Here is a 455,829-nt window from a genome sequence, read left to right as displayed (position 1 = left end):
CGCAACGCCACCACGTTCGAGGTGACCGAGCAGGCCAACACCGAGTTCCGCGAGCGGATGGAACGTCTGCAGGAGGGCACTCTGCTGCATCTGGGCGACTGCGCCAGTTCGCGGTCGTATTACTTCGGCCCCAACGGCGAGACCGTGTTGCGGCCGACCACTCCGCGGGCGGCGCTGCGCGAGCAAGAGACCTTCCCGTTGAGCAACTACACCTTCGCCTGACGGGCCGAAACGACATCCTTGGTAGCATTCGGTCTCCACGACACGCGTCAGGACCGGAGGTACCGGCTCACGGGAACGGAGGGGTGAGACGTGGCCGAAGCGACAACTGACCCCGTGCGACTTCCGCCGGGGCCGCGGATTCCGAAGCTGATCCAGGGCCTGATGATGTTGACCGTCCGCAACCAGGCGGTCGATGCGGCCTACCGCCGCTATGGCAGTGAGTTCACGGTGAACGTCCCGGTGCTGGGGCGGACGGTCGTGATCAGCGATCCTGCGCTGATCAAAGACATCTTCTCCACCCACCGCGACGTCATCGTCCGGCCCGGGCACAATCTCGGTGCGACCATCGGCCCCGGTTCGACGTTCAGTCTGGAAGGCGAGGAGCATCTCAACCGGCACAAGTTGCTGGTACCACCGTTTCACGGCAAGCGCGTGCGCGGCTACGAGCCGGTCATCGAGGAAGAGGTGCTGCGCGAGATCGCCGGTTGGCCGCAGGGCCAGGAGTTCGAGACGCTCGAACCGATGATGCGCATCACCCTGAACGCGATCCTGCGCACGGTGTTCGGTGCGGAGGGAGCCGCGCTGGACGAGTTGCGCGAGCTGATCCCGCGTGCCGTGGAGATGGGGTCGCGCTTCGTGCTGCTGCCGGCCGCGGCCCGTCGCGACCTCGGTGCGTGGAGCCCCGGCGGACGCTTCAAACGGCTGCGCGACCGCATCAACGCCGTCATCGGTGAGCTGATCGTCCAGGCGCGCACCGACCCGCACTCCGAGGACCGTGCCGATGTGCTGTCGCTGCTGGTGCACGCGCGCTACGACAATGGGGAGCCGATCTCCGACCAGCACATCGCCGACGAGTTGCTCACGATGATGGTCGCCGGCCACGAAACCACCGCGACCCAGCTGGCCTGGACGATCGAGCGACTGCGTCGCCATCCCGACCTGCTCACCCGGCTGACCGAAGAGGTCGACGCCGGAGGCTCCGAGTTGCGCCAGGCGGTGATCTGGGAGTCACAGCGCACCCGGCCGGTGATCGACAACATTCCACGCCAGACCAGGCAGCGCGTCCGCCTCGGGCCGTGGGTGTTGCCCGCCAACACCAACATCTTCATCAGCATCCAGCTGGCCCACTTCGATCCCGCGAACTACACCGACCCGGAAGCCTTCGACCCGGACCGCTACGCCGACGGTGCACCCAAGCCGCCGATGTGGATCCCGTTCGGCGGCGGGATCAACCGATGCATCGGGGCGAACTTCTCCAACATGGAGATGGACATCACGCTGCGCACGCTGCTGCGCGAGCTGCGGTTCGAACCGACCACCGACGAGCCGGAACCTCTGTGGGACAGGGGAGTGGCGCTCGCGCCCAAGCGGGGCGGACGTGCCGTCGTGCACCGACGGGTGCCGGCCAGCGTGCCGTCGCCGCAGCATGCGCCCTCGATCAGCTGAGCCGCACGCACCTCAACCGAGGGTCTGATGGCGGCGCAGCAGCTTCTGCTGTTTACGCGGGCTCAGCGCGGCTCGGCTGACATCCCCGCCGTAGTGCGCCACCACGCGTCGGTCCATCACCCGCCGCCACAACGGCGGGAACGCGGCCAACACCACCATCGCCGCGTAGCCCGCAGGTAGCTGGGGGGCCTCGTCGGCGTGGCAGAGCGCCTGGTACCGGCGCTGCGGGTTGGCGTGGTGGTCGGAGTGCCGCTGCAAGTGGAACAGGAACACGTTGGAGATGACCGAATTGCTGTTCCAACTGTGTGACGGTCGCACCTGTTCATAGCTGCCGTTGCGGCGGGGCTGCCGGCGCAGACCGTAGTGCTCCAGATAGTTGATGGTCTCCAGCAGCGCGATTCCGACCAACGCCTGCCCGATCAACCACGGTAGGGCGGCAACGCCGAAGACCGCGGTCAGCGCGGCGTACAGCGCCGCCGTCAGCGCCCATGCGTTGAGCACATCGTTGCGGAACGACCACGGCGACCTGCCGTGACACCGCAGGCGTCGCGCCTCGATACCCCACGCCGAGCGCAGGCTGCCCACGATGGACCTGCCGAAGAACTGGTAGAGGTTCTCGCCGAGGCGGGCACTGGCCGGATCCTCCGGGGTGGCGACGCGGGCGTGATGCCCGCGATTGTGTTCGACGAAGAATTGTCCGTACCCGCTCTGTGCCAGTGCGATCTTGCTCAGCCAACGTTCGGAGTTCGCGCGCTGGTGGCCGAGCTCGTGGGCGGTGTTGATGGCCACCCCCGCGATACCGCCGACGGTCAGCATCAGACCGGCCTTGTCGGCCAGGTTCATCGTGACGCCGCCCCCGCCCGTCCACAGCCAGCAGGCGAGCACCAGCGAGACGTACTGCGCGGGCAGATACAGGTAGGTGGCCCAGCGGTAGAACCGGTCCTGCTCCAGATGCTGCAGCGCGCTGTCGGGCGGATTGTCCGAGTCGCTGCCCACCAGGAAGTCCAGCAGCGGAATGACGATGACAGTCATGACCGGACCGGACCACCAGAAGAGCCCGCACCCGGTGAGCGTGACGCCCAGCCAGGACGCCGGTACCAGCGTGGGGATGACGAGTCCGAGCAACCACACGTAGCGCTTACGGTCCCGCCACCGATCCGGGAACGTAGGTAGCTGACCTTCATAAGTCAGCTGAGGATGCTGGCCTGGCATGGCGTGTCCTGCAACCCCCTCCGCACCGAGCTTCTGGTCGATCCTCGCAGGTTAATGCGACAGTTCGATAACGCGGTCATACCATTGCGGCGCGCCGCCGGGCAACATCGTCAGCGAACCACTTTGCGGAAACCGACGTTGCTCGTGGTCTTCGCCGAGCCTATCGGAAACTTCCCGGCAGTGGCTCCCGACACCGTTCACGACAACATCGTCGCGATGACCGATGCGAGCTCCGGCGAGGCCGAGGATCCGAGGTTGCGGTACTGGCCCCCGGTGGTCTGTGCGACGCCCTCCCAGGTCGCCCGGTCGGCGTCATCGCCGAAGTCGATGACGTTGACCGCCACCGGACGCTCGGGGTTGAACGCGCCGTCGATGTACTGCTGCAGCCCCTCGCCACCCAGGGTGCGGTCGGTGTGCGGGCCCGCGGTGATCACCAGCACCGAGTTCTGCTGTCCTTCGCGGTACTTGGCGGACGCGTCGGTGTAGACGAGCCGCAGCGTGGTGAACGACACCGCACCGCCGCCAGACGCGCTCTGGGCGTCCAGCGCGGCGGTCAGCGCGTCGGCCCGCGGACGACCGTTCACCGGCTCGGACAGGGCCCCCGAACTGATCTCCGAGCGGCCCGCCACACCGTCGAAGGTCCATAGGCCGACCCCGGAGTCCGGGGGAAGCGCGGCCAACCTCGCCTTGAGCGCCTCGACGACGTTGTTCAGCCGGGACTGGCCTCCTTCGTCGGTCGGCATCGACTGGTCGAGCATGATCGTCACCGTCGGGCTCTGCGTCGGGGTGGCCACCGTGTCCGCGATCGTTGCGCGCAGCGCCGCGTCACCGACATTCAGCGGGGTTTCCACCGCGCCGAAGTCGACCACGTCACTGGCCGGCGGCTCCTGGCCGTCGACGCGGAAGCCCGCCTGACTGAATTCGGCGAGTTGCTCCGGTTTGCGCAGGAACCGCGCGAACTCACTGGCGGCGGTGACCTGTTCCTGGGCCAGCCAGTCGCCGGAGAGCAGCACGGTGGGGAAGTCGGCGACCGCCGCCGGTCCGGGCGGACGCCACGCGGCCACCTTCGACGCCGCGTCCGGCAGTTCCGCGGCACGCCGGTAGAGCTGCTGCTCGGTGGTCACGACGGCGTGCACCGGTGCGGTGCGCGGATCGGCGGCGTCGATCAGGGCGTCCAGCGCGGCACCAGCGGTGTTGTCGGGCAGCTCGGGCGCTCCCGAGATGACGGCACTGACCGCGCCCAGTCCGGCGCTGGCGGGCGCACCCTGCGGCGCAGCCGCGGCCGCCACCGCTTCGGCGGCCAGGTACGCGGCGTCGCTGTCCCCTTCGAGGGGGAGGGCCAACCGCAGGCCACCCCAGCCCTGCAGCCCCAGCCCGTCGAGGGCAGCCGGGTCGGTCTGCAGCCGGGGCAGGCTGGACCAGCTCTGGTCTACCAAAGCCTCTTCGAGCGGTGGGGCCACGGCGAGCACGACCGCGGAGCTGACCAGGGAGCGGCTGTCGCTGACGGCCTGAGGCCCGGCAGCGGACTCGAGCCGGGCTTCCGAGGCGGTACTGGCGGGAATCCACAACGCGGGGCGCTCTCCGAGTTCGGCCGGCCACTGGCCGCTGAGCCCGTCGACGACGGCCGACGAATCCGCCGATGTCACACCGACTTTGACACAGCGGTCACCGACGGGTTCGGCGTTGTCGTTGTACCGCTGCGCCAAGCCTTGCACCGGTTCGACGATCGCGGGGTCGACGACGACGGAGATGTCGATCTCGCCGTCGACGCAGCGGGCGGCGGCGACGTCGGAGCGGCTGGACAGCGCGTCACCGAAGAATCGCCACAGGATGACGGCACCGACGACCACCACGACGGTGATCAGGGCGACGATGACGCCGACGCTGACCCCGCGCCGCCCCGCGGTCACGGCACGGTGACTCCCGGTCCACTCACCGGCGTCCCAGTCCCGGGACCGTGGCGGCGGGGGCTCGGCGCTGCTCTGCGACGTGTCGCCGGGCACGAAACCGTCTCCGGCGGAATCGGTTTCGTCATCCGTCCGGTGATCGTCGCCGGGCCCGTCCGCGCCGAACGCGAAGCGCTCGGTCTGCGGATCCTCGGGCTGGCCGCCCGTCTCGTCGGGGTCGGGAAGGCTATGCCTTCCCATGCCGGCCCGTCCCGCTCATAGCGCCTTCGCCCTCACTTCGTCGCTCCGGTGTCTCGCGTCACCCAACCTGCGTCAGCCAACGTTACGTGCTGCTTTGTACTCTCGCCTACGCCGGTGCAGGATCGGTTCGGTGTAGCCGTTCGGCTGCGCGGCGCCTGCCAGGATGAGTTCCTGCGCGGCCTGGAAAGCCACGCTGGCGTCCGGATCGGTTGCCATCGGCCGGAATTCAGGGTCGGCGGCGTTCTGCTCGTCGACCACCGCGGCCATCCGGCGCAGGCTGGACTTGACGTCATCGGCGGTGATCACGCCGTGGCGCAACCAGTTCGCCAGCAGCTGGCTGGAGATCCGCAGGGTGGCGCGGTCCTCCATCAGCGCGATGTCATGGATATCGGGCACCTTGGAGCAGCCGACGCCGGCGTCGATCCAGCGCACCACGTATCCCAGGATCGACTGGCAGTTGTTGTCGACCTCTTCACGGATCTCCTCGGGCGCCCAGGCCAGCTCCTTGGCCAGCGGAATGGTCAGGAGCTCATCGAGCGAGGTCCGGCGCTTGCCCGCGAGTTCCCGGTGCACCGCGAACACGTCGACCTCGTGATAATGCATCGCATGCAGCGTCGCTGCGGTCGGCGACGGCACCCAGGCGGTGGTGGCACCGGCCTTGGGCTGACCGATCTTCTGCTCGACCATGTCGGCCATCAGGTCGGTCATGGCCCACATGCCCTTGCCGATCTGAGCTTTCCCGGAGAATCCGGTGGCCAGGCCGATGTCGACGTTCTGGTCCTCGTAGGCCTTGATCCATTCGGTCGACTTCATCGCACCCTTGCGGATCATCGGGCCGGCCTCCATCGAGGTGTGGATCTCGTCGCCGGTGCGGTCGAGGAAGCCGGTGTTGATGAAGACCACGCGGTCGGCGGCGGCCTTGATGCAGGCCTTGAGGTTGAGCGTGGTGCGGCGCTCCTCGTCCATGATGCCGACCTTGAGTGTGTTGGCCGGCAGTCCGAGCACGTCTTCGACGCGGCTGAACAGCTCGCAGGTGAAGGCGACCTCCTCGGGACCGTGCATCTTCGGCTTGACGATGTAGATCGAGCCGGTGCGGCTGTTGGCCAGGGGGCCGTTACCGTCACCGGTGCGCAGGCCGTGGATGCCGATCAGGCTGGTGAACAGCGCGTCCTGGATGCCTTCGGGCACCTCTGCGCCTTCTTCGCCCATCACGATGGCGTCGTTGGTCATCAGGTGACCGACGTTGCGGACGAACAGCAGGCTGCGACCGGGCAGCGTGAGCTCGCCGCCGTCCGGCCGGGTGTAGGTTCGGTCGGCGTTGAGCACGCGGGTGAAGGTCTTGCCGCCCTTGCTGACCTCTTCGGCGAGGTCGCCGCGGTTCAGTCCGAGCCAGTTGCGGTAGCCGAGCACCTTGTCCGGGGCGTCGACGGCCGCGACCGAGTCTTCGAAGTCCATGATCGTGGTGACCGCGGATTCCAGCACGACGTCCTTGATGCCGGCTCTGTCGGTCTTGCCGATGGGGGAGTCGGGGTCGATCAGGATTTCGATGTGCAGACCGTTGTTGACCAGCAGCACCGCGTCCGGGGAGTCGGCGTCGCCGGTGTAGCCGGCGTACTGGGCGGGGTCCTTCAGCGCGACGGACCCGCCGTCGTCAAGCGTCGCGGCGAGCCTGCCGTCGTCGAGCGTCAGACCGGTGATGTCGGTCCAGGAGCCCGATTCGAGCGGCGCGGCGCCGTCGAGGAAGCGGCGCGCATAGGCGATGACCTTGTCGCCGCGCACCTTGTTGTAGGAGTCGCCGGGTTCGGCGCCGCCGTCGGTCGGGATGACGTCGGTGCCGTAGAGCGCGTCGTACAGCGAGCCCCAGCGGGCATTGGCGGCGTTGAGGGCGAACCGCGCGTTGAGGATCGGCACCACCAGCTGGGGCCCGGCGGTGGTGGTGATCTCGTCGTCCACGCCGGCGGTGGTGATGGTGAAGTCCGCGGGCTCGGGCTGCAGATATCCGATATCGGTGAGGAACTGCTTGTACTCGTCGGCGTCGAACCCGCCGATCACCCGGGCCCGGTGCCACTTGTCGATCTGCGCCTGCAGCTCGTCGCGGCGCGCCAGCAGGTCGGCGTTCTTCGGGGTCAGGTCGGCCACGACCTTGTCCACGCCGGACCAGAAGGTGTCGGGGTCGATGTCAGTGCCGGGCAGCGCCTCGTTGTTGATGAAGTCGTACAACTCAGCGGCGACGCGCAGGTTGCCCACCGTCACGCGATCGGCCATGGTTCCTCCCTCGTTGGCACGCGCTCGCGGCGCCTGCAGTCTGCGGTGTCGTCGGTCCAGCTTACCCAGCGGTAACAGCCCCTATGCCCGGGCGGCGGCCTGCTGCAGCATCCGGGTCCGTGATAGGAGCCGGGCGCGCAGCGGGGCGGCCCGTTCGCTGACGGCCTGCTGCGCAGCGGCGTACTCCCGCCGGCCCGCCGGGGTCTCCACCGCGATCGGGGTGAACCCGAACTCCCGCAGGTCGTAGGGGCTGGCGCGCATGTCGAGCACGCGCGCCTCGACGGCGAGCTCGAAGCAGTCGAGCACCAGGTCGCTCTCGATCAGCGGGCTCAACTTGAACGCCCATTTGTAGAGGTCCATGCCGGCGTGAACGCAGCCGGGCTGTTCGTTCTCGGCTTGCGACCGCCGGGTCAGGTGGTGGTGGTTGCGGCGCGCGGCGGGATCGGTGAAGAAGCGGAACGCGTCGAAGTGACTGCACCGCAACGGCAGGGATTCGACGACGGCGTCGGTCTCAGCGGAACCGAGACGCATCGGGACACCACCGTGGCGCACCGTGTCCGACCGGTACACCATGGCCCATTCGTGCAGGCCGAAGCAGTTGAAGCGGGCGGGCCGGGACGCGGTGGCCCCCAGCAGGTCGGCGATGAACGCCACAGTCCCGGCGCGGGCGTGAAGGTGCTCACCGCTGACCGTGACACCGTCGGGATGCTCGGTGTAGCCGGTACGCGGCAGATATCGCCGGGCCGGCTCACCGCCGAGGACGGTGCCGAACCCGGGATGCCACCACCGCAGCTGGCGGGGCCGCAGGCTGTAGTAGGTGAACAGGAAGTCGTAGACCGGATGGGCCCGCCCCTCCCGCCGGCAGGCCAGCAGGGGTTCGAGCAGTGCATCGGCGCGGCGCCGGTAAGCGTCGGCGCGGGGCAGCCACTCGCCCGCGGCGAGCCGCGAATCAGGCACCGCGGCGAGCCGCGAATCACACACCGCGGCGGGCCGCGAATCAGACACCGCGGCGAGCCGCGAATCACACACGGTGGGTGCCGTCGCGGACGGTGCCGACGAGGTCCTCGACAAGGTCTTCCAGTGCGACCATTGCGCTGACCTTGCCGTCGGCGCTGGTCACCAGCGCCAGATGGCTGTTGGTACGGCGCAGCCGCGACAGCGCGTCGGGCAGCGGCAGCGACGCCGGCACCCGCGGCAGCGGCCGCACCAGCGAGGCATCGACGACCGCGGCACCGTCGGTCGAGGCGGTGACCAGCGGGAGCACGTCTTTGATGTGCACGTACCCCAGGTAGGCGCCGGAGTCGTCAGCCACCGGGAATCGGGAGTAGCCGGTCTCGCGCAGCGCTTCCTCCAGTGCGCCCACCCTGGGGCCTGCGCCCTGTTCGGCGACGGGAACGGCACGGATCCGGTGCAGGGGCAGCGCGACGTCGTTGACGTTGCGGTTGCGGATCTGCAGCGCCCGGGTCAGCCGGCTGTGCTCCTCGGGATCGAGCAGGCCCTCGGACAGCGACTCGGCGATCATCTCCGACAGTTCCACCGTCGACACGGTGACGTCGAGTTCGTCTTTGGGCTCGACGCCGAAGCTGCGCAGGGTGATGTTGGCGCACCAGTTGTAGAACGCGATGAACGGGCGCGCGGCGCGCATGTAGACGAGGTAGACCGGGATGAGCAGCATGGCTGTCGACTCGGGCCCGGCGATCGCGATGTTCTTCGGCACCATCTCGCCGAGCAGCACGTGCAACGTCACCACGATCGACAGGGCGACCAGGAACGACACCGTGTGAAGCAGTGCGTCGGGGATGCCGAGCAGGCCGAACGGCCGCTCCAGCACGTGCGCGACGGCGGGCTCGGCTACCCGGCCGAGCAGGATCGAACAGATCGTGATGCCCAGTTGGGCGCCGGCGAGCATCAGGGACAGGCGCTCCCCGGCCCGGATCACGGTGACTGCGCTGCGCTTGCCCTGTTCGGCGAGTGCTTCGAGGCGGTCACGGCGGGCGGAGATCAGCGCGAACTCCGAGGCCACGAAGAAGGCGTTGGCCGCCAACAGGACGAAGGTCAGCAGCACTCCGAACAGATCACCCACGGCCGTCTCCGCTGCGTCCGAGTTCGGTCAGGCGCAGTTGGTCGATGCGCCGGCCGTCCATCTTGAGCACGGTGGCGCGCCACCGGACCGGATCGTCGGGCCCGTCCGGGTCGAACGCGGTCAGCTCCACCGACTCGCCTTCTTCGGGGATGTGACCCAGCGTCTCGAGCACCAGCCCCCCGATGGTCTCGTAGTCGCCTTCGGGAGCGCGGAATTCGGTGTTCTCGGCGACCTCGTCGATGCGCAGGAGACCCGAGACCTGCCACCCGCGCCCGGCCTGCACGACGTCGGGGGGCTCGACGTCGTGCTCGTCGCGCACGTCGCCGACGATCTCCTCGATCAGGTCTTCAACGGTCACCATGCCGGCGGTGCCGCCGTACTCGTCGACCACCAGCGCGGTCTGCAGGCCGTTGGCGCGCACCTCGGACATCACCGCGTCGCCGTCGAGCGTCGAGGGCACCTTGGTGACCGGGACGGCCAGGTCGGCCAGCCGCGTACTGGCCCGCTGGTCCCGGGGCACCGAGAAGACCTGCTTGACGTGCACCATCCCGATCGTCTCGTCGAGATCGCCCCGAATCACGGGGAAGCGCGAGTGGCCGGTGCGCACCGCTGCTTCGCTGAGGTCGACCACCGTGTCGCCCGCCTCCAGGGTGTCGATCTTGGACCGCGGGGTCATCAGTTCCTCGGCGGTGCGGACCCCGAACTGCAGGGAGCGGTCGACCAGCACGGCCGTCACCGGGTCGAGGGAGCCGCTCTGCGCCGAGGACCTGACGAGCGACACGAGTTCCTGCGGGGACCGCGCTGAGCGCAGTTCCTCGGCCGGCTCGATGCCCAGCCGGCGCAGGATCCAGTTCGCCGTGCCGTTGGTGAGCCGGATCAGCGGGGTGAACAGGAACGAGAACATCAACTGCAGCGGTGCCGACCACCGCGCGGTCGGCACGGGACGGGCCACCGCGAGGTTCTTCGGCACCAACTCGCCGAACACCATCGAGATCGACGTCGCGATCAGGATGGCCAGCACCAACGCCAAACCGCTGGTCAGGCTCTCGGGGACGCGCAGCGCGGACAGGCCCGGGGCGATCAGCCTGGCCACGACCGGCTCGGCGAGGAAGCCGGTGGCCAGCGTGGTGATCGAGATGCCCACCTGGGCACCGGAGAGCTGGGTGGACAGGGTGCGGTGCGCCCGGCGCACCATCTGGTCGCGGCGATGCCCGCTGCGGGCGTTGGCCTCCACGGTGCTGCGTTCGAGCGCGGTCAACGAGAACTCGGCCGCGACGAAGACCGCGGTCCCGGCGGTCAGCGCGACGAACGCCAGCAGCGGCAGCACCGACATCACGACGTTCACCGAGCCGCTCCGGGAACGGAGCCGGGGGAGCCGGGCCGTACGCCCGGCCGACTAGAGGAGGGTTCGGCCGGCTCGACCGATCCTCCCTCCTGTGCCTGAGGCACCTGGTCCCTTTCTTCGGCGTGGACTGATCCGCGGCCGCGACGGCGGCGGATCGGCGTGGCGATCCCTCACATGCTAACGGAATCGCGGGGCGGTCCCGACCGCGATCGGCATCGGTGAGGCTGCCCTCACCCGGTGGTAGGTTGCGACAAAGGCGTGACCGAGCGCATTGCTGCTGAAGGGACAAAGACACGCACATGACGAGATCGATCTCCCGGTGGTCCGGCGCGCTCGCCACGGTGCTGGCCATGCTGGCGTTCACCGCCTGCGGCTCCCAGTCCGAGGACCAGGAGGGCAACAGGATCGTCTTGTATTCGGGTCGGAGCGAGGAGTTGGTCGCGCCGCTGCTCGAGCAGTTCACCGCCGACACCGGCATCGAGGTGGAGGCCCGGTACGCAGGCTCCGGGGAGATGGCCGCCCAGCTGCTCACCGAAGGTGACAGGTCGCCGGCCGACGTGTTCCTGTCCCAGGACGCCGGAGCGCTGGGCGCGGTGTCGAAGGCGGGCCTGCTGGCCCCGCTCGATCCGCAGACCGTACAAGCGGTCGACGCTCAGTTCGCCGCCAGCGACGGCACCTGGGTCGGCGTCTCGGGCCGGGCCCGGGTGATCGTGTACAACCCGACGCTGGCGCCGGATCCGCCCGACACGATCGACGGGCTGCTGGCGCCGGAGTGGAAGGGCAAGATCGGCTTCGCACCCAGCAACGCGTCGTGGCAGGCGTTCGTCACCGGCCTGCGGGTGCTGCGCGGCGACGACGGTGCCGAGCAGTGGCTGCGCGCCTTCAAGGCGCAGGACCCGCAGTCGTTCGAGAACAACGTGGCCGTCCGCGACGCCGTCGACTCGGGTCAGGTGGCACTCGGGCTGGTCAACCACTACTACCTGTACGAACTGATCGCGGCCAAAGGCGCCGACGAGGTGACCGCACAGAACAAGTTCATGGCGCCGGGGGACCCGGGCGGGCTGGTCAACGTCGCCGGCGTCGGCGTGCTCAAGGCGGCACCGAATCCCGAAGGCGCACAACGGTTCGCGGCCTACCTGGTGGAGGAGTCGGCGCAGCGGTACTTCGCGGAGGAGACGTCGGAGTACCCGCTGGCCGCCGGGGTGGAGCCGTCGGCGCAGATGCCGCCGCTGAGCACGCTGCAACCGCCGGCGGTCGACCTGTCCGAACTCGACGACATCGAGGCGACGCAGGAGCTGCTGGTCAACACCGGCCTGCTGACCAACTGACCGCAGGTGTCGGTCACCTCGGGCCGTCGCCCACCGGTGCTGTTGGTGCTGGCGGCGTCGGCCGTCGCCGCGGCGACGCTGATCCCGCTGGTCTACCTCGGCGAGCGGGCCATGCAGCGCGGCTGGTCATTCGTCCTCGAGGAATTGGCCCAGCCCCGCACCGCCGCGCTGGTCGGCCGCTCGTTGTTGCTGGTCGCGGTGGTGACCGCCGGCTGCGTGGTGCTCGGGGTCGCGCTGGCAGTGCTGGTGACGCGCACCGACATCCGGGCGCGCCGGATGTTGGCGGTGACGCTGACGCTGCCTTTGGCCATGCCCAGCTACCTGCTGGCCTACCTGTGGGTGTCGGCCTTCCCGACGGTGGCCGGGTTCTGGGGATCGGCGCTGGTGTTGACGCTGGTCAGTTACCCGCTGGTGCTGCTGACGACCATGGCGGCGTTGGCCCGCGTCGACCCCGCCCAGGAGGAGGTGGCACGCTCGCTGGGCCTCGGTGGCTGGTCGGTGCTGTTCCGGGTGACGTTGCGCCAGTCCCGGGCCGCGATCGCCGCCGGCGCCCTGCTGGTCGCGCTGTATGTGCTCAGCGACTTCGGCGCGGTGGCGGCGATGCGTTTCGAGGCGTTCACGTGGGTGATCTACGGCGCCTACCGGTCCGGGTTCAATCCGTCGCGCGCCGCAGTGCTGTCCCTGGTGCTGTTGATCTTCGCCATCGCGCTGGTGGTGGCCGAACACCGGGCGCGCGGACGCGCGTCGGCCTCGCGGGTCGGCGGCGGCGCGCCCCGGCCGGCCCCGCTGAACCATCTGGGCAGGTGGCGTGCACTCGCGCTGACGCTGCCGGCGGTGGTACTCGGCGCTGCGGTGGTGGTGCCCACGGTCGCGCTGGCCGACTGGCTGATGGCCGCGGGTCCGCGCTGGGACAGCGCGCAGTGGTTCGACGCGCTCGGTTCGACCATCTGGTTGTCGGTGGCCGCGGCTCTCACCTCCTCGCTCGCGGCGCTGCCGTTGGGGGTGCTCGCGGCCCGGCACCGGGATCGCACCACCCGCACCCTGGAAGGTGTCAGCTACATCGCCCACGGGCTGCCGGCCATCGTCATCGCGATCTCGATGGTGTCCCTCGGGGTGGTGCTGCTGCGGCCGATCTACCAGCGGGAGCCACTGCTGATCCTGGCGTACACCGTGTTGTTCGTGCCGCTGGCCATCGGGTCGGTGCGCGCGGCCATCGAAGCCGCGCCGATCCGGCTCGAGGAGGTGGCGCGCGCCCTCGGCCGCACCCCGGTCCGGGCGTTCAGTACGGTGACCGCGCGGGTGGCTGCGCCCGGCATCGCGGCGGGCGCCGCGATGGTGTTGTTGACCTGCATGAAGGAACTTCCGGTGACGCTGCTGCTGCATCCGACCGGCACCGACACGCTGGCCACCAGGCTGTGGGGTTACAGCTCAGTCAGCGACTACGCCGCCGCAGCGCCCTACGCGGTGGCGCTGCTGGTGTTCGCTGCGGTTCCGACCGCCGTGCTCGGATTCTGGAGCACCAACGCCGGCGGGGTGCGCAGTGACTGAGCATGCGGCCTCCGTCGTCGCCCACGGCCTCCGCAAGGCCTATGCGGACCGCGACGTCCTCGCCGGCGTCGACCTCGAGGTGCCGGCGGGCACGATCACCGCGGTGCTGGGACCGTCGGGGTGCGGCAAGACCACGCTGCTGCGCATTCTGGCCGGATTCGAGGAGCCGGATGCCGGAACCGTGCAGATCGGGGGGCAGCTGGTCGCCGGCGGCGCCTCCACCGTGCCGGTGCATCGGCGCCGGGTCGGGCTGATGCCGCAGGAGGGTGCGCTGTTTCCGCACCTGAGCGTGGGCGAGAACATCGCCTTCGGCATCTCCGGGTCGCCCCGCGAGGAGGTTCGGCGTCGCGTCGAGCACTGGCTGAGCGTGGTGGGACTGCAGGGTCGTGCCGGTGCACGTCCGCACCAGCTCTCCGGTGGACAGCAGCAGCGCGTCGCGCTGGCGCGTGCGTTGGCGGCGCAGCCGCGCGTGCTGCTGCTCGACGAGCCGTTCGCCGCGCTCGATGCCGGGCTGCGGGTGCGGGTGCGGGAGGACATCGCCGCGATCCTGCGCGACACCGGCACCACCGCGTTGCTGGTCACCCACGACCAGTCCGAGGCGCTGTCGCTGGCCGACTCGGTGGCGCTGCTGATCGACGGCACCATCGCTCAGCACGGCACGCCGACCGACCTGTACGACCGCCCCACCACGCTGACCATTGCGCGCTTCGTCGGGGCCACCATCGAGATTCCGGGCACGGCCGAGAACCAGCGGGTGCACACTGCGTTGGGTCCGTTACGGGCTCGGCTGCCACTGGCCGACGGTGCCGCGCTGGCGGTGCTGCGACCCGAACAGCTGCGGCTGGGCCACGACCCGGCCGCGGCCCCGGCCACCGTCACCGCGTCGCGGTTCTACGGGGCCGAAACCGTGCTGGACGCACGGCTTTCCGACGGCACTCCGATCGCGTTGCGCTGTGCCGGACGGCCCGATCTGCCGGCCGGCGCGGCGATCACCGTCGAGGTGGTCGACGACGACGGGGGCGGGGTGCTGGCCTACCCGTCACCAGCCGGTGGGCAGCGGGTGCCCCTCGGCGAAACCCGCCGCTGACTGGACACCCAGCACCGCCTTCTCGTGCAACTCGGGCAGGGTGGCCGCACCGACGTAGGTGCACGTGCTGCGCACCCCGGAGGTGATGTGGTCGATCAGATCCTCGACGCCGCCGCGTACCGGGTCCAGACTCATCCGCGACGTCGAGATCCCTTCCTCGAACAGGGCTTTGCGGGCGCGGTCGAACGCACTGTCACCGGCGGTGCGCGCTGCCACCGCCCGCTTGGACGCCATCCCGTAACTCTCCTTGTACGGCTGGTTGTCCCGGTCGTGCATCAGGTCACCCGGGGATTCGTAGGTTCCGGCGAACCACGATCCGATCATCACGTTCGACGCGCCCGCCGCCAACGCCAGCGCCACATCGCGGGGGTGCCGCACTCCGCCGTCGGCCCATACGTGCGCACCGAGTTCCCTTGCCACCGCGGAACATTCGACGACCGCCGAGAACTGCGGCCGACCGACACCCGTCATCATCCGGGTGGTGCACATCGCGCCGGGACCGACGCCGACCTTCACGATCGACGCACCGGCGTCGATCAGGTCACGGGTGCCCTCGGCGGAGACGACGTTGCCGGCGGCCAGCGGCAGCCCCAGATCCAGCGAACGCACGGCCGCGACCGCATCGAGCATCTTGGCCTGGTGGCCGTGTGCGGTGTCGATGACCAGCAGGTCGACCCCCACTTCGGCGAGGTCGCGGGCCTTGGCGGCGACGTCGCCGTTGATGCCGACGGCGGCCGCGATGCGCAGGCGGCCGTGGCGGTCGACCGCGGGGGAGTAGATGCCCGCACGGACCGCGCCGGTGCGGGTGAGCACCCCGGCCAGCGTCCCGTCGGCCTCGGTGAGCACCGCGACGTCGACGGGCGCGTGCTCGAGCAGGTCGAAGACCTTGCGCGGATCGGTCCCGACCGGCGCGGTGACCAGGTCGGCGATGGCGACGTCGCGCACCCGGGTGAACCGGTCCACCCCGCGGCAGGCCGCCTCGGTGACCAGCCCAATCGGCCGATTCTCGAACAGCACCACCGCCGCGCCGTGAGCGCGTTTATGGATCAGGGCCGCAGCGTCGGACACCGAGTCGTCGGGCGACAACGTCACCGGCGTGTCGACCACGGTGTCGCGGCTCTTCACGAAGTCGACGGTGTGCTTGACCGCCGTGGTGGGCACGTCCTGCGGTAACACCACGATGCCGCCCCGGCGGGCCACCGTCTCGGCCATCCGGCGGCCGGCCACCGCGGTCATGTTGGCCACGACGACGGGGATCGTCGTGCCCGATCCGTCGACCGTGGCCAGGTCGACGTCGAAGCGCGACGTGACCTCGGAGCGGCCCGGCATGACGAAGACGTCGTCGTAGGTCAGGTCGTACGGCGGCCGCTGCCCGTCGAGAAACTGCACGCAGCCGAGTCTAGTGGCGGGCTGAGCTACCCAATGTCGCCCTGAGAGCGCCGTCATGGAGATATATGCATGACTGCGCTGTCAGGGTGACATTGCGTTCAGGCTTGCACCTCGCTGCGGTCCCCGCTCCACAGGATGTGGAACCGCTCGGCCGGGTCGGCGTCGATGCGCCCGTAGGTGTGAGCCCCGAAATAATCCCGCAGCCCCTGGGTCAGCGCGGCGGGCAATCGCTCGGTGCGCAGCGCGTCGTAGTAGGACAGCGCCGAGGCGAAGCCGGGGATGGGAATGCCCAGCCGGGTGGCGGTCACCACCACACGGCGCCAGCCGTCGATCGCTGTTTCGATCGCCGCGCGGAAGTACGGCGCGACGATCAGCGTCGGCAGGTCGGGCTGCTCGTCGAAGGCGTCCTTGATGCGGTTGAGGAACTTCGCCCGGATGATGCACCCGCCGCGCCAGATGGTGGCCAGGTCGCCCGGGGTGATGTTCCAGCCGTACTCGGCGCTGCCGGCCTGGATCTGGTTGAACCCCTGCGCGTAGGCGATGATCTTCGACGCGTACAACGCCTGTCGCACATCGTCGACGAATTGCTGTGCGTCGTCTGGCTTCTCACCGAGATCGCCAGAGGCCAGCCCGGTGGTGGCCTTGCGTTGGGCCACCGAGCCCGACAGCGCGCGGGCGAACACCGCCTCCGCGATGCCGGTCACCGGGACACCGAGGTCGAGCGCGGATTTCACCGTCCACCGGCCGGTGCCCTTCTGTTCGGCCTCGTCGAGGATGACGTCGACGAGCGGCTTGCCGGTCCGGGCGTCGGTCTGGCGCAGCACCTTGGCGGTGATCTCGACCAGGAAGCTGTCCAGATCGCCGGCGTTCCACTCGTCGAACACGTCGGCGATCTCCCCGGCGGTCTTGCCCAGCGCGTCCCGCAGCAATTGGTAGGCCTCGCCGATGAGCTGCATGTCGGAGTACTCGATGCCGTTGTGCACCATCTTGACGAAGTGGCCCGCCCCGTCGGGGCCGATGTGGGTACAGCAGGGCACCCCGTCGACGTGGGCCGAGATCTCCTCGAGCAGCGGCCCGAGCGATTCGTAGGACTCGGCCGGTCCGCCCGGCATGATCGACGGACCGAGCAGCGCTCCCTCCTCGCCGCCGGAGATCCCGGCGCCGACGAAGTGCAGGCCGCGCTCGCGGATCGCCTTTTCGCGGCGGATGGTGTCGGTGTAGAGCGCGTTCCCGCCGTCGATGATGATGTCGCCGGGCTCCATCGCGTCGGCCAGTTCCTCGATCACCGCGTCGGTGGCGTCACCGGCCTTGACCATGATCAACACCCGGCGGGGCTTCTCGAGCGCATCGAGGAACTCGCGAATGGTCTCGGTGCGCACGAACGACCCCTCGGACCCGTGCTCGGCGATCAGGGCGTCGGTCTTGGCCACCGACCGGTTGTGCAGGGCCACGGTGTAACCGTGCCGGGCGAAGTTGCGCGCGATGTTCGAGCCCATCACCGCCAGACCGGTGACACCGATCTGCGCTGTTGCAGCTGTGGCCTCAGGCGACGTCATAACGGGAACCCTTTCGGTTTGCGAGTACAGCACGACATCCGGCGCCTGCGGCGCCGCGGAAGGTGGTCGATCACGCGAGGAACAGCCGGTGCAACTCGGTCAGCCACGGCACCGCCAGCGCGACGGTGGGCACGAAGAGCACCGCTGCCGCGGCGCCGTACGCAGCCGCGGCCAGTATCCGGCTGTTGGGTTCACCGCCGAGTCGGCGCACCCGCACCAGTGTCGAAGGGCCGCCCGCGGCCAACGCGCCGCGGGGCGTGTGACCGGACGCGCACGTCACCAGAGCACGGGCCAGCGGCCGGGGACCGGTGGTGCGCACCGCGGCGTCATCGGCCAGAAGTTCGATGAGCAGGCGTACCGCGGTGAGCGCGTTGGTGCTGCGCACCCAGCGGGGGAAGGCCGCGCGCACCGCGGTGAACATCTCGAGCACGAGATCGTGCCGGGCCCGCAGATGCGCGTGCTCGTGCGCCAGGATCGCGGTCATCTCGCGGTCGGACAACGTCTTGACGGCACCTTCGCTGACCACGACGCGGCTGCGGACGCCGGGCAGGCAGTAGGCCAGCGGTTCGGCGACGTCAAGGATGCGCAGGCCGTCGTTGGCCAGCGGTCGCGGCTGCTGACACAGTCGGGGGAGGCTGTCCTGGGACGCGCCGACGAGGTCGACGACCATCCGGTGGTGGGCGCGTCGGCGCCGGGTGGCGACCGCGACCTTGAGGATGGAGAGGATCAGCCGCGCGCCGATGACCAGCGTGAGGGCGAAGACCACGACGTAGACGGTCCACAGCGGCCACCCCAGGGTGGCGATCGAACTGGTGACCGTCGCGGTCGGGCGGCCGTCCGGGCCGGGCTGGAACAGGCGCAGCGCGATGGCTATCCCGGCGGAGAACGCCGACAGCACCGCCGCGGACGCGATGGCCTGCCACAGCACGATGGCCGCGCGCGGCGCGCGCATGGGCCAGCGCGATCGCGCGAGCACCGCGGGCACCGGCCCTGACAGCAGCAGGGCGATGATCGTGAAGGCCACCGCGGACACGCCGATAGTGTCTCTCAGCCGGTACCGGAATCGCCAGCGGGCCCGGCCGCCGGGTCCTTGTCCTCGAGTTCGGCCAGGGCGCGGCGCAGCGCGGCCGCCTCGTCGGCGCCGACCCGTTCGACGAAATGCACGAGCGCGGCTTCGCGGCTTCCCGAGTCGGCGGCCTGGTCGAGCGCGTCGACCATCAGCCCGGCGACCAGTTCGTCGCGGCCGTGCGTCGGGGCGTAGCGGTGGGCGCGGTCGTCGCGGTGCTGCACGACCAGATTCTTCTTGGCCAGCCGTTGCAGGACGGTCATCACGGTGGTGTAGGCGAGATCGCGCCGGGCCGACAGGGCCTCGTGCACTTGCCGGACGGTCTGCGGTTCGCCGGTGGACCAGAGATGGTCCATCACGGAGCGCTCGAGCTCTCCGAGGCGAGTCACCTTGGCCATCTTCCCTTCATCTCCTGCGCGCGATTGAGCACAGCTTACTACGGAGGTACTACCGCGCGTCGTACGGACCGCCGGCCGCCCCGGGCGATCGCGCGGCGGCATGTCCCGGACGGGAGGGACCGGCCGGTGAGGGGCCGTTTCGGGCGGTGACGTGAGTCGGGTCACAGGGGGTGGCTCCTTCGGCAGCGATGACTATAGTAAGGCTAACCTAACTGATCGAGGAGGTGTCATGACGGTCGTCGTCGACGATCCGCTCATCGCGAGCATGGCCATCAGCAGGCCGCTTCCCCTGCACGAATCGAGCCGGCGGCTGCGCGAGCTCTACGCCGCGTGCCCCCGGGTGTACGGCGTGGCGGTGATCGGCGACCTCTCCCGTCGGCGATGGTGGCCCCTGGCCGAACTCGTCACCACAGACCGGTTGGCCACGATGTTCGACGCCGGCCTGGCCGAGACCGACAGCCCGACCGCCGTCGCCCAGCAACTGGCCGCGACCCTCGCCCATGTGGTGATCGGACGGGTCGTCCCGCTGCTGGCGCTCGAGGGCCGGGCGTGGGACAACGGCCTGGAGAACCTGTGGGCGCATATCGACTCCGAGGGAGCCATCGACTGGGTGGGCGTCCAGGACCCGACGGTACGGGCGCTGCCCGACGACCCGTACTTCGCCGACCGCCCCGTGGCTGCCGGCCTGGCCGCCCAGGAGGGCATCGTCGCGCTGCCCAGCGAAGCTGCGTTGACCACCTGGGTCGCCCATCGCAGCCATTGCGCCCTGGCTCCGCTGTTCGCGCGGCTGGCCGAGGTCAGCCGCGGCACCCTGTCGGTCCCGGCGATGTGGCACCTCGTCGGCGGCACCGTGGTCGGCGCGGCCACCCAGATTCCGCTCCTGGCCGGCTCGAGCGAGCTGGTGAGCATGCGCCGCGGGCAGGCTGTGCTCGACGCGTTGGTGCGTTTCGGTCTCCCCGTCCGCGGCATGAAGAGGACCCACTCGATGAAGGTCTTGCTAAATTAGGCAAGCCTTGCCTACTCTGAAGGAGAACGAGGCAGAGAGTTCCGGAGCCGATCCACCGGACCGAGCCGGAGTCCTGAGGGCTGCAGAGACTCCCGGTCCACACGAGGACGGGCCCCGCGCCGTGGGCGCGGGGCCCGTCTGCATTCCCGGCACCCCCACGCGCCGCCGCCGCGGCACCGCGTGTAGACACGACGCCGTGAGCACACAACGTCCGGAAGGTCTCGACGGTTTGGGCGACGGCTTCGACACCGAGCTCGGTCTGCAATACCTGGAGGTGACGCCCGAGGGCGGCCGCGCACAGCTGACGATCCACGACAAGCTGCTGCAACCCTGGGGGATCGTGCACGGCGGCGTGTACTGCTCGATCGTCGAGAGTCTTGCCAGCGTCTCGGGCCATGTGTGGTTGCGGGAGAACGGTGGCGGCACCGTGGTGGGCGTCAACAACAACACCGATTTTCTGCGGGCCATCTCCACCGGCACCGTGACGGCCACCTCGACGCCGATCCATCGCGGCCGGCGTCAGCAGCTGTGGCTGATCACCATCACCGACGACCAGGACCGCATCGTGGCGCGTGGGCAGGTCCGGCTGCAGAACATCCCCGACGACTGACGGGCGCGCTGCTGACTGCCCGATGTCGTGGCAGGATCGCCCACTATGCGACTGACCCCGCATGAACAGGAACGGCTGTTGATCTCCTATGCAGCCGAACTGGCCCGCCGCCGTCAGGCCCGCGGGCTCAAACTCAATCATCCCGAGGCCGTTGCGGTGATCACCGATCACATCCTCGAGGGCGCCCGCGACGGGCGGTCCGTGGCCGAGCTGATGGTCAGCGGCCGAGAGGTGCTCGGCCGCGACGAGGTGATGGAGGGAATCGCCGAGATGCTCGACGACGTGCAGGTCGAGGCCACGTTTCCGGACGGGACCAAACTGGTGACCGTCCACCACCCGATTCCGTGAGGGGATGCCGGTGATCCCAGGGGAGATCGTGTTCGGCGACGGCGAAGTCGAGATCAACGTCGGCGCCCGCCGGCTCGAGTTGGAGGTCGTCAACACCGGCGACCGGCCGGTCCAGGTCGGAAGCCACGTCCACGTGCCGCAGGCCAACAGCGCGTTGAACTTCGACCGCTCCGCCGCCCACGGCCACCGGTTCGACGTCCCCGCGGGCACCGCCATCAGGTTCGAACCCGGTGTGGCCCAACGCGTGCGCCTCGTCCCGCTGGCCGGTCTCCGCGAGGTGCACGGTCTGAGCCTGGACCCGCCCGGCCGACTGGACGAGGAGGCCCGGTGACCGCGCTTTCGCGCGCACGCTACGCGGCGCTCTACGGACCCACCGCCGGGGACCGAATTCGGCTCGCCGACACCGATCTGTTCATCGAGATCACCGACGACCGCAGCGGGGGACCACGACTGGCCGGCGACGAGGCGGTCTTCGGCGGAGGGAAAGTGCTGCGCGAATCGATGGGCCAGTCACGCGCCACCCGCGCCGACGGCGCACCCGATACCGTCATCACCGGCGCCGTGATCCTGGATCACTGGGGGGTCATCAAGGCCGACATCGGGATTCGCGACGGACGCATCGTCGCGATCGGCAAGGCCGGAAATCCGGAGATCATGTCCGGCGTGCATCCCGATCTCGTGGTGGGTCCGTCGACGGAGATCATCGGCGGCAACGGCCGTATCGTCACCGCCGGGGCCATCGACTGCCATGTGCACCTGATCTGTCCGCAGATCATCACCGAGGCCCTCGGCAGCGGCATCACCACGATCGCCGCGGGGGGCACCGGACCGGCCGAGGGCAGCAAGGCCACGACGGTCACGCCCGGCTCCTGGCATCTGGCCCGCATGCTGGAGGCGCTGGACGGCTGGCCCGTCAACGTCGCGCTGCTCGGCAAGGGCAACACCGTGGCCGGCGAGGCGCTGTGGGAGCAGTTACGCGGCGGCGCAGCAGGTTTCAAGCTGCACGAGGACTGGGGAACCACGCCGGCTGCCATCGACGCCTGCCTGACCGTGGCCGAGCAGGCCGGTGTGCAGGTCAACATCCACACCGACACCCTCAACGAGACCGGCTTCGTGGAGAACACGCTGGCCGCGATCAAGGGCCGGTCCATCCACGCCTACCACACCGAAGGCGCCGGCGGCGGCCATGCGCCGGACATCATCACCGTGGCGGGACACCCCAATGTACTGCCCAGTTCCACCAACCCGACGCGGCCGCACACCGTCAACACCCTCGACGAACATCTCGACATGCTGATGGTGTGCCATCACCTCAACCCCAGCGTGCCAGAAGATCTCGCGTTCGCCGAAAGCCGGATCCGTCCGTCGACGATCGCCGCGGAAGACCTGCTGCACGACATCGGCGCGATCTCGATGATCGGCAGCGACGCGCAGGCGATGGGACGCGTCGGCGAGGTGGTGCTGCGCACCTGGCAGACCGCGCACGCGATGAAGCGCCGCCGCGGGTTCCTGCCCGGTGACAGCCGGGCCGACAACACCCGCGCGCAACGTTACGTCGCCAAGTACACGATCTGCCCGGCTGTGGCCCACGGCCTCGATCACGAGATCGGCTCGGTCGAGGTGGGCAAACTCGCCGACCTCGTGCTGTGGGAGCCGGCCTTTTTCGGGGTGCGTCCGCATGCGGTCATCAAGGGCGGCATGATCGCGTGGGCCGCGATGGGCGACGCCAACGCCTCCATCCCGACGCCCCAACCCGTGCTGCCGCGCCCGATGTTCGGTGCGGCGCCGGCGGCCGCGGCCACGACCTCGGTGCACTTCGTCGCCCCAGCGGCGATCGACGACGGACTGGCCGACCGCCTCGCCGTCAACCGCAGGCTCGTCCCCGTCGCCGACGTGCGCGGCGTCGGCAAGGCCCAGATGCCGCACAACGACGCGTTGCCCGACATCCGGGTCGACCCGGACACCTTCACCGTGCGCATCGACGGCGAGGTGTGGCAGGAACAGCCGGCCGCCGAACTGCCGATGGCGCAGAGATACTTCCTCTTCTAGGCGGATTCCTGTTCCCGATGGCCAACCTGACGACGCTGCTGACCCTGTCGGACTCGCGGCTGCCCACCGGCGGTCACGTCCACTCCGGGGGAGTGGAGGAAGCCGTGACCAGCGGCCTGGTCGTCGACCTGAGCACGCTGACCGCGTTCCTGCGGCGGCGCATCGGCACCACCGGCCTGGTCACCGCATCCTTGGCGGCGGCGGTGCACCACGGCACGCTGTCGGCCGAGGCGGATGCCGACGGCGACGTCGAAACCGACGCCCGCACACCGTCTCCGGCCGCCCGCCAGGCATCGCGCGCGCAGGGCCGAGGTCTGATCCGGCTGGCCCGCCGCGTGTGGCCGGCGCACCCGTGGGACGGCCTCGGTCCCACGCCGCATCTGTCGGTCGCCGCCGGTGCGGTCGGCCGCGCGAGTGGCCTGACCCCCGCGCAGACCGCCCTGTCGGTCGTCTACACCACGATGACCAACTCGGCCACGGCCGCCCAGCGGCTGCTCGCCCTCGACCCCGGCGACGTCGCCGCGGTCACGTTCGGATTGGCCGCGCTGTGCGAGCAGACCGCAGCCGACGCGACGAAAGAACTCGCCGACCTGTCCGACCCGCTGCTCGACGTGTTGGCCCAGCGGCACCTCGAGCGTGACCGGCCCTTGTTCGCCTCCTGACGAAAGCACACACATCGATGCCTCCCCACCTTCTCGACGGTCAACCACACGCCCACGCCGACCGCCCGCGCCGGGCGCGCCGAGCCGATGAACCCCTCCGTATCGGGATCGGTGGCCCGGTCGGTTCCGGCAAGACCGCGCTGGTGGCCGCACTGTGCCGACAGCTGCGCGACGAACTGTCCCTGGCGGTGCTGACCAACGACATCTACACCACCGAGGACGCCGACTTCCTGCGCCGGCACGCCGTGCTGCCCGACGACCGGATCGCCGCCGTCCAGACCGGCGGCTGCCCGCACACCGCGATCCGCGACGACATCACCGCGAATCTCGACGCGATCGACGACCTGATCGCCGCACACTCGGGAACCGGAGAGGACCTGGACCTGATCCTGGTGGAGTCCGGCGGCGACAACCTGACCGCGACGTTCTCGTCGGGGTTGATCGACGTGCAGATCTTCGTCATCGACGTCGCCGGTGGCGACAAGGTGCCTCGCAAGGGCGGTCCCGGCGTCACGTTCTCGGATCTGTTGGTGATCAACAAGACCGACCTGGCCCCGCTGGTCGGCGCCGATCTCGACGTGATGCGTCACGATGCCGAGGCGGTGCGTGCCGGACGCCCCACCGCGCTGATCTCGTTGACCGCCGACCCGGCCGCGACGCCGGTGCTGGACTGGGTCCGCGAACAGCTGCGGGTGGCCCAGGCGGTCTGAATGCGTTCTGACGTGCTGATCGCGGCGCGCCGGGGCCACGCCCCGCACATCGACTGCCGCGGCGCTATCGCGGTGCGGCGCACCGGCGTGGACACCGTCCACCTGGTGTCGTCGGCGGCGACACCGCTCGGCGGCGACGGGATCCGGGTGCGCGTGGTGGTGGAGCCCGGGGCGCGCCTGCGCGTGCGCAGTGTCGCCGCGACATTGGTGCTGCCGGGAGCCCGCATTGCCGAGTCGCAGTCGGTGTGGGAACTGGAGGTCGCCGGTGCGCTCGACCTCGACCCGGAGCCGACGATCGTCGCGGCCTCCTCGCGCCACCTCACCCAGACCCGGCTGACGATGGCCGTCGATGCCGACCTACGGCTGCGGGAACGCGTGCAGATCGGCAGAAGCGGTGAGCGCGAGGGATTCTGGTCGGGTACGATGCACGCCGACGTCGACGGCACCCCGCTCCTTCGCCACCGCGTCGAACTGGGCCTGACCTGTCTGACCGCCGACGCCATCGCCGCCCCGCTGGCGTACGCCGGCGAATTGCACTACCCGCGAACCGACATCACCGGCACCGGGACGACGCTGCACCTCGCGCGCGGCGGCTGCCTGACCACCTGGCAGGGCGACCGGCTCTGAAAACCGACCTCAACTCGCTGCTCGCTCGGGGCCCGTCAACTCGCTGCTCGCTCGGGGCCCGTCAACTCGCTGCTCGCTCGGTCGCCTGCGCGGTCGCGGCGATCTCCTCGAGTTCCTCGATCCGGGTGCGGGCGTAGGCCTGTTGCTCGGTGATGGTCAGCTGACCGCGCTTGGTCGACAGGAAGGTCACCGTCCACGACAGCAGGGTGACGATCTTGGTCTTGAAGCCGATCAGATACACCAGGTGCAGCATCAGCCATGCCAGCCACGCGATGAACCCGCCGAACTCGAGCGGACCGACCTTGGCCACCGCACTGAAGCGCGAGACCGTGGCCATCGATCCCTTGTCGAAGTAGTTGAACGGTTCGCGATCGGCCGGGTCGGCGCCCTCCAGGCTGTCGGTGATCGCCTTGGCGGCGTACTTGCCGCCCTGGATGGCACCCTGCGCCATGCCGGGCACGCCCTCGACGGCCGCCATGTCACCGACGACGAACACGTTGGGGTGACCGGGAATCGACAGGTCGGACAGCACCTTGACCCGGCCGGCGCGGTCCAGTTCGACTCCGGACTGCTCGGCGAGGTCGCGGCCGAGCGGGCTGGCCGACACCCCGGCCGACCAGACCTTGCAGGCGGCCTCGATGCGGCGCAGTTTCCCGTCGGGGTCCTTGACCGTGATGCCGTTGCGGTCGACGTCGGTGACCATCGCGTTGAGCTGGATCTCGACGCCCATCTTCTCCAGCCGGGCTTGCGCCTGCTTGCCCAGCTTCTCGCCCATCGGGGGAAGCACCGCGGGCGCGGCGTCGAGCAGGATCACCCGCGCCTTGGTCGAATCGATGTGACGGAAGGCGCCTTTGAGGGTGTGGTCGGCCAATTCCGCGATCTGGCCGGCCATCTCGACGCCCGTCGGGCCGGCGCCGACGACGACGAAGGTCAGCAGCTTCTCCCGGCGCACCGGATCGCTCGAACGCTCGGCCTGCTCGAACGCACCGAGGATGCGCCCGCGCAACTCCAGCGCGTCGTCGATGGACTTCATCCCCGGGGCCCACTCGGCGAAATGGTCGTTGCCGAAGTAGGACTGACCGGCGCCGGCGGCGATGATCAGGCTGTCGAACGGCGTCACGTAGGTGTGGCCCAGCAGTTCCGACCGCACCGTCTTGGTCGCCAGATCGATCCGGGTCACGTCACCCAGCAACACCTGGACGTTCTTCTGCTTGCGCAGGATGACCCGGGTCGCCGGCGCGATCTCGCCCTCGGAGATGATCCCGGTCGCCACCTGGTAGAGCAGCGGCTGGAACAGGTGGTGGGTGGTCCGCGCGATCAGCTTGATGTCGACATCGGCCTTCTTCAGGGCTTTGGCCGCGTTGAGACCGCCAAACCCCGACCCGATGATGACCACTCTGTGCCGATCGGACGCACTGGTTCCGGACTGGCTCATTGGCTACTCCTCGACGGATCGGTTTGGTGGCTCAGTGTGCTTTACCCATTTGCCACAACGAGAACCTTAGTCGGGTGTCTTCCTGTAAGTGCGGTGAGTTCGGACACCGTGACATCGCAGCTCACGGCGCCACCAGCGGCTTGAGGGCTTCGCCGAGCGCGGTGATCTGACCGGGCTGATACCCGATCACCTGGGTCGGCACGAACACGATGACGCCGTCGATGCCGGCATCGAGGACCCGGGACTTGATCTGCTCGGCGATCTGCTCGGGCGAGCCTGCCACCATGCGTTGCGCGAAATCGGCCGGGATGGCGTCGGGCTCCCCGCCGACCACCGCACCCACCAGCATGCTGGTTTCGAGGGTGGCGGGGTCCCGCCCGATGTCGGCACAGCGTGCCGCGATCACCTCGACCTTGCGGGGCAGCTCGTCGAACCCGGCGATGACGTTGAGGTGGTCGAAGTGGCGCGCCGCGAGCGGGATGGTCTTCTTCTCGCCGCTACCGCCGATCAACAGCGGAATGCGTTCCCGCAGACGGGGATTGGCCATGGCCTCCCGAGTCCGGTAGTGCTTGCCGCTGACGGTCGGCCGTTCGCCTTCGATCATCGGCACGATGATCTGCAGCGCTTCGCCGAGCTTGTCGAAGCGGTCGGTGAACGTGCCGAACTCGTAGCCCAGCTGCTCGTGCTCGAGCTCGAACCAGCCGGTGCCGATTCCGAGGACGGCACGGCCCTGGCTGATGACGTCCAGGGTGGTGATGGCCTTGGCCAGCAGCGTCGGGTGGCGATAGGTGTTCCCGGTGACCAGCGTGCCCAGCTGCACGCTCTCGGTGGCTTGGGCCAGGGCGCCCAGCGCGGTGTAGGCCTCGAGCATCGGCTGGTCGGGACTGCCGATGCCCGGCAGTTGGTAGAAGTGGTCCATCACGAAGACCGAGTCGAACCCGGCGTCGTCGGCTTCACGTGCCTGTGCGACCACCGTGGGGAAGAGGTCGCCGACGCCGGTGCCGTAGGAGAAGTTGTTGATCTGCAGGCCGAGGCGAATCGTCACTTGTGCGAGCCTAGCCCCGCGGCCGCGTCCGGACCCCGGACGTCAGCCGAAGTTCGCCAGCGCTCCATGGGTGACATGCAAAGTCTGACCGGTGATGTGCCGGGCGGCCGGCGTGGTCAGGAACAGCGAGAGCCGGGCGATCTCGGCGCTCACGGTCGGGGCGGTGGCGGCCAAGCCGTCGTAGCCGGGCTCGGCGCCGCGGCCCGCCGCGACCGCGTTGACGTTGATGCCGCGTACCCCGAAGAGGTTGGCCTGACCTGCGGTCCACTCGGCGATCGCGGCTTTCACCGCCGCACCGGCGCCACCGTCGTGCGGGGGATCGGGGATCACCGTGACGATGGATCCGCCCGAACGCATCTGGTCGCCGAGCATCTGCACGGTCAGCACTGCGGACACCAGGCTGGTGTCGAACAGGCCGCGCCATTCGGCGGCGTGATCGGCCAGGGTGTAGGTGCGCGGATCACCGGGGGCCCAAACGGGGCTCGGCACGTTGACCACGGTGTCGAGGTGCGACGGGAACCGCGGGGCCGCATCGGCGATCGAGGCGGGGTCGGTGTTGTCGAACGCGATCGCGTCGACGTCGAGTTCCTTGGCCGCCACTTCCAGTTCGTCGGGCCGCCGACCCGCGAGGATCACGTGGTGGCCGGCGTCGCAGAAACCTTCCGCGATGATGCGACCCAGGTCGGTGTCGCTTCCGGTGATCAACACATCCATCGTCGACCCTCCTGTCGTGTTCGACGCTGCACTCCAGCGAGTGGGCACAATGTTACTGGAGGGTAGCTACGCCCCGAAATCGACGCGCCGGGCGGGGTAACGCGCGTGCGGCCGCAGACGATGTGCTGTGCAGAGGGCGTCGCGCCGTGGGCGTCGCCACCCCCGAAACCGGCGCGGGGGTGCTTGTGCTGCAGCAAATTATATAACTGATGTTGATCTGCACTGATCTAGCCCACCGCAATGTAACAATTTGGCACATTCACAGCAGTTCACACTTGCGTCACGGCTGTAACACGGTAGTTTCTGTGCCATGGATCAGGTGGACCCTCGCCGTAGCAGACTGTCGAAGTCGTTGTCGCTGGCAGCGCTGACCGGCGCGACAATGGCAGCGCTGACATTGCCCTCCGTCGCTCACGCACAACCGGCCCCGCCGCCGGAACCCCCGCCGGCCCCGACGGCCGTCGAAGGCGCGCCGCCGCCGGCCGCACCGGCTCCGCCGCCTCCGCCTCCCGCCGACCCGAACGCACCGCCCCCGGCGCCCGCCGACCCGAACGCACCGCCCCCGCCCGGGGCACCTCCGGGTCCGCCACCTGCCGATCCCAACGCGCCGGTACCGCCACCACCGCCACCGGCAGACCCCAACGCCCCGGCTGACCCGAACGCCCCGGCCGAGCCGGCGCCGGAGCCGGGCCGGGTCAACAACGCCGCCGGCGGGTTCAGCTACGTCGTCCCGGCGGGCTGGAAGGTCGCCGACGCGACACAGCTGTCCTACGGGCAGGCGCTGCTGACGAAGCTGCCGCCCGCAGGCGCACCGCCGGACGCGCAGCCGCCCAACGACACCAGCGTGCTGCTGGGCCGCCTGGACCTGAAGCTGTTCGCCGGCGCCGAGACCGACAACACCAAAGCCGCGCAGCGACTGGCCTCGGACATGGGCGAGTTCTTCATGCCGTTCCCCGGGACCCGCGTCAACCAGCAGACCATCCCGCTCGACGCGGCCGGCCTGGACGGCGTCGCGTCCTACTACGAGGTGAAGTTCACCGACACCAACAAGCCGGACGGGCAGATCTGGGCCGGTGTGGTCGGCGAGCCCACCGCGCCCGGGACGCCGCGCGGGCAGCGCGCACCCGAGCGGTGGTTCGTGGTGTGGCTCGGCACCGCGCAGAACCCGGTCCCGCAGGACGCCGCGGTGACGCTGGCCAACTCGATCCGGCCCTGGTCGCCTCCGCCGCCTCCGCCCCCGGCTGATCCGAACGCCCCGGTGCCGCCGGCCGATCCGAACGCGCCGCCGCCGGATCCGAACGCGCCCGCTCCGCGGCCCGCGGTCGGGGTTCCGGTCCCGGTCGATCCGAACACCGCCCCGGGCATGATGCCTCCGGCCTGACGGACCAAACCGTTTCCGTTCGCATAGCCGGACCGTTACCCGCAGCAGGTATATCTGGGGGTACGGTCCGGCGGCGTCCGTCCGGACCCGGTCGGCACCAAGGAGGTCCTGATGGAACTACTCGCCAGCGAGATCCTGGCCCGCTCGACGACCCTGACCAGCGTGGGCTGGATCGGCTACATCATCATCGGCGCCATCGCCGGGTGGATCGCCGGAAAGATCGTCAAGGGCTCGGGATCGGGCATCCTGATGAACATCGTCATCGGCATCGTCGGGTCGCTGATCGGCGGCTTCCTGCTCAGCTTCTTCCTCGACACGGCCGGCGGCGGCTGGTGGTTCACGCTGTTCACCGCGATTTTGGGCTCGGTGATCCTGCTGTGGCTGGTCGGGTTGGTGCAGAAGCGCAAGGTCTGACACGCCGGACTCGACCGGCCGGGCCGGGCCCGTGACGCCGTCGCAGATGCGCGCCTGGCAGGTGGTGCGGCCGGGTCCGATGTCGACCGCTCCGCTGCGCCGCGCCATCGTGCCGGTGCCCGAACCCGGTGATGACGACCTGCTGGTCGCCGTCCGCGCGTGCGGGGTCTGCCGGACCGATCTGCACGTCGCCGAGGGCGACCTCGCGGTGCACCGGCCGGACGTCATCCCCGGCCACGAAGTGGTGGGCCAGGTGGTGGCCGTCGGCGCCGCTGCTGCGCCGCTCTTCGCCGTCGGCGACCGCGTCGGCATCGCGTGGCTGCGCCACACCTGCGGAGAATGCCGCTACTGCACCCGGGGTGCGGAGAACCTCTGCCCGCGCTCGCAGTACACCGGTTGGGACGCCGACGGCGGGTACGCCGAGTTCGCCACCGTACCGGCGGCGTTCGCGCTGCCGCTGCCGGCCGGATATTCGGACGCAGAACTGGCGCCGCTGCTCTGTGCCGGCATCATCGGCTACCGCGCGCTGCTGCGCGCCGACCTGCCCCCCGGCGGTCGGCTCGGACTCTACGGCTTCGGCGGCAGCGCGCACCTGACCGCGCAGGTGGCGCTCGCGCAGGGCGCCGAGGTGCACGTGATGACCCGGGAGCAGCATGCTCGCGACCTGGCACTGGCCTTGGGCGCCGCGTCCGCGCAGGGCGCCTACGAGCGGCCACCGGTGGAACTCGACGCGGCAATCCTGTTCGCGCCGGTCGGCGACCTGGTGCCACCGGCGCTCGAGGCGCTCGATCGCGGCGGAACGCTGGCCGTGGCCGGCATCCATCTCAGCGACATCCCGACCCTGAACTATCAGCGCCATCTGTTTCAGGAGCGGCAGCTGCGCTCGGTCACGTCCAACACCCGCGCCGATGCCCGCGCGTTCCTCGACTTCGCCGCCCGGCACCGCCTGCAGGTCACCCACCCGCACTACCCGCTGGACCGCGCGGACGAGGCGCTCTCCGATCTCAGCGCGGGGCGGGTCGCCGGGGCGGCGGTCCTGACGGTCTGACCCGCGTCAGCTCAGGTGCCACACCATGGCCGCGGCCAGTGCGCCCATCCCGTTGAGCGACCAGTGCAGCGCGATCGGTGCGATCAGACTGCCGCTGCGGTTGCGCAGCCAGGTGAACACGAAGCCGGCGGCCGCGGTGGCCAGCACGGCGCCGATCACCCCGATGACCATGCCGAACACCCCGCCGCCGAAGATCTTGGTGAAGCCGACGTTGCTGGCGGTGAGCCCCATCGACGTGGCGATGTGCCAGAGCCCGAACAGCAGCGACCCGCCCGCGGCGACACCGCGGAAACCCCACGCCCGGTGCAGCGCGCCGTGCAGGACCCCGCGGAAGGCCAGCTCCTCGGGTATCACGGTCTGCAGCGGGATGATGACCATCGACGCGATCAAGGCCCCCGACAGCGTCGCGTAGTTGTTGTTGAGGAACATCGGGCGCGTCCACGGCAGCAGCACCCCGACGGCGATCACGCCGCCGACCAGGAGCACCGCCCCCGCGGCGTATCCGGCGCCCGATTTCCAGTGCTCGCGGCCCAGACCCAGATCCGCCCAGCCCAGCCCGCGCGACCGCACGAGCAGGACCAGCCCGATCGCGGCGGCCGGCACCACGGCGACGTTGGCCCACGGCGTGGTGAAGTGCGCCACCAGGTTGGTCACGGCCAGCACGACGACCACCACGGCGATGTCGACGTAGATCCGGAAATGGTGCAGCGCCGAGAGCTGGGCGACCAGCGGATGGGGCTCGACGGGCGCGGCGGCCACGGAGACGTCAGACATAACCGTGTCAGATTACCGGTTCATTCGTTGTCCCCGCCGGTATCGCCGGCCGCGCCGGCCGCCGCGGTGCCGAATCCGGACTCGCGCGCCGCCGGCCAGACCCAGTCCTTGACCTCCGGGATGTCCTCGCCGTGGGCCCGGGTGTAGTCGCGTGCGGCGATGCGTTTGTCCGACATCTGCTGGCGCAGGGTCGCGCATCGGGAACCCAGGCTCGGCACCCGGTCCACGACGTCCATCACCAGGTGATACCGGTCGAGGTCGTTGAGCATCAACATGTCGAACGGCGTGGTGGTGGTGCCCTCCTCCTTGTAGCCACGCACGTGCAGGTTCGGGTGGCCGGTGCGCCGGTAGGCCAGCCGGTGGATCAGCCACGGGTAGCCGTGGTAGGCGAAGATGATCGGCTTGTCGGTGGTGAAGATCATGTCGAAGTCGCGGGCCGGCAGGCCGTGCGGATGCTCGCTGTCGTCCTGCAGCCGCATCAGGTCGACGACGTTGACGAAGCGCACCTTCAGATCCGGCAGGTGCTGCCGCAGGATGTCGGCGGCGGCGAGCGCCTCCAGGGTGGGGATGTCACCCGCGGAGGCCAGCACGACGTCGGGCTCGGTCCCGACGACTTCGCTGCCCGCCCACTCCCAGATGCCGATGCCGCGCGTGCAGTGGGCGATCGCCTGCTCCATGGTCAGGAAGTTGGGGGAGGGCTGCTTGCCCGAGACCACGACGTTGACGTACTGCCGCGACCGCAGGCAGTGGTCGTAGGTGGACAGCAGCGTGTTGGCATCCGGCGGCAGGTACACCCGCACCACGTCGGCGCTCTTGTTGACCACGTGGTCGATGAAGCCGGGATCCTGGTGGGAGAACCCGTTGTGATCCTGGCGCCAGACATGGCTGGACAGCAGGTAATTCAGGCTCGCGATGGGCCGGCGCCACGGGATGTCGTTGGTCACCTTCAACCATTTGGCGTGCTGGTTGAGCATCGAGTCGACGATGTGGATGAACGCCTCGTAGCAGTTGAACAGGCCGTGCCGGCCCGTCAGCAGGTAGCCCTCCAACCAACCCTGGCACTGGTGCTCGGAGAGCATCTCGACGACCCGGCCGACCCGGCCGAGATGTTCGTCGACCTCGGCGCCGTACAGTTCGGCGTTCCACTGTTTGTCGGTGGCGTCGTAGACGGCCTGCAGCCGATTCGACGCGGTCTCGTCCGGACCGAAGATGCGGAAGTTGTCCGGATTGAGCCGGATCACCTCGGTCAGCCACTGCCCCAGCACCCGGGTGGCCTCGGCCACCGTCGCGCCCGGCGCGGGCACGTCGACGGCGAAGTCACGGAAGTCGGGCAACCGCAGGTCCTTCAGCAACAGCCCGCCGTTGGTGTGCGGGTTGGCGCTCATCCGCAGCGGTCCCGGCGGCGCGAGCTCGGCGATGTCGGCGGCGAGCTTGCCGGTGGAGTCGAACAGCTCGTCGGGGCGGTAGGAGGCCAACCAGTCGCCGAGCACCTGCAGGTGCTCGGCGGTGTCGCGGGCGCTCGACAGCGGGACCTGGTGCGCGCGCCAGGATCCGGTGGTCTTCTTGCCGTCGATGTAGTCGGGCCCGGTCCAGCCCTTGGGTGTGCGGAAGACGATCATCGGCCACGCCGGTCGGGAGTCGTCGCCTCGGGCGGCAGCGGCCTTGATGGTCGCGATCTCGTCGAGCACGTCATCGAGAAGCTCGGCGAAACGGCGGTGTGCATCGATGTGGTCGTGCGCCGACGCGCCGTCGGGGACCTCGAAGAAGAAGGGTGTGTGCCCGTAGCCGACCAGCAGGCTGCGCAGCTCCTCTTCGGGGATGCGGGCCAGCAGCGTCGGGTTGGCGATCTTGTACCCGTTGAGATGCAGGATCGGCAGCACGACCCCGTCGTGGACCGGGTTGGCCAGCTTGTTGGAATGCCAGCTGGTCGCCAACGGGCCGGTCTCGGCCTCTCCGTCGCCGACCACGGCGGCCACCAGCAGGTCGGGGTTGTCGAACGCGGCACCGTAGGCGTGCGACAGCGCGTAGCCCAGTTCGCCGCCCTCGTGGATGGATCCCGGCGTCTCGGGAGCGACGTGGGACGGGATCCCACCGGGAAAAGAGAACTGCCGGAACAGCCGTCGCAACCCTTCGTCGTCCGCGGTGATGTCGGGGTAGGTCTCGGTGTAGGTGCCGTCGAGGTAGGCGCTCGCCACCAGGCCGGGCCCGCCGTGGCCCGGGCCGGTGATATAGACCGTCGACTGGCGACGCTCCTTGATCACCCGGTTGAGGTGGGCGTAGAGGAAGTTCAGCCCAGGTGTGGTGCCCCAGTGGCCGAGAAGGCGCGGTTTGACGTCCTCGCGCGACAACGGCCGGCGCAGCAGCGGATTGTCCAACAGGTAGATCTGTCCCACCGACAGGTAGTTCGCGGCTCGCCACCAGCGGTCGATCCGTTCGATTTCGGAGTCGGCCACCGGGCCGCGGTCGACGGTCGTCCAGGCGGGGCCGTGCTGGGTCATCGCTCCATCCAAGTCTGCTGCGGGCTGCGTGGGAACCCATACCCGATGGCGTTCTGGTTAATCTCCGGGCTGCCGTTAGGGTGTGCAGTCATGCCCCTCGCTCCCAGGACACCGGTGCTCGTCGGTTATGGCCAGGTCAACCAGCGCGACGAGAATCCGGCGATCGAGCCCGTCGATCTGATGGCGGCGGCGGCGCGCGAGGCCGCCGACGCCCGCGTGCTCGAGTCCGTCGACTCGGTGCGGGTGGTCAACCTGTTGTCCTGGCGATACCGGGATCCGGGATTGCTTCTGGCACAACGCATCGGCGCCGACAAGGCAGCCACGCGGTACACCGGCATCGGCGGCAACGTGCCGCAGACCCTGGTCAACCTGGCCTGCCTGGACATCCAGCAGGGCAGCGCCGATGTAGTGCTCATCGCCGGAGCGGAGACGTGGCGCGCCCGCAGTAAGCTGCGTGCCGCCGGCCAGAAGCCGGACTGGACCAGGCAGGACGAGTCGGTGCCGATGCCCCCGGGAGCCGACGAGAGCGTGCCGATGGCCGCACCGTCGGATGAGCGGATCCAGCTGGACCGGCCGGCGTTCGTGTACCCGATGTTCGAGCAGGCGGTGCGGATCGCGGCGGGTGAGACGGTCGAGGCGCACCGGCGCCGGATCGGCGAATTGTGGGCGCAGTTCTCGTCGGTCGCCGCGGCCAACCCGCACGCGTGGAACCGGGAGGCCCTGACCGCGGAGCAGATCTACCAGCCGTCCCCGAGCAACCGGATGATCAGCTGGCCCTACACCAAGCTGATGAACTCGAACAACATGGTCGACCAGGGTGCAGTGCTGATCCTGGCCTCGGCCGAGAAGGCCAAGGAACTGCAAATCCCCTCGGAGCGTTGGATTTTCCCGCACTCGGGGGCGGACTCGCACGACACCTACGCGATCGGCGAGCGCGCTGAGTTCCACCGCTCACCGGCGATCCGCATCGCCGGGCAGCGTGCGCTGCAACTGGCCGGGGCCAGTGTTGAGGACATGGACCTGATCGACGTCTACTCGTGCTTCCCGTCGGCCGTGCAGGTCGCCGCGACCGAACTGGGCCTGCCGGTGGGTGATCCCGACCGCCCGCTGACGGTGACCGGCGGTCTGACGTTCGCCGGCGGGCCGTGGAACAACTACGTCACCCACTCGATCGCGACGATGGCCGAGCAGCTGGCCGCCCAGCCGGGCCGGCGCGGACTGATCACCGCCAACGGCGGTTATCTGACCAAGCACAGCTTCGGCGTGTACGGCACCGAGCCGCCGTCTCACGAGTTCCGTTGGGCCGACGTGCAATCCGACGTGGACCGGGAGCCGAGCCGCACTGCGCTGGTGGAGTGGAGCGGCGTGGGCACCGTGGAGTCGTGGACCACGCCGGTGGACCGGGACGGGGTACCGGAGAAGGCGTTCCTGGCCGTCCGGACCGCCGAGGACGCCCGGGCGCTCGCGGTGATCGCCGATCGTGACCAAGCCGCGGTGACGGTCAGCGAGGACATCGCAGGCGCATCGGTGCGGGTGCACGCCGACGGCACGGCGTCCCTGCAGTAGCGCTACAGCAGTCCCAGGGCCGCGACGGCGTCGCGCTCGGCACGCAGTTCGGCGACGCTCGCCTCGATGCGGCTGCGCGAGAACGGATTGATGTCGAGTCCGTCGACGATCTCCCACTGGCCGTCGACGGCACGGCAGGGAAACGAGCACACCAGCCCCTCGTCGACGCCATAGACGCCGGGGGAGGGCAACGCCACCGACGTCCAATCGCCGGCGGGCGTGCCGTGCACCCAGTCGTCGACGTGGTCGATCGCCCCGTTGGCCGCCGAGGCCGCCGAGCTGGCCCCGCGGGCCTCGATGATCGCAGTACCGCGCCGGGCCACCGTCGGGATGAAGTCCTCGGTCAGCCAGCGGGTGTCGGCGGCGTAGTCCGCGCCGGACCGACCGCCCACCACCGCGTGGAAGATATCGGGGTACTGCGTCGGGGAGTGATTGCCCCAGATCGTCATGTGGCGGATCTCGGTGACCGGCACGTGCGCGTGCCGCGCCATCGCGGACACCGCGCGGTTGTGGTCCAGCCGGGTCAGCGCGGTGAACCGCCGGGCCGGAATGTCGGGGGCATGCGCCGCGGCCACCATCGCGTTGGTGTTGGCCGGGTTGCCCACGACCAGCACGCGGACCCCGGCGGCGGCGCCGGCGTTGAGCGCCGCGCCGGCGGAGGCGAAGATCTCGGCGTTCGCGCTGAGCAGGTCGGCGCGCTCCATGCCCTTGCTGCGCGGTTTCGCCCCGATCAGCAGCGCCACGTCGACGCCGTCGAACGCAGCTGTCGGATCATCGTAGATGTCGGCGCCGGCCAGCAGCGGAAACGCGCCGTCGTCGAGCTCCATGACCACGCCCTCGGCGGCCTGCACGGCGTGCGGCAGTTCGAGCAGCCGGAGCCGCACCGGGGTGTCGTGACCCAGCATCGCGCCGGCGGCGATGCGGAACAGCGCGGCGTAACCGATCTGCCCGGCGGCGCCGGTCACCGTGACGGTGACCGGGGCCGCGGTGTTCGTGGCGGACATGGGGCTCAACCCTAGTCAGGGTGCGTCGGCGGGGACGTCGACGTAGTGCGGGCGGTACTCATCGGCCGAGAACGTGAAACCGTTGCCGCTGGACTCGGACAGACATGAGATCCCCACCGCCTCTTGCACATTGCAGCGGAACCCGGCGACGGCCAGGATCCGGTTGAACGGCAGCACGGCCGCCTCTTGACCGTCCTCGCCGAGACCGAACGCCGGGGTGTCGAGCCGGGCGAACCGCGGTGGGGCGGTCCGGTCGACGACGACCGCGTTCGGCGCACCGGACGTGCCGTCCGGCCCGGGAACCGCCGGGGGCGCGCCGGTGACGCCGAGGGTGCTGCTCTGCGCGTTCTGGCAGCCCGCGCGCACGCGCGGCACGATCGCGCATTCCCACCGACGACTCGGTGAGGTGAAGTAGTAGGCGGTGTCCCCGTCGACCTCGGCGGCGAAGTCGAAGGCGTTGGCCAGATGCGCGTTGCTGGCGACGGTGGTGGTCGGCGCCGGGGCCGACGACGGGGCCGGGGTGTAGGTCGCGTCGTCGGTGGTGATCACCGTCGGGCCCGTGCAGGCGACCGCGGCGACGGCGAGCACCGGGAGAACGGCGAAGCTGAGGGCATGCATGTCGGGTCCAGCCTGCCATGCCCGGTCACGTGTGTGCGCGCACGCTCTGGCCGAGCTCGTCGTCCAGGGAGACCCGGACCAGTGCGGCCGCCAGGTTGGCCGCCCGCCGGGGCGCCAGCGCGGCCAGCTTGCCCGGATCGCCGGGCAGCCCGAGATCGGCGGCCGCCGCGGTGGCCCGCTCGTCGAAGTACGGCCGCACCCAGGTCCAGGTGTCCTGGACCTCGCGCAGAAAGATGTCGGCGCCCGTCTGCCCGATGCCCTTGAACTGCTGGAGCAGCTTCCTGGTCTGCGAGACGTCACGTTCCCCGGCGACGGCCAGGCGCCGCAGGTCACCGGAGTACTCGTCACACACCGCTGCGGCGATGTCGACGGCCCTGGTCGCCGAGCTCTCGTCGTAGCGGACGTAGTGCGCGCGGCCGAAGGCGGCGATCAGTGCGGCCCGGTCGGCGTCGCGCACCGTGTGCGCCGTGCGCAAACCCGCGCGGAACATCTCGCGGCCCGCGCGCGTCGCGATGGCCGCGTCGATCGGCTTGCTGGCCAGCATGCACAGGATGACGAGCTGGAACAGCGGCATGGGCTTGTCGCGCAGCCGGATGCCGGCCTCCTCGGCGTAAGTGGTCCCCGCCCGGTCGAGCAGCCGCTCGACGGTCTGCCGGTGCGTCGCTGTGGCCATGCCCACGGGCTTGCCCGATCATGGCCGCCGGAAACGCCGAGCGGCGGAGGCGCAGCCGGTCAGGCCGCCTGAACCGCGGACTGGGCCGGTTCGAGTGCCTGCGCGACGATGTCGGCGACATCGGTCATCGGCCGGACGTCGAGCGCGGCGAGCACTTCGGCGGGCACATCGTCGAGGTCGGCCTCGTTGCGGGCGGGGATGAAAACCGTTGACAATCCGGCCCGTTGCGCAGCCAGCAGCTTCTGCTTGAGCCCGCCGATCGGCAGCACCCGGCCGTTGAGCGTGACCTCTCCGGTCATGCCGACATCCGAGCGCACCTGCCGTCCGGTGGCCATCGAGACCAGCGCGGTCACCATCGTCACACCCGCCGACGGGCCGTCCTTGGGTACCGCGCCGGCCGGCACGTGCACGTGGATACGGCGGTCCAGCAGAGCCGCGTCGACGCCGAGTTGGTCGGCGTGTGCGCGCACGTAGGACAGCGCGATCTGGGCCGACTCCTTCATCACGTCGCCGAGCTGGCCCGTGAGCTGCAGGGACCCCTCGCCGTCGGTGCCGCCGGCCTCGATGTAGAGCACGTCACCGCCCAGACCGGTGACCGCCAGCCCGGTGGCCACCCCGGGCACCGCGGTGCGTTCGGCCGACTCGGGCGTGAAGCGCGGACGGCCGAGATAGCTCACGAGGTCCGGTTCGTCGACGACGACGGGGCCGGCCTCGGCGGCCAGCTTTGTCGCCACTTTGCGCATCATCTTGGCCAGCAGCCGCTCGAACTGCCGTACTCCGGGCTCGCGGGTGTAGTCGGCGGCGATCTTGCGCAGCGCGGCCTCGGTGACGGTGACCTCGTCGGCCCCCAGCGCGGCCCGGTCCCGTTGCCGCGGCAGCAGGAAGTCCTGCGCGATGGCCAGTTTGTCGTCGGCGGTGTAGCCGTCGATCTCCACCAGCTCCATGCGGTCCAGCAGCGCCGTCGGGATGTTCTCGACCACGTTGGCCGCGGCCAGGAACACCACATCGGACAGGTCCAGGTCCAGGTCGAGGTAGTGGTCACGGAACGTGTGGTTCTGGGCCGGATCGAGCACCTCGAGCAGCGCGGCCGCCGGGTCGCCCCGATAGTCGGACCCGACCTTGTCGATCTCGTCCAGCAGCACCACGGGGTTCATCGACCCGGCCTCGCCGATGGCGCGCACGATCCGGCCGGGCAGCGCCCCGACATAGGTGCGACGGTGCCCGCGGATCTCGGCCTCGTCGCGCACCCCGCCCAGTGCCACCCGGACGAATTTGCGCCCCAGCGCTCGGGCGACGGACTCGCCCAGCGAGGTCTTGCCGACTCCGGGCGGGCCGGCCAGCACCATCACCGCGCCGGAGCCGCGGCCGCCGACGACGGCCATGCCGCGCTGCGCGCGGCGGGCCCGCACCGCCAGGTACTCCACGATGCGGTCCTTGACGTCGTCGAGTCCGTGGTGGTCGGCGTCGAGGATCTGCCGCGCGCCCGCCAGATCGGCCGAGTCCACCGTGCGCTGGTTCCAGGGCAGGTCGAGCACGGTGTCGAGCCAGGTGCGGATCCAGCCGCCCTCCGGGCTCTGCTCGCTGGACCGTTCCAGTTTGCCGACCTCGCGCAGCGCGGCGTCGCGGACATCGTCGGGCAGATCCGCGGCGTCGATCCTGGCCCGGTAGTCGTCCGAGCCGTCGGATCCGTCGGTCTCTCCCAGTTCCTTACGGATTGCGGCCAGTTGCTGGCGCAGCAGGAACTCCTTCTGCTGCTTGTCCATTCCGGCGCGCACGTCCTCGGCGATCTTGTCGGTGACCTCCACCTCGGCCAGATGCTCACCGGTCCAGTTGATCAGCAACCGCAGCCGCCGGCCGACGTCCTCGGTCTCCAGCAGCTCGCGCTTCTGCACGTCGCTCAGATACGACGCGTAGCCGGCGGTGTCGGCCAGCGCCGACGGGTCGCTGATCTTGTTGACCACGTCGACGATCTGCCACGCCTCGCGCCGCTGCAGCATGGCCAGCAGCAGCTTCTTGTACTCGGTGGCCAGCGCCGTGGTCTCGTCGGTGATCTCGGAGTCGGCGACCTCGGTCACCGACACCCACAGCGCGGCCCCCGGCCCGGTCGCACCGGAGCCGATGTGGGCCCGCTTCTCGCCGCGCACCACGGCCGCCGCACCGCCCCCGGGAACGCGACCGACCTGCAGGATCGACGCGAGCACCCCGTAGGTGGGGTAGCGGTCGTCCAGGCGCGGCGCGATCAAGAGGGTCGCGGTCTCCCCGGCCGCGGCGGTGGCCTGTGCCGCTTCGACCGCGGCGCGGGCCGCATCGTCGAGTTCGATCGGCACGACCATGCCGGGCAGCACGATCGGTTCGCTCGCGAACAGCACGGGCACCGGGCGCGGCGAATGGGTGGCTTCAGGCATCAAACCTCCAAAGTTGAACCTGATGCGCTCAACCTTGATCCAGTCCGGTTTGTTCCCGTCGCCGGGCGGCGACACGAAAGCAGGGAGCCTGCCGTCCGGGGGAAACGGCAGGCTCCCTGGGTTTCGGGGCCGTCAGGCCGAGGCCTGCGCAATCACTTCCGTCAGGCCGAGGCCTGCGCGCCCAGCACGCGTTGGATGTCGGGCTTCATCTGCTGCAGCTGCTGTCCCCAGTAGGCCCAGTTGTGGGTGCCCTGCGCCGGGAAGTTGAAGACACCGTTGGTGCCCCCGGCGGCGATGTAGTTGTCCCGGAAGCTGATGTTGGTCCGCAGGGTGAAACCCTCGAGGAACTGCGCGGCCATCAGGTTCTGTCCCGCCATTCCCGCGTCGAGCTCGGACGGGGTGCCGGTGCCGCAGTAGATCCAGATCCGGGTGTTGTTGGCGACCAGCTGGTTGATGTTGACCATCGGGTCGTTGCGCTTCCACGCCGGGTCGCTCGACGGTCCCCACATGCTCTCGGCGTTGAACCCGCCGGCGTCGTTCATGGCCAGCCCGATCAGCATCGGCCACCAGCCCTCCGACGGGTTCAGGAAGCCCGACAGCGACGCGGCGTAGACGAATTGCTGCGGGTGGTAGATGGCGTAGGTCAGCGACGCGCTGCCGGCCATCGACAGGCCGACGACGGCGTTGCCGGTGCGGGAGACACCGCGGTTGGCTTCCAGCCAGGCCGGCAGCTCCTGGGTCAGGAACGTCTCCCACTTGTAGGTGTAGTTCTGCCCGTTGCCGCGGGAGGGCTGGTACCAGTCGCTGTAGAAGCTGGACTGGCCGCCGACCGGCATGATCGTCGACAGCCCGGACTGGTAGAACCACTCGAAGGCGGGGGTGTTGATGTCCCAGCCGTTGTAGTCGTCCTGCGCGCGCAGACCGTCGAGCAGGTAGACCGCCTTGGGTCCGCCGCCCTGGAACTGAATACGGATGTCCCGGTTCATCGACGGCGAGAACACGTCGAGGTACTCGACGGGAAGACCCGGCCGGGAGAACGCACCCGCGGTCGCCGAGCCACCGGCCATGCCGATCAGCCCGGGCAGCGCCACGGTCGCCACCGCGGCCGCGGCCGCTCGGCGCAGTGCGGTCTTCGCGGAACCGCGCAACTTCTCTTTCCACTTCATAACGGCAACCAACCCACCTTTCTGGTCAAAAACTCACGCATGCGCCGCACGGGTGCCGTCGCTCTGCAGTCGTCATGGAACACGCTGCGACGCCGCATCGGCCGCTGTGACACAGGGTTTCGATGTCGCGGTTGGCTAACGATTGCGACTCGGCGCGGACACCTGCCATGCTCGAGGAGCCATGACCGATGACCCGTTCGACCTCGCACGCTTCGTCGACGCCCAGGACCGGGTGTATGAGACGGTGCTCGCCGAGCTGCGCGCCGGCCGCAAACGCACTCACTGGATCTGGTTCGTGTTCCCGCAGCTGCGCGGCCTCGGCCACAGTCCGACCGCGCACCGGTTCGGCATCACGTCACCGGCCGAGGCCCGGGCCTACCTGGGCCACCCCGTCCTGCACGGGCGCCTCGACGAGTGCGCCCGTGCGCTGCTCACCCACACCGACCGGACCGCACGCGAAATCCTCGGTCACCCTGACGATCTCAAGGTGCGGTCGTCGATGACGTTGTTCGCCCGGGTCGGCGGGCCCGCGGTGTGCCGCGCCGTGCTCGACGCGTTCTACGACGGGCAGGAGGATGCGGCGACCGTGGAGATGCTGACCGCCGACAACTAGCGAGGCTCGAGGATCATCCAGCCGTGCGGCGCGACCGCGACCTCGGTGACGATGTCCGACGGCGGCGCCCCGGAGCCGGCGACGATCTGAGCGCGCGGAAAACCCAACGCGGGCAACGACACCGCCATGGCGTCGTCGTCGACGTTGAGCGCGACCAGGAGAGTGTCCGCACCTTCTCGGCTGGCGTAGACGTAACCCCGGTTGGTCACCTGCAACGGGCTGGTACGCGCCGTGTGCAGCCACGGGTGGCGACGGCGCAGCCCGATCAGGTGCTGGTGGGACCGGAACACCTGGCTGCCGTGTTCCCCGACGCCCTCATGGGGGGAACCGAATTCGGGCCGCACCGCGTCGTCACCGCCGACGCGCTCCTCCTTGACACCGCGGTAGGCGACCTCGTCGCCGGCGTAGATACTCGGCGTTCCGCCGGTGGTCAGCAGCACCACCAACGCGTGCTCGACGTGCTCGGGATGGGTCAGCTGGCTGGCGATCCGGGTGACGTCGTGGTTGCCGATGAATGTCATGGGCACGAAGCTGTCCAGAAATTCGTTGTGCCGCTTGAGCGCCCAGTCCAGTTCGTGCAGGTTGGCGTCGTTGAGACTGCTCCACACGGCTTTCCAGAGTTCATACTGGGTGACCGAGTCGAAGCCGGCGGCGTGCACGGTCGCCGAATAGTCGCCGTGGATCACCTCACCGACGATCCACGCGTCCGGGAACGCCTGGCGTACCTGTGGCAGCACCCGCGCCCAGAAGCTGTCCGGGACGGCGTAGGCGGCATCCAGTCGCCAGCCGTCGGCACCCCGACCCAACCAGTGCCGCATCACCTCGACGGTGTAGTCGGCTACCTCGGCGTTGTCGTGGTTCAGCGCGATCAGCCCGTCGTGACCTTCGAAAGTGTCGAAGACGTTGCCGCGCAACCGGAACCAGGACGGGTCGCCACCGGAGCGGGCCTCGCGGAAGCGCGCGAAGTCGGTGCCGACGTGGTTGAACACGCCGTCGAGCAGGACGCGCATCCCGCGCCGGTGCGCTTCGCCGACCAGATGGTCGAAGTCGTCGTCGTCCCCGAGCCGGGGATCGATGCGGTAGTGGTCGGTGGTGTCGTACCCGTGGGTGCGCGATGCGAACACCGGTCCCAGCGCCAGCCCGGACGCTCCGAGCTCGACTGCGTAGTCCAGCCAGTCGGCCAGGCGCCGCAACCGGTGCTCCGCGGCGGTGGGGGCCGGCTCGGCGGGATGGGCGCCGACGAACCCCAGCGGATAGACCTGCCACCACAGCACATGGTGGACCCAGCCCGGTTCGGTCATGGCCGGAACGCCTTCTCGTAGAGAGCGCGCATCTGTTCGGTCAGCTCCGGCACCGGCCCGTCGACCCGGACCCCGGGCGCGACGGCGGTGATCGGCAGCGCCGCCACCGGCGGCGGCGGTGCGCCCCACTCGTGCAGCCACTGCGTCAGCTGCGCCGACGACGCGGCATAGACCACCCGGCCCAGCCCGACCCAGGCGTGCGCCGCTGCGCACATCGGGCAGTGCTCACCGGACGTGTAGACGGTGCTCGCAGCCCGCTGCCCGGCGTCGAGGTGCTCGACCGCCCAGCGGGCGATGGCCAGCTCGGGGTGCCGGGTGGCGTCCCCACCGCGGACGTGGTTGTGGTCTTCGAAGCGCACAGCGCCGTCGGCGTCGACGAGCAGCGAACCGAACGGTTCGTCGCCGTGGCACAGCGCCTCGCTCGCCAGCTCCACACACCGGCGCAGATAGCCGAGGTCCCGTCCGGTCACCGCCACGCCACGAAGTCTACGAAACGCCACCGCCGCCCCACCGTCGCCAGAACCGCCAGCAGTGCGCCCGCGCTCGCCCACGCCGCCAGCGTGAGCAACGGCGTGCCCGCGCCGTGGCCGCCGAAGTAGGACACACTCCGCAACAGCGAGACGCCCGAGCCCTGGGGGACCACCGAGGACAAGGTGGAATAGAACCCGGACAGCAGCGGACGGCCGACCGGACCGGCCGCCGCGGCGTTGCCCACGACCACCAGGAACACACCGAGCGCGACCGATGCCGCCGTGCCGAATGCGGCCGCGACTCCACTCACCGCCCCGCCCACGGCCATCGAGTACAGCCATAGGACGGCGAAGACCTGCCACGGGTGGGCCGTCAGCGCGTCGAGGACGGGGCCGACGTACACCGTCACCGCGCCGGCGAGCACCGCGGAGAAGCCCGACAACGACAAGGTCCGCAAGAGCAGGGTGGTGGGCGTGGTGACTGCCCCCATCGTGCGTCCCAGCAGCGCGGCGCCCAGCGACGCGCCGATCGAGGCGAAGATGACGGCGTAGAACTCGACGGTGCCCGACGGGTCGCCGGCCGAGGTCGGTGCGACGTCGTCGACGACGACGGGCATGCCCGCGCGCTCGGCCGCCGCGCGTCCCACCGCTTCTGCCGCCGCGGCCACGCTGTGGCCACCGCCGCCTGCGACGTAGACGACCAGGTGCCCGTCCGGACTGACGGCGAAGGCGGTGTCGGTGCGGCGTTCGAGCACCTGCTGGCGCGCCGCACCCGCGCCGTCGACCTCGGAGATCGACAGCGCTTCTCGGGCGCGCAGTCCGTCGACGAGTTCCGGGGGCGCCGCGACGGCCACCGTCATGTGATGCAGCACGGGTTTGGCGAACGCCCCGGAATAGCTGGCCACCATCGCGACGACGAAGACGGCGAGCGCGGTCAGGGCCAGCACCGTGGTGCGGACCGCGGCGCGGTCACGGTGGGGTGGCAGGTCGGCAGTGCGGTGTCTACCCATGGTCGGGGGTCCTTTCCGGAGTGGGAGCAATGCCCAGCAGCACGTCGACGGTGCGCAGCGCGGCGTCGACCCGGGCCCGCACGTCTGTGGCGGCGGGATCCTCCATCGACGAACGCAGCACCTCGGTGAAGCCGCCGATCAGAAACCGCGTGACCGAATCCACCGGCAGCGGGGCGATGGGGGCGAGAACGGCCATCCCCTCCGCGGCGATCTGTTCGCAGGCGGGTTGCAGCGCGGCCCGGAAGTCCGTCACGACCCGCGCGAACACGCTGCTGGGCACCACGTTTCGGTACACGGCGCGATGGTCGGCAACGAAGTCGAACAGCACGCGGATGCGTCGCCGGGCATCGGCAGCCTCGTCGGCGTCGGCGACGGCCTCGGCGAACGCCCGGCCCAGAGCCGTGGCGACGGCGTCGTCACGGTCGCGGAAGTGTCGATAGAAGACCTGCCTGCTGACCTCCGCGCGGGTCACCAGGTCGCCGACGGTGATCTCGTCGACCGGCCGTTCGTGCACAAGCACGAGCGCGGCGCGGTACAGCTGGGCACGCACGCGCTCGGCGCGGGGGTCGACGCTGCGGTGACGAAGGGGCACCGAGCCAGGCTAGGAAACTTCGTAGACAGTTGTCTACGAAGTTGGTCGTAATCTTGCGCACATGCGGCGCCCCGGAGTGACGCGCCTCCATGGCGCACCGGCAGGGCTGCATAACCTCATGGGGTGCTGGACTACACCCGCGTCGAGGGTCTCGGCGCCGACGATGTGGCACGCCTGCGGGCGTGTTACGAACCGCTGACCCAGTCGGTGCGCGAGCTCATCGACGCCACCATCCGGACCGAAGTGGGGCCCGACGAGGTCGCGGCGGCCACAGCGCAGATCGACGCCGCGACGCAACGCCTGCGCCGCGCGCAGCGGGAGACGTCGTTCGGTATCCAATTCAGCGCCGACGGCGACTCGATGCCCTGGGGCAACGCGGTGATCGGCGTGCGCAACCCGTCCGCCCCGCCGCTGGTGATCCGCCGCCTGGCGGACGGATCGGTGCGCAGCGACTTCGTGCTGGGCGCCGCGTTCGAGGGGCCTCCGGGCCACGTGCACGGCGGAGTCTCGGCGGAGCTCCTCGACCACGTACTCGGCGACGCCGCCAGCGCTCCCGGGGTGCACCGGCTCACCGGGACGCTGACGGTGCGTTACCTGCGCCTCACCCCGCTGGGCCGGCTGCACGCCGAAGCGCGCATCTCCCGAACCGACGGGGTCAAGACCTACGCCGTCGGCCACCTCGCCGACGAGCACGGCCCGACCGTCGAAGCCGAGGCGGTCTTCATCGAGCCGCGGTGGGCCCGGCAGTGACGGCGATGGTGGTCAGGTTGCGGGTGATCGCCCGGACCTCGGCGGCCAGCACCCGCGCCGACCCCTTGTCCAGACCGTGCCGCGGAGCCGCGTCGCGAAGCCGGCGATCCGCGGCGGTGAGCTCCGCGGTGTCGATCACCCACGGCGTGTCGGGGGTCGGCGGGTCACCGCTCAACGACTCCAGATAGGCCTCGACGGCCACTGCGAAGTCGCTCTGGGTGGCCGGGGGAGCGGGCGGCATGTTGGTCTCCAGCGTCGAGCACGATGCGGTGATCCCGTTCAGCGCGGTCCGGTAGGCGCGCAGCCAGTTCCGCAGCTCGGGCGAGTCCAGGCGCGCCGCACCGGAAGCGGCCTCGAACGCCGCGCGCGCCCGGAACGCCCGCTGCCACGCCGACGCCAACGTCTCCGAGGAGTTGGGCAGCACGTGCAGGTAGGCCCGGATCACCGTGGCGACGTAGTCGATCTCGGTTTTCAACAGCTCGCCGGCCCGCTGTTCCAGCCGGGTCAGCTCGTCGTCGGGCAGCACCACGTGAGCCAGCACCGCCAGCGCGCCCCCGACGAGTGCGCCGAGAAGCTGGTCGCCGAGCGAGGCCTCGGTGCCGACGCCGGCACCGGCGAGCAGGAACACCGCGGCGCCCGCCACCGCGGCCGTCACCGCGAGGTAGCCGTACTGGGCCCCCGCGAACGCGACGCCGACCAGCAGCACCGCGATCACCGCGCTTGCCGCCGCGGGCGGGTGCAGCGTCAGCAGCAACGCGGACCCGACGGCCAGCGCCGCCACGCTGGCCGCCAGGCGGCCGGCACACCGGGTGTAGGTGTGCGCCGTCTCCGGCCGCAACACCATCAGCACCGCCAGCGCCGGCCACGGGTTGTGCACGGGGTCGGCGAACCGCTCGAGGGCGACCGCGACCGCGACGGCCCCGGACAACCGCAGCGCATGCCGCAACACCGGGGAGCGCCACCGGATGTGCTCGCGCATCAAATCGAGCCCCGAGCGCAGCGAGGTGCGCAACTCGGGGCGACGCAACCGCACGATGTCGGGGGCCGACGGCACGAAGTCGCCCAGCCGGATCGCGACCGCCTCGTGGCACTGCACCGCCAGCCGCTGCGCGACCGTCGCCGCCGGACCGTCGACCTGCTCGACCGCACCGTCCAGGCGCTGGATGGCCGCGTCCGCCTGGGCGCCCGCGCCGCGTCCGCTGTCGGCGACCGCGCCCAGCGTGTCGGCCGCGGCATCGAGCACCTCGCCGGTCGACGTGCTCTCCGCGGCATCACGCAGGGTGGCCGAGATACGTTCGGGCAGGGCATACCAGCTGCGGTACTGCGCCGGCCTGCGAGTGGTCTGACCGTCGAGGTCGCAGAACGCCGAGCGCAACGCGATCAACGCGGTGTCGTCACGGTCGACGGGCCCGCCCGACATCGAGTAGGCCCGGGCGTCGTCGGCCAGCGACCGATACGCGGCGGTGAGCGCGTCGCGCTGCGTGCGCCAGCGCCGGGGCGGGAACGCCGCGACCAGCCCGGCCTGCACCAGCCCGCCGAGCACCGCCAGCGCGGCGGCGCCCAGCGTCGTCGACCAGGTCGGGGGCACGGGCGCAGCGCTGGCCAAAAGCGCCGCCGACGCGGTGGTGATCAGACCCGCGTTGGTGCCCAGCGCCCACGGCATGGCCGCGCCGAAGCACCAGAGTGCGACGACGACGATGAAGAGCACCGGGTACGCCGAGGTGAGCGCGCCGACCAGGACCGCACCGCCCAGCATCAGCGAGATACCGGCGACCAGCGGGATCCTGTTGCGCGGGCTGTCGCGCAGCGCGGCCGCCGCGGCGACCGCGGCAGCACCGCCGGCCGCGTAGGCCGACCCGGGCGGGCCCCAGATCGCGGCGGGCACGGTGACCGCGGCGACGCCGAGCAGGCAGCGCAACAACACCGGATCCGGGATCACCGGACGTAGCGCGCGGCCCATGTCCACCCGTCCATTCTGGCCCGCTATGTTCCCGGGATGGAGAAAGTCATCGTCACCCTGCGTGGCGCGCCTCCCGACGAGGCGTGGTGCGAGCGGTTGCGCACCGACGTGGCACCGCGATTGTCGGGCACCGGTGTACCGGGCCTGACCGTCAACGTGCGCGACGCGGCAGTCGCCGACTCGCTGATGACGCTGACGACGCTGGACCCGCCCGTCATCGCCGTGGTCGGCATCTGGACCGACCAGTATTACGGACCGCAGATACACACGGCCACAGCACTTCTGGGTGATATCTGTGACGAGGTCGCCGCCTATCTGGTGACCGAGTCGGTACCGCTGGCGCCGCCGGTCACCGAGCCGGGGCAGCGCACTCCGGGGCTGGCGAACGTGGCGTTGCTGCGCCGGCCCCCCGAGATGGCCGAGGAGACGTGGTTGGCGCGCTGGCATGAAGACCACACGCCGGTGGCGATCGAGACGCAGGCGACGTTCGGGTACGTCCAGAACACCGTGGTGCGTCCGCTGTCCGCCGGCGCGCCCGCCGTCTCGGCGATCGTCGAAGAACTGTTCCCGTTGGCGGCGACCACCGATCTGCATGCGTTCTTCGGTGCCGCGGACGACGAGGACCTGCAAGACCGGATGGCGCGGATGCTGGCCAGCACCGCCGCCTTCGGCGCCGACCGCAACGTCGACACGGTCCCGACGAGCCGGTACGTGCTGCGCGACCCGTTTCGCCCCGCGGCTACAGTTCAGTCGTGACTCTGCAGATCAGTGACGACAACCGAGTCCGCACCCTGGTCCTGAACCGGCCCGACGCACTCAACGCGTTCAACCAGGAGCTCTATCTCGCGACGGCCACCGCGCTGGCCGACGCGGACTCCGACCCCGATGTCGCGGTCGTCCTGCTCACCGGTGCAGGCCGGGCGTTCAGCGCGGGCAACGACCTCAAGGAGATGGCGGCGGGCATCGCCGACGGGTCGCTGACCAGCGCCGGCAGTCACTTCACCAAGATGATCGACGCCTTGACCGACCTGTCCAAACCGCTGATCTGTGCGGTCAACGGGGTGGGTCTGGGTATCGGCACCACGCTGCTGGGTTATGCCGACCTGGTGTTCATGTCGGCCACGGCGCGGCTCAAGTGTCCGTTCACCAGCCTCGGGGTGGCACCGGAGGCGGCGTCGTCGTATCTGCTGCCGCAGTTGATCGGCCGGCAGAACGCGGCCTGGATGCTGTTGTCGTCGGAGTGGGTCGACGCCGAGGAGGCGCACCGGATGGGCCTGGCCTGGAAGGTGTGCGAGCCCGACGACCTCCTGCCCGAAGCCCGCCGCCACGCGGAAATCCTTGCTGCGCAGTCGATCCCAAGCCTGGTTGCGGTCAAGAAGGCGATCGTCGCACCGTTTCGGCCCGGCATCAGCGCCGCGACCGACTGCGAGAACGCGGCGTTCGCCGAACTGCTGGGCGGAGCCGCCAACGCCGCGGCGCTGGCGGAGTTCACCGGCAGGGGATCGGCCTAACTGCTGACGCGGTTGGGCGCGCACTCGGCGAAGTGGGCCTCGATGATGGCCCGCAGGGTGCGCCGGCACCGACCGCAGTCGCCACCTGCGCCGCACGCCTCGGCGATCTGCTTGGAGGTGCGCGCACCGTTGGCGACCACCTCGGTGACGGTGTGGCTGGTGGTGCCGGTACACAGACAGACGAACATCGGCCCCCACTAACCCGACTCGCCGACACTCAACAGCTGGGCGAACCGGCCGACGAACCGGGTGGGGTAGGCCCCCATTCCGGCGTTGGCCATCCACTCCGCCGCCGCGTCGGGGTGCTCGATCCACTGCCGCGCCTTGGCTTCGTCCTCGATCTCCTGCAGGATCAGCACTTCGTGCCCGTCATCGAGGGCGCGGTAGACCCAGATCTTGCGCACACCGCCGCTCTTGAACCGGTCGAGCCCGTCGTGGACCTTGACCATCAGCGCGGACACGTCGTCCACCGACGACATCACGCCGACCACCACGCGGCCTACGTGGCGCTGCGAGGACGGCCCGTCCAGGTCGATCTTCTCGACCACCTCGCCGCCGAAGATCGGCGGAATATCGTCGGCGCCGGCGATGTCGAACCAGGTGAAAATCGCCGGCGATTTCAGCACCTCACGAATGGATCTCGCGTTCCGGACGCCTATTGTCACCAGAACGCGCCGCGGCTCCCAGATCGATTCATAGAGCACGACGTGGTGGGCGCCGAATTCATCGAGTTCGTCCCGGTGCTTGGTCAGCCATTTCCACATGCGTCCGACATCGTCGACGCGGAAATCGCAGGCGAGAATAAATGAGTGCAGATCGTACTCACCCATTGGTAATCCTTGCCTGTCTTCGCCGCCGAAAAGGTAAGCGGAGTCTAACCTTACTTAGCCTAGCCAGTCCAGCGTCTGCCCGGAATCTGCTCCCGAGACACCCGTCGATGATCCATTGACGCACGAAAACACGCGTGCAACACCGACAATGGGCACGACGCCGTCGGCTTTTTCGACTAGATTGGACGTGCTCGCACACAGCCCGTGTAGATAGCGCACGCGATCAGCCCACCACGCCCTGAGGAGCGATCATGCAAGGCGATCCAGAGGTTCTGAAATTGCTCAACGAGCAATTGACCAGCGAATTGACGGCGATCAATCAGTATTTCCTGCATTCGAAAATGCAGGAGAACTGGGGATTCACCGAATTGGCTGAACACACCCGCAAAGAGTCATTCGAAGAAATGGTTCACGCGGAGGAGATCACCGATCGCATCCTGCTCCTCGACGGCCTCCCCAATTACCAGCGGCTGTTCTCTCTGCGCGTGGGACAGACGCTGCGTGAGCAGTTCGAGGCCGACCTGGCCATCGAGTACGAGGTGGTCGGGCGGCTGAAGCCGGGCATCCTGATGTGCCGGGAGAAGGGCGATGCGACCACGGCGACGCTGTTCGAGAAGATCCTCGCCGACGAGGAGTTGCACATCGACTATCTCGAGACCCAGCTCGAGTTGATGGGCAAGCTCGGCGACGAGCTGTACATGGCCCAGTGCGTCGCGCGTCCCCCGAAGTAGGGGTTCGGGTCCCGCGCCCGCGGGAATGAAACCTGCCGGAGCAGCGTAACTTCAATAGCTCATCTAACGATGAGGTGTGTGAAGTCCACGCTCGACCAGGAAGGCAGGTATGACGGCGTCTGCTGTACCCGACTCCGAGGTCGAGCCGGCCGCACCCACCCCGGTGAGCCCGCACCGTCGCAACATCATCTTCGGCGCGGTGGCGCTGGGCATGCTGCTGGCCGCGCTGGATCAGACGATCGTCGCAACGGCACTGCCCACCGTCGTCGCCGACCTGGGCGGGGCCGGGCACCAGTCCTGGGTGGTCACCAGCTATCTGCTGGCCTCGACGATCGTCTCCGCGATCGTCGGCAAGCTCGGGGATCTGTTCGGCCGCAAGGCGATCTTCGCCTCGGCCATCCTGTTCTTCCTGGCCGGGTCGGTGCTGTGCGGCATCTCGTCGTCGATGGAGATGCTGGTGGCCTCGCGCGCGCTGCAGGGCATCGGGGGCGGCGCATTGATGGTCACCGCGGCCGCCGTCATCGGCGAGGTGATCCCGTTGCGCGACCGCGGACGCTACCAGGGTGCATTGGGTGCGGTGTTCGGCGTCACCACGGTGGTCGGGCCGCTGCTGGGCGGCTACTTCACCGATCACCTGAGCTGGCGGTGGGCGTTCTGGATCAACGTGCCGATCGGCATCGTGGTGCTGGCCGTCGCGCTGGGCACGATCCCGGCGCTGAGCAGTCGCGGCAAGCCGGTCATCGACTACGCCGGCATCGTGCTGATCGGGCTCGGCGCTGCAGGTCTGACACTGGCCACCAGCTGGGGCGGCAGTACGTTCGCCTGGTCGTCGCCGACGATCATCGGCCTGTTCATCGGCTCGGCGATCGCTTTGGCGTTCTTCGTGTGGGCCGAGCTGCGCGCGACCGAACCGGTGCTGCCGATCCGGCTCTTCGCCAGCCCGGTGTTCACGGTCTGCTGCATGTTGTCGTTCATCGTCGGCTTCGCGATGCTCGGCGCGCTGACGTTCCTGCCCACCTTCATGCAGTTCGTCGACGGGGTCTCGGCGACCGAATCGGGCCTGCGCACGCTGCCGATGGTCGGTGGGCTGCTGCTCACCTCGATGGGCAGTGGCGTGCTGGTCAGCCGCACCGGACGCTACAAGATCTTCCCGGTGGTGGGGACCGCGGTGATGGTGGTGGGGTTCGTGCTGTTGTCCCGGATGGACGAGACGACCCCGATGCTGCAGCAGAGCGCGTATCTGTTCATCCTCGGCACCGGAATCGGGATGTGCATGCAGGTGCTGATTCTCATCGTGCAGAGCACCGCCAAGTTCTCCGACCTCGGCGTGGCCACCTCCGGGGTGACGTTCTTCCGCACCATCGGAAGCTCGTTCGGCGCCGCCATCTTCGGGTCGTTGTTCGCGAACTTCCTGCAGGCCCGCATCGGTCCCGCGCTGGCCGCCGGTGGCGCACCGCCCGAGGCGGCGGAGTCCCCCCAGGTGTTGCACCGCCTGCCCGACGCGGTTGCGGCACCGGTCGTGACCGCCTACGCCGACTCACTGGGCTTGGTGTTCCTGTGGGCGGCTCCGGTCGCGGTCATCGGGTTCTTCGTCGCGCTGACCCTCAAACAGGTTCCGCTGCAAGAGCTCGAGACCGGCGCTGCGCTGGACATGGGCGAGGGCTTCGCGATGCCGTCGTCCGATACCCCCGAGGAGATGCTGGAGACCGCGGTGGCGCGGCTCATCCGGCAGTCCCCGGACATCCGCCTGCGCAGCATCGCGGGCACCCGCGGGTGCGAGTCCGATGTGGCGCTGCTGTGGGCGTTGATCCAGATCTACCGCCAGAGCCAGGTGTTCGGCTCGGCGCGGCTGACCGAGATGGCCGAGCGGCTGCGGGTGCCGCCGGAGGTGCTGGCCCCGACCTTCGATCGCCTCGTCGAGTCCGGACATGCGCTGCGCACCGGTGACCAGCTGTGGCTGACCCAGTCGGGGGCACGTCAGGTCGACGTCACCTCCGCGGCACTGGTCAGCCGCATCGTGGCCAAGCTGGAGAGTTCACCGGCATTCGAAGGCCGTCCGGACCGCGCCGAGGTCGAAGCCGCGCTGGAGAAGATCGCGCAGCGGCTGCTGGTGCAGCGGGACTGGGAAGAGGACCGGGCCCCACTCGCGGTGGCCACTCGCTGACTTCCCCGCGATATGCAGACCCCCACGTAATATCGGAGCTCATGAGCCGAATCGGGGATTTCGCCGACGATGACGTGACCGGCTTCGCACAGAAGTCGCCCGACCTGGGCGCCGCGATGGCCCAGTTCAGCACCGCCGTCTACACCAAGAACAGGTTGCCGATGCGGGTCCGCGAGGCGGCTCGGATCGTCATCGCCCACGCCAACGAGTGCGTGGTGTGCCAGAACACCCGCGATTCCGCGGGCGAGGACAACGGCCTCACCGAGGAGTTCTACGACTACGCGACGCAATGGCGCACGTGGCCGGGGTACAGCGATGCCGAACGCATCGCGATGGAGTTCGCCCACCGGTTTGCCACCGATCACACCGCGCTGCGCGACGATGAGGACTTCTGGCGCCGTGCCGCAGCGCATTTCGACGACGAACTGCTGACCGACCTGGCCATCTCCTGCGCGATGTGGGTGGGGATGGGCCGCATGTTGCGCACCCTCGATATCGGTCAGACCTGCAAGATCACGCTGTAAGGACCACGCCGCGGCGGCACAATGGCCGGATGGCAGCCAAACCGCTCGCCGCTGCGGCCATCGCTCAACTCGAGGCCGACGGGGTCGCGACACTGATCGGCACCGTGGTCAATCCCGCGGGCCTGATCCACGCCAAGACGGTGCCGCTGCGCCGGATGGGCTCGTTCGCCGACCCCGGGCTGGGCGCCAGCCCGGTGTGGCACGTGTTCGCCATCGACCAGACGGGAATCGTGTTCAGCGAGGCCACCGGCGTCATCGGTGACCAACGCATCCGCATCGATCTCGGCGCACTGCGCATCCTGGGCGACGGATTGGCCTGGGCGCCGGGATCGTTCTACGGCCAGGACGGCGCGCCGGATCCGTACTGCACCCGCGGCGCGCTGCGCCGGGTGGAGGACACGTTGTCCGCAGCCGGGATCGAAGCGCTCGTCGGGCACGAGATCGAGTTCGTGCTCGTCGGCCCCGACGGCGCTGCGCTGCCCGGTCACCTGTGGGCTCAGTACGGTCTGGCCGGCGTTCTCGAGTTCGAGAACTTCGTCCGTGACGTCACCGCAGCCGCGACCGCGTCCAGCGTGGCCATCGAGCAGTTCCACCCCGAGTACGGTGTCAACCAGTTCGAGATCTCCCTGGCCCCGCAGCCGCCGGTCGCCGCGGCCGACCAGGTCACGCTGATGCGCATCATCATCGGACGCATCGCGCGCAAGTACGGAATGCGCGCCAGCCTGTCACCGGTGCCCTTCGCCGGCAGCGTCGGAAACGGTGCGCACCAACACTTCTCGCTGATGCGAGACGGAACGCCGCTGTTCTCGGGCGGCGACGGACCCGCCGGCATGACCGCCGACGGCGCGTCGGCGGTGGCCGGTGTGCTCGCCGGGCTGCGGGAGGCCCAAGGCGTGCTCAGCGGGTCCATCATGTCGGGGATGCGGATGCAGCCCGGGCAGTGGGCAGGCGCCTACGCCTGCTGGGGCACGGAGAACCGGGAAGCCGCGGTGCGATTCCTGTCCGGCGGAGCCGCCAACCCGTACGGCGCCAACGTCGAGGTCAAGATCATCGACCCGTCGGCGAACCCGTACCTGGCTTCGGCGGTGATCCTGGGTCTGGCGGCCGACGGCATCCGGCAGGGGGAGTCGCTGCCCGCCGAGGTGACCGTTGATCCGTCCAGTCTGACCGCCGACGCCGATGTGGCGGTGCTGGGCACCGACCAGTCGGCGATTCTCGAAGCGCTCGAGCATTCGTCGCGGATGCGCGCCATCCTGGGCGCGGCCGTCGTCGATGCCGTCGTCGCGGTCCGGCGCTACGAACAGCACCATTACGCGCACCTGGACGGCGACGCGCTGGCCGAGAAGTTCCGGCTGTCCTGGAGCGTGTGAGTGTCGGCCCTGCGAGACCACGCCGGGACCGTTCGGCTGGTCGACCACCATGTGCACGGCTGCTGGCTCTCGCCGGTGGGCCGGCACCGGTTCGAGAACGCGCTGAACGAGGCCAACACCGAGGCGGTGGCGTCCTTCGACTCGGCGTTCGACACCCAGCTCGGCTTCTCGGTACGCGCCCACTGCTCCGAAATGCTGGGCCTGGACCGCCATGTCGAGCCCGACGTCTACTGGGCAGCGCGCCGCACGATCCCCGAAGATGTCCTGGCGCAACGGTTCCTACGCGCTGCCGGGGTGTCGGATTGGATGGTGGACACCGGGTTCGCCGACGGCGTAGCCGGTATCGACGAACTCGCCGCGCTCGACTCCGGGCGGGTGCACGAGATCGTGCGGCTGGAGACCGTCGCCGAGCAGGCGGCCGCGGCACCCGGGGACTACGCCGCCGCGTTCGACGAGCTGCTGTGGCGACAGACCCGGACCGCGCTGGGCACGAAGTCGATTCTGGCCTACCGCGGCGGTTTTCCCGGTGACCTGTCCGAGCCGTCACCGGCCGAGGTCGCCGACGCGGCCGCCCGCTGGCGCGACGCGGGCGGGATGCGCTTGCGCGACCGGGTGTTGCTGCGGTTCGGGCTGCACCGGGCGCTGCGGCTGGGGAAACCGCTGCAGCTCCATGTCGGGTTCGGCGACCGCGACGCCGACCTGCACGCGGCCAATCCGACACACCTGATCGACTTCCTGCGCGGCAGCGGGGACACCCCGGTGCTGCTGCTGCACTGCTATCCCTACGAACGGGAAGCCGGGTATCTGGCGCAGGCGTTCAACAACGTCCACCTCGACGGCAGCCTGTCGATCCACCATCTCGGCGCCCGGTCGGCGGCGTTCGTCGGGCGTCTGCTGGAGCTCGCGCCGTTCCGTAAGATCCTCTACGCATCGGACGGGTTCGGTCCGGCCGAACTGCACTATCTGGGCGCCCGGCTGTGGCGCGCCGGGATCGCCACCACGCTGCAGGGCTTCGTCGACGCCGGAGAATGGAGTCAGCCCGACGCCGTCCGGGTGATCGACCTGATCGCCCACCGCAACGCCGAACGCGTCTACGGGCTGAGCTGAGCCCTCAGCGCACCCCGCGCAACAGCCGGCCCGGGCGGGCTCCGGTGTCGACGCCGTCCCGGCGGGTCACCACACCGCTGACCACCGTCGCGTCGTAGCCCGATGCGCTCTGGATCAGCCGCTGCCCGCCGGCGGGCAGGTCGTAGACCATCTTGGGGACGTCGAGACGCAGCGCGTCGGTGTCGATGACGTTGAGGTCGGCCTTCTTGCCCTCGGCGATCACGCCCCTGTCGGACAGCCCGAAAAGGGTTGCGGTGTCCAGGGTCTGCTTACGGATGACGTACTCGAGGGAGAACTTCGGACCGCGGTGGCGGTCACGGGCCCAATGGGTCAGCAGAAATGTCGGGTAGGAGGCGTCGCAGATCAGCCCGCAGTGCGCACCCCCGTCGGAGAGCCCCGACACCGCCGCCGGGTGGGTAATCATCTCGTAGATGGCGTCGTGATTACCCTCGGCGTAGTTGAAGAACGGCAGCATCAGCATCGCGGTGCCGTCGCCGTCGAGCATCAGGTCGTACAACGTCGCCAGAGGGGCCTCGCCGCGGCGCTCGGCGATCGCCGCGACCGTCTGATCGGGCGTCGGCTCGTAGTCGGGCGGATCGCCGATCGGGTAGATGCGGTCGAGACTGTGCTGAATCAGCGCGAACAACCCGTCGAACAACGGGAGCAGCTGCGGTGGCAGGTCGTCCTCGGCCAGAATGGCCGCGCGCACCGCCGGATCGGTCAGCCGCGCCGTGAGCTCCGCGGGCGCCAACTGCGCCTTGAGCTTGCGGTAGGTCGGCCGGTGGGTGAACGCGTGGTAGCCGGGGAAGCCGAACAACATGCCGAACGGCCGCGCGGCGAACTGTGCGTAGACCTCGATGCCGTTCTCCAGCGCCTTGCCCGCACGCTCGAGCTGAGCGCGCCACAGATCGGGGGCGCCGCCGGTCTGGATCATGGTGAACGACACAGGTCGTTCGATCTCGGCGCTGAGCTTGGTCATCCAGTCCATCTCGCGCATGCACGCCTCGGCCGGGCTCTCGCCGGCCGTGCCCTGCGGTGACACCTCGAAAACCGCGCGCCCGCCGGCAGCCATCGCGCGCCCGAGCCCGAACAGCTCGGCCTCGGCGGCGTAGGTGCCCGGGACCGGCTCACCGCTGATCGCGCGGTGCGCCTCGGTGCGCGAGGTGGAGAACCCCAGCGCACCGGCTTCGATCGCCTCGGTCACGATGCGCGCCATCGCGGCGATGTCGTCGGCGGTGGCCTCCTCGTTGCGGGCCCCGCGCTCTCCCATCGCATACCCGCGTACCGCGCCGTGGGCGATCTGCGTGCCGTAATCGACGGCTAGACTGCGCTTTTCGACGGCGTCGAGATATTCGGGAAAGCTCTCCCACTGCCAGGTGATGCCTTCGGCCAGCGCTGAGCCGGGGATGTCCTCGACGCCTTCCATCAGCTCGATCAGCCACTGTTCGCGGCCGGGGCGCACCGGGGCGAAACCCACCCCGCAATTGCCGCTGACCACGGTGGTCACGCCGTGCAGGCTCGACGGTTCCAGCGTCTCGTCCCAGCTGACCTGCCCGTCGTAGTGGGTGTGCACGTCGACGAAACCCGGTGCGACGATGCGTCCGGTCGCGTCGATCGTCTGCTCGGCGTCGGTCTGCAGGCCGGGGTCGTCGCCGCTGCGGCGGCGGACCTCGACGATGCGCCCGTCCTTGACGCCGATGTCGGCCCGGAAGCGTTGCGCGCCGGTGCCGTCGACGACGGTCCCCCCGGTGATCTTCAGATCGAGCATGGCGTTTCCTTTCAGACCAGTCCGGTGGCGTCGAACACCCAGCTCATGTCCGCGTTGGCGAAGTCCTCGAGCCAGGAGGGTGGCGCGTGGTTGGCCAGCGCCCCCATGTCCCAGTAGTCCTTCCACAGCGTGATCTTGCCGTCGGAGACCCGGTGCACGGAGACGAACGGCAGCAGCGCCGATTCCCCGGTGGGCCAACGCCATTGCTCACTGTGCTCGTACATCACGTCGACGCCGTTGCTGACCATCAGTCCCGGGAAGTTCTCGTAGGCCGCCAGCGGCGCGATGCCGATCTTCAACCGCTTGACGATGTCCTCGGGGCCGCGGGCCGCGGCGGCGGGTCCGACGGGTACGTCGAGGTAGATGCAGTCGGGGGCCAGGAAGGTCTGCAGCCGGTCCCAGTCGCGGTCCGACAGCGCCGCCCACAGGCCGGCGACGGTGGTCTCCGGATCAGCCGGCATCGGCGAGGTCCCCTTCCGACTGTGCGAGGGCGGGCGTGCGCTGGGCGACCCGCAGGAACTGTCCGGTCCGGCGCCGGCCCACCACGGCGGTCGGCGCACCGTCGAGGAAAACCGCCCGGCCGCCGACGAACACCGCCGACACGGTGGCGTCGTTGCGGTTGACCATCCGCGAGAGTCCGCCGTAGATGTCCACGGCGTCCTCGGCGTAGTCGTCGAGGCTCGCATCGAGACGATCGGGGTCGACGATCACCAGGTCGGCGCGGTCACCGACGCGCAGGTGGCCGGCGTCGATGCGGTACCAGTCGGCCAGCTCACCGGTCAGCCGGTGCACGGCATGCTCGACGGTCATGAAGGGCCGGCCGGCGCGTTCGGCGTCGCGGACGTGGCGCAGCAGGCGCAGTCCCATGTTGTAGAACGCCATGTTGCGCAGGTGCGCCCCGGCGTCGGAGAAGCCCATCTGCAGTCCCGCATCCCGGGCCATCTTCTGCAGGACTGCCGGCCGGTGGTTGGAGATCGTGGTGCGCCAGCGCAATTTTTTGCCGTGCTCGACCACCAGGTCCAGGAATGCGTCGACCGGGTGGATGCCGCGCTCGCGACCGACCTGACCGAACGACTTGCCGGTCACCGACCGGTCCGGGCAGCCGACGATCTCGGCGTCGAAGAAGTCGCGCTGCCACACGCGCACCCCGAGCTTGTTCTCGTAGTCCTTGCGGAACCTGCGTCGATATGTCCGGTCGCGCAGCATCTCGTTGCGCTCGACCTCGTCCTGCAGATGCAGCGCGGCCTCTCCGGCGCCGAACTCCTCGAAGATGACGAAGTCGATGCCGTCGGCGTAGACCTCGAACGGCACCGGCAGATGCTGCCAACGGAAGTTCCCACCGAGCCGGTTGACCAGCCGCGCCATCGGACCGAGCGCGCGCCAGGCCAGCGGATTGGTCTTCACATCGGCGGCCGAGAGCAGGCTGGTCTTGAGCGGCCGGCGGCGCAGGCCCAGCGACCGCAGCAGGTGCGACACCAGATTCGCCGGGTTCTCGATGTCGGGCGCGGACTGCAGCACCCGGCCGGACCGACGCAGCAGCGTGGTCAGCCGGCGCAGTTCCGTCCGCGCGGCGAACGTCGACGGCAACGTGCGGGAGCGGCACCGCTCGCCGTCGATCTTGTCGAAACGCAGCTGCAGCGAGGACATTCCGAGGAAGCCGGCGCGCAGCGCATCGGTCAGCAGGCCCTCCATCCGGGTCTGTTCGGCCGGGGTGGGCCGGACCTCGGCGCGGGTGGCGCGATCCAGACCCATGGTCGCGGCCCGAATGTCGGAGTGCCCGAGGAACGCCGCGAGATTCGGGCCGAGCGGCAGCGCCTCCAGCGCGCAGATGTACTCCTCGGCGCCGGTCCAGTTCCGGTGGCGCTCGACGGCCGAGATGACGTGATCGCGCGGAATGGCCTCGACTCGGCCGAAGATGTCACCGGCGGTCACCGCGTCGACATGGACCGTTGACAGCGAACAGGATCCGAGGACGACGGTGGTGACGCCGTGGCGCAGCGACTCCGTCAAGGCCGGACCGTCGAGGACTTCGACGTCGTAGTGGGTGTGGATGTCGATCATCCCGGGCAGCACCCACTTGCCGTGCGCATCGATCACCTGCGGGCATCCGGCCGCGTCGAGCTCGCCGGGGACCACCGCCACGATCTGCCCGTCGCGGATGCCGAGCGTGCGCACCGCCGACGGGGCGCCCGTGCCGTCGAACCAGCGGGCCCCCCGAATGATCGTGTCGTAGGTCACAGAGTCATCGAACAGTGCCCGCAGACAGGTGTCAATGACATCGCTGAACAGATTTCGAAGAATGTCTACTCCGGCCTGCGGTCGACGGCGGGCCAGGATAATCGACCCGGTGACGCCGCTGCAGCGCTATATCGCCGAGGAGATCGCCACCGACCACGTCGACGGTCTGATGTCACGCCGGGAGGCGCTGCGCCGGCTGGCCCTGCTCGGCGTCGGCGCGACTGCGGCCTCGGCGTTGATCGCCGCGTGCGGCCGCGATGACAGCGGGGAGGCGGGGGACCGCGGGGGGACCGCGGCGCCGGCGACGTCGCCGGCCTCCCCGGCCGCCGCGCCCCCCGGGATGGACGCGGCCCTGCCCACCACACCGGTGCAGTGGGCCGGCCCTTCCGGTGAACTGCAGGGCGCCTGGGCCGAAGCGCCCGACGCGCGCGGCGCGGTGCTGGTCATCCACGAGAACAAGGGCCTCAACGACTGGACCCGGTCGGTGGCGGGGCGGCTGGCCGGTGCCGGCTACTCCAGCCTGGCCGTCGACCTGCTCTCCGCACAGGGCGGCACCGCCACCTTCGCCGATCCCGCGGAGGCCACCGCAGCACTCGGCCGGCGTGACCCGGCCGACATGGTGGCCGACATCCGCTCCGGTCTCGCCGAGGTGGCGCGCCGCACCCCGGGCCGCAAGATCGCGGTGGTCGGCTTCTGCATGGGCGGTGGACTGGTCTGGCGCACGCTCGCCGCCGGCGCGCCCGAACTGGCCGCCGCCTTGCCGTTCTACGGCCCCACCCCCGACGACGCCGATTTCTCTAGCTCCCGCGACGTCGCGGTGCTGGCCTTCTACGGGGAGCTCGATCAACGGGTCAACGCCACCGAACCGGCCGCCCGGGCGGCGCTGCAGGAGGCCGGCCTGGTCCACGAGATCGTCATCGAGCCGGGCGCCAATCACGCGTTCTTCAACGACACCGGCGACCGGTACGACCCGGCCGCCGCAGCCGATGCCTGGCGTCGCTCACTGGACTGGCTGTCGGCCCACCTGACCTGACGGCACCGTCGCGAAACCCGCTGTTCGGCTGACCTTCTCCCGGACGTGGTCGCGCGCACACGCCCAGCGGCTTCGATGCGGGCATGCGGGTCGTCCAGGTCGCCAACTTCTACGGTCCCCGTTCGGGCGGGCTGCGGACCGCTGTGGACCGGCTGGGCGCGGAATACTGCCGCGCCGGGCACGATGTGTATCTCCTGGTGCCCGGAACGAACAGGGAACAGAGCAGGCTGACCTCGGGGGTCACCCGGATCACGCTGCCGGCCCGGCAGATTCCGCTCACCGGTGGCTATCGGGCGGTGTCTGTGTACCCGGTGATCGGCGAACTGGAGCGGCTGAGCCCGGATGCTCTGGAGGTTTCGGACCGGTTGACGCTGCGCCGCCTGGGCCGGTGGGGTCGCAGCCACGGGGTGTGGACGGTGATGATCTCCCACGAGCGGCTGGATCGCCTTGTCGGACAGGTGCTTCCCGACCGGTGGGCTCGCGGGATCGCCGACGCCGCCAACCGCCGCACCGCGGCCGACTACGACGCGGTCGTGTGCACCACCGCGTTCGCCCGTGAAGAGTTCACCCGCATCGGTGCCACCAATCTGTCCACGGTCCCGCTGGGCGTGGACCTGCACCAGTTCCACCCGAGCCGGTGGTCCCTGCCGGTCCGGCGGTACTGGGCGGGCGCCGGGCAGTTGCTGCTGGTGCACTGCGGACGGTTGTCGATCGAGAAGCACCCGCATCGCAGCATCGCCACGATCGCCGCGCTGCGCCGCTGGGGCATCGACGCGCGGCTGGTGGTCGTCGGGGAGGGGCCGCTGCGGGCGCGCCTGCAGCGGCAGGCGGTCGGGCTGCCCGTCGACTTCACCGGGCACATCGACTGCCGCGACACCGTGGCCGGCATCCTGGCCAGCGCCGATGTCGCGCTGGCACCCGGACCCCACGAGACTTTCGGGCTCGCCGCACTCGAGGCGCTGGCGTGTGGGACTCCCGCGGTGGTGTCACGGTCCTCCGCGCTGGCCGAGATCCTGACCGAGGACAGCGGCGCCGCCGCGGCCGACGACGCGGCGGCGCTGGCCCGGGCCGTCACCTCGATCCTGCGGCGTCCCGAACGGCTCCGCCGTCACGGCGCGCGCCGGCGCGCCGAACAGTTCAGCTGGACACGGTCGGGAGAGGCCATGTTGGCGGTACTGGACCCATTCGCCGCCCACCCGGCCACCGGTGGCCTAACATCCTGACATGGTGCGGATCCTGACGCTGCTGGCGGCCTGTGCGCTGGCATGGGCGCCGGCCGGCGGCCCGGCCGCTGCCCCCGCCGCAGCCCAGCCCGCGCCCACGGGGTGCGCCTATGAGCTCGCTGCTCCCCGGGTGGTCGACGTGTCCGGGACAGACATGGTCACCGCGACGGTGACGACCCGCGCATGCGACGGTGCGGTGACCTATCAGACGGTGGCCTGCCTTCAGGAGGCCGGCGGTCCCGGCGCGGGCAAGTGCGCCACCGGTAACGGCATCCTGCCCGCGCAGGTCTTCACGCCGTACCGGCCCGGCGCTGCGTACACCGCGACGGGCCGGGGATGCGCATCCAAGGGCAACCCGCCGCAGAAGATCTGCACCGAGACCGGGCCGCTGACCGCGACGCTGTGAGCGTTTAACGCCGCCGGTACCCGGGCATCCGTCGCATCATCGCGGCCGCCGCTGGTGCGGCCGGTTAGCGAAGGAGCCGGCATGGACAACACAGTGTGGATCATCGTCGCGATCGTCGTCGCGCTCGTCGTCCTGGGCGTCGTGGTGTTCCTGGCCAACAAGGCCCGGCATCGGCGGCGCACCGAGGAGGCCGACCGCATCCGCGCCGAGGTGGCCGAGGACAGCCAGCGGGTGGACCGCCAGGCCGCGCTCGCGCAGGAGGCCGAGGCCAAAGCCCGTGCCGCACAAGCCGAGGCCGACGCGAAGGCCGCCGAGGCAGCACGGCTCGCCGACACCGCGGCCAGCCGCCGCGAAACCGTCGACAGCGCCCGCGAACACATCGACTCCCGGCTCAGCCACGCCGACGAACTGGACCCGAGGGCCCGCAAGGACACCTCCGCCGACGCCGGTGCCCAGCCGCGCAACGACGCCGGGGCCCAGCCGCGCAACGACGCCGGAACCCAACCGCGTCCCGACGCGAGGCGCTGACCGTCAGCCCGGCGGCGTCCAGGACACGGGCAGCCGCTTGATCCCGTGAATGAACGCCGAATGCAGACGGTCGGGCTCGGCCGTCGCGGTCAGGTCGGGTACCCGCCGGTGCACCTCCTCGAAGGCCACCGTGATTTCGCGCCGCGCCAGATTCGCGCCGAGGCAGAAGTGCGCCCCGCCGCCTCCGAAACCCACGTGCGGGTTCGGGTTTCGCCGGACGTCGAACGTCCAGGGGTCGGCGAACTTGGTCTCGTCGCGATTGGCCGAGCCGTACCACAGCGTGAGCTTGTCGCCCTCGGCGATACGTACGCCGCCCAGTTCGACATCCCGGGTCGCGGTACGGCGCATATAGGCCACGGGGGAGGCCCAGCGGACGATCTCCTCGACCGCGGTGGGCGCCACCGCCGGGTAGTCGGCCCACCAGATGTCGCGCTGGTCGGGGTACCTGCTCAGTGCCAGCACCCCGTGGCTGATCGCGTTGCGGGTGGTCTCGTTGCCGGCCACCACCAGCAGGATGAAGAACGACGCAACCTCCGCCGAGGTGAGCCGCTCGCCGTCGAGTTCGGCTTGGACCAGGCTGGTGGTCAGGTCGTCGCGCGGATGGCTGCGCCGGGCGTCGGCCAGTTCGGAGGCGTACGCGCCGATGGCCATCGCCACCTCGATGAACTCGTCGAAGTCGGTGGCGATGTCGGGATCGCCGAACCCCAGAATGACGTTGGTCCAGTGGAAGATCCGCTGATGGTCAGCCGCGGGGATACCCATCATGTCGCAGATGATCTGCAGCGGCAGCGGCCCGGCGAGCGCAGTGACGATGTCGGCCTGCCCGTCCGGATGCTCGGCCACCATGTCCTCGACCAGTCGGCCCGCCCGGGCCCGCACCGAGTCCTCGATCAGCGCCAGCACCCGGGGCGTGAAGGCGCTGCGCACGATGTTGCGCAGGCGGGTGTGGCGGGGGTCGTCCATCGCGATCATCGAGCCGAAATACTCAGCCAGTTCCGGGGTCTGATCACCGATGGTGATCCCCAGCGCCGAGCTGAACAGCTCCGGATGGCGGCTGGCGTAGTGCACGTCGTCGTACCGCGTCAGCGCCCAGTGCCCGGCGATCTCGGCATCCCCGTCGGCGACGAACGCCTCGTGAAAGGAGATCGGGGCCTCGCGGCGCAGGGTGGCGAAGGCACCGTCGCGGATGTCGTCGTCGAGACCCCAGAAGTCCCAGGAGCCGAGATCGATGTCGGTCAGCGCGATGGCCGGCGGCGGGGCGCCGTTGATCCGCGGGATGATTCCGGTGCCCAAGCTCATACCGACCCAGGGTAGCTTCAGGGCCGGGACTCGTGACCTTTTCTGCCGGCGGTCCGGCGATCCTCTTTCATGCGCGATTCGTGCAGATGTCGTTGCCCGCCGACCAGTTCGTCACGCACGCGGCGCTCGTGGTCGCGGAACACGTTCCAGTAGGTGTCGTCGAACTCCTCGACGATCTGGAACGTCCAGCGTCCCTCGAGCACGTTGCGGCCCACCAGGTCGGCCTCGAGGCGTTCGGCCACAGCGTCGTTTCCGGTGTCGCGCAAGGCTTTACAGGCGTCTCCGACCAGCAGGTCGGCGCGACCCATGAGTTGATGGAACGCATAGAGGTGCCCGCGGGCGCGTTCGAGGTACTCCAGTCCCTCGGTCAGCTTGCCGACGGCATCGACGACTTCATCGCTTGGCTCGGTCACCGAAGCCAGATACCCGCCGGGGGCACCCGGCAATCACCCGGCCGGTGACGCTTCCACGACGTTCTTGATCCGGTGCAGGGTCGTGCGCATGTCGCGCAGATTGCGCCGGCGCCGCAGCTGACCGCCCGCCACGGCGAACACCGACATCAGCGGACTGGGGTTCAGCCGGAACGACTCGGTGACGTCGGTACCCGCCGCGGTGGGGGACAGGCGGTAGTGCCAGTTGTTCACCGCCCGGTCGCCGACGAGTACCTCGAAGCCGAACTCGCGGTCGGGCGCACAGGCCGTCACCCGGCACGTCGTCCAGTACACGGGTCCGATCTCGTTGCGCCGGACGTGACCGCGAAACCGTGCACCCAGCGCCGGGCCGGCGGCGCCGTCGAGCCACTCCGCCTCGAACGTCTCCGGCGAGAACCGGCCGATGTTCTCGACGTTGGCGACCAACTCCCAGATGCGGTCGGCGGGGGCGGCCATCGACACCGTGACCGATCCGTACAACGGGCTGTTCAGCGGTCGAACTCCGCGTCGTCGATCGGGACGTCGATGGACTGTTCCAGCAGATCGGCCTCATTGGCCTGCCAGTCCCGGTCGCGCGCGACCCGCTCGGCATCCGTGAAGACCCCTGCGTCCTCGGCATCGTCGGCCGACTGGTCGACCGGGATGTTCTGCTCGGCGACGTCGGCCTCGGGGGCGTCGTTCAGCGAGCCGGGGTCTGGTGTGGTCATTGCTCCCTCTCACGGTTGACGTGCGCGGTAGATCTCCACGATAGGCCGCTGCCGAAAGTACCCGCGCGCTGCCGAGCACGCAGATTTTCTCGCCGTACCATCTCGGGTAGTGTGCATAAACTGCGCAACGACGAGAGCGTCCTCAAACCGGCGGGGCCGTCAGTCGACCAGCAACGATTCCGAAGGCTTGTGACTTGCCAGAAACCAGCGACGGGGTGCGCGACCTGACCCCCCACTTCGAAGACGTCCAGTCGCACTACGACCTGTCGGACGACTTCTACCGGCTTTTCCTCGATCCCACGCAGACCTACAGCTGCGCCTACTTCGAGCGCGACGACATGTCGCTGGAAGAGGCGCAGCTCGCCAAGATCGACCTGTCGTTGGGCAAGTTGGGTCTGCAGCCCGGCATGACGCTGCTCGATGTGGGCTGCGGCTGGGGCGCGACCATCAAACGCGCCGTCGAGAAGTACGACGTCAACGTCATCGGCCTCACCCTGAGCCGCAATCAGCAGGCGCACGTGCAGCAGGTGCTCGACGGGCTGGACAGCCCGCGCACCAAGCAGGTGCTGCTGCAGGGCTGGGAGCAGTTCCGCGAGCCGGTGGACCGCATCGTGTCGATAGGCGCGTTCGAGCACTTCGGGCGGGACCGCTACGACGACTTCTTCTCGATGGCCTACCAGGCGTTGCCCGACGACGGGGTGATGATGCTGCACACCATCGTCAAGCCGGATGACGAGGAGTTCAAAGAGCGCGGACTACCGGTCACGATGACCAAGATCCGCTTCTTCAAGTTCATCATGGACGAGATCTTCCCGGGTGGGGATCTGCCCCAGCCGAGCAAGGTGCGCAGCCACGCCACCAAGGCCGGCTTCACCGTGGCCCGGGTACAGCCGCTGCGGCTGCACTACGCCCGCACCCTCGACCACTGGTCGGCGGCGCTGGAGGCACACAAGGACGAGGCCATCAGGATTCAGTCCCAAGAGGTCTACGACCGCTACATGAAGTACCTGACCGGCTGCGCCGACCTCTTCCGCGAGGGCTACACGGACGTCTGCCAGTTCACCCTGACCAAGGGCTAGCGAGCCCGGTCGTCTCGGCGGTAGGACCGCGCGGGCTGCCCGGGTTCGGCACCGGCGGCGTCCCGGCGCCGGGCGGCCATCCCGGCCAGCGCCTCGAACACCACCCGGTGGGCGGCATTGACCGTCAGCTCCGCGTGGTCGTAGGCCGGCGCGACCTCCACGACGTCCACCCCGGCGACGTCGTGCTCGTGACACAGCCGGCGCACCATCCGCAGCAGGTCGGCGCTGGTGATACCGCCCGGTTCGGGCGTTCCGGTGCCGGGCGCGTGCGCGGGGTCCAGCACGTCGATGTCGACCGAGACGTAGAGCTTGTCTGCTTTGGCGAGCGCTTCGGCGACGGCATCGGCCATGACGGCCTGGAACCCGCGCTCCCAGATCTCCTGCATGGTGTGCCAGGTCATGGCTTGCTCGCGCATCCACTCGAACGTGTCCTGCGGCGGCCAGTAGCCGCGCAGGCCGACCTGCACGAAGTGCGACCCCGGCACGGCGCCCGACTCGATCAGGCGCCGCATCGGGGTGCCGTGGCTGGCCAGATTGCCCTCGATCTCGTCTGCGGTGTCGGCGTGGGCGTCGAAGTGCACGATGCCGACGTTGCCGTAGCCGTGGACCTCCGCGACCGCGGTCGCCGCGGGCCAGGTGATCGAGTGGTCGCCGCCGAGGACCACCGGCACGATGCCGCGACTGGCCACGGCGTGGACCCGTTCGCGGATGTTGCGGTGTGACACCTCGGTGTTCCCGTGCGGGCAGTACGCGTCGCCGAAGTCGACGACCTCGAGCCAGTCGAAGATCTCCAGTCCCAGATCCATGTGGTACGTGCCGGGTTCGTAGGCGGTGGCCCGGATGGCGCGCGGACCGAACCGGGCGCCGGGGCGGTTGGTGGTGCCGATGTCGAACGGTGCGCCGACGATGGCCGCATCGGGCTTCCAGGCGTCGAGCGTGTCGACGTCGGTCAGAAACGGCCGGTGTCCGAACGACGCCATCCCGGCGTGGGCCAGGTCGAGCTGCTCGGCCATGCCGGGCGTGAGCTCCCTGCGGGGTGCGTGATCGTCGCCCATGCGCTGACCGTACCGGTCAGGCGGGCTTGCGCAGGCTCATCCGGGACCCAACACCGTCCGCAGGTGCTCGGGAACCGGTCGCTTGGCCCAGTCGGTGGTCGAAACCATGACGTAGACGTTGTGGCCCCGTACGGCGACGCGTTCTTCGGCATCCCCGGTGCGGGCGAGCACGGTGAAACCGATGGTGAAGCTGGTGGTGCCGATCCGGGTGCACTGCGCGGTCACCCGGACGGCGTCGCGCCATCGCACCGAGGTGACGAAATCGATCTCGGCGTGCACCACCTGGAAGTCCAGCCCGTCGGCCAGCAACACCGGGTACGCGATGCCCAGCGAGTCGAACAGGCCGGTGCAGGCCTCGTCGAACCACGTCAGGTAGTGCCCGTTGAAGACCACCCCCTGCTGGTCGACCTCGGCATACCGGGGCACGATCGCCAGCGAGAACTCGGTCACCCGCAACACCCTAGGACGCCGGGGCAGACTGGACCGCATGCAGCCGGTGACGATCGACGATGTGCACGCCGCGGCGGAGCGGGTGCGGCCCCACGTGGTGCGTACCCCGTTGGTGCCGGCGCTGTGGGGCGACCCGGACCGCCCGCTGTGGATCAAACCGGAGAGCCTGCAGCCGATCGGTGCGTTCAAGGTGCGCGGGGCGTTCAACGCGATCGCGGCGCTGACGGCCCGCGATCCGGAGGTCGCCGACGTCGTCGCGTATTCGAGCGGCAACCACGCCCAGGCGGTGGCCTACGCGGCGGCCGTGTTCGGCCTGCGGGCCCACATCGTCATGCCCGAGGAGACCCCGGCCATCAAGGTCGAGGCCACCCGTACCCGCGGGGCGCGGGTGGTGCTGTGCGGGGCGGGACAACGCGAGCAGGTGGCCGCCGCGGTCGCCGCCGAGACCGGCGCGGTGATGATCCCGCCGTTCGACCATCCCCACGTCATCGCCGGGCAGGGCACCGTGGGCCTGGAGATCGCCGAGGATCTGCCCGACGTGCGTAACGTGCTGGTCCCGGTCAGCGGTGGGGGCTTGTGCTCCGGCGTCGGTGTGGCGATCCGCGCACTGTGCCCGCAGGCCCAGGTGTTCGGCGTCGAACCCGAGCTCGCCGCCGACACCGCCGAGGCCCTGCGGCTCGGCCACCGAGTCGACTGGCCGATCGAAGACCGTAACCGCACGATCGCCGACGGTCTGCGCTCGCAGCCGTCGGATCTCACGTTCGCACACCTCCAGATGGTGGTGGACGGGATGATCACCGTCTCCGAGGACGAGATCCGTTCGGCGGTACGCGAGTTCGCGGTGGCAGGTCACCTGGTCAGCGAGCCGAGCGGGGCGGTGGGGCTGGCCGCCTACCGGCGGGGCGTCACGCCGCCGGGGGCGACGGTCGTGGTGCTCTCCGGCGGGAACATCGACCCACGGCTGCTCCTCGAGGTCCTCGCCGGATGAGCCTGCGCGTCGCGCTGCGGATCGCGATCATCGGCTGTGTCGCGGCGGCGCTGCTGCTGGTGGAGCTGACCTCGGGCCGCGGGGTGGGCTGGCGGCTGATCACCTTCACCTACCAGGCGAATCTGCTGGCCGCGGCGTACTACCTGTGGACGCTGCTGGCGCCTCGCGCCGACGCCCGGATCGGTTTCCGTGGCGCGGTGGTGCTCTACGTGGTGATGGCCGGGCTGATCTGGAATCTTTTCCTGACCGAGCACAGCATGGGGTACACGCCCGCGAACTTCCTGCTGCACGTCGGGGTGCCGCTGTTGGCGCTCGCGGACTGGCTGCTCGTCGGCCGCGGCCTGGTCCCGGTGCCGTGGTGGCAGCCGGTGGCCTGGTTGACCTATCCGGCGGCCTACCTGGTGCTGGCGCTGCTGGTGCTCAACCAGGCGGGCCGGCGCGCACCGTATTTCTTCCTCGACCCGGCCAGCGTCGGCCCGGCCGCGGTCGCGATGAACGTCGCGGCGCTCTCCGCCTGTGTCCTGGGCCTGGGTTACATGTTGCTGGCGGTGCACCGCGGCGCCGTGACCGTCCGCGCGGACACGTCATGAAACGTTCAGCACCATCGGATCGATAAGCACATATAGGCCCTGTGACAGACACGTAGGATGGGAATGTGCTGAGACACCGTCTGCAGCAAGTCGGTTCGCTGACCGCTGGCTCGCGCCCGCTGGTGCTCGCTTTCTGCGCGGCGTTGATCGCGAGCCTGTCGATCGCCGCCCCGGTCGCCGGCGCAGCCGCCGGCAGCGCCGCGGGTCTGCGCGTAGTTGATGTGTCACCGGGACCGGACCGGCCCGTCGGTGTCGCGCATCCGGTCACCGTCACGTTCAGCAAGGGCGTCACCGACCGCTGGGCGGTCGAACGGTCCCTTGACGTCCGTCCCGCCGGCGCTCCCGCCTCGATGCCGGGGGAGGTGACCTGGCTCGACGACCGCACCGCGGAGTGGGCGCCCGGCGAATTCTTCCCCGCGCACTCCCGGATCGACGTCAGCGTCGGCGGGTTCGCCACCAGCTTCCAGACCGGCTCGTCGGTCGTCAGCGTCGCCGACATCAGCGCCTACTCGTTCACCGTCAGCATCGACGGAGTGGTGGCCCGGGAGATGCCGGCATCGATGGGCAAGGCGAAGTTCCCGACCCCGACCGGCCGCTTCACCGCGCTGTCCAAAGAACGCAACGTCACGTTCGACTCGCGCACCATCGGTATCCCGCTGGACGACCCGGAGGGCTACCTCATCAAAGGCGAATACGGGGTCCGCGTGACCTGGGGCGGCGTGTACGTGCACTCAGCGCCCTGGTCGGTGGGGTCGCAGGGCTACGCCAACGTCAGCCACGGCTGCATCAATCTCAGCCCCGCCAACGCCGCCTGGTATTTCGACACCGTCCGCGTCGGCGACCCGATCATCGTCCAGGCCTGACCGCCGCTCAGCAGTCGGTCTCGATCCGGAACCGGGCGCTGACCGCCTCGCTGGGCCTGTCGGTGAAGTTGCCGTCCGCGGTCCCGGTGATCGTGTAGCGCCCGTTCTCGCCGGTGGCCTCGGCCTCTCCGATGTTGTCCACCCAGAACGCCCCGCTGAAGCCGCCAAAGTCCCTGAACTGGACCGATTTCGCGGTGACGGCCCCGCCGGTTTCCAGCACGGCCGTGAAACCCGGGTCCTCGCCGGGGGTTTCGACGTACCAGGACCACCCGGACTGTTGGCAGCGCACCGGCTGAGTGCCGTTGACCTGCTCGCCGTCGATCGTGACAGTGGCCGTCGTGCCGCCCAGCGCCGGCTCGGGCGTCGAGCATGCCGCCACGCACAGCGTCATTCCGGCAGCAACCACCAGCAGTCGTCGGGTCCTCATGAGCGTTGACTGTATTCGGTGGACCGCCCTGAGTGCGTCAGATCCGCCAGAGCGACTCTTGGGCCACGCTGGCCACCAGCGTGCCGTCCTGGGCCACGATGGAGCCGCGGGCCAGGCCGCGGGCGTCGCTGTGGCTGACGGCCTCGGCGTCGTAGAGATGCCACCCGCCCAGATCGATCGGGCGGTGAAACCACACCGCGTGGTCGAGGCTGGCGGCCCCGCCGGGCCCGGGACCCGGCGACCCGCCCGGCGGGCGGGCGGTCGCGACCAGACCGACATCGGAGATGAAGGTCAAAGCGCAGGCTCGCAGCAGCGGGTCATCCTCGATGGGCTCGCGACTGCGGAACCACATCGGTTGCAGGGGCCAGTCGTCCATGCCCGCCGGGCCGCTGCGCACCTCGAAGTGATCGGCCCACTGCTCCGGCAGTCCGGTCGCCTTCGTCGCACCCGACCAGGCGAACGCGGGCCGGTCGGCCCGCTGCCAGTCCGTCGTGGGTTCCGACCGGTGAAACGAGGCCAGCATCTCGAAGATCGGGACGCCGTCCTGGCTGGCGGTCACCCGCCGGGTGTTGAACGACTTGCCGTCGCGGGTGCATTCGACGACGTACTCCACATCCACGCCCACGCGGCCACCCTTGATGAAGTACGCGTGCAGCGACTGCGGTAGCCGGGCCGGGTCGACAGTGGCACCGGCCGCCGCCAGGGCCTGCGCGGCGATCAACCCGCCGAAGAGGCGGTTCCCGGCGCCGAAAGTCGCTGTGGTACGGAACACTTCGCCGTCGCCGTCGAGGCGTACCAGGTCGGCGATCCAGCTCGGCATAACCCTCCGTCGGTGGCAGGTGGATGCGGTCGACACATCGTAGAGGGTTAGCCCGGGTTTCCTGATTCGACCGTGCCCGGCTAACCCCGGGACTACCGTCAGCAAGAAGTGGGAGGGGGTCGACGTGTCAGCTCAGCAACGCATCGGATGGGTCACCGGCGTGTCGGTGTCGGCGGGCCTCGGGGCAGCGGTGCTGCTCGGAGGCGCCGGGACCGCGGCCGCGGACTCCGCACCGTCCTCCCGGTCGTCTGAATCGTCGTCTTCTTCCGCATCGCCGGCGGCGTCGGGGACGGCCCCCGAGCGGTCCACCGCCGAGAGAACCAAACGGACCCGCGACCGATCCGACCGCGCAGAGCGGCGTAGAAGCACCGGTGCGCAGGAACTTTCAGCAGCCCAAGAGTTCCGCGCCTTACGCGCCGACCGCACAGACAGCGCCGACGCCGCCGACGATATGGTGCCAGCGACCGCTACCGCGCCCACCGAGGCGTCCAACGCGGCGCCCGAGGTGGCCACCACGGTGGAGCGGCCGGACCCGCTGACCGGCGTCACGCGGGTCACCGTCACCGGGACGGACCCGGACTCCGACGAGCTGACCTACACAGCTACCTCGCCGCGGTTGGGCCGGGTGAGCGGTGACGGCAGCGGCGCCTTCACCTACACCCCGACGCCGTTCGCCCGGGTGCTGGCCCGGATCCTGCCGGTCATCAGATCCGACCGGTTCACCGTGACCGTCAGCGACGGCCGCGGCGGACGGACCCCGGCGACGGTGACCGTCACTCTGGTTCCGCTCAACCGTGCACCGAGGTCCCGTCCGGCGACCGTACACGCGCCGGCACCGGCGACCGGGACCATCACCGGGAGAGCCCGCGCCGTCGACCCCGATCGCGACCGGCTGACCTACCTGGTCTCGACCACCGAGACCGGCAGGGGCACCGTCACCGTCCGCGGCGACGGCACTTTCACCTATGTGCCGAGCGCCGCGGCCCGCCACCGGGCCGCGGCAGATGCCGCGTCGCCGGCCGACCGCATCGACACGTTCCGGATCACCGTCACCGATGTCTTCGGCGCCGTGACCGAGATCCCGGTCGCGGTGACGATCAGTCCGTTCAACACCGCACCGACCGGCGTCGCCACCGCCGACGTTGCCGACCCGGCGAGCGGAGTCGTCACCGGACGGGTGCTCGGCAGCGATGACGACGGCGACGATCTGGTCTACCGCGCCACGACGACGGCGGCCAGGGGAGTCGTCGTCATGGGCGATGACGGCGTCTTCACCTACACACCCAGCGAGTCCGCGCGACGCCTGGCGGCCTCGATGTACGCCACTCCGGCATTGCGCTCCGACACCGTCACGGTGACGATCACCGACAGCCACGGCGGAACCACTGTCGTCCCGGTCCGCGTCGCCGTCAGCCCGGACCCTCAGGCACCGGCCACCGTGGCGCCGTCCACGTTCTGCGGGTGCACGATGATGCCCGCCGACACGATCTTCCACGCCGACATCCGCCACCGGCCCCGGCTGGCCGAAACGGACAGCTGGATCGAGCTGCTCGGCGGCAGCCGGGGTGCGACCATGGGTGCCAGCTGGGGCGGCGCGGAGTGGATGGGCAGCACCGCCGGCATCCCGGTCAACGTCGTCGGTCCCGATCACCCGACCGAAACAGTGGTCTTCAACCGCGGCTACTCGACATCGGGTCCGGGCATCGACGACCGGCCCTACGCCATCCCGCACCGCCCGCTCGTCGAGGGCATGCCCTCCTATCCCGCCTGGGACCGCCACCTGTTCGTGTTCCAAGAGGGAACCTGCATCTCGCAGGAGCTGATCAACGTCGCCAACGGTGTCGAACTGCCCGGCGCCGGCATCCTCGACATCCTGGGCAACGCGGTCTACCGGTCGATCTGGGGGTCGACGTGGATCGCCCAGGGCGGCGTGCAGTACGACATGAGCTCGTCGTTGTATCCCGCCATCGGCTACGCCAACGCCGCGCACCTGCCGCAGGTGCCGTTGATGGTGCGCCCCGACGACATCCAGCGCGGCTACATCGATCACATGCTGGGCATGACCATCGCCAAAGACGTTGGCGCGGGCTATGTCTGGCCCGCCCGCGCCGGGGACGGCACCGGCACCGAGGGCATCCCGATGGGCATGGTCTTCCGGTTGCGCGACGACATCGACCTGCGCGGCTACGCCGAGTCGACCCAGACGGTGCTGCGTGCCCTGCAGGTGCACGGCGCGGTCATCTACGACTCGCGCGCCCCGGGCGGAGACGGTCTGAAGCTCGCCGGAATGAGCAACGGGTGGGAGGACGTGGAAGGCTTCGACGTCAAGGAGATGCAGCGTGAACTGAGCTCGATCCCGGTGCAGTGGTTCGACGCCGTCGACGTCGTCGGCATGGCCGCCGACCCCACCCTCGGCTGGCAGGTGACCACCACCACTTAACCAGCTCCCAACGCGGCGGCGGTGGCTTCATCGGCGGGCAGGAACGCCTCGATGCTCAGTTCGGCGGCGGTGAGATCGAGCGCGGTACCGAAGGTGGTCACCGTGCTGAGGAAACTCAGCCGGCGCCCGTCGGTTGTCTCCAGTTGCAGCGGCACCGCAACCCCGCCAAGATCCTGCCGTTCGTCGAAACCTCCCGGGTAGGAATCCAATTCGTCGACCAACGCCGATAGTTCGGCAGAGTCGTCGGCGGCGGCCTCGCGGCGCAGGCGAGCCAGCAGATGGGTCCGCCACTGGGCGAGGTTGTGGATGCGGGGCGCCAGCCCGTCCGGGTGCAGGGCTATCCGTAGTGCATTGGGCGCCTCGAGCAGAACCGGCGCGACGCCGTCGAGCAGGACCGCGGCACCGGGATTGGCCTGCAGGATCATCCAGTGCCGGTCGACGGCGATGCACGGGTAGGGGTGATAGGCATCCAGGACCGACTGCACCCCGCGGCGCACGGCGGCCATGTCCGGCTCGTCGAGTGACCGCTCCGCGTAGGCGGGCGCCAACCCGGCAGCGGTGAGCAGCCGGTTCTGGTCGCGGGGCGGAACTTCGAGCACCGCGGCCAGTCTGAGCACCATGGGGCGGCTCGGCGCCGAACGGCCGGTCTCGAGGAAGCTCAGGTGGCGCGCCGAGACGTCGGACCGGATACCCAACTCCAGCTGACTGAGCCCGCGGCGTCGCCGCCAGCCCCGCAGCAGCAGACCGAACGACGTTTGGCGGGATTCGAGCACCGTCATCACCTCAGTGTCGCCGGGGGAGGGCCCTCAAACCATTACCTGCCGGGTAATTGCGGTGCCTACCTCGCCGCGGCACGCTGGAGGCACAGGAAGCCCCGGAAAGGCACGTCATGAGGACACCCGCTCACATCCCGCGCTGGCTCCGGCTCGTGATGGTATGCGACCGGGCCGGCTCGGCGTGGTTCATCGGTGCCGGCTTCTTCTTCGCGCCGATCTTGGTCCTGGTGTCGCCGTGGCCGGTGCTGACCACCGTCGCGTGGGTACTGATCGGCGCGGCGGCGGTGTGGCTGGGCCTCCTGGGCGTTGTGATGGCCACCGGGCTGGCCTTGGTGTTGCGGTCGAACGGCGAGGTCGGAGAGGACTTCTGGCGCTCGATCATCGACTATCCGACGACCCCGTCCCACCGTGCTGCACCGGACAGCCGGTGCCGGTGTAGTCGACCGGCCAGTGTTTGATGCCGTTGAGCCATCCTGACCGCAGGCGATCGGGCGGGCCGAGCGCGCTGAGATCCGGGATGTGGTCGGCAATCGCGTTGAACATCAACTCGATCGTCATCCGGGCCAGGTTGGCGCCGATGCAGTAATGCGCCCCGGTGCCGCCGAAACCGACGTGCGGGTTGGGATCGCGCAGGATGTCGAACGAGTACGGATCGTCGAAGACCTCTTCGTCGAAATTGGCCGAACGGTAGGACATCACGACCCGCTGGCCCTTCTTGATCAACACCCCGGACAGCTCGTAGTCCTGTAGCGCGGTGCGCTGGAACGACGTGACCGGCGTGGCCCACCGCACGATCTCGTCGACGGCGGTCATCGGCCGCTGCCGCTTGAACAGCTCCCACTGGTCGGGGTGTTCGGTGAACGCGACCATGCCGTGGGTGATCGAGTTGCGGGTGGTCTCGTTGCCCGCCACCGCCAGCAGCACCATGAAGAACCCGAACTCGTCGTCGGAGAGCTTGTGGCCTTCGACGTCGGCCTGGATCAGCTTGGTGACGATGTCGTCGCCGGGTTGCTCGGCCCGGAGCGCCGCCAGCTGCATCGCGTACATGATCAGCTCGGTCGCGGCGTTGCGGTTGTCGTAGTGCGCGTACTCCGGGTCGTCGTCGCTGACCATCTGATTCGACCAGTCGAACAGTTTCTTGCGATCCTCCAGCGGCACGCCGAGCAGCCCTGCGATCGCCTGCAGCGGCAGTTCGCACGACACCTGCTCGACGAAGTCCCCGGAGCCGCTGGCCGCGGCCGCGCGCGCGATGTCCTGGGCCCGCCGGTCCAGGTCGGCGCGCAACCGCTCCACCGCGCGCGGGGTGAACCCGCGCGAGATGATCTTGCGCAGGTGGGTGTGGTGCGGTGCGTCCATGTTCAGCAGCACGTACTTGCCGGTCTCGACCTGTTCGCCCGTCGAGCCCTCCGGGTATCGGGGCAGGGCGGTCTTCTCCAGGCTGGAGAACACGTCACTGCGCTTCGAGATCTCCTTGACATCCTTGTGTTTGGTCACCAACCAGAAACCACCGTCGGCGAAGCCGCCGATCCCGTCGGGCTGCTCGTTCCACCAGATCGGGGAGTGGCGGCGCAGCTGCGCGAGTTCCTCGACCGGCAACCGCTCGCGGTTGAGGTCGGGATCGGTGAAGTCGAATCCGGGCTGGAAGGTGAGAGTCGCCATGCATGGCTCCTAACCGTCAGGGGGCCTATCGCATTGCTACACCACCGAGCGGTCCCGTGTAACGAAATCCGCGCGCGCGGGGAAGCACAGAGTGACAATGGCTGACGATGGCAGTGATCTGAGGGGACTCCGGTGATGGTGCGACGTGGTGCGGTGACCGTCGGTGTAGTCGGCGCGGCGATGTGGGCCGGGATGTTGACCGGTGCGGCATCCGCCAACGCCGAGCCTGTTCCTCCGCCGGGTCAACCGGTGGTCACCAGCTCGGCACAGCCGGCTGCGGAGGGGGTCCCGCATCTGGCCAGCCCCGACAACCTGCCGCCCGGGACCACCACCACGCCGGTGACGCAGTCGCGGCTGGGCTACCTGCGCGATCTGTGGCACGCGATGCGGACCCAGGAAGTCAGCGGCAGCGACGCGTTGCTCCTGCTGACCCAGCGCCCCCTCAGCTCCGGCCCACAGGCGGCCCAGCCGGCCCCCCCGCCGCCACCTGCGCTTCCCGCACCGGCTCCGGCGCTGCCTGCTCCGGCGCCCTGAGGGCGGGCTCGATTCGGGCCGGCACGTGCTTGTGCCACGGCGTACCGGCATACGGGTCCCGCCACCGACTCGAGGTCAACGAGTTCGTCGCCACTCCCGGCCGGTCGAGGGTCCCGTCGGCGCTCAAGAAATCGAGGCCGTAGCCGTTGGGCAGCGACGCGTGCCCTGCCCTCATCGCGTCGCTGACCTCGACTGTTGCTTCTGCGGCGCCGGCCGCGGTGGTGATCACGGCCCGCCCACCATCGAACAGACCGAGCGTCGCGGCGTCTTCGACACTGACCCGTAGCGCGCCGTCGCGGTCGCGGGCGCGCCAGGCCGGATCACGGATGATGTCGTTGGCCGTGAAGGCGCGGCGCTCCCCGGCGGACAACACGATCGGGAACTCGGCAGTGGTGCGTGACGCGGGCGTATCCGCCAGGGCCCGCAGGTCCTCGAGCAGCTCGGGAATCTCGAGGGCGATCCTGCCGTCCGGGTGAGCGATCAGTGCGAAGTCGTCCGCGTAGTCGTGCACGGTGAAGGTCACCCCGGACCGACTGCTCAGCACGGCGTCGAACAGCGCATCACCATCGGCGTGGCCGGCGCGGCGCACCGCATCCGGATACGTCGACGCAACCTTGTGCGCCAAACCCCACAGCGCCGCGGCACCGGCCAGACCGTCGGGAAGCGTCGGCCCGAGCGTCTCGTAGAGCACGAAAGGCAGCACCTTGCCGAGGTTCGGGTTGGCCGCCAACGCTTCGAAGAAAGCCGCCCCGAACTCGGCGCGGCCCTGTCGGGCGGCCCGGCGCAGCGGATCCAGTTCGGCGTCGTCGACGACCCCGAGCGCTCGGGTCAGACGGGCCCAGATCTCGGGTTCGGGCAACGTGCCCTCCAGCGGTTCCATCAGCGGGTGCCGCAGATGAAACGTGTTTTCCGGGAACTCGAGATTGAAGAACGTCGCTTCGACCTTCTCGAACTGACTGGCCGCCGGCAACACGTAATGCGCCAGCCGAGCGGTCTCGGTCATCGCGACATCGACGACCACCAGCAGTTCGAGTTCACCGAGCGCCCGCCCGACAGCCGCCGAATCCGCCAGGGAGTGCGCCGGGTTGCTGCTCTCGACGAGCATCGCGCGGAACCGGTCGGGATGATCGGTCGATATCTCCTCGGCGATCACGTTGCCCGGCATCAGCCCACCGATGACCGGCGCACCGGTGACCGGGGTGCGACCGACCCCACCCAAGCGAAACAGCGGCGCGAATGTCGAATGCAGATGCTGGCCACCGCGTTTGGCGAAGCTGCCGGTCAGGATCCACAGCATCTTGTTCAGGTACGAGCACAGCGTGCTGTTGGGGGACTGCTGCACACCGAGGTCTTCGAAGACCGCGACGCTGGCGGCACCGCCGATCCGGTGCGCCGCGGCGCGCAGCAACTCTGCCTCGACGCCGCACCGCTGTGCATAGTCGGCGACGTCGATGTCGGCCAGCGCCGCGCGCACCCGGTCGACTCCGGTGACGTGGTCGGCGAGAAACGCTTCGTCACAGAGATTCTCCTGCACCAGGACCGCTGCCAGCGCCGCCAGGCACCACGCGTCGGCGCCGGGCCCCACCTGAAGATGGAAATCGGCCATCTTCGCGGTGTCGGTACGCACCGGATCGATCACGATCATGGCCCTGCCGGGATCCTTGGCGATCTCGTTGAGCACCACCCGGGCGCGCGGGAAGCTCTGCGACATCCAGGGGTTCTTGCCGACGAACACCGACACCTCGGCGTGGGCGAACTCGCCGCGGGTGTGGTTGCCGTAGAGCTGGGTGTCGACCCAGTGCTCGCCGGTCTTCTCCTGCGCCAGCGCGTTGGAGCGGTAGTGCGAACCGAGAGCTTTGAGGAACGCGCCGCTGTAGGCACCGCCGAGGTGATTACCCTGCCCGCCGCCGCCGTAGTACAGGATCTTGTCGCCACCGTGGTCGGCGGCGATCCGCTGGAAGGCGCCGGCGATCTCGGATACCGCGGTCTCCCAGTCGATCTCTTCGAAGGTTCCGTCAGCGCGTCGCCGCAGCGGAGCCCGCAACCGATGCGGGTTGCTCTGGTAGTGGTCCAGTCGCAGCGCCTTGTTACAGGTATAACCTCGCGAGGCCGGGTGGTTCTTGTCGCCGCGAATCCGCGCCAGCCTGCGGTCGGAGACCTCGACGATGATCCCGCAGTTGCACTCGCACAGGATGCAGGCGCTGGCCTGCCAACCGGTCATGACCGGTCCCGCGCGGCTTCGATCATCGACCGCAGCTGCCTATGCACCTCGTCCAGCGTCGTCAGGTCGCGGGTTGCCCGGGCCACCACGAGCGCGCCTTCGAACGACGAGAGCACCAGCATCGCGAGCGCCCGCGCCTGTGCGCCGGGAACACCGTCGTCGACCAGGCGCTCGGCGATCACCTCCTGCCAGCGGGTGAAAGCCGCTCCGGCGCGTGCGATCACCTCCGCGGACTGCTCGGGCTTGTCGGGGTCACCGGCTTCGACGGCGACGGCCACGACGGGGCAGCCGGCGCGAAAGTCGGTGTCGCGCAGTTGCTGACGATACGTGTCGAACAGCCCGTCGAGCGCGTGCAGCGCCGAGGGCGCCTCGGCGAGCCGGTCGGTGAGGTACTGGCCGGCGTAGTCGACGGCCTCGCACAGCAACTGCGTGCGCCCGCCGGGGAAGTAGTGATAAGCCGACCCGCGGGGCGCTCCACTGTGCTTGAGCACGTCACCGATCGCGGTCGGGTGCGCACCCCGCTCCCGGATGAGCAGCGCAGCGGAGATCACCATGCGCTCGCGAGGACTGACTGCCATGGCGAACCCCTTCCGGTCGGCTATGTATACAACACTACATAACCTGAGGGACGACCGGAAGGGGCTGCCCGGCGACGTCAGGAAGTGGCGGCGGCCTCATTGAGTTCGGCGAGCGTGGTGGTGGCCTCCAGGTACTCCTGCACCCAGCGTTCGATCACCGTCGCGGTCTTCTCGACCTTGGTGAACTGTCCGACGACCTGGCCGATCGGGTTGAACGCGACGTCGACGGACTCGTTCGGGTACTTGTGGGTGGCCGCCACAGCCATGCCCGACACCATGTACTGCAACGGCATGCCGAGCGGCTTCGGGTTGTCCGGGTGCTCCCACGCCTCGGTCCAGTCGTTCTTGAGCATCCGGGCGGGCTTGCCCGTGAACGAGCGGCTGCGCACGGTGTCGCGGCTGGACGCCTTGACATACGCCGCGTGCTGGACCGGGGTGTTCTCCGACTCTTCGACCATCACCCACTGCGACCCTGTCCACGCGCCCTGGGCCCCGAGCGCCAGGGCGGCCGCGATCTGCTGACCGGTGCCGATGCCGCCGGCGGCCAGCACCGGCACCGGTGCGACCTCCTTGACCACCTGGGGCCACAGCACGATCGAGCCGATGTCGCCGCAGTGGCCGCCGGCTTCGCCGCCCTGGGCGATGATGATGTCGACACCGGCGTCGGCATGCTTGCGCGCCTGCGACGGGGAGCCGCACAACGCGGCGACCTTGCGCCCTTCGTTGTGGATGTGGGCGATCATGTCCGCCGGCGGAGTGCCGAGCGCGTTGGCGATCAGCGTGCACTTGGGGTGCTGCAGCGCGACCTCGACCTGCGGCGTCGCGGTCGCCTCGGTCCAGCCCAGCAGCTGCAGCGCGTCGTCGTCGCTGTGGTCGACCGGCACGCCGTGGTCGGAGAGCACCTTCTTGGCGAACTCGATGTGCTCCGGCGGAACCAGATCGTTGAGCGTCTTCTTGAGCACCTCGGGCGACAGGTCCGTCGCATCCATGCCCTCGTACTTGTTCGGGATGACGATGTCGACGCCGTAGGGATGGTCGCCGATGTTCTCGTCGATCCACTTCAACTCGATCTCGAGTTGCTCGGGGGTGTAGCCCACCGCCCCCAGCACGCCGAAACCACCGGCCTTGCTCACCGCGACGACCACGTCACGGCAGTGGGTGAACGCGAAGATGGGGAATTCGATCCCCAACTGGTCACAGAGGGGAGTGTGCATAGTTCGCTCCTGATGGGCTCATCGACGTACAAAGTCAAAAACTGAAACGTGTTCTACTTTAGTACACCCGGGCCGCCGCCACGGGGACCCTTTCCGGGCATCCGCAGCACCGGCCAACCCTCCTGCGCGGCGACCACCGCCAGCCGGCGCCGTGGATTAACCGGATGCGGGTGACCGACCAGGCCCATCAACGCGATGTCCTCCTCGCCGTCGGCGTAGAAGTGGCTCTGCGCGAGATCGATCGCGTTGGCCACACAGAACTCCTGCACCGCGACGGCCTTCTGCCGGCCCCAGATCACCGGTCGCGCGATCCGCCCGGTGAGCAGACCCTGCTCGTCGACCTCGAAGTGGTTGCACAACACATGGTCGATCTCGAGGAATCGGGCGACCGGTTCGGCGTGGATCGTCAACGCCGACGAACTCAGCGCCACGGTGTGGCCGCGGCGCTGATGGGCCAGCACGATCTCATGCATCGTGGGATACAGCCGGGAACGCACCCGTTCGCCGAACAGCCGTTGGCCGACAGCGTCGAGTTCTGCCAGCGAGTCGCCCCGCAGGTAGCCGGCTGCGCGTTCGAGCAGTTTCTCGAAGTGAACCCGACCGAACCGGTACCGCATGGCGGCCTCGACGACGCCGAACACCTCACCGATGCGGGCTTGGCGGCGGCGGATACGGTCGCCGGCGTGGGCGGTGGCTGTGATGCCGTCGACGAGGGTGCCGTCGAGATCGAAGAACGCCCCGATCTGCGGACCCGCCGGGCTGTCGGCGATGAAGGCGATCACATCCGCCGGGTCGGCGGGATCGGCGGTCACATTCCGCTCCTCGGTGACGGGCGCGCAGGCTGTTGACCCGCCATGCTACGGGCGTCGCCGCCGGACCTGGTTTAATCTGTGGCCGGTCGCAGCATGCGTCCACGGTAGTTTGGTCCTTGCCGGGTTGAGGATGCAGCCTGCGCGGGTGGCACGTTTGGGTGCTTTGCCGTACGCGTTGCACGAAGCGGCCTGACACGGAAGGTGAACATTGGACGAGCAAGCAGCCGAAGGCGCAACCGCCTCATCGGGGGCGTCGAACTGTGTCGTCACCGAACGCTGGATCGACCGGGTAGCCGTCGTGGCGGTGTCAGGTGTTGTCGACATGCTCACCTCGCCGCAGCTGGAGACCGCGATCGATGCGGCACTGGAACAGAAGCCGGCCGGTGTGGTGATCGATTTCACTGACGTGGAGTTCCTGGCCTCGGCCGGGATGGGCGTACTGGTCGCCGCACACGACAAAGCCGGCTCTGACGTCGCGATCAGCGTGGTCGCCGAGGGGCCGGCCACCAGTCGCCCCCTCAAACTGGTCGGAATCGCCGACATCGTGAGCCTGTATCCGAGCCTGGACGAAGCTCTCGCGGCACGCGGTACGTAGAGAAGCCGAATAGGAACGTGCGTCTTGGGGTAGCCACCGACTGCCATGATCGATTCCATGCCGCCGGCTGAGGTTGCCAACGCAGAACGTTTCGAGCGCTTCGGGCTCGAGGCGGATGCCATGACGGTCGCGCAGATTCGTCACGAGTTCGCGCTGTGGCTGCAGCGCTTCTTCGATCTCGATGCCGTGCGCTGCAGCGACATCGTCCTGGCGATCAACGAGGCCCTGGCCAACTCCGCCGAGTTCGCCTACCTCCTCGCGGAGCGTCCCGGCACCATCGATCTGCAGGGCATCTTCGAGCCCACCGAACAGAAGCTGACGGTGCTGGTCAGCGACCGCGGCACGTGGCGCCCCCCGCAGACCGATCCGGCGCCGCGGACGCGTGGTCGCGGCATTCCGCTGATGGAAGCGCTGTCCGACGAGTACGAGATCGACAGGTCCGACGACGGTACTCGGGTCCGGATGGTGTGGCACGGCGTCGGCCGACGCTGATCACCGGCTGGGGCGGTAGACCCCTTTGCCGGTGCACAACGGCAGATCCAAAGTGGTGCGAATGCCCGCCGGTGCTGCGATCACGTCGGGGATCGCATTGACGATCCGTCCCGCCGCGGCCAGGATCGCCGCGTAATTGTGGTCGCCATGGCGGCTGGTCGGGCAGATGTCCATGACATAGGACGGTTCGCCGGTGATCTCCACGCGGTAGGAGCCGCCCTCCTGGGCGGGCTGCGCCCAGTCCGGGCGCAGATCGCCGCGTAGTCGCGTGATGTGTTCGACCACGATCGCCGAGCGGCCGTCGACCTTGCCCTCGATCTGGAACCGGACGGCGGCGACGGTGCCCTTCCTGATGGTGCCCACGGCGACGTCGAAGTCCTCCGGGGCCGGCTCCTGCTCGACGGAGTCGGTGATCTCGTCGACCTCGATGCCCAGGCCGGCCGCGAGCTGCCGAATACCGACACCCCAGGCCAGGCTCAGCATGCCGGGCTGGTACAGGAACGGCAGGTCGCCGATCTCGTTGCCGAAGCCCATCACGTCGAACATCACGGTTGCGCCGTCGTAGCTGGCGTAGTCGGCGATCTCCATGGTGCGGATCTGTTCGATCTGCCGGCAGGTGCCCGCCAGCGCCAACGGGAGCAGATCGGTGACGAAACCCGGGTCCACGCCGGTGATGAAGATGCTTGAATTACCTTGCTGCGCAGCGGCTTCCACACGTTCGATGGATCGGTCCGGGAGCACCCCCCACGGATACTCCAGGCTCACCGGCGACGAACCGACGACGTCGATGCCCGCCTCCAGGAAGCGGCGGACGTCGGCGATCGCCTCACGCATGCGGACGTCGCCCATGGCGCAGTAGACGACGCAATCCGGCTCGGCCTCGATGATCGCATCGAGGTCGGCCACCGCGGTCACGCCCGTCGTCACGCCCAACCGGGCGAGTTCGCCGGCGTCCCTGCCCACCTTCGCCTGCGAGGACACCCACACCCCGGTCAACTCGAACCGGTCGTCTTCGATGAGCTGCCGCAGTGCCAGGCTGCCGCAGTTACCGGTCCCGATCAGTGCCACACGAATCGCCATGGCCAGCAGTATGCGTGCCGGAGCCGGAAATAGGAACAAGTTCTAGTTTGTGTCAACCCGTGCGGTAGCCTGTCGCCCCATGGGACGCGTGGACGGAAAAGTGGCACTCATCAGCGGCGGGGCGCAGGGCATGGGTGCTGCCGATGCCCGGGCTCTGATCGCCGAGGGCGCCAAAGTCGTCATCGGCGACATCCTCGACGAGAAGGGGCAGGCGCTCGCCGACGAGATCAACGCCGAGACCCCGGACTCGATTCGCTACGTGCATCTCGACGTCACCCAGGCCGACCAGTGGGATGCTGCGGTGGCGACCGCGGTCAACGACTTCGGCACCCTCAACGTGCTGGTCAACAACGCCGGCACGGTGGCACTCGGCCAGATCGGTCAGTTCGATATGGCCAAGTGGCAGAAGGTGATCGACGTCAACCTGACCGGAACCTTCCTCGGTATGCAGGCCTCGGTGGAGGCCATGAAAGCCGCCGGCGGCGGGTCGATCATCAACATCTCGTCGATCGAGGGCCTGCGCGGCGCGGTGATGGTGCACCCCTACGTCGCCTCCAAATGGGCGGTGCGCGGTCTGACCAAGTCGGCGGCGCTCGAACTCGGTGCGCACAACATCCGGGTCAACTCGGTGCATCCCGGCTTCATCCGCACGCCGATGACCAAGCACTTCCCGGACAACATGCTGCGCATCCCGCTGGGCCGGCCGGGGCAGCCCGAGGAGGTCGCCACCTTCGTGGTGTTCCTGGCCAGCGACGAGTCGCGGTACTCCACCGGCGCGGAGTACGTCATGGACGGCGGCCTGACCAACGACGTCCCGCACAAGTAGCACTCGGCAGCCCCTGGGATGGGCTTGCGTAGGGTCGGGCGGGTGAGCGCACGCGCCGGAATCGTGGTGACCGGGACCGAGGTCCTGACCGGACGGGTCCGGGATCTGAACGGCCCCTGGCTGGCCGATCGTCTGCTGGAGCTGGGCGTGGAACTGGCCCACGTCACGCAGTGCGGTGACCGGGCGGACGACATCGACGCGCAGCTTCGGTTCCTGGCCGGCCAACAGGTCGACCTGATCATCACCAGCGGCGGCCTGGGGCCCACCGCCGACGACATGACCGTTGAGGTGGTGTCGCGATTCTGCGGTCGGGAGCTGGTTCTCGACGACGGCCTCGAACGCACCATCGACGAGATCGTCACCGGGCTGATGGCCCGGTTTCCCGACGTCGACGCCGACGCTGTGCGCGCCGCCAACCGCAAGCAGGCGCTGATCCCCGCAGGTGCGCAGATTCTGACCCCGGTGGGCACCGCGCCGGGCGTGGTGGTGCCCGGCACGCCGACGGTGGTGGTGCTTCCCGGTCCGCCGCGCGAGTTGCAGCCGATGTGGCGGGCCGCGGTGGCCACCGACGCGGTGCAGGCTGCCATCGCCGGCCGGACCCGCTACGAACAGCACACCGTGCGGATGTTCGGGCTGCCCGAGTCCGGGTTGGCCGACACGCTGCGCGACGCCGAGAAGACGGTGCCCGGATTCGACCGGCTCGAGATCACCACCTGCCTGCGGCGCGGCGAACTGGAGATCGTCACCCGCGTCGAGCCGCAGCACGCGTCCGCGTACACCGACCTGCTGTCGCTGCTGCGCGACCGGCACGGCCGCGAGATCTTCTCCACCGACGGTGCGCTGGTCGACGACCAGGTCGCCGAGTTGCTGGCCGGCCGTCGCATCGCGACAGCCGAGTCGTGCACCGCCGGACTGCTGGCCGCACGGCTCACCGAGCGGCCCGGTTCGTCGGCCTACGTCGCGGGTGCGGTGGTGGCCTACGCCAACGATGCGAAGATCGAACTGCTCGGCGTCGATGGCGAGGTGATCGACGCCCACGGAGCGGTGTCCGAACCGGTCGCCGAGCAGATGGCGCTCGGCGCCCTGCGCCGGTTCGGCGCCGACACCGGGATCGGTGTGACCGGCATCGCCGGCCCGGGCGGCGGCACCGCCGCCAAACCGGTGGGCACGGTGTGTTTCTCGGTCGTGGTGCGCGACGACGACGGCGCGGTGCGGGCGCTGACCCGGACGACGCACATGCCGGGGAACCGCTCCGATGTGCGGGAGCGGTCCACGACGATCGCCATGCATCTGCTGCGTCGCGCACTGATCGGTGCGGGCTAGAGTGTCGCAGACACCACTTCGATACGGGAGATTCACCGATGGCTGACACCGACGAGCGACAGGCTGTCTCGGCGCTCGCCGAAGAGACCGGGTGGCGTCACCGCGTCGCCGGCCGCAGCGACTATTTCGACAAAGGCGTGGTGCGCGTCCACGTCGTATGGACCGGCAACAGCGCGATCAGCGGCGGCACGCTGTACCACGACGACCTCATGCAGACGTTCAGCCGCGACCTCCCGACGGTGCGCGGCTGGCTGCAGCGCTGACGTTCACCCGCGGTCGTAGGCATCCCACTGCTCGACCATGGCCGTCATGATCGCTTCGGCCTGGCCCAGCCCGCCGAGGTGGCTCTCGCCGGGCAGTGTGTAGAGCTCGGCGTCGGGCAGCAGACCCACCACGTGACGCCCGTGCGCGAACGGCACGATGTGGTCGGCGTCGCCGTGCCACCACCGCACCGGCACCTTGACCTCATCGAGCCGGAAACCCCAGTCCCGGGCGAACACCACCACGTCGGCGAACGGCGCCGCGAGCTGCTTGCGGCTGCCGTTGAGCAGGTCGTCGAGAAACATCGCCTTGAACTCCGGGCGAACCAGCAACCGGCGGTCGCCTTCGGGCGAGATGCTGGCGTAGAGGAACAATGCCGGCTCGGCGACGGGCTTGATCAGACGGATCAAACCGGTTGCCACCATGCTCAGCGGAGCGCCGACGTGCTCGAGAAGCGGGGCGACCGGCAGCCCGACGTTTCCCATCAACCCGCCACCGATGCCTTCGGGGCCCTGTGTCGGCGCCACACCGCCGAGGACGCCGACCGCCACGACCCGGTCGGCCATCGCCGCAGCGCACCCCAGCGTGTACGGGCCGCCGCCGGACAGTCCGATGATCTCCATCTTGTCGATGCCGAGGGTGTCGGCGATGACGCGCAGATCGTGGGCGAAGTCGATGACCCGGTGGTACTCGTAGGGCGTCGACGACCCGATGCCTGGCCGGTCGACCCCGATCAGCCGGATGCCGTTCTTCTCAGCGAACACCCGCGCCTCGACCGGAATCTGCCGGCGGGCTCCCGGGGTACCGTGCAGCCAGAAGATCGCACGGCCCTGCGGGTCGCCGAACTCGGCGAATCCGAGCTGGCGATCCGAACCGACCAGGATCTTGCCTTCGAGCTTGGGACGGGCGATGTCGAGGGCCATGGGCGACAGTCTCGCACGCGCCGAGCTGCCGCCGGAGCGGTCCCCGCAAACCCCGTTAGCGTGCGGTGGTGAACAGATAGGAGCCGACCGTCGTCATGCGGTCGCCGGCACCCTCGTCGTGCATCACCACCCGCACCGCGATCCGGCCGTCGCTGCCCGGTAGCGGTTCGGCGTCGATGCGGAACGGCCCTGCTTTGCCGCGGGCCACGAACATCACGTGCGACGAGAGCCCGTGGATCCGCTCGGTGCCCGCCAACTCGACGGCATGGTGCCGCGCGGCAGTTTCCAGCGCCACGAACTGCGGGCCGATGTGCAGCGCGGCGTCGGGGGAGGCCACGTCGACGGACAGTTCGGGAAGTCCCCAGCGGCCGTCGTCACGCTGCCGCGCGCCGAACACCTGCCACAGCGGCGGCAGGTCGGGAGAGTCGGCGATCTGCATCGGGTTGGCCTCCATGCGCTGCAGACCGTCCGGGGGAGTGCCGATACTGATGCCCTGCCCCTGGGTCAGGGCCAGCACCCGGGTGGGCTGGTCGGCGTCCACGACCTTGGACCTGCTGTAACCCATCTGCCGCCCGCGTTTGAGGTCTTCGGAGATCACCTCGAAGCGGGTTACGCCGACGCCGGGGTCGACGACCTGACACGAGTGGATGACCGGGTTGGGCACCGCCTCGAGATCGGACATGTGCCCGCCTTCGGGTGACGCGATGCCCAGCACTGCCAGCAGCAGACCACCCGCGCCGTCGCGCATGTCGCGACGGACGGCCACGGTGTTGTCCTCCGGACCCAGATCCATCTGCGCATAGCTGCGGCCGATGTAGCGGTAGCTGAGCAGTCCGCCCCAGCGCCGACGCAACTCCTCGGCGTACTCCTGAGGCGAATCGGAGAGTTCGCGGATGTCTCTGAGCATGCCTGGGAAGCTACCGCGTCAGCCGACGGCTGCCGAGTACCCGACGCCGCCGAGAAAGAGCGTCAACAGGCACAGTGCGAGCGTGCCGACAGCGAAGGGCCAGCCGGGTCTGGCGCGGACCAACTGGATCACCGTCAGGATCAGCCCGGTCAGTCCGACCCCGGCGGCGACCAGCAGCGCAGTGAACACGGCGTTCACCGCGCCCTCGATGCTGCAGGTCGCGGGCGGACAATGGTCGAGAAAGGCCAGCAGGAACAGCCCGAACACCGCGGCGGCACCGCCGATCAGCACCGTCAGCACCAGCACCGCGATGGAGATCGCGATGTCGGCACCCGAGCGGCGTATCGGTGCGGTCATGAGTCCGAGGGCGATCGCTGCCGCGCTGTGTCGTCCCGGGCCCGCGCGGTCATCGAGTCGGTGAGATAGAGCGCGACCAGGATGTCGGTGACGGTGATGAGCAGGCCCCACCAGTACATCCAGCGCACGGTCGGATCCGGTTGGATCGAGAAGTAGATGAACAAGAAGATCGGTCCGACGATCCCGAAGACGAACGTCATCGCCTGCAGACGCAGATAGAGCCGCAGCGTGGACATCGGCGAAAGTGTCCCGCGCGGGCCCGCACCCGTCAACGGCAGCCACGACGGCGAACCCGCGGCATCGGCTGCGGTTTCAATCTAATGTGACGTGCACACACTCGTTCGAACAGACAGGATGCGACTCTCATGCGCCGAACCGTCCGTACCGCGATCGTGGCCGCCGGCGTGGGCCTCTTCTCGGCGTCGGCGGTGCTGGTGCCTGCCGTCGCCGCGGCGCAGTCTACGACCGTTCCGCTGTCCCAGAAGCTGCGCAATTGCGATTTCGCCGAGAACCCCTACCAAGGGGCCGGAGGCTACGGACGCGTGATCAGCCAGATGCGCATCGAGGGGGGCAGCGTCGTCGCCGACATCCAGATGGCCACCGCCAAGCCGAACATGGCCTACGACGTCCGGCTGATCCAGGTGCCTCGGGGGTTGTACTGCGCTCCGGGCGACCCGGGGGTGGTGGGCGCGGTGATGGTCACCGACGCGATCGGTGGCGGCGCGATCACGGTGCGGGCCCCGATCGAATCGGGTGCCACGGGCGCCTGGGTTTCGATCACCCGGCCCAGCGCGTTCTCGCAACATCCGGAGGAGTTCTACACCACCGATTTCCTGTTCGAGCTCTGACGCGTCAGGCCGGCACCACGACGGTGAGCTGACGGTCGGAGCGTTCAACGCGCATCCCGGCCCGGCGTGCCACAGCTGCCACCCCGGCACTGTCGGTCGGTTCGGACCGAGTGGTCGCCAGGACACGCGCCAGCCGGCCCTTGTGGGCTTTGTTGAAGTGACTGACCGTCGCGCGGCGTCCGTCGGTGTACTCGGCCACCACGGTGACCGTGACCGCCTCGGCGATCCTGCCGAGCCCGGCATAGGAACCCGACCGCAAGTCCACGACCAACTCGTCGGCGGCGATCTTGTCCAGCACCGGCTCGAGCACCGGACGCCATCGCGTCGCCAGACCGGGCCGACCCGGAAGCTTCGACGACGCCGACAGCCGATACGCGGGGATCGGGTCGCCGGCACGGAGCAGACCGAACAGCGCGGATCCGACGGCCAGTCGCGAGGCAGCCCGATCCGCAGCGGCCCCGCGGAGTGACCCGACGTCCAACGCGTCGTAGAGCACGCCGGTATAGCGCTGGATGGCGGGCAGCGTCGGAGCGGTGCGCAGCGTGGCGTTGCGTTCGATCTCGGTGTCTTGCGACGGCGAGAGACCGAGCGCCCGACGGCTGGCCTCCGGATCGGCGGCCAACGCGATGAGCTCGTCGACCAGTTCCCGGCGCAGGTCGTGCAGGGCCGGAGATCCGAGCGCGTCCAGGCGCAGCGGCGCCCCGTCGCCGCCGGCGCGCTTGGTCTCCGACGGGGGCAACAGCACGATCACGGCAGAGACGCTAGCGCGGGCCGTTTTGACGCTGACAACCGCTTACAGCGGCGCTCCCGGTGCCGGGGGCGGCGGCAGCGGCGCTCCGGGCGGGGGAGGCGCCTCGTGACCCATCAGCACGACAGGCGCGCCGGGCGGCGGGGGCGCCATGGGCGGCGGCGGAGGCGGGGGCGGCGGCGCCATCGGCGGCGCAGGCAGCGGCGGGGCCAGCATCGGGTCGGGAGCCGGCGGCACGTTGGCCGGCATGGGCAGGAACATGTGGTTGGTGAACTGGTCCTGGTAGGCGCCACCGCCGCCGACCTTGACGCCGCCGCCCTCGCCGGAGGACACGGGCGTGCCGTCGGGGAGCGTCACGGCCGTGTGGCCACTGTTCCAGCCGACCACCAACGCGTCCGGCGCGGTTCCGTGCTGGAAGCCGCGGGCCAGCAGAGCGCTTTCGATGTTGCCGGTGTGGAAGCGGTCGCCGTAGACCGGTCGGCCTGTTGCGGCGTTGGTCACCCAGGAGACCAGGCCGGAGCAATCCGTACCCGACGGCGAGTCACCGCCGACCACGTACGGAGTCCCCGAGACCTGATTGACAAGCGTCAAGAGAGTCGCGAGAGCAAACATGCGGACGGACGTTAACAGCGGGTCTCTAAAACCCCCAAAATCTGTGACCACGGGCACAATACGCATTGATGTGAAGTAGCCGTCACGAAAGCGGTTGTCGGTGTGCGAGTTTCGGACGCGCCACGGCAGCTCCAATTCTGTTCTAGGGTAATCAGTTTCGGGACAAACGGTTCGCTTCGGACCCAGAGGTCGACATGTCGTCAGGGGCACCGCAGCACGATGACATCCCCACCCCGGGCGCGACACTGACCGTCGGGACGGTGGCGGCGCACCGACGAACCGCCGTCGCCGACCCGGGCGTCCGGCCGCCTAGATTTGTCAGTGGTCGAATGTATGTTCGAATTATGTCGGGTACGGCTCTGCAGGACGCGGTGGCGGCGGTGCGTGCCGCCGTCGATGCGGTGGCCGCGTGTGAGGTCGACCTGTTGACCCGGCCGGAACTCCTCGAGGCTCTCGATGACTTGGAGACCCTGGGCTGTCGGCTGCCCGCGGTCCGTCACCGACTGCTGGGCCGGCTGCAGACCGAGACCACCCCCCAGCAGATGGGCGCCAAATCGTGGAAAGAGGTGCTCTCGGTGCGGTGGCGGATCTCGCGCGGCGAGGCCGGCCGCCGGTTGACCGAGGCCGCGCTGCTCGCGCCGCGCCAGCCGGTGACCGGGCCGGCGCTGCCGCCGGTGCTGGCGGCCACCGCCGTCGCCCAGGCCCACGGCCTGATCAACGCCGAACACGTCGAGGTGATCCGCAAGGCCGTCAACAAGTTGCCCGGCTTCGTCGACACCACCACCTGTGAGCAGTTCGAAGTCGACCTGGTCCGCAAGGCGGTCCGTGTTGGTCCCAAAGAACTCAAGGACGCCGCCGCGCGCACCCTGTTCCTACTCGACCAGGACGGCCCCGCACCCGATGAGCGTGAACGCGCCCGCAAGCGCGGCGTGTCGGTGTCCAAACAGCGTCCCGACGGGACGGTCGATGTGTCTGCGACGTTGACCCCCGAAGCGTGGGCGGTGTGGGAGGCGATCTTCGCCAAGCACGCCGCACCCGGGATGTGCAATCCCGACGACCCCGAGCCCTGCACCTCAGGCACCCCGTCACAGGCCCAGATCGACGATGATCACCGCAGCCTGGCCCAACGCCAACACGACGCCCTGGTCGCCGCCGGGCGCATCGCGCTGATGAGCGGAAAGCTCGGCCAACTCAACGGGCTCCCGGTCTCGATCATCATCCGCACCACCCTCCAAGACCTGGAATCACGCGCCGGGGTCGGCACCACCGGCGGCGGCACCGTGCTGCCGATCACCGACGTGATCCGCATGGCGGCCCACGCCAACCACTACCTGGCGGTGTTCGACCGCGCCACCGGCTCCGCGCTGAACCTGTTCCGCACCCGACGCACCGCATCCCCGGCGCAGCGGATCATGCTCATCGCGCGCGATGGCGGCTGCACCAAACCCGGCTGCACTGTCGGCGCTTACGGCTGCCAGGTCCACCACGACACCGACTGGTGTCGCGGCGGCAACACCAACGTCGACGAACTCGCCCTGGCCTGCGGACCCGACAACCGCAGCGTCGACGACAACGGCGGCTGGACCACCCACATCACCAACGGCGACGTCGAATGGATCCCCCCACCCCACTTGGACACCGGCCAAAACCGCATCAACTACTACCACCGCCCCGAAAGCCTTCTCGGCCCACCCGAAGAGCCAGAATGGCTCAGCGACAACGACACCGAGGATCTCAACCCGGCGCAGCCCGCCGACAGCGAAAAGGGGGACACCGCACCACCGACCGACGACCTCAGCAGACCCGGCCAACCCGGCCAACCCGGCGGACCCGCACCCCCCGACAACCACGCAGCCTGAGGCGCCGCGGAAGTCCAGCACCACACCCGAACGACGAAGTCCGGTGCGAGTGGGGAAACGTATGAAGGCTCAGCCCACGGCAAGCAGAAAAGGTATCCGCTGTTCCGCGTCGGTCAGCGAGCCATGCTGACCGATCAGCGACGACTCGATCGGTTCGGCGGTGCGCCGTAAGACTCCCGCAGAGTCACGGGCTGCGGCCACCACGTCACCGATTCGCGCCCGCACGTCGTCGGCGACCCGGGGTCCGAACCACCCGGCCGATATTGCGTCATCTCGGCTGACCACCCAAGCGCGCGGGCCCAGGACCGCGCGCCACGTCGCCAGCACGTCGTCGAGGGCGCCGTCACGGACATAGAGATGGCGGGCGCGCACCTCTCCGCCGACGGCGGCCACACCGTCCTGCAGAGCCTCGGTGGTGTCCACGTCCACCGTCTGGGCGGGATCGAGTCCGATCATGCCGTGATCGGCGACCACCGCGAGCAGCCCACCGGGCGGCAGCTCGTCGACGACCGACTCGACGAGCCGGTCGACCTGACGCAGCTGCAGCCGCCAGGCCGGCGACCCCGGACCGTGGATGTGGCCGACCAGGTCGAGGTCGGCGTGATAGGCGTAGCAGAACCCGCGATCCGCAACCGCCGACGACACAGCCGCTGCCAGATCGCCGAGCGCGTGCACTCCTATATAGCGACCGCCCCGCAGCACAGCGCGCGTCAGTCCCGATCCGGTGAATTGCGCCCCGGAGATGACGCTGACCGACACACCTGCTGCCGCAGCACGTTCGAACACGGTGGCCCTCGGCTGGACAGTTTCCGGCGTCGCGGTGGACCGCAGATCTTCGCCCCACGGGTGGGGGCGCCACCGCAGAGCGTTGATCAGCCCGACGTCGGGAAGCAGGAAGGACATGCCGACCATGCCGTGCTCCCCGGAGCGGCAACCGGTCCCGACGGCAGCCAGCCCGGCCGCGGTCGTCGACGGAAAACCGACCTGCAGGGTCTGTCGCCGCAGACCGGAAAGCACCGGGGCATCAGCGGCGTGCCGCTGCAGCAGATCGGCACCGAGCCCGTCGATCAACAGCACACAAGCCCCCGCGACCTCGCCTGGCAGTTGCAGCCGCGACTCGAAGCCTTCAACCCCCATCGCGGTGAGCAGCGCAGGCGCCACATCGGCGAGGTGGGGGAGGTCCGGGTCGGGCTGCGGCAGGTCCACGTCAGAACTGCGGAAGCCGGACCACCTGCACGAAGAACTCGTCGATCTGCCGGACCGCGTTCATGAACTGATCGAGATCGACGGGCTTGGTGACATAGGCATTGGCGTGCAGCTTGTAGCTGCGCAGGATGTCCTCTTCGGCCGACGAGGTCGTCAGCACCACCACCGGAATGTGACTGAGATCGGGATCGGACTTGACCGTCTCCAACAGCTGACGGCCGTCGTACTTCGGCAGATTCAGGTCCAGCAGGATCAGATCCGGTGTCGGGGCGTCTGCGTAGGGACCACGACGGTACAGGAAGTCCAGCCCCTCCTCGCCATCGTGCGCGACGTGCAGCGTGTTCTTGATCTTGTTGTGCTCGAACGCCTCTCGGGTGATCAGCTCGTCTCCCGGATCGTCCTCGATGAGCAACACGTCGATGGCGCGTTCAGCGGGTGTCATGGCGTCGATCCTTCCAAAACGGGAGCCGCCGTGTCATCCACCGCGACGGGCAAGGTGAATTCAAAGCGTGTGCCTCCGGTGTAACCGTTGTCAATCCAGATCGTTCCCCCGTGGTGCTCGACGATCTTCTTGCACAGCGCAAGGCCGATGCCGGTGCCGCTGTAGGCGTCGCGGCCGTGCAACCGCTGAAAGATCACGAACACCTTGTCGCTGAACTCCGGCGCGATCCCGATACCGTTGTCGGCCAACGAAAACGACCAATGCTGATGGCCGTCCTCGGACGTCTCCAGGCACTCGATGACGACGCGGGGAGCGACGTCGGGCTGGCGGAACTTGACCGCGTTGCCGACCAGGTTCTGCCACAACATCGTCAGCAGTGTCGGGTCGCCCTTGACGGTCGGCAGCCCCTCGCGCGGCCGCTCGATCACCGCTCCGGATTCCTCCAGCGACGTCGCCAAGTTGCCCAGCGCGGCATCGAGGGTGGCGTTGAGGTCGACGTCGGTCTCGGTGGCGTTGAGGCGTCCGACCCGCGAGAACGTCAACAGGTCGTTGATCAGCACCTGCATCCGTTTGGCGCCGTCGACGGCGAACCCGATGTATTCGACGCCGCGCTCGTCGAGTTTGTCGCCGTAGCGCTTCTCCAAGAGCTGACAGAACGACGCCACCTTACGCAACGGCTCCTGCAGGTCGTGGGACGCGACGTAGGCGAACTGCTCCAGTTCGGCGTTGGACCGGCGCAGTTCCTCGGCGTGCTCGTCGAGTGCGTCGTTGGCCTCCCGCGAGGCCTCGAGTTCCTCGACGATGCGCTGCCGCATGTTCTCCACGTCGGTGGCGATGGCACGGATGTCCTTGGGACCCTGCGGCTCGATGCGCTCGCTGAAGTTGCCTTCGGCCACCCGTCGGCACGCCGTGGCCACCGCGGACAGGGGCCGCACCAGTGTCCGTCGCACCAGCAGCGTCAACAGCGCCAACGTCACGACGAACGCGACCAGCATGGCGAGCATCACCACATTGCGCCACCAGCGCGTCTGTTCGAACTCGGCGATACCGTCCTCGCGGGCTTGGTCGAGCCGCGTGTTCTGGATCTGGAACAGCTCGCGCAATCGATCGAATTCGTTCTTGCCGACATCGGTCAGCTCGGGCGAAATGACGGTAGGCCGCCCCGGCTGCACGTCTTCGATCGCGGGCTGGGCGAAATTCGTCCGCCACGCACCCGCGGCCAGTTCGATGGCGTCGAGGTCTTCGAGCAGGTCGGGGCGGTCCTGCTGGAGCAGGCGGAGCTGCGCCGAGGCCGCCGCCTCGGTCTGCCGGCCGTCCTCGAACGGCATCAGGAACTGCTCGTCGGCGGAGAGCACGTAGCCGCGCACGGCGGTCTCCTGGTCGCGCAGCGCCGCCTGCAGCTGGTAGGCGGTCACCCGGGACGGTTGGATCAGCTCGATGACCTCGTCGGTCGCCTGATTGGTGCGGTGCACCAACTCGGCGATGGCGAGGCTGCCCACCAGGACGACGAGTCCCATGATCGACATCACCAGGTACTGCCAACCCTGCACCGTCAGCCGCGGGAGCTGTGCGGCGGCGCGCTCGCGAGCGTCGCTCATCGCTGCCGGACCCGTTCGACGCGCACGACGGCGATGTCGTCCTCGATGCCGCCCTGCGATTGGGCCCGGTCCTCGACCGCGTTGATGAGCGCGTCGACGAACGCCCCGCCCGGCAGCGCGGCGAAGGACTGCGCCAACTCCAGCAGACCGGCCTCGCCGAGCCGCTCGTTTCCGCGCCCGATGTGTCCCTCGAAGAGCCCGTCGGTCAGCAGAACCAGCCCTGTGCCCTCCGGCAGCTCGATCGGCACGGGCGTCCAGTCGCCGCCATGCAGGCCCAGCGCGGGCCCGCCGGCGGGTTCCACCCATTCGACCGTGCCGCCGCCATGGAGCAGCATTCCCGGATGTCCGGCACGGACCGCGGAGATGAGCGGGCCCTCCGGTGGTATCGCCAGGCTGAGCACGGTGGCGAAGATGCCCTTCCCGGTTCGTTCGGCCCGCAGAATCCGTTCCAGCTGACGCATCCGGTCGGCACCCCGCAGACCCGCGAAGGTCAGCGCCCGCCAGGCGATGCGCAGCGCCACCCCCAGCGCCGCTTCGTCGGGGCCGTGCCCGGCGACGTCGCCGATCATCACGTGCACCGTCCGGTCCGGGGTCTGCACGAAATCGTAGAAGTCACCGCCGAGAAGCGCGTTCGCCCGGCTAGGCCGGTACTGGCTGACGATGTCCACGCCCGGGTCGTCCAGCAGCAGCGGTGACGGCAGCAGACCGCGCTCCAACCGCGCATTCTCGCGTTCACGCAGCTGCGTCGCGTGCAGATCGACCGCGGTGAGCTCGGCGCGTTTACGCTCGATCGCGTAGAGGACGGCACGGCGGAGCGTCTCGGGGTCCACGCGGTCCTTGACCAGGTAGTCCTGGGCGCCCGACCCGACGGCCACCGACGCGAAATGCTCGTCGTTCAGGCCGGTGAGCACCACGACGGGAATCGTCCCGTCCAGCGCGGCAATACGGTTGAGCCCTTCCATGCCGTCGATGTCGTGCAGATGGAGGTCCAGCAGGACGCAGTCGGGGCGGTCGCCGGCGATCAACTTCTCGGCCTCGGCCATCGTCTGCGCCCACATCACCTTGATGTCGACGCCGGTGTCGGCGATGAGCTCTTCGACCAGGATGGCGTCGGCGCGATCGTCCTCTACCAGCAGCAGCAACAGGGTGTCGCTGTTATTCAGGACGCTCATGGGCCCCGACACTCTCGTTGGCGCGCTCGGCGGCGGGCCGGTCTGTTCGATTGACAATTCCTTGAGAATACCCGGGGTCGCCGCCACGGAGACAGCCCGCGCCGACGCGGCGTTGCGAACCCCGATCGGGGCGCGTTCCGCTGGTAACCTGCCAGCGGTCGCCGCTGTGAGATCGGGGGAGCGGCTCATCTCAAGTCCTCCCGTCTGCCGGCGTCCGGAATCACGATCCGACAATCCGATTCGACGAAATGAGTGGCGTGCGCAGCGGAGAGATCAAGGCCCTGTCCGGCCTGCGCATTCTCGCCGCGGTGTGGGTGGTGCTGTTCCACTTCCGGCCGCTGCTGACCCAGGCCGCCCCGGACTTCAGCAGTGCCCTGGCACCGGTGCTCGATGCCGGAGCGCAAGGGGTCGACCTGTTCTTCATTCTCAGCGGGTTTGTGCTGACCTGGAACTATCTCGACCGGATGGGCCAGTCGTGGTCCACCCGAGCCACGTTGCGGTTCCTGTGGCTGCGGCTCGCGCGCGTGTGGCCGGTGTACCTGGTGACGATGCACCTGGCCGCGGCGTGGATCATCTTCACCCTCTATGTCGGGCATGTCCCCGCCGAGCCCGAGGTCGTCGAGTCGCTCAACGCCACCAGTTGGTGGCGTCAGGTTCTCCTCGTCCAATTGTGGTTCGAGCCGTACTTCGACGGTTCGAGCTGGGACGGTCCCGCATGGTCGATCAGCGCCGAATGGCTGGCCTACCTGCTGTTCGGCGGGTTGATCCTGGTGGTGTTCCGCATCGCGGTGGTGACCCGGGCGCGCGGACTGATGTGGCTGGCCGTCGCGGCGTCGCTGCCCCCGATCCTGCTGTTGTTGGCCAGTGGGGTGTTCTACACCCCGTGGAGCTGGCTGCCGCGCATCGTGATGCAGTTCCTCGCCGGTGCGCTGGCCTGCGCCGCGGTGCGCAAACTCCAGCTCTCCGACCGATCTCGGCAGGCCGCCGGGGTGGTCTCGCTCGCGATCGGGGTGACGATCATCGGCGGCCTGTACCTGCTCGATGCGCATCCGCCGGGCGGCATCTATGACGCCGGCGGCCTGGTCGACGTGTTATTCGTACCGTTCGTGATCGCGGTGGCCATCGGCGCCGGGACCCTGCCGACCGTGCTGTCGCTGCGGCCGGTGGTCTATCTGGGGCACATCTCGTTCAGCCTGTACATGCTGCACGAAATCGTGCACACGGCCTGGAACTGGGCGGTGCAGCAGTTCGACATCACGTTGACGCCCAGCTGGTCGGCGAAGCTCGTGGTGCTGGGCCTGATCGTGCTGTCCGGCCTGGGCGCCGCCTGGCTGTATCACTTCGTCGAGGAGCCCGCCCGACGGTGGATGCGACGCATGGTCGAGCCGCGGGGCCACGACCGGCCGCGCCCGCAGACCGCCGATCCGGTGCACGGCCGGCTGCAGTCGGTGGCGCGCGCCGGGTAACGAATCGGCGCTGCGGCGCGTCGCCCCGGTTGGAGCGCCTCCCGAAACTACGCTGGTCCAGTGAGTCGGCTGTTCACCTGTCTGTTGGCTGTCGTCTTATTGTTCGGCAGCACGTATGCGCAGTACCCCCACGTGCAACGGCCCGAGGTGCGGCACCTGAACTTCGTCGCCAACCGGGTGACGGTGATCGGGGATTCGTACACCACCGGAAGCGACCAGGGCGGCAACGGGCCGCAGGCGTGGGCGCCGCAGGTGTGGCGGCACCTGTCCGAGCGTGGTATCGCCGTCACGCCGACGGTGGCAGCCGAAGGCGGCGCCGGTTACTGCACCCGCGGCAATCGGGGCAGCGTGTTCGAGGATCTGACCGTGCGCGCGGTCAAACCCGGTGACGCGCTGGTCGTGTTCTACGGGTCCCGCAACGACATGCCGGTCGACCCGACCCGGCTGTCGATCGCGATGTACGGCACGCTGCAGCTGGCCCGCCAGATCGCCCGATCGGCCAAGCTCCTGGTGATCGGGCCGCCATGGCCGACGGCCAGCCCGCCGCCGGAGATCCTGCGCATCCGCGACGTGCTCGGCTATCAGGCCGAACTGGCCGGCGCAACGTTCGTCGACCCGATCGCCGCGCGGTGGTTCGCCGGCCGGCCCGAACTGATCGGTAAGGACGGGGTGCATCCCACCGATGCCGGGCACGCCTACATGGCCGACAGGATCGCCCCGCTGATCTCCTCGCAACTCAACCCGTACTGACACCAGCGTCGCTGTTACGGTGGCACCCGATGATCCGCCATGTGGTACTGGCCAAGCTGAAGCCCGGGTACGACGCCGCCGAGCTGAGCAGCATCCAGCGCGAACTCCATGAGCTGAACTGCCCGGGCACCGTGCGCATGACCGCGGGCGTCGATGCCGGATTGCGGGACGGCAACTGCGATTTCGTCATCGTCGCTGACTTCACCGATGCCGACGCCTTCCACGGCTACGACCGGGACGAGGCCCACAACCGGGTGCGCGCACGGCTGGTGCAGATGGCCGACCAGGTCTCGCGGGCGCAGTTCGAAATCGAGGGTTGATCTGCTACACCTGCCGGGAGTAGCGCTGCGCGAAGCGCCGCAGGATCGTCATCGGCGCGGTGACCGTGCGCTGCCGGGCTGTCTGCTTGAGCGCCTCGGCAGTCTCGGGCGGGAAGTACCCGTGGTTCTTGTAGACCTCGATGCGGGTGCACAGGCCGTCGAGGTCGAGCTCGGGATGGAACTGCGTCGCATACACGTTGGCGCCCACCCGGAACGCCTGGACCGGGCAGGCAGGAGAGCTGGCCAGGTGCGCCACCCCGGCGGGCAGTGTCGTCGCGGCCTCCTTGTGTCCGCCGTAGGCGTCGAAGACGTCCGGAAGGTCGGCGAACAACGGGTCACGGCGGCCCTGCTCGGTGACCGCCACGGTGACCGGCCCGACGGGTTCCGTGTACACACGGTCGATGACCGCGCCCACCGCCAGCCCGACGGTGCCGATGCCGTAGCAGCAGCCCAGGAACGGGAAGTCGTTCTCGATCACCGTCTCGAGCAGGGCAGCGAGTTCGGTCTCCACCCGCCGCTGCGTGGGTGACTTGGTGATCTCGTCGTCGCTGACGTTGTACGGCCCGCCGCCGAGGATGATGCCCGACCAGTCCCGCAGGTCCACCGCCCCCAACGGACGTTCCGTCAGCTTGATCCGGTGCAGCTGGTGGCCGGCCAGGCCGGCGAAGCGGCGCACCGCCCGGAATTCGTCGTCCGCAGCCTCGTCCTCATCGCGGATCGACAGCAGCAGAAACGGCGCATCGACCACGCCGTTAGGTTAGCCGCGGCGGCGCGGGATACGTTGTCGGTCAGTGAGAACGCTGATCGACTTCCGTGCCGCCCGGGTCTTTGCCGTACCCACCTCCGACGGGCTCCGTGTCGGAGCCCTCGTGGAGGGACCGCAGGGCTGGGGTGAGTTCAGCCCGCCGCCCGACGCGGACGACGCGCTCGCTGCACGCTGGCTGACTGCGGCGATGGAGCCGAGCACCGTGGGCTGGCCCGATGCCGTCCGCGGCCAGGTACCGGTCGCCGCCGCGCGGATCGCCGTCTCGCCATCGTCGTCCGGCACGGACATCGAGCACGTCCAGGCGGTCGCCGACCGTCTGACCAACGGCGAGGTTCTGCGCTGCGTCGTGCCCGTCGACGATGTCGAAGCCGCCGTCCGGGTCATTCGCGATCTGAGCCGGATGGCCCCCGCCGTGGACATCGTCGAACTATCGTGTGATTCAGCGGATTCCGCCGAGGCGGTGCGGTCCCGGGTCGACATGCCGGTCGCCGTCGACAGCGAGGTGCTCGCCCGCGCCGCGCGCCCCGCGCAGGCCGCCGATGCGGTAATCCTGAGCAGCGGTCCGCTCGGCGGGGTGCGCCGCGCGCTGCGGCGAGCCGAATTGACCGGGCTGCCGGCGCTGGTCAACCTGGTAGCGCTGACCAGTATCGGGGTCGCGGGCGACGTGGCGCTGGCCGCCTCGGTCCCGGATCTGCGCTACCCGTGCGGGCCGGTGCCGTCGTGGCTGGCCGAGGTGGACCTCGTCAGCGCCCCACGGTCGCTATCCGGCGCCGGCGCATTCCTGCCGGCCGCGCCGACGCCGGCCTCACCCGACGCCGCGCGGCTGGCCCGGTGTGAGGTCACCGATCCGGCCACCCTCGAGCGGTGGCGGGCGTTGTTGCAGCGCGCCGGCGAGGCGCGCTGACCACCCGCTCAGTCCTGCTTGCTGATCAGCCGCCCCAGGGCCTCCCGGTCGGGCGCGAGCAGTTCGTCGATGCGCGGCTGGTTCACGTCGCCGACGATGATCTCGCCGACCTCCTGGTACACGTCGCTGAAGATGCCGTGCGCCTTCATCTTCTCGGTCTGATAGATGTTGTCCTCGGTCGGCGTCACGTAGTACACGATCACGGCCTTGAACCGGTGGATCAGCCACAGGTGGATCAGATCCATCAGGCGCTTCTGGCGCAGGTGTTCGGCGAAGGTGTTCTGGTCGCGAACCGTCAGGATGCTGCGGCCGTGCCGGTCCTTGATCGGATCGACGACGACGTTGGCCAGGGGTTCCTCGCCGTCGCCCAGAATCTGCAGGTCCAGGACGTCCGAACCCGCCCGCCGCGGACGCAACTGGACGTGCAGCTTCTCGGAGATCTCATAATGCTTGGCCCACATCGCCAGCCACTCTTCGAGCAGCTTCTTGGGCACCTCAGTCTGCACCAGGTGCTGGTGCTGGGTCGAGCCTTTGCCCATCGCCTTCGTGGTGGCCGTGCGGCCCGACGATGCGGCCAGCGCGGCGTCGCTGCGCGGACCTCCGACGAGGGTTTGCGGTGTGCGGTACGGAGATTCGACCAGGCGCATCTTGCGTTGCAGCCGCGCCAGCGCCAGCATGCCCTCCTGGCGCAATGAGGTCGCGAACTCCTCGGAGGCCACACCGTCGACCTGATGACCGCCGTAGGTGATGAAGTTGAAGACGAACCCCATCTTGCCGAGTTCCTCGGGAAAGGCCCGCATCTCCTCGTCGGTCATACCGGTGGTGTCCCAGTTGAACGACGGCGAGAGGTTGTAGGCCAGCATCTTGTCCGGGTACACGGCGTGCACGGCCTCGGCGAACTGTCGGGCGTCGGCCAGATCGGCGGTCTTGGTCTCCATCCACAGGATGTCGGCGAACGGGGCGGCGGCCAGGGACTTGGCGATCGCGTACGGGATGCCGCCGCGCACCTGGTAGTAGCCCTCGGGCGTCTTGGCCCGCTCACAGTCCCAGGCGACGTCGACGCCGAGTTCCTTGGCCTTTTCGCGCGCCGTGTACAGCGGTGCGCGCTCGGCGAACGTGCGCCACTCGGCCACGCTCATCGACGACGGTTCACCTTCCCGCTCACGGAACTCCAGCAGTTCGGCGACCGCACCGCCGTAGGTGTCCAGGCCGGCGTCGGACTCCCACACGCCGACGAACTCGGACTCGACCTTGTCGTAGGCGTCGTCCACGGATGCCACCGCGCCGTCTTTCCAGGACTGCGCTGCCTCGTCGATGACGGCCAGCAGACCCTGGCGCTCCAGCCAGGCCTCGGCGGCGGTGTACTCGCCGTCGGGCAGCGCGTAGAGCAGATGACCGTTGATCTCGCGAACACCCTGGTCGTAGAAACGGCGCATCATCGCCAGGAAGCACGACTTGTAGGGCGGGATCTTCAGATTGGTCGCGCCCAGCAGAAACGGTTGGTCCCGCTCGTCGCCGCGGCTGTCGATCAGGTTGGCCGCTTCGGCGTCGGTGCGCGCGACGATGATGCCGGGTACGCGCATCACGTCGAGCTGGAACCGGGCGGTGTTCAGACGCTTGATCTGCTCGTCGGACGGGACCAGCACCTTGCCGCCCTGATGACCGCACTTCTTGGTGCCGGGCCGCTGGTCCTCGATGTGGTAGCCGGGCACACCGGCTTCCACGAAACGCCGAATCAGGTTGCGCACGTGCGGATCACCGCCGTGGCCGGTGTCCGCGTCGGCGATGATGAAGGGCCGGTAGTCGTAGGCCGGGGTCGCGGCGCGCTGTTCCGGGGCCATCTGCATGCGCAGATAGTTCTGGTTGCGGTCGGCGGTCAGCAGCGCACGCACCAGGCCCGCGGCCTCTTCGGGCACCTGACTGAGTGGGTAGCTCGCCAGGTCCGGACCCGGGTCCTCGGTGGTGGACCCCTTCGCGGAGGTGGCCCAGCCGCCCAGGTAGATGCCCTCGATGCCCATGCGTTTCATCACCACCGCCTGGCCGGGGGAGTACGGCCCGAAGGTGGTGATGGATTTCTTCTGCTCGAAAAGCCTGCGCAGATGCGGGTAGAACTCGGTGGCGGCTTCGCGCGCCACCGCATAGTCGACAGGAATGGTGCCGCGCTGTTCGGCGACCTGACGGGCGGTGTAGAGCCGGATGATCCCCTCGAAGCGCGGGCTGTCGAGGTAGCGCTGCGTCTCGGCGACGTCGCGCTCGAACGACGATTCGGACTGGAGGTCAGCTTCGGTGATGGCCATGCTTCACCCTACGGCGCAAAGCCTGGTTCAGACCGGCCATTTCTCCTGACGATGACCCGCATCGAAGAACATCCACTCATATCGCGAGGTCGTCACGAAGTGCGCCCGCGCGGCGGCTTCGTCGGCGGGCGAGAGCGAGGGTCCGATCCGGTCGGTCAGGTCCAGCACCTCGGCGACGGTCGCGGCGAACTCGTCACCGCCGTAGCTGTCGATCCAGCGCTGGTAGCGCGGATCGGTGGAGCCGTGCAGCGCCAATTCCGCACCCACCTCGGCGTAGATCCAATAACAGGGCAGCACCGTGGCCAGGCCGTCGACGAAGCTGCCGTCATAGGTGGTGGCCAGCAGATAGCTGTTGTACGCCTGGGTGGTCGGACCGACCGGAATCGCGTCGACCGCTTCGGTCGACAACCCGAGCGCGGGCAGCAGTTCGCCGTGCAACTCGAGTTCGACGTCGAAGACCTCGGCGCAGTGCCGGGCGAACATCGCGCTGTCGGCCATCGTCGGGGCCTTGGCCGCGACGATCGCCAGCGCGCGGGCGTAGGCCCGCAGATAGTGCACGTCCTGGGCGACGTAGTACGCGAATGCGTCCGAGGCCAGACTGCCGTCGGTCAGACCGGTGACGAACGGATGCGACACGATCGCGTCGAAGATCGGGGCGATTGCCGTCCACAGCTGCGTCGACCACGAGCCGGGTCGGGCGGATCCGATGCGGGGCGCTGCGTCCCGGGGCGATGACATGACCGCCATCCTGCCAAGCGATGAGAATCCGGTGCAGGCTCGGTCAGTATCAGCGGAGACGACCATCGAGCGAAAGAACCGAGATGACCCAACCGAGGACGACCGAACCGACCGCCCTGCCGCCCGTGGTCGATGCCGCGACGTGGCGCACCGCACTGGCTGACCTGCGCGCGCGGGAGAAGGCCGCCACCCGGGAGCTCGATGCGATCGCTGCGCAGCGGCGCCGACTGCCCATGGTGGAGATGCCCGACTACACGTTGATCGGTGCGGACGGACCCGTCTGGCTGGCCGATGTGTTCGCCGGCCGCAGGCAGTTGATCGTCTACAACCACATGTGGAGCGACGGCGCCGAATGGCAGTGCGGTGGATGCACCGGGTTCACCTCCCAGTTCACCCGGCTGGAGTTCCTGGCCAACTACGACGCGCGGTTCGTCATCGTCACCTCCGGACCGATCGAGGAGGCGCTGGCCTACCGCGAGAAGGTCGGCAACGCCATGGACTGGTACTCGTCGTCGGGGAGCAACTTCGCCGCCGATGTCGACGCCGCCCCCAACACAGGGTTCGCGGTCAACGTCTTCCTGCGCGACGGCGACACCGTCTATCGCACGTGGCACACCAACGGGCGCGGCACAGAACAGCTCAGCCACACTTTCGCGCTGATCGACATCCTGCCGTGGGGCCGGCAGGAGGAGTGGCAGGACTCACCGGAGGGTTGGCCCCAGCGCGCCACGTACTCGGGATGGCTGGATTCGCCCGACATCGCGCGGCACTACGGCCGCAACGGTCACGCCTGAGCGCGCACCGACCCCGGCGCGCTCGCACGGGCCGCTCTTGGCAGACTGTGCGCATGGCACAGATAACGTTGCGTGGAAACCCGATCAACACCGTCGGCGAACTGCCCGCCGTCGGATCACCGGCACCCGGCTTCACCCTGGTCGGCACCGACCTCGGCACGGTCAGCGCCGACCAGTTCCGCGACAAGCCTGTCCTGCTGAACATCTTCCCGTCGGTGGACACCCCCGTCTGCGCCGCCAGTGTGCGGACCTTCAACGAGCGCGCCGCGGCCACCGGGGTGCCGGTGCTGTGCGTGTCCAAGGACCTGCCGTTTGCGCTGAAGCGGTTCTGCGGCGCGGAGAACATCGAGAACGTGACGACCGCGTCGGCCTTCCGCGACAGCTTCGGCGAGGACTACGGGATCACGATCGGCGACGGCCCGATGGCCGGGTTGCTGGCGCGCGCGGTGGTCCTTGTGGGCGCCGACGGCACCGTGCGCTACACCGAACTGGTGCCCGAGATCGGGCAGGAGCCCGACTACGACGCGGCGCTGGAGGCGCTGAAGTCCTGACCGGCGGTGTGCTCGGCGCCCGCACCCTAGAGCGCCGGCGCCCGGCATAGGTCACCGTTACGTTCCGGTTGCGCATCTGTCCGGACCGGGCCCTGCAACGACGTCAATACCTGTCTGCACCGTGGTGTAGAAGTGATCATAGTGACTGTTGTTGTTTGACTCGGAAAGTGATGGAAGTGCGATGCGACGCGTCCTTGTCCTGGTGATCGGTCTTGCGCTCCTGGTGGCGACGCCGGGCCTGGCTGCCGCCGAGCGTTCGGCGGCCAACCAGAAGGCCGTCGACCTCGTCATCTCCCGGGCGCTCTCGCAGCGCGGCGTCCCGTTCGCCTACGGCGGCGGCGGCGCGTCCGGGCCCAGCAAGGGCACCGTGGCCGCGCCCGCCCCGGAAGAGCCGCAGCTCGACGCGGCACCTGCTGGTGTGATCCCCGGCCTGAACCTGCCGCCGGCATCGCCGGCAGCACCGGTCGCGGCGCCCGCTGCACCGGCACCGCGGATCGAGGTGGTCGGTTTCGACGCGTCGGGCCTGATGGTGTACGCCTACGCCGGTGCGGGGGTGAAGCTTCCACGATCGTCGGGTGAGCAGTACAAGGTCGGGCAGAAGGTGGCGCCGGCGGCGGCGCTGCCCGGTGATCTGATGTTCTACGGCCCCGAGGGCACCCAGAGCGTGGCGCTGTTCATCGGCAACGGACAGATGGTGGAAACCACCGACAAGGGCGTGGCCGTGTCGCCGGTTCGTACCGAGAACATGACGCCGTACCTGGTCCGCATCATCGCCTGATCGCCGGAAAGCGTTGCGGGTCCGGCAGTTATCTCGCACCGTAGACTGCCGCCATGGGGTTGCTGCAGATCGAGGATTGCCTGGCGCCCGACGGCAGCATCAGGCTGCCGCCCGGCGTCACGCTGATCTCGCTGATCGAGCGCAACATCGCCAGCGTCGGCGACGCCGTGGCCTACCGGTATCTCGATTTCGCCTCCGGCACCCGCGTCAGCGAGGTGACGTGGAACCAGCTCGGCGTCCGGATGCTGGCCATCGGAGCGCGCGTGCAGCAGGTGGCCGGACGCGGTGACCGGGTCGCGATCCTGGCGTCTCAGGGCCTGGACTACGTGGCGGCGTTCTTCGCAGCGATCCGGGCCGGCAGCATCGCGGTTCCGCTCTTCGCGCCCGAGTTGCCCGGGCACGCCGAGCGACTCGACGTCGCGCTGCGCAACGCCCGGCCGCACGCAGTGCTGACCACCGCGTCTGCCCGGACCGCGGTGGAGGGTTTCCTGGGCGCGATGACGGGGTTCGACGCACCGCCGGTGCTGACGGTCGACGAAATCCCCGATTCGGCGGCGACCGCCTTCACCCCGACCGCGATCGACGTCGACGACGTGTCGCACCTGCAGTACACCGGCGGCGCGACCCGGGCGCCCGTCGGAGTCGAGATCACCCACCGGAACGTGGGCACCAACCTGCTGCAGATGATCCTGTCGATCGATCTGCTCGACCGAAACACCCACGGGGTCAGCTGGTTACCGCTCTACCACGACATGGGTCTGTCGATGATCGGGTTCCCGACCGTCTACGGCGGGCACACGACCTTGATGTCGCCGACGGCGTTCATCCGCCGGCCGCTGCGGTGGATCGAAGCACTGTCGGCGGGCTGCCGCGCCGGACGGGTGGTCACCGCGGCGCCGAACTTCGCCTATGAATGGGCCGCGGCGCGCGGAGTCCCCGCCGCCGGTGCCGACGTCGATCTGGCCAATGTGTCGCTGATCATCGGTTCCGAGCCGGTCAGCTTTTCCGCGATCACCGCGTTCGACACGGCGTTCGCGCCGTTCGGCTTGCCGCCCACAGCCTTCAAGCCGTCCTACGGGCTCGCCGAAGCCACGCTGTTCGTGTCGACGATCCGCCCGTCGGAGCGGGCCCGGATGCTGTACACGGACCGGCGCGAGTTCGGCCGCGGCAGGGTGGTGCCGGTGCGCGCCGACGACCCCCACGCGTTCGGCCACGTGTCGTGCGGTCACATCGCCCGCAACCTGTGGTGTGTCGTCGTCGATCCGGGTACCGGGGCCGAACAACCCGACGGCACCGTCGGCGAGATCTGGTTGCAGGGCGACAACATCGGCCGCGGCTACTGGGACCGGCCCGAGGAGACCCGACGCGCGTTTCACGGCCAGCTGCTCCCGCTGCGGGAGCACAGCCACAGCGACGGTGCCCCGTCCGACGAAAACTGGTTCCGCACCGGTGATCTCGGGTTCTACGTCGAAGGCGAGCTGTTCGTCGCGGGACGTCTCGCCGACGTGGTGCACCTCGACGGCCGATGGCACTACCCGCACGACCTCGAGACCACGGTCGCCGATGCGACGCCCGTCGTCCGGCGGGGCTACGTCGCCGCTTTCACCGTCGACGGCGACCGGTTGGTGGTGGTCGCCGAGCGGGCGACGGGCACGGGTCGGGCCGACCCGGCATCGGCCATCGAGCACATCCGGACCGCGGTGCAGCAGCGGCACGGACTGCATGTCGACGACGTGCGGCTGGTGCCCGCCGGGGCCATTCCGCGCACCACCAGCGGCAAGCTGGTCCGTCATGCCTGCCGCGACGACTACCTGCACGGGGTGTTCGACGGCGCAGCGGTCACGCCGGCACCGCCCCGGCCACGGTGAACATCAGCACCAGCCCGGGAAGCAGGTTGGTCACCTGGTGGGCCGCGATGCTCGCGACGAGGTTGTCGGTGTAGAGCCGCGCCAGCGCGATCGGTATCGCGACCACGACCAGCAACGGTGCGCGCGTCCACTCGAGATGCGCCAGCGCGAAGACCACGGTGGTGATCACCAACGCCGCCCAGCGACCCCACCGCCGGTCGACCGCACCCCACAGCAGGCCGCGGTACATGATCTCCTCGCACACCGGCGCCACCACCACGATCACGACGAACACCAGCACCGCCGAGGGCCAGCCGCCGCGCAGCCCGCCGAACACCTCCCCGGCCGCGGAGTTGGCGTCCTGTCCGACGATCTGCACCCAGAGCATCGCCGCCGGAATCGTGACGACCAGCCCGCCGGCACCGAACAGTAGGCCGACAGCCATCGCCGGTCGCGACCACACCAGCTTGAGGTCCGTCCGCGGCCCGTTGCCCCGCAGCCGGGTGATCGCGACGGCGAGCACTGCCGCCAGCAGTGCCGGGCCGGCGACCACCAGCGCGATCGCCGCCACCGGCGGATCCTCGCCGACGAGCAGAGCGAGGGCCAACGACGCCACCAGGTAGACGACCTCGACGACGACGAAGGCCCCCAGGCCCCACCGGTGCGGCATCGCGTCAGGTGATGGTGATGAAGGGACTGATGGCATCCCGCACGAATTGGGTGATGTTGATGGTCGGGTTGCTGTCCGGGAAGCTGACGGTGGCCAGCACATTGGCGCCGGCGTCGGCGAAGTTACCGTCGGCTCGGCCCTGGTGCGACGACGAGGTGACCAGGATGATTCCGGTCGTGCCCGCTTCCTCGGCCAGCGGCACCGAGAACCGGGCGTTCTGCACGGTGCTGTTGGCCCTGTCCTCGACGATGATCCGGTGCTCGGGCATACCGAGCAGGCGCAGCATCTTGCGCATCTGACCGGCTTCGGTGTTGCCGTTGCGCGGGTTGCCGCCGGTCACGATCACGGGCGCCTCCGGGAAGATCTGCGCGATTGCCAGACCCGTCAGCACTCGGGTGTGCAGGATCGTCCGCATCGTGCCGTTCGGCTTGAGGCCGTACCCGAGGATGACGATCGCCGGCTTCGAGAAGTCCTTGGCCACAATCGGCGACGCGTTCACGGTGCCCGTCGGGGCGACCAGCATGGCGCACGCCAGCACCGCGGCCAGCACAGCCAGAACCCGCGCTCGTAGAGTCATCAGTTCTTTGATCGCCACGACCGGTCGACTTATTACGGAGAGGTCTCACTCGGCCAACGATGCGTGATCATCGGCGGTCCGCATTGGCCAGTTCGCTCCGGTCGTGGTCTGGTGGATGGTGATGTCTGCGTACTCGATCACCCGTCCCGCGCTCCGGCGTCTGGCCGTCGCGGCCGCGGCCGCCGCCTGCGCCGGGCTGCTGACCGCCCCGACGGCGGGCAGTGCCCCCGCTTCGGACAGCCGCGGCTACATCGACTCGACCGCCCGGTGCGCAGCCCCCAGCACCGCCGTCGTGTTCGGGTACACCGAGAGTTCGCGGGTCGCGATCTGTGCGTCGCCCGACGGCGACCTCACCTACCGCGGCGTGCGGGTGCGCGACGGCGCCCGCCTCATCACCGATGCGTCCCGGACCGACGACGGCGCGTACGTCGCCGAACGCGACGGCATCGAGTATCTGGTCTCGTCGAAGTCGCTGGTGGTCAGCGCCGGACAGACGGTGATTCGCGACGAGCCGATGCTCGACTTCCACCGCGCCGGGACAGGAACCGCCACGACTCCCGAGCCGACAGGTGAGTCGACGTCGAAGCCGACCGCGACACCGACGTCCACGACGCCCCTGCCCCCACCGCTGCCCGCCGAGGTCGGAGGCCAGGGCGACGGCGAGGGCTGACCGGGGGCTCCGTCACAGATAGGGGTCGGCCCACGCGCTGATGATCCGTGCCGCGCGCGCTGCCTGGTTCTTCTCGGTGAGGAGATGGTCGGCGCCCTCGAGTGAGACGAAGCTGCGGGGATGGCGCGCCGCCTGGAAGATCTCGCTGGCGTTGTCGATGCCGACGGTGTTGTCGGTCGGTGAGTGCATCACCAGCAGCGCCCGGCGCAGCGTGGCGATGAGATCCTGCAGATCGACGGCGCGAACGTCTTCGATGAAGTGACGCTTGAGCGTCAGCGCCTTGCCACCGATGAAAAACGGGGCTTCCCCTTCCTTTTCGATCCGCTCGACCAACGCGTCATAGGAGTGCTCCACGTGTGCGGGCTGGCTCGGCGCGCCGATGCTGACCACTGCGGTCACCGACGGGCATTCGTGCGCGGCGGCGATCGCCGCGGAGCCGCCGAAGGAGTGACCGACCAGCAGCCGGACCTCGCGGCCGGATTCGTTCATGTACTGCACAGCGCGCACGGTGTCGGCGACCTTGTGGGAGAACGAGCCGTCGCCCCAGTCACCCTCGGAGTCACCGAGGCCCAGATTGTCGAAGCGCAACATGCCGATGCCTTCGGCGGCCAGCTGCTTGCAGATCCGACTGGCGGCGGGGGAGTCCTTGCTGAGGGTGAATCCGTGGGCGAACACACCCCATCCGCGCACCGCACCGTCCGGGACGTCGACGGTGCCGGCCAGCATCGGACCCGAACTGCTCGGGAAGGTCACACTCTCAGACACGCAATCCTCCTGTCGTCGTCACCGCAGCGCCCCGTCGGCCACCAAGGCGCGCAGAGCTTTCCGGTCGAGCTTGCCACTGGCCAGGGTGGGCAGCCGGTCGCTGGTCGCGGTGACCCAGCGGGTCGGCACCTTGTAGGACGACAGCAGCGCCGCGGTGCGCTGCGCCACCGAATCGGTGTCGAGGTCCGCACCGGCCGGCACCAGCACCGCGCACACCTCCTCACCGCGCGCGGGGTGATCGATCCCGACCACCACACACTGGGCCACGTCGTCGAAACCCTCGATCACGGCCTCGACCTCCAGCGGTGAGACGTTCGCCCCGGAAGTCTTGATCAGGTCGGTGCTGCGTCCGACGTAGAACAACCGCGGATCACCGGCCTTGCGGTACACCCGGTCACCGGTGTGGTACCAGCCGTCGGCGTCGAACGTGTCGCAGCGTTCGCGTTTGTTGTAGCCGGCCATCACCCCGATCCCGCGGACCCAGAGTTCGCCGACGGTGTCGTCGCCGACCGCGGCACCGGCCTCGTCGACGATCGCGATCTCGGTGTAACCGAACCCGCCCGCGGTCTCCGACATCGTCCGGTGCACCGGAAAGCCGTCGGGCACATCGGTCATCGCGATGTCGAGCGGCCCGTCCCGCAGCATCGGCGCCGACGACAGATCCCGGTCGGCGAAGTCGGGGTGTTCGCGCAGCCGTTGGGTGAATGCCGGCCACCCCACCACGCCGGTGGCCCGCTCGGTCTCGATGAGCTCCAGTGCGACACCGGGATCCAGTCGCGGCAGCACCACCAGGGTGACCTGCTCGTGCAGGGCGCCGGTGACCGCGAGCACGCCGCCGATCCAGAAGAACGGCATCGCGCACAGGATGATCGGCGCAGCGTCGGATCCGGTGACCGCGCGGACCGCGGCCGGCCAGGTCGACGTCTGCCGAACCAGGGTGCCGTGGGTGTGCAGCACGCCCTTGGGGTCCGCGGTCGAACCCGAGGTGTGCACCATGAGGGCCAGATCGGCTGCGGTCACCTCGGTTTCGGCTCGCGCGAGCAGGGCCTCGCCGACGAACTCGTCACCCGGCGTGTCGGCCCAGGAAGGGCGGGCGGACCCGGTGATCGCAATCCGGCGCAGGAACGGAGCGTCCGTGAGCATCACCTGCGGGTCGCGCTGATCCGTCAGGTCAGGCCAGGCCTGCTCGAACAGCGCCGCGACATCGATGGTCAGCACGCGCCCCGGTGCGACGAGCAGTGCGACGTCGGCGAGCCGGACCACCTTGGCGAGCTCGGCCGCGCGGTAGTGGGTGCTCAACGGGACGGCGATGGCGCCGATCCGCGAGACCGCCAGCCACCAGCTGACCCACTCCGGGCCGTTGGGGAAGAACAGGCCCACGCGGGTGCCCTTGCCGACTCCGCGCGCCAGCAGCCAGCGCGCATGTTCGGCCGACCGGCTCCCGGCCTCGGCGTAGGTCAGGCGGTCGGCCGGGCTGACGACGTAGGTGTGGTCAGGTCGGGTGGCGACGGCGCGGGTCAGCAGCGCGCCGACGGTCAGCGGGATGTCTTGCACCGGTCGATCTTCGCAAGGGCCGGTTTCCGGGCGATCAGCCAGGCCACGCCGCTGGATTCGCCGCAACCCAGGAGGTCCAGCGCCGCGAACGCCCGAGTGAGCTCGCCGGGCGCGGCACGGAAGCGACCCGGCGCGGCCCCGACCTCACTGAGCGCGCTGACTGCGAGCAGTCCGGCGGGCGCCACCCGGGAGATCATCTCGGCGTCGAGGCGGGCGTCGCGGAACAGGCCGGCGACGAGGACGTCGACGCACGGCCCCGGGGGGAAACCGGCGTCCAGATCTGCGACGTCGAAGCGGCAGCGTTCGGCGCACCCGGCCAGTCCCGCCAGGTTCCGCGCCTGCCCGACGGCCACCGCGGACACGTCGTAACCCTGCACCATCATCCCGCGCCTGGCCAGCCACACCGCCGCGCCGCCCCGCCCGCACGCCAGGTCCAACGCCAGACCGGTGGACGGGAACGCGTCGGCGAACTCCGCGAACGGGGCCGGCAGGGCGGCCTCGCTGAGCTGGACCGGCCCCCGGTCGGCGTAGCGCCGGTTCCAGCGGTGCGCGTCGATGTCGCTCACCGGTCCGACCGCGTCGTCCTGATCCGGACGGGGCCTCGCCAGGCGCCGTGCGGATCGAGCACCACGCCCCGCTGGGTGATCTGCACTTCACCGCGCTGGGCCAGTCTGCGGGCGATGTCGCGGGCGCAGTCCAGCAGGTCACGCCAGCGCTCTCCGCCCACCGCGCGGGCGGCGTCGGACGGACAGGTGCTGCTGCCGGGGCCGCGCCGCTCCGCCAGCGCGCGGATCCCGGCCTCCAGCCGTTGGGGGAGCGGTCCGTCGCCCAGCGCGACGCGCGCAGCGGCGGCGCCGGCGCCGCCGTCGTCCAATGCGCGTCGCAACTCGGCGCGCAGTCGATCGCTCACGGGCACCAGTCAACGCCATCGCCCTGTTGTGGTCTGCGCCACATCCCGCCGATCGCTCTGGGCTGGGCGTTTACCTGTCCGTCGAGAGGGATATCAGACCCCCGTACTCACTGAACACGGGCTCCGACGAGCCCGGGATAGGAGTTATGACCGATGAAGTTCGCCAAGATCCTCGCCAGCGCCGCGGTCACCGGCGGTCTGGCCGCCGGCGCCGTCGGCGTCGCCGCCACCGCCGGAGCGCAGCCCGAGCCCTGGCCGCCGATGCCCGGCCAGCCGTCGACCGCCGACCAGCAGCCCATGCACGGTCAGCCCGCGCCCGCACAGCCGGCCGGCTGGCAGCCGGCGCAGGAGCCGATGCAGTGGCAGCCGGCGCAGCCCGCCAACTGGGCCCCGCCGCCTCCGCCTCCGGCCCCGCCGGCCGGCCCGAACACCGGTACGCCGCCGGCCTGGGCCCCGCCGAAGCCGGTTGACCCGGTCTGGGCTGCGGGCAATCCGCAGGTCTGGGACGAGGGCTGGAACCATTGGGGTGTCTGGCTCAACGGTGTGTTCGTCCCGACGTTCTGATCCCCGAGTCGCAGGGCCACCGCAGGCGATGAGCCTGCGGTGGCCTTTCTCGCTCCCGGGTCACCTTCGGGGTCGCAGGGTGGGGGCGTGATGGTCGACACGACACCCGACGGCCGTCACGTCGTGATCAACGGCCGACGCTGGCGTGCCACCGACCCCGCCATCCCCGAACAGCGTCGCGACGAGTTGACCCGTGCGCTGATGGCCTGGCGCCGGGAAGTGCGCCGCACCCGGGGTACGGCCGCGGAGAAGCGAGCGCGCGCCGGTGTCCACGCCGCCAAAGTGGCTCTGGGTGAGCGCGGCGACCCGCCATGGTGGGAACAGAGCGACGCTGCGCGTCGCGCCCGCTGGCAGGCCGCCGTGCCCTTGCCCTAAACGCCCAGGGTGCGCTGGATGTCGCCCTTCATCGCGTTGAGCTGCGACGCCCAATACCCCCACCCGTGCGTGCCGTTGGTCGGGAAGTTGAACACCCCGTTGCTGCCGCCGGCCGCCTGATACTGCTGCTGGAATTCCTTGTTGCTGTTCAGCGTGATGGCCTCCAGCAGCTGACCGGGGATGTCGCCTCCGCCGCCGAGCTCACCGGGCCGTCCGGTGCCGCAGTACACCCAGATCCGGGTGCCGTTGGCGACGAGCTTGCCCGCGTTGACCGTCGGATCGTTGCGCTTCCACGCCGGACCGCCGCCGGGCCCCCACATGGCGGTGGCGCTGAAGCCGCCGGCGTCGCGCATCGCGAATCCGACGAGCGTGGGCCAGATGCCCTCCGAGAGGTTCAGATACCCGGACAGCGACCCGGCATAGCGGAACTGGCCAGGATGGTAGGCGGCCAGGATCAGCGCCGAGCTGCCCGACATCGACAATCCGACCACCGCGTTGCCGGTGGGCGAGACACCCTTGTTGGCTGCCAGGTAGGCCGGCAGCTCAGAGGTCAGGAACGTCTCCCACTGATAGTTGTAGGTCTGCCCGTTGCCGACGGCCGGGCCCTGCCAGTTGGTGTAGAAGCTCGACATGCCGCCGACCGGCATGACCACCGACAGACCGGATTCGAAGTAGTTCTCGAAGGCCGCGGTCTCGATGTCCCACCCGCTGTTGTCGTCGCGGGCCCGCAACCCGTCGAGCAGGTACACGGCCTTGGGGCCGCCGCCCTGGAACTTCACCGGGATGTCGCGTCCCATCGCAGCGGACGGCACCATCAGCGTCTCGACCGGAAGTCCCGGCCGCGAGTACGCGCTTGCGGTGGCCGTCCCGCCCGCGACCGCGACGAGGCCGGGTAGCAGCAGCGCTGCGGCCAGCCCGGCCCACAGCCGCCGTAATCCATGCATTCGTTTCATCGTGTGTCCTCTTCCGGCACGGCTGGGCAGCCGCGCCCTGTCGGGGATTGGTGACGCCGATCGCGTCGAGCTGGTTCGTTCGCACCCTTTAGTTCGTCATGTGACGATTCGGCGTTACCCCGCCCGGCTAACCTCCCCGGTATGGAGCGGACTCGCGTGCTGATCATCGGCGGGGGCTTCGGCGGCTTGTTCTGCGCCCGCCGCCTCGACCACCCCGCCGTGGACGTGACCCTGCTCGACCGGGCTGCGGGGCACCTGTTCCAGCCGTTGCTCTACCAGTGCGCGACCGGCACGCTGAGCATCGGCCACATCAGCCGACCGCTGCGTGAGCAGTTCGCCCGCCAGGCCAACGTGCGGACGCTGCTCGGTGAGGCCGTCCACCTCGACCCGGTCGAGCGCCGCGTGACCGCGCTGCGACCCGACGAGACCTCGTTCACGGTCGACTACGACGTGCTGGTGATCGCGGCGGGTATGCAGCAGTCCTACATGGGCAACGAGCAGTTCGCCCGGTGGGCGCCCGGGATGAAGACACTCGACGATGCCATGAACATCCGGCAACGCCTGTTCACCGCGTTCGAGATCGCCGAGACGCTGCCGCCCGGGCCCGAGCGGGACAGCTGGCTGACCTTCGCCGTCGCCGGCGGGGGTCCGACCGGCGTCGAGGTGGCAGGTCAGATCAGGGAGATGGCGACGCGGACCCTGGCCAACGAGTTCCACAGCATCGAACCCGAAGAGGCCCGCGTGCTGCTCTTCGACGGAGGAACGCGGGTGCTCAAGACGTTCGCCCCGGACCTGTCGGACAAAGCCGCTGCCGCGCTGACCGAGCTCGGCGTCGAGCTGCACCTCGGCGTCCACGTCACCGACGTGCGACAGGACGGCCTCACCGTCACCCCGAAGTCGGGCGCCCCGAGCCAGGACTACGCCACCCGGACCGTGTTGTGGACCGCGGGCGTGGAAGCCGTGCCATTCGCCCGGCACGTCGCCGAGGCACTCGACGCGAAGTCGGACAAGGCCGGGCGGATCACGGTGGAACCGGATCTGTCGGTACCCGGTCATCCGGAGATCTTCGTCATCGGCGACCTGGCCGGCCGCGACAAATTGCCCGGTGTCGCCGAGAACGCGATGCAGGGCGGAATGCACGCCGCGGCCTGTATCCGCCGCGACGTGACGGGGCGCCGCCGCAAGCCGTACCGCTACCGGGACCTCGGTTCGGCGGCCTACATCAGCCGCCGCAGGGCGTTGCTGCAGGTGGGGCCGATCAAAGTGGCCGGCGTCCTGGGCTGGCTGGCCTGGGGGTTCATCCACATCGCGTTCCTGACCGGGTTGAGCAACCGGGTCAGCACCGTGGCGACGTGGTTGGCCACCATCGCCCGCCCGACGCGCTACCACCGCGCGTTCATGCTCGGCAGTGCCGACGAGCATGAGGCCCGCTACACCTGGTCGAGTTGGGATCAGGACGGTGTGAGACCGCCGAGACCGGGCATAACCAAGGCATGACGATTTCGATTCAGGACTTGCGCCGCCTGCTCGACGCCGGCCCCGACGCGACGCTCGTGCTCGTCGAGGGCCGCACGAAGATCATCACCGCCGGCGGCGCGGACACCGACGCCAACCGCGGGGCGCTGGAGATCATCTCCCGCGCGGCGCTGCTCGATCAGATGAGCGGCGCGACAGCACCGAGTGACGCGGAACTGAGCGCCCAGGCGAACGCACTCGAAACCGCGGTGACCGAGCTCGGCGGATAGCCCGTCCCCGCGGCGAAACAGTTACCGTAAGCACTTCAGTAAGCTGTCGCGCATGACTGCTCGCCGCCTGACTCCCTTCGTCGTGCCGCAGGGCGACGGCCTGATGCCCAACACGGTCGCTCACGGTGGCTGGGGGCCCACGCTGGGCGGTCAGGTCGTCGGTGGACTGCTCGCCCGCGCAGTGGAGCGCCAGATCGACGACCGCGAGTTGCATCCGGCCCGGTTCACCGTCGAGATTCTGCGGCGGGTCGCCACCGAGCCGCTGCAGGTGAGCGCGACCGTGACCCGGTCGGGCCGGCGGATGCGCTCGATCGACGCGGCGATGACCCAGGACGGCGAGCTCGTCGCGCGCGCCACGGCGCTGTGCCTGCGCCGCAGCCCGCAGCCCGACGGCCAGTTCTGGAGCACCCCGATCGACATGCCGCCGATGCCCGACGAGCCGGCGGAGTTCGACGACTCCGCACCGATGTTCATCTCCGCCCTGGGCGCGGATTCCCTTGCCGACGGGGCTATTCCGTGGCAGTACGACGGTCCCCGCTACGCCTGGCTGCGCGAGGTCCGCGATCTGGTCGACGGCGAGGAGCTGACCCCGTTCATCCGGGCGGCGATGGCGGTGGATGTGACGAGCTCGCTGACCAATTTCGGCACGACGGGGCTGGCGTTCATCAACGCCGACTACACCCTGGCGCTGAGCCGGCTGCCGCGCGGACCGTACATCGGTCTCGCGGCGCTGACACATTACAGCGCCGACGGCGTGGCCACTGGCAGCGCGACGCTGTGCGACGCCCACGGTCCGATCGGAACGGGGTTGTCCGTCGCGATCGCCAACTACAGCTTCAATCCGAACGGAAAGAAGGCCGCGTCACCGGCCTGACGCGAGCCACTTCTCGAGTGCGCGCCGGTCCCGCTTCGTCGGCCTGCCGGCGCCGCGGTCGCGGACCGCCACCGGCACTGCGGCGGTCCGCGGGACCGCAGGGGTGCGGTCGCGGTAACAGCTCACCGCGACCGACGCCCCGACGCGTTTGGGGATCGGGCTCAGCACCTCGACGATGCGGGTGTGATCACCCAGCCGCGCCCGCACCTCGTCACCGGTCACCACGGGCGTCGACGGCTTGGCGACGCCGCCGTTGACCCGCACGTGTCCGCCGCGGCACGCCGCGGCCGCGTCGGGCCGCGTCTTGGTCAGCCGCACGGCCCACAGCCATCGGTCCACTCGCGTCGACTCCGCCATCAGGACAACCGGGACTCCAAGATGGCCAGCGCCCGGTCCAGCGACTGGTCCGGCAGCGGGTTCCCATGCGCGGCGGCGATCAGCACGCCGGTGATCGCGCCAGCGACGACCCGCCGCTCGAAGTCGTCGCCGAACTTCTCTCCGCGGCGCTGCAGCGCGTCGGCGATCTGGTCGATGAGCTGCACGTAATCGGTATAGAGCAGGCCGCGGGCCTCGGGAATGCTGTACATCAACTGCTCACCGGACAGGACGTCCTCCCGCTCCTCCTCAGACAACCCGCCGTAGACCTGCGCCACGGCGTACCGATAGGCGGCGACAAACGGCAGATCGGGCGGCGCCTCGGCGAACGCGGTGATGATCGGTTCGACCTTGTCGTCGGTGATCAGCACGGCTTCTTTGACACCGAAATAGCGGTAGAAGGTGCGCGGGGACACCTCGGCGGCCTCGGCGATCTGCTCGACGGTGGTGTTCGCGTAGCCCTGCTCGGCGAACAGGGCGAACGCGGCACGACGGATCGCCAGACGAGTCTGGATCTTCTTCCGCTCGCGCAACCCCGGCGGCACGTCGCTGTCCGGCACCCCTCCAGTGTCCCTCACACGCCCGCGGGGTCGATGATGCCGGCACCAAGCCGCGCCCCGGTTACGGCAGCGGCCGGGCACCACGCAGTAGGTTGGTCGTCATGGACATCGGACCGGGTGACCCGTTCACCTGGGAGAGCCGCCACGACGTACCGAGCCAACTGCACGAACAGCTCGACGAACTGGTCGCAGCTCGGGAACAGATGGAACGACTCGTCCGGGCCATCATCGCCATCGGGTCCGAGCTCGATTTCGACGTGACGCTGCACCGCGTGGTCGAGGCAGCCCGCGATCTCAGCGCCGCCCGCTACGCCGCGCTCGCGGTGCGGGGATCCGACGGCAGCTACGTGTCGTTCGTCGGCGCGGGCCTCGACGATGACACCGCCCGCCAGCTCGGCGAGCTGCCGCTGGGCCGACAGCTGACCCATGATCTACCGGCCCACGATCCGCCGATGCGAGCATTCCTCGGGGTGCCCATCGTGGTGCGGGGCGCCGACTTCGGCACCCTCTACCTCGCCGACGACCGGCCGGGCCGGGTGTTCACCGACGCGCAGGAGGGCGCGGTGCGCGCGCTGGCCACCGCCGCGGCCGCCGCAATCGACAACGCGCGCCTGTTCGAGCGCGAGCGCGAAGCAGCGAAGTGGACGAAGGCCAGCCGCGAGATCACCACGGCGTTGCTGTCGGGCGACCCGCAAATGCGGCCGCTGCAACTGATCGTCAACCGGGCCCTGGAGTTGGCGGACGCCGAGCAGGCCATCCTGCTCGTGCCGCGGGATACCGAGGTGCCCGCCGACGACGTCACCGCTCTCGTCGTCGCGGCGACAGCCGGCCGCTATTCGGCGCAGGTGATCGGTCGCGAGGTTCCGATGGACGGCTCGACCACCGGCGGTGTCGCCCGCCGCGGCCAGCCGCTGATCACCGAGTCGTTCCAGTACCCGATCGAGGGCTTCACCGACGTCGGGGAGCGTTCGGCGATCGTGATGCCGTTGATCGCCGACGACAGGATGCTCGGCGTGATCGCGGTGGCCCGGCGGATGCACCAACCGCGCTTCGACGAGGCCTATCTCGAGCTGGTCAGCGACTTCGCCCGGCACGCGGCCATCGCGTTGGCACTGGCCGCCGGACGCGAGCACGCACTCAACCAGGAACTCGCACAGGCGAATACGGTGGAGGATGCACTCGTGGCGGCGGCGCAGCAGCTTCGCCGGCTGTGGCGGGCCCGCCGCGTCCTGGCCGTCACGTTCGCCACGCACGGCGCGCCCTCACCGACGCCGCCGAAGATCGTCGCGGTCGGCCAGGCCGCCGAATGGAACGACCTGCCGGTCGACACCCGCGACGCGCTGGTGGCTCTGCGCGACGGTGAACTTCTCGCGCCCTGCACGTCGACACCCGGTGCGGCCGGCATCGCGGTTCAGCACCCGGAGGGCGTGCTGGTGGTCTGGATGGACCTGGCCGAGGACCGGCCGTTCACCCTCGAGGATCAGACGCTGCTCACGGTGCTGGCGGGTCGGCTGAGCCAGGGGCTGCAGCGAGTCCACCAGGTGGACCAGCAGCGTGAAACGGCACTGGCGCTACAACACGCGATCCTGGGCCCGGCGGATCTGCCCCACGGTTTCGCGGTGCGCTATCAGGCGGCGAGCAAGCCGCTGCAGGTCGGCGGAGACTGGTATGACGTCGTCGATCTCGAGGACGGTCGGGTGGCGTTGATCGTCGGCGACTGCGTGGGCCACGGGCTGGCGGCCGCGACGGTGATGGGCCAGGTGCGCAGCGCGTGTCGGGCACTGCTGTTCGCCAACCCCAGCCCGGGCGCTGCGCTGGTGGGACTGGACCACTTCGCGGCGCGGCTACCCGGCGCACAGTGCACGACCGCGGTGTGCGCGGTGCTCGACACCGAGACCGGCGAGCTGGTGTATTCCAGTGCCGGCCACCCGCCACCGGTGCTGGTGCATTCCGACGGCACCGTCGAGACCCTCGATGAGGGGCACACGATCGCCCTGGGCATCCGGGTCGACTGGTCGCGACCCGAAGCGCGGGTGACGATTCCGGCTCGGGCCACCCTGATGCTCTACACCGACGGGCTCGTGGAGCGCCGGCACATCGCGTTGGAACAGGGGATCGGGCGAGCCGCCGATTACGTCCAGGGTCACCGCGATTCAGGACTGGAAACGCTGGCCGATCAAACGATGTCGGGTCTGGCGCCAGAGGGTGGGTATCAGGACGACGTGGTTCTGCTGTTGTACCGCCAGCCCGCGCCACTGGAATTGGAGTTCGTTGCCGACGCCGACAACCTCGCCCCGACCCGGGCGGCGCTGCGGGGCTGGCTTCGCCGGGCCGGCGTGGAGCCGACGGCTGCAACCGACGTACTGGTCGCCGCCGGAGAGGCCGTCGCCAACGCCATCGAACACGGTCATCGGCACACACCCGACGGACTGGTCAGCGTGCGGGCCACCGTCTCTGCCGAGGGTGTGCAGCTGACGATCGCCGACACCGGCTCGTGGAAAGAGCCACGCCACAATCCTGAGCTCAACCGCGGGCGCGGGATCACGCTCATGCGCGCGCTGATGCACGAGGTCGTCATCGAGCACGACACCGAAGGAACCAGAGTCGAATTGTCCGCGAGGGTCGGCTGATGCCAACGTCGCTCTCCGTCGACACCACGCGAAGTGAGGACGGTGCGGTCATCGTGATCGCTTCCGGCGAGGTCGATCTCAGCAATGTCGATTCTTTCCGGACGACCCTTCGCGACGCTGCCGAGAACTCCTCGGAGCCGATCACCGTCGACCTCAGCGGGGTCGAGTACGTCGACAGCGGTGGCATCAACGTGTTGTTCTCGTTGTGCGACCGGATCGGCAAGGTGATCGCTCATCCGCTGTTGATGACCACGTTCGCGGTCAGCGGCCTGACCGAGTTGACGACGGCCGAGGCTGCGACCTACTGAGGCGCTATTTCTCTCGTGTACAGGGTTCTTCCTGATCGGTCGCAGAGTCTGACCGTCAGCGCCCGGGATTCCGCATCGATCGTGACCTCGCCGAAATGCTGGAATCCCTGCGCCGGGGACGTGTTCGGATCGGCCGGCGCGTGCACGAACTCGTAGCGGGCACCGAAGGTGCGATCCAGCGGACTCGGCGGGGCTGCTGTCGCGTTGAGCGGGCCGGACACGAACTCCCAGAACGGGGAGAAGTCCGTGAAGCCGGCTCGTTCCGGATGGTAGGAAATCGCCGCGGTGTAGTGTACGTCGGCGGTCAGGAACACCACGTTGCCGACCTCCTTCGTGTCGGAAAGTACACGGGCGAAGGCGATTTCACGGCCGAGCGGTCGCCCGTCTTCGCCCTGCGCGAGCGCTTCCATCGACGCGGGCCCATAAGCCGGGTCGGTGGCCGTGTCGGGCACCACGATGCTGATCGGCAGATCGTTGGCGACGACTTTCCAGACGGCAGTCGAGTTCTTCAGGCCCTCGATCAGCCACTCCGTCTGTTCTCGGCCCAGCACACCGTGGTCATCGGCGGGCGCCCAGGCCTGTGAATTCGGGTTCTTGTAGGAGCGCATGTCCAGGAGGAAGACGTCGAGCAGCGGGCCGTAGGCGATCCTGCGGTACAGGCGGCCGTCGGCTGCCTCTGATGGATCGACGGGCTGCCACTCCCTCCACGCCTGGTATCCGTGCCGGGCGAGCGTGTCGACTTCGGTTTCCGTGTAACCCTTGCGACGGTTTCGGGCCATTGACTGGCCCGGGAACCAGTTGTTGATCACCTCATGGTCGTCCCACTGCACCAGTTGGGGGACCGACGCGTTGAAGCGACGGTAGTGCTCGTCGGTCAGGTTGTAGGCGTAGTTGCCGCGGAAGTCGTCGACGGTCTGCGCGACGTGGTCCTTGGCCGGGGCAGTGATGTTCCGGTAGATCGTGCCGTCGTTCTGCCTTTTGGTCTCCGGTATCGGGCCGTCGGCGTAGATCGCATCGCCGGAGTGGATGAAAAAGTCCGGTCGGCGGTCGGCCATCGCCGCGAATATCGCCATCCCGCCGCGCCGATTGATGCCCCAGCCTTGACCGGCGACGTCACCCGACCAGAGAAACGTGATGTCGTTGGGCCGATCGGGTGCGGTGACGAACACGCCGAGCATCGGTTCGGAGGTCGCGCCGTGCTCGCCTTCCAGCGTGACCCGGTAGTGCACGGTCTGTCCCGGCTCCAAGCCCGTCAGCCGCAATCGCCCCGTGCCGTCGGTCTCCGGGGTCAGGGTGGGGCCGTCGAACCGGAGTGGGTGCGAGAACGACTCCGTGGCGGAGGTTTCGACGACCATGCGGGCGGGGGAGTCCGAGCGGGCCCACACCAGCACGCCGTCGCTGCGCGGGTCACCGGTGGCGACGCCGTGGGTCAGCCGCGGGCGCGACGTGATCAGCCCGGCTGCGCACGACGGCATCGCTGCGGCCGCGGGAGCCAGGAGTGCACCGGTCAGCAGGGTGCGTCGGGTGATCGACCGAGAGAGCCGGTTCACCGTCGCCACGCTACCGCTCGAGTTCGACGGAGAAGTGGTGCGAGGTGATCTCGAAGTGGTGGCGCATGTAGAGGCGGTGCGCTGCCGCACGGTGGGCGCCGACTCCCGAGTCGAGGTGGACCGCCTCACCGCCCAGGCGTCTGGCCTCGCTGACGACCCACCGCAGCAGGGCATCGGCATGGCCGCGACCACGAGCAGCCGGGACGGTACTCAGGTCGTCGACGTACACGTAATGACCCCACGCGGTGCAGCGCGTTTCCCGGAACCCCAGCACCGATGACGCTGACGTCGCATCGTCCTCGAATGCCCCGACCATCCGATAGCCCGACGGGCGCAGCTGGGAATCGACGAAGGCGACCAGTGCCGCGGGGGTCTGCCAGCGCGGCCGCAACGCGAGCAGGGCGTCTGCGCCGTCCAGCGTTCGGCCGGGTGCGATCTCACGGACTTCCACCATGGCCGCAACCCCATCAGGTCCCAGCGCCGGAATCAACTGATTTCGTCGGGTGCCGCTGTCACGCCCGCACCACGTGGCGGCGGTACCAGCGCTGCCCGTGCCACCGCTGATAGGTCCAGGCGGCCGCCGGCAGCGGCCCACGCCGGTGCAGCCAATACCGTTGGGGCGGTTCGAGTAGCGGCGACACCCGGCCGATCTCGATCTCGCCGACAACCACGCCGGGACCTTCGCGTCCCCGGCGTTCGGCGACCACATTTCCGCGGGCATCGGCGATCAGCGTCGAGCCCTCGAAGTGGCCTCGATACGTGATCGGCAGCCACGGCATCGGACACGTCAGTACGCCGGAGTGCGCCGCGTGCAGAATCGGTGCGCCGACATACTTGGCCAACATCGGCGCGACGGCTCTCGCCGTGGCGGCGTTGCGACCTTCCCAGCGGTCGAAGACCGAGTGAGGATGCCACCGCGGCACCGACCACCAGCCCGAGCCCGTCATGAGGAGATCCACACGCGAGCGCAGACGCGTGACGGTGCGGGTGCGCATCAGCTCCCAGCAGACCGCGGCACCGACGTCGAAATCGTCGGTGGAGAGGACGCCGTCGTCGTGCCCACCTGTGTAGAAAGCGTTCTCCCACATGGTGGGCAGGTCTTTGTCGTGCCGTCCCAGCAGCCCCTGTGGTCCAACCGTCAGGTAGGCGTTGCGCACGTGCCCATCGCCGTCACGGCACAGAAAGGAACCGCCGACCAGCGCCCGGTGCCGACGGGCCAGGGTCAGGAGCAACTCGGTAGCCGCCCCGTCTGGAGGCAGAGCGGCGTCCTTCAGCGCGTCGACGAAACCGATCCCCGTGGAGAAGAACTCAGGCAGCGCGATGATCTGCGCTCCCGCTTGACCCGCTTGGTCGGCCAGTTCTTCACATGCGGCCAGATTGGCCGACACGTCACCGACGACCGCTTCCAGTTGGACGGCTGCTACCCGCACCGGCGTTCTAGGCCTGTCCGTGCAGGTTCTTCACCGTCGGTGATGACTCCACCGATGCCGGGTCGGGACAGGTACCCAACACCCGGTCGGCTGTGCCGGCACTGGTGACGGTGAACCAAAAGTGTTCGTTCTTGAAATGGTGCTGACGGTGATTGCGCCAAACGGCGCGGTAGACAACAGTCTTCGGTTTGTAATCGGTGTGGATCAGGTAATGGCACCACTCGTAGCACAGGCCCAGCACTGTCAGGAAGGTCAGGAACGTCAGGCCGAGCGCGGTCCTCGGGAACACCAGCAACGCGATGGCGAGCGCCACCGGTAGCACCCACAGCAGCGCTTGCCAGGGGATGAAGATCAACCCGATGTCGCGGGGTTCGACATGGTGTTCCCGGTGCTTTCGTGCCAGCAGCGGGTCGATGCGCAGCGCGCCGATCTGCCGTGGCCGCCAGTGCAGGATGCACACGTGCACCAGCCACTCGAAGAACGGAAACGCCGCGAGCATCACCACCGGCACCATGGCGTCGGTGATCTGCCAGTCGCCCAGCGTGATTCGCGCACCCGCCGCCACGACGAGGGTCGCCAGGATCATCCAAGGCGACGGATGACGCCAGAATTCCCGTCCTGCCTCGATCAGCGTCAACGGTTTACGGGTGGGTCGGGTATGCGTGGCGGTCATCAGCGTTCCTCCAGAGCGTGCAGGGCATCCAACAGGGCGGTGGTCGCGGGCTCGAGGAGGCGGTGGGCGGCATCCCGGGCCGCGGCGGGGTCGCCCGCGACAACCGCGTCGGTGAGCGCCCGATAGGCGTGCACATTGTCGACCTCGGTAGCCATCATCGTGGCCAGGGCGGGCAGGACCGGCTCGTAGGTGGCGCGCAGCGTGTTGAACATCAGCCGGAATGCGATAGAGTCCGCTCCGTCGACGACGTGATCCCAGAAGTCCAGCGCGTGCCGTTGTGCGGCAACGGGATCGGATTCCGATTCGAGAGCGTCGACGGCGGTCGTCAACGCACCGGCGAGCTCGGGACCCTGACGCTGCGCCGCGAGCTCGGCGACCTTGGGTCCGTTGTGCAACCGGGTCTCGAGGATGCTGCGCACGACGGCGAGATCGAGCTCGCCCTCGCGCACCAGCAGCCGGGGGAGCAGGTCGAGCCCTGCGGTGCGCCGGAAGTCACGCACCGTGGTGGCATCACCCTGACGGACCTCGACGAGCCCCGCCGCGGCCAGCCGCTTGAGCGCCTCCCGGATGGCCGGTCGCGACACCCCGAGCACCTCGGCGAGCCGCCGCTCACTCGGCAGCGCCTCGCCGGGCGCCATCTCGCCGCTGAGGACATCGGCGACGATCTGGTCGAAGACGTCTTCGGGCACCGAGCGACGGTTCACCGGGCGGAGAGCCATGCCGCCAGCATCGCGCACAGGAGCGCAGAGGTCAAGTGGTCAGACCAGTGGCAGTCATGCGATCAGTGGGACCTCCGGTTCTGCAGCGCCGCCACCAGTGCCAGCCGGACTTGTTCGGCGCGAGCATGTGATTGAGACGTGGCACGCCCGTCGAGACGCGCTCCTGCGAGACGCTGTAGTCGAGACGGACCGACGTGCTGGGCACCACGGTGACGCCGCGATCCGAGATCAGGAACGGGTACTCGTTGGTCTCGTGCGCCGATCCGCGGTACTTGACGATCCGGAGGATGCGGGTGGCGACCTCCTCGTGCACCCGCTGGTCCAGCACGATCACGCAGTCGGACACGTATTCCTCGATCCCGTGGCGGGTGAGCCCGTCGTGGTGCTCGCCGGTCACGATCGCGGTCACCTTCCGCTCCTCGAGCCAGGTGAACAGGCGGTGCAATTCCGCCCGCACGATCGACTGCTCCGCGAACGCTCCGAAGAGCACTTCGATGGTGTCGAGGACGACGCGCTTGGCGCCGATCCGGTCGATCGAGTCGGCGAGCAGGATGAAAAGCGGCTCCAGAGCGAACTCGCCTGCCTCGCCGAATTCCGTGGGGTCCACCCGGAACGCGTCGGCGACGAGGAGTCGGTCGTGCTGCAAACCCTCGATGTCGAAGCCCAGGGAGGCGACGTTGGCGCTGACCTTGTCCGCGGATTCCTCGAACGTGAGCAGGACGCCGGGTTCGGCGTATTCGCGCGCGCCGGCGACGAGGAACTGCAGGGCCAGCAGTGTCTTGCCGGTTCCGGTCGCACCGGTGACGAGGGTGGTTCGGCCGCGGGGGAGACCGCCGCGGGTGATCTGGTCGAGTCCTCGGATTCTGGTGGGCGCCTTCGGCAACCCGGGACTCGCACCGGCCTCGGCTGTCGCCCGGACGTGGGGTGTTGTCACTGCTGACTCCCATCGCGGTCTCGAAGGGCGCCCCATCGTCTGCCGACGCCGTCTGCGCGGACGATGGTCTAATGGCCTTCGTCGAAGGGCCTTTCGAATCCGGGCTGCGGCCCTGGGCTCCTCATTCCAGGATCGCCCGCGCCGCGCGCTCGGCGATCAGCATGACCGGCGCGTTGGTGTTCCCGGACGTGATGGCGGGCATCGCCGAGGCATCAACCACGCGAAGGCCGGCGACGCGGAACACCCGGCAGTCGGTGTCGACGACGGTGGCAGCCGACCGCGGCAGACCGCGGGTGTCGAAGGCTCCCATCGCGCACGTGCCCACCGGGTGGAAGATGGTGGTTCCCAGTTCGCGTGCCGCTGTCTGCAGGTCGTCATCGGTGACCAGTTTCGAGCCGGGAAGCAACTCTTCCGGGCAGTAGCGGGCCAGGGCCGGCGCCGCCATGATCTTTCTGGTCATGCGCAGGCCGCGCACCGCTACGTCGCGATCGGCATCGGTAGACAGGTAGTTGCAGAGGATCTTCGGATCGGTCAGCGGATCCGCAGCGGCCAGTCGCACATGGCCACGCGACGTGGGTCGCAGATTGCAGACCGACGGAGTGATGGCACCGAAGGGATGCAGCGGGTCGCCGAACTTCGGCAGAGACAAGGGCTGCACATGCCATTCCAGATCAGGGCTGGCCAGGGCGGGGTCGCTCCTGGCGAAAGCCCCCAGCGTGGACGGCGGCATCGTCAGGGGGCCTGACCGCAGCAGCAGGTACTGAATTCCCATGCCCGCGCGGGTGATCCAGTTCCGGTACAACGTGTTGACCGTTCGCGCGCCCCGGACGCGGTAGACCATCCGAAGCTGTAGATGATCCTGGAGGTTCTCACCGACCCCGGGCAGATCGACCGCGATCGGCACCTGATGCCGGCGCAGCAGCCCCGCCGGGCCCAAGCCCGAGACCTGCATGAGATGCGGCGAGCCGATGGCCCCGGCGCTCAGGATCACCTCCCGGCGGGCTCGCACGTCGACGGTTCGGCCGTCCTTCAGCAACCGCACACCGGTGACGCGGTGCTGCGCGGTGGTCCAGGCACCGCGACGCTGACCGTCGTGGACCTGATCGTCGATCAGCAACCGGAGCGCCTGGGTCTTCGCGTAGACGGTGAGATTGGCGCGGTGGGTGACCGGGTGCAGGAACGCATCGGCCATCGACCAGCGCCGACCGCGCCGTTGGTTGACATGGAAATAGGCACTGCCGGAGTTGTCGCCCCGGTTGAACTCCTCGATCGGGGCGATGCCCGACTGAGCCGCGGCAGCCTGCCAGGCGTCCAGAATTTTCCAGCGCACCCGCGGCCGCTCGACCCGTATTTCACCGTCGGCGCCATGCCAGTCGTCGGCGCCGCCGAAGTAATCTTCCAGCTCCTTATAGATCTTCAGCGTCTGGCCCGGGCCGTCCGGGCCACCCCAGAGCCATCGCTCGTCGCCGGTCGCTTGCGCCCAGAGCTCGTAATCGCTGGCCTGCCCGCGCATGTGGATCATGGCGTTGATCGACGAGCAGCCGCCGATCACGCGTCCTCGCGCGTAGAGGATGCTGCGTCCGGCCAGACCCGGGTCGGCCTCTGTGGTGAAGCCCCAGTCGGTGCGGGGGTTGGCAATCGTGAAGAGATAGCCGACCGGCACCTTGATCCAGAACCAGTCGTCTTTGCCGCCCGCCTCGATCAGGAGCACTCGATGATCAGGGTTGGCACTGAGCCGATTGGCGAGCAGACAGCCCGCACTGCCTGCCCCCACGATGATGAAATCGAACTCGGCCACAGGGCCCATTTCCGGCACCGTTCCTCCATTGCCGTCGGATGCGCGTCCCAGTGTGCGCGATGCCGGCGCCTACAAGCACATTCCTGATCGCGCCCCACGTCTGCCTACTATGAAGTGATGGCAACGTCTGCCGCCCGTCTGAACGTCACCGACAACTCATTCCTCACGCTGGAGAATCACGGCGGGCACATGCACGTTGCGGGCGTCCTCATCTTCGAGGGGCCGCCACCGCCGTACGACGACGTCGTGGAGCGCATCCAGGCGCGCCTCGCCCGTGTTCCGCGCTACCGCCAGAAGTTGGCCGACTCTCCGCTACGACTGGGCCGCCCGCTGTGGGTCGACGACCCCAACTTCAACATCCACTACCACCTTCGCCACACTGCGCTCCCGGCACCGGGAGGCACGGCGCAACTGGAAACCCTGGTCGGGCGGATCTGTTCGCAGCGCCTCGACCGCACCAAGCCGCTGTGGGAGCTGTGGTACGTGACCGGGCTGGAAGACGATCGGTTTGCGCTGATCGCCAAGACCCATCATGCGCTCGTGGACGGAATCGCCGGTGTCGACGTCGCCACTCTGCTGCTGGACCCGGTCGAAGACGACGGCACCCGGGACGGCACCGCGGAATGGGAGCCCGCCGCGGAGCCGAGCGACGTCCAACTGGCCGTCGCGGAAGTGCGGGACCTTCTCGAGGGTCAGTGGTCCGTCGCCAAGCGCGCGTTGCGTGCGCTCCCTCATCCCCGGCAGGCAGTGCAGGCCGCCGGCGAGTACCTGCAGGGCCTTCGGGATTTTCTCGGCGCCGTGCTCGACACCGCCCCGCCGTCGCCGTTCAACGTCGCGCACGGCCCGCACCGGCGGGTGACCTGGTTCGAGATCGACTTGTCGGAGGTCAAACGCGTCAAGAATGCGCTCGGCGGAACGCTCAACGACGTGGTGGTCGCGACGGTCGCGGGCGGTCTGCGGAGCTGGATGCTCGACCGGGGCTATCCGGTCGACGACGTGACGTTGCAGGCGATGGTGCCGAAGTCGGTCCGGGCCGATGCGGAGCGTCACGCCGTCGGCAACAGGATCGCCGCGATGCGCGCGCCGCTGCCGGTCGGCGTGGCGAGCCCGGTGGAGCGGCTGCGCTGCGTCAGTGCGGCAATGGCCGACCTGAAGAGCTCAAAACAAGTTCTCGGTGTCGAAATCTACCTGGGCGCACAGCAATTCGCGCCGCCGATGTTGTTGGCGCAAGCGGCGCGCCTGAACTTCTCGACCCGGTTGTTCAACCTCATCGTCACCAACGTGCCAGGACCCCAGTTCCCGCTGCACATGCTGGGGCGCGAAATGCTCAGTTTCCTGCCGATCGCTCCGACACCGCAGGGGCACACCCTCGGGTTCGGGATTCTCTCGTACAACGGCAAACTCGGGTTCTGCATGATCGGCGACTGGGAGGTGATGGCCGACATCCACGACGTCGCCGACCACATCCGCGCCGCCCTGCACGAGTTGCAGGACGCGGCAACCGCGGCCGAGTCGTCTCATTGAGCGAAGTCGAACACGAGTTGGGTAACGACTGCCGCCGTCGGTACTCAGCTCGCGGCGTCGAGAATCTTGATGGCGAAGATCAATGAGTCGCCCGGCTGAATTCCCGCGGCGGGCTGACCCTGCGGGTAGCCGTCGGCGGGAGACATCGCGACGGCGACCGTCGAACCGACGTTCTGTCCCGCGATGGCCTTCTGGAAGCCGGTGATGACGCCGTCGAGCGGGAAGTCCACCGGTGCACCGGTTTGGTAGCTGCTGTCGAAGACGGATCCGTCGCGGCCGTTGACACCCTGATAGCAGACCAGAACCGTCGCGGTGTCTGCGACCACCGGTCCGTCACCGGCCTGCAAGGTGTGCACTTGCGTCTCGGTCACGCTGAACGGTGCCTGCACGTCCACCAGGGGAGCAGTCGTCTCGGTTGGCCCGGTGACCGCGATGCTGCCGGTGGCCCCGGTCAGCGTCCACTCAGGAGTGCCGCCGCCGTCCGGCGGCGCGCTCGGGCACGGGCTGGCCTGGGGTGGTGCGGTGTCGGTCAGCGAGGGCATGAACACCTCGCTCATGGTGGGCGAGGTCGTGGTGGCCGGTGACGCGGTGTCGCTGTCGGAGCCGCACGCGGTCAGCGTGATGGCGAGCGAGGCGGCACAGACGCCGACCAGAATCGAAGGCACACGAGAAACGACCACGGCGCCACGGTACAGGCGGGCGGGTAACGCCCGAGGGAAAGGGTCGCGACAAGGACCTGCGGCAGCAGGCTAAAGCTGACCCAAGGGCCGGCAGACATTGGACAGGGCGTTCCAATACTCACCCGGCGCACAGATGTCCGCCGGACGCGGGGTCTGGCAGGTGTTGGTGATCGGATCCCAGAACTGTCCGTTGGTGCAGTTCAGGGGTTGTGCCGAACCTAACCCGGCGCCCACCAGCGACAGGGCGGTAAGGGGAGCGACGGCAGCAATGCCGATGGTCGAACGGACTAAAAGATTTCGCATGGCTTGATTTTGCCCGACGACCGCGCGATGCGTCACTGGTAACCAACCGCATTCCTTCTGCACCGGGCGCCGCCTGACGCTTCCGGTCGACGCGTCCCGCCAAAATGTGTGTCTCGAAGGCCCGCCTCATAGCGACAGGGCAGCGACACAACGTGGTGCCCGTCGGGCCCGCCGTGGGAATTGAAGCGGGCTGCCCGACGCGACGCCGATGCGACCCGGCGCCGCCGGGTGCGTCCGGCCGACGTGTCGTGTCGCTGCAGTGTCGCTGAGAGCCGGGCAACTCCGCTCATGGCGAGAGCTGTCCTGTGAATATTTGTTTGCTGGCCTGGCAGGCCAGAGCATTGACTCCCGAGACCGCGCGTTACATGTAACATTGTGGCATGGCAGTGAGGGAAAGGGTTGGCGAGTACCGACGACGGATGCGGGAGCGTGGCCTCCGGCCTCTGCAGGTCTGGGTGCCCGATGTGCGAACCGAGACTTTTGCGGCCGAGGCTCATCGCCAGGCTTCGTTGGTGGCAGGAGCGGACGAGAGCGGCGACGACCAAGAGTTCGTCGAGGCGATCTCGACACCGTGGGATGAGGAGTGAACCGAGGGGAAATTTGGACCGTAGCGGGGGGCGTCTACGCGGGGAAGCCGCGTCCGGCAGTGATCGTTCAGGATGACCTCTTTGATGCCACGCGCTCGGTGACTGTTGCGCCGATGACCAGCGCGCTGTTGGATGCGCCGCTGATGCGCATTCGGATAGCCGGCAGAGATGGTCGACTATCCGGACTTGACCACGACAGCGACGTGATGATCGATAAGCTCACCACCGTGAGAAGGTCGAACGTCCACGCACGGGTCGGCCGGCTGACGGCGGAGCAAGTCGTCGAGGTCGAGCGGGCAATGATGGCTTTTCTCGGCCTTGCCCGGTAAATGAAAACCGTTGGGCGGCAGCGCAGAACGGCATAGATTACTTGACATAATGTCGCTTATCGGTAAATAATCAATGCGAGTTGCATCAGGGGTGATAGGCCTCGCACCTGACTGTCCGATCCGGAACTAGTTGGGAGTAATCCGGGAAAACCTGGTAGCTGTCCGATTTCTCGCCTGCGGATCTTCGGCCGGCGTGGACATGGCGCTGAGTCTGATTCCATGACTATCGGACAGCGCCGGACAGGACGATCGACAGTCCAGAACTACCTGACAGCGGCGGACAGCCCGCGCCGTCGGGGTTCAGCGTGAACCGTCTAATACGTCACTGTGACGTTATGTAGGTGATGCAGCCCCTGTTCACGCAGGCTTGAGCCGCGTAACACTCAGGGCCTCTCGGCGCCGAGCCCGACCACCATCCCGACGCAAAATCGGGGTTAGGCCGGTCAGCCGTCGAAGCCTGGACCCCACACTGACTCCCTTGCCCCAATTTGAAGCCGCCCGCCCCGCGTCAGAACGTCACAGGGACGATTTCAGTGCTGGTGCCCCCGCGTTGCTCTGCAACTCGATTTCGCGAACGTGGCCTCATGAAGCATGGCTTTGCCGAATCGCAAACTCAGGCTTCTTGACTCAGACCGTCTGCCTGCCTCTGACCAAGCGGCCCGGCAGCGCGCCGGTGGGTTCGCCGCTCACGTACACCTCGACGCCTGTCACCAGCGTGTGCAGGTAGCCATCGGCGGCCTGCAGTACCCGTTGGCCGCCGGCCGGCAGATCCGAGACCAACCGTGGCGACCGGGCGTTCAGCTTGTCGAAATCGATGACGTTGACGTCGGCCTTGTAGCCCGCGCCCAGCACACCGCGGTCGGTCAGACCGACCATGCGTGCGGTGTCGCGGCATTGGCGTTGGATCAGCCACGTCAGGTCGAACCGGTCGCGGCCACGGTCACGGCCCCAGTGCGTCAGCAACGTGGTGGAGAAACTGGCGTCACAGATGGTGGCCACATGGGCTCCGCCGTCACTGAGCCCGGGCAGCGCGTTGGGATGGGAGAGCATTTCGTGCACCACGTCCAGGTTGCCACCGTGATAGTTGAACACCGGCATATAGGCAGGACCATTCAGCATGATGTCGTAGAGCACCTCGGCCGCGTCCTTGCCCTCCCGTGCCGCGCGCGCCGCCACCGATTCTTCCGGCAGTGGTTCGTAATTCGGCGGATCACCCAACTCGAAGATGCTTTCCAGTGGTGCGCGAAGTCCCCCGCGTTCAGCGATCTCCGCCAGTATGCGCCGCTTGACGCCCGGGTCGCGCAGGTCGGGGCCGCTGCGGAATAACCTCGACAACACGAACGGGTTGTAGGTGCCTTTGAAATCGACCAGAACCCCGATGGCGCGTGGCGCCACCACCGCGGTCATGTGCAACCCTTCGGCGTTGGCCTGCTCGATGGCGTGCAACGTTCGACGGTAGCCGTCGCCGGGCTCGTGTTGCATCACCGACAGCGACAATGGCCGACCGGAGACCCGCATCATCTCGTACATCACCTCGACCTCGTGATCGAAGCCCTTGAGATCCGACACCACCTGGAACACACCCGTTCCCGTTTCGCCGATGGCCTTGGCGATGCCGACAAGCTCGTTGATCTCTGCGCGCACCGACGGTGTCTGCTCGCCACGGCTCGTCTTGTGCCACTCGGTGCGTGAGGTGCTGAACCCCAAGGCCCCCGCACGGATTCCCGCGGCCGCCAGGCGGGCCATCTCAGCGATGTCCTCTGGCGTGGCAGCTTCCCGGTCGGCGGCGCGCTGACCCATCACGAACAGTCGCAGCGGGTCATGGGTCACCTGAGCGGCGATGTCGATGTCGTGCGGCAGGCCGTCGACGGCGTCGAGATATTCCTCGAACGACTGCCACGTCCAGGGCAGGCCTTCGTGCAGCACCGGGCCGGGCAGGTCCTCGACCCCTTCCATCAACTCGATCAGTTGCGCATGATCGGTCGGTCGCACCGGCGCGAATCCCATGCCGCAGTTGCCCATCAGCGCGGTGGTGACTCCGTGCGTCGACGACGGTTGCAGGCGACTGTCCCAGGTCACCTGTCCGTCGTAGTGGGTGTGGATGTCGACGAATCCCGGAGTGACCAGAGCGCCGTCGGCATCGATCTCCCGGCGACCCCGTCCGTCGACGCGGCCGACGTCGGTGATCACGCCGTCGGTAATGGCCACATCGCCGCGGTATCCGGGCCTCCCGGTGCCATCGATCACCGTGCCACCGCGGATGACCAAGTCATAGCTCATGATGTCCTCGCTTTCAGCCGTTGGATCTGCCCGTAGGCATCTATGGGGCTCTGCAGTGCCAACCCGCCGTCGGCGAAGATCGTTTGGCCAGTGACCCAGGACATCTCGAGTAACCCGACGATGGTCTCGGCGATGTCGTCGGCTTCACCGAGCCGGCCCAACGCAGTTCGTTCGGTGAGCCCCTCGACCCATCCCGGTAACTGTTCGGGTTTGGCCAGCATGGGGGTACGTGTCACACCGGGCCCCACCGCGTTGACCCGAAGACCGTGAACGCCCCATTCTGCGGCCGCCACCCGGATCAGCATGTCGAGACCGGCCTTCGAGACGCAGTAGGCACCCATGTCCCGATCGGCCAATGTCCCGCTTATACTCGATACCGCGATGATCGAACCGTGGACCCCCGCATCGATCATCGCGGCCGCGCCTGCACGCATCGCCAGCCATGTCCCGGTCAGATTGACATCGAGTACACGCTTCCACTGCTCGGGCGTCTGTTCGAGAAGCATCCCCGACGCGCCGATCCCGGCGCACGTGATGAAACTGTCCGGACATCCGACGTTCTCCACGGTCCACCTCATGGCCTCGGTGACGGCGCCGGGATCGCTGATGTCACAGATGACATCGGCATCACGGAGATCCCACACAACGACGCGCCTGCCCTGTGCCCGCAAGCGCCGCACCACCGCCGCGCCGATGCCGGAGGCGCCGCCGACCACAACGGCATTCATTGAGCCGGTCCGATCAGTTCGACGAGAACACCATCAGGGGCAGTGAGCACCGCCATCTCCACACTCTTCCCACCGGGCGCAGGCATCGAGATACGGCGGACGCCATCGGTGAACCCCAGCGATTCCAGCGCGGGCAGCGTTCGGTCGACGTCGCGTTCCAGTGAGACCAGGAAGAAGCCTGGGCGCGGCGGTCCCGTATGCGATTCGGCGCCGGAGAAGTCCGACGCGCCGATGAACTGTACGAGTTCGACGATCCCCGCATCCGGGCATTCCGGGTCGCCGAGGAACACCGATCGCAACTTGTCGGTGTCGGCTCCGAACAGGGTTGGCCAGTCGCCCGTGAACGTGTGGTCCAGAAACTGCGTCAGACCGAGACCGTCGCACCAGAAGCGCTTGGACAGGTCGATATCGGCGGTGACGATTGCCGTGTGGTGTAGGGCACGCACGAAGGTTCGCTCCTCAGATTGCGGTCAGGGCCGTGCCGGCAGCGGACAGGTGATAGTCATCGAGCCTCGGCGTACGGAGATAGTCAGCGAAAACACCTCCGCTGTAGGGGAATTGGGTAACAATCTTGCCGTTCGGGTGCCGATAGTAGTTGTGGCAGTTCGCCAACCAGACCGTGCCCTCCATAGCTGCTTGTATCTCGGCGTTGTAGCGCGCGTGGACGTCCCGGCGTACTTCGACACTGCGAAGCCCCCGGTCCGAGATCGCGTCCAAAAGTTGTCGCACATATGCCGTCTGGATCTCCAGAATGGAGATGATGGAGGTGACGCCGTTGGTGTTCGGGCCGTACAACGTGAAGAGGTTCGGGTAGCCGGGAACTGTGGTGCCCAGATATGCCTCTGCACCCTCTCGCCACGTTTCGTGCAGGGCCGCCTCTTCACGTCCGTATACCTGCAGGCTGCTCAGATAATCTGCGGCGCGGAAGCCGGTTCCGTAGATGACGGTGTCGACCCGGTGCTCGATGCCGTCTGCGGTCCGCAAGCCGTGCGCGGTGAACTCGACGATGGGCGAGGTTTCCAAGGTGACATTCGGCAGTGTGAATGTCGGCCACCACTCCCCGGACAACAGCGGTCGCTTGCACCCCACCGGATAGTCAGGAGTCAACTTGGCTCGCAAGATCGGGTCCTGGATCTGACGCCGCAGAAACTTCCGCGACATCTCGGTGAAGTTCCGTGTCTGATCGGCATCTTCGGCGAAGTCGGCCATTTCATACTGTTGGCACGCGGCGTCGCGGAGCTTCCGCGCTTCTTCCGGGTGTCGCGCGAAGAACTCCTGCTGCTCCCGGGTGAATGGCTCGTCGGGCCGCGGCGTCACCCAGATGGGAGTGCGCTGGAAGACGGTCAGATGGGCGGTTTCCCGCGCGATCGCGGGTACGTACTGCACCGCGCTGGCGCCGGTGCCGATCGATGCGACCCGCTCCCCTGCCGTGGAACGAGAATGGTCCCACCTCGACGAGTGAAAGGTGCGTCCCCCGAAAAGTTCTGCTCCGGGTATGTCGGGAATATTGGGGACATCGAGCATACCGACCGCGCTGACCACGACATCGAATCGGCCTACATCTCCGGAATCGGTTTCCACCGACCAGAATTGGCCGTCGTCGGACCAACGGAGCGAGACCACCCGGGTGTTGGGCACCAGGTAATCGTGAAGTCCGTGCTCGTCAGCCACCCGTTCCAAGTAGTCGAGGATCTCAGGTTGATTTGCAAACGTCTTGCTCCACCACGGATTCGGCGCAAACGAGAACGAGTAGAAATGTGATGGCACGTCACACGACGCTCCCGGATAGGTGTTGTTGCGCCAGGTGCCTCCGAAACCGTCGTTGCGGTCGAAGATGGCGAATTGGTAGCCGCCAGCGGCCAGCAGCACACCCATGGCGATACCGCCGGGGCCGGCCCCGATGACGGCGACGGTCGGCTTGTCGGGTGTCGGGCTCACGTGTCGATCCTTATCGGTGGCATTGGACCATTGGTATGTAATTCGGTCGAGGTGGGCGGTCAATCCACCGCGAGGAGCGTCATGTCCTGGCCGCGGTCGTATTGCGACATCCAGGTCCGCGCCCATCCGGGTAAGGGCTGGTCCGCCGGATCGTGATACGGCGCCTGAGACAGGGCCAATCGCCACACCATGCGCGCCAGGTCACCGGAGGGCACGGACGCGAACAGTGATGGCGGCCCGGCCGCCCCAGCCCTGCGGCGGTGTCGCCCCGGCCCGCGGAATTTGAACTCGTTGACGAGCAATGCCGGGGACATGAGTTCTTCCGCGGACACCAACCGGTCGTCGACCGGCACCACCTCGTCGATGGTGCGAGCGATCGCGGCCGCGACATCGCCGATGTGTCGGAACGTGTGGCGGATGTGCCGCACTCGGTACCACCGATCCGACGTCAGGTGGTTGTACAGGATCAGCCCAGAGCTGCGGTGTTCGATCTCCTCGACGAAGTGCCATGTCATCAGCGCCGCCACCCGAGGGTCAGAGCCGGAAAACAGTGAATTGCGGTTGTCGATAATGACTTTGAACAGCGGTGTGAACGTCGCCTCGAGGTTGGCGATGTATGCGGCGTGGAACTGCACCGGATGTGTCCCGATCAGCTTGTCGAACGCTTCGTTGGCCTCGTCGTGTGCGCGTTCCAGGCCCGGGTACCGGGCGATCAGCGCTGCCATGTGTTTGCGGTGGGCAGCGGCGTGCTGGCCTTCCTGGCGCAGGAACGCGTCCGCTTCGGCGGCCACCGACGGCGACCGGGCGAACTCGTCCTGCGCCTGCCGCAGCGCCTTGATCAGGTATCGCTCGAACGGCACAGCGATGAAGGTGAACGCGTTGCAGAACATTCCGAAGTTGGGATTGGCCGGCTGCCACAGAAACGGCACCGTCGCGTCGAAGTCCCAACGGATTTTGCGCACCACCAGATCCGTCATCGGATGTCACCCCATCGTGCGTGAAGGACTTAACATGAATTCACCTTGTGTCTCGCCGTCGATGCACCAAATGACGCGGTGATGCCCGAGGCGGCTACAGACAGTGTGACATTTGATAGTGCATATGTAAATCAATTGGGAGGTGAGTGTGCCCGCTGAGAGCGAGCGATCCATCCGCAAACGGATCCTGGACGCCACGTTCGAGGTGGTGGCCCGGTGCGGCCGTCGCAAGCTCCAGCTTCTCGACGTCGCGGCGACGGCCGGGGTGTCACGACCAACCGTGTATCGCTATTTCGGTTCGAAGGACGGCCTGCTCGAGGCTTTCGCGCTCTACGAGCAGGACAATTTCGCGGCCGGGATGGCCGCGGCGACAGCAGGTCTGCGAGGGGTGGACCGGGTGGACGCGACGCTGGAATTCATCGTGGACTATCAGTTCTCGCACTCGCTGGCCACACTGGTCCAACTGGAACCCGAGTACTCGATATCCCAGATGGTACGGGTACTGCCGCTGATGGAGGAGGGCATGCGTCGGGTCCTGACCGGTGAGAATGCCCACGTTGCGGCGGCAGCGGTGGTGCGCATCGCGGTCTGCCACTATCTCGTCGGCGGTGGTGACCGCGCGAGCTTCCTGGCCGAGTTGCGTCACGCCGCAGGCCTGCCGCTGCACCGCCGACGCGGGTCAGTCGTCCGCTAGCCACCCCACGATCGTTGCGGCGATCTCGGCAGGACGCTCCAAATGCAGGAAGTGCCCCACCCCGTCGACCATCTGGAAGGACGATCCCGCGCAGGGAAGATGTTCGGCAACGCCGTCGAGCAGATCGGCGCCGATCGCGCCGTCGTTCGCTCCGTGCAGGTACAGCGTGGGAACCGGCGGCGACGTCAGCGATGCGGCCGCCTCGGCCAAGCAGGCAGGGTCGGCGAACTCCGGATTGAACGACGCCCGATACGGACTCAAGACGTCGGCGATGTTCGCGGCGTCGATGTACCTGCGCAGCATGGCGATGTCTTCGGTCGCGTCGTATCCGGGCGACCAGTCCGACCACAGCGACTCCCAGAATCCGGGCTCCAACAGCACGGATTCGGCCAAGCCGACCTGCTGGATGAACCAGATGTAGAAGGACCGCTTGAGCTGCGCATAGGAGAAGATGCCGCTGCCCAGCGCTGCTGTCGGCGGCACCGCCAAGGCCACGTAGCGCCGGAACGCGGAACGGTTGGTGGCGACCATGCCGTACCCGGCGTTGGCGCCCCAGTCGTGACCGATCAGCACGGCCCGATCGTCACCGCCCCGTGCCGCGTACTCGGCGAGGATGTACCGCACGTAGGTTCCCACGCTGACCGGACCCTCCGCTGCTGAGCGGTATCCGGGCAACCAGGGCGTCGAGACTCGGTATCCGGCCTCGGCCAGCGCGGGCCCGAGGTGGCGCCAGGTGTGGGGTGTGTCGGAAACCCATGCACCAGGATCGCCAACGGCCTGGTGGCATCGTCGATGTCTCCGAACGTCAGCTCCCCCACGCCACCCACTCCTTCTTGTTTACATATGCACCGTCGTATGTAAATCTATTCGCAACCCGGATCCTAGCGCCAGGTCGCTGGATGCCGATCCAACTTGCCTGAAGTCACCGAAAGGGAGCTCGATGTCGTTCGACCCCGAAGCCGTGAATGCCAAGTACCGCGCGGAGCGCGACCGACGTCTGGTGCCTTCCCGAGCCGCCCTCCGCGATCTTTTCCATGACGAGCGCGTCGCCAGATACCTGGCGGACCCATTCGCCGCACCGGTTCAGCGCGAACCGATCACCGACGACCCCGATGTCGTCATCTTGGGCGCCGGAATCGCCGGACTGCTCGCCGGAGTCCAGCTACGCAAGGCCGGCGTCGAACGCATCCGGATCATCGACCGCGCCGGCGGGATAGGCGGCACCTGGTACTGGAACCGGTACCCCGGCGTGATGTGCGATATCGAGTCCTACCAGTACCTGCCGTTGCTGGAAGAACTCGACTACATCCCGACCCGGCGCTACGCCTACGGCGAGGAGATCCGCCACCATCTGCAGGCCATCGCCGAGCGGTTCGACCTCAGCCGTGACGCTCTGTTCCACACCGGAATTCAACGCGCAGAATGGAATGACGCCACCGCGCGTTGGGCGATCCACACCGACCGTGGCGATGTGATCCGATCCCGCTACTACGTGGTGGCCGCGGGCATCCTGAACCTGCTCAAACTCCCCGACATCCCGGGCATGGATGGCTTCCGAGGCGCGGCCTTCCACACCGCGCGGTGGGACTACGGCTACACCGGCGGCGCACCGGGACAACCCATGGCGAAGCTCGGCGACAGGACCGTGGCCCTGGTCGGAACCGGGGCGAGCGGGTTGCAGGCGCTGAGTCCGCTCGCTCAGGCAGCCCGGCACGTGTACGTGTTCCAGCGGACGCCGTCGGCCATCGGGGTCCGGGACAACCGGCCTACCGACCCCGAGTTCCGGCGCAGCGTCGAACCCGGGTGGCAGAAACGGCGGATGGACAACTTTCAGTCCATCATGCTGGGCCGGCCCGTCGACACCGACCTCACCGATGACGGTTGGACGAAACACTATGCAGCCGTGCAGAACCCACCCCGCATCGAGGGTGCGGACTTGGCCGAGTTCATCCGCAACGCCGAGCGGATCGATTTCGAGATCATGGAACAGCACCGGCAGCGGATCGACCAACTGGTGGCGGACCCGCAGACCGCCGAACAGTTGAAGCCCTACTACCGCTACCTGTGCAAGCGGCCGTGTTTTCACGACGAGTATTTCGATGCCTACAACCGGCCGAACGTCACACTCGTGAACTGTCCGACCGGTATCGAGCGCATCACCGAACACGGTTTGGTCGTAAACGGCCACACATACGAGGTGGACTGCATCATCTACGGCACCGGGTTCGAGGCCGAGGTGACACCTCTGCCCCGGCGCGCAGGCCACGAGATCGTCGGCCGGAATGGCACCACCCTTGCCGCGAAGTGGGCCGAAGGACGATCGGGCACCTTGTTCGGTCTGATGAGCCACGGCTTCCCGAACATGTTCGTCATGCCGGGGCCTGGCCAGCAGTCGGTGGTCACCGTCAACTACACCCAACTCGCCCTGCTGGGAGCCGAGTTCGTAGGTGCCACGGTGGCTCTGCTGGACAAGCAGGGCGCCCAGGGATTCGATGTCAGCGCCCGGGCCGAGGCCGACTGGGTCGCACAGATCATCAGCACCCACGTCGATGCCAGCGGTGTGATGTCGGCTTGCACACCGTCACGGCTGAACAACGAGGGCGATCCTGGCGCCATCCAGGCCCGTGACACCAACTTCGGGCGCGGCTTCGGTGACTACTTCGCCTACCGTGACCTGCTGGAGAACTGGCTGGCCGCCGGTGATCTGGCCGGGCTGGACCTGCTGTGAGCAGCCGGCAACGTGTGGTAGTGGTGACCGGCGGCGGCGGTGGGATCGGTGCGGCGATCGCCCTGGAACTGGGCCGTGCCGGCGACTACGTGGTGACCGTGGACCCGTTGGTATCGCTCGACGGTGCCCAGACGTTGTCGAGTAGTGAGCAGACGACCGCGGACCGGATCATCGCTGCCGGGGGCGCGGCGCGGGCCTCGGGGGTGTCAGTCACCGACTCCCCCTCGGTCACCGCCTTGCTGACCGAGTTGGCCGAGGAGTTCGGCGGACTCGACGCCGTGGTCAACGTCGCCGGCATCAGCCGGCCCACCAGCTACACCGCTGGCGCTGACGCGGACTGGACCGCAGTCCTCGAAGTCCACCTCGACGGCTATCGCAACGTGCTGTGCGCGGCCCTGCCGTTGATGGCCGCAGCCGGGCGCGGGCACATCCTGGGTGTCACCTCGGGATCGGGATGGCGCGCCGCCGATACCGGAGCCTACGGCTGCGCCAAACGTGCCGTGGCAGCCCTGACGTGGCAGATCGGACGCCAGGCGCCCGACGGCGTCACGGTCAACGCCATCTCCCCCATCGCCGCCACCAGGATGGTTGCCGGCGCACTGGCAGCCGCCCGCAAGTCGACGGCGGCCACCGGGGGGTTGGCGCTGAACACTATGCCTGATCCGGACGAAATCGGCCCGCTGGGCGCGCATTTGGTCGACGCCACCTTCACCGCATGCCAGGGCCGGGTGCTGTTCTCCGCAGGTTCGGAAGCGGCAGTCATCGACGAGCCCCGCCTGATCGAAGTGGTGCGGGCAAACCACCTCCCCTACCCGGCGAGGGTTCTCGACGCGGCAATTGAGAAGGCACTTGTTCCCGCCGAGAAGCGTCAAGCCAGCAGCGGCGGAAGCAACGCCAGATTCGGACGGGCGTTCGAGCGGGTGGCCGACGAAGATCCGCCGCCATCGGCCGCAACCACCTGTGCGGTCTGCGCCGATTCAGACGCTGTCGCAGCAGACATCGCCGCTGCATTGCGGGCGCGCGAGATAGCCGTGACAACCGTCGACGAACCCGCGGCGCTCAGCGATATCCCCACCCTGGACGCGGTTGTCGTCGCACTGGCGGACCATCCGTCGATGTCGAATTCAGCACCGCAGTGGCGGCGGATCCTGGAAGAGCACGACGGCATCGTCGCGCAGATCGATGCGGACACTGCGTGGGCCCGTGCGGTCGCTCGCCTCGCGATGAGCACGGAACGTCACGTGCGGTTGGTGGTCGTCCACGACGCCGCCACTTCCGGTGGACGGACCCGCGCGCAGGTGTCAACGCAGTTGTCCCGCGCCGGCCACGATGCCACCGCCGGTCTCGTACAGCACTGTTGTGTCAGCGTCGAAACAGACTATCCGCCAGTGGATCTGATCGCGCACCTGGTGTGCAGCCCGCACACCGGCGATCTTGCCGGAGCGGAACTCGTCGCGGGCCCCGGATGGTTCGGACTCCGCAGCCACCCCCACCCGACCGGCAGCATCACCTACGGCGGTCCGCAGATCCCCGAGTGGTTCGATGACGCCCTCCAGGAAGTGGTGCAACCACGATGACAGCAGCATTGCGACCGAACCGGATCGTCGACACCCATGTGCACCTATGGGATCCGGCTCGCACCGATTGGTATCCCTACCTCTCGACCGAGCAGGCACAGCTCGGCATGGGCGACGTCAGCGCGATGGCGCGACGGTTCGACATGACTGAGTACAGATCGGAGGCCGGTGAGTGGAACATCGAGAAGATCGTCAATGTCGCCGCGGCCACCAACTGGCATTCCGTGGACGAGACACTCGAACTCGACCGATGCGGTGAACCTGACGCGATCATCGGCGGGCTGCCGTTCACCGAGTCGGTATCCGAGGCCATCTCGGCGTTGGATCGGCAGCAGGTGGCGTCACGGTTTCGCGGGGTGCGCCCGATGGGAGCCTATGCCGGACCGCTGCCCGCCGACGAGGTCTTGCACGAGCTCGCCGAGCGCGGCCTCATCTACGAGATCATGACGCATCCCGACCAGCTCCTGGCCGCGGCGCATGGGCTGCGCCACCACGACGATCTGGTGGTGGTCGTTGAGCACACCGGTTGGCCGCGTGATGATTCCGCTGACGAACGCCAGCGGTGGCAGGAGGGCATGCGAGCCCTGGCCGAGGTGGGTCCCAACGTGATGTGCAAGCTCTCCGGGCTGGCGATGCCCTTGGGTTCGATGGAGGCCGGCGTGTTCGCACCGTGGCTGGAGAAATCGATCGAAACCTTCGGAACAGAGCGATGTTTCTTCGGCAGCAACTTCCCGGTTGACGGCCTGCACGGCACGCTGGACCAACTCTGGCACACGTATTCGACCGCAACGGCAGGCCTGTCGGCCGAGGATCGCGAACAGCTGTTTGCCACCAACGCCGAACGGATCTACCGATGCTGAACGGAACTGACGGGACCCGGCTCGCAGTGGTCACCGGTGGCAGCGGTGGCATCGGCAAGGCATGCGGCCGCGAATTGGCCGGGCGCGGCTACGACGTGGTCCTCACCGCTCGCCGCGAACCCGCGCTGCGCGCCGCAGCCGACGAGGTCGGGGCTCGGTATTTCCTCGCAGACGCATCATCGCCCTCGTCGTTCGGCGCGGCCATCGCCGCTCTCGACCGCGTGGATCTCATGGTGCATGCCGCGGGAACGCTCGACGGCACCTATGCGCGCAAGCAGACCTTCCAACAATGGCGAAATACGATGTCGGCCAATCTGGACTCCTGCTTCGTGGTCGTTCAGGCCGCCCTGCCGCTGATGAGCGCGGGATCCCGGTTCGTGTTCGTGTCGTCGTCGGCGGCACATGAGCCCATGCCGGGGCGTACGGCCTATTCGGCGTCCAAGGCAGGGATGAACGCGTTCGCTCGCGCATTGGCCCTCGAAGTCGACCGCGACGGTATCAACGTCAATATTGTCACGCCCGGGCCGGTGGAAACCGACATGCTCCAGGATGTCCCGTTCGAGATGCACGCGGTCACGGCCGAGGATGTCGCGCAAACGGTGGCGTGGCTCGACACCGTGCAGGCCTCGGTGGACCTACCGGAGATAAGACTGAACGCCATCACCCGGGGACCGGCCGCTCGCGAGCCGGTAGTGCCGCTCGAGGCACGGCGCCGCGCTCGACGAGAGGAGACGGAGCGCTTGTGACCGACATCCCCTACGGTCGGCAACTCACCGATCTTGCCGACAACGATCCCGACGGCACCGCCTTGATCTTCATCGCCCGCGATGGGGCGCAAACGTCGCTGTCGTGGTGCCAACTCGAGCAGGCGGCCAACACTTGGGGACGCGCGTTGCGGTCCAAAGGAGTCGCGTTCGGGGACCACATCGCGCTTTGCCTACCGAATTCGGTCGAGTTGGTGAACACCGTCCTAGCCGCATGGAAGATCGGGGCGATTCCCATCCCGATGCGCTGGGACCTACCGGATTGGGAGCAACAGCGCCTGCTGGAGGTCATCGACCCAGCCTTCGTTCTTGACGGTTCCACCGCCGGTGATTTGCAGCGCGCGGCCGCGACGCATTCCGATGCACCGCTACCAGTCGTCGTCTCCCCCGCCGTGAACGGCATCTGCAGTTCGGGGTCCACCGGGCTGCCGAAAATCATCCTCAACACCTCGCCGGGGGTCTGGACACCGGCCTCGAGCCTGCCGTTCATGGCGCACTGGACCGAGGTCTGTCAGCCTCAGACGATTCTGGTACCCGCGCCGATGTACCACACCAACGGATTCATCCCGCTGCGATTCCTGCTCGGCGGTGATCGTTTGGTGGTCCTGGAGAAGTTCGACGCCCGGCTCTTTCTCGATGCCGTGGAACGGCATCGGATCACCACCTTCACCGCCACACCGACGATGCTGTCCCGGTTGGCCGATCAACCCGACGTCGATCAGCGGGACCTGTCCAGCATCGAGTGGATCCTGCAAGGCGGCGCCGTCATGCCGCCGACCTTGTTGCATCGCTGGTTCGATCTGCTGAGTCCGGAGCAAGTGGTGCTGTCCTACGGCATGACCGAAAACCTCGGGCTGGCCGCGCTGCGCGGCGATGAATGGCTCGATCACCCTGGCAGTGTGGGGCAAGGATTCCGCGACACCGAGATCCAGATCCTCGATGATGCGGGCGATCCGGTGCCGACCGGGGAGATCGGCGAGATCTACCTGCGGGCGCCCATGACCGGCCAGTACCGATATATCGGCGGTGCCCCGCCGTTGACAACCACCGCAGACGGGTTCACCTCCGCGGGCGATCTCGGCTGGCTCGACTCCGACGGCTACCTCTACGTTGCCGACCGCCGCACCGACATGATTGTCACCGGCGGAGCAAACGTGTTTCCCGCAGAAGTGGAGTCCGCACTCATCGACCATCCAGGAATCGCTGACGTCGTGGTGATCGGCCTCACCGATCCCCGATGGGGCCGGCGCGTACACGCCGTGGTGCAACCCTCAGATCACGCGCACCCACCCACAGCCGACGGTGTAATCGAATACGTCCGAGGACGTTTGGCCGCCTACAAGGTACCCAAATCGGTGGAAGTCGTCGACGAGATTCCCCGAACGGCGGCAACCAAGGTCAGCCGCTCGGCCATGGTGCAGGCCCGCGGCGGCTGACGCCGGTCAGGGCCGCGGTGGAAGTGCGTTGAGCCAATCCATGGTCAGCAATTCCAGCAGTTGGCCATCGGGATCTCGCACCATCGCCGAGCGCGCTGTAACCGTCTGATCTTCGACCGCGCCACCGAACTGCGGCACCAACGCCAACGTGTGCGCCATGTCCGGCACCGACAGCGAGATGTGGGTCAGGCCCAGTTCATCCATGACCCGCACGATTTCTCTGCGGGGCTGACGGTGGGCATAACTGATCAGCTCCAGGACCAGACCGTCACGAACGAGATAGGTGGCGTGCGCGCCGACGGGCGGTTCCAGTTGCAGGAGTTGAGCTGTGCCGTCATCGGGCGGATCCAACTCCCACCAGAACTCGAACCCGAACACGCCTTCGTAAAAACGCTGCGCGACATGACGATCCCGAACGCAGATGCCGACGTGATTGAATGATGAAAGTTCGGACACCCGACTCACTTTACCTTCGGGCGCACCACGAGTACTGAAGAACAGAAGGGCTGTCCACCAAATGTATTCAGTCGCTGACGGATGCCGCCTTCGACCTATATTGCCAGGTCCGCCGGGCGGTATTGACGCCCGGATTCCCACAGGCACGAGACTACGGCCACGTTGAGTCCCAGGGTGGCAAGCCAGCGCCGAGACTCTGTCCAAGCCTGCACGTCACGGAAGCGGAGCCCCACTTTCAGGCGGTGATCAAAGGACGTTCGGCCCTTCGGCTGCTCACCGCGGACGTGACGGGGAAGGCGGACTGCAAACCCCACGGCGGCAACCGTCCCTCCGGCACTATCAAGTCTTCCTGGATACCGTCCGGCGCTCTCGCACTGTTGCGGATTTATTGACCGGGTGCTGTCCGTAACCAGATGAGAGTGCGCAGGTCAGCCTCCCCCGCACCCTCTACTAGTTCCGGATCGGACACTGCTGGTGTCCTATCCGCAAGCTAAGGAGAGTAGTCCGGGAAAACCAGAGGCCCTGTCCGGATGTCCACCTCGCGTTCCGGAACTTTCTCAGAGTCCATATCCAGGAGCATCAGAATAAATGAATCGGGCGCTGGATCCATCGACCTGGGCGGCATCGGCAGTGTCGGAGCCCGCCTGAAAGGAAGACCGCCCCCTCCTGGCTCTTGGCCTGTCCGCAGCATCAAACCGTCAACGTGATGAATGCAAAACCCGTCAGCCGCTCGTGCTGGAGCACTTCACCGGCAACTAAGTGGAACGAGGACGGCATCACCCCGGCAAGCGAGAAGCGAGAGACCGTCCAGCCAGCTCGAATGGTTGGCCACGACGATCGCAGGCTCTTGGGGCAGTCGATCGAGATTGTGCACAGAAATCACCCTTCCGGTCAGGCCGGCCAGAAGCCGGACCGCTCCGCAGGCGATATACCAGCGCCAACGCAACCGCGGTATCACCAGCAGCTGGATGAGCACCGGCACCGCGAGCATCCCGATTACCGTCGACGCAGAGGCCGCGAACGTGACGGCGGCCACAGCGCGCCGGGCGCGGCGCAGCGACGGAACGGTTCCGCGCAGCCGGATACGAGCCAGCTCCCACCACAGTGGCCGCGGTCGGGCGCCGATGCTGCCGCGTTCATAGATCTCTCGGCCGGCGGCGCGGCAGATCATGTCGCGGCAGGTGACATACGCGGAGTCGAAAGTCCCGCCAACTATGGTCAAAGGTCCCCGAGAACAGGGCCTTTCGCCAGCTGACCAGGGCGCCGACAGACGTCGATCCTGTAGTCGGGCCAGCCTCGATAGTGAGAGGCTCAGCGGTGGTCGAGCGATCGACCAGAGGACGGTGACACATATGGCTCAGCGCTCGGTCAGACGCGAGAAACCCGAGAAGAAGGCCGTCATGAAGCAGGCCGCGAAACCCGAAGAACCGGGCGCACGGATCGTGGTCCTCACCGCCGATCCCGACAGGCGCGTGGAGATTCTGCCGGGGTGTCACCTCGATTCCCTGGGCCGCACAGAGAACGCGTACTTCTTCGAGGACGGCAACGAGCTGATCGGGATGATCGTCGAGGGCGGCACGGTCGAGTATCACAAGGCCGACCGCACCTACGTCGTCCGGCTCACCGACGGGCAGCACACCGACAGTCGATAGAAAAAGGGACCTAAACGGACCGAAAGGTCGGGGCTGTAGTCGATCGGGTCAGGGACCTTTTCCCGTATCAGGACGACATCAAGTCCGTAAGCCTTGGGGTTATGAAGATCTTCGACGACCGCGTCGACGCTGGACGCCAGTTGGCCCAGCGTCTGGCGCATGTTCGTGGCCAGGATGTCGTGGTCCTCGGCCTGCCGCGCGGCGGAGTGCCGGTAGCCTTCGAGGTCGCCAAAGCATTGCGGGCACCGCTTGACGTTCTCGTCGTTCGCAAGCTCGGTGTGCCGTTCCAGCCGGAGCTGGCCTTCGGCGCCATCGGCGAGGAAGGCGTGCGGGTGCTCAACGACGACGTCGTGCGCGCGGCACAGCTCGACGGCAACGACATCGACCGGGTCGAACGCAGGCAGCGGACCGAACTACAGCGTCGCGCGGAATGCTTCCGGCGCGGCCGTGACCGGGTCTCGTTGACGGGACGGACGGCCGTGATCGTCGACGACGGCATCGCGACCGGTGCGACGGCCAAGGCGGCATGCCAGGTCGCCCGCGCGCACGGCGCGAGCCGGGTGATGCTGGCGGTGCCCATCGGCCCAGACGACATTGTCGAGCGGTTCGCGGGACATGCCGATGAGGTGCTGTGCCTGCAGACACCGGCGGCGTTCTTCGCCGTCGGGCAGGGCTACCGCAAGTTCACCCAGACTTCCGACGAGGAAGTGGTGGCGTTGCTCGATCGCGCCCGGGATGAGTCGGTCGGCAAAACGGTGGCCGCCGCAGACCCGCCGCTGCGTGACGAGGAGGTCCAGGTGGTCGCGGGCCAGGTGGCCGTGGCGGGACACCTGACCATCCCCGAAAGCCCCAGGGGCATAGTGGTCTTCGCCCATGGCAGCGGAAGCAGTCGGCACAGCCCCCGAAACCGCTACGTCGCGGAGGTGCTGCACGGCGCCGGCCTCGCCACGCTGCTGTTCGACCTGCTCACGCCGGGCGAAGAACGCGACCGCGCCAACGTCTTCGACATCGAATTGCTGGCGTCGCGACTGGTCGACGTGACCGGATGGTTGGCCACGCAGCCCGACGCCGCGTCGCTGCCGGTGGGGTACTTCGGCGCGAGCACCGGTGCCGGTGCCGCGCTGGTGGCGGCGGCCGATCCGCGAGTGAAGGTCGGGGCCGTCGTGTCCCGTGGGGGTAGACCGGATCTCGCGGGCCGGTCGCTGGCGAAGGTCACGGCGCCGACACTGCTGATCGTCGGTGGGCGCGACGAGGTGGTCCTCGAGCTGAACCGGCGGGCGCAGGCCGCGATTCCTGGCCGATGCGAACTCACGGTGGTCCCTCGGGCCACACACCTTTTCGAAGAACCCGGCACCCTGGAACAGGTCGCCGAACTGGCGCGCGACTGGTTCGTCGACCACCTGCGCCGGCCAAACGCGAACCCGTAGACGAAGAGATAGTGGGCGCCGGACATCGCACTGTGCCGCAGCGGCGCAGTTTGCAGATGGCCCGCCACCGTCCGGTCACCGGTGCCCATGCGCTCGTCGTGGCGCTCGCCCTTCTGTGCGGCCTGCTGGGCGGGTCGCTGGCTGACGCACCCCAGTCGCGCTCGGCGCCGCGCGACACGGTCACTCTGTACTTCTTCTGGGGTGAAGGGTGTCCGCACTGTGCGGCCGCCAAGCCCGCGCTGGCCGATCTGCAGGCTCGGTACCCGGCTCTTCGGGTGCGCGATTTCGAGGTGGTCGGCAGCGTTGAGAATCAGCGCCTGTTCAGCGATATGGCCGTCAAGTTCGGATTCGAGCCGACCGGTGTGCCCACGTTCTTCCTCGGGGAACGGCACTGGGTGGGTTACGTCGAGGGACGGACGGAGCACGAACTCGAGTCCGCGATCGTCGGGTGCCTGGAGAGCGGCTGTCCCGACGCCGGGGCGGGCGTCATGGCACCTGCCGCGCCGAGGTCGGAGGAGTCCTCGGCACCGGAAACGCCGATCGCCGACGTCATTCGCCTTCCGATCCTGGGTGACGTCGACGTCGCGAGTCAGTCGCTGGTGCTGACCACGGTGCTGGTGGCGGCGGTCGACGGTTTCAACCCCTGCTCGCTGTGGGTGCTCTCGATCCTGCTCGCACTGACCTTGCGCACCGGGTCCCGCCGTAGCATCGCGGTGATCGGCCTGGTTTTCATCATCGTCACCGCACTGTTCTACGCGCTGTTCATCGCCGGACTGTTCTCGATCTTCTCGGTGCTCACATTCGCGCTGCCCGTGCGGATCGGCGTCGCGTTGATTGCCCTGATTTTCGGCGCCATCAACATCAAGGACTACTTCTGGTTCAAGAAGGGGGTCTCCCTGACCATTCCGGAGGCAAGGAAACCGGGCATCTACCGCAGGATGCGGGACGTGATTGCCGTGGCCGATTCGATGCCGGCGCTGATCGCCGCCACGGCGTTGTTGGCGGCCGGCGTCTCCTTCGTCGAACTCGCCTGCACCGCAGGTTTTCCGGTTCTGTGGACGAACCTCGTGTCGGCACGCGAGGTCAGCGTGGCCGTCTTCGTGTTGCTGTTGGCGCTCTACATGCTGGTCTATCAGTTGGATGAGCTCGTGATCTTCGGCGGCGCCGTGATCACCCTGCACGCAAAGAAACTCGAGGAAAAGCAGGGCCGACTGCTCAAGTTGATCGGCGGCGTGCTGATGGTGAGCCTGGCGGTGGTGATGTTGGTGAACCCGTCCCTGATGAACAACGTCGGAACCTCTTTGCTGGTCTTCGCCGCTGCCGCCGGTGCCACTGTCGCCGTAGTGCTGGTGCACCGGCTCATCCAGTTGCGCGTCAGCCCTCGCGCCCACTAGCGGCTTCTCTTCCACCGCTCCCCCGACCCAGTCCCAGTCTGTCCCACAGCCGCGGCGGAGGCTGCACTCCGGCGGCGCGCAGCACCTGGCGCGACGACGGATTGACCAGCGCCAGCTCATCGATGAACACTGTCGGGACTGTCTCGTTGCCGTCCGCCACCGACCGAACTCGCGCCGCGGCCTCCGGATCCTCCCAGATGTTGACCTCCCGCAACACCAGCCCCGACTTGCGCAGCGAACGCAGCAAGCCACGACAGAACGGACAGCCAGGTCGCCAGTACACCTCCACCACCGGGGCTCCCGCCGCGTCAGACTCGGTCATCGGCATCTCCTCGGGTAGATCCGCACACCGATGGCATTGTCAAGACGCTGACAACAGCGCGCGTGGTGACGTCGGCACTGCGCTCCGAAGGCTTCACCTGGTTCGTATCTGACCGGCGAACACTCATCGTGACGAACTATTTCTGACGGGGACGGTACGGCCCCGCGCTCGGCGGCGGCCAGGTGATCGTGGCGCCGCTCTCGCGGACACCCCATTTGCGTTTCGACGGCTGCCGCATGTGCGGGTGCGAATCCTTTACCGGGGTGATCGCCACCGTGACCCATACCGCCGTCAGCGCCGCCGCGGCCACCGCGGACACCCCGGACGAGGTCGCCAGGATCGAGTCCGCCGAGCTAGTACGGCACCACCAGAACGCGCCGAGCCCGGCGACCGTCGACACCCCGGACAGGTAAGCCGCCGCGACGGACCACCGGAACCGGCGACGCCGCAGCGAGACGACCGAACAGATCACGGCGCCCGCGCCCAGCGCGGATGCGACCAACGGTAAACCCTCGCTTACCACCCATGCGGTAATCCCGGTGACCACCAGCACCGTGGTCGCCGCCCACGCCACGCGCCGCGCCCAGATGGGTAGATAAACGTCGTCGAGTACCCGGTGTTCGATCTGTTTGAGGGTCGCCTCGAGGGACTGGTCGCGCGACCGCAGACGGAACACCGGGCTCACCTCCTCGAGAAATGCCTGGCGTTGAGGATAGTCGCGGCCACAAACCGCCTGTTCAGAGCTTGCCGTCGAGGTACGCCGCGTATGCCGGCAGATCGAGCTGGCCGTGCCCGGACAGTCCGATCACCACGACCTGCTCGCGGGGATTGTCCGCGACATGGTTGGCCGCCGCCGCGATGGCATGCGTCGACTCCGGTGCCGGCACGATGCCCTGCGCGCGTGCGAACTGCACACCTGCGGCGAACGCGTCGTGCTGCGAGATCGCTACGCCCTCAACCAGCCCGAGCTCGACGGTGTGGCTGAGCGCCGGCGCCATGCCGTGGTAGCGCAGCCCGCCGGCGTGGATCGGGTCAGGCACGAAGTCCATGCCGAGCGTGTGCATTTTGAGCAGCGGGGTCAGCCCCGCCACGTCGCCGTGATCGTAGCGGTACTCGCCCTCGGTGATCGACGGGCAAGCGGTCGGCTCGGCGGCCACGATCCGCGGGTTCGATCGGCCGTGGATCTTCTCCCGCAGGAACGGAAACGACAGTCCGGCGAGGTTGGAACCGCCGCCGGCGCAACCGTATACGACATCAGCGCCGTCGGGCTCCACCAACGCCAGCTGCGCAACGGCCTCCTGCCCGATGACGGTTTGATGCAGCACCACGTGGTTGAGCACGCTGCCCAGCGCGTAGCGGGCCTCGGGGTCGGCCGCGGCGACCTCGACCGCCTCGCTGACCGCCATACCGAGGCTGCCGGTGGTGTCCGGATCCTTGGCCAGGATGGCCCGCCCGGCTTCGGTGAGCGTCGACGGGCTTGAGTGCACAGTCCCGCCGTAGGTCCGGATGAGATGACCGCGATACGGCTTCGACTCATACGAGGCACGAACCTGCCACACCTCGATCTCCAGGCCGAACTGGGCCCCGGCGAACGACAGCGCGCTGCCCCACTGGCCGGCTCCGGTCTCGGTGGTCAGCTTCCGCACACCGTCGATGGAGTTGTAGTAGGCCTGCGCCACCGCGGAGTTTGTCTTATGGCTGCCCACCGGGCTCACGCCCTCGTACTTGACGTAGATGTGGGCTCCGGTGTTCAGAACCTTCTCGAAGCGCCGGGCACGGATCAGCGGTGACGGACGCCAAATCGTGTAGATCTCCCGCACCTCCTGCGGGATCTCGATGTAGGGGTCGGTGGCCATCTCCTGCGCGATCAACCCGCTGGCGAACAGTGGCGCGAGGTCATCCGGGCCGACCGGTTCCTTCGTACCCGGATGCAGATGCGGCGGGATCGGCTCGTCCAGCTCGGCCGCCAGGTTGTACCAGTGCGTCGGCACCTCGACGGTGACGAGGTCCCGATGGGTGACGTCGAGCTGTTCGGTCATGCCGGACACCCTAACGGTGGCGTTTGCGCAGCTGAAACGTTCTGGTCAGGTAGACGTCAACTCCCGGGCCCTGGCAGGTGCCGGGGGGCATGCGGCTCCTCTTCGACTCAGCCCCGCGCCGAGACCGGGTCACCGGCGGGATGCGCAGGTATTCGGCGCTCCGCATCGAGTCCAGCTCGGGCAGTTCCCTGAGGCTGTCGAGGCCGGAGTCAGTCACGGCCCCAACAAGACATCGACGTGCAACGGCGCGCACAGATCGATCAGCCAAAGCTGATCGGATCCGGTGGCGAAGAGCCGGCCGAAGGTGACGTCCTGGATGAACGCACCTTCGCAACGATCTCCGAAGAACACATATGCCTTGGCGTCGTTGCACATTCGCGACATCCACACCAGGCCGTCGAGCCCGGCCTCGTGTGCAGCGTGCGCCCAGGTGGCCGTGTCGGAATAGGTATCGGCACCGCTGGCCGTCAGTTCGGCTGCGGTCACCTTGAGCTTGCGCAGACCGAGTCCGTGCAGCACGGCGACGGTGAGCGGGCGGGCCACCTCCAGGCGCGCCATGACCGCCCGGGAGTACGCGTCGTACGGAAGCACACCGCCGGCGGCCGGGACGTCGTGGAGCAGCGTCTCGGCCACCGCCGCCTCCTCGGTGGCCGCGGCGTACAGGACGGGAACCGGCGGGTCGCCGAAAAAGGCGAAGCGCGTGGGCGATCCGAACCCCGGGTTGAAACTCGTCGCCCGGCGCTCAGGAGCGGCGGTGAAGACGCGGTAGAGCTGGGTGCCGACGCCCAGTGTCGCGGTGCGCGGGTGGAAGGGCTTCGGTGGTGCGGGTGTCACCACCGAACCGACCAGGCGCGGCGGGCCGCGTCGAGCACTCGTTCCGGTTGACCCGCCAGGAGGTCGACCGGACGTAGCTCGTCCAGATACGTGGTGGGCGCGCAAAGCCATTGCACCACGGCGCTTTCCGACCATCCTGCCTCGTCTGCCAGCTCTCGCAGCGCCCGGATCACCGGAAGCGGCCGGCCGTCGGCGCCGAACTGGAACCCGGGGAACAACGTCTGTCGGCCTCTGGCGATCGCCAGCAGCGCCTTGTCCCGGCGGACTGCTGCGGCGAGATTTCGCGGAGCGGTGGACTTCGAGCCCATTCGCCGGCCCGCCTCGGTGCTGGTGAGCAACCCGAACTCGGCGTCGATGCGGTCGTAGAGGTTCCGCTCGGCTTGCACAGCCCGCGCCACCGACGGCTCGATGTAGACGTCGACGGCGTCCAGCGCGGCACCCAGCGCCGCGGCGCTCTCCCGGATGCGCTGCGCGACGTCCACCAGATGGCTGTGGGCAGCGGTCATCGCGTCACCTCGCTGGTCGTGCATATCGTGCAGGTCCAGCGTATCGCATGAACCGCACGTGCAGCCACCTGCGCCGGCAGCACCGGCATTCTTCCGGCAATTGCCTGCGCACGTGGACCCTCGCGTGCAGACTCGCGACTGCAGGACCGGCACAGAGGTGGAGGTGCCCACGATGAACGCAGCGATTCCTCCGCTGGACCTGGGCTGGCTGTTGATGGAGTCCCCCGGCGGTACCACACACGTCGGGGCGATGCTGCTGTTCAAGAAGCCGCCCGGCCGGTCGTCACTGGTCCGCGAGGTCGTCGAGGCCTACCGCGGGTACCGACCGCAACCACCGTTCAACTACATACCCGAGCTTCTCGGCGGGGGCGTTCCCCACTTCCGCGAGGTCGACAGCTGGGACCCGCATTATCACGTGCAACACCTGTCCCTGCCGACCCACAGCACCTACCAGGATCTGCTCCGCCTCATCGCCGACCTGCACGAGCCCATGTTGGATCGGCACCGTCCAATGTTCCGGTGCTGGCTCATCGACGGCGTGCCCGGCGGGCGCTTCGCGATCTACACCAAGACCCATCACAGCATCATTGATGGCGTCTCCAGGCTGCGGAAACTCTACGAGGGCCTCACCCCGACCGACGAACCCGCCATCCCCACGCCGCCTTTCGCGATGCCGCACGCGCCGCCTGAACCCTCGGCACCTACCCCGGCGCTGCGCAGGCTCACCCACGCGATCCGCGGGGCCGTCACGCAATTGGGCGCTGTCAACCAGATTTCGCTGAGCGCGCTGCAGAAAACGCTCAGCGCGGCGCTCGGATCGCACCTCGAGGGCAGCCTGCCGTTCGTGGCCGCCCATGCCCCGACCAACCCGCCCCCGCGCCAGGCCCGCGGCTTTGCCACCCTGTCGCTGCCGGTGCACGAGATGCACCGGATCGGCCACCAGCACGGGGCGACGCTCAACGACGTCGCGGCCACCATCATCGACCACGGTTTGCACGCGTACCTGCGCGAGACAGGCCAGGTCTACCCGCATGAGTTCATCGCAATGTGCCCGGTGTCGCTGCGCGACGACGGCGACAGCGCTGTCGGGACCCGGGTCTCGGCGATGTTCGTACGACTCGGGCGACCCGAGGCGTCCATCGTCGACAGACTGCGACAGGTGGTCCACTCGGTCGCCACGGCCAAGGCGGAACTCGGCGCCATGTCGGCCGACGCCGCCATGACCTACGCCGTCGCGCTCATCACGCTCGCCGGTGCGGGCGCCACGACACACCTCGACCGAATCGGCCACCCCGCATGCAACCTCGTCATCTCGAACGTTCCGGGCGGCAACGAGATCCGCTACCTCAACGGCGCGCGGCTGCTCGGCATCTACCCGGTGTCGGCGCTGGCCGCATCGATCGGCCTCAACGTGACGCTGTCGTCCTACTGCGACCACATGGACTTCGGATTCGTCGCCAACTCCGCAGCGATCAGCGACGTGCCCGCACTGGCCGAGCACACCCGGAAAGCGTACGCGGAGTTCAGGTCCAAGACCCGGGTCTTGTGAACCCGTCAGTCGGCGGAGACCTTCCGCGCCGGCGCGAGTTGACGTTCGAGCGCCCGGTAGGTCGGTGGTGGTGACCCCAGCGCCGTCGCGAATTCGATCAACTCAGGCCCGAACCATTGGCGACCAACCCCAGACCGGATAGTCAGGGTGTGACATCAGCCTGTGTTGGGTATACAGACGTTCACCGAACGCGTGAGGTTGTTGCGGAGAAATCCACCGCCACAACGGCCGAAGAGAAGCACGGAGAGCAAATGAGTACGTACAAGGTGATAGTCGTCGGAACCGACGGCTCGGAAACGTCATATCGAGCAGTGGACGAAGCCGCTCGAATCGCCGCCGAGGCCAACGCTCGGCTGATTGTTGCGAGCGCCTTTCAGCACGACCGGTCTCCTGAAGGACCTGATCCGGATCAACCTGCGGGAGAGGGTTATCGCACCGAGGGCGGTGCACCGATATTTGACATGCTTGTCGAGGCGAAGGCACGAGCGAAAAGCGCAGGGGTGAAGGACGTCGAGGAACGAGCGATCGAAGGCGCTCCGGTGGACGCGCTGGTCGAGTTGGCCGACGAGGTCGGAGCCGACCTGCTGGTTGTCGGCAACTTCGGGCTCAAGTCCGTCGTCGGAAGAGTGATGGGCTCCGTCCCGTCCGCGGTTCGCCGTCGCGCGAACACCGAGGTGCTCATCGTCGAAACCGACTGAAACACAGGCGGATAACTCGGAACATACAACGCGAATGATGCGAACTGCGTCGCGCTCCGCGGCGCCGGCCGGTAATGCCGACCAGTAACCGTGGTGTCCGGCGGCTTGCCTGAACGGAAAACCACCTTGCTCAAAATTCTCGACAACCGCATCCTCATGAGGTGACCGAGTCAGCCAATCCGTTCGACGACCCTCGACACGTCGCCATGTACGCAGAGCGCGCCAAACAGATGGTGCCTGCCCTCCAAGACGTCCACCGCATGGCAACCATTCTCATGGACGAACACACTCATGCCGACGGGCGAATACTCATCCTCGGAGCAGGTGGGGGTTTGGAGACAAGAGCATTCGCCGAGACCCATCCGAACTGGACCTTCGACGCGGTCGATCCCGCCAAAGCCATGCTGGATCTCGCGGCGAACACCTTGGCTGCCCACATGGACCGGGTCCGGATGCACCACGGCTACATCGACCAGGCGCCGACCGGCCCGTTCGACGCGGCAACGAGTCTGCTGACACTCCATTTCCTCCAACCGGATGCCAGGCGTGACACCGCAGCCCAGGTGCGACGGCGCCTACCATCCGGGGCGCCGCTCATCGTCATGCACATGAGCTTTCCTCAGCAATGCGATGCCGAGCGAGAATTGTGGATCGAGCGCCACGTCGGCTATCTCGTCGCCAACGGCATCGCGCCCGAGGAAGCCCGGAAAGCACGAGAAGCAATCGCGGACAAGGTGCCGGTCCTGTCCCCCGAACAAGACTGCGACATTCTGTACGCTGCCGGCTTCTCCGAGGTCAGGCAGTTCTTCTCGACATTCACGTTTCGCGGTTGGGTGTGCCGTGCGTAACCCGCTCGGGCGCCGGGGCCCGCACGGTTTGCCGGCCAGGGCGAAGCTGCATCGGGCAGATCGCCACCTGATCTAGACTCGCGCTGTGGACGTCAACGGAACAAGCGCAATCGTCACCGGCGGGGCATCGGGCATCGGCGCCGCGACTTCGAGACTCCTGGCATCCAAAGGAGCCCGCGTCGTCGTGGCCGACCTGCAAGCCGAACGCGGGCAGGAGCTCGCCCACGAGATCGGCGGCGTGTTCGTCAGCGTCGACGTGACCGACACCGCGCAGATCGAGGACGCGGTGAACACCGCTGTCGATCTCGGCCCTCTGCGCGTGCTCGTCAACTCTGCGGGGATCGGTTGGGCGCAAAGGACGATCGGCAAGGACGGCGAGTTCGCCTCGGCGCACAACCTCGACGCGTACAAGAAGGTTCTCGCCATCAACCTGGTGGGTACGTTCGACTGCATTCGGCTGGCGGCCACGGCGATGAGCCGCCTGGATCTCACCGACTCGGGCGAACGCGGCGCCATCGTCAACATGACCAGCGTGGCGGCATTCGACGGACAGATCGGTCAAGCCGCCTACTCATCGTCCAAAGGCGGCGTCGTCGGGTTGACCTTGCCGGTGGCCCGCGACCTGGCGGCGGTCGGAATCCGGGTGAACACCGTGGCCCCGGGCCTGATCGACACTCCGATCTATGGCGAAGGACCGGACTCAGAAGCCTTCAAAGCGAAGCTCGGCGAATCGGTCCTCTACCCGCGGCGGCTGGGTAAACCCGAGGAGCTCGCGTCGATGGTCGTCGAGCTGATCACCAATTCGTACATGAACGCCGAAGTGGTCCGCGTCGACGGCGGAATCCGCATGCCGCCCAAGTGATGCGCTGGTCTGCCGGGCACATGTCGGCAGACCCGAAGCATCCCGCGCTCGGACCGCACAGAATTTTGCTACCAGCGGAGCCTTGCGCAGTGGCAGCCCCGCTGTTTCCGAGAAGTGCTGCCGCACTGGATAACCCCGATCAGCCGTCGTCCGCACCCTGACCGTGCCGGCGATCGCGACCCTGCTCCGTGAGAGGAGCTGGTGGCCGAGTCGAGCGACACCGTGATCCCTCACGCGGTGCGGACACCGACCGACCGCGGCGGTACGGGCACCCGCATCAGGTCCTCGGCCACCACCACGTCACCGTCGAACGCTGCTTGGGCCTCGGCGCGATGCTCGGCGAGGTCGGGATAGCGCTGCGAGAAGTGCGTCAACACGAGTCGGCGCACCCCGCACTCGGCGGCGACCCGCGCTGCCTGCCGGGCGGTCAGGTGACCGTAGTCGGCGGCCAGTGCGCGGTCCCGGTCCAGGAACGTCGCCTCGATGACGAGCAGATCGGCGCCGTCGGCCAGTTCGTAGACCCCATCGCAGAGTCGGGTGTCCATGACGAACGCGAACCGCTGGCCGCGGCGGACCGCACTGACGTCGGCCAGTCCCACCCACCGGCCGTCCGCCCACACCTGCCCGTCGGCCTGCAGTCGCCCGACCATCGGCCCGGTGACTCCGGCCTGGGCCAGACGGTCCGGCAGGAAGTGCCGGGCCGCGGGTTCGATCAGCCGGTACCCGACGGCGTCGATCGAGTGGTCCAGGCGCCGCGCTTCCAGCGTGCCGAACTCCCCTCGGGCTATCACCCCGTCCGCGGTGACCGGTTCTTCCCGCAGGTCGAGCACGTCGTAGAAGTACGAGGCGTGCCGGAGGTGCTCGAAGTACTCCCCGCCCGATGCCGGGAAGTGCGCGAAGACGGGGTGGGCCAGCCGGTCCAGCGCGAGCCGTTGCACGATGCCGGGTACCCCGAGACAGTGGTCTCCGTGAAAGTGGGTCAGGCACAACCGGGTGATCTGCGTGGGCGAGACGCCGGCCAGCAGCATCTGTCGCTGAGTCCCCTCTCCGGGGTCGAACAACAGCCCTTCCCCGTCCCAGCGCAGCAGGTATCCGTTGTGGTTGCGGTGGCGGGTCGGCGCTTGGCTGGCGGTGCCGAGCACCACGAGTTCACGATCCGACACGACTCGACCCTACGGCGCGAGGGCACCTCGTCGCGGTCATGCGAGGCACGTTGCGTTCGTCGTCACTCACCGTCGTCGGTGATGTCACCCTCGCGACGGACCGACCGGGTGTCGGTCGGCGGATTGCCGTCGGGTTCGGGGTCGCCGGCCGCACGGGCGTCGGACGCGCCGACCTGGTCGGCCAGTTCCAGACCCGCACCGGCGTAGACGTTGAACGCGATGTCGACCCCGTTGTCCTTGGCCCACTGCACTTCGTCGTCGTAGCGGGCCACCGACGCCACCGTGCCGCTGAACCCGGACTCCCGCAAGCAGTCCAGCGCCCTGACGTTGGCCCCGTGGCGGGGCATGGCCAGTACCGCCATCCGCACCGACTCGGAGTGCCGGAGCCGGTTCCAGAAGTCCAGGTCGGTGGCGTCTCCCTCGACCACCCGCAACCCGTTGTCGGCGTGCCGGGCGATGAGCGCGCCGTCGTAGTCGACGCCGACCACGCGCAGCCCGTAGTGCCCGGTCAGCCGCTGGTAGGCCGCGGAGCCGACCCGGCCCATCCCGATCACCACCACCTCGGCGTCGCCGGCGTCGACGGGACGTTCCTCGGGCTGCAAGGTGGATTCGTCCTGGGCCGGCAACCGTGCCGCGATCTTCTCGACCATCAGATGTCCGCGGCCGTTGACCAACGCCGCGGCGACGAAACTCAATGCCACCGCGATCGACATCTCCACCAGCCAGGCCTCCGCCAACAGCCCGACGGAGACCCCGACCGAGACCACGATCAACCCGAACTCGGAGTAGTTCATCAGGCTCAGGCCGGCCAGGATCGCGGTGCGGTAGCGCAATCGCATCAGCGACAGCAGCACGACGTACCCGACCGCCTTGAGAGGCAGCAGCAACACCATCACCACAGCGACCGTGAGGGTCGGGAGGTCGGGCAGCCCGGTCAGGCCGATCGACACGAAGAAACCGACGAGCAGCAGTTCCTTGATGTGGAACAGTGATCTCGACAGCTCGGCGGACGCCGGGTGGGAGGCCAGCAGCACGCCGACTATCAGCGCTCCGAGATCACCTTTGAGCCCGACGGCGGTGAACAGCGCGTAGCCGGGAACCAGCGCCATCACGATGCCGAACAGTGACTGCATCTCACCGTGGCCGAGGCGGTCCCAGATCCTTCGCACCGCCCGGGTCAGCGGCCACAGCCCGACCAGGGCCAAGGCCCACGGGCTGGGAAGATGCCCGCTGGTGGCAGTCAGGAAGGCCACCGCGACGATGTCCTGCATCACCAGGATGCCGATGGCGATGCGCCCGTAGAGCGAATTCGATTCGCCGCGCTCCTCGAGGAGTTTGACGACAAACACCGTGGACGAGAACGACAACGCGAAGGCGAGCAGCGCAATGGTCTGCACGCTCTGCCCCGACAACATCGACAACCCCGCGACCGCGGCCAGCCACAGCACACACCCACCGAGGACGACGCTGAGGACCAGATGCGCCGAGGTGGTCAGCCAGACCTCGCGGCGCAGCAGGAAGCGCACGTCGAGTTTGAGACCGATCGCGAACAGCAACAACGTGACACCGAGATCAGCCAGCACGTCCAGCTGCGGCATTTCCTCGACGTTGATCGCGTTGAGGACGAACCCGGCAGCCAGGAACCCCACCAGCGGCGGAAGGCGCAGCGCCAACGCGACGCCGCCCAGACCGAACGTGACGACGAGATAGATCGCGACGACTGTCGCTGTCACTGTGCTCCCCTGTTCGGTCCGGCCTCTCGCCGGTCATTATGCGCGAGGCGGGTCACTACAGTGCAGCCATGAGCCTCGTGACCTATGAGCTGGCCGACCACATCGCGACCATCACCCTGAACCGGCCGGAGGCTCGCAACGCGATCAACGGGGCCGTGCGCGGCGAGTTGAACGCCGCCTGGGACCGCTTCCGAGATGACGAAGACGCGTGGGTCGGCATCTTGGCCGCCAATGGCAGCGTGTTCTGCGCGGGCGGTGACCTGCGCGACGGCGAGGGTGTGGTCGGCACGTTCGGCGGCACGTTCTGGGAGAAGCCGACGATCAACTCGTTCGAATCCGGGATGGAGTTGTTCAAGCCGACCATCGCCGCGGTTCAAGGTCCGTGCATCGGCTACGGGCTGACCGGAGTGTTGTTCTGCGACTTCGTCATTGCCAGCACCCAAGCCAGCTTCTCGTTTCCCGAGGTCAAACTGGGGACGCCGACGATCGTCGGAGCCATCCGGCTTCCGCAGCGGGTCGGCTGGGCGAATGCCATGGAGCTGCTGCTGACCGGCGAACCGATGACCGCCGAGCGGGCCAAGGAGGTGGGCTTGGTGTGGCGCCTGGTCGAGCCCGATGCGCTGCGCGACGAAGCATGGGCATGGGCGAAGACACTCACCCGGGCCGCTCCGCTGGCGCAGCGCGCAACCAAGGAGGTGGCGTGGCGGACCGCCGACATGGGCTGGATCGAGTCGGTACGGTTCGGCGAGACGATGCGCAAGGTCGTCGGCGCCACCGAGGATGTCGCCGAAGGAATCCGGGCCTGGCAGGAGAAGCGCCAGCCGGACTGGCGGGGCCGCTGACGGGCGCTCTCAGAGAAGCACTGCAGCGGCTACGCCGGCGCCGAACACGACCGCCGGCGACGCCATGCCCGCGCTGAATCCGAGTCCGAACCGAAGACCGCCGGCGACGAACGCCAGCACCGCCTTGACGATCAGATTGGAGCCGAACGCGGCGGCCGCAGCGATCACTGCGGTGTCGACGGTGATGTCACCGCGGGCGGCAAGACTGGCGGCCGCGACGCTGCCGGCGTGTGCGTCTGCCAGACCTGCGGCAGCAGCGGCGAGCACGGTCCCCTGCGCGCCGAGCACGTCGGAGCCCCACCGGCCGAGCAGCAGCGCCGCAGTCAGCACCGCGGCCAGCACGAGGGCGGGCCGCAGCGCGAATGGGCGGCTCGTCGGCTGTGACGTCATGTGCTCACCGTCGGACCGCGCGTCGTCGTGCGCACCGTTGCGGTAGACGACGGCGGCGATACCGATCAGCACCACTGCCCCGGCAGCCGCCGGAAGCCACAGCCGGCGCAGCACGTCAGGGTCGACGAAGCCGACCACCAGCAGAAGCTGCAGAAAGGTGGCCACGCTGGCGACCAGCGCGGCCGCCAACGGCGCTCGCAATGGTCCGGTCCTGCTGAGCCGCCCCATCGACGCCGTCGTGGCAGTCGCCGAGATGAACCCGCCGGCCAACCCCGTGACGAGGAGACCGCGTTCGGGGCCGAGAGCCCGCACACCGATGTAGCCGATCCAGCTGATGCCGGTCAGCAGGACCACCAACAGCCACACCTTCGAGGGGTTGAGGACGCCGTAGGGACCCAGTCCGCGATCCGGCAGCAGGGGCAGCACGACGAACGCCACCACCAGGAACTTAACGGCGTCTTCCAGTTCGGCTTCGCTGATGATGTCACGGGCGAAGTGATGAATTCTGGCCTTGGACACCAGCAATGCCACCACCACGACCGCGAGCGCGACCGCCAGCGCGGGGCGGGTGTAGGCAAGCGCACCCAGCATGTAGGCGGCGATCGCGGCCAGCGCCGTGGTCGTCCCCGGATCTTCGGAACTGGTCCGGAAGTAGGCGAAGGCCATCACCGCCGCCACACCGGCCAGGCCGAGCGCGACCGCCGCGCCGCTGAAACTGGCCGCGACCGCACCGATCAGGGCGAGCAGCGCGAATGACCGTGACCCGGCAGGCAACCGACTGCTGCGGCTGCGCTCGCGCTCGAGCCCGAGCAGCAGGCCGATGGCGAGCGCGATCAGAAACGGCTGAACCAGTTGCCAACTCACCGACGCTCCTCACTACGTCGAGTAATCCTCGCTCAGCCGGTGCGTGGGACGCATCCGAATCACGATCGGCGGTGACGAAACTGTACGGCGGTTGCTCATCCTGCGCGGTGAGCGAGAACCGGCCGCCGACCGCCATCCCCGCTGCAACCGGAGTGATCGCCGTCCCATTCCGACGGGCGAACAATTGGGTAAATTCGCCCCGACCTGCACGACAGTGAGGCATCGTGCGGATATGGCTCCTCAGAAGATCCCGAACCCGAACGACATCAAGGCCGCCGCGCAGGCCGCCGTCGAGTCGGCCCAAGCCGCGGCGGCCAGCGCCATGCGCATACCGCCGGCGTCGGTTCAGCTCGCCGCCGAGCTACCCGATCTCATCGAGAACCTGGCGACCGCCACCCAGCGCCTCAACGCCACCATCGACCGTGCCGAACGTTACTTCGCCCTGGCCGACCCGATGGTCCGAACCCTCGACGCCCTGTTGCCGCAGCTGGAGGCGCTCGTCGCGACCGGCAACGACGTGTTCCGGGCCGCGGCGTCGGTGCCGGGCGTCTCGACGCTGGGCCGCTTCGCCAAACGTGGGAACCCGCCACCGGAGACCAAACCCACCAGGCCGCCGCGCAAACCGACGCGCTAACCCTGCTGGCTGCGGTTCCACTCCACCCAGCCGGCCCCGGTGCGCCCGTCTGCGGTGGTGACCGTTCCCCAGGCCCGCGGGAAGCGGCTCAGCCGCCCGTCCGCTGCGGTCAACAGCACCGGGGCGTGTCCGCGAACGTCGAATGTCAGCGCCAGATCTCCTGGAGCACACGACAATTGCATACGTACGGGGAGATCACCGGCGAAGGTGCTCTCGGGTGTCACCTTGTGCAGCTCGCGCAGCGGCGCGCCCGGCGTCTGCAGATAACCGACTGACATCGGCGGAATACCGGGAATGCGGATCTCGACCCCGTGCTCGTGGGTGCCGTCGTCGAGGTGCAGCGCACTCCACACCCAGTCCATGCTCCACCAGTCCCGGGCGGCCCACGAATGGTCCCGCTGCCCGGGCACGTCGGTCAGCCTGAAGAGCTTGCCGTCCACCACAACCGAACCCGAGACCGAACACGGGATCTCATACCGCGTGGACATCCGGTACTGGTAGGGCACGCCGACCGTCTGCCATGTCAGATCCATGGTGACGTCGACGGACCGGCCCTCGCCCCCGCGCAGCAACTCCGCCGGATCGTCGAACGCCTGACCTCGTCCGTTGACCGTGACCCGGAAGATCTGCAACGGCTCGGCGACGTCGAAGGACAACTCGATCGCCTCGGTGCGCACCCGGGTGTGGTCGAGCGGCAGCGGCGCCTCGAAGTCCAGCAGCGCGACGGTGGGCATACCGGGCCCGCACAGCAACGCGTTGATCCACGTGTGGCCCTGGTTCGGCACCAGCCCCAACCGAATCCACCCACCGAGATCCTGGCCGGTGTCGGCGAAGTCGAAGTACCAGCTCTCGTTCCACAGCGCTTCGTCGGTGGGGTCGTGGCGTCCCTCGTCCTCGACGGTCGGCTGCAACGGTTCGGACTCCGACGGTTCGGGCAGGAGCGCCAACGCGTCGGTGTCGAGCACGTGCTGGCAATGCCGCTCGATCATCGCCATGAACATCTCGTCGCCTCGCTCGGTGCGCTCGACCAGCATCGGCGACACGATCGACATCAGCACCCCCAAGAAGCTCTGGCGCCGAACCCCGTGCCGGACGTCGTCGATCGTCACGCCCGAATTCGGTCCCAGCGCTTGGTGATACGCGGCCAGCAACTCGTCGTACTGCGCGCGCCGGTGGTCGACGGGCAGCGCACACCCCAGGAAGTACGCCACGTCGCTGAACGCGGGACCCCAGGTGACGGTCTGCCAGTCCAGCACCGTCAGCGCCTGGTCGGAGCCGGCGGTTCCGAACAGCATGTTGTCCAGGCGGAAGTCGCCGTGCACGAGACCGCGGGGAGCGTCGGCTTCGCTCTCGGCGGCCATGTAGGCATCGAACACCTCGACGAACCGTTCGCATACCTGGCGGTGCTCCGGAGCGATCCGGTCGGCGTAACGGTCGATGAAGCCCGCGTAGAGCGCGGCGATCAGATCCTGGGTCACCGGCGACTCGCGATTGATCCAGTCGGCGCCCTCGAGGGCTTCGTTGCCGAGCAACCGACCGTGGACGAGCCCGATCTGAGTGAGCGCCAGCCGCGCCTGGTCGGGGCTGGCGCCGCGGATCTCGTCGCCCACCACGGCAGGCGCGGCGTCCGAGAGCACCAGGTCGAACGCGCCGCTGTCCGGGTCATAGGCCGCGTGGTAGCACTGCGCGACAGGCCCCTCGAGTCCGGGCGCGATGTCGGTGTAGAACCGCACCTCGCGTTCGTAGAGCCCCATCGTCGCGCCGGTCTGCCGGCTGCTGCCCGCCGGCGCGGCGATCTTGAGGACCACCGAGGCCGGGCCGTCCGCACCGTCGGCGTAGGTCAGCGTCACCCGGTAGCACTCGCTCATCTGACCGGTACCGATGCGCTCGACGGCGAAGTCGGTGACCGTGCCGGCACCGAGGACGGCGGTGAGCCACTCAACGCTCAGATCGTCGACGGTTTCGATGAGTTGGGGACGCAGGGAGGAAGACACCCGGTCAACGTATAGCACCGCGCCCACCCGGAAAGCCGATCTCGCGCAAAAAGTTGACGCCCGTCAACAGGGCTCTTGACAGGCAAGTATCGACTTGCCTATCGTCACGGCGTGGGTGACGTCTACAAGGCCTTGGCCGATCCCACCCGGCGCACGATCCTCGACGAGCTGACCGAACGAGACGGTCAGACGCTCTTCGAGATCTGCGCTCGACTGGCGACCAAACACGGCTTGGGATCCTCGCGTCAGGCCATCTCCCAGCATCTCGATGTGCTGGCCGAGGCAGGACTGGTCGAGACCCGGCGTGCCGGACGCTACAAGTTCCATCACCTCAATACCGCTCCGCTGCAGCAGATCCTCCAGCGCTGGCCGCACCAACCGAAGGAATCGACATGAGAATCGGACTCACCAGCGTCATGGTCGACGACCAGGACAAGGCTCTTGCGTTCTACACCGGGGTCCTCGGGTTCACGACCAAGTTCGACATCCCCTTGGGCCGGCACCGGTGGATCACGGTGGTCTCGCCCGACGAGCCTGCGGGTACCGAACTCGCGCTGGAACCCGACGAGCATCCCGCCGCTCAGGCATTCAAAGCGGCACTGGTCACCGACGGCATCCCCTACACCGCGTTCCTCGTCGACGATGTGGCCGCCGAGCATCGGCGGCTGCAGGGACTCGGCGTGCAGTTCACCCAGCCGCCGACGGACATGGGGCCGGTGACCACCGCCGTGCTCGACGACACCTGCGGAAACCTGATCCAGATCCAGCAGCACAACGCGGCCGGGTGACCCGGCACGAAACGGGGTATAGCGCGACCGTGAAAGTACTGATCACCGGAGGAACCGGATTCGTCGGTGCATGGACGGCCAAGGCGGCACAGGACGCCGGACACCAGGTCCGGTTCCTCGTCCGCAACGCCGGCCGGCTCGAGACCAGCGCCGGCGACATCGGCGTCGACATCAGCGACCACGTCATCGGCGACATCGCCGACGCGTCGTCGACCAAGACCGCGCTGGAAGGCTGCGACGCCGTGATCCACTGCGCGGCAATGGTCTCCACCGACCCCGACCGCACCGACGAGATGCTGCACACGAACCTGGAAGGCGCCCGCAACATCCTGGGCGGCGCGGTGGCGGCCGGGCTCGACCCGATCGTGCACGTGTCGAGCTTCACCGCGCTGTTCCGGCCCGACCTCGACACCCTGCACGCAGACCTACCGGTCGTCGGCGGCAGCGATGGCTACGGCCGCTCCAAGGCGGCGGTGGAAGCCTACGCACGGGGCCTTCAGGACGCCGGCGCCCCAGTCGCCATCACCTATCCGGGAATGGTGCTCGGCCCCCCGGCAGGCGAGCAGTTCGGCGAGGCCGCCGAAGGCGTCGAAGCGTCGGTGAAGATGCGCGGTGTGCCCGGCCGCAGCGCGGCGTGGATCGTCATCGACGTCCGCGACCTCGCGGACCTGCATGTGGCGCTGCTCGAACCCGGTCGCGGTCCGCGCCGCTACATGGCCGGCGGAGCGCGGGTTCCGGTGGACCAACTGGCCAAGTCCATCGGCGCGGCCGCCGGACAGACACTGTTCGTCTATCCCGTGCCCGACGTCGCCTTGCGCAGCGTCGGCCGGGTGTTCGACCTGATCGGCGGTTATCTTCCGTTCGACACCCCGATCGATTCGGCCGCGATGCAGTACTACACCCAGATGCCGGAATCCGACGACTCCCCCAGCGTCCGTGACCTCGGGATGCCCCAGCGCGATCCCGCCGAGACCCTCGCAGACACCGTCGAGGGACTGCGGCGCGTCGGTCGCCTCTGACCCCGTCGAGGTTTGTCGTTGCGGACCGCGGGTAACGGGAGTGTCGATGATGACTGAACCCGAAGAAGCCCGCAGTTCGCTGGTGGTGCAGCGCGACACATCCGCGTCCCGGCAGCAGGTATGGGACGTCATCGCCGACGGGTGGGTGTACTCACAGTGGGTGGTCGGCAACAGCCGGATGCGCGCGGTCGACCCGAAGTGGCCGCAGCCCGGCAGCACCATTCACCACTCCATCGGTGTCTGGCCGCTGGTGATCAACGACAGCACCGTCGTCGACTCCTGCGACCCCGGACGGGAGGTCGTGCTGATCGCCAACGGACGGCCCTTCGGCAAAGCGCGGATCACGATGAAACTGCAGGACCTGCCCGGCGGTGGATGCCGGATCGAGATGGCCGAGGTACCGGTGAGCGCACCGATGAAGTGGTTGCCGCACTCGGCGTCGCTGGCCTTGGTCTATCCACGCAACCGCGAAGCAACATGGCGACTCGCGGCGCTGGCCGAGCGCCGTACCGACGCGGAGGCCTGAATTCAGGGCCGGCCGCGTTTGGGCGTCTGATTGGCCACGCCATGGCGCAACGGCGTTCCGCCGGGCGCGGCGGTCGACTCCTGCACCGGTGACCCGCCGGGTGAGGACTGCACGCCCGGCGCGTTGCCGGGATCGCCCGGTGCGGGCGACGCTCCAGCTTCCAGCTCGCGCTGGCGCGCCTCGAGAATCTCCAGCACGGGCACACGGGCGGCGTGGCCGGCCTCGTGATTCAACACCACGCCGAGCTGATCTGCGGTCAGTGACCGAATCCTGTGCTGCAGGTCGCCGAGCGCGAGTTGGTCGTAGTCGGGGATCGGCAGTTCGTGGGAATCTGTCATAACTCTGCCTACTCTCTGCGCTATTCGACGACCTGGTAGAGGGGGTCGCCGTCCTCGGGAGCGCCGTCGACCTGGCCCCGATGCGTCCCGGGAGCCTCCGGCGCAGCGTCGGAACCGGCGATCGCCTCGTCATCAGCGGGCCCGCCGATCACGCCGTCGCGGGGATCGACGCCGTCGGGCGTCACGTCCGGGACCTCTTCGGCCAGCCGCTCGTCGAGCGTCTCGCCCTGGCGCTGCTCTTCGGCGGACATGCCGGTCTTGTCGACACCGCTCCAGTCCTCCGGCGGATCGACGACTTCGTCGCCGTCGGCGTTGCGAATGTCGTCGGGGTCGGTGGACTCCATCGGGCTGAGCATGTCGTCGGCACCGCCCAGGTCGTTGGCGGTGGTGCCGCCCGCATCATCGGTGCTCATGATCATCTCCTTCATCGGGGGATCTTGTAGGGAGCCATAGCCCTCACGGTCGCCGACGAAACCCCGTCGACTCCGTCGCCTGGGTCACCTGCGCAGCGGAACACGTTGGGCGCCAACGCTGCGCTGAGCTCGACGACCGGCGGGGCGAGGCGTCCTGCCGCCCCCAGCCGACGCCCCGCCCCTGGTCGTGGTGGGCTGTTCAGTCCGCTTGTACCCAGGGACGACGCGCTGAACCGAATCGGCGAGATTTAAACTGCACAGATGCACGCATTCCGGGAAGCGGTGGAAGCTCGCGACGCGGCGGCCATTGAAGCCCTGTTGGCCGAGGACGTGGTGTTCACCAGCCCGGTCGCGTTCAAGCCCTACCGGGGCAAGGCGATGACCGCGGCGATTCTGCGCGGTGTGATGCGGGTGTTCGAGGACTTCCGCTACACCCGTGAGATCAACGATGCCGGTGGGCGCGACCACGCCCTGGTCTTCGAGGCGAGCGTGGCCGGCAGGAAGCTGACCGGTTGCGACTTCCTGCACGTCGACGACGACGGCTTGATCGACGACTTCACGGTGATGGTGCGACCCTTGTCGGCAGCCACCGCGCTGGCCGACGCGATGGGTGCGCAGTTCGAGCGCATCCAGCGCGAAGCCACCGCTCAGGACTGAATGAACTCCAGCAGGTCTGCGTTGATCACGTCGGCGTGCGTGGTCGGCATGCCATGCGGGAAACCCTTGTAGGTCTTCAGCGTCGCGTGGCGCAACAGCTTCGCCGACAGCGGCCCCGCCGCCGCATAGGGGACCACCTGGTCATCGTCGCCGTGCATCACCAGCACCGGCAGCTCGATCTTGGTCAGATCGTCGGTGAAATCGGTCTGGGAGAACGCGACCACACCGTCGTAGTGGGCTTTTGCGCCGCCCATCATGCCTTGCCGCCACCAGTTGGCGATGACACCTTCCACCGGGTCCACCCCGGGGCGGTTGAATCCGTAGAAAGGACCCTCGGGGACGGCGCGGTAGAACGCCGCCCGATTGGTCGCCACCTGCACCTGGAAGTCGTCGAACAGTGCCTTGGGCGTGCCGTCGGGGTTGGCGTCGGTCTGCACCATCAGCGGCGGCACGGCTGCGATCAGCACGGCCTTGGAGGCCCGGGACTCGCCGTGTCGGGCCAGGTAGCGCACCACTTCCCCGCCGCCGGTGGAGTGTCCGATGTGCACGGCGTCGCGCAGGTCCAGGTGCTCGACCACCGCGGCGAGATCGTCGGCGTAGTGGTCCATGTCGTGACCGTCGGCGACCTGCTCGGAGCGGCCATGACCGCGGCGATCATGGGCCACGACGCGGTAACCGCGCTGCAGGAAGAACATCAGCTGGGCGTCCCAGTCATCGGACGACAGCGGCCAGCCGTGGCTGAACACCAGGGGCCGGCCCGCCCCCCAGTCCTTGTAGAAGATCTCGACACCGTCGCGAGTCACCACCGTCGGCATGGCCGCCTCCTTGCTCCCGACCGCAACCTACACCCGCCCGGGACCCCGCGCTGACCGAAGAGCGGCTATTCGTAGTTGATGTCGCCCGGACCGAAATTGCGTGCGGAGAAGTCGATCTGCGCGGCAGGATTGGCGACGGCAGTGGTCATTCCCGCGCCGAACGGGCCCAGGTGATCGAACAGCGTGGCGGTGCCGACGGCGATCCCATCGGTGGCCTGGTGGCCGTCGGCCTGGATGCCGATCCATTCGTCGACGGGCAGCCGCGACAGCGAGACCGTCAGGTCCCCGTTGATGTAGCCGATCCCCGACGAGCCCAGGTTGGTGACCAGACTGGTTGCCTCGGCCACCATCGCGGCCCGCACGAACGGCGAGTTGTTCTCGTCGGCAACCACTCTGATGCCGTCGTTGAAAAACCTTTTGCGCGAATCGTTCTGATGCTCGGCCGGTGAGCGTGTCCAGCCCACCGGGTCGCTGTGCACGTAGGGTAGGACGGATCCGTCCGGCCGCGGTGGCGACGGAAACGCCTGACCGTTGCGCCACAGCGTCCCGGGCGGCTCGGCCGACCGTCGGTAGGAAAGCAACGAGGCGTGCGCGACCCGTTGGCCGCCCTGTGTGACGTCGCAGTGCGCACTGCGGACCCGTCGGCCCTCGCGTACCACGCGGACCGCGACGAGCGTGTGTGCGTTGCGTGCCGCGCGCAGCAGGTCGACGGTCAGTCGCGCCGGCTGGAGATCTTCCTCGGCGCACTCGTGTTCGAGCGCCCGCGCGACCAGGCCGACCACCGCGGGGCCGTTGAGATGGTCTGGGCCCCAGTGACTCTGGGCGTAACGGGTCGACAGAAAGCCACCGTCGGTGACAGTGAAATGGGCCGCCGGCCCCGGGTCAGGTGTTGCGGCCACCGTTGACCCCGAGGATCTGTCCGGTGATGTAGCCCGCCTCCTCGGAGGCCAGGAAGGCGCACGCCGCGGCGATGTCCTCGGGCCGGCCCATCCTGCGCACCGGCGTGGCCTCGATGGTGTCGTTGATGTCGCCCAGCAGCCCGCGCCCCTCCGCGCTGCGCAACATCGGGGTGTCGATGAAACCCGGCGGGACGGCGTTGACCGTGATGCCGAACGGACCGTACTCGAGCGCCAGGGATTTGGTCAGCCCGTTCACCGCCGACTTCGCCGCGACATAGTGCGACATGTAGGGCACCCCGGAGTGCGTGCTCGACGACGAGATGTTGACGATGCGTCCCCAGCCCGCCGCCACCATGTCCGGCAGCACCGCCTGGGCGGTATGGAAGACGCCGTTGAGATTGACGTCGACCACACGTCGCCATGCGTCGAACGTGATGTCCGCGAAGGCTGTGAAGCCGTCCAGCCCCGCGGCGTTGACCAGGATGCCGACCGGACCGAGCTCGGCGCGGATCGCCTCCAGCGCAGCATCGATCTGCTCACGGCGCGTCACGTCGGCGATGTGGCCGTGCCCGTTCGGCGAGGGCGCCAGGTCGATGGTGGCGACCCGGTGCCCGTCGGCGCGCAGCCGCTCGGCCACGGCCCGCCCGATCCCTGAGCTGCCGCCTGTGACCACAGCTGTTCTCATGTGTCTCCCTTTCGTGGAGTGCGCGGTGCGCGGATTCCCAACGTCCGTCGGCCGGCTTCGATCAGTTGCCGGAGAAGTTCGTCGTCGTCAAGGTCGGCCGACAACGGTCCGGCTGCCGCAGCGATCCCGGCCACCACCATCGCGGCGCGCACCGTTCCACCGGGGCCGGGCTCCACCTCCGCGAGAATTTTGAGTTGTCGCTCGATCAGCTCGGTCCAGTCCGTGCGAGCCTCCAACGCCGTGGCCACACTAGGGTCGGTTGCCAGCACGCCGACCAGGCCGCGGTTGCGCACCGCGATCCCGGAATACCCCGTCAACAGATGCGCGGCCCGCGCCTGCGGTGAGCGCTTCAGTTCGGCCTCGTCGAGCACTGTTCCCAGCTCGCTCAGCAGTGGCTCGAGCACCGCGAGCAGGAGTTGCTCCCGCGTCCGGAAGTGGTGGTAGATCGCAGCTTTCGTGAAGCCGATATGGTCGGCGATCATCTGCAGCGAGGTGCCGGCGAACGTGTGCCGCGTGAACAGCGCGACCGCAGTGTCGATCAGTCGCCCGCGGGTGTCGGGGGCATCCGCCACGGCGCCCTCTCCCTCCACCCGTGCCAAACAGACCTTGACGATCGTAAAGCACCACACTAGCCGATCGTCAAGCTGGCCGGCTGTTAGTGTCGACCGGATGCCGTTCTCGTCCGCCTCCGTCGTGCGCACCGAGGCACTGAGCGACCGCTTCCGGCGCATCGTGTTGCACGTCGAGGACCCGGCCGCGCTGAACCTGCCCGACGCCGCCGACACCGCGGTCGGGGTGTACTTCGATCCGGCCGACGGGGAGGGGCGCAACTATTCGGTGCGGACGCAGGACGGCCCGGCGATCACCCTCGATGTCGCGACCCACTGCGGTGGGCCCGGCACCCGGTGGGCCGCCACGGCTGTCCCCGGTCAGCGCGTCGGTCTCGATCATGCCCGGGCATGGCACCGACCGGGACCGGGCACCGACTGGCAGCTGTTGGTCAGTGACCTGTCCGGGCTCCCGGCCGCCGCGCGCATCCTCGAGCAGATGGCGCCGGACGAGCGGGCCATTCTGTTCGCCGAAGTCGCCGACCGGCGCGATCTCGACTACCTGCCGTGGCATCCCGGCGTGGTAGTGCGCCCCCACATCGGAACCGGAAACGGCCACGCCCCGAGCGATCTGGCTCGTGCCGTACGTGCCTACCGCTTACCGCCCGGCCGCGGCTACTGCTGGTTCGCCGGCGAGGCCGGACAATCGCGTCTTGTTCGCAAATACCTGCGCGGCCGGGGATGGACGATCGACCAATACGACATCACCGGGTACTGGCGGCAGGGTTCCGAGGAATGGGACGAGCGGTTCGCCGCCGCGGGCGGAGACGCGCTGAGCGTCTACGCGCGCGCTCTGGCCGCGGGCAAGGACGGGAAAGTGGCGTTCGAGGAGTTCGACCATGCGTGCGAGCAGGCCGGCCTGTGACCCTGCTCAGCGATTGAGCTGCCAGATCCGCGTCGACAACGCCGTCGCGAACGCACACCACAGCGGATACGGGGCCAGCACAGCGCCCGCGGCCGGATTGGCCTCTGCCGCACGCCTTGTCAGGTCGGCGCTGCTGGCCGCCAGCACCGCTGCCGCGACCGCCGAGGTACCGAGTCGGCGGCGGTTGAAGAACAGCCACGACCAGCTGGCGTTGAGCACCAGGTTCGCCGCCAGCGCGCGCGTATAGGCAGCCGCTTTCTGCTCGTGCCCGCGCTCCGCGAAGGTGTCGATCGTGGATGCCGACACCGCCGCGATGTCGGTGTAGAGGATCGGCCACACGATCGGAAACGCCTGCCGGGGTGGCTGGAAGGTGGGCTTGCGCAGCCGCGCGTACCACAGCGACTGCGAGTCCTTGCTGGCGAGGCCACCCACCACCGCGGTGGTCAGCGCCGCGGCCGCGGTCTTGGCCAGAGTCGATGAACGCATAGACGGTCCATACCCCGATCGGGGGGATTCCATCGATTTCCGTCGGCCGGACCAACGGACGCATAATCGGACAGAACCAAAGATGAGCTAACGATCGGAGTGGGCGTGCGCGACACCGGGACCGCCCGCGCCGACATTCCGGCCGCCGAGGGCGTGCGCGATGGGCGGGTGCTGATCGCCGGACTCAGCGTGGTGGTGCTGACCGTGGCGATCCTGCAGACGGCGGTGGTGCCGGTGCTCGGGGTCATCGCCGAGCAGATCGGCACCTCCATGGTCGCGGTGAGCTGGGCTGTCACCGCCAACCTGTTGGCTGCGGCCGCGGCCACACCGCTGATCGGTCGGCTGGCCGACCTGTACCGCAAGAAGCGGGTGCTGCTCGCCGTGTTGATCGTTGTATTGGTCGGGTCGGTACTGGCCGCCACCACGACCTCGTTGCCGCTGCTGATCGTCGCGCGGGTGCTGCAGGCCGCGTCTTTCGCGCTGTACCCGATCAGCATCGCGATCCTGCGCGAGGAACTGCGCCCGCGCCGAGTCGTGCCGGCAATGGCCGTGCTGTCGGGCACGCTGGGGTTCGGCGGCGGGACCGGCCTGGTGGTGGTCGGTCTGCTGATGGCCGGGGAGGCCGACTACCACCGCGTTTTCTGGCTGACCACCGCGTTCACGCTCGTCGTCATCGCCCTGGTGGTCTTCATCGTGCCCGACCGCGCACGCACCGCACACGGGTCCATCGACTGGCTCGGCGCTCTGGGTCTGGCGGTCGGATTGTCCGCGGTGCTGCTGGCTGTCACCCAGGGCACCACCTGGGGGTGGGATTCGCCCCGCACCGTCGCCAGCTTCGTCGGCGGCGCCGCGGTGCTCGTCGGCTGGTGGCAATGGGAACGCCGCTGCCCACGCCCGCTGGTCTCCACGCAGATGCTGGTCCGGCGCACCATGCTGTTCACCAATCTCGCGACGATCTTCGTCGGGATGGGGCTGTACTTCGCGTTTCTCGGCCTCACCCAGTTCGTCCAGATGTCCCCGGAGGTCGCCGGATACGGCTTCGGCGCCACCGTGCTGCAGGCCAGCGTCGTCTACCTGCTGCCCGGCGCCGTCACCGGCTTTGTGATCGCACTGATCAGCGGACGCTTCATCGACCGGTTCGGCGCGCGTCCGGTACTCATAGTCGCCGCCTTCGCCGGTGTAGCGGGCTTCCTGCTGATCGCGTTCGCGCACGCGTCGCCCTGGCAGGTGATCCTGGCCAACGTGCTGGCCAACGCCTACATCAGCCTGGGCTACGGCGCGCTTCCGGCGCTGGTGGTCAGTGACAGCGAAGCCGGTGAGACCGGCGTCGCCACCGGCATGAACGCCATCGCCCGGACCGTCGGCAGCTCCACCGCGGCGGCGGTGGTAGCGCTGCTGCTCGGCCGCACCACTGCGGCCGGGACACCGGCCCAAAGCAGCTTCGTCGCGATCTTCGGTCTCGGCGCGATGACCGCGGTGCTCGTCATGGGTCTGATCGCCGCGTCGAAACCGCGCCGCGAGCAGTCACCCTCCGAGGAAGCGCGCTACGAATCTCGCGCGATGAATCACGAGTGGGGCTGACGAGCAGGTCAGTGCAGCGCCGCCAGGTTGCGCACCGATCGGTCCACGTCGCCTTTGATGACGCGTGCCACCACACCCCCCACCGGTGTCGAGAGCAGTCCGCCGCTCAGTTCGGCGATGACCCGGAACTCCGAGCCGCTCTCGCCCGTCGGCTCCACCTGCATCGTCAGCGCGATGCACACACCGCCGCGGCCTTTTCCGAGCAACTCGATCTCCTTGGGCTCGTCATAGCGGGTGACGCGCCAGTGGATGACGTTGCGGAAACCCTTGACCTTGATCAACGACGCGACTTCGGTGTCCACGTCGATGTCGCCGGGCACCTCGCTCCGCCACCCGCCGAAGATCGTCAGCCATTCGTCGAAGCGCTGCAGATCGGAGGCGAGCACCCACGCTCGTTCGGGATGCAGGGACGACGACACCGATACGTCAACTGTGGCCATGGTGGTTGCACTACCCCGGCACCTCGCTGCAGTAAACGACCCCGCGCCGCCGGTCCGGCCTGGAAAAATCGTCGCAGCACCGACCGGGACGGGGTCCGGCGGTGATGCGCCGCGCGCCCGCCGCGCAGAATTTCGCGCCATAGCGCACAATCAACGAAGGAATCCATCGTCCGACGGTAGATTCGTCACGGAATCGCTTGCGCGAGTCGGCGTCATCCGCGAAGGTTTATCCCACCGCCACGACGGCTGCACCCGAGGAGGACCTGCCCTGGCCGGCACCCGTACCACCGCTGTAGACCACACGGCGGGATCTCAGACCGCTCGCACCGTGGGCGGTCCGGTCATCGAGATCGCGAACGTCACCAAGCGGTTCGGCGACTATGTCGCCGTCGCAGACGCCGATTTCGCCATCGCGCCCGGAGAGTTCTTCTCGATGCTCGGCCCGTCGGGCTGCGGCAAGACGACCACCCTGCGCATGATCGCGGGTTTCGAGACGCCCACCGAGGGCGCGATTCGGCTCGAAGGCGTCGACGTGTCGAAGACACCGCCGAACAAGCGCAATGTCAACACGGTCTTTCAGCACTATGCGTTGTTCCCCCACATGACGGTGTGGGACAACGTCGCGTACGGGCCGCGCAGTGCCAAGAGGGATAAGGGCACGGTCCGCAAGAGCGTCGACGAGCTGCTCGAGGTGGTGCGGCTGACCGAGTTCGCCGAGCGTAAGCCGGCGCAGCTTTCGGGCGGCCAGCAGCAGCGGGTGGCCCTGGCGCGCGCGTTGGTCAACTATCCCAGCGCGTTGCTGCTCGACGAACCCCTCGGCGCGCTGGACCTCAAGTTGCGTCACCTCATGCAGTTCGAGCTCAAGCGCATCCAGCGGGAGATCGGGATCACCTTTGTCTACGTCACCCATGACCAGGAGGAAGCGCTGACGATGAGTGACCGCATCGCGGTCATGAACGCCGGCAACGTGGAGCAGATCGGCAGCCCGACCGAGATCTACGACCGGCCCGCCACGGTGTTCGTCGCGTCCTTCATCGGGCAGGCCAACCTGTGGGCCGGCCGTCAGACCGGACGCGCAAACCGGGACTTCGTCGAGGTCGAGGTCCTCGGCTCGACACTCAAGGCGCGCCCCGGCGACACCACCATCGAGCCGGGCGGTCACGCCACGCTGATGGTGCGCCCGGAACGGGTCCGGGTTTCGATGGATGCCCCCGGCGCCGGCCTGGCCGGGGTGCGCGCGACGGTCACCGACCTGACGTTCCAGGGCCCGGTCGTGCGGCTGTCGCTGGCCGCGCCGGACGCCTCGACGGTGATCGCCCACGTCGGACCCGAACAGGACCTGCCGCTGCTGCGCCCCGGTGACGAGGTCTACGTGAGCTGGGCCCCCGAAGCGTCGCTGGTGCTGCCCGGAGCCGATATCCCGACCACCGAGGATCTCGAGGAGATGCTCGACGACGCTTGACCGCCCCCTCCCCTTACTGGAGCCGACGAAAGGCGCCCCCGCCATGTCCCGTGAAATCGATCCCCGTCTGATGGCCCGCCTGACCGCCAACCGGACCTCGCGCCGCCGCTTCCTGGGCGGCAGTGTGGCCGCCGCCGCCGGGCTGACCCTCGGGTCGTCGCTGCTGGCGGCCTGCGGGTCCGACAGCGGCACGTCGGGTTCCACCACGGATGACGGCGGACCGGCCAGCGGCACGCTGCGGGTGTCGAACTGGCCGCTGTACATGGCCGACGGATTCGTGGCGGCGTTCCAGACCGCCTCGGGTATCACCGTCGACTACAAGGAAGATTTCAACGACAACGAGCAGTGGTTCGCGAAGGTCAAGGAGCCCCTCGCGCGCAAGCAGGACATCGGCGCCGACCTCGTGGTGCCCACCGAGTTCATGGCAGTGCGACTCAACCAGCTCGGCTGGCTCAACGAGATCAGCGAGGACGGCGTCCCGAACAAGAAGAACCTGCGTCCCGATCTGCTCAACGCCAGCGCCGATCCCGGCCGAAAGGTCACCGCCCCGTACATGTCCGGGCTGGTCGGTCTGGCCTACAACCGCGCCGCCACCGGCCGCGACATCCGCACCATCGACGACCTGTGGGATCCCGCGTTCCGCGGTCGGGTCAGCCTGTTCTCCGACGTTCAGGACGGGCTCGGCATGATCATGCTGTCGCAGGGCAACTCCCCGGAGAACCCGACCAGCGAGACGGTCCAGCGGGCCGTTGACCTGGTCCGCGAGCAAAATGATCGAGGCCAGATCCGGCGCTTCACGGGTAACGACTACAGCTCCGACCTCACCGCCGGCAACATCGCTGTCGCACAGGCCTATTCGGGTGACATCGTGCAGCTGCAAGCCGACAACCCCGACCTGCAGTTCGTCGTTCCGGAGTCCGGTGGCACCACCTTCCTGGACACCATGGTAATTCCGTACACCACGCAGAACCAGCGGGCAGCCGAGGCGTGGATCGACTACATCTACGACCGGGCCAATTACGCGAAGCTGGTGGCCTACACCCAGTTCGTGCCGGTGTTGTCGGACATGACCGAAGAGCTCCGGAAGGTCGATCCCGCCGCGGCCGACAACCCGCTGATCAACCCGCCCACCGACGTGCTCGACCGCTCGAAGAGCTGGGCGGCCCTGACCGACGAGCAGACGCAGGAATACAACACCGCATACGCGGCCGTCACCGGCGGCTGACCCGAGATGGCAGGTGTCGCCAGCAGCAGTCGGCAGCGGAGCCGCATCGCTCCGTACCTGATGGTGCTGCCCGCACTGGTCTACCTCGCGATCTTCTTCGTGGTGCCGTTCTTCACGTTGGCGCGAATGTCGTTGTCGGAGACCGCCGGGTCGGTGTTCATGCCGACACTGACCTTCGCATGGGACATCGGCAACTACGGTGAGGCGTTCAGCACGTACCGCGACCAGATCCTGCGGTCGTTCGGGTATGCGTTGGCCGCGACGGTGCTGTGTCTGCTGCTGGCCTTCCCGCTGGCCTACGTCATCGCGTTCAAGGCAGGCCGCTTCAAGAACCTGATCCTGGGCCTGGTCATCCTGCCGTTCTTCGTCACCTTCCTGATCCGCACCATCGCGTGGAAGACCATCCTGGCCGATGAGGGCTGGGTGGTCAGCGCGCTCGGTGCGGTCGGTCTGCTGCCCGACGAAGGGCGACTGCTGTCGACCAGCTGGGCGGTGATCGGGGGGCTGACCTACAACTGGATCATCTTCATGATCCTGCCGTTGTACGTCAGCCTGGAGAAGATCGACCCGCGGCTGCTCGAGGCGTCGAAGGATCTGTACTCGTCGGCTCCACGCAGTTTCGGCAAGGTGATCCTGCCGCTCTCGATGCCCGGCGTGCTGGCCGGCAGCCTGTTGGTGTTCATCCCGTCGGTCGGCGACTTCATCAACGCCGACTATCTGGGCAGCACCCAGACGACGATGATCGGCAATGTGATCCAAAAGCAGTTCCTGGTGGTCAAGGACTATCCGGCCGCGGCGGCGCTGAGCATGGTGTTGATGCTGACGATTCTGGTCGGCGTTCTGCTCTACACGCGGGCTCTGGGCACGGAGGACCTGGTATGACGACCCAGGCCGGGGCGGCGATGGCGTCGGCCGCGCAGCAGCCACCGACGCCGAAGAAGGTTCGGGCGCGCCGTAATTGGGGCGATCTGCTGCTGCGGATCGTCGCCGGACTCGTACTGCTGTATCTGTTCCTGCCGATCTTCGTCATCATCCTGTTCTCGTTCAACAAACCGGTCGGCAAGTTCAACTACACCTGGCAGGGCTTCACGCTGGAGAACTGGGCCGATCCGTTCAAATATCCGGCGTTGACCGAGGCTCTCAAGCTCAGCCTCAACGTCGCAGCCGTCTCCACCGCCGCGGCGCTGGTGCTCGGCACCTTGGTCGCGATCGCCCTGGTCCGGCAGCGCTGGCGGGGCCGGCGTGCGGTCGACACGTTCCTGATCCTGCCGCTGACGGCCCCCGAGGTGGTGATGGGCGCGGCGCTGCTCACCCTGTTCCTCGACCTGGGCTGGGCCGCCGGATACACCACGATCGTGTTGGCGCACATAGCCTTCGAGGTCAGCTTCATCGCGATGACGGTGCGCGCCCGAGTCCGTGGGTTCGACTGGACCCTCGAGGATGCGTCCCTCGATCTGGGCGCAAGCCCCGCCCGCACCTTCTTCAAAGTGACGCTGCCGCTGATCGTGCCGGGGATCGTCGCCGCGGCGATGTTGTCGTTCGCGCTGTCGCTCGACGACTTCATCATCACCTACTTCGTCAGCGGCTCGACGGTGACCTATCCGCTCTACGTCAACGCAGCGGTCAAAGCCGCGGTCCCGCCCCAGATCAATGTGCTGGCGACCGCCATCCTGGTGGCGAGCCTGGTCCTGCTGGCCATCGGGACCCTGTGGCGGCGCAAGCGGTTCCAGAGCTGACCGGTCACCCACCCGCCACGTCCGGCCACTGCCGTCGCGCGTCGCGGTACTCGGTCGGCTGGCCGAGAGTTGGCGTCGGCGAGTGTGCGTCGGGGGCGGCTCGGCGGGCTTTTCTCCGCCGGGAGTTCACGCTCGGCGTCCTGGTCGGCGTGAGTGCACGCCCGCGCCGGGCCATCATGCGCACTGGTCCGGTCGAGGTTTGAAATCCGGTGGTGGTGGTACTAGCCGCCGCATGCTGGTCACGTCGAAACCTCTCACCTCACTGTTTCTGGGCGGCGCGTTCGCCGCAGCTATGGCGGTGGCGCCCATTGCCGCCGCCGGCGGCCCGCCAGGCTGCTATGACCCGTACGGCACCGGGTGCGCGGCGCCGGCGCCTCCTCCGCCGGCAGCACCGGGCGTCGCCGGCGCGGTGCCCGGTGGACCCGCGGGCGTCGCCGGACCGGGCGGCGCGGCCGGAGCCATCCCCGGCGGACCCGCAGGCGTCGCCGGACCCGGCGGCGCGGCCGGAGCCATCCCCGGCGGACCCGCCGGTGCGGCCGGACCCGAGGGCGCGGCCGGGGCCATCCCCGGCGGACCCGCAGGCGTCGCCGGACCCGAGGGCGCAGCCGGGACCATCCCCGGCGGACCCGGCGGCGTCGCCGGACCGGGCGGCGCGGCCGGTGCCATCCCCGGCGGACCCTCGGGTGCGGCCGGACCGGGCGGGGCCGCAGGCTGCATTCCGGGCGTCGGATGCGGCGCCGTACCTGCGCCGTAATCCGCTCGACGAATCGGCGTCAGCGTGACCCGGCCGGGCCTCGGCTCGGTGACGGGTCGCGTTGCGCTGCTTCGTATCCCACGGCGAGGTGAGTCTCAAACCGGCGGGGGCTCGGGCAGTGCTCGCCACTGCTGCGCCACCGAGGCCGTCCACTGCGGATCGCGGCGCTGCACATAGGCGGCCACGCCTTCGGCGGCGTCGGCACTGCCCATCACCCGTCGGTGCAGTTCGGTTTCCAGGTGCGCGACCTGGCGCGGGCGGTACCCGCGGGCGACGGTGTCCCACAGCAGCCGCTTGCTCAGCGCCGCCGACATAGGTGCGACGGACAGCGCGATGTCGGCGGCGATCCCCATCGCCACGCCGAGCACCTCTGCTGCGGGAACCGCGCGATTGGCGATGCCCATCGCCAGCGCCTCCGCCCCGTCGAACGTGCGGCCCGTCAGCAGCAGTTTCGCGGCGACACCGACGCCGGCGAGGTGCGGCAGCGTCCAGTGCGACATCGCATCGCCAAGCACCCCGCGCCGCACCTGCGCGACGGCGTACTTCGCGTCACCGGCCATGACGCGGATGTCCGCCTGCAGCGCGATCGTCAGGCCGATCCCGACCGCGTGGCCGTTGACCGCGGCGATCACCGGCGTCCGCAGCTCGAACGCGGCGGGGTCCACCGGGGAGGCGGTGAACTCTGCGGGCGGGGCCTCGAACGGATCGCGCGGGCCCGCGAGGTCGGCGCCGACGCAGAACGCGTCACCGGCACCGGTCAGCACGATGGCCCGCACGTCGTCGTCCTGATCGCAGCGCCGATACGCGTCGCTGAGCAGCTCCCCCATCTCGGCGGTGTAGGCGTTGCGGCGTTCCGGCCTATTCAGCGTCACCACCGCCACGCCGGCCGAGACGGTGACGGTCAGGTCGGTCATGGAGGCAAGTTTGCACCCCGATGAGCGTGGGAACACAGGCCGCATGTTGATCAGACGTGTTGCGCGCCCCATGCTGTCAGCAGTATTCATCTCGCGAGGTGTGGATGCGCTGCGAAGCCCGAAGCCAGCTGCCGACGCCACCCGGCAGACCCTCGAGGGACTCAGCAAACTGCCCGACCCGGTCGGTACCAATGTCCCGTCCGACGCCGAGACCGTCGCCCGGGTCAACGCCGCCGTTCAGATCGGCGGTGGACTGTTGCTGGCGACCGGGAAGCTGCCCCGCGTCGCCTCGGCAGCGCTGGCGCTGACCGTGGTGCCGAGTTCGCTCGGCGGGCACGCGTTCTGGAACGTCTCCGACCCGGCTCGCAAAGCCGAGGAGCGCCGCGCCTTCATCACCGACATCAGCCTGATCGGCGGCCTGATCATCGCCGCGGTGGACACCGAGGGTCGCCCCTCGCTCGGCTGGCGCGGGCGGCGGGCCGCCCGCAAGGTGTCGGCGGCGGTGTCGGGTGCACTGCCGGTCGGCGCCGGCGCCGGCGGAGCCCTGAGCGACAGCGAGTGGGCGGAGAAGGTCAACCAGGGTCTGCACGTCGGTGCCGACCGCGGCCGCGAACTCGCCCACCTTGCCCGGGAGCGCGGCCATGAACTGGCCGAAGTCGCCCGCGAACGCGGCCCGGAACTGGCAGCAGTCGCCCGGCAACGCGGCCACGAGCTCGCCGAGGTCGCGCGCGAACGCGGCCCCGAACTGGCAGCAGTCGCCCGGCAACGCGGCCACGAACTGGCCGACGTGGCCCGCGAACGGGGCCCGGAGCTGGCCGACGTGACCCGCGAACGCGGCGGTGAGTGGGCCGAATTGGCCCGTGCGCGAGCCGAATCAGCTCGTTCGCGCGCAGCCGATCTGGCCGATACCGCCAACGTCGAGGTCAAGAAGCGCCGGTTCCGGCGCTGACGGCGTCGTTGCAGCTCACTGCTTGGGTCCGTAGGTGTAGTCGATCTGCTCGCCGTCGACGGTCGTCACGGTCAGCGTGAACTCCGCGGTGTCCGGTCCCGACACGACGACACAGTCGACCGTGTTCCCCGGTCTGCCTTCCAGTCCGGTGGCACAGTCGGCCGACTCGGGACGACTGCCCAGCCGGGTGGCCAGTTCGTCTAGCAGAGATCCCTCCACCTCTGCCTCGGTCAGCAGCGGCAGCAGATCGAAGCTCATCATCAGCCCGTCGACGCCGTCGACCTCGGCGGTGCGGCGCAGGGTGACCCCCGCCGTGGTGACATCGCAGGCTGTCGTGGCTCCGAGTACGCCGATGAGACCCGACCCGCAGGCGACCGTGCTGGTCGGCCCGGGTCCCGCGCCGTCGACCAGTCGGGCGACGGCGCGTTGCAGCTGCTCGCGAGACAGGGCGGGCACCATCTCGTAGTCGATCAGCGCCCCGTCGACGGCGGTGACGGTGATCATCGGCTCGAAGCTGTTGGTAGCGCTGAGCACCACCTCGCAGCGTGCGACCTGCCCCACCTGCCCGGCCAGCGGATCCTTACAGGTCACCGATTCCGGCTGCTGTCCCGCTTCGACCAGTCGCGCGGTGATGTCCTGTTCGAGATCGTCCGGTGCCACAGCCGGAATCCCCTCGGGGGTCGGCACGGTGCAGGCGGCCAGCAATGTCAGCGCGCCCACGGCCGCCGGCGCGCGGCCCATTTTCCGCATGTGCTGTCCCGTCACAGTCGGCACGACTGCACCGGACCCTAGCAGTCGCATGCGGGAATGGTTGACTGCAGCGGTGGATCGACACCCCTCTCTCGCTCGCCGTTTGTTCGACCGCCTCGAGCCTGTCCATGCGGTCACGTATTTCGCGCCCGAAGCCCGCGCCGCACTCGACGACCTCGGGTTCCGGGGCTTCTGGATGGGCTACTTCGCCGCCCGCTCGGCGCCACTGGGACCGGTGCCACCCGAGGTCGTCACCGCGGCGTTCTACAGCTTCACCCCGCAGCGGGTCGCCAAGGCGCTGCCCGCCGCGTGGGACGTGGCGTCCCCCGCCGATGCGTTGCGGGTGCGGGAGGAATCCGCGGTGGCGGCGGTGCGGCGCGCGGGGGTCACCGACGACGACGCGGCCGAGGCCGCCGAGCTCGCCGCCAAGGCCGCCCGCGGCGCCGACGTCGGTGGCCGGGTGCTCTACGCGGCCAACCGCGCACTGGCGTGGCCCCGGCAACCACTGGCCCGCTTGTGGCACGCCACCACGCTGCTGCGCGAGCACCGCGGCGACGGCCACGTCGCCATCCTGACCGCCGAACGATTGTCGGGACGGGAGGCCAACGTGTTGCACGCGGCGGCCGGCCGCGTCCCCGAAGCCATGATCAAGCGCGGCCGCGACTACGACGACGCGCAGTGGCAGCAGTGCCAGGATGCGTTGTGCCGGCGCGGAATTCTCGATGCCGCGGGTGAGGTGACGGCGGCCGGTCGTCAGCTCAAACAGCGCATCGAAGAGGCGACCGACGCCGCGGCGCTGAGCGCGTGGGAGGCGCTCGACGACAGCGAGGTGGAGACGCTGTTCCGCACGTTGACCCCGATCACCAGGAAGGTCGTGGCCGCCGGAGACGTGCCCGCGGGCACCCCGATGGGCTTGAACCGAGACGACCTCGACGACGACAGCGCGCACCTGGGCTGACCGCTCACCGCGGCGCGTACATGATCAACCCGACGCCGATCAGGGCCACCGTCGCCCCCAGCACGTCCCAGCGGTCGGGCCGGAAGCCGTCGGCGGCCATCCCCCACAGCAGTGACCCGGCGATGAACACCCCGCCGTAGGCGGCCAGGACACGGCCGAAATGCGCGTCGGGTTGGAAGGCCGCCACGAACCCGTACGCGCCGAGGGCGAGCGCCCCCGCGCCCATCCACAACCAGCCGCGGTGCTCGCGGACGCCCTGCCACACCAGCCAGGCGCCGCCGATCTCGAGGATCGCGGCCAGCACGAACAACGCGACGGACTTGACGACCATGGAGTCAGGCCAGCGAGAAGCCTTCCCACGCCTCACGTCGGTGGGCGTGCGGGTCGTACTCCACGCGCGGCCGGTGGTCGAACACCATCACCGGGCGGTCGTCGGCGGAGTAGCGCGGCCAGTCGTGGCCTGGGACCCCGGTCCGGCTGAAGGATCGCCAGCGACGCCCGACGTCCTTGCTGACCCGCCGCGCCGAGCGCCAGTCCCCCGCCAGCGTGAGCAGCGCGCCCGGCATGGTCCGGTAGACGTCGAACACGGCGAGCAGCTCGGTGGCGTGGGTGGCGCCCATGCCCGTCCAGTGCAGCGGCCGGGGCGCGTAGTCGTACCGGTACATGTAGGTGGGCGCGTGCCGGCTGTGCGCTCCGGCGATCTGCCAGGCGGCGGCGCCGAACGTGAAGTCCCCGCCGATCTGCACGCACGTGTCGGGGTGGGGGTAGTCGGGGTAGGCGCTCATGATGCGCTTGCGCACCTCGGCGTCGGTGTCGCCGAGCATGATCTCGATGGTCTGCTCGGTGGTCGGCAACAGCGGCAGGAAGCGGGTGAACAGCCGTCCCTCTTCGGCGTTGGTCCCGACGATCAACGGGACGCGGTGGGCGCTGCCGTCGGCCATCGCCTCGACGGGGTCCTTGGGGAGGTACTCGGTGCCGTAGGTGGGCCCGACCGGGAACGCCCCCGGCAAATCCTTGAACCCGTTGGCCACCAGGTCGTCGAGTGCACCGATCAGCGCCCGCGGCGACGCGGACATCAGCGCGGCCGCAGCATCGGCGCCATCGGGGGCGACCAGCTCGCCGAACCGGGCGGCGAACTTGGCGGCCATCTCCGTCGAGCGCACCATCCCGCTGGCGGGGCTTTCTGAGATCGCCTGCGCGAACAGTCCTTTGGCCTGCGGCACCGCGAGCAGGGTGGCGACGGCCTGAGCGCCGGCGCTCTCTCCGAAGATCGTGACGTTGTCGGGGTCGCCGCCGAACGCCGCGACGTTGTCCCGCACCCAGCGCAACGCCAGTACCAGGTCACGCAGGAACAGGTTGTCGTCGATCGGGTTGTCGGGTGTCGACAGCGACGACAGGTCCATACAGCCCAGCGGTCCCAGCCGGTAGTTGACCGATACGTACACACAGCCGCGGCGAGCCAGTGCCGCGCCGTCGTAGAGCGGGGTCGCCGAGCTTCCCAGGATGTAGCCGCCACCGTGGATGAAGAACATCACCGGCAACGGCGAGGCCGGATCGGCTCCCTCGGGCGCGACGACGTTGAGCGTCAGGCAGTCCTCGCTGGTCGGCTGGTACTTGCGGACACCGACCAGCGTGTAGCGGCGGTGCTGCGGGGCACAGGAGCCGAATCCGTGGCAGTGGCGGACGCCTGACCAGGGCTGTACCGGTTGCGGCGCGCGGTAGCGCAACCGTCCGACGGGTGGTGTGGCATAGGGAATGGCCCGCCAGCGGTGGACTCCGTCGCGGGTGAACCCCTCCACGATGCCGGATCCGGTCTTCGCCCGGACGGTGTGTTCGTGCATGCACCGACGGTAACGAATGCTCTGCCCAGATGCCGGAGGGCCGTGGCGCGTCAGCACTCGCGTGTCGGCCGGTTAACCTGACGGCATGCGCATAGCGGTCCTGCTCGCGCTGGGTCTGCTGACGGCGGCGTGTTCGCAGTCGGTGGGCGGCCAGGCTGAGTCGTCCTCCTCGGTGACCTCCGACAGCGCCGCACCACCGTCAGTCACCTCGGCGTCCCCGACCGTGTCGCCGCCGTCGGCCGCCCGACCGGCGGTGCCCGCCGACGACGCCTCCATCGCCGAGGTCATCAGCTGGGTCGAAGACGGCGCACCCGCCGATCCGGCCGGCTTTCACGTCGCGTTCCGCGACGGCGTCACCACCGAGCTGGGCGACGAGGTCGCGTTCACCGCATCGGCCGGCACACCGCTGACCACCACCCAGTGCGTCACCGACCAAGCGCTGCTGTGCCTGCTCGAACTCGACGATCCGCCGCCGCGGCCCGCCGGCGCCGAAGGCGCCTGGAAGCCCGGCTGGATCAGCTACCCGGGTACCTCGGTGCAGGTCGGTTCCCTGCGCGCCGATCCCGGGCCGTTCGGCGCCGGCAGCGGACCAAGACTCGACGACGGGCAGTCGCTGGCCTTCGGGGACAACCGGTGCCGCGCCGACACCGCGGCGTTGATCTGCGTGAATTACGCCCACCGCACGGCGGTGCGGCTCAGCGCCGAAGGAGTGATCCCGTACGGCTGCCTGCAGCCGGCCCCGACACCCCCGGACGCCGCGGCGCTGTACCGCTGCTGAGCGTCACGAGGTCTGCCGCAGCGCCGCCTCGCGCGCCCGCTTCGGGTAGGCCCTGGTCATCCCGACCGCCCCGACGATCACCACGACCGGAATCACGGCCTTGGTCAGATGCACGGTGGCCGGCGCGGTCGCAGCGAGGTACCCGAGCACCGCGATCAACGCGAACACCAGTCCCCACATCAGGGTCAGCACCTGATTGGTGCGGCGGAACGCGGCCTCCTCCCACGGCTCGCGGGGCGCCGCGGGCGGCGCGTACTGCGCGGTGAACGGTTCGAAGGCCAGCGAGACCAGGGCCATCACGGCCAGCACCCCGCTCGACAGGGTGGTGGCGTAGGTGTCCATCCAATCGCCGTCCTGATGGCCCAGCAGCAGACCCGCGACCGTCACGCCGGTGAAGAACACCACGGTGACGACGTCGAGCAGCCGCACCCCGGCGAAGCCGGCGGACACGCCCATGATCAGTGTCGCGATCACCGCGCACACCGCACCGAACATCCACGTGCTGGGCCCGTCGGCGACCACCCAATAGATGAGCCACGGCAGGAAACCGATGAAGGGGCTGCGCTCGAACCAGTCGTCCATACCGGACAGCTCAGCGCAGCCGGAACGTTCCTGTCACCAGAATGGGCGAGACCGGCTGGCCGTTGATGCTGGCCTGCGGGCGTCCGTCCGGGAACTCGATGGGTCCGGCGGGACCGAGCTTGCGCTTGTTGCGCACGTCGTTGCGCACGTCGAAATCGCTGAGCCCGTCGAGATTGAACGGATCGAAGTTGCGGTCGCCCTGGCTGAAGCCGCTGAACTGGACGCCGGTGGCCGTTCCGTCTGGGCGCACCACCCACGAGGCCCGCACGCCGTCGGATTCGGCGGTATACATGCCGGCCAGCCCGGACACCGATGCCGCGGTGAACGGGTATTCGCCCCCGTTCATGGTCACCGTTCCGTTGACGTCCGTCCCGTCGTAGTCGGCGGTCAGCGTGTCGCGCATCCGCGAGGTGAGCTTGATCGCGCCGTCGCTCTGGTCACCGAAAAACCATGCCTCGTCGTCGGTTCCGTTGCAGGCGTATGCGGCGACCGAGCTGCCGTCGACGCTGATACCGATGGCCATGGGCGCCCCGTCGGCCGATGTCATGTCGGCCATGTAGCGCGCCGTCTCCGGGAAAGCCGGCGGCTCGGAGGATGATTCGCCCGAGCACCCCGCGGCGAGCACGCCGAGGACCGCGACGACCGTCACGAGCAGATGTCTGATTCTCATGTCAGCAGCATGAACCCAGCCGGCCCGCCGCGCATGAAGATTTCCTGGAGATTGCGTGGAGAGCGACGCGCTCACACCGCCAGGAAACCCTCGACCTCATCGCAGAAGGTGCGCCACGCCGGCTCGCGCGAGGTCAGCAGGTGGTTGTTGCTGGGCAACGCGATCAGCTCGGCGTCGGCGATCAGCGACGCCAACTCCTCGCCGTACCGCAGCGGCACGCGGTGGTCGTCGCGGGAATGCAGAACCAGGGTCGGGCAGCGCACCTGCCCGGCGAGGTCGCGAACATCGATGTGGGCGAACACTTCCAGGAAGCGCACGGCGTTCTGCGCCGAGGTGGTGCGTCGCTGCAGTTGGTCGAACGCCTCCCAGTCGGCGCGGGTGCCGTCGGGCAGGAACTGCGCGGCGAACACCTGGCGGAACGCCGGGTCCGAACGGCCCCACCCCACCCGTGCCAGCTCGAGATCCAGTGCCGCGGCACGCTGTTCGTCCTCGGTGGTGGCGCGCACCGCGCGGCCCCGGGCGTAGGCCCCGTTGAGCACGAGCCGACTGACCCGGTCGGGGTGACGGGCGGCGTACGCCACCGCCACCGCACCGCCCTGCGACACCCCGAGCAGGGGGAAGCGCTGCAAACCGACGGCCTCCACCACCGATTCGAGGTCGGTCACCCAGTCCTCGAAGGTGAAGTCGTGGGCGTGCCAGTCCGACAGACCGCAGCCGCGTTCGTCGTACCGGACGAAGGTGTGCCGCACCGACAGGTCGCGCACCCAGTGACACCACACGGGGCTCTCGATGTCGTAGCCCAGGTGCGTCATCCAGTTCGCGGCCCGCACCAGCGGTGGGCCGCTGCCGGTGACCGCGTAGGCCAGCCGGACGCCGTCGCCGGCCTGGCAGAACGCGATGTGCTGCGCCGGCATCTCCGGCGGTGGATCGGCACGCTCCACCGCATCGCGGAGGTGTCCGATGAACTGGTAACCGCGGCCGCGCACGGTACGGATATAGCGCTGCGATTCGCCGTCGTCGCCCAACGCCCGGCGGGCGGCCTTGATCCGGCTGGTCAGCGCCGCTTCACCGACGAACCGGCCGCCCCACACCGAGTCCAGGAGCTCCTCTTTGGTCAGCAGTCGGTCGTGGTGGGACACCAGCGCCATCAGCACGTCGAACACCTGCGGCTCCACCTTGATCACGGTGTCGCCACGGCGCAGCTCGTACCGCGCGGCGTCGAGGACGAAATCGTCCCAGCGCCACGACCCTCTCGGCGGGGAAGAATCGGCAGACGGGACGGTGTGGATAGGCGCTTACAGTACCGGCCCGAGGCCTGGTTCGCGCCCCGACTAACGCCACCCGTCGGCCGCGCGCGCCGCCTGCATCACCGCGTCGCAGAGCGACCGCAACTCGGCGGGGCCGGCTCCTTCCTCGATCGCAGTGGCCATGTCCTCGGCCGCGCATCGCACCTGATAGACGCGGTCGGACAGCAGAGCGGCCTCCTCGGCGCTGAGCACCACCGCGTCCGCCGGGACGGAGGTGCCCTTGACCAGCGCGCGCTGCTCGTAGGCGCGCTGCCGGCAGGACTGCCGGCAGTACTGCCGGCGCCGGCCCAGCCCGCTGTCGGCGACTTCGCGTCCGCACCAACGGCAGTTCTGCCGTCGGGCGCGAGTGCTGGTCGGGGCGGCCGGAGGCGTCACAGCCAGACTCTAAACCGAAGCCCGCAGCAATCCCGGTATCATGGAGGGTCGAGTCGGGCCATGTCGGGAACTCTCGACGACGCGGCTTCGTTGGACATCGCGGCAGGCCGGAAAATCTGTGCGGAGGAGTTGACGATGGCTGATCGGGTATTGAGGGGCAGCCGGCTCGGAGCGGTGAGCTACGAGACGGATCGCAACCATGACTTGGCGCCCCGTCAGGTCGCGCGCTACCGCACCGACAACGGCGAGGAGTTCGACGTCCCGTTCGCCGACGATGCCGAGATCCCCGGCACCTGGCTGTGCCGCAACGGCATGGAGGGCACCCTGATCGAGGGGGACGTGCCGGAACCCAAGAAGGTGAAGCCGCCGCGCACCCACTGGGACATGCTGTTGGAGCGCCGCTCGATCGAGGAGCTCGACGAACTGCTCAAAGAGCGTCTCGAGATCATCAAGACCCGCCGCCGCGGAAGCTGACCCGGTTCAGCGTGCGGTGCCGCGCGCCCGGTCGATGCGGGCGCGCATCCCCCACTGGGCGACCTTGAGGATCGCCTCGCGGATGGTGGAGCCGTCCATCTTCGACTCTCCGTGCTCGCGTTCGGTGAACGTGATCGGGACCTCGACGACAGTGAAGCCCGCATTGATCGAACGCCACGTCAGGTCGACCTGGAAGCCGTAGCCTTTCGAGTCCACCGCGGACAGGTCGATCTTCTCCAGCACCTCGCGCCGGTAGGCGCGATAGCCGGCGGTGATGTCGTGCACGTCGACGCCCAGCAGGATGCGTGAGTAGCCGTTGGCCGTGCGGGACAGGATCAGCCGGCGGCGGGGCCAGTTACGGACTTCCCCACCCGGCACGTAGCGCGAACCGATGACCACGTCGGCGCCTTTGTCGATCTCGTCGAGCAGGCGGTGCAGCTGCTCGGGGGCGTGGCTGCCGTCGGCGTCCATCTCCACCAGCACCGTGTACTGGCGATTCAGCCCCCACGCGAAGCCGGCGAGGTAGGCCGCGCCGAGGCCGTCCTTGGACGTGCGGTGCATCACGTGGACGCGGTCGGGGTCGGCCAGCGCGAGCTCGTCGGCCAGCTGCCCGGTGCCGTCGGGGCTGCCGTCGTCGACGACCAGGACGTGTACCTCAGGTGCCGCGGCGTGCACCCGCGAAACGATCGTCACGAGGTTGTCGCGCTCGTTGTAGGTCGGAATGATGACCAAGGTGCGGTCGCTGGGCCGCCCTGCGGGAGTGCGGTCGCCGTTCAAGCCACCGGGGGTGCTCATGCGGCTCCTTCACTGTCTTCGCGGGCGTGGGGCGTTGCTCGCCGGCCGCGCAGTCTTGCCGGCACGACTGATCCATTGTGCAGTATTGCGCCGATCACACCTGCGGCCCCGAGGGCGATCAGTGCAGCTTCGACGTACGGCCCGAAACGCGTCGCCGGGGTCAAGCCGGTCTTGAGGCGGATCTGCTGGTCGAGGTAGGCGGGTTCGAAGAAGCTCGTGCGGGCCCGCTCGTGGCCGTCGGGCGCGATCACCGCGCTGATCCCGGTGGTGCCCGCGACGACGGTGTACCGGTCGTGTTCGACCGCGCGCAGTTTGGCGAACGTCAGCTGCTGTTCGCTCATCGTCTCGTCGAACGTCGCGTTGTTGGTCGGCACGGTCAGCATCTGGGCTCCACTGCGCACCGATTCGCGGGCTGCCCGGTCGAAGATCACTTCCCAGCAGGTGGTCACGCCGACCGGGACGCCGGCGGCGCGCACCACGCCGTCACCGTCACCGGGGATGAAGTACCCCGCCCGGTCGGCGTACGGCGAGAGCATGCTGAAGAAGCTGCGCCAGGGCAGGTACTCACCGAACGGTTGCACGATCTGCTTGTCGTGGCGGTCGGCAGGACCGGTCCCCGGGTTCCACACGATCACCGAGTTCGTCGAGACCGGGTTGGTCGCGCTGTAGCCCGGCGCGGCGACCACCCCGCCGACCAGAATGGGCGCGTCGATGGCGGCGGCAGCAGTCGAGATCTGTTCGGCGGCGTCGGCATTGGCCAGCGGATCGATGTCCGAAGAGTTCTCCGGCCAGATCACCAGCATGGGTTGCGGTGCGCGCCCGGCCGCAACGTCGTCGGCCAGTCGTAACGTCTCGCGGACGTGGTTGTCCAGCACAGCGCGGCGCTGTGCGTTGAAGTCCAGCCCCAGTCGGGGCACATTGCCCTGTATCGCGGCAACGGTGATGGGGGCGTCGTCGCCGGCGCCGGCACCGGACTTGCGCACCTGCGGCCAGACCAGCGCCGTGGTCAGCAGCACCAGCGCGATGCACACCCCGGGCAGCACGACCGCCGGGGGCGCGGCCGCTCGAACGGCGGCGTCCCTGCGCCACCAGCCGGTGACCTCCATCGCCATGGCGGCCAGCGCGAAGCCGATCAGCGCCGTGGCGAACGACACCAGCGGTGCACCGCCGAGATACGCCAGCGGAAGCAGCGGACCGTCGGTCTGGGAGAACCCGACGACGCCCCACGGGAAGCCGCCGAACGGCACCGTCGACTTGAGCCACTCCTGCGCCGACCACAGCCCGGCGAACCACAGCGGCCAGCCCGGGACTCGTCGCACCAGCACCGCGACCAGACCGAACAGGGCGGGGAAGACGGCCTCGGCAAGGCTGAGCGCCAGCCACGGCACTGCGCCGACCAGGCCGCTGATCCACGGCAGCAGCGGCAGGTAGAAGGCCAGCCCGAACAGCAACCCATATCCGAGGCCCCCGGCGGCGGTGGTGTCCGGCCGGGTCAACACCCAGTTCAGCGCAGCGAACGCGAAGATCGCCATGAACCACCAGCCGACCGGCGGGAAGCCGGCGTAGAGCGCCAGCCCGGCGGCGATGCTGACGGTCAGGCGCCCAGATCGGCGCGCGACCGCCTGAGCGGTCCGCTGACCGAGGCGCTCAGCCATGGATCGTCACGCCTCGGTGCACGGTACGGCGGCAATGCGGCAGGCGATCGTGCAGCGCGGGCAGCTCCGGGACACGGGAGCGCGGGTCGGTCGACCAGCGCGCCACGGCGTCGGTCGGCGCGGTGACGTCGAATTCCTCGGCATCCCACACCGCGTAGCTGGCGGGTGCGCCGGGCACCAGGGTTCCGCTGAGGCCGTCGCGGATGCCCGCGGCGCGCCACGCTCCCCGGGTGGCGGCGGCGAACGCCGCGCGAGCCGAGATCGCGCTGCCCGGCGTGTGATGGCTGGTCGCCGCCCGCACCGCCGACCACGGGTTCATGTCGGTCACCGGCGAATCCGATCCCAGCGCCAGCGGCACCCCGTGAGAGGCCAGCAGCGCGAACGGGTTCAGCCCGCGGGCGCGCACCGCGCCGAGACGCTGCGCATACATGCCGTCCGTGCCGCCCCAGAGCGCGTCGAAGTTCGGCTGCACGCTGGCGATCACACCCCAGCTGCCCAGAAGCGCGACCTGCTCTTCGGTGATCATCTCGACGTGCTCGAGGCGGTGCCCGCAACGGGCGACGGCCACGCTGCCGAAACGCTCGACGACCCGTTGCAGCGCGGTCACGACCACCGACACGGCGGCGTCACCGATGACGTGGAACCCGGCGGTGATCTCGGCTTCGGTACAGGCGGCGAGGTGGGCGGTGACGGCGTCGACGTCGAGGTAGCTGTTGCCGGTCGTGGTGGGCTCGTCGGTGTAGGGCTCGTGCAGCCATGCGGTGCGCGAGCCCAGCGCGCCGTCGACGAACAGGTCGCCGGCCAGCCCACGCGCCCGAGTGGTCCGGATCAACTCGCGTGCCTCGTCGGCCGTTACGACCGCTTCGCCCCAGTAACCCAGCACCTCGACGCCGTGGTCGAGGTCGAGGAGTTCACCGAAGTCGTCGAGGCCGGAGACGTCGGGTCCGGCGCACTCCTGCACGGCGACGATCCCGGCCGCCGCCGCCGCATCCAGCGCGGCGCGGCGCGCGCGGTCGCGCTGGGCCGGGGTCAGCGCGGCGCGGGCCGCACGGCGCGCCAGGTGGTGCGCATCGGCGTTCAGCGGGGCCTGTCCGCAGCTCAGCCCGGCACGGCGGCGCAGCGCGGTCGAGGCGACCGCCGAATGCACGTCGATCCGGGTGAGATACGCGGAGCGGTCACCGACCACGGCGTCGATGTCGGCGGTGGTGGGCGCACACTGGTCCGGCCACCCCGTCTCGTCCCATCCGTGACCCCAGATGACGCCGTCGGGGTGAGCGGCGGCGAAGTCGGCGAGCAGGGTCAGGCACTCCTGCAGCGACCGCGCGGACCGCAGATCCAGCCCGGTCAGCGCCAGTCCTGTCGCGGTGGTGTGGAAGTGGCTGTCGACGAACGCCGGTGCGACGAAGCCGCCGTCGAGGTCGATGATCTCTGCGTCCGGGAACTGTGCGCGGCCCACCTCGTCACGGCCGAGCCAGGCGACGATCCCGTCCCGGATGGCGATGGCGGTCGCGTCGGGCATGGCCGGGCTGTGGATCCGCCCGTTGACCAGCAGAGCGGTGGAGCTCACTCCGGCCGGCGCGGAAGCTGCCGGGGCGCATCGACGGGCCGGTCGACGGTGTCGATGACCTCGCCGTCGATGTAGTCGCCTCGACCGGTCCGGCCCGCTGCGGCAGGGCCCATGGTGCTGCCCATGGTGCTCACCCCGACGATCAGCGGGGCGCGGCGCGCGGCCAGCGCGGTGACCAGCGGTCGTGCCGCGGCACGGGTGGGCGGGAGCAGCAGCAGGCCCCCGAGGACGGAGCTGGCGAGACCAGGAATCACGACGAGCACCGTACCCAGTGCGACCAGCACGCTGTCGGTGACGGCCCCCTGCGCGTCGGCGACGGTGAGCCCGGAGCGCAACCGGCGGATGTGGCGGCGCACCTGCGAACCGGCCAGGGCGAGCCCGAGCAGGAAGGTGCCGGCCAGCAGCAGCACGGTCCATCCGAAGCCGATCGTCGACGCCAGCGCCACTACGACAGCCAGCTCGAGCACCACGTAGAGCAGGAACAGCCTCATCGCCATAGTGTGCCAACGCGCGGCCGGCGCTGTGGGTTCCTGGGTCAGTCGGGCGCGCGTACCTCGATCGCGGCGTGCACCTTGTCGATGCCGCCCCGCAGGATCGCCTGCGGAATGAAGTACCAGGCGTGATTCCAGTACCGCCGGATGATCATGGTGAACACTCGCCGCGTCTCGGACTTCGGCAGCATGCGGGCGACGGCTTCGACGGGTTCGCCCTTGACCTTGCCGAGCACGCCGCACTTCTGGATCGTGACCCGCGGCGTGTTGTTGATCCGCTTGGTCTTCCACGACCCGTCATCGGTGATGATCAGCAGCTTGTCACCATCGGGAACGCCCCACACCGGAGTCGGCTTGGGTTTGCCGTCCTTGGTGAAGGTGGTCAGCAGCAGATACTTCTCGCGGTAGACGTCCTGAAACGTCGGGGCGGCCATGGCAGACCTAATTGACCGGTTTGATCTCGATCGAAACGTTCTTCTCCATCCCGCCGCGCAGCTTCGAGAAGAAGTTGAAGGTCTTGCCGAGCAGCCCGTAGCGCTTGCCCAGCGCGTCGTAGGTGGCCCCGTTGGCCGACTTGTCCAGAATCCGCGCTGTGGCCTCGACCGCATCGCCCTTGGGTTTACCGGCCCGGTCGCACGGCGCGATGGTCACCCGGGAGGTGTTGCGCAGCCGCTTGACCTTCCAGGATTGCTCCTGGGTGATGGCGATCAGCCCGTCGTCGGCCGGCGCGGCCCAGATCGCCGTCGGCTTCGGCCGGCCGTCCTTGGTGAACGTGGTCAGCAGGATGTACTCCGACTTGGCGACGTCGGCAAAAGTGGCGGTCATATCGCCAATCTAACGTCCGGCCGGGCCGGCGGCCGCGCGGCGGCGGCCCTTGCAGCAAGCCCACTGGTTGCGTAACCCCACGGCGATTTTCGGGTCCAGATTCCGCCACTGCGTTACGTAACCGCCCCCAAGGGGTGCGCGCGAAGCCAAGGCGACGTCAGCCTTCGAGGTCGCCTTCGGTCTCCAACAGCACCTGCTTGAGACCGTCCAGGGTGGCGGGCTCGGGAGCAGCCCACATTCCGCGGCCGGCGGCTTCGAGCAGACGTTCGGCCATGCCGTGCAACGCCCACGGGTTGGACTCGGCCATGAACTTGCGGTTCTCGTCATCGAGGACGTAGCTCGAGGACAGCTGCTCGTACATCCAGTCGGCCATCACGCCCGCGGTGGCGTCGTAGCCGAACAGGTAATCGACGGTGGCCGCCATCTCGAATGCCCCCTTGTATCCATGGCGGCGCATCGCGTTGATCCAGCGCGGGTTGACCACGCGGGCCCGGAACACCCGGGTGGTCTCCTCCGACAGCGTGCGGGTGCGCACGGCGTCCGGGCGCGTGTTGTCGCCGATGTAGGCAGCCGGGTCTTTGCCGGTCAACGCCCGCACGGTGGCCACCATGCCGCCGTGGTACTGGAAGTAGTCGTCGGAGTCGGCGATGTCGTGCTCGCGGGTGTCGGTGTTCTTGGCCGCCACGGCGATTCGGCGGTAGGCGCGGTTCATGTCGTCGGTGGCCGGTGCGCCGTCGAGGCCGCGGCCGTAGGCGAAGCCGCCCCAGGCGGTGTACACCGCGGCCAGGTCGGCGTCGTCGCGCCAGTTGCGGCTGTCGATCAACTGCAACAGCCCGGCGCCGTAGGTACCCGGCTTCGATCCGAAGATCCTTGTGGTGGCTCGCCTCTGGTCGCCGTGTTCGGCGACGTCGGCCAGGGTGTGCGCACGCACGTAGTTGTCCGCGGCCGCTTCGTCGAGGTCCGCCACGAGTTGCACGGCGTCATCGAGCAGCGCGACGACATGCGGGAACGCATCCCGGAAGAACCCGGAGATGCGCACCGTGACGTCGATGCGTGGGCGACCGAGCTCGGCCAACGGGATCGGTTCGAGATTCACCACCCGCCGCGACGCGTCGTCCCAGATCGGCCGAACCCCCAGCAGCGCAAAGACTTCGGCGATGTCGTCACCGGCAGTGCGCATCGCCGAGGTGCCCCACACCGACAGACCGACCGACTCCGGCCACCGCCCGTAATCGCTGCGGTAGCGCTCCAGCAGCGAATCCGCCATCGCCACACCCGTTTCCCAGGCTAGGCGCGACGGCACCGCCTTGGGGTCGACGGAGTAGAAGTTGCGCCCGGTGGGCAGCACGTTGACCAGCCCGCGCAGCGGGGAGCCGGACGGGCCGGCCGCGATGAAACGGCCGTCGAGCGCGCGCAGGATCTGGTCGATCTCGCCGGCGGTGCCGGCCAGCCGCGGAACCACCTCGGTGGCGGCGAAACGCAGGATCGCCGCCACGTCGGTGTCGTCGGTCAACGAGTCCACGACGGCGGGGTCCCAACCGCTGTCCTGCAGTGCCACCACGAGGTCCCGCGCCCGCGCCTCGGCCGCGTCGACGGCGACGCGTTCGTCGCTGCCGTCCTCGGCCAGACCCAGCGCCTGACGCAGCCCCGGCACGGTCTGCTCACCACCGAAGAGCTGGCGGGCCCGCAGGATCGCCAGCACCAGGTCGACTTCGTCCTCGCCGTGCGGGGCCTGGCCCAACACGTGCAGCCCGTCGCGGATCTGGACGTCCTTGATCTCGCACAGCCACCCGTCGACGTGCAGCAGCATGTCGTCGAAGGAGTCCTCGTCCGGACGATCCTCGAGCCCGAGGTCGTGGTCCATCTTCGCCGCGCGCATCAGGGTCCAGATCTGCTGGCGGATGGCCGGCAGCTTGCCCGGATCCAGCGCGGACACCGTGGCGTGTTCGTCGAGCAGCTGTTCCAGCCGGGCGATGTCACCGTAGGTCTCGGCTCTGGCCATCGGCGGGATCAGGTGGTCGACCAGGGTGGCGTGCGCGCGTCGCTTGGCCTGCGACCCCTCCCCCGGGTCGTTGACCAAAAACGGGTAGATCAAGGGCAGATCGCCCAGCGCGGCATCGGTTCCGCACGAGGCCGACATGCCCAGCGTCTTGCCCGGCAGCCATTCCAGGTTGCCGTGTTTACCGAGATGGACGACGACGTCGGCCTTGAAGGAGCTGTCCCCGAATTCACCTGCGAGCCAGCGGTACGCCGCCAGATAGTGGTGGCTGGGCGGCAGGTCGGGATCGTGGTAGATGGCCACCGGGTTCTCACCGAACCCACGCGGCGGCTGCACCATGATCACGATGTTGCCCGAAACCATTGCTGCGATGACGATCTCGCCGTCCGGGTCCCGGCTGCGGTCGACGAACAGTTCGCCCGGCGGCGGGCCCCAGTGCTCGACCACCGCGTCGGCCAGATCCGCCGGCAGGGTGGCGAACCAGCCCCGATAGTCGTTGGCCGACACGCGGATCGGGTTGGTCGCCAATTGGCCGTCGGTGAGCCAGTCCGGATCCTGACCGCCCCGTTCGATCAGGGTGTGCATCAGCGCGTCACCATCTTCGGCCGCCAGCCCGGGCACCTCCCCGATGTCGTAGCCGGCCTCGCGCATCGCCTGCAGCAGGCGGATCGCACTGGCGGGCGTGTCCAGACCCACCGCATTGCCGATCCGCGCGTGCTTGGTGGGGTAGGCCGAGAACACCAGGGCCACCCGCTTGTCGGCGGGGGTGATCGAACGCAACCGGGCATGGCCGACGGCCAGTCCGGCCACCCGGGCACACCGCTCGGGGTCGGCGACGTAGGAGATCAGGCCCTCGTCGTCGATCTCCTTGAACGAGAACGGCACCGTGATGATGCGGCCGTCGAACTCGGGCACCGCCACCTGCGTGGCGACGTCCAGCGGCGACATGCCGTCGTCATTGGCTTCCCACTGCGCCCGTGAGCTCGTCAGGCACAAGCCTTGCAGGATCGGCACGTCCAGCTCGGCCAGATGCGCGACGTTCCACGTGTCGTCGGCTCCCCCGGCGCCGACCGCCGCCGGGGTGGCACCCCCCGCCGCCAGCACCGTGGTGATCAGTGCGTCGGCGGTGCCGAGCAGGGCCAGCAGCTCCGCGTCAGCGGTACGCAGGGATGCGCAGAACACCGGCAGCGGCGTTCCCCCGGCGTCGGTGATCGCGTCACACAGGGCCTCGACGTAGGCGGTGTTGCCGGCCAGATGCTGTGCGCGGTAATACAACACGGCGACGGTCGGACCGGCAGAGCTCGGGCGGGGCCGCTCCAGCAGGCCCCACGTCGGCGTGGTGACCGGCTCGGCGAAGCCGAACCCGGTCATCAGCAGGGTGTCCGACAGAAACGCGTGCAGGTTCGCCAGGTTCGGCACGCCGCCCTGGGCCAGGTAGATGTGGGCCTGCAGCGCGACGCCGGCGGGCGTGGTGGAGTGCCCCATAAGATCGGCGTCGGGCGCCTGCTCGCCGCTGACCACCACCGTCGGGATGCCGCTGGCGGCGACCGCGTCGATGCCGTGTTGCCAGGAGCGGTAACCGCCGAGGATGCGGATGACCGCGATATCGGATCCGGCCAGAAGTTCCTCGAGCTCGCCGTCGACCAGCCGGGACGGGTTGGCCCAGCGATACTGCGCGCCGCTGGCCCGGGCCGTGATCAGGTCGGTGTCCGACGTGGACAGCAGCAAGACGGTGGGCGCGCGGTCAGCGGCGGCGGGCTCGGTCACCCCACATTCGTACCGTACGAACGCGCCGGCCGAGGACGCCCGTCAGCGGGGCGGGTTCCAGCGGGCGTACCAGGTCTGTCCATAGGGCAGGCCGAGCACGGCGACGAGCGCGGCGATCACGGCGGCGATGACGACGATCGACAGCATGGCAGGTCCTTTCCGGTGTCCGCGACCTCGCGGGCGGTATGCCAGACGGTACCGCCGGTACTGGGTTTTGAGCCGCTCGTGTGCGGGACGGAACTGTCCGCTCAGCGAAGTGATGGCGGTCACATCCGAGTCCGACGGAGCAGCGCTTGTACCGTGGACGGGTGCCCAGATCACGGGACGACGACGCCTGCCCCGGCGCGCTGCAGACCCATACCGCAGCCGACGGTGAACTGGCCCGCATCCGGTTGCCGGGCGGGATGCTGCGGGCCGAGCAACTGGAGGCGATCGCGCTGGCCGCGATCGAGCACGGATCCTCGACGCTGGAGCTGACCTCGCGCGGCAACCTGCAGATCCGCGGCGTCGGCGACACCGCTGCGGTGGCCGATCGGCTCGCGGCCGCCGGACTGCTCCCGTCACCGACCCACGAGAGAGTCCGCAACATTGTCGCCTCGCCGCTGTCCGGGCGCGTCGGCGGAACCGTCGACATCCGTGGCGCCGTGACCGCACTGGACCGGGCGATCCGCGAGGATTCCCGGCTGGCCGAACTGCCTGGCCGGTTCATGTTCGGCATCGACGACGGCCGCGGTGACGTCTCGGGCCTGGCCGCCGATATCGGCAGCCACGCGGTCGACGGGACGACCGCAGCGGTCCTGCTGGCCGGCCGCGACACCGGTGTGCGCGTGGCGCACGGTGACGTGATCGCCATGTTGACCACGCTCGCCCACCGATTCCTCGATGTCCGGGAGAAGGCCTGGCGGGTCACCGAACTCGACGATCCCGGCACGCTGCTCGGTCAGCAGCCCACTGCTGCGCCGGGTAGGACGTGGCCGGGCCGGACCCGGCCGCCGGTCGGCTGGATCGCGCAGGAGGACGGCCGCGTCGCGCTGGGCGCTGCGGTGCCGCTGGGTGTCCTCGACGCCGAGGTGGCCCGGTTCCTGGCCGCGGTGGACGCCCCGATTGTCGTCACGCCGTGGCGGTCGGTGCTGCTGTTCGACCTGGACGAAAGCGTCGCCGACACCGCCTTGCGGGTGCTGGCTCCGATGGGCCTGGTCTTCGACGAGAACTCGCCGTGGCTGGACGTGTCGGCGTGCACGGGCCTGCCGGGTTGTGCACGGTCGAGAGCCGACGTGCGCGCCGACGCCGCGGCCGCGGTCCGCGCCGCGGCGGTCACCGGCACGACTCATCGGCACTTCGTCGGATGCGAGCGGGCATGCGGCAGTCCCGCGGGTGGGCAGGTCGTCGTCGCCACCGGAGACGGTTACCGCCCGCTGTCGGCCCACCCTTAGGGTGAGCAGGTGCTCGACTACATTCGCGACGCCGCTGAGATCTACCGGCAGTCGTTCGCGACGATCCGCGACGAAGCCGACCTGACGAGGTTTCCCGACGATGTGGCGCGCGTGGTCGTGCGGCTGATCCACACCTGTGGGCAGGTCGACCTCGCCGAGCATGTCGCCTACACCGGGGATGTGGTGGCGCGGGCACATGCGGCGCTGCGCGACGGCGCGCCGATCCTGTGTGACTCGTCCATGGTCGCCGCGGGGATCACCCGGTCCCGTTTGCCCGCCGACAACGAGGTGGTCTCGCTGGTCGGTGACCACCGTGCCCCCGAGCTGGCCGCCGAGCTGGGCACCACCCGGTCGGCGGCCGCGGTCGACCTGTGGGCCGACCGGATCCCCGGCGCGGTCTTCGCCGTCGGCAATGCGCCGACGGCACTGTTCCGGCTGCTCGAGCTCGTCGACGAAGGCGTCGGCGCCCCGGTGGCCGTGCTGGGCGGACCGGTCGGCTTCGTCGGCTCCGCGCAGTCCAAAGCCGAGCTCATCGCGCACCCCCGAGGTATGTCGTACCTGTTGGTGACCGGTCGCCGCGGGGGCAGTGCGATGGCCGCCGCGGCCGTGAATGCGATTGCGGCAGAGCAGGAATGAGCGAGCAACGCGGAACCCTGTGGGGGGTCGGGCTGGGGCCCGGTGACCCCGAGCTGGTGACGGTGAAGGCTGCCCGGGTGATCGGGGCGGCCGACGTGGTGGCCTATCACAGCGCTCGGCACGGCCGCAGCATCGCCCGCGGTATCGCCGAACCCTATCTGCGCGACGGCCAGATCGAGGAACATCTGGTCTACCCGGTGACCACCGAGGTCGCCGACCATCCGGGCGGCTACGCCGGCGCCATGGAGGACTTCTACCGCGAGGCCGCCGACCGCATCGCCGCGCACCTCGACGCCGGTCGCGATGTGGCGCTGCTCGCCGAGGGCGATCCGCTGTTCTACAGCTCCTACATGCACATGCACACCCGCCTGACGCAGCGTTTCGACGCCCACATCGTGCCCGGGGTGACGTCGGTCAGTGCCGCGTCGGCGGCGGTGGCCACGCCGCTGGTGCAGGGCGAACAGGTACTGACGATCCTGCCCGGAACGCTGCCCGCCGACGAACTCCAGCGTCGGCTGGCCGACACCGACGCCGCGGTGATCCTGAAGCTGGGCCGGTCCTATCCGCGGGTGCGCGAAGCGCTTTCGGCGTCCGGGCGGCTCGACGAGGCGTTCTATGTCGAAAGGGCCAGCACCGAGCGTCAGCGGGTGCTGCCGGCCGCCGACGTCGACGACGGCTCGGTGCCGTACTTCGCCCTGGCCATGCTGGCCGGCCGCCCCGCCGGACCGGCGGCAACCGGCTCGGTCGCGGTGGTCGGGCTCGGGCCGGGTGACGCGCAGTGGACCACGCCGGAGTGCCGCCGCGAACTGGCGGGGGCGACCGACCTCATCGGGTACGGCCCCTACCTGGACCGGGTCGTGGTCCGCGACGGCCAGCAGCGCCACCCCAGCGACAACACCGACGAGCCGGCCCGCGCGCGGCTGGCGTGTGAGCTCGCCCAGCAGGGCCGCAATGTCGCGGTCGTCTCCTCCGGCGACCCCGGCGTCTTCGCGATGGCCACCGCGGTGCTCGAAGAGGCCAAACAGTGGCCCGGGGTGGAAGTCCGGGTCATCCCGGCCATGACCGCCGCGCAGGCGGTCGCCAGCCGCGTCGGCGCGCCGCTGGGTCACGACTACGCAGTGATCTCGCTGTCCGACCGGCTCAAACCGTGGGACGTCATCGAGCGCCGTCTGCGCGCCGCGGCCGAAGCCGACCTGGTGCTGGCGATCTACAACCCCGCCTCTAAGACCCGCACCTGGCAGGTGGGTGCGATGCGCGACCTCCTGCTGACCCACCGCGATCCGAACACCCCGGTGGTCATCGGCCGTGACGTCGCCGGCCCCGCCGAGTCGGTGGCGGTGGTACGCCTGGCTGACCTCGACCCGGCGCAGGTGGATATGCGCTGCCTGCTCATCGTCGGCTCCTCACAGACGCAATGGCATCCGGCCGACTCCGACGGCGCGCCCGACCGGGTGTTCACGCCGCGCTACTACCCGACCGGTTGACAGCCGTCTCGCATCGTTGACAGTCGTCAGAACCCCAGGCTAGGGTCGCGCGGTGCGCTCTCCCACCGACCGGCGCCAGCCGCAGAAGAGCGACATCCGCCGAACCGCGATCCTGGAGTCACTGGATCACCATCTCCGTGAGTCGGGTTTCGACGCCCTCAATATCGCCGACGTGACTCGCCGGGCCGGCGTCACCCGGTCGGCGTTCTACTTCTACTTCGAGAACAAGGCCGCCGCGGTGGCAGCGCTACTGGAGCCGATGTACGACGACGGATTCATGGCGCGCGACCTGCTCAGCAGCACCGACCGGCCGCCCCGCGCCCGGATCCGCGGGATGCTCGACGCGCTGCTGGACACCGTCGACGAGCACCGCTACCTGCTCCAGGCGATGCTCGAGGCCCGGGCCACCAGCGCCGCCGTCCGCACTCTGTGGGACGACGCCCGGGAATCGTTCGTGCCGTCGGTCGCGGCGATGATCAACGGTGAACGCTCCGGTGGCCGCGCCCCCGCCGGCACCGCACCCGACGTGCTGGCCAGCCTGCTGCTGGAGTTCAACGACCGGCTGATGGAGCGTTACACCGTCGGCGGCCGACTCAGCCGTGACGACCTGCTGTCGGGCGCCGAGACGATCTGGTTACGCACCATCTACGCCGAAGACGGCGCCTGACGAAAGGCGATGCGAGTGACGATTCCCCGTAGTCCCGAAGATCTCACCGCCGCCTGGCTGGGATCGGTACTGGGCACCGAGGTCAGCGCGGTGGATGTGGTCGCCATCGGCACCGGCCAGACCGGCGCGACCTACCGGGTCACGGCCAGCTACCCCCCGGGCGACCGACCCTCCACTCCGCCAACGACTTTCGCGGTGAAACTGCCCGCACAGGACGACGCGGTGCGCGAGCGCGTGGCGCTGGGTTACGTATCCGAGGTGGACTTCTACACCGCGATCGCCAAGGATGTCGCCATTCCGGCGCCGAACTGCTTCCACAGCGAGATCTCCTCCGACGGCAAAGATTTCGTGCTCGTGCTGGCCGACATGGCTCCTGCCGTGCAGGGCGACCAGATCGCCGGGTGCACCGCGGCCGAGGCCGAGCTGGCCGTCGAGGCACTGGCGGGGCTGCACGGCCCGACGTGGAACGAGCGGCGCTACTTCGACCTGCCCTCGATCGTCATGCCCAAACCCGGCGACGAGGCCGCCGCCGGCGGCATGGGCGAAGTAGCCAAGATGGCCGCCGACATCACGCTGGACAAACTCGGCGCGTCGGTCAGCGACGAGGACCGCGATACGCTGCTGGCCGCCATGAGCCTGGTCACCCCGTGGCTGCTCGCGGTGCCCGACCGTTTCTCGCTGATGCACGGCGACTACCGGCTCGACAACCTGCTCTACGATCCCGACCGCACCCGCGTCACCGTCGTCGACTGGCAGACGCTGGGAATCGGGCTGCCGAGCCGGGATCTGGCGTATTTCACCGGGACCAGCCTGCAGCCCGAGACGCGCGCAGCAGTCGAACGCGATCTGGTGGCGCGCTACCACGCGGCGCTGCTGGGCCACGGCGTCACCGGCTACGACCTCGAGACCTGTTGGCACGATTACCGACTCGGGGTGCTGCAGGCACCGCTGATCACCGCGCTGGGCACCGCGTTCGCGTCGTCCACCGAGCGTGGTGACGAGATGATGCTGACCATGCTGCACCGCGGCTGCCGGGCGATCCGCGAACTCGATTCGATCGAGCTGGTCAGATCGTATGAGGCTTCGTCACCGACCACTGCGTGACCGGCATCGCCGGCCGCCAGCCGGTGAACGACCCGACCGCTTCACCGCGGTAGTGCGCGAAACGCTGTAATTCACCGCCGTACCGGGAAAACGACTGCGCCAGAACCGCTTCGGACTCCACGGTGACCGCGTTGACGACCAGCCGCCCGCCGGGCCGCAGAGCCTGCCAGCACGCGTCGATCAGGCCGGGCTGGCTGACGCCGCCGCCGAGGAAGATCGCCGTGGGGGCCGGTGCGGAGCGGAACGCCTCCGGCGCGTCGAAGCTGGTCTCGACGCCTACCCCGTGGGCTGCCGCGTTCCGGGCGATCCGTTCGCGCCGGGCATCGTTGCGTTCGAAGGCGATCGCCCGGCAGCCGGGCCCGGTTCGGCACCACTCGATGGCCACACTGCCCGACCCCGAGCCCACGTCCCAGAGCAGTTCACCGGGCCGCGGCGCCAGCGCAGCCAGGGTCACGGCCCGCATCGCCTGCTTGGTGATCTGCCCGTCATGGGCGAATGCATCGTCGGGCAGCGCGCCGAACCGCCGTTCGTCGGGCAGGTAGCGCACCGCCATCACGTTGAGGTCGTCGACGTCGGCGGGCGGTCGGGACGCCCACTGCCGGGCGGTGTCGGTCCGCACCCGCTCGGCGGGCCCGCCGAGTTGTTCGAGCACGGTGAGCTCCGAGTCGCCGCGCCCGCTGGTGGTGAGCAACCGGGCCAGTGCGGCCGGGGTCGAGGCGTCGCGGGACAGCACGATCGCCTGACCGCCGCGGCGCACGGCGGTGTGCGCCGCGGCGGTGACCAGGCTGATGATCTCGGTGTCCGGCGCGGGCCACCCGAGCCGCGCGCAGGCCAGCGTCACCGACGACACATGCGGCAGCACCGTCACCCGGTCGGTGCCGTGCAGCCGGATCAACGATGTCGCGACCCCGTGCAGCAACGGGTCGCCGCTGGCCACCACATGCACGTCCCCGTCGGCCCCGTCGAGCAGACCGCTCAGCGCGGGCAGCATCGGTGACGGCCATATCCGCCGCTGCGCCGACACCGAGTCGTCGAGCAGGTCGATCTGCCGCGACGATCCGTGAACCACTGTGGCTCTGCGCAATTCGGCGCGGGCCGACTCGGCGAGCCCGGCCATTCCGTCGGCGCCGATACCGACCACCACGATCCGGTTCATCGCGGCATCCTCCGCCAGATCGGTTGGGGCAGCAGCTTCAACGCCGCGAACACCGGCTTGAGGATTCCCGGGACCCAGACCTGCGACCGGCCCCGGCGCAGTGCGCGAACGGTGGCGTCGGCGACCTCGGCCGGTGTCGAGGAGAACGGCGCCGGCGACATCCCCTCGGTCATCCGGCCCACCACGAAGCCCGGACGCACCACCAGCAACCGGACCCCGGATCCGTGCAGGGCGTCGGCGAGCCCGCTGCAGAAGCCGTCCAGCCCGGCCTTTGCCGACCCGTAGACGTAGTTCGCCCGCCGGACCCGCACCCCGGCCACCGAGGAGAACACCACCAGCGTTCCGCGTCCGGCGGCGCGCATCGTGTCGGCCAGCGTGGTGAGGAGACTGACCTGCGCGACGAAGTCGGTGTGCACGATCGCCGCGGCGTGGCCCGGATCCCGCTCGGCGCGCTCCTGGTCGCCGAGGATGCCGAAGGCCAGCACCGCGGTGCCGATCGCGCCGTGGCGGGCGAGGATGCCGTCGACGACGCCACGATGGGAGGCCAGATCGTCGGCGTCGAATTCGATGGTGTGCACGGCCGACGCACCCGCCTTCCGCATGGCCGAGACTTGGTCGTCGAGCTCATCGGCCCGGCGCGCGGCCAGGATCACCGTCGCGTCGCGGGTCACCCGCCGCCCCAGCTCGGTGCCGATCTCACTGCGCCCGCCGAAGATCACGACCGGGTCGTCCACCGTGTCATCCACGGCTGCGATTATCGCCTGCGCTAGCGTGGGGCCGATGGCTACATCCGGTCGCAAGGCGACCACCAAGCTGACCACCGACGCGCTGGCCTTCCTGACCGAGCGTCATCTCGCCATGCTGACCACGTTGCGCAACGACGGATCACCGCATGTGGTGGCCGTCGGGTTCACCTTCGATCCGCAGACCCACATCGCCCGGGTGATCACCACCGGAGGTTCCCAGAAGGCGGTCAACGCCGAACATCGCGGCGTGGCCGTGCTCAGCCAGGTCGACGGGGCCCGGTGGTTGTCACTGGAAGGCAAGTCGACGGTACGCACCGACACCGACCACGTGCGCGATGCCGAACTGCGCTACGCGCAGCGCTATCGCACACCGCGCCCGAATCCGAAACGCGTGGTGATCGAGGTCAAAATCGAGCGGGTGCTGGGCTCGTCGAGCCTGCTCGACCGCAGCGACACCTGACCGCGGAGTCAGCGCACCGGCACCACGGTCAGATCGTGCGGTCGGTTGTTGACCGGCTCGGCACCGTCGCCGGTGACGATCACGATGTCCTCGATCCGCGCGCCCCACTCGCCGGCGAAGTAGATGCCCGGCTCCACCGAGAAAGCCATGCCCTGCTGCAGCGGCAGCGCGTTGCCGGCGACGATGTAGGGCTCCTCGTGCACCGACAGACCGATGCCGTGGCCGGTGCGATGCACGAACGCCTCGGCCAGCCCGGCTGCCGCCAGCACGTCACGGGCGGCGGCGTCGACCTGTTCAGCGGTGACGCCCGGGCGCACCGCGGCCACCGCGGCGCGCTGCGCCTCCTGCAGCACCGCATACCGGCGTCGCACGTCGTCGCCGGGTTCGCCGATGCTGTAGGTCCGGGTGCAGTCGGAGTTGTAGCCGACGCCGTAGGGGCCGCCGATGTCGACGACCACCACATCGCCTTCCCGCAGTTGCCGGTCCGAACATTCGTGGTGCGGGTCGGCCCCGTGCGGACCGGAGCCGACGATGATGAACGCCACCTCCGAATGCCCTTCGGCGACAATGGCTTCGGCGATATCAGCGGCGACGTCGGCTTCGGTGCGACCGGGGACGAGAAACTCCGGTACCCGGGCGTGCACGCGGTCGATCGCCGCGCCGGCGGCGCGCAGCGCGTCGATCTCGGCGGCGTCTTTGACCATCCGCAGCGAGCGCAGGACGTCGGTGGCCAGCACCGGCACCACACCCAGAGTCTGCGCCAGCGGCAGCAGATGCAGGGCGGGCATGGACTCGGTCACCGCCACCGCCGGCTGATCCACCCCCGCCAGCGCGTCGGCGACCAGCGCATAGGGATCGTCGCCGTCGACCCAGTCGCGCACGGCCACGCCCAGTTCGGGCACCGCGGACTCCTTGAGGGCGGCCAGTTCCAGCCGGGGCACCACGACGGTCGGGTCGCCGGCGGCGGGCAGCACCAGCGCGGTCAGCCGCTCGAAGGTCTGGGCGCGCGAGCCGGTCAGATACCGCAGGTCGTAGCCGGGAGTCAGGACCAGGCCCGCCAGTCCCGCGTCGGCGGCGGCGCGCGCGGCGGCGGCCATCCGGTGGGCGTAGACCTGCGTGCTGAATCGACCGTCGGACATGACCGCAAGGCTAGTCACTGCCCTGGCAGGATGGCGGGGTGACTGCTCCCCTGGTGCTCCTCGACGGTGCGAGCATGTGGTTTCGCTCCTACTTCGGTGTCCCGTCGTCCATCACCGCCCCCGACGGCCGACCCGTCAACGCCGTGCGCGGCTTCCTCGACGCCGTGGCCACGGTGATCACCCGCGAACAGCCGCACCGGTTGGTGGTCTGCCGTGACGACGACTGGCGACCGCAGTGGCGGGTCGACCTGATCCCGTCCTACAAGGCCCATCGGGTGGTCGAGGAGAACCTCGACGACGAACCCGACGTCGAGGAGGTTCCCGACGACCTGACCCCGCAGGTCGACATGATCTTCGAGATCCTCGACGCGTTCGGCATCGCGACCGCCGGCGCGGCCCACCACGAAGCCGACGACGTGCTGGGCACGCTGGCCGAGCGGGAGCGGCACGACCCGGTGGTGGTGGTCAGCGGGGACCGCGACCTGCTGCAGCTCGTCCGCGAGGAGCCGGTGCCGGTGCGGGTGCTCTACCTGGGCCGCGGCCTTTCCAAAGCCATCAAGCACGGTCCGGCGGAGGTCGCCGAGAACTACGGTGTCCCGGTCGACCGCGCGGGACCCGCCTACGCCGAGCTGGCGCTGCTGCGCGGCGACCCGAGCGACGGGCTGCCCGGTGTGGCCGGCATCGGCGAGAAGACCGCGGCTGCGCTGTTGGCGAAATACGGCTCCCTGGACCAGATTCTGGCCGCCACCGAGGACCCCCGCTCGGGGCTGTCGAAAGCCCACCGCACCAAGCTGCGCGGAGCGGCCGACTACATCGCGGCGGCGGCGCCGGTGGTGCGGGTGGCCACGGACTGCGACGTGGATTTCTCCACCGACTCCGACGCGTTGCCGCTGGCGGCCCGGAACCCCCGCAAAGTCTCCGAACTCGCCGAGCGTTACGGCGTGTCGTCCTCGGTCGGCCGCCTGCAGAGCGCGCTCGACGCTCTGCCGGGCTGATCGGCTACTTCGGCCGGCCGACCTCGTAGGTGCCCTCGTCGTCCTGGAACGTCACGGTGACCTGCCGGATGGTGCCGTCGATGCTGACCTCACACTCGAAGGTGGCGCCCTTGCGCACGGTCGGGCTGACACCGTCGTTGCAGGTCACATTGCTGACGTTGGTGGCACCGTAGCCGTTGGTCTCGTCGGTCAGGATCTGCTGGACACCCTGCTCGGCGGCCCCGATGTCGAGCTTGGTGGTGACGAAGAAGCCCGGCTTCCAGAAACCCAGCACCAGGACCGCGATGACGACGACGCCGACGAGCACACCGATGACCGTGCCGATGACGGCCAGCGAGCGCTTCGACCCGTCCTCCGAACCCGGCGCCGAATAGCCCGGGTACTGGCCGAACTGCCCCGGCTGACCCGGCTGCTGGCCGAATTGCCCGGGCGGCGGGCCGTAGCCCGGCTGACCGTAGGGCTGCCCGTAAGCGCCCGGCTGACCGTACTGCCCCTGCTGGGGGTAGCCGGTCGGCTGACCGTACTGGTCGGTGGGGGGATACTGCGGCGCGTACTGCTGCGGCTGTTGGTACTGCGGATACTGCTGCGGCGTGTAGGCCGGGGGCTGCCATTGGGGTTGCTCGGCACCGGGCGCCTGCGCCTGCTCCGACCCCGACGGCGGCTGCCAGCCCTGGTCGGTGGCGGCATCGCCGGACGGTTGCTCCGCGCCCGACGACTCAGGCTGTTGACCCGGCCACGGCTGCGTCGGATCAGGTCCCTGCGGTCCGCTCATTTCTCTCCTTGGTCGTGCCGTGCCTGCTGGGCCACACCCTACCCGGCATCAACAGCTACGACGCCGCGCCGGACGTCGTTGATGGCGCGTTTCGCGGTCGCCCGCAACGCCGGCGAGGGTGCGGCACCGCGCACCTGATCAGCCAGATCGAGCACCTGCCGGCACCAGCGGACGAAGTCGCCGGCCGACATGGACGATCCGGTGCCGGCGGTGTCGGACGCTGCCAGCGCGGTGGCCAGGTCGCCGGTGCGTGCCCAGCGGTAGATCGCGGTGACGAAGCCGTCGTCGGGTTCGCGGCTGTGCGCGATGCGGTGGCGCTGCTCGTCGGTGCGCAACTCGGCCCACAGCCGGCGGGTCTGGTTGAGGGCGCGGCGCAACCGGCCGGTCGGCACCTCGGCCACCCCGTTGAGCCCGCCGTCGCGGCGCGACTCGTACACCACCGCCGACAGCGCAGCCGCCAACTCGGCGGGGTCGAGCTCATCCCACACGCCGCTGCGCAGACATTCGGCCACCAACAGGTCGCTCTCGCTGTAGATGCGGGCGAGCAGCCGTCCCGCGTCGGTCACCGCCGGCGCGGCGTCGCCGGTTTCGGCGATGAACCCCCGTTCGGTCAGCAGCACCACGATGCGGTCGAAGGTGACGGCCAGCGAATTCGTCGCCGATTCGATCTTCTTGCGCAGCGCGGCGTTGTCGCGCTCGATCTTCAGGTAGCGCTCCGCCGCGCGCACCTTCTCTTCCCGGTCGGGCAGCCGGTGGGCCGGATGGGCGCGCATCCGTTCGCGCAGCGCGGCCAGCTCCGGATCGATGTCGGGCTCCGGCGGCGCTCCGCTGCGGCGCGGCCGGGCCGACGGCACGTCCAGCCCGGACGCGGCCGAACGCAGCGCGGAGGCCATGTCCCGACGTACCCGCGGGTTGCGGTGTTCCACCCGCTTGGGCAGCGTCATCCGGCCGACCGGCGGCGCCGCGCCGGAGTAGTCGGCCGACGAGATGCGGCCCGCCCACCGGTGCTCGGAGAGCACCAGCGGGCGCGGATCGTCGTCGTCGCGGGCCGGTTCCAGCACCACCGCCAGACCGCCCCGCTTGCCCTGGGTGATGGTGATGATGTCGCCGCGGCGCAGCGCCGCCAACGCGTCGTTGACCGCCTGCCGGCGCTGCAGCCGGGAGGCCCGCGACTGCGCCCGCTCGCGCGCGGTGATCTGCGCGCGCAGGCGCACATAGTCGAGGATCGGGGCGTCGCGGCCGCCGAACTCCGCGGCCGATTCGCCCAGCATCCGTTCGCCGCGCTCGACGCCCCGCACGAGTCCCACCACCGACCGGTCGGCCTGGTACTGGGCGAAGGAGCGCTCGAGCAGCCGGTGCGCCTGCTGCGGACCCATCTGATGGACCAGGTTGATGGTCATGTTGTAGGTCGGGGCGAACGAACTGCGCAGCGGGAACGTCCGCGTCGAGGCCAGGCCGGCCACTTCGGCCGGATCCACATCAGGGTTCCACAGCACCACGGCGTGGCCTTCGACATCGATGCCGCGCCGGCCCGCCCGCCCGGTCAGTTGGGTGTACTCGCCCGGCGTCAGCGGCATGTGCTGCTCGCCGTTGAACTTCACCAGTCGTTCGAGCACCACGGTGCGGGCCGGCATGTTGATGCCCAACGCCAACGTTTCCGTGGCGAACACGGCCTTGACCAACCCTGCGGTGAACAGTTCCTCGACGGTGTGGCGGAACGTCGGCAGCAGGCCGGCGTGGTGGGCGGCCAGCCCGCGCAGCAGCCCTTCCCGCCATTCGTGGAAGTCGAGGACCACCAGGTCGGTGTCGTTGAGGTCGGCGGTCCGACGGTCGACGATCTCGGCGATCCGGGCGCGTTCGGTGTCGGTGGTCAACCGCAGCGACGCCCGCAGACACTGTTTGACCGCGGCGTCGCAGCCGGCCCGGGAGAAGATGAACGTGATGGCGGGCAGCAGGTCGCGCTGTTCGAGTACCGAGATCACCTCGGGCCGCCCCGGCGTGCGGTAGATGCCGGGCCGGCCCGGACGGCCCCGGCCGCGCGGCTGCCAGTCGGCGAGCCGGTCGGCCTCGCGCCGGTGAGCGATGTGGCGCAACAACTCCGGGTCGACGGCCGGCTCGCGGCCGGACTTGGCCGCCTCGGCGGCCCGGTAGTCGAACAGGTCCAGCAGCCGCTTGCCGACCAGCACGTGCTGCCACAACGGCACCGGGCGGTGCTCGTCGACCACGACGGTGGTGTCACCGCGCACCGTCTGGATCCACCCACCGAACTCCTCGGCATTGCTCACCGTGGCCGACAGCGACACCAGCCGGACCTCTTCGGGCAGGTGCAGGATCACCTCTTCCCACACCGCGCCGCGCATGCGGTCGGCCAGGAAATGCACCTCGTCCATCACCACGTACGAAAGGCCGCGCAGCGCGGGAGAATCCGCGTAGAGCATGTTGCGCAGCACTTCGGTGGTCATCACGACGACGTCGGCGTCGCCGTTGACCGCCTGGTCACCGGTGAGCAGACCGATCCGCTCGGGGCCGTAGCGGCGCACCAGGTCGGCGTGCTTCTGGTTGCTCAGCGCTTTGATCGGCGTGGTGTAGAAGCACTTGCCGCCGGCGGCCAGTGCCAGATGGACCGCGAACTCCCCCACCACCGTCTTGCCGGCACCGGTGGGGGCGCACACCAGGACCCCGTGCCCGCCGGCGAGAGCCTCGCAGGCACGACGCTGGAAGTCATCGAGCGCGAAGGACAGGTGGGCGGTGAACGCGTCGATCTGCGAGCGGGCCGGCACCGGATCAGGTCGCGTCGTCATCGACGACGAGTCGGGACGGCGAGGGCACCGCAGACGGCGCATCGATGGGTTCGGCAGTACCGATGGGCGCGGCTTCGTCGTCGGCGACCGAGTCCAGCGCGGCGCGGCGGGCCCGGCCCTTGTCCGACAACCGGGCGATCTGGATCGCGAACTCCATCAGCGCGGTGATCGCCAGCGCCAGGGCCAGCATCGAGAACGGGTCCGACCCGGGTGTGGCGAACGCCGCAAAAACGAACACACCCATGATCAGGCCGCGGCGCCACGCCTTCAGCCGCTCGTAGGGCAGCACCCCGACCAGGTTCAGCATGATGATCAGCAGCGGGAACTCGAAGCTGATCCCGAACACCAGCAGCAGGTTGATCAAGAAGCCGAAGTACTGCTCGCCCGAGAGCGCGGTGACCTGAACATCACTGCCGATGGTCAACAGGAAGCCCAGCGCCTTGGCCAGCACCACGTAGGCCAGCACCGCCCCGGCGACGAACAGCCCGGCGCCGACCGTGACGAACGCGACCGCGAACCGCCGCTCCTTGGCGTAGAGGCCCGGTGTGATGAACGCCCACAGCTGATACAGCCAGACCGGGCAGGCCAGCACGATGCCGGCCGTCAGACCGACCTTGAGTCGCAGCATGAACTGGTCGAACGGCGCGGTCGCCAGCAGCCGGCATCCGCCGTCGGGGGTGATGGACGCGCGCGACGAGTCCGGGAGCGCACAGTAGGGACCTCGCAGCCAGTCACCGAGGCTGGGCAACCCGAGGAAACCGTGGCCGTACCACAGGAAGCCGAGGACCGTGGTGATAAGGACGGCGAGCACCGAGATGAGAAGCCGCGTGCGCAACTCGGTGAGATGGTCGACCAGCGACATGGTGCCGTCTGGGTTGACCCGCGATCGGCGGCGGCGCGGGTCGAGTTTCTTGAGGACTCCGGGGATCTGCACGGCAGTTGCCTAGGTGCTGGTCACAGGCGCGTGATCACCACCGCGGGGCTGGCACCGCGGCGCGAGACGACCCGTTCAGGCTGAGCGCTGGTCCGGTGAGGTCTCGGACTCCGCCGGTGCCGCACCACGGTCGGGTCCGTCGGACACGCGCTCGGAGGTGATCTGAGTCGGGGTGTCCGGCTTGGACTCGGCCTGCATTTCCTTGATCTCGGACTTGAAGATGCGCATCGACTTACCCAGGGAGCGCGCCGCGTCGGGGAGCTTTTTGGCACCGAAGAGCAGCACGAACACGGCAATGACGATGGCCCAGTGCCACGGTGAGAGACCACCCAATTTCGTTACCTCCAGACGTCGGAGCCGAGTCTACTCGGTTCTGGTCGCCGCGCTGGCCTCGTAGGCCGCCAATGCGGCGACCGCCGCCGACCGGACCCGCTCGGCGAGCCCCTCCGGGGCGAGCACCTCCACGGCGGACCCGAACCCGAGGACGAACCTCGCCATCCAGTCGTCGGAGGCGTAGGTCATGGCCGCGTCGCAGGAGCCGTCGGGATGCTCGGCCAGCACCCGCAGCGGGTAGTAGTCGAACATCCACGACGCCGACCGGCTGACCCGCAGCGTGGCGGTCGGCAGTGACGGATCCGCGGAGTCCGGGTCGAACAGCGAGGTGTCCGGCGCGGCCTGCACCGCAGGCGGTGGGGGCATCGCCGGCTCGTCGAGCACCCGCGCGTCGACGATCCGGTCGAAGCGGAACAGCCGTACGCCCTCGGCGGTGCGACACCACGCCTCGAGGTAGCTGTGGTCGGCGACGAGCACCACGCGGATCGGGTCGACGACCCGGCTGGACAGCACGTCGTGGGAGGCGGAGTAGTACTCGATGGCCAGGGCCCGCCCGGAGCGCACGGCGGTGCGGACCGCCGCGGCGGCCTCACTCTCGATCGGCGCCGGCTCGTCCACGGCGGTGCCCTCGCTGTGGTGGCCCGCGTGCCCGGCGGCGGATTCGATCTTGGCGATCGCGCTGCGCGCGGCTTCGGGGTCGACCATGCCCGGCACGTCGAGCAGCGCCCGCAACGCGACCAGCACGCCGGTGGCCTCCGGGGACGTCAACCGCAACGGGTGGTCGATGCCGGCGGTGAACGTGACCTCGATGGTGTCGCCGGAGAAATCGAAGTCGATCAGGTCTCCCGGTCCGTACCCGGGCAGCCCACACATCCAGAGCTGGGTCAGGTCGTCGCGCAGCTGTTTGACGCTGACCCCGAGGTCGGCCGCGGCTTCGTTGTAGGTGATCCGCGGGTTGGCCTGGAAGTACGGCACCATGTTGAGCAGCCGCACCAGCCGGGTGCTGACGCCGGTCATGCCCGCACCCCCGCCTGTGCTCTCAGCCGGGCGATCACATCCGCGCGCAACGCCTCGGGTTCGAGCACGATCGCGTCGGCTCCGTAGCTGGCCACCTCGCGCGCGAGGCGGTCGAACATCCCCACCTCGACGGTCAACTCGTCACCGGCACGGCCGCCCAGGGTCCGCGGGCTCGTCGCGATGGCGTGCCGGCGCAGAGCCAGCGCGCGGTCGGCGGCGACCCACACTCGGGCCTGCCCCGCGTCGGGCCACTCGCCCACCACCCGGGCGACGATCTCCCGCAGGTCGACTTCAGCCGGTTTGCGCACCGCGCCCGGCTCGCCGATCAGGGCGACGTCGGCGCCGATGCGCGACAGCCGGAACGTGCGCACCGCGTCGCGGTCGCGGTCGTGGCCGACGAGGTACCACCGGCCCCGGTCGGTGACGACGCCCCACGGCTCCACGGTGCGGGTGACGTACGGCTCGCTGCGCGACGGCCGATGCGGGAACTGCACCGCGTGACCGGAATCGATGGCCGACAGCAGCATGCCGAGCACATCCTCGGAGCCGCGCAACCCCGGCAACGCGGCCGTGGAGGTGATCGTCACGCCCAACTCGTCGACCGCGTCGATGTCGATGCCGGCGGCCCGCAGCTTCAGCAGCGCGCCCTGTGTCGCGGTGATCAGCTCGGGCGATTCCCACAGCTGGGTGGCCACCGCCACCGCGGCGGCTTCGTCGGCGGTGAGCCGGACCGCCGGCAGCGCGTAGGCCTCCCGGTTGATCCGATACCCCTCGGTCGGGTCCGACGGCGACACCCGGCCGGTCTCCAACGGGATGCCCAGGTCGCGCAATTCGTTCTTGTCGCGCTCGAACATTCGGGAGAATGCCTCGTCGCTGGCATTCTCGCTGTAGCCGAACACCGTCTCGCGGATCCGTTCGGCGGTGATGAAGGTGTTCGTGGACAGCAGCGCGATGACGAGGTTCATCAATCGTTCGACTTTGGACACCGCCACGGCTACGAGCTTAGAGCGCGTCGGCGGCCGGGCTGGACAGTGATCTCCAGCGCGCCGCCCGTCACATGCTGGCGATGAGCCGCTTGACCCGTTCGTCGACCGAGCGGAACGGATCCTTGCAGAGGACGGTGCGCTGGGCCTGGTCGTTGAGCTTGAGGTGCACCCAGTCGACGGTGAAGTCGCGGCCGGCTTCCTGCGCGGCGCTGATGAACTCGCCCCGCAGCTTGGCGCGGGTGGTCTGCGGCGGGGTGTTGACCGCGGCTTCGATCTCCTCGTCGGTGGTGATCCGGGCGGCAAGACCCTTGCGCTGCAGCAGATCGAACACCCCGCGACCGCGCTTGATGTCGTGGTAGGCCAGATCGAGTTGGCTGATCTTCGGATCGGACAGCTCCATGTTGTAGCGATCCTGGTAGCGCTGGAACAGCTTGCGCTTGATCACCCAGTCGATCTCGGTGTCGACCTTGGCGAAATCCTGACTCTCTACCGCGTCGAGCTGTCGGCCCCACAGGTCGACGACCTGGGTGATCTGCGGGTCCGGTTCCCGGGTCTGCAGATACTCCACCGCGCGGGTGTAGTACTCGCGCTGGATGTCCAGGGCGCTGGCCTGGCGACCGCCGGCCAGGCGCACCGGCCGCCGCCCGGTCAGGTCGTGGCTGACCTCGCGGATGGCCCGGATGGGGTTGTCCAGCGAGAAGTCACGGAACGCCACCCCGGCCTCGATCATCTCGAGAACCAGCGACGCCGAGCCGACCTTGAGCATCGTGGTGGACTCGCTCATGTTGGAGTCACCGACGATGACATGCAGACGCCGGTACTTCTCCGCGTCGGCGTGCGGCTCGTCGCGGGTGTTGATGATCGGCCGCGACCGGGTGGTCGCGCTCGACACGCCCTCCCAGATGTGTTCGGCGCGCTGGCTCAGACAGAACGTCGCCGCCTTGGGGGTCTGCAGCACTTTGCCCGCGCCGCAGATCAATTGGCGGGTGACCAGGAACGGCAGCAGCACATCGGAGATCCGGGAGAACTCCCCGGCCCGCACGATCAGGTAGTTCTCGTGGCAGCCGTAGGAGTTGCCGGCCGAATCGGTGTTGTTCTTGAACAGGTAGATGTCGCCGCCGATACCCTCGTCGGCCAGCCGCTGCTCGGCGTCGATCAGCAGGTCCTCGAGGACCCGCTCACCAGCGCGGTCGTGGGTGACCAACTGGGCGAGGTTGTCGCATTCGGCGGTCGCGTATTCGGGATGGCTGCCCACATCGAGATACAGGCGCGCACCGTTGCGGAGGAAGACGTTCGAGCTGCGGCCCCACGACACCACCCGGCGGAACAGATACCGGGCGACCTCGTCGGGGCTGAGCCGGCGATGGCCGTGGAACGTGCAGGTGACACCGAACTCCGTCTCGATGCCCATGATTCGTCGCTGCACCTCATCGAGACTACTGGTTGCCTGCCCGGTGTGGTGTCCGACACCGCGGACTTCTCCCCTGTGGATAACCGGGGCGCCGGCGCTGCGGCACCTGCCAGCATGAGCCATGGGGGAAATCGCTCGCATCGATCTCGACCGATTGTCCGGCCTCGCCGACCGCGTCAGCGAGGCCATCGACCGGATCGCCGCGCTCACCTGGCCACGGCTGGAGCCTGGTGCGCTACCCGGATCGGCGCTCAGCACCGCGGCCACACCGCACCCTGTCGCGCACCGCATCGACGGGGTCGTGACCGACCTGCGGGACTGGGTGATGGCCGCCCGCGCCGCCGCGGACGCGTTCGCGCACGCCGACTCCGTCAACGCCGCCCGGATGCCTCGCCGGTGAACGGACCGACCGTCTCGCAGGCCCGGGCCTGGGAGCCCGGGGCGTTGTCGCGGCTCGCCACAGCCTGGGAGGAGGCGGCGCGGCGCGTTCTCGCCGAGGCCGACGCGGTCGGCGGCGCGGTCGGGCGCAGCCGCGACCACTGGACCGGCACCGCCGCCGATGCCGCCCGCACCCGGGCCCGTGGGGTCACCGACACCGCGACGGCCACCGCGCGGGTACTGATCGCGGCATCGGTCGCCGCGCAGGACGGCGCCGAGCAGATCGGCGCGGCCCGCAGACAGGTGCTGGCCCTGGTCGAAGCCGCCGAGCACGCTGGATTTCGCGTCGGCGACGACGGCGCTGTGCACCGGGCCGCAGACCCCGGTCCGCTGCTGAGCGCGCTCGCCGGGGGCGACCGATCCACGGCTGAGGACATGCTGGAAGCCCGGGCCCAGCGGTTGAGCGGCGACGTGCGCGTCGCCCTGCAGCGTCTCGGTGCAGCCGACGCCGACGCGGCCGGTGACATCACCGCGGCGTTCTCCGCAGCGACGGAGCCGGCGTCCAACGCCCCTGCCACGGTGCCCGCCGGCTCACGGCCGGTGCGGGCCGCCGATCCGTTGGCCGAGGTGGTGCACGGGTGGCCGGCGATGAGCCAGGACCGGATCGCGGCGCAGGTCGCAGCGATGTCCGCACAGCAGCGCGACCAACTGGTCGCCGAGTTTCCCCGCGAGGTCGGCAACACCGACGGGGTGCCGTGGGCGATGCGGGTTCAGGCCAACCGCGTGAACATCGCGTCGGCGATCCTGGCCGAGGACGGCCGCGACGACGGTTCCCGACGTCGCCTGGCGCTCTACCGCGACCTGCTCGGCGAGGTCGACGATCCGACCGGTCGCCGTGGACGCATCCCGCGCCAGATCATCGCGTTCGATCCCGCGCGCGCGTCGCTGGTCGAGCTCAACGGCGACCTGAGCACCGCACGCGGCGTCGGCGTGCTGGTGCCGGGGGTCAACACCACGATGGACGGGTCGGCGGCCAACACCGCGACCGCCCGGCGGTTCGTCTCCGGCAGCCGGGGTGAGGTCGCGATGATCACCTACCTCGGTGGGCCGTTCCCGCAGGTCGACGATCCGTCCGACGTGGTGCGGCATGCCGCCGATCCGGACTACGCACTGCAGATGGCGCCCCGGCTGGTCGCGTTCAGCGAGGATGTGGACCGCGCCGTGACGTCGGGCGTCCCGGTGACGGTCATCGGCCATTCCTACGGCGGCTCGATCGTCGGGACAGCGGAGACCCTCGGCCTGACGTCGGATCGCACCCTGTTTCTGGCGGCGGCCGGCTCGGGCGTCGGGGTCGACGACCCGGCGGACTGGCAGAACCGCAACCCGGAGGTGCGACGGTTCTCGATGACGGCACCGGGCGATTTCATCGAGCTGGTGCAGGGTATTCCCGGCGGCCCGCACGGCGCCGATCCCGACGAGATGCCCGGCGTCACCGTCCTGGCCACCGGCCGTTACGACGACGGCGACTGGGTGGCCGGGTGGGACGCCCACAGCGGCATGCTCAACCGACCCTCGGACGCCTGGCGCACGATCCTGGCTGTGATCTCCGGCGAGTCCTAGGAGGAACCGTTCGCCGACTCGCTCTCGGGCGCCGAATCAGTCTGTGGGAGCAGCGCTTCCAGCGCCGAACCGGTGATCCGGCGAAACGCCCGGCGCGGGCGGTTCACGTCGAGGATGGCCACCTCCAGCGTGGCCGGCCCCAGCGTGCGCGGCTCGCTGCCGTTGCCACCGGCGCTCAGCGCCGCCACTGCGATCGCCACAGCATCCTCCAACGAGGCGTTCTCCTTGTAGGACTCGTTGAGAGCGGCGATGATCGGTTCGGTGGTACCGCCCATCACCACGAAGTGCGGTTCGTCGGCGATGGATCCGTCGTAGGTGATGCGGTAGAGCTCAGGCGCTTTGGTCTCGCCGTGGTGCGCGACCTCGGCCACACACAGTTCCACTTCGTAGGGCTTGGCCTGCTCGGTGAAGATCGTGCCCAGCGTCTGGGCGTACACGTTGGCCAGCTGGCGACCGGTCACGTCCCGGCGCGAATACGCGTAACCCTGGGTGTCGGCGAAGCGGATACCGCCGCTGCGCAGATTGTTGAACTCGTTGAACCGGCCCACCGCGGCGAACGCCACGCGGTCGTAGAGCTCGCTGACCTTCTGCAGCGACCGTGACGGGTTCTCCGCGACGAACAGCACGCCGTCGGCGTAGGCCAGTGCGATGACGCTGCGGCCGCGGGCGATTCCCTTCCGGGCGAGCTCCGAGCGCTCGCGCATCGCCTGCTCGGGCGAGATGAAGTACGGGAAGCTCACAGCTCGTCACCTCGCATCGGGCGGGCGTCGGGTCCGAAGGTGTCTTCCCGCGAACGGTTGTCGATGATCTGACGGCACACCTCGGCGATTCGGTCCTCGGGCACCTCGACCGCGCCGTCGATGGTGATCATCACCGCGGTCGGGAAGATGCCCCGCACCAGATCCGGTCCACCGGTGGCGGAGTCGTCGTCGGCGGCGTCGTAGAGCGCCTCGACGGCGACCCGCAGCGCCGAATCACCGTCGCTGACCTGGGAGTAGAGCTTCTTCATCGACGATTTCGCGAAGATCGAGCCCGACCCGACCGACTGGTAGCCCTCCTCTTCGAGGTTGTGGCCACCCGCGGCGTCGAACGACACGATGCGGCCGGCTCCGTCGGGATTGGGGTCGTCGAGGTCGTAGCCCGCCAGCAGCGGGAGCGCCACGAAGCCCTGCAGGGCCGCGCCGAGGTTGCCCCGGACCATCGTCGACAGCCGGTTGACCTTGCCCGGGAAGGTCAGCGCCACACCCTCGAGCTTCTCGTAGTGCTCGAGTTCGACGGCGTAGAGGCGGGCGAACTCGACGGCGATCGCCGCGGTGCCGGCGATGCCGGTGGCGGTGTAGTCGTCGGTGATGTAGACCTTCTGCACATCGCGGCTGGCGATCATGTGCCCCTGGGTGGCGCGCCGGTCACCGGCCATCACCACACCGCCGGGGAATTTCAGCGCCACGATCGTGGTGCCGTGCGGTACTGATTCGGTCGGCACTCCGGTGGACGCGCCTGCCGCCGCGGGTGGCAGCAGGTGCGGCGCCTGGTGGCGCAGGAAATCACTGAAGGACGACAGATTCACACCGGTGGGCGATAGAGGTAGTGCGGACGGAAAGGCCGAATGTTCGTTATGCGGCCAGGTCACTGTCCACCCTTCTGCACGTATGCACGCACGAAGTCCTCGGCGTTCTCCTCGAGGACGTCGTCGATCTCGTCAAGCAGGTCGTCGGTTTCCTCGGTCAGCTTCTCGCGGCGCTCCTGCCCGGCGGCCGTGCTGCCGGTGGGGTCGTCGTCCTCGCCGCCCCCGCCGCCGCGCTTGGTCTGCTCCTGAGCCATCGCTGCCTCCTGCGTCAGTCTTCACCGTGGTGGACGTGATCCCGTCGCCCGCCAGTTCCTCCACACTACCGGTCGGCCGCCCGATTGCCGGGGATAGCTCGATCGGGTCACCGATCAGGTCACTAGGTCGTGGTCAGTTGCTCGACGAGCTCGACGGCACTGTCGACGGAATCCAGCAGTGCGCCGACATGGGACTTGCTACCGCGCAGCGGCTCCAGCGTCGGGATCCGGACGAGCGAATCACCACCGAGGTCGAAGATCACCGAATCCCAACTCGCGGCCGCGATGTCGGCACCGAACCGGCGCAGGCATTCGCCGCGGAAATACGCCCGGGTGTCGGTGGGCGGGTTTTCCACCGCGTCGAGCACCTGTTGCTCGGTGACCAGACGTTGCATCGAGCCGCGGGCCACCAGCCGGTTGTACAGACCCTTGTCCAGCCGGACGTCGGAGTACTGCAGATCGACCAGGTGCAGCCGCGGGGCGTTCCAGTTGAGGTTCTCCCGCTGGCGGAATCCCTCCAGCAACCGCAACTTGGCCGGCCAGTCCAGCAGGTCGGCGCATTCCATCGGGTCGCGCTCGAGCAGGTCGAGCACATGGGCCCAGGTCTCGAGCACGTGCGACGCCCGGGGGTCCGGGTCCCGGCTGTCGACCAGCTTGGCCACCCGGTCGAGGTAGATCCGTTGCAGGGCCAACCCGGTGAGCTCACGGCCGTCGGCCAGCGCGACGGTGGCCCGTAGCGACGTGTCCCGCGAGAGCACGTGTACGGCGTGTACCGGGCGGGCCAGGGTCAGGTCGGACAGATCGATCCCGATCTGGTGGCCCTCTTCGATCAGGTCGAGCACCAGCGAGGTGGCGCCCAGCTTCAGGTAGGTGGAGGTCTCGGCGAGGTTCGCATCGCCGATGATGACGTGCAACCGGCGGTACTTGTCGGCGTCGGCGTGCGGCTCGTCACGGGTGTTGATGATGCCGCGCTTGAGCGTGGTCTCCAGACCGACCTCGACCTCGATGTAGTCGGCGCGCTGGGACAGCTGGAAGCCGGCCTCGTCGCCGGACGGCCCGATCCCGACCCGGCCGGACCCGGTCACCACCTGGCGCGACACCAGAAACGGTGTCAACCCCGCGATCACCGCCGAGAACGGCGTCTGCCGGCTCATCAGGTAGTTCTCGTGCGAGCCGTACGAAGCGCCTTTGCCGTCGACGTTGTTCTTGTACAGCTGCAACTTGACCGCACCGGGCACGCTGGCGACGTGCCGGGCCGCCGCCTCCATCACCCGTTCGCCCGCCTTGTCCCAGATCACCGCGTCCATCGGGTCGGTGCATTCGGGTGCGGAGTACTCGGGGTGGGCGTGGTCGACGTACAGCCGGGCGCCGTTGGTGAGAATCATGTTCGCCGCGCCGACCTCGTCGGCGTCGACGACCGGGGGCGGCCCTGAGGACCGGCTGAGGTCGAAGCCGCGGGCGTCGCGCAGCGGTGACTCCACCTCATAGTCCCAGCGCGTGCGCTTGGCCCGCTGCAGTCCGGCCGCCGCGGCGTAGGCCAGCACTGCCTGGGTGGACGTCAAGATCGGATTCGCGGTCGGATCAGACGGCGAGGAGATGCCGTACTCGACCTCCGTTCCGATGATCCTTTGCATACGGCCCACCCTAGACATCGCAACGACGTCCCTGCACAGCAGCCTGTGGTGAGATTGGGCGTCATGGCAGGCTCCGACTCCGCGGACTCAGCGCAGCGCCTGCTGGCCGAACGCTGGTTTCTCGAACGAGGCCTGCCCGCCGTGCTGCGCCCCGGAGCACTCGTGCGCCGCGTATGGCCGCGCTCGGCGCCCGCCTTGGCCGCCTACGCCGTGGTGATGACGTTCTCGCTGGTGTTCGTGCTGACCACGGGCAAGCACACCGTCGACATCGCCGGTTCTCCGACCGGCGCCGAGTGGTTCGTGCTGGCGAGCATCGCACTGGTCGCCCCGGCCGCCGCGCTGGCCGGCTGGCTGGTGTCGCGCCTCACCGGCGACCGGACCCGGATCGCGGTGTCCACGGCATCGACGGCGCTGGTGCTGACCAGCGCCGCCGTCGGAGGTCCGACACCGCGGTTCCTGGTCGACATGCTGGTGGAGGGCGCGGTCCTGTGCCTGATCCTGGTGTGCACCGCGACGGGGGTCGGAGCGATCCTGGGCTGGACGGTGCGGGTCATGCTGGCCAACCTCGCCTCGGTCGGGAACCTGCTGCTCGGCGCACTTCCGGTGATGCTGCTGACCGTGCTGGTGTTCTTCAACGGTCCGGTCTGGACGATGGCCGCCACCGTCAACCGGCCCCGCCTGTGGCTGGCTCTGCTGTTCCTGTTCGCGATCGCCGTGTCGTTTCTCCTGTCGAGCACGCTGACCCAGGTACGGCCGATTCTGCAGCCCGATGCCAAGCGCCCCGAGGACGCCGGACACCTCGTCGGGACGCCGTTCGAGACCATGCCGGACCGGCCGCGCCGGGTCGCTTTGTCCAAGGCCGAACGGCTCAATGTCGCGTTCGTGCTCGCGCTGTCGCAGATCGTTCAGGTGATGACGGTGGCGCTGGTGACCGGCATGCTGTTCGGCGTGCTCGGCCTGATTCTGGTCAGCCCCGAGCTGCTGGCGGCGCTGACCGACGGCGGCTCGTCCGACGGCCGGATCCTGGGCATGACGCTGCCGATACCGCAGGCGCTGATCCAACTCACCATGTTCTTGACCGCCCTGACGTTCATGTACCTGGCGGCGCGCGCGGTCGGCGATTCCGAGTACCGCTCCCGGTTCATCGAGCCGCTCGTGGACGACCTGCGCCTGACGCTGGTCGCGCGGGACCGCTACCGCACCGCCACCAAGTCGCGCTGAGGGCCGGTGCGATGCGCGGTGATCGCGCACAATATCCCGGTGTCGGACATGCGGTCGGTCCACCAGTGGTTTCTCCATCGCGGACTGCCGTTGGTGCTCACCCGGCGGGTGCGTGCCCGCAAGCTCGTCCAGCGTTCCGCGCCGATGATCAGCGTGGTCGGCGCGCTCACCGCGGTCGCCATGCTGCTGGCCGATCTGACCGGCCCCGCACCCGACCACGGCTACGCGGCGCGTCTGGCCGTCGTCGCGGTGATCCTGCTGGCGGCGCCGTTCGCGCTGGAGGTGCTGCACCGGCTGGGAACACGGGGCGGCGAGACCCTGCGCCGGTGGGCCGCGGTCCTGGTGATGGCGATCTTCGTGCTCGTCATGCCGTTGACCGTCAGCGGGTGGTCCTCCGCGGCGGCGGCCGAAGTGCCGATCTTCGTGCTCATCTCGCTGATCGCGATCTGGCTGACCTATCTCGGCTTCGGCTCGATCACCCTGTGGGCCTTCCGGTTCGCCTGGGTCCAACTCGGCGCGCTGGGCACGCTGATGAGCCGCGCGTTGCCGTTGTTGATGCTGACCGTGGTCGTGTATTTCACCGGCGAACTGTGGCAACTCTCGGCCCGCATGAGCCGCGAGCGCCTGTGGCAGACGATCGGATTCTTCGGCGTGGTGGCGCTGGTGTTCATGGTCGCGACCATCCGTGACGAGGTGCGGGCGCTGCGCCAGGACCGGTCCACCCGCTCCGACCCCGACGAGCTGCTCGCCGGGACCCCGCTGCAGTCGCGCGGGGTGGTGGCCCAGGCATCGCCGCCGTTGTCGTCGGCCGAGCAGGTCAACGTCGTGGCGGTGATGGTGGTGGCCCAGGCGATTCAGGTGGTGCTGTTCACCGTCGGCCTCTTCGCCTTCTTCCTGGCGCTGGGCGTCATCGCGGTACCCGACGAGGTGGCGGTGCTCTGGTCCAGCGAGCAGGGGTGCGCGGTCGGCGAACCACCCTGCGCGGGAACCTGGTTCGGTATCCACATCCCGATCCCGCAGACCATCGTGCACATGTCGTTGTTCGTCGCGGTGCTGTCCGGCCTGTATTTCACCGTCAGCACGAGTGTGGACCCGATGTACCGGCAGCGCTTCTTCGACCCGTTGATCGCCGATGTCGCGGTCAGCCTCGCCGGCCGCGACGCCTATCTCGAAATGGAGGCCCGAAGATGATGACGAATTCGATGCGCGGCAGGCGCTACGGCGAGGTGCTGCTGATCCGGGGCGGCCAGGCCGATGCGGCACCGACGGCTACGGTCTACAACACCTACCCCCTCAACGACTGCCCCGCCGACTTGTGGGCGCAACTCGATCCCGAGGCGCTGGCCAAAGAGCACGGTGCGCTCGCAGTGCTGCTCAACGGTCCGCGCTACTGGCTGATGGACGCCATCGAGAAGGACATGGGCGAACGGGTCATCGAGAACTTCGGCGGTATCGACATGATCGCGCAGGCCACCGTCACGCTGACGTCGATGAACGCCGCGCCGTACCTGCCCAACACGGTGTCGCGCCACGCGGTGTTCGTGTTCGCCGCCGGTGAGCCCGTCTTCGAGCTCACCGACCCCGACGGCAACCACTGGGTCATGCAGACCTGGAGCCAGATCGTCGACCCCGAACTCGGCTACGACGACCTGACCGGCCTCGGCTCGCGACTCTCGTTGCCGACGGGCTGGTCGTACCGAGCCCGCATCCTCGACGACGAACTGCGCGTCGACACCGCCACGGAGGCCGCCCAAGTCCTGCAGGACGACCTGACCAACAGCTACTCGCGGGTGTTCTGAGCCGACCAGACCTGACGGAACTTCCCGGTTCGCGCGTCGATCGAGGGCAACTCTGCTGCATGCTCGATCACCACGTCGGGCAGTCCGTGCTCGGCGAGAAAGCCGCCGGTTCGACCCTCGATCGCCACACCCGGCAGCCGGTTGCCACATGCCGGTACAGATGTCGGTAGTAGGGCGAGGCGGTGCGCGCATGGAGCACCAGCTCGTCCAGCCTCTTCTGCTGGCGGCACGCGATGGCCGCACCGTCACCGCGTCGGAAGCGCCAGGCCTCCCACGCCAGGTTGAGGAGACCGAGCTGCTCGGACACGGGGTTCAAAGCTTGTAGCCGATGGTCCGCAGCAGGTTGCGCCGGTCGGCCACGTCCTCCCCGGTCTCGATGCCCAGCGGCGGCTCGCCGTCGACGACTCCGACGATACCGCGGCCGAGGGGCGTCACCGCGATCAGGACATCCACCGGATTGGCTGTGGCGCAATAGATTCCGCAGACCTCAGGTACTGCCTTGACCGGGTTGAGCACGTTGACGGGGAACCCGTCCCGCAAGAAGATCACAAAACAATGCCCGGCACCGATGGCCAGCGCGTTGCGGGCCGCCAACTCGACCAGTTCGGGGTCGTTCCCGCTGCGGCGGACCAACCGCGGTCCGGATGCCTCGCAGAACGCCAGCCCGAAACGAAGCCCCGAGCTGACCCCCACCAGCGCCTCGTGCAGGTCCTCGACCGTCTTGATGAAGTGTGACTGGCCGATGACCACGTTGAGGTCGTCCGGCTTGTCGACGGACACCACATCCCAGGACGGCGGCGGTGGGGCCACAGGACCATGATGCCACCGCCACCGCCCTGCCGGACGGGATAGCGCTACAGGTACTGACCCAGGTTGGACTCGGTGTCGATAGCCCTGCTGGCGCTCGACGACTTCCCGGTGACCAGCGTGCGGATGTAGACGATCCGCTCACCCTTCTTGCCCGAGATGCGGGCCCAGTCGTCGGGGTTGGTCGTGTTGGGCAGGTCCTCGTTCTCGGCGAACTCGTCGACGATGGAGTCGAGGAGATGCTGGATGCGCAGACCCGGCTGGCCCGTCTCCAGCACCGACTTGATCGCGTACTTCTTCGCCCGGTCGACGACGTTCTGGATCATCGCTCCGGAGTTGAAGTCCTTGAAGTACATGACCTCTTTGTCACCGTTGGCGTAGGTCACCTCGAGGAAGCGGTTGTCGTCGATCTCGGCGTACATCCGCTCGACGACTTTCTCGATCATGCCCTTGATGCACGCCGGTCGGTCACCGCCGAACTCGGCGAGGTCATCGGCATGCACCGGCAGTTCTTCGGTCAGGTACTTGCTGAAGATGTCCAGTGCCGCCTCGGCGTCCGGCCGCTCGATCTTGATCTTGACGTCCAGACGGCCGGGCCGCAGGATCGCCGGGTCGATCATGTCCTCGCGGTTGGACGCACCAATGACGATGACGTTCTCCAGCCCCTCGACGCCGTCGATCTCACTGAGCAGCTGCGGCACGACGGTGGTCTCCACATCGGAGCTGACGCCGGTGCCGCGGGTCCGGAAGATCGAGTCCATCTCGTCGAAGAACACGATCACCGGAGTGCCCTCGGACGCTTTCTCGCGAGCCCGCTGGAAGATCAGCCGGATGTGGCGCTCGGTCTCACCGACGAACTTGTTCAGCAGCTCAGGGCCCTTGATGTTGAGGAAGTAGCTCTTCGCCTCGCGCGCGTCGTCGCCGCGGACCTCGGCCATCTTCTTGGCCAGCGAATTGGCCACCGCCTTGGCGATCAGCGTTTTGCCGCAGCCGGGCGGACCGTAGAGCAGCACGCCCTTGGGCGGACGCAGCGAGTACTCGCGGTAGAGCTCCTTGTGCAGGAACGGCAGCTCGACCGCGTCACGGATCTGCTCGATCTGACGGGTCAGGCCGCCGATGTCGTTGTAGGCCACATCGGGCACTTCCTCCAGCACCAGGTCCTCGACCTCGGCCTTCGGAATCCGCTCGAACGCGTACCCGGCCTTGGTGTCGACCAGAAGCGAGTCGCCGGGACGCAGTCGGCGCGGGCGGTCGTCGGTCAGATCGTCGTCGTCGGCGTACGCGTCGTCGGGCAGGTCCTCCGCGGCCACCAACGGTTCGGCCAACCAGACGATGCGCTCCTCGTCGGCGTGCCCGACCACCAGCGCGCGGTGGCCGTCGGACAGGATCTCGCGCAGCGTGCTGATCTCGCCGACCGCCTCGAACGTGCCGGCCTCGACCACGGTCAGCGCCTCGTTCAGGCGCACCGTCTGGCCCTGTTTGAGCGATGAGGTGTCGATGTTGGGTGAGCAGGTCAACCGCATCTTGCGGCCGGAGGTGAACACGTCGACGGTGTCGTCGTCCTGCACCGCCAGCAGCACTCCGTAGCCGCTGGGAGGCTGACCGAGCCGATCGACTTCCTCGCGAAGGGCCAGCAGCTGCTGACGTGCTTCCTTGAGCGTGTCCATCAATTTCGCGTTGCGGGCCGCGAGCGAATCGATGCGCGCCTCGAGCTGATGCACGTCCCGCGCACTGCGGCCGGCTCCCAGGCCGCCTACGGTGTTCTCCAACTGCTCGCGCAGAATGGCCGCCTCGCGACGCAGCTGCTCCAGTTCTGCCGCATCGTCGCTGGACAAGCCGGCGGACAGGTCTGCGGACAGGTCATTCTCGGGGCTTGTCCCGAAGACGTCAGAGGCCTCAGAACGCTCGGATTCACTCATGTTGCGCTCCCTTCCCACACCGGATGTTGGCGCGGTAACAACTTCAACGCTACCGGCGATTCAGTCATTGTGTGCGGTCTAGGAATTCGACACACCCGCACCGCTGTTAACCTCTGAAGATCAGTCGGCCGAACGGAAGGACAGCCGTGACCCTGAAACCCCTCGTTACCAGCTTGACCGCTGGGGTGGCAACCGCATTCGTGCTGGGTGCCGTTGCGGGTGTGACCTCGATTGCATCCGCGCCCGGCATCGCTGTGGCGAGCCCGGCCGTCGTGGCTCCGCTTCCGGCCGCGCCGGCCCCTGATCTGCAGGGCCCACTGGTGGCCACGCTGTCGGGTCTGCAGGGACCGGGCACGTTCACCGGCGCCAAGTCGAGCTACGTGCAGGGCGGCCTGGGCGTCGTCGAGGCGCGTCTGGCCGATCGCGGCTACCGGAATGCCGCAGCCAAGGGCTACTTCCCGCTGAGCTTCGCGCTGTCCAACATCGACCAGAACGGCCCGGTGGCCACCGCGCTGGTGACGGCGACCGCGCCGACCGGCGAGGTGGCCAGCCAGCCGCTGACGTTCATCGCGGGTCCGAGCCCGACCGGGTGGCAGCTGTCCAAGCAGTCCGCCATGGCGCTGATGACCTCGGTGGGCTGACCCTCTCCCCGGTTCGACGATGACGCGCATGCGTCGCACGGCTTCACTCCTGAGCGCCGCCACCCTGGTGGCGGCGCTCGGCGTGAGCGCCTGCACGTCGCGCGACGATTCAGCGAACCCGGTGGCGTCACCGTCGGTGGAGACCTCCCCGGCCCCGTCGGTGGGTCTACCCGTGCCGTCTCCGCCCGCACCGGGCGGCCCCCCGCTTCCGCCCGCCGACGTGCTGACCGACGTCATGTACCGGCTGACCGATCCCGCGGTCCCCGGCGCAGAGAAGCTCCCGCTGATCGAGACCGCCGCGGCCGCCGAAGCCGAGGCGCTGGACCGCTTCACCGCCGCGTTACGCGACAACCGGGCGCTGCCGCTGATTTTCGAAGCCCGCGATATGGCATGGTCGCCCGCCGAGCCCGGCCATGTGGTCGCCACCGTCATCGTCACCACGGCCAACCCCGGCAACGGCACGTTCACCTATCCGATGGAGTTCCTTCGGACCGGTGACTCGTGGCAGCTGACGCAGCGCTCGGCCGACCAACTCCTGCAGCTGCAATCCGCGCCGGAACCCACCCCCGCCCCGCCGCCGCGTTGACATGTGGATCGGCTGGCTGGAATTCGACCTGCTGCTCGGCGATGTGCACTCCCTGAAACAGAAGCGCTCGGCGCTGCGGCCACTGATCTCCGAGTTGGCCCGCCGGTTTCCCGTCTCGGCCGCCGAAACAGCGGCGCAGGACCTGCACCGCCGGGCCGGAGTCGGCGTCGCCGTGGTCGCGGGCGACCGCGCGCACGTCGTGACGATTCTCGACGCGGTGGAGCGGCTCGTCGCGGCCCGGCCGGAGTTCGAGTTGCTGTCGGCCCGCCGCGGCCTCCTGCGCAGCACCGACGAGTAGCCGAGCGCCGATCAGGCTGTCGTTCGCTTACGACGCAGCGGCACCGGGGCCACGGCGCCGGGAGCGAGCTTGCGCGCGCTGATCAGAAAGGCCGTGTGACCGCGCATCGAGTGCTCCGGCCGCACCGCCAGACCGACGACGTGCCAGCCCCGCTGCATACTCTCCCACGCCCTCGGCTCGGTCCAGCACTGCTGTTCACGCAGCGCCTCCACGGTCCGGGAGAGCTGGGTGACCGTCGCGACGTAGACCATCAGGACCCCGCCGGCGACCAGCGCAGCACCGACCGCCTCGAGCACCTCCCAGGGCGCGAGCATGTCGAGCACCACGCGGTCGACCTCGCCGCCGGAGTAGTCGGCGAGGTCGCCGATCACCAGTTCCCAGTTCGGCGGCCGCTCACCGAAGAACGTCTCGACGTTGCGCACCGCGTGCTCGGCGTGGTCCTCGCGCACCTCGTAGGAGGTGACCGTGCCTTCCGGACCGACTGCCCGCAGCAGCGAGCACGTCAGCGCGCCCGATCCCGCGCCGGCCTCGAGCACCCGGGCGCCGGGAAAGATGTCTCCCTCGTGCACGATCTGCGCGGCGTCCTTGGGGTAGACGACCTGTGCGCCGCGGGGCATCGACATCACGTAATCGACCAGCAGGGGTCGCAGCACCAGGAACTGATCACCGTTCGTGGATCGGATCACGCTGCCTTCGGGCAGCCCGACCACCTCGTCGAGCGCGATGATGCCGCGGTGGGTGTGGAACTCGCCGCCGGGCTTGAGGATCATCGTGTAGCGCCTGCCCTTGGCGTCGGTGAGCTGGACACGGTCACCGACGGCGAACGGACCTGTTCTGCGCACAGCAGAACAGCCTGCCACCGGACGCGCCGTGCCGGGTATCCGGGGCTGTCGGATTCCCGTCCTAGGGTGAGCTCCATGAATGAACAGACGGGACGTCCGGCGCGCCGGCCCGCGCTGTCTCCGTCCCGGGCCAGCGACTTCAAGCAGTGCCCGCTGCTCTACCGATTCCGGGCGATCGACCGGCTGCCCGAGCCGTCCTCGACCGCGCAGATCCGCGGGTCGGTGGTACACGCCGCCCTCGAGCAGCTTTACCTACTGCCCGCGCCGCAGCGGCGACCGGAAACCGCGCTGTCACTGGTGGCCCCGGCGTGGGAGAAAGTGGTGGCCGAGCAGCCGTCGCTGGCCACCGACGTCGATCCCGCGCTGCGCGACGAACTCCTCGAACAGGCCCGCGCCCTGCTCGCCGGCTACTACCGGCTGGAGGACCCCACCCGCTTCGACCCGGACAGCTGCGAGCAGCGCGTCGAGGTCGAGCTGGCCGACGGCACCCTGCTGCGCGGGTTCGTCGACCGCATCGACGTGGCCCCGACGGGCGAACTGCGGGTCGTCGACTACAAGACCGGCAAGGCCCCACCCGAGGCGCGGGCGCTGGCCGAGTTCAAGGCGATGTTCCAGATGAAGTTCTACGCCGTGGCGCTGCTGCGGTCCCGCGGCGTGCTGCCCGCGCGGTTGCGGTTGCTGTATCTGGCCGACGGTCAGGTGCTCGACTACACGCCGGCCCGGGAGGAGCTTCTCCGGTTCGAGAAGACCCTTATGGCGATCTGGCAGGCCATCCAATCGGCCGGCGCCACCGGCGACTTCCGGCCCAGTCAGTCCCGGCTGTGCGACTGGTGTGCCCACCGCGCGATGTGCCCCGCATTCGGCGGCACTCCCCCGCCGTACCCCGGCTGGCCGGAGGTCCTCGATGACGGCGACCCCGACGCGGTCCTCCAGGTGACCGAGCCGGCCGCGTGATCGACTGCCTGTACCGCCGGGCGGGCCGCGACGGTGACGATGACCTGTTTCTCTCCACCGACGGGACGCGCAGCAACTGGGATCCGCAGATTCAGCACGGATCGCCCCCGCTGGCGCTGCTGACCAAGGCCATCGAAGAGCGAGCCGACGGGACGGGCCTGCGGATCGGACGCCTGACGCTCGACATCCTCGGCGCGATACCCGTTGCGCCGGTGCGGGTGCGAACACGGGTGGAGCGGCCCGGGTCCCGGATCTCGCTGCTGGTCGCCGAGATGCTCGCCGAGCGGCCCGACGGCTCTCACCGGGCGGTCGCGCGGGTGACCGCCTGGCTGCTCGCGCCCAGCGATACCACCGACGTGACCTGCGCGCGCTACGCCCCACTGGTCGAGGGGCCTGAGACCGGGTTGACCCACGCGTGGAGCGGCGCCCCGGGCTACCTGGAGGCGGTGAGCTGGCGCAAACAGGACACACCGGACGGGGCAGCTGCCGAGGTGTGGATGAGTCCACTTGTGCCCCTTGTTGATTCGGAGTCGACGACTGCCCTGCAGCGCCTGGCGATGGTGGTGGACTCGGCCAACGGCATCGGGGCCGCGCTGGACCCGCAGCGGTTCGTGTTCATGAACACCGACACCGTGGTGCACCTGCACCGCCTGCCCGCCGGGCAGGATTTCGGAGTGCGGGCGCTGGGCTCGATCGGTCCGGACGGCATCGGGGTGACCAGCGCCGAGATCTTCGACCGCGACGGTTTCGTGGGCACCTGTGCGCAGACCCTGCTGGTGCAACGGTTGCCGTGATCGGCTCAGCCGCCGTACCGTTCGACAAGAGTCCGCTTGTACAACTTTCCCGCGTCGGTGCGCGGCAGATGTTTCTCGAAAGCGATGGCACGCGGGCACTTCTGGTGCGACAGCCGCGCACCGACCCAGGCCAAGAGCTCCTGGGCCAAGCCATCGGAGGCAGCGGAGAAGTCGACCAGTTCGACAACGGCCATCACTGACTGTCCGAGATCGTGGTCCGGTACGCCGAACACCGCTGCGTCGACGACCGCAGGGTGGCCGACGAGCACGTGCTCGGCCTCCTGCGGGTAGATGTTGACACCACCGGACAGGATCATGTTGTGCCGGCGGTCGGTGAGAAACAGGTACCCGTCGTGGTCCAGGTAACCGACGTCGCCGACCGTGACCCAACCCTGTGGCGAGCGAGCGGCAGCGGTCTTTTCCGGGTCGTTGAGGTAGTCGAAGTCGTAACCGCCCTCGAAGAACACGTCGCCGACTTCGCCCGCGGCAATCTCGCGGCCGTCGTCGTCCAGGATGTGGGGCACTCCGAGGATCGGCTTGCCCACAGACCCGGGACGCCGAAGCCAGTCTTCGGCCCGGATGAAAGAGATGCCCGCGCCCTCCGATGAACCGTAGTACTCGTCGATGATCGGGCCCCACCAGTCGATCATCTGCCGCTTGATTTCCACCGGGCACGGCGCGGCGGCGTGGATGACCCGCTTCAGCGACGAGAGGTCGTACGTGCGCTTCACGGCATCGGGTAACCGCAACATGCGGACGAACATCGTCGGTACGAATTGGGCATGTGTCACCCCATACGCATCGATGCATCTCAGGGCCTCTTCGGCGTCGAACCGCTCCATGACCACCGTGGTGGCTCCGACTTCCTGAGCCGCCATCGTCCACATTGCCGGTGCGGTGTGATAGGTGGGCGCTGGACTGAGATACACCGAGTCGGGTCCGATGCCCAATTCGCGGAACACCGGGGTGGACAACGACGACGGGGCCGCGCCCGCAGCCGGCAGCGGACGCCGAATACCTTTCGGGCGCCCGGTGCTGCCGGCCGAGTACTGCAACAGTTGCCCTACGCCAGGCTCGTCCAGCGGCGCGCCTGTCTCGTTGGCGACGCAGTCCGGGTATCGCCGCCAGCCTTCGAGTTCGTCGTCGGCGAGTAGCGCGACCTCCGGCAATCCTCGCGGCAGCAGGGCTTTCAACTGCTCACACACGCTGCGTTGGCCCCCGGAGGCCAGCACCGCGGCCGCACCGCAGTCGTCGATGATGTAGGCGACTTCTCCTGCGGTGAGGTGCGTATTGAGCAACGTGTAGTACAGCCCGCTGCGGCGCGCCGCCCAGGCCGCCGCATGAATGTGGCGGTTGTTCTCCATGAGGATCGCAACGGTGGCTCCAGCCTCGACGCCACGACGGCGCAGGTACCTGGCCAGCCGATTGGCAGCCGAATCGAGTTCCCGGAAGCCCACCGCTTGACCCGACGGATGAAGGATCACCGCGGGTTTCACCGCTGCTCGACTGGTGGAGTCAGCACGCCGCGCCCCCAGCCGGGCCGTCCCCGATGACGGATTGACCATGATGGGAAGATTACCTACCACATGCGAGAACAAATGTTCTCGCATGGGAAAAGCATCGTTCGACGACGGGGGTACGACGACGGTCGCCGGGCGGCGTCTGTTGTTTCCGGACGCCGGCTGCACACTGCAGTCCATCTCGTCATACGCCACCTCGATGCGTTAGTCTGGAAATGACTATTCTCGTTCACGGGAATGGAACGCATCAACGATTGACGCCCGCCGTCCTCAAAGGAGTGCAGTTTTGAGCACCGACATCCTGATCGTCTCCCCGGACGACCATCTCGTTGAACCCGCGGATCTGTGGACGAGCAGGCTGCCCGAGCGGTATCGGGACATCGGACCGCGCATCGTCCGGCACCGGGGACGGATGGATCCGACGGTCACTTCTGACGTGGCTTTCATCGACGACGAAGACGGGCGCGACGCCGACATCTGGCACTACGAGGATTCGATCATCCCCATCCCCCTCATCAGCGCTGCCGCCGGATACGAGATCGACGAGCTCACCACGGACCCGATCACCTACGACGAGATGCGGCCGGGCTGCTTCCGCCCGAAGGATCGTCTCGCGGACATGGACATCGCCGGCATCGAAGCCTCGGCATGCTTCCCGAACACCCTGGTCCGCTTCTGCGGCCAGCGCTTTCTGCACGCCAAAGACAAAGACCTTGCTTTGCTCTGCATTCAGGCCTACAACGACTTCCAGATCGACGAATGGGGTGGTGACTCCAATGGCCGGCTGATCCCGCTCGGCATCATTCCACTGTGGGATGTGGAACTCGCCGCCAAAGAGGTCGAGCGCGTCGCCGCCAAAGGCATGCCTGCCGTGTGCTTCTCCGAACTGCCCGCCCGCCTGGATCTACCATCCATCCACAGCGGGTACTGGGACCCGTTCTTCGCAGCCTGTGAGCGAAACAACGTGGGCATCATGCTGCACATCGGATCGAGTTCATCGCTGACCAAGTCCTCCCCCGACGCACCACACGTCGTGACGAGCGCACTGATGGCGGTCAATTGCACCATCGCCCTGGTGGACTGGTTGTTCTCCGCCAAACTCAAGCAGTTTCCCAAACTGAAGCTCGCGTTCGCCGAGGCGCAGGCAGGCTGGATTCCCTACTACCTTCAGCGGGTCGACGAGGTGTGGGAGGACCGCCGGGCCTGGGGAGGTATTCATCCGTTGTTGACCGAGCCGCCGAGTACCCAGGTCCCCGGTCGCATCTGGTTTTCCACCTTCGGCGATCCGGTCGCATTCCGGATTCTCGACCTGGTCGGTCCGGACCAACTGATGTTCGAGACGGACTACCCACACAACGACACCAACTGGCCGCACAGCACCGAGGTCGCCAACAAGGCAACTGAAGGGCTCGACGAAGAGACCAAGCGGAAAGTGTTGTCCACCAACGCGAAGACCTTCTTCGGACTGGTGTAGCGCTCCGGCGCACGAATACCGCTCAGCGCCGCCTCGTCGTGTCGCTCGGGAAGTCTGAGCGGCATCCTGAAGTCCGTGACTCCTGAAGCGACCAACGCCGGGTACTTTCGCAGGTGGGTTCGGAGTCGACGCCGACCCCCCTGTGCGTCATGACCCGGACCTGGTACATCGAGATGCGTGGATACTCATTCGTTCGTTCGCCACGGTCGGCCCCACCGATCCACTGCTGCCGCATCTGACAACGGCTTGCGGCGAACCCGGTGATGCCCGCCCTTCGGCCAGCCCACGGTCAACAGCGTCGCGATCTTCCAGTCGTCGGGGATGCCGACCATGTCGCGCAACTCCGGCGCACACGCGTCCTGCCACAGCGTGATGGCCGCGCCCAGGCCCTGGGCACGTGCGGCAAGCAGAAAGTTCTGCACGGCAGGGAAGATCGAGCCGGCCTGCTGCAGTTCCGTGGTGCCCCGTTGTGGCTGGACACAGAAGAGCACCAACCGCGGTGCTGCGCCGCCAACTTCCATGTGCGCGGACATTGTCCGCAGCGTGCGTGATTTCGGATCGTCGGCACCGTCGACGATCTCGGGGAGCCGATAGAACTCCTTCATCACTTCCCATGTCCGGTGCGCAGCAGAGGTGATCAGCGCTCGAACCTCGGCAGACTCGAGCACGACGAAACGCCACGGCTGCCCATTGCCACCCGACGGTGCCCAAGAAGCCGCCAGCAGACACCGTTCGAGCACCTCGTCGGAAACGTGTTCGTCCCGATACCGTCGCACCGCCGTCGCAGTGCTCATCACGGTCCAGAGGTCATCCGAGACCTTGGGCACTGCATCGTTGTTCATGCTTGTGCCCGTCGCGGAAGAACGCCCTGCCAATGCCCGCCTCGCATCGGGCCGGTGATGACCGGAAGGTCCAATGTCGACAACAGACCGGGCGGGGCGGCGATGACTGCGGGGATCGCATTGATCTCCCGCATCACCGTCGCATACGTCAGACCGCGAAGGTTGCTTCCGCGACCATGCATCTCGATGTCGACGGTGTAGGTCGGCATTCCCTCGACAATCACCCGGTATCCGCCGTGCGGCGACGGGTGCCGGGGCCAGTCCGGCGCCGATGTCTCGCCCATCCGGGTGAAATGTTCGAGGATCACCCGTTCCTCACCGTTGACCATGCCTGCGAGACGAAACCGCATCGCGCCCATCGTTCCTTCCTCGACCCACCCCGAGGCGACCTCGTACCGTTCTGTGGCGATCCACGGTTCGATCTCGGTGTCGACCCGATCCAAGGGGAGCCCGAGCCCGTCGGCCACGATGTGGACGACGGGCGCCCACAGGTGCGCAAGTCGCGCCTGATCCAGTAGTGGTGCCGGAAAGTCCGGGGGGTGACCGAAACCCATGAAGTCGAACATGATCTCGGGCTGGTTGATCCCGCCGTAGTCGAGAATTTCCTGGGTGGTCACCGTATCCACCCAGCTGCTGAAACCGGACATCACCAGGGGGATGACGTCATTGGCCCAGCCTGGGTCGACTCCGCTGTTGAACAGGCTGGTGCCCCCGTCCTGGCAGGCCTGCTCGAGCAGCTCCACCGTTTCCCGGTCTGCGGCCGGCGGGTAGCACAGCGGCACCAGAGACGTACAGACGACGTTCTTGCCCGCCCGCAGACAACGCGCGACATCTTGTGCCGCTTCGCGGTAGCGATAGTCACCCGACGCGAAGAACGCCACCACGTCCGCGTCAAGGGCGAGCGCGGCAGCAATGTCGCGAGTAGCGACCACTCCGGTCTCCGGCATGCCGCACAGATCGCCGGCATCCCTGCCGTCTTTGGCCTCCGAATGAACGACGACGCCGACCAGGTCGAGACCCGGGTGGGCGATGATCGCGCGAAGCGCCCCGACGCCGACCTGTCCAGGCCCCCAGAGGATCACCCGGGGGTTACGCTCACCGGCCACCGGGGACCACCGTGAGCAGCTCACGCAGGTTCGCTCCCATGACGCGATCGATCACCGGATCGCTGAGCGCTGCAATCTCGGGTGTCAGTTCGGCCGGCTCGGCGAGACCTTCGGGATGCGGATAATCCGACCCGAACATCACGCGGTCTGCCCCGATGAGGTCGATCAGCCCGGACATGTCCTCTTCGTGGAAGGGGTTGACCCACACGTGCCGCTTGAACTGCGCCACCGGGTGTTCGGCGAACTCGGCCGGCATCTTGCGGTACACCCGGTCGAAGAGCTCCAGCAGCCGAGGAACCCAGTTGCCCCCGTTCTCCACCACGCCGATCCGCACCCCCGGATGTCTGCTGAAGACCCCGTGGGCCACCAGGGCCGCACACGTATCCAGGATCGACCGTGCATCCTCGTAGACGATCGTCCTGAAAGCGTTGGGCTTGAACGGCAGGTATTCGCCCCCGCCACCTTCCCAATCCCTGCTGTACCGGTCGTAGCCCGAGTCACAGGCATGCATGAGAACCGGGACACCGTGATGCTGCACCCTCGCCCAGAAGGGATCGAAGTAGCGCTGCCCCATCGACGTGGTGTGCCCGGACACCGTGGCCACCGGCCGCGGGTTGACGAGCACGGCCCGCGCGCCGCGCTCGACACACCAGTCGAGTTCGGCGACCGCCCGGTCCACGTCGGGAAGTGTGATCACCGGCGTCGCGAAGATCCGCCCCTGGTAGTCGAAACTCCATTCTTCGTGGAGCCATTCGTTGTACGCGTGCACCACGGCGTGTGCGAGCTCGATATCGTCGGTCATTCGCTCCTCGAGCATGCCGCCCGTGGTGGGAAACATGACGCAGGCCTGAATACGCTGCTCATCGAGCAGCTCGAGCCGTTCCTGCGCCCTTCGGAACGAATCCGGGCAGGCGATCGGGTTGGCCAGTTCCCGCAACGACTTGCCGTCGGGATTGACACCGCGGAAGTAGTCCGCCCACGCGCCGGGAGATGCGACCACCTCGTAGGTGGGATTGGGGATGGTGTCGGTCAACCTGCCCTTGATCATGAGCTTCGTCTGACCGTCGACCTGTATCCATTTGACCGCATTCTGGTAGTTCTTCGGCAGGTGCCGGGTGTAGGCATCCGGGGGCTCGTAGAGATGATTGTCGGCATCCCAGATCTCGCGGACAGGAACGTTCACGGTGGAGCACCCTTCACTGAAGCGATTGAGAATATGTATTCTCCCAAAACGAGAACACTATTGCACCAATACGTCAAGGGAGCGGCAACGATGAGCGACTACAGATTCCTCAAGTGGCAGAGTTTCGACGACGGCCGCATCGTGCGGATCTCGCTCAATCGGCCGGACCAGCGCAACGCGCAGAACCGCGGGATGCTCGTCGAACTCGACGAAGCGTTCGGCGCCGCCGAGGCCGACGACAACGTCCGCGTGGTGATCCTGGCCGGTGAAGGCAAGATGTTCTCCTCCGGCCACGACATCGGCTCCAAGCAGGCGATCAGCGAATACCTGCCCGGGCCCGACCAACATCCGAGCGCGTCGATCAACGGCGGAAGCCGAGAGGGCGCGGAGAAATGCATGCTGCAGGAGTGGCACTACTTCTTTCAGAACACGCTGCGGTGGCGAAACCTGCGCAAGATCACGATCGCGCAGGTACACGGCGACGTGTTCTCTGCCGGCCTGATGCTGATGTGGGCCTGCGACCTCATCGTCGGCAGCGACGACGTGCGCTTCGCCGATGTGGTCGGCACGCGGTTGGGCATGTGCGGCATGGAGTACTTCGGTCACCCGTGGGAGTTCGGGCCGCGCAAGGCCAAAGAGTTGATGCTCACCGGTGATGCCATCGACATCCACGAGGCGCACCGGCTCGGCATGGTCAGCAAGGTGTTCACCCGCGACGAGCTGGCCGAACGGACCCTCGACATGGCCCGGCGCATCTCCGAAGTTCCCACCATGGCCGCACTTCTGATCAAAGAGTCGGTCAACCAGACGGTGGACAACATGGGCTTCTACAACTCGCTGCAGTCATGCTTCACACTTCATCAACTCAACCATTCCCACTGGGCCCAGGTGCGCGAAGACAAGCGCGCTACCGCTGGACCGGAAAACGGCGTGCCCGATTGGCGGGAGGCCCCACCGGTCGTCCTCGCCGTCAAGGATCAAGTTCGGTCTGCGCCGTGACGCACACAGGTGAGGCGCCGCCGGATCTTCCCCAGCCGCGACCCATGCCGGTGACCATGCCCGGCCACCTCTTCGCCGAACTGCCGTTCTACGACGTTCTCGAGACCGAGGAGACCGTGATCGTCGACCTGCACAACCGTCCGGACATCAGGAACGTACGCGGGGCGCTACAGGGCGGACTTCTCGCTACCCTCATCGATGTGGCGGCCGGCAGACTCGCCTTCGCAGTGGCCGATTCGGTCGCCGGAGTAAGTACCGCAGACATGACGATTCATTTCCTGGCCCCCGTGATGAGCGGCCCCGCTCGCGCGGTGGCCCACCTCGTCCGGAGGGGCAGGCGAACCGTCGTTGTCGGAGTGGATGTGTTCGACGTCGGCGGGCACCGAATCGCCGCGCGCGCGACGTTGAGCTTCGCGGTGTTGACCCCGCGCGGCGATCAGCTCGCAGCGACGCCGTAGCGGGCGTCGGCCACCCTGTCCAGCGCGGTGTTGGCGTCCCCGTACACCAGAGCCCACGCGCGGGCTCGGCGGTAGTACAGCTGGATGTCGCCCTCCATACCGAATCCGTATCCGCCGTGCACGTGCAGACTACGGCGGGTGGCGTCGCGCGCCGTCTCATAGGCGAACGCAAACGCCATGGCCGCCAGTTCGGTGGTTCGTGTGGGCTCGTCGTCGAAGGAACACGCCGCCTCCAGCGTCAGCAGACGCGCCCCGTCCGACGCGGTCGCGCTATCGGCCAGCGGATGTGAAACCGCCTGGAATGCGCCGATCGGAGTACCGAATGCCGTTCGCTGCTTGGCGTATTCGGCGCCGATGTCAACGGCCCTGGCCGCCGCCCCGGCCAGCGCCGCCGCGGTGAGAGTCAGCCAGACGTCGACGGCACCCGAATAAAGGCGCTCGGCAACGGGTCCCTCAGCCAACACCACAGCGTCCTGGCCAGCCGGGAGGTCCGCCAGCGGCAGGGCGCCGAGGTTCTCCACCTGCCGCACACTGTCGCCGTCAACCCCAACTGCGAGCAACCTTCCTCCGACACAAGCGACCACGACGTCGGCGACAGCACCTGCCGGGACCATCTGCAGCGTCCGATCATGATAGGACCGCGGGGCGAAGACGACGAGCTTCTCAGCGTTCAGCGCCGCGGCAAGCAGTCCCTCTGCCGGGGCGCCGACCAAGGACAGCAGTCGCGCGGCAACCTGGGCTTCGATCACCGGAGCCGACGCCACGGCGCGGCCGAACTGATCGGCGATGAGCGCCAGCTCGACCACGGACGAACCCCATCCCCCGGACTGTTCACCGACCGCCATCTCGAGCACCCCGGTGTCACACAGCGCCCGCCAGAGCTTGGGATCGAATCCCAGAGGCTCAGCGGCACGCACCCGATCCATGGACGACTCACGCGCATACAAAGCTGCGAAGGAATCGACGAGCTGCTTCTGCTCGCCGGAGAGGGTCAGCTCCACGACATCCGTCCCGTCACGTGCGGATATGATTATTCTCAGTACTGAGATTAGCATTATTCACGCACACGTTCTGCGAGCGGTGCGCACGCGCCTGACTAAGATGGGTAACCGCATGCACTTTCAGCTCGATCCTGAGACAGCGACCTTCCGCGACGAGGTGCGCGCGCACCTCGAGCGTGTGCTGACCCCGGAGTTCGAGGAGCGGGTCTACCGCAGCGGTGTCTCCCACGACCACGACTTCGTCGTCGGACTGGTCGACAACGGTTACTTCGCGCCGAGCTGGCCCCCGGAATTCGGCGGTCAGAACCGCAACGCTTGGGATGAGCAGGTGCTCAAAGAGCTCACGATGCGGTTCGACGCGCCGGTCTATCTTTCGGAGACCACCCGGATGGTCGCATCCATCATCCAGCAGGTCGGCACGCCCGAGATGAAGGACCGCATTCTCGCGGCAGCCATGAACGGCGAAATCACGATCGCGCTCGGATTCACCGAACCCGAGTGCGGATCCGACGTCGCCGCCGCCGCGACCAGAGCTGTCCGCCACGGGGACAGCTGGGTGATCAACGGCTCGAAGATGTTCACCACCAACGGCCACATCGCCGACTACATCTTCCTTCTGGCCCGCACCGATCCCGACAAGCCAAAGCACAAGGGACTGACCATGTTCCTGGTGCCCACGACGGCGGAGGGATTCGAGGCGCAGGCCGTGTGGACCTTGTCGGGCGAACGGACGAACATCACATTCTTCAGCGATGTCCGGGTCGATGACCAATGGCGTATCGGTGAGGTGGACGGCGGCTGGCAGGTGCTCGCCCTGTCACTGCAGGACGAACACGCCTCGGGGTGGGGACCGCATCTGGCACGGTTGCTCGAGCATGCTGAGCACTGGGCGGCGACGGCCGCGACACCGAACGGAAAGCCACCGATCGCCGACCGCGATGTGCGCCGACGGCTTGCCCGCGCCGCGATGGAAACCGAGGTGTCCACGCTGCTGCAACGCCGGTGTGTCTGGATGGTCGAACAGGGCGAGGTACCGGTCGCCGAAGGACCCATGTCCAAGGTCTTCAGCACTGAAGCGCTCGAACGCGCCAGTCAGGACATCGTCGAGATGGTGGGCCCGGACGGGCTGCGCAGCTACCTCGAGCCGACAGCGCCCGAACGCGGCAGGTTCGACCACACGCTGCGGTTTTCTCTGGGCACCACGATTTATGCCGGCACCAGCGAGGTGCAGCGCACCATCATCGCGCAACGCGGCCTGGGCCTACCCCGTTAACTTCTTGGATCGCCTGGCAGTTGTCCGGCGAGCAGTTGCCTTTGACGCCGACGCGGTTGCCGGGGGACTCACCGCCTGCTTGCACCACGCCCACAACTGGTCTTCGGTGAGCTTCGTGCTCTTACCACCGAGGTGGAACACACCGATCTGGGCCAGCGCGGTCAGCGTGGTGTTGAGCAGGGTGGTCAACTGGGCCGGGGTGAGGTCATCGCGAACCAGGCCGTCGCGAGCGCACGCGGTGAGAATCTTTGTCATCAGCCGAAGGTGGGGTTCCCACACTTTGGCGAAGTCGTCAGGTCGCTCGATCTCCAGGCTCAGGTTGTAGATCGTCATGACGCGACCGCCGACAGCTTCAGACGATTCCGCCCGGGACAACACCCCTCGGCAGAATGCCTCGAGTTGCTCCATGGGCCCGTCGGCCGCGGCCACCTCTTGGCGGATGTTCTCGGTGAACTGGCTCGTCACATTCTCGTAAAGGGCGAGCAGCAGTTCGTCCTTCCCGGCGAAGTGCTGATAGAACGCTCGCAGGCTGAGGTTCGACCTGTCGATGAGGGTCTGGATGGTGAAATCGGCGCGGCCCGACTCCTCGACGAGTTCGAGGGCAGTGGCCAGGAATCGTGAGCTGCGAGCCAGCGCGCGCGCCCTGGCCGAACTCAAGCGGCGTTCGATCGTCCGTTCCTGCCAGGACGTGGGCATCTCCAATTCAGCATCGACGATCTCCAGATCGTCGGCCGGATTCTTCTTCGCAGTCATAGTGCGGATAAGAATACTCTCTACTGGCGAGAACGCGCGATCTACCTACACGCGCATGTTGATTGCCGTTTCGGCGATTACCGCTTTCCGCGTCGTGCAGAGCCGGGCGAGAAGCTAGAGCGCCCGCCAGTCCGGCGCACGCTTCTCCAGAAAAGCCCGCGGACCCTCGAGCGCATCCTTGGTGAGCGCCACCTTCATGCGGTAGTTCTCGGCGAGTAGTTCGGCTTCGTAGATGGGAAGCGTGAGGCCCTTGCGAACGGCCATTCGCGAACCGCGCACCGCGAGCGGGGCGTTCGAGTTGATCACCTCGGCTATCTCCCACGCGCGGTCCATCAGCGACTCGTGGGCGACGACTTCGGTGAAGACCCCGAGGTCGTATGCACGCTGAGCGTCGAGTCGCTCGTGCTTGCCCATCAGCACCAGGCGCATCGCCACAGGCAGTGGCAGGATCCTGGCCAGCCTGACTGCCTCGCGGCCCGAGGTGACGCCGATGCTGACATGCGGGTCCATCAACGAGGCGCGTTCCGAAGCCACGGTGATGTCGGCGGTGGTGACCAGATCCATACCAGCGCCGCAGGCGATTCCGTTGACCGCGCAGATGATCGGTTTGGTCATCTGCAGCCACGGCGGGGTGGCCTCCTGCGGCGCGTCCCACTGCCGCAGAGAACTCAGTATCGGTTCGCCCTGATTGTCGATGCCGGGCACGTTCTCCATGTCGTGGTCGGCGGCTTTGTTGACGTCCGCGCCCACGCACAGCGCGCGGCCCGCTCCGGTAATTATGATGGTCCAGATCGCTTGGGAGCGTTCGATTTCGGCATACACCTCGGCGAGCTCGGCGATCATCTCGTCGTTGATCGCATTCAGCACCTCGGGCCTGTTGAGGGTCACGCACGCAGTGTGTCCGCGAACCTCGAACTCGATGGTTTCGTAGTCCACTACACTTCGCCCCTACCACTCATGTGTGCACCTCTGTCAAGTCCTCGTGGCTGGATGTCGTCGGACGAACACCCAGAATGTCTTGGAATCTGTCGCAGTAGCGCGGCCACACGTCCGGGTTCAAGAGCCGCGGGGGACGAAAACCCGCAAACAGGGTCTGCCATTGGTTCGCCGTCGCGACGGCGATGTCCCGCGCGGCCTCCACGGTGATACCCGCGGTGTGTGGCGTCGCCACGACGTTCTCGAGTCGAAGCAAGGGGTTGTCCTGCCGAGGTGGCTCCTCGTGAAAGACATCCAGGCCGGCACCTGCGATCGAGCCGGTCTCCAGGGCCTGAAGTAGCGCGTCCTCGTCGTGAACCGGTCCGCGAGCTGTCGTGATGAAGAACGCAGTCGACTTCATCGCGGCGAACTGCTCTGCCCCGATGAGTCCTTGCGTCTCGGCGGTCAGCGGGCAGGTCACCTGCACGAAGTCGGAACGCTCGACAAGCTCGGTCAGCGTGACGCGGCGGACCCCGCGGGCGTCTGCAGACACGTCGTCGAGATACGGGTCGAAGACCAGCACCTCCATGCCGAACGGAGCACACAGCTCGACCAAACGGCCGCCGATGGCGCCGAGCCCGACAACGCCGAGAGTCTTGCCGAAGAGCTGGCTGCCCTGCAGTCGCAGGCGGTCGCCGAGCGGACCGCTGCGCAGTGCCCGGTCGGCGACGGTGATCTTCTTCGCCAGGTCGAGCATGAAGCCCAGCGCATGCTCGGCGACGGCCTCGGCGCCGGGGCCCGAGTTGTTGCACACCGCAATTCCGGCACGGGTGCACGCCTCGACGTCGATCACGTCGTAGCCCGCTCCCGCGGAGCACACCGCGAGGAGATTCTCGCAGCGCTTGATCAACTCCGGCCCGGCCAGCCACTGCGCTCCGGCTTCGATTCCCGCGACGTCGGTGCGAGTGGCCACCTGGTAGCCGTGCGCGGACTCCAGTGCGGCCCAGCCCCGTTCCTCGGGCATACTCAGGTCCAGCTTCACGACCTCGATGTCGGAGAGCTCGAGGATGTCTCCGGCCACAGGGTCGGTCCACCGCTCGTAGACCAACCGCGGGCGCTGGCGCGTGCTCATCAGCTTTTCGGCTTGGGTTTCGCCTGGGCGGCCTTGAACATGTCGGCGAGCTCTGCATCGACGTTTTTGTAGTCGTTGCGCGCGATGGCGCCGTCCCGGCCGGGGACGACGTCATAGCCGAGCCGTAGATCCTTGTTCTCCATGTGGAAGTACTCCCGGCCCAACGGTAACCGGCGGTCTTCGCGGGGCACTTCCATCCACGCGCGCAGGAAGCAACGTGCCTTCTTCGGATCATTGCTGCTGACGAAATCTGACCGGGAGTGGCACATCGCAAAGTTGTTGGCCACGGCCGCCTCACCGGATTCCAGCCGGAACTCGACCTGCTGCTCGACCAGGATGGTGCGCAGCAGCTCGATCGCCTCTTCCTGGATCGGAGTGAATTCGCGACCGAGGGTCTTCATGGCCGGCAGGATGCTGCTGTAGGTGAAGTTGATGCAGATGCGTCCGTCGATCTGCGAGAACACCGGCACGTCGTAGGGAGTGACATCCGGCTGATCGTCGGGTTGTTCGCTGCGGCGGTGGTGCGGGAACCCCTGATAGAGAACTTCGAGCAAGTCGGGCCGCTCGGCCAGAATCCGGTTGTGGGCAGCGGGTCCGCTGGCGAACTGGCTCTCGCCACCCTCGAAGGCCGGGTAGACGCACAGCAGCGACAAGATGTCGGCGGCATCGTTGTGCATCGCGAGTTCAGCACGGGACTTGGTACCGCGTGCGGGCTGCACACCGTTGGGCAGGATCTCCTCTTGCACCCGTACCAGGCGATGTCCGAACGAGTTGTTCGACACCGGGTAGCCGAGGTGCCAGCAGAACGCCCAGTAGATGCGCTCCAGGTCTTCGATTGAATGCTGCTCGACCGGGAAACCGCGCACACACGCCAACCCTTTGCCGAACATCAGGTCCTGGTAGAGCCGAGCCAGATCGTCGTCCAGATCCGGATGGTGCACGTCGTCAAGCGTGATGTCGTCGCGATCCTTCTTCGCCGTCTTGGCCAGGATCGACTCCAGCGCTGCAACGTTGCGCGAAGACAGATCGAAGGCGAAATCCTCCTTGCTGGTGAAATCAGCTCCGGTCCATGACATCGCGTCGGTCACGTGTTCGGTGTAGATCGCGGTGGGCATCCGTCCTCCTGTGTCGGCGGAACTTCGTTTCGGTCAGAAATCTCGGTCAGCAGGTCTGGTCATGTCGTCGCGGAGCCGTCGAGTCTCCGAAGCGTTAACGCTCTTTCCGTGGCCGCTTCCGTCATCATTCCGACATCGGTCCCCGCCGAGATGAACCGCAGACCGAGGCCGACGAGCCATTTCAGCAGGTCCAGGGACTTGATCCCTGCCACGCCGAGCGCGACGCCGTGAGCACGACATGCCGCTGCCACAGAGTCTACTGCATCGCGGAAACGCTCATTCTCATAGTGTCCGTGGATTCCCATCTCGGCGGTCAGATCGCTGACTCCGACGAGTACCATGTCGACGCCTGCGACGGCCGCGATGGCCTCGATGTCGCGCACCGCTTCCGGGGTCTCGACCATGACAGCGACGACCGTGCGTCTCTCGAGGATCTCGGTCAGTTCGACAGCAGTGCGGGCGCCGAATCCGCTGAGAGCGTTGGGGCCCGAAATGGAACGGTGCCCGACTGGCGGGAAGCGGGCAGCATCGACGATACTCTGCGCCTCATCTGCTGAATTGACATGGGGCACAATGACTCCAGACGCACCGCAGTCCAGAGCGCGGGCGATTAGACTGCGATCGTGCGACGGCACCCGGATCAGCGCCGAGATGCCGGACCCGATCGCGCCGGCGCACAACATCGCCGCCGTCTCCAGCGAGGTGGAGGTGTGCTCGAGGTCGACGTAGATCGCATCGTATCCGGCCGCAGCGGCGATGGCGGGTACGTCGGGTGTACGCGAGTTCATCAGCGCCAGGCACAGCACCAGCGCGTCGCCGCGAAGCGCGTCCCGCATTGAACCTGGCACCCACCCACGGTAGCCGAATGAGAACGCTCATTCCACTCTGTCGTAAACGTCGTTACCGATGTGATTAACATGGGGTATGCCATCGAACCGCGTAGCGATCGTGGGGGCCGGTCTGTCGGAGTGCGGCCGCGTGCCCGACAAAACGGCCATGGGCCTGATGGCCCAGGCCGCTCAGCGCGCGGTCACCGACGCCGGGCTGTCCAAGGACGATATCGACGGGTTCGGCGGACACGGCTCCCTTCTCCCACCGATCGAGGTCAGCGAGTATCTGGGCCTGAGACCTACCTGGGTGGACGCCACCAACGTCGGCGGCTCATCGTGGGAGGTGATGGCGCGGCACGCGGCCGACGCGATCGCCGCGGGACAAGCCGAGGTGGTTCTGTTGACCTACGGGTCGACTGCACGCTCGGAGGTCAAGCGCCGCCAGCGGGCATCGGCGGCCGCGATGAGCACGGGTGGAGCGATGCAGTTCGAGGCACCCTACGGAGCGACACTGATCGCCAAGTACGCGATGGCAGCCCGGCGGCACATGATCGAATACGGCACCACTGTCGAGCAGCTCGCCGAGGTGGCGGTCGCCGCACATGAATGGTCTGCCATGAACGACATCGCGTTCGACCGTGACCGCATCACTGTGGCCGATGTCGCGGCCGCGCCAATGCTCGCCGATCCCTTCACGGCCAAACATGTGTGTCTTCGGACCGACGGTGGTGGTGCCATCGTCCTCGCCAGTGAGCGTGTCGCGCGAAACTGCGCGAAAGACCCGGTGTGGGTTCTCGGAGCCGCCGATGCCACGTCCCACGTCAGCATGAGCGAATGGGGCGACTTCACCACCTCCGCCGCGTCCATCTCGGGACCGCGTGCGTTTGCCCAGGCCGGCGTCCGCCCTGCCGACATCGACGTGTGTCAGCTCTACGACTCCTTCACCGCCACCGTGTTGCTGACACTGGAAGACCTCGGCTTCTGCGCCAAGGGCGAGGGTGGAAAGTTCATTCAGTCGGGGGCATTGCGGCCGGGCGGCGCTCTGCCCACGAACACCGACGGCGGCGGGCTGGCCTCATGCCACCCGGGTATGCGCGGCATGTTTCTTCTGGTCGAAGCGGTGCGGCAGTTGCGGGGCGAATCGGGCGCCAGACAGGTCGATGGCGCTGAATTGGCCTGCGTGCACGCGATGGGCGGCTTCTTCAGTCACAGCGCCACGATGATCTTGGGAAGGTAGCGATGACCGCCAGCGCGTGGACCGGTCCCCACCGTCCGACCACGGACCCCGATACCGAGCAGTGGTGGGCTGCCACCCAGAACCGGCAGTTGTTGATCAATGACTGCGGATCGTGCGGTAGCGCGTCGTTGTACGTCCGGCCCTTCTGTCCACTGTGCTGGAGCGACGAGGTCGCCTTGCGGCCCGCCGGCGGGCGCGCCCGCCTGTACACCTGGACGGTCGTACACCAGAACGGTGCTCCGTTCGATGCCCAGGTGCCCTACATCGTGGCCATGGTCGATCTCGACGAGGGACCACGACTGATGACCGTGATCGAACAGTGCCCCGCTGATCGTTTGCGCGCCGGCCTGCCACTGATCGTCGACTTCCGGACCGACGACGACGGTTTCGTCGTCCCCGTCTTCCGCCCCGAATGACCCAGTTGGCAGCCGAGATACACACGTCCGCAACACGAAAGGAACGCTGATGAACAAAGACGACATGATCCTGGTGAGTGTCGACGACCACATCGTCGAGCCGCCGGATATGTTCAAAAACCACCTGCCCAAGAAGTACCTTGACGAGGCGCCGAGGTTGGTGCACAACGACGACGGCAGTGACACCTGGCAGTTTCGCGATGTCGTGATTCCCAACGTGGCGTTGAATGCCGTCGCCGGCCGCCCCAAGGAGGAGTACGGACTGGAGCCCCAGGGGCTCGACGAGATCCGCCCGGGCTGTTACAAGGTCGACGAGCGCGTGATGGACATGAACGCCGGCGGCATCCTCGGGTCGATGTGCTTCCCGTCCTTCCCGGGTTTCGCCGGCCGACTGTTCGCCACCGAAGATCGCGACTTCTCCCTCGCGCTTGTGAAGGCCTACAACGACTGGCACGTCGAAGAGTGGTGCGGGGCCTACCCGGCGCGTTTCATCCCGATGACGTTGCCCGTCATCTGGGACGCCGAGGAATGCGCCAAGGAGATCCGCCGCAACGCCGCACGCGGTGTCCACAGCTTGACATTCACCGAGAACCCCTCGGCGATGGGATATCCCAGCTTCCACGATCTGGAGTATTGGAAGCCAATGTGGGACGCGCTCGTCGACACCGACACCGTGCTCAATGTGCACATCGGCTCGTCTGGCCGCCTGGCCATCACAGCCCCCGATGCACCGATGGACGTGATGATCACGCTGCAGCCGATGAACATCGTGCAGGCCGCCGCCGATCTGCTGTGGTCGAACCCGATCAAGGCCTACCCCGACCTGAAAATCGCGCTGTCCGAGGGCGGCACGGGGTGGATCCCCTACTTCCTCGACCGTGTCGACCGCACCTATGAGATGCACTCGACCTGGACCGGCCAGGATTTCGGCGGTAAGAAACCCTCCGAGGTGTTCCGCGACCACTTCCTGACCTGCTTCATCTCCGACCCCGTCGGAGTCGAGCTTCGCCACCAGATCGGAATCGACAACATCTGCTGGGAGGCCGACTACCCACACAGCGACTCGATGTGGCCGGGAGCACCCGAACAGCTCTCGGAGGTTCTCGAGGCCAACAACGTGCCAGACCACGAGATCAACAAGATGACCTTCGAGAACGCGATGCGCTGGTACCACTGGGATCCGTTCAGCCACATCACGCGCGAGCAAGCCACCGTCGGAGCGTTACGCAAAGCGGCCGAGGGGCACGATGTTTCGGTGCAGGCGCTGTCGAAGCGCGAGCACAGCGGCGGCTCGTCGGACTGGCAGTCCCAGATGAGCAAGGCCACCGTCAACGTCAGCGGCAAGGAGTAGCGACGGTTCGCCGCAGCGTCAGGTTGCGGCAACCAAGCGAGGCGCCAGCACCCTGGGCCGTCCGTGCGAGCGGCGGTCCAGAGTGTTGCGCTCCACCTTTCCATTCGCGTTGAGCGGCAACGGCCCGTCCCAGAACACCAGTTCTTCTGGCAGCTTGTACTTCGGCAGCCCCGCTGACAGCAGCGCGTCGGTGACGTCGGTCAGCGATAGTTCGGTGTCTCTGTCCAGTAGTACCGCCACGGCCAACCGCTCGCCGGTGACGGCGTCGGCGACCGAATACGCCGCGCACTCCTTGACGCCGGCAATCCGCACCACGGCCTCTTCGACCTCCGCCGTCGGGATCTTCAAGCCGTTGCGGATCACGATGTCCTTGATCCGGCCGACGATACGGACGCGCCCGTCGGTGATCTCGGCGACGTCCCCGGTGCGGAACCAGTTCCCGTCGAACGCCGGGTCGTCACCCTCGCCGCGGGTGTACCCGAGAAAGGTGTGCGGGCCGCGCAGACAGCACTCGGTCGGCTCCTCGGTGGAGCCGACCTTCACCTCGACATCAGCCAGCGCGACCCCGTCATCGGCATGCCGGACCGCACGCGATTCCCCTCGTTGTCCTGACGTGCTGACCGGCACTTCCGACGAGCCGTAGGCCCGCATCACGATGATCCCGAACTCGTCCTCGATCCGCTCGACGATGCGCCGGTCCAACATCGTGCCGCCGAGGTAGACCGCCCGCAACGGCACCGCGGCGCCGCGTGCGACGGCCTCGTCAAGCAGCCTGTCGAGGAGCCTGTCCGGCCCCCCGTACCACGTCGCAGCCGACTCCAGGAGCAGCTCACACGTCGCAGCCGGGTCCCAGCGATCCTCCAACACGACGGGAGCCGCGAGCATGGGGCTGATGAAGACCGCCTGGAGCACGCCCGTGACCGACGCCAGCGGGCTGATCAGGAAGATCCGGTCGTCACTCGTCAGGCCGGCCGCAGCGACATAGTTCGACGATGCCTTCGTCAACGTACTCAGCGAGTGCACGACACCCTTGGGCGCGGACGTCGTGCCCGAGGTGAAAAGGACGAACGAGGGCTCGTCTGCCGCACGTGCCGAATGCGCGGTCACCGTCTGCGGCGCGTCCGCGGCTCGTCCGAGATCGACCCAGCAGAGCAGCTCAGACAGCTCGCCGGTAGCGGCCGCGGTCCAGTTCGGTGCGACTCCGTACCGAGCCTGCGTGCGGTGCACGATGTCGATGACCTGCGCCGCTCCGGCGCTGCGCGGCACCAGCAGCCCGACTGCGTCGATGCGCAGCGCCGCATGAATGGCCACCAGCGAATCGACGTCATTGCCCACCACGAGCACGACTGGAGCCGAAGCCGTCACTCCTGCGTCGATCATCGCCGACGCGGCCACATCGACTCTGTCGTCCAGCTCGGCGAAGGTCAACTCGCCGTGCCGATCCTTCACCGCGAGAAGGTCGGGACGGCCACCCGCAGCCACCCGGACCACGTCGAGGGGCTGCGCCGACCAGAACCCAGCAGCCCGGTAGCGATCACGCAGCGATTCGGCGCGGCGGTATGCGGGTCCCAGCAGCTCCGTCGGGCTGGCCATGATCAACCTCCGATGCAAATGCTTGTTCTCGTCATAGGTAAATGTAACCTCTCACCCATGCCTTCACCGCAGCGCTCGTCTTCTGAACCACTGCTGACTTTCGACAACCAGGTGGCCATCGTCACCGGGGCGGGGCGGGGCCTCGGCCGCTGTCACGCGCTCGAGCTTGCCCGGCGCGGTGCCCGGGTCGTGGTCAACGACCTCGGTAGCGCCGTCGACGGCAGCGGCAACTCGATGTCCGCGGCGCAGGCCGTGGTCGACGAAATCACCGCTGCCGGCGGCACCGCGATAGCCAACGGCGACTCGGTGTCCACCGAAGCCGGCGGCGCCGCGATCGTGGCTGCGGCCAAAGACGCGTACGGCCAGGTGGACATTCTGGTCAACAACGCCGGGATCCTGCGGGATGCCGCCTTCAAGAACATGACGGCCGACCAGGTCGACGCCGTGATCGCGGTTCACCTGACGGGCGCGTTCAACGTGACGCGTGCGGTGTGGCCGATCATGCGCGAACAGAACTACGGAAGAATCATCCAGACAACTTCTGGAACGGGACTTTTCGGCAACTTCGGGCAAACCAACTACGGTGCGGCGAAGATGGGTCTGGTCGGCATGATGCACGTCCTCGCCATCGAGGGCGCTCGCAATGGCATCACCGTCAACGCCATCGCCCCCATCGCACGAACCCGGATGACCGAGGACATCATGGGCGAAGCCGGTATGGCGATGGATCCCGAACTCGTCACGCCCGTCGTGGTATACCTGGCGCACCGCGACTGCGACCGCACCGCACACATGTATTCTGTGGGTGCGGGCAAGGTCTCCCGCGTGTTCATCGGCGTCACCGAAGGCGTGCAGAACGACGCGTTGACAGCGGAATCGGTGGCTGCGGCGATCGACCAGATCGACGACCCGGCCAACTTCACGATTCGGGGCGGGCCGACGCCCGCCTGATCTCAGCGGCCCTGGAAATCCGGCGATCGGCGCTCGGCGAAGGCACGTAGCCCCTCTTGCAGATCGACAGTGTGCGAGATCAGCTCCGCGGCCCATGCCTCCTGTTCGAACGCCCGATCCCGGCTGGATTCCGAGGAGACTGCCAGTAGACGCTTGGTCAGCGACAGCATCACCGTCGGTCCCGCCGCCAGGCGGCGGGCCAGTTCCTCGGCAGTGCTGTTCACCGCGTCAGGCGCAACAACTTTGTTGACCAGCCCGAGACGCTGGCAAGAGGCAGCGTCGACCGGCTCGCCCAGCATCAGCAACTCGGTGGCCGTGCGCAGCCCGACGATGCGGGTGAGCAGGTGGACGGCACCGGAGTCGGGCAGGATCCCGCGGTGGACGAAAGCCTCAATGAGCCTCGCCTCCGACGACATCACCACCAGGTCGCAGGCCAGTACCAGGCTCGCGCCTGCACCCACCGCGACGCCGTTCACCGCGGCCACCACCGGTTTGTCGCAGTCCAGCACAGACGCCACCAGGCGTTGCCAGCCTTGGGACAGCATCCGAGCGATGTCGCCCGGACGCTTCTCGGCAAGCGCCTGCGGCACCGGATTGTCGCTCTTGGACGGCAGTCCGGCCCCGGCGCAGAAGTGCCGCGGCCCCGCCGCACCGAGCAGCACTGACCGCACTGCCGAGTTCGAATGAGCCTCCATGAAGGCTTCGGCAAGTACATCACGAGCATTGGGCGACAACGAGTTACCTACATCAGCTCGGTTGATGGTGATGCGCAGTACTCCGTCTTCGCCGTGTTCCACCTCGATCCCGGTCGGTTTCGTCATAGCTCTTCTCCGCCCTGCGTTAACGCCGTTTCCGGTTTTCGGGTATCTTAATTTCCGCAACCATGCCGACGATATCGCGGGCCACAACGAGGAGGCGCTGAATGACTCAACCCTCTTCCGTTGCCGGATCGTCTGCGGCCGGCCGGATCACCGACGAGGGACTTGCCCGCTTGCGCGCCACCATCGGTATCGCGGTGCCGCACACGCAGCCGCCGCACTACTTCCGGCCCAACGAGGACAGCTTCCGGCATGTGGCCGAGAGCTACGGTGACGACAATCCGCTCTGGTGCGACCCCGAGTACGCAGCCAAATCCGTCTGGGGCGAGTCGGTGGCCCCGCCTGCCCTCGTCGGCGGTGACACCCTCATCGGCGAAGACGAGGTCACCACGCTCTCCGACGAGGACCGCGCCCTGACCAAAGGCGATCCACTGCGCGGCGTACACGCCTTCTACGCATCGTCATCGCGTGAATGGTGGGCGCCGTTGCGCGCCAATCACCGGGTGTTCCGCCGCAACGCGTTGGTTGCGGCACTCGACAAGAGCAGCGAGTTCGCCGGCCGCGCGATCCACGAGTGGTCGGCGCAGGTCTTTCGCGACGACGAAGGCGTGATCCTCGGCGGCCAGTACCGCAACATGATCCGGACCGAGCGGAGCAAGGCCCGCGGTGCGAAGAAGTACGACGACGTTGACCTGAGGACCTGGACCGAAGACGAGATCGCGGAGATCGACGAACGGTATGCGCGAGAGGTCCCCCGCGGCGCGGAGCCCCGATGGTGGGAGGACGTCTGCGAAGGTGACGCGGTGGGGCCGCTGACCAAGGGACCACTGACGGTCACCGACATGGTCTGCTGGCATGTCGGGATGGGCACCGGGATGTACGGGGTGCGCCCACTGGCGCTGGCCTGGCGCAACCGGCAACGGATCCCGCGTTTCTACACCCCCAACGAGCACGGCGTACCCGACGTACAACAACGGGTGCACTGGGAGCCCGACGCCGCGCGTAACGCCGGTAACCCGACCACGTTCGACTACGGGCGGATGCGTGAGACGTGGCTGATCCACCTGTGCACAAACTGGATGGGCGACGACGCCTGGCTGTGGAAGCTCGACTGCGAGTTCCGACTCTTCAACTACGTCGGAGATCTGCACACCATCGCCGGGACCGTGGTGCGCAAATACGTTGCCGACGGCAACCGGCCGGCAGTCGACATCGAACTCGCCGCGACCAACCAGCGCGGGCAGGTGACCGCACCCGGGCGCGCGACGATACTGCTGCCCAGCCGCGAGCGCGGGCCCGTCCGACTTCCTGACCCGCCCGGCGGGGCAACCGACCTGTCGCAACTGCTGACCGCGGTGTCGGCCCAGTTCGCGGAACGCTGACGGCAATGGACTATCCGAGCGTGTCCGGCCTATCCGCCCAGCAGGACGGCCCCGTTCTCACGCTGACCCTGGACCGGCCCGATCGCCGCAACGCGGTCAACGACGAGATGCTCGATGCGATGATCGGCCATTTGGCCGCGGCCGGCATCGACGAGTCGGTCCGTGTCGTTCGCATCGACGCCACCGGCCCGGATTTCTGCGCGGGATCCGACCTGGTCGCCAACAACGCCCACTCGGAGCGCAAGCCGAGGGTGGGCAGCACGCAGCGTCGGCTGCCCAACAAGGCCAACAGGCTGATCCCGTTGATGCTCGAGACCCAGGTTCCGGTCGTCGCGGTGGTCCGCGGCTGGGCCGCAGGCCTCGGGTTCCACCTGGCGATTGCTTCGGACTTCTGCGTCGCGGCCGAGGATGCCCGATTCTGGGAGCCGTTCATGGCGCGCGGCTTCACTCCGGACAGCGGTGCCGCCTGGCTGCTGCCCCGGCTGATCGGCATGGTCCGCACCCGGCAGTTGCTGATGCTGGGCGAGGAACTCTCAGGGTCCGAGGCCGCTGAATGGGGCATCATCCACAGCTCCCACCCCGACGGTGGCCTCGACACCGCGGCCGCCGAACTCGTCAACCGGCTGGCGTCCTCCCCCACCGTCGCACTGGGCCTGACGAAATGGCTGCTGCAGTCCGGAAACGGTCTCGATTTGGACAGGCATCTGCAGAACGAGGCGATGGCCCTCGAACTGTCCAGTCGCAGCGAGGACTTCAAGGAAGGCCTGCGTGCCTTCCGCGACAAGCGCGACGCAGAATTCACGGGCCGGTAGGAGGCGCCGTGTCACGACTACCGATCACCGACACCACCAGTGCCGCCGACGCCGTCGCTGTCGTCGAGAAATGGGTAGCCGCCGAGGTGCCTGCCCCGTGGCGCGACGCCGCGGCCGCGGGACCCAAAGCCCTTCGTGCGGCCCGTAGCCACGAGCAGTACCGGCAGTGGTATCCGGTGTTCGCCGACTCCGGGCTGGTGGTACCCACCTGGGTGCCCGAGCATGGTGGTCTGGGCGTCAGCAACGAGATCGCCCGTGCGATCGACGCCGTACTGGCTCCCCTGCGGCTGACGAGGCTGAATCCCCTCGGCCTCAACAACGCGGCGGCCGCGCTGTTCGCTCACGGCACCGAAGAGCAGCGGCTGCGATTCCTGCCGCCGATCGTCCGCAACGAAGAGAAGTGGTGCCAGCTGTTCAGCGAGCCCGGTGCAGGGTCGGACCTCGCGTCGCTGGCCACCAGAGCAGTGCGGGACGGCGACCAATGGGTGGTGAACGGCCAGAAAGTCTGGACGACCTGGGCCGATGAGGCGGATTTCGGAATTCTGCTGGCGCGAACCGATCCCGAGCAACCCAAGCACAAGGGCATCACCTACTTCCTGTTGGACATGCATCAGCCCGGCGTCGAGGTGCGCCCGCTACGTCAGATAACCGGGGAGAACGAATTCAACGAAGTGTTCATCGACGGCGCCACGGTGCCCGATACTCATCGCGTCGGTGAGATCAATGACGGCTGGCGCGTCAGCGCATCGACGTTGTCCAGCGAGCGACAGATGGTCTCGGGATCGGGTTCCGGCGGTATGGGACGGCTCGGCGGCTCCAGCGCCGAGCGGCTGATCACGCTGGCGCAGGAGACCGGCCGGTGGTCGGACCCGGTCGTTCGGGCGAAGATCATGCGGCTGTGGGTCCAGGAGCAGATCCGCGGCTGGACGAACACGCGCGTGCGCGCTGCGCTCTCGGCTGGTCAGTCGCCCGGTGCCGCGTCCTCGATCGGCAAGGTGCACCAGGCCACCCTCAATCAGCAGATCCAGGATCTGATGGTTGAACTGCTGGGCGCGGATGCACTCGCCTGGCCGGCCAGCGAGGATCCCGATGCGTTGCCGCGGGAAGTCCAGGGCTGGATGCGCAGCCTCGCGAACAGCACGGAGGGCGGGACCACCGACATCAACAAGAACATTCTGGGTGAACGGGTGCTCGGACTACCAAGGGAACCCGACATGTGGAAAGGCAAGCCCTGGAAGGACATCCCGCGTTCGTGAGTGATTACGAGCGACTCATCGTCGAGAAGTCCGACGGCATCGGCTGGCTGGTCCTGAACCGTCCGGACGCGGGCAACGCGTTCGATGCCATGATGCTCGACGAACTCGAGCGGGCGTGGGCCGAGATGGATGCCGACCCGCAGGTCCGGGTCATCGTCAATACGGCGAACGGCAGGTCATTCTGCACGGGCATGGATGTCGTCCAGGTGGCCCGCGACAAGAATGCCATGCGCAAGCACTCTCGCCGGACCCGTGACGCGCAGCTTAAGATCTCATCTTGGCACTGCGACGTATGGAAGCCGGTCATCGCGGCCGTCAACGGCGTGTGCGCGGGCGGTGGTCTGCATCTCGTCGCCGACGCCGACATCGTGATCGCCTCCGAGAGCGCGTCGTTCGTCGACCCGCATGTGTCGGTGGGTCAGGCTGTCGCCTACGAAGCCATCACGCTGCTCCGCAAGTCACCGATGGAGGCGATCCTCCGGATGGCACTGAGCGGCAGGAACGAGCGGATCTCCGCCCAGCGGGCCTACGAGCTCGGAATCATCTCCCAAGTGGTTCCCGGTGACGACCTACGAACCGCGGCCACCGCACTCGCCACCGCCGTCGCTGCCAACTCCCCCGTGGCGATGCGCGTCACCAAGAAGGCACTGTGGCGCTGCATGGAAGTCGGTCTGAGCACCGCCCGCGAGGAGGCTGCAGCACAGATCGACCGGCTCGCCGGCCATCCCGATCAGGACGAAGGTGTGCGGGCCTGGCGGGAGAAGCGGTCACCGAATTGGCAGTCGACAGCGACAGCGGAGGCACCGTGACGACCGAGGAGAAAACCACCTACCAACGGCTCATTGTCGAGCGGCGCGGTCCGGTGGGCTGGATCATCAACAACAGGCCCGACCGGCTCAACGCCTACGACATCGTGATGCGTGAGGAATTTCCCAGGGCCTGGGCCGAACTCGACGCCGACCCCGACGTGCGCGTCATCGCGCACACCGGCAACGGCCGGGCGTTTCAGGTCGGCGCCGACGTCGAGGAACTCGACGGTGAGGCGGTGCAACAATTCCAGGAGACGATGCGCACCCTCGACCTCAAACTGACCGCGTGGCATTGCAACGTCTCCAAACCGGTCATCACCGCTGTCAACGGTGTCTGTGCGGGCGGCGGCCTGCACTGGGTCGCGGACGCGGACATCGTGATCGCTGCCGCCGATGCGACATTCGTCGATCCGCACGTCTCCATCGGACAGGTGAGTGCATTGGAGACCATCGCTCTGATGCGAAAGATGCCCGCCGAGGCGGTGCTGCGGATGGCGCTGGTTGGCAGCCACGAGAGGCTGACGGCTCAGCGCGCCTACGAACTGGGGATGATCAGCCAGGTCGTCGACCCGCCTGACCAGTTGCGTTCTGTCACACAGGAATTGGGCGAGAAAATCGCCAGGAACTCTCCGGTGGCCATGCGCGCGACCAAGCGGGCGCTGTGGGGAGCCTTGGAGCACGGTCTGACCGACGCCTGTCGCGAGGGCGCGGCGCACCTGACGTCGGTATGGGGGCACCCCGACCAGGATGAAGGTCCGCGCGCGTTCGCCGACAAACGGGCCCCGAACTGGCTTCCTCTGGAGGATGACCGGTGAGCCTGGCGCAACTGGTCGACGGCCTGCCGCCCGTCGCCGTGCACACCCTCGACAGCGACGTCTCCGCCGGCGAGTTGACCTCCGACGCCGCCAGGGTCGGCGAGCTGCTCACCACCGCCGGCCTGCGAACCGGCCAGGTGGTGGCCGCGATGCTGCCGAACGACGCGGTCACGATTGCCGCACTGTTCGGCACCTGGAACGCGGGCGGCGTCTACACGCCGCTGAACCCCCGCGCCGCCGATGCCGAGGTCACCAGTCAACTCGCGGCCCTGCGCCCGGTCGCGGTGATCACGACTCCGGAGCTGGCGGACCGGTTCACCACCTTCGATCTGCCCATTGTCACCGGCGCCGGCCGACGGTGGGACCTCGCGGAGAAAGGCTCCCCGCCCGACGATCCCCGCCAGTACGACGCCGATGTCGCGCTGCTGCAGTTCACCTCAGGCACCACCGGTGCGCCCAAGCCCGTGCCGCTGAGGCACGCCACCGTGCTGGACCTGATCGACCGTCTGCTGGCCAAGCTGCGTGGCGCCAAGCCCGACACCGGCAAGCCCAAGCGCGCGCCGATGCCGAACCTGGTGCCGCTGTCACTGTCGTTATGGGCCGGCATCTACCAAGTGCTCTTCGCCTTTCGTGCCGGATCCGGTGTCGTGCTGATGGACCGCTTCTCCCCCACCGACTTCGCCGTCCTGGTGAAACGGCATCAGCTACGGTCGACGGTGCTCCCCCCGGCGGCACTGACGATGGTCCTGTACGACGAAGCGGTCACCGATCTGTCGCCGCTCAAGATCGTGCGTTCGATCACCGCGCCGCTGTCCCCGGTGCAGGCGGCCAGGTTCCGCGACAAGTTCGGCGTCCTGGTGCTCAACTCGTACGGTCAGACCGAACTCGGCGGCGAAGTCGTCGGCTGGTCTGCTGCCGACGCCCGCGAGTGGGGCGAGACCAAACTCGGATCGGTGGGACGCCCGCTTCCCGGTATCGACGTCAGCATCGTCGAGAACGAGGTGATGGTGCGCACCCCGACCACCGCGGCCCGCAAGATCGACCCGGCATTCCTGGACCGGCTCACCGACGATGGCTGGTTCCACACCGGTGACCTCGGCTGGTTCGACGACGACGGCTTCCTCTGGCTCGACGGCCGAGTGTCGGACATGATCAACCGTGGCGGGTTGAAGGTCTTCCCCGGAACGGTGGAGGACGTCCTGATGTCCGCCGACGGTGTGCGTGAGGCCGCGGTGGTGGGCGTCCCCGATGAGCGCCTCGGTGAGGTTCCCTGGGCGTTCGTGGCGCGAGTCGACGACACCGTGACCGAGCAGGAACTCACCGCGTGGTGCCGAGAGCGATTGACGCCATATCGCGTCCCCGCGCGGATCGTCTTCGTCGACCAGCTGCCCCGCAACGATGTCGGCAAGGTCGTCAAGCGCGAATTGGCCGCTCTGACCGGCTCCGGCGAGTGATTGTGGAGCGACTGAGTGGCCTCGACGCGATGTACCTCTATCTGGAGACACCGTCACAGCCGCTGAACGTCTGCTGTGTCCTGGAGTTGGATGTCGCCGAAATGCCCGGCGGCTACAGCTTCGAACAACTCCGTGCAGAGCTGGAACCGCGACTGCTTGCGATACCTGAATTTCGCAAGAAGCTCGCCGGTGGGCAGCTGAACATCGATCACCCGGTCTGGGTCGAATGTGCTCGGGTGGACATTTCCCGCCACCTCAAGCGCATCGCAGCGCCGGCTCCGGGTAGTCGAGTCGAAGTGGGTGAGGTGTGTGCTCACATCGCCGCGCTGCCCCTGGATCGCGACCACCCGCTGTGGGAAGTCTGGGCGGTCGAGAACCCCTCGGCGCCAGAGCTTCTGACACTGGTCGTCAAAGCCCACCACGCGCTGGTCGACGGGGTGGGCGGCGCCAACATCATGACGCAACTGTGCAGTCTCGAGCCCGATCTGTCGGCACCGCCGGACACGGTCAATCCGACGCCGGCGGCCGGCACCCTGCGGATCGCCGCCACCGGCGTACTCGGTGTCGCGACACGGTCATGGCGGCTGACCAGTCTGTTACCCGCCACGTTTGCGACAGTGGCGCGTACTGTGCGTCGCGCTAGGGCTGGGCGCTCGATGGTGGCGCCGTTCGCGGCCCCGAAGACGTTGTTCAACGGTCCGCATTCGGGCCGCCGGTGTGTCGCGTTCGTCGCGCTCTCGCTTGACGATGTCCAGGCCGTCAAGAACCACTACGGACTGATGGTGAACGACGTCGTGATGGCGTTGTGCGCCGGCGCCTTACGGACCTTTCTGCAACGGCATGACGCGTTGCCCGACACCCCGCTCGTCGCAGCTGTTCCGGTGTCGGTCCACGGCAAATCGGACCGGCCCGGTCGCAATCAGACGAGCTGGATGTTCTGTCGGCTGCAGTCACCCGTGGCCGACCCGGTGCAGAGACTGCGGGACATGGTCGAGAGCACGGCGGCGGCCAAGGCGCACAGCGCCGAACTCGGCCCCACGTTGTTACAGGACTGGACACAGTTCATCGGCCAATACACCATGGGTGCGGCCAAGCGCCTCCTGCCGCGCGTGCCCAAGCCGACGAACCCACCGTTCAACCTCATCCTCTCGAGCGTGCCGGGCCCCCAGGTTCCCCTTTACCTGGCGCGCTACCGCATCGAGGAGGTGTATCCGTTCGGCCCGATACTCGCCGGTGCCGGACTCAACATCACCGCAATGTCCTACAACGGCCAGTTGGGCTTCGGAATCATCTCCAGCCCGGACCTGGCACCGGACCTGTGGAACCTGGCCGACGCATTGCCCGCGGCACTGGACGAACTCATGGGCTCGATCACCAATCCGTGATCATTCGTGACTGCCTGGTCACAATCGACGGGCCCGCCAAGGGATCGGAAAGCACACCGGCCGGCGCCTCGACGACTGCAGGGATCGCATTGACCGCGGCCATCGCGGTTGCCGCGACGCCCGGATTGACTCGGTCAGTGGGCGACTGCTCGAAGTACAGCTCCGCGCACATGCTGGGCCGACCCTGCACCCGGATGACCATCCCGCCTTGGTCGTGCCGCGATGGTCGGGGCCAGCTAGGCGGCCACGGTGTGGAACTGACCGTAGCGAAGTACTGGACCGCAACGGCCGGGCGCCCGCCAACCATGCCGGCGAGTTGCCACCGGTGCCCGCAGATCGTCCCTTGCTGGATCACCCCGATCGCGGTCGTCAGATCCTCCGGAGCGAGCAGCGTTTCCCAGTCCAGGTCGATGCTGTCGAGCGTCAGTCCGAGGATGTCGGCGATGTAGCGAACGACGGTCTCCCAGTCGTGGTTGACCTTTCCGGCGGCGATACGGGCGGGCACGTGCCCATCCGGCTTACCGAACCCCATGGATTCGTGCAGCACATCCCAGATCGGGTAGGACTTGTCCAGGTCGATGGCGTACTCGTCCATCCGGTACGACTCGACCGCGCCCGCACCGGCCAACAGTGCCGTCGGGATGTTGAGACTGATGAAGCCCGGCTCGGCGCCGGTGGCATAGAACGTGGAGTTGCCCTTCCCGGCTGCAGCGTGCACAGCGTCCTGCCACTCGCGTGGCGCGGCCGCCGGATACACCATCGGGATCGTCGAAATCGTGACGACGTTGATGCCCGCCTCCAGATATCCGGCGATGTCGGCAATGGCCTCGGCCTCACGCCGAACGGCACTGGCGCAGTACAGAACACAGTCTGGCTCGAGCGCCAGGATCGCGTCCAGGTCGTCGGTTGCCGACACTCCGATATCGGGACCACCGGAAAGTCGACCCGCATCCATTCCTGCCTTGTCCGCCGTCGACACTTTGAGCCCGACGAGTTCGAGGGCAGGGTCGTCAATGACCGCTCTGAGCGCCTGCGTACCAGTCAAGCCGGTGCCGACGTGTACGACACGATGAACCTGGCGAGTTGACCCGTCCACCATCATTCCCTCTCCTTACGCGTTCTAGTGCATAGACGGTGAACCGCACTCACTGCGGCGCGGCGCGGACCGGCACGCTGGCCCACCCGAATACGTTGGGCATCTTGACCCGTCGCAACCCTGTGACGTCGACGTCGAATTCGGGAATCAGATCGAGAAGAACGTCGAGGGCAACTCGACCTTCCATCCGCGCCAGTGCCGCTCCCAGGCAGCTGTGTATCCCGTACCCGAATCCGAGGTTGTGCCCGGAGTGCGCGCGGGTGATGTCGAAACGATCGGGATCGGCGAAGGCGCGCTCATCCCTGGTCGCCGACCCGTTGATGAGCATGACCGGCTTGTGTCGGGGAATGACCTTGCCGTGAAGCTCGACCTCGACGTTGCTCCACCGGATGTCGTATTGGGACGGCCCTTCGTAACGCAGCAACTCTTCGAATGCGGCCGGGATCCGGCTCCTGTCCTCTTGGAGCATTTGCCACTGCTCCTGGTGACGCGCGAACAGGACACCCGCACTGGCGATCAGCTTGGTCACGGTCTCCGCTCCGGCCCCGCCGAGCAGCGACGCGAAGGCGGCTATCTCCATGTCATCGAGGCGGGTGCGGGTGCCGTCTTCTCGTTCCACCTCCACTTCGGTCAACCGCGTGATCATGTCGTCGGCGCGGTTGGCGCGCTTGTCGACGACGAGGTCGTAGTAATACCTCCACATGTCCACGGCCGCTTCCCGCCCGGCCGCGGTGATGCTCACGTTTCCAGGTTCGCGTTCCAACAGCGCGTCGAGCCAATGACGGATCTGCTGGCGTCCGGCCGGCGGAACGCCCAGCATCGTGGTGATGATCTCGACCGGAAACACCGCGGAGAAGTCTTCGACCAGATCGAACGAAGTGGTGTCGATCCGTTGTGCCGTCGTTTCGACCACTTCCCGGATCATCGGTTCGAGCTTCGCGATGGCGCGAGGGGTGAAGACTTTGTTCACCAATGCGCGCATGCGGGTGTGCTGAGGCGGATCCATCATGATGATCACGCCTTCGGGGATCATGGCATCCGGATCGATGAAGTGATCGAGGGTGACACCCTTCGCCGATGAGTACGTCTCGTGGTCGCGCATCGCGGGTGCGACGTCTTCGTACCGGGAGAGCGCCCAGAAGTCGTACTGCTCGCTGTAGTAGACCGGTGCATGGTCACGGAGCCGCCGGTAGGTCTCGAACGGGTCGCTGAAGAACTCGTCCGAGAACGGGTCGAAGTGAACGACCTCTTCTGAAACCCCGAATCGCTCGGGCATCGTCTCATCGCCTCCCAGTCTTCTGCGCGTCAGCCACCTACTCCGCCTTCACGAAGGAAATGCACGGTGTAGTCCTGGCCCCGCAATCCGCGCGGTTCGAGCCCGATCAGCGCCATGAGACGCGCCCAATCGGCAGAGTCGACGAACCAGTCCCAACGGGCTATCTGCCCGTCCTCGTTGGTCCAGATGTAGTCCCACTCGCGCAATTCCACCACCGTGCCGTCGGCCAGCGTCCCCGCGTAGGTGTCGCACGATGAGAAGCCCCAATCGCCGGCAACACACTCGAACGGACTGACGAGCCGATAGTCGGGCATGCGCTTCCACCACATTCGCCACTCAGGAGTGAGGATGTCTCCGTCCGGTGCGTACTTCTCGATGGCTTTCGCGACCCCGTCGGTAAACATGTCGGTGGCCGTCTGTGGGACACCGTCGTTGAACAGGGGGCTCATCATCACCGAGTTCGGCGCCCAGATGAACTTGTCACCGAAGGTGACACGACGACCGCGCTCGATGGCCTTGGCGTAACCCTCCCATTTCTCGAAGGCGATCTTCTCGTGTAAAGCGATCCGGTCGATGGGCATGTTGGTTTACCTTTCCGCTACGTCAGCTCGGCGAATCTCTCGAGATAGGGCCACGCGATCTCCGGTGGGATGCCACCGCACAACGGCGAGAGGTTGAACGTCTCGCCGCCGGCGATGCGCTGCCTCGCTTCCTCGACGGACAGGATCACGTGTGACGCCGACGTGCGACGCAGTTCGTCGACGGTCGTGGCGTTGCTCAGGTTGGCCGAAACCGTGTTGTCCGGATTCCACGCCGAATACGCCATGGCGTCGTGCAGCAGGTAGTCGCCGATCTCGTCCCACGCGGCGTCGACATCCTCGGCGACGAAGAGGTTCGCTACGGCATCTCGCGGGGGAATCAGAACGAAGCCGGGCTCGAAGCCGTTCTCGCGGCACGCTTCTTCGTAGGCCTCTTGCATTCCGGGAACCCCACCATTGGCCAGTAAGCCCAGGCCGTTGCGGCCGGCCCGCCGCGCCGCGGCGAGGCTGGATCCGCCCCAGTTCAGCATCGGCCCGTTCGGGTCTCGCGGTCTCGGAGTCACCTTCATTCTCCTGCCACCCTGTTCGACTTCTTCTCCGGCCAACAGGCGACGCAGCAACGGCAGCTTCTCGTCGGCGACGCGACCGCGATCGCGCAGCGACAACCCGAAATGGTCGAATTCCTCCACTCGGTAGCCGATCCCGAAGACATAGCTGGTCCGGCCCGCGCTGATGTGGTCGAGAACGCAGATGTCCTCCGCCAGTCGAGCCACATCGTAGAACGGCAGCAGGATAGTCAAGTTCAGCATCAGTTGCTTTGTGCGGGCAGCAATCGCCGCACCCAGCAGCAACGGCGAGGGCAGATAGCCGTCGTCTGCGCAATGGTGTTCGCACAGGACCACCGCGAGGCATCCACGGGTCTCAGCCCACGCGGACATCTCAGCCGCAGCGGAGTACAGCTCCGTCGCCGGAGCGCCGATCGCAGGGGCCCGCATGTCGAATCGCAGAGTGAACATCGGGCGCTAATCACCCTCCCGCGTGTCGGTACCCATGACCTCGCTGCTCGCCGTCATGATCAGGCGAACCACCTCGTTTCGCGACATGGACTTGAACAGGTCCAGACCCATCCGGACGTCATCGCCGGTGGCCACGGTCGGCCCCTTGCCGAGGTTGTCCAGCGCTACATCGACCACACTCGCCGCGGTCACAGCACCCTCCGGGACATCGTCGAGTGATGGCAGCCGCCCACGCTCGAATTCCAGCTTGCGCAACGCCGGGGTGTCCGTCATGCCGAGAACCAACCCGAGAACGTCGACGCCACTATCGTGCAGTTCCACCCACAGCCCCTCGGTGAAGACCATGTCGAAGGCTTTGGTGCCGCCGTAGGTGACCAGGTTCCGGCCGCCGCAGATCGCCGCCCCCGAGGAGAAGTTCACGATGCCGCCCCTACCGCGTTGCACCATCGGAGCGGCATAGTGATGGCACAACCGCACCAGCATCAGGCAGTTGCGCAGCACCAGTGCTTCCGCCGCCGATACCGGGCTGCTCAGGAAAGCCCGATAATTCGGGTCACCTCCGGCGCAGTTCACGAGCATGCCGACCTCGAGGTCTGCGGTGGCGTCGAAGATCGCCTGGGCTGCGTCGGCGTCCGTCAGATCGACGGCGACCGTGCGCGTTTGCGCGCCTGTGCGCCGCCGAATGCCCGCGGCGACCTCGTCGAGCAGATGTTGGCGACGAGCCACCAGGACTACGTTCAGGCCCTGCGCAGCGAGGCGTTCGGCGAAGAGCGAGCCACAACCGTCAGAAGCACCGGCGACAATCCCCCACGGCCCGTACTTGGCTGCGAACCCTTCCACCATCAGCCCTGCACCGCAACCAATCGAACCGAGGTGTAAGTGCGTTTGTCGATCCGCCAGCCGGCGGGTGTCCGGACGACGACATCGTCGTAATAGCCGACCGGGTTTGCCCCCGAACCATCCTCGAGCAGGATCAGCGCATCGACGTACGTGCGCACCGTTGCGACGTCGCCGTCGATGACGATCGCCTGATTCGTCATCCGGTGCATCGTCGCAGCGGCCATCACGTGTACTTCCTCCATGAACTGCGCGACCGCAGCTCCACCCGTCCACTGCCCGACCTCGCCGTAGTCGACTCTGGCGTCGTCGGTGAAGACGTCCTGCAACTGCACGTATTGCTTGGAGTCGATGGCGGTGGCATAGCTAATCGTCAACTCGACGATATCGTCACGGTCTGTCATGCGATGTCCCCATTCGGGTGAACAACGATCCGAGGCGGACCCTCGGACTTTCGCACCTGATCGATCGCGTCGGGCACCTCGTCGAGACCGATGATCTTGCCGATACTCGGCAGCGGATCGAGCCGCCCTTGCACCACGGCATCGAGGACGCCGTACCAGTCCTGTGGCATCGGGCCGCCGCCGAACTGGAACGTGAGGCCCTGCTGGGTAGCCTGCGTGATGTTCAAGGTGTCGCCCGAGTACCAGCCGCCCGCACAGTAGATGCGGGTGTAGAACTCAGCGTTGGCAGCGATGCGATCGATCAACCCCTTTGCACCGACGCACTCGAAAACCACTGCGACGCCGCCCAAGTGATGCTCAGCGCGAGCTCGACGGAATACGTCGAATTCCGACTCCGTTGCCGGATCGACGCCGATGTGTGCGCCGAAGCTGCTGATCGCCAGATCACGTCGCTCGGCGTTGAAGTCCGACACGATGATCGGCGCGATTCCGCGGCTCGACAGTGCCGCGACGGCCGACAGTCCGACCGCCCCTGCACCGACGACGATCGGAACCTCGCCGGGTTGCATGTTCGCGCTTCGCACATAGAACTCGCCGACCGCGAATGCGTCGACGACAGCGATCGCATCACTCGGCACGTCCGAACCGACCGCCCTCGCCATCGCCTCCGGCACCACCAGCAACTCGCCGAAGCTGCCTTGGGCTTGTGGATGCTGTCCGATGATGTGCAGACCGCCGGCGCCTCCGTCAACCAGTCGGATCGGCATGGACGTCACCCGGGCGCCGAGCGGGAACTCGTCGGAGCAACCTGGGCCGTGCCCCACGACCTCGCCGACGAACTCATGACCCATGACGATGTCGCGGTCGGCGTCGTAAAGCGACCTGCCCGTCGGATCGTCGATTCCGGCTTCGGGGTGATCCATGAAGTGCACGTCCGACGCGCAGATTGCGGTGCTGAGCGTCCTCAGCAGCAGATCACCATGTCCCGGAACGGGATCGGCGGTATTGCGCACTTCGAGTCGCCCGCCTCTCAGTACTACCGCGCGCACCCGACCACCTTGCCGTTCGTTGCTGTTCTCGATTATTCGAGATAGTGTTCTCGGTTATCCGATTGACCGTATGAGTGATAGTCGAGGGAGTCAAGGGTGCGGGGTTCGAGTTCGGCGCCCACCGGGCGTGTCGTCGACATCGTCGAGTTGCTGAGCCAGCCGAGGAATCGGCAGATGCGCTTCTCTGATATCGCGGACGAACTCGGACAGACCCAAGGCACTGCGCACGCCATTCTCAAGACACTGTCCGACCGAGGCTGGGTCACCCGCGATCCCACCACCAAGAGCTTCGAGCTCGGCCCCATGCTGTCGCTGATCGCGGCAAGCCTGAACACTGCCCGACCGCTGGCGCACGTTGCTCGAGAAGCCGCGCGACGGCTTGCCCGCACGCTCGACATGCCCGTCTCCGTCGTGGAGGTCGCGGGCGACGAGCTACTGATCACTGCGTTCGAGAGTCCTGCGCACAATCCGCTGCAGGAGGCGGTCACTGATCGCATTCCCTACCTGCCCCCCTTCGGAGTGGCTTTCGCGGCGTGGGACACGACCGAAGCTCAGCGGAACTGGATCACCCGTGGCGGCGCCGGCGACACGGATCTCGAACGTCGCCTGCGCGCTGTGCTGACCCGAACCCGTGACCGGGGCTACGACGTCGACTGGATGACACCGGCTCTGGCTCAGATCGCGCACGCACTGGGCGCCATCTCAGTGGACACGCTGCCCGCGGGACTACGCCCGATCATCGACCAGTTGCGCGTCGAGTTGGCATCCGGCCTCGTCGACGACGAGCTCACCGGCGAGGATCGGACCGTTGCCACCATCTCGGCACCCGCCCTCGACGACGCCGGCCACACCAGGCTGATTCTCGGCGTACATCCGATGCTCGCGATGTCAGCGCCCGATATCGATCACGTTGCGCAACAACTCCTGAAAGAGATCCGCACGCTCGTGTCGGACACGCGGGGTTGACCACCCCAGCGAAGGACTCATGCGCCGCCCTGTTCAGCGCGCCGAAACACGTGTGTGGCAACGGTAACCAGCTTGCGGTCCGCACCCTCGTCGTAGACCTGCGTCCGCGCTCCGAACAAGGTATCGGCTCCTGCAATGGGTTTTGCCGCAAACGTGAACGGGCCTGATTTCGCCCTGGCAACGAACATGGTGTGCGACGAGACGCCGACGAGCGCACCCGTTCCGGCGAGTTCGGTGACACTGCTGCGCGCCGCCGTCTCGGTCATTACGAACTGGGGCCCCACGTGCAGCGCGGCGTCCGGAGAGGCAACCTCTGCCGACAGTTCGGGCAGGGACCACGTTGTGGCGTTCACCTGAGACCCGCCGAACACCTGCCAGAGCGGCGGCAGGTCAGGCGAATCGACCACGTCCAGCGGTTCGACGGTCATCTTCTGCAGCCCCTCCGGGGGGACGCCGATCGTTACGCCCTGACCCTCGGTGATCGCCAGCACGCGGCCGGGCTGATCGGCATCGACGATCAGCGACCTGCTGTAGGACATCCGTTGTCCGCGTTTGACATCCTCGGTGCGCACCTCGAACCGTTTCACATCTTCGCCCGCGTCCAGGACCTGACAGGAGTGCACCACAGGGTTCGGAACGGCCTCGAGGTCCGACACCAAACCGCCCTCAGGAGCCGCGATGCCGAAGACGCTCAGCAGGATTCCTCCGGTGACATCGCGCATGTCGTGGCGGACGGTCACGGTGTCATCCACGGGCCCGACGTTCATGGAGGCGTGATGGCGCCCGATGTAGCGGTAGCTCAACAACCCGCCCCACCGGCGTTGCAGCTCGGCGGCATACGCACCGGGATCTGAGGTCAGATCTCTGATGTCGCGAACCTTCACTTTCCCGGTCCGTTCGGGAACTTGAGGTAGGAGCCGGCGTCCACCCGGATCTGCTGTCCGGTGATGTATCGGCTCTCGTCGCTGGCCAGGAAAACGGCGAGGTTCGCGATATCCTCCGGCTCGACGTACGGAATCGGCATGGCTTGAAAGTAGGTGAACGCGAGATCGGCGTCCTCACGGGTGGGCTTCTTGCCCTCCGCGACCAGGTCCGGCCGGAACACCCCGTAGATCCCGTCGTTGTGCAGTAGGTGGGTGTTGACATTGGTCGGGTGCATGACGTTGACGCGAATGAACCTGGGCGCCAGATGAATCGCCATCTGCTCGGCGTACTCCATCAGGGTCTTCTTGCTCCACGCGTAGCCGGCACCACCAGGACCCATCTCCGGGCTGTCGGCATTTCCGGGCATCATTCCGGCGGTGGAACCTGTGATGACGATCGACGAACCGTCCGAGAGGTGCGGCAGAGACACCGCCACCGTGTTCAAGACGCCGACCAGGTCCACGTCCGTGGCGTCGACGAAATGTTGTGGGTGGGGCGAGCCCATGGCCATCGGCAGGATGCCGGCGTTGGCGACGACGACGTCGAGGCGCCCGAAATCGGCCAGCGCCGAGTCCAGCGCCTCCCGGAGGGCGGGCCGTTCACGGACATCGGCGACCCTGGCGTACACGCGACGACCGAGTTCCTTGACCGCGCGCTCGGTCTCACCGAGATCGTCCGGTGTGGCAAGGGGATACGGGTTCGATGCCATGTCGGAGCAGATGTCCACGGCGACGATGTCGGCACCCTCCCGCGCCATCGCGAGCGCGTGCGCGCGGCCTTGGCCACGGGCAGCTCCGGTGATGAACGCGACCTTACCCTCGAGTCTTCCTGTCATGGTTTCTCCTCTGTCTGGCGTCGGCAGAACCGTTTTCGCAATTCGGTCTTGAGCACCTTGCCGGTACTGTTGCGCGGCAACTCGTCGACGAACTCGATGCACTCGGGTGACTTGTGCTTGCTCAGTCCGCTGCCCCGGCAGTGCTCGAACAGCGACTGGAGCGTCACCGTCTCATCGCGATGCGCGACGATCACCGCGCACACCCGTTCGCCGGTGCGCTCATCGGGGACCCCGATCACCGCCACATCCGCGACGGCGCGATGGGTGGCGAGCACTTCTTCGACCTCGAGGGCGGAGATGTTCTCGGCGTTGCGGATGATGGCATCCTTGAGCCGTCCGGTGAGGATGACGTTGCCGGCGCCGTCCAGCCGGCCCTGATCCCCACTGCGGAACCACCCTTCGGCGTCGAAAGCCTGCCCGTCCAGCGAGGCGTCGACGTAGCCGAGGAAACACTGTGGGCCCTTGAGCCGCAGTTCGCCGACCTCGCCGAGGGCGACTTCTCGCTCCGAGTCGTCGACCACCCGCACGCGCACTCCCGGGACGGGGCACCCGACGGTGTGGTCCAAGGTGTATGCATCGCCATCGGGTGGTGGCGACGTGGCCACGGGGAACTCGGTCAGGCCCCACGCGTTCGCGATTCCCGGCACCGACAGCGTCTCGCGCACCTGGCGCCCCAGTTCGGCGGTGATCGGTGCTCCGCCCCCGACGCAGCCGCGAAGGTTGCGGAACAGCGGATCGGCCCCGTGCTCGCGCTGCGCAGCCACGTAGGCAACGAAGAACGGGGTGGCCGACCCCAGGAGCGTGGCGCCGTGATCGGCGATCGCTTTCGGGGTCCGCGCCGGGTCGAAAGTGTCGAAGAGCACCAACCGCATGCCGGTCAACAGGCTCGCGGCCAGCATCGCAGCGCCGCCGATATGCGTCACCGGGAAGGCGATCGGATTGACATCCGCGCTGGAGGCGCCCACCATCCCCACCACCCCCGCCGATCCCGCGATGACCGAGCGATCACAGTGTCGAACCCCTTTGGGAGCGGCAGTCGTGCCCGACGAGTAGTACACCCAGCGTGCTTCCTCAGCCGAGGCCGGTGGCGGAAGCAGCGTCGCCGGATCGCCGCCGCGAAGCCGCAGGCCCTCGGTGATCGGCACGGCGTGATCGACAACCTCGATGGACATCGACCGTTCGCGTGCCAGGTCGTCGGCGAGCACGACATGATCGAACCCTCTCCACACGCCCGGAACGATCAGCACCTCGGTGGCGAGCTGGGTTGTCGCGAAGCCGACCTCACTTTCCCGCCAGATCGGGAGGATGGGATTCTGCACCGCGCCCAGGCGGGCCAACGCCACCATCACGACCATCGCCTCCAACGTTGTCGGAAGCTGCCAGGACACCACCGTGCCGGTGCTCACCCCGCGCCCCGCAAGTCCCGCAGCGGTGTGCAGCGCGGCAGAATGCAGCTCTGCGTTGGTGAGACTGCGGCCGAAATCATCGACGAGAATCACCCGATCAGGGTGTTGTCGAGCCGCGGTGTCGACCAGGCCCCAGAAGGTCCCGCTGCCCGTCATCAGCCGCTCGGCAGTGCGAGCCGACGCTTGGCCAGGATGTTGCGCATCATCTCCGAGCTACCGCCGGACACCGTGTAGGCCCGTGACCACAGCCAGCATTCACGAAGGCGTTGTTTGGCCTTCTCGACGCTCGCATCGGCGGCAACGGTACACACCGTCGCGCTGAGTTCGGCGCCGTATGCCGAAACCCGATGATAGGTTTCGGCGAAGCTCAGCTTGGCGATCGACCCATCGCCGACCTGGTCAGCGCCGACGATCATCCGCTCGACATGGTCGTCGATGAACGCTTTGGCCACCTCGACTTCAACCGCCAGTTCCGCCACGGTCTGCCGGATGTCGTGGTGGTCGAACGCGGGTCGCCCTTCCAGGGTTGCGTGCCGCACGACCGTGACGAGATCGTCGATCAGCAACTCGAGCAGGATCACGTTGCCGCCGATACCGAAGCGCTCAAAGTCCAGTCCCGCCATGATGATCGACCACCCCTGGCCGACCTCTCCGATCAGACCGTCGGCAGGTATGCGCACGCTGTCGAGGAACACTTCATTGACCTCGATCGCGTCGTTGATCGTGCGGATGGGGCGCACTTCGACGCCGGGCGCCGACAACGGCACGACAAACGCGGAGAGGCCCCGGTGACGGCTCGACGCGGGATCCGTCCTGATCAGGGCGAGTCCCATATCGGCCCAATGCCCGTCGGTGATCCACGTCTTCTGCCCATCGAGCACCCAGCTGCCGTCGTCGTTGCGAACGCCCCGGCACCGCACCCCGGCGATATCACTGCCCGCGTTGGGTTCACTGAGCAACTGACACCAGACGTGTTCACTGCGCCTGATCGGTGGGAGCAGCACGGCCTTCTGCTCTTCCGAGCCGAAATGCAGGAGCACGTGGGCTGCCAGGTTGACCTGGTCGACCGGCCGGGGGGCGCGAGCACGCAGGATCTCCTCGCTGACGATGCGATCGTGGAGAGGATGGTGGTCGGCGCTGCCGCCATACTCGACGGGCCAGTCCGCGCCGACGAATCCGGCATCGAACAGACCGGCGAACCAGGTGCGCAGCGCTGCCTCCTGTTCGGCACTTTCCGGCGCGCGCCGGCCCTCCCGCGCCTCGAAGGGTGGAGCGTGGTCGGCGACGTGCGTCCGCACCCGCGCTCTGAAGTCGGCCAGCTGATCTGCGTCGGGCCGGCGTCCGCCGCTACTCACCAGCCGACCTCCGCCGCGTAGGCCGACCGGCTCGACCGGGCCGTTCCGAGCAGATGAGCATTGGTGAACACACGACGCAGCTCGTTGTGCAAGGGGTACTCCCACGTGAATCCGATCCCACCGGAGAGCTGCATGCATTCGTCGACGGCAGCCGCCGCGTTCGCCGTCACGAACGCGTGCGCCGCCGCGCACAGTGCGATGGCTTCGCCGGTCACCTCCTCGGACACCAGCGAACGGGCCGCTTTCATGATCACCGCGCGGGCCTTCGTTTCGAGGACCAGCAGGTCGACGAGTCGGTGTTGCACGGCCTGGAAGCTGGCGATGGGTGCACCGAAGGCGATCCGCTCTTTGAGGTAGGCGACCAGCCTCTCGAAGGTCGTAGCCAGGGCGCCGAGGGAATCGGCACTGAGCAGGACCCTGGCCACCGCGAGTAACCCGTCCGCCCGCTCAGTATCCCCGACGGGCACGCCCTCGGTCCCCCCCAGCTCGACCCGCCAGGCGGGACGGTCGACGTCGAGCAACTCGTCGTCGCGGCTGTTGGACGTCGTGTCGGACAGCTCGAACAACTGGATCCCGGCACTGCCCAGCGTGATCACCAAGCGCAACGCATCGGCGCTGGTCACCCGGACAGTGCTACCGGCCAATGCCAGGCCGGCCCGAACGGTTCCGTCGAGCAGCGAAGGCAACCAGCGATCACGGACTTCCGGTGGTGCCGACGTCATTGCCGCGGCAGCCACCGTCGTGCCGAACCACGGCGACCGGTCACCGGCCCGGCCGAGCTCCTCGGCGATGACGACGGTTTCCACCGGCAGCCAGCCCGCGCCTCCGTACTGCTCATCGACCAGCAGAGAAGTCCAGTCCAGCTGCGCTAGATCCTCGACCGAATCCTTGTCACCGCGATCAGCCAGAAAATCGCGCGCCGAGGACCTCAACAGGTCCAGGTCGACGTCGGCCGCATCATCCGGGGCCACCGGCCACTAGCTCCGGCGCAGCAACTGGTCGGCGTTGCCCACCATGATGCGCTTCTTGGCCGCGTCGTCGAGCGGGTCGAGCAGCTTGACGAAGTCGGCCGGCTCTGCCAACCCCTCAGCATGCGGGTAGTCCGAACCCATCAACAAGCATTCGTCGTAGCCGAGCCGATCTACGATCTTCGGGATGTCGTCTTCGGGGTAAGGCACCACACCGACATGCCTGCGGAAGATCTCCGACGGCTTCTCGGTCAGCTTTCCGCCGATCCACGGCCCGTTACGCCCCATCCCGCGGCTCTTGTCCATGTGAATGACGAACTGCGGCACCCATTCTGCACCGTGCTCGGCCACCAGCACCTTCAGACCCGGGAAGCGGCCGAAGAGGTTGTCGAAGATCAGTGCCGACAGGGTGTCCTCGATCGGGCGCTGACCGTAGATGTTCATCCACTGCCAGGCTGACATGTGCCAGGCGGCCGGGTCCGGGTTGTGGCCCCATGCCGGAGAGATCGCGTCGAAGTACCAGAACGGCTGGATGTGGAAGACCAGGGTGCAGCCGGCCTCTTGGAGCCGTGCATAAATCGGATCGAAGTAGGGGTCACCCGGCGAGCGGCCGTGGGCAGGCCCGGTGGGCAGCAGCACCATCTTGGCTCCCTGCTCGATGATGGCCTCGACCTCGGCGATCGACGACTCCAAGTCGCGCAGCGACAACAACGCCGTGGCGTAGATCTTGTCCTGATAGTTGAAACCCCATGTGTCGTCGAACCATCGATTGAACGAGCGCAGGTTGGCATAGAGCGCCTCGGTGTCGTCGACGTAGTGTTCGGCGGCCAGCGCCATGCCCGCCGGGAAGATGACCGCGCGCTCGACGTTCTGCTCCGCCATCACCTTCAGCCGCGGCTCGCGTTCAAGCCATTCAGGCTGCATGGGCTGCGGCTGGTAGGTCTCCTCGGGGTTGCCCGAGCCCATCTGCTTGAGCATCTCCTTGAGCGAACCGGGTCGGTAAGCCAGATCGAAGCCGAGCCCTGCTTCGCTGTTGAAGGTGGCCACCCGATGCCCGGCCAGGATCACTTCCTTGCCGTCGGCCGCGCGCACCGGCGCAATCGCCCTGTCCTGAAACTCTTTGGGCAGATAGCGGGTAAACGCGTCCCGTGTCTCGTAGCAGTGGGTATCGCAGTCGAAGATCCCGTAGTCGAGTTTGGTCGTCACGGCGCATTCCTTCCGAGCGAGAATGATTATTCTCCAATTTCAGAAAACATACTATCCTCGTACGCAAATGCCCATCCCGGGGTCGGTCAGGCTTCGTCCACCGGTAGTCGCTGCGACACGCCGACGCTCTGTGCACTCGAGGGAGATATGACACCACCAACACCCCAGGCTGAACCGGCGGACGAGTCCCGGGCATGAGTGAACTGGATTCGTTCCGAACAGCGGTTCGCGATTACCTGGAGCAGGCCTCGCCCAGTCCGGCGGTGCGGACACTGATGGACACCGAACAGGGCTACGACGAAGCGGTGTGGCGACAGATGGCCAATGAGCTCGGGTTGCACGGCATCGCCACACCCGAGCATTGGGGCGGCGCCGGAGCGGGCATGCCGGAACTGGCGGTCGTTTTCGAGGAGATGGGCGCGGCGTTGTTGTGTTCGCCGTTCTTCGCGACCGTCGCGCTGGCACTGCAGGCGTTGCTGGACAGCGGCGACGAGTCCGCGATCGACGAGTTCGCCCCGGCGCTTCTCGACGGCAGCCAGGTGGCAACCCTGGTGCTCAATAGCTCGCTCGCAGCGTGGGATCCCAGCGCAGTGACGATCACCGCGCAGCGAGACGACGCGGATTACCGGCTGTTCGGCGACGCCGGCCTGGTACTCGACGGCCACACCGCAGACCTGATTCTGGTGGCGGCCAACACGGCGAATGGCACGTCGTTGTTCGCCGTTTCGGGCTCCGCCGCGGGGCTCACCCGCGAGCCGTTGAGCACGCTCGACCGCACCCGCAAGGTTGCGCGGCTGGGTTTCGACGGCGTCGCCGCACGGTTGATCGGTGCTGACGGCCAAGCCGCCGCAGGCCTGGCACGCACCTGCGACCTCGCGCTGGTGGCACTCGCCTCCGAGCAGCTGGGCGCTGCGCAACGCTGCCTCGACACCGCGGTGGGCTACGCCAAAGAGCGTATCCAGTTCGGCCGCGCCATCGGCAGCTTTCAGGCCATCAAGCACAGGTGTGCCGACATGCTGGTGCTTGTCGAGGGTGCCCGGTCAGCGGTGTTCCACGCTGCCCAGGCCACCGATGACGGCGAACGCGCGGTGGCCGCGTCGGTGGCGAAAGTGGCCTGCTCTGAAGCACTGCTGCACGTCTCACTTGACAGCATGCGCATTCACGGGGGTATTGGGTTCACTTGGGAACACGACGCCCACCTCTACGTCCGCCGGGCCAAGGCCACGGAGCTGATGTTCGGCAGTCCCGATCACCATCTCGCACGTCTGGCAGACCTCGTCTCGTCGCCACGTCACCAGCCGGAAGGAAAACTGTGACCCTGTCATTCTCGCTCGAGCTCCCCACCCAGCGGGTGGAGGATCCGGCGGAGTTCGTCTCCGCGGCCGCGGTCACCGAGGTGGCACAGGCCGCCGAGGCCGCTGGGTACTCGGCGGTGCACGTCACCGACCACCCCGCACCGGACACCAAGTGGCTTGACCACGGCGGACATCACGCACTGGACCCGTTCGTCGCGCTGTCTTTCGCCGCCGCGGCCACGTCGAGCATCAAGCTGCTCACGAACGTCTACATCGCGGCCTACCGCAATCCGTTGCTGGGCGCGAAATCGATCCAGAGTCTGCAGGTCCTGTCCGGCGAGCGGCTGATCATCGGCACCGCCGCAGGCTACCTCAAACCTGAATTTCGTTCTCTCGGAGTCGATTTTGATAACAGGGGCGCACTACTCGACGAAGCCCTCGACGTCCTCGGCAAAGTACTGTCCGGCGAGGATGTCGCCTATGAAGGTTCGAGCTTCCAGACCCGCGGTGTGCGCCTGCGCCCGGTCCCTTCGTCGCCGCCCCCGATCTGGATCGGCGGAAACAGCAAGCCCGCGGTCCGGCGTGCGATATCCCGCGGCCAGGGCTGGGCCCCGTTCAACACCTTCGGCTATGCGACGGCATCGCGCACCGCCGAGATCTCGACCATCGAGGAACTGGAGTCGGCGATCACGTGGGCACGGTCCTACGCCGCCGAAATCGGCCGCAGCGAACCGCTGGACATCTGCTTCTCTGCCGGGAACCTGCTCGATGACGACAAGTCCACCGATGAGCGCCACAGCATCCTCGAGCGCCTGACCTCGGCGGGGGTGACGTGGCTGCCGATCGCGCCGGGCGGACGTGATCGCGGCGAAGTCATCGAACGCGCACAGGCGTTCGCCAAAGAGTTCATCGTTGCCGGCTGACCTCGGTCACTGGGCCATCAGGCTGTCCCTGGCGAACGCGTCGACGCTGATCCGGCGTGACGTGAACAGCCATCGCTCCCCCACCGGCGCCAGTACATCTCGGTAACGGCCCCAATGGTCCAACCCGATGTCGGTGTGCACCGCGAAGTAGCTGCTGGTCTCCACCCGGTCGGCGGCGACCGAGACGAACCGCACGCTCGCCAGATGGTGGCGGACGAAGGTGGGCGCAGGTCGACCGGCATCGCGCGGTCCGCCCATCGCCGCGCCGAGCCCGGCCTCGATCGCCTCGGGGCCGATGAGCGGTTCGTGCCCCCCGGTGAATTCGAGGACACCTTCGGCACCGAAGCACGCGGCCAGCGCACCAAGATCGAACCGGTCGGTGGCCGCGGTGTAGTCGGCCAGCGTCTGGCGCACCGACTCGCGAACCCCCAGCTCCCACATCTGCATGAGCACTCCTCTGGAACTTCGTCTCCACCACACGATAACGTCTGTTCTCATGCCTGCACCGCAGCTCGCCGAACTGCTCGATCCCGCCAGCACCGCTCTGGTCACCCAGGAGTGCCAAGGTGGCGTCATCGGCGCCCAGGCCTGCCTCCCGATGCTCGCCGAAGAAGCCCATCGTGAAGCTGTCACCAACATCTCCGCACTGCTCTCCGCAGCCAGGACGGCAGGTGTGACGGTGGTGCACTGTCTGATCCAACGGCGCCCGGACGGACGCGGGTCCAACACCAACGCCAGGCTGTTCGCAGCAGGAAAATCTTTCACCGCCGATCTCACCCCGGGCGGTCCGGGCGCGTCACTGATCCCCGAGCTCGGGCAGCAGGCCAGCGATCTGGTACTGACCCGCACCCACGGTCTCGGGCCGATGACGGGCACGGATCTCGATTCGGTTCTGCGCAACATGGGGATCCGGACGATTGTCGGGGTGGGCGTCTCGGTCAATGTCGCCATCACGAATTTCGTCATGGACGCGGTCAACCGTGGCTATCAATTCGTGCTGCCCCGCGACGCGGTCGCCGGCGTCCCCCGCGAGTATGCCGAGGCGGTCATCGACAACACCCTGGCGCTGTTGGCGACCGTCACGACCACCGACGCGATCACGCAGACCTGGGCGCGATTCGTGCCATCTTGACCCCCGATATGGAGGTTGTCGCGCGTAGGTGATAACGTCGTTCTCATCTAGCGTAAATGCTCATATTCGCTGCTCTGAGGAGGAATCATCCAGATGACCCGCAGACTTCCGTACCCGATCTTCGACATCGACAACCACATGTACGAGACGAGGGACGCCCTGCTGAAGTACCTGCCGAAGCAACACAAGGGCAAGGTGGGCTACGTCGAGGTCAACGGCCGGCCCAAGCTGGTCGTCAAAGACCACATCAGCCACATGATCCCGAATCCCACCTTCGAGCGCGTGGCGCGCCCAGGCAGTGCTGAAGATTACTTCCTCGGAAACAACCCCGAAGGGCTCAATTTTCGCGAGTTCATCGGCGACGCAATGGATGTCATCCCCGCCTACCAGTCACCTGGCCCCCGGCTCGAGCTGATGGACGAGCTGGGCATCGACCAGTGCGTGATGTATCCGACGCTCGCCAGCCTCATCGAGGAGCGCACCACTGATGACGTCGTGCTCACTCACGCGATCATCCACGCCCTCAACGAGTGGATGCACGAGCACTGGACCTTCAATTACGAGGACAGGATCTTCGCCACTCCCGTCATTTGCCTGCCCCTGGTGGACGAAGCGATCAAGGAGTTCCACTGGGCCCTCGAGCGCGGCATGAAGACCTTCCTCGTGCGTCCGGCGCCGGTGCCCAGCCGCTTCGGCGGCTCCCGTTCCATGGGCCTGCCGGAGTTCGACCCGTTCTGGGCCGAGGTCGTCAAGGCCGACATCCCAGTCACCTTCCACGCCTCCGACAGCGGGTACCAGAAGCACCTGATGGAGTGGGAGGGCGGAGACGAGTACCTGTCCTTCAAGCCGAGCGCGCTGCGCGAGGTCGTCATGGGCTTCCGAGCCATGGAAGACACGCTGGCCGCGTTGATCTGCCACGGTGCGCTCTCCCGGTTCCCCGATCTGCGGGTACTCGTCGTGGAGAACGGCAGCGGCTGGGTGAAGAACCTGCTCCGCCAGTTGGACAAGGCCTACCGCGTGATGCCCAAGGAGTTCGACGAACATCCTGTCGAAGTGTTCAAGCGAAACGTGTACATCCATCCTTTCCTCGAGGACGACGTCGCGTCCATCGTCGAGATCATGGGTGAGGACCACGTGATGTTCGGATCGGACTTCCCGCATCCCGAAGGCATCGGTGATCCGCTCAGCTTCGTCGACCGCCTCGACGGTATTTCCGAAGAGGGCAAGGCGAAGATCATGGGCGGCAACGCCATCGAGCAGCTGAGGCTCAAGGTCAAGGTATGACGCAGGCACCCCCGACGCCGACGACGTACGAGGGGATCGCCGGCTTCGAAGCTCATGTCGGCGAGCACCTGGGATACAGCGACTGGCGGCAGGTCACCCAGCAGGAGATCAACCTGTTCGCCGAGGCCACCGGTGATCACCAGTGGATTCACGTCGACCCGGAGAAGGCCGCCGAGGGACCCTACGGCAAGACGATCGCGCACGGATACCTGACCTTGTCGCTGGTACCGATCCTGGTCCAGCAGATCTATCGGGTGACTGGTTTGTCGATGCAGGTGAACTACGGCGTGGACAAGCTCCGGTTTCCGGCTCCGGTGCCCGTCGACTCACGTATCCGAGCGGGCGCCGAACTCATCAAGGTGGACCGCAACGACAAGGGCGGTCGCGCGACGGTGCGGGTCACCGTCGAGGTCGAGGGCTCCGATCGACCTGCCTGCGTGGTCGACACCATAGCCGCGATGGTCGACGCCTGACCGGGGGCGATCTGCACTCGTCACCCGTGCGCGTGCGTCCGGGGCCGTTTGGCTCCCCCGGTCGATAGCGTCCTCGGCGTTTGCCCTGTGAGCAGCCAGGCAGCAGTTGCCTGTCCCTGCGCGGATGTCCCGTCAGGAATTCAACAGCCGCTCACCGATGATCTTCTGTTCCCGAAGTGCGGCAATTTCCCTATCTGAGAAGCCCAACTCGGACAGGACTTCGATGTTGTGTTGGCCGAGCGTTGGAGAGACCGTCCGGTGGTGTCGATCTGGTCCCGGGGTGATGCGAAAAGGCCAACCGGGAAAACGATGCCTACCGGTGATCGGATGCTCGAGCTCCTGATAGAAGCTGCGCGCGTCGAGTTGCTCGACGTCGTACATGCGATCAGCTGTCAGCAGCCTCTCGGCAGGGACGCCGCGCAATCGCAGTTCATCGGCGATGTCTGCGGGTGGTCGCGTGCGGGTCCATCCTGCGACCACCTCATCGAAGGCATTGTGGTTGTCCAGTCGCGCTTGAGAACTGCCGAAACGACTGTCCGACAATATCTCTGGATGCCCGAGGGCCTCTGCGAGGGCAGCCCAGTCGGAGTCGTCGCGCACCGAGACCGCGACCCATTCGTCGTCGACGGCCGTCGGGTACACGCCTTGCGCATAGTCGCGGCGACGATTGCCCTCCCGTGCTTGCACTTGACCTGTCAGCGAGTACTCGATGACGGGTTCGGCCGTCACCGCGGCGCCCACCTCAATCTGGGCAACCTCGAGCAGTTGCCCTTCACCTGTCCGGGCGCGGTGTTCAAGCGCCGCCAGAAGTGCGACGGTGGCGTGTACGCCGGCGATCGGATCGGCCGGGCCCTGGAGGTTGCACGGCGGTCCGTCGGGATATCCGGTCGATGAGGACATCCCGGACAACTGCTCGATGTTCAGGGCCCATCCCACGTAGTCCCGCCATGGGCCCTCGAGCCCGAAGCCGGGCATCCGCACCATGATCACGTCGGGGTTGATCTCGACCAATGAGTCATAGTCGAGGCCGAATTGTTCCACGACGCGCGGAGAGAAGTTCTCCACCACCACGTCAGCTTCTGCCGCCATCCGCCGCGCGAGCTCGCGACCGGTCTCCGAAGAGAGGTCCAGGGTGATGTCGCGCTTGTTGAGATTTGTTCCCTGCCACAGGGGGCCGCGTTCGTACCAGTCGTCACCTTCGCGCAACAGCGAGCCCGAGTATCGGTGTCCGTCTGGACGCTGGATGGACTCCACCTTGACGACATCGGCTCCGAACGCGCCGAGGTAGCAGGTCAGGTAGGCGCCGGCCCAGAACGTGCTCAGGTCGAAGACCTTCAATCCGGCGAAGGGCAGTACCACGTCCGAAGGGGTCGAGAACGCGGCATCCCGGCGCGACACACCGGCCCCGTCGTCCCACCCTGCTGCAGCGGCCCCGAGGGAAGGCGCCGGCCGCGGCGCCCCCACCGGTGTCTTCGACAGCCGGAAGGGCGCCCCCGGCCTGACATAGCCGCCCAGCGCGGGATCAGCACGGAGATCGATGAAGAAACCGCGCTCGGCATATTGCGGACAACTGAGGATGGACTGTCCGTCCGTCACCGGCGCCGCCGGGATGCGCAACGCCTGGCTGAGCTCGACGAGGTCGGCGACGGTCATCGACTCCAGCCAGGGGTTCGACTTATCGAAGAACTCCTCGCGCTCCGGGCCACCGATCATGATGGCGATCTGATGCTCACCGAATTCCGGCAGCCCCACCATCGCGCACACATCCAGCCAATGCTGACCGGTGAGGCAGTTGATACCGACCCACCCGTCGGCAGCGCGCACAATGCCCAGCATCGGCGCTCCTTTGGCGTTGCCGGGCAACCCCATCTTCATCAGACGCTCGGCCAGCAGCATCGGGTAGGGCAGCGTCGACAGCAGCGCCTCGAACACCGAGACGTCCACCTCGACCGGCCGGTCAACCCCACCCGCTGCGATTCTCAGCGCGGTGAGTGCGGCCATCGCAGCGTAGGAGCCCGCGATGTATTCGGGAATGCGGGCTCCGGCCTGCACTGGCGGCCGGCCCGGCTCACGCTCGTTGACCCAGCCGGACGCGGCCTGCAGCGTCAGCGGTGTCGCCTCCCGGTCCCGCGCCGGACCATCCTGGCCGAAGTTCGAGATTCGCACAACCGTCAGACGCGGATTGAGTCGGGCGAGACTCTCCGAGTCGAGACCCAGATCCCACCGCTGCTGGGAATCAGGCGCGAGGTTCTCGACCAGAAGGTCCGCGCCGGCCACCAGCTGGTGCATCGCTGCCAACCCGGTGTCCGATGTGAGTTCGACTGTGGCACCGTGCTTCCCGGCGTTGAGATAGTCGAACAGGCCACCGTGCCCGACCCCGTTGGGCAGCGGGGTACCCCACCCACGCATCGGGTCTCCTGGCGCCAGTTCGACCTTGTACACGTCGGCACCGAGGTCTACCAGCAGCTTCGTACAGTAGGGAGCGGTGATCTCGCTGCCGATTTCGACGACGCGCAACCCGGCCAGCGGCCCACTCGGTGCCTGATGGTTCGCTCCGCAAGCTTCGCTCGGTGCCTGATGGTTCGCTCCGCAAGCTTCGCTCGGTGCCTGATGGTTCGCTCCGCAAGCGTCGCTCGGTGCCTGATGGTTCGCTCCGCAAGCGTCGCTCACGCGGGCACCCCGATCGCCTTGGGCTCCATGTACGACCGCAATCCCAATACGCCACCTTCGCGGCCGATACCGCTCTGCTTGAAGCCACCGAACGGCGCGTCACCCGGAATGGTCCCGTTGATGGAGATCTGTCCGGTCCGTATTCGCCGGGCGACGTCCAGCGCGCGGTCGACGTCACCGCCCCACACCGCGCCGCCGAGCCCGTACTGGGAGTTGTTGGCGATCGAGACGGCTTCGTCGACATCGCTGTAACGGAGCACCGTCAGCACCGGTCCGAACACCTCTTCCTGCGCGATGTACGAATCAGCGGTGGCGCCGGTGAGAATCGTCGGCTCGAAATAGAAGCCTTCTTTGAGATGCTTCGGCCGACCGCCGCCCGTGACCACAGTGGCCCCGTCTCGTTCGGCCCGCGCTACCAATCCTTCGATCCGTTCCAGGTGTTCGCGACTGATGAGTGGGCCCATCGTCACCTCCGGGTCGGCGGGGTCGCCGATCACCACGCCGTTCGCGAGCTCGACAAGTCCGCTCACGACGTCGTCGTGCAGGGCGTCTGGAACGAGCAGCCGGCTGTTCAGGATGCACGCTTGCCCGGCATGCAGTGTGCAACCCTCGAACAGCAAGCGTTGCAGCAGTTCCTCGTCGACTTCCGCGTCGTCGAGCAGCACCGACGCTGACTTCCCGCCGCATTCCAGCAGAATGCGCTTCATGGTCTCGGCGGCGCCGGCCATCACATTGCGCCCCACTGCGGAGCTTCCCGTGAAGCTCACGATGTCCACCCGTGGGTCCACCGTCAGTGTCCGACTGGCCTCCACACTCGCGGGAGTCACGACATTGACCACGCCGGGAGGGATGTCGGTTTCCTCGTCGATGAGCCGGGCCAGCGCCAGAGCGGCCAGTGGCGTGAGCGGCGAGGGCTTGAGCACCACGGTGTTGCCCGCGGCCAGTGCCACCCCGACCTTCATGGCGTTGAGCGTGTGCGGGAAGTTCCACGGGGTCAGAATGCTCACTACGCCCAGCGGCTCGTAACGAAGCAACGTCCTGCCTGCCGCGCCCCAGGCATCCAACGGCGCCTCGGCCGGCTCCACGGCGAGCTCCGCGGCATGACCGACCATGAAGGCCGGGCCCTCCACATGGATGATGCGCTCGTTTGCCGAGCAGCCCCATTCAGCCTGCGCCAACGCGTTGATCTCGTCGGCGCGGGCCAGCATCGCATCGCTGAGTTGTTGGATGCAGCGTGCGCGTTCGACAGGATCCAGTCCGCTCCAACGGCCGGAGTCGAATGCCGACCTCGCCGCCGCGATCGCGTCCTGCACCTGACTGACGCTGGCATCCGGTGCGGAGGTGATCGACCTCTCCGTAGCGGGGTTGGTCACGTCGTAGCGGCCCGCGTCGGGCTCGACCCAGCGGCCGTCGATGAAGAGTCCGTACGTGTCCACCAGAGGACGGGTTTCGGCCATCGAGTTTGTCGCGCCTCCCTGGTCTGCGTGGGCGGTCAAGGGCGTGCGCCGCCATTCTCAGGCAGACCTACATTTGCAGTTTGTGTGTACACCCAACGACAGTCAGGAGTCAACGCAAGGACAGCTGAACTGCGTAAACGCTAATTGACACGTCGACACGTCGTACGGTAGACACAGAATCTGCCGGACACATTAGCCTGATATGTCCGATCTGCCTCATGACAAGCGGAAGGCCCGAGGTGCCGACAACCACAGTCCCCCTCCACTCGCCGGATTTCTACGCCGGCGACCCCTACCCGGCATACGCAGAGCTTCGCAATTCGACTCCTGTGGTGTGGAACGAAACCACCGAATTCTGGGCTCTCCTCAAGTACGAGGACATCCGCTACGTCTCGGGGCATCCGTTGCTGTTCTCGTCGACGAAGGGGATCACCATCCCCGACCCCTCCATGCCTGAGCCCATCCAGGAGGGCAACCTGATATTCACCGATCCGCCCCGGCACAGGCAGCTGCGCAAGCTGATCAACGCCGGTTTCACCCGGCGCCAGGTGACGTTGCTGGAGCCGAAGGTGCGGGAAATCGTCAAGGGCATCGTCGACGATGTCGATCCGTCCCGTCCTTATGAGTTCGCCGAGGAGATCGCCGCTCCATTACCGACTCGGATGATCGCCGAGATGCTGGGTGCCCCGCCCGAGGACTGGGAGCAGTTTCGGACTTGGTCGGACGCCGCAGTCGGTGCAGCGGATCCTGATATCGAGATGGATCATCTGGTCGCGCTCGGCGAGCTGTACGAGTACTTCACCGAACTCATTACACTGCGCAGAAGCGGCAAACTGTCAGGGCAGGACGACCTTCTGTCAATCCTGGCCGCGGCGGAAGTCGACGGTGAGCGCCTCACCGACCAGGACCTGCTCAACTTCTCCTTCCTGCTACTCGTCGCCGGCAATGAGACCACCCGCAATCTCATCGCCCTCGGCACGCTCGCGCTGATCGAGAACCCCGACCAATTCGCATTGTTGCGCGCCAACCCCGACCTCATGACGTGCGCAGTCGAGGAAATGCTGCGTTTCACCAGCCCGGTCACCCACATGGCGCGCCGGGCAACCCAGGACGTCGAGATCCGGGGCCAGCAGATCAAGGCGGGCGACACGGTCGTCATGCTCTACGGCTCGGCCAACCGGGACGAGGAGATCTTCGGGCCCACCAGTGAAGTGTTTGACATCACCCGTAATCCCAACCCGCACATAGCCTTCGGAGCAGGAGAACACGCCTGCCTCGGCGCTCAGCTGGCACGGATGGAAGCCAGGATCATGTTCGAGGTGCTACTGGGTACCTATCCGACCATCGAGCTGACCGGGGATGTCACCCGCCTGCGCGCCACCATGGTGCCAGGGGTCAAGAGTATGCCGGTACGCCTGGGAGCGAGTATCTGATGGACTTCGACTACACACCGGACCAGATCCAGCTACGCAAGGATTATCGCGAACGCCTCGAGGCGGTCATGACCCCCGAACGGCGGGCTGCGGTGGCCGGACTGATGGAAGGCGGCGCCGCCATCGCCGAGGTGCGCCGAGCGCTGGGCGCAGCGGGTCTGCTCGGGGTCGCGTGGCCGACCGAGTACGGTGGCCACGGCCTGAGTGCGATGGAGCAGTACATCTTCGGCGAGGAAGCTCGAAGGGTGAATGCGCCGCTGCCGATGATCACCCTGAACACCGTGGGCCCCACGCTGATCCAGTTCGGCACCGACGAGCAGAAGAACACCTTCCTGCCCGCCATCCTCAAAGGCGAGATCGACTTCGCCATCGGATACTCCGAGCCCGGCGCCGGTAGCGACCTGGCATCGTTGCGAACCACCGCGGTTCGCAACGGTGACGAGTTCGTGATCAACGGCTCGAAGATGTACACCAGCGGCGCGGAGTTCGCCGACTACATCTGGCTGGCCGCGCGCACCGATCCGGACGCCAAGAAGCACAAGGGCATCACCGTGTTCATCGTCCCGACCAGTGACCCGGGCTTCTCCTGGAAGCCACTGCACACCATGCCCGGGGTGACGACGTATTACACCTTCTACGACGACATCCGGGTTCCGGCCAGCTCGATCGTGCTGGGCGAGAACGAAGGCTGGAAACTGGTCACCAACCAGCTCAATCTGGAACGCGCAGCACTCGGCAATCTCGGAGCGCTCGAGCCGCTGTTCCAGAGGACTCTGGAGTGGGCCCGCGAGACCTCGCTGGACGACGGGAAGGTGATCGATCAACCCTGGGCGCAGCAGGCCCTGGCTCGAGTCGAAGCACAGGTCTCGGCGTACCGGCTGCTCAACCTGCGCGTGAACGCCAACATGGGCTCCAGCGCCCTTGGCATGGCCGAGGCTTCTGCAGCAAAGGTCTTCGGCACCGAGCTCACCCAGCAGGTGGCCCGTGAGCTGCTCGACGTAGTCGGTCATGCCGCTGTGCGAAAAGACGAAGCCGCCCCCCTCAAAGGCGAACTCGAGGCCGCCTTCCGTCTGGCGGTGATCAACACGTTCGGCGGCGGAGCAAACGAGCTCCAACGCGACATCATCGCGATGGCCGGTCTCGGGATGCCACGGGCACCTCGCGACGTGCGGGCGTCCTGAAGTGAACCCTCCATCTAGGAAAAGGACGGACAAGTGACTGAGGTCGACAAGGACGAACTCCGCCGGCGACTCGACGCGCTCATCGGCCAACCGATCAGCTCGGGGCAACCGGTGACGTCGCCGGACCCGGTGAACGCGCCGATGATCCGGCACTGGGCTTATGCGCTCAGTGACTTCAACCCCGCGTATCTCGATGAGGACTTCGCCAAGAACTCACGTTACGGCGGCATCGTGTCGCCGCCGGTCATGCTGCAGTCGTGGACGATGGCGCCCCCCAAGCTCGAGGGCATCCACGACCGGGGCGGTGTCCCCGTGGAACTGGGCGAGAATCCGCTGCAGTTCCTCGCAGACGCCGGTTACACGGGCATCGTCGCCACCAACTCCGAGTTCGAGATCGAACGCTACCCACGTGTCGGTGACGACCTCACGGCCGAAACCGTTTTCGAGACCATCTCAGATGAGAAGAAGACCGCCATGGGAACGGGCTTCTTCGTCACCTGGATGACGACGTACCGCAACCAGGACGGCGAGGTCATCGGACGGCAGCGTTTCCGCACACTGCGATTCAAGACGGGGGACTGAGATGGCCCAGCGACTTGCCCCGTCGATCAGCCCGGACACGGAGTTCTTCTGGTCGGGACTCAAAGAGGGCGAACTGCGCATCCAGCGATGCGCGAATTGCAAGACTCTGCGCGTCCCGCCCCGGCCGATGTGCGGCAAGTGTCAGTCACTCGACTGGGATTACGTCGTGTCGTCCGGGCACGGCACGGTGTACAGCTTCGTCATGCCGCAGTACCCGCCACTGCCATTCCTGCAATACCCCTACGTCGTCGCCCTGATCGACCTCGACGAGGGTGTACGCATCGTGTCCAACCTGTGTGACGTCGAGCCCGGCGACATCGAAACCGGCATGCCTGTCGAGGTCTTCTACGAGACATTCGAAGCACTTCCCAGTGGTGACGAACTGGTTCTGCACCAGTTCCGGCCCGTGAGCTGAACTGAGGCAGAACACGATATGGACTTTTCCTTCAACGAAGAACAAGAGACGGTCGCTAAGGTGGCCCGGCAGCTCTTCGAGGCTCGCGCCACTCCCGAGCACCTCACCGAGCTCGAATCCGGCGGCCTACGCTACGACCCGGCGCTGTGGAGCGAACTCGCGTCCTCGGACTTGCTCGGGATTGCGCTACCCGAAGCCGTCGGCGGCAGCGGTGGTGGATTCCTCGAACTGGGTGTGCTGCTGTCCGAGGTGGGCTGGAGCGTCGCCCCGGTACCGGTGTATGCGACGTTGGTTCTCGGCGCTGACACGATTGCGCGGCACGGCGATGCGGACATCCAGCAGCAATATCTGCCGGGGGTCATCGACGGCAGCGTCATTCTGACGGCTGCACTCGCCGAGCCGGGCAATTCCAACCCGGCTGTACCGCGAAGTACGACAGCGCGCCAGAAGGCCGACACGTGGCTCGTCGAGGGTGTCAAGGATATGGTTCCTGCCGCGCAGTTGGCCGACGCGATCGTCGTTTCCGCTGTCGCCGACGACGGACCGGGCCTGTTCGTCGTCGACGCCGGTGCGGCTGAGGTCGCCGTCACGCCGGTGCCGACCACCGACGGCGAGCCCTATGCGGAAGTGACCCTGACGGGTGCGCCCGCTCGGCGGCTGCGCGGCGACGGCGACATCGTCGGGTCTCTGTACACGCGCGGGCTCGTTGGACTGTGTGCCATTCAGGTCGGTGTCAGCGAGCGGGCGCTCCGCATCGCCGCGTCCTACACGGCCGAACGCGAGCAGTTCGGCCGCCCGATCGGGTCCTTCCAGGCCGTGCAGCAACGTATGGCGGACGCCTTCATCGACACGGAGGCGATCCGGTGGACGACCTGGCACGCAGCGTGGCTGATCGCCCAGGGCAGGCCCGCAGCGCGGGAGGCGTCGATCGCCAAGTTCTGGGCCGCGGAAGCCGGCGCACGCGTCGTGGCCACCGCTCAGCAGGTGCACGGCGGGATGGGTATCGACATCACCTATCCCGTGTCCCGGTACTACCTCTGGGCCAAGGACATCGAACTAGCACTCGGATCCGCCTCCCAGCAGCTCGCCCGGCTCGGCACCGCATATCCGGAAGGACGCAAATGACCTCCACCACAACGCGAACGACAACACTGGCGTACAACGACGTCAACGTCGGTGACGAAATCACGCCGATGGACGTCCCCGTCACCACCACGTTGATCGTCGCCGGGGCTATCGCATCGAGGGACTACATGCCGGTGCACCACGATCGCGACTTCGCGACCGGCCAAGGTTCACCGGACATCTTTCTCAACATCCTCACCACGAACGGGCTGTGCGTGAAGTTCCTGCACGACTGGGCCGGGCCCGAGGCGATGGTGAAGAAGCTGTCGATTCGCCTTGGCGTACCCGCGTTCCCCAACGACCCGCTGCACTTCACCGGGAGCGTGAGCGGTAAGTCGGTCTCGGGCGACGAGGGCCTCGTCGAGGTGACTCTGAAGGGGAGCAACAAGCTCGGCGATCACGTCACCGGTACTGCGATCCTCAGCCTGCTGAACGGGGTCGAAGAGTGAGCGACGGCATCGGCGGGCGGGCCGCGCTGGTCGGCATCGGCCAGACCGAGTTCTCGAAAGAATCGGGCCGGACCGAGATGCAGCTGGCCTGTGAAGCAGTGAAGGCCGCCATCGACGACGCGGGCCTGCGTCCCGGCGACATCGACGGCATGGTGACCTTTTCGGTCGACGAGAACGAAGAGATCGAGGTCGCCCGTAACGTCGGCATCGGCAACCTGTCATTCTTCACCCGGGTGCCGCACGGCGGTGGCGCCGCCGCGGGCACTGTCATGCAGGCGGCCATGGCCGTCGCCACCGGGGCCGCGGAAGCCGTTGTCTGTTACCGGGCCTTCAACGAGCGGTCCGGTTTCCGATTCGGCGGCGCCGGGCGGCAGCCTGGCGTCACGCCGCTGTGGATGGCGCCCTACGCCCCGTTCGGTTTCATGACTCCGGCGGCGTGGGTCTCCCTGCACGCCCAGCGATACATGTCCACCTACGGCGTCACCAACGCCGACTTCGGCAAGATCTCGGTGATCGACCGCAAGCACGCCGCGAAGAATCCCGACGCCTGGTTCTACGGCAAGCCGATCACGATCGACGACCATCAGCAGTCCCGCTGGATCGTCGAGCCGGTGGTCCGCCTGCTGGACTGCTGCCAGGAGAGCGACGGCGGCGTTGCGATGGTGGTCACGAGCGTCGAACGAGCACGCGATCTGCCTCACCCGCCTGCGGTGATCACCGCAGCGGCGCAGGGCGCGGCCTTCGACGGAGAGGTGATGACGAGCTACTACCGCGAGGACATCACGGGGCTGCCGGAAATGGGTGTGGTCGGCAGCAAACTCTGGCGGGATTCGGGTCTGAAACCCGAGGACATCTCCACGGCGTTTCTCTACGACCACTTCACCCCCTTCGTATTCACCCAGCTCGAGGAGCTCGGCTTCTGCGGGCGCGGTGAGGCCAAAGATTTCGTCGACGTCGACGAGTTGTCCATCGGCGGACGGATGCCGATCAATACGAACGGCGGACTGCTCGGCGAGGCATACATCCACGGCATGAACGGCATCACCGAGGGCGTCCGGCAGGTACGGGGTACCTCCTACAACCAGGTGGACAACGTGGAACATGTGCTGGTCACGTCGGGAACCGGCGTGCCCACCAGCGGGCTCATCCTGGCGCCAGTCCGCTAACCTCTCCCGCATGACGCAAGCCACCGCCGCCGACACCCGGGAGATGATCATCTCGGCGGCCTTTGCCTGCTTTCGAACACGCGGTCTCGCCAAGACCACCATCGTCGACATCGCCCGAACTGCCGACGTCTCCCGGAGCACGTTCTACGACTACTTCAAAGACAAAGAGACGATTGTCGAGGCGTGTGCCGAGGCGGCGTCTCAGCGTTTCTATCGCAACATGGCTACAGCCATCGATCGCTATGGCGGTAGTACGCTCGAAGACAGGCTGGTGCGGGCGGCGGTGTTCGTCGCGCAGGCTCGCCGGGTCGTCGAACCCGAGGTGTACTTCGATCCAGAAGAAGTGAACCTCATGCTCACCAAGAATGCGGCCGCACTGCTGCGTGAGTGCGCCGAGTTCCTGGCGCCCTATGTTGCCGCTGCGCGCGTCACAGGTGAGGTGCGCAGCGACTTGGACGTGCCGACGGCAACGGAGTGGTTTTCCCGGATGTTGTTCTCGCTGTTCACCACTCCGTCACCCTATTTCGACGCCCACGACGACGATGCTGTCGCCGAGTTCGTACGCCAGTACGTCATCGCCGGCTTCGGCGACCGCCGGCCTGGCCGCCGTTAGTCGCTTGCCGGCAGCGGCTTGGCCTCTTTGAGGGTCAACGGCGTGGCGCCGACTGTCAGTGTGCCCACCCCGGCCCTGGTGACCAGGACTTCAGAGCCGGCATCGTCGATGTACCTCTTGCCCATCGCTGCCCCGCCGCTCAACGCCGGATCCAGGACCAGCGCGGGGTCTGCGTCTGCGTCCAGCGCCACCATGGCGGCACCGCCGCATCGCAGATCCGCCAGGCTGTCTGCGGCCTTCACGACGATCACCTGGGTGTCGCACACCTGACTCTTGAGTCGTGAACCCGATTTCATTGCCGTACGCCCTTTCTCGCTTGTGACTACTCGGCCGGTGTCAGCTCGAGCTGTTCGACGATCACCCGGCGGAGGATTTTTCCGGTCGGCGTGGTGGGTAGGCCGCTGACGAACACGACCCGGTCGGGCGTACGCGAACCACGCAGCCGGGCCCGCACGTACTGTCGGAGTTCCTCGCCGTCGGGCGAGGAGCCTACCTCGGGGACCACTACAGCAACGAGGAGTTGCCCCCATTCGGCATCCTCGAGGCCGACCACTGCCACTTGGTGCACGGCGCCGTGTTCGACGAGCACATCCTCGATTTCTGCAGGAGCGATGTTCTCACCTCCGCGGATGATGGTGTCGTCGCTACGGCCACCGATGTAGAGGTAGCCGTGCGTGTCGACGCTTGCGGTATCGCGGGTGGCGAACCAGCCGTCGGGGTCGAGAACCGAACCTATGCCGGTGTAACGTCCTGAAACCTGTTCTCCCCGAACGAAGAGCTCGCCAACCTCGTCGGGTCCGAGAACGTGGCCGTCAGCCCCTCGGATCTCGATCTCGACGCCGGGTACCGCCCGGCCGACTGAACCCAGGCGTCGGGCGATGTGCGGGTCCGACGCCTCGAAGGCCGTCACGTGGTCCTCCGGTGTCAGCACCGAGATCGTCGAGCTCGTTTCGGTCAGCCCGTAGGCGTTGACGAGTCCGACCCCCGGCAACAAGTCGATCGTCTTGCGAACCAAGGGCAAGGGAACTTTGGATCCGCCGTATGCGAGGTTCTTCAGCGTCGGCAGTGCAATCGGTTCCCGTTCCAACTCGGTGATGATGCGGTCGAGCATCGTCGGAACCACGGTTGCGGTGGTGATGCCCTCCTCGGCCACCAACCTGACCCATTCGCATGGGTCGAAGTGCCGCAGATACACCGTCTTACGCCCGGCGTAGAGGTTCGACAGTGCCGCACCCACACCGGCGATGTGATAGGGCGGCACGCATACCAGTGCGGCATCGTCCGGTTCGGCTGCTCCGAAATCCACGGTGCCCATGACATAGCTGGTCAGGTTGGTGTGCGTGAGTTCCACGGCTTTGGGCTGCGCACTGGTTCCCGAGGTGAAGAGGATGACCCCGACCCCGTCGGGGTCGGCAAACGCGGTGGTCGCAGCCGTATTGCCCGCAGCAGCCAGGAACTCAGTGGATTCGATGATCCGCCGACCGGCCCCGGCAAGAATGTCGACGTATTCACGGTCGGCGACGATGACCGGTTCCGTTAGCCGGCCGACCAACTCGCGCAGACCGGCGGCGCTCAGGCGGTAGTTCAACGGACAGAACGGTAACGCCGCGCGAGCGGCGCTGAAAATCAGCAACGGCAGCATTGCGCCACCCGCGCCGACGTAGACGACGGTTTGTGCACCCGCGGCCGACACCACGCCTGCACCACCGTCAGCGAGCGCGTTCAGCTCCCCCGTGGTGAGCCGTAGATCGTCGGACACCACCGCCGTACGGTTCGGGTCAGCCGAGGTAGCCATCTCCAGCAGCAGCGAGAGGCTCATCGCGAACCCACTCCCGGCGGCGCCGCGACGTGCCACAGCCTGCGGTTATGGACATTCTCAGAATTGGAAGCGATCATTGACACCATATTCTCATATCGCACGTGCCAATCGAACCCCAGACACCGAAATGGGCGGACCGTGCAAGGTGAGGTCGATTCCGCAGACTACGAACGCCCTGCGCCGTGAGTCCGCTGAGCAAGCCCGTGAGCGGGTTCCAGACGTTCCCGGAGAGCGCTGCGCCTCCAGCTCGAGCGTGCCGTTACACCATGGTGGTGCTCGCCAACGACGGGGCCGATGCCGTCCAGGCGGCGGGCGGATTGTTGTTCGACCGGGCAGGCGCAGGGTGGATCGTCGATGTTCGCACAGCGCTGCCGGCTGATGACACCGCTTTCCGGATACTCGGCGTGCCCGTAGGCACGTTCGCAGACGCAGCGGAGGCCAGAGAAGAGTGGCCGGATGCCCTCGTAGTGTCCGGAAAGCTGCACAGACAGGATGCCGCGGTCCGCGACCTGTTCCACCAAGCCGCTAACAACATCGGCACGGAAGTCGCCATGTGGGGTGGGCGGTGGCCGCGTGACCTCGGACAAGGCGCCGTGCGGGTTGAGCACCGGCTCAGTCATGCGGCAGTGGCGTTCAAGTCTCACGCGATGGCGGCGGCAGGCTTGCCCCCCGACGCCGGTGCCACCGAGGAGTTCAACAGCGGCACGACCGGATTCGCTCTCGCCGGTGCGAGAGTCGCGTCCCCCTAGCTCGCCCGACGAACCGGAACGTTGGAGTACCCCGCCACGTTCGACATCGCCACCCGCTTCAAGCCGGTGCGGTCCACCTGATACTCGGGCAGGAGGTCCAATAGGGCGTTCAAAGCGATCCGACTCTCCATCCGCGCGAGTGCGGCGCCGAGGCAACTGTGCACGCCATAGCCAAAAGCCAGGTTGAAGCCCATCTTGCGTTCGCGGTCGATATCGAGCCGATCTGGATCTGGGAACATCCGCTCATCGCGAGTCGCCGACGCAGTCAACAACAGCACGGCGCTGCCTTTGGGAATCGTCACACCGTGCAGTGTGACGTCGCGCGTCGCGGTACGCACCTGGTATTGCGATGGCGCTTCATAGCGCAGCAACTCTTCAATGGCTGCCGGTATCTTGCTGCGGTCTCTCCGCAAGCTCTGCCATTGGTCGGGAAAATCGGCGAACGCCACCATCGCGTTGCCGATCAATTTCGTGACGGTCTCCGCACCCGCTCCGCCGAGAAGCGTGGCGAAGCCGGCGATGTCGACGTCGGTCAACTTGTCGACGTGACCGTCACGTTCGACCTCCGTCTCGATGAGCCGGCTGATCATGTCGTCCTCTGGCCTTTCCCGACGCTGCTGAATCAGCTTGTAGTAATAGATACCGGTGTTCACCGAAGCCTCGAAACCCTCACGTGGGACGGCGATCTCACCGGGATTTCGCTCCAACAGCAGATCCAACCAGACGCGGATCTGGTGGCGGTCTTCCTTCGGCACCCCCAGCATCGTGGTGATCACCTCGTTCGGAAAGAGCGCCGAGAAATCGGCGACTACGTCAAACGCCGCCGGGTCGATCGCATCCAGGCGCTCGTAGATCTTCTCGCGCACCATCTCCTCGAGGGATGCGATCGCACGAGGGGTGAAGACACTACTCACCAACTTGCGCATCTTCTGGTGCTCAGGCGGGTCCATCGAGATGATCACCTTTGGCGGCGGGATCGCGTCGTCGTGGGCCTTCACCACATCAAGGGTCGCACCCTTGGCCGAGGAGAACGTTTCATGATCTTTCGTGGCAGGAGCAACGTCTTCGTAGCGGGACAGTGCCCAGAAGTCCCATTTCGCGTTGTAGTAGACCGGCTGCTCGTCGCGCAGCCGCCGAAAAGTCGCGTACGCGCCTGCGAAGAACTCCTCGGAGAATGGGTCGAACTCCAGCGGGCTGCTGGCCTTCACAGAGTTGCCGACGCTCACAGAATGGCTCCTGATTCCTTGTATCGCTCAATCGCTTCCCAGGTGAAGCCGGCGTCCATCAGCACTTCTTCGGTGTGTTGTCCGTGCTCGGGCGCTCCGGGCGGCACAACCGGCTGTTCGTCGAACTGCACCGGGTTGGTGGGCAGGGCATACGGCGCGCCGTTGGTCGTGGTCGTATGGGCGATGTAGCCGTTTGCGGTGACAGCGGCATCCTCGCAGAGCTCGCCTGGGGTCTGGACGATCGACCAGGCACCCGACAACCCCGCCAGGGCGACGCGCCATTCGGCGACCGTCCGCTGTGCGAACACGTCGTCGAGGATCGCAATCAATTCCACCCTGTTCTCGTAGCGCGCTGCCGGCGCGGCGAACCGCGGATCGTCGATGAGTTCGGGGACACCGAGCGTCCGCATCGCCTCGGGGTAGAACTTGTCCAACTGCAGCATCATCAACTGCACGTAGCGATCATCTTTGGTGCGGTACGTTCCGACCAACGGGTTGGGCGCATCGGCGTGCCCGTACTTGGGAATGGCACCGCCGCCGTGGATCTGGCTGACCGCGACGTCCGGGCTCAGGTTCCAGGCCGCCAGGCCGAGCAACGACACGTCGACCACCGAGCCCTCCCCTGTCGTGGCCTTCTTGTACAGAGCTGCCGCGATGCCGCCGGCGATCGTCATGCCGCCGAGCAGGTCACCGAACGCGGGGCGCGACCGCACCAGTTCGTCCCGTTCTTCGGTGAGCACTGTCGCAATCCCACCCCGTGCCCAGTAGGACACCCCGTCGTAGCCCGCCTTGTCCGCATCCGGGCCTTTCGGACCGTGGCCCGACCCGCGCACGTAGACGACGCTCGGATTGACCGCGCGGATGTCGTCGACGTCGATGCCCATCTTGCTGCGTCGGTGGGGCAAATAGCTGGTCAGGAACACGTCGCAGCTCTTGGCGAGCTCGCGGACGACCTCCTGCCCGCCCGGGGTGCTCAAGTCGACGCCAATCGACTTCTTGCCCCGATTGGGGATCTCGATCATGTAGTTGACTGCATCACCGCCCTGATCCACGATGCCCATGGTGACCAGACCACGTTGCGGATCTCCGCCGTCGCGCGGTTCGACTTTGACGACCTCCGCCCCCCATTCGGCGAGCACGGCGCCCGCCGATGGCACGAACGTCCAAGCAGCGACTTCGAGCACGCGAACTCCGTTGAGCACTTTGTCTGTGGAAATGACGGCCTCCAATGAATCGATGGTGATCGCGGCTCGAGCCGCCGCTCCAGAGCCCCGCTCGCTGCAGAGTCCACGGCAACAGTGTAAAGGTCGTTCGCGTCATTAGAGAACCATGATTCTCGTCTGCGGTACTATCAGGACCCATGCCGTTTCCGTCCATCACCCCGACCGTCCCAGCTCTGGTGCGGTCGAGCGCAGAGCGCTTCGGCGATCGGCCGTTCCTGATCGCGGCAGGGGATGAACTCAGCTACACCGAACTCGACCAGCGCTCTTCCCGACTGGCCGCTATCCTGCTGGCCGCGGGAGTAGGCAAGGGAGACCATGTCGGGATCTTGATGCCGAACAGCATCGAGTGGGCGGTCGCCTGGTTCGCCGCCACCCGAATCGGCGCTGTCGCGGTCCCGCTGAACACCTTCTACAAGGCTGCCGAGCTTGCATGGACAACGCGACATGCCGACCTCCGGATCATCCTGGCGCGGTCGACGTTCCGCAATCAGGACTTCATCGGACTGCTCGAAGAGGCGCTGCCGGGACTGGCCCAGCAGCGCGATCCGGGACAGCTCGCCTTGGCGTCGGCACCTTACCTGCGCAGCATAGCGGTGTGGGGAGCATGCGATCGTCCGTGGAGCACCTCGATCGGCGACGAGGGGTCAACGCGAATCGACGCGGACTTCCTGGGCGTCGTCGAATCCTGCGTGACTCCGGCCGACGACGCGATGATCATCTATACCTCGGGCAGCACAGGCAACCCGAAAGCACCGGTGCACAGCCAGGGGGCGCTGGTCCGCCACACCTACAATCTCACCTTCCACTACGGTGTCACCACGGATTCCGTGATGTTCACGGCCATGCCGTTCTTCTGGGTGGGCGGGCTCATCACCGGCCTGCTCGCGGTGATCCACCACGGGGCGACACTCGTCACCCAGCCGGCATTCGACCCCGCCGAGGCGCTCGCACTGATCGAGAAACATCGAGCCACGATCACGCTCGGCTGGCCTCAGCAGGGCAAGACATTGGCCGAGCATCCCGAGTTCGCCAGCCGGGATCTGACCTCGGTTCAACGAACCAGTATGCCTGCGATGGTTCCTGTAGATCGACGGCCCCAGGGCCCGAACGCCCTGGGCATGACCGAGTTGTGCGGTAACCATATCGGGGTCGATCCGTACATCGCGCAGCCTGCCGAACGCTCCGAGACCGGTGGCTACTCGATCGAGGGTCTCGAGCACGTCATTGTCGATCCCGACACCGGGCAGCCGGTGCCCGTCGGGACCGAGGGCGAGATCTGGGTGCGCGGTTACTCGTTGATGCAGCGCCTGTACAAGCGCGAACGTGAGGACGTCTTCACCCCCGACGGCTATTACCGCACCGGCGACTGCGGTGTGCAGTATGACGACGGGTGGATCAGGTTCACCGGCCGGCTCGGAGACCTGATCAAGACCGGTGGAGGCACGAATGTCACGCCGTCGGAAGTCGAATTGGCACTGGGCGATTGCGATGGTGTTCTCGAGGCCTACGTGGTGGGCGTCGAGGATGGCGACAACGGTACCGTAGTCGGTGCCGCAGTGGTGCCCCGCGGGGACGCCGCACTCGACAGTGACGAACTGCGCAAGCAGGTCCGGGGTCGGCTGTCTGCGTACAAGGTGCCCAAATTCATCTGGATCACGGCCAAGCAGGATCTGCCGTTCACGGCGTCGGGCAAGGTAAAGAAATCCGATCTCGCCGACCAGCTCAGCAAGCTACTGGTGCGCCGCTAGTCCACCAGCGAATGGTCGTCGGGCATATCGGTCGCCATCAACGTCAGCGGGATACCGAACAACGACTCGAGCTTCACCTCGGTCAGCTCGAACTTGTCTCCTTCATGGTGCTGCCGAAAGTCCGCCTTGGCTCCGTACCGTACGGCGATGTGTTCGGCCGCGTCACAATCAGCGAATCGCACGACCACGGAGAATAGGCCCTCACCGTTTCGTGCCAGGAAGTCCGCCGCTGTCCCCGGTTTCACCGGTGCCGTGGCGGTCGGCGCGATCAGCTCGAACCCGCGGTCCCAGTCGAGACGCACCTGCAGGCCGAGCTGCTCGAGTTCGAATGCCTGGAACTGGAATCCCAACGCAGTGAGGTAATCCGTTGCCGAGTCCAGTCGCTCTACCAATTATCGAATATTGTAGTTCTCGAAAAACGATCATTGCGGTTCTCGCAGAGTTAGATTGACCGGGGAACGCGTAGGCAGACCGTCCGAGAGGATTCCGTGGCGCTGGAGCAGTTTCGTCTCGACGATCAAGTGGCAATTGTGACGGGTGCGGGCCGGGGCGTGGGCGAGGGAATCGCCAAGGTGCTCGCCGAGGCCGGCGCGACGGTCGTGGGCACCGCCCGCACGTCGTCCGAAGTGGATCAAACGATCAACGCCATCGAGGAAGCAGGGGGCAGGGGCCTGGCGATCACGGCCGATGCGCTCGTCCGAGAGGACAGCGAACGGGTGGTCCGAACCGCCGTCGACGAATTCGGCCGCATCGACATCCTGGTCAACAACGTCGGGTTCGCCACCTACGGATCCTTTCTGGACCTGACCGACGACAACCTGCGCCACACGTTCGACTACTGCGTCACCTCGGCGTTCATCATGAGCCAGCTGGTTGTTCCGCACATGCTGACTGTGGGGCGAGGCTCCATCGTCAACATCTCCTCCGGCGCAGGCCGGTTCGGCATCCGCGGGCTACTGCCCTACTGCGTCGCCAAGGGTGGACTGGAAGCATTGACCCGGGCGATGGCCCAGGAACTCGCGCCAAAAATTCGCGTCAACGCCATCGCACTCGGTGCGTTCATGACCACCGGACTGCAGTCCAGCTTTGATCTCATGCCCGGTTCGGAGGAGCAGCTGAAGGCCCGCACGCCACTGCACCGCGTGGGCGATGTCGAGGACCTCGGCCGCCTGGCGCTCTATCTGTCGACACGAGATTGTTATGCGACGAATTCGGTTTTCGTCGTTGACGGGGGTCTGCAAGGCCCCAATTCCGAACTGCCCATACCCGATCTGTAACTGATTCAGGGAGCGAATACATGAGTGCCAAACCGCTACGGGTGGCCGTCATCTCCACCGGGTGGATCAGCAGTGTTTCGATCCGCGCGATCGTGCGCCGTCCGCATCTGGAACTGGTCGGCGTGTGGGTGCACAACCCCGACAAGGTCGGCAGGGACGCAGGTGAGATCGTGGGCCTGGGCCCGATCGGTGTGCTGACCACCGGCGACCTCGATGACATCATCGCGTTGAAGCCGGACTGCGTCCTCTACGGCGCCGCCAGCGCGGAGATGGACGCGGCAGCGGTGCGCGACTACGTGCGACTACTCAACGGCGGCCTCAACGTCGTGACGACGAACACGCCCGGAATGATGTTCCCCGACAGGTGGATACCCGACCTCGCCGACCAGGTGCGTGCCGCCGCCGAGGCCGGCCGAGTCACCATCTACACCTCAGGCATCGAACCCGGTTTCGCCGGAGACCAGTTCGCGGTATTGCTGACGACGCTGTCGAACACCATCCGGACCATTCGCGCGCAGGAGATCTTCGACTACTCCGCGTACCCGAACCGCGATCTGATGGTGACCGCCATGGGGTTCGGCGAACCGCTCGACTTCACTCCGCTACTCGAACTCGAGGGCGCGCAACAGTTCGCCTGGGGTCCACCCATCGGGCTGGTCGCAAAAGCCCTGGGTGTCGAACTCGACGGAATCAGCGAAAAGTACGAGCGGGTCCTCACCCCGCGCGACCTCCACGTGGCATGCGGGCTCATTCCGGCAGGCACCGTCGGCGCGGTACGCGCGGAGACCACCGGGGTCGTCGACGGGCAACCGTTCATCACCATCGAGCACATCAATCGAATGGCGCCTGATCTGGCACCCGAGTGGGCCACCGCACCCAACGGAACGTATCGACTCATCATCGAGGGCCAACCCCACATGCAGTGCGATCTCCGTCTGGGCACCGAGGACACGGCAGAGTCCGCCAATGCGAACGCGATGGAGGCCACCGCCATGCGCGTCGTCAACGCCATTCCGTACGTGGTCGAGGCCGCGCCAGGAATCGCGACCTCTCTGGACCTACCCATCACCGCACCCCGAGGGGCGCTTGATTCGCCTATACGGTGAACATCGGTCCGCGTGGAGCCCCGCGGACCTCGTTGCCCCCGTCGACAGCGAAGCTCTGCCCCGTCATCCAGCTCGATTCGGGACCTGCCAGATAGCGGATGGCCGGCGCGATGTCGTCCGACACGCCCAACCGCCCGAGGGGCACGCGCTCGAGGAAGCTGCTCGTCAGTTCCTCGAGGTGGATGTAACCCTGCGTCGTCGCTGCCTCGGTCAGTCCCGGGCGCACGGCGTTGACGCGGATGCCCTTCGGGCCGAGTTCCGAAGCCGCGACCTTGATCAGCATCTCGAGGGCGGCCTTGCCGGCCGAATAGTGGCCGAGTCCCTCCATCGGGATCTTCGCCGACGTCGACGATACGAACACGATGGACCCGCCGCCCGTCATCAACGGCGCCCCGTAGCGCAGCGCCAGAAAGTTCGACCGCAGGTTGCCCATCACATGGTCGGTGAAGGTGGCGAGATCCTGCTGGACCAGTGGCCCGGTGCCGCCGGTGGCCACCGTGCCCACGACGATGTCGAGCCGGCCTGCGACGTCGAACGCGGCCTGGGCCGCGTTCTTCACCGTCTCCTCGTCTTCCGGGTCCCCTTTGTGCAGATGGACCTCGGCCGCCGGCACGTGTTCCAGGATGCGGTCCCGCGTCGTATCCAGCCGCTTCGACGAGCGGCCGAGCAGAAACAACCTGGCACCGTCGGCCGCGAGCAGCCGGGCGCTGGCTTGGGCGATTCCCGCTGAGGCCCCGAGGATGAAAGCAGTCTGGCCGTCCAGAATCGTCATGCGTTGCCTCGCCTTCGGAGTAAGGCCCGTAGCGCCTACGCGCAGCGACGCTACCAGCCGCCGATAACTGTGGTTCTTGTTTTACTGCAATAGTGGTTCTCGGACGGCCGGCGCTGCTGGTAGCGTGCCGGTGTGGCTGACTTGACGGGGCGGGTCGCGCTCATCACCGGGGCCGCGCGCGGCCAAGGCCGCGCCCACGCCCAACGGCTGAGCGCTGACGGCGCCGACGTCATTCTCGTCGATGTCGCGGGGCCGCTGCCGGATTGTGTGCCCTACGATTCCGCCACACCCGACGACTTGGACGAGACCACCGAACTCGTGCGGGCCAATGGCCGGCGAGCCGTCGCGGCTGTCGTCGACACCCGTGACCACCAGGGCATGTGCGCCGCGGTCGACGACGCCGTGGCCCACCTCGGCAGGTTGGACGTGATCGTTGCCAACGCGGGCATCTGCGTGCCCGCTCCGTGGGATCAGGTCACGCACCGCGACTTCCAGGACGTCGTCGACGTCAATCTGGTCGGTACCTGGAACACCGTGATGTCAGGGGCCAAGCACATCGTCGCGGGTGGCCGCGGCGGGTCGATCATCCTGATCGGCTCGGCCGCCGGTATCACCATGGAGCCGTTCATGATTGCCTACACAGCGAGCAAGCACGCAGTGGTCGGCCTTGCGCGCGCATTCGCCGCGGAGCTCGGAAGGCACCGCATCCGGGTGAACAGTCTCCACCCGGGGTCCGTGGCGACCCCGATGGGCACCGGCCGCATGCTCGACGCCATGGCAGAGGCCGCGGCCTCCAATCCTTCGCTGCGCAACGGGTTCGGCAAGCAGCTTCTGCCAGACGCTGTGACGATGCCTGAGGACGTCGCCAGCGCGGTCGCGTGGCTGGCCTCCGACGAATCGCGGTACGTGACCGCGACGGCCATGTCGGTCGATGTGGGAGCGACACAGGGCTAACCGGCACCGATTCGGGCGAGCGTTTCTGCCAGCTCGACGGGCCGGGAGAAGAATGGCGAATGCCCGCCGTCCATCTCGACGAGATCGGCGCCGATCCGTTCGACAGCATTGCGGCGCGCCCACTCGGCACCCACTGCTCGGTCGCCGCGCAACAGGATGTAGGTCGACGGGGTCGACGGCCAGTCCGCGATCGGGCAGGTCTCGACGAACACCGTGAACGATTGGTGGCGCATCTCGTGAAAAGCGCGACTCGCAACATCTTCAGGGCAGTCGTGGTAGAAGCCGTCGCGGACGGACTCCCACGTCAGCCCGAAGGGCCCGGTGCCGTCTGTTCGTGGTTCGGGGAACGTGATCGCATCGGCATTGGCCGCGAGGTGCTCGGCGAACGACTGTCCTGGCACCGGAAGCAACCCGCCGACGAAGACCATCCGGCTCACCGGTCGCAGGGTGGCCAACACCGGAACGCACAGACCCGCTATCGAGTGGCCGACCACCGCCACGTCGTCGGCTGAATCGCCCACCGCATCGCCGATCGCGGCGCCCGCAACCCGAGCCCATTGCAGAGCGCCCGCCGAGTCGTCGTCCACCGGAAGGTCCGGCGCCACCGTGAGATGGCCGTGCCGCCGCAACTCGTCCTCGACAGCTTGCCAGCACGACCCGTGGTGCATGCCACCGTGCAGCAGCGCGAAGACCGTCACCGCTCTGACCGCAGTGCGCCGAAACGCGGCTGGCCCAGCTCGATTCGGATCAGATAGTGCATCGCGATCGATGGCGTCACGCGCCCGACGATTCGGAACGTCTTGGCGTCCAGACCCGCCCCCCGGTGCACGATCGGGCGGTGATCATTTTCGAGTGCCCTGCTCAGTGCGCGTGCGAATTGTTCCGGTGGGTTGGCGATACCGACAGCGAGCCGACCGCGGAGCGCATCGCGGCCAGGACCCACCATCCGCGCCGATAAAGCTCGACCGCCGAGGCGAATCCCAGCCTCGAGAGGCTCCGGTGATGACCACCATGCGATCGTCTCCCTGACTCGGCGAGTGCCGGATCCGCGACGTCATCTGAAAAACGGCCCGGGCTTACCCGCCTCCTCCACATGGCTGTACGGGTCGTACACCTTGACTGTCGGATAAGGGTTCTGGTCGTAGATGGGCCGGGACATGCCGGCTTCGCGCAACCCCGCCAGCACCGCGAGCGGGACGGCGAACGAGACGAGCCCCACCGTCATCGACACGAGCAGCTGACGCGTCAGCGTCACCGGTGAACGGTTCTGCCGCGTGGGTAGCCGCCGCACAATACGGTTGATCAGGACGAGTTCGTCGTCGTCGTCGCGGACGCACATGACCGCGACCATCGCGAAGATGAAGGAGTCGTAGACCGCCATGATCAACGGGAAATGGATGTGGCCCAGCTGCGCAACCGGTCCCACGGCCTCGGTGTAGAAGAAGATCCCGGCTCGCATCCAGGTGGTCTGGATCAGGAAGTTGATCGGGAGTGCGATGAGGAAGGCCCCGATGAACACCGAGACCAGACGATGGCGGGCCAACCAGTCGACGCGTCGCATGACGGGATCGAGGAACCGGTCGTGCAGTTTCAGGAAGCTGAGCCCGTTGAGCAGATAGTAGGCGGCGTAACCGCCGAGGAATGCAAGCGCGGGCTCGAGGTTGGGTGAAATGTTGACGTAGGGCCACGAGAAGGGGAAGTGCAGCATGCGGGGGTCGAAGATCGCGAAGGTGGCCCAGTTGGCGAGCGGGTCGAGCGCTCCGGTGATCAGGCCGGCGAAAGCGATAATGACCGTCCAGTGCACCTTGCGCTGTCGCCACGAGAGCACGACGAGCACACCGATGAGCCCGATTGCCATTGGGATCGAGCTGAGCCCCACGGCGAGCGGCCAGTTGTCGAAGCCCAGAAAAGGCGGATAGGGCTTGGGGCCCGGATTCGGGTTCGTTCTGGTGGGATCGCCATGCAGGCCCGTTTCTACCGTCGCGATCGTCACCACCGCGAACACCAGGTAGGCCGCTACGAACAGAGACCAGCCCACCCGCGCCGGCCAGGGTGACCTCTGCGGCGCGCCGGTCGACGACTCCGAGGGCAGATCAACGGTGTCGGTCATCTGACTCGTACCGGTAGGGTCGCCCAACCCCGCACGCTGGTGGTGTGCGCGCGTCGGGCGTGGCCATAGTCGACTTCCCAGTCGGGCCATCGGGTCAGAACCTCCTCCAGGGCAACGCGGGCTTGCACACGGGCCAGCGCCGCGCCCAGGCAGAAGTGGATCCCGTGGCCGAAGCTGAGGTGGGCCGCTTTGCGGCGGATGTCGAATCGGTCGGGGTCGGGGTACTGCCGTTCGTCACGATTCGCTGAACCGTTGAGCAGCAACATCACTGAACCTTCGGGCACCGTCTGGCCGTAGAGTTCGACGTCGCGCGCGACATACCGGGCCTGCACGGGAGAGGGTGCCTCGTAGCGCAGGACCTCTTCGACGGCATTCGGAATGAGACTGAAGTCGGCCGCCAGCGCCCGTCGCTGGTCGGGATGATCGGAGAGCAATTGCCCGGCAAAGCCCAGCAGCCGCGTGGTCGTCTCATTTCCCGCTCCGACCACGGTGCCTGCGTAGGTCAGCACCTCGCCGCGGGTGAGTCGCCTCCGTCGCCCGTCAACCTCTTCGATCTCGGCATTGACCAGGTCCGTCATCAGGTCGTCGGACGGGTGCTCGTATCGCCAGTCGATGAACTCCTCGAGCATCGATCCGCTGCGCGAGAGCATGTCGGCTGCGACGTTCCCGGGTTCGCCACGGTCGAGGTTGAGCAGGTTGTCGGTGTTCTGGCGTATCGCGACCTGGCGGTCCTCCGGTATGCCGAGCAGGTAGCCGATGGTTCGCATCGGCATCCAAGCCCCCAGATCTGCGATGAAGTCGAACGTATCCGCCTCGGCGAGAGGCTCCAGAGCACGTCTGCAGAACTCGCGGGCCATGGGCTCGATGGCCGCCATCCGGCGCGGCGTGAAGACCCCGGACATCAGGCGGCGGTGCAGATCATGGATGGGCGGGTCCTCGAACAGGATCACGCCCGGCGGAACCTCGATGCCGTTGAGCAGTACCTCGATGACCGTGCCCCGCCCCGAACGGAAATCCCGCCAGTTGACCAGTTGCCGGGCCACGTCGGAATACCGGCTCAGCGCATAGAAGCCGTATCGGTCGTTGTGATAGAGCGGCGCCGAGTCGCGCAGCTGCTTCCACACCGGATACGGATCATCGTCGATGCCGAAGTCGAAGGGGTCGTAGTACGGCTGCGCGTGGACTGTTCCGGCCACCTGTGCCGTCCCCTTCCTCTACCGATATCCGGGCTTCTCACGTGCCGCGTCCGCAGCTGCAGCGCTCGTCACCTCTGGCCGGTCACGCCCCGCCCTTTGCCCTGCTGTGAGAATATTGATTCTCCCATGCGAGAATGGCTGTATCATAGCCCGGCTAGGCATTCTTTGGACGAAATCAGACCAGGAGGCTGACTGATCAGCGCCGTCATGTCTCGCACGTATGTTTTTGCAGTCGAGTTCCGGGTCCCGAAGTCCGACCGCGTAGGACCAGTCCTGGAACTCCATCAGGAAAGCCTGATCGACCTGGGTGCGCGCTATGCGTTCGTCTACGACTCCATCCCGGAGCCGGGCAAGGTCCTGGTCGTCATCGGCATACGGACAGAGCAGCCACTGCTCAACCTGCTGCGCTCGCCGTACTTCTTCGAATGGTTCGACGCCGTCGGCGTCACCGAACTCCCCGCGGTTTTTGCCGGCGAGAAGGTCGAGCGCTTCGACCTCGGCGATCCGCCGCGCCCCGGCAGCGATCTCGTCGTCGCCGCCGTGATGCCGGTCGACAGCGTCGAGGAGTTCATGACCTGGGTACGCAAGTCGCTCGACAACTTCGGTCGGGCCGGTATCCGCCGCACGCTGGTCTACCGTGCGTTCGACAATCCACGGGAAGTGATGTTCCTCCAGCAGCTCGAGGATAAGGAGTCGGCGCTGCTGTGGGCAGAGCAGTCCGACGCCGCGTCGACATGGCTGGAGTCCGCGGGAATCGGTGCCTACCCTCCGGTTTTCATCGGCCGGCTGGTGACCGCGATGCGCTTTGCCGAGCCGAACAAGCGGGGTCGTTACTGATGTATGTCTGCCTCTGTCTCGGGGTGACCAACGAAGCCGTCGCAGAGGCTGTGGCGGCAGGTGCTCGGACCACCCGCCGCGTCGCTCAAGCCTGCGGGGCAGGCTCGGAGTGCGGGCGCTGCCGCCGGACGGTTCGCGCGATCATCGACGCAATGCAACACACCCCCAAAACCGCACGACCACGCAGAGAGAGCAGAGCATGAGCGATCGCCAAGCCAACATCGCCGGAACCCGCATACTGATCGTCGGGGCGTCCTCAGGCATCGGACATGCTCTGGCGCTGGCCGCCCATTCCAGAGGCGCCAAAGTCGCCTTGGCCGCGCGGCGGATCGACCGCGTGGGCCAGCTCGCCGCCGAACTCGATGGCTTCGCCCACGAACTCGACGTGTCTGATCCTCGCGCCATCGAGGATGTCGTGCACCAGGTGGGTGCCGCGTTCGGGCAACTCGACGCGATCGTGTTCACCAGCGCAGCAGTGCCTTTTGCTCTGATCGAGGACACGGACTACACCACCTGGTTGCACGCATACAGCGTGAACGCCGTCGGGGCATCGCACGTGTTGCGGACAGCGCTGCCCTATCTGACAGAAAACTCGGTGGCGGTCATCGCCTCCAGCCACGACGTGGGCCACCCCCGGGTCGGGGTGGCCGCCTATCACGCAAGCAAGGCTGCGTTGGACGAGATCCTGCGGTCATGGCGCGCCGAGCATCCCGAACTCGCGGTGATCAGAGTCAGCGTGGGCCCCACCGAAGGCACCGAAATCCTGCGCGGCGCCGACCGTGACCTGTTGGCCGACCTGTACCGTGCGTGGGCACATCAAGGCCAGATCCCGGCGAAGATGTCGGCAGTGGACGATGTGGCCAACGCGATGCTGTCGTTGGTCGCGGTGGCCCGGGCCAACCCGTCGGTCGTCACCGACATCGTCCATCTCGCGCCCAGGGCGTCGCGATGATCGCCACCGGCCGAGCAGCTCTGAGAGAAGGCAACTGAGATGGATCTCGGACTGGACGGAGCCAGCGCCGTCGTCACCGGGGGCAGCAAGGGCATGGGACTGGCCATCGCCGAAACTCTCGGAGCCGAAGGCGCCCGCGTCGCCATCATGGCCCGCGGCGCCGAGGCGCTCGAATCCGCCGCACACCGCGTCCGAGCGGCCGGAGCGCCCGAGGTGCTCGCGATCAGCGTCGACATGTCGAGCGCGGACTCGATCGCCGCCGGATACGCCGCAGCGGAGGGGGCGTGGGGAAGCCTGAACGTCCTGATCCACACCGTGGGACCCGGTGCGGGCTCGTTCGAAGAACTCGACGACGGTGACTGGCACGCCGCCTTCGACCTCGGCACCATGTCGGCGGTGCGCTCTGTGCGCGCCGCACTACCGATGCTGCGGGCGGCGGACTGGGCTCGGATCGTGACACTGTCGGCTCACTCCATCCAGCGGCAGAGTCCGCGACTTGTCGCCTACACCGCGGCGAAGGCAGCCCTGTCGAGTTTCACCAAGAACCTGTCGAAAAGTCTCGGCCCGGAGGGCATCCTGGTCAACTGCGTGTGTCCGGGAACCATCGTGACGGCGAGCTTCACCGACATCCTCAAAGAGGTGCTCGCCGCCGACGGCTTCGATTCGGCGGACCCCTACGACGTGATGGCGTGGGTGGAACGGACCTATGGCCATCCCTGTGACCTCGGGCGAGCCGGACTGCCCGAGGAGATCGCTTCGGCCGCGGTATATCTGGCATCCAGACGAAACGGCTACGTCACCGGGGCGACGGTGAACGTCGACGGCGGCAGCGATTTCATCTGAGCTTTCATCTGAGCCGGGCTCAGCCCTTCTTCGCCATCTGGTCGGCCGCGGTGTCGGCCCATTGCGCATTGTGCCGGCCCATCGTCATCGCGCCGTGCCATCCCCCGTCGGTCCACAGCACGGTGCCACCGACGTAGCTCAGCCGCGGGCTGCCCAGACACACGAGCGGCCAGGCCTGTTCCTCGGCCCTCGCGTACCGCCCCACCGGCCCGATCGCATCGTCCACGGTCTCCTTGCCCATCAGATCCTGGAACGCCGGCATCATCGCCGTTTCGGTGGGCCCGGGATTGATGCAATTGATGCGGATGCCTTTGCGACCTAGCTCCGGGTACCACCAGCCCACCCACGCATCGATGATGTATTTCGAGTAGGCGTAGCCACTCCATGACCACTTCTTCTCATTGGCCTCGAGCCATTCGACTGCGGCGTCGAAGCCTTCGGTCTCGAGCAGCGTGGTGATGACCTTGATGTGATCCTGCCATCCGATCGCCGCCGACGACGAAATCACGCTGATGGCCGAGCCCGCGCTCATCTTGGGTACCAGGAGCTCGGCCAGATGGCGGGCACCCACGAAGTTCACCAAAATGGTGTCCCATTCGCTGAACGGCGGACCCGGCAGCCCTGCGCAGCTGAACAACCCGTCGACGGGGCCATCGATCGCGTCCACCACTTCTTCGATGCTCGAGCGATCTCGGAGGTCGATCTGCAACGCACGGGCGACCGGAACCGTGGTCGACTTGATGTCCAGCGCGGTGACCTCCGCACCAAGGTCGACGAGGATCTGGGCCGCCGCCTGCCCCATGCCAGACGCCGCACCCGTGACGACAACGGACTTGCCCTGGTAACCCAGCACGTCTTCCATGACCACTTCCCTTCGACAGGTCAGCCCCGAACCGGATGAGAACTTTAACTGACTCAATTTGAGAGCAAACGTTATCACCCGCCATACACTGGCTGGATCAGCGATCCTCAGGAGGCGCCATGACGGTCAGTGACCGCCCTATTCGGGTCATCCAATGGGCCACCGGCGCGGTCGGCACCGAGATGGTGACCACCATCCTCGATCACCGTCCCGACATCCAGTTGGTCGGGGCTCGGGTGTACTCACAGGCCAAGAACGGCGTCGACCTCGGCACCCTCGTGGGTCGGGCGCCCATCGGCGTGTCGGCCACCACCGACGTGGACCGGATACTGAACACCGACGCCGATCTCGTGCTGTACGCGCCGTCGTTCACCGACCTCGACGACGTCTGCGCGTTGTTGGAGAGTGGCAAGAACGTGGCCACGGTGTCGTTTCTGTTCCACCCACGACGCATCCCCGAAGCTGACCGTGAACGTCTTGCGGCGGCCTGCCGACAAGGCAACAGCACCATTCATGCCAGCGGCCTGAACCCCGGCAATCTGTCCGGTGTGCTGCCTCTGGCCCTGTCCGGGATGAGCCGCACGATCGACAAACTCACTTTGCAGGAGCGCGCCGACTGGTCACTGTGGGAGAGCACCGACATCACCTTCGAAGGCATGTGGTTCGGGCGACCGGTCGACGATGTGCACCCGACGGCCAATGACTTCCTCTCATTCAACACCCGTTTGTTCACCGAGCAGACCTGGTTCATCGCCGACACGTTGAACGCGGCGATCGACGACGTCTCGGTCACCGTCGAAGCGGTTCCGGCGACCAAGGACCTGCAGATACTCGGCCACGAGCTGAAGGCGGGAACCACCGCCGGGCAGCGGTGGAGTTTCGTCGGCTCACGCCGGGACACGCCGCTGATCGAATTCGAGACGCTGTGGACCGTCGGCGGCGAATACCCTTCACACTGGCCGGCACCCGATGACGGCTGGACCCTCACAATCGAGGGCGACCCCTCGATGCGCACCCATTTCCTGTGCCTGGCCAGCTACAGTCGCGCGGCTTCCGTCGAGGAACACGTGCGCGCCGGTCTCATCGCCGTGGCGATGCAGGTCGTCAACGCCGTGCCCGCGATCTGCTCCGCACCGGCTGGCTTCGCGACCATGGCTGACCTGCCACTGATCCGCAGCTTCACCGGCTTCGGCGACCACCTGGCGAATCGGTGATCGCTTCAGGTGTTGAAGTCCGGCAGCGGCGTCTCCGGAGCGCCGTCTTCGGACGGCACGTCGACGTGCGCATCGCTTTTCGCCTCATCCTGCAACTCGGCGGCGCGCCGCAGGTTGTCGCCCGTGTTCTCCGCATGATCGGGTGTAGTCACGAAGTCTCCCTTTGAAATCGGTCGATGACCGCTATACCCACCCGCAAGCGAGTTCTACACGCCCTCAAGTGAACCTGTGACGGACCCGGCCCCTGATTTTCACGAAGGAACGCCCAACTGCTCAGACCGCGGGTGTGCTCCGTGTGCGTACGTGATCGTCGTGCACCTGGCTCAGGAAACGGCCGATCGCCGCCACGACAGGGGCAGTGTGTCGAGGGTCGACCAGGTCGAAGCCGTGCCCCAGACCCGGCAACTCGATGTAGGCGACCTTGGCACGCGCCACCGAACGCAACCGATCGACAAACGAGCGCGCTTCGCTTGCAGGGATGATGACGTCGTCGCTTCCGTGGACCACCAGGAACGGTGGTGCGGAATCATGTACCCGCGCGATCGGGGACGCCGCTGCGAAAACCTCGGGATGGCGAGCCTGCGAGCGCTTGACCACGATACGTTCGAGGAACTGCACGAAGCGGTCGCGTTGGCGCGTGGATCTGTCCTGCCAGTCATACAGACCGTAAACGCTGACCACCGCGTCGACTGACGCGTCGGTGCCTGCCCCGCCGTCGGTCCTCCACTCGGGGTCGTTGGCGCTCAGACCCGCCAGACTCGCCAGATGACCACCGGCCGAACACCCCGCCACGGTGATGAAATCAGGATCGCCGCCGAACTCGTCGATGTGCTCCCGCGCCCATGCGATCGCCGTCTTCACGTCGGTCATCTGGCGCGGCCAGCGGTGGTGCGGGCTGGTGCGGTATTGGACCGACAGGCAGATCCATCCGCGGCGCGCCATGTGCGCCATCAATTCGTGGCCCTGCAGTTCCCTTCGCCCGAAAACCCACGCGCCGCCGGGGATGAAGACCATCACGGGTGCCGGACGCCTCGGCGGGTCTGCGACGCGCCAGACGTCGAGCAGCTGCCGTGGATGGTCGCCGTAGCGGACTGAGGAGGCGTGCACGTAGCGCCGTTGCCGAGTGGCCTTCCAGACCGGCACAAGATTCGGATGCGAGGGCCAGGGCTGGGCGAGCCGCTCGGCGGTGACGACGTCTCCCAACGCCTCCAGCAACACGTTCGGAGTCAGTGCCCGCTGCAGCCGTCGCCGTTGCGCCGCGTCCGCGTCCAGCCGCGGTTTGGAAAGCGCCAGCAGGATATCGGGCAGATAGTCGCGTCCTCCCACTCCGAGAGCGGCAAATCCGCCCAACAACTCGAGGTGCCTGCCGACAACCGGTATCGAGGCAGCAGCGGTGCTCAGCGCGATCAGATAGTCCCCGGGCTTGGCTCGGGTCAACCAGCAGCCGCGGCGCCTGGACACATTTCCGGATGGCTCCGCCGCAGAAGTGCGCACCTGCACAGCCTAAGCCATCACGGATAAGCACCTCCGGCAATCGCTGATTCCCAGCGGGTTTCACACAAATCCACCCCACCCGGAGTCCGGCCCGTCAGCGGCCCCTGACGAGCGCGTAAGCCTGCGTCGCCACGTCGAGGAGTTCCGGGGTGATGAGGCCGCCCCCGTATTCCGACCAACACCAGCTTCGCGCAATGCTCTTTCCCGACGCGGTCGCAGTCAGCGGACCGAAGGTGTGCAGCGGGCTGCCACTCGAGTCGAACGACATCGTGTAGGTGTCGGACCCCATCGACACATCAAGAGCGACGAGTTTTCCTGCGCCGTTGAAGGTCGGCCTGGCCACGACGTCCTTGTGCACCGTGGTGGCACCACTCTTGAGTTGATAACCCGGTCCGAAGGACACGCTGTCCCGGCCCTGCCAGAAGCTGCCGCCGCCAAGCTCCCCGTCTGCGAACTCGTGCAACCAGGACACCCACATGCCTTGCAGGTCGCGGACTATCGGCAGCTCGGTGTATGTCGTGCCCGCCGGACCGTAGGCGAAGTCCTGGTGGGTGTACCCCGAAACCTCAGTACCGTTGATCTTCCCGGTGGCATACATCAGTTCGTGCCGGTAGTAGACGTCGGCATCGATCCCCTGCTGTGGCGGCACGTGGGTCATGACGATGTCACTGACCGTCTGACCGTGGAGCTCCCATCGCCCGCTCGCGTCGTACCAGTGGAATCCGTCAGCATCCCGTTCGATTCGGCCGCTTTGGTAGCTCAGTTGCACGCTGGAGTCAGTTTCGACCAACTGCATGGGTTCGAACCAGTCGAGCGTCGAGTAATCGTCGAACAGGTGCGGGGCGTCGACGTCCATACCCTTGCGCAGCGAACGAAAGCCACAGATAGGAGACACCACGTGCGTCATCCCTGCGATGAAGTCGTCACACCCGCGCACTCCCCAGTAGTCGTTGCCCGCTGCGTCGCTGACGATTCCGCCCAACCAGATGCCGCACAAACCAGGGGCCGAGTCCGGCCGCCAATCACGGCGGTAGTGGTCCAACGTCGGTTGTTGGCTGATGACGCTGAACTCAACGTGCTCGTACATGTTCGATCGTCTTCCTCTCGAGCGTCTTCGGCCGCGGGCAGCCACTGCGCCAAGCCGGCCGGGCACGGGTGGCCGCGAAGTCCGCTCTCACGACAAGGAGGCCATTTCGTCGAAGATCGAACCGGGCACCAACAGGTCGTGAGTGTCGGTGATCTCATCCAGGTGACTCGCTACGTCCTCGGCGCTCACCATGCCGGTCTCGCTGATCCAGCCTCGTGTCACACCGATCTGCAGGGCAGCCACCCGGCCACGGAACGCACTGAGCACCAATTGTGTTCGACTACATGACTCGCTGGCCAGGTAGGCGACAACCGGAGCCACCTGATCGACGCGCAGACTGTCGAGGAACTCCCGCCCGTCGGCGGTGTCGGCAGCGTCGGCCATCAGGGCCCGCGCCATTCGCGTCGCTGCCATCGGCATGATCGCGTTCGCGGTGATGCCGAACTCCGCGCCCTCGAGAGCGACCACGTTCATCAATCCGAGCATCCCCGTCTTGGCGGCGGCGTATCCGGCCAGTCGCGGCTGGCCGAAGACCCCGGCTGCCGATGACACGAACACGATTCGGCCATAGCCCGTATCCTTCATCACCGCGAATGCGGGACGCACCACGTGAAACGCCGCCATCAGATGGTGACGCAGCAGGGCCTCGAACCGATCGGTCGGCCAGTCCTCGAAGCTGTCGTCGTGGATGATCCCTGCGTTCGCGACCACGGCATCCAGCCGGCCGTACTCGCGCAGCGCCAGCATGATCGCCTCTCGACCCCCGGCGTCAGTGCTGGAGTCGCTGACACACGCCACGGCCCGTCCGCCGTCGTCGACGATGGCGGCCGCCACATCCTGCGCTGGAGCAGGATCGTGACCGCGACCCCCGATACCTGAACCGTTGTCGTGCACCACGACCGCCGCGCCGCGGTGTGCGAGTTCACGGCAGTAGGCCTCGCCCAACCCCCGTCCACCACCGGTGACGAGGACGACGCGGCCCGCAAGATCGATGCGGTTCATAATCGGTGAAACAACCCCTTCCCAGACGGCAGGGGAAGGTCGAGTGTGGTGACGATGCCGGGTGGCGCCGCGACCACGGCCGGGATGCTGTTCACCACTCGGGACGCCGTGGCCACCATGCCTGCGTGCGCATGATCACCGTTGCGGCTACTGAGGTTGAAGTCCATGACATAGGAGGGCTCCCCCGTGATCTCGATCCGATAGGTGTATGAACCGGAGACAGGGCGCGGCCAGTCCGGGCACAGGTCGTCACGCATGCGGGTGACGTGTTCGGCCACGATGACGGGTTGACCGTCCACCAAGCCGGCCACCTCGAATCTCAGGGCCGCGGCGGTCCCCTCGGCGATGTGACCCCACGCAGTATCGAACGACTCCGGCGCGGGCACCCGGACGGACCGCTCGGTGATCTCGCCGAGCTCCACGTCGAGCCACTTCGCCCCCAGCTTGATGACCGAACCCCAGGCCATCGACAGAGCTCCAGGCGACAGCACCATCGGGACGTCCTCGAGTGGCCTGCCGAATCCCATCAGATCGCACATGACGAGTGCGCTGTCGTAGGTCGAGTAGTCGCAGATCTCGATACAGCGGATCTGTTCGACGCTCTGGCAGGTGCCCGCCAGTGCGAGAGGCACGATGTCGTTGGCGAAGCCGGGGTCGATCCCGTTGACGTAGAGACTCACCCCATTGGCTTTGGCCGCCAACTCAAGCGGCGCAAACAGCTCGTCGGGCACGACGCCCCACGGGAACTGCAGGAATGTGCCGCCGGTGCCGACCACGTTGACCCCGGCGGCGAGGATTCGACGGTAATCGTCAAGAGCTTCGAGCATCCGGGTGTCGGCGATCGCGGTGTAGATCGCGCAGTCCGGCTCGGTCTCCAGCAGGGCACCCAGATCGGTGGTGGCCAGGATCCCGGTAGCCCGACCGAGTCCGGCGAGTTCGCCTGCGTCCTTACCCGCCTTCTCGTCTGAGGACACCCAGACGCCGGTGAGGTCGTAACGACGATTTGCCAGCACCGCACGTAGTGCGTGCGCGCCAACGCCACCGGTTCCGATCACGATGACGCGCAGGGACATCAGCTCCCCGCCCAGTGCGCGACGAACGGCGTGATCGTCGACAAGTCATAGGCCCCGGGGTCGGCAGCCATCACCGCGGGGATGGCGTTGATCGCGTGCATGGCTGTGGCAAGACATCCCTGTTGGGCATGATCTTCGTCATGTGAGCCGATCACGAGATGAATTCGCAGGTTCGGCTCGCCGGAAAAGCTCACCTCGTAGCCGATCTCAGCGGGCCAGTCGGGCGCCAAGTCATCGGCCATACGGGTGAGGTGTTCAACAGACAGCGTCACGTCGCCGCAGTCGGCCACCACGCCGAAACGCATCGCGCCCACCGTTCCCGCGGGAATCTCGCCGGCAGCCACTGTCAACGCCCTCGGCGTGGTGGCAACCTCGCGGTAGCCTTCGACGCCGCGGATCTCGAGACCCAGCGCCTGCGCGAGCACCGTGGCGCTGCCTATCCAGGCGCTGGCCGCGTACTGAGTGTTGGTGAGCAACGGAGTGGTGTCCTCCGGCGGGAATCCGAACCCCATCGCGTTGAAGATCAGGTCGTGACTCGCGTAGGTGGAGTAGTTCAGCACTTCGCGAACATCGATGCGGTCAGCGCGCGCGGTGATCCGGGACAGGATGGGTGCGAGTGTCTCCCCGATGAATCCCGGATACAGGCCCAGGCCCAGAAACGTCGAATTTCCTCTTTCGCAGGCTGTCTCGATGCCATCGGCCAGAGACCCGTCGAGTGAACGTGGGTGAATGAACCGGCTGCCGGTGGTGATCACGTTCTTTCCGGACGCGAGAAGGTCGCAGACGTCGGCGAAACATCCGGGTGTGTCGGTTTCGACCTTGCCCATGTAGAGCACGACGTCGGCGTCAGTGGTCAGCAGCGCGTCGCGGTCATCGGTCGCCGACACGCCGGTTTCCGGCATTCCACAAAGAGATCCCGCATCGACACCCGACTTGGCGGGGTCGTACACTCGGACACCCACCAGGTCCAGATCATCTCGGCCGATGACATGGCGGAGTGACATCGTTCCGGTCACACCGGTGGCCCATTGAATGACGCGTGTCACCGTCGGCTCAATCCCAGATCACGTCGAGGCGCGACGGCGACCGGAACATGGTCCCGGTGATATAGGGCGCCGGCGCATCCGGGTCCAGGCGAAGACCCGGCAACTGATCGAACAGGGCGTTGAAGATCTTCGTGCTCTCCAACCGAGCCAGGTGCATGCCGAGACACACATGCGCACCATGCGCAAAGCCGATGTGCGGCTTACGCTCGCGGAAGACGTTGAACTCCTCCGGGTTCTCCCAACGACCTTCGTCATGGTTGGCACTTCCCAGGCTGAGCATCATGGTGGCGCCCTCGGGGATGGACACTCCGGCCAATTCGGTATCGCAGGTGACCTCGCGCATGAAGTTCAACAGCGGAGTCTCCCAGCGAATGCCCTCCTCGATGGCTTGCGGCAACAGACTTCGGTCCGTTCGCACCGCGTCCATCTGATCGGGATGCGTCAGCAATGCGTACGCCAGGCTCGCCGTGGAACGCGATGTCGTCTCGGCACCTGCCGGAAGCAGGTTGCGCATGAAGCCATAAATCTGCTCGTCGGACATCTTCATGCCGTCGACCTCGGCAGTGGCCAGAATCGACACCATGTCGTCCTGTGGAGATCTGCGCTTTTCGGCCAGGATGTCGACGAAGTAGTCCTTCATCTGCGCCGACGCCGCCATTGCGGTCTCCATGTCGGCACGAAACCCCAGCATGTCGATCGCCAGACGGTGGAACCACAGCACGTCGGAATCGGGAAGTCCGAGCAATGCGGCGATCACCCGTACCGGGATCGGCATGAAAACCGCATCGACCAGATCGGCGCGCCTGTCCTCCTTGAACCGCGCGATGGTCTGGTCCACCAGCGGACCGACCAGTTCACCATCCCACCGCTTCATCGACGAGCGGGCGAAAGCGAATTCGTGCAACTTGCGGTACACGGCATGCTCGGGTTCTTGCATCTCGAGAATCGTCGGCCCCTGCAGTGGCCGCACGACATCTTCATAGCATCGCGTGCTGAAAGTGATGTTGTCGGTGAATACCGCCTTGACGGCGTCGAACGAATACGCGGTGAACGTCGGTGACCGCCCGTCGTCCGGGTTTCCGATAAGACCCATTTCCGGCCAGCCCGGATGGACGGACGCCTGCGCGCGCAATCGCTTCAACAGCGGATATGGGGACGCGTCGCCGTCTGCCCCCATACCCGCATTGAACTTCTCCTGTGCATCCCGGATGCTCTGCTCGAGCTCCTCGACGGTTGGCGATTCCACCATTCGACGACCCCTCACTACTTCAGCGCACCATCAACATACATCCTGGTGGTTGCGAACATACATGATGTAGGTTGATCTGAGTGGTGGGTCGACCGCATTGAAAGCGTAACCAGGAGTGTTTGATTGACGATTCGGGTGGCACAGTGGGCGACGGGCGCGGTCGGTCGCGCTGCACTACAGGAACTGATTGAGAACCCGCACTTTCAACTGGTGGGAGTGCTCGTCTACGATCCCGCCAAAGACGGACTCGACGCCGGGGCGCTGTGCGGATTGCCGCCGACGACGGGCGTGCCCGCCACCACCGACAAAGAAGCAATCCTGAGCTCGGGCGCCCAAGTCGTCGTCCACGCAGCGAGCAAGGCGCACACAGTCGAGACGAACGCCGAGGACATCTGCCGTCTGCTCGCAGCCGGTATCGACGTGATCAGTACGACGTCATACAACCACCTACCCACCTACGGCGCCGCCACTGCAACGGCCTTCGAAGACGCGTGCCGAACCGGGAACTCGCACTTTCATGCCGCCGGTGAGAATCCGGGCTTCATGTTCGAGCGACTCGTGACCACCGTGACTGGTCTGAGCAAGTCGATAGACCGCATCGACCTCTACGAGGCCACCGATGTCTCCGGGGTCGACAGCCGACCGATGCTGATCGATCTGATGGGGATGGGCCGCCCTCCCGCCGACGTCACCGTCGACTCGCCGATCATCAAGAAGCTCGACATGGCCTACCGCCAGGCCCTCAATGCGACTGCCGACGTTCTCGGTGTCGAGCTGACCCACGTCGACGTGTCGGTCGACTGCACGACTCTGCCGCACCCCATCGAGGTGAAGGCCGGCGTGATCGAGGCAGGCACCGTGGTCGGTCAGCGATTCTCCTGGGTCGGCCACTGGTCGGATCGACCGCTACTCGCGATCCACGAGGAATGGGTGCTCACACGAGATCTGCCCCAGTGGGGACTTCGGCCGCTGACGCCGGGTGAGAAAGCGCCGCTGATACGCGCTGTGATCAAGGGCGTACCCAGCTTCGAATTGAATCTGGACGTCGGCTGGGAGGGCGAACCACCCAGCGGCCAGCACGCCATGCCGGGTCATCTGATGATCGCGATGAGCGCGGTGCGTGCGATCCCTTACGTCCGCGCGCAGCCGCCGGGCGTGGTCTCCGCTCCGGTGTTCGGCGCGCTGCAGCTAGCAGCTGATGCCAACAGCGCGTGAGATGTTGTCGCTGGGCGCCGCGTGGAAGACATGGCCGGATCCATCGGGTAGCACCCGCCGCGCGATCAGGTAGTCGCTACCCAGCCATCCCTGACGGATGAAGCGGCCGAAGCGCAGCATCGTCCCCGGGGCTCCGCTCGCCGCAGGAATCAATTTGACCTGTTCGATGCCGTCCTTGACGCCCGCGCCGGTCAGTGGCCGCGCCGCCGACAGCCCACGCACGATGACTGTGGCGGCGTCATGAGCAAGCCCTGGCATCGAATGTCCGGGCCGCCGCCCGTACCGCGCTTCGAAGCGGTCGAGAAACGCCTGCCCCACCGAGTTCCGTTCGTCGTAGCTGTCGAGCCCGACCCATCCGGCGAGCTGCCGCATCCACTCGGCATTGACGTGTGCCAGCTCGAAGGCCGTGGTCGTGTAGCGCGGCGGGTCCCAGCCGGCGTCGAGCAGCGCATCGGTGAATCCCCACAGGCCGTGGCCGAAGCCGACGTGCACCACCGCGTCTGGTTGCGCCGCACGCAGCGCTTTCACCGCGGTTGCCTTCTCGGCCTCCACTTGAGGAATGGCGACGGTAGTCGCGACCGTCAAACCAGCAGCCGTGTAGGCCTTCTCGGCAAACGACAGATACTCCTTGCCGATCAACGAAGCCTCGTAGGCAATCGCGATGCGAGACCTGCCGTCGCCCAGCATGACGGCAGCCAGCATCACGGGTTCCTCGGCCATCGACCCGTTGTTCAGCGCGAAACACCATTCGCCGAGCGCACCTTCCGACCCTGAAAGGGTGATGATCGGCACCCGTGCAGTTGATTCGACATGGGGGCTGAGCGGCACGACATTGTCGGATACCCAAGGCCCGAAGATGGCCAAGCAGCCCTCCCCCACCAGCTCGTCGAACGCCTCCTCCACTGCGGCATACGTGCCGTTGGGCAACCCTACGACGTTGCGCTTGACGAGCTGCACCGGTCGATCGATCAGCCCGGCCGCGAGCGCCTCGTCAAGGACCAGGCTGATCGCGGCGATGGTGTCGTTGTCGGTGTCGCCCATCGTCGGATAGTCGTTGAGCAAACCGACTTTCAACGGAGCCACCGAACCGTACGCGCGAACCTCGTCGTCAGCCATGTCCGCAACATACAGCATGAAGGTTGCTATGATGTCCCGCATGGCCAAGCGGGGTGGCGCCGACCACGAGCGGCGGGAACGCGGCGACCAGACCCGCCGCGACCTCGTGGATGCAGGTCGCGCCCTGTTCGTTGCCCAGGGATTCTTCAACACCAGCATCGGCGATCTGGTCACCAAATCCGGAGTGGGCACCCGCGGAGCGTTCTATCACCATTTCAAGGACAAATCCGAGTTGTTCCGTGCGGTATTCGAAGAAGTCGAGAACGACCTCACCCTGAGATCTCTGGCCTCGCCACCGCAGGGCGAGGACCCGTGGGAACGGCTGAGTCGCGGCTTGCACAGTTTCCTCGATGCAGCCCTCGAACCAGAGGTACAACGCATCATGCTGCTCGACGGCCCCGTGGTTCTCGGATGGCAGGCCGTGCGCCTCATCCAGCAGGGCAACAGCATCGCGCTGATCGAGGAGCAGGTCGGCGAAGCCATCTCCGAGGGTGTCATCGAGGAGCAACCGGTCAACGAACTGACGCATATGCTCGTAGCCGCATTGGAGGAGGGCGCGCTGCTGGTGGCTCACGCGCCCGACCCCGGCGAGGCTCAGCGCCGAGCCGCCCGAATACTGGATCACCTGCTACTGAGCTTTGCGCCTGACAAGCGAAAGTCGCTGCGCCGCTGATGTCTTCCACAGAGCACAAGAGCTTCCGCACCCCCTACGGAAATTATTGTTTTCACTTTTTGCATATAGTCCCTCTATAGTCTTGATAGCTTTGCCTCAATCCGGCGCAAGGAGCCCCATGGCGCAGACCGACCAGCCAATTCGACCCTCAGACGATCCCGCGCTCCGAGTCGCCGTTGTCGGCGCTTCGGCCGGCCTCGGCCGCTGCATCGGAATGGGATTGGCCGCGAAGGGCGCCCGCGTGGCCTTCATGGCCCGCCGGAAGGACAGGCTCGAGAACGCGGCCAAGGAAGCGGGAAACGACGCGGCCGCCGTCGCGTGCGACGTCACCGATGAGGCGAGTTGCCAACGAGCCTTCGCGGAGGTGACCGACACGTTCGGCGGCTTGGACGCGCTCGTGTACACCACGGGGATGGGGGTCCTGGCGCCGTTGGCCGAAGTGACCGCCGAGCAGTGGGCGCAGCTGTTCGCCACGAATGTGACCGGCGCATCGCTGGTGACCGCTGCCGCTGCACCGCACCTGGCGGCGAACGCCGGTTCCGCGGTGTATCTGTCCTCGCTGAGCGCGTCGTACTCCACACCATGGCCGATGCTGGGTGCCTACGCGGTCAGCAAGGCTGCGCTGGACAAGCTCGTCGAGGCGTGGCGGATCGAGCATCCCAACATCGGCTTCACGCGGCTGGCAGTCGGCGACAGCTTCGGCGGCAGCGGCGACTCACAGACAGAGTTCAACAAGACTTGGGATCCCGCCGCACTGGATACCGCGATCCGATTCTGGATGGACAACGGCTACATGCAGGGTGGCCTCGTCGACGCCGATCACTTGGCCGACGTGGTCCATTCCGTGCTCCGTTGCGGCAAAAGCAGTTTCATCCCCTACCTGACCTTGGCTCCCCGGCCGGCGGATGCGGTCAAGGAACTTCGACAGTGGTGAAGGACGTCAACCCGTGACACACGAATCTCGTATGCTCATCGACGGCAAGCTCGTCGAGTCCGAAACAGGGCGGCAGTTCGACAACATCAATCCCGCCACCGAAGAGGTCATGGGCGGCGCGGCCGACGGTACTCGGGCCGATATGGAACGGGCCGTCGCGGCGGCACGGCACGCCTTCGACCACACCGATTGGCCGCACGACGGCGAAGCCAGGGCCGCCGGGCTCCGGCAATTGCAGGCTGCGCTGGAGGCCGAGCGCGAAGAGCTGCGCAGCGAGCTCGTCGCAGAGGTGGGCTGTCCGGTGCTGAGCACCTACGGGCCCCAGCTCGACGTTCCCCTCAATGAGGCGTTGACGTGGCCGGCCGACATGATCAGCCAGTTCCAGTGGAAGCGGTCACTGCCCGACAAGGATGCGTTCGGCATGGGCACGCCCGCCGCCCGCGAGGTGTGGAAGGAACCGATCGGGGTCGTCGGGGTGATCGCGCCCTGGAATTTCCCGTTCGAGATCATCCTGAACAAGATCGGCCCCATCCTGGCGATGGGCAACACGTGCGTGCTCAAGCCGGCTCCGGACACACCGTGGAACGCGACGCGGCTCGCCCGCATCATCGCCGAACAGACCGACATTCCGCCAGGGGTGATCAACATCGTCACCTCGTCGGACCATCTGGTCGGCGAGGTGCTGTCCACCTCGCCGCTGGTCGACATGGTGGCATTCACCGGTTCGACGGCCACCGGCCGGCGGGTGATGCAGGCCGCCGCACAGACGATCAAACCGACCTTCCTGGAACTCGGCGGCAAGTCCGTGTATCTGGTGCTCGACGAGGAGGGCGACCTCAAGGCCTCCGTCGGCGGCAGTGCATTCATCTCGATGCACGCAGGTCAGGGCTGTGCCATGCCGACCCGCCTGCTGGTCCCCAATTCGCGGTACGACGAAGCCGTCGAGATCGTCAAGGTGGCCATGGAGAAGAACAAGTACGGCGATCCCACCGACCCGTCCGTGCTGCAGGGCCCCCAGATCTCGAAGCGCCAGCAGGAACGGGTGCTGGGCTACATCGAGAAGGGCAAGCAGGAGGGCGCTCGACTGGTGACCGGCGGCGGCGTACCGAAGCACCTCTCCAAGGGCTACTTCGTCGAACCGACCGTGTTCGCCGGCGTCGACAACAAGATGACCATCGCCCAGGAGGAGATCTTCGGTCCGGTGCTGTCGGTCATCGGTTTCGACGATGACGACGACGCCGTGCGCATCGCCAACGATTCCATCTACGGCCTCTCCGGTGTCGTCTTCGCCAGCGACCTGAATCGGGCGAAGTCCGTTGCCGGTCGCATTCGTACCGGCACGCTCGGCATCAATGGTGGCCTCTGGTACGGCGCCGACGCGCCGTTCGGCGGCTACAAGCAGTCGGGCATCGGCCGCCAGTGCGGCATCGAAGGCTTGGAGATCTTCACCGAGACCAAAACCGTCGGCTGGCCGGCCTGACCGCCGGAGGCCGGCGACGAAGGAGAAACATGAAATCCAGGGCAGCGGTCCTGCGCGGGGTGGGAGTGGACTGGGAGGTCACCGACATCGAGCTCGATCCCCCGCGGGCGGGCGAGGTGCTGGTGCGGATGGCGTACGCGGGGATCTGCCATTCCGACGAGCACTTTTACACCGGTGACAGCGTACCGAGCGCCGACATGGAGGAGATGATGCGCGCGGCCGGTGTGCCGGTCCCCGAATGGTTTCCCATGCTCGGCGGACATGAGGGTTCCGGCATCGTCGAGAGCGTTGGTCCGGAAGTCCACACTCTCCAACCCGGCGATCACGTCGCCGTCTCCTTTTTTCCGGCCTGCGGCACCTGCCGGTGGTGCGCCACCGGACACACCTACCTGTGCGACGTCGGTGCTGACATCTACAGCAAGGACATGACGACCGACCACACCCGCCGTCGCCACGTCTCGGGGCCGAACGGCGTCGAGGACCTGATGGCGATGATGCAGGTCGGCACATTCTCGGAGTACGTCGTCGCCTCGGAGCGGTCGCTGGTCAAGATCCACGATTGGATTCCGCTGGAGGCCGCATCGCTGGTGTCCTGCGGAGTCACCACCGGATTCGGCTCGGGCTCTCAGGCGGCCGGGACCGAACCCGGTGACACCGTGGTGGTTGTCGGCGTCGGCGGCATCGGGATGAATGCCGTCCAGGGCGCAAAGGTTGCCGGCGCCAAGCACATCGTCGCCGTCGACCCGAATGACTTCAAACGCGACATCGCCCCGAAATTCGGCGCCACGCACACTGCGACCGACGCCGGCGCCGCACTCGAACTGGTGAAGGAGCTGACCTGGGGAGTGATGGCCGACCGAGTGGTGTTGACGCCCGGAGTCGTGCCGCCCGACCTCGTGATGGTTGCGATGATGTTGCTGCGCAAGGGCGGCACCTGCGTGTTGACCGGGATGGCCAAAGTGAGCGACTTGATGGTGCCGATCAGCCTGCCCGACATGGTCAGCTCCTGTAAGACCCTCAAGGGGGTGCTCTACGGTGGTATGAACCCCCGCGAGGCCATGCCGAAGCTGCTGTCGATGTACGAGGCCGGCACCATCAAGCTCGACGAGCTGATCACCCGCACGTACAAGCTCGACGACATCAACGAGGCCATGCGTGACCTACGCGCCGGCAACAACATCCGCGGCGTGATCGCATTCGAATGACCGCCGGTTCGGGCAGCCGTCTCATGCCAGCGCGGCCAACGCCTTACGGTCCTCGTCGGCAAAGGTGTCCTCGAGCTGCAGCGGCGAGTAGTCGAGGTCGATCTCGGCGAGCGGACGCCCGCGCGCGCTGCTGATCGTGCCGAATCGGCGCATCCCCTTGTCGGCGGCGTACTGCTGCATGTCTTCCTTCTCGAGGCGGAAGGGGACCTCGTCGTAGAGGTCATAGGCGTCGTCGGTGTTCTTCAGCGCCAACGGGATCAGCTCGTTCATCCGGTTCTCGAACACGGTCCAGTTGGCGTCGTCCGCAGCCACGTGGCGCCGGCAGGTGAAGGTCCCCCACGCCATGTGCCGCCGCTCATCGTCGCCGATGCGGCGAACGAGTTCCTGCATTCCGGGAAGGATGTTGTTGTCCACGCAGATCCGGTGCCACGCATAGTATCCGGTCAACGCCATCATGCCTTCGATGACGTGGTTGTAGGTCACCGAAGCACGCACCTGTGCCGCCGGCGACGGATCGCTGACCAAAGCGTCGAGCGATTCCGGCAGCTCCTCGTAGAAAATTGTCCGGTAGGTGGGCAGATCGTCGAGAAACCTCTGCAGGTCCTCGGTCACGCCTACCGCATCGAGCCACATCCGGAACACCTGGGTGTGTTTTGCCTCCTCGAACGCGAACTGCGTCAGGTACATCTCATCGCCCAGCCGACCTTCGGCACGCATCGCGGCCATGAACGGCTGGATGTCCTGAGTGACGGCTTCCTCCCCGGCGATGAACTGCGCGCACAGCCGGGTCGCCCACTCGCGTTCGAGGTCCGTCAATGCCTCCCAGTCAGCCCGGTCGCGGGAGAAGTCGATGTCGGCCGGGTTCCAGAACTTCGCATTGCCACCGGCGAACAGCTTGAGCGGCATGCTGTCCCAGTTGAGTCCGCCCGCGGCCAACGAGTCAGAACGTGTCCTGTTCATGTTTTTCTCCTTCAATCGTTGTGATGGCCGGAAGCGACGCACAGACGCAACCGAACGCCGCCGAGAGGACCGCGACATAGCGACGCACCACCAAAGCCGGCTGTTCAGAGGACAAATCGTCGAGTCCGAGAACGGGGTCCATCCCCCGCACGTAGGGCGCCAGTGCCAGATGTGGCAGCAACATCAGCAGCAGCGACAGCAGCGCGTCGACGTCTGCGTCACCGCGCAGATCGCCGCGGGACCGGGCGTCGTCGACGAGCGGGCGCAACACCTCGAGATAGTGCCGGTGCACGACGGCGCGGACGCTGACCCGGGCATCGGTGTCGACCTCAAAACTGGCCGCCGCGTGCAGTGCCCGGTCACGCGGATGCTCGGCGAAATAGGCCACCCACACGTCGAGCAGGTCGGTGAGGAAGTCGAAGAACGGCCGGGTCGGGTCAAGCTCGCGAATCCGGGCCTCCATATAAAACCGCACCCGTTGGCTGCCGACATCGGTGATGTAGGCGTAGAGATCCCGCTTGTCGGCGAAGTACTGAAACAGGCTGCCTTTGGCCACTCCGGCCCGCCGGGCGATCACGTTGAGGCTCCCCGCGGAGAAGCCGTGGGCGGCGAACTCGGCCTCGGCGGCCGCGACCACCGCCGCGCGGCGCTCGCCTCCGAGCCGGGACCAGGTCACCGTCGGCATTGCGCCTCCCAGATAGATATGACCAGTGGTCATACTACTGTGACGCGCACCACAGTCAAGGGGGCTACTCGAGGGGCTTGAGGTCCTGCAGCAGGGTGGGCAGCAGTTCGCTGACCGTTGGATGGATGTGCATGGTCCGTGAGATCGCGGTGTAGGGCAGGCCGGCGGTCATCACGTCGAGCACCGTATGGATGACCTCGTCTCCGCCCACGCCGAGGATCGCCGCGCCCAGGATCTGCTCGGTCTCCGCGTCGACGACGACCTTCATGAAACCCTGGGTCTCGCCCTTCTCCACCGCCCGGCCCACGCGCGTCATCGGCCGCGTGGCCACCATCGCGGGCCGACCCGACCGGCGCACCTCGTCGACACTCATGCCCGCGCGGCCCAGCGGCGGATCGATGTATAGCGCATAGGTGGTGATGCGGTCACTGACCCGGCGCGCATCGGCGTCGAGCAGGTTGGCCGCGACGATCTCGAAGTCGTTGTACGACGTGTGGGTGAACGCCCCGCGGCCGTTGCAGTCCCCCATCGCCCAGATGTGCTCGACGCTGGTGCGCAGTTCGTCGTCGACGACGATGTAGCCACGGCTGTCGGTATCGACGCCGGCCGCCTCCAGGCCGAGGTCGTCGGTGTTGGGGCGCCGGCCCACCGCCACCAACAGGTGGGTACCGGTGACCGGGTCGGCGTTGCGGCTCGGCGACAGGGTGAAACCGTTGTCCTGTTTGGTGATCCGGATGGCGTCGGCGCCGACGACGATGTGGATCCCCTCCGCTTTCAGGATGTCGCGGATCGCCGCGGAGATGTCCGGGTCCTCCCGGGAGGCCAGCCGGGCCCCCTTCTCGACGACGGTGACCTCGGCGCCGAACCGGCGGTACATCTGGGCGAATTCCAGCGCGATGTAGCTGCCCCCGACGATGACCAGATGTTCAGGCACCACGTCGAGGTCGAGGATGCTGACGTTGGTCAGGTAGTCGACGTCGTCGAGCCCGGGCAGGTCCGGAGCGACCGCGCGCCCGCCGACGTTGAGGAAGATGCGGTCGGCAGAGATCGTCTCGTCGCCGACCCGCAGGGTGTGCGGGTCGGTGAACCGGGCGTGGCCGCGGATCAGCGTCGCGCCGTCCATCTCCTCGAGCCACGACTCGACCCCGAGGCGGTCGCCTCCGCTGATCCGGTCCTTGCGGGCCTTCACCGCGGCCATGTCGACGGCCACGGGCCCGGCCTCGACACCGAATTCGGCGCCGCGGCGCGCGAGGTGGGCGGCGTGCGCACTGGCGATCAACGTCTTGGTCGGGATGCAGCCGGAGTTCACGCAGGTGCCGCCGACGAGTTTGCGCTCGATGACCGCGACGGTCTGGCCGGCCGCGGTCAACCGCCCGGCCAGTGGCGGCCCGGCCTGTCCGGCGCCGACGACGATGGCATCGAAATGCTGCGCCATGGCTAGACGAAACTCACCAGGAAGGCGACGAGGAGACCGCCGCCGACGGCGAGGACGTCCTCGGCGACCGCGCCCGGCCGGTCCCTGCCGTCCCTGCGCGCGGCCAGTCTGCGGCGCAGCTCGGCGCCGGCCAGGGTGCCCAGCACCGCGCCGACCATGCCGGCGCCGGTGCCGATGAAGGTGTGGAAGAACGCGCTGCCGATCACCGCACCGGAGAAGCCGCCGGTGACCAGTCGGGCGACGAACTGCGCGGGCACGCGACGGCTCGGGGTGTTGGGCAACTGGTCGGTGACCAGTTCGGCCAGAGCGAAGATGGTCAACACCGTGACGGTGATGGGATGGGCCATCCACTCCGACCACTTGTCGCCGATGTCGATCCAGCCGAACAGGGCCCCCCACGCCACCACCGCCGGCGCGGTCATCGCCCGCGCGCCGGCGACCACACCGATGAGTAGAGCCAGAATCAGAACGAGTACCTGGGTCAAGAGGACCTCCGGGCCGTAGATGATGCCCCGGACGCTAACACGGTTCCCGGCGCCGCGAGCGGCGGTCGATCTAGAACCGACAGAACCGGATGTCGGTGGCCAGGATGGCCTTGGCCCCGATCGCGGCCAACTCGTCCATGATCGAGTTCACCTCGCGGCGGGGCACCAGTGCCCGCACCGCCACCCACCTGTCGTCGGCCAGCGGCGCTATCGTCGGAGACTCGAGCCCGGGCGTCACTTCGATCGCCTTGTCGAGAACCGTACGGGGACAGTCGTAGTCCAACATCAGGTATTTCTGACCGAACACCACCCCCTGCACCCGCGCGGCCAGCTGGTCGCGGGCAGCGGCATTGTTCTGCGCGCCATCCTGTTCGATGAGCACCGCCTCGGAATCACACAGCGGCTCCCCGAAGGCCACCAGGCTGTGCAGGCCCAGCGTACGTCCCGAGCCGACGACGTCGGCTATCGCGTCAGCGACACCGAGCTGCACCGAAATCTCCACGGCACCATCGAGTCTGATCACCGTCGCGTCGATTCCTTTGGCGGCGAGGTCTTTCCGCACAAGGTTCGGAAAGGCCGTGGCGATGCGCTTGCCGGCGAGATCGGTGACAGTCCACTCCCGTCCGGACGGGGCGGCGTAGCGGAACGTCGAGGATCCGAAGCCCAACGCCAGCCGCTCCCGTACCGGAGCGTCGGACTCCCGGGCCAAGTCCCGACCGGTGATCCCGAAATCCAGCTGGCCGGAACCGACGTAGATGGCGATGTCTTTGGGACGTAGGAAGAAGAACTCGACCCCGTTGGCCGGGTCGACGACGGTCAGATCTTTGGAGTCGGTGCGGCGACGGTAGCCGGCCTCGGCCAGGATGTCCGACGCGGGCTCACTGAGCGTGCCCTTGTTGGGGACGGCGACGCGCAGCATGTCACAGCTTCCCGTAGACATCGTCGAGGGACAGCCCACGCGCCAGCATCAGCACTTGCGTCCAGTACAGCAGCTGGCTGATCTCCTCGGCGAGTGCCGCATCGCTCTCGTGTTCGGCGGCCAGCCACACCTCGCCGGCCTCCTCCAGGATCTTCTTGCCGATGCCGTGCACGCCCCCGTCCAGCGCGGCGACGGTGCCGCTTCCGGCGGGGCGGGTGCGCGCGCGCTCGCTGAGTTCGGCGAACAGCGCATCGAAGGTCTTCACAGGTGGCGATTGTTTCACAGAGCCACTGCGACGCCGTCAGCCGCGGGTTTCCTCGCGCAGGATCTCACCGTGCATGTCCTCCAGCGACACGCCTTTGGTCTCTCGGACCCAGCGCCAGACGAACAGCCCGGACAGCACGGCGCACAGGCCGTAGAAGCCGTAGGCCAGGCCGAGGTGCTCACGCAGGCCGGGGAAGGTGACAGTGATCAGCCAGTTGGCCGCCCATTGCCCAGCGGCGGCGAGGCCGAGTGCCGCGGCGCGGATGCGGTTGGGGAACATCTCGCCCAGCAGCACCCACACCACCGGTCCCCACGACATCCCGAACGCGACGACGAACAGGTTGGCCGCGATCAGCGCGATCACGCCGGACGCCCCGGGCAGGCTGGGGTTTCCGTCCGGTCCGATGGTGGCGTTGGCGAAGATGACCGCCATCGTGATCAGGGTCACCGCCATTCCGCTCGACCCGATCAGCAGCAGCGGCTTGCGGCCGATCTTGTCGATCAGCGCAATCGCGATCAGGGTGGTCAGCACGTTGATCACCGAGGTGATCACGGTGTAGACGGCCGACTCGTCGGCACTGAACCCGACGGCCTGCCACAGCACATTGGAGTAGTAGAAGATAACGTTGATGCCGACGAACTGCTGGAAGATCGACAGCCCCAGACCGACCCAGACGATGCCGTACACCCCGCCGGTGGGCTTGCGCAGATCCCGCCACGAGGGCTTGTCCTCGCGTTCGAGGGTCTCCCGGATGCGGGTGATGGTGATCTCCAGGTTCTTCCGGCCGAGCAGCTTGGTCAGCACCCGCCGCGCCTCCGGGATCTTGTGGGAGGCAACGAGATAACGCGGCGACTCGGGGATGGTGTAGGCCAGCGCGCCGTACACCACTGCCGGCACCGCCATCGCCAGGAACATCCAGCGCCAGGCGTCGATGCCCAGCCACAGCGGCTGGTTGGCGCCGCCCGCGGCCCACTGCAGCACCCAGTTCACGGCGAAGGACGCGAAGATGCCCGACACGATAGCCAGCTGTTGCAGCGAGCCGAGTCGGCCGCGGATGCCCGGTGGTGACGTCTCGGCGATGTACGCCGGCGCGATCACCGAGGCCACCCCCACCCCGACTCCGCCGACGATGCGGAACAGCACGATGGCCCAGACGTCGGGGGCGAACCCGGTGCCGAAGGCGCTGATGAAGAACAGCACCGCGGCGATCTTCATGACCGCGATCCGCCCGATGCGGTCGGCGACGCGTCCCGCCGTCATCGCACCGACTGCGGCACCGAGCAGCGCCGACGCCACGGCGAACCCGAGCTCGGCGTTGCCGATGCCGAAGTCCTCCTGGATGGAGTCGACGGCGCCGTTGATCACCGCGCTGTCGTAGCCGAACAGCAGGCCGCCGAGCGCAGCGACCGATGCGATGCGCACCGCGGTTTTGCCCGACGAGAAGTCCTGATCCTCGTCGAAGATCTCCGGCGATTCCCCGACGGGACCACCTTGACCGGCCATCTGCTGCCTCCGCCCCGTCGCGTGATATGAGTCACATTCAAGCACTCAGGCCCTGCGGTCGGGAGGGTTCCCGCAAGTGCGGGTGATCAAGCCGCTATCCGGTGAACTGCTGCGCCGAGGCGATGTCGAGGTGGATCTGGCGCAGCGCGGCGGTGTCCAGACCCGCCAGGGACTCGGCATGACGGCGGCGCGGCCCGCCGGGTACGGGAAGTTCGTTGGGCACCACCAGCACCGCGCATCCGGCGGCTTCGGCGGCGGCGGCGCCGGTGACCGAGTCCTCGATCGCCAAGCACTGCGCGGGTTCCACCCCGAGCAGATCGGCGGCCCGCAGGTACGGATCGGGCGCAGGTTTGCCGCTGGGCACCTCGTCGCCGCAGACGGTGACCGAGAAGTGGTGACGGCCAATCGAGTCGAGCGCCCGCTCGGTCAGCTCGCGTTGTGTGTTGGTGACCAGGGCCATCGCCATGCGCTCGGCAGCCATCGCGGCGAGCATCTCCTGCGCACCGGGACACCAGGGCAGTCCGCGCGCGAACAGCTGCCCGGTGTAGTCGTGCAGCCGGCGGTTCGTCTCGGCCATGGCAACCGGATCGCGCTCGAGTCCGAGATCGGTGTAGACCGCGTGGATGGTCTCCTCGGCCGAGGACCCGACCAGCGACATGCGCCGCTGCCGCGTCAGGACCCCGCCCAGGGACTCGTAGAGCGCCTGAAGCGAGATGTCCCACAGTTTTTCGGAGTCGACCAGGGTGCCGTCCATATCGAACAGGACGGCCCGCAGCCCGTCGTGCACGCTCAGTCCTCCGGGTTGTAGCCGAGGTTGGGCGCCAGCCAGCGCTCGGCTTCCTGCAGAGTCCAGCCCTTGCGTCGCGCGTAGTCGGCGACCTGATCCTGGGCCAGCCGGCCGACCACGAAGTACTGGGACTGCGGGTGCGAGAAGTACCATCCGCTGACCGCGGCGCCGGGCCACATCGCCATCGACTCGGTCAGCTCGATTCCGGTGCGCTCCGTGACGTCGAGCAGGTCGAAGAGCGTCGTCTTCTCGGTGTGCTCCGGGCAGGCCGGATACCCGGGGGCCGGTCGGATGCCCCGGTACTTCTCCTCGATGAGCTCGGAGTTGTCGAGCTGCTCGCCGGGTTGGTAGGCCCAGAACTCGGTGCGCACCCGCTGATGCATCCGCTCGGCGAACGCCTCGGCCAGCCGGTCGGCCAGGGACTCCAGCAGGATCGCGCTGTAGTCGTCGTGCTCGGCCTTGAACTCCATGATCTTGTCCTGACTGCCCAGGCCCGCGGTCACGGCGAATGCGCCGACGTAGTCGGCCAGACCTGTGTCCTTGGGCGCGACGAAGTCGCCGAGTGACCGGTTCGGCACGCCCTCGCGGTGTTCGCCCTGCTGGCGCAGGTTGTGCAGGGTGGTCAGCACCTGGGTGCGGGTGTCGTCGGTGTAGACCTCGACGTCATCGCCGACCGCGTTGGCGCAGAAGAAGCCGATCACGCCGTTGGCGGTCAGCCACTTCTCCTTGATCAGGGTGTCGAGCATCTCCTGGGCGTCGTCGTAGAGCTTGCGGGCGGCCTCCCCCGACGCGGGGTTGTTGAGGATGTCGGGGAATCGGCCCTTCATCTCCCATGCGTTGAAGAACGGCTGCCAGTCGATGTACTCGCGAAGTTCGGCGAGGTCGTAGTCCAGGAATTCACGGACTCCCACCCCCTGGGCGGGCACCGGCGGTGTGTAGCCGTCCCAGTCGATCGGCGTCCGGTTCGCGCGGGCCTTCTCCAGCGTCAGCATCGGCCGCTCGTTCTTCTGGGCGTGGCGTTCGCGCAGGGAGGCATAGTCCTTCTCGGTGGCCTTCAGCAGCGCCGGGCGCTGACGATCGTCGAGCAGCGCGGCCGCCACCGGTACCGAGCGCGACGCGTCCTTGACCCAGACCACCGGGCCGCTGCGGCGTGGCGAGATCTTCACGGCCGTGTGGGCGCGCGACGTGGTCGCACCCCCGATCAGCAGTGGAATCTCCAGTCCCGCGCGTTCCATCTCGACGGCGAAGTTGGACATCTCGTCCAGCGACGGGGTGATCAGCCCGGACAGCCCGATGATGTCGGCGTCGTGTTCTTTGGCCGCGTCCAGGATCTTCTGCGCGGGCACCATCACCCCGAGGTCGATCACCTCGAAGTTGTTGCACTGCAACACCACGCCGACGATGTTCTTGCCGATGTCGTGGACGTCGCCTTTCACCGTGGCCATCACGATGGTGCCGTTGGTGTCCTTCGATCCCGACGTGCCGGCCTCGGCCTTCTCTGCCTCGATGAACGGCAGCAGGTAGGCAACGGCCTTCTTCATCACCCGCGCGGACTTCACGACCTGGGGCAGGAACATCTTGCCCGAGCCGAACAGGTCGCCGACGACGTTCATGCCGTCCATCAACGGACCCTCGATCACCTCGATCGGCCGCCCCCCGGCCTCGTCGATCTCGGCGCGCAGCTCCTCGGTGTCGTCATCGACGTGGGCGTCGATGCCCTTGACCAGGGCATGGGTGATCCGCTCGCGGACCGGCAGGCTGCGCCACTCGGCCGCCGCGGGGTCCTCGGATTTCTCGGTCTTGTTGAACCGCTCGGCGATCTCCAGCAGGCGTTCGGCCGCGTCCTCGCGACGGTTGAGCACGACGTCCTCGATCCGGTCCCGCAGCTCGGAGTCGATCGAGTCGTAGGGCACCAGCGCGCCCGCGTTGACGATGCCCATGTCCAGCCCGGCCTTGATGGCGTGGAACAGGAACACCGCGTGGATCGCCTCACGCACCGGGTTGTTGCCGCGGAACGAGAACGACACGTTGGAGATGCCGCCGGAGATGTGCACCCCCGGCAGATTCTCCTTGATCCAGGCGCAGGCCTCGATGAAATCGATCCCGTAGCTCGCGTGTTCCTCGATGCCGGTGGCCAGCGCGAAGCAGTTCGGGTCGAAGATGATGTCCTCGGCGGGGAAACCGACCTGCTCGGTCAGGATGCGATACGCGCGCCCGCAGATCTCTTTGCGCCGTTCCAGGTTGTCCGCCTGGCCCTGCTCGTCGAAGGCCATCACGACCACGGCGGCACCGTACTTGCGGCACAGCCGCGCCTCGCGGACGAACTTCTCCTCGCCCTCTTTCAGCGAGATCGAGTTGACGATCGGCTTGCCCTGCACGTTCTTCAGGCCGGCCTCGATGACCTCCCACTTGGAGGAGTCGATCATCACCGGCACGCGGCTGATGTCCGGCTCGGCCGCGATCAGCCGGGTGAACCGGTCCATCGCGGCGACGCCGTCGATCATGCCTTCGTCCATGTTGATGTCGATGACCTGAGCACCGACCTCCACCTGCTGCAGGGCCACCGACAAGGCGGTGTCGTAGTCCTCGGCCTTGATCAGGTTGCGGAACCGGGCCGAGCCGGTGATGTTGGTGCGCTCACCGATGTTGACGAACAGCGAGTCGGCGGTGATGTTGAGCGGCTCGAGACCGGACAGCCGGGTCGCCACCGGGACCTCGGGCACCTCGCGCGGCGGCTTGCCCTCCACGACCTTGGCGATCTCGGTGATGTGCGCCGGCGTCGTTCCGCAGCAGCCGCCCACCAGGTTGACCAGGCCGGCTTCGGCGAAGTCGGCGATGTAGGAGGCCTGACGCTGCGGGGACTCGTCGTACTCGGCGAACGCGTTGGGCAGTCCGGCGTTGGGATAGCAGGACACGAAGGTGTCGGCGATGCGCGACATCTCGGCGATGTAGGGCCGCATCTCCGGCGCACCCAGAGCGCAGTTGAGGCCGACCGCCAGCGGTTTGGCGTGCCGGATCGAGTTCCAGAAAGCTTCGGTGACCTGGCCGGACAGCGTCCGCCCTGACGCATCGGTGATGGTGCCGGAAATGATCACCGGCCAGCGCCGTTCGCGTTCCTCGAACAGCGTCTCGATGGCGAACACCGCGGCCTTGGCGTTCAGCGTGTCGAAGATCGTCTCGACCAGGATGATGTCGGCGCCGCCGTCGACCAGACCGTTGGCCGCCTCGAGATACGCGGCGACGAGCTGGTCGTAGGAGACGTTGCGGGCGCCGGGATCGTTGACGTCCGGGGAGATCGACGCGGTCCGCGTCGTCGGCCCGAGCGTGCCGGCGACGTAGCGGGGTTTGTCCTCGGTGCTGTACTCGTCGCAGGCCGCCCGTGCCAGCGCGGCGCCGGCGTAGTTCAGCTCGTAGCTGAACTCCTCCATGCCGTAGTCCGACAGCGACACCGCGTTCGCGTTGAACGTGTTGGTTTCCAGGATGTCGGCGCCCGCTTCGAGGTACTCGCGGTGGATGCCCTCGATGATCTGCGGCTGCGTCAGATTGAGCAGGTCGTTGTTGCCCTGAAGGTCGCTCGGCCAGTCGGCGAACCGCTCGCCGCGGTAACCGGCCTCGTCCGGCCGGTCCCGCTGGATGGCCGTGCCCATCGCGCCGTCGATCACCACGATCCGCCGGCGCAGCTCGGCCGTCAGCTCATCGGTGCAGTCAGGGCGGATGTCTGGCTTCAAGGCATTCATGTGCGCTCCTTCCATAACGGAAGGCGTCCTTGTCTCTGCCGAGCGTGGCGGACCCCCGGATCCGTTGCAACGCCTCTCGACGGGGAAAGTCTACGTCGAGCGCTCGATCGACGTCCGGACGCCCAACCGGCCGCGGCGAACGGTCTGGAGGCAAGGGTAGTCGTACGCGCGAACCCGGCCGCGGGTCGATGCCCATCGCGGGACCCTCGCAGGGCTTACGCTGGCCTGGTGACACCCTCGGATTTCCGTGGTCCGAAGCGATCCGACCTGCCCGATCTGCACGACACCATCGTCGTGGCGGCTTTCGAGGGCTGGAACGACGCCGGTGATGCCGCCAGCGACGCGCTCGAGCACCTGGACGCCACCTGGCAGGCCGAGACGATCGTGGAGATCGACGACGAGTCCTACTACGACTACCAGGTCAATCGTCCGGTCATCCGTCAGGTCGACGGCGTCACCCGCGAGTTGGTGTGGCCATCCATGCGGGTCGCGCACTGCCGCCCACCGGGCTCGGACCGCGACATCGTGCTGATGCACGGGGTGGAACCCAACATGCGCTGGCGCACGTTCTGCGCGGAGTTGCTGGCCATCGCCGACAAGCTCAACGTGCGCACCGTGGTCATCCTGGGCGCGCTGCTGGCCGATACCCCGCACACCCGGCCGGTGCCGGTGTCGGGGTCGGCGTATTCCGCCGACTCGGCCAAGACCTTCGGTCTAGAGGAGACCCGCTACGAGGGGCCCACCGGCATCGCCGGGGTGTTCCAGGACGCGTGTGTGCAGGCCGGCATCCCGGCGGTGACGTTCTGGGCGGCGGTTCCGCACTACGTGTCGCAGCCGCCGAATCCGAAGGCCACCGTGGCACTGCTGCGCCGCGTCGAGGACGTTCTCGACGTCGAGGTACCGCTGGGTGACCTTCCCGCCCAGGCCGAGGAGTGGGAGCAGGCGATCAGCGAGATGACCGCCGAGGACGACGAGATCGCCGAGTACGTGCAGTCCTTGGAGGAACGCGGCGACGCGGAGATCGACGTCAACGAGGCGCTGGGCAAGATCGACGGGGACGCGCTGGCGGCGGAGTTCGAGCGCTACCTGAGAAGACGGGGCCGGTAGCCCGCGATCAGGCCGAAGCCGGCGATAGGGCTACCAGCGACGACTCGGCGCGCGATTTTCGTAACGGGGTGGCGAATTTCGGGCTCCGTGACGCCGTGTGGTTACGCAAGTTCGGCGGGCGATGGCCCGCCGTCAGCGGAACCTCTCGAGATAGTCCTCCCAGTCCCAGGTCGACAGAAAGTTCCGCGCGGCGCTCCGACCGCTCTGATAGAGGCTGCGTTTGCCCTGCTCGGACAGGTCGAAGTCCAGCACGCCGACCTCGCTGGTGTCGATGCGCACGGTGCGGGCGCTGACCCACGGCTGGTTCAGGTGCGCCTGATCCCGGCCGACCAGGACGGTGGTCACCACCTGTTCGAGCAGGGTGGGTCCGAGCACGTGCAGCGGGTGCAGCGCCGGGATCACCGCGGCGTTGCCGGCCGGCAGGTCGGGCAGCAGCGTGACGCCGAAGGTCGGCCGGCGGGGACGCACCCCGTCGGTGCGGTCCAGTGAGTCGATCGGGAAATTGGACAGCAGCCCGCCGTCCACCAGCCGGGAGGTACGGCCGTCGGCGCTGGTCAATTCTTCGGGACGGTAGAAGAACGGGATCGCGGTGGAGGCCCGTACCGCGTCGGCGACCGATTGGGTGTCCGGATCGAGCCCGTAGACCCGTCGGTAGTCCCAGGGCAGCCGGACCAGTTGTCCCAGCGTCACATCGGCGACGGTGACCACCAGCCGGTACCGCCGTTCGGGCGGCACCACGGGGTCGTCGAGGGCCAGGTCACCGAACGTGGTGACCCCGAACGCGGCGAGTTGGTCGGCGACCCATTCCCGCAGCGCGTCGCCGCGGTAGATGCCTCCGCCGGACAGCACGCCCCAGGCCGGCCCGAGCACCGGCACCCGCTCCACCGGGCCGGGGTCGAGGAACTGCCGGTAGTCCAGTCCCATGGCCAGTTCGGTGAGTTGGTCGGCCGACAGATTGCCACTGCGGGCCGCCGCCGCCAGCACGGCGCCGACGAGGGCTCCCGCGGAGGTCCCGGAGATGCGCTGCGGAACGTAGCCGGCTTCGACGAGCGCTGCGGCCGCACCGACCAGCGCGATGCCCTTGACACCGCCACCGGACAGCACCAGGTCGGCGTGCAGGTCACCGGCCATGTGAGAGCTCTACCCCCAGCAGCGCGTCGATCGCGGTGGCCACCGTCGGCCCTGCATCGGGGTCGTGCCCACCGTAGGACAGTGCGTCGGTAGCCCAACCATCCAGCGCGGCAAGCGCTTTGGGGGTGTCGAGGTCGTCGGCCAGGTAACGGCGGACGCGGGCCACCACATCACCGGCGTCCGGTGCGCCGGCCAGCGCGGTGGCGCTGCGCCAGCGGTGCAGCCGCTGATGGGCCTCGTCGAGCACCTGCGTGCTCCAGAACCGGTCCTCCCGGTAGTGCCCCGCGAGCAGCCCCAGCCGCACGGCGGCCGGGTCGACGCCCTCGCGGCGCAGCGCGGAGACCAGCACCAGGTTTCCGCGGCTCTTCGACATCTTGTGACCGTCCCAGCCGATCATCCCGGCGTGCACGTAGTGCCGGGCGAAACGTCGCTCGCCGGTGACACATTCGGCGTGGGCAGCGGAGAACTCGTGGTGCGGGAAGACCAGGTCGCTGCCCCCGCCCTGGATGTCCAGCCCGGTGCCGATGCGGCTGAGCGCGATCGCGGCGCACTCGACGTGCCAGCCGGGGCGCCCCGCTCCGAACGGCGACGCCCAACTGGGCTCGCCGGGTCGCGCGGCCCGCCACAGCAGCGCGTCCAGCGGGTCGGTCTTGCCGGCGCGCTCGGGGTCGCCGCCGCGTTCGCCGAACAGCGCCATCATGGTGTCGCGGTCATAGCCGGACTCGTATCCGAACTGCACGGTGGCGTCGGCACGGAAGTAGACGTCGGGGTACTGCGGGTCGTCGACGACGTAGGCCGCCCCCGCCGCCAGCAACTTCTCGACGACTTCGATCACCTCGGCGATGGCCTCGGTGGCCGCGACGTAGTCGTGCGGCGGCACCACCCGCATGGCGGCCATGTCCTCCCGGAACAGGTCGATCTCGCGGTCGGCGAGCGCACGCCAGTCGACCCCGTCGCGCTGCGCTCTTTCGAACAGCGGGTCGTCGACGTCGGTGATGTTCTGCACGTAGTGCACCCGGTGCCCGGCGTCCAGCCAGAGCCGATGTACCAGGTCGAAGGTCAGATAGGTGGCGGCGTGACCGAGGTGGGTCGCGTCGTAGGGCGTGATCCCGCAGACGTACATGGTGGCGGTGGCGCCCGGGGCGACGGGCCGGACCTGCCGATCGGCGCTGTCGTAGAGCCGCAGCTGCGGACCGTGCCCAGGCAGCTCCGGAACGCTCGGCGCCGACCACGATTGCATGCCCCCGACTCTAGACATCGGAGAATGAGACACCGCGCACGGCTGTTTCATTCCCGGGGTGGAACGCGGTCAGCGGTTGCGGTAGGCCGACCAGATCGCCTCGAGCAGCACCGGCGCCAGCTCCGGCCGGCACATGAGCAGATCCGGCAGGTACGGGTCCCGGCGGTTGTACACCAACGGTGACCCGTCGATGCGCGAGGCGTGCATCCCGGCGGCCCACAGCACGCCCGCCGGTGCGGCCGAGTCCCACTCCCACTGTCCGCCGGCGTGGATGTAGGCATCCACGTCCCCGCGCACCACGGCCATCGCCTTGGCCCCCGCCGACCCGATGCGCACCAGCTGGATGTCGAGATGGTCGCGCAGATACCACAGCACAGCCGGTGGCCTGCTGGCACTGGCGGTGATGCGGATCGGTCCGTCTGCGCGCGGCGGCGGTCCGGCCACCGTGTCGGTGCGGTAGACCTCGCCGCGCGCCGGCAGCGCCACCGCCGCGTCGGTGATCGCGCCGCCGTGCGGCCCGCGTTGCCAGAGCGCGATGTGTACCGCCCAGTCGGCCCGCCCGGGCATCGAGTACTCATAGGTGCCGTCGACGGGATCGACGATCCAGACGCGGTCGGCGTCGACGCGCGACAAATCGTCGGCGGCCTCCTCGGAGAGCACGGCGTCGTCGGGCCGGTCGCGGCGCAACCGGTCCAGAATCAGCGTGTTGGCGCGCCGGTCGCCGGCGTCGCCGAGGTCGTAGGGATCCCAGTAGCCGATCTGCTCGCGCATCGCCAGCAGCAGCTCACCGGCCTCGGCGGCCACCTCGGCAGCCAGCTCGGCATCGGTGCGGGTCACCGGGAAAGTAGATCACGTCAGAACGCGGGCCACGGTATCGGCCGCCGCCGGTCCGGCGTGGGCATCACCGGGTTGCGCAGCAGGCCAACGACTCTGGCCCGCAGCGCGGCGACCTCGCGCGCGGTGATGTGTTCGCACAGCTCGGCGCCGAGGGCGCCGCCGAGCTCGTCGTCCAGCCGCTCGACATCGGCCAGCACGGCATCGTCGACAGGCTTACCGGCCCAGCCCCACAGCACGGTGCGCAGCTTGTCCTCGACGTGCAGCGTGACCCCATGGTCGACGCCGTAGACGTTGCCGTCGACGCCGCACAGCACGTGGCCGCCCTTACGGTCGGCGTTGTTGATCACCACGTCGAACACCGCCAGCCGGCGCAGCCGGTCGTCGTCGGCGTGCACGAGCGTGACCTCGTCGCCGGCATAGTCGTAGGCCTGCAACACCGGCAGGAACCCGGCCGGCACCGAGCCGGCCGGCAGCAGATCCACCAGGTCCGGACCGGAGGTGTCGTCGGCGGTCTCCTCGGTGTCGGCCGGCTGGTCCACCCAGCGCTGCAGCATGCCCGGGCCGGCCGGGCCATCACGAATAATGGTGTAGGGCACTACATTCCAGCGCAATGCGGCCGAGACCAGATAGGCGGCGCGCTCCCGCCCGGCCAGGGTGCCGTCGGGGAAGTCCCACAGCGGCGCCTCCCCTGCGACGGGCTTGTAGACACAGTGCACGCTGCGGCCGCCCAGCGCCGCCTCGCACAGGAACGTCGCATTGCTGGCCGACCGGATCCGGCCGATCACGGTCAGCTCGCCGCACCGCAGCACCTGGCCGTCGTCGGTGCCCGGCTCAGGCAAGGTCGTCATCGTCGGCGCCACCGAGCGCGCCCCGTCGGTAGCCGTTGGTGCGGACACAGATGTGGCCCTCGGGGTCCAGCGGCTCGTCGCACAGCGGGCAGGGCGGTCGTCCGGCCGAGATGACCCGGTTCGAGCGGGTCGCGAACTGGCGGGCCGACTCCGGGGTGAGGAAGACGCGCACCGCGTCGGGGCCCTCCTCGGCGTCGTCGAGGACCACCGAGGCATCGAATTCGCTGTCGGAGACCGCGAGCAGTTCGACGACCACGGTCTGCGCCTCGGAGTCCCAGCCCAACCCCATGGTGCCGACCCGGAACTCCGCATCGACCGGGGTGATCAGCGGGGACAGATCCTCGACCTCACCGGTCTCCGGCGGGATGGGCGTGCCGAAGCGGCGGTTGATCTCGAGCAGCAGCGCGTCGATGCGCTCGGCGAGCACGGCGACCTGCTGCTTCTCCAAGATCACCGACACCACCCGCTTGTCGTGCACGGCTTGTAGATAGAAGGTGCGGTTTCCCGGCTCACCGACGGTGCCGGCCACGAAACGGTCGGGTGTGCGGAAGACGTGGATTGCGCGGGCCATGGCAGTTCCAAAATACCGGGTTAATCCGTCGACCCCCCGACGACGGCGTCGCCGGGAGGGACTTTTTCCGGTGCCACCAGCGCCGAGTTCAGCGCCGGGCCGGTGTGGTTGACATGGATGACGAACGGCCGCAGCGCGGTGTACCGGATGACGCTGACCGAGGCCGGGTCGGCATTGATGCGCTGAAAACTGTCGAGGTGGGTGCCCAGCGCATCGGCCAGCACCGCTTTGATCACGTCGCCGTGGGTGCAGGCGATCCACAGCGCGTCACCACCGTGCTCGTCGGCCAGCCTGCGGTCGTGCTCACGCACTGCGGCCACCGCGCGCGCCTGCACCGCGGCCAGGCCCTCGCCGTCGGGGAACACCGCGGCGCTCGGCTGCTGCTGCACCACCGCCCATAGCGGCTCCTTGACCAGCTCGCCAAGCTTGCGGCCGGTCCACGCCCCGTAGTCGACCTCGCTGATCCGTTCGTCGACGACGGGTTCCAGCTGCAGCGCGGTGGCCAGCGGCGCCACCGTGCGCTCGCAGCGGAGCAGCGGCGAGCGCACGATCGCTCGGATCGGCAACGTACCGATCCGCTCGACCAGCGCGTCGGCCTGCTCGCGGCCGCGGTCGTCGAGGTCGACCCCGGCCGACCGACCGGCCAGGGTGTGCGCGGTGTTGGAGGTGGAGCGGCCGTGCCGCACCAGCAGCACGGTCATATCGGGGCCACCACCCCGGCGCCGAGCAGGATCAGTACCACCACACCGAGAATGATGCGGTAACCGACGAACCAGTACATGCTGTGCCGGACCAGGAACCGTAGGAACCAGGCCACCGCGGCGAATCCGACGACGAAGGCGATCAGCGTGGACACCAGCAGTTGCGGCCCGGTCGCGCTCATCCCCTCGCCGACCGGGGCGAACGCGTCGGGCAGCGAGAACAGCCCCGAGGCGAACACCGCGGGAATGGCCAGCAGGAATCCGAATCGCGCGGCCACCTCCCGGTTGAGGCCCAGGAACAAACCGGCACTGATGGTGGCGCCCGAGCGGGACACGCCCGGCAGCAGCGCCAGGCACTGCGCCAAGCCGACCAGGACGGCGTCCTTCCAGGTCAGCTGCTCGACCCGGCGGGTCTGCCGGCCGAGGTACTCGGCGGCGGCAATCACCAGCGAGAACACGATCAGCGCGGTCGCGACCAACCACAGGTTGCGCGCGCCGGTGCGGATCGTGTCCTTGAACAGCAACCCGATCACGCTGATCGGGATGGTGCCGATGATGACCCACCAACCCAGCCAGTAGTCGGCGTTGCGGCGCGCGGCGTCGAACATTCCGGCGAACCACGCGGTGACGATGCGGCCGATGTCGCGAGCGAAGTACAGCAGCACCGCGGCCTCGGTGCCGAGCTGGCTGACCGCGGTGAACGACGCTCCGGCGTCGCCGTCGAAGAAGACCCGCGAGGCGATCGCCAGATGGCCCGAGGACGACACCGGCAGGAATTCGGTGAGCCCCTGCAACACCGAGAGAACGACCACCTGCAGCCACGACATCGCAGGCAGCTCGGTCACGACGACGACCGTACCGTGAGGGGCTCAGCGCAGCGTGTCAGGTACCGCCCTGCGCCTCGGCGACCGCGTCGCGCACGGCGGCGACCAGGCTGCGCTCGTCGGTGAAATCGATGTCGGTGATCTTGCGTGTTGCCACAGCGACGACGTCGTCGCTGTCGGGGACCAGCGTGCGCAGACGCGGTCGGTAGAGCTCGACGATCAGCTCGTGGTGTTCGACGTGGAAGGAAAAGGCGCGGCCGTCCCCGGCCTGGCCGAAACCACTGGCGTGCAGCCCGGTCGTGATGTCCTCGACTTTGAACTCCTGACCGGGGGTGTCATCGTCCCGAGCGAGGGTCATGAGGGCCACGATACCGTCGCGGGCACCCCGCGTCGGCGCGGCACCGGCCCGGTTCCGGTCACGACCTTGCATAGACTGACCCTCCGATCAGCTCTGCCCACGATGTCGACCGGAAGTACCCATTGGCCCGCCGTTCAAACCTCAAGCAGTTGCTCGCGCGTGTCGGCGCGGCCGCGTCGGCCGTCGCAGTGCTGGCCGCATGCTCGTCCAACCCGATTGAGGCGCCGCCGCCGACCATCACGCCGGCGCAGGCGGCGGACTCCCCGCCGGCATCGGCTGCGCCGCCCGGGGACGTGATTCCGCTGACCGCGTCGGGCGGGACGGTGCAGGCCGCCACATTCGACGGGGCGACCGGGTCACTGGTGGTGTTGTCGGCCGCCGACGGAAGGTCCGCGGTGACGATCCTGGGATCGGACGATCAGCCCGCGACGGTGCCGGTCGACGCCGCGGCCACGGCGATGACCGGTCACGACGGCGTGGTCTTCCTCGCCGCGCGCGGCGGCTACTACCGCGTCGACCTGGCCGACCGGGCCGTGAGGCGTTTCGACGTCGCGGATCGTCGGGACACCGAGTTCACCGCGATCGCGCGCCGCGGGGACGGCCGGCTGGTGTTGGGCAGCGCCGACGGCGCGGTGCTCACGCTGGCTGACGAGACCACGGTCGGCGCCGAGGTCACGGTCTTCGCGCGGGTGGATGCCATCGTCACCCGGGGCGACACCGCGGTCGTGCTGGACCGCGGGCAGACATCGGTGACGACGCTGAGCCAGGACGGTTCCGCCAGGCAGCAGTCGCTGCGCGCCGGCGACGGTGCGACCACGATGGTCGCCGACGCCGCCGGCTGGGTGGCGGTTGCCGACACCCGCGGCGGTGAGCTGCTGGTCTACGGCGTCGACCCGCTGATCTTGCGGCAGCGCTACCCGGTAGCCGGCGCCCCGTACGGGTTGGCCACCTCGGCCGACGGCTGGGCCTGGGTAGCCCAGACGGCGACCAACACCGTCGTTGGTTACGATCTGGCAACCGGAATCCCCGTCGAGAAGGTGCGTTATCCGACCGTGCGGCAACCCAACTCACTGGCCTTCGACGACGCGTCGGGGACCCTGTACGTGGTCTCCGCCGCGGGGGACGGTGTGCAGGTCATCAGGTCGGCGGAAGGGGCGCAATGAGTTCCGCACGAGGACCGATGCCGGCGGCCTGGCATCAGGCAGTGGCCGAGGACTCCGGTGAGTACGAGTGGATTCCGCTGCGGCTGCCCCCGGACGTGACCCGGGTCAGCGCGTCGGTGCGGTTGTCGATCGAGGCGGAGTACCGGGGTTGGGAACTGACCCGGGTGAGGTTGTACACCGACGGCAGTCGGCGGGTGTTGTTGCGGCGCAAGAAGCGCGCCGACACCACGCCGGGCCCCGACCAGCCCGGCCTCTGATGTACGGGGTGTTGCGGCGGGGCCTGTTCCTCGTCGATCCGGAACGGATCCACACCGCGGTGTTCGCCGGCCTACGCGCCGCCACGGCCACCGAGGCAACTCGAAACATGCTGCGGCGCCGCCTTTCTCCACACGACCCGGCACTGGCCAGCACGGTGTTCGGAGTACGGTTTCCCGGGCCGCTGGGGCTGGCGGCCGGCTTCGATAAGGACGGCCTGGGGATACGCACCTGGGGTGCACTGGGATTCGGTTACGCCGAAGTCGGCACCGTGACCGCACGGCCGCAGCCCGGCAACCCGGCCCCGCGGCTGTTCCGGTTGCCCGCCGACCGCGCCCTGCTCAACCGGATGGGCTTCAACAACCACGGCGCCGCGGCACTGGCCGCGCAGCTGCGACGCCACGTCGCCGACGTGCCGATCGGGGTCAACATCGGCAAGAGCAAGGCGACGCCGGCCGATCAGGCCGCCGATGACTACGCCGAGAGCGCCCGGCTGCTCGGACCGTTGGCCGCCTACCTGGTGGTCAACGTCAGCTCACCCAACACGCCGGGGCTGCGCGACCTGCAATCGGTCGAGTCGCTGCACCCGATCCTCACCGCGGTACTGCGCGAGACCTCGACGCCGGTGCTGGTCAAGATCGCGCCGGATCTGGCCGATGACGACATCGCCGCGATCGCCGACCTGGCGGTCGAACTCGGGCTCGCCGGGATCGTGGCGACCAACACGACGGTGTCGAGAGCAGGTCTGCACACCGCCGGCGTCGACGCGCTGGGTCCCGGCGGGGTGTCGGGGCCACCGGTGGCGCACCGCGCCCTGGAGGTGCTGCGCGCGCTCTATCAGCGGGTCGGCGACCGCCTGGTGCTGATCAGCGTCGGCGGGATCGAGACCGCGGAGCAGGCGTGGGAACGCATCACCGCCGGCGCGACGCTGCTGCAGGGCTACACCGGGTTCGTGTACGGCGGCGGGCTGTGGGCCAGCACCATCCACGCCGGCATCGCCCGCCGCCTGCACGAGGGCGGCTTCCCCAGCCTCACCGACGCGGTCGGCTCAGCGGCACGCTGAAGAGCTACTTCTGCTCGTAGGTGCCATGGATCAGGGCCCGGGCGATGGCCTGGTTGAACAGGTTGAAGCCGAGGTAGGCCGGAGTGGCGTCGGCGGGCACGTCGAGCTTCTCCACCCCGACCGCGTGCACGGCGACGATGTAGCGGTGCGGCCCGTGCCCGGGCGGCGGCGCGGCACCGATGTAGCGCTTCAGACCGGCGTCGTTGGCCAACGTGACCGCATCACCGGGAAAGCCGCTCGCACTGCCGTCGCCGACTCCGGCGGGCAGCTCGGTGACCGTCGCGGGCAGGTTGAACACCGCCCAGTGCCAGAACCCCGACGCCGTCGGCGCATCGGGGTCGAACACGGTGACGGCGAAGCTGCGGGTCTGCTCGGGGAATCCCGACCAGCTCAACTGCGGTGACACATCGGACCCGCCGGCGCCCATGATGCCGCTGACCTGATCGTTGGCCAACGGTCCGCCGTCGGTGAAGGACTGCGAGGTCACCGTGAAGGTGGGCAGTTCAGGCAGGAAGTCGTAGGGGTTGTAGGGAAATGACACAGCGGGCCATACCTTTCTCTCGAATGCGGTTGATCAGCAGTGCAGCAGGAAGTGTTCGAGCACATCCGCGCCGAACCTCAACGCGTCGACGGGTACCCGTTCGTCGACTCCGTGGAACAGCGCGGCGAAGTCGAGGTCGGGCGGCAGCCGCAGCGGCGCGAAGCCGAAGCAGCGAATTCCCAAGCGGGCGAAGTGTTTCGCATCGGTGCCACCGGAAAGCATGTAGGGCACGGTGCGGGCCTGCGGATCGGCGGCCAGGATCGCGTTGTTCATCGCCTCCAGCAGCTCGCCGTCGAACGGCGTCTCATAGGACGGCAGGTCGGTGACCCATTCGCGCATCACGTCGGGCCCGATGATCTCGTCGACCTCCCGTTCGAAGGCCGCCAACCGCCCCGGCAGCACCCGGCAGTCGACGATGGCCTCCGCGGTGCCCGGGATCACGTTGGCCTTGTAGCCGGCCTTGAGCATCGTGGGATTGGCGGTGTCCCGCAGCGTCGCGCCGACGATCCGCGCGATGCCCCCCAGCTTGGCCACCGTGCCGTCGAGGTCGGGCGAGGACGGGTCGAACGCGTAACCGGTTTCCTCGGACACCGCGGCCAGGAACTGTTCCACCGATTCGGTCAACACGACCGGGAAGCGGTGCCGCCCGAGCTTGGCGACCGCCTCGGCGACCGCGGTCACGGCGTTGTCGTCGTGCACCATCGATCCGTGCCCGGCGCGCCCGCGGGCGCTCAGCCGCATCCACATCATCGCCTTCTCGGCGGTCTCGATCAGGTAGAGCCGACGCTCGCCACCGTCACGGCGTGGCACGGTCAGCGAGAATCCGCCGACCTCCCCCACGGCTTCGGTGACCCCGGCGAACAGGTCGGGCCGGTGCTCGACCAGCCACCGGCAGCCGTAGTTGCCCCCGGCTTCCTCGTCGGAGACGAACGCGAAGACCAGGTCGCGCGGCGGCACGATGCCCGACCGCTTGAAGTGTCGGGCCACCGCGATGATCATGCCGACCATGTCCTTCATGTCGACCGCGCCGCGCCCCCACACATAGCCGTCCTCGACGGCGCCGGAGAACGGGTGCACGCTCCAGTCGGCGGCCTCGGCGGGCACCACGTCCAGGTGGCCGTGCAGCATCAGCGCTCCGCGCGACGGGTCCGCCCCCGGCAGCCGCGCGAAGACGTTGGCCCGCCCCGGCGCGCCGGCCTCGACGTACTCGCACTCGTAGCCGACCTCGGCCAGCTGGTCCGCCACCCAGCGCGCGCATTCGGCCTCGCCCATCGTCGTCGCGGGGTCGCCGGTGTTGGAGGTGTCGAAGCGGATCAGGTTGCTGACGAGATCGACGACCTCGTCGCTGGGTGTCGGTGCGGGCGTCACAGTCCCTTTCCTACCACTGTCGGCCATCCGGCCCGCGGCTCCGGCGCACCCGGCCTCGGGTTTGGTGCCGGGATGGCCGATCCGATAGCCTTAGCTGCCGCACAGCAGGTCCGAGTGGCGGAATGGCAGACGCGCTAGCTTGAGGTGCTAGTGCCCTATTAACGGGCGTGGGGGTTCAAGTCCCCCCTCGGACACTCAGAATGGCCTTTGATGGACACCACCAGAGCTTCGGCCCCGGCCCGCGAACTCGCTCTCGACCTCTTCCGATCCGCCGCAGTCATGCTCGTCGTCATCGGGCACTGGCTGTTGTCGGTGATGACCTACCGCGACGGCGCGTTCGGCCGCGACAACCCACTGGTCGTCATGCCGTGGACGCAGTGGCTCACCTGGGGTTTCCAGGTGGTCCCGGTGTTCTTCGCCGTCGCCGGCTACGCCAGTGCGGTCTCCTGGGCGAACCGGGGCCGCAACCCGTCGGCCCGACCGGAGTCGCGTCAGGACTGGGTGCGCCGGCGCGTGGCGCGCACACTCGGGCCGACCGCGGTCTACGCCGGGTTCGTCGTGCTGGTGATGGCGGCACTGCTGGCCGCCGGCATCGACGGATCGGTTCTCGCGCTCGGCGGCTGGGCGGTGGCCATGCATCTGTGGTTCCTGGCCGTCTATCTGATGGTGGTGGCGCTGACGCCGGTGGCGGTGGCCGCCCACGCCCGTTTCGGTCTCGCCGTGCCGGCGGTGCTGGCCGCATGCCTGGTCGCCGTCGATGTGGTCGCCATCAGCACCGACCACCCCGGGGTGCGGGTGGTGAACTACTTCTTCTGCTGGGCGGCTATCTACCAGCTCGGAATCGCCTGGCACGGCGCGCTTCTGCGGCGACGGGTGCTGGTCGCGATGGCTGCCGTGGCCGCTGTGGCGCTGCCGCTGCTGGTGACGTGGGGTCCGTACCCGGTCGCGATGATCGGCGTGCCGGGGGTGCGGGTGGAGAACTCCGCGCCGCCGTCGGTGGCGCTGCTGGCGCTGGCCGCGGTGCAGATCGGTGTGTTGTTCGCGCTGGTTCCCGCGTTGAACCGGGTGCTCGAGCGCGGCGTGTGGCCGAAGCTCATCGCCGTGGCCAACGACAACGTGATGGCGCTATACCTGTGGCACATGCTGCCGGTGATCGTGGTGACGCTCGTCGCGTACCCGGCGGGTCTGCTCCCCCAGCCGGAGATCGGGACCGGGGCGTTCTGGCTGGCCCGGTTGCAGTGGGAGCTGGTGCTGATGGTGGTGACGGCAGCCCTGCTGGCGCTGTTGTACTGGCAGCGCCGGGTCTTCGCCCGGCCGCTGCCCACCTTCGCCGTCCCGCTGCCGGCCGTGGCCGGCGAAGCCGCGCTGTATGCCGGCACCGGGTGCTGCGCACTGGCGCTGGCGCTGTTGTCGGCCGACGGGTTCGCGCCCGGCGGCCGGTTGCCGGTGCTGGCGATGGTGCTCTTCGGCGGCGGCGCGGTGCTGGTCGCGGCGCGGCCGCGCCACGCTCAGTACACGTCGCGCACGTAGCGCTTCTCGGCCACCATCTCGCGCTTGTAGTCGCGGGCGGCGTCGGCGCTCATTCGGCCATGGGTGCGGATGATGTCGGTCAGCGCGTCGTCGACGTCGCGGGCCATCCGGGTGGCGTCGCCGCACACGTAGAAGTGCGCCCCGTCGTCGAGCCAGCGCCACACGTCCGCGCCGTAGTCGAGCATCTTGTGCTGGACGTAGATCCGCTGCCGCTGATCCCGGGAGAAAGCGAGATCCAGCCGGTTGAGGAAGCCGTCATCGACCATGTCGAGCAGGTCCTCGCGGTAGTAGAAGTTCTGCGCGCGGTGCTGATCGCCGAAGAACAGCCAGTTCGGGCCCCGGTGGCCCAGCGCACGGCGCTCCTGCAGGAATCCCCGGAACGGGGCGATGCCGGTGCCCGGACCGACCATGATCATCGGGGTGTGCGGATCGTCGGGCGGCCGGAAGTGCGGGGACCGCTGCAGGAACACCGGCACCGGCGTGCAGTCGGGCAGGTCGGCCAGGTACGTCGACGCGACGCCGCCGCGGGCGGTGCCGTCGCAGCCGCGGTAGCGCACGATCGACACAGTGAGCTGCACCTCGTTCGGGCTGACCAGCGGGCTCGAGCAGATCGAGTACTGGCGTGGCGTCAGGCGCACGAGCACCTCCTGCCACAGCTGCGGGTCGGCGCGCACCGGGAACTCGCGAACCACGTCGAGGCCGTTGCGGTCGGCCGCCCAGGCGTCGAGCGCCCGGCGGCTCTTGCGGAGCCTCTTGGCTGCCGCGGCGTCTCGACAGTGCTCGACGACGAACTCGACGAGGTTCGACGTCACCTTGCAGACGTCGTAGTGCGAGCGCAGCGCGTCCCGCAGCGTCTGCTGCCGGCCGTCGACGACGACCGCCTCGTCTGCGGCCAAACCCGTTGCCGCGAGCCAGCTCTCGACGACGAAGTCAGAATTGCGCACGCACACGCCCAATGAGTCACCGACCGAGTACGTCACGTCGTGGCCGCTGATGTCGAAGCCGAATTGCCGGACCTCCTTGGCCGCACCATCCGGGGTCAGTGGGGTGTTGCGGCACAGCGGCGCGGCCACCGGGTTCGCCCTGGTGAACACCGCGGGGGCCGCCCTCATGGCGGGCTCCGCCGGTGCCACTACGGCCGGGGTCGACATCAGGTCGACGACGGAGTCGGTCCACGCGGTCATCGGCTGCTCGTCGTAGACCTCGCAGTCGGCCCGTTCCAGCATCCGGGTCGCGCCCAGGGCGGCGAGGCGGGCATCGAGCGCCTTGGCGTGGCCGCAGAAATCGTCGTAGGAGCGGTCCCCGATACCGAGCACGGTGTAGCGCACCCCGTCCAGCGAAGGGGCGGCGGCTGATTCGAGACGCTCCCAGAATGCCGCGCCGTTGTCCGGAGGGCCGCCGTCACCGAACGTGCTCGTGACGATCACGACCTCGCTCGCCTCGGACAGTTCGGTCGGGTCGACATCGTCCATGACGCGCAACCGGGCTCCGCTGAGGCGCTCCCCCAGCCTGGCGGCGAGCTCCTCGGCGGTACCGGTCTGTGAGGCCCACAGCACCAGGGGCCCGCTCTGCGGCGTCGCAGACGGCGCGGCAAGCTCGAGCCGCGAGTAGCGTCCCGCGAGTAAGCCGTTGACCCAGAGCCGGGCCCGCGCACCGACCGGGGCGTCGCTGGGCAGCACCGGGACTCCGGGCCGCCCTTGGTCCAGACCAGCGAGAAATCCTGCGACGTACAACTTCTCGTCGTCGCTCAGCTCGGCAGTGCCGTCGTCGGCCGGAACCGGCGTCACCCGCACCGCGCACACCTTGAACTCGGGCTGCAGTGAGTCCGGGTCGACCGCGTCGTTGGTCAACGCGTTGACGGTCAGGTTTTCGCCCTGTTCGTCGTTCCAGTGGAACGGCACCCAGGTATTGCCGGGCCGGACCCGCTCGGTGAGCGCCGCGGGAAGCACTACCCGGCCGCGGCGGGTCGTCAGCTCGACGGCGCCGCCTTCGCGGACTCCCAGTGCCGCTGCATCTTCGGGGTGGATCTCGGCGAACGGCCCGGGATGCAGCTTGGCGAGCTTGGTGACCCTGCCGGTCTTGGTCAGGGTGTGCCAGTGATGCTGCAGCCGGCCGGTGTTCAGAACCATCGGGTAGTCGTCGTCGGGCAGTTCGGCGGCGTCCATATGCGGCCGGGGGTGAAAGACCGCACGCCGTGACGGGGTCGGGAAGGCCAGCCGGGGACGCTGCCCGCCGGCGGTGGTGTGCAGGTCCTGGGAGACCCCGTCGTTCAGATACCTGATCGGGTTGCGGTCGTCGGCATCCTCGGACGCGCAGGGCCATTGGACCGGGCCTTCCCGCAGCCGCTCGTAGGTGACACCGCGCAGGTCGTAGCCGGTACGGGGGTTGTGGAAGCGGCGGATCTCGTCGAAGATCTGCTCGCTGGACTTATAGTCGAATGCGGCACCGAAGCCGAGCTGCTGGGCCACGCCGCAGATCAGCTCCCAGTCCGGTCGCGCGTCACCGGCCGGCGCAACGGACTGCTGCAGCAGCGTGAGGTTGCGGTCGGAGTTGACCATCACCGCGTCGGACTCGGCCCACAGCGCAGCGGGTAGCACGATGTCCGCGTAGCGGTTGGTGGCGGTGTCGGCGTAGACGTCCTGGGTGATCACCAGTTCTGCCGATCGCAGCCCGTCAACCACCGAGCTCCGGTTCGCCACGCTGGCAACGGGATTGGTGCAGATCACCCACACCGCTTTGATGTCACCGCTGCCCAGCTTGCGGAACATCTCGACGGTGCCCGGTCCGACATCGGGTCGCAGCGTACCGGGTTCGAGATCCCATTGGCTTTCGACGAACGCGCGGTCCTGCGCCGAGAGCACGGTGCGCTGCCCCGGTAGACCCGGGCCCATATAGCCCATCTCGCGTCCGCCCATGGCGTTGGGTTGACCGGTCAGCGACATCGGCCCGCTACCCGGGCGGCAGATGGCCCCGGTGGCCAGGTGCAGGTTGCAGATCGCGTTGGTGTTCCAGGTTCCGTGCGTGCTCTGGTTCAGACCCATCGTCCAGCAGGAGATCCAGTCGCCCGCCTCGGCGATCATGGCGGCGGCGGTGCGGATGTCGGCCTCGTCCAGCCCGGTGATCTCGGCGACGCGGGCCGGCGGATAGTCGGCGAGGAACTCAGGCATCGCCTCCCACCCCTGCGTGTGCTCGGCGATGAAGTCCTCGTCGACGGCGCCCTGTTCGACGAGCAGATGCAGGATCCCGTTCAGCAGGGCCAAATCGGTTCCGGGACGGATCTGCAGGAAGAGGTCGGCGTGGTCGGTGGTGGTGGTTCGCCGTGGGTCGACCACGATCAGCTTCGCACCGGCTTTGAGCCGGTCGGCCATCCGCAGGTACAGGATCGGGTGGCAGTCGGCCATGTTGGAGCCGATGACGAAAAACAGATCGGTGCAGTCGAAGTCGGTGTAGGAGCCGGGGGGACCGTCGGCGCCCAGCGACTGTTTGAAACCGGTGCCCGCGCTGGCCATGCACAAGCGGGAGTTGGATTCGATGTGCACGGTCCGGAGGAAACCCTTGGCCAGCTTGGTCGCCAGGTACTGCGCCTCGATCGACATCTGTCCCGACACGTACAGCGCGACCGCGTCCGGGCCGTGTTCGTCGATGATGCCGCGCAGCTGCCGTCCCGCCTCGGCCAGTGCGTCGTCCACGTCGACCGCCACCGGGTCGGTGTCCCGCGACGGCCGTAGCAGCGCCGTGGTCAGGCGGCCGTCGGTGGCGGCCATCATCTCGGCGTGGGTCGCGCCCTTGGTGCACAGGCGGCCGAGGTTGGTGGGGTGCAGTTTGTCCCCGGACACCCGGGCGATGACCGGGGCACCCGTCGCGGGGTCGGTGCGGGTCTCGACCGAGATCCCGCACCCGACCCCGCAATAGGAGCAGGCGGTTCGTGTCATGTGCCGCTTACACGCCCGCCCGGCCCATCCGTGTGCTCTTGCGCAGGTAGCAGAACCACGTGACGCCGAGCAGCAGGATGAAGAAACCGACGTAGAACTGCAGGGCCGGCTCGATGTTGCCGAACTGGGACTTCGACCATGCGTAGGCCAGCGGCACGACGAATCCGCCGAACGCGCCGACCGAGGAGATGATCCCCAGCGCCCCGGCGGCCTGGCGCCGCATGTGCACCATCGTCTCCGGTGCGCCGCCGGCATCTTCGCCTTTGATCCGGAAAATCTTCGAGATCATGCGGTAGGTCGACCCGTTGCCGATGCCCGTCGCGACGAACAGGAACATGAACGACACGAAGAACAACGCCAGGTTCGCCGTCTGCACCGACCACAGACTGACCGCGGCGCCGAATGCGAGCATCGCGAAGCTGACGAACGTGATCCGTGCGCCGCCGATCCGGTCGGACAGCCAGCCGCCGAACGGCCGTGCGATCGAGCCGATCCCGGCACCCAGAAACGCCCAGGCCAGTGCGATGTCACCGCGGTCGAACACCGTCTTGAGCAGTGTCGGGAACGCCGCGGAGTAACCGATGAAGGACCCGAAGGTGCCGATGTAGAGCAGCGACATGATCCAGGTGTCGGCGTGCCGCAGCGACTCCCAAACGGGTTTGACGTCGGCCCTGGCCTCGGTGAGGTTGTCCATGAACAGGAACGCGCACACCGCCGCGGCGACGGCGAACGGTACATAGAACAGCCCGGCCAGCGACAGCGCCACACCCCCGCCGACGGTGACGACCACGGGAATGACCTTCTGGACCACGGCGACACCGATGTTCCCGCCGGCGGCGTTGAGCCCCAGCGCCCAGCCCTTCTCCTTCTCCGGGTAGAAGAACGAGATGTTGGCCATCGATGAGGCGAAGTTGCCGCCGCCGAACCCGGCGGTCGCGGCGATCAACAGCAGCAGCCCGAACGGGATTCCGGGGTTGCTGACCGCCCACGCGAGCAGCAGGCACGGCACCACCAGCAGCAGCGCCGAGATCACCGTCCAGTTGCGGCCGCCGAACACCGGAACGGCGAACGTGTAGGGCAGGCGCAGGAACGCACCGACACCGCTGGGTACCGCAACCAGCCAGAGCGCTTCGGTGGCGCTCAGCGCCCAGCCCGAGGCCGCAGCGGCACCGTCGGGGCCCGCGGTCATCTGCACGACCACGATGCTCCACAGCAGCCACACCGAGAACCCGATGTGCTCGGCGAAGATCGAGAAGATGAGGTTGCGGCGGGCGATCGGCTTGCCGGTGCCCGACCAGAAGTCGGGGTCCTCGGGGCGCCAGTCGTCGATCCAACGCTTGCCCTTGTGGGTCTGCTCGGCAGGAGGTGCGCCCACGAGCACCTGCATCGAATCGTTCTCCGTGATGGTCATCGAGTCTCCTGGGATGCGGGTCCGCGTTCTTCCCGGCGGCGCCGTTCGGACTGCCCTCAGTGAACTGACCGGCCATTCCGCACCCGTTGCACGTCAGTGACCACGGTGAAAACTCGCCCTCACATCGCCGGACACCGCACCGTGAGGCGTCGGTGCGCGTGTGAGCAGTGCGCGGCTATCCGGGAATTACGTAACGGCGTGGCGATTATCGGGGCGTTTTCCGCCGTGCCGTTACGCAACTCGCGTCGGCGGCCGCTAGAGGATGCTCCGATCGAGGATCGTGCCGGCGCCGCTGGCATCGGCGAGCGTGGCCCCCGACGGGCTCGACAGCGTCACGACGAAGCTCTCGGTGCTCTCGGCCAGCGTGTCGCCGAACACGACCACGCTGATCGTCTTGGTCGTCTCGCCCGGCAGGAACGTCAGCGTGCCCGACACCGGGGTGTAGTCGCTGCCGCCGGTGGCCGTGCCGTCGGATGTGGTGTAGTGCACGGTGACGGTCTGATTCGTCGGGGCGGTCAAGGCCACCACGAACTGGGCGAGCACCCCGGAACCGCCGTCGGCGAAGTCGAACTGCAGAGCTTGCAGATACGCCATCTTGTCGGTGTTGACGGTGTTCCAGTCGTCGGCCAGGATCCCGCCGGTGTCAGTGGAATTCGGATTCCACGACCAGAACGTCCACGACATGTCCTCGGTGCCGGCCGCGATGTCGATGCTGCCGTCGTTGTCGAAGTCACCGGACAGATACGACGTGATCGCCTCGAACCACACGACGTCTTTGGGGTCGGTCAGCCGGGTGCCGAACTCGCCGAGGTAGATCGGGGCGATGTTCTGCTCGTAGATGTAGCCCCACATCTGCTCGAACTTGTCCGGCAGCGCCACACCGAAGTCCGAGCTCTGGAACCACGGCTGGTTGTACACCGAGTTCGGGTAGTCGTGAGGCGAGTAGACGACCCGGTTCGGCACGTCCAACACGATCGGGCGGTCCCTGACCCCCATCAGATTGCCGCCCCACCAATATGATTGGCCCTGATACTGGGCGACACCTTCGACGAAGATCAGCCATCCGGAGTTCACCGACAGGATGGCGTTGCCCGCCCGTTCGGCCGCGGCCGCCCAGTCGGTGGCTCCCCCGCCGCCCCAGGTTCCGTTGTGGGGTTCGTTGTGCAGGTCGGCGCCGATCACCGTCGGGTCGTCCGCGTAGCGCTGCGCCAGCATCGTCCAGTCGTCGATCCAGGCGGCCTCGGTGTAGGCACCCTCGTACCACAGCCCGTTGCCGTTGGGTCCGGCTCCGGCGCTGCTGCGGTGGTGATCGAGGATGATGCGCATCCCGAGCTCCCCGGCGTAGTCGACGATCTTGTCCATGATCTGCAGCGGGCTCAGACCGGCCAGGTCGGGGTTCTTGTGAAAGTCGATGCCCGACGGCGCGGCGGTGGTGTGCAGCATCTGGCTGGAGTAGGCCAGCCGGATGGTGTTGAAGTCCAACGCCGCCATCTGGTCCATCATCTCTTTGTAGTTGCGCGTCCAGAGGCCGTGCGGGGCGAAGATGTCGCTCTCCATGCCGAACCAGTTCACCCCGGCGATCTGCACCGGGTTGCCCGCCGCGTCGACGATCTGGTTGCCCGCGGTCTGGAAGTAGCCGGCCGCCGCCGAGCTGCCCGGCGCCCCCTCGAGCACCGAGGCGTCGGAGATGCTCAGCGACACCGTGCCGGGCAGGGCGACGTCGTCGGTGATGGTCCCGACCGCCGACCCGTCGCCGATGGTCGCACCGCTGGGATCCGACAGCGTCAGCGTGAAGGTCTCGTTCTGCTCGACATCGGTGTCGCCGGTGATGGAGACCTGGATCTGCTGGGACAGCACGCCGGGCGCGAACGTCACCGTTCCCGAGGCGGCGGTGTAGTCCACTCCTGCAGTCGCGGTGCCGGCCGCCGTCGCATATGTGACGGTGACCGGATCGCTGGATGCTTTCGACAGCGTCACCAGGAACGTCATCTGCGTGGCGCCGTCGGACTCGCCGGCCGAGGCGTCGGCCACCGAGATGATCGGCTGGGCTGGTGTCGACGGTTGGCCGTTGACGGCGAAGTTCGTCGCCGTCGCCGACGCACCGCCCGGCGACGCCTGGAATCCGAAGCTGACGCTCTGTCCGGCGGCGACGCTGGGGTTCCACGGGGCGTTGCGCACCACGTAGCGGGTGCCCACCCGGTCGACGATCTCGGCGTTCCAGATGTTGCTGATTTGCGCCGGGGAGTCGAATTCGACCGTCCAGCCGTTGAGTGCGGATGACCCCGCGGTCACCGTGACCGCACCGGTGAAGCCCGAACCCCAGTTGTCGGTCACCGCGAACACCGCCGACGCACCGCCGGGCGCCGGTGCTGCGACGTCGTCGTTGGCGATGGTGCCGACGGCGCTGCCATCGGCGATGGTCACGCCGTTCGGGTCGGACAGCGTCAGCGTGAAGGTCTCGTCCTGTTCGACGGCGGTGTCGCCGAGGATCGGTACGGCGATCTGCTGGGTCAGCTCACCGGCAGCGAAGCTCAGCACGCCTGAGGCCGCGGTGAAATCGCTTCCTGCGGCGGCGGTTCCGTTCGATGTCGCGTAGGCGATGCTCACCGGGGTCGCCGACACCTTGTCCAGGGTCACTGTGAACACCATGTTGGTGGTGCCCGTGTCGGTCTCGGTGACGCCGGCATCGGCGACGGTCACCTTCGGCGCCACCGGCGCCGGGTCCGGCCCGATCGGCACACCGTTGACCACGAAGTTGGTGGCCGTGGAAATTCCGCCGGCGGTGCCTGCCTGGAAGCCGAACTCGACCGCCTGGCCGGCGGCCACCGCCGCGTTCCAGGACGCATTGCGCACCACGTAGTGTTCGCCGGTCCGGCTGACGAGCTCGGCGTTCCAGATGTTGGTGATCAGGGCCGGAGTGTCGAATTCGACCGTCCAGCCGTTCAGCCCCGACTCTCCCGCGGTGAGTGTGACCGCGGCGACGAAGCCGGCGCCCCAGTTGTCATTGACCACATAGGTCACCGATCCCGACCCCGGTTGCGGGGCGGCACCGTCGTCGTCGGTGACGGTGCCGATCGCGGTGGCGTCGGCCAGGGTGGCGCCGGTCGGGTCGGACAACGTGACGGTGAAGCGTTCGTCGGCTTCATCAGCGGTGTCGGCGGTGACGGCGACGTGGACCTGCTGGCTGGTCACCCCGGGCGCGAAGGTGAGGGTGCCCGAGGCCGACGTGTAGTCGGTGCCGGCGGTCGCGGTGCCGTCGGAGGTGCTGTAGCGCACCGTCACCGTCGAGGCCGACGGTTTGTCCAGCGTCACCAGGAACACCGCGTGCGCCTGGCCGGTGTCGTCCTCGGTAACGGTGACGTCGGAGATGGACAGCGCCGGCGGCGGACCGACGATCACGTTGGTGGTTCCGTAGTCGTTCCACACGCCGCTGAAAGCGCCTGCAGCGGCACTGATGCCGGAGGCATAGTTGGTGGCCTGGCCGAGGGTTCCGGGGTTGTCACGCGTGACCGACCACATCGAGAGCATGCCGACACCTTTGGCCCGGGCGAAGTCCTCGAGCGCCTGCGCGTCGGCGACGGTGAACACCTCGGTGGTGACGTCATTGACGCCGATCATCGGGGTGATCCCGATCTGGTTCCAGCCGAACGCCTGACCGAACTCGGCGTAGAGGGCGCTGAGTTGAGTGTAGGTGGATTCGGCCGCCGCGATGGCATAGGCCCCCATCGTTTGGGCGTTCGGACCCGTTGTCGGAGCGGCGGATTCGCCGTAGTCCATGGCCATGATGTTGACGCCGTCGAGGGCGGCCCCGGCGTTCACGGCGCCGCGGACAACGGCAAGCCCGTCGGCGGTCAGCCCACTGGGCAGCACCGGCAGCGTGTACCACACCTCGAGGTCGGGGCGATGCTGCTGGAGCAGCCGCAGCGCCTGGCTGCCCAGCGCCACGGCGGCGGTGTCGGCGACCGCCGCACCTTCGATGTCGAAGTCGATGCGATTGAGGGCGTAGTGATCGACGATGTCGACGTACGCGTCGGCCAGCGCGGACGCACTGAGCCCGCGTGCGGCGTACCACTGCGCCAGGCTGGTGCCTGCCGCCCCGCCCAGCGAGATCATCACGTCGCCACCGGCGGCCCGTAACGCGGCGATCGACGCGTTGATCTGCCGGGCCTGCTCGAAGTCGGAGTCCGGCGCCAGTGCGGGCAGACCGGCCCAGGCCAGCGCGCCGTCCTGGGTGGCCTGCAGAAAGCCCAGTGTCAGCAGCGAGGTGCCCCGGCTCTGCGCGATGGCCAGCAGATCCGGTACCGGCCACAGACCCATGTCCACGTAGGGCGCGAAATGCGCTTCGCCCCACAGCGCGTCGCCCGGGTTGCCCGAGTTCAGGCCGGGCTGGCCGGCGACCGCGTCGTCGTCGACGATGGTGCCGATCGCGACGGCGTCGGCGAGGGTGACTCCGGTCGGCTCGGTCAGCGTGACGGTGAACGTCTCGGCTGCCTCGGTCGCGGTGTCGCCGATCACGTCGACGTGCAGCAGTTGCATGGTCACCCCGGGGGCGAACGTCAACACACCGGACGTGGCGACGTAGTCGCTACCGGCGGCCGCGGTCCCGTCGGAGGTCACGTAGCGCACGGTCACGGTCTCGGTCGGCGCCTTGTCCAGGGTCACCACGAACATGAAATGGTTGTGCGTCCCGTCGCCCTCGGCCACCGCGAGATCGGCGACCGAGACGGCCGGCGGTGCGCTCGGCGCGGTGTCGACGTCGTCGTTGACGATCGTGCCGGCGCCGACACCGTCGGCGATGGTGGCGTTGACCGGAGCCGACAACCTCAGCGAGAGCTGCTCGTCGAGTTCGACCGTGGTGTCGCCGTTGACCGCCACCGCAACGGTTTTGACGGTCTCGCCGGGCGCGAAGGTCAGGGTTCCCACGAGCGGAACGTAGTCGTCGTCGGCGACCGTGGCCGTCCCGGTGCTGGTGGTGTAGCCGACCGTCACGATGTCGGTGGCTGGGCCAGACAGTGTCACCTGGAACGACAGCGTGGTCGAACCGCTGTCCCCCTCGGCCACACTGGCGTCGCCGACGGTCAGGCTCGGCACCGGCACCGGCGGCACCGCGGCGTAGATCAGGTTCTGCCACTTGGCGCGGGCGCTGTCGTCGAGCGCGATGATATTGCTGATCTGCAGGGCTCCGACGGCGACGCCCGCCAGGGTGTAGCTCTGGTCGTTGCCGACGATCGCGATGCGGGTGGAACCGGCGGCTTCGGAGACGTCGAAGTTGTCGGCGCGGAACCAGCCGAAGTCGAGCTTGTCGACGGCCGGGTCGAACGAGATGACCGTGTGGCTGCCGTACTGCCACGAGATCTTGGTGGTGGTGCCGGTCTGGCCACTGGGCGGGGCGCCGGGGCCCGCCGCGACCGGCCACGCGGTGGTCCCGGCGACCGGGACGTTCTGCGGGCGCACCTGGGAGTCTGGCACTGCGCCGATGCCGAGTTGCTGGTTGAGCCGGTCCTCACGCACCTGTGCGTTGTGGAACACAAAGTTGCGGGCGCTCAACTGTGCGGCGGAGACGCCCTGCAGGACGAGCGCCTGCCCTGTGCCGGCGTTGGAGATCACCACACCTTCGGGGGTGTCGGTCACCGAGATCTGCTCGCGGGTGCCGTAGTAGCGGAAGTCCACGACGTCGGTGGCGGGGTTGAAGGCGACCCGGTCGATCTGGCCGAGTTCGTGGGAGCGTGCATATACGGTGCCGGGTGCGGCCACCACACCGTGCTCCCAGGCAATCGCACCCGAAAGGTCCTGGCGCAGATGGTCGTTGATGATCGGCGTGAAACTGTCGACGGTGAGCTGGCCCAGCGACACACCGCGGATGACCGCGGTCTGACCGGACCACGGGTTGCGGAATCCGACGCCTTCGGCGGTGTCGACGACGATGAAGTTGTGCACCGACACATCGCCGAGGTCGAGCTTGTCGCGGGTCGGGTCGAAGCCGTCGATGTCGCCTCCGGACGTCGTCACGTGGTACACCCGGCCGGTACCGACACTGGTGGCCGCCACCCGGGCGGCCACGACGCTGTCCGCTTCGACCAGCGTCACCGTGACGGGGACCGCGGTGGTCAGCGGGGTGACCGACCGCAGGTGCAGACCGGCATCGCGCACACCGATCACGAAGGTGTCGGCACCGGCGGTGGCGGCGGCATCGGCCCGATAGGTGAACTGCCCTGAGGTACCAAGGTGCACGGTGCCGTGGGCCGGTCCTTCCAGCACCGTGTAGACGAGCCGGTCACCTTCCGGGTCGACGGCATCGATCGTGCCGGTGACCGCACCGTCGGCGTTACGACTGACAGCAGCGACGGCCGCGGTGGGACCGTGATTGGCGAACAGCCGGTCGATCTCGCGGCGGATGGTGCCGAGGACGGCGGTGACGAACTCGAATGCCGGCAGCGGCGTGCTCCCCGTGCCGGCCGATTGGCCGATACCGAGGATCGCGAGGAACCTCGACACCAGCCGGCCAAGGCCGGTCACCGGCGTGGTCGCCGTGTCCGCGGTGTCCGGTGCCGTCAGCGTCGCGGCGGCCGTGCGGTGGTCCGCGAGGCCGGTTACCGATTCCTCGGCAGCCGGCGCTGTGAGCAGGCGCGCCTCGGCCGGGTCGTCGACGGCGGTGCGGGCCACTCGACGTGACGGCCGGACGTCGGGCTCGGCGGCGACGGCGCTGTCTCCGGCATCAGTAGCGCCGCTGTCTCCGACATCGGTAAAGGCGGTGTCGGCCCTGCGCGTGCCGCTGTCGTCGATGTCACCGCCGAAGACGGGGCGGTCACCGCGTCGGGCGGCCGGCTCGGTACGCCGCTGGGTCGGCGCCGGCTCGTCGTGCACCAGCCCGTCGGACGGCTCGTCGGGCGCGGCCTCGGGTTCCGCGGGCTCGTCGACCGTATCGCCGGCCTCGGAGTCCTCGACCTCGGCATCCCCGTCCCCGGGATCCTCCGCGGGAGCCAGCGCCGAACGGCCGCGGGTCTCCGACGCGCGACGCGTCGGTGCGTCGACGGGACTGCTCTCCGCGCGTGCCGCGCCGGCCGGCGAGTCACCGGCAGCGCTGTCGTCGCCTGGATCCGCGGCGGCGATGGCAGGCGCGGCCAGACCCACGCCCAGCGCCACAGCTAATGCACCCACTCGGCCCACGAATCGTCCGTAACCCATCAGCAACGTACTCCTGTTCGATCGAACCGCAGCGAATGCGCCGGATAACTGCCAACTCTCCGGTATCAGAGGGGGCCATTATTGACGACTAAGAAAGCATGTAACCCCACACACCTGTCGGCCGTCAAGGATTTGCCGTGATAAGTCCTGCCGACCCCGGGACAGGCACAGAAGCAAATACCTAGATCGGCCGATGGCACTGAAAACCAGCTCATAGATATGTTTTCTATCGAAATGCATATCGTTCCAGCGAACCACCATTGCGGGCTGTCATGCGCCGCAGCATGCTCGCCCAGCGCTTCCCGACACTCCCCGATGTCGACCATCCGAACAAATGGGGGCGCGATGTCAACACAATCGACAGAGGGGGCGTCGACTGGGCGCCCCACTTCGCCCAGCGGTCTGGCGAAAAGTGCATTGGCAAACTATGCAAAATTCCGCCGGTGGCGATCCGGCTAATTCAGTCCGCTCCGCTCGGCGTCCAGCGTCGGCCCGTCTGACGTCCCGCGGCGGGACCGACGCGATAATGGCCGCCGTGTCCCCCACGGTGCTGTTTCTGGTCAATGACCCCATCGCGACCGAGGCCCTTCTCGGCGAGGCCTTCGTCGACCACGGTTTCGACGTCGACGTTTTCGAGGTGGTGACGGACCAACGCGGCGACCAACCCGCCGGCGACGTCGCCTTTCCCGACCTGCGCGGCTACGACGTCGTGGTGCCGCTCGGCGCACGGTGGCCGGTGTATGACGCAGCGCTGCTCGACTCCTGGGTCGGCACGCAGATGCAGCTGCTGCGCGATGCCGCCGACGCCGGGGTCGCGCTGCTCGGCGTGTGCTTCGGCGGTCAGCTGCTGGCCCAGACGTTCGGCGGCACCGTCACCCGCTCACCGCGGCCAGAGATCGGTTGGTACGACGTGCTCAGCGACCAGCCCGACATCGTCCCCGGCGGTCCGTGGTTCCAGTGGCATTTCGACCGGTGGACGTTGCCGCCGGGCGCCAACGAGATCGCCCGGACATCCAACGCGTCACAGGCGTTCGTGCTGGGCCGAGCGATGGGTCTGCAGTTCCACCCTGAGGTCGACATCGACCTGCTGCAGGCCTGGCTCGCCGACGACCGCGACGGCGAGGTCGTCGCCGCCGGACTCGACCATGATCAACTACTCACTCGCACAGCAGATCTGACGGAAGCAACGGCACCGCGGATCCGGGATCTGGTGTCCGGATTCCTGACTCATGTCGCCGGTTCGGCACGACCCAGCTGATGTGCCAGCGCCGCACCGAGATCGGGCGCACGGAACGTGTGCTCGAGGCCGAGCAGCGTGGCCGGCACCACCCGCTGGCTCGCCTCGGCCAGTTCCCGCGCGCCCTGCTCCCCCAGCAGGATGCGGGGACCCACCGGAGGCACCGGCACCAGCGCGGGCCGGTGCAGCACGCGCGCCAGCGTCGCGGTGTACTCCGAGTTGCGGACCGGTTCGGGCGCAACGGCATTGACCGCGCCCTCGAGACGCTCGTCGAAAAGGGCACGGTGGTAGATGTCGATCAAATCGTCCAGACCGATCCACGCCATCCACTGCCGGCCGTCCCCGACACGACCGCCCAGCCCCGCGGCGAACAGTGGCCGCAACAGGTGCAGCGTCCCACCGGCCGCGGACTGCACTATCCCGGTGCGCACCTTGACCACGCGCAGCCCGGCGTCATGAGCCGGCGTGGTCGCGGCCTCCCAGTCGGTGACCACATCGGCGAGGAATCCGTCCCCCCGACCGCTGTCCTCGGTGAGTTGCGTATCGCCGCGGTCGCTGCCGTAGAAGCCGATCGCCGACGCGCTGATGAACACGCGCGGCCCGTCGTTCGCGCCGGCGGCCACCTCCGCCAGGCGCCGTGTCGGCTCGACCCGGCTGTCACGGATCTTGGCGCGGTGCGCGGAGTTGAAGCGTCCGGCGATCGACTCACCGGCGAGGTGGATCACCGCGTCGACACCGTCGAGCAGATCACCCGCCGGTGATGTCGGCGTCCACTGGCGTTCGTCGGCGCCCCGCGCCGGGCGGCGCACCAGCCGGATGACGCGGTGGCCGCCGGTGGTAAGAAACGCCGACAACGCCGCGCCCACCAGCCCCGAGGCCCCGGTGACGGCAACCACGGTCGGGGTGGCCAGCCCCGCGTCTGCCGCCCTGCGATGGGCTGCCAGATCGTCGGCCACCTGGCGATGCCGATAGACGAACATCGGCCGCAGCAGCCCGGCCGGCACCGCGGACTCGACCCGATCGCGCATGCGGGTCCGGGTGCCGTCGATGTCTTCGAAGGTGTGCGTGTGACGCCATCCGCCGGCCAGCCGGACCGGCCAGGACAGCACACCATCCGACGACAGCTCGTCGACGAATCGGTACGGCGGCTGATAGGCCGACGGGTCATGGCGCGCGACCCAGCGCAGCCCACCCGGCAGCCGCAGCACCGCCGTGCCGTCGGCCAATGACTCGGCTTCGGCGAGCGCGCGCATCGGCTGCCACGGCGGAGTCAGCCGATGGATCGCTCCTGGTCGGGTGTGCCACGTCCACACCTCGTCGCGGGGCTGGTCGACGATGCTCTCGAAATCGATCCCCACTGCTCCTCCTGGTCAGTCGTCGGTCCCTGGTTATTCGGCGCGCACTCCGGCAGGGATTGCCCGTTGCGTGCGCGGGTATCCCCGCGGCAGGGTGGCAGTGAGGATTCACGAGGTGAGGACCGGTCGAACGCGTACCTTCTCCGACCGCCGCGACGCGGGGCGGGTACTGGCCCGCGACCTGAGCGACCACCGCGACCGCGCGCACAGTGCGGCGGTTCAGGTGCTGGGTCTGGCCCGGGGCGGTGTCCCGGTCGGGTGGGAGGTCGCCGCCGCACTCGAGGCGCCCCTGGACGTGTGCCTGGTGCGCAAGCTCGGAGTGCCGCAATACCCGGAGCTGGCGATGGGGGCACTGGCCACGGGTGGCGGCGTCGTCCTCAACGACGATCTGCTGCGCAGCCTGGGACTCGGCGACGAGGAGGTCCGGGCCGCCGTCGAGCGGGAAACCGTCGAACTGCACCGCCGGGAACAGGTCTACCGCGGCGGACGCGGTCCGTTGCACCTGCACGGCAAGACGGTGATCCTCGTCGACGACGGGATCGCCACCGGTGCCAGCATGTTCGCGGCGGTGCGCTCGGTGCGTCAGGCCGGCGCCCGGAAGGTTGTGGTCGCCGTTCCGGTCGGCCCGCTCTCGGTATGTCGGGAGCTGCGCCACGAAGCCGACGAGGTGGTCTGCTCGACGTCGCCGCGTGACTTCCGCGCCGTTGGCCAGGTGTACGAGGACTTCCGTCAGGTCAGCGACGACGAAGTGTGCGAACTACTCGCCACCCCGACCGTCTCCGGCCCGGAGATCACCGAAAAGCGTTGACCCGCAACCAGTCAGGATCTGCGAGCGTCATCGTCGGTGACATCGCGGGGTTCTGAGTCGTCGGTGACCGGCGACGGCTCGCCCTCGGAGGCCACACTCGAGGGCTCGTCCTCGGGAGCCATACCCGAGGGCTCGCCCTCGGAAGCCATACTCGAGGGCTCGCCCTCGGCCTCCCACGCGACGGGAGCCTCGTCGGGGTACTCCTCGGCGTAGGTCTCATCCCCGCCCTCGTCGGCGGTGCCCTCGTCAGCGGAGCCGTTCGCTTCGTCACCGGCGGACCGCCGAGAACGGTCTCGCAGCGCGTCGACGATGAGCAGCACGACACCGATCACGCTGGCCGCGATGCACACCCAGGCGATCAGCTCATTGCTGGTGACCACCGCGGTGACCAGGGCCGCCAGTCCGATGACGGCCAGCACGAGCGCCACGATCAGCATGGGCCGACCTCCGGTCCGAGGGACACGAGACTAGTTGCTGCCCCGGTTGAACTGATTGAACCCGCCGTCGTTGCCGGCACCCGAGTCCACCGGTGCCGCGGACCCGCGCTGTCCGAGCTCTTCCAGCTGTGATTCCAGATAGGTCTTGAGCCGGGTCCGGTATTCGCGTTCGAAGGTCCGGAGCTGCTCGAGACGACCCTCCAGCACCGTGCGCTGCTGGTTGATGGTGCCCATGATCTCCGAGTGCTTGCGCTCGGCATCGGCCTGCAAAGCGTCAGCCTTCTCCTGGGCCTGCCGCAGCTGGGTCTCCGAACGAGTCTGCGCGTCGGCGAGCATCGCCTCGGCGCGCTGGCGCGCGTCGGCGACGGTGGTCTCGGCGGTCTGCCGCGCCTCGGCGACCATCTGGTCGGCCTGGGCACGGGCGTCGCTGAGCATCTTGTCGGACTCGGCCTTCGCGCTGCTGGTCAGCCGGTCCGCAGTCTCCTGAGCCAGGCTGAGCACCTTGGCCGCGCGCAGGTGCTGGTCCTCGCTGCTGGCCGCGGGTGCTGCGGCAGGTGCCTCGTACACCGGCTGCGGAGCAGGCTCAGGCTCGGGCTCCGGCTCGTAGGCTGGAATGGTCTGCGTCGGCTGCGCCGCACCTGCTCCGGACCGCGCGGAGGCGAGCTCCTGATCCAGCTCGGCGACGCGCTGGCGCAGGTCGCTGTTCTCCTCGATCAGGCGGGACAGCTCATTCTCGACGAGGTCGAGGAACGCATCGACCTCGTCCTCGTTGTAGCCGCGCTTACCAATGGGTGGCTTGCTGAACGCGACGTTGTGCACGTCGGCAGGAGTGAGCGGCATTGTCTGCCCCCTTGAAGTCTGGACCGTGAACGATCACAAAGTGTAGAGCCTTACAGGGTCGTAACTGGCGTCCATCCTGTCACACCAGACCCTGCGGTTGCAGACGAGGTTACGAAATAAGACAGATTTTCAACAATCCCGAGACGCGCCGGCGGCACCGAGGCCGGCGGGTGCACGCCCGCGGCGGCCCGGACGACACAGAATCGCCGCTGGTCAGCGTCGGTTCAGGCGGCTGCGCTGAAGGCCAGCTGCATGCCGATGAAGGCCACCAGCAGCAGCACCATGATCGACAGATCGAACCGGACGGCCCCGATGGTCAGCTGCGGAATGATGCGTCGTAGCAGCCGGACGGGAGGGTCGGTCAGCGTCATGATGATCTCGAGCACCACGACTGTCGCGCCGCGCGGATGCCAGTCCCGACTGAACGAGCGGATGAACTCGACCACGACCCGGGCGATCAGCAGCAGCCAGAAAACGAACAGCGCGAAACCCAGAATCTGGAAGAAGAGCCCCAACGGAAGCGACCTCACTCGTAAGCAATGGTGACGTTCGATACCGTCCGCGATTGCCGGCCGGTGTGCCGCTCAATGCGACGTCGCCAGCCTACCCGCGCCCGCCGCGCCCCTCACTGGTAGGAGTAGAAGCCGGCCTCGGCGATGCGGCGACGCTGCTCGGCGGTGACGTCGACATCGGCCGGTGAGAGCAGGAAGACCTTGGTGGCGACCTTGTCGAACGAGCCGCGCAACGCGAACGCGAGCCCGGCGGCGAAGTCGACGAGCCGCTTGGCGTCGGCGTTGTCCATCGACACCAGATCCATGATCACCGGGGTGCCGTCGCGGAAGCGCTCACCGATGGTGCGCGCCTCGCTGTAGTCCTTGGGACGCAGCGTGGTGATCTTGGCCAGCGGGCTGCCGGCTTCGAACAACTCGGCCATACCGCGCGGATCCATCGCCAGCGCACCCCGGGTGGAGCCGCGCAGGGAACCGAATCGCGGTGGGGTGCGGTCGAATTCGCGCGGCGCGCGCATCCGGGGCTCGAAGCGCGGATCGTCGTAGCCGCCGGGCAGACCACCGCGGTAGCCGACCGGTTCGTCGTAGTCACGACGGTCGCCGTAGCCGCGCGGGAAACCTTCGTCCTCGAAACGCTCTTCGCGGGGACGCCGGTACCCGCGCACCGGGCGGTCGTCGTCCTCGTAGTAGTCGTCCTCGTAGTCGTCCATCGGCGCCATACCGAAGTAGGCCTTGACCTTGTGCAGTGTGCTCATCGTGCTTACCCCTTGTGCGGTGATGAAGATTCTGTCTTGTCGGTAGACCCGAGAGACTCTGTTGTCTGTGGTGAACGTGTGACTGGTGTGACTGCGGGTGACGTTAGCGGGCGCGATCCCAATAGAGCGGTACCGACACGCACACAAGTGGAACCGTGTTTGACCGCCGCCTCGAGGTCACCTGACATTCCGGCCGACAGTTCGAGGCGCTGCGGATACTTGCTCTGTACCCGCTGGTGCTCCTGCTGCAACCGCGCGAACGCCGAGTCCGGGTCGGCTCCGATCGGCGGAATCGCCATCAGCCCGGCGAAGCGCAGACCGGGCGCCTGCTCCATGGCGGCGCACAGCTCGTCGATACGCGCGGTGGCGTCGACGTCGACGCCGCCGCGGGACTCGTCGCCGTCGAGGCTGACCTGCGCAAAAACGTCGAGCGGGACGGTGCGTAGCCCGTGGTCGAGCGCCTCGGCGGCCGCGCGGTCCAGCGCATGGACCAGCTTGAGGCTGTCGACCGAATGCGCGACGTGCGCCCACTGCGCGACCGAGCGGGCCTTGTTGCGCTGGATCCGGCCGACCATGTGCCAGCGGATGTCTGCGGACCCGATGAGCGCTGCCACCTCGGCGACCTTGCGGCTGGCCTCCTGGTCCCGCGACTCCCCGAAGGCGTGACAACCCAACCGGTGCAGGGCCACCACATCGTCAGCCGGAAAGAACTTCGTCACCGCCAGCAGCTCGATCTCGTCGACGGCGCGCCCGGCCGCGGCGGCGGCGCCGGCCAGCCGTGCGCGGACCTCGGCCAGGGCGACGGCCAACTGCTGCTCACGCTCGACGCTCACTGCGCCCGGCCCTCGACCGGCTCCAACCAGATCAGAGACGCCAGCCTGCCCGTCGGGTTGTCCCGGCGGTGGCTGAACAACGCCGGATCAGCGACGGTGCACCGCGGGTCCACGTCGACCGCGCCGACCCCGAGCGTGCGCAACTGCGCGGCGATCCCGGTCCGCAGATCCAGACCCGGCGTTCCCCGCGCGGTGGTGGTGCGGCTTCCGGGCAGGGCGCGTTCCACCTCGGCGGCCATCTGTTCGGGCACCTCGTAATTGGGCCCGCTGACCGCCGGCCCGAGTAACACCGACACGTCCTCGATCTGCGCACCGACCGACACCATGGTCTCCAGCGCGCGTGCCACGATGCCCTGCTGCGCGCCGACCCGGCCGGCATGCACGGCCGCCACCACCCCGGCGCGGGCGTCGGCCATCAGCACCGGCACGCAGTCGGCGGTCACCACCGCCACCGCCAGGCCGGGCACGGTGGTCACCAAACCGTCTGTGCCGTCGACGGTTTCACCCACACCGTCGACAACCTGTACATGGGCACTGTGTACCTGGTTCATCCACACCACCCGGTCATCACCGCCGTCACCGCCCAGGCCCAGGGCCGTGGCCAGTCGGCGGCGGTTGGCCGCCACCGCAGCCGGGTCGTCGCCGACGTGGTCCCCCAGGTTGAAGGTGTCATACGGAGGCTTGGACACGCCGCCGGCGCGGGTGGTTGTCACACGGCGCACACGGAATCGCACGCTGCGACCGTACGTCGTTCAGTGACGCATGAAGGGCGGCACGTCGACGTCGTCGTCGGAGATGCCCCCGTCGTCGCCGCCGATGCGCACCGTCGCGCCATTGGTGTGGACCGGCACGCTGGCCGGATCGTTCTGCTCGAACAGCGACGAGCCCACGCGGCCCGCCTTTCCGGGTGCGATCGGCGTGGTAGCCGGCGCCTCGGCCGGCGCCTCGCTGGTGATCGGTTTGCGACCGGGGCCCGCAGCGTCGAAGCCGGCCGCGATGACGGTGACGCGCACCTCGTCTCCCAGCGAATCGTCGATGACGGTGCCGAAGATGATGTTCGCCTCGGGATGAGCGGCCTCCTGCACCAGCGAGGCGGCCTCGTTGATCTCGAACAGGCCCAGATCGCTGCCGCCGGCCACCGACAGCAGCACGCCCTGGGCGCCCTCCATCGACGCCTCGAGCAGCGGCGAGTTGATCGCGATCTCGGCGGCCTTGAGTGCCCGGCCGTCACCGCGCGCAGAGCCGATGCCCATCAAGGCGGTGCCCGCCGAGCTCATCACACCCTTGACGTCGGCGAAGTCGACGTTGATCAGGCCGGGGGTGGTGATCAGATCGGTGATGCCCTGCACCCCGTTGAGCAGCACCTCGTCGGCGCTGCGGAACGCGTCCATCAGCGACACCGCGGCATCGCCCATCTGCAGCAGCCGGTCGTTGGGGATGACGATCAACGTGTCGCAGCTCTCCCGCAGCGCCGCGATGCCTTCGGCGGCCTGGTTGCTGCGCCGTTTGCCCTCGAAGGAGAACGGGCGCGTGACCACACCGACGGTCAGCGCACCGAGCTTGCGTGCGATCGAAGCCACCACCGGGGCGCCACCGGTGCCGGTGCCACCGCCCTCGCCGGCGGTGACGAACACCATGTCGGCACCGCGCAGCAGTTCCTCGATGTCGTCCTTGGCGTCCTCAGCGGCCTTGCGGCCGACCTCGGGGTCTGCGCCGGCGCCGAGACCCCGCGTGGAGTCGCGGCCCACGTCGAGCTTTACGTCGGCATCGCTCATCAACAGCGCTTGAGCGTCGGTGTTGATCGCGATGAACTCGACGCCCTTGAGGCCCTGTTCGATCATCCGGTTGACGGCGTTGACGCCGCCACCGCCGATGCCGACCACCTTGATCACTGCGAGGTAGTTATGCGGAGGGGTCATCGCCGCGGTTGCCTTCCTGCCTGGTTGCTGTCTGCTCTGCGGAGTTCCCCCTGATCAAAACTATCAACCTCAACCTGAGGGTTAGAGTTATGTCAAGTTGTTCCGCGTAGACAGAACGGTAGGGTCACCGCGCGTGGGTTGCCCGCAGGCGCGCCGACACGCGAGAGGAATTTTCTGGCCCCGCTATTTGACGGTCGGGAGATCCGGGCTGGAGACGTCGTAGACCTGACCCGGCTGGGTCAGCAGCGCAGCGAGTTTGAGCGCCTTTTCCTCAGTGCGATCGGTGGTCCCCCACACCACGGTGCGGCCGTCGACCAGCGTCAACGTGATCGATGCGACCGACGGGGCCGTCACCCGCCCCACCTGCGCCGCCACCTCGGGCCGCAGCGACGTCATCACCTGCAGCGCCGCCTGGGTCGCCGGGTCCTGCGGCCCCGGGTTCTCGGTCTCGAGGTACGGCACGCCCGGCGGCGGCGGTCCGGTGGCGAAATCCACGCCGTCCTTGTCGAACTGGTGCACCCCGTCCGGGTAGTCGCGGATGACCACGGGAACCCGCTCGACGACGGTGACGCGCAGGGTGGACGGGTACTCGCGCTGGACGCGGACAGACGCGACGCGCCGGATCTCCGCGATCCGCCCGGCCACCTCGTCGGTGTCGACCTGGAGCAACGGCGTCCCCGGAGCAACCGCCACCGCGTCGACGACCTCCTGCTCGGTGACCGCGCCCAGCCCCACCACAACGATGTTGCGCACCGACATCAGTGGGGTGAAATACAGCAACAGACCCAGCCCCACCACCAGCACCGCGATCCCGGTGGTCCAAAGCAGCGCCTTGAGCCCGCGCACCGCGCCGCGACTCAGCGTGGCGCCCTGTGGAGTCGGCCCGCCCAGCGCCCGGCGCTTGGCGTCGCGGCGGGCGTGCTCGATCGCCGTGGCCCGGGCCTGTGCGGCCCGGCGTTGCTCGCGTTCCCGCCGGGCCCGCCTGCGGGGGCCCTCGACATCCGCCTCGGGGGTCGCCTCAGGGTCTGCGGTCGCCTCAGGCTCGGCGGTCGTCTCGGTCTCGGCGGCGGCGTCGGGGTTGTCAGGCGGATCGTCGTGCGCGGGGCCGGTCATCGCTGCGCCGTTCCCGATCCGCCCGGTGCCGCCCGGTTGGCGCGGTCGGTGAGTTCGGACACGATCAGCGCACCCAACATGGTGACGTCGCCGGCACCCATGGTGACGACGACGTCGCCGGGTTCGGCGACCGCGGCGACCTCTCCCGCCACCGCGGAGAAGTCGGGAACGTAGCGGACCGGTGCCGTGACGTGGTCGGCGACGGTGGCGCCGCTGACCCCGGCCAGCGGTTGCTCGCGCGCGGCGTAGACGTCGAGCACGAACACCTCGTCGGCCAGGCTCAGCGCGGCTCCGAACTCGGCCGCGAAGGCCTCGGTCCGCGAGTACAAGTGGGGCTGGAACACCACGATCGCACGGCCGCGCTCACCCTGCTCGACCACCGCGCGCACCGCAGTCAGCGTCGCGCGCACCTCCGTCGGATGATGGGCGTAGTCATCGAAGACGCGGACGCCGTAGGCCGCCCCGACCAGCTCGAAGCGCCGGCGCACCCCCTCGAAGTCGGCCAGCCCGTCGAGTACCACCTCCACCGGCGCACCGGCGTGCACGGCGGCCAGCAGCGCACCACAGGCGTTGAGGGCCATGTGCCGGCCGGGCACGGCCAGCCGCATCACCCGATGCCGCTGTTCTCCATGCAGTCGGATCACCGCTACCGCGCCGGTCCCCTGCTGCGACCACTCCACCAGCTCGGCGTCGAGGGCCTCACCCGTGCCGCCTGCGCTGCCGTACCGCAGCACAGTCGTCGATCGCGCTGCGGCGCTGTCGGCCAGCGCCCGCGCTCCCGGATCGTCCGTGCAGACCACGAGCGCGCCGCCGGGCCGAATGCGCTCGACGAACCGCTCGAAGACCTGCCGATAGGCCTCGACACTGCCGAAGAAGTCGAGGTGGTCGGCTTCGATGTTGGTCACCACCACCACGTCGGGGTGGTACTCGAGCAGCGAACCGTCGCTCTCGTCGGCCTCGGCGACGAAGAACGGGCCACTGCCGCGGTGGGCGTTGGTGCCCGGTTCGGCCAGGTCGCCGCCCACGGCGAAGGACGGATCCATCCCGGCGTGCTGCAGCGCCACGATCAACATCGAGGTGGTCGTCGTCTTACCGTGTGTCCCGGTCACCATCAACGTGGTGTGGCCGGCCATCAGCTTGGCCAGGACCGCGGGCCGGAGCAGCACGGCGATGTCACGCCGCCGCGCCTCGACGAGCTCGGGATTGTCCTTCGGGATGGCCGCGTGAGTGGTGACGACGACCGTCGGGCCGCCGGGCAGCAGGTCCAGCGCGGCCGGGTCGTGGCCGATACGCACCACCGCGCCGCGGGCGCGCAGCGCGATCACCCCGCGCGACTCTTTGGCATCCGACCCGGACACCAGCGCGCCACGGTCCAGCAGAATGCGCGCGATGCCGGACATCCCGGCCCCGCCGATACCCACCATGTGGACGCGGGCCAGTTCGCTCGGCAGCTGGGGCTGAGTCACCGCCGCACCCGCCCGTCACGCCGGGCCAGCGCCACCTCGAGGGCCACTTCGGCGACTCGGCGGGCTGCCTCGGGATGGCCGGCCAGCGCCGCCGCGGCGGTCATCGACGTCAATCGGGCGGTGTCGGTGAGCAGCGCGGCCACCGGGCCGGCGACGAACTGCGGGGTCAGGTCGCGATCCTCGACGATCAGGCCACCGCCGGCCTCGACCACCGGGCGGGCGTTGAGCCGCTGTTCGCCGTTGCCTATGGGCAGCGGGACGTACACCGCGGGCAGGCCGACGGCGCTGACCTCGGCGACCGTCATCGCACCGGACCGGCAGATGGCCAGGTCGGCCGCGGCATACGCCAGATCCATCCGGTCCAGATAGGGCACCGCCACATACGGCGGGTCTGCCGGTCCGGGCTCCCGCAGCTCCAGGGTGTTCTTCGGACCGTGCGCGTGCAGCACCGAAATACCCTGTCGGGCAAGATCTTCCGCGGCTGCCGAGACTGCCCGGTTCAGCGACCGGGCCCCCTGGGAGCCGCCGAACACCAACAGCACCCGGGCGTCGTCGGCGAATCCGAAGAACCGGCGCGCCTCCGCCCGCAGAGCCATCCGGTCCAGTGACGTGATGGCGTCGCGCACCGGCACGCCGACCACCTCGACGCGGCCCAGGCCCGGGTCGGGCACCGCCGAGAGCACCCGCACCGCGCCGCGGGCGCCCACCTTGTTGGCGAGGCCGGCGCTGGCGTTGGCTTCGTGGATGACCACCGGCACCCGTCGACTCGGCCGGGCGCCGCGCGCGGCGAGGTAGGCCGGCAGCGCGACGTATCCGCCGAAACCGATGACGATGTCGGCGTCGACTTGATCGAGGACGGCGCGGGTCTGCCGGACCGCCCGGGCGACCCTGCCCGGCAGCCGAAGCAGGTCGGCCGACGGTTTACGCGGCAGCGGCACCGGCGTGATCAACTCGAGGTGATAGCCGCGTTGCGGGACCAGGCGGGTCTCCAGACCGCGTTCGGTACCCAGCGCGGTGATCCGCACGTCGGGCTCCAGAGCCACCAGCGCATCGGCGACCGCCATGGCGGGTTCGACGTGGCCCGCCGTGCCACCGCCGGCGAGAACCACCGAAACTGCCGTCACCCGTAACGCTGACCTTCCAGTGTGCGGGCCCGTCGGCCCTGCTTACGCTGGCCAGCACCATATCGGACCGCGCCCCGATCGGCCTTAACCGGCTGCTCAGCGCCTCGCGACGTCCGCCGCGCCGATCGCGTCGCGGCGGGGGTGGCGCGGTTGCGCTGCCGGGTCGCCGAGGTGCCCGACGCGGCGGGCTTGCGCGAGCGCAGCCGGTCGCGCAGCGCCTCGGTTCGGGTCGGCACGTAGGGGGCCGGCAACGGCAGTCGCAGCAGCCGGTTGACCCGGTCGTCGCGGCCGGCACGCAGCGCAGCCACCGCGTCGGGTTCGTGCCGGGCCGCGTTGGCCATGATCCCGATCATGAACAGCGTGGTGGCCGTCGACGTACCGCCGGCCGAGATCAACGGCAGCTGCAACCCGGTCACCGGCAGCAGTCCGACCACGTAGCCGACGTTGATGAAGACCTGCGAGAGGATCCACAGCGTGGCGGTCGCGGTGAGCAACCGCAGGAACGGATCAGCCGAACGGCGCGCGATCCGCATGCCGGTGTAAGCGAACAACCCGAACAGGCACAGCAGCCCGGCGGCACCGACGAATCCGAGTTCCTCGCCGATGATCGCGAAGATGAAGTCGTTGTGGGCGTTGGGCAGGTAGTTCCATTTCGCGGTGCCCTGCCCGAGCCCGTCGCCGAAGATGCCGCCGTTGGCCAGGGCGAACCGGGCCTGCCGGGCCTGGTAGCCCGAGCCCTGTGCGTCGGCAGCGGGATTGAGCCAGGACTGCACGCGCGCCGACCGGTAGCCGGCCGAGAGCGCCAGCACCGCACCGGAGATCAGCACCGCCCCCACCGAGCTCAGGAACACCCGCAGCGGCAGTCCGGCGTACCACAGCAGACCGAGCAGGATCACGCCCATCGACAGGGTCTGGCCGAGGTCGGGCTGGGCGACGATGAGCGCCAGCGCGATGACCGTCGCCGGCACCAGCGGAACCAGCATCTCGCGCAGTGACGCACGCTCCATCCGGCGGGCCGAGAGCAGGTGGGCGCCCCAGATCACCAGCGCGATCTTGGCCAGCTCCGAGGGCTGCATCGAGAAGCCCGACACCACGAACCACCCGCGCGACCCGTTGGCGACCTTGCCGATGCCGGGGATCAGCACCAGGACCAGCAGCACGACCGTCAGCGCGAATCCGGTGAACGCGAACTTGCGCATCACCCGCACCGGAACCCGCAGCGCCACGTAGAACGCCAGCAACCCGATCGCCGTCCACAACACCTGCTTGCCGAACACCGACCAGGGCGAGCCGGCGTGGTCGTAGGAGTAGACCCCCGACGCCGACAGCACCATCGTCAACCCCATCGTGGTCAGCAGTGCTGAGACGGCGATGATCAGGTGAAACGACGTCATCGGGCGGTTGAGCCACGACCCGAACCGGGTCCGCGGCACCGGATGCGACGCATCGGAGCCCACGGCCACCACCGCCGAGGTCCCCTCGGCCGCGGGGTTGGCGCGTCGGTCACGCAACCGGGTCAGGATGTTGCTCACGGAATCTCGCTGCCTGCTCGCGGCTTACCGGACGGCGGCACGGACCGCGGCGGCGAAGGCGTCGCCGCGGTGTGCGTACCCGTTGAACTGGTCGAACGACGCACCGGCCGGCGCCAGCAGCACGGCGTCACCCGGGCCGGCCAGGCCCCGGGCCGCCTGCAGGACACCGGCCATCACCGCCTCGGCCAAAGGGCTGCGCGCGGCATCGACGACCTGAGTCACATGAGTAACACCTGTCTCAACTTTCTCAAGCACCCCAGAATCCTCCCCCGTTACAACCTCGACGACGGGGACATCCGGTGCGTGTCGCGATAACGCCTCCGCCACGGCGGCCCGGTCCCGTCCGATCAGCACCGCACCGACGAGCCGGTCGGCGACGGCGGCGACGAGTTCGTCGACCGAGGCGCCCTTGAGCAGTCCACCCGCGATCCAGACCACCCGCGGGTACGCGGTGATCGACGCCTGCGCGGCATGCGGGTTGGTGGCTTTGGAGTCGTCGACGTAGGTCACGCCGCCGGCGACAGCCACGACCTCGGCGCGGTGCCGGCCGACGTGGAAGTCGGCCAGCGCCTCGGCGATCGGCCGGGCGGGTACCCCGACCGCGCGAGCCAGCGCCGCCGCGGCCAGCGCGTTGAGCACTCCTACCGGGCCGGCGACCGGGACACCGCCGGCGGGCGCGAGCGGCAACTCAGCGGCGAACGCGTTGTCCACCAGCACACCGTCGCGCACGCCCAGTTCACCGGGTCCGGGCGCGCCGAGCCGGAACCCGACCTTCACCGGGGCGGGCGAGTGGGCGAGCAACCCGGCGGCCGTCGGGTCGTCGAGCCCGGCCACCGCGACCCGGCCGGTCAGCGCACGGGCCTTGGCCTGTGCGTACGCCGACATCGAGCCGTGCCAGTCGAGGTGGTCCTCGGCGACGTTGAGCACCGCCCCGGCCTCCGGGCGCAGCGACGGCGCCCAGTACAGCTGAAAGCTCGACAACTCGACGGCCAGCACGTCGGCGGGCTGGTCGAGTAATGCGAGCACCGGGTCGCCGATGTTGCCGCACAACACCGAACGGCGGCCCGCGGCCTGCAACATCGCGTGCAGCATCGACGTGGTCGTGGTCTTGCCGTTGGTGCCGGTCACCACCAGCCAACGGCGCGGCGGACCGTACCGACCCGACTGGTCCAGTCGCCACGCCAGCTCGACGTCACCCCACACCGGGATTCCGGCGTCGGCCGCTGCGGCCAGCACCGCCGCGGTGGGCGGGAATCCGGGGCTGGTGATCACCAGGGCGAACTCCTGGATCCGGGCCACCGCGCCGGCGGGGTCGACCGTGGCGACACCGTCGTGGGCCAGCGCAGCCAGCGCCGTGTCGTTGTCGTCGGTCAGCGTCACCTGCACGCCAAGTGGCTGCAGCGCGGCCAGCACGGCGCGGCCGGTGATCCCGGCCCCGGTGACCAGGACCGCGGTCCCCGCGGCGAGCGGTTCCAACACGTCAGGCACCGACGGTGGTCAGCCACTCGCTGTAGAACAGGGCCACCCCGAGCCCGCACGCGATGGCCGTGAGCAACCAGAACCTGATGATCACCGTGGTCTCGGCCCAGCCGACCAGCTCGAAGTGGTGATGGAACGGCGCCATCCGGAACACCCGGCGCCCGGTGGTGCGGAACGCCAGGATCTGCACCACCACCGAGGTGACCTCGGCGACGAACAGCGCGCCGAGCACCACGGCCAGCATCTCGGTGCGGCTGGTCACCGACAGGCCGGCGATGACACCGCCCAGCGCCAGCGATCCGGTGTCACCCATGAAGATCTTGGCCGGCGCGGCGTTCCACCAGAGAAAGCCGATGCAGGCACCGGCGGTGGCCGCGGCGACGATCGCCAGGTCCAACGGGTCGCGCACGTTGTAACAGCCCACGCCCGGGCTGATCGCGCACGCGTTGCGGAACTGCCAGAACGTGATCAGCACGTAGGCGGCGCAGACCATCGCCATCGCCCCGGCGGCCAGACCGTCGAGTCCGTCGGTGAAGTTCACGGCGTTGGACCAGGCGCTGACCAGGACGACGCAGAACAGCACGAAGATCGCCGGCGCCAACGTCACGGTCGCGATCTCGCGCACATAGGACAGCTCCTGGCTGCCCGGGGTGAGCCCGTCGGCGTTGCGGAACTGCAGCGCAAGCGCGCCGAACACGACCGCGGCGAGCAGGATCCCGACCGTCTTGGCCGTCTTGTTCAGCCCCAGGTTGCGCGCGCGCCGCAGCTTGATCATGTCGTCGATGAACCCGACCGCACCCAGCGAGGTGGCCAGCATCAACACCAGCAGCCCCGAGGCCGACGGGCCCTTGCCGTCCATGACCACACCGACCAGATGGGTGCCCAGGTAGCTGGCCCAGATGCCGGCCAGGATCGCCACGCCGCCCATCGACGGGGTGCCGCGCTTCTTGTGGTGGCTGGGCGGGCCGTCCTCGCGGATCTCGTGGCCGAAACCCTGCCGGGTGAACAGCCGGATCAGCACCGGGGTCAGCAGGATCGACACCGCCAGCGCGATGCCGACGGCGATCAGGATCTGTCTCATCGACCACCCGCTTCGGGGCCGTCGGCGATCAGCGCGTCGGCCAGTGCACCGAGGCCGGCCGAGTTCGACGCTTTGACCAGCACGACGTCGCCGGGGCGGAGTTCGGCGCGCAGCAGGGCCAGGGCGGCGTCGGCGTCGGGCACCGCGGTGGCCTCCGAGCCCCACGAACCCTCCATGACCGCCCCGTGGAGCATGGCGCTCATAGGCCTCCCGCTTCCGACGACGATGAGTCGAGACACATCTAAGCGCACCGCCAAGCGGCCGATGCGGTCGTGCTCGGATATCGCGTCGTCACCGAGCTCGGCCATCTCACCCAGCACGGCGACGCTGCGGCCCTTCCCGGATTCCTGACGACTCATCCAGGCCAGCGCCTTGAGCCCGGCGGCCATCGAGTCGGGGTTGGCGTTGTAGGCATCGTTGATCACGGTCACACCGTCGGGCCGGGAGCTGACCTGCATGCGGTGACCGGACACCGGGCCGGCAGCGGCCAGGGCGGTCGCGACCTGATCGGGTGTCGCGCCGCACTGCAGCGCGACCGCGGCCGCGCACAGCGCGTTGGACACCTGGTGGTCACCGTGGACGGCCAGGGCCACCGGCACCTGTGCGTGGCCGGCGTGCAGCGTGAACTGCGGCCGCGCCAGCGGGTCCAGCCGCACCGCGTCGGCCCATACGTCGAATTCCGAGGAACGCCCGACCCGCACCACCCGCGCCCTGGTCTTGGCGGCCATCGCGGCCACCACCGGGTCGTCGGCGTTGAGGATCACCACGCCGGACTCCGGAACCGATTGCGGCAGTTCGGATTTCGTCTCGGCGATGGCCTCGCGCGAACCGAACTCCCCCAGGTGGGCGGTGCCGACGTTGAGCACCACAGCCACGGACGGTGGCGCGATCGCGGCCAGGGCGGCGATGTTCCCGCGGTGCCGCGCCGACATCTCGAGCACCAGGAAATCGGTGGACTCGGTGGCGCGCAGCACCGTCCACGGATGCCCGAGCTCGTTGTTGAACGACCCCGGCGGGGCGATCACCTCGCCCAGCGGGGCCAGCACCGCGGCGATCAGATCCTTGGTCGAGGTCTTACCCGACGACCCCGTGATGCCGATGATCGTCAGGCCACGCTCGGCCAGGCGCGCCGCGACCGCGGCGGCCAGCCTGGCCAGCGCGGCGATCACCGCCGCGCCCGAACCGTCGCTGTCGTGTTCCAGTACCCCGGAGACGCCGGCGTGGCGTCCGGGCGGCGGCCCCACCGGCTCCACGATGATCGCGGGCACACCTACCGGGCGCGCGGCCAGAACCGCCACCGCACCGGATCGCACTGCGGCAGAGGCGAAGTCGTGGCCGTCGGCACGCGCGCCCGGCAGGGCCAGAAACAGGCTGCCGGGTCCCACGGCCCGCGAGTCGAATTCGACACCGCCGGTGACGCGCACCTCGGCGGCGTGCTCGTCGGTGATGTCGGCGAGGCGGCCACCCACGATCTCGGCGATCTCGGCCAGGGTCAGCTCAATCACGTGCCATGCCTTCCGTTCCCAAGCCTCGCGTCACCAACGCGTCCAGCGCGGCGGCGAGTTCGACGCGGTCGTCGAACGGCCGCGTCTGCCCCCGGCTGGTCTGGCCGCTCTCGTGGCCTTTCCCGGCGATCACCACAATGTCGCCCGGCCGTGCCCACCCGACAGCGTGCGCGATGGCCGCGCGCCGGTCCCCGATCTCCGCGATCTCGGCGCGCCCGCCGGCGGCCCCGGCCAGCAGCGCCGCGCGGATCTCGGCGGGGTCCTCGTCGCGCGGATTGTCGTCGGTGACCACCACCAGGTCGGCCAGGTCGGCGGCCACCTGGCCCATCGGTTCCCGTTTTCCGCGGTCCCGGTTTCCGCCGGCCCCCACGACCACCGCCAGCCGGCCGTCACCGGAGGCGCGCAAGGTCTCGAGGATCGCGTGCAGCGCTCCGGGCTTGTGCGCGTAGTCGACGAGCGCGGAGAACGGCTGGCCCCGGTCGATGGCCTGCAACCGGCCCGGCACGGTCGCGTCGCGCAGCCCGGGAGCGGCCTGCTCCGGTGACACCCCGACCGCGTCGAGCAGCGCCGCGGCCAGCAGCGCGTTGGCCACATTGAAGCGTCCGGGCAGGCCGACCTGCAGATGGTGGTGCACCCCGGCCGGGTCGACGGCCCGGAACTGCTGGGTGGTGGGCCCACCCGAGCCGACGGTGATGTCCTCGACCTGCCAGTCGGCGGGTCCGGTGACGCTGACCGTGGTGGCGTCGTCGCGGCGGCGGGCCAGGGCGCGGCCCCACTCGTCGTCGACGCAGACGACGGCCCGGCCGGCGTGCGTCGGTGCGTCGCGGTCGAACAGCCGCGCCTTGGCCTCGAAGTACTCCTCCATCGATGCGTGGAAGTCCAGATGGTCGCGGCTGAGATTGGTGAACCCGCCGACGGCGAACGCGGTGCCGTCGACACGGCCCAGCGTCAGTGCATGGCTGGACACCTCCATGACCACGGTGTCGACCCGCTGCTCGACCATCGTCGCCAGCAGCGCCTGCAGGTCGGGCGCTTCGGGTGTGGTGAGCCCACCGGGCAGCTCCCGTCCGTCGATGCGCACGCCGACGGTGCCGATCAGCGCGGCCACCCGCCCGGCGGCACGCAGGCCGGCCTCGACCAGGTAGGTGGTGGTCGTTTTGCCCGACGTGCCGGTCACCCCGATGACGCGCAGCGCCTGCGACGGGTTGCCATACACGGCCGCTGCCGCGGCCCCCAGCACCGTGCGCGGAGCCGGATGGACCAGCACCGGGACCGCGACGCCCCCGGCATCGGCGAGCTGGGCGACCCCGTCGGGGTCGGTCAGCACCGCCACCGCCCCGCGCTCGACGGCGTCGGCAGCGAAGCGATTGCCGTGCGCGCGGGCGCCGGGCAGCGCGGCGAACAGGTCACCGGGCCGGGCGTCCTGCCCGCGCAGCGTGACCCCGGTCAGCGTGACGCCGGGCACCGGGACGCCATCCACAGCCACAGCGGACACCAGCACCGACAGGTCGGTCAGGGACATACCGACGGGATGGCTGGGGCGCAGATTCATGGCGTTGACACAGTACCGACACCCACGGGCCCGCCCGGTGTCGTGTCAGCCGGCCTGAAGCGTCAGCGGCGCACCTGGATCCGCCGACAGCGGCACGTTGTCGCGCTGCAGCAACCAGGACGCGATGTTGTGGAACAACGGCGCGGCCGACGAGCCCGCGGAGCCGTCGGCGGCACGGTGCGGCGCGTCCATCATCACGCCGACCACGTACCGCGGATCGTCGGACGGAGCCATCCCGGCGAAGGTGATCCAGTAGACGTCGCTGTAGTAGCACCCACAGGCCGGGTTGATCTGCTGCGCGGTGCCCGTCTTGCCCGCGATCTGATAGCCCTCGACCGCGGCCTGGGGGCCGGTGCCCTGCTGGATGCCGCGCGGATCGCGCTGCACCACCGACCGGAACATGTCCCGCACGGTGCGCGCGGTCTTCTCCGACACCACTCGGACGCCGTCGGGGCGGGGCTCCTCGGTGCGGGTGCCGTCGGGGCCCAGGGTCGCCTTGACGATGCGCGGCGGGATGCGCACGCCGTCATTGGCGATCGCCTGGTACATGCCCGTCATCTGCAGCAGTGTCATCGAAAGACCCTGGCCGATGGGCAGGTTGGCGAAGGTGCTACCGGACCACTGGTCGATCGGCGGCACCAGCCCGGCGCTCTCGCCCGGCAGCCCGACACCCGTGCGTTGACCGAGCCCGAACTTGCGCAGCATCTCGGCATAGCGCTCCGGGCCGATCCGCTGGGCCAGCATCAGCGTGCCGACGTTCGACGACTTCCCGAAGACTCCGGTGGTGGTGTAGGGCATCACCCCGTGCTCCCACGCGTCGCCGACGGTGACCCCGCCCATCCCGATCGAGCCGGGCACCTGCAGCACCTCGTCCGGATGGGAGAGCCCCATCTCGAGCACGGTGGCGGCGGTGACGATTTTGTTGACCGAGCCCGGTTCGAACGGTGAGGACACCGACGGGTTACCCAACTCGCGGTTCTTCTGCCGGCTCAGGTCCTGGGCCGGGTTGAACGTGTTGTCGTTGGACATCGCCAGCACCTCGCCGGACTTGGCGTCGAGGACGACCGCCGAGACATTCTTGGCGCCGGAGGCGTCCTTGGCCAGCTGCACCTGCTGCTGAACGTAGAACTGGATGTCGTCGTCGATGGTGAGCATCACCGTGGAGCCGTTGACGGCGTCGTGACGGTCGCGGTAGCTGCCCGGGATGACCACACCGTCGGATCCGCGGTCGTAGGTGACCGACCCGTCGGTACCCGCGAGAACGGCGTCGAGCGAGTCCTCCAGGCCGAGCAGCCCGTGGCCGTCCCAGTCGATGCCGCCGACGATGTTGGCCGCCAGCGAACCACCCGGGTACTGACGCAGATCCTGGCGCTCGGCGCCGACCTCGGGGAACTCGTTCCTGATCGCGTCGGCGATCGCCGGGTCGACCGCACGCGCCAGGTAGACGAAGGTTTCGTTGCTGCGCAGCTTCTTGAGCACCGTGGCGCGGTCCGGGGTGCCGCCCAGCCGGGAGGAGACCTCCTCGGCGATGTCCTCCAGTCGGGTGTCCGGGTCCGGCGCGTCCGCTCCGGTCTCCACGGCCTTGGCGACGGCCTCCTCGAGTTCCTTGCGGACCCGCACGGGCTGGAACGTCAACGCCCGTGCCTCGATCGTGAAGGCCAGCTTGTCGTGGTTGCGGTCGATGATGGCCCCGCGCACCGCGGGGTCGATGTCGGTGACCTTGAGCTGACCGGCGGCCTGGGCGCGCAACCCTTCGGCGCGAGGCACCTGCAGCGTGAACAACTGGGCGGCGGCGATCACCAGCAGCATGAACATCGCGGCGTTGCCGGCCCGGTGCCGGAAGACGAACGAGGCGCTGCGCAACCCGGCCGGCGATACGGGTTGGCGGGTCCGCCGCGCGCGCGCCGAGCGTTCCTGGGTCGGGGCGCCGGTGGAGGGCCGACTCGACCGGCGGCTCACGCGGGCGCGCCCGGGACGGCGGAGACGACCGGGACGACGTGCTCGGCGACCGGCGGCGGGGCGGGCGTCTGCGGCGCGGGCGGGGCCACGGGTGCGGGCGCGGCGGCGGGCACGCCGGCGGCCGGCAGTTGCGGGACCGGGCCGGGGGCGGGCAGCGTTCCCGGCACTGCGTGCGGAACCTCCACTCCGGGCACTGCCAGCGGCACCGGCGGCAGATCTGCAGCGGTGGGCGGTTGCACACTGGGCAGGCGCACCGGGACTTCGAGTGGTTCGATGACCCGCGGCGCCGGCGGCGCCGGTGGTTCGGGTTCGGGCAGCGGCGCGTTCAACGGTGGCGGCGGGACTCCCTCGGCCGGTTTGGGGGTGCCGACGACGACCCAGTTGCCGGCGGGGTCCTGCACCAGGCGCGCGGTGTCGCGTGACGGGATCATGCCGAGTTCGCGGGCGGCCTCGGCGAGCGCCGGTGCGGCCTGGGCCGCCAGGACATCACGCTCGAGCGCTTCCTTCTGCTGCATCAGCGCCTGGTTGAGTTCCCGCGCATTGCCGAGTCGGTAGGAACGCTCCGCGGCATCAGTGGACAGCCACAGCGTCACTCCGAGACCGAGTCCGAGCGCGGCGATGACCAGCACCACGAAGGGCACCCGCGCGACCAGTCGCCGCGGGCTCAGCTCGACCGAGGCCAGCTTGACCAGGATCCGCTGCCGCAGCGGGGGGCGAACGACCTTGGGCGCTTTGGCTTTCCGGGCCTTGGCGCGGGCCTTGGCCTGGCTGGCGCTCTTCGGCCGGGCCGGTACATCGGCCGGGCGCGGTTTCGGCGTGGTGCGGGGCGCCGACCGGGTGGGCCGGGTGTCGCGGGCGCTCGCGCGACCGCGGGGTGTCGCGTCGACAGGGGTGCGTTTCGACTCGCGCGGCGCCCGCCGGGTGTCCTGCTTGCGCGCCTTCTTGGCAGGCTGGCGGGTCCGCGCCGTTCCTGCGCGGGCCGTCCGTACCGGCTTCTTCGACTTCATCGTGACTCCCCCATCACTTTCTCGACCGCACGCAGCCGGACCGGAGCGCTTCTCGGATTTCGGTTGATCTCGTCGGCGTCGGCACGCTCGGCCCCGCGGGTCAGGGCGACGAATCGTGGTTGGTGGCCGGGCAACTCGACTGGCAGCCCGGGCGGTGTACGTGATGCGGTCGCCTCGGCGAAGGCGGTTTTGACGATCCGGTCTTCCAGGGATTGGTAGGCCATCGCCGCGAGGCGACCGCCGGGCCGCAGCGCATCCAGTGCGGCCGGGATGGCCGTGCGCAGGGATTCCAGCTCCGCGTTGACCGCGATGCGCAATGCCTGAAAGGTGCGCTTGGCGGGATGACCGCCGGTGCGGCGCGCCGGCGCGGGGATCGCGGCGTAGAGCAACTCGACCAGTTCGGCCGTGGTCGTGAACGGGGTGGTGGTGCGTCGCTTGACGATCTGCGCGGCGATTCGGCCGGCGAAGCGTTCCTCGCCGTATTCACGGAGGATGCGGGCGATGTCCTTTTCGTCGTAGCTGTTGAGAATTTCGGCGGCGGTGAGCGGGGATTGCGAGTCCATCCGCATGTCCAGAGGCGCGTCGGTCGCATAGGAGAAGCCGCGTTCGACCTGGTCGAGCTGCATCGACGACACCCCGAGGTCGAACAGGATGGCGTCAACTCCCGTTTCGGCCCAGGGGCATTGGTCGATCGCGTCGGCCAGGCCGTCGTAGCGGGTGTGCACCAGCGTGATGCGGTCGGCGAATGGCGCCAGCCGCTGCCCGGCCAGTCGCAGCGCCTCGGCGTCACGGTCCAGACCGATCAGCGTCAGGCCTGGGAAGCGGTCGAGGAAACGCGCCGCGTGCCCCCCGGCGCCCAGCGTGGCGTCGACGAGGGTGGCACCGGCGGCGTCGGGGCTGCGCCGTGTCAGCGCCGGGCCGAGCAGCTCGACGCATCGGTCGAGCAGCACCGGGATGTGGGGCTCGTGTTCGACCATTGCAGCACCGTGGGGGTCAGGGGCGGCCCCTGCAGTGAGGTCCCTGTCCGAGAGCACGAACCTGACGTCGGGGAAGTACGTCAGGGCCGGTTCGGGCAGAGGCCACACTGCACGGGCCTGCCGGCCAATGGGCAGATCAAAAGATGTCGCCGAGTGCTTCATCGCTGGCCGCGGAGAAGTTCTCTTCGTGTAGCTCCTGGTAGTTGCGCCATGCCTCGGCGTCCCAGATCTCGAGGAACTCGATCGATCCGATGACGACGCAGTCCTTGCTCAGACCCGCGTAGCGCCGGTGCTCCGCGGAGAGGGTGATCCGCCCCTGGGAGTCCGGGTACTGCTCGTCGGTGCTGGCCGCCAGGTTGCGCAGGTAGGCGCGAGCCTGAGGATTGCCCCGCTTGGCCCGCCCGTTGATCTCGGCGATCATCGCCTCGAACTCCGCCCGCGGGTACACAGCCAGGCTGTGATCTTGGCTCTTGGTGACCATCAACCCTCCTGCCAGTGCGTCGCGGAACTTGGCGGGCAACGTCAGTCGCCCTTTGTCGTCGAGCCTGGGCGTGTAGGTGCCGAAGAACATCTCGCCACCTCGCAGACCTTCTCAAGCCTCGCCCTGCACGGAACCCCGGTCGCTCCGTTGTCCGCCACTTTACCCCACAATCCCCCACTTTGCTCCTAATCCTTCCGCGCGTTTCCCCCTTCCCGCCTCATTCTGTGCCGCGAAGAGCCCCAAGCGAGGGGTGGTTCGCCATCCTGCTGTGACGGCGCGCTGAGAAAGCCCTGCTCAGCACCTGTTCGCCGGGACGGGCGCGTGGGTGGGGCGTGGTGGGGCCAAAAAAAGAGGGGCAGCCCGTTCGGGCTGCCCCTGATGGAGTCGAGTGCGCTAGTTGTCGAACCGCTTGCGGAAGCGATCTTCCATTCGGCTGGTGAACGAGCCGCCACCCTTGGCACGCTTCTGCCGCGCCACGGTGAGATCGTCGGGGGCGCTGCCCCGGCCCCCCGCCACGCGCGGGCCGGTGATCGCGAACACCACACCGCCGAACATCACGATGAAGCCCAGCACGGACAGGATCGGGAAGCTTCCAATCCAGGTCGCCCTGATCACCACACCCGCCACCAGCATGGCGAGCCCGAGCACGAACAGCGCGGCCCCCTGGAGACGTCGCCGGGTCGACGGGGCGCGCAGATTGCCACCACGAACGCTGGACGCGAACTTGGGATCCTCGGCATAGAGCGCGCTCTCGATCTGGTCGAGCATGCGCTGCTCATGATCGGAGAGTGGCATTCGTCCCTCCCTCTTGCCGTGGGGTCGTGGCAATCGTTCGACTCATGGATGCCCGACTCCGGGCACTTAACACTCATGATACGAGCTCGATCTGCGCCGTACCACCTAGTTCATCGCCCGATTCTATGACGGACACTGTCATCGAGAGCCGCCGCCTCAGAGAAGCCGATAATGGGGACGACGACCGATCATCGCGGAGAAGGGCTGACATTTGGCGACGCATCTGATCGAGCTGTCGCCCGACGACATGAAGCGACGGCTCGGCGACGCGCTGGCGATCTACGTCGACGCGATGCGCTATCCCCGCGGCACCGAGGACCAGCGCGCCTCGATGTGGCTCGAACACGCTCGTCGAGCGGGCTGGAAGGCGGTGGCCGCGATCGAGGCCGGCTCCGCCGCGGACGCGTCGTCGATCGACGCCCCGATGCTGGGCATCGCCTACGGTTACTGCGGCGCACCCGACCAGTGGTGGCAGCAGCAGGTCAGTGGCGGGCTACGCAGGATCGGCGCCGACGCGCAGCACATCTCGAATCTGATGAGCAGTTACTTCGAACTGACCGAGCTGCACATCCATCCGCGCGCACAGGGCCGCGGCCTCGGCGAGGCCCTGATCCGCCGGCTGCTCGACGACCGCAGCGAACGCAATGTGCTGCTATCCACCCCGGAGGTCAACGGCGAAGCCAACCGCGCGTGGCGGCTCTACCGCAGGCTGGGCTTCACCGACGTGATCCGCGACTACCACTTCGCCGGTGACCCCCGTGCGTTCGCCATCCTCGGCCGCGGCCTACCGCTGTGAAACTCGCGCCCGCACGTCCGGCTTGACCGCCTGTCGACGCCCCGTCTGGCACGATGACCGGGTGCTGATCCGTCGCCGGACCTCCAGGCGCATCCTGGCGCTGCTGCTGTTGCTGTTGCTGGTGGGGCCGTCACTCATCGGTTGTGTCCGCGTGCGCGCGTCGATCACGGTCTCCCCCGACGACCGGGTCTCCGGCCAGATCGTCGCGGCGGCCAAGCCACGCGACGACGATGACAAAGGTCCGCAGCTGCTCAACAACCTCCCGTTCGCCCAGAAGGTCGCGGTATCGGAGTACAGCCGGGACGACTACGTCGGCTCACAAGCGGTGTTCTCCGACCTCACCTTCGCCGAGGTGCCGCAATTGGCCGGGATGAATCGCGACGCCGCCGGAGTCGACATCTCGCTGCGCCGCGCCGGTGACCTGGTGATCCTGGAGGGGCGCGTCGACCTGACCACGGTCAGCGACCCGGAGGCCGACGTCTCGCTCTCCGTCGCCTTCCCGGGCGAGGTGACCTCCACCAACGGCGATCAGATCTCCTCCGAAGTCGTCGAATGGAAGCTGCGGCCCGGCGTCGTGAGCACGATGAACGCCCAGGCGCGCTACACCGACCCCAGCGCGCGATCGTTCACCGGCGCCGCGATCTGGCTCGGGGTCGCCTCGTTCCTGGTCGCCGGCCTCATCGGAGCACTGGCCTACAGCAACCGGGACCGGTCCCCGCGGCCCGGTGATCCCGAGGACGCGGCGCACCAGCCCTGACTTGCCGTCCCGGCCGGCGCAGCATCTACTCTGAGTGCACTTGCCGGGGCGAATTCTGACAACACGGAAAGGGGCGCCCGCTGAGCGTGAATGCAGCGGCACCATCGGCCGTCGAACTGGCCGAGGCCGTCACCGGACACTTGCGGGACTACCTGCGTGACCGCCGCCGGGACGCCGCATACATCGGCGCCGACTACGCGGTGCTCACCGAGGCCCTCGAGGAGTTCGTCCTGCGCGGCGGGAAACGGTTGCGACCGGCCTTCGCCTATTGGGGTTGGCGCGCGGTCGCGGGGACCGAACCCGGGCCCGACGTCCTGCGTCTGTTCTCCGCACTGGAACTGCTGCACGCATGCGCGCTGGTCCATGACGACGTGATCGACGCGTCGGCGACGCGCCGCGGACTGGCGACGGTGCACCGCATCTTCGCCGAGCGTCACCGCGACCGGAACTGGCATGGCTCCGCCGAACAGTTCGGCCTCTCGGCGGCGATTCTGCTGGGCGACCTGTCGCTGGTGTGGGCCGACGACATCGTCGCGACCGCGGCGCTGGATCCCGACGCCCACGCCCGGGTGCAACGGGTGTGGGCCGCGATCCGGACCGAGGTCCTCGGCGGCCAGTACCTCGACATCGTCTCCGAAGCCAGCGGCGCGGAGACGGTGGCGTCGGCGGTGACCGTGAACATCTACAAGACGGCGTCCTACACCATCACGCGGCCACTGCAACTCGGCGCGGCCGCCGCGGCCGACCGGCCCGATGTGCTGGAGGCATTCCACGAGCTGGGGACCAGTCTGGGAGTCGCGTTCCAACTCCGGGACGACGTGCTCGGTGTGTTCGGCGACCCCGACGTCACCGGTAAACCCTCCGGCGACGACCTGCGCTCCGGCAAGCGCACAGTGCTGTTGGCCGAAGCCGTCGAGCTCGCCGAGAAGAACGACCCGGCCGCAGCCGAACTGCTGCACACCTCGATCGGTACCGAGCTGACCGATTCGCAGGTCGTCGACGTACGGGCGGCGATCGAGTCCGTCGGCGCCTTGGCCGCGGTGGAGAGCCGGATCGAGCAACTGACGCGCGAGGCCATCGGCGTCCTCGACTCGGTGTCGATCGACCCGCAGGCCAGGATCGGTCTGACCGAACTCGCCAGATTGGCCGCCAACCGGTCGGCCTAGGCATGACGACGCCAGCGCCCACAGAGGCCTCGAGAACCAGCCTGCCGGAACGGGTTTCCGACCAGGCCCGACGAGTGACCGCGTTCGCCCAGTCACCGTCTGCCCGTCCGGCGCTGCTGGGGGCACTCGGCGCGGCGATGATCACCGCGGGCGGCGTGGGGGCCGGCAGCACCCGATTGCACGACCCGCTGCTGGAGTCCATGCACATGTCCTGGCTGCGCTTCGGGCACGGCCTGGTGCTGTCGTCAGTGCTGCTCTGGGGCGGCGTGGCCCTGATGCTGATCGCCTGGCTGTGGTTGGGCCGCCGGGTGATCGACCGTACCGCCACCGAGTACACGATGGTCGCCACCACCGGGTTCTGGCTGTTGCCGTTGCTGCTCAGCGTTCCGGTGTTCAGCCGAGACACCTACTCCTACCTGGCCCAGGGCGCACTGCTGCGGGACGGCTTCGACCCCTACGTCGTCGGTCCGGTCGAGAACCCGAACCCGCTGCTCGACGATGTCAGCCCGATCTGGACCACCACGACCGCCCCGTACGGTCCGGCGTTCATCCTGGTGGCCAAGTTCGTCACCATGATCGTCGGCGACAACGTCGTTGCGGGCACCATGGTGTTGCGTCTGTGCATGCTGCCGGGACTGGCCCTGCTGATCTGGGCGGCGCCGCGGGTCGCCCGCCATGTCGGCGCCAACGGTGCGGCCGCGCTGTGGATCTGCGTTCTCAACCCGCTGGTGATCATTCACCTGATGGGCGGCGTGCACAACGAGATGCTGATGGTCGGCCTGATGATGGCCGGCATCGCACTGACGTTCAGCGGTCGATACGCCGGCGGCGCTGCGTTGATCGCTGTCGCCGTGGCGGTGAAAGCCACCGCCGGCCTCGCGCTGCCGTTCATGGTGTGGGTATGGGCGCGCGGACTGCGGGAGCGTCGCGGCTACCCGCCGGGCCGGGCCTTCGCCGCGGCGACCGCGGCGTCGTCGCTGATCTTCGTGGCGGTGTTCGCGGTGTTGTCGTTGGCCGCCGGGGTCGGGCTGGGCTGGCTGACCGCGCTGGCGGGTTCGGTGAAGATCATCAACTGGCTGACCGTGCCGACCGCGGCCGCGAACCTGATCAACGCCATCGGCGGGCTGGTGGTGCCGGTCAACTTCTACGCCGTGCTGGAGGTCAACCGCATCATCGGCATCGCGATCATCGCGGTGTCGGCCCCGCTGTTGTGGTGGCGCTACCGCCACACCGACCGCGACGCTCTGATGGGCATCGCGCTGCTGATGGTCGTGGTCGTGCTGTTCGTACCCGCCGCGCTGCCCTGGTACTACACGTGGCCGCTGGCCGTGGCGGCGGCGCTGGCCCAGTCAACCCGTTCGATCGCGCTGATCGCCGGGTTCTCGACCTGGATCACCGTGATCTGGCGACCCGACGGTGCGCACAGCATGTACTCGTGGGGTCATGTGCTGTTCGCCCTCGCGTGTGCCGTGGTCGCCTGGTATTCGCTGGTCCGGTACGACGGCCGGGCCCTCAATAGGCCACGACGGCGAGCCGTCAATAGGCCACGACGGCCGAGCCGTCAATAGGCCATAGCCTGCGCGCGCCGAACCACCTCACGAGCCTGATGCGAGTGCAGCGCATCGACCGGCCGGGCGTTGGCCACCTGTTCGGTCGACCCGTCGCGCCTGATCGTCAGGGACGGATCCGGGGTGAACAGCCAGCGCACGATCTCGGTCTCGTGGTAACCACCGTCGTGCAGCACCACCAGCAACCCGGTCAGGCTCTTGACCACCTGACCGCTGTCGTCGAAGAAGATCTGCGGAACCACAACGTCTTTGCCGCGTCGCACCGCGACCAGATGGCCCTCGCGCAGATGCTGGTGCACCTTCGACAGCGGGATGCCCAGGAGACGGGCCACCTCGGATAGTTGATAGACGGCCTCGTCGGGATCCAGCACGTCGTCGGCAGTCGGAATGCTGCTCATCGCACAGAGTCTAGGACCACAGGCACCCGCGCGCCGCCCCCTTGTCGCGACCGCCTGCCGGGTTCGAGCCGCGCCGGCTCGTACCATATGAGCGGTGGAGACCTACCAGCCCGCCGACGCCCTGACCGGGCACGTGCTGGACGGTCGGTACCGGGTCGACGGGCTCATCGCGACCGGTGGGATGTCCGGGGTGTACCGCGGCCTGGACCTGCGCCTCGACCGCCCGGTGGCGGTCAAGATCATGGATTCCCGGTACGCCGCCGACGACCACTTCCTGACCCGATTCCAGCGCGAGGCCCGGGCCGTCGCGCGACTCAAACACCCCGGCCTGGTCTCGGTGTACGACCAGGGCATCGACGGCCGGCACCCGTTCCTGGTGATGGAACTGGTCGAGGGCGGCACGCTTCGGGAGTTGTTGCGCGAACGCGGTCCCATGCCGCCGCACGCGGTCGCCGCGGTGCTGCGTCCGGTGCTCGGCGGTCTGGCCGTTGCCCACCGCGCCGGACTGGTGCACCGGGACATCAAACCGGAGAACGTGTTGATCAGTGACGACGGTGACGTCAAGATCGCCGACTTCGGCCTGGTGCGTGCGTTGGCGGAGGCGAAGATCACCTCGACGAGCGTGATCCTGGGCACCGCGGCGTACCTGGCGCCCGAACAGGTCGCCACCGGAGAGACCGATGCGCGCGGTGATGTCTACGCCGTCGGTGTCCTGATCTTCGAGTTGCTGACCGGTCGTACCCCGTTCCCCGGGGACACTCCGCTCGCAGTCGCCTACCAGCGACTCGAGCAAGACGTCGTCCCGCCCAGCACTGTGATCACCGGCGTGCCAAGGCAGTTCGACGACATCGTGGCGTGCGCAACGTCGCGCGACCCGCAAGGCCGGTTCGCCGACGCAGCCGAGATGGCCGAGCAGCTCGAGGTGATCGCACGAGAGCTCGCGCTGCCCACGTTCCGCGTGCCGGCGCCGCGAAACTCCGCGTTGCACCGCTCCGATACCACCACCGACATTCCCGCCGCCGGCAGCACCGGTGCTCCCGACCACGGCGGTGACCCGCCGGCCACCCGTCACACCCGCGTCTTCAGCCGGGCCGAACTACCGCCGCAGGAGTTCGCCGACGAGCCCGAATATCAGCCGCTGACCGGACAATTCGCCGGCATCGAACTCTCGGAGTTCTACTGGGCGCGACAGCGCGCCAAACGCGTGCTGCTGTTCTGGGTCATCGCGGTGCTCACGCTGGCGGGCCTGGCGGCCGCCGCCGCGTGGACGCTCGGCACGAACCTGCCCAATCTGCTCTGACCGCGGAGCATCTCCGCCCCTGCCTAACCGCGGAGCATCTCCGCCCCTGCCTAACCGCGGAGCATCTCCGCGACCAGGAACGCGAGTTCCAACGACTGCTGGGTATTCAACCGCGGATCGCAGGCCGTCTCGTAGCGGCCCGCCAGGTCGGTATCCGAAATGTCCTGCGCGCCACCGAGACACTCGGTGACGTTCTCTCCGGTGATCTCGACGTGGATACCGCCGGGGTGGGTGCCCAGCGCATGGTGCACCTCGAAGAAGCCCTGCACCTCGTCGACGATGCGGTCGAAGTGCCGCGTCTTGTAGCCGGTGGAGGACTCGTGGGTGTTGCCGTGCATCGGGTCGCACTGCCAGATCACCTGGTGCCCGGAAGCTTCCACCTTCTCGATGATCGGCGGCAGCACGTCGCGCACCTTGTTGTTGCCCATCCTGCTGACCAGGGTCAAACGGCCCGGCACGTTGTTCGGGTCGAGCCGCTCGACATACTCCACGGCCAGCTCCGGCGAGGTGGTCGGCCCGATCTTCACCCCGATCGGGTTGGCGATCACCTCGGCGAACGCGATGTGGGCGCCATCGAGTTGACGGGTGCGCTCACCGATCCACACGTAGTGCGCGGAGAGGTCGTAGAGCTTCGCCGGGACGTCGTCAGCAGCCGGATCCTTCTCGGCGAGCCGGAGCATCGCACGCTCGTAGTCGAGCACCAGCGCTTCGTGGCTGGCATAGATCTCGGCGGTGTCTAGGTTGCGGTCGTTGACCCCGCAGGCGCTCATGAAGTTCAGGGCCCGGTCGATCTCGCCGGCCAGCGCTTCGTACCGCGCACCCGCCGGGGAGGTCCGCACGAACTCCCGGTTCCAGTCGTGCACCAGGTGCAGCGAGGCCAGCCCCGACGAGGTCAGCGCACGCACCAGGTTCATCGCCGCGCTGGCGTTGGCGTAGGCCCGCACCAGCCGCGAGGGGTCGTGCTGGCGGACCGCGGCGTCCGGGGCGAAGCCGTTGATCATGTCGCCGCGGTAGGACTTCAGGCCCAGCGCGTCGATGTCACTGGACCGCGGCTTGGCATACTGCCCGGCGATCCGGGCGACCTTGACCACCGGCATGCTCGCGCCGTAGGTGAGCACGACGGCCATCTGCAGCAGGGTGCGGATATTGGCGCGAATATGCGGTTCGGTGTTGTCGACGAACGTCTCCGCGCAGTCGCCGCCCTGCAACAGGAACGCCTCTCCCCGGGCCACGGCGGCCAGCTGCGACTTGAGCCGCTCGATCTCCGACGGCACCGTCACCGGCGGCACGCTCTCGAGCACCGTGCGCATCGCCGCCGCCTGACCGGCGTCCCAGCTCGGCTGCTGCACCGCGGGTTTGGCCAGCGCAGCGTCCAGCCGATGGCGCAGATCCTCCGGCAGCGGCGGAAGAGCAGGCAACTGGTCGATGGGTACGTCGACGGTCCAGTTCACCCGTCAATGGTAACTGCGGGTCAAAACCGCAGTTGAGGGTCATGCCGACCGGTGATCAGCTGGTATCGCAGCAGGTTGTGCTTGGCGTCGACGAGTGCGTCGTGGGCGTCCCGCGGCCGCGGCGGCATCCGTGGCGAGCCGCAGTCCTCCCAGAACTGCCGCAACTCGCGGGTGAACCGTGGGATCGCCGGCGGCAGGTCGGTCATCGGCCCCCACAACTGGCACAGCACCACGTGGTCATAAGCACCCACCCAGGCCCACAACTCGATCGGCTCGTCACCGTCGACCCCGAAGAAGTCCTCGAGTTCGGACCGGATCTGGCGCCGTGACCGCCACAGCGGCGACGCCGGGGACGGCAGCTTCGGCAGGACGTGTTTGCGCACCCACCGTCCCGCCCGGTCCGGATCGAACTCGGTGGAGATCGCGTAGTACTCGCGTCCGTCCTCGGCCGCGACACCGATGGAGATCAACTCGATGGTGCGACCGTTGTCGATGAACTCCGTGTCGTAGAAGTAGCGCAAAACCTATCCGGCTTCCTGTGTGGCGGGCGTGCGCCCGCCGGGAGCGGGTGCGGCATGGATCTCGCGGTCGAGTTCCTGGTCGACCAGCGCGTCGTCGGGAAACTTCGGCATCCCGGCGATGGCGTCCTGCAGCCATAGTTTGGCTTGGATCACCGGACGGCGCAGCCAGCGCTCCCGTTCCAGGGCCCGGTGCATCTTGCGGGGGCGTTTGGTGTAGCGCCAGCGCGCCCACGGGGCGTGCGGACGCGACAGCCGGACCGCACCGACCACCAGCAACGGCGTGATGAACATGCCGACCAGCCCCGTCCAGACCTTGCCCTTCAGCAGCACGATCACCGCCAACAGCAACGTCACCAGCGCGGCGGCGACCACTGCGGTGCGCGCCTCCCAGGATTGGTCGTTCTGCCAGATATCGACGTCGAAGAACGACAGCGGGTTGAAGCCCATCACCAACAGGCCGGCCACCGCCACCGCCACGAACACGGCGTCGACCGACGTGCGGCCGTCTTCGGCCCAGTAGACATCGGACAGATGCAGGATGAGCGCGAACTCGTCGAGCACCAACGCCGCGCCGATCCCGAAAAAGATTGACGCCGCCGTGAACTCGGGTACACCCCCGTCGACCGCCAACGTCACCATCGTCACCCCGGAGACCATGACCAGAACCACACCGATCACCACATGGTGGATGTGCAGGCCCGATCCGCCGGAGATGTTGCGCGGCTGCCACCATTTGCGCGGGGCGTCGCTGTCGGCATGCCGGCGGATGTATCGCACGATCGTGCGGGTGACGAAGAACGTCACGATGAACGCGAAGAGGCAGCAGACCAGCGGCAGCCGCGTGTACGGGATACCCATCGGGAGGCTGGAGGTGGCTGCCAGGGTGGGGTGCACCCGCAAAACTTACGCCGACCAGCGCGTGTCGGGGCCGGGATACCCGCCGACGCGCCGGGGCGCCCCGATAGTCTGGAGCGCGAGATGAGGATGTTGCGGTCGCCCGGCGGGGCGGGGTGGGGGCCGAAGCTCGCCTGGCGGGTGTTCCAGGTGCTGACCGCGGCAGCGCTGATATGGGCGGGTTGGCGGTTGCTGGGGCGGATTCCGTACCGGATCGACATCGACGTGTACCGGATGGGCGGCCAGGCCTGGCTCGACGGCCGTCCCCTCTACGCCGATGGGGCGATCTTCCACACCCGCGGCGGCATCGATCTGCCGTTCACGTATCCGCCGCTGGCTGCGGTGCTGTTCGCACCGTTCGCCATGCTGTCGCTGGAAGCCGCCAGCGCCGCCATCACGGTGACGACGTTCGTGCTGCTGCTGGTCTCCACCGCCATCGTGCTGACCCGCCTCGATGTCTGGCCCACCACAACTGTCACCGGGGAGCCCGCCTGGGTGCGGCGGATCTGGCTGTCGGCGGCCGTCGTCGCGCCCGCGGTGCTGTTCCTCGAGCCCATCAAGGCCAACTTCGACTTCGGCCAGATCAATGTGGTGCTCATGACGCTGGTGATCGCCGACTGCGTGCCCCGCCGCACCCCCTGGCCGCGGGGCATGCTGTTGGGCCTGGCCATCGCCCTCAAACTCACGCCCGCGGTCTTCCTGCTGTACTTCCTGCTGCGCCGCGACGTTCGCGCGCTGCTGGTCACCGCGGCTTCCGGGGTCGTCGCCACCCTGGCAGGGTTCGCGCTCTCCTGGCGCGACTCGTGGGAGTACTGGACCGAAACGGTGAGCAACACCGACCGGATCGGTACCGCCACGCTCAACACCAATCAGAACATCGCCGGGGTGCTCGCCCGGCTCGGGCTGGCCGAAGGGCCGCGCTTCGCGCTGTGGACGGTGGCGTGCTTCGCGGTGCTGGGGCTGACCGTCTGGGCTGCCCGCCGGGCGCTGCGCGCTGAGCAGTCGGTCCTGGCGCTGATCTGCGTCGCGATGTTCGGTCTGGTCGTCTCGCCGGTGTCGTGGTCGCATCACTGGGTGTGGGCGCTGCCGACGGTGCTCGTGACCGGCGTGCTCGCCCTACGCCTGCGCCACGCCGCCCTCGGCGTGGTGTCGGTCGCGGGTCTGGCGTTGATGATCTGGTCGCCGATCACACTGTTGCCCGCCAACCGCGAGACCACCGCGATGTTGTGGCGACAGTTGGCCGGTGCGTCCTACCTGTGGTGGGCGCTGGCGGTGATCGCCGTCGCCGCCACCGTGACCGTCAACGCGACCCGCCACACCGCTCAGACGCGGACCGGCGCACCGGTATCCGCGGCGAGCTGACCCGATCTAGGCGCCGGTCAGCCGGCCGCGGACTCAGGAAGCCGGGTCGGCGGCTTGATGGCCGCCTCCGCTTTTCCCTCTTTGATGTCTGCCGCGTAGAGGTCGACGTACTCCTGACCGGACAGCTGCATCAACTCGTACATCACCTCGTCGATCACCGCCCGCTCGATGAAACGGTTACCGGCCAGCCCGTCGAATCGGCTGAAGTCCATCGGCGCCCCGAACTTGACCGTCACCCGGCCGAACCGCCACATCTTGGAGCCAGGAGGGTTGACGACGTCGGTTCCGATCATCGCGACCGGAATCACCGGGACCTGGGTCTGCAGTGCGAGTCGGGCCAGCCCGGTCTTGCCCTTGTACAACCTGCCATCGGGCGATCGGGTGCCCTCCGGGTACATTCCGAGCAGCTTGCCCTCGTCGAGGATCCGCGACGCGGTGGTCAGCGCCGCCTGGGCACTGTCGGCGTCAGTGCGGTCGATCGGCACCTGCCCGGCGACGGTGTAGAACCAGCGGGTGAACCAGCCCTTGACGCCCGTACCGGTGAAGTACTCCGCCTTGGCCAGGAAGGTGATCCGCCTGCTGACCACCAGCGGGAGGTAGAAGCTGTCGGCGACCGCCAGGTGGTTGCTGGCCAAGATCACCGCGCCGGACTGCGGAACGTGTTCGAGTCCTTCGACTTTCGGCCGACCGAGCAGGGTCAGCAGCGGCCCCATGAAGATGAACTTGAACAGCCAGTACCACATGGACCCTCCGGATCACCCCGACCTCACGACGCGGACGTTTTGTGCCCGACCGCGGTGCCGCCGTTGCGACCGCGGTGCTCTGCGCCAACTGTACTCACGGCATGTGCCCGCGACCACATTCTGTTCACTCTTCGACGATCACCGGGATGTGCTGATAGCGCCCCGGCGGGCCGTCGGGTTCGGGGCGCGGCGGGGGTCCGGGCTGTCCCCCGTCGGGTGGCTGCGGACCACGGTCGTCGTCCATGGTGTCGACCAGCGCCCTGACCAGCGTCAGCAGTGCGACGCTGTGCTCGGCGACGACGCTGAGCAGCGGGTGCTGTTCGCCGGAGACCAGGGCCGCCAGGGCACACACCGGGCACCAGACCTGCTGGCAACGTCCGGGGTTGTCGCCGGTGGCCTGCATACGTGCCGCGGCCAGCCGGATGGCGGGATCCAGTCGATCCAGAATCGACTGCGCGAGCTGCCGCAGTTCCGGGGGGATGTCGCGGTGTTGCCGCCCCGCGCCCCCGATGTCGGAGTCAGCGCCACTCACGCCGGCCACACCTCCGGATTCGGTCGAAATCGCACGGTCAGCTCGCTGCCGCGCAGCGCCGCGTCGATGACGATGCAGCGCCGCAGCACCGACGCCAGGCGGACGCGGCGCCGCATCGCGCCTACGCCGATGATCAGGTCATCATCGACCCTACCCAACGTCAGCGCCGACGAATCGACCTGAGGCAACTGCACCCGGAGCCGGTACACGGCCTCACGGCCGGCTCCGGACTCCCGGTCCACCACCGGCCGCAGCGGTCCGGGCGGCGGTGATCCGTCTCTGCGGCGGGCGGCGTCGAGCAGCTCGCCCAGCGCCTTGGCGCCGATCGGCTCCCCCGCCAGGTGTGGCACCATGACCAGGGCCACGTCGCCGACCGTCCGGTCCAGGTCGTCGAGAACGGCCTGCTGATCGGCGATGCGCTCGGAATACCAGTCGAAGGCCGGATGTGCGGGCAGGTTGCGGTATTCGAACGAATCATCCTGCACCAGAATCTGATTCACGATCACTTCGGCGACCGAGACGCCCATCAGCGCCAGCGAACCCAGCGTCCGGACCGCTTCGGCGGCGACCACCCTCTCCGCGGTCATCACCAGATGCGCGTCGACGCGCGCTTCGTCGGCCAGGAGCGTGCTGAGCCGCTCGGTGCCTGCGGCGATGCGTTCGAGCAGCCCCACCACTGCGGCGGTGCGCGGGTCATCGGCGCTGGCCAATCGTCGATGCCGCGGCCAGGCCCGCTCGACGTAGAGGGCGAAGGTGGCGGGCAGAGTGAGCATGCGCATCGCGTCCGCGGTCGACGCGCAGTCGACCACCACGAGGTCCCAGAGTCCGGAGTCGGCGAGTTCGCCCACCTCGTGCAGCCCCAGCACCTCCTGCACACCGGGAAGCGCCGAAAGTTCTTCTGGCGCAAGATCACCGACATCAGAATCAGGAAACCGGCGCGAGAGCAGGCCCGCGTTGTCGCGCCATTGGCGCTCCAGCAGCGCGAGGGTGTCCAGCGCCAGCGCCTCGAGCACCCCACCACCCGCATCGACGGTGTCGAGGTCGGCGAGCACCCGGGTGGGCGTCCGGTCCCCGGTGGGGGTGACCGGCGTGCCCAGCACGTCGCCGATCGAGTGGGCCTGGTCGGTGGACACCAACAGGACCCGCATGCCCGTGGCGGCGGCGCGCACCGCCGTAGCGGTAGCCAGTGTCGACTTTCCTACCCCGCCCTTGCCGACGAACAGGCTGATTCGGGCTGCCCCCCGCGCCGCGTGGGCGGACTCCTCGCGCTCAGTCAGCCTCGACTCGTTTCTTCAGGTCCTTCAGTGCGGTGTCGGTCAACCGGCGCTCGGCTTTGCGTTTGAGCAGCCCGATCATCGGGATGATGAGGTCGACCGAAAGTTCGTAGGTCACCTCGGTACCGGAGCCCTTCGGCGCCAGCCGGTAGGCGCCGTCGAGCGCCTTCAACAGCGTGCTCGACACCAGCGACCACGTCACGGATTGACGATCGGCGGGCCACCGGTAGGCCAATACCATCGTGTCCTTGAGCACTGCGGCGTCCAGCACCAGCCGGGCTACCTTCGGGTAGCCCTCGTCGTCGGTCTCGAGGACCTCGGTTTCCTTGTACTCGGCGACCCAGTCCGGGTAGGACCCGATGTCGGCGATGACGTCCATCACCGTCGAAGGATCGGCATCGATGTAGATGGTCTGCGCCGTTTTGTCCGCCACTTCAGCTGTCCCCGGTCTGTCCGCTCGGTCTGGCCGCTGCCAGAAATCTACTCTGTCACCCGCTGTCGGGTTCCCGCGTCGGTCAGGCCAGCCGGGAAACCCCGACCGGACGTCCCGCTTCCAGCGTGCGTTTGACCTCGAAGGCCATCTCCTTGCCCGCGACGCGGCGGCGGTGGTTCATCTTCGCCAGATTCATCTTGGCCAGCTGCCAGGCCGCGGCACCGGACGGCTCCGCATGCAGGAAGTAGTGCAACACGACGCCGTCGAGCACCTTCTCCAGCCACACCTCCATGGTTCCGGTCAGTGCGCCGGAGACCTTCCAGCGGTGTCCCAGCTCGCCGCGGTCCTCGGCCACTGTCAGCCGCAGGTCGGGCCACCACCGCCGCCAGCAGGCCTGGTCGGCGACCGCCGCGCCGACCGTCGCCGGGTCGGCCGCCACGAACGTCTCGTCGGCGATCTGGATGCTGTTCATGGCTGACAAGCTTCACATATGCGGGGTCCTGACCTCGTGTGGGGCGACTAGGGTGGACGACGCACCACCGTTTCGGCTGGCTGAGAATCACGAGAGGGCCTCACCGTGCGCGAGTTCAGCGTTCCCGCTTCCTTCACCGTCGAAGAGCACGACAACGTCGCCAGCGCGGTGTACGACCACGAGCGCCAGAATCCCGACCACGTCGTCTTCCAGCGTCTGGTCGACGGCACCTGGCAGGACGTCACCTGCCGACAGGCTGCGCAGCAGATCCGCGCCGTCGCCCAGGGCCTGATCGCGGAGGGGGTGCAGCCCGGCGACCGGGTCGCGCTGCTGTCGTCGACGCGCTACGAGTGGGTCATTCTCGACTACGCGATTCTGTCGATCGGCGCGGTGACCGTCCCCATCTACGAAACGTCGTCTCCCGAGCAGGTGCGCTGGGTGCTCGAAGATTCCGGGGCGGTGCTGGTGTTCGTCGAGATCGAGGCGCACGCGCTGATGGTCAAGCAGCTGCTGTCCGAGTTGCCTGCCCTGCGCAAGATCGCGATCATCGAATCCTCGGCGCCCACGGCACTCGACGAGCTGGCGGAGGCGGGCAGCACCGTAGATCCCGCCGAGGTCGATCAGCGGCTGGCCGCCATCAAGAGCGCCGACCCGGCGACCCTGATCTACACCTCCGGGACCACCGGCCGCCCCAAGGGCTGCCAGCTGACGCATTCCAACCTGCTCTACGAGACCCGCGGGGCGACAGACTGTTTCCCCACGCTGCTGCGCAAGGGTGAGCGGTTGTTGGTGTTCCTGCCACTGGCCCACGTCCTGGCCCGGGCCCTGTCGATGACGGCGTTCGCCAACGGCGTCACCATCGGTTACACCAGCGACATCAAGAACCTGGTGCCGATGTTCGGCCAGTTCAAACCGACGGTCATCGTCTCGGTACCCCGCGTTTTCGAGAAGGTGTACAACACCGCCGAGATGAACGCTCAGGACAGCGGCAAAGGCGCGATCTTCGCCCAGGCGGTGCAGACCGCCGTCGCATGGAGCAAGGCCCAGGACACCGGTGGTCCGGGACTGATGCTGCGGGCCAAACACGCGCTGTTCGACCGCCTCGTCTACACCAAGCTGCGCGCAGCCACCGGCGGCAACTGCCGCGCGTCGATCTCCGGCGGGGCACCGCTGGGCGCCCGGCTCGGGCACTTCTATCGCGGCATCGGACTGACGATCTACGAGGGCTACGGCCTGACCGAGACCAGCGCGGCCATCACCGCCAACCGGATCGGTGAGCTCAAGGTCGGCACCGTCGGAAAGCTGTTGCCCGGCAACAGTATGGCGGTCGCCAACGACGGCGAGCTGCTGGTCAAGGGCGGGGTGGTGTTCGGCGGCTACTGGCGCAATGAGAAAGCCACCAACGAGGCCATCGTCAACGGCTGGTTCCACACCGGTGATCTCGCCAAGGTCGACGACGAGGGTTTCCTCTCCATAGTCGGCCGCAAGAAGGAGATCATCGTGACCGCGGGCGGCAAGAACGTCGCCCCTGCAGTCCTCGAAGATCAGCTGCGTGCGCACCCGCTGATCAGTCAGGCGATGGCCGTCGGGGATCAGAAGCCGTTCGTCGCCGCGCTGATCGCGATCGATCCGGAAGCGTTCGAGATCTGGAAGCAGCACCACAGCAAGGCCCCGACCGCCTCGGTGGGCGACCTGATCGACGACCCCGACCTGACCCGCGAGATCGACTCGGCGGTCGAGCAGGCCAACCAGGCGGTGTCGAAGGCCGAGGCGATTCGCAAGTTCCGCATCCTGCCAGTCGATTTCACCGTGCTCACCGGTGAGCTGACCCCGACGTTGAAGGTGAAGCGCAACGTCGTCGCCGAGAAGTTCGCCGCCGACATCGAAGCGCTCTACGCGAAGAACTGATCAGAGCAGACGCGCCAGCCGCTGCGCCTGGCGCTGCCACTGCCAGTTGTCGAGCACCCACTGCCGTCCCGCCGCGCCCATCGCGGCGGCCCGGCGCGGCTCGGCGAGCAGGTCGGACACCGCGGCAGCGATCGCCCCGACGTCCCAGCCGTCGACGACCGTCCCGGTCGTGCCGTCGACCACGGTCTCCGGCGCTCCGCCGGAGCGTCCCGCCACCACCGGCACACCGGTCGCCGAGGCCTCCAGGTACACGATCCCCAGCCCTTCGACGTCCAGTCCGCCGCCGCGCGTCCGGCATGGCATGGCGAAGACGTCAGCCATCGCGTGATGGGCGGGCAGTTCGTCGGCGGGTACGCCGTCGGTGAAGGTCACGTGCTCGGCGACACCGAACGTGTAGGCCAGTCTGCGCAGGGCGGTGCGGTGCGGACCGCCCCCGACGATCACCAGCGCAGCGTCGGGCACCCGCTGCCGGATCGCCGGCAACGCCCGGATCAACATGTCCTGCCCCTTGCGCGGCACCAGCCGCGACACACACACCACCACAGGCCGCTGCCCGAGTCGGTAGCGTGCGCGCAGCCGGGCCCGGGCCACCTCGTCGGGGGCGAACCTGTCGGCGTCCACCCCCGGCGGCACGTGCTCGAGCGCAGCGTGCGGTCCGAACGCCGACGCGAACCGCCGGCGCGTGTAGGCGCTGATGTAGGTGACGACGTCGGTGTCGTTCCCGATGCGGCGCAACGCATTGCGGGCCAGCGGCAGCATCGACCAACCCACCTCGTGCCCGTGGGTGCTGGCGATCACGCGCTGCGCTCCCGCGGCGCGGGCCAGCGGCGACAACAGGGCCAGCGGGGCGGCAGCACCGAACCACACCGTGTCGATGCCGTGTTGTTGGATGAGCCGCCGCATCCGCAGCGCGACGGTGGGCTCGGGAACCATCAGCGTGGTCGGATGGCGGATGACCTGGTAGCCGCCCACCGCCGCGTCGGCGTCGTATTCCTGCGCGCCCTGCCACTTCGGTGCATAGACGGTCAAGGTGTGCTCTTGCGTGGCGACCAGGTGAGTGACCAGCGCTTCCAGGTAAGCCTGGATTCCCCCCGGCCGGGGCGGATAGTCGTTGGTGACCAGCAGCACGCGGCTCACGGAGGACCCGCCGTCAGCGCCGCCAGGTCCTCGCCGAGAACCTCGCGAACCGCGGTGTCCAGATCACGGCGTCCGTGGCCGCCCGCCGCGAGGTACAGCTCGCGGAGCCTGTCTGCGCCGTACGTCTCAGCCACCGACGAGGCAAACTCCCAAGCCCGGTCGTAGGCCGCCGAGCGCTGGGGACCCGGCGTCATGAGTTCCGTATCGGTAGGCAGCACGGCGGGCATGGTGGGCGAGATCAACGGCGGACGTGCCACATAATCGGCCACGCCCTCAGTCAGCCACATCGGGGCATCGGCGGCGGTGTCTGGACGCGCAGCGTAATGGAAAAGTTCGTGGCGCAACACGATTCGCAGATCATCGGGAGACATGCCGGCCGCGGCCGGGGAGAACATGATCCGCTCGGCGGTCGCGGTCGCCGCGGTGTCGGCATCGCCGGCGCCCACGGCGGCGAACTGCTCTGCGGTTCCGGCGACCACGATCTCGACCGTCCGTGGCCACTGCGGCCCCCAGAAGTCGCTGACAGCCGCAGCTGCGGCCGGTAGTTCGGCAGCGATGCGCGCGAGCAGAGCGTGACCGCTGGGCGCGCCGAGATCGATGAGCATCGCGGACCTGCCGCCGGGCATGGTGAGCGTGGCCGGCGCCGGGGACGACATGGTGGTCGCGGCGAAACCCGTCGGCTCGGCGAGTACCGGGCCGCTGCGGGCGTCGCCGGGTCCGGCTACCAGGAACACCGCGCACACCAACTCGGCACCCAGGACGGCGCCCACGCGGCGCCGGTCGACGGCGCGGCGCCGGTCAGTAACGACGGACGTTGTAGATCGGGGCATTGTCCACCGGAGCGACCCGCACGGGCGTGCCGTAGGTGGACGCATGCACCATCTGTCCGCCACCGATGTAGATGCCGACATGCGACGCATCGGAGTAGTAGGTGACGAGGTCGCCGGGCTGCATCTGGTCCCTCGACACCGGCTGCCCGCCGCGCGCGAGCGCCTGGCTGGAGTGCGGCAGCGAGATCCCGGCCTGCTGGAAGGACCACATCACCAGACCCGAGCAGTCGAAGGCGCTGGGGCCCGAACCGCCCCAGGAGTACGGCGAACCGACGCGGCTGAGCGCGGCCTGGATCACGGTGGTGGCCGCCGGTGAACCGGGAGTGGCGATGTCGCCCGGCGGGATGGCACCCGCCGGCAGCGGAGCCGGCGGCGCGGCCAGCACCGCCGGATCCTGGCCCGGCGCCGGAGGCACCGGCGCACCCGGAGCCGGCGGAGGCGGAGGCATCGCGGCCAGCGCCTCGCGCTGAGGCTGCGTCAACGAGTCGTACTGGGCCTTGACCACGGCGATCTGGACCTGGAGCTGGCTCTGCTTGGACTGCAGGTCGGCCCGCACCGCGGCGGCCTGCTCGGCGGCGGTCTTGGCCTCGGCAGCCGAGGCGGCCGACGCCTGCTCGGCGAGCTCGGCCTGCCGGCCGATGTCGAGGAACCGCGTCATCTGAGCCGACATCTCGGCTGCCATCACCCGCTGTACGGACAACTGATCGATGAGGCCCTGGGGCGACGGGGCGGTGAGCATCGCGTCGAATCCGGACGTGCGACCACCCATGTACTGGGAGGCGGCGAGCCTGTTGACCTTGCCCTGGTAGTCGGTGAGCTGCGCGCGCGCCGACTCGACGGCGGCCAGGTCTTCGGCGTGCTTGACCTCGGCGGCGCGCTGGATCTCGAGCTTGTTGTTCAGGTCGAGCTGCGCGGAGTGCATCGCTTCGGTGGTCTGTTCGGCCTGCCGGGACAGCTCGTTGAGCTTGGCCAACGCGTCATCGGCGGGGTCGGCGTAGCCGAGGCCGGCCGAGCCTGACCCGAACAGGATCGCGCCCACGAGCGCCAGGCTTGCCATCACACTGGTGAAGACTCGCCGAGAACGACAGATACTCCGGTGCGCGCGGTCGAACGTCAAGATTTCCTCGTCCTTCGATTGCCGTAGAGGAGCCGCCTCGAACTGCGATTAGGTCTCAGATAGGTTACGAAACGGCATCGGCCTTGTCCAACACGAGATGCAAATTTAACAGTTGCATCCGTGATGCGCTGAGCGCCAACGATACCGCGTGTCGTCAGGCCACCCCGGCACCGCCATGCCGGTGAATCGGCACCAGCCGCAGCCGGGGCGCCAAGCCCGCTTCGGCGAGCGCCTCGAGCGCGCGCTGCTCGTCGACACGCAGTGTCTCGGGCACCCCGAGCAACACGCTGACCACGCAGTCCTGGCAGCCGGGGCCGCGTACCGCGCAGTCGTCACAGTCGATGGTCAGCGTGCCGTCGTCGGGCTCCTGGGTCATCGCATCCGTCCTCTCGATCGGCATGCAGCGCACGCTAGCGACACCGTCCGACATTTAGCTTTGGAGTGTGAGTTCGCGGGCGGGCCGAACGTCCGACTGGGACGCGTGGTGATCCCTGAGATTTGAGTGGTCCGCTCGCGAGCTCGGTGGCTGGTCGAGCGGTGTCCTTGTTCGGGAACTTGGAGCCAGCCGGTCGGTGTGGACTCCTGCTTAGGGAATGTCTGGGCCACAGCCGCGATGGTCAGCCACCTGGGTGAATAGGGATTGATGGCTGACAGGAGCACACAACGATGGCATGGACATTAGGAATCGACGTAGCGGTGCGCGCGGCGCATCAAGCGACGCTGGCCCGCGACGGGACCACGGTATGGCGGGGCCGGAAATTCTCGACCCGGCCGGCGGACTTGGAGCGGTTGTGGGCCGATCTGTTCCTGGCCGACGCCACGGACGTGACCGTGGTGGTCGAGCCGACCCGTAACGCATGGATCGTGCTGGCCGAGTGGTTCCGCCGCCGCGGCCCGGGTGGTGATGGTGCCTACCACCCAATCGGCGGATCTGCGCAAGTACTACTCCAAGCACACCAAGAACGATCGCATCGACTCCGAGCTGCTGGCCCGGCTGCCGCTACTTCATCCCGAAGGGTTGCGCGAGTATTCCGGCCAGGGACCGGCAGACCCGTTGCGGCGCTTGGTCCGACAGCGCTCCACCATGATCAAACGCCGGGTGGCGGTGTATTCACGGCTCGATGCGCTCGTCGAGCTCCTCGGGCCAGCGTGGTATGCGGTGCTCGGCTCGAACTACGGCAACGCGGCGTTGGAGTTCCTCGCCCGCTACGCCGACCCGAATACGGTGATCCGACTCGGCCAGGGACGTCTGAGCCGGTTTCTGATCGCCCGGTCCCGCGGCGCGTGGCGCGAGGACCACGCCGCCGGACTCATCGTCGCAGCCAAGGAAACCCTCATGCTGTGAGGACCCGACGGGATGAACTTCGCCGAACTGGGCGACGACATCGCCCACGAGGCCGAACAGGCGCTGTTTTTGACCCGGCAGATCAAGCAGATCGATGAACGGGTCGCGAACCTCTACGCCGACGCCGACCCCAAGGCAATCGTGGCTTCTGCTCCCGGTGTCGGACCGGTCATCAGCGCCGTGATCGCTGGGCGGATCGGTGATCCTCACCGGTTCACCTCACTGGCCGCGATCCGCGCCTACACCGGACTGGTCCCCAAGGTCAGCCAGTCCGGGCTGAGCAAGGTCGAATCCTCGATCACCAAGGCCGGCGACCCCCTGCTGCGCGAAATGCTATACACCGCCGCTGATCAAGCCCGCAAGATCGACCCGCAGATCGCCGCGAAATACCAGCGACTGATGACCGGCGACCGCCACCACGACTCGGCGATCTGCCACCTGGCCACCCTGCTGGTCACCCGGATCGCTACCTGCATGCGCAACGGCCAGCCCTACGTCCTACGCGATGTCGACGGCACCCCGATCACCGACGCTCAGGGCCGCAAGATCGTCAAAGAGCGCTACCAGATCCAACCCCGGCGCCGCGACAACATCCGTCACCAACGCATGCGCGACCGCCGCAAACAGGCGGCGGGCCAGGAGTCACAGGAGTCGCCAAGCGCTCCAACATCCAGGCCCGCCAAACACGAGCCTACGAGCCAACACGCCGTTTGACATCCGTTAGGAACTCAACTCCGGTCCGCGGCGTTTCGCCGCACGCGTCCGGGAACTTGTCACTGCCGCGGCTTACGTTCTGCCCATGGGCCAGCTGAGCTTCGGCGACGTCGACAAGCTGGCCGACCTGTCGCTGCGGGAGACGACGTTCGTGGTAGTCGATCTCGAGACCACGGGTGGTCGCGCTTCAGGTGACCGTCACGACGCGATCACCGAGATCGGGGCGGTCAAGGTCCGCGGCGGGGAGGTGCTCGGCGAGTTCGCCACGCTGGTCGATCCCGGCCGCGCCATCCCGCCTCAGATCGTCGCGCTGACCGGGATCACCTCGGCGATGGTCTACGACGCACCCCGCATCGAGGCGGTCCTCCCCTCCTTCCTCGAGTTCTGTCGCGGAGCGGTACTGGTCGCCCACAACGCCGGCTTCGACGTCGGGTTCCTGCGCGCCGCCGCCGAACGCAACCAGGTGCCCTGGCCGAGGCCGCCGGTGCTGTGCACGGTCCGGTTGGCCCGGCGCGTACTGACCCGGGACGAGGCGCCCAGTGTGCGCCTGTCGGCGCTGGCACAGCTCTTCGGCGCCAGTACCCGGCCGACCCACCGCGCGCTCGACGACGCCCGCGCCACCGTCGACGTGCTGCACGGGCTGATCGAGCGGGTCGGCAACCAGGGCATCCACACCTACCCAGAACTGCGCTCCTACCTGCCCGACGTCACTCCTGCGCAGCGTGGCAACCGGCACCTGGCCCGGGCCTTGCCGCGCAGCCCGGGGGTCTACCTGTTCCGCGGACCGGCCCACGAGGTCCTCTATGTCGGGACGGCTGTGGACCTGCGCCGCCGGGTGACCCAGTACTTCAACGGCGCCGACCCCCGGACCCGCATCAAGGAAATGGCCTCGCTGGCCACTGCCGTCGACCACGTCGAGTGCGCCCACGATCTCGAGGCCGGAGTACGGGAGCTGCGGCTGCTGGCGGCACACGCGCCGCCGTACAACCGGCGGTCGAAGTTCCCACACCGGTGGTGGTGGTTGACGCTGACCGACGAGCCGTTTCCGCGGTTCTCGGCGGTGCGCGCCCCCCGTACCGACACCGCCGTCGGACCGTTTCGCACCCGTGCGGACGCGGTCGACGCCGGGGACCTGATCGCGCGCTTCACCGGTGTGCGGATCTGTACTGCTCGGCTGGCCCGGTCGGCCGTGCATGGAGTCAAGTGCCCCGAACGGGAGATCGCGCCATGCCCGGCCGCGCGCGGCCTGGACGCCGACACCTACGCCGCCGCGGTGCGCAGCGCGCTGGCGCTCATCGACGGTCGCGACGGTCAACCGCTGCAGGCGATGCTCGCCCACATCGCCGAGCTGGCCCGCCGGCACCGCTACGAGACCGCCGCCCGGATGCGCGACCGGGCCGCCGCCACCATCGACGTGCTGTGGCGCGGTCAACGCCTGCGGGCACTGACCACGCTGCCCGAGCTCGTCGCCGCCCGCCCCGACGGTGACCACGGGTGGCATCTGGCGGTGATCCGGCGGGGCCGACTGGCCGCGGCAGGCTGCGCTTCCCGCGGGGTGCCGCCGATGCCCGTCGTCGACGCGCTCTGCGCCGCTGCGGAGACCGTGCTGCCCGAGGCCGGACCACACGGCGGCGCGCTGATCGAGGAGACCGCGCTCATCGCGCGCTGGCTGGCCCGGCCCGGCGTCCGCATCGTGCGCACGGAGCAGGGCTACAGCTCGCCGCTCGGCGCGGCCGGACGGTGGGCGGAATGGGCGGCTACGGCTCGCTCGGCCCGGATGGCCGCGGAGCAGGCCACCGACTCAGAGCTCCTGAGTGAACCGCACCCAACGCGCGAGCAGGTCTTCGGCCGCTCCGGAGTCGATCGCGTCCTTGGCCCGCGCCAAACCGGACTCCCACGCCGGGACCCACTTGGCGTCGCTGGATAGCCCGGCGTGGGCGACCATCGCACCGGCCGCGTTGAGCAGCACCGCATCCCGGACGGGTCCCTTCGACCCGCCGAGTACGGCCCGGGCCTCGGCGGCGTTGAACTCGGCGTCGCCGCCCACGAGCTCGGAGATCTCGGCACGGGCGAAACCGAACGCCGCGGGGTCGAAGGTCAGCCGTTCGACCGTGCCGGCCTGCACCCGCCAGATCGTGCTCGTCGTGGTCGTGGTCAGCTCGTCGAGGCCGTCATCTCCGTGCACGACCAGCGCGCTGGACCCGCGCGCGGCGAATACCCCGGCCATCACCTCCGACAGGTCGGCCCAGGCGCAACCGATCAGACCGGCGCGGGGCGTGGCCGGATTGGTCAGCGGGCCGAGCAGGTTGAACACCGTCGGCACTCCGATCTCACGGCGCACCGCGCCGGCATGCCGGTAGGACGGATGGAACTGCGGGGCGAACGCGAACCCGATACCGATCTCGGCGACGCTGCGCGCCACCTCCTCCGGCCCCAGGTCGATGCGCAGCCCGAGCGCCTCGAGGGTGTCCGCACCGCCCGACAGCGACGAGGCGGCCCGGTTGCCGTGCTTGACCACCGGCACCCCGGCGGCGGCCACCACGATGGCGGCCATGGTCGACAGGTTGACGGTGTTGGCGCCGTCACCGCCGGTGCCGACGATGTCGACGGTGGCGGTGCCGATGGTGTCGGTGGGCACCCGCCGGGCGTGCTTGAGCATGATGTCGGCCATTTCGGTGACTTCTGCCGACGTGGGCCGCTTCATCTTCATCGCCACGCCGAACGCGGCGATCTGGGCGGGCGTGGCGGTGCCCGACATGATCTGGTCCATCGCCCAGCCCGTCTGCCCTGGTAACAACGCTTGGTTGGTGGTCAGCCGGCCCAAGATCAACGGCCACGTGGGCTCGTCACCACGCGGACGGGGGGCGGCGCCGGACTCGGGAGAGGGTGAAGTCACAGGCTGATTATGACGAATTGCCAGACCCGGGTGGAGTTCGACAACTACAAAGCGTCATACTTGCACCTGTGACGAGCGCTGTAGGTACTTCGGGAACCGCCATCACGTCGCGCGTACATTCGCTGAACCGACCGAACATGGTCAGTGTCGGCACGATCGTCTGGCTTTCCAGTGAACTGATGTTCTTTGCTGGGCTGTTCGCGATGTACTTCACCGCGCGTGCACAGGCCGGGGGCGAATGGCCCCCGCCGCCGACCGAGTTGAACCTCGCCCTGGCCGTACCGGTGACGCTGGTGCTGATCGCATCGTCTTTCACCTGCCAGATGGGCGTGTTCGCCGCCGAACGCGGCGACGTGTTCGGCCTGCGCCGCTGGTATGCCCTCACCCTCGCGATGGGCACCTTCTTCGTGCTCGGCCAGGGCTACGAGTACCTGCACCTGGTGGAAGAGGGCACCACCATCGCGGGCAGCGCCTACGGCACCGTCTTCTACCTCGCGACCGGATTCCACGGCCTGCACGTGATCGGCGGTCTGGTGGCGTTCGTGTTCCTGCTCCTGCGGACCCGGATGAGCAAGTTCACCCCGGCGCAGGCCACGGCCGCGATCGTGGTGTCGTACTACTGGCACTTCGTCGACATCGTGTGGATCGCGCTGTTCGCCGTCATCTACTTCGTAAGATGATCGGCTCGCCGATGTGCAAGATGATCGGCTCGCCGATGCGTCCGATGATCGGCTCGCCGACGCAAGCCTCTCGAAACAAGCGGATAGAGAAGGGGTTCGATGCCTAACAAGGCGCCTGGAGCCGGTGGGCCGGCGACCGTGAAACGCCGTCGGCTGCGCCGGCGGTTGTCGGCAGCGCTACTGCTCGCCGTGGGCTTGACGTTCGCCGGAGGGCTGGCCGCCACGCTGACGCCGGCGCCGCAGGTGGCCGTCGCCGACGAGGCGGACTCGGCGTTGCTGCGCACCGGTCAGGAACTCTACGAGTTGTCGTGCGTCACCTGTCACGGCGTCAACCTGCAGGGCGTGGCCGATCGCGGCCCGAGCCTGATCGGGGTCGGCGAGGCCGCGGTGTACTTCCAGGTGTCGACGGGCCGCATGCCGGCGATGCGTAACGAAGCGCAGGCACCCGCCAAGGACCCGCTGTTCGACGAAGCACAGATCGACGCGCTCGGCGCCTACGTCCAGGCCAACGGCGGTGGTCCCATCGTGCCGCGCGAGGAGAACGGTGAGATCGCCATGCACTCGCTGCGTGGCGACAACCTCGCCCGGGGCGGCGACCTGTTCCGGTTGAACTGCGCGTCCTGCCACAACTTCACCGGCAAGGGTGGCGCGCTGTCGTCGGGCAAGTACGCCCCCGACCTCGGCAACGCGAACGAGGCCCAGATTTACACCGCGATGCTGACCGGGCCGCAGAACATGCCGAAGTTCTCCGACCGCCAGCTGACCCCGGAAGAGAAGCGCGACATCGTCGCCTACGTGCGGGATTCCGCGGAGGGTAAGACCCCCGGCGGCCTGGGCCTGGGCGGCTTCGGCCCCACGTCGGAAGGCATGGTGGCTTGGATCGTCGGCATGGTCGCCGTCATCGGCGCCGCGTTGTGGATCGGAGCACGGGCATGAGTGATGGACCTGACAACCGCGACGACGAAGTGAAGGGCACCGACACGCCCGGTCAGACCGGCGAGCCGGGCCAACCCACCGAGGCCGAACTGGCCCGGATGTCGCGCGAGGAGTTGGTCGAACTCGGCGGCAGACTCGACGGCGTCGAGGTCATCTACAAGGAGCCGCGCTGGCCGGTCCCGGGGACCAAGGCCGAGAAGCGGGCCGAGCGCACCGTTGCCTATTGGCTGCTGCTGGCCGGGTTCTCCGGTTTGGCATTGCTGCTGATCTTCCTGTTCTGGCCGTGGGAGTACCAACCGGTCGGCTCGGAAGGCGAGTTCATCTACTCCCTGACCACCCCGCTGTACGGTCTGACGTTCGGGCTGTCGATCCTGGCGATCGGCATCGGCGCGGTGCTGTACCAGAAGAAGTTCATCCCCGAGGAGATCTCGGTTCAGGAGCGCCACGACGGCCGCTCCCCCGAGCTGCATCGCAAGACCGTCGCGGCCAACCTGGGCGACGCGCTTGAGGGCTCGACACTCAAGCGCCGCAAGATGATCGGGCTGTCGCTGGGCATCGGCTTCGGTGCGTTCGGCGTCGGAACCCTGGTGGCGTTCATCGGCGGCTTGATCAAGAACCCCTGGAAACCCGTGGTGCCCACCGCCGACGGGATGAAAGCGGTGCTGTGGACGTCGGGATGGACCCCGCGGTTCGAGGGCGAGACGATCTATCTGGCTCGCGCCACCGGACGGCCCGGCAACTCGCCCTACATCAAGATGCGGCCGGAGGACATCGACGCCGGCGGCATGGAGACGGTTTTCCCGTGGCGGGAGTCCGACGGTGACGGCACCACCGTCGAGTCCGAGCACAAGCTTTTCGAGATCTCGATGGGTGTACGCAACCCGGTGATGTTGATCCGTATCAAGCCGGGCGACATGTCACGGGTGGTCAAGCGCCGCGGCCAGGAGAGCTTCAACTTCGGCGAGTTGTTCGCCTACACCAAGGTCTGCTCGCACCTGGGTTGCCCGTCGTCGCTCTATGAGCAGCAGACCTACCGCATCCTGTGCCCGTGCCATCAGTCGCAGTTCGATGCGCTGCAGTTCGCCAAGCCGATCTTCGGCCCAGCGGCCCGCGCGCTGGCGCAACTGCCGATCACGATCGACCAGGACGGCTATCTGGTCGCCAACGGCGACTTCATCGAACCCGTCGGACCGGCATTCTGGGAGCGGAAGTCATGAGCCCACGTCTAGACGCAGCCGAGATCGCGGCCAAGCAGGGTGACGCGATCGACTCGCGGTACCACCCCTCGGCGGCCGTGCGTCGGCAGCTCAACAAGGTCTTCCCGACGCACTGGTCGTTCCTGCTCGGCGAGATCGCGATGTACAGCTTCCTCGTACTGCTCATCACGGGCGTGTACCTGACCCTGTTCTTCGACCCGTCGATGGCGCACGTCACCTATGACGGCGTGTACCAGCCCCTGCGCGGGGTCGGCATGTCGCGAGCCTACGAGACCACGCTGGACATCAGCTTCGAGGTGCGTGGCGGTCTGTTCGTGCGCCAGGTCCACCACTGGGCGGCACTGCTGTTCGCGGCCTCGATCATGGTGCACCTGGCCCGCATCTTCTTCACCGGCGCGTTCCGCCGCCCGCGCGAGGCCAACTGGGTGATCGGCTCACTGTTGCTCATCCTGGCGATGTTCGAGGGTTTCTTCGGCTACTCGCTGCCCGACGACCTGCTGTCGGGCACCGGCCTGCGCGCCGCGTTCTCGGGGATCACAATCGGTATCCCAGTGGTCGGCACCTGGATGCACTGGGCGTTGTTCAGCGGCGACTTCCCCGGGGACATCATCATCCCCCGGCTGTACGCGCTGCACATCCTGGTGATCCCGGGGATCATCCTGGCTCTGATCGGTGTGCACCTGGCACTGGTGTGGTTCCAGAAGCACACCCAGTTCCCCGGTCCCGGACGGACCGAGACCAACGTGGTCGGCGTGCGGGTGATGCCCGTGTTCGCCGTCAAGTCCGGTGCGTTCTTCGCGGTCACCGTCGGCATCCTGGGCCTGATGGGTGGTCTGCTCCAGATCAACCCGGTCTGGAACCTGGGGCCCTACAGCCCGTCCCAAGTGTCGGCAGGAAGTCAGCCCGACTTCTACATGATGTGGACCGACGGGTTGATCCGGCTCTGGCCGGCCTGGGAGTTCTACCCGTTCGGCCACACCATTCCCCAGGGCGTGTGGGTCGCGGTCGGGATGGGGCTGATCTTCGGCCTGCTGATCGCCTACCCGTTCCTGGAGAAGAAGCTCTCCGGCGACGACGCACACCACAATCTGCTGCAGCGTCCGCGGGACGCACCGACGCGCACCGCCGTCGGGGCCGCTGCGATCTCGTTCTACATCCTGCTGACCTTCGCGTGCATGAACGACATCATCGCGCTGAAGTTCGACATCTCGTTGAACGCAACCACGTGGATCGGCCGCGTCGGCATGGTCGTGTTGCCTGCGATCGTGTACTTCGTCGCCTACCGGTGGGCGGTCGGTCTGCAGCGCAGTGACCGCGAGGTGCTCGAGCACGGTATCGAGACCGGCATCATCAAGCGGCTGCCGCACGGGGCGTACGTCGAGCTGCATCAGCCGCTCGGACCGGTCGACTCGCATGGCCATGCGATTCCGCTGGACTACCAGGGCGCGGCTCTGCCGAAGCGCATGAACAAGCTGGGCTCCAGCGGTGCACCCGGCACCGGCAGCTTCCTCCGGGGCGATCCGCTCTCTGAGCACGAATCGCTCACCGAGGCTGCACACGCCTCCGAGCGCAAGGCGCTCACCGCGCTGCGCGAGGTGCAGGAGCGCAACGGCTCGAGCAACGGCAACGGTTCGAGCGGCAACGGCTCCAGCAACGGGCATCACTGACGCCCGGATTGCAAGACCCGACAAGCTGATCCGTCTCGGCCGCCAGGCCGGGGCGGATCAGCTTTTCGGCGGGGTCTCCCCTCCCCCATCAACGACGAGTCCGTCGCGCGAGATCGCCCTGTCGCGAGCGTGCGGCCGGGGCGGGCGCGTCGCCGAACTTGCACACCGGGCGGAAAACCAGCCGACCCACCGCCACCAGCGCACACCCGGCGCGCCGAGCGGGGCCAGAAGTAGGGATATCAGGAATCGAGGGCGGTGCCGAGCTCGCGCAGGAAGTACCACGGAATGGCCGCCATCGCGACGGTGACAACACCGGCGAAGCCGTACAGCACCCACGCCACCGCGTCGTTGCCGACCGCCATCAGATACGTCGACACCCCGACCAGCAGAACGGCGATACCCATCACGCCGACCAGCGAGGTGGCACACCGGAACCAGACCTGATCGATCAACGGTGACGCAGCTCGGTCAGCCGCCGGCTCCCGCGACGCGACCGGTTCCCTCGCCGGCGCGGCGGCGGCTGGGGCGACGCGCAGCTTCTCGGTAGCCGCATCGGCTCCCTGCGCAGGCCCGCTGACCGGTTCGGCAACCGGTTGCGGCGCCTCCGGACGCGGATCATGCTCGCCGGCGCGGCGCGCCCGCAGCAGCAGCGGCACCGCGGCGATGATCACCGCCGCCGACACGGCGATGACCACATACAGGACCCAGGGGGTGCCCGAGCCGCCGCTGGAGTCGGCGTGGGAGCGTCCGAGGTCGATCAGCGCGACGATCGCGGCCACGCCGGCGCCCAGCGCGGCCAGCCACGCCACCGCGCAGCCGGCCAGCAGCAGCCGGTCGTTGCGCTCGAGGGCGAACGGGTCGAAGGTGGGCCGCGACCCGTGGGCGGACCTCGTCAAATCTGTCATCGGCAGTGGCTCGCTAGCAGCTCGTCTGGGCGGCGTTGTTGGTGTTCGAGGACAGCACCTGGCCGTCGCTCGTGGTGATCGAGCAGTTCAATTTGCTCACCAGGAAGAGACTGGAGGCCTGCACCGAACCGACCTCGGACTGCGAGATCGGCGTCACGGTCAGTGACCACGGGATGTAGACGTTGCGTTGGGTCCTGCTGCGCCCCGACGCGTCGATGTAGGTGACGGTGATGATGTCACCGGGGGCTTTGGTTCCGGTCACCGAGTACGTCACCTGACGTGGGGCGGCGCGCGTCGTGGTGGGCGGGGGCGGGGGCGGCTCACTCGTCGCGGGCGGGGGCGGCGGTTCTTCCGCGGTGGCCGGAGGCGGCGGCGGAGGAGGTTCGGTGACGGTGACCGTCTCCGGCGGCGGTGGCGGTGGCGGGGCTTCGGTCGTCGGGGGCGGCGGAGGCGGCGGGGGCGGTGTCGTCGTGGTGAACTCGTCCTGCACCGGTGGCAGCGACGTGGTGGTCGGCTCCGGCGTGGCCAGGTTGTCGGTCTCGGTGCGAGTCACCAAAACCGACACCGACACGACCAGGGCCACCGCAGCCACGATCGCCATCACGCCGACCACCCAGGGCCAGCGCGGTGGTTCCTGCGGTTCCCCGGTCTCAGCCGCCGAGTCATAGCTGTCGTAGTCGTAGAGTCCAGGGTCGGCGGCCACGTACGGTGCGCTGACGAACTGCTCGGACTCGGGCGCCGAGTACGCCCGCGGATACTCCTCGGCCCCGCCCGCGCCGGCGTCTGCCGTGGGATCGCTCGAAGAGGGCTGACCCGGCTCCTCACCTGGGAGATCCGCGCCGCCTGAGTCCCGTCCCGGGGGATTCGGCCCGCTCATCTACGCATGTCCTTCTCGCCTGGCTGTCCGGCTCCGGTGGTGCCGTCAACGGCCCACGGTGCCCCGGCAACACTACCCAACGGGAGGACGAGACCGAGACGCTGCGCGCATGTCGCGGGCCAACTCATGCCCTGATTGTGACCTTGCCGGCGACGCGGACAGCCACGCCGAGACTCAGTGCTTCTCGGGTCCGATGTGGTACTCGAAGACCAGCCCGGCCACCGAGGCCAGCACGAAGCACACACCGGCGATGATCAGCCAGGGCAGCCAGAACGCCATGCCCACCGCGGTGGCCGACGCGGACAAGGAGATCAGGATCGGCCACCAGCTGTGCGGCGGGAAGAAGCCCAGTTCCCCGGCGCCGTCGGCGATCTCGGCGTCCTCATAGTCCTCGGGACGGGTGTCGAGACGACGCGCCACGAAGCGGAAGAACGTCCCGGTGATCAGCGTCAGACCGGTCGTCAGCACCAGCGCGGTGGTGCCCGCCCACTCCACGCCACCATTGGCGAAAACCGCCGTCAGACCGCCGTAGACGATGGCGGACAGCGCGAAGAACGCCGTCAGGAACTCGAACAACCTGGCTTCGATATGCATCTGCCGTCCTACCTGCTCGCCTGCTGAACCTCGGGGGCACCTTCACCGCGCCGCGTGTCGAACGGCCGGGTGGTCACCGCGACCGGAGACTGGTTGATGGCCTCCAGCGCCTCGGCGTTGGACCGTCCGGCGCGGCGCTGATCGAGATAAGCCTTGAAGTCGTTGGGCTCGACGACCCGGACCTCGAAGTTCATCATCGAGTGGTAGGTGCCGCACATCTCAGCGCAGCGGCCGACGAACGCACCGGTCTCGGTGATCTCACTGATCTGGAACACGTTGTCCGAGTTGTTCTGCTCGGGGTTCGGGTTGACGTCGCGCTTGAACAGGAACTCCGGCACCCAGAACGAGTGGATCACGTCGGCCGAGGCGATCTGGAACTCGATCCGCTTGCCGGAGGGCAGCACCAGCACCGGGATCTCGTTCGACGAACCGAGCGTCTCGACCTCGTTGTAGTTGAGGTAGCTGCGGTCTTCGGGGTTCAGACCGGCGATCGCGCCGACCCGCTCTTCGCCGTGACTGTCGGTGCCCTCCGGCTTGGACAACACGGCCTGCTTGCGCTCGTTGTCAGCGCCGTCGTAGCTCAGTGTGCCGTCGGCGAAGTTCACCGACTGGTAACCGAACTTCCAGTTCCACTGGAACGCGGTGACATCGATGACGACCTCGGGATTGGGCTCCTTGTTCAGCATCCGCTCCTGCACCACCACGGTGAAGTAGAACAACACCGAGATGATCAGGAAGGGTGTCACCGTCAGCGCCAGCTCCAGCGGCATGTTGTAGCCGAACTGCCGGGGCAACTCGGTGTCGCCCTTCTTCTTACGGTGGAACAGGCTGGTCCAGAACAGCAGAATGTAGACGATGGCGCCGACGACGAGCGCGGCGATCAGCGAGCCGATCCAGAGCTCCCGGTTCAGGTGGGCTTCCGGCGTGATGCCCTTGGGCCACCCAAGGCCGAGAACCTCCGACCAACTGCAGCCGCTGAGCAGGACCGCCGTCCCTCCCAGGAGCAGGGACAATGCCACCAACTTAAGGCCGCGAGCGGACACGTTGGCGCCTCCTACCGAGTTCGTTGGACCGCCGTGCGGTCGACGGCTGCACTGAATACTACGCAGCGTAGACCACCCGCTTCCAGCGAACCCAAGCGACCGTGCCTCTGCCGCCGTGCGGCGCCGGACGCGCCCGGCCGATCAGCCATACTGGCGCGGTGTGCGGACTGCTGGCGTTGGTGACCGACCCTGCGACCGAGGTGTCTCCGGAGGTCGTCGACACCGTCTCCGGCGCCACCACGATGATGCGCCACCGCGGCCCCGACGAGCCGGGCACCTGGCATGACGACCGGGTGGTGCTGGGTTTCAACCGGCTCTCGATCATCGACATCGCGCACAGTCATCAGCCCCTGCGGTGGGGACCGCCCGAGTCGCCGCAGCGCTACGCGCTGGTCTTCAACGGCGAGATCTACAACTATCTGGAGCTCCGTGAGGCGCTGCACGCCGAGTTCGGCGCCGAGTTCCACACCGACGGCGACGGCGAGACCATCCTGGCCGCCTACCACCATTGGGGTACCGACGCGCTGACTCGGCTGCGCGGCATGTTCGCGTTCGCGCTGTGGGACAGCGCCGAACAGGAACTGCTGTGCGCCCGCGATCCGTTCGGCATCAAACCGCTGTATCTGGCCACCGGCCGCGGCGGCACGGTAGCTGGCAGCGAGAAGAAATGCCTGCTCGAGGTCGCCGAGCCGCTGGGCATCGACCTGACGCTCGATGAGCGCGCCGTGCAGCACTACACGGTGCTGCAGTACGTCCCCGAGCCGGAGACCCTGCACCGCGGCATCCGGCGACTCGAATCGGGCAGTTACGCGCGCATCCGACCTGGCGAGCAGCCGCAGGTCACCCGGTACTTCACGCCCACCTTCGATGCGGTGCCCTTCCCCGCGGCAGGCTCCGAACACCAGCAGCGCTACGACGAGATCACCGCGGTGCTGGAGGACTCGGTGGCCAAGCACATGCGCGCCGACGTCACGGTCGGGGCGTTCTTGTCCGGCGGCATCGATTCGACCGCGATCGCGGCGCTGGCGATGCGCCACAATCCGCGGCTGATCACGTTCACGACGGGGTTCGAACGCGAAGGCTTCTCCGAGGTCGACGTGGCGGTGGCCTCGGCCCAAGCCATCGGCGCGCGCCACGTCACCAAAGTGGTCAGTCAGGCCGAGTTCGTCGACGCGCTGCCCGAGATCGTCTGGTACCTCGACGAGCCGGTCGCCGACCCGGCGCTGGTCCCGCTGTTCTTCATCGCCCGCGAGGCCCGCAAGCACGTCAAGGTGGTGTTGTCGGGCGAGGGCGCCGATGAGCTGTTCGGCGGCTACACCATCTATCGGGAACCGTTGTCGCTCAAGCCTTTCGACTACCTGCCGCGCGGCCTGCGCAGGTCCGTCGGCAAGATGGCGGTTCCGCTGCCGGAAGGTATGCGCGGCAAGAGCCTGCTGCACCGCGGTTCGCTGACCCTCGAAGAGCGCTACTACGGCAACGCCCGCAGCTTCTCCGACGCCCAGTTGCGCGCCGTGCTGCGCCGGTTCCGGCCCGACTGGACCCACACCGACGTCACCGCTCCGGTGTACGAGCGCTCGCAGGGCTGGGACCCGGTGGCGCGGATGCAGCACGTCGACCTGTTCACCTGGCTGCGCGGCGACATCCTGGTCAAGGCCGACAAGATGACGATGGCCAACTCACTGGAGCTGCGGGTCCCGTTCCTGGACCCCGAGGTGTTCGCGGTCGCGTCCCGCCTGCCCTACGAGCAGAAGATCACCCGGTCGACGACCAAGTACGCGCTGCGCCGCGCGCTGGAACCGATCGTGCCCGCCCACGTCCTGCACCGGCCGAAACTCGGCTTCCCGGTGCCGATCCGGCATTGGCTGCGCGCCGGCGAACTGCTTGACTGGGCGTACGCGACGGTGGCCACCTCCGGCGCCGGCGACTACGTGGATCTGGCCGCGGTCCGGTCGATGCTCGACGAGCACCGGACCGGCACCACCGATCACAGCCGCCGGCTGTGGACCGTGCTGATTTTCATGCTGTGGTACGCCATCTTCGTCGACCAGAGCGTGCGGCCGGCGATTCAGGAACCCACCTACCCGGTGCAGCTTTAGCCGAGGGCCTCGGCGATCTCCTGGCCCGCCTGCTCGCCGTAGGCATCGCTGAGCCGCTGCACCGCTGAGGTCTTGTCCCACGACCACTCCTGCGGCCCGGGCGCCTCGAGCACCAGCGTGGCCACCAGCGACGCCAGCTGTGCGGCCCGCTCCAGGGACAGTCCGGCGTCGCGTCCGGTCAGGAAGCCGGCGCGGAACGCGTCGCCGATCCCGGTCGGGTCCTCCTTGTGCGTCTCGGGAACCACGTCGACGTGGACGAACGTGCCGTCCCGTCCGACCAGGTCGACGCCCTTCTCCCCCAGGGTCGTCACGCGCAACTCGATCTGGCCCATCACCTCGGCCTCCGACCAGCCGGACTTCTGCAGCAGCAGGTCCCACTCGTAGTCGTTGGTGAACAGGTAGCTCGCCCCGTCGATCAGGCGCCGGATCTCCTCACCGGACAGCCGGGCCAACTGCTGGCTGGGATCGGCGGCGAAAGCCAACCCCAGTGCGCGGCACTCCTCGGTGTGCCGGAACATCGCCTCCGGATCGTTGGCGCCGATGATGACCAGGTCCGGCGCGTCCGATCCCTGGACCAGGTCGGCGAGCTTGATGTTGCGCGCCTCGGACATGGCGCCCGGATAGAAGGAGGCGATCTGGGCCATGTTCACGTCGGTCGTGCACACGAAGCGGGCGGTGTAGGCGCTGTCCGAAACGAGCACGTGGTCGCAGTTCACCCCGTGCGAGGTCAGCCACGAGCGGTAGTCGTCGAAATCCGACCCGACCGCCCCGACCAGGACCGGGTTGCTGCCGAGCACGCCCATCGCGTAGGCCATGTTGCCGGCAACGCCGCCGCGGTGCAGCACCAGGTCGTCGACCAAGAAGCTCAGCGACACCTTCTGCAGGTGGTCGGGAAGCAGTTGCTCGGAGAACCGCCCCGGGAAGCGCATCAAATGGTCAGTTGCAATCGATCCGGTCACCGCAATGGTCACGCAGGCCCACCCTTCATGTCTGTTGTGGTTCACCTTAGTGTCGCCCCCGGACCGGGGCTCGTCTCGCCCCGGGGCCGGAGACTCGCGCAGCCGGAGCGCTGCTGCCGGTTGCGCTAACCTGCCTAGGAGTGCCCTGCACGGCGCAACTGAGTCCGGCATCCGGCCGTGCGCAATCCTGCAACCCCTCGGGAGTACATGTATGACTGGTCCCTACCCGCCCCCATACGGCGCTGGACCAGCGGGCCCGCAGAACTATCCGCAGTCGTATCCGCAGCCCTACCAGCAGGCGCAGTTCCCCGCGGGGACCCAGCCGTATCCAGGCGGTTTCGACGCCGGCTACCCGGGCGCGCTGCCGCCGCCGGTGCCGTATCCGCCGAAGCGACGCAACGGGCTGATCGCCGCAGTGGCGGCGGCGGTCGTCATCGCGCTGGCCGGCGGGGTGACCGCGGTGGTGCTCGCCGGCGGCGGTGACGAGCAAAAAGCCGGTGCTCCGCTGACCGAGGCCTCCGCGCAGGAGGCCGTGCAGAACTACCTCGACGCGTTGAGCAACGGCGACGCGGAGACGGTGGCGCGCCACACGTTGTGCGGTTTGTTCGACGCGGTCACCGAGAAGCGCTCGGACCTGGCGCTGGCGAGCCTGTCCAGCGATGCGTTCCGCAAGCAGTACAGCTCTGCGCAGGTCACGTCGGTCGACAAGATGGTGCAATCGTCGCCGACCCAGGCGCAGGTGTTGTTCACCATGCGGGTGACGCCGAAGACGGCGTCGTCACGAAATCAGTCCAGGGAGGTCGACGAGCAGGCCGTCGCGCAGGTGCTTGCGATCGACGGCCAGGTGCTGGTCTGTTCGTACCTACCGCGAACGGCCGGTCAGTACTGACCGGCCGTCACGGGTTGCTCATCGTCAGTTGAACGAGTCGCCGCAGGCGCACGAGCCGGTGGCGTTGGGGTTGTCGATGGTGAAACCCTGCTTCTCGATCGTGTCGACGAAGTCGATGGTGGCGCCCTGCACGTACGGGGCGCTCATCCGGTCGACGGTCAGTTCGACGCCGTGGAAGTCGACCGTGAGGTCCCCGTCGAGGGTGCGGTCGTCGAAGAAAAGGTTGTAACGCAGACCGGCGCAGCCGCCGGGCTGGACGGCGATGCGCAGCGCGAGGTCGTCGCGGCCTTCCTGATCGAGCAGCGCTTTCGCCTTGGCGGCCGCGGCGTCCGTCAGGATCACGCCGTGTTGTGCCTGCACTGCCGACTCGTCCTGAACAGTCATCGAATCTCCTGTGTGGATGTACGTGGGTGAAGCCCCTCCTACCCGTGGCTCCACATGGTCAACCGTACCCGCTTGCGGCGCTATTCCCCATCTATGTCCAGCCGGTGGCCACCTGTGCGGCCAGCGCGCAGAGCTGCTCGGCCGCCTCGTCGATCGCGCGCCGGACCGAGCCGGCGTGCTCGGTCAGTGAGTAGGCGGCGGTGACGCCGGCCGCGCGCGCGGCGGCTGCATCCAGGGTCACCTGCCCGGCGAGCACGATGACCGGCAGATTCCGGGCCCGCGCCGCCGCGGCGAGCGCGCTGACGACCTTGCCGTGCAGGGACTGGTCGTCGAACCTGCCCTCGCCGGTGACCACGACGTCGGCGGACGCGATCTCACCGGCGAGCCCGGTGTGGGCGGCGATCACCGCCGCGCCCGACTCCCGGCGCGCACCGAGGGCGAGCAGCGCCGCGCCCAGCCCACCGGCCGCGCCGGCGCCCGGCTGCACACTGATCGGCCGGCCGGCCGCGGCGTCCAGATCGGCCGCCCAGCGGGTCAGTCGCTGCTCCAGGATGGCCACCGTGTCCGGGTCGGCGCCCTTCTGCGGCCCGAACACCGCCGCGGCGCCCATCGGCCCGAGCAGAGGGTGTTCCACATCACTGGCCGCGATCAGCTCGACTCCGGCCATCCGTTCGCGGGCCGCGGCCAGGCCGCCGAGCGCCTCGATCATGCCCCGCCCGCCGTCTGTGCAGCAGCTGCCGCCGAGCCCGACGACGATCCGGTCGGCGCCGGCGGCGAGCGCCTCGGCGATCAACTGACCGACTGCCCTGCTGTGCGCATCCAGCGCAGTGCGCACCGTGGGGGGTCCGTCCAGCAGCGCCAGGCCACAGGCCTGCGCGCTCTCGAGGTAGGCCGTGATCGCAGGTCCGGTGTCCTCGAGCACCCACTGCGCGGTCACCTCGCGCTCGAGCGGGCCGCTGACCGTAGCGGTGCGCACCGTGCCGAGCCGGCCGGCCAGAACGTCGACGAAGCCGGGACCGCCGTCGGACTGCGGCGCCAGGATGAGCCGGTCATCGGGTCGGGCCGTCGCCCAGCCGCGGGCAATGGCACGCGCCGCGGCGACCGCCGTCAGGCTGTCGCCGAAGGAGTCCGGCGCGATCAGCACAGAGCGGCTCATCTGGGCAGACTATGACCTGATCACAGCCGCTGCATGCCGACGCCTGCGCGCCGGGCGGGGTTCAGCACGATGGTGGCGGACAGTAATCTGGCAGGCGTGAAACTCCTGGGCCGCAAGAACGACGACGCCGGCGACCCCGGGGACGACGCGTCCTCCGGCGCCGACGACAACGCGCAGCCGACGCAGACCTCCCGCTCCGGGCGGACCACCACCGCCCCCAAGGGCCGTCCGACGCCGAAGCGCAACGAAGCCGCGCGCACCCGGCGTCCGGTCGCGCCCGCCCCGATGACCACCGCCGAGGCGCGCAAGCGCCGCAAGGAGATGCGCGGTCCCAAGTTGTCGCGCGAGGAGAAGAAGGTCCAGCGCGAGGAGCGCCGCGCGGTGATGAGCGAGCGCCGCGACCGGATGATGGCCGGCGAGGAGGCCTACCTGCTCCCCCGGGACAAGGGGCCGGTGCGGCGCTATGTCCGCGACGTGGTCGACGCGCGCCGCAATCTGCTCGGCTTGTTCATGCCCTCAGCGCTGTTCTTGATATTCGTCATGCTGGCGGTGCCGTCGGTGCAGGTGCAGCAGCTGCTGTCGCCGGCGATGCTGGTGCTGGTGCTGATCATGGTCATCGACGGGTTCGTGCTCGGCCGCAAGGTCAACCGCCTAGTCGACGAGAAGTTCCCGGACAACACCGAGACCGGGTGGAAGCTCGGGTTCTACGCCGCCAGCCGGGCCTCTCAGCTGCGCCGGATGCGCGCCCCGCGCCCGCTCGTCGAGCGCGGCGCCCACGTCGCGTGACGGCGCCGGTGTCCTATTTTCCTGCTCTCGCCGCACCAGATCCGCAGACGTCCGCCGCCGCTCGAGACCGGCAGGACCGGCTGACCAAGCCGCGCGGTGCTCTGGGTCGGCTCGAAGAGCTCTCGGTCTGGGTGGCGGCATGCCAAGGCCTCTGTCCGCCCAGACAATTCGAGCGCGCCCGGGTAGTCGTCTTCGCCGGTGACCATGGGGTGGCCACGGCCGGGGTGTCGGCGTATCCGTCCGCGGTGACCGCGGCGATGGTGACCAACATCGACGGGGGCGGCGCGGCGGTGAACGTGCTGGCGACCGTCGCCGACGCCACGGTGCGCATCGCCGACATCGCCGTGGACACCGCGCAGCCGCTGTCGCCGGCGATCGGGGCGCACCGCATCCGTCGCTCGAGCGGCAACATCGCCGTCGAAGACGCGCTGAGTCCGGACGAAGTCGTCGAGGCCATCGAGGCAGGGCGACGGATCGCCGACGAAGAGGTCGACGCCGGCGCCGACCTGTTGATCGCCGGGGACATGGGCATCGGTAACACCACCCCGGCCACCACGCTGATCGCCGCGCTGACCGACACCGAACCGGTCGCCGTGGTCGGTCGGGGCACCGGCATCGACGACGCCGGCTGGGCGCGCAAGACCGCCGCGGTCCGCGACGCGCTGTACCGGACCCGCGGCCTGTCCGCCGATTCTGTTGCACTGCTGCGGATCTGCGGAGGTGCGGACCTGGCCGCGATGGCCGGGTTCTGCGCCCAGGCCGCGGTGCGCAGAACCCCGCTGCTGCTCGACGGGATGGTGGTGACCGCCGCGGCGCTGGCCGCCGAGGGCCTGGCGCCCGGCGCCAAGCAGTGGTGGCAGGCCGGTCACCGTTCGACCGAGCCCGCCCATGCGGTGGCGCTGCAGCATCTCGGTCTCCAGCCGATCGTGGAACTGGACATGCATCTCGGCGAAGGCTCGGGGGCGCTGGTCGCGCTGCCGGTGCTGCGTGCCGCGGTCGCCACGCTGGCGTCCATGGCGACCTTCGAGGAAGCCGGGATCAGCGGGGGCTGACCGTGATCCGCTCTGTCGTCGGCGCATTCGCGTTCGCCACCGTCCTGCCCACTCCGTCGACGGTGACCGCATACGTCGGTCGTGGCGTGCTGACGGCGCTGCCGGTGGCGGGATTGGCGCTGGGAGCGGTGGCCGCGGGGGTGTGGTGGCTGGGCGGGATGGCGTTCGGCGCCGGCGGCGCGCTGAGCGGCGCGCTGGTCGTGGCGACGCTGGCGTTGGCGACGCGCGGCCTGCACCTCGACGGCCTGGCCGACACCACCGACGCCCTCGGCTGCTACGGCAGTCCCGAACGAGCCTTGGCGGTGATGCGCGACGGCGCCGCCGGCCCGTTCGCGGTGGCGGCGGTGAGCTCGGTGATCCTGGTGCAGAGCCTGGCGTTCGCCCAGGCCGGCGCGGTAGCCGTGCTGGTGGCGGTCGCGGCCGGTCGAGTGGCCGCGGTCGCGGCGTGCCGGCGCTCGGTTCCGGCGGCGCCGGGCAGTTCGCTGGGCCGCATGGCCGCGGGCACACAGCCGTGGTGGGTGGTCGGCGCGTGGGTTGCGCTGATCGCCGGGCTGGCGGCCTGCGCCACGGACCGGTGGTGGCAGGGCCCGCTGGTCGTTGTGGTCGCGATGGCGTCCAGTATTGCGCTGGTGGCGCACTGCGTGCGCCGGTTCGGCGGCATCACCGGCGACGTGCTGGGCGCCGCTGTCGAGGTGACGACCACGGTGGCCGCCCTCGGTCTGGCGATCAGCTGAGCTTGCACATCCAGCCGTGGGTGTCGGCGAAGGTCCCGCGCTGGATGCCGGTCAGCGTGTCACGCAGCGCCATGGTGATCTCGCCGGGCTCGCCGTCGGCGATGGTGAACTCGCCGGCCGACTCTCCGGAGCCGTACTTCACGAGCGACACCGGAGTGATGACCGCGGCGGTCCCGCATGCGAACACCTCGGTGATCTCCCCCGCGGCGGCCTTCTTCTGCCACTCGTCCACGTCGATCTTGCGTTCCTCGACGGTGAACCCTGCGTCGGTAGCCAACTGCAGCAACGAATCTCGCGTGATCCCGGGAAGCAGTGACCCGGACAGCTCGGGGGTGACCAGCCGGGCGGTGCCGCCACTGCCGAACACGAAGAACAGGTTCATGCCGCCCATCTCCTCGACGTAGCGGCGCTCGAGGGCATCCAGCCACACCACCTGGTCGCAGCCGTGCTCGGCGGCCTGGGCCTGCGCCTGCAGCGAGGCGGCGTAGTTGCCGCCGAACTTGGCGGCGCCTGTGCCACCCGGGGAGGCACGCACGTACTCATGCGAGAGCCACACGCTGACCGGCTTGATGCCGCGCGGGAAGTAGGCGCCGGCCGGGGATCCGATCACCAGGTAGCGGTACTCCAGGGCGGGACGCACCCCCAGCCCCGGTTCGGTGGCGAAGACGAACGGGCGCAGGTACAGCGACTCCTCCCCACCGGCGGGCGGCACCCAGCGCTCATCGACGGCGATCAGCTGACGCAGCGATTCGATGAACAGGTCTTGCGGCAGTTCGGGAATGGCGATGCGCCGTGACGAGGCCTGCAGCCGGGCGGCGTTGGCCTCCGGACGGAACGACACGATCGAACCGTCCGCCCAGCGATAGGCCTTCAGCCCCTCGAACACCTCCTGCGCGTAGTGCAGCACGATCGCCGACGGGTCGAGTTCGATGGGGCCGTACGGGATCACCCGGGCGTTGTGCCAGCCTCTTCCCTCGACGTAGTCGATCGACACCATGTGGTCGGTGTGGAACTTGCCGAACCCGGGATTGGCCAGGATCTCGGCACGCGCCTCGTCAGTCGCCGGGTTCGCGTTGCGATCGACGGTGAACTCGAGGGCTTCAGTCATGTGGGCGATTGTATAACCGCGGGGCCAGCGAATTTCGGCCCCCGATCGGAGCGCTCAGCGAGTCCTGGTGTCGACGAACGGCGGCTTGACCACATCGCATTCGACCAGGCGACCGCGCACGTCCACGGCCACCCGGGCACCGTCGGCGATGTCGGCACCGGTGTCGATCAACGCCAGCGCGATCCCGACTTTCAGTGTCGGCGAGAAGGTTCCGGAGGTCGTGGTCCCGATGGTGCGGTCTCCGTCGACGACGTCGAGCCCGGCGCGCAGCACCCCTCGCCCCACCGCCCGCAGCCCGCGCAGGGTGCGGCGTGCTCCGGCCTCCTTCTCCGCCAGCAGCGCGTCACGGCCCCAGAAGGCGTCCTTCTTCCAGCCGACGGCCCAGCCGCAGCGGGCCTGCAGCGGCGAGATGTCGCGCGACAGCTCGTGCCCGTGCAACGGATACCCCATCTCGGTGCGCAGGGTGTCGCGGGCCCCGAGCCCGGCGAGTTGGCCGTCGGCCGCGGTGACACGCTCGACCAGCGCGTCGAACACCACGGCGGCGTCGTCCCAGGACGGCAGCAGCTCATAGCCGTGCTCGCCGGTGTAGCCGGTGCGACACACCCGTACGTCGACGCCGTCGAACGTCGCGTCGGCATAGCCCATGTAATCCATCTCGGTGGGCAACCCCAACCCGCCCACGACATCGGTGGAGCGCGGTCCCTGCACCGCCAGCACCGCACGCGAGCGGTGCTCGTCGGTGACGGTGATGTCCGCGGGTGCGTGCTGCTGGAGAGCCGCGACGACGGCCGCGGTGTTGGCGGCGTTGGGCACCAGGAAGATCTCGTCGTCGGAGACGTAGTAGGCGATCAGGTCGTCGATCACCCCGCCCGACTCGGTGCAGCACAGCGTGTACTGCGCCTTGCCCGGACCGATGCGACGCAGGTCGTTGGTGAACGCGGAGTTGACGAACTCGGCGGCGTTGGGCCCCTTCACCAGCGCCTTGCCCAGGTGGCTGACGTCGAACAGCCCGACGGTGGTGCGGGTGGCGGTGTGCTCGGCCACGGTGCCCGCGTAGGACACGGGCATCAACCAGCCGCCGAACTCGGCGAAGCTCGCGCCGAGCTCGCGGTGACGCTGTTCCAGGGGGCCGGCCAACAGGTTGTCAGTCACGACGAACCAGACTAGTCGGCCAGTGGATAGGGTGGTTGGCCGTGAGCACCGCAGCCGGTTACCAGTCCCCTTCCGTCACCGTCGCCAGCGCGTTACCCGAGCAACGGGCCGCGTCATCGGTCTTGATCGTGCCTGTCGTCAGCGCCGGTGACGACGACGGCACAGCCACCGTGGTGGACTCCGGACTCCTCGGGTCGGAGAGCATCGCCGAGATCGATAGCGCGCTCGCCGCACTCGGCGCCAAGGGCGGTGCCGAACAGGTCACGCGCGTCGTCGCAGCGTCGCTGCCGGTGGACAGCGTGCTGGCCGTAGGGCTGGGCAAGCAGCGCGACGAGGTGCCGGCCGAGACGGTGCGCCGCGCGGCCGGTGTCGCCGCCCGTGCGCTGTCGGGTGTCGAGGCGGTGCTCACCACCCTGACCGCGCTCGACCTGTCGGCCGCGATCGAGGGGCTGATCCTCGGCGGCTACCGGTTCAGCGATTTCCGCTCCGCCAAGACCGCGCCCAAGGACGCTGCGGTCGCCGCGATCATCGCGCTGACCACTGCGCCCGACGCGGACGCCGTGGCCGGCCGCGCCGCGGCGATCGCCGGCGCGGTGGCCACCGCCCGCGACTTCGTCAACACCCCGCCCAGCCATCTCTATCCCGATGAATTCGCCCGTCGCGCAGAGGCTTTGAGCGAAGCAGCAGGGATGGAGGTGGAGATCCTCGACGAGGCGGCGCTGACCGAGCAGGGCTTCGGCGGCATCGTCGGGGTGGGCAAGGGCTCCTCACGTCCGCCGCGCCTGGTCCGGCTCATCCATCGCGGTGCGCCCGGCCAGGACGCCAAGACCGTCGCGCTGGTCGGCAAGGGGATCACCTTCGACACCGGCGGCATCTCCATCAAGCCCGCCGCCAACATGCACCACATGACCTCCGACATGGGCGGCGCGGCCGCCGTCGTCGCCACCGTGGTGCTCGCGGCGCGCCGACAGTTACCGCTCAACGTCATCGCCACGGTGCCGATGGCCGAGAACATGCCGTCGTCGACCGCGCAGCGTCCCGGCGACGTGCTGACGCAGTACGGCGGTACCACCGTCGAGGTGCTCAACACCGACGCGGAGGGCCGGCTGATCCTGGCCGACGCGATCGTGCGGGCCTGTGAGGACGACCCGGACTATCTGATCGAGACGTCGACGCTGACGGGTGCGCAGACCGTCGCGCTGGGCGCCCGCACCCCGGGGGTGATGGGCAGCGACGAGTTCCGCGACCGTGTCGCAGCGCTCTCGCAGGCCGTCGGCGAGAACGGCTGGGCCATGCCGCTGCCCGACGAACTCAAAGACGACCTCAAGTCGACGGTGGCCGACCTGGCCAACGTGAGCGGCTCCCGGTTCGCGGGCATGCTCGTGGCGGGCGTCTATCTGCGCGAGTTCGTCGCCGAGAACGTGCAGTGGGTCCACATCGACATCGCCGGTCCGGCCTACAACACGAGCGGTCCGTGGGGGTACAGCCCCAAGGGCGGCACCGGGGTGCCGACGCGGACGCTGTTCGCGGCCCTGGAGGATATCGCCGTGAACGGCTGATCGGACCAAAGCCGCCAACGGCTGATCAGCGCTCGAGTTCTTCGCGGGCGGCGCGCTTGCGTTCGATGCGCCGCCGCTCGTCGTAGTCACGCATCCGCTGCGGGTAGCCGACCTTCTGCACGTCGTACACCGGGATCTTCAGCTGTTTGGACAACCGCCGTGCTCCGGCGTCGCCGCCGGCGCGGCGGCGGGTCCACTCCCCGTCGGCGGCGACCAGCACCACGGTGACGTCGGTGACGGTGGTCTTGGGCTCGACGAAGGCTTCCACACCGGTGTGCTCGGCGACCCAGCGCTGCAGATAACGCAGATCGGCCGCCGGGTCGGGTCCCGAGGCTGTCCCGCGTGAGCGACGCCGACCGCGGAGCTTGTCGAACAGTCCCACTTGTGCGCGCTCCTCTCTGTCCGGCCCCGGTGCACCACCGGCCGCCCGCAATTCGATAGTGCCAGAGCGGCCAGAACTAACGTCCGCGGCGAATCGTGTGGACAGACGTGACAGGATGGGTACGGACACTTCGATACCTGCGACTGACCGTGCAAGGGAGCCACACCAATATGGCCATCTCCGTTCAGATGCCCGCACTCGGCGAGAGCGTTACCGAGGGGACTGTCACCCGCTGGCTCAAGCAGGAGGGAGACACGGTCGAGGAGGACGAGCCATTACTGGAAGTGTCGACCGACAAGGTTGACACCGAAATCCCTTCCCCCGCAGCCGGTGTCCTGAAGAAGATCATCGCCCAGGAGGACGACACCGTCGAGGTCGGCGGCGAGCTGGCGGTCATCGGAGATGCCGATGACAATGACGGCGACTCCGGGGACAGCGGCGCAGACGAGGCGGAGGACGAGAGCGGCTCAGAGCCGACGCAGGACGACAGCGGCGAGGACGAGCAGGCCGACGAGGACGAACAGGCCGGCGAGCCCGAACCCGAACCCGAGAAGTCGTCCAAGTCTTCGGAGTCGTCCGGCAAGTCCGGTGGCGGTTCGGGGTCGTCGACGCCGGTGTTGATGCCCGAGCTCGGCGAGTCGGTCACCGAGGGGACGGTCACCCGCTGGCTCAAGAGCATCGGAGACACCGTCGAGGTCGATGAGCCGCTCGTCGAGGTGTCCACCGACAAAGTCGACACCGAGATCCCGTCCCCGGTAGCCGGCACGCTGCTGTCGATCACCGCCGAGGAAGACGACACCGTCGAGGTCGGTGGCGAACTGGCCAAGATCGGCGAGCCCGACGGCGAGTCCGGCGGCGAACCGGAGCCAGAGCCCGAGCCCGAGCCGGAACCAGAACCAGAACCGGAGCCAGAGCCAGAGCCGGAACCAGAACCGGAGCCAGAGCCAGAGCCGGCCAAGGAGACCAAACCCAAGGCCAAGCCCGCCGAGGAAGCCAAGCCCGAACCCAAGGCCGAACCGAAACCGGAGCCGAAGCCCGAACCCAAGGCCTCTGCCGACGAGTCGCCGGGCGACTCCGGCCCGTACGTCACCCCGCTCGTGCGCAAGCTCGCCTCGGAGCACGGCGTGGACCTGAGCGCGGTCAAGGGCACCGGGGTCGGCGGCCGGATCCGCAAGCAGGACGTGCTCGCCGCGGCCAGCGCCAAAGAGGAGAGCACCAAGGCTCCCGCCGACAAGCCGGCCGCGGAGGCCCCGGCCAAGGCGGCCACCACCGCGCCGGCCCCGCACGGTGCGCTGGCCCATCTGCGCGGCACCACTCAGAAGGCCAACCGCATCCGCCAGATCACCGCCAAGAAGACGCGGGAATCCCTGCAGAGCACAGCGCAATTGACGCAGACCCACGAGGTCGACATGACCAAGATCGTGGCGTTGCGCGCAAAGGCCAAGTCGCAGTTCGCCGAACGCGAAGGCGTGAACCTGACGTATCTGCCGTTCATCGCCCGCGCGGTGATCGACGCGTTGAAGATCCATCCGAACGTCAACGCCAGCTACAACGAGGACAGCAAGGAGATCACCTACTTCGACGCCGAACACCTCGGGATCGCCGTCGACACCGAGCAGGGCCTGCTGTCCCCGGTCATCCACAACGCCGGTGACCTGTCGCTGGGCGGGCTGGCACGCGCCATCTCCGACATCGCGGAGCGGGCCCGCACGGGCAACCTCAAGCCCGACGAACTCGCCGGTGGCACGTTCACCATCACCAACATCGGCAGCCAGGGCGCACTGTTCGACACCCCGATCCTGGTGCCGCCGCAGGCGGCCATGCTGGGCACCGGGGCGATCGTCAAGCGTCCGCGGGTGATCATCGACGAGTTCGGCAACGAGTCGATCGGAATCCGTTCGGTGTGTTACCTGCCGCTGACCTACGACCACCGCCTGATCGACGGCGCCGACGCCGGACGGTTCCTGACCACGGTCAAGCGACGGCTCGAGGAAGGCGCCTTCGAGGCCGACCTGGGGCTGTAGGCCGGCGTGTCGATGCCCTCGGATTCGGTCGTCGCGGTCGCGGGATCGTCAGGTCTGATCGGTACGGCGCTGGTCTACGCCCTGCGCGCGACCGACCGCCGGGTGCTGCGCCTGGTTCGGCGGGCGCCGACCCACGCCGACGAGGTGTTCTGGAACCCCGACACCGGTCAGTTCGACGCGGAGGCCCTGCGCGGGGTGGACGCGGTGGTCAACCTGTGCGGGGTCAACGTCGGCCAGAAGCGTTGGTCGGGAGCGTTCAAGCAGAGCCTGCGCGACAGCCGGATCGGACCGACCGAGGTGCTGTCGCGCGCCGTGGTCGACGCCGGGGTGCCGGTGCTGATCAACTCCAGCGCTGTCGGCTTCTACGGTGACACCGGCGCCACCCCGGTCGACGAGACCGCAGGCCCCGGCCGCGGCTTCCTGGCCCGGCTGACCGTCGACTGGGAGGCAGCGACCAAAGCCGCGTCCGAGCACGGCGTGCGGGTGGTGCTGACTCGCACCGGGCTGGTGATGGCGCCCTCGGGCGGTCTGCTCGGCAGGATCAAACCGCTGTTCGCGCTGGGCCTCGGCGCGCGTCTGGGCAACGGCCGGCAATACATGTCGTGGATCAGCCTCGAAGACCAGGTGCGGGCGCTGCTGTTCGCGATCGCCCGCGACGACCTGTCCGGTCCGGTGAACTTCACCGGACCCGCCCCGGTCACCAACGCCGAGTTCACCGCCGCGCTCGGACGCACGCTACGACGGCCGACCCCGTTGACGGTTCCAGGCTTCGCGCTGCGGGCCGCGCTCGGGGAGTTCGCCGACGAGGGCGTGCTGGGCGGTCAGCGAGCCGTCCCCGCAGCGCTGGAGCGCGCCGGGTTCACGTTCCACCACAACACCATCGGCGAAGCACTGGCCTTCGCCACCGCCCCCACCAGCGACTGAGAGTAGCGTCGTGTCCATGACCTCCTCGGCACGCTCGCACGAGTCGGAGGTGCAGGTGCGGCGCCTGGGCACGGTCGACTACCGCCGGGCATGGGATCTCCAGCGCGACGTCGCCGCCGAACGGGTCGCCGGCGGTCCGGACACCCTGCTGCTCCTCGAACATCCCCCGGTCTACACCGCGGGGCGGCGCACCCTGCCCGAGGAGCTGCCGGACCCGGCTTTCTCGAGCACCCCCGTCGTCGAGACCGACCGCGGCGGCAAGATCACCTGGCACGGCCCCGGGCAGCTGGTCGGCTACCCCATCGTCGGCCTGGCCGAACCGATGGACGTGGTCGACTTCGTGCGCCGCCTGGAGGAGGCGTTGATCACCGTCTGCGCCGAACTGGGCGTGCCGACCGGCCGGGTCGACGGCCGCTCCGGCGTCTGGGTGGCCGGTGCCTCGCCGCGGCCGCGAAAGATCGCGGCCATCGGAATCCGGGTGGCCCGGGCGACGACACTGCACGGATTCGCGCTCAACTGCGACTGCGACCTGTCGGCCTACGGCTCGATCGTCCCGTGCGGCATCACCGATGCCGGGGTGACGTCGCTGAGCGCCGAACTGGGACGGCGCGTCACCGTCGCCGAGGTCACCGACCGCGTCGCCGACGCGGTACTCGACGCGCTGGACGGCCGGATCGCCATCGGCGCAACCACCGGGGCGGGCGTAGACTCGGCCCAGTGACTATCGCTCCCGACGGCCGCAAGCTGCTGCGTCTGGAAGTGCGCAACGCCCAGACCCCGATCGAGCGCAAACCGCCGTGGATCAAGACGCGCGCCACGATGGGCCCGGAGTACCGGGAGCTCAAGGGACTGGTGCGGCGCGAGGGCCTGCACACCGTATGCGAGGAAGCCGGCTGCCCGAACATCTTCGAATGTTGGGAGGACCGGGAGGCGACGTTCCTGATCGGCGGCGAACAGTGCACCCGCCGCTGTGACTTCTGCCAGATCGACACCGGCAAGCCCGCCGAACTCGATCGTGACGAGCCGCGCCGGGTGGCCGAGAGTGTGCACACCATGGGTCTGCGCTACTCCACCGTCACGGGGGTGGCCCGCGACGACCTGCCCGACGGCGGCGCCTGGCTCTACGCCGAGACGGTGCGCCAGATCAAGGCGCTGAACCCGGACACCGGTGTGGAGTTGTTGATTCCGGACTTCAACGCCGACCCCGACCTGCTCGGCCAGGTCTTCGCGGTACGTCCGGAAGTGTTGGCGCACAACGTCGAAACCGTTCCGCGCATCTTCAAACGGATCCGCCCCGGGTTCCGCTACGAACGCAGCCTGTCGGTGCTGACCATGGCCCGCGACCACGGCCTGGTCACCAAGAGCAACCTGATCCTGGGCATGGGTGAGACACCCGAGGAGGTCCGCGCCGCGCTGCGCGACCTGCACGACGCCAACTGCGACATCGTGACCATCACCCAGTACCTGCGCCCCTCGCCCCGCCACCATCCCGTCGAACGGTGGGTGCACCCGGACGAGTTCGTCGAGCACCAGGATTTCGCCACCGAACTCGGATTCGCCGGGGTGCTGGCCGGGCCGTTGGTGCGCTCGTCCTACCGGGCGGGCAAGCTCTACGCGCAGACCGTGGCGTCGCGCCCGTCGGGAGTCTCCGCGACTGCCGCATCGCACTCCGTATCCTGAAGCAATGGCGAAGAGGCGTAATCCGGCCGAGGCGAAGGCCGCCAAGGCCGAGGCGAAGGCCGCCCGCAAGGCGGCGTCCAAGCAACGGCGCAGTCAGCTGTGGCAGGCATTCCAGATCCAGCGCAAAGAGGACAAACGTCTCCTGCCCTACATGATCGCCGCATTCGTTCTGATCGTCGGCGCGTCGGTGGCCATCGGGGTCTATGCCGGCGGCTTCACGATGTACATGCTGATTCCTCTGGGCGTCGTGCTGGGTGCGCTGGTCGCCTTCATCATCTTCGGGCGGCGCGCGCAGAAGTCGGTGTATCGCAAGGCCGAAGGACAGACCGGAGCGGCCGCGTGGGCGCTGGACAACTTGCGCGGCAAGTGGCGCGTCACCCCGGCGGTCGCCGCCACGGGGCACTTCGACGCGGTGCACCGGGTGATCGGACGGCCCGGGGTGATCTTCGTCGCCGAAGGGTCACCGAACCGTCTCAAGCCGCTGCTGGCCCAGGAGAAGAAGCGCACCGCACGGCTGGTCGGTGACGCCCCGATCTACAGCGTCATCATCGGCAACGGCGACGGTGAGGTGCCGCTGTCCAAGCTGGAACGGCACCTGAACAAGTTGCCGTCCAACATCAGCGTCAAGCAGATGGACTCGCTGGAGTCCCGCCTGGCTGCGCTCGGCAGCAAGGCCGGTCCCGCCGCGATGCCGAAGGGCCCGCTGCCGGCCAACGCGAAGATGCGCGGCGTGCAGCGCACCGTCCGGCGGCGATGAGCCGTCCGACCGGTCGCCGGGGCAGCGTTAGCGCCGAACGACGGCGGTCTTGGTCGCGAGGTCGTGCAGGCCGCGCAGGTCGGAGTCGGTGAACAGAGCCGGGATCACCAGCGTGATGAGCAGTTGGCGCGCCAGCGCCCGACCGGAACCGACGTGGGCGCGGTGGTCGACCGAGGCCACCCGCAGGCCGAGCGCGAACTGCCCCGGCGTGAAACCGAACAGCCGCACCGATGCGACGCCGAGCACGAACCAGACGATCAGTTGTGTGGTCTGCAGCGCGGCGAGACCGACCAGCCCCAACCCCGTCAGCAACGCGGCCACCCCGAGGGCGACGACCCAGTCGACAACGAGCGCGGCGATCCGGCGGCCGAACCGGGCGATGGAACCGGAGCCCTCGGCCGGCATCCCGAGCCGCTGTCCCGGGTAGGTGCCCGGCTCGCCAGGCTCCGGCCCGGACAGCCAAGATCTGAAACCGGAACCGGAAGCGCGGGGCATGCAGTCAGGATATGTGTCGGCAGAAGTGCGCCGGACCGGGACGGGCCCGTACGCGTAACGTCTACGCAACATGCGCTTGACTACCGTGCAACATCGTGTCCATACCGTCACCGGCGGGCTACCAAAAAAGGAGAGCAATCAGTGGCAGAACAGACCGCCGACGACATCATCAAGCTGATCAAGGACGAGAACGTCGAGTATGTCGACATTCGCTTCTGTGATCTGCCCGGCGTCGTCCAGCACTTCTCGATCCCGGCGTCGGCCTTCGACGAGAGCGTGTTCGAGGACGGGCTCGCGTTCGACGGTTCTTCGGTGCGCGGCTTCCAGTCCATCCACGAGTCGGACATGATGCTGCTGCCCGATCCGGCGACGGCCCGGATCGACCCGTTCCGGCACGCCAAGACGCTGAACATGAACTTCTTCGTGCACGACCCGTTCACCCGCGAGGCGTATTCCCGCGACCCGCGCAACGTGGCCCGTAAGGCCGAGAACTATCTGGCCAGCACCGGCATCGCCGATACCGCCTTCTTCGGCGCCGAGGCCGAGTTCTACATCTTCGACTCGGTGACCTTCGACTCCCGCATCAACGGCACCTTCTACGAGGTCGACTCCGAGTCCGGCTGGTGGAACACCGGTGAGCCGCTGGAGGCCGACGGCAGCCCCAACCGCGGCTACAAGGTGCGGCCCAAGGGCGGCTACTTCCCCGTCGCGCCGTACGACCACTACGTCGACCTGCGTGACCAGATGGCCACCAACCTGCAGAACGCCGGCTTCGTGCTCGAGCGCGGCCACCACGAGGTGGGCACCGCCGGCCAGGCCGAGATCAACTACAAGTTCAACACGATGCTGCACGCGGCCGACGATGTGCTGCTGTTCAAGTACATCATCAAGAACACCGCCTGGCAGGCCGGCAAGACCGTCACGTTCATGCCCAAGCCGCTCTTCGGTGACAACGGGTCGGGCATGCACGCCCACCAGTCGCTCTGGAAGGACGGCAAGCCGCTGTTCCACGACGAGTCCGGTTATGCGGGCCTGTCGGATCTGGCCCGCCACTACATCGGCGGCATCCTGCACCACGCGCCGTCGCTGCTGGCGTTCACCAACCCGACGGTGAACTCCTACAAGCGCCTGGTGCCGGGCTACGAGGCGCCGATCAACCTGGTCTACAGCCAGCGCAACCGCTCGGCGTGCGTGCGTATCCCGATCACCGGCAACAACCCGAAGGCCAAGCGTCTCGAGTTCCGCTGCCCCGACAGCTCGGGTAACCCGTACCTGGCGTTCGCGGCCATGCTGATGGCCGGCATCGACGGCATCAAGAAGAAGATCGAGCCGCTGGCCCCTGTCGACAAGGACCTCTACGAACTGCCGCCCGAGGAGGCCGCGAACATTCCGCAGGCCCCCACCTCACTGGCCGCGGTCATCGACAAGCTCGAAGAGGACCACGAATACCTCACCGAGGGTGGCGTGTTCACCGAGGACCTGATCGAGACCTGGATCTCCTACAAGCGGGAGAACGAGATCATGCCGATCCAGATCCGTCCTCATCCGTACGAGTTCTCGCTCTACTACGACGTGTAACGATCCTGCACGAGCAGACGCTTAGGCCCCCAAAATCTGTGAATTTTGGGGGCTTTCGCGTCTGCTCGGCACGTGAGGACCCTCCGTAGCGAGTAACGTCGGATCATGATCTCGAGAGTCGACGCGCGCTTGAGCGCTTACTCATCGCCGATGTTGAGCATCTTCCGCATCGTGCTCGGCGTCCTGTTCACTTTGCACGGCACCATGAAGCTCTTCGGCTGGCCGCTCGGCGAATCGGTTCCGGTCGGCTCCTGGCCGATGTGGTGGGCCGGGGTGATCGAGCTGGTCACCGGACTGCTGATCACCGTGGGGTTCTTCACCCGGATCGCCGCGATCGTCGCAGCCGGGCAGATGGCGGTGGCCTACTTCTGGAAGCACTGGGGCGTCTTGGGCGGTGAACCGAGCACCTTCTGGCCGTTCGGTAACGGCGGGAACGGCGGCGAGGTCGCGATTCTGTTCTGCTTCGGCTTCCTGCTGCTCGCCACCACGGGTGCCGGAGCGTGGTCGATCGACGAACGGCGCCGGTCCCCCGCAGTCGCCGCCCGCTGACCCCGCGAGCCGGGTGTTACGTCGGCGACGATGCCCTCGGGGCGGCAACCGGGGCGCGGATTCCGCCCACAGTGCACGCTGGGTGAGGTTCAGCCGGCGTCGCGCGCCCAGGCCGGCTTGATGAACACGCCCTCGGCCTCGACGGTCGCGCCCTCGGAATCCAGCAGATAGCCGCGTGCGAACGTCTTCACGCCCTCGGAGCGTTCGACGAATGCCTCGGCGCGCAAGGGCCCCAGCGGAGTCCCCCGCAGGTAGCGCAGGCTGATCGTGCCGGTGAACTTCGGCTGCAGCAGCCCCTCACTGGCCACCTCGCCCAGGATGTGGTCGAGTACCAGCGCGCAGATTCCACCGTGCACCCAGCCCGGCGGACCCTCGTAGGCGGGCCCGAGTGTGAACTCGCTCCAGCAGCTGCCGTCGGGTTCCTGTTCGATGATCATCGGCGGAGCGATTGCATTACGCAGTCCCACAGCGGGATTCGCCCAAGCCACGGGCCGGCCGGTGTCGGCGTGGCGCAGTGTCGAGCGGCCATCACGCTGCCGACGCTGCAGCAGTGCGGCGGCCTGCTGCAGGTGCGTCAACGCCTCCTGCACGGTCTCGTCGTCGACTTCGGTGTGGATCCCCACGTCGATCAGCGTGCGCAGCGCATCGGTCAGCGGCTCGTAGGAGCTGCGCAGCCGCTCGTACTCCTCCGCGCTGATCGCATCGAACGAGAAGTCCATCTAGCCTCCGAAAACCTTCCGCACCACGGCCTTCGCCCGACGCGTCACCCGCAGATAGTTGTCCAGGAACTCCCCACCGTCACCCTCGGGCCAGCCGGCGGCCACCGCGACCGCGTTGAGCAGCCGCCCCGGACCGGGCAGCTGGTCGGTCGGCTTGCCCCGCACCAGCACCAGTGCGTTACGCGCCTTCGTCGCGGTCAGCCAGGCGTCACGCAGCAGTTCGACGTCACCCTCGGCGATCAACTCGGCGGCCCCGATCGCGTTCAGCGACTCCAAAGTGGAGGTGTTGTGCAGCGCCTTGATCCGGTGCGCGAAGCGCAATTGCAGCAACTGGACCGTCCATTCGATGTCGGCGAGGCCGCCGCGTCCCAGCTTGGTGTGGGTGTTGGGGTCGGCGCCTCGCGGCAGCCGCTCGGCATCGACGCGCGCCTTGATGCGGCGGATCTCCTGCACCGTCTCGGCGGACACCCCGCCGGCCGGGTAGCGGATCTTGTCCACCATCAGCAGGAACCGTTCGCCGAGGGACAGATCACCGGCCACCCGGTGCGCCCGCAGCAGCGCCTGGATCTCCCAGGGTTGCGCCCACTGCGAGTAGTAGGCCTCGTAGGACGCCAATGTCCGCACCAGCGGCCCGCTTCGGCCTTCCGGTCGCAGGTCGGCGTCGACCTCCAGCGGCGGGTCCGCGCTGGGGGTACCGAGCCGCGACCGCACCTGCTCGGCCACCGTGGTCGCCCACCTGACGGCCACCGACTCCTCGACGCCGTCGGCGGGCTGACACACGAACAGCACATCGGCGTCGGATCCGTAACCCAGTTCGCCGCCCCCGAGGCGCCCCATCCCGATCACGGCCAGGCGGGCCGGGGCGCCACCCTCCGACGTGTTGGCCCGGGTCACCGCATCGAGCGCGGCCTGCAGCACGGCCACCCACACCGAGGTGAGCTGCCGGCACACCTCGGTGACGTCGAGCATGCCCAACAGATCCGCGGATGCGATGCGCGCCAGCTCCCGTCGGCGCAGCGACCGGGCGGCCGCGATCGCCCGCAGCGGATCCGAGTGGCGCGCCGCGGAGGCCACCAGGGAGCGCGCGGCCCCCTCGGTGTCGACGTCACAGAGCTTGGGCCCGTTCGGTCCATCGGCGTACAGCTGGATCACCTCGGGGGCACGCATCAACAGGTCCGGGATGTAGGCCGAGGTGCCCAGCACGTGCATCAATCGTTTGGCGACGGCGCCCTCGTCACGCAATGTCCCGAGGAACCAGCGCTGATCGGCCATCTCGTCGCTGAGCCGGCGGTAGTTCAACAGCCCCGCATCCGGGTCCGGGGTGTCCGACAGCCAGTCCAACAACGTCGGCAGCAGCACCTGCTGCACCCGGCCGCGACGGCTGCTGCCCCCGGTCAGAGCGCGCAGATGCGTCAACGCGCTCTGCGGGCCTTCGTAACCCAGTGCTGCGAGCTGCCGTTCGGCTGCCTGCGCGTTCATTCCGGCGGCCAAGCCAAGCTGGTCCGGGCCGACGGACTCCAGCAGCGGTTGGTAGAACAGCTTGGCGTGCAGCCGTGAAACCCGGTGGCTCTGCCGCTTGAGTTCCTCGCGCAGCACCCCGAGCGAATCGTGGCGACCGTCGGGCCGCATGTGCGCCGCCCGGGCCAGCCAACGCATCGCCTCGACATCGTCGGCTTCGGGCAACAGGTGGGTGCGCTTGAGGCGCTGCAGCTGCAGCCGGTGCTCGAGCAGCCGCAGGAATTCATACGACGCGGTCATGTTCGCCGCGTCGTCGCGCCCGATGTAGCCGCCGTCCCCCAGCGCCGCCAGCGCGTTCACCGTCGACGCGACATGCAGTGACTCGTCGTTGCGGCCGTGCACCAATTGCAGCAGCTGCACCGCGAATTCGACGTCCCGCAGGCCACCGGTGCCCAATTTCAGCTCCCGCGAACGCACCTCGGCGGGCAACAACTCCTCGACGCGGCGCCGCATGGCCTGCACCTCGGGCACGAAATCCTCACGCTCGCAGGCAGTCCAGACCATCGGCATCAGCGCGTCGATGTAGCGCTCACCCAGCTCGGCGCCTCCCGCCGCGGGCCGCGCCTTCATCAGCGCCTGGAACTCCCACGTCTTGGCCCACCGCTCGTAATAGGCCACATGCGACTCGAGTGTGCGGACCAGCTGCCCCTGCTTGCCTTCGGGCCGCAGTGCCGCGTCGACCTCGAAGAACGCGTCGGCGGACAGCCGCATCATCTCGCCGGCGATCCGGGTGGCGGTGGCCAGGCTGCTGTGCGCGCCGTCGTCAGCGACGAAGATGACATCGACGTCGCTGACGTAGTTCAGTTCCTGCGCACCGCATTTGCCCATCGCGATGACGGCCAGCTGCGGCGGTTCCGTGTCCCCGCACACCGCCCGGGATGCCACCTGCAGCGCCGCGCCCAGCGCGGCGTCGGCGAGGTCGGACAGGTGCTCCCCGACCACCGTGAACGGCAGCACGGGCTCGTTTTCCACTGTGGAGGCCACATCGAGTGCGGCCAGCACCAGCAGCCGGTCGCGGTAGAGCGTCCGCAACCCCGGCATCGCCGCCGCGCCCCCGGCGGAATCCGCGGCCTCGGCGTCGAACATCGCGATCAGCTCGTCACGGCGGGGCAGCGCGACGGCCCCGGCCAGCAGGCGCCAGGAGTCCGGGTGGGCGATCAGGTGGTCGCCCAGCGCCAACGACGACCCCAGCACTGCGAACAACCGACCGCGCAGGCTGCGGTCGGTCAGCAGCGCCTTGTCGAGTTCGCCCCATCCCGCGTCGAGGGCCTCCCGCAGCCGCAGGACGGCCAGCAGCGCGGTGTCGGCGTCGGGCGCGCGCGACAACGACCACAACAGCTCGACGTGGGCATCGGTGTTCCACCCCAGTCGGTCGAGGTCGGCCTGCGCATTCTTGTGTACCAGCCCGAGCCGACCCACGCCGGGAAGCTTCGGGCGCTGCGTCGCTGGTCTGGCCACCTCTAGGAATTTACGGCAGGCACCGTCAGCGCTAGAGAGACAGGTAGTTCTTCAGCTCGAACGGAGTGACGTGGCTGCGGTAGTTCTCCCACTCGGCGCGCTTGTTGCGCAGGAAGAAGTCGAACACGTGCTCGCCGAGCGCCTCGGCCACCAACTCCGAGTTCTCCATCTCCGTCAGCGCCACGCCCAGGCTGCCCGGAAGCTCCTTGTACCCCATGGCGCGTCGTTCCTCCGACGTCAGGGTCCACACGTTGTCCTCGGCTTCCGGAGCAAGCACGTAGTTCTTCTCGATGCCCCGCAGGCCGGCGGCCAACAGCACCGCGAAGGTCAGATACGGGTTGCAGGCCGAGTCGGGGCTGCGCACCTCGACCCGCCGCGACGACACCTTGTGCGGGGTGTACATCGGCACCCGCACCAGCGCCGAGCGGTTGGCCGCTCCCCACGACGCCGCCGTGGGCGCTTCTCCGCCGTGCACCAGCCGCTTGTAGGAGTTCACCCACTGGTTGGTGACGGCGCTGATCTCGTTGGCGTGTTCCAAGATGCCCGCGATGAACGACTTGCCGACCGACGACAGCTGCAACGGGTCGTCGGGGCTGTGGAAGGCGTTGGTCTCGCCTTCGAACAGACTCATGTGGGTGTGCATGGCCGAGCCCGGGTGCTCGGCGAACGGCTTGGGCATGAACGACGCGCGCACACCGTCGCCGAGGGCGACCTCCTTGACCACGTAGCGGAACGTCATCACGTTGTCGGCCATCGACAGCGCATCGGCGTAGCGCAGGTCGATCTCCTGCTGGCCGGGGGCACCCTCGTGGTGGCTGAACTCCACCGAGATGCCCATCTGCTCGAGAGCGTCGATGGCGTGACGCCGGAAGTTGGGTGCCGCGTCGTGCACCGCCTGGTCGAAGTATCCGCCGTTGTCGGCGGGTTCCGGTGGCGTGCCGTCGTTGGGTCCGGGTTTGAGCAGGAAGAATTCGATTTCGGGGTGCACGTAGCAGGAGAAGCCGAGGTCGCTGGCTTTGGCCAGCTGACGGCGCAGCACATGCCTCGAGTCCGCCCACGACGGCGAGCCGTCGGGCATCGTGATGTCGCAGAACATGCGCGCCGAGTGATGCTTGTCGGATCCGTCGGCCCACGGCAGCACCTGGAAGGTGGACGGATCAGGCCGAGCCACCATGTCGGCCTCCGACACCCGGGCGAAGCCCTCGATGGCCGAGCCGTCGAACCCGATGCCCTCCTCGAAGGCGCCTTCGAGTTCAGCCGGGGCGATCGCGACCGACTTCAGATATCCCAGCACGTCGGTGAACCACAGCCGGACGAAGCGAATGTCGCGCTCCTCCAGGGTGCGCAGCACGAATTCCTTCTGCCGATCCATGCCCGAAGCGTAGGTTCCGCCTGTTAATTCTGTGTTACACCCCTGCTAGCACCGCAATCCGGCCGCGGGCGGCACCGAGTCGACGAGAAAGTCGAGCACCGCGGTGTCCACGCAGGCGTCGCCGTTGAAAACCACCGTGTGCTGGGCGCCCTCGAAGGTGATCAGGGCTGCGTCCAATTGGCGGGCCAGTTCCACGCCGGACTGGTAGGGCGTCGCCGGGTCGCCGGTGGTCGACACCACCACGACCTTGCCCGGTCCGGGCGACGTGGCCGCCCCCACGATCGGCGTCGGCGGCACCGGCCACAGCGCGCACACGTCGCGCGGGGCATGGCCGGTGAATTCCCCGTAGGACAGGAACGGCGCCGCGGCCCGCACCCGGCGGTCGAGATCCGCCCACACCGCGGGGTCTTTCGGGAAGTTCGCATCAACACACCGGATCGCGGTGAACGCGTCCTGGCGGTTCTTGTAGTGCCCGTTGCGGTCGCGCTGCTGGTAGTCATCGGCCAGCAGCAGCAGATCGGTCGGGTCGGTGCCGCGCTGCAGGCCCAGCAGGCCGCTGGTCAGATAGGTCCAGTACCGCGGCGAGTACAGCGCGCTCGCGGTGCCGGTGAGTGCGTCCTGGTAGCTGAGTCCGCGCGGATCAGGGGTCGCCGCGGGCTTGGTGACCAAGGGTTCGACCAATTGGAGGTAGCGCTCCACGAACCGGGCTGGATCGGTGCCCAGCGGGCAGTCCGCCGATTCTGCGCAGTCGGCGGCGTAGCGATCGAACGCCTGCTGAAAACCGGCCTGCTGGCGCAGGCTCTTGGTGAGCGGGTCCATGCTGGGGTCGACGGCGCCGTCGAGCACCATCGCCCGGACCCGGTCCGGGTAACGCGCGGCGTACGCGGTGCCCAGTTGGGTCCCGTAGGAGAATCCGAGGTAATTGATCTGCTCCTCGCCCAGCGCGGCACGCACCGCATCCATGTCCTGGGCCGCGGTCGCGGTGCCGACGCTGGCCAAGAACTCCGGACCCATCCGGTTGAGGCACGACGTGGCGAAATCCTGGAGTATCCCTTCGATCTGCGCCACGCCGGCGGGACTGTAGTCGGCCATCGGCTGGGCCCGGTACGCGTCGAACTCCGCGTCGGTTCGGCACCGCAGTTGCGGTGTCGAATGACCGACGCCGCGCGGATCGATTCCGACGAGGTCGAACCGCTCGAGCAGTTCGGTGCCGGCCAGCGCGGCTCCCATTCCGGCGACGGTGTCGACGGCCGACGCACCGGGCCCGCCCGGGTTGACGACGAGCACACCGATCCGGTCCCCTTCGGCGGGCACCTTGATCACGGCCAATTGCGCTTGCGCCCCTTGCGGTTTGGCGTAGTCGACGGGCACCGAGACGGTTGTGCACCGGGCCGTCGGCAAGCCCGAGGTGTCACCGACGAACTCCGCACACGTTCCCCACACCGGTTGCGGCGCCGCCGAAGCCGTCGGGGTCAGTACCGCCGCGAACACGGCCAGCGCCGCCAACAGTCGTCCGGCCCGAAGCATGGCTGCCATCGTTGCATGCCGCGACACCGCGGGTCTGCCCCTGGGACGCAACGGTGACCCGGCCGTTACCGGGTGGCGGGTGCGGCCGTCAGCACCGGGTGTCCGGCGGCGGCAGCGTCAGGTCCACCAGATAGCGCGTCGCGATGTCGTCGATGCACTTGTCGCCCTGCAATGACACGGTGTGCTGAGTGCCTTCGTAGGTCAGCAACGTGCCGCCGAGCTGGCGGGCCAGATCCACCCCGGCCTGGTACGGCGTGGCCGGATCATTGGTGGTCGAGATCACCAGCACCGGGGGCAACCCGTTGACCTTGATCTCGCGCTGGTCGGTGGTGCGCGGCACGGGCCACATGGCGCAGGCCGACATCGGGGCGTAGCCGGTGAACTCGCCGTAGCTCATGAACGGTGCGACCTCGCGGGTGCGGCGGTCCAGCTCGACGAGCTTGTCGCGGTCGGTGATCGCGGGTTTGTCCACGCAGTTGATCGCGATCCGGGCGTCGGTCTTGTTGCTGTAGTGACCCTCGGCGTCACGCCCCATGTACAGGTCGGACAGCGCCAGCATGGTGTCGCCGCGACCGTTCTCGATCTCGGTCAGCGCCACGGTCAGGTGCCGCCACAACGTCGGCGAATACAGCGGCAGGATGGTGCCGACCAGCGCATCGTTGTAGCTCAGTCCCCGCGGATCGCTGGTTTTGGCCGGCTCGTCGACCAACGGCCACACCAGGTCGTGGTATTCGTCGACCGCCTTGGCCGGGTCGGTCCCCAGCGGGCAGTCGGGACTCTTGGCGCAGTCGGCCGCGTAGTCGTCGAAGGCCTGTTGGAACGCCGCGGCCTGCCGCACATCGGCCTCGAGCGGATCGGCGTTCGGGTCGATCGCGCCGTCGAGGATCATGGCGCGCACGTTCTGCGGATAGGCCTCGGCGTAGCCGGCGCCGATCCGGGTGCCGTAGGAATATCCCAGGTAGGTGAGCTTCTCGTCGCCGAGGGCCTCCCGCATCGCATCGAGATCCTTGACCACACTGGCGGTTCCGACGTTGGCCAGGAACTCCTTGCCCATCTTGTCGACGCAGCGCTCGATGAACTCTTTGGTCTGGGTCTCCATGTGCGCCACCCCCTCAGGGGTGTATTCGACGACGTTGTCGGCGCGCAGCCGGTCGTTGTCCTCGTCGCTGTTGCACCACACCGCCGGCGCCGACCGCGCGACGCCGCGTGGATCGAAGCCGACCAGGTCGAAGCGCTGGCGCAGTTCCCGGGGCAGGGTCGGCAGCATGCCGATCGCGGCGTCGACGCCCGACTCGCCCGGGCCGCCCGGGTTGATCAGCAACGAGCCGATCTTCTCGCCGGTGGCCTGGAACCGGATCATCGCCAACTGGGCGATGTCACCGTCGGGGGCGTCGGGGTTGTCCCAGTTGACGGGCACGGACAACATGCCGCACTCGGCGTCGGGCGGGATCATGGCCTGATCGGACGGTCCGTCGGCCGCCTCGCACGGGCCCCACTGGATCGGTGTGCCCGGCAGGGGTACCGAGATCACCGCCGTGCCCTGCACCAGATTGCTGCATCCGGCCACGACGGTCACCGCCGCAGCGAGGGCCAGGCCGCTGCGCGCGGCCCCGGTGATGAGGCTCATGGCAACACATGCTGCCATGACGGGGCATCGACGCTGGCAAGCGTGTGTTTACCGCAGCCGATCTAGCGTGTCGCGTCGACCAGTTCGGCCAGCGCCGGCGCGAAGTTGTCCGCCAGGGTCCACAGGTCGGGCAGCAGTTCGGGGCAGGAGACCATCCCGACGTCGAGGTTGCCGTTGAGTGACATCACCGTCATGTTCAGCCCGCTGCCGTGGAAGATCGGGCCCAGCGGGTACATCGCCTTGACCTCGCAGCCGAGCATGTACAGCGGCATCTGCGGTCCCGGCACGTTGGACACCACGAGGTTGTGCACCGGTCGAGCGCCGCCGAGTCTGCTACTGGCATACACCCGCATCGCGGCGCCGAACACCGCGGGCGCGGCGAACTGCGTCCAGTCCTGCAGCAGCGTCGCGCCGATGGCCGAAGAGTGTTGTTTGGCAACACCGTTGGCATCAGCGATGGCTCGCAGGCGCTCAGCCGGGTCGTCGATATTGGTCTCCAGCCGCGAGAACATTCCCGAGACCTGGTTGCGTCCCGGACGGTCGGAGCGCTCATGCACCGACACCGGAACCATCGCGACCAGCGAGTTGCCGGGCAGTTCGCCGCGCTCGAGCAGGAACGCGCGCAGCCCCCCGGACACCAACGCCATCACGACGTCGTTGACCTTCACGCCGAAGTGGTTCTTGACCGTTTTGACGTCCTCGAGGTCAAGTTGGGTGAACGCGACGTTGCGGTGACTGGTGACGTTGGCGTTGAACGCGGTCTTGGGCGCGCTGAACGGAGACGCCATGGTCAGACCGTTACGCGCGCGTCGGACTGTGTCCACCACCGTCGACACCGTGGCCGGCACCACGTTGGTTAGCCGCAGCGGCCTCGTGGCGAACCGCACCGCGCCGCTGACCGCGATCTCGAGCCCGGTGGCGTCGCCGGGCCCGTCGACCGGGTCCGGCGGCGGGGCGTCCGGCTCGGTCGAGCACAGCTTCGACAGCAGATTGGCACCCGTCACACCGTCGACGCTGGCGTGGTGCACCTTGGTCATCACGGCGATGCGACACTGCTCGGCGTCCGGGTCGGCGCCGGTACCGCAGTAATTCTCGATGACCCACATTTCCCACAGTGGCCGGGAGCGGTCCAGGGGTAGCGACGCGATGTGGCCGCAGATCTGGGCCAGTTCGACACGGCCGCCCGGCGACGGCAGACCGATGCGGTGCAGGTGCCGGTCGACGTCGAAGTCCTTGTCCTCCACCCACACCGGATGGTCCAGGTTGAACCGGTTGTCCGCCAGCTTCTCCCGGAACTCCGGCATTGCCTTGATTCGCAGGTTCAACCCGTCGCGGAACCGGTCGAATGTGTAACCGCCGGGCATCGTCGTGGTGTCGAGTTCGAGGATCGAGCACACGTGCAGGGGCTGCGCTGCCGTCTCGAGATAGAGAAAACTGGCGTCCAACCCGCTGAGACGTTGCATGGCGCCGATCGTATGCTGACCAGCCTCGAGTGTGAGGAAATCCACTCAACACGCCATTCAACAGACACTGCCCCGGGTGGCAGACTGGGGAACTGTCAGCGAACCCGGGGACCCGACGCGGCCTCGAGGATTCGAACGACCGACCCGAAGAGGGGACAACGATGTCCGAGCAGACTGTCTACGGAGCCGCCAGCACGCCCAAACCACGGGTCAAGGTGCGTACCCACCATTTGCACAAGTGGAAGGCCGAAGGCCACAAATGGGCCATGCTGACCGCCTACGATTACTCGTCGGCCGCGATCTTCGACGACGCCCAGATCCCCGTGCTTCTGGTCGGTGACTCCGCGGCCAATGTGGTCTACGGCTACGACACCACCGTGCCGGTCACCGTCGACGAGCTGATCCCGCTGGTCCGTGGTGTCGTGCGCGGCGCACCGCATGCGCTGGTGGTGGCCGATCTGCCGTTCGGCAGCTACGAGGGCGGCCCGGCTGCGGCGCTGGCCACGGCCACGCGGTTCCTCAAGGAGAGCGGCGCGCACGCCGTCAAACTCGAGGGCGGCGAGCGCGTCGCGGAGCAGATCGCCACGCTCAGCGCGGCCGGCATCCCGGTGATGGCACACATCGGCTTCACCCCGCAGAGCGTCAACGGCCTCGGCGGCTTCCGGGTCCAGGGCCGCGGCGACGCCGCCGAGCAGACCATCCACGACGCGATCGCGGTACAGGAGGCCGGCGCCTTCGCGGTGGTCATGGAGATGGTGCCCGCCGAGCTGGCCACCCAGATCACCGGCAAGCTGACCATCCCCACCGTGGGGATCGGCGCCGGCCCCAACTGCGACGCACAGGTGCTGGTGTGGCAGGACATGGCCGGCATGACCCACGGCAGGACCGCGAAGTTCGTCAAGCGGTTCGGAGCCGTCGGCGACGAGTTGCGCCGGGCGGCCGTGCAGTACGCCGAGGAGGTTGCCGCCGGCGTCTTCCCCGCCGAGGAGCACTCCTTTTAGGCGAAGTCGGCGCGGCGTTTGGCCAGGAACGCGTCGACGCCTTCCCTACCGTCGGCCGATTCCGCGCGCGCCGCGATCAGCCGGGACTCGAGCTCCATCTGCTGTTCCAGGCCGTTGCCGAACGTGTCCAGCAGCAAGGTTTTGACGCCGCCGTTGGAACCGGCCGAGGTCGCGGCCATCTGTTCGGCGAGCTCGTCGGCGCGCGCGGCCAGCGTGTCAGTGGGAACCACCTCGGTGACCAGCCCCCAGTCGGCGGCCTCCGTAGCGCTCAGCGTGCGGTTGGTCAGCATCAGCTGCTTGGTCCTGGCGATGCCGATCAGCCGCGGTAGGTAGTACGACGAGCTGCCGTCGGGGCTGAGCCCGACCCGGGTGTAGGCCATCGTGAACGACGCCGACTCGGCGGCCAGCACCAGGTCGCCGGTCACGGCCAGCGAGAAGCCCGCGCCGGCGGCGGTGCCGTTGACCGCCGTGATGACCACCGCGTCGCAGCGCGCGAATGTGGAGATCGCGCGGTGGAGATCGTCGGCGACGCCCTTGATGTGGGCCCCCCGGCTCGGCGCCGAGGAAAAGTCCTTGAGATCGCCTCCGGCGCAGAAGAACCGGCCGGCACCGGTGATCAACACCACCTTGGTCGCCGGAACGTCACACCGCGCCGCCGCGGCGGCCAGCTCGCGAGTCATGGTCGCGTTCATGCCGTTGGCGGCGTCGGGCCGATTCAGCGTGATCCGGGCGATCGCGCCGGTCTGCTCGAAGCTCAGGGTCTGGTAGTCGCTCACGCAGCGACTGTATTACAGCATGCCGTCCAGATATCCGGCCCGGCACGCCCGTCGCGCCAGCTTGCCGCTGGTGGTACGCGGAATGGTGCCTGCGGCAACGAGTTTCACGTCGTCTATCGGCAACGCGTGCTTACGCGACACCGCTGCACGGATGGCCTCGGTGACCGGTGCGGCATCGACCCGGCCCGCCCCGGCGGCCCGTTCGGCGACGATCGCCAGCACCTCACCGGTGGCACCCGGCACCGAGAACGCCGCGACGAATCCGGTTCGCACCGCCGAGGATGCTTGCGCGACGGTCGCTTCGATGTCTTGCGGATAATGATTGCGCCCGTCGACGATCACCATGTCCTTGATCCGGCCGGTGATGTGCAGTTGACCGTCGATGTAGACACCGAGGTCGCCGGTGCGCAGCCAGTGCGCCCCCTCGGCGCAGCCTTCGGCGTGGCTGCCGGTCTCCTGGCGCGTCTGCAGCTTGTTGACGAAGGTCAGTTCGGTTTCCTTGGGTCGGCCCCAGTAGCCGGTGCCGATGTTGTCGCCGTGCAACCAGATCTCGCCGACACGGCCGTCGGGCAGTTCGGCCTCGGTGTCCGGTGCGACGACGACCGCCCACTGGCTGCGCGCGACGTGACCGCAGGACACCTGCGCCACCGCGTCGGGATGATCGGCGGCCACCTTCACCGCGCGCCCGGCGTTGAGCTCGTGCCGGTCGAGGTACACCGCCGTCGGCACGGAATCGGCCGGCGTGGTGGAGACGAACAGTGTCGCCTCGGCCATACCGTAGGACGGCTTGATCGCGCTCGGCTGCAGACCGTACGGCGCGAACGCGTCGACGAATTTCTCCACCGAGGCCATGTTGACCGGCTCGGAGCCGTTGATCAGGCCCGCCACGTTGCTCAGGTCGAGGTGCTCCCCCGCCGGCGGCAGGCCCCGCGTGGCGGCCAGTTCGAACGCGAAGTTGGGCGCCGCGGCGAACATCGGTTTGTCGGTGGCGCCCAGCTCCTTGATCCACCGGTACGGCCGGCGCACGAATGCCACCGGCGACATCAGGGTGATGTGGCCGCCCGTCAGCGCCGGGAACATGATCATCAACAGGCCCATGTCGTGGAACAACGGCAGCCAGCTGACGCTGCGAATGTCCCAGTCCAGCCCGATCGACATGATCATCTGCACGACGTTGGTGCACGCCGAGCGGTGCGTGATCTGCACCCCTGCCGGGGTGCGGGTGGAGCCCGACGTGTACTGCAGATAGGCGATCGCATCGGTGTCCAGCGGGACCGGCAGGAAACCGGCGCCGACGCTGTCGGGCACCGCGTCCACGGCGATCATCCGGGGCCGGCGGTCCCGCGGCAGCGTCCGCAGGAAGTCGCCGACAGCCTTGGCCGCCGACGTCGTGGTCAACACCACCGTCGGGCGGGCGTCGTCGAGGACGGCGTCGAGCCGCTCGGCGTGCCCGGGCAGCTCCGGCGCGAACAACGGCACCGCAATGGTCCCGGCCTGGATCGCCGCGAAGAACGCCACGACGTAGTCGACGCCCTGCGGCGCCAGGATCGCGACCCGGTCACCGGGACGGGTGAGGTGTTGCAGCCGACCACCGATGGCGCGCAACCGCACCCCGAGAGCCGACCAGTTCAGCTCGACGGTGCGGTCATGGTCGAAATCGAGATAACGATAGGCCGGCTGATCACCGAACAACTCGACGTTGCGGTCGAGGAAGGACGTCAGCGTGACACCCGACGGGATCGCGATGTTGCCCTCGCGGTCGAGATAATCCTCAAGCCTCATCTCTGGACTCATAAGAGCATTCTAAGAGAGCGCCTTACGAAACGCCGGTAGGGATCCGATCTTGTTTCCGGCGCGTCCGCGGTCGTGGGTCGTATCGTCACCTTCCTGTGGCAGGCTGGTGATCTTTCCGAAGGCGCGAGACGAAGGTGACCATGGCCGCAGATTCGACCAAAACCTCCAGGTACACCGAGACGGAACGCAAGTTCGAGGTCGTCGACACCACCGTCGCTCCGTCCTTCGCCGGGCTGTCGGCGGTCGCCCGCGCCGAGCGATCGCTGTCACAGTCACTCGACGCTGTCTACTTCGACACACCTGGCGGCGACTTGCGGCGGCACCGGATCACCCTGCGCCGCCGCACCGGTGGGACCGACGCCGGCTGGCATGTCAAGTTGCCGGCCGGTCCCGACACCCGCACCGAGGTTCGGGCACCGCTGGACGACGACGCCGATCCGACTGCCGACGGAGACGACACCGCCGTGGTTCCGGAGGCCATCCGCGATGTCGTCCTGGCGATCGTGCGTGACCAGTCGCTCGCGCCGGTGGCGAGGATCAGGACGGTGCGCACCGTCGAAACGCTGTACGGCACCGATGGTGTGCAGATCGCGGAGTTCTGCGACGACCGGGTCAGCGCCAGCGCCGACGGCGGTGACGAGATGCGCTGGCGCGAATGGGAACTGGAGCTGGCGCCGGGCGCGGACCCCGAATTGTTCGATCGCTTGACCAATCGCCTGCTCGACGCCGGCGCGCAGCCGGCCGGTCACGGCTCCAAACTGGCCCGGGTGCTCTCGACCGACGCAGCCGACAGCGAGTCGACGGTGTCCGGCGATCCATTGCACCGGGCCGTCGCCGCCCATGTCGAGGAGTTGCTGGAGTGGGATCGCGCCGTCCGCGCCGACGTCGACGACTCCGTCCATCAGATGCGGGTGACCGTCCGCAAGATCCGCAGCCTGCTGCAGTCCGCGGAGGACACTTTCGGAATCACCGACGATCACTGGGTTCTGGAGGAGTTGCGCGAGCTCGGCGCGGTGCTCGGTATCGCCCGCGACGCCGAGGTGCTCGCCGAACGGTATGAGCGGGCTCTCGACGCGCTGCCCGCCGACGAGGTGCGCGGGCCGGTCCGCGCGCGCCTGGTCGAGGGCGCCCGCAAGCGCTATCAGACCGGCTGGAAGCGGTCGCTGTCGGCGATGCGTTCGCCGCGCTATTTCCGGTTGCTCGATGCCCTCGAAGCGCTCACCGGCGCCGAACCCCCGGCGGAAAGGAAAGCCGAGAAGACCGCCGACCGCATCGAGTCGGCCTATCGCCGGGTCCGCAAAGCCGTGAAGGCCGCTCGCACCGCGGCCGGGGAAGCCGGTGCCGAGAGCCCGGATGCCGATGGCCCGAACGCCGACGAGGCCCTGCACCGGATCCGCAAGCGCGCCAAACGACTGCGTTACACCGCCGCGGCGTCCGCCAAGACCAAGGTGGCCGACCGCGCCAAGGCGGTCCAGTCCCTCCTGGGGGACCACCAGGACAGCGTGGTCAGCCGAGCGCACCTGTCCCGGCAGGCCGAATCGGCCCACGCCGCCGGCGAGGACACCTTCACCTACGGCGTGCTGTATCAGCAGGAGGCCGACCTCGCCCAGCGGTGTGAAGAGCAGCTCGACGCCGCGCTGAAAGATCTCGACAAAGCGGTCGCCAAGGCCACGAAGGGCGGATGAGCCGGCCTGTAAGCCGGATTCTGTTCCTCACCACCATGTCTGGCGGCCAGGCGGCGACCATCCATCTGGGCACACCGTCACCGGGTACCTCGAGCGGCCTACCCGCAGACTCGGGCGAGCAACCCTCGAGCGTCTGCGCTGCCGCGCCCCCCACGCGGCATGCTTGGCCTTGCTTCGGGTGGGGTTTACCGAGCCGTCCCGGTCACCCGGAACGCTGGTGCGCTCTTACCGCACCGTTTCACCCTTACCTCCGTGCCCGCCCGAAGACGGACCCGGAGGCGGTCTGCTTTCTGTGGCACTGTCCCGCGAGTCACCTCGGATTGCCGTTAGCAATCACCCTGCTCTGTGAAGTCCGGACTTTCCTCGAACCGTCGACGACCTTCATCCCCCATCCGGCCGTCCATGGTCCGCGGCCGCCCAGCCAGCTCATCCGCGCTACCAAGGTAGCCGGTCCGGGCCGATTACGGTAACGAAACGTGGGGTGACCGGATTCTTGGGCGCAAGCCTCGGGCTTTAGTCCGGGGTGGGCCCATCTTGTGTGTCGCCGGGCGTAGCCCGGCGCTCAGAGTGGCCGGTCTTGGCCGTCGATGTACTGCTTGATGATCGGCAAGGGCGCACCCCCGCAGGAGACGGCGAAATAGGACGGCGACCAGAGGTGCCCACGCATGCGGGCGCGCACACAGGCGCCGGTGTATTCGCGGCGGACCGCGTACGCGGTGCGGCCTTTGAGGCGCTGCACCAGAGTCGAGAGCGCCAGCGTGGGTGGGTAGGCGACCACCAGGTGCGCGTGGTCGGCTTGGCCATTGAGTTCGACCAGATCGGCGCCGAGCTCGTCGCACACACCGCGCATGGCGTGTTCAGTGAAGGTGAGCATGTCATCGGTGAACACCGCACGGCGGTATCTGGTCACGAACACCAGGTGGGCGTGCAGCAACGAAACGCTGTGGCGGGCGCGTCGGTAGGACTGGGTTGTCACAGGTCGCCTTTACAGTCGTGGGTATGCAGATGCGTTATCGGTATCGCGTCGAACCGACACCGGCCCAGCAGTTGATGTTGGCGCGGGTG

The 455,829-nt window shown here is 68.1% G+C and carries 445 protein-coding genes, 1 tRNA gene, 1 other RNA gene and 2 pseudogenes (2 of these 449 only partly in view); 192 read left to right on the top strand and 257 right to left on the bottom strand.

Annotated features, from left to right (window positions below; translation table 11 throughout):
• Positions 1-222: the final stretch of a flavin-containing monooxygenase gene (locus G6N31_RS06365; RefSeq protein WP_098004669.1), read on the top strand. The gene continues 1,263 nt to the left of window position 1, outside the view; 222 of the gene's 1,485 nt are visible here — the last part of the coding sequence; its start codon lies off the left edge, out of view; its stop codon occupies positions 220-222.
• Positions 223-312: 90 nt separating this feature from the next.
• Positions 313-1,668: a cytochrome P450 gene (locus G6N31_RS06360; protein ID WP_098004643.1), complete on the top strand. Its 1,356-nt coding sequence runs from the start codon at positions 313-315 to the stop codon at positions 1,666-1,668.
• A 12-nt stretch (positions 1,669-1,680) separates the two neighbouring features.
• Here the strand turns inward: G6N31_RS06360 and G6N31_RS06355 are convergent, their stop codons facing one another.
• The 6 genes from G6N31_RS06355 to G6N31_RS06330 form a co-directional block, all read right to left on the bottom strand.
• On the bottom strand, positions 1,681-2,700 hold the full coding sequence (locus tag G6N31_RS06355; protein WP_234815401.1) for an alkane 1-monooxygenase: 1,020 nt from the start codon (positions 2,698-2,700) through the stop codon (positions 1,681-1,683).
• Positions 2,701-3,077: 377 nt separating this feature from the next.
• The gene (locus G6N31_RS06350; RefSeq protein WP_098004645.1) at positions 3,078-5,027 is read right to left on the bottom strand and encodes a substrate-binding domain-containing protein; all 1,950 of its coding nucleotides are present in this window, start codon (positions 5,025-5,027) and stop codon (positions 3,078-3,080) included.
• A gap of 72 nt (positions 5,028-5,099) precedes the next feature.
• Positions 5,100-7,292, bottom strand: a complete 2,193-nt coding sequence (locus tag G6N31_RS06345; RefSeq protein WP_098004646.1) for a malate synthase G — start codon at positions 7,290-7,292, stop codon at positions 5,100-5,102.
• Positions 7,293-7,373: 81 nt separating this feature from the next.
• Complete coding sequence (locus G6N31_RS06340; protein WP_420090978.1) at positions 7,374-8,297, bottom strand: 3-methyladenine DNA glycosylase; 924 nt, start codon at positions 8,295-8,297, stop codon at positions 7,374-7,376.
• A 16-nt stretch (positions 8,298-8,313) separates the two neighbouring features.
• Positions 8,314-9,375 carry a hemolysin family protein gene (locus tag G6N31_RS06335; RefSeq protein ID WP_098004647.1) on the bottom strand — a complete coding sequence of 354 codons (1,062 nt, stop codon included), beginning with the start codon at positions 9,373-9,375 and terminating at the stop codon, positions 8,314-8,316.
• A complete protein-coding gene (locus tag G6N31_RS06330; protein ID WP_276057965.1) occupies positions 9,368-10,708 on the bottom strand; it encodes a hemolysin family protein in 1,341 nt (446 codons plus the stop codon). Before G6N31_RS06330 ends, G6N31_RS06335 begins: the two co-directional genes overlap by 8 nt.
• 311 nt (positions 10,709-11,019) lie before the next feature.
• On the opposite strand from G6N31_RS06330, the gene G6N31_RS06325 reads away from it, so the two are divergent.
• Genes G6N31_RS06325 through G6N31_RS06315 form a run of 3 tightly spaced genes read left to right on the top strand, consistent with a single transcriptional unit; the run spans position 11,020 to position 14,683 of the window.
• Positions 11,020-12,048, top strand: coding sequence for an iron ABC transporter substrate-binding protein (locus tag G6N31_RS06325; protein WP_098004649.1), 1,029 nt, complete (start codon positions 11,020-11,022; stop codon positions 12,046-12,048).
• 6 nt (positions 12,049-12,054) lie between these two features.
• A complete protein-coding gene (locus G6N31_RS06320; protein ID WP_163722070.1) occupies positions 12,055-13,596 on the top strand; it encodes an ABC transporter permease in 1,542 nt (513 codons plus the stop codon).
• Positions 13,589-14,683 (top strand): ABC transporter ATP-binding protein, encoded by a 1,095-nt coding sequence (locus tag G6N31_RS06315; RefSeq protein ID WP_098004650.1) that lies wholly within the window; start codon positions 13,589-13,591, stop codon positions 14,681-14,683. Before G6N31_RS06320 ends, G6N31_RS06315 begins: the two co-directional genes overlap by 8 nt.
• Here the strand turns inward: G6N31_RS06315 and G6N31_RS06310 are convergent.
• The 4 genes from G6N31_RS06310 to G6N31_RS06295 form a co-directional block, all read right to left on the bottom strand.
• Complete coding sequence (locus G6N31_RS06310) at positions 14,636-16,129, bottom strand: GuaB1 family IMP dehydrogenase-related protein (RefSeq protein ID WP_179964274.1); 1,494 nt, start codon at positions 16,127-16,129, stop codon at positions 14,636-14,638. The genes G6N31_RS06315 and G6N31_RS06310 overlap by 48 nt on opposite strands.
• 41 nt (positions 16,130-16,170) lie before the next feature.
• Positions 16,171-17,628, bottom strand: coding sequence for an NADP-dependent phosphogluconate dehydrogenase (gnd, locus tag G6N31_RS06305; RefSeq protein ID WP_098004652.1), 1,458 nt, complete (start codon positions 17,626-17,628; stop codon positions 16,171-16,173).
• Positions 17,629-17,698: 70 nt separating this feature from the next.
• The gene (locus G6N31_RS06300; RefSeq protein ID WP_098004653.1) at positions 17,699-18,661 is read right to left on the bottom strand and encodes a M56 family metallopeptidase; all 963 of its coding nucleotides are present in this window, start codon (positions 18,659-18,661) and stop codon (positions 17,699-17,701) included.
• A 14-nt stretch (positions 18,662-18,675) separates the two neighbouring features.
• On the bottom strand, positions 18,676-19,092 hold the full coding sequence (locus G6N31_RS06295; RefSeq protein ID WP_098004654.1) for a BlaI/MecI/CopY family transcriptional regulator: 417 nt from the start codon (positions 19,090-19,092) through the stop codon (positions 18,676-18,678).
• Between the two features lie 229 nt (positions 19,093-19,321).
• Here G6N31_RS06295 and G6N31_RS06290 point away from each other — a divergent pair, with 229 nt between their 5' ends.
• The 8 genes from G6N31_RS06290 to G6N31_RS06255 all read left to right on the top strand — a co-directional run bounded on the left by G6N31_RS06290 (position 19,322) and on the right by G6N31_RS06255 (position 25,104).
• On the top strand, positions 19,322-20,098 hold the full coding sequence (locus G6N31_RS06290) for an iron reductase (protein WP_098004655.1): 777 nt from the start codon (positions 19,322-19,324) through the stop codon (positions 20,096-20,098).
• Between the two features lie 196 nt (positions 20,099-20,294).
• A complete protein-coding gene (locus tag G6N31_RS06285) occupies positions 20,295-20,708 on the top strand; it encodes a PaaI family thioesterase (protein WP_098004656.1) in 414 nt (137 codons plus the stop codon).
• A 45-nt stretch (positions 20,709-20,753) separates the two neighbouring features.
• Positions 20,754-21,056, top strand: a complete 303-nt coding sequence (locus G6N31_RS06280) for an urease subunit gamma (RefSeq protein WP_098004657.1) — start codon at positions 20,754-20,756, stop codon at positions 21,054-21,056.
• Between the two features lie 10 nt (positions 21,057-21,066).
• Complete coding sequence (locus tag G6N31_RS06275; protein ID WP_163722433.1) at positions 21,067-21,387, top strand: urease subunit beta; 321 nt, start codon at positions 21,067-21,069, stop codon at positions 21,385-21,387.
• Positions 21,384-23,105 carry an urease subunit alpha gene (locus G6N31_RS06270; protein ID WP_098004659.1) on the top strand — a complete coding sequence of 574 codons (1,722 nt, stop codon included), beginning with the start codon at positions 21,384-21,386 and terminating at the stop codon, positions 23,103-23,105. The genes G6N31_RS06275 and G6N31_RS06270 overlap by 4 nt, the downstream gene beginning before the upstream one ends.
• Positions 23,106-23,122: 17 nt before the next feature.
• Positions 23,123-23,767 carry an urease accessory protein UreF gene (locus G6N31_RS06265; protein ID WP_098004660.1) on the top strand — a complete coding sequence of 215 codons (645 nt, stop codon included), beginning with the start codon at positions 23,123-23,125 and terminating at the stop codon, positions 23,765-23,767.
• 17 nt (positions 23,768-23,784) lie between these two features.
• Positions 23,785-24,477: an urease accessory protein UreG gene (ureG, locus tag G6N31_RS06260; protein WP_098004661.1), complete on the top strand. Its 693-nt coding sequence runs from the start codon at positions 23,785-23,787 to the stop codon at positions 24,475-24,477.
• On the top strand, positions 24,478-25,104 hold the full coding sequence (locus G6N31_RS06255) for an urease accessory protein UreD (protein ID WP_098004662.1): 627 nt from the start codon (positions 24,478-24,480) through the stop codon (positions 25,102-25,104). It abuts the gene before it with no gap.
• Between the two features lie 61 nt (positions 25,105-25,165).
• Here G6N31_RS06255 and G6N31_RS06250 read toward each other — a convergent pair whose 3' ends face one another.
• The 3 genes from G6N31_RS06250 to G6N31_RS06240 form a co-directional block, all read right to left on the bottom strand.
• Entirely contained in the window at positions 25,166-26,539 is a 1,374-nt protein-coding gene (locus tag G6N31_RS06250) for a type II NADH:quinone oxidoreductase Ndh (RefSeq protein ID WP_098004663.1), read from the bottom strand.
• A 121-nt stretch (positions 26,540-26,660) separates the two neighbouring features.
• Positions 26,661-27,584, bottom strand: coding sequence for an LLM class F420-dependent oxidoreductase (locus G6N31_RS06245; protein ID WP_098004664.1), 924 nt, complete (start codon positions 27,582-27,584; stop codon positions 26,661-26,663).
• 42 nt (positions 27,585-27,626) lie between these two features.
• Positions 27,627-28,298 (bottom strand): SDR family oxidoreductase, encoded by a 672-nt coding sequence (locus G6N31_RS06240; protein ID WP_098004665.1) that lies wholly within the window; start codon positions 28,296-28,298, stop codon positions 27,627-27,629.
• Between the two features lie 310 nt (positions 28,299-28,608).
• On the opposite strand from G6N31_RS06240, the gene G6N31_RS06235 reads away from it, so the two are divergent.
• From G6N31_RS06235 to G6N31_RS06225, 3 genes are all read left to right on the top strand, one after another.
• Complete coding sequence (locus tag G6N31_RS06235) at positions 28,609-29,679, top strand: APA family fibronectin-binding glycoprotein (RefSeq protein ID WP_163722068.1); 1,071 nt, start codon at positions 28,609-28,611, stop codon at positions 29,677-29,679.
• Positions 29,680-29,790: 111 nt separating this feature from the next.
• Positions 29,791-30,093 carry a GlsB/YeaQ/YmgE family stress response membrane protein gene (locus tag G6N31_RS06230; RefSeq protein ID WP_098005326.1) on the top strand — a complete coding sequence of 101 codons (303 nt, stop codon included), beginning with the start codon at positions 29,791-29,793 and terminating at the stop codon, positions 30,091-30,093.
• A 46-nt stretch (positions 30,094-30,139) separates the two neighbouring features.
• Positions 30,140-31,141 (top strand): zinc-binding alcohol dehydrogenase family protein, encoded by a 1,002-nt coding sequence (locus G6N31_RS06225; protein WP_098005409.1) that lies wholly within the window; start codon positions 30,140-30,142, stop codon positions 31,139-31,141.
• 6 nt (positions 31,142-31,147) lie between these two features.
• On the opposite strand, the gene G6N31_RS06220 is transcribed toward G6N31_RS06225, so the two are convergent.
• On the bottom strand, positions 31,148-31,915 hold the full coding sequence (locus G6N31_RS06220; RefSeq protein WP_098005328.1) for a CPBP family intramembrane glutamic endopeptidase: 768 nt from the start codon (positions 31,913-31,915) through the stop codon (positions 31,148-31,150).
• 20 nt (positions 31,916-31,935) lie between these two features.
• Entirely contained in the window at positions 31,936-34,413 is a 2,478-nt protein-coding gene (locus tag G6N31_RS06215; RefSeq protein ID WP_098005330.1) for a phosphoketolase family protein, read from the bottom strand.
• 90 nt (positions 34,414-34,503) lie between these two features.
• Here G6N31_RS06215 and G6N31_RS06210 point away from each other — a divergent pair, with 90 nt between their 5' ends.
• Positions 34,504-35,979, top strand: a complete 1,476-nt coding sequence (locus G6N31_RS06210; protein WP_098005332.1) for an acetyl-CoA acetyltransferase — start codon at positions 34,504-34,506, stop codon at positions 35,977-35,979.
• Between the two features lie 2 nt (positions 35,980-35,981).
• On the opposite strand, the gene G6N31_RS06205 is transcribed toward G6N31_RS06210, so the two are convergent.
• The 5 genes from G6N31_RS06205 to G6N31_RS06185 all read right to left on the bottom strand — a co-directional run bounded on the left by G6N31_RS06205 (position 35,982) and on the right by G6N31_RS06185 (position 41,845).
• Complete coding sequence (locus tag G6N31_RS06205) at positions 35,982-36,983, bottom strand: malate dehydrogenase (protein ID WP_163722066.1); 1,002 nt, start codon at positions 36,981-36,983, stop codon at positions 35,982-35,984.
• 15 nt (positions 36,984-36,998) lie between these two features.
• Positions 36,999-37,601 (bottom strand): hypothetical protein, encoded by a 603-nt coding sequence (locus G6N31_RS06200; protein WP_098005336.1) that lies wholly within the window; start codon positions 37,599-37,601, stop codon positions 36,999-37,001.
• Between the two features lie 25 nt (positions 37,602-37,626).
• Entirely contained in the window at positions 37,627-38,274 is a 648-nt protein-coding gene (locus G6N31_RS06195) for an HhH-GDP family DNA glycosylase (protein ID WP_098005339.1), read from the bottom strand.
• A gap of 59 nt (positions 38,275-38,333) precedes the next feature.
• Positions 38,334-40,679, bottom strand: a complete 2,346-nt coding sequence (gene lon / locus G6N31_RS06190) for an endopeptidase La (RefSeq protein WP_098005411.1) — start codon at positions 40,677-40,679, stop codon at positions 38,334-38,336.
• Between the two features lie 161 nt (positions 40,680-40,840).
• Positions 40,841-41,845 carry an esterase family protein gene (locus tag G6N31_RS06185; protein ID WP_163722064.1) on the bottom strand — a complete coding sequence of 335 codons (1,005 nt, stop codon included), beginning with the start codon at positions 41,843-41,845 and terminating at the stop codon, positions 40,841-40,843.
• A gap of 181 nt (positions 41,846-42,026) precedes the next feature.
• Here G6N31_RS06185 and G6N31_RS06180 point away from each other — a divergent pair, with 181 nt between their 5' ends.
• Positions 42,027-42,458: a DUF1810 domain-containing protein gene (locus G6N31_RS06180; RefSeq protein WP_098005341.1), complete on the top strand. Its 432-nt coding sequence runs from the start codon at positions 42,027-42,029 to the stop codon at positions 42,456-42,458.
• Here G6N31_RS06180 and G6N31_RS06175 read toward each other — a convergent pair.
• Genes G6N31_RS06175 through G6N31_RS06160 form a run of 4 tightly spaced genes read right to left on the bottom strand, consistent with a single transcriptional unit; the run spans position 42,455 to position 45,831 of the window.
• A complete protein-coding gene (locus G6N31_RS06175; protein ID WP_098005343.1) occupies positions 42,455-43,759 on the bottom strand; it encodes an alpha-amylase family protein in 1,305 nt (434 codons plus the stop codon). The genes G6N31_RS06180 and G6N31_RS06175 overlap by 4 nt on opposite strands.
• Positions 43,756-44,235 (bottom strand): nucleoside deaminase, encoded by a 480-nt coding sequence (locus tag G6N31_RS06170; RefSeq protein ID WP_098005345.1) that lies wholly within the window; start codon positions 44,233-44,235, stop codon positions 43,756-43,758. Before G6N31_RS06170 ends, G6N31_RS06175 begins: the two co-directional genes overlap by 4 nt.
• The gene (locus G6N31_RS06165; RefSeq protein ID WP_098005347.1) at positions 44,226-45,239 is read right to left on the bottom strand and encodes a hypothetical protein; all 1,014 of its coding nucleotides are present in this window, start codon (positions 45,237-45,239) and stop codon (positions 44,226-44,228) included. The genes G6N31_RS06170 and G6N31_RS06165 overlap by 10 nt, the downstream gene beginning before the upstream one ends.
• Positions 45,232-45,831, bottom strand: coding sequence for a TetR/AcrR family transcriptional regulator (locus tag G6N31_RS06160; protein WP_098005349.1), 600 nt, complete (start codon positions 45,829-45,831; stop codon positions 45,232-45,234). Before G6N31_RS06160 ends, G6N31_RS06165 begins: the two co-directional genes overlap by 8 nt.
• 123 nt (positions 45,832-45,954) lie before the next feature.
• Between G6N31_RS06160 and G6N31_RS06155 the strand changes: the two genes are divergently transcribed.
• Entirely contained in the window at positions 45,955-46,581 is a 627-nt protein-coding gene (locus tag G6N31_RS06155; protein WP_098005350.1) for a PaaI family thioesterase, read from the top strand.
• On the opposite strand, the gene G6N31_RS06150 is transcribed toward G6N31_RS06155, so the two are convergent.
• Complete coding sequence (locus G6N31_RS06150; protein WP_098005415.1) at positions 46,553-48,541, bottom strand: FUSC family protein; 1,989 nt, start codon at positions 48,539-48,541, stop codon at positions 46,553-46,555. The genes G6N31_RS06155 and G6N31_RS06150 overlap by 29 nt on opposite strands.
• 36 nt (positions 48,542-48,577) lie before the next feature.
• Between G6N31_RS06150 and G6N31_RS06145 the strand changes: the two genes are divergently transcribed.
• Together G6N31_RS06145 and G6N31_RS06140 are read left to right on the top strand one after the other, a co-directional pair.
• Entirely contained in the window at positions 48,578-49,297 is a 720-nt protein-coding gene (locus tag G6N31_RS06145; protein ID WP_098005352.1) for an EthD domain-containing protein, read from the top strand.
• A complete protein-coding gene (locus tag G6N31_RS06140) occupies positions 49,294-50,052 on the top strand; it encodes an enoyl-CoA hydratase/isomerase family protein (RefSeq protein WP_098005354.1) in 759 nt (252 codons plus the stop codon). The genes G6N31_RS06145 and G6N31_RS06140 overlap by 4 nt, the downstream gene beginning before the upstream one ends.
• Here G6N31_RS06140 and G6N31_RS06135 read toward each other — a convergent pair.
• Together G6N31_RS06135 and G6N31_RS06130 are read right to left on the bottom strand one after the other, a co-directional pair.
• On the bottom strand, positions 50,049-50,240 hold the full coding sequence (locus G6N31_RS06135; RefSeq protein ID WP_098005356.1) for a (2Fe-2S)-binding protein: 192 nt from the start codon (positions 50,238-50,240) through the stop codon (positions 50,049-50,051). The genes G6N31_RS06140 and G6N31_RS06135 overlap by 4 nt on opposite strands.
• Positions 50,241-50,249: 9 nt before the next feature.
• Positions 50,250-50,882, bottom strand: coding sequence for a fatty-acid--CoA ligase (locus G6N31_RS06130; protein WP_098005358.1), 633 nt, complete (start codon positions 50,880-50,882; stop codon positions 50,250-50,252).
• A 251-nt stretch (positions 50,883-51,133) separates the two neighbouring features.
• Between G6N31_RS06130 and bfr the strand changes: the two genes are divergently transcribed.
• The 5 genes from bfr to G6N31_RS06105 all read left to right on the top strand — a co-directional run bounded on the left by bfr (position 51,134) and on the right by G6N31_RS06105 (position 56,778).
• Positions 51,134-51,613, top strand: coding sequence for a bacterioferritin (gene bfr / locus G6N31_RS06125; RefSeq protein ID WP_098005360.1), 480 nt, complete (start codon positions 51,134-51,136; stop codon positions 51,611-51,613).
• 109 nt (positions 51,614-51,722) lie between these two features.
• Positions 51,723-53,777 (top strand): MDR family MFS transporter, encoded by a 2,055-nt coding sequence (locus G6N31_RS06120; protein WP_098005362.1) that lies wholly within the window; start codon positions 51,723-51,725, stop codon positions 53,775-53,777.
• Between the two features lie 41 nt (positions 53,778-53,818).
• Positions 53,819-54,301, top strand: a complete 483-nt coding sequence (locus tag G6N31_RS06115; protein WP_098005364.1) for a carboxymuconolactone decarboxylase family protein — start codon at positions 53,819-53,821, stop codon at positions 54,299-54,301.
• A gap of 29 nt (positions 54,302-54,330) precedes the next feature.
• Positions 54,331-55,671 (top strand): type I glutamate--ammonia ligase, encoded by a 1,341-nt coding sequence (locus tag G6N31_RS06110; protein ID WP_098005366.1) that lies wholly within the window; start codon positions 54,331-54,333, stop codon positions 55,669-55,671.
• A complete protein-coding gene (locus tag G6N31_RS06105; RefSeq protein ID WP_098005368.1) occupies positions 55,672-56,778 on the top strand; it encodes an amidohydrolase family protein in 1,107 nt (368 codons plus the stop codon).
• A gap of 4 nt (positions 56,779-56,782) precedes the next feature.
• Here the strand turns inward: G6N31_RS06105 and G6N31_RS06100 are convergent, their stop codons facing one another.
• Genes G6N31_RS06100 through G6N31_RS06090 form a run of 3 tightly spaced genes read right to left on the bottom strand, consistent with a single transcriptional unit; the run spans position 56,783 to position 60,784 of the window.
• Positions 56,783-58,546 carry an N-acyl-D-amino-acid deacylase family protein gene (locus tag G6N31_RS06100; RefSeq protein ID WP_098005370.1) on the bottom strand — a complete coding sequence of 588 codons (1,764 nt, stop codon included), beginning with the start codon at positions 58,544-58,546 and terminating at the stop codon, positions 56,783-56,785.
• Between the two features lie 11 nt (positions 58,547-58,557).
• Positions 58,558-59,007, bottom strand: a complete 450-nt coding sequence (locus tag G6N31_RS06095; protein ID WP_098005372.1) for a nuclear transport factor 2 family protein — start codon at positions 59,005-59,007, stop codon at positions 58,558-58,560.
• Positions 58,997-60,784 carry an N-acyl-D-amino-acid deacylase family protein gene (locus tag G6N31_RS06090; protein WP_098005374.1) on the bottom strand — a complete coding sequence of 596 codons (1,788 nt, stop codon included), beginning with the start codon at positions 60,782-60,784 and terminating at the stop codon, positions 58,997-58,999. The genes G6N31_RS06095 and G6N31_RS06090 overlap by 11 nt, the downstream gene beginning before the upstream one ends.
• Positions 60,785-60,893: 109 nt before the next feature.
• Between G6N31_RS06090 and G6N31_RS06085 the strand changes: the two genes are divergently transcribed.
• The 4 genes from G6N31_RS06085 (at position 60,894) to G6N31_RS06070 (ending at position 63,974) form a co-directional block, all read left to right on the top strand.
• Positions 60,894-61,817 (top strand): dienelactone hydrolase family protein, encoded by a 924-nt coding sequence (locus G6N31_RS06085; RefSeq protein WP_098005376.1) that lies wholly within the window; start codon positions 60,894-60,896, stop codon positions 61,815-61,817.
• A gap of 83 nt (positions 61,818-61,900) precedes the next feature.
• Positions 61,901-63,040, top strand: a complete 1,140-nt coding sequence (locus tag G6N31_RS06080; RefSeq protein WP_098005378.1) for a glycosyltransferase — start codon at positions 61,901-61,903, stop codon at positions 63,038-63,040.
• Between the two features lies 1 nt (position 63,041).
• Positions 63,042-63,446 carry a hypothetical protein gene (locus G6N31_RS06075; RefSeq protein ID WP_098005380.1) on the top strand — a complete coding sequence of 135 codons (405 nt, stop codon included), beginning with the start codon at positions 63,042-63,044 and terminating at the stop codon, positions 63,444-63,446.
• 81 nt (positions 63,447-63,527) lie between these two features.
• On the top strand, positions 63,528-63,974 hold the full coding sequence (locus G6N31_RS06070) for a hypothetical protein (protein WP_179964273.1): 447 nt from the start codon (positions 63,528-63,530) through the stop codon (positions 63,972-63,974).
• Between the two features lie 3 nt (positions 63,975-63,977).
• On the opposite strand, the gene G6N31_RS06065 is transcribed toward G6N31_RS06070, so the two are convergent.
• Genes G6N31_RS06065 through G6N31_RS06050 form a run of 4 tightly spaced genes read right to left on the bottom strand, consistent with a single transcriptional unit; the run spans position 63,978 to position 66,411 of the window.
• Positions 63,978-65,273: a cytochrome P450 gene (locus G6N31_RS06065; protein ID WP_098005382.1), complete on the bottom strand. Its 1,296-nt coding sequence runs from the start codon at positions 65,271-65,273 to the stop codon at positions 63,978-63,980.
• A gap of 17 nt (positions 65,274-65,290) precedes the next feature.
• Positions 65,291-65,686, bottom strand: a complete 396-nt coding sequence (locus G6N31_RS06060) for a hypothetical protein (RefSeq protein ID WP_098005384.1) — start codon at positions 65,684-65,686, stop codon at positions 65,291-65,293.
• Positions 65,687-65,719: 33 nt separating this feature from the next.
• Positions 65,720-66,184: an SRPBCC family protein gene (locus G6N31_RS06055; protein ID WP_098005386.1), complete on the bottom strand. Its 465-nt coding sequence runs from the start codon at positions 66,182-66,184 to the stop codon at positions 65,720-65,722.
• A gap of 8 nt (positions 66,185-66,192) precedes the next feature.
• On the bottom strand, positions 66,193-66,411 hold the full coding sequence (locus G6N31_RS06050; RefSeq protein ID WP_098005388.1) for an Rv3202a family protein: 219 nt from the start codon (positions 66,409-66,411) through the stop codon (positions 66,193-66,195).
• Between the two features lie 194 nt (positions 66,412-66,605).
• On the opposite strand from G6N31_RS06050, the gene G6N31_RS06045 reads away from it, so the two are divergent.
• Positions 66,606-67,490 carry a cyclopropane mycolic acid synthase family methyltransferase gene (locus G6N31_RS06045; protein WP_098005389.1) on the top strand — a complete coding sequence of 295 codons (885 nt, stop codon included), beginning with the start codon at positions 66,606-66,608 and terminating at the stop codon, positions 67,488-67,490.
• On the opposite strand, the gene speB is transcribed toward G6N31_RS06045, so the two are convergent.
• Both speB and G6N31_RS06035 read right to left on the bottom strand, forming a co-directional pair.
• Positions 67,487-68,545 (bottom strand): agmatinase, encoded by a 1,059-nt coding sequence (speB, locus tag G6N31_RS06040; RefSeq protein WP_098005391.1) that lies wholly within the window; start codon positions 68,543-68,545, stop codon positions 67,487-67,489. The two genes, G6N31_RS06045 and speB, sit on opposite strands and share 4 nt — an antisense overlap.
• Before the next feature lie 36 nt (positions 68,546-68,581).
• Positions 68,582-68,995, bottom strand: coding sequence for an acyl-CoA thioesterase (locus G6N31_RS06035; protein ID WP_179964272.1), 414 nt, complete (start codon positions 68,993-68,995; stop codon positions 68,582-68,584).
• A 37-nt stretch (positions 68,996-69,032) separates the two neighbouring features.
• Between G6N31_RS06035 and G6N31_RS06030 the strand changes: the two genes are divergently transcribed.
• The 3 genes from G6N31_RS06030 to G6N31_RS06020 all read left to right on the top strand — a co-directional run bounded on the left by G6N31_RS06030 (position 69,033) and on the right by G6N31_RS06020 (position 71,436).
• Positions 69,033-69,983 carry a threonine ammonia-lyase gene (locus G6N31_RS06030; RefSeq protein WP_098005395.1) on the top strand — a complete coding sequence of 317 codons (951 nt, stop codon included), beginning with the start codon at positions 69,033-69,035 and terminating at the stop codon, positions 69,981-69,983.
• Positions 69,980-70,573: a Pr6Pr family membrane protein gene (locus G6N31_RS06025; RefSeq protein ID WP_098005397.1), complete on the top strand. Its 594-nt coding sequence runs from the start codon at positions 69,980-69,982 to the stop codon at positions 70,571-70,573. Before G6N31_RS06030 ends, G6N31_RS06025 begins: the two co-directional genes overlap by 4 nt.
• A gap of 155 nt (positions 70,574-70,728) precedes the next feature.
• On the top strand, positions 70,729-71,436 hold the full coding sequence (locus G6N31_RS06020) for a L,D-transpeptidase (protein ID WP_420091206.1): 708 nt from the start codon (positions 70,729-70,731) through the stop codon (positions 71,434-71,436).
• Positions 71,437-71,443: 7 nt separating this feature from the next.
• Here the strand turns inward: G6N31_RS06020 and G6N31_RS06015 are convergent, their stop codons facing one another.
• Both G6N31_RS06015 and G6N31_RS06010 read right to left on the bottom strand, forming a co-directional pair.
• Entirely contained in the window at positions 71,444-71,863 is a 420-nt protein-coding gene (locus G6N31_RS06015; protein ID WP_098005400.1) for a lipoprotein LpqH, read from the bottom strand.
• Between the two features lie 37 nt (positions 71,864-71,900).
• On the bottom strand, positions 71,901-72,683 hold the full coding sequence (locus G6N31_RS06010) for an acyl-CoA thioesterase (protein WP_098005402.1): 783 nt from the start codon (positions 72,681-72,683) through the stop codon (positions 71,901-71,903).
• 124 nt (positions 72,684-72,807) lie between these two features.
• On the opposite strand from G6N31_RS06010, the gene G6N31_RS06005 reads away from it, so the two are divergent.
• Positions 72,808-75,123, top strand: a complete 2,316-nt coding sequence (locus G6N31_RS06005) for a cadherin-like domain-containing protein (RefSeq protein WP_133117720.1) — start codon at positions 72,808-72,810, stop codon at positions 75,121-75,123.
• Here G6N31_RS06005 and G6N31_RS06000 read toward each other — a convergent pair.
• Positions 75,120-75,902 (bottom strand): helix-turn-helix domain-containing protein, encoded by a 783-nt coding sequence (locus tag G6N31_RS06000; RefSeq protein WP_098005404.1) that lies wholly within the window; start codon positions 75,900-75,902, stop codon positions 75,120-75,122. The genes G6N31_RS06005 and G6N31_RS06000 overlap by 4 nt on opposite strands.
• A 110-nt stretch (positions 75,903-76,012) precedes the next feature.
• Between G6N31_RS06000 and G6N31_RS27820 the strand changes: the two genes are divergently transcribed.
• On the top strand, positions 76,013-76,357 hold the full coding sequence (locus tag G6N31_RS27820) for a hypothetical protein (RefSeq protein ID WP_098005406.1): 345 nt from the start codon (positions 76,013-76,015) through the stop codon (positions 76,355-76,357).
• Here the strand turns inward: G6N31_RS27820 and G6N31_RS05990 are convergent.
• Complete coding sequence (locus G6N31_RS05990) at positions 76,278-77,558, bottom strand: cytochrome P450 (RefSeq protein ID WP_098005407.1); 1,281 nt, start codon at positions 77,556-77,558, stop codon at positions 76,278-76,280. The two genes, G6N31_RS27820 and G6N31_RS05990, sit on opposite strands and share 80 nt — an antisense overlap.
• A 135-nt stretch (positions 77,559-77,693) precedes the next feature.
• Between G6N31_RS05990 and G6N31_RS05985 the strand changes: the two genes are divergently transcribed.
• Entirely contained in the window at positions 77,694-78,092 is a 399-nt protein-coding gene (locus G6N31_RS05985) for a hypothetical protein (protein WP_163722429.1), read from the top strand.
• On the opposite strand, the gene G6N31_RS05980 is transcribed toward G6N31_RS05985, so the two are convergent.
• The 4 genes from G6N31_RS05980 to G6N31_RS05965 form a co-directional block, all read right to left on the bottom strand.
• On the bottom strand, positions 78,001-80,313 hold the full coding sequence (locus G6N31_RS05980; RefSeq protein WP_163722061.1) for a molybdopterin-dependent oxidoreductase: 2,313 nt from the start codon (positions 80,311-80,313) through the stop codon (positions 78,001-78,003). The two genes, G6N31_RS05985 and G6N31_RS05980, sit on opposite strands and share 92 nt — an antisense overlap.
• On the bottom strand, positions 80,310-80,891 hold the full coding sequence (locus tag G6N31_RS05975) for a TetR/AcrR family transcriptional regulator (protein ID WP_179964270.1): 582 nt from the start codon (positions 80,889-80,891) through the stop codon (positions 80,310-80,312). The genes G6N31_RS05980 and G6N31_RS05975 overlap by 4 nt, the downstream gene beginning before the upstream one ends.
• Positions 80,892-80,968: 77 nt before the next feature.
• Positions 80,969-82,105 carry a nitronate monooxygenase gene (locus G6N31_RS05970; RefSeq protein ID WP_098006677.1) on the bottom strand — a complete coding sequence of 379 codons (1,137 nt, stop codon included), beginning with the start codon at positions 82,103-82,105 and terminating at the stop codon, positions 80,969-80,971.
• A 53-nt stretch (positions 82,106-82,158) separates the two neighbouring features.
• Positions 82,159-82,917: an HAD family hydrolase gene (locus tag G6N31_RS05965; RefSeq protein WP_098006679.1), complete on the bottom strand. Its 759-nt coding sequence runs from the start codon at positions 82,915-82,917 to the stop codon at positions 82,159-82,161.
• 208 nt (positions 82,918-83,125) lie between these two features.
• Here G6N31_RS05965 and G6N31_RS05960 point away from each other — a divergent pair, with 208 nt between their 5' ends.
• Both G6N31_RS05960 and G6N31_RS05955 read left to right on the top strand, forming a co-directional pair.
• Complete coding sequence (locus G6N31_RS05960) at positions 83,126-83,512, top strand: STAS domain-containing protein (RefSeq protein ID WP_098006681.1); 387 nt, start codon at positions 83,126-83,128, stop codon at positions 83,510-83,512.
• 45 nt (positions 83,513-83,557) lie between these two features.
• Complete coding sequence (locus G6N31_RS05955) at positions 83,558-84,004, top strand: ATP-binding protein (RefSeq protein WP_098006683.1); 447 nt, start codon at positions 83,558-83,560, stop codon at positions 84,002-84,004.
• On the opposite strand, the gene G6N31_RS05950 is transcribed toward G6N31_RS05955, so the two are convergent.
• Complete coding sequence (locus tag G6N31_RS05950; RefSeq protein ID WP_098006685.1) at positions 84,005-85,084, bottom strand: NAD(P)H-dependent amine dehydrogenase family protein; 1,080 nt, start codon at positions 85,082-85,084, stop codon at positions 84,005-84,007.
• A gap of 79 nt (positions 85,085-85,163) precedes the next feature.
• Here G6N31_RS05950 and G6N31_RS05945 point away from each other — a divergent pair, with 79 nt between their 5' ends.
• Genes G6N31_RS05945 through G6N31_RS05935 form a run of 3 tightly spaced genes read left to right on the top strand, consistent with a single transcriptional unit; the run spans position 85,164 to position 87,496 of the window.
• Positions 85,164-85,910: a glucose 1-dehydrogenase gene (locus G6N31_RS05945; RefSeq protein ID WP_098006687.1), complete on the top strand. Its 747-nt coding sequence runs from the start codon at positions 85,164-85,166 to the stop codon at positions 85,908-85,910.
• A 42-nt stretch (positions 85,911-85,952) separates the two neighbouring features.
• A complete protein-coding gene (locus tag G6N31_RS05940; protein ID WP_098006703.1) occupies positions 85,953-87,233 on the top strand; it encodes a competence/damage-inducible protein A in 1,281 nt (426 codons plus the stop codon).
• Positions 87,234-87,271: 38 nt separating this feature from the next.
• Positions 87,272-87,496: a hypothetical protein gene (locus G6N31_RS05935; protein WP_098006689.1), complete on the top strand. Its 225-nt coding sequence runs from the start codon at positions 87,272-87,274 to the stop codon at positions 87,494-87,496.
• 3 nt (positions 87,497-87,499) lie between these two features.
• Here the strand turns inward: G6N31_RS05935 and G6N31_RS05930 are convergent, their stop codons facing one another.
• Genes G6N31_RS05930 through G6N31_RS05915 form a run of 4 tightly spaced genes read right to left on the bottom strand, consistent with a single transcriptional unit; the run spans position 87,500 to position 89,917 of the window.
• The gene (locus G6N31_RS05930) at positions 87,500-88,417 is read right to left on the bottom strand and encodes an alpha/beta fold hydrolase (protein WP_098006691.1); all 918 of its coding nucleotides are present in this window, start codon (positions 88,415-88,417) and stop codon (positions 87,500-87,502) included.
• Between the two features lie 55 nt (positions 88,418-88,472).
• Positions 88,473-89,324, bottom strand: coding sequence for a hypothetical protein (locus G6N31_RS05925; protein ID WP_098006693.1), 852 nt, complete (start codon positions 89,322-89,324; stop codon positions 88,473-88,475).
• 18 nt (positions 89,325-89,342) lie between these two features.
• Complete coding sequence (locus tag G6N31_RS05920) at positions 89,343-89,681, bottom strand: hypothetical protein (RefSeq protein WP_098006695.1); 339 nt, start codon at positions 89,679-89,681, stop codon at positions 89,343-89,345.
• Complete coding sequence (locus G6N31_RS05915; protein WP_098006697.1) at positions 89,678-89,917, bottom strand: hypothetical protein; 240 nt, start codon at positions 89,915-89,917, stop codon at positions 89,678-89,680. The genes G6N31_RS05920 and G6N31_RS05915 overlap by 4 nt, the downstream gene beginning before the upstream one ends.
• Before the next feature lie 129 nt (positions 89,918-90,046).
• Between G6N31_RS05915 and G6N31_RS05910 the strand changes: the two genes are divergently transcribed.
• Positions 90,047-90,529, top strand: coding sequence for a hypothetical protein (locus G6N31_RS05910; protein WP_098006699.1), 483 nt, complete (start codon positions 90,047-90,049; stop codon positions 90,527-90,529).
• A 4-nt stretch (positions 90,530-90,533) separates the two neighbouring features.
• Here G6N31_RS05910 and yaaA read toward each other — a convergent pair whose 3' ends face one another.
• Both yaaA and G6N31_RS05900 read right to left on the bottom strand, forming a co-directional pair.
• Positions 90,534-91,280, bottom strand: coding sequence for a peroxide stress protein YaaA (gene yaaA / locus G6N31_RS05905; protein WP_098006701.1), 747 nt, complete (start codon positions 91,278-91,280; stop codon positions 90,534-90,536).
• Between the two features lie 42 nt (positions 91,281-91,322).
• Positions 91,323-91,889: an NlpC/P60 family protein gene (locus G6N31_RS05900; protein WP_163722059.1), complete on the bottom strand. Its 567-nt coding sequence runs from the start codon at positions 91,887-91,889 to the stop codon at positions 91,323-91,325.
• 329 nt (positions 91,890-92,218) lie between these two features.
• Here G6N31_RS05900 and G6N31_RS05895 point away from each other — a divergent pair, with 329 nt between their 5' ends.
• Positions 92,219-93,748: an HNH endonuclease signature motif containing protein gene (locus G6N31_RS05895; protein WP_098002677.1), complete on the top strand. Its 1,530-nt coding sequence runs from the start codon at positions 92,219-92,221 to the stop codon at positions 93,746-93,748.
• 69 nt (positions 93,749-93,817) lie between these two features.
• On the opposite strand, the gene G6N31_RS05890 is transcribed toward G6N31_RS05895, so the two are convergent.
• The 4 genes from G6N31_RS05890 to G6N31_RS05875 are packed head-to-tail and all read right to left on the bottom strand — an operon-like array spanning position 93,818 to position 98,166.
• Positions 93,818-94,954 (bottom strand): alkaline phosphatase family protein, encoded by a 1,137-nt coding sequence (locus G6N31_RS05890; protein ID WP_098002676.1) that lies wholly within the window; start codon positions 94,952-94,954, stop codon positions 93,818-93,820.
• A gap of 1 nt (position 94,955) precedes the next feature.
• Entirely contained in the window at positions 94,956-95,396 is a 441-nt protein-coding gene (locus G6N31_RS05885; protein ID WP_098002675.1) for a response regulator, read from the bottom strand.
• Positions 95,393-96,994, bottom strand: a complete 1,602-nt coding sequence (locus G6N31_RS05880; protein WP_098002674.1) for a sensor histidine kinase — start codon at positions 96,992-96,994, stop codon at positions 95,393-95,395. The genes G6N31_RS05885 and G6N31_RS05880 overlap by 4 nt, the downstream gene beginning before the upstream one ends.
• Complete coding sequence (locus G6N31_RS05875) at positions 96,991-98,166, bottom strand: PP2C family protein-serine/threonine phosphatase (RefSeq protein WP_098002673.1); 1,176 nt, start codon at positions 98,164-98,166, stop codon at positions 96,991-96,993. Before G6N31_RS05875 ends, G6N31_RS05880 begins: the two co-directional genes overlap by 4 nt.
• 248 nt (positions 98,167-98,414) lie before the next feature.
• Here G6N31_RS05875 and G6N31_RS05870 point away from each other — a divergent pair, with 248 nt between their 5' ends.
• The 3 genes from G6N31_RS05870 to G6N31_RS05860 are packed head-to-tail and all read left to right on the top strand — an operon-like array spanning position 98,415 to position 100,702.
• Positions 98,415-99,632: an acyltransferase family protein gene (locus G6N31_RS05870; RefSeq protein WP_098002672.1), complete on the top strand. Its 1,218-nt coding sequence runs from the start codon at positions 98,415-98,417 to the stop codon at positions 99,630-99,632.
• Between the two features lie 60 nt (positions 99,633-99,692).
• Entirely contained in the window at positions 99,693-100,382 is a 690-nt protein-coding gene (locus tag G6N31_RS05865; RefSeq protein ID WP_098002671.1) for an Rv0518 family GDSL lipase, read from the top strand.
• Positions 100,383-100,411: 29 nt separating this feature from the next.
• On the top strand, positions 100,412-100,702 hold the full coding sequence (locus G6N31_RS05860; protein WP_098002670.1) for a Dabb family protein: 291 nt from the start codon (positions 100,412-100,414) through the stop codon (positions 100,700-100,702).
• 4 nt (positions 100,703-100,706) lie between these two features.
• Here G6N31_RS05860 and G6N31_RS05855 read toward each other — a convergent pair whose 3' ends face one another.
• The gene (locus tag G6N31_RS05855) at positions 100,707-101,450 is read right to left on the bottom strand and encodes a glutamine amidotransferase (RefSeq protein WP_098002669.1); all 744 of its coding nucleotides are present in this window, start codon (positions 101,448-101,450) and stop codon (positions 100,707-100,709) included.
• Between the two features lie 43 nt (positions 101,451-101,493).
• On the opposite strand from G6N31_RS05855, the gene G6N31_RS05850 reads away from it, so the two are divergent.
• Positions 101,494-102,372, top strand: a complete 879-nt coding sequence (locus G6N31_RS05850) for an O-succinylbenzoate-CoA synthase (RefSeq protein WP_098002668.1) — start codon at positions 101,494-101,496, stop codon at positions 102,370-102,372.
• 8 nt (positions 102,373-102,380) lie between these two features.
• Here G6N31_RS05850 and aceA read toward each other — a convergent pair whose 3' ends face one another.
• Together aceA and tenA are read right to left on the bottom strand one after the other, a co-directional pair.
• Positions 102,381-104,669 carry an isocitrate lyase ICL2 gene (aceA, locus tag G6N31_RS05845; RefSeq protein ID WP_098002667.1) on the bottom strand — a complete coding sequence of 763 codons (2,289 nt, stop codon included), beginning with the start codon at positions 104,667-104,669 and terminating at the stop codon, positions 102,381-102,383.
• Between the two features lie 27 nt (positions 104,670-104,696).
• Entirely contained in the window at positions 104,697-105,407 is a 711-nt protein-coding gene (tenA, locus tag G6N31_RS05840; protein WP_165776233.1) for a thiaminase II, read from the bottom strand.
• 83 nt (positions 105,408-105,490) lie between these two features.
• On the opposite strand from tenA, the gene G6N31_RS05835 reads away from it, so the two are divergent.
• The 4 genes from G6N31_RS05835 (at position 105,491) to G6N31_RS05820 (ending at position 109,398) form a co-directional block, all read left to right on the top strand.
• Positions 105,491-106,201 (top strand): DUF899 domain-containing protein, encoded by a 711-nt coding sequence (locus G6N31_RS05835; RefSeq protein ID WP_098002665.1) that lies wholly within the window; start codon positions 105,491-105,493, stop codon positions 106,199-106,201.
• Positions 106,202-106,254: 53 nt separating this feature from the next.
• The gene (tpx, locus tag G6N31_RS05830; protein WP_098002664.1) at positions 106,255-106,752 is read left to right on the top strand and encodes a thiol peroxidase; all 498 of its coding nucleotides are present in this window, start codon (positions 106,255-106,257) and stop codon (positions 106,750-106,752) included.
• 181 nt (positions 106,753-106,933) lie between these two features.
• Positions 106,934-107,530 (top strand): NlpC/P60 family peptidoglycan-binding protein RipD, encoded by a 597-nt coding sequence (gene ripD, locus G6N31_RS05825; protein ID WP_098002663.1) that lies wholly within the window; start codon positions 106,934-106,936, stop codon positions 107,528-107,530.
• 53 nt (positions 107,531-107,583) lie between these two features.
• Positions 107,584-109,398: a fatty acyl-AMP ligase gene (locus G6N31_RS05820; RefSeq protein WP_098002662.1), complete on the top strand. Its 1,815-nt coding sequence runs from the start codon at positions 107,584-107,586 to the stop codon at positions 109,396-109,398.
• On the opposite strand, the gene G6N31_RS05815 is transcribed toward G6N31_RS05820, so the two are convergent.
• Both G6N31_RS05815 and G6N31_RS05810 read right to left on the bottom strand, forming a co-directional pair.
• The gene (locus G6N31_RS05815) at positions 109,370-110,047 is read right to left on the bottom strand and encodes a CPBP family intramembrane glutamic endopeptidase (RefSeq protein ID WP_234815234.1); all 678 of its coding nucleotides are present in this window, start codon (positions 110,045-110,047) and stop codon (positions 109,370-109,372) included. The genes G6N31_RS05820 and G6N31_RS05815 overlap by 29 nt on opposite strands.
• A 4-nt stretch (positions 110,048-110,051) precedes the next feature.
• A complete protein-coding gene (locus G6N31_RS05810; protein ID WP_098002703.1) occupies positions 110,052-110,624 on the bottom strand; it encodes a YdcF family protein in 573 nt (190 codons plus the stop codon).
• A 121-nt stretch (positions 110,625-110,745) separates the two neighbouring features.
• On the opposite strand from G6N31_RS05810, the gene G6N31_RS05805 reads away from it, so the two are divergent.
• Entirely contained in the window at positions 110,746-111,294 is a 549-nt protein-coding gene (locus G6N31_RS05805) for a hypothetical protein (protein WP_098002702.1), read from the top strand.
• Positions 111,295-111,306: 12 nt separating this feature from the next.
• On the opposite strand, the gene G6N31_RS05800 is transcribed toward G6N31_RS05805, so the two are convergent.
• The 4 genes from G6N31_RS05800 to G6N31_RS05785 are packed head-to-tail and all read right to left on the bottom strand — an operon-like array spanning position 111,307 to position 114,523.
• A complete protein-coding gene (locus G6N31_RS05800) occupies positions 111,307-112,059 on the bottom strand; it encodes an alpha/beta hydrolase family protein (RefSeq protein WP_098002660.1) in 753 nt (250 codons plus the stop codon).
• A gap of 18 nt (positions 112,060-112,077) precedes the next feature.
• Positions 112,078-113,613, bottom strand: a complete 1,536-nt coding sequence (locus tag G6N31_RS05795) for a class I adenylate-forming enzyme family protein (protein ID WP_098002659.1) — start codon at positions 113,611-113,613, stop codon at positions 112,078-112,080.
• The gene (locus tag G6N31_RS05790) at positions 113,595-114,179 is read right to left on the bottom strand and encodes a class I SAM-dependent methyltransferase (protein ID WP_098002658.1); all 585 of its coding nucleotides are present in this window, start codon (positions 114,177-114,179) and stop codon (positions 113,595-113,597) included. The genes G6N31_RS05795 and G6N31_RS05790 overlap by 19 nt, the downstream gene beginning before the upstream one ends.
• Positions 114,176-114,523, bottom strand: coding sequence for a DUF3253 domain-containing protein (locus G6N31_RS05785; protein ID WP_098002701.1), 348 nt, complete (start codon positions 114,521-114,523; stop codon positions 114,176-114,178). The genes G6N31_RS05790 and G6N31_RS05785 overlap by 4 nt, the downstream gene beginning before the upstream one ends.
• A 153-nt stretch (positions 114,524-114,676) precedes the next feature.
• On the opposite strand from G6N31_RS05785, the gene G6N31_RS27320 reads away from it, so the two are divergent.
• Both G6N31_RS27320 and G6N31_RS05775 read left to right on the top strand, forming a co-directional pair.
• Entirely contained in the window at positions 114,677-115,087 is a 411-nt protein-coding gene (locus tag G6N31_RS27320) for a hypothetical protein (RefSeq protein ID WP_234815233.1), read from the top strand.
• A gap of 90 nt (positions 115,088-115,177) precedes the next feature.
• Positions 115,178-115,462, top strand: coding sequence for a hypothetical protein (locus tag G6N31_RS05775; RefSeq protein ID WP_098002657.1), 285 nt, complete (start codon positions 115,178-115,180; stop codon positions 115,460-115,462).
• Here the strand turns inward: G6N31_RS05775 and G6N31_RS05770 are convergent.
• Positions 115,459-116,415 (bottom strand): esterase family protein, encoded by a 957-nt coding sequence (locus tag G6N31_RS05770; protein WP_098002656.1) that lies wholly within the window; start codon positions 116,413-116,415, stop codon positions 115,459-115,461. The two genes, G6N31_RS05775 and G6N31_RS05770, sit on opposite strands and share 4 nt — an antisense overlap.
• Before the next feature lie 141 nt (positions 116,416-116,556).
• On the opposite strand from G6N31_RS05770, the gene G6N31_RS05765 reads away from it, so the two are divergent.
• Genes G6N31_RS05765 through G6N31_RS05755 form a run of 3 tightly spaced genes read left to right on the top strand, consistent with a single transcriptional unit; the run spans position 116,557 to position 119,034 of the window.
• Positions 116,557-117,912: an NAD(P)/FAD-dependent oxidoreductase gene (locus tag G6N31_RS05765; RefSeq protein ID WP_098002655.1), complete on the top strand. Its 1,356-nt coding sequence runs from the start codon at positions 116,557-116,559 to the stop codon at positions 117,910-117,912.
• Positions 117,909-118,160, top strand: coding sequence for a hypothetical protein (locus G6N31_RS05760; RefSeq protein ID WP_098002654.1), 252 nt, complete (start codon positions 117,909-117,911; stop codon positions 118,158-118,160). The genes G6N31_RS05765 and G6N31_RS05760 overlap by 4 nt, the downstream gene beginning before the upstream one ends.
• Before the next feature lie 52 nt (positions 118,161-118,212).
• Complete coding sequence (locus G6N31_RS05755) at positions 118,213-119,034, top strand: thioesterase family protein (RefSeq protein WP_098002653.1); 822 nt, start codon at positions 118,213-118,215, stop codon at positions 119,032-119,034.
• Here G6N31_RS05755 and G6N31_RS05750 read toward each other — a convergent pair.
• The gene (locus G6N31_RS05750; protein ID WP_163722057.1) at positions 119,023-119,391 is read right to left on the bottom strand and encodes an Hsp15 family ribosome-associated heat shock protein; all 369 of its coding nucleotides are present in this window, start codon (positions 119,389-119,391) and stop codon (positions 119,023-119,025) included. The genes G6N31_RS05755 and G6N31_RS05750 overlap by 12 nt on opposite strands.
• On the bottom strand, positions 119,391-119,969 hold the full coding sequence (locus tag G6N31_RS05745; RefSeq protein ID WP_098002651.1) for a TetR/AcrR family transcriptional regulator: 579 nt from the start codon (positions 119,967-119,969) through the stop codon (positions 119,391-119,393). Before G6N31_RS05745 ends, G6N31_RS05750 begins: the two co-directional genes overlap by 1 nt.
• Positions 119,970-120,070: 101 nt before the next feature.
• Between G6N31_RS05745 and G6N31_RS05740 the strand changes: the two genes are divergently transcribed.
• Together G6N31_RS05740 and G6N31_RS05735 are read left to right on the top strand one after the other, a co-directional pair.
• The gene (locus G6N31_RS05740) at positions 120,071-122,599 is read left to right on the top strand and encodes a SpoIIE family protein phosphatase (protein WP_098002650.1); all 2,529 of its coding nucleotides are present in this window, start codon (positions 120,071-120,073) and stop codon (positions 122,597-122,599) included.
• Positions 122,599-122,907: an STAS domain-containing protein gene (locus tag G6N31_RS05735; protein WP_098002649.1), complete on the top strand. Its 309-nt coding sequence runs from the start codon at positions 122,599-122,601 to the stop codon at positions 122,905-122,907. Before G6N31_RS05740 ends, G6N31_RS05735 begins: the two co-directional genes overlap by 1 nt.
• Here G6N31_RS05735 and G6N31_RS05730 read toward each other — a convergent pair.
• From G6N31_RS05730 to G6N31_RS05700, 7 genes are all read right to left on the bottom strand, one after another.
• The gene (locus tag G6N31_RS05730) at positions 122,901-124,382 is read right to left on the bottom strand and encodes an alkaline phosphatase D family protein (RefSeq protein ID WP_234815238.1); all 1,482 of its coding nucleotides are present in this window, start codon (positions 124,380-124,382) and stop codon (positions 122,901-122,903) included. The two genes, G6N31_RS05735 and G6N31_RS05730, sit on opposite strands and share 7 nt — an antisense overlap.
• 85 nt (positions 124,383-124,467) lie before the next feature.
• Positions 124,468-124,911 carry a GNAT family N-acetyltransferase gene (locus tag G6N31_RS27315; RefSeq protein WP_133117666.1) on the bottom strand — a complete coding sequence of 148 codons (444 nt, stop codon included), beginning with the start codon at positions 124,909-124,911 and terminating at the stop codon, positions 124,468-124,470.
• 58 nt (positions 124,912-124,969) lie between these two features.
• Positions 124,970-125,887: a carbon-nitrogen hydrolase family protein gene (locus G6N31_RS05720; RefSeq protein WP_098002648.1), complete on the bottom strand. Its 918-nt coding sequence runs from the start codon at positions 125,885-125,887 to the stop codon at positions 124,970-124,972.
• A gap of 7 nt (positions 125,888-125,894) precedes the next feature.
• Positions 125,895-126,560 carry a sterol desaturase family protein gene (locus G6N31_RS05715; RefSeq protein WP_098002647.1) on the bottom strand — a complete coding sequence of 222 codons (666 nt, stop codon included), beginning with the start codon at positions 126,558-126,560 and terminating at the stop codon, positions 125,895-125,897.
• On the bottom strand, positions 126,560-127,279 hold the full coding sequence (locus G6N31_RS05710) for a FadR/GntR family transcriptional regulator (RefSeq protein ID WP_098002646.1): 720 nt from the start codon (positions 127,277-127,279) through the stop codon (positions 126,560-126,562). Before G6N31_RS05710 ends, G6N31_RS05715 begins: the two co-directional genes overlap by 1 nt.
• Positions 127,280-127,310: 31 nt before the next feature.
• Complete coding sequence (locus G6N31_RS05705) at positions 127,311-128,213, bottom strand: ATPase domain-containing protein (protein WP_197747155.1); 903 nt, start codon at positions 128,211-128,213, stop codon at positions 127,311-127,313.
• Positions 128,214-128,334: 121 nt separating this feature from the next.
• Complete coding sequence (locus tag G6N31_RS05700) at positions 128,335-130,020, bottom strand: GMC family oxidoreductase (RefSeq protein WP_163722053.1); 1,686 nt, start codon at positions 130,018-130,020, stop codon at positions 128,335-128,337.
• Between the two features lie 108 nt (positions 130,021-130,128).
• Between G6N31_RS05700 and G6N31_RS05695 the strand changes: the two genes are divergently transcribed.
• A complete protein-coding gene (locus G6N31_RS05695; protein WP_098002643.1) occupies positions 130,129-131,535 on the top strand; it encodes a WS/DGAT/MGAT family O-acyltransferase in 1,407 nt (468 codons plus the stop codon).
• 44 nt (positions 131,536-131,579) lie between these two features.
• Here the strand turns inward: G6N31_RS05695 and G6N31_RS05690 are convergent, their stop codons facing one another.
• Positions 131,580-132,215 (bottom strand): FKBP-type peptidyl-prolyl cis-trans isomerase, encoded by a 636-nt coding sequence (locus tag G6N31_RS05690; RefSeq protein WP_234815232.1) that lies wholly within the window; start codon positions 132,213-132,215, stop codon positions 131,580-131,582.
• Positions 132,216-132,898: 683 nt separating this feature from the next.
• On the opposite strand from G6N31_RS05690, the gene G6N31_RS05685 reads away from it, so the two are divergent.
• Together G6N31_RS05685 and G6N31_RS05680 are read left to right on the top strand one after the other, a co-directional pair.
• Complete coding sequence (locus G6N31_RS05685; RefSeq protein WP_098002641.1) at positions 132,899-133,105, top strand: antitoxin MazE-like protein; 207 nt, start codon at positions 132,899-132,901, stop codon at positions 133,103-133,105.
• Positions 133,102-133,434 carry a type II toxin-antitoxin system PemK/MazF family toxin gene (locus G6N31_RS05680; protein ID WP_098002640.1) on the top strand — a complete coding sequence of 111 codons (333 nt, stop codon included), beginning with the start codon at positions 133,102-133,104 and terminating at the stop codon, positions 133,432-133,434. The genes G6N31_RS05685 and G6N31_RS05680 overlap by 4 nt, the downstream gene beginning before the upstream one ends.
• 627 nt (positions 133,435-134,061) lie before the next feature.
• On the opposite strand, the gene G6N31_RS05675 is transcribed toward G6N31_RS05680, so the two are convergent.
• The 5 genes from G6N31_RS05675 to G6N31_RS05655 are packed head-to-tail and all read right to left on the bottom strand — an operon-like array spanning position 134,062 to position 139,357.
• The gene (locus G6N31_RS05675) at positions 134,062-135,714 is read right to left on the bottom strand and encodes an N-acyl-D-amino-acid deacylase family protein (RefSeq protein ID WP_098002639.1); all 1,653 of its coding nucleotides are present in this window, start codon (positions 135,712-135,714) and stop codon (positions 134,062-134,064) included.
• On the bottom strand, positions 135,711-136,442 hold the full coding sequence (locus G6N31_RS05670) for an SDR family NAD(P)-dependent oxidoreductase (RefSeq protein ID WP_098002638.1): 732 nt from the start codon (positions 136,440-136,442) through the stop codon (positions 135,711-135,713). The genes G6N31_RS05675 and G6N31_RS05670 overlap by 4 nt, the downstream gene beginning before the upstream one ends.
• Complete coding sequence (locus G6N31_RS05665) at positions 136,439-136,888, bottom strand: VOC family protein (protein WP_098002637.1); 450 nt, start codon at positions 136,886-136,888, stop codon at positions 136,439-136,441. Before G6N31_RS05665 ends, G6N31_RS05670 begins: the two co-directional genes overlap by 4 nt.
• A 13-nt stretch (positions 136,889-136,901) precedes the next feature.
• Positions 136,902-138,443, bottom strand: coding sequence for a flavin-containing monooxygenase (locus G6N31_RS05660; RefSeq protein WP_234815231.1), 1,542 nt, complete (start codon positions 138,441-138,443; stop codon positions 136,902-136,904).
• Positions 138,440-139,357 carry a metal-dependent hydrolase gene (locus G6N31_RS05655; RefSeq protein ID WP_098002636.1) on the bottom strand — a complete coding sequence of 306 codons (918 nt, stop codon included), beginning with the start codon at positions 139,355-139,357 and terminating at the stop codon, positions 138,440-138,442. The genes G6N31_RS05660 and G6N31_RS05655 overlap by 4 nt, the downstream gene beginning before the upstream one ends.
• 148 nt (positions 139,358-139,505) lie before the next feature.
• Between G6N31_RS05655 and G6N31_RS05650 the strand changes: the two genes are divergently transcribed.
• Complete coding sequence (locus tag G6N31_RS05650) at positions 139,506-140,051, top strand: TetR/AcrR family transcriptional regulator (protein WP_420090392.1); 546 nt, start codon at positions 139,506-139,508, stop codon at positions 140,049-140,051.
• On the opposite strand, the gene G6N31_RS05645 is transcribed toward G6N31_RS05650, so the two are convergent.
• Positions 140,037-140,762, bottom strand: coding sequence for an alpha/beta fold hydrolase (locus G6N31_RS05645; RefSeq protein ID WP_234815237.1), 726 nt, complete (start codon positions 140,760-140,762; stop codon positions 140,037-140,039). The two genes, G6N31_RS05650 and G6N31_RS05645, sit on opposite strands and share 15 nt — an antisense overlap.
• 229 nt (positions 140,763-140,991) lie before the next feature.
• Here G6N31_RS05645 and G6N31_RS05640 point away from each other — a divergent pair, with 229 nt between their 5' ends.
• Genes G6N31_RS05640 through G6N31_RS05620 form a run of 5 tightly spaced genes read left to right on the top strand, consistent with a single transcriptional unit; the run spans position 140,992 to position 147,416 of the window.
• Positions 140,992-142,779: a flavin-containing monooxygenase gene (locus G6N31_RS05640; protein ID WP_098002634.1), complete on the top strand. Its 1,788-nt coding sequence runs from the start codon at positions 140,992-140,994 to the stop codon at positions 142,777-142,779.
• 20 nt (positions 142,780-142,799) lie between these two features.
• The gene (locus G6N31_RS05635) at positions 142,800-144,356 is read left to right on the top strand and encodes an SDR family oxidoreductase (RefSeq protein ID WP_163722050.1); all 1,557 of its coding nucleotides are present in this window, start codon (positions 142,800-142,802) and stop codon (positions 144,354-144,356) included.
• Positions 144,353-145,216: an amidohydrolase family protein gene (locus G6N31_RS05630; protein WP_098002632.1), complete on the top strand. Its 864-nt coding sequence runs from the start codon at positions 144,353-144,355 to the stop codon at positions 145,214-145,216. Before G6N31_RS05635 ends, G6N31_RS05630 begins: the two co-directional genes overlap by 4 nt.
• Positions 145,210-145,962 (top strand): SDR family NAD(P)-dependent oxidoreductase, encoded by a 753-nt coding sequence (locus G6N31_RS05625; protein ID WP_098002631.1) that lies wholly within the window; start codon positions 145,210-145,212, stop codon positions 145,960-145,962. The genes G6N31_RS05630 and G6N31_RS05625 overlap by 7 nt, the downstream gene beginning before the upstream one ends.
• The gene (locus tag G6N31_RS05620) at positions 145,959-147,416 is read left to right on the top strand and encodes a class I adenylate-forming enzyme family protein (RefSeq protein WP_098002630.1); all 1,458 of its coding nucleotides are present in this window, start codon (positions 145,959-145,961) and stop codon (positions 147,414-147,416) included. Before G6N31_RS05625 ends, G6N31_RS05620 begins: the two co-directional genes overlap by 4 nt.
• Positions 147,417-147,422: 6 nt before the next feature.
• On the opposite strand, the gene G6N31_RS05615 is transcribed toward G6N31_RS05620, so the two are convergent.
• Complete coding sequence (locus G6N31_RS05615) at positions 147,423-147,872, bottom strand: VOC family protein (RefSeq protein ID WP_234815230.1); 450 nt, start codon at positions 147,870-147,872, stop codon at positions 147,423-147,425.
• A gap of 745 nt (positions 147,873-148,617) precedes the next feature.
• The gene (locus G6N31_RS05610) at positions 148,618-149,043 is read right to left on the bottom strand and encodes a 1-acyl-sn-glycerol-3-phosphate acyltransferase (RefSeq protein WP_098002629.1); all 426 of its coding nucleotides are present in this window, start codon (positions 149,041-149,043) and stop codon (positions 148,618-148,620) included.
• A gap of 181 nt (positions 149,044-149,224) precedes the next feature.
• Here G6N31_RS05610 and G6N31_RS05605 point away from each other — a divergent pair, with 181 nt between their 5' ends.
• From G6N31_RS05605 to G6N31_RS05595, 3 genes are all read left to right on the top strand, one after another.
• The gene (locus G6N31_RS05605) at positions 149,225-149,524 is read left to right on the top strand and encodes a hypothetical protein (protein ID WP_420090389.1); all 300 of its coding nucleotides are present in this window, start codon (positions 149,225-149,227) and stop codon (positions 149,522-149,524) included.
• 101 nt (positions 149,525-149,625) lie between these two features.
• On the top strand, positions 149,626-150,951 hold the full coding sequence (locus G6N31_RS05600) for a phosphoribosyltransferase family protein (protein WP_098002628.1): 1,326 nt from the start codon (positions 149,626-149,628) through the stop codon (positions 150,949-150,951).
• Positions 150,952-150,962: 11 nt separating this feature from the next.
• Positions 150,963-152,345, top strand: a complete 1,383-nt coding sequence (locus tag G6N31_RS05595) for a TlpA family protein disulfide reductase (RefSeq protein ID WP_163722048.1) — start codon at positions 150,963-150,965, stop codon at positions 152,343-152,345.
• On the opposite strand, the gene G6N31_RS05590 is transcribed toward G6N31_RS05595, so the two are convergent.
• The 5 genes from G6N31_RS05590 to G6N31_RS05570 all read right to left on the bottom strand — a co-directional run bounded on the left by G6N31_RS05590 (position 152,326) and on the right by G6N31_RS05570 (position 156,046).
• Positions 152,326-152,667: a glutaredoxin domain-containing protein gene (locus G6N31_RS05590; RefSeq protein WP_098002695.1), complete on the bottom strand. Its 342-nt coding sequence runs from the start codon at positions 152,665-152,667 to the stop codon at positions 152,326-152,328. The two genes, G6N31_RS05595 and G6N31_RS05590, sit on opposite strands and share 20 nt — an antisense overlap.
• Before the next feature lie 136 nt (positions 152,668-152,803).
• Entirely contained in the window at positions 152,804-153,343 is a 540-nt protein-coding gene (locus G6N31_RS05585; RefSeq protein ID WP_098002694.1) for a hypothetical protein, read from the bottom strand.
• A 61-nt stretch (positions 153,344-153,404) separates the two neighbouring features.
• Positions 153,405-154,706: a TrpB-like pyridoxal phosphate-dependent enzyme gene (locus tag G6N31_RS05580; RefSeq protein WP_098002693.1), complete on the bottom strand. Its 1,302-nt coding sequence runs from the start codon at positions 154,704-154,706 to the stop codon at positions 153,405-153,407.
• 213 nt (positions 154,707-154,919) lie between these two features.
• On the bottom strand, positions 154,920-155,543 hold the full coding sequence (locus G6N31_RS05575) for an RES family NAD+ phosphorylase (RefSeq protein WP_163722046.1): 624 nt from the start codon (positions 155,541-155,543) through the stop codon (positions 154,920-154,922).
• Positions 155,537-156,046: a hypothetical protein gene (locus G6N31_RS05570; RefSeq protein WP_163722043.1), complete on the bottom strand. Its 510-nt coding sequence runs from the start codon at positions 156,044-156,046 to the stop codon at positions 155,537-155,539. The genes G6N31_RS05575 and G6N31_RS05570 overlap by 7 nt, the downstream gene beginning before the upstream one ends.
• A 172-nt stretch (positions 156,047-156,218) precedes the next feature.
• On the opposite strand from G6N31_RS05570, the gene G6N31_RS05565 reads away from it, so the two are divergent.
• The 4 genes from G6N31_RS05565 to G6N31_RS05550 all read left to right on the top strand — a co-directional run bounded on the left by G6N31_RS05565 (position 156,219) and on the right by G6N31_RS05550 (position 160,003).
• Entirely contained in the window at positions 156,219-157,595 is a 1,377-nt protein-coding gene (locus G6N31_RS05565; RefSeq protein ID WP_098002692.1) for a wax ester/triacylglycerol synthase family O-acyltransferase, read from the top strand.
• Between the two features lie 251 nt (positions 157,596-157,846).
• A complete protein-coding gene (locus G6N31_RS05560) occupies positions 157,847-158,293 on the top strand; it encodes a universal stress protein (protein WP_098002624.1) in 447 nt (148 codons plus the stop codon).
• Positions 158,294-158,454: 161 nt separating this feature from the next.
• Entirely contained in the window at positions 158,455-159,141 is a 687-nt protein-coding gene (locus G6N31_RS05555; RefSeq protein ID WP_098002623.1) for a class I SAM-dependent methyltransferase, read from the top strand.
• Between the two features lie 85 nt (positions 159,142-159,226).
• The gene (locus G6N31_RS05550; RefSeq protein WP_098002622.1) at positions 159,227-160,003 is read left to right on the top strand and encodes an SDR family NAD(P)-dependent oxidoreductase; all 777 of its coding nucleotides are present in this window, start codon (positions 159,227-159,229) and stop codon (positions 160,001-160,003) included.
• 230 nt (positions 160,004-160,233) lie between these two features.
• Here the strand turns inward: G6N31_RS05550 and G6N31_RS05545 are convergent, their stop codons facing one another.
• Both G6N31_RS05545 and G6N31_RS05540 read right to left on the bottom strand, forming a co-directional pair.
• Positions 160,234-161,166: a ribonuclease Z gene (locus G6N31_RS05545; protein WP_098002621.1), complete on the bottom strand. Its 933-nt coding sequence runs from the start codon at positions 161,164-161,166 to the stop codon at positions 160,234-160,236.
• 62 nt (positions 161,167-161,228) lie between these two features.
• Entirely contained in the window at positions 161,229-162,899 is a 1,671-nt protein-coding gene (locus tag G6N31_RS05540; RefSeq protein WP_098002620.1) for a cation:proton antiporter domain-containing protein, read from the bottom strand.
• 68 nt (positions 162,900-162,967) lie between these two features.
• Between G6N31_RS05540 and G6N31_RS05535 the strand changes: the two genes are divergently transcribed.
• Positions 162,968-163,741: an enoyl-CoA hydratase/isomerase family protein gene (locus G6N31_RS05535; RefSeq protein WP_098002691.1), complete on the top strand. Its 774-nt coding sequence runs from the start codon at positions 162,968-162,970 to the stop codon at positions 163,739-163,741.
• Between the two features lie 9 nt (positions 163,742-163,750).
• On the opposite strand, the gene G6N31_RS05530 is transcribed toward G6N31_RS05535, so the two are convergent.
• The gene (locus G6N31_RS05530; RefSeq protein WP_098002619.1) at positions 163,751-164,995 is read right to left on the bottom strand and encodes an MgtC/SapB family protein; all 1,245 of its coding nucleotides are present in this window, start codon (positions 164,993-164,995) and stop codon (positions 163,751-163,753) included.
• 232 nt (positions 164,996-165,227) lie between these two features.
• On the opposite strand from G6N31_RS05530, the gene G6N31_RS05525 reads away from it, so the two are divergent.
• The gene (locus tag G6N31_RS05525) at positions 165,228-165,629 is read left to right on the top strand and encodes a hypothetical protein (RefSeq protein WP_098002618.1); all 402 of its coding nucleotides are present in this window, start codon (positions 165,228-165,230) and stop codon (positions 165,627-165,629) included.
• Here G6N31_RS05525 and G6N31_RS05520 read toward each other — a convergent pair.
• Entirely contained in the window at positions 165,626-167,623 is a 1,998-nt protein-coding gene (locus G6N31_RS05520; RefSeq protein ID WP_234815229.1) for a DUF7064 domain-containing protein, read from the bottom strand. The genes G6N31_RS05525 and G6N31_RS05520 overlap by 4 nt on opposite strands.
• Before the next feature lie 111 nt (positions 167,624-167,734).
• Here G6N31_RS05520 and G6N31_RS05515 point away from each other — a divergent pair, with 111 nt between their 5' ends.
• Genes G6N31_RS05515 through G6N31_RS05500 form a run of 4 tightly spaced genes read left to right on the top strand, consistent with a single transcriptional unit; the run spans position 167,735 to position 169,956 of the window.
• Positions 167,735-168,019, top strand: coding sequence for an ArsR/SmtB family transcription factor (locus tag G6N31_RS05515; RefSeq protein WP_098002617.1), 285 nt, complete (start codon positions 167,735-167,737; stop codon positions 168,017-168,019).
• Positions 168,016-168,411: a VOC family protein gene (locus G6N31_RS05510; protein WP_098002616.1), complete on the top strand. Its 396-nt coding sequence runs from the start codon at positions 168,016-168,018 to the stop codon at positions 168,409-168,411. The genes G6N31_RS05515 and G6N31_RS05510 overlap by 4 nt, the downstream gene beginning before the upstream one ends.
• 29 nt (positions 168,412-168,440) lie before the next feature.
• Complete coding sequence (locus G6N31_RS05505) at positions 168,441-169,430, top strand: NAD-dependent epimerase/dehydratase family protein (protein WP_098002615.1); 990 nt, start codon at positions 168,441-168,443, stop codon at positions 169,428-169,430.
• A gap of 46 nt (positions 169,431-169,476) precedes the next feature.
• On the top strand, positions 169,477-169,956 hold the full coding sequence (locus G6N31_RS05500; protein ID WP_098002689.1) for an SRPBCC family protein: 480 nt from the start codon (positions 169,477-169,479) through the stop codon (positions 169,954-169,956).
• Positions 169,957-169,958: 2 nt separating this feature from the next.
• On the opposite strand, the gene G6N31_RS05495 is transcribed toward G6N31_RS05500, so the two are convergent.
• Positions 169,959-170,294, bottom strand: coding sequence for a DUF8129 domain-containing protein (locus G6N31_RS05495; RefSeq protein WP_098002614.1), 336 nt, complete (start codon positions 170,292-170,294; stop codon positions 169,959-169,961).
• 20 nt (positions 170,295-170,314) lie between these two features.
• Positions 170,315-170,707, bottom strand: a complete 393-nt coding sequence (locus G6N31_RS05490; protein WP_098002688.1) for a hypothetical protein — start codon at positions 170,705-170,707, stop codon at positions 170,315-170,317.
• A gap of 261 nt (positions 170,708-170,968) precedes the next feature.
• Here G6N31_RS05490 and G6N31_RS05485 point away from each other — a divergent pair, with 261 nt between their 5' ends.
• Positions 170,969-171,364: a nuclear transport factor 2 family protein gene (locus G6N31_RS05485; RefSeq protein WP_098002613.1), complete on the top strand. Its 396-nt coding sequence runs from the start codon at positions 170,969-170,971 to the stop codon at positions 171,362-171,364.
• Here G6N31_RS05485 and G6N31_RS05480 read toward each other — a convergent pair.
• The 4 genes from G6N31_RS05480 to G6N31_RS05465 form a co-directional block, all read right to left on the bottom strand.
• The gene (locus G6N31_RS05480; protein ID WP_098002612.1) at positions 171,355-172,179 is read right to left on the bottom strand and encodes an alpha/beta fold hydrolase; all 825 of its coding nucleotides are present in this window, start codon (positions 172,177-172,179) and stop codon (positions 171,355-171,357) included. The two genes, G6N31_RS05485 and G6N31_RS05480, sit on opposite strands and share 10 nt — an antisense overlap.
• 65 nt (positions 172,180-172,244) lie before the next feature.
• On the bottom strand, positions 172,245-173,078 hold the full coding sequence (locus G6N31_RS05475; protein WP_098002611.1) for an acyl-CoA thioesterase domain-containing protein: 834 nt from the start codon (positions 173,076-173,078) through the stop codon (positions 172,245-172,247).
• Positions 173,062-173,763, bottom strand: a complete 702-nt coding sequence (locus G6N31_RS05470; protein ID WP_098002610.1) for an SDR family NAD(P)-dependent oxidoreductase — start codon at positions 173,761-173,763, stop codon at positions 173,062-173,064. Before G6N31_RS05470 ends, G6N31_RS05475 begins: the two co-directional genes overlap by 17 nt.
• Positions 173,760-174,464, bottom strand: coding sequence for a TetR/AcrR family transcriptional regulator (locus G6N31_RS05465; protein ID WP_342355827.1), 705 nt, complete (start codon positions 174,462-174,464; stop codon positions 173,760-173,762). Before G6N31_RS05465 ends, G6N31_RS05470 begins: the two co-directional genes overlap by 4 nt.
• Here G6N31_RS05465 and G6N31_RS05460 point away from each other — a divergent pair.
• Entirely contained in the window at positions 174,433-175,236 is an 804-nt protein-coding gene (locus G6N31_RS05460; RefSeq protein ID WP_098002609.1) for a siderophore-interacting protein, read from the top strand. The two genes, G6N31_RS05465 and G6N31_RS05460, sit on opposite strands and share 32 nt — an antisense overlap.
• Before the next feature lie 6 nt (positions 175,237-175,242).
• On the opposite strand, the gene G6N31_RS05455 is transcribed toward G6N31_RS05460, so the two are convergent.
• Positions 175,243-175,722: a TspO/MBR family protein gene (locus G6N31_RS05455; RefSeq protein ID WP_098002608.1), complete on the bottom strand. Its 480-nt coding sequence runs from the start codon at positions 175,720-175,722 to the stop codon at positions 175,243-175,245.
• Positions 175,723-175,827: 105 nt separating this feature from the next.
• Here G6N31_RS05455 and G6N31_RS05450 point away from each other — a divergent pair, with 105 nt between their 5' ends.
• Entirely contained in the window at positions 175,828-177,303 is a 1,476-nt protein-coding gene (locus G6N31_RS05450) for an MFS transporter (RefSeq protein ID WP_179964269.1), read from the top strand.
• Between the two features lie 8 nt (positions 177,304-177,311).
• On the opposite strand, the gene G6N31_RS05445 is transcribed toward G6N31_RS05450, so the two are convergent.
• On the bottom strand, positions 177,312-177,743 hold the full coding sequence (locus G6N31_RS05445; RefSeq protein ID WP_098002607.1) for a type II toxin-antitoxin system Rv0910 family toxin: 432 nt from the start codon (positions 177,741-177,743) through the stop codon (positions 177,312-177,314).
• A gap of 328 nt (positions 177,744-178,071) precedes the next feature.
• Here G6N31_RS05445 and G6N31_RS05440 point away from each other — a divergent pair, with 328 nt between their 5' ends.
• The 5 genes from G6N31_RS05440 (at position 178,072) to G6N31_RS05420 (ending at position 182,920) form a co-directional block, all read left to right on the top strand.
• The gene (locus tag G6N31_RS05440; protein ID WP_098002606.1) at positions 178,072-179,205 is read left to right on the top strand and encodes an ABC transporter ATP-binding protein; all 1,134 of its coding nucleotides are present in this window, start codon (positions 178,072-178,074) and stop codon (positions 179,203-179,205) included.
• Between the two features lie 43 nt (positions 179,206-179,248).
• Positions 179,249-180,430 carry a polyamine ABC transporter substrate-binding protein gene (locus G6N31_RS05435; RefSeq protein WP_098002605.1) on the top strand — a complete coding sequence of 394 codons (1,182 nt, stop codon included), beginning with the start codon at positions 179,249-179,251 and terminating at the stop codon, positions 180,428-180,430.
• Between the two features lie 6 nt (positions 180,431-180,436).
• Positions 180,437-181,312: an ABC transporter permease gene (locus G6N31_RS05430; protein ID WP_098002604.1), complete on the top strand. Its 876-nt coding sequence runs from the start codon at positions 180,437-180,439 to the stop codon at positions 181,310-181,312.
• A complete protein-coding gene (locus tag G6N31_RS05425) occupies positions 181,309-182,166 on the top strand; it encodes an ABC transporter permease (protein ID WP_098002603.1) in 858 nt (285 codons plus the stop codon). Before G6N31_RS05430 ends, G6N31_RS05425 begins: the two co-directional genes overlap by 4 nt.
• A 232-nt stretch (positions 182,167-182,398) precedes the next feature.
• Positions 182,399-182,920 (top strand): hypothetical protein, encoded by a 522-nt coding sequence (locus tag G6N31_RS05420; protein WP_098002602.1) that lies wholly within the window; start codon positions 182,399-182,401, stop codon positions 182,918-182,920.
• A 95-nt stretch (positions 182,921-183,015) separates the two neighbouring features.
• On the opposite strand, the gene G6N31_RS05415 is transcribed toward G6N31_RS05420, so the two are convergent.
• Positions 183,016-183,834: an enoyl-CoA hydratase/isomerase family protein gene (locus G6N31_RS05415; RefSeq protein ID WP_098002601.1), complete on the bottom strand. Its 819-nt coding sequence runs from the start codon at positions 183,832-183,834 to the stop codon at positions 183,016-183,018.
• Between the two features lie 43 nt (positions 183,835-183,877).
• On the opposite strand from G6N31_RS05415, the gene G6N31_RS05410 reads away from it, so the two are divergent.
• Positions 183,878-184,783, top strand: a complete 906-nt coding sequence (locus tag G6N31_RS05410; protein WP_098002600.1) for a DoxX family protein — start codon at positions 183,878-183,880, stop codon at positions 184,781-184,783.
• 15 nt (positions 184,784-184,798) lie between these two features.
• On the opposite strand, the gene G6N31_RS05405 is transcribed toward G6N31_RS05410, so the two are convergent.
• Positions 184,799-185,557: a DUF4333 domain-containing protein gene (locus G6N31_RS05405; RefSeq protein ID WP_234815227.1), complete on the bottom strand. Its 759-nt coding sequence runs from the start codon at positions 185,555-185,557 to the stop codon at positions 184,799-184,801.
• 49 nt (positions 185,558-185,606) lie between these two features.
• On the opposite strand from G6N31_RS05405, the gene G6N31_RS05400 reads away from it, so the two are divergent.
• Positions 185,607-186,491, top strand: coding sequence for an SCO6745 family protein (locus G6N31_RS05400; protein ID WP_098002598.1), 885 nt, complete (start codon positions 185,607-185,609; stop codon positions 186,489-186,491).
• A 4-nt stretch (positions 186,492-186,495) separates the two neighbouring features.
• Here the strand turns inward: G6N31_RS05400 and G6N31_RS05395 are convergent, their stop codons facing one another.
• Together G6N31_RS05395 and G6N31_RS05390 are read right to left on the bottom strand one after the other, a co-directional pair.
• Positions 186,496-186,822 carry a YnfA family protein gene (locus G6N31_RS05395; RefSeq protein ID WP_098002597.1) on the bottom strand — a complete coding sequence of 109 codons (327 nt, stop codon included), beginning with the start codon at positions 186,820-186,822 and terminating at the stop codon, positions 186,496-186,498.
• Between the two features lie 4 nt (positions 186,823-186,826).
• Complete coding sequence (locus G6N31_RS05390; RefSeq protein WP_098002596.1) at positions 186,827-188,332, bottom strand: carboxylesterase/lipase family protein; 1,506 nt, start codon at positions 188,330-188,332, stop codon at positions 186,827-186,829.
• A gap of 85 nt (positions 188,333-188,417) precedes the next feature.
• On the opposite strand from G6N31_RS05390, the gene G6N31_RS05385 reads away from it, so the two are divergent.
• Entirely contained in the window at positions 188,418-189,110 is a 693-nt protein-coding gene (locus tag G6N31_RS05385; RefSeq protein WP_098002595.1) for a hypothetical protein, read from the top strand.
• 3 nt (positions 189,111-189,113) lie between these two features.
• On the opposite strand, the gene G6N31_RS05380 is transcribed toward G6N31_RS05385, so the two are convergent.
• The 4 genes from G6N31_RS05380 to G6N31_RS05365 all read right to left on the bottom strand — a co-directional run bounded on the left by G6N31_RS05380 (position 189,114) and on the right by G6N31_RS05365 (position 192,044).
• On the bottom strand, positions 189,114-189,692 hold the full coding sequence (locus G6N31_RS05380; protein ID WP_098002594.1) for a hypothetical protein: 579 nt from the start codon (positions 189,690-189,692) through the stop codon (positions 189,114-189,116).
• A gap of 10 nt (positions 189,693-189,702) precedes the next feature.
• Positions 189,703-190,362, bottom strand: coding sequence for a hypothetical protein (locus G6N31_RS05375; protein WP_098002593.1), 660 nt, complete (start codon positions 190,360-190,362; stop codon positions 189,703-189,705).
• 71 nt (positions 190,363-190,433) lie between these two features.
• Positions 190,434-191,537 (bottom strand): alpha/beta hydrolase, encoded by a 1,104-nt coding sequence (locus G6N31_RS05370; RefSeq protein ID WP_234815226.1) that lies wholly within the window; start codon positions 191,535-191,537, stop codon positions 190,434-190,436.
• Positions 191,538-191,693: 156 nt separating this feature from the next.
• Positions 191,694-192,044: a hypothetical protein gene (locus G6N31_RS05365; protein ID WP_098002591.1), complete on the bottom strand. Its 351-nt coding sequence runs from the start codon at positions 192,042-192,044 to the stop codon at positions 191,694-191,696.
• Between the two features lie 135 nt (positions 192,045-192,179).
• Between G6N31_RS05365 and G6N31_RS05360 the strand changes: the two genes are divergently transcribed.
• Positions 192,180-192,518, top strand: a complete 339-nt coding sequence (locus G6N31_RS05360; protein WP_098002685.1) for an RNA polymerase-binding protein RbpA — start codon at positions 192,180-192,182, stop codon at positions 192,516-192,518.
• Positions 192,519-192,524: 6 nt separating this feature from the next.
• On the opposite strand, the gene G6N31_RS05355 is transcribed toward G6N31_RS05360, so the two are convergent.
• From G6N31_RS05355 to cobN, 7 genes are all read right to left on the bottom strand, one after another.
• On the bottom strand, positions 192,525-193,313 hold the full coding sequence (locus G6N31_RS05355) for a polyprenol monophosphomannose synthase (protein WP_098002590.1): 789 nt from the start codon (positions 193,311-193,313) through the stop codon (positions 192,525-192,527).
• On the bottom strand, positions 193,310-194,968 hold the full coding sequence (gene lnt, locus G6N31_RS05350) for an apolipoprotein N-acyltransferase (protein WP_098002589.1): 1,659 nt from the start codon (positions 194,966-194,968) through the stop codon (positions 193,310-193,312). The genes G6N31_RS05355 and lnt overlap by 4 nt, the downstream gene beginning before the upstream one ends.
• Positions 194,961-196,487 (bottom strand): amidohydrolase, encoded by a 1,527-nt coding sequence (locus G6N31_RS05345; RefSeq protein ID WP_098002684.1) that lies wholly within the window; start codon positions 196,485-196,487, stop codon positions 194,961-194,963. The genes lnt and G6N31_RS05345 overlap by 8 nt, the downstream gene beginning before the upstream one ends.
• A gap of 44 nt (positions 196,488-196,531) precedes the next feature.
• Positions 196,532-197,032 carry an FxsA family protein gene (locus G6N31_RS05340; protein WP_098002588.1) on the bottom strand — a complete coding sequence of 167 codons (501 nt, stop codon included), beginning with the start codon at positions 197,030-197,032 and terminating at the stop codon, positions 196,532-196,534.
• 38 nt (positions 197,033-197,070) lie between these two features.
• Positions 197,071-197,460, bottom strand: a complete 390-nt coding sequence (locus tag G6N31_RS05335; protein WP_098002587.1) for a PPOX class F420-dependent oxidoreductase — start codon at positions 197,458-197,460, stop codon at positions 197,071-197,073.
• A gap of 7 nt (positions 197,461-197,467) precedes the next feature.
• Positions 197,468-197,851: a PPOX class F420-dependent oxidoreductase gene (locus G6N31_RS05330; protein WP_098002586.1), complete on the bottom strand. Its 384-nt coding sequence runs from the start codon at positions 197,849-197,851 to the stop codon at positions 197,468-197,470.
• A 157-nt stretch (positions 197,852-198,008) separates the two neighbouring features.
• Complete coding sequence (cobN, locus tag G6N31_RS05325) at positions 198,009-201,617, bottom strand: cobaltochelatase subunit CobN (protein ID WP_098002585.1); 3,609 nt, start codon at positions 201,615-201,617, stop codon at positions 198,009-198,011.
• A gap of 308 nt (positions 201,618-201,925) precedes the next feature.
• Here cobN and cobG point away from each other — a divergent pair, with 308 nt between their 5' ends.
• Genes cobG through G6N31_RS05300 form a run of 5 tightly spaced genes read left to right on the top strand, consistent with a single transcriptional unit; the run spans position 201,926 to position 206,941 of the window.
• A complete protein-coding gene (cobG, locus tag G6N31_RS05320) occupies positions 201,926-203,050 on the top strand; it encodes a precorrin-3B synthase (RefSeq protein WP_098002584.1) in 1,125 nt (374 codons plus the stop codon).
• Positions 203,051-203,059: 9 nt separating this feature from the next.
• A complete protein-coding gene (locus G6N31_RS05315; protein ID WP_098002583.1) occupies positions 203,060-203,686 on the top strand; it encodes a precorrin-8X methylmutase in 627 nt (208 codons plus the stop codon).
• On the top strand, positions 203,683-205,170 hold the full coding sequence (locus tag G6N31_RS05310) for a precorrin-2 C(20)-methyltransferase (protein ID WP_098002582.1): 1,488 nt from the start codon (positions 203,683-203,685) through the stop codon (positions 205,168-205,170). The genes G6N31_RS05315 and G6N31_RS05310 overlap by 4 nt, the downstream gene beginning before the upstream one ends.
• A 52-nt stretch (positions 205,171-205,222) precedes the next feature.
• Positions 205,223-205,837: a TetR/AcrR family transcriptional regulator gene (locus G6N31_RS05305; RefSeq protein WP_098002581.1), complete on the top strand. Its 615-nt coding sequence runs from the start codon at positions 205,223-205,225 to the stop codon at positions 205,835-205,837.
• Positions 205,838-205,852: 15 nt separating this feature from the next.
• The gene (locus G6N31_RS05300; RefSeq protein WP_098002580.1) at positions 205,853-206,941 is read left to right on the top strand and encodes a phosphotransferase family protein; all 1,089 of its coding nucleotides are present in this window, start codon (positions 205,853-205,855) and stop codon (positions 206,939-206,941) included.
• Here G6N31_RS05300 and cbiE read toward each other — a convergent pair.
• Both cbiE and dprE2 read right to left on the bottom strand, forming a co-directional pair.
• Positions 206,904-208,097 (bottom strand): precorrin-6y C5,15-methyltransferase (decarboxylating) subunit CbiE, encoded by a 1,194-nt coding sequence (gene cbiE / locus G6N31_RS05295; protein ID WP_098002579.1) that lies wholly within the window; start codon positions 208,095-208,097, stop codon positions 206,904-206,906. The genes G6N31_RS05300 and cbiE overlap by 38 nt on opposite strands.
• On the bottom strand, positions 208,094-208,843 hold the full coding sequence (gene dprE2 / locus G6N31_RS05290) for a decaprenylphospho-beta-D-erythro-pentofuranosid-2-ulose 2-reductase (protein WP_098002578.1): 750 nt from the start codon (positions 208,841-208,843) through the stop codon (positions 208,094-208,096). The genes cbiE and dprE2 overlap by 4 nt, the downstream gene beginning before the upstream one ends.
• 34 nt (positions 208,844-208,877) lie before the next feature.
• On the opposite strand from dprE2, the gene G6N31_RS05285 reads away from it, so the two are divergent.
• Positions 208,878-209,303, top strand: a complete 426-nt coding sequence (locus G6N31_RS05285; RefSeq protein ID WP_098002577.1) for a F420-dependent biliverdin reductase — start codon at positions 208,878-208,880, stop codon at positions 209,301-209,303.
• 8 nt (positions 209,304-209,311) lie between these two features.
• Here G6N31_RS05285 and G6N31_RS05280 read toward each other — a convergent pair whose 3' ends face one another.
• Positions 209,312-210,442, bottom strand: coding sequence for a M24 family metallopeptidase (locus G6N31_RS05280; RefSeq protein WP_098002576.1), 1,131 nt, complete (start codon positions 210,440-210,442; stop codon positions 209,312-209,314).
• A gap of 38 nt (positions 210,443-210,480) precedes the next feature.
• On the opposite strand from G6N31_RS05280, the gene G6N31_RS05275 reads away from it, so the two are divergent.
• The gene (locus G6N31_RS05275) at positions 210,481-211,437 is read left to right on the top strand and encodes a 5'-3' exonuclease (RefSeq protein ID WP_098002575.1); all 957 of its coding nucleotides are present in this window, start codon (positions 210,481-210,483) and stop codon (positions 211,435-211,437) included.
• Positions 211,438-211,441: 4 nt separating this feature from the next.
• On the opposite strand, the gene G6N31_RS05270 is transcribed toward G6N31_RS05275, so the two are convergent.
• The 7 genes from G6N31_RS05270 to pafA all read right to left on the bottom strand — a co-directional run bounded on the left by G6N31_RS05270 (position 211,442) and on the right by pafA (position 219,706).
• Positions 211,442-212,209 carry a DUF4333 domain-containing protein gene (locus G6N31_RS05270; protein WP_098002574.1) on the bottom strand — a complete coding sequence of 256 codons (768 nt, stop codon included), beginning with the start codon at positions 212,207-212,209 and terminating at the stop codon, positions 211,442-211,444.
• A gap of 38 nt (positions 212,210-212,247) precedes the next feature.
• Positions 212,248-215,010: a DEAD/DEAH box helicase gene (locus G6N31_RS05265; protein WP_098002573.1), complete on the bottom strand. Its 2,763-nt coding sequence runs from the start codon at positions 215,008-215,010 to the stop codon at positions 212,248-212,250.
• Positions 214,994-215,944 (bottom strand): twin-arginine translocase subunit TatC, encoded by a 951-nt coding sequence (tatC, locus tag G6N31_RS05260; protein WP_098002572.1) that lies wholly within the window; start codon positions 215,942-215,944, stop codon positions 214,994-214,996. Before tatC ends, G6N31_RS05265 begins: the two co-directional genes overlap by 17 nt.
• 75 nt (positions 215,945-216,019) lie before the next feature.
• Positions 216,020-216,277 carry a Sec-independent protein translocase subunit TatA gene (gene tatA, locus G6N31_RS05255; RefSeq protein WP_098002571.1) on the bottom strand — a complete coding sequence of 86 codons (258 nt, stop codon included), beginning with the start codon at positions 216,275-216,277 and terminating at the stop codon, positions 216,020-216,022.
• Between the two features lie 30 nt (positions 216,278-216,307).
• A complete protein-coding gene (locus G6N31_RS05250) occupies positions 216,308-217,294 on the bottom strand; it encodes a helix-turn-helix transcriptional regulator (protein ID WP_098002570.1) in 987 nt (328 codons plus the stop codon).
• On the bottom strand, positions 217,291-218,286 hold the full coding sequence (locus G6N31_RS05245) for a helix-turn-helix transcriptional regulator (RefSeq protein ID WP_098002569.1): 996 nt from the start codon (positions 218,284-218,286) through the stop codon (positions 217,291-217,293). The genes G6N31_RS05250 and G6N31_RS05245 overlap by 4 nt, the downstream gene beginning before the upstream one ends.
• Before the next feature lie 61 nt (positions 218,287-218,347).
• A complete protein-coding gene (gene pafA, locus G6N31_RS05240) occupies positions 218,348-219,706 on the bottom strand; it encodes a Pup--protein ligase (RefSeq protein ID WP_098002568.1) in 1,359 nt (452 codons plus the stop codon).
• A 106-nt stretch (positions 219,707-219,812) separates the two neighbouring features.
• On the opposite strand from pafA, the gene G6N31_RS05235 reads away from it, so the two are divergent.
• Complete coding sequence (locus G6N31_RS05235; RefSeq protein ID WP_098002567.1) at positions 219,813-220,091, top strand: DUF7162 family protein; 279 nt, start codon at positions 219,813-219,815, stop codon at positions 220,089-220,091.
• Positions 220,088-221,689 (top strand): alpha/beta hydrolase, encoded by a 1,602-nt coding sequence (locus tag G6N31_RS05230; RefSeq protein ID WP_098002566.1) that lies wholly within the window; start codon positions 220,088-220,090, stop codon positions 221,687-221,689. The genes G6N31_RS05235 and G6N31_RS05230 overlap by 4 nt, the downstream gene beginning before the upstream one ends.
• Here the strand turns inward: G6N31_RS05230 and prcA are convergent.
• The 4 genes from prcA to dop form a co-directional block, all read right to left on the bottom strand.
• Positions 221,686-222,429: a proteasome subunit alpha gene (prcA, locus tag G6N31_RS05225; RefSeq protein ID WP_098002565.1), complete on the bottom strand. Its 744-nt coding sequence runs from the start codon at positions 222,427-222,429 to the stop codon at positions 221,686-221,688. The genes G6N31_RS05230 and prcA overlap by 4 nt on opposite strands.
• Positions 222,426-223,319: a proteasome subunit beta gene (gene prcB, locus G6N31_RS05220; RefSeq protein WP_098002564.1), complete on the bottom strand. Its 894-nt coding sequence runs from the start codon at positions 223,317-223,319 to the stop codon at positions 222,426-222,428. The genes prcA and prcB overlap by 4 nt, the downstream gene beginning before the upstream one ends.
• Positions 223,316-223,510, bottom strand: coding sequence for a ubiquitin-like protein Pup (locus G6N31_RS05215; protein WP_011893953.1), 195 nt, complete (start codon positions 223,508-223,510; stop codon positions 223,316-223,318). The genes prcB and G6N31_RS05215 overlap by 4 nt, the downstream gene beginning before the upstream one ends.
• Positions 223,511-223,632: 122 nt before the next feature.
• Positions 223,633-225,144, bottom strand: coding sequence for a depupylase/deamidase Dop (gene dop, locus G6N31_RS05210; RefSeq protein WP_098002563.1), 1,512 nt, complete (start codon positions 225,142-225,144; stop codon positions 223,633-223,635).
• 63 nt (positions 225,145-225,207) lie between these two features.
• Here dop and G6N31_RS05205 point away from each other — a divergent pair, with 63 nt between their 5' ends.
• Genes G6N31_RS05205 through G6N31_RS05195 form a run of 3 tightly spaced genes read left to right on the top strand, consistent with a single transcriptional unit; the run spans position 225,208 to position 228,164 of the window.
• Positions 225,208-226,365, top strand: coding sequence for a hypothetical protein (locus tag G6N31_RS05205; protein ID WP_098002562.1), 1,158 nt, complete (start codon positions 225,208-225,210; stop codon positions 226,363-226,365).
• 48 nt (positions 226,366-226,413) lie between these two features.
• Positions 226,414-227,556: a hypothetical protein gene (locus G6N31_RS05200; protein WP_098002683.1), complete on the top strand. Its 1,143-nt coding sequence runs from the start codon at positions 226,414-226,416 to the stop codon at positions 227,554-227,556.
• The gene (locus G6N31_RS05195; protein WP_420090366.1) at positions 227,553-228,164 is read left to right on the top strand and encodes an MDR/zinc-dependent alcohol dehydrogenase-like family protein; all 612 of its coding nucleotides are present in this window, start codon (positions 227,553-227,555) and stop codon (positions 228,162-228,164) included. Before G6N31_RS05200 ends, G6N31_RS05195 begins: the two co-directional genes overlap by 4 nt.
• On the opposite strand, the gene G6N31_RS05190 is transcribed toward G6N31_RS05195, so the two are convergent.
• From G6N31_RS05190 to arc, 3 genes are all read right to left on the bottom strand, one after another.
• Positions 228,146-228,292 (bottom strand): hypothetical protein, encoded by a 147-nt coding sequence (locus tag G6N31_RS05190; protein ID WP_163722041.1) that lies wholly within the window; start codon positions 228,290-228,292, stop codon positions 228,146-228,148. The two genes, G6N31_RS05195 and G6N31_RS05190, sit on opposite strands and share 19 nt — an antisense overlap.
• A gap of 184 nt (positions 228,293-228,476) precedes the next feature.
• Positions 228,477-228,974: an adenosine-specific kinase gene (locus tag G6N31_RS05185; RefSeq protein ID WP_098002560.1), complete on the bottom strand. Its 498-nt coding sequence runs from the start codon at positions 228,972-228,974 to the stop codon at positions 228,477-228,479.
• A gap of 44 nt (positions 228,975-229,018) precedes the next feature.
• Positions 229,019-230,890 carry a proteasome ATPase gene (arc, locus tag G6N31_RS05180; RefSeq protein ID WP_098002559.1) on the bottom strand — a complete coding sequence of 624 codons (1,872 nt, stop codon included), beginning with the start codon at positions 230,888-230,890 and terminating at the stop codon, positions 229,019-229,021.
• 146 nt (positions 230,891-231,036) lie between these two features.
• Here arc and G6N31_RS05175 point away from each other — a divergent pair, with 146 nt between their 5' ends.
• The 3 genes from G6N31_RS05175 to G6N31_RS05165 are packed head-to-tail and all read left to right on the top strand — an operon-like array spanning position 231,037 to position 232,415.
• The gene (locus tag G6N31_RS05175) at positions 231,037-231,531 is read left to right on the top strand and encodes an MTB12 family secreted protein (RefSeq protein ID WP_098002558.1); all 495 of its coding nucleotides are present in this window, start codon (positions 231,037-231,039) and stop codon (positions 231,529-231,531) included.
• Positions 231,532-231,559: 28 nt separating this feature from the next.
• The gene (gene lppK, locus G6N31_RS05170) at positions 231,560-232,117 is read left to right on the top strand and encodes a lipoprotein LppK (RefSeq protein WP_098002682.1); all 558 of its coding nucleotides are present in this window, start codon (positions 231,560-231,562) and stop codon (positions 232,115-232,117) included.
• Between the two features lies 1 nt (position 232,118).
• Positions 232,119-232,415 (top strand): DUF503 domain-containing protein, encoded by a 297-nt coding sequence (locus G6N31_RS05165; protein ID WP_098002557.1) that lies wholly within the window; start codon positions 232,119-232,121, stop codon positions 232,413-232,415.
• Between the two features lie 11 nt (positions 232,416-232,426).
• Here the strand turns inward: G6N31_RS05165 and G6N31_RS05160 are convergent, their stop codons facing one another.
• Complete coding sequence (locus G6N31_RS05160; protein WP_098002556.1) at positions 232,427-233,257, bottom strand: tRNA (adenine-N1)-methyltransferase; 831 nt, start codon at positions 233,255-233,257, stop codon at positions 232,427-232,429.
• Between the two features lie 75 nt (positions 233,258-233,332).
• Here G6N31_RS05160 and G6N31_RS05155 point away from each other — a divergent pair, with 75 nt between their 5' ends.
• Together G6N31_RS05155 and G6N31_RS05150 are read left to right on the top strand one after the other, a co-directional pair.
• A complete protein-coding gene (locus G6N31_RS05155; RefSeq protein WP_098002555.1) occupies positions 233,333-234,211 on the top strand; it encodes a RecB family exonuclease in 879 nt (292 codons plus the stop codon).
• Positions 234,208-235,005: a thioesterase family protein gene (locus G6N31_RS05150; protein WP_098002554.1), complete on the top strand. Its 798-nt coding sequence runs from the start codon at positions 234,208-234,210 to the stop codon at positions 235,003-235,005. The genes G6N31_RS05155 and G6N31_RS05150 overlap by 4 nt, the downstream gene beginning before the upstream one ends.
• Before the next feature lie 5 nt (positions 235,006-235,010).
• Here the strand turns inward: G6N31_RS05150 and G6N31_RS05145 are convergent, their stop codons facing one another.
• Positions 235,011-236,570 carry an AMP-binding protein gene (locus G6N31_RS05145; RefSeq protein ID WP_098002553.1) on the bottom strand — a complete coding sequence of 520 codons (1,560 nt, stop codon included), beginning with the start codon at positions 236,568-236,570 and terminating at the stop codon, positions 235,011-235,013.
• 241 nt (positions 236,571-236,811) lie between these two features.
• Between G6N31_RS05145 and G6N31_RS05140 the strand changes: the two genes are divergently transcribed.
• Positions 236,812-237,999 (top strand): amidohydrolase family protein, encoded by a 1,188-nt coding sequence (locus tag G6N31_RS05140; RefSeq protein ID WP_098002552.1) that lies wholly within the window; start codon positions 236,812-236,814, stop codon positions 237,997-237,999.
• Between the two features lie 185 nt (positions 238,000-238,184).
• Here the strand turns inward: G6N31_RS05140 and G6N31_RS05135 are convergent, their stop codons facing one another.
• From G6N31_RS05135 to G6N31_RS05125, 3 genes are read right to left on the bottom strand one after another with little or no spacing between them, the layout of a single operon-like run.
• Complete coding sequence (locus tag G6N31_RS05135; RefSeq protein WP_234815225.1) at positions 238,185-238,841, bottom strand: nitroreductase family protein; 657 nt, start codon at positions 238,839-238,841, stop codon at positions 238,185-238,187.
• On the bottom strand, positions 238,838-239,923 hold the full coding sequence (locus G6N31_RS05130) for an NAD(P)H-dependent amine dehydrogenase family protein (RefSeq protein ID WP_098002680.1): 1,086 nt from the start codon (positions 239,921-239,923) through the stop codon (positions 238,838-238,840). The genes G6N31_RS05135 and G6N31_RS05130 overlap by 4 nt, the downstream gene beginning before the upstream one ends.
• Before the next feature lie 13 nt (positions 239,924-239,936).
• On the bottom strand, positions 239,937-241,130 hold the full coding sequence (locus G6N31_RS05125; RefSeq protein ID WP_098002551.1) for an amidohydrolase family protein: 1,194 nt from the start codon (positions 241,128-241,130) through the stop codon (positions 239,937-239,939).
• A 90-nt stretch (positions 241,131-241,220) separates the two neighbouring features.
• On the opposite strand from G6N31_RS05125, the gene G6N31_RS05120 reads away from it, so the two are divergent.
• Positions 241,221-242,129, top strand: coding sequence for an enoyl-CoA hydratase (locus tag G6N31_RS05120; protein ID WP_098002550.1), 909 nt, complete (start codon positions 241,221-241,223; stop codon positions 242,127-242,129).
• Between the two features lie 44 nt (positions 242,130-242,173).
• A complete protein-coding gene (locus G6N31_RS05115) occupies positions 242,174-242,587 on the top strand; it encodes a PaaI family thioesterase (protein WP_098002549.1) in 414 nt (137 codons plus the stop codon).
• On the opposite strand, the gene G6N31_RS05110 is transcribed toward G6N31_RS05115, so the two are convergent.
• Positions 242,566-243,588, bottom strand: coding sequence for an acyl-CoA dehydrogenase family protein (locus G6N31_RS05110; RefSeq protein ID WP_098002548.1), 1,023 nt, complete (start codon positions 243,586-243,588; stop codon positions 242,566-242,568). The genes G6N31_RS05115 and G6N31_RS05110 overlap by 22 nt on opposite strands.
• Before the next feature lie 112 nt (positions 243,589-243,700).
• On the opposite strand from G6N31_RS05110, the gene G6N31_RS05105 reads away from it, so the two are divergent.
• Positions 243,701-244,861: an acyl-CoA dehydrogenase family protein gene (locus tag G6N31_RS05105; RefSeq protein WP_098002679.1), complete on the top strand. Its 1,161-nt coding sequence runs from the start codon at positions 243,701-243,703 to the stop codon at positions 244,859-244,861.
• Here the strand turns inward: G6N31_RS05105 and G6N31_RS05100 are convergent.
• The 5 genes from G6N31_RS05100 to G6N31_RS05080 form a co-directional block, all read right to left on the bottom strand.
• Entirely contained in the window at positions 244,850-245,614 is a 765-nt protein-coding gene (locus G6N31_RS05100; protein ID WP_098002547.1) for a TetR/AcrR family transcriptional regulator, read from the bottom strand. The two genes, G6N31_RS05105 and G6N31_RS05100, sit on opposite strands and share 12 nt — an antisense overlap.
• 114 nt (positions 245,615-245,728) lie before the next feature.
• A complete protein-coding gene (locus G6N31_RS05095; protein ID WP_098002546.1) occupies positions 245,729-246,550 on the bottom strand; it encodes an enoyl-CoA hydratase/isomerase family protein in 822 nt (273 codons plus the stop codon).
• 19 nt (positions 246,551-246,569) lie between these two features.
• The gene (locus G6N31_RS05090; RefSeq protein ID WP_098002545.1) at positions 246,570-247,661 is read right to left on the bottom strand and encodes a hydroxyacid dehydrogenase; all 1,092 of its coding nucleotides are present in this window, start codon (positions 247,659-247,661) and stop codon (positions 246,570-246,572) included.
• Positions 247,661-248,776: a TauD/TfdA family dioxygenase gene (locus G6N31_RS05085; RefSeq protein ID WP_163722040.1), complete on the bottom strand. Its 1,116-nt coding sequence runs from the start codon at positions 248,774-248,776 to the stop codon at positions 247,661-247,663. The genes G6N31_RS05090 and G6N31_RS05085 overlap by 1 nt, the downstream gene beginning before the upstream one ends.
• A 59-nt stretch (positions 248,777-248,835) precedes the next feature.
• Positions 248,836-249,612 (bottom strand): HpcH/HpaI aldolase family protein, encoded by a 777-nt coding sequence (locus G6N31_RS05080; RefSeq protein ID WP_098003407.1) that lies wholly within the window; start codon positions 249,610-249,612, stop codon positions 248,836-248,838.
• An 88-nt stretch (positions 249,613-249,700) separates the two neighbouring features.
• Between G6N31_RS05080 and G6N31_RS05075 the strand changes: the two genes are divergently transcribed.
• The 3 genes from G6N31_RS05075 to G6N31_RS05065 are packed head-to-tail and all read left to right on the top strand — an operon-like array spanning position 249,701 to position 252,610.
• Complete coding sequence (locus G6N31_RS05075; protein ID WP_098003408.1) at positions 249,701-250,843, top strand: acetyl-CoA acetyltransferase; 1,143 nt, start codon at positions 249,701-249,703, stop codon at positions 250,841-250,843.
• Between the two features lie 2 nt (positions 250,844-250,845).
• The gene (locus tag G6N31_RS05070) at positions 250,846-251,259 is read left to right on the top strand and encodes a Zn-ribbon domain-containing OB-fold protein (protein WP_098003409.1); all 414 of its coding nucleotides are present in this window, start codon (positions 250,846-250,848) and stop codon (positions 251,257-251,259) included.
• A 49-nt stretch (positions 251,260-251,308) separates the two neighbouring features.
• The gene (locus tag G6N31_RS05065) at positions 251,309-252,610 is read left to right on the top strand and encodes an amidohydrolase family protein (RefSeq protein ID WP_098003410.1); all 1,302 of its coding nucleotides are present in this window, start codon (positions 251,309-251,311) and stop codon (positions 252,608-252,610) included.
• Positions 252,611-252,628: 18 nt separating this feature from the next.
• Here G6N31_RS05065 and G6N31_RS05060 read toward each other — a convergent pair whose 3' ends face one another.
• Positions 252,629-254,152 carry a class I adenylate-forming enzyme family protein gene (locus G6N31_RS05060; RefSeq protein ID WP_179964321.1) on the bottom strand — a complete coding sequence of 508 codons (1,524 nt, stop codon included), beginning with the start codon at positions 254,150-254,152 and terminating at the stop codon, positions 252,629-252,631.
• A gap of 108 nt (positions 254,153-254,260) precedes the next feature.
• Here G6N31_RS05060 and G6N31_RS05055 point away from each other — a divergent pair, with 108 nt between their 5' ends.
• Positions 254,261-255,154 (top strand): SDR family NAD(P)-dependent oxidoreductase, encoded by an 894-nt coding sequence (locus tag G6N31_RS05055; RefSeq protein WP_098003412.1) that lies wholly within the window; start codon positions 254,261-254,263, stop codon positions 255,152-255,154.
• Between the two features lie 2 nt (positions 255,155-255,156).
• Here G6N31_RS05055 and G6N31_RS05050 read toward each other — a convergent pair whose 3' ends face one another.
• Entirely contained in the window at positions 255,157-255,975 is an 819-nt protein-coding gene (locus G6N31_RS05050) for an enoyl-CoA hydratase/isomerase family protein (RefSeq protein ID WP_098003413.1), read from the bottom strand.
• A gap of 101 nt (positions 255,976-256,076) precedes the next feature.
• On the opposite strand from G6N31_RS05050, the gene G6N31_RS05045 reads away from it, so the two are divergent.
• The 7 genes from G6N31_RS05045 to G6N31_RS05015 all read left to right on the top strand — a co-directional run bounded on the left by G6N31_RS05045 (position 256,077) and on the right by G6N31_RS05015 (position 263,885).
• On the top strand, positions 256,077-257,354 hold the full coding sequence (locus G6N31_RS05045; RefSeq protein ID WP_098003414.1) for a hotdog family protein: 1,278 nt from the start codon (positions 256,077-256,079) through the stop codon (positions 257,352-257,354).
• Positions 257,355-257,359: 5 nt separating this feature from the next.
• Positions 257,360-258,166, top strand: a complete 807-nt coding sequence (locus tag G6N31_RS05040; RefSeq protein ID WP_098003415.1) for an enoyl-CoA hydratase/isomerase family protein — start codon at positions 257,360-257,362, stop codon at positions 258,164-258,166.
• A gap of 8 nt (positions 258,167-258,174) precedes the next feature.
• The gene (locus G6N31_RS05035; RefSeq protein ID WP_098003416.1) at positions 258,175-259,422 is read left to right on the top strand and encodes an acyl-CoA dehydrogenase family protein; all 1,248 of its coding nucleotides are present in this window, start codon (positions 258,175-258,177) and stop codon (positions 259,420-259,422) included.
• Positions 259,419-260,231, top strand: coding sequence for an enoyl-CoA hydratase/isomerase family protein (locus tag G6N31_RS05030; RefSeq protein WP_098003417.1), 813 nt, complete (start codon positions 259,419-259,421; stop codon positions 260,229-260,231). Before G6N31_RS05035 ends, G6N31_RS05030 begins: the two co-directional genes overlap by 4 nt.
• 104 nt (positions 260,232-260,335) lie before the next feature.
• Complete coding sequence (locus G6N31_RS05025) at positions 260,336-261,046, top strand: enoyl-CoA hydratase/isomerase family protein (RefSeq protein WP_234815293.1); 711 nt, start codon at positions 260,336-260,338, stop codon at positions 261,044-261,046.
• Positions 261,043-262,500: a class I adenylate-forming enzyme family protein gene (locus tag G6N31_RS05020; protein WP_098003419.1), complete on the top strand. Its 1,458-nt coding sequence runs from the start codon at positions 261,043-261,045 to the stop codon at positions 262,498-262,500. The genes G6N31_RS05025 and G6N31_RS05020 overlap by 4 nt, the downstream gene beginning before the upstream one ends.
• A 2-nt stretch (positions 262,501-262,502) precedes the next feature.
• A complete protein-coding gene (locus tag G6N31_RS05015) occupies positions 262,503-263,885 on the top strand; it encodes a WS/DGAT/MGAT family O-acyltransferase (protein WP_098003420.1) in 1,383 nt (460 codons plus the stop codon).
• Here the strand turns inward: G6N31_RS05015 and G6N31_RS05010 are convergent.
• From G6N31_RS05010 to G6N31_RS04980, 7 genes are all read right to left on the bottom strand, one after another.
• Positions 263,872-264,801 (bottom strand): dihydrodipicolinate reductase, encoded by a 930-nt coding sequence (locus tag G6N31_RS05010; RefSeq protein WP_098003421.1) that lies wholly within the window; start codon positions 264,799-264,801, stop codon positions 263,872-263,874. The two genes, G6N31_RS05015 and G6N31_RS05010, sit on opposite strands and share 14 nt — an antisense overlap.
• A 229-nt stretch (positions 264,802-265,030) precedes the next feature.
• Positions 265,031-266,257, bottom strand: coding sequence for a cytochrome P450 (locus tag G6N31_RS05005; protein ID WP_098003422.1), 1,227 nt, complete (start codon positions 266,255-266,257; stop codon positions 265,031-265,033).
• 29 nt (positions 266,258-266,286) lie between these two features.
• The gene (locus tag G6N31_RS05000) at positions 266,287-266,838 is read right to left on the bottom strand and encodes a nuclear transport factor 2-like protein (RefSeq protein WP_098003423.1); all 552 of its coding nucleotides are present in this window, start codon (positions 266,836-266,838) and stop codon (positions 266,287-266,289) included.
• A 17-nt stretch (positions 266,839-266,855) separates the two neighbouring features.
• Complete coding sequence (locus G6N31_RS04995; protein WP_098003424.1) at positions 266,856-267,812, bottom strand: LLM class flavin-dependent oxidoreductase; 957 nt, start codon at positions 267,810-267,812, stop codon at positions 266,856-266,858.
• Positions 267,813-267,818: 6 nt separating this feature from the next.
• Positions 267,819-268,655 (bottom strand): SDR family NAD(P)-dependent oxidoreductase, encoded by an 837-nt coding sequence (locus tag G6N31_RS04990; RefSeq protein WP_098003425.1) that lies wholly within the window; start codon positions 268,653-268,655, stop codon positions 267,819-267,821.
• Positions 268,655-269,053, bottom strand: a complete 399-nt coding sequence (locus tag G6N31_RS04985; protein ID WP_098003426.1) for a nuclear transport factor 2 family protein — start codon at positions 269,051-269,053, stop codon at positions 268,655-268,657. Before G6N31_RS04985 ends, G6N31_RS04990 begins: the two co-directional genes overlap by 1 nt.
• Complete coding sequence (locus G6N31_RS04980; RefSeq protein WP_098003427.1) at positions 269,050-270,102, bottom strand: zinc-binding dehydrogenase; 1,053 nt, start codon at positions 270,100-270,102, stop codon at positions 269,050-269,052. The genes G6N31_RS04985 and G6N31_RS04980 overlap by 4 nt, the downstream gene beginning before the upstream one ends.
• Positions 270,103-270,249: 147 nt before the next feature.
• Here G6N31_RS04980 and G6N31_RS04975 point away from each other — a divergent pair, with 147 nt between their 5' ends.
• Positions 270,250-271,068: a helix-turn-helix domain-containing protein gene (locus tag G6N31_RS04975; protein WP_234815283.1), complete on the top strand. Its 819-nt coding sequence runs from the start codon at positions 270,250-270,252 to the stop codon at positions 271,066-271,068.
• A 17-nt stretch (positions 271,069-271,085) separates the two neighbouring features.
• Here the strand turns inward: G6N31_RS04975 and G6N31_RS04970 are convergent, their stop codons facing one another.
• The 6 genes from G6N31_RS04970 to G6N31_RS04945 form a co-directional block, all read right to left on the bottom strand.
• Positions 271,086-271,871 carry a hypothetical protein gene (locus tag G6N31_RS04970; RefSeq protein WP_234815284.1) on the bottom strand — a complete coding sequence of 262 codons (786 nt, stop codon included), beginning with the start codon at positions 271,869-271,871 and terminating at the stop codon, positions 271,086-271,088.
• A 77-nt stretch (positions 271,872-271,948) separates the two neighbouring features.
• On the bottom strand, positions 271,949-272,827 hold the full coding sequence (locus G6N31_RS04965) for a mycofactocin-coupled SDR family oxidoreductase (RefSeq protein ID WP_098003430.1): 879 nt from the start codon (positions 272,825-272,827) through the stop codon (positions 271,949-271,951).
• On the bottom strand, positions 272,824-274,389 hold the full coding sequence (locus G6N31_RS04960) for a class I adenylate-forming enzyme family protein (protein ID WP_098003431.1): 1,566 nt from the start codon (positions 274,387-274,389) through the stop codon (positions 272,824-272,826). Before G6N31_RS04960 ends, G6N31_RS04965 begins: the two co-directional genes overlap by 4 nt.
• The gene (locus tag G6N31_RS04955; RefSeq protein WP_098003432.1) at positions 274,389-275,588 is read right to left on the bottom strand and encodes an acyl-CoA dehydrogenase family protein; all 1,200 of its coding nucleotides are present in this window, start codon (positions 275,586-275,588) and stop codon (positions 274,389-274,391) included. Before G6N31_RS04955 ends, G6N31_RS04960 begins: the two co-directional genes overlap by 1 nt.
• Positions 275,585-276,559: an acyl-CoA dehydrogenase family protein gene (locus G6N31_RS04950; protein ID WP_098003433.1), complete on the bottom strand. Its 975-nt coding sequence runs from the start codon at positions 276,557-276,559 to the stop codon at positions 275,585-275,587. The genes G6N31_RS04955 and G6N31_RS04950 overlap by 4 nt, the downstream gene beginning before the upstream one ends.
• 6 nt (positions 276,560-276,565) lie before the next feature.
• The gene (locus G6N31_RS04945; protein ID WP_098003434.1) at positions 276,566-277,762 is read right to left on the bottom strand and encodes an amidohydrolase family protein; all 1,197 of its coding nucleotides are present in this window, start codon (positions 277,760-277,762) and stop codon (positions 276,566-276,568) included.
• A gap of 194 nt (positions 277,763-277,956) precedes the next feature.
• On the opposite strand from G6N31_RS04945, the gene G6N31_RS04940 reads away from it, so the two are divergent.
• Positions 277,957-279,078 carry an acyl-CoA dehydrogenase family protein gene (locus G6N31_RS04940; RefSeq protein WP_098003435.1) on the top strand — a complete coding sequence of 374 codons (1,122 nt, stop codon included), beginning with the start codon at positions 277,957-277,959 and terminating at the stop codon, positions 279,076-279,078.
• Positions 279,075-279,980 carry a TIGR03619 family F420-dependent LLM class oxidoreductase gene (locus G6N31_RS04935; RefSeq protein ID WP_098003436.1) on the top strand — a complete coding sequence of 302 codons (906 nt, stop codon included), beginning with the start codon at positions 279,075-279,077 and terminating at the stop codon, positions 279,978-279,980. Before G6N31_RS04940 ends, G6N31_RS04935 begins: the two co-directional genes overlap by 4 nt.
• 6 nt (positions 279,981-279,986) lie before the next feature.
• Here G6N31_RS04935 and G6N31_RS04930 read toward each other — a convergent pair whose 3' ends face one another.
• The gene (locus tag G6N31_RS04930) at positions 279,987-280,427 is read right to left on the bottom strand and encodes a nuclear transport factor 2 family protein (RefSeq protein WP_098003437.1); all 441 of its coding nucleotides are present in this window, start codon (positions 280,425-280,427) and stop codon (positions 279,987-279,989) included.
• 49 nt (positions 280,428-280,476) lie between these two features.
• Between G6N31_RS04930 and G6N31_RS04925 the strand changes: the two genes are divergently transcribed.
• The 3 genes from G6N31_RS04925 (at position 280,477) to G6N31_RS04915 (ending at position 282,869) form a co-directional block, all read left to right on the top strand.
• On the top strand, positions 280,477-281,112 hold the full coding sequence (locus G6N31_RS04925) for a cysteine hydrolase family protein (protein WP_098003438.1): 636 nt from the start codon (positions 280,477-280,479) through the stop codon (positions 281,110-281,112).
• Positions 281,113-281,205: 93 nt separating this feature from the next.
• Positions 281,206-282,396 carry an amidohydrolase family protein gene (locus G6N31_RS04920; RefSeq protein WP_098003439.1) on the top strand — a complete coding sequence of 397 codons (1,191 nt, stop codon included), beginning with the start codon at positions 281,206-281,208 and terminating at the stop codon, positions 282,394-282,396.
• Positions 282,393-282,869 carry a MaoC family dehydratase gene (locus tag G6N31_RS04915; RefSeq protein WP_098003440.1) on the top strand — a complete coding sequence of 159 codons (477 nt, stop codon included), beginning with the start codon at positions 282,393-282,395 and terminating at the stop codon, positions 282,867-282,869. Before G6N31_RS04920 ends, G6N31_RS04915 begins: the two co-directional genes overlap by 4 nt.
• A gap of 132 nt (positions 282,870-283,001) precedes the next feature.
• Here the strand turns inward: G6N31_RS04915 and G6N31_RS04910 are convergent, their stop codons facing one another.
• Positions 283,002-285,386 carry a CaiB/BaiF CoA transferase family protein gene (locus G6N31_RS04910; RefSeq protein ID WP_098003441.1) on the bottom strand — a complete coding sequence of 795 codons (2,385 nt, stop codon included), beginning with the start codon at positions 285,384-285,386 and terminating at the stop codon, positions 283,002-283,004.
• A gap of 149 nt (positions 285,387-285,535) precedes the next feature.
• The gene (locus G6N31_RS04905) at positions 285,536-286,996 is read right to left on the bottom strand and encodes an aldehyde dehydrogenase family protein (RefSeq protein WP_098003442.1); all 1,461 of its coding nucleotides are present in this window, start codon (positions 286,994-286,996) and stop codon (positions 285,536-285,538) included.
• Between the two features lie 218 nt (positions 286,997-287,214).
• Between G6N31_RS04905 and G6N31_RS04900 the strand changes: the two genes are divergently transcribed.
• From G6N31_RS04900 to G6N31_RS04865, 8 genes are read left to right on the top strand one after another with little or no spacing between them, the layout of a single operon-like run.
• Complete coding sequence (locus tag G6N31_RS04900; protein ID WP_098003443.1) at positions 287,215-288,429, top strand: cytochrome P450; 1,215 nt, start codon at positions 287,215-287,217, stop codon at positions 288,427-288,429.
• Positions 288,429-289,610, top strand: a complete 1,182-nt coding sequence (locus G6N31_RS04895) for an acyl-CoA dehydrogenase family protein (RefSeq protein WP_098003444.1) — start codon at positions 288,429-288,431, stop codon at positions 289,608-289,610. Before G6N31_RS04900 ends, G6N31_RS04895 begins: the two co-directional genes overlap by 1 nt.
• Positions 289,611-289,643: 33 nt before the next feature.
• The gene (locus tag G6N31_RS04890) at positions 289,644-290,192 is read left to right on the top strand and encodes a MaoC family dehydratase (protein WP_098003445.1); all 549 of its coding nucleotides are present in this window, start codon (positions 289,644-289,646) and stop codon (positions 290,190-290,192) included.
• 1 nt (position 290,193) lies between these two features.
• Entirely contained in the window at positions 290,194-290,607 is a 414-nt protein-coding gene (locus tag G6N31_RS04885; RefSeq protein ID WP_098003446.1) for a Zn-ribbon domain-containing OB-fold protein, read from the top strand.
• 18 nt (positions 290,608-290,625) lie between these two features.
• Positions 290,626-291,732: an acyl-CoA dehydrogenase family protein gene (locus tag G6N31_RS04880; RefSeq protein WP_098003447.1), complete on the top strand. Its 1,107-nt coding sequence runs from the start codon at positions 290,626-290,628 to the stop codon at positions 291,730-291,732.
• Positions 291,729-292,181, top strand: a complete 453-nt coding sequence (locus G6N31_RS04875) for a MaoC family dehydratase (protein ID WP_098003448.1) — start codon at positions 291,729-291,731, stop codon at positions 292,179-292,181. The genes G6N31_RS04880 and G6N31_RS04875 overlap by 4 nt, the downstream gene beginning before the upstream one ends.
• Positions 292,178-293,347, top strand: a complete 1,170-nt coding sequence (locus G6N31_RS04870) for a lipid-transfer protein (RefSeq protein WP_098003449.1) — start codon at positions 292,178-292,180, stop codon at positions 293,345-293,347. The genes G6N31_RS04875 and G6N31_RS04870 overlap by 4 nt, the downstream gene beginning before the upstream one ends.
• Before the next feature lie 10 nt (positions 293,348-293,357).
• Positions 293,358-293,960: a TetR/AcrR family transcriptional regulator gene (locus tag G6N31_RS04865; protein WP_098003450.1), complete on the top strand. Its 603-nt coding sequence runs from the start codon at positions 293,358-293,360 to the stop codon at positions 293,958-293,960.
• On the opposite strand, the gene G6N31_RS04860 is transcribed toward G6N31_RS04865, so the two are convergent.
• Both G6N31_RS04860 and G6N31_RS04855 read right to left on the bottom strand, forming a co-directional pair.
• Complete coding sequence (locus G6N31_RS04860; protein ID WP_098003451.1) at positions 293,957-294,256, bottom strand: hypothetical protein; 300 nt, start codon at positions 294,254-294,256, stop codon at positions 293,957-293,959. The two genes, G6N31_RS04865 and G6N31_RS04860, sit on opposite strands and share 4 nt — an antisense overlap.
• Before the next feature lie 26 nt (positions 294,257-294,282).
• On the bottom strand, positions 294,283-295,779 hold the full coding sequence (locus tag G6N31_RS04855) for a class I adenylate-forming enzyme family protein (protein ID WP_098003452.1): 1,497 nt from the start codon (positions 295,777-295,779) through the stop codon (positions 294,283-294,285).
• A 266-nt stretch (positions 295,780-296,045) separates the two neighbouring features.
• On the opposite strand from G6N31_RS04855, the gene G6N31_RS04850 reads away from it, so the two are divergent.
• Positions 296,046-296,528 (top strand): hypothetical protein, encoded by a 483-nt coding sequence (locus tag G6N31_RS04850; protein WP_133117682.1) that lies wholly within the window; start codon positions 296,046-296,048, stop codon positions 296,526-296,528.
• On the opposite strand, the gene G6N31_RS04845 is transcribed toward G6N31_RS04850, so the two are convergent.
• On the bottom strand, positions 296,525-297,754 hold the full coding sequence (locus G6N31_RS04845) for a cytochrome P450 (protein ID WP_098003454.1): 1,230 nt from the start codon (positions 297,752-297,754) through the stop codon (positions 296,525-296,527). The two genes, G6N31_RS04850 and G6N31_RS04845, sit on opposite strands and share 4 nt — an antisense overlap.
• On the bottom strand, positions 297,751-298,983 hold the full coding sequence (locus G6N31_RS04840) for a CaiB/BaiF CoA transferase family protein (protein ID WP_098003455.1): 1,233 nt from the start codon (positions 298,981-298,983) through the stop codon (positions 297,751-297,753). Before G6N31_RS04840 ends, G6N31_RS04845 begins: the two co-directional genes overlap by 4 nt.
• A gap of 131 nt (positions 298,984-299,114) precedes the next feature.
• Between G6N31_RS04840 and G6N31_RS04835 the strand changes: the two genes are divergently transcribed.
• Complete coding sequence (locus G6N31_RS04835; protein WP_098003456.1) at positions 299,115-300,725, top strand: class I adenylate-forming enzyme family protein; 1,611 nt, start codon at positions 299,115-299,117, stop codon at positions 300,723-300,725.
• On the opposite strand, the gene G6N31_RS04830 is transcribed toward G6N31_RS04835, so the two are convergent.
• Positions 300,722-301,117 (bottom strand): hypothetical protein, encoded by a 396-nt coding sequence (locus tag G6N31_RS04830; RefSeq protein ID WP_098003457.1) that lies wholly within the window; start codon positions 301,115-301,117, stop codon positions 300,722-300,724. The genes G6N31_RS04835 and G6N31_RS04830 overlap by 4 nt on opposite strands.
• Before the next feature lie 96 nt (positions 301,118-301,213).
• Between G6N31_RS04830 and G6N31_RS04825 the strand changes: the two genes are divergently transcribed.
• Both G6N31_RS04825 and G6N31_RS04820 read left to right on the top strand, forming a co-directional pair.
• Complete coding sequence (locus G6N31_RS04825) at positions 301,214-302,002, top strand: SDR family NAD(P)-dependent oxidoreductase (RefSeq protein ID WP_098003458.1); 789 nt, start codon at positions 301,214-301,216, stop codon at positions 302,000-302,002.
• Between the two features lie 20 nt (positions 302,003-302,022).
• Positions 302,023-303,108, top strand: coding sequence for an NAD(P)H-dependent amine dehydrogenase family protein (locus G6N31_RS04820; protein WP_276057888.1), 1,086 nt, complete (start codon positions 302,023-302,025; stop codon positions 303,106-303,108).
• On the opposite strand, the gene G6N31_RS04815 is transcribed toward G6N31_RS04820, so the two are convergent.
• Entirely contained in the window at positions 303,098-303,880 is a 783-nt protein-coding gene (locus tag G6N31_RS04815; protein ID WP_098003459.1) for an SDR family NAD(P)-dependent oxidoreductase, read from the bottom strand. The two genes, G6N31_RS04820 and G6N31_RS04815, sit on opposite strands and share 11 nt — an antisense overlap.
• A gap of 132 nt (positions 303,881-304,012) precedes the next feature.
• Here G6N31_RS04815 and G6N31_RS04810 point away from each other — a divergent pair, with 132 nt between their 5' ends.
• Positions 304,013-304,834, top strand: a complete 822-nt coding sequence (locus G6N31_RS04810) for a mycofactocin-coupled SDR family oxidoreductase (RefSeq protein WP_098003460.1) — start codon at positions 304,013-304,015, stop codon at positions 304,832-304,834.
• Here G6N31_RS04810 and G6N31_RS04805 read toward each other — a convergent pair.
• From G6N31_RS04805 to G6N31_RS04795, 3 genes are all read right to left on the bottom strand, one after another.
• A complete protein-coding gene (locus G6N31_RS04805; protein ID WP_098003461.1) occupies positions 304,831-305,532 on the bottom strand; it encodes an alpha/beta hydrolase in 702 nt (233 codons plus the stop codon). The genes G6N31_RS04810 and G6N31_RS04805 overlap by 4 nt on opposite strands.
• A gap of 356 nt (positions 305,533-305,888) precedes the next feature.
• The gene (locus G6N31_RS04800; protein WP_234815285.1) at positions 305,889-306,830 is read right to left on the bottom strand and encodes a spirocyclase AveC family protein; all 942 of its coding nucleotides are present in this window, start codon (positions 306,828-306,830) and stop codon (positions 305,889-305,891) included.
• Between the two features lie 110 nt (positions 306,831-306,940).
• Positions 306,941-308,140 carry a cytochrome P450 gene (locus G6N31_RS04795; protein ID WP_098003464.1) on the bottom strand — a complete coding sequence of 400 codons (1,200 nt, stop codon included), beginning with the start codon at positions 308,138-308,140 and terminating at the stop codon, positions 306,941-306,943.
• 207 nt (positions 308,141-308,347) lie between these two features.
• Between G6N31_RS04795 and G6N31_RS04790 the strand changes: the two genes are divergently transcribed.
• From G6N31_RS04790 to G6N31_RS04775, 4 genes are read left to right on the top strand one after another with little or no spacing between them, the layout of a single operon-like run.
• A complete protein-coding gene (locus tag G6N31_RS04790) occupies positions 308,348-308,977 on the top strand; it encodes a fatty-acid--CoA ligase (RefSeq protein ID WP_098003465.1) in 630 nt (209 codons plus the stop codon).
• On the top strand, positions 308,977-309,180 hold the full coding sequence (locus G6N31_RS04785; protein WP_098003466.1) for a (2Fe-2S)-binding protein: 204 nt from the start codon (positions 308,977-308,979) through the stop codon (positions 309,178-309,180). The genes G6N31_RS04790 and G6N31_RS04785 overlap by 1 nt, the downstream gene beginning before the upstream one ends.
• Positions 309,177-309,929, top strand: a complete 753-nt coding sequence (locus tag G6N31_RS04780; protein WP_098003467.1) for an SDR family oxidoreductase — start codon at positions 309,177-309,179, stop codon at positions 309,927-309,929. The genes G6N31_RS04785 and G6N31_RS04780 overlap by 4 nt, the downstream gene beginning before the upstream one ends.
• Before the next feature lie 39 nt (positions 309,930-309,968).
• Positions 309,969-310,772: an SDR family NAD(P)-dependent oxidoreductase gene (locus G6N31_RS04775; RefSeq protein ID WP_098003468.1), complete on the top strand. Its 804-nt coding sequence runs from the start codon at positions 309,969-309,971 to the stop codon at positions 310,770-310,772.
• A gap of 19 nt (positions 310,773-310,791) precedes the next feature.
• Here the strand turns inward: G6N31_RS04775 and G6N31_RS04770 are convergent, their stop codons facing one another.
• Entirely contained in the window at positions 310,792-311,634 is an 843-nt protein-coding gene (locus G6N31_RS04770; protein WP_098003469.1) for an SDR family oxidoreductase, read from the bottom strand.
• A 119-nt stretch (positions 311,635-311,753) separates the two neighbouring features.
• Here G6N31_RS04770 and G6N31_RS04765 point away from each other — a divergent pair, with 119 nt between their 5' ends.
• On the top strand, positions 311,754-312,848 hold the full coding sequence (locus G6N31_RS04765; RefSeq protein WP_098003470.1) for an NAD(P)H-dependent amine dehydrogenase family protein: 1,095 nt from the start codon (positions 311,754-311,756) through the stop codon (positions 312,846-312,848).
• A 5-nt stretch (positions 312,849-312,853) separates the two neighbouring features.
• Here G6N31_RS04765 and G6N31_RS04760 read toward each other — a convergent pair whose 3' ends face one another.
• The 7 genes from G6N31_RS04760 to G6N31_RS04730 form a co-directional block, all read right to left on the bottom strand.
• Positions 312,854-313,000, bottom strand: coding sequence for a hypothetical protein (locus G6N31_RS04760; protein ID WP_163722038.1), 147 nt, complete (start codon positions 312,998-313,000; stop codon positions 312,854-312,856).
• A 121-nt stretch (positions 313,001-313,121) separates the two neighbouring features.
• Complete coding sequence (locus tag G6N31_RS04755) at positions 313,122-314,348, bottom strand: alpha/beta hydrolase (protein ID WP_420090620.1); 1,227 nt, start codon at positions 314,346-314,348, stop codon at positions 313,122-313,124.
• Positions 314,349-314,436: 88 nt separating this feature from the next.
• Positions 314,437-315,429: a hypothetical protein gene (locus G6N31_RS04750; protein WP_098003472.1), complete on the bottom strand. Its 993-nt coding sequence runs from the start codon at positions 315,427-315,429 to the stop codon at positions 314,437-314,439.
• 87 nt (positions 315,430-315,516) lie between these two features.
• Complete coding sequence (locus tag G6N31_RS04745) at positions 315,517-316,431, bottom strand: SDR family NAD(P)-dependent oxidoreductase (protein WP_098003473.1); 915 nt, start codon at positions 316,429-316,431, stop codon at positions 315,517-315,519.
• Positions 316,428-317,504, bottom strand: a complete 1,077-nt coding sequence (locus tag G6N31_RS04740; protein ID WP_098003474.1) for an NAD(P)H-dependent amine dehydrogenase family protein — start codon at positions 317,502-317,504, stop codon at positions 316,428-316,430. The genes G6N31_RS04745 and G6N31_RS04740 overlap by 4 nt, the downstream gene beginning before the upstream one ends.
• The gene (locus G6N31_RS04735) at positions 317,504-318,508 is read right to left on the bottom strand and encodes an NAD(P)H-dependent amine dehydrogenase family protein (protein WP_098003519.1); all 1,005 of its coding nucleotides are present in this window, start codon (positions 318,506-318,508) and stop codon (positions 317,504-317,506) included. Before G6N31_RS04735 ends, G6N31_RS04740 begins: the two co-directional genes overlap by 1 nt.
• Positions 318,509-318,557: 49 nt before the next feature.
• The gene (locus G6N31_RS04730) at positions 318,558-319,799 is read right to left on the bottom strand and encodes a cytochrome P450 (RefSeq protein WP_098003475.1); all 1,242 of its coding nucleotides are present in this window, start codon (positions 319,797-319,799) and stop codon (positions 318,558-318,560) included.
• Positions 319,800-319,934: 135 nt separating this feature from the next.
• Between G6N31_RS04730 and G6N31_RS04725 the strand changes: the two genes are divergently transcribed.
• The gene (locus tag G6N31_RS04725) at positions 319,935-321,014 is read left to right on the top strand and encodes a dihydrodipicolinate synthase (RefSeq protein WP_098003476.1); all 1,080 of its coding nucleotides are present in this window, start codon (positions 319,935-319,937) and stop codon (positions 321,012-321,014) included.
• On the opposite strand, the gene G6N31_RS04720 is transcribed toward G6N31_RS04725, so the two are convergent.
• Positions 320,988-322,130 carry an ABC transporter substrate-binding protein gene (locus G6N31_RS04720; protein ID WP_098003520.1) on the bottom strand — a complete coding sequence of 381 codons (1,143 nt, stop codon included), beginning with the start codon at positions 322,128-322,130 and terminating at the stop codon, positions 320,988-320,990. The two genes, G6N31_RS04725 and G6N31_RS04720, sit on opposite strands and share 27 nt — an antisense overlap.
• A gap of 40 nt (positions 322,131-322,170) precedes the next feature.
• On the opposite strand from G6N31_RS04720, the gene G6N31_RS04715 reads away from it, so the two are divergent.
• The 4 genes from G6N31_RS04715 (at position 322,171) to G6N31_RS04700 (ending at position 326,422) form a co-directional block, all read left to right on the top strand.
• Positions 322,171-322,803, top strand: coding sequence for a TetR/AcrR family transcriptional regulator (locus G6N31_RS04715; RefSeq protein WP_098003521.1), 633 nt, complete (start codon positions 322,171-322,173; stop codon positions 322,801-322,803).
• 118 nt (positions 322,804-322,921) lie between these two features.
• On the top strand, positions 322,922-323,737 hold the full coding sequence (locus G6N31_RS04710) for an SDR family oxidoreductase (RefSeq protein ID WP_098003477.1): 816 nt from the start codon (positions 322,922-322,924) through the stop codon (positions 323,735-323,737).
• 31 nt (positions 323,738-323,768) lie between these two features.
• Positions 323,769-325,217 (top strand): aldehyde dehydrogenase family protein, encoded by a 1,449-nt coding sequence (locus G6N31_RS04705; RefSeq protein ID WP_098003478.1) that lies wholly within the window; start codon positions 323,769-323,771, stop codon positions 325,215-325,217.
• Between the two features lie 29 nt (positions 325,218-325,246).
• On the top strand, positions 325,247-326,422 hold the full coding sequence (locus G6N31_RS04700) for an NDMA-dependent alcohol dehydrogenase (protein ID WP_098003479.1): 1,176 nt from the start codon (positions 325,247-325,249) through the stop codon (positions 326,420-326,422).
• Between the two features lie 21 nt (positions 326,423-326,443).
• Here G6N31_RS04700 and G6N31_RS04695 read toward each other — a convergent pair whose 3' ends face one another.
• From G6N31_RS04695 to metH, 9 genes are all read right to left on the bottom strand, one after another.
• Positions 326,444-327,382 (bottom strand): R2-like ligand-binding oxidase, encoded by a 939-nt coding sequence (locus G6N31_RS04695; RefSeq protein WP_098003480.1) that lies wholly within the window; start codon positions 327,380-327,382, stop codon positions 326,444-326,446.
• Positions 327,363-328,067, bottom strand: coding sequence for a TetR/AcrR family transcriptional regulator (locus tag G6N31_RS04690; protein ID WP_234815289.1), 705 nt, complete (start codon positions 328,065-328,067; stop codon positions 327,363-327,365). Before G6N31_RS04690 ends, G6N31_RS04695 begins: the two co-directional genes overlap by 20 nt.
• A gap of 64 nt (positions 328,068-328,131) precedes the next feature.
• On the bottom strand, positions 328,132-329,502 hold the full coding sequence (locus tag G6N31_RS04685; protein ID WP_098003481.1) for an FAD-containing oxidoreductase: 1,371 nt from the start codon (positions 329,500-329,502) through the stop codon (positions 328,132-328,134).
• Between the two features lie 2 nt (positions 329,503-329,504).
• Positions 329,505-329,987, bottom strand: a complete 483-nt coding sequence (locus G6N31_RS04680) for a DUF4126 family protein (RefSeq protein WP_098003482.1) — start codon at positions 329,985-329,987, stop codon at positions 329,505-329,507.
• 70 nt (positions 329,988-330,057) lie between these two features.
• Entirely contained in the window at positions 330,058-330,906 is an 849-nt protein-coding gene (gene hisG / locus G6N31_RS04675; protein WP_098003483.1) for an ATP phosphoribosyltransferase, read from the bottom strand.
• A gap of 1 nt (position 330,907) precedes the next feature.
• A complete protein-coding gene (locus G6N31_RS04670) occupies positions 330,908-331,189 on the bottom strand; it encodes a phosphoribosyl-ATP diphosphatase (protein WP_098003484.1) in 282 nt (93 codons plus the stop codon).
• 18 nt (positions 331,190-331,207) lie between these two features.
• Positions 331,208-332,674, bottom strand: a complete 1,467-nt coding sequence (locus G6N31_RS04665) for a sugar porter family MFS transporter (protein WP_098003485.1) — start codon at positions 332,672-332,674, stop codon at positions 331,208-331,210.
• A gap of 94 nt (positions 332,675-332,768) precedes the next feature.
• Positions 332,769-333,449, bottom strand: a complete 681-nt coding sequence (locus G6N31_RS04660) for an HAD family hydrolase (protein WP_098003522.1) — start codon at positions 333,447-333,449, stop codon at positions 332,769-332,771.
• A 14-nt stretch (positions 333,450-333,463) separates the two neighbouring features.
• On the bottom strand, positions 333,464-337,198 hold the full coding sequence (gene metH, locus G6N31_RS04655) for a methionine synthase (protein WP_098003486.1): 3,735 nt from the start codon (positions 337,196-337,198) through the stop codon (positions 333,464-333,466).
• Between the two features lie 228 nt (positions 337,199-337,426).
• On the opposite strand from metH, the gene G6N31_RS04650 reads away from it, so the two are divergent.
• A complete protein-coding gene (locus G6N31_RS04650; protein ID WP_098003487.1) occupies positions 337,427-338,305 on the top strand; it encodes a PAC2 family protein in 879 nt (292 codons plus the stop codon).
• A gap of 132 nt (positions 338,306-338,437) precedes the next feature.
• Here G6N31_RS04650 and G6N31_RS04645 read toward each other — a convergent pair whose 3' ends face one another.
• The 8 genes from G6N31_RS04645 to G6N31_RS04610 all read right to left on the bottom strand — a co-directional run bounded on the left by G6N31_RS04645 (position 338,438) and on the right by G6N31_RS04610 (position 344,815).
• Complete coding sequence (locus G6N31_RS04645; protein WP_098003488.1) at positions 338,438-339,436, bottom strand: patatin-like phospholipase family protein; 999 nt, start codon at positions 339,434-339,436, stop codon at positions 338,438-338,440.
• Positions 339,426-340,676: a cysteine--1-D-myo-inosityl 2-amino-2-deoxy-alpha-D-glucopyranoside ligase gene (gene mshC, locus G6N31_RS04640; RefSeq protein ID WP_098003489.1), complete on the bottom strand. Its 1,251-nt coding sequence runs from the start codon at positions 340,674-340,676 to the stop codon at positions 339,426-339,428. The genes G6N31_RS04645 and mshC overlap by 11 nt, the downstream gene beginning before the upstream one ends.
• A 69-nt stretch (positions 340,677-340,745) precedes the next feature.
• Positions 340,746-341,513 carry a 3'(2'),5'-bisphosphate nucleotidase CysQ gene (locus G6N31_RS04635; RefSeq protein WP_234815290.1) on the bottom strand — a complete coding sequence of 256 codons (768 nt, stop codon included), beginning with the start codon at positions 341,511-341,513 and terminating at the stop codon, positions 340,746-340,748.
• Positions 341,514-341,530: 17 nt separating this feature from the next.
• Complete coding sequence (locus tag G6N31_RS04630; RefSeq protein WP_098003523.1) at positions 341,531-342,361, bottom strand: Rv2133c family protein; 831 nt, start codon at positions 342,359-342,361, stop codon at positions 341,531-341,533.
• Complete coding sequence (locus G6N31_RS04625) at positions 342,345-342,932, bottom strand: Rv2134c family protein (RefSeq protein WP_098003490.1); 588 nt, start codon at positions 342,930-342,932, stop codon at positions 342,345-342,347. The genes G6N31_RS04630 and G6N31_RS04625 overlap by 17 nt, the downstream gene beginning before the upstream one ends.
• A 20-nt stretch (positions 342,933-342,952) precedes the next feature.
• On the bottom strand, positions 342,953-343,633 hold the full coding sequence (locus G6N31_RS04620; RefSeq protein ID WP_098003491.1) for a histidine phosphatase family protein: 681 nt from the start codon (positions 343,631-343,633) through the stop codon (positions 342,953-342,955).
• Positions 343,630-344,460 (bottom strand): undecaprenyl-diphosphate phosphatase, encoded by an 831-nt coding sequence (locus tag G6N31_RS04615; protein WP_098003525.1) that lies wholly within the window; start codon positions 344,458-344,460, stop codon positions 343,630-343,632. Before G6N31_RS04615 ends, G6N31_RS04620 begins: the two co-directional genes overlap by 4 nt.
• 55 nt (positions 344,461-344,515) lie before the next feature.
• Positions 344,516-344,815, bottom strand: a complete 300-nt coding sequence (locus tag G6N31_RS04610) for a hypothetical protein (RefSeq protein WP_098003526.1) — start codon at positions 344,813-344,815, stop codon at positions 344,516-344,518.
• 122 nt (positions 344,816-344,937) lie between these two features.
• Here G6N31_RS04610 and G6N31_RS04605 point away from each other — a divergent pair, with 122 nt between their 5' ends.
• From G6N31_RS04605 to G6N31_RS04595, 3 genes are read left to right on the top strand one after another with little or no spacing between them, the layout of a single operon-like run.
• On the top strand, positions 344,938-345,978 hold the full coding sequence (locus G6N31_RS04605) for an SMP-30/gluconolactonase/LRE family protein (RefSeq protein ID WP_179964268.1): 1,041 nt from the start codon (positions 344,938-344,940) through the stop codon (positions 345,976-345,978).
• Positions 345,975-346,235, top strand: coding sequence for a DUF5703 family protein (locus tag G6N31_RS04600; protein WP_098003492.1), 261 nt, complete (start codon positions 345,975-345,977; stop codon positions 346,233-346,235). The genes G6N31_RS04605 and G6N31_RS04600 overlap by 4 nt, the downstream gene beginning before the upstream one ends.
• Positions 346,235-347,296 carry a quinone-dependent dihydroorotate dehydrogenase gene (locus G6N31_RS04595; RefSeq protein WP_098003493.1) on the top strand — a complete coding sequence of 354 codons (1,062 nt, stop codon included), beginning with the start codon at positions 346,235-346,237 and terminating at the stop codon, positions 347,294-347,296. Before G6N31_RS04600 ends, G6N31_RS04595 begins: the two co-directional genes overlap by 1 nt.
• A gap of 4 nt (positions 347,297-347,300) precedes the next feature.
• Here G6N31_RS04595 and G6N31_RS04590 read toward each other — a convergent pair whose 3' ends face one another.
• Both G6N31_RS04590 and G6N31_RS04585 read right to left on the bottom strand, forming a co-directional pair.
• Positions 347,301-347,837 carry a YbhB/YbcL family Raf kinase inhibitor-like protein gene (locus G6N31_RS04590; RefSeq protein WP_098003494.1) on the bottom strand — a complete coding sequence of 179 codons (537 nt, stop codon included), beginning with the start codon at positions 347,835-347,837 and terminating at the stop codon, positions 347,301-347,303.
• Positions 347,838-347,870: 33 nt separating this feature from the next.
• Positions 347,871-349,232, bottom strand: a complete 1,362-nt coding sequence (locus G6N31_RS04585) for a M20/M25/M40 family metallo-hydrolase (protein ID WP_098003495.1) — start codon at positions 349,230-349,232, stop codon at positions 347,871-347,873.
• Between the two features lie 81 nt (positions 349,233-349,313).
• On the opposite strand from G6N31_RS04585, the gene G6N31_RS04580 reads away from it, so the two are divergent.
• Together G6N31_RS04580 and G6N31_RS04575 are read left to right on the top strand one after the other, a co-directional pair.
• Positions 349,314-349,399, top strand: a tRNA-Leu gene (locus G6N31_RS04580).
• 16 nt (positions 349,400-349,415) lie between these two features.
• Entirely contained in the window at positions 349,416-350,735 is a 1,320-nt protein-coding gene (locus G6N31_RS04575; protein ID WP_098003496.1) for an acyltransferase family protein, read from the top strand.
• Here G6N31_RS04575 and G6N31_RS04570 read toward each other — a convergent pair.
• The 3 genes from G6N31_RS04570 to G6N31_RS04560 all read right to left on the bottom strand — a co-directional run bounded on the left by G6N31_RS04570 (position 350,714) and on the right by G6N31_RS04560 (position 363,263).
• Positions 350,714-354,667, bottom strand: coding sequence for a bifunctional nitrate reductase/sulfite reductase flavoprotein subunit alpha (locus G6N31_RS04570; protein WP_098003497.1), 3,954 nt, complete (start codon positions 354,665-354,667; stop codon positions 350,714-350,716). The genes G6N31_RS04575 and G6N31_RS04570 overlap by 22 nt on opposite strands.
• A 7-nt stretch (positions 354,668-354,674) precedes the next feature.
• On the bottom strand, positions 354,675-356,054 hold the full coding sequence (locus tag G6N31_RS04565; RefSeq protein WP_179964319.1) for a NarK family nitrate/nitrite MFS transporter: 1,380 nt from the start codon (positions 356,052-356,054) through the stop codon (positions 354,675-354,677).
• A gap of 279 nt (positions 356,055-356,333) precedes the next feature.
• Entirely contained in the window at positions 356,334-363,263 is a 6,930-nt protein-coding gene (locus G6N31_RS04560) for a Calx-beta domain-containing protein (RefSeq protein ID WP_163722035.1), read from the bottom strand.
• Between the two features lie 526 nt (positions 363,264-363,789).
• Here G6N31_RS04560 and G6N31_RS04555 point away from each other — a divergent pair.
• Positions 363,790-364,521 carry a type 1 glutamine amidotransferase gene (locus G6N31_RS04555; protein ID WP_098003500.1) on the top strand — a complete coding sequence of 244 codons (732 nt, stop codon included), beginning with the start codon at positions 363,790-363,792 and terminating at the stop codon, positions 364,519-364,521.
• On the opposite strand, the gene G6N31_RS04550 is transcribed toward G6N31_RS04555, so the two are convergent.
• Positions 364,491-365,858: a TIGR01777 family oxidoreductase gene (locus G6N31_RS04550; RefSeq protein ID WP_098003501.1), complete on the bottom strand. Its 1,368-nt coding sequence runs from the start codon at positions 365,856-365,858 to the stop codon at positions 364,491-364,493. The two genes, G6N31_RS04555 and G6N31_RS04550, sit on opposite strands and share 31 nt — an antisense overlap.
• A gap of 112 nt (positions 365,859-365,970) precedes the next feature.
• Between G6N31_RS04550 and G6N31_RS04545 the strand changes: the two genes are divergently transcribed.
• Positions 365,971-366,663 carry a phosphoribosyltransferase gene (locus tag G6N31_RS04545; protein WP_234815291.1) on the top strand — a complete coding sequence of 231 codons (693 nt, stop codon included), beginning with the start codon at positions 365,971-365,973 and terminating at the stop codon, positions 366,661-366,663.
• An 11-nt stretch (positions 366,664-366,674) separates the two neighbouring features.
• Here G6N31_RS04545 and G6N31_RS04540 read toward each other — a convergent pair whose 3' ends face one another.
• The 20 genes from G6N31_RS04540 to G6N31_RS04445 form a co-directional block, all read right to left on the bottom strand.
• Positions 366,675-367,100 (bottom strand): ICP22 family protein, encoded by a 426-nt coding sequence (locus tag G6N31_RS04540; protein ID WP_098003503.1) that lies wholly within the window; start codon positions 367,098-367,100, stop codon positions 366,675-366,677.
• A gap of 30 nt (positions 367,101-367,130) precedes the next feature.
• Entirely contained in the window at positions 367,131-367,940 is an 810-nt protein-coding gene (gene wag31 / locus G6N31_RS04535; protein WP_098003504.1) for a DivIVA-like cell division protein Wag31, read from the bottom strand.
• Between the two features lie 224 nt (positions 367,941-368,164).
• Positions 368,165-368,455, bottom strand: a complete 291-nt coding sequence (locus G6N31_RS04530) for a YggT family protein (RefSeq protein WP_098003505.1) — start codon at positions 368,453-368,455, stop codon at positions 368,165-368,167.
• Between the two features lie 110 nt (positions 368,456-368,565).
• Entirely contained in the window at positions 368,566-369,204 is a 639-nt protein-coding gene (locus G6N31_RS04525) for a cell division protein SepF (protein ID WP_098003506.1), read from the bottom strand.
• A gap of 5 nt (positions 369,205-369,209) precedes the next feature.
• Positions 369,210-370,037, bottom strand: coding sequence for a YggS family pyridoxal phosphate-dependent enzyme (locus G6N31_RS04520; protein ID WP_098003507.1), 828 nt, complete (start codon positions 370,035-370,037; stop codon positions 369,210-369,212).
• Positions 370,034-370,771 (bottom strand): peptidoglycan editing factor PgeF, encoded by a 738-nt coding sequence (gene pgeF / locus G6N31_RS04515; protein ID WP_098003508.1) that lies wholly within the window; start codon positions 370,769-370,771, stop codon positions 370,034-370,036. The genes G6N31_RS04520 and pgeF overlap by 4 nt, the downstream gene beginning before the upstream one ends.
• An 18-nt stretch (positions 370,772-370,789) precedes the next feature.
• A complete protein-coding gene (gene ftsZ, locus G6N31_RS04510) occupies positions 370,790-371,956 on the bottom strand; it encodes a cell division protein FtsZ (protein WP_098003509.1) in 1,167 nt (388 codons plus the stop codon).
• A 183-nt stretch (positions 371,957-372,139) separates the two neighbouring features.
• Positions 372,140-373,069, bottom strand: a complete 930-nt coding sequence (locus tag G6N31_RS04505; protein WP_098003510.1) for a cell division protein FtsQ/DivIB — start codon at positions 373,067-373,069, stop codon at positions 372,140-372,142.
• Positions 373,066-374,535: a UDP-N-acetylmuramate--L-alanine ligase gene (gene murC, locus G6N31_RS04500; protein ID WP_098003511.1), complete on the bottom strand. Its 1,470-nt coding sequence runs from the start codon at positions 374,533-374,535 to the stop codon at positions 373,066-373,068. Before murC ends, G6N31_RS04505 begins: the two co-directional genes overlap by 4 nt.
• Complete coding sequence (murG, locus tag G6N31_RS04495; RefSeq protein ID WP_234815294.1) at positions 374,532-375,599, bottom strand: undecaprenyldiphospho-muramoylpentapeptide beta-N-acetylglucosaminyltransferase; 1,068 nt, start codon at positions 375,597-375,599, stop codon at positions 374,532-374,534. The genes murC and murG overlap by 4 nt, the downstream gene beginning before the upstream one ends.
• Positions 375,600-375,655: 56 nt before the next feature.
• Positions 375,656-377,191 (bottom strand): putative lipid II flippase FtsW, encoded by a 1,536-nt coding sequence (ftsW, locus tag G6N31_RS04490; RefSeq protein WP_163722033.1) that lies wholly within the window; start codon positions 377,189-377,191, stop codon positions 375,656-375,658.
• A gap of 24 nt (positions 377,192-377,215) precedes the next feature.
• Positions 377,216-378,670, bottom strand: a complete 1,455-nt coding sequence (murD, locus tag G6N31_RS04485) for a UDP-N-acetylmuramoyl-L-alanine--D-glutamate ligase (RefSeq protein WP_420090632.1) — start codon at positions 378,668-378,670, stop codon at positions 377,216-377,218.
• Between the two features lies 1 nt (position 378,671).
• Positions 378,672-379,751: a phospho-N-acetylmuramoyl-pentapeptide-transferase gene (gene mraY / locus G6N31_RS04480; protein WP_098003514.1), complete on the bottom strand. Its 1,080-nt coding sequence runs from the start codon at positions 379,749-379,751 to the stop codon at positions 378,672-378,674.
• A complete protein-coding gene (locus G6N31_RS04475; RefSeq protein ID WP_098003515.1) occupies positions 379,748-381,256 on the bottom strand; it encodes a UDP-N-acetylmuramoyl-tripeptide--D-alanyl-D-alanine ligase in 1,509 nt (502 codons plus the stop codon). Before G6N31_RS04475 ends, mraY begins: the two co-directional genes overlap by 4 nt.
• Positions 381,249-382,808, bottom strand: a complete 1,560-nt coding sequence (locus tag G6N31_RS04470; RefSeq protein ID WP_098003516.1) for a UDP-N-acetylmuramoyl-L-alanyl-D-glutamate--2,6-diaminopimelate ligase — start codon at positions 382,806-382,808, stop codon at positions 381,249-381,251. Before G6N31_RS04470 ends, G6N31_RS04475 begins: the two co-directional genes overlap by 8 nt.
• A 45-nt stretch (positions 382,809-382,853) precedes the next feature.
• Positions 382,854-384,767, bottom strand: a complete 1,914-nt coding sequence (locus G6N31_RS04465) for a peptidoglycan D,D-transpeptidase FtsI family protein (RefSeq protein ID WP_098003517.1) — start codon at positions 384,765-384,767, stop codon at positions 382,854-382,856.
• The gene (ftsL, locus tag G6N31_RS04460) at positions 384,764-385,774 is read right to left on the bottom strand and encodes a cell division protein FtsL (protein WP_163722030.1); all 1,011 of its coding nucleotides are present in this window, start codon (positions 385,772-385,774) and stop codon (positions 384,764-384,766) included. The genes G6N31_RS04465 and ftsL overlap by 4 nt, the downstream gene beginning before the upstream one ends.
• A complete protein-coding gene (rsmH, locus tag G6N31_RS04455; RefSeq protein WP_098006343.1) occupies positions 385,771-386,913 on the bottom strand; it encodes a 16S rRNA (cytosine(1402)-N(4))-methyltransferase RsmH in 1,143 nt (380 codons plus the stop codon). Before rsmH ends, ftsL begins: the two co-directional genes overlap by 4 nt.
• Positions 386,888-387,322, bottom strand: a complete 435-nt coding sequence (locus tag G6N31_RS04450; RefSeq protein ID WP_098006344.1) for a division/cell wall cluster transcriptional repressor MraZ — start codon at positions 387,320-387,322, stop codon at positions 386,888-386,890. The genes rsmH and G6N31_RS04450 overlap by 26 nt, the downstream gene beginning before the upstream one ends.
• Before the next feature lie 303 nt (positions 387,323-387,625).
• Positions 387,626-388,027 carry an SCO2097 family morphological protein gene (locus G6N31_RS04445; protein ID WP_098006347.1) on the bottom strand — a complete coding sequence of 134 codons (402 nt, stop codon included), beginning with the start codon at positions 388,025-388,027 and terminating at the stop codon, positions 387,626-387,628.
• A 211-nt stretch (positions 388,028-388,238) separates the two neighbouring features.
• Here G6N31_RS04445 and G6N31_RS04440 point away from each other — a divergent pair, with 211 nt between their 5' ends.
• From G6N31_RS04440 to G6N31_RS04425, 4 genes are all read left to right on the top strand, one after another.
• Entirely contained in the window at positions 388,239-388,823 is a 585-nt protein-coding gene (locus G6N31_RS04440; RefSeq protein ID WP_163722028.1) for a GNAT family N-acetyltransferase, read from the top strand.
• A gap of 61 nt (positions 388,824-388,884) precedes the next feature.
• Entirely contained in the window at positions 388,885-389,580 is a 696-nt protein-coding gene (locus G6N31_RS04435) for an LppM family (lipo)protein (RefSeq protein ID WP_098006348.1), read from the top strand.
• 86 nt (positions 389,581-389,666) lie between these two features.
• Positions 389,667-390,746: a bifunctional (2E,6E)-farnesyl/geranyl diphosphate synthase gene (gene idsA2 / locus G6N31_RS04430; RefSeq protein WP_098006350.1), complete on the top strand. Its 1,080-nt coding sequence runs from the start codon at positions 389,667-389,669 to the stop codon at positions 390,744-390,746.
• A 2-nt stretch (positions 390,747-390,748) separates the two neighbouring features.
• A complete protein-coding gene (locus G6N31_RS04425) occupies positions 390,749-392,314 on the top strand; it encodes an alpha-(1->6)-mannopyranosyltransferase A (RefSeq protein WP_098006352.1) in 1,566 nt (521 codons plus the stop codon).
• Here the strand turns inward: G6N31_RS04425 and G6N31_RS04420 are convergent.
• Positions 392,308-392,712, bottom strand: a complete 405-nt coding sequence (locus G6N31_RS04420; protein WP_098006354.1) for an Rv2175c family DNA-binding protein — start codon at positions 392,710-392,712, stop codon at positions 392,308-392,310. The two genes, G6N31_RS04425 and G6N31_RS04420, sit on opposite strands and share 7 nt — an antisense overlap.
• 94 nt (positions 392,713-392,806) lie before the next feature.
• Here G6N31_RS04420 and G6N31_RS04415 point away from each other — a divergent pair, with 94 nt between their 5' ends.
• Positions 392,807-394,012 (top strand): protein kinase domain-containing protein, encoded by a 1,206-nt coding sequence (locus G6N31_RS04415; protein ID WP_098006356.1) that lies wholly within the window; start codon positions 392,807-392,809, stop codon positions 394,010-394,012.
• Between the two features lie 50 nt (positions 394,013-394,062).
• Here G6N31_RS04415 and G6N31_RS04410 read toward each other — a convergent pair whose 3' ends face one another.
• From G6N31_RS04410 to G6N31_RS04400, 3 genes are read right to left on the bottom strand one after another with little or no spacing between them, the layout of a single operon-like run.
• Complete coding sequence (locus G6N31_RS04410; RefSeq protein WP_098006358.1) at positions 394,063-395,463, bottom strand: class II 3-deoxy-7-phosphoheptulonate synthase; 1,401 nt, start codon at positions 395,461-395,463, stop codon at positions 394,063-394,065.
• A 20-nt stretch (positions 395,464-395,483) separates the two neighbouring features.
• Positions 395,484-395,984: a polyadenylate-specific 3'-exoribonuclease AS gene (locus G6N31_RS04405; RefSeq protein ID WP_098006360.1), complete on the bottom strand. Its 501-nt coding sequence runs from the start codon at positions 395,982-395,984 to the stop codon at positions 395,484-395,486.
• Between the two features lie 3 nt (positions 395,985-395,987).
• Positions 395,988-396,842, bottom strand: coding sequence for a hypothetical protein (locus G6N31_RS04400; RefSeq protein ID WP_098006383.1), 855 nt, complete (start codon positions 396,840-396,842; stop codon positions 395,988-395,990).
• Positions 396,843-396,962: 120 nt separating this feature from the next.
• Between G6N31_RS04400 and G6N31_RS04395 the strand changes: the two genes are divergently transcribed.
• Positions 396,963-398,240, top strand: coding sequence for a glycosyltransferase 87 family protein (locus G6N31_RS04395; protein WP_098006362.1), 1,278 nt, complete (start codon positions 396,963-396,965; stop codon positions 398,238-398,240).
• 17 nt (positions 398,241-398,257) lie between these two features.
• Here the strand turns inward: G6N31_RS04395 and G6N31_RS04390 are convergent, their stop codons facing one another.
• The 5 genes from G6N31_RS04390 to G6N31_RS04370 form a co-directional block, all read right to left on the bottom strand.
• Positions 398,258-398,983 (bottom strand): lysophospholipid acyltransferase family protein, encoded by a 726-nt coding sequence (locus G6N31_RS04390; RefSeq protein WP_098006364.1) that lies wholly within the window; start codon positions 398,981-398,983, stop codon positions 398,258-398,260.
• Positions 398,984-399,107: 124 nt separating this feature from the next.
• Positions 399,108-399,515 (bottom strand): hypothetical protein, encoded by a 408-nt coding sequence (locus G6N31_RS04385; RefSeq protein ID WP_179964267.1) that lies wholly within the window; start codon positions 399,513-399,515, stop codon positions 399,108-399,110.
• On the bottom strand, positions 399,512-400,792 hold the full coding sequence (locus G6N31_RS04380) for an ArsA family ATPase (RefSeq protein WP_098006366.1): 1,281 nt from the start codon (positions 400,790-400,792) through the stop codon (positions 399,512-399,514). The genes G6N31_RS04385 and G6N31_RS04380 overlap by 4 nt, the downstream gene beginning before the upstream one ends.
• A complete protein-coding gene (locus G6N31_RS04375) occupies positions 400,785-401,222 on the bottom strand; it encodes an SRPBCC family protein (protein ID WP_098006368.1) in 438 nt (145 codons plus the stop codon). The genes G6N31_RS04380 and G6N31_RS04375 overlap by 8 nt, the downstream gene beginning before the upstream one ends.
• A gap of 82 nt (positions 401,223-401,304) precedes the next feature.
• Complete coding sequence (locus G6N31_RS04370; RefSeq protein WP_098006370.1) at positions 401,305-401,694, bottom strand: polyketide cyclase / dehydrase and lipid transport; 390 nt, start codon at positions 401,692-401,694, stop codon at positions 401,305-401,307.
• A 105-nt stretch (positions 401,695-401,799) separates the two neighbouring features.
• Here G6N31_RS04370 and G6N31_RS04365 point away from each other — a divergent pair, with 105 nt between their 5' ends.
• The gene (locus tag G6N31_RS04365) at positions 401,800-403,602 is read left to right on the top strand and encodes an AMP-dependent synthetase/ligase (protein ID WP_098006373.1); all 1,803 of its coding nucleotides are present in this window, start codon (positions 401,800-401,802) and stop codon (positions 403,600-403,602) included.
• On the opposite strand, the gene G6N31_RS04360 is transcribed toward G6N31_RS04365, so the two are convergent.
• The 4 genes from G6N31_RS04360 to G6N31_RS04345 all read right to left on the bottom strand — a co-directional run bounded on the left by G6N31_RS04360 (position 403,603) and on the right by G6N31_RS04345 (position 407,086).
• Positions 403,603-404,739 (bottom strand): glycosyltransferase family 4 protein, encoded by a 1,137-nt coding sequence (locus G6N31_RS04360; RefSeq protein WP_098006375.1) that lies wholly within the window; start codon positions 404,737-404,739, stop codon positions 403,603-403,605. It lies immediately after the preceding gene.
• Entirely contained in the window at positions 404,736-405,569 is an 834-nt protein-coding gene (locus G6N31_RS04355) for a peptidase (protein WP_098006376.1), read from the bottom strand. The genes G6N31_RS04360 and G6N31_RS04355 overlap by 4 nt, the downstream gene beginning before the upstream one ends.
• Complete coding sequence (gene ripC / locus G6N31_RS04350) at positions 405,538-406,686, bottom strand: peptidoglycan hydrolase RipC (protein ID WP_420091359.1); 1,149 nt, start codon at positions 406,684-406,686, stop codon at positions 405,538-405,540. Before ripC ends, G6N31_RS04355 begins: the two co-directional genes overlap by 32 nt.
• Positions 406,687-406,840: 154 nt before the next feature.
• The gene (locus G6N31_RS04345) at positions 406,841-407,086 is read right to left on the bottom strand and encodes a hypothetical protein (RefSeq protein WP_234815485.1); all 246 of its coding nucleotides are present in this window, start codon (positions 407,084-407,086) and stop codon (positions 406,841-406,843) included.
• Positions 407,087-407,352: 266 nt separating this feature from the next.
• On the opposite strand from G6N31_RS04345, the pseudogene G6N31_RS27815 reads away from it, so the two are divergent.
• Together G6N31_RS27815 and G6N31_RS04335 are read left to right on the top strand one after the other, a co-directional pair.
• Positions 407,353-408,745, top strand: a pseudogene (locus tag G6N31_RS27815) (IS110 family RNA-guided transposase).
• An 85-nt stretch (positions 408,746-408,830) separates the two neighbouring features.
• Positions 408,831-410,609 (top strand): annotated as a pseudogene (locus G6N31_RS04335) (DEDD exonuclease domain-containing protein); the annotation flags it as partial.
• Here G6N31_RS04335 and trpD read toward each other — a convergent pair.
• Positions 410,547-411,641: an anthranilate phosphoribosyltransferase gene (gene trpD, locus G6N31_RS04330; RefSeq protein WP_098006726.1), complete on the bottom strand. Its 1,095-nt coding sequence runs from the start codon at positions 411,639-411,641 to the stop codon at positions 410,547-410,549. The pseudogene G6N31_RS04335 and the gene trpD sit on opposite strands and share 63 nt — an antisense overlap.
• Before the next feature lie 68 nt (positions 411,642-411,709).
• Between trpD and ctaE the strand changes: the two genes are divergently transcribed.
• The 4 genes from ctaE (at position 411,710) to qcrB (ending at position 416,141) form a co-directional block, all read left to right on the top strand.
• Complete coding sequence (gene ctaE / locus G6N31_RS04325) at positions 411,710-412,321, top strand: aa3-type cytochrome oxidase subunit III (RefSeq protein ID WP_098006728.1); 612 nt, start codon at positions 411,710-411,712, stop codon at positions 412,319-412,321.
• 99 nt (positions 412,322-412,420) lie between these two features.
• Entirely contained in the window at positions 412,421-413,257 is an 837-nt protein-coding gene (gene qcrC / locus G6N31_RS04320; RefSeq protein ID WP_098006730.1) for a cytochrome bc1 complex diheme cytochrome c subunit, read from the top strand.
• Positions 413,254-414,474 carry a cytochrome bc1 complex Rieske iron-sulfur subunit gene (gene qcrA / locus G6N31_RS04315; protein WP_098006733.1) on the top strand — a complete coding sequence of 407 codons (1,221 nt, stop codon included), beginning with the start codon at positions 413,254-413,256 and terminating at the stop codon, positions 414,472-414,474. Before qcrC ends, qcrA begins: the two co-directional genes overlap by 4 nt.
• Positions 414,471-416,141, top strand: a complete 1,671-nt coding sequence (qcrB, locus tag G6N31_RS04310; RefSeq protein WP_098006735.1) for a cytochrome bc1 complex cytochrome b subunit — start codon at positions 414,471-414,473, stop codon at positions 416,139-416,141. The genes qcrA and qcrB overlap by 4 nt, the downstream gene beginning before the upstream one ends.
• A gap of 239 nt (positions 416,142-416,380) precedes the next feature.
• On the opposite strand, the gene G6N31_RS04305 is transcribed toward qcrB, so the two are convergent.
• The 4 genes from G6N31_RS04305 to ctaC all read right to left on the bottom strand — a co-directional run bounded on the left by G6N31_RS04305 (position 416,381) and on the right by ctaC (position 419,617).
• A complete protein-coding gene (locus tag G6N31_RS04305; protein ID WP_098006737.1) occupies positions 416,381-417,046 on the bottom strand; it encodes a DUF2561 family protein in 666 nt (221 codons plus the stop codon).
• Positions 417,047-417,059: 13 nt separating this feature from the next.
• Entirely contained in the window at positions 417,060-417,923 is an 864-nt protein-coding gene (locus G6N31_RS04300; RefSeq protein ID WP_163722026.1) for an MmpS family transport accessory protein, read from the bottom strand.
• A gap of 174 nt (positions 417,924-418,097) precedes the next feature.
• Complete coding sequence (locus G6N31_RS04295; protein WP_098004477.1) at positions 418,098-418,517, bottom strand: cytochrome c oxidase subunit 4; 420 nt, start codon at positions 418,515-418,517, stop codon at positions 418,098-418,100.
• Between the two features lie 8 nt (positions 418,518-418,525).
• Positions 418,526-419,617 carry an aa3-type cytochrome oxidase subunit II gene (gene ctaC, locus G6N31_RS04290; protein WP_420090949.1) on the bottom strand — a complete coding sequence of 364 codons (1,092 nt, stop codon included), beginning with the start codon at positions 419,615-419,617 and terminating at the stop codon, positions 418,526-418,528.
• Between the two features lie 101 nt (positions 419,618-419,718).
• On the opposite strand from ctaC, the gene asnB reads away from it, so the two are divergent.
• On the top strand, positions 419,719-421,656 hold the full coding sequence (asnB, locus tag G6N31_RS04285; RefSeq protein WP_098004479.1) for an asparagine synthase (glutamine-hydrolyzing): 1,938 nt from the start codon (positions 419,719-419,721) through the stop codon (positions 421,654-421,656).
• Here asnB and G6N31_RS04280 read toward each other — a convergent pair.
• Complete coding sequence (locus G6N31_RS04280; RefSeq protein ID WP_098004480.1) at positions 421,653-422,627, bottom strand: carbohydrate kinase family protein; 975 nt, start codon at positions 422,625-422,627, stop codon at positions 421,653-421,655. The genes asnB and G6N31_RS04280 overlap by 4 nt on opposite strands.
• A 199-nt stretch (positions 422,628-422,826) precedes the next feature.
• On the opposite strand from G6N31_RS04280, the gene G6N31_RS04275 reads away from it, so the two are divergent.
• Positions 422,827-423,504 (top strand): Rv0361 family membrane protein, encoded by a 678-nt coding sequence (locus G6N31_RS04275; protein WP_098004481.1) that lies wholly within the window; start codon positions 422,827-422,829, stop codon positions 423,502-423,504.
• 24 nt (positions 423,505-423,528) lie between these two features.
• On the opposite strand, the gene G6N31_RS04270 is transcribed toward G6N31_RS04275, so the two are convergent.
• Both G6N31_RS04270 and G6N31_RS04265 read right to left on the bottom strand, forming a co-directional pair.
• The gene (locus G6N31_RS04270; RefSeq protein ID WP_098004482.1) at positions 423,529-423,888 is read right to left on the bottom strand and encodes a HesB/IscA family protein; all 360 of its coding nucleotides are present in this window, start codon (positions 423,886-423,888) and stop codon (positions 423,529-423,531) included.
• A gap of 91 nt (positions 423,889-423,979) precedes the next feature.
• Positions 423,980-425,044: a glycerate kinase family protein gene (locus G6N31_RS04265; RefSeq protein WP_098004483.1), complete on the bottom strand. Its 1,065-nt coding sequence runs from the start codon at positions 425,042-425,044 to the stop codon at positions 423,980-423,982.
• A gap of 96 nt (positions 425,045-425,140) precedes the next feature.
• Between G6N31_RS04265 and G6N31_RS04260 the strand changes: the two genes are divergently transcribed.
• From G6N31_RS04260 to G6N31_RS04250, 3 genes are read left to right on the top strand one after another with little or no spacing between them, the layout of a single operon-like run.
• On the top strand, positions 425,141-425,830 hold the full coding sequence (locus tag G6N31_RS04260) for a DUF3043 domain-containing protein (RefSeq protein ID WP_098004543.1): 690 nt from the start codon (positions 425,141-425,143) through the stop codon (positions 425,828-425,830).
• Between the two features lie 8 nt (positions 425,831-425,838).
• Positions 425,839-426,882 carry a nicotinate-nucleotide--dimethylbenzimidazole phosphoribosyltransferase gene (gene cobT / locus G6N31_RS04255; protein ID WP_098004544.1) on the top strand — a complete coding sequence of 348 codons (1,044 nt, stop codon included), beginning with the start codon at positions 425,839-425,841 and terminating at the stop codon, positions 426,880-426,882.
• A gap of 2 nt (positions 426,883-426,884) precedes the next feature.
• On the top strand, positions 426,885-427,616 hold the full coding sequence (locus tag G6N31_RS04250; protein ID WP_098004484.1) for an adenosylcobinamide-GDP ribazoletransferase: 732 nt from the start codon (positions 426,885-426,887) through the stop codon (positions 427,614-427,616).
• Here the strand turns inward: G6N31_RS04250 and G6N31_RS04245 are convergent.
• Positions 427,609-428,724 carry a branched-chain amino acid aminotransferase gene (locus G6N31_RS04245; protein ID WP_098004485.1) on the bottom strand — a complete coding sequence of 372 codons (1,116 nt, stop codon included), beginning with the start codon at positions 428,722-428,724 and terminating at the stop codon, positions 427,609-427,611. The two genes, G6N31_RS04250 and G6N31_RS04245, sit on opposite strands and share 8 nt — an antisense overlap.
• 54 nt (positions 428,725-428,778) lie before the next feature.
• Positions 428,779-429,876, bottom strand: coding sequence for a glycine cleavage system aminomethyltransferase GcvT (gcvT, locus tag G6N31_RS04240; protein WP_098004486.1), 1,098 nt, complete (start codon positions 429,874-429,876; stop codon positions 428,779-428,781).
• Between the two features lie 41 nt (positions 429,877-429,917).
• Between gcvT and G6N31_RS04235 the strand changes: the two genes are divergently transcribed.
• Entirely contained in the window at positions 429,918-431,435 is a 1,518-nt protein-coding gene (locus G6N31_RS04235) for a leucyl aminopeptidase (RefSeq protein ID WP_098004487.1), read from the top strand.
• Positions 431,436-431,460: 25 nt separating this feature from the next.
• Here G6N31_RS04235 and G6N31_RS04230 read toward each other — a convergent pair whose 3' ends face one another.
• Positions 431,461-431,817 (bottom strand): oxidoreductase, encoded by a 357-nt coding sequence (locus tag G6N31_RS04230; RefSeq protein ID WP_098004488.1) that lies wholly within the window; start codon positions 431,815-431,817, stop codon positions 431,461-431,463.
• 170 nt (positions 431,818-431,987) lie between these two features.
• Between G6N31_RS04230 and sucB the strand changes: the two genes are divergently transcribed.
• From sucB to G6N31_RS04205, 5 genes are read left to right on the top strand one after another with little or no spacing between them, the layout of a single operon-like run.
• On the top strand, positions 431,988-433,841 hold the full coding sequence (sucB, locus tag G6N31_RS04225; protein ID WP_098004489.1) for a 2-oxoglutarate dehydrogenase, E2 component, dihydrolipoamide succinyltransferase: 1,854 nt from the start codon (positions 431,988-431,990) through the stop codon (positions 433,839-433,841).
• A gap of 12 nt (positions 433,842-433,853) precedes the next feature.
• Positions 433,854-434,765: a TIGR01777 family oxidoreductase gene (locus G6N31_RS04220; RefSeq protein ID WP_098004545.1), complete on the top strand. Its 912-nt coding sequence runs from the start codon at positions 433,854-433,856 to the stop codon at positions 434,763-434,765.
• 16 nt (positions 434,766-434,781) lie between these two features.
• Complete coding sequence (gene lipB / locus G6N31_RS04215; RefSeq protein WP_098004490.1) at positions 434,782-435,486, top strand: lipoyl(octanoyl) transferase LipB; 705 nt, start codon at positions 434,782-434,784, stop codon at positions 435,484-435,486.
• A complete protein-coding gene (lipA, locus tag G6N31_RS04210; RefSeq protein WP_098004491.1) occupies positions 435,483-436,445 on the top strand; it encodes a lipoyl synthase in 963 nt (320 codons plus the stop codon). Before lipB ends, lipA begins: the two co-directional genes overlap by 4 nt.
• A gap of 4 nt (positions 436,446-436,449) precedes the next feature.
• Positions 436,450-437,202: a DUF4191 domain-containing protein gene (locus G6N31_RS04205; protein WP_098004492.1), complete on the top strand. Its 753-nt coding sequence runs from the start codon at positions 436,450-436,452 to the stop codon at positions 437,200-437,202.
• Between the two features lie 27 nt (positions 437,203-437,229).
• On the opposite strand, the gene G6N31_RS04200 is transcribed toward G6N31_RS04205, so the two are convergent.
• Positions 437,230-437,697 carry an RDD family protein gene (locus G6N31_RS04200; protein WP_098004493.1) on the bottom strand — a complete coding sequence of 156 codons (468 nt, stop codon included), beginning with the start codon at positions 437,695-437,697 and terminating at the stop codon, positions 437,230-437,232.
• Positions 437,698-437,838: 141 nt separating this feature from the next.
• Between G6N31_RS04200 and glnA (G6N31_RS04195) the strand changes: the two genes are divergently transcribed.
• Both glnA (G6N31_RS04195) and G6N31_RS04190 read left to right on the top strand, forming a co-directional pair.
• Complete coding sequence (gene glnA, locus G6N31_RS04195; protein WP_098004494.1) at positions 437,839-439,275, top strand: type I glutamate--ammonia ligase; 1,437 nt, start codon at positions 437,839-437,841, stop codon at positions 439,273-439,275.
• A gap of 105 nt (positions 439,276-439,380) precedes the next feature.
• The gene (locus tag G6N31_RS04190) at positions 439,381-439,824 is read left to right on the top strand and encodes a DoxX family protein (protein WP_179964266.1); all 444 of its coding nucleotides are present in this window, start codon (positions 439,381-439,383) and stop codon (positions 439,822-439,824) included.
• A gap of 89 nt (positions 439,825-439,913) precedes the next feature.
• Here the strand turns inward: G6N31_RS04190 and G6N31_RS04185 are convergent, their stop codons facing one another.
• The 6 genes from G6N31_RS04185 to G6N31_RS04160 form a co-directional block, all read right to left on the bottom strand.
• A complete protein-coding gene (locus G6N31_RS04185) occupies positions 439,914-440,543 on the bottom strand; it encodes a PaaI family thioesterase (protein ID WP_098004495.1) in 630 nt (209 codons plus the stop codon).
• The gene (locus G6N31_RS04180) at positions 440,544-443,519 is read right to left on the bottom strand and encodes a bifunctional [glutamine synthetase] adenylyltransferase/[glutamine synthetase]-adenylyl-L-tyrosine phosphorylase (protein ID WP_098004496.1); all 2,976 of its coding nucleotides are present in this window, start codon (positions 443,517-443,519) and stop codon (positions 440,544-440,546) included. It abuts the gene before it with no gap.
• A 31-nt stretch (positions 443,520-443,550) separates the two neighbouring features.
• Positions 443,551-444,891 carry a type I glutamate--ammonia ligase gene (gene glnA / locus G6N31_RS04175; RefSeq protein ID WP_098004497.1) on the bottom strand — a complete coding sequence of 447 codons (1,341 nt, stop codon included), beginning with the start codon at positions 444,889-444,891 and terminating at the stop codon, positions 443,551-443,553.
• A gap of 45 nt (positions 444,892-444,936) precedes the next feature.
• Positions 444,937-446,427, bottom strand: coding sequence for an alpha/beta hydrolase (locus G6N31_RS04170; RefSeq protein ID WP_098004498.1), 1,491 nt, complete (start codon positions 446,425-446,427; stop codon positions 444,937-444,939).
• A gap of 79 nt (positions 446,428-446,506) precedes the next feature.
• Entirely contained in the window at positions 446,507-448,045 is a 1,539-nt protein-coding gene (locus tag G6N31_RS04165) for an alpha/beta hydrolase (RefSeq protein WP_179964265.1), read from the bottom strand.
• A gap of 62 nt (positions 448,046-448,107) precedes the next feature.
• Positions 448,108-449,508, bottom strand: coding sequence for a WS/DGAT/MGAT family O-acyltransferase (locus tag G6N31_RS04160; RefSeq protein WP_098004547.1), 1,401 nt, complete (start codon positions 449,506-449,508; stop codon positions 448,108-448,110).
• Positions 449,509-449,669: 161 nt separating this feature from the next.
• On the opposite strand from G6N31_RS04160, the gene panB reads away from it, so the two are divergent.
• Complete coding sequence (gene panB / locus G6N31_RS04155; RefSeq protein WP_098004500.1) at positions 449,670-450,509, top strand: 3-methyl-2-oxobutanoate hydroxymethyltransferase; 840 nt, start codon at positions 449,670-449,672, stop codon at positions 450,507-450,509.
• On the opposite strand, the gene G6N31_RS04150 is transcribed toward panB, so the two are convergent.
• Both G6N31_RS04150 and G6N31_RS04145 read right to left on the bottom strand, forming a co-directional pair.
• A complete protein-coding gene (locus tag G6N31_RS04150) occupies positions 450,506-451,285 on the bottom strand; it encodes an enoyl-CoA hydratase/isomerase family protein (RefSeq protein ID WP_098004501.1) in 780 nt (259 codons plus the stop codon). The two genes, panB and G6N31_RS04150, sit on opposite strands and share 4 nt — an antisense overlap.
• Positions 451,286-451,297: 12 nt before the next feature.
• Positions 451,298-453,079, bottom strand: coding sequence for a fatty acyl-AMP ligase (locus tag G6N31_RS04145; RefSeq protein ID WP_098004502.1), 1,782 nt, complete (start codon positions 453,077-453,079; stop codon positions 451,298-451,300).
• Between the two features lie 140 nt (positions 453,080-453,219).
• Between G6N31_RS04145 and G6N31_RS04140 the strand changes: the two genes are divergently transcribed.
• Positions 453,220-454,764, top strand: a complete 1,545-nt coding sequence (locus tag G6N31_RS04140) for a CYTH and CHAD domain-containing protein (protein ID WP_098004548.1) — start codon at positions 453,220-453,222, stop codon at positions 454,762-454,764.
• Here the strand turns inward: G6N31_RS04140 and rnpB are convergent.
• Positions 454,758-455,193, bottom strand: an RNA gene (gene rnpB, locus G6N31_RS04135) — RNase P RNA component class A. The genes G6N31_RS04140 and rnpB overlap by 7 nt on opposite strands.
• Before the next feature lie 133 nt (positions 455,194-455,326).
• Positions 455,327-455,740, bottom strand: a complete 414-nt coding sequence (gene tnpA / locus G6N31_RS04130) for an IS200/IS605 family transposase (protein WP_098004503.1) — start codon at positions 455,738-455,740, stop codon at positions 455,327-455,329.
• Positions 455,741-455,763: 23 nt separating this feature from the next.
• On the opposite strand from tnpA, the gene G6N31_RS04125 reads away from it, so the two are divergent.
• Positions 455,764-455,829, top strand: the beginning of a protein-coding gene (locus G6N31_RS04125) for an RNA-guided endonuclease InsQ/TnpB family protein (protein ID WP_098004504.1). 1,149 nt of this gene lie beyond the right edge of the window; the window shows 66 of its 1,215 coding nt (coding positions 1-66); it begins with the start codon at positions 455,764-455,766; the stop codon falls past the right edge of the window.

The sequence above is a fragment of the Mycolicibacterium duvalii genome (assembly GCF_010726645.1).
Classification (GTDB): domain Bacteria; phylum Actinomycetota; class Actinomycetes; order Mycobacteriales; family Mycobacteriaceae; genus Mycobacterium; species Mycobacterium duvalii.
This window is presented reverse-complemented; position numbering and strand designations above follow the sequence as displayed.

Excerpts from the sequence above, each read along its gene's own strand:
- G6N31_RS04790 (WP_098003465.1), top strand. The coding sequence starts at position 308,348 with ATGTCTCGCACGTATGTTTTTGCAGTCGAGTTCCGGGTCCCGAAGTCC.
- tenA (WP_165776233.1), bottom strand. The coding sequence starts at position 105,407 with ATGTCATCGCCCCGGGACGCAGCGCCCCGCATCGGATCCGCCCGACCC.
- G6N31_RS06185 (WP_163722064.1), bottom strand. The coding sequence starts at position 41,845 with ATGAAGTGGAAAGAGAAGTTGCGCGGTTCCGCGAAGACCGCACTGCGC.
- G6N31_RS06325 (WP_098004649.1), top strand. The coding sequence starts at position 11,020 with ATGACGAGATCGATCTCCCGGTGGTCCGGCGCGCTCGCCACGGTGCTG.
- G6N31_RS06195 (WP_098005339.1), bottom strand. The coding sequence starts at position 38,274 with ATGGCCACAGCGACGCACCGGCAGACCGTCGAGCGGCTGCTCGACCGG.
- G6N31_RS27320 (WP_234815233.1), top strand. The coding sequence starts at position 114,677 with ATGAAGTTCGCCAAGATCCTCGCCAGCGCCGCGGTCACCGGCGGTCTG.
- G6N31_RS05265 (WP_098002573.1), bottom strand. The coding sequence starts at position 215,010 with ATGACGACGCGACCTGATCCGGTGCCGGCCCGCTCGCAGATCGACGCG.
- G6N31_RS05835 (WP_098002665.1), top strand. The coding sequence starts at position 105,491 with ATGACCCAACCGAGGACGACCGAACCGACCGCCCTGCCGCCCGTGGTC.
- G6N31_RS05860 (WP_098002670.1), top strand. The coding sequence starts at position 100,412 with ATGATCCGCCATGTGGTACTGGCCAAGCTGAAGCCCGGGTACGACGCC.
- G6N31_RS05310 (WP_098002582.1), top strand. The coding sequence starts at position 203,683 with ATGAGCGAGCAACGCGGAACCCTGTGGGGGGTCGGGCTGGGGCCCGGT.
- G6N31_RS05730 (WP_234815238.1), bottom strand. The coding sequence starts at position 124,382 with ATGCCGTCGTGCGCAGCCGGGCTGATCACGTCGCGCCCGCGGCTGACC.
- G6N31_RS04620 (WP_098003491.1), bottom strand. The coding sequence starts at position 343,633 with ATGACCGTGCTGCTGGTGCGGCACGGCCGCTCCACCTCCAACACCGCG.
- dop (WP_098002563.1), bottom strand. The coding sequence starts at position 225,144 with ATGCAAAGGATCATCGGAACGGAGGTCGAGTACGGCATCTCCTCGCCG.
- G6N31_RS05750 (WP_163722057.1), bottom strand. The coding sequence starts at position 119,391 with ATGGCGGAGTCGACGCGAGTGGACCGATGGCTGTGGGCCGTGCGGCTG.
- G6N31_RS05500 (WP_098002689.1), top strand. The coding sequence starts at position 169,477 with ATGATGACTGAACCCGAAGAAGCCCGCAGTTCGCTGGTGGTGCAGCGC.
- G6N31_RS06350 (WP_098004645.1), bottom strand. The coding sequence starts at position 5,027 with ATGGGAAGGCATAGCCTTCCCGACCCCGACGAGACGGGCGGCCAGCCC.
- G6N31_RS05420 (WP_098002602.1), top strand. The coding sequence starts at position 182,399 with ATGCTGGTCACGTCGAAACCTCTCACCTCACTGTTTCTGGGCGGCGCG.
- G6N31_RS04425 (WP_098006352.1), top strand. The coding sequence starts at position 390,749 with ATGACGACGCCAGCGCCCACAGAGGCCTCGAGAACCAGCCTGCCGGAA.
- G6N31_RS04665 (WP_098003485.1), bottom strand. The coding sequence starts at position 332,674 with ATGGCCGGTCAAGGTGGTCCCGTCGGGGAATCGCCGGAGATCTTCGAC.
- G6N31_RS06255 (WP_098004662.1), top strand. The coding sequence starts at position 24,478 with ATGCGTTCTGACGTGCTGATCGCGGCGCGCCGGGGCCACGCCCCGCAC.
- G6N31_RS06250 (WP_098004663.1), bottom strand. The coding sequence starts at position 26,539 with ATGAGCCAGTCCGGAACCAGTGCGTCCGATCGGCACAGAGTGGTCATC.
- G6N31_RS04700 (WP_098003479.1), top strand. The coding sequence starts at position 325,247 with ATGAAATCCAGGGCAGCGGTCCTGCGCGGGGTGGGAGTGGACTGGGAG.
- G6N31_RS06130 (WP_098005358.1), bottom strand. The coding sequence starts at position 50,882 with ATGGGTGAGTACGATCTGCACTCATTTATTCTCGCCTGCGATTTCCGC.
- G6N31_RS06065 (WP_098005382.1), bottom strand. The coding sequence starts at position 65,273 with ATGAGCTTGGGCACCGGAATCATCCCGCGGATCAACGGCGCCCCGCCG.
- G6N31_RS05710 (WP_098002646.1), bottom strand. The coding sequence starts at position 127,279 with ATGGCTCTCCGCCCGGTGAACCGTCGCTCGGTGCCCGAAGACGTCTTC.
- G6N31_RS05685 (WP_098002641.1), top strand. The coding sequence starts at position 132,899 with ATGGCAGTGAGGGAAAGGGTTGGCGAGTACCGACGACGGATGCGGGAG.
- G6N31_RS05135 (WP_234815225.1), bottom strand. The coding sequence starts at position 238,841 with ATGAACAACGATGCAGTGCCCAAGGTCTCGGATGACCTCTGGACCGTG.
- G6N31_RS05955 (WP_098006683.1), top strand. The coding sequence starts at position 83,558 with ATGATCGATTCCATGCCGCCGGCTGAGGTTGCCAACGCAGAACGTTTC.
- G6N31_RS05085 (WP_163722040.1), bottom strand. The coding sequence starts at position 248,776 with ATGCCCACCGCGATCTACACCGAACACGTGACCGACGCGATGTCATGG.
- G6N31_RS05145 (WP_098002553.1), bottom strand. The coding sequence starts at position 236,570 with ATGGTCAATCCGTCATCGGGGACGGCCCGGCTGGGGGCGCGGCGTGCT.
- bfr (WP_098005360.1), top strand. The coding sequence starts at position 51,134 with ATGCAAGGCGATCCAGAGGTTCTGAAATTGCTCAACGAGCAATTGACC.
- G6N31_RS04615 (WP_098003525.1), bottom strand. The coding sequence starts at position 344,460 with ATGTCGTGGCTGCAGGTGGTCGTTCTCTCGGTGTTGCAGGGGCTCACC.
- G6N31_RS05485 (WP_098002613.1), top strand. The coding sequence starts at position 170,969 with ATGCACGCATTCCGGGAAGCGGTGGAAGCTCGCGACGCGGCGGCCATT.
- G6N31_RS06230 (WP_098005326.1), top strand. The coding sequence starts at position 29,791 with ATGGAACTACTCGCCAGCGAGATCCTGGCCCGCTCGACGACCCTGACC.
- G6N31_RS27820 (WP_098005406.1), top strand. The coding sequence starts at position 76,013 with ATGAGGACACCCGCTCACATCCCGCGCTGGCTCCGGCTCGTGATGGTA.
- G6N31_RS04560 (WP_163722035.1), bottom strand. The coding sequence starts at position 363,263 with ATGGGTTACGGACGATTCGTGGGCCGAGTGGGTGCATTAGCTGTGGCG.
- G6N31_RS06215 (WP_098005330.1), bottom strand. The coding sequence starts at position 34,413 with ATGACCCAGCACGGCCCCGCCTGGACGACCGTCGACCGCGGCCCGGTG.
- cbiE (WP_098002579.1), bottom strand. The coding sequence starts at position 208,097 with ATGAACCGGATCGTGGTGGTCGGTATCGGCGCCGACGGAATGGCCGGG.
- G6N31_RS05775 (WP_098002657.1), top strand. The coding sequence starts at position 115,178 with ATGGTCGACACGACACCCGACGGCCGTCACGTCGTGATCAACGGCCGA.
- G6N31_RS04505 (WP_098003510.1), bottom strand. The coding sequence starts at position 373,069 with ATGACCGGCCCCGCGCACGACGATCCGCCTGACAACCCCGACGCCGCC.
- G6N31_RS04915 (WP_098003440.1), top strand. The coding sequence starts at position 282,393 with ATGACGCAGGCACCCCCGACGCCGACGACGTACGAGGGGATCGCCGGC.
- G6N31_RS05075 (WP_098003408.1), top strand. The coding sequence starts at position 249,701 with ATGCCATCGAACCGCGTAGCGATCGTGGGGGCCGGTCTGTCGGAGTGC.
- G6N31_RS05235 (WP_098002567.1), top strand. The coding sequence starts at position 219,813 with ATGGGGGAAATCGCTCGCATCGATCTCGACCGATTGTCCGGCCTCGCC.
- G6N31_RS05885 (WP_098002675.1), bottom strand. The coding sequence starts at position 95,396 with ATGACACCCGCTGAACGCGCCATCGACGTGTTGCTCATCGAGGACGAT.
- G6N31_RS04785 (WP_098003466.1), top strand. The coding sequence starts at position 308,977 with ATGTATGTCTGCCTCTGTCTCGGGGTGACCAACGAAGCCGTCGCAGAG.
- G6N31_RS06330 (WP_276057965.1), bottom strand. The coding sequence starts at position 10,708 with ATGTCGGTGCTGCCGCTGCTGGCGTTCGTCGCGCTGACCGCCGGGACC.
- gnd (WP_098004652.1), bottom strand. The coding sequence starts at position 17,628 with ATGACGTCGCCTGAGGCCACAGCTGCAACAGCGCAGATCGGTGTCACC.
- G6N31_RS05165 (WP_098002557.1), top strand. The coding sequence starts at position 232,119 with ATGTGGATCGGCTGGCTGGAATTCGACCTGCTGCTCGGCGATGTGCAC.
- G6N31_RS05760 (WP_098002654.1), top strand. The coding sequence starts at position 117,909 with ATGACGATTTCGATTCAGGACTTGCGCCGCCTGCTCGACGCCGGCCCC.
- G6N31_RS05000 (WP_098003423.1), bottom strand. The coding sequence starts at position 266,838 with ATGCCCATCGACCGGATCGCTTTACACGAGAAGATCGCCTTCGAGAAA.
- G6N31_RS04960 (WP_098003431.1), bottom strand. The coding sequence starts at position 274,389 with ATGACGGGCAGCGGGACCTTCTGGGGCCTGGTCGACACCGCGGCTCGA.
- G6N31_RS05380 (WP_098002594.1), bottom strand. The coding sequence starts at position 189,692 with ATGGACGACTGGTTCGAGCGCAGCCCCTTCATCGGTTTCCTGCCGTGG.
- G6N31_RS06280 (WP_098004657.1), top strand. The coding sequence starts at position 20,754 with ATGCGACTGACCCCGCATGAACAGGAACGGCTGTTGATCTCCTATGCA.
- G6N31_RS05080 (WP_098003407.1), bottom strand. The coding sequence starts at position 249,612 with ATGCGGGACGCGCTTCGCGGCGACGCGCTGGTGCTGTGCCTGGCGCTG.
- G6N31_RS06110 (WP_098005366.1), top strand. The coding sequence starts at position 54,331 with ATGGCAGCCAAACCGCTCGCCGCTGCGGCCATCGCTCAACTCGAGGCC.
- G6N31_RS04575 (WP_098003496.1), top strand. The coding sequence starts at position 349,416 with ATGGACACCACCAGAGCTTCGGCCCCGGCCCGCGAACTCGCTCTCGAC.
- G6N31_RS05925 (WP_098006693.1), bottom strand. The coding sequence starts at position 89,324 with ATGCTCAGAGACATCCGCGAACTCTCCGATTCGCCTCAGGAGTACGCC.
- G6N31_RS04850 (WP_133117682.1), top strand. The coding sequence starts at position 296,046 with ATGGTGGTGCTCGCCAACGACGGGGCCGATGCCGTCCAGGCGGCGGGC.
- G6N31_RS05535 (WP_098002691.1), top strand. The coding sequence starts at position 162,968 with ATGAGCCTCGTGACCTATGAGCTGGCCGACCACATCGCGACCATCACC.
- G6N31_RS05495 (WP_098002614.1), bottom strand. The coding sequence starts at position 170,294 with ATGACAGATTCCCACGAACTGCCGATCCCCGACTACGACCAACTCGCG.
- G6N31_RS06290 (WP_098004655.1), top strand. The coding sequence starts at position 19,322 with ATGACGGTCGTCGTCGACGATCCGCTCATCGCGAGCATGGCCATCAGC.
- G6N31_RS04295 (WP_098004477.1), bottom strand. The coding sequence starts at position 418,517 with ATGCATATCGAAGCCAGGTTGTTCGAGTTCCTGACGGCGTTCTTCGCG.
- qcrC (WP_098006730.1), top strand. The coding sequence starts at position 412,421 with ATGCCTAACAAGGCGCCTGGAGCCGGTGGGCCGGCGACCGTGAAACGC.
- G6N31_RS04645 (WP_098003488.1), bottom strand. The coding sequence starts at position 339,436 with ATGGCCGGTGACCTGCACGCCGACCTGGTGCTGTCCGGTGGCGGTGTC.
- G6N31_RS05590 (WP_098002695.1), bottom strand. The coding sequence starts at position 152,667 with ATGACCGAGTCTGACGCGGCGGGAGCCCCGGTGGTGGAGGTGTACTGG.
- G6N31_RS04775 (WP_098003468.1), top strand. The coding sequence starts at position 309,969 with ATGGATCTCGGACTGGACGGAGCCAGCGCCGTCGTCACCGGGGGCAGC.
- G6N31_RS04720 (WP_098003520.1), bottom strand. The coding sequence starts at position 322,130 with ATGGCTGACGACGAGGTTCGCGCGTACGGTTCGGTGGCTCCGTTGAAA.
- G6N31_RS04925 (WP_098003438.1), top strand. The coding sequence starts at position 280,477 with ATGCCTGCACCGCAGCTCGCCGAACTGCTCGATCCCGCCAGCACCGCT.
- sucB (WP_098004489.1), top strand. The coding sequence starts at position 431,988 with ATGGCCATCTCCGTTCAGATGCCCGCACTCGGCGAGAGCGTTACCGAG.
- G6N31_RS04875 (WP_098003448.1), top strand. The coding sequence starts at position 291,729 with ATGACCTCCACCACAACGCGAACGACAACACTGGCGTACAACGACGTC.
- G6N31_RS04885 (WP_098003446.1), top strand. The coding sequence starts at position 290,194 with ATGGCCCAGCGACTTGCCCCGTCGATCAGCCCGGACACGGAGTTCTTC.
- G6N31_RS04570 (WP_098003497.1), bottom strand. The coding sequence starts at position 354,667 with ATGACACGAACCGCCTGCTCCTATTGCGGGGTCGGGTGCGGGATCTCG.
- G6N31_RS04630 (WP_098003523.1), bottom strand. The coding sequence starts at position 342,361 with ATGACGACCTTGCCTGAGCCGGGCACCGACGACGGCCAGGTGCTGCGG.
- G6N31_RS04170 (WP_098004498.1), bottom strand. The coding sequence starts at position 446,427 with ATGGCAGCCATGCTTCGGGCCGGACGACTGTTGGCGGCGCTGGCCGTG.
- G6N31_RS06025 (WP_098005397.1), top strand. The coding sequence starts at position 69,980 with ATGAGCCTGCGCGTCGCGCTGCGGATCGCGATCATCGGCTGTGTCGCG.
- G6N31_RS05425 (WP_098002603.1), top strand. The coding sequence starts at position 181,309 with ATGACGACCCAGGCCGGGGCGGCGATGGCGTCGGCCGCGCAGCAGCCA.
- G6N31_RS04270 (WP_098004482.1), bottom strand. The coding sequence starts at position 423,888 with ATGACTGTTCAGGACGAGTCGGCAGTGCAGGCACAACACGGCGTGATC.
- G6N31_RS06075 (WP_098005380.1), top strand. The coding sequence starts at position 63,042 with ATGGTGCGGATCCTGACGCTGCTGGCGGCCTGTGCGCTGGCATGGGCG.
- G6N31_RS05895 (WP_098002677.1), top strand. The coding sequence starts at position 92,219 with ATGTATGTTCGAATTATGTCGGGTACGGCTCTGCAGGACGCGGTGGCG.
- G6N31_RS05985 (WP_163722429.1), top strand. The coding sequence starts at position 77,694 with ATGGTGCGACGTGGTGCGGTGACCGTCGGTGTAGTCGGCGCGGCGATG.
- G6N31_RS06175 (WP_098005343.1), bottom strand. The coding sequence starts at position 43,759 with ATGACCGAACCGGGCTGGGTCCACCATGTGCTGTGGTGGCAGGTCTAT.
- ftsL (WP_163722030.1), bottom strand. The coding sequence starts at position 385,774 with ATGAAGTCGAAGAAGCCGGTACGGACGGCCCGCGCAGGAACGGCGCGG.
- G6N31_RS04610 (WP_098003526.1), bottom strand. The coding sequence starts at position 344,815 with ATGACCCTCGCTCGGGACGATGACACCCCCGGTCAGGAGTTCAAAGTC.
- G6N31_RS06145 (WP_098005352.1), top strand. The coding sequence starts at position 48,578 with ATGGAGAAAGTCATCGTCACCCTGCGTGGCGCGCCTCCCGACGAGGCG.
- G6N31_RS05740 (WP_098002650.1), top strand. The coding sequence starts at position 120,071 with ATGGACATCGGACCGGGTGACCCGTTCACCTGGGAGAGCCGCCACGAC.
- G6N31_RS05880 (WP_098002674.1), bottom strand. The coding sequence starts at position 96,994 with ATGAGCGACGCTCGCGAGCGCGCCGCCGCACAGCTCCCGCGGCTGACG.
- G6N31_RS05045 (WP_098003414.1), top strand. The coding sequence starts at position 256,077 with ATGACTCAACCCTCTTCCGTTGCCGGATCGTCTGCGGCCGGCCGGATC.
- G6N31_RS05990 (WP_098005407.1), bottom strand. The coding sequence starts at position 77,558 with ATGGCGACTCTCACCTTCCAGCCCGGATTCGACTTCACCGATCCCGAC.
- G6N31_RS05915 (WP_098006697.1), bottom strand. The coding sequence starts at position 89,917 with ATGTCCACGCTGCGGCTCTATCTGCGTCTGCAGGCGATGACGTTCGTC.
- G6N31_RS04900 (WP_098003443.1), top strand. The coding sequence starts at position 287,215 with ATGACAAGCGGAAGGCCCGAGGTGCCGACAACCACAGTCCCCCTCCAC.
- G6N31_RS04985 (WP_098003426.1), bottom strand. The coding sequence starts at position 269,053 with ATGACAGACCGTGACGATATCGTCGAGTTGACGATTAGCTATGCCACC.
- G6N31_RS04540 (WP_098003503.1), bottom strand. The coding sequence starts at position 367,100 with ATGCTGATCGTGGCGCTCGTGCTGGCCGTCATCGGACTGGCGGCCCTG.
- G6N31_RS06220 (WP_098005328.1), bottom strand. The coding sequence starts at position 31,915 with ATGTCTGACGTCTCCGTGGCCGCCGCGCCCGTCGAGCCCCATCCGCTG.
- G6N31_RS04855 (WP_098003452.1), bottom strand. The coding sequence starts at position 295,779 with ATGAGCCTCTCGCTGCTGCTGGAGATGGCTACCTCGGCTGACCCGAAC.
- G6N31_RS05900 (WP_163722059.1), bottom strand. The coding sequence starts at position 91,889 with ATGTTTGCTCTCGCGACTCTCTTGACGCTTGTCAATCAGGTCTCGGGG.
- G6N31_RS05100 (WP_098002547.1), bottom strand. The coding sequence starts at position 245,614 with ATGACTGCGAAGAAGAATCCGGCCGACGATCTGGAGATCGTCGATGCT.
- G6N31_RS05195 (WP_420090366.1), top strand. The coding sequence starts at position 227,553 with ATGATGACGAATTCGATGCGCGGCAGGCGCTACGGCGAGGTGCTGCTG.
- wag31 (WP_098003504.1), bottom strand. The coding sequence starts at position 367,940 with ATGCCGCTCACTCCTGCCGACGTGCACAACGTCGCGTTCAGCAAGCCA.
- G6N31_RS04745 (WP_098003473.1), bottom strand. The coding sequence starts at position 316,431 with ATGAACCGCATCGATCTTGCGGGCCGCGTCGTCCTCGTCACCGGTGGT.
- G6N31_RS05280 (WP_098002576.1), bottom strand. The coding sequence starts at position 210,442 with ATGTCCGACGGTCGATTCAGCACGCAGGTCTACGCCCACCGGATGGCC.
- G6N31_RS04595 (WP_098003493.1), top strand. The coding sequence starts at position 346,235 with ATGTACGGGGTGTTGCGGCGGGGCCTGTTCCTCGTCGATCCGGAACGG.
- G6N31_RS06000 (WP_098005404.1), bottom strand. The coding sequence starts at position 75,902 with ATGACGGTGCTCGAATCCCGCCAAACGTCGTTCGGTCTGCTGCTGCGG.
- G6N31_RS04355 (WP_098006376.1), bottom strand. The coding sequence starts at position 405,569 with ATGCCCCGATCTACAACGTCCGTCGTTACTGACCGGCGCCGCGCCGTC.
- G6N31_RS05005 (WP_098003422.1), bottom strand. The coding sequence starts at position 266,257 with ATGCCCGAGCGATTCGGGGTTTCAGAAGAGGTCGTTCACTTCGACCCG.
- G6N31_RS05410 (WP_098002600.1), top strand. The coding sequence starts at position 183,878 with ATGTTGATCAGACGTGTTGCGCGCCCCATGCTGTCAGCAGTATTCATC.
- G6N31_RS06345 (WP_098004646.1), bottom strand. The coding sequence starts at position 7,292 with ATGGCCGATCGCGTGACGGTGGGCAACCTGCGCGTCGCCGCTGAGTTG.
- G6N31_RS04895 (WP_098003444.1), top strand. The coding sequence starts at position 288,429 with ATGGACTTCGACTACACACCGGACCAGATCCAGCTACGCAAGGATTAT.
- G6N31_RS05335 (WP_098002587.1), bottom strand. The coding sequence starts at position 197,460 with ATGGCCGCCCCGACGTTTCAGGACGTCTACCGCGAGAAGTATCTGCTG.
- G6N31_RS05510 (WP_098002616.1), top strand. The coding sequence starts at position 168,016 with ATGAGAATCGGACTCACCAGCGTCATGGTCGACGACCAGGACAAGGCT.
- G6N31_RS04420 (WP_098006354.1), bottom strand. The coding sequence starts at position 392,712 with ATGAGCAGCATTCCGACTGCCGACGACGTGCTGGATCCCGACGAGGCC.
- G6N31_RS04750 (WP_098003472.1), bottom strand. The coding sequence starts at position 315,429 with ATGTACGAGCACGTTGAGTTCAGCGTCATCAGCCAACAACCGACGTTG.
- G6N31_RS06205 (WP_163722066.1), bottom strand. The coding sequence starts at position 36,983 with ATGTCCGCCACGAACACCGCGGCCCCGGTCACCGTCACGGTGACCGGC.
- G6N31_RS05630 (WP_098002632.1), top strand. The coding sequence starts at position 144,353 with ATGACAGCAGCATTGCGACCGAACCGGATCGTCGACACCCATGTGCAC.
- G6N31_RS04940 (WP_098003435.1), top strand. The coding sequence starts at position 277,957 with ATGAGTGAACTGGATTCGTTCCGAACAGCGGTTCGCGATTACCTGGAG.
- G6N31_RS04695 (WP_098003480.1), bottom strand. The coding sequence starts at position 327,382 with ATGAACAGGACACGTTCTGACTCGTTGGCCGCGGGCGGACTCAACTGG.
- G6N31_RS04565 (WP_179964319.1), bottom strand. The coding sequence starts at position 356,054 with ATGCAGGTGCTCGTGGGCGCACCTCCTGCCGAGCAGACCCACAAGGGC.
- G6N31_RS04930 (WP_098003437.1), bottom strand. The coding sequence starts at position 280,427 with ATGCAGATGTGGGAGCTGGGGGTTCGCGAGTCGGTGCGCCAGACGCTG.
- G6N31_RS04220 (WP_098004545.1), top strand. The coding sequence starts at position 433,854 with ATGCCCTCGGATTCGGTCGTCGCGGTCGCGGGATCGTCAGGTCTGATC.
- G6N31_RS04735 (WP_098003519.1), bottom strand. The coding sequence starts at position 318,508 with ATGTCACTCCGCCATGTCATCGGCCGAGATGATCTGGACCTGGTGGGT.
- G6N31_RS04305 (WP_098006737.1), bottom strand. The coding sequence starts at position 417,046 with ATGACAGATTTGACGAGGTCCGCCCACGGGTCGCGGCCCACCTTCGAC.
- G6N31_RS05250 (WP_098002570.1), bottom strand. The coding sequence starts at position 217,294 with ATGACCGGCGTCAGCACCCGGCTGGTGCGGCTGCTCAACATGGTGCCG.
- G6N31_RS05875 (WP_098002673.1), bottom strand. The coding sequence starts at position 98,166 with ATGAGCGTCCTGAATAACAGCGACACCCTGTTGCTGCTGCTGGTAGAG.
- G6N31_RS04300 (WP_163722026.1), bottom strand. The coding sequence starts at position 417,923 with ATGAGCGGGCCGAATCCCCCGGGACGGGACTCAGGCGGCGCGGATCTC.
- G6N31_RS06180 (WP_098005341.1), top strand. The coding sequence starts at position 42,027 with ATGACCGATGACCCGTTCGACCTCGCACGCTTCGTCGACGCCCAGGAC.
- G6N31_RS04370 (WP_098006370.1), bottom strand. The coding sequence starts at position 401,694 with ATGAACAGCATCCAGATCGCCGACGAGACGTTCGTGGCGGCCGACCCG.
- G6N31_RS04715 (WP_098003521.1), top strand. The coding sequence starts at position 322,171 with ATGGCCAAGCGGGGTGGCGCCGACCACGAGCGGCGGGAACGCGGCGAC.
- G6N31_RS04740 (WP_098003474.1), bottom strand. The coding sequence starts at position 317,504 with ATGTCCCTGCGCGTCATCGTGATCGGAACCGGTGGCGTTGGCGCGCAC.
- G6N31_RS04770 (WP_098003469.1), bottom strand. The coding sequence starts at position 311,634 with ATGGAAGACGTGCTGGGTTACCAGGGCAAGTCCGTTGTCGTCACGGGT.
- G6N31_RS05090 (WP_098002545.1), bottom strand. The coding sequence starts at position 247,661 with ATGAGCACGCGCCAGCGCCCGCGGTTGGTCTACGAGCGGTGGACCGAC.
- mshC (WP_098003489.1), bottom strand. The coding sequence starts at position 340,676 with ATGCAATCGTGGTCGGCGCCGAGCGTTCCGGAGCTGCCTGGGCACGGT.
- G6N31_RS05755 (WP_098002653.1), top strand. The coding sequence starts at position 118,213 with ATGACTGCTCGCCGCCTGACTCCCTTCGTCGTGCCGCAGGGCGACGGC.
- G6N31_RS05930 (WP_098006691.1), bottom strand. The coding sequence starts at position 88,417 with ATGGCCCTCGACATCGCCCGTCCCAAGCTCGAAGGCAAGATCCTGGTC.
- G6N31_RS05070 (WP_098003409.1), top strand. The coding sequence starts at position 250,846 with ATGACCGCCAGCGCGTGGACCGGTCCCCACCGTCCGACCACGGACCCC.
- G6N31_RS05810 (WP_098002703.1), bottom strand. The coding sequence starts at position 110,624 with ATGACTCTACGAGCGCGGGTTCTGGCTGTGCTGGCCGCGGTGCTGGCG.
- G6N31_RS04685 (WP_098003481.1), bottom strand. The coding sequence starts at position 329,502 with ATGGCGCAGCATTTCGATGCCATCGTCGTCGGCGCCGGACAGGCCGGG.
- G6N31_RS04205 (WP_098004492.1), top strand. The coding sequence starts at position 436,450 with ATGGCGAAGAGGCGTAATCCGGCCGAGGCGAAGGCCGCCAAGGCCGAG.
- G6N31_RS05565 (WP_098002692.1), top strand. The coding sequence starts at position 156,219 with ATGAACGCAGCGATTCCTCCGCTGGACCTGGGCTGGCTGTTGATGGAG.
- G6N31_RS27315 (WP_133117666.1), bottom strand. The coding sequence starts at position 124,911 with ATGGTGGAAGTCCGTGAGATCGCACCCGGCCGAACGCTGGACGGCGCA.
- G6N31_RS04140 (WP_098004548.1), top strand. The coding sequence starts at position 453,220 with ATGGCCGCAGATTCGACCAAAACCTCCAGGTACACCGAGACGGAACGC.
- G6N31_RS05330 (WP_098002586.1), bottom strand. The coding sequence starts at position 197,851 with ATGACCGCCACTTTTGCCGACGTCGCCAAGTCGGAGTACATCCTGCTG.
- G6N31_RS05700 (WP_163722053.1), bottom strand. The coding sequence starts at position 130,020 with ATGGGCCCTGTGGCCGAGTTCGATTTCATCATCGTGGGGGCAGGCAGT.
- G6N31_RS05105 (WP_098002679.1), top strand. The coding sequence starts at position 243,701 with ATGCACTTTCAGCTCGATCCTGAGACAGCGACCTTCCGCGACGAGGTG.
- G6N31_RS04990 (WP_098003425.1), bottom strand. The coding sequence starts at position 268,655 with ATGGTGGAAGGGTTCGCAGCCAAGTACGGGCCGTGGGGGATTGTCGCC.
- G6N31_RS04600 (WP_098003492.1), top strand. The coding sequence starts at position 345,975 with ATGAGTTCCGCACGAGGACCGATGCCGGCGGCCTGGCATCAGGCAGTG.
- lppK (WP_098002682.1), top strand. The coding sequence starts at position 231,560 with ATGCGTCGCACGGCTTCACTCCTGAGCGCCGCCACCCTGGTGGCGGCG.
- G6N31_RS05675 (WP_098002639.1), bottom strand. The coding sequence starts at position 135,714 with ATGAGCTATGACTTGGTCATCCGCGGTGGCACGGTGATCGATGGCACC.
- G6N31_RS05040 (WP_098003415.1), top strand. The coding sequence starts at position 257,360 with ATGGACTATCCGAGCGTGTCCGGCCTATCCGCCCAGCAGGACGGCCCC.
- G6N31_RS05460 (WP_098002609.1), top strand. The coding sequence starts at position 174,433 with ATGCCGTTCTCGTCCGCCTCCGTCGTGCGCACCGAGGCACTGAGCGAC.
- G6N31_RS04865 (WP_098003450.1), top strand. The coding sequence starts at position 293,358 with ATGACGCAAGCCACCGCCGCCGACACCCGGGAGATGATCATCTCGGCG.
- G6N31_RS04390 (WP_098006364.1), bottom strand. The coding sequence starts at position 398,983 with ATGTGGTACTGGCTGTTCAAGTTCATCTTCATGGGGCCGCTGCTGACC.
- G6N31_RS06080 (WP_098005378.1), top strand. The coding sequence starts at position 61,901 with ATGCGGGTCGTCCAGGTCGCCAACTTCTACGGTCCCCGTTCGGGCGGG.
- G6N31_RS06310 (WP_179964274.1), bottom strand. The coding sequence starts at position 16,129 with ATGACGGCGCTCTCAGGGCGACATTGGGTAGCTCAGCCCGCCACTAGA.
- G6N31_RS05820 (WP_098002662.1), top strand. The coding sequence starts at position 107,584 with ATGGGGTTGCTGCAGATCGAGGATTGCCTGGCGCCCGACGGCAGCATC.
- G6N31_RS05715 (WP_098002647.1), bottom strand. The coding sequence starts at position 126,560 with ATGACCGCCACGCATACCCGACCCACCCGTAAACCGTTGACGCTGATC.
- G6N31_RS04730 (WP_098003475.1), bottom strand. The coding sequence starts at position 319,799 with ATGGTGGAATCGCCAACCGTCGAGGAGCTCGAGCAGAGCATCCGGGAT.
- G6N31_RS04880 (WP_098003447.1), top strand. The coding sequence starts at position 290,626 with ATGGACTTTTCCTTCAACGAAGAACAAGAGACGGTCGCTAAGGTGGCC.
- G6N31_RS05120 (WP_098002550.1), top strand. The coding sequence starts at position 241,221 with ATGAGCGACTACAGATTCCTCAAGTGGCAGAGTTTCGACGACGGCCGC.
- murG (WP_234815294.1), bottom strand. The coding sequence starts at position 375,599 with ATGGCGGTCGCCGATGCGCTGGTGGCTCTGGAGCCCGACGTGCGGATC.
- G6N31_RS06225 (WP_098005409.1), top strand. The coding sequence starts at position 30,140 with ATGCGCGCCTGGCAGGTGGTGCGGCCGGGTCCGATGTCGACCGCTCCG.
- G6N31_RS06050 (WP_098005388.1), bottom strand. The coding sequence starts at position 66,411 with ATGACCACACCAGACCCCGGCTCGCTGAACGACGCCCCCGAGGCCGAC.
- G6N31_RS05805 (WP_098002702.1), top strand. The coding sequence starts at position 110,746 with ATGTCTGCGTACTCGATCACCCGTCCCGCGCTCCGGCGTCTGGCCGTC.
- G6N31_RS05870 (WP_098002672.1), top strand. The coding sequence starts at position 98,415 with ATGAGTGGCGTGCGCAGCGGAGAGATCAAGGCCCTGTCCGGCCTGCGC.
- G6N31_RS05285 (WP_098002577.1), top strand. The coding sequence starts at position 208,878 with ATGGCTACATCCGGTCGCAAGGCGACCACCAAGCTGACCACCGACGCG.
- G6N31_RS04185 (WP_098004495.1), bottom strand. The coding sequence starts at position 440,543 with ATGGACTTCTCGTTCGATGCGATCAGCGCGGAGGAGTACGAGCGGCTG.
- arc (WP_098002559.1), bottom strand. The coding sequence starts at position 230,890 with ATGAGTGAATCCGAGCGTTCTGAGGCCTCTGACGTCTTCGGGACAAGC.
- G6N31_RS04470 (WP_098003516.1), bottom strand. The coding sequence starts at position 382,808 with ATGAATCTGCGCCCCAGCCATCCCGTCGGTATGTCCCTGACCGACCTG.
- G6N31_RS05490 (WP_098002688.1), bottom strand. The coding sequence starts at position 170,707 with ATGAGCACCGATGATGCGGGCGGCACCACCGCCAACGACCTGGGCGGT.
- G6N31_RS04820 (WP_276057888.1), top strand. The coding sequence starts at position 302,023 with ATGAGTGCCAAACCGCTACGGGTGGCCGTCATCTCCACCGGGTGGATC.
- G6N31_RS05375 (WP_098002593.1), bottom strand. The coding sequence starts at position 190,362 with ATGAGAATCAGACATCTGCTCGTGACGGTCGTCGCGGTCCTCGGCGTG.
- G6N31_RS04200 (WP_098004493.1), bottom strand. The coding sequence starts at position 437,697 with ATGCCCCGCGCTTCCGGTTCCGGTTTCAGATCTTGGCTGTCCGGGCCG.
- G6N31_RS05200 (WP_098002683.1), top strand. The coding sequence starts at position 226,414 with ATGCGGTCGGTCCACCAGTGGTTTCTCCATCGCGGACTGCCGTTGGTG.
- metH (WP_098003486.1), bottom strand. The coding sequence starts at position 337,198 with ATGAATGCCTTGAAGCCAGACATCCGCCCTGACTGCACCGATGAGCTG.
- G6N31_RS04145 (WP_098004502.1), bottom strand. The coding sequence starts at position 453,079 with ATGAGTCCAGAGATGAGGCTTGAGGATTATCTCGACCGCGAGGGCAAC.
- G6N31_RS05415 (WP_098002601.1), bottom strand. The coding sequence starts at position 183,834 with ATGACCGACCTGACCGTCACCGTCTCGGCCGGCGTGGCGGTGGTGACG.
- G6N31_RS05430 (WP_098002604.1), top strand. The coding sequence starts at position 180,437 with ATGGCAGGTGTCGCCAGCAGCAGTCGGCAGCGGAGCCGCATCGCTCCG.
- aceA (WP_098002667.1), bottom strand. The coding sequence starts at position 104,669 with ATGGCCATCACCGAAGCTGACCTCCAGTCCGAATCGTCGTTCGAGCGC.
- G6N31_RS04245 (WP_098004485.1), bottom strand. The coding sequence starts at position 428,724 with ATGACTGAAGCCCTCGAGTTCACCGTCGATCGCAACGCGAACCCGGCG.
- hisG (WP_098003483.1), bottom strand. The coding sequence starts at position 330,906 with ATGCTGCGCGTCGCCGTCCCCAACAAGGGCACGCTCAGTGAGCCCGCG.
- G6N31_RS05600 (WP_098002628.1), top strand. The coding sequence starts at position 149,626 with ATGAAGATCTTCGACGACCGCGTCGACGCTGGACGCCAGTTGGCCCAG.
- G6N31_RS05385 (WP_098002595.1), top strand. The coding sequence starts at position 188,418 with ATGCGCATAGCGGTCCTGCTCGCGCTGGGTCTGCTGACGGCGGCGTGT.
- G6N31_RS04445 (WP_098006347.1), bottom strand. The coding sequence starts at position 388,027 with ATGCCACTCTCCGATCATGAGCAGCGCATGCTCGACCAGATCGAGAGC.
- G6N31_RS04765 (WP_098003470.1), top strand. The coding sequence starts at position 311,754 with ATGACGGTCAGTGACCGCCCTATTCGGGTCATCCAATGGGCCACCGGC.
- G6N31_RS06150 (WP_098005415.1), bottom strand. The coding sequence starts at position 48,541 with ATGGGCCGCGCGCTACGTCCGGTGATCCCGGATCCGGTGTTGTTGCGC.
- G6N31_RS05640 (WP_098002634.1), top strand. The coding sequence starts at position 140,992 with ATGTCGTTCGACCCCGAAGCCGTGAATGCCAAGTACCGCGCGGAGCGC.
- G6N31_RS05605 (WP_420090389.1), top strand. The coding sequence starts at position 149,225 with ATGGCTCAGCGCTCGGTCAGACGCGAGAAACCCGAGAAGAAGGCCGTC.
- G6N31_RS05470 (WP_098002610.1), bottom strand. The coding sequence starts at position 173,763 with ATGAGAACAGCTGTGGTCACAGGCGGCAGCTCAGGGATCGGGCGGGCC.
- G6N31_RS05345 (WP_098002684.1), bottom strand. The coding sequence starts at position 196,487 with ATGCCCGACGCGACCGCCATCGCCATCCGGGACGGGATCGTCGCCTGG.
- G6N31_RS06115 (WP_098005364.1), top strand. The coding sequence starts at position 53,819 with ATGAGCCGAATCGGGGATTTCGCCGACGATGACGTGACCGGCTTCGCA.
- speB (WP_098005391.1), bottom strand. The coding sequence starts at position 68,545 with ATGGGCGACGATCACGCACCCCGCAGGGAGCTCACGCCCGGCATGGCC.
- G6N31_RS05340 (WP_098002588.1), bottom strand. The coding sequence starts at position 197,032 with ATGGCGATGAGGCTGTTCCTGCTCTACGTGGTGCTCGAGCTGGCTGTC.
- G6N31_RS05625 (WP_098002631.1), top strand. The coding sequence starts at position 145,210 with ATGCTGAACGGAACTGACGGGACCCGGCTCGCAGTGGTCACCGGTGGC.
- G6N31_RS05480 (WP_098002612.1), bottom strand. The coding sequence starts at position 172,179 with ATGCCGACGGTGGTGACTCGCGACGGTGTCGAGATCTTCTACAAGGAC.
- G6N31_RS05050 (WP_098003413.1), bottom strand. The coding sequence starts at position 255,975 with ATGACGAAACCGACCGGGATCGAGGTGGAACACGGCGAAGACGGAGTA.
- G6N31_RS05735 (WP_098002649.1), top strand. The coding sequence starts at position 122,599 with ATGCCAACGTCGCTCTCCGTCGACACCACGCGAAGTGAGGACGGTGCG.
- ftsZ (WP_098003509.1), bottom strand. The coding sequence starts at position 371,956 with ATGACCCCTCCGCATAACTACCTCGCAGTGATCAAGGTGGTCGGCATC.
- G6N31_RS05355 (WP_098002590.1), bottom strand. The coding sequence starts at position 193,313 with ATGAGCACCCCCGGTGGCTTGAACGGCGACCGCACTCCCGCAGGGCGG.
- G6N31_RS05455 (WP_098002608.1), bottom strand. The coding sequence starts at position 175,722 with ATGCGTTCATCGACTCTGGCCAAGACCGCGGCCGCGGCGCTGACCACC.
- G6N31_RS05155 (WP_098002555.1), top strand. The coding sequence starts at position 233,333 with ATGAATGAACAGACGGGACGTCCGGCGCGCCGGCCCGCGCTGTCTCCG.
- G6N31_RS04965 (WP_098003430.1), bottom strand. The coding sequence starts at position 272,827 with ATGACAGGAAGACTCGAGGGTAAGGTCGCGTTCATCACCGGAGCTGCC.
- G6N31_RS05570 (WP_163722043.1), bottom strand. The coding sequence starts at position 156,046 with ATGACCGCTGCCCACAGCCATCTGGTGGACGTCGCGCAGCGCATCCGG.
- G6N31_RS05065 (WP_098003410.1), top strand. The coding sequence starts at position 251,309 with ATGAACAAAGACGACATGATCCTGGTGAGTGTCGACGACCACATCGTC.
- G6N31_RS05205 (WP_098002562.1), top strand. The coding sequence starts at position 225,208 with ATGGCAGGCTCCGACTCCGCGGACTCAGCGCAGCGCCTGCTGGCCGAA.
- lon (WP_098005411.1), bottom strand. The coding sequence starts at position 40,679 with ATGCCTGAAGCCACCCATTCGCCGCGCCCGGTGCCCGTGCTGTTCGCG.
- G6N31_RS05970 (WP_098006677.1), bottom strand. The coding sequence starts at position 82,105 with ATGCACACTCCCCTCTGTGACCAGTTGGGGATCGAATTCCCCATCTTC.
- ureG (WP_098004661.1), top strand. The coding sequence starts at position 23,785 with ATGCCTCCCCACCTTCTCGACGGTCAACCACACGCCCACGCCGACCGC.
- G6N31_RS06265 (WP_098004660.1), top strand. The coding sequence starts at position 23,123 with ATGGCCAACCTGACGACGCTGCTGACCCTGTCGGACTCGCGGCTGCCC.
- G6N31_RS05980 (WP_163722061.1), bottom strand. The coding sequence starts at position 80,313 with ATGACCGGTTGGCAGGCCAGCGCCTGCATCCTGTGCGAGTGCAACTGC.
- G6N31_RS04450 (WP_098006344.1), bottom strand. The coding sequence starts at position 387,322 with ATGTTCTTCGGCACCTACACGCCCAGGCTCGACGACAAAGGGCGACTG.
- tpx (WP_098002664.1), top strand. The coding sequence starts at position 106,255 with ATGGCACAGATAACGTTGCGTGGAAACCCGATCAACACCGTCGGCGAA.
- G6N31_RS06240 (WP_098004665.1), bottom strand. The coding sequence starts at position 28,298 with ATGGATGTGTTGATCACCGGAAGCGACACCGACCTGGGTCGCATCATC.
- G6N31_RS04835 (WP_098003456.1), top strand. The coding sequence starts at position 299,115 with ATGCCGTTTCCGTCCATCACCCCGACCGTCCCAGCTCTGGTGCGGTCG.
- G6N31_RS04400 (WP_098006383.1), bottom strand. The coding sequence starts at position 396,842 with ATGGGTATCCCGTACACGCGGCTGCCGCTGGTCTGCTGCCTCTTCGCG.
- mraY (WP_098003514.1), bottom strand. The coding sequence starts at position 379,751 with ATGAGACAGATCCTGATCGCCGTCGGCATCGCGCTGGCGGTGTCGATC.
- G6N31_RS05950 (WP_098006685.1), bottom strand. The coding sequence starts at position 85,084 with ATGGCGATTCGTGTGGCACTGATCGGGACCGGTAACTGCGGCAGCCTG.
- G6N31_RS04555 (WP_098003500.1), top strand. The coding sequence starts at position 363,790 with ATGGCCGCCGTGTCCCCCACGGTGCTGTTTCTGGTCAATGACCCCATC.
- G6N31_RS05935 (WP_098006689.1), top strand. The coding sequence starts at position 87,272 with ATGGCTGACACCGACGAGCGACAGGCTGTCTCGGCGCTCGCCGAAGAG.
- lnt (WP_098002589.1), bottom strand. The coding sequence starts at position 194,968 with ATGGCTGAGCGCCTCGGTCAGCGGACCGCTCAGGCGGTCGCGCGCCGA.
- G6N31_RS05920 (WP_098006695.1), bottom strand. The coding sequence starts at position 89,681 with ATGACCGCACCGATACGCCGCTCGGGTGCCGACATCGCGATCTCCATC.
- qcrB (WP_098006735.1), top strand. The coding sequence starts at position 414,471 with ATGAGCCCACGTCTAGACGCAGCCGAGATCGCGGCCAAGCAGGGTGAC.
- G6N31_RS06200 (WP_098005336.1), bottom strand. The coding sequence starts at position 37,601 with ATGCATGCCCTCAGCTTCGCCGTTCTCCCGGTGCTCGCCGTCGCCGCG.
- glnA (WP_098004497.1), bottom strand. The coding sequence starts at position 444,891 with ATGGATCGGCAGAAGGAATTCGTGCTGCGCACCCTGGAGGAGCGCGAC.
- G6N31_RS04705 (WP_098003478.1), top strand. The coding sequence starts at position 323,769 with ATGCTCATCGACGGCAAGCTCGTCGAGTCCGAAACAGGGCGGCAGTTC.
- panB (WP_098004500.1), top strand. The coding sequence starts at position 449,670 with ATGTCCGAGCAGACTGTCTACGGAGCCGCCAGCACGCCCAAACCACGG.
- G6N31_RS06070 (WP_179964273.1), top strand. The coding sequence starts at position 63,528 with ATGGACAACACAGTGTGGATCATCGTCGCGATCGTCGTCGCGCTCGTC.
- G6N31_RS05580 (WP_098002693.1), bottom strand. The coding sequence starts at position 154,706 with ATGACCGAACAGCTCGACGTCACCCATCGGGACCTCGTCACCGTCGAG.
- G6N31_RS05395 (WP_098002597.1), bottom strand. The coding sequence starts at position 186,822 with ATGGTCGTCAAGTCCGTCGCGTTGTTCGTGCTGGCCGCGATCCTCGAG.
- G6N31_RS05270 (WP_098002574.1), bottom strand. The coding sequence starts at position 212,209 with ATGAGCGGACCGCAGGGACCTGATCCGACGCAGCCGTGGCCGGGTCAA.
- G6N31_RS04995 (WP_098003424.1), bottom strand. The coding sequence starts at position 267,812 with ATGTTCACTCTGCGATTCGACATGCGGGCCCCTGCGATCGGCGCTCCG.
- G6N31_RS05435 (WP_098002605.1), top strand. The coding sequence starts at position 179,249 with ATGTCCCGTGAAATCGATCCCCGTCTGATGGCCCGCCTGACCGCCAAC.
- G6N31_RS05695 (WP_098002643.1), top strand. The coding sequence starts at position 130,129 with ATGGCAACGTCTGCCGCCCGTCTGAACGTCACCGACAACTCATTCCTC.
- G6N31_RS05770 (WP_098002656.1), bottom strand. The coding sequence starts at position 116,415 with ATGAAACGAATGCATGGATTACGGCGGCTGTGGGCCGGGCTGGCCGCA.
- G6N31_RS04780 (WP_098003467.1), top strand. The coding sequence starts at position 309,177 with ATGAGCGATCGCCAAGCCAACATCGCCGGAACCCGCATACTGATCGTC.
- G6N31_RS06120 (WP_098005362.1), top strand. The coding sequence starts at position 51,723 with ATGACGGCGTCTGCTGTACCCGACTCCGAGGTCGAGCCGGCCGCACCC.
- G6N31_RS06135 (WP_098005356.1), bottom strand. The coding sequence starts at position 50,240 with ATGTTCGTCTGTCTGTGTACCGGCACCACCAGCCACACCGTCACCGAG.
- G6N31_RS05560 (WP_098002624.1), top strand. The coding sequence starts at position 157,847 with ATGAGTACGTACAAGGTGATAGTCGTCGGAACCGACGGCTCGGAAACG.
- G6N31_RS04190 (WP_179964266.1), top strand. The coding sequence starts at position 439,381 with ATGATCTCGAGAGTCGACGCGCGCTTGAGCGCTTACTCATCGCCGATG.
- G6N31_RS06355 (WP_234815401.1), bottom strand. The coding sequence starts at position 2,700 with ATGACTGTCATCGTCATTCCGCTGCTGGACTTCCTGGTGGGCAGCGAC.
- G6N31_RS05765 (WP_098002655.1), top strand. The coding sequence starts at position 116,557 with ATGGAGCGGACTCGCGTGCTGATCATCGGCGGGGGCTTCGGCGGCTTG.
- G6N31_RS06295 (WP_098004654.1), bottom strand. The coding sequence starts at position 19,092 with ATGGCCAAGGTGACTCGCCTCGGAGAGCTCGAGCGCTCCGTGATGGAC.
- G6N31_RS04345 (WP_234815485.1), bottom strand. The coding sequence starts at position 407,086 with ATGCCGATCGAGAGGACGGATGCGATGACCCAGGAGCCCGACGACGGC.
- G6N31_RS04585 (WP_098003495.1), bottom strand. The coding sequence starts at position 349,232 with ATGGCCGACAGTGGTAGGAAAGGGACTGTGACGCCCGCACCGACACCC.
- G6N31_RS06210 (WP_098005332.1), top strand. The coding sequence starts at position 34,504 with ATGCCCCTCGCTCCCAGGACACCGGTGCTCGTCGGTTATGGCCAGGTC.
- G6N31_RS05390 (WP_098002596.1), bottom strand. The coding sequence starts at position 188,332 with ATGCACGAACACACCGTCCGGGCGAAGACCGGATCCGGCATCGTGGAG.
- G6N31_RS04905 (WP_098003442.1), bottom strand. The coding sequence starts at position 286,996 with ATGGCCGAAACCCGTCCTCTGGTGGACACGTACGGACTCTTCATCGAC.
- lipB (WP_098004490.1), top strand. The coding sequence starts at position 434,782 with ATGACCTCCTCGGCACGCTCGCACGAGTCGGAGGTGCAGGTGCGGCGC.
- G6N31_RS04815 (WP_098003459.1), bottom strand. The coding sequence starts at position 303,880 with ATGACGATTCTGGACGGCCAGACTGCTTTCATCCTCGGGGCCTCAGCG.
- G6N31_RS05670 (WP_098002638.1), bottom strand. The coding sequence starts at position 136,442 with ATGAATGCCGTTGTGGTCGGCGGCGCCTCCGGCATCGGCGCGGCGGTG.
- rsmH (WP_098006343.1), bottom strand. The coding sequence starts at position 386,913 with ATGAAGCACTCGGCGACATCTTTTGATCTGCCCATTGGCCGGCAGGCC.
- ripD (WP_098002663.1), top strand. The coding sequence starts at position 106,934 with ATGCGACGCGTCCTTGTCCTGGTGATCGGTCTTGCGCTCCTGGTGGCG.
- G6N31_RS05945 (WP_098006687.1), top strand. The coding sequence starts at position 85,164 with ATGGGACGCGTGGACGGAAAAGTGGCACTCATCAGCGGCGGGGCGCAG.
- G6N31_RS04625 (WP_098003490.1), bottom strand. The coding sequence starts at position 342,932 with ATGGCCCGCGCAATCCACGTCTTCCGCACACCCGACCGTTTCGTGGCC.
- G6N31_RS06030 (WP_098005395.1), top strand. The coding sequence starts at position 69,033 with ATGCAGCCGGTGACGATCGACGATGTGCACGCCGCGGCGGAGCGGGTG.
- G6N31_RS06010 (WP_098005402.1), bottom strand. The coding sequence starts at position 72,683 with ATGCCGAGCTGGATCGCCGACCTGGTACGCCTCGACGGCGACGGCGAA.
- G6N31_RS04710 (WP_098003477.1), top strand. The coding sequence starts at position 322,922 with ATGGCGCAGACCGACCAGCCAATTCGACCCTCAGACGATCCCGCGCTC.
- G6N31_RS05360 (WP_098002685.1), top strand. The coding sequence starts at position 192,180 with ATGGCTGATCGGGTATTGAGGGGCAGCCGGCTCGGAGCGGTGAGCTAC.
- G6N31_RS05655 (WP_098002636.1), bottom strand. The coding sequence starts at position 139,357 with ATGACGGATCTGGTGGTGCGCAAAATCCGTTGGGACTTCGACGCGACG.
- G6N31_RS05815 (WP_234815234.1), bottom strand. The coding sequence starts at position 110,047 with ATGCCGCACCGGTGGGGCCTGGGGGCCTTCGTCGTCGTCGAGGTCGTC.
- G6N31_RS05910 (WP_098006699.1), top strand. The coding sequence starts at position 90,047 with ATGCGCCGAACCGTCCGTACCGCGATCGTGGCCGCCGGCGTGGGCCTC.
- G6N31_RS06165 (WP_098005347.1), bottom strand. The coding sequence starts at position 45,239 with ATGGGTAGACACCGCACTGCCGACCTGCCACCCCACCGTGACCGCGCC.
- G6N31_RS04395 (WP_098006362.1), top strand. The coding sequence starts at position 396,963 with ATGAGGATGTTGCGGTCGCCCGGCGGGGCGGGGTGGGGGCCGAAGCTC.
- G6N31_RS04165 (WP_179964265.1), bottom strand. The coding sequence starts at position 448,045 with ATGAGCCTCATCACCGGGGCCGCGCGCAGCGGCCTGGCCCTCGCTGCG.
- G6N31_RS04860 (WP_098003451.1), bottom strand. The coding sequence starts at position 294,256 with ATGAAATCGGGTTCACGACTCAAGAGTCAGGTGTGCGACACCCAGGTG.
- G6N31_RS04525 (WP_098003506.1), bottom strand. The coding sequence starts at position 369,204 with ATGAGCACACTGCACAAGGTCAAGGCCTACTTCGGTATGGCGCCGATG.
- G6N31_RS04920 (WP_098003439.1), top strand. The coding sequence starts at position 281,206 with ATGACCCGCAGACTTCCGTACCCGATCTTCGACATCGACAACCACATG.
- G6N31_RS04265 (WP_098004483.1), bottom strand. The coding sequence starts at position 425,044 with ATGAGCCGCTCTGTGCTGATCGCGCCGGACTCCTTCGGCGACAGCCTG.
- G6N31_RS04690 (WP_234815289.1), bottom strand. The coding sequence starts at position 328,067 with ATGCCGACGGTGACCTGGTCCCGGCTCGGAGGCGAGCGCCGCGCGGCG.
- qcrA (WP_098006733.1), top strand. The coding sequence starts at position 413,254 with ATGAGTGATGGACCTGACAACCGCGACGACGAAGTGAAGGGCACCGAC.
- G6N31_RS06235 (WP_163722068.1), top strand. The coding sequence starts at position 28,609 with ATGGATCAGGTGGACCCTCGCCGTAGCAGACTGTCGAAGTCGTTGTCG.
- G6N31_RS06095 (WP_098005372.1), bottom strand. The coding sequence starts at position 59,007 with ATGCCGGCTGATCCGGAGACCACCGTCGCCGGCCTGTGGGCGGCGCTG.
- G6N31_RS06100 (WP_098005370.1), bottom strand. The coding sequence starts at position 58,546 with ATGCTCGATCTGAAGATCACCGGGGGGACCGTCGTCGACGGCACCGGC.
- G6N31_RS04275 (WP_098004481.1), top strand. The coding sequence starts at position 422,827 with ATGACTGGTCCCTACCCGCCCCCATACGGCGCTGGACCAGCGGGCCCG.
- G6N31_RS05115 (WP_098002549.1), top strand. The coding sequence starts at position 242,174 with ATGCCGGTGACCATGCCCGGCCACCTCTTCGCCGAACTGCCGTTCTAC.
- G6N31_RS04160 (WP_098004547.1), bottom strand. The coding sequence starts at position 449,508 with ATGCAACGTCTCAGCGGGTTGGACGCCAGTTTTCTCTATCTCGAGACG.
- G6N31_RS05055 (WP_098003412.1), top strand. The coding sequence starts at position 254,261 with ATGCCTTCACCGCAGCGCTCGTCTTCTGAACCACTGCTGACTTTCGAC.
- G6N31_RS05610 (WP_098002629.1), bottom strand. The coding sequence starts at position 149,043 with ATGATCTGCCGCGCCGCCGGCCGAGAGATCTATGAACGCGGCAGCATC.
- G6N31_RS05445 (WP_098002607.1), bottom strand. The coding sequence starts at position 177,743 with ATGGCCACAGTTGACGTATCGGTGTCGTCGTCCCTGCATCCCGAACGA.
- G6N31_RS05975 (WP_179964270.1), bottom strand. The coding sequence starts at position 80,891 with ATGGCAGTCAGTCCTCGCGAGCGCATGGTGATCTCCGCTGCGCTGCTC.
- G6N31_RS06015 (WP_098005400.1), bottom strand. The coding sequence starts at position 71,863 with ATGAGGACCCGACGACTGCTGGTGGTTGCTGCCGGAATGACGCTGTGC.
- G6N31_RS05215 (WP_011893953.1), bottom strand. The coding sequence starts at position 223,510 with ATGGCTCAGGAGCAGACCAAGCGCGGCGGCGGGGGCGGCGAGGACGAC.
- G6N31_RS05525 (WP_098002618.1), top strand. The coding sequence starts at position 165,228 with ATGGCTCCTCAGAAGATCCCGAACCCGAACGACATCAAGGCCGCCGCG.